401 protein-coding genes, 8 tRNA genes, 2 other RNA genes and 1 riboswitch (2 of these 412 cut by a window edge) are annotated in these 461373 nt (G+C 36.5%); of the genes, 222 read left to right on the top strand and 189 right to left on the bottom strand.

Annotated features, from left to right (window positions below):
* On the bottom strand, window positions 1-290 hold the 5' portion of the coding sequence (locus tag MMF97_RS13585) for a GNAT family N-acetyltransferase (protein ID WP_243363039.1). It extends 190 nt beyond the left edge of the window; only the first 290 of its 480 coding nucleotides appear in the window; it begins with the start codon at window positions 288-290; its stop codon lies beyond the left edge, outside the window.
* Window positions 291-451: 161 nt separating this feature from the next.
* On the opposite strand from MMF97_RS13585, the gene MMF97_RS13580 reads away from it, so the two are divergent.
* The 11 genes from MMF97_RS13580 to MMF97_RS13530 all read left to right on the top strand — a co-directional run bounded on the left by MMF97_RS13580 (window position 452) and on the right by MMF97_RS13530 (window position 11092).
* The gene (locus MMF97_RS13580; protein WP_243363038.1) at window positions 452-889 is read left to right on the top strand and encodes a Rossmann-fold NAD(P)-binding domain-containing protein; all 438 of its coding nucleotides are present in this window, start codon (window positions 452-454) and stop codon (window positions 887-889) included.
* On the top strand, window positions 889-2232 hold the full coding sequence (gene hemN, locus MMF97_RS13575) for an oxygen-independent coproporphyrinogen III oxidase (RefSeq protein WP_243363037.1): 1344 nt from the start codon (window positions 889-891) through the stop codon (window positions 2230-2232). Before MMF97_RS13580 ends, hemN begins: the two co-directional genes overlap by 1 nt.
* A 9-nt stretch (window positions 2233-2241) precedes the next feature.
* A complete protein-coding gene (locus tag MMF97_RS13570) occupies window positions 2242-4623 on the top strand; it encodes a heavy metal translocating P-type ATPase (protein ID WP_243363036.1) in 2382 nt (793 codons plus the stop codon).
* Window positions 4620-4799, top strand: a complete 180-nt coding sequence (gene ccoS, locus MMF97_RS13565) for a cbb3-type cytochrome oxidase assembly protein CcoS (protein WP_243363035.1) — start codon at window positions 4620-4622, stop codon at window positions 4797-4799. Before MMF97_RS13570 ends, ccoS begins: the two co-directional genes overlap by 4 nt.
* Before the next feature lie 73 nt (window positions 4800-4872).
* Window positions 4873-7014 carry a cytochrome-c oxidase, cbb3-type subunit I gene (ccoN, locus tag MMF97_RS13560; RefSeq protein ID WP_243363034.1) on the top strand — a complete coding sequence of 714 codons (2142 nt, stop codon included), beginning with the start codon at window positions 4873-4875 and terminating at the stop codon, window positions 7012-7014.
* A 4-nt stretch (window positions 7015-7018) separates the two neighbouring features.
* Window positions 7019-7201: a hypothetical protein gene (locus MMF97_RS13555; protein WP_243363033.1), complete on the top strand. Its 183-nt coding sequence runs from the start codon at window positions 7019-7021 to the stop codon at window positions 7199-7201.
* The gene (locus tag MMF97_RS13550; RefSeq protein WP_243363031.1) at window positions 7188-8114 is read left to right on the top strand and encodes a cbb3-type cytochrome c oxidase N-terminal domain-containing protein; all 927 of its coding nucleotides are present in this window, start codon (window positions 7188-7190) and stop codon (window positions 8112-8114) included. The genes MMF97_RS13555 and MMF97_RS13550 overlap by 14 nt, the downstream gene beginning before the upstream one ends.
* 5 nt (window positions 8115-8119) lie before the next feature.
* Entirely contained in the window at window positions 8120-9481 is a 1362-nt protein-coding gene (ccoG, locus tag MMF97_RS13545; RefSeq protein WP_243363029.1) for a cytochrome c oxidase accessory protein CcoG, read from the top strand.
* A gap of 24 nt (window positions 9482-9505) precedes the next feature.
* Window positions 9506-9937, top strand: a complete 432-nt coding sequence (locus tag MMF97_RS13540; RefSeq protein WP_243363027.1) for a FixH family protein — start codon at window positions 9506-9508, stop codon at window positions 9935-9937.
* A complete protein-coding gene (locus MMF97_RS13535) occupies window positions 9934-10632 on the top strand; it encodes a sulfite exporter TauE/SafE family protein (protein WP_243363025.1) in 699 nt (232 codons plus the stop codon). Before MMF97_RS13540 ends, MMF97_RS13535 begins: the two co-directional genes overlap by 4 nt.
* Window positions 10633-10708: 76 nt before the next feature.
* Complete coding sequence (locus MMF97_RS13530) at window positions 10709-11092, top strand: hypothetical protein (protein ID WP_243363024.1); 384 nt, start codon at window positions 10709-10711, stop codon at window positions 11090-11092.
* A 79-nt stretch (window positions 11093-11171) separates the two neighbouring features.
* Here MMF97_RS13530 and MMF97_RS13525 read toward each other — a convergent pair whose 3' ends face one another.
* The 4 genes from MMF97_RS13525 to MMF97_RS13510 form a co-directional block, all read right to left on the bottom strand.
* Entirely contained in the window at window positions 11172-13079 is a 1908-nt protein-coding gene (locus tag MMF97_RS13525; RefSeq protein ID WP_243363023.1) for an AMP-dependent synthetase/ligase, read from the bottom strand.
* 151 nt (window positions 13080-13230) lie between these two features.
* Entirely contained in the window at window positions 13231-13557 is a 327-nt protein-coding gene (locus tag MMF97_RS13520) for a HesB/IscA family protein (protein ID WP_243363022.1), read from the bottom strand.
* 87 nt (window positions 13558-13644) lie between these two features.
* Window positions 13645-14058 (bottom strand): Fe-S cluster assembly scaffold IscU, encoded by a 414-nt coding sequence (gene iscU / locus MMF97_RS13515; RefSeq protein ID WP_243363021.1) that lies wholly within the window; start codon window positions 14056-14058, stop codon window positions 13645-13647.
* A gap of 124 nt (window positions 14059-14182) precedes the next feature.
* Window positions 14183-15394 carry an IscS subfamily cysteine desulfurase gene (locus MMF97_RS13510; protein WP_243363020.1) on the bottom strand — a complete coding sequence of 404 codons (1212 nt, stop codon included), beginning with the start codon at window positions 15392-15394 and terminating at the stop codon, window positions 14183-14185.
* A gap of 120 nt (window positions 15395-15514) precedes the next feature.
* Here MMF97_RS13510 and mce point away from each other — a divergent pair, with 120 nt between their 5' ends.
* The 8 genes from mce to MMF97_RS13470 all read left to right on the top strand — a co-directional run bounded on the left by mce (window position 15515) and on the right by MMF97_RS13470 (window position 21194).
* Window positions 15515-15916: a methylmalonyl-CoA epimerase gene (gene mce / locus MMF97_RS13505; protein WP_243363019.1), complete on the top strand. Its 402-nt coding sequence runs from the start codon at window positions 15515-15517 to the stop codon at window positions 15914-15916.
* A complete protein-coding gene (locus tag MMF97_RS13500) occupies window positions 15913-16200 on the top strand; it encodes a hypothetical protein (protein ID WP_243363018.1) in 288 nt (95 codons plus the stop codon). The genes mce and MMF97_RS13500 overlap by 4 nt, the downstream gene beginning before the upstream one ends.
* A gap of 103 nt (window positions 16201-16303) precedes the next feature.
* A complete protein-coding gene (locus tag MMF97_RS13495) occupies window positions 16304-18382 on the top strand; it encodes an HD family phosphohydrolase (RefSeq protein WP_394801174.1) in 2079 nt (692 codons plus the stop codon).
* A gap of 67 nt (window positions 18383-18449) precedes the next feature.
* A tRNA-Ser gene (locus MMF97_RS13490) sits at window positions 18450-18536 on the top strand.
* A gap of 17 nt (window positions 18537-18553) precedes the next feature.
* Window positions 18554-18627, top strand: a tRNA-Pro gene (locus MMF97_RS13485).
* Between the two features lie 265 nt (window positions 18628-18892).
* Window positions 18893-19360, top strand: a complete 468-nt coding sequence (locus MMF97_RS13480; protein ID WP_243363017.1) for a DUF1203 domain-containing protein — start codon at window positions 18893-18895, stop codon at window positions 19358-19360.
* A 276-nt stretch (window positions 19361-19636) separates the two neighbouring features.
* The gene (locus tag MMF97_RS13475; RefSeq protein ID WP_243363015.1) at window positions 19637-19993 is read left to right on the top strand and encodes a YciI family protein; all 357 of its coding nucleotides are present in this window, start codon (window positions 19637-19639) and stop codon (window positions 19991-19993) included.
* Complete coding sequence (locus tag MMF97_RS13470) at window positions 19983-21194, top strand: DUF6596 domain-containing protein (protein WP_243363014.1); 1212 nt, start codon at window positions 19983-19985, stop codon at window positions 21192-21194. The genes MMF97_RS13475 and MMF97_RS13470 overlap by 11 nt, the downstream gene beginning before the upstream one ends.
* Window positions 21195-21226: 32 nt before the next feature.
* Here MMF97_RS13470 and MMF97_RS13465 read toward each other — a convergent pair whose 3' ends face one another.
* Window positions 21227-23095 carry a sensor histidine kinase gene (locus tag MMF97_RS13465; RefSeq protein ID WP_243363013.1) on the bottom strand — a complete coding sequence of 623 codons (1869 nt, stop codon included), beginning with the start codon at window positions 23093-23095 and terminating at the stop codon, window positions 21227-21229.
* 122 nt (window positions 23096-23217) lie between these two features.
* Here MMF97_RS13465 and MMF97_RS13460 point away from each other — a divergent pair, with 122 nt between their 5' ends.
* Window positions 23218-23955, top strand: coding sequence for a DUF72 domain-containing protein (locus MMF97_RS13460; RefSeq protein ID WP_243363012.1), 738 nt, complete (start codon window positions 23218-23220; stop codon window positions 23953-23955).
* Between the two features lie 20 nt (window positions 23956-23975).
* Here MMF97_RS13460 and MMF97_RS13455 read toward each other — a convergent pair whose 3' ends face one another.
* Both MMF97_RS13455 and MMF97_RS13450 read right to left on the bottom strand, forming a co-directional pair.
* Complete coding sequence (locus tag MMF97_RS13455) at window positions 23976-24176, bottom strand: hypothetical protein (protein WP_243363011.1); 201 nt, start codon at window positions 24174-24176, stop codon at window positions 23976-23978.
* Between the two features lie 46 nt (window positions 24177-24222).
* Window positions 24223-24402 (bottom strand): hypothetical protein, encoded by a 180-nt coding sequence (locus MMF97_RS13450; protein ID WP_243363010.1) that lies wholly within the window; start codon window positions 24400-24402, stop codon window positions 24223-24225.
* 256 nt (window positions 24403-24658) lie between these two features.
* On the opposite strand from MMF97_RS13450, the gene ligD reads away from it, so the two are divergent.
* Together ligD and MMF97_RS13440 are read left to right on the top strand one after the other, a co-directional pair.
* Window positions 24659-27322: a DNA ligase D gene (gene ligD, locus MMF97_RS13445; protein WP_243363009.1), complete on the top strand. Its 2664-nt coding sequence runs from the start codon at window positions 24659-24661 to the stop codon at window positions 27320-27322.
* Between the two features lie 3 nt (window positions 27323-27325).
* Window positions 27326-27814: a CinA family protein gene (locus tag MMF97_RS13440; protein WP_243363008.1), complete on the top strand. Its 489-nt coding sequence runs from the start codon at window positions 27326-27328 to the stop codon at window positions 27812-27814.
* Window positions 27815-27851: 37 nt separating this feature from the next.
* Here MMF97_RS13440 and MMF97_RS13435 read toward each other — a convergent pair whose 3' ends face one another.
* Together MMF97_RS13435 and MMF97_RS13430 are read right to left on the bottom strand one after the other, a co-directional pair.
* On the bottom strand, window positions 27852-28430 hold the full coding sequence (locus MMF97_RS13435) for a DUF4142 domain-containing protein (protein WP_243363007.1): 579 nt from the start codon (window positions 28428-28430) through the stop codon (window positions 27852-27854).
* Between the two features lie 69 nt (window positions 28431-28499).
* Window positions 28500-29009, bottom strand: coding sequence for a ferritin-like domain-containing protein (locus MMF97_RS13430; protein WP_243363006.1), 510 nt, complete (start codon window positions 29007-29009; stop codon window positions 28500-28502).
* A 185-nt stretch (window positions 29010-29194) separates the two neighbouring features.
* On the opposite strand from MMF97_RS13430, the gene MMF97_RS13425 reads away from it, so the two are divergent.
* Entirely contained in the window at window positions 29195-29371 is a 177-nt protein-coding gene (locus tag MMF97_RS13425) for a DUF6496 domain-containing protein (protein WP_243363005.1), read from the top strand.
* Between the two features lie 52 nt (window positions 29372-29423).
* Here MMF97_RS13425 and MMF97_RS13420 read toward each other — a convergent pair whose 3' ends face one another.
* Window positions 29424-29591 (bottom strand): hypothetical protein, encoded by a 168-nt coding sequence (locus MMF97_RS13420; protein ID WP_243363003.1) that lies wholly within the window; start codon window positions 29589-29591, stop codon window positions 29424-29426.
* 127 nt (window positions 29592-29718) lie between these two features.
* On the opposite strand from MMF97_RS13420, the gene MMF97_RS13415 reads away from it, so the two are divergent.
* From MMF97_RS13415 to MMF97_RS13395, 5 genes are all read left to right on the top strand, one after another.
* Window positions 29719-29922 carry a KTSC domain-containing protein gene (locus MMF97_RS13415; RefSeq protein WP_243363001.1) on the top strand — a complete coding sequence of 68 codons (204 nt, stop codon included), beginning with the start codon at window positions 29719-29721 and terminating at the stop codon, window positions 29920-29922.
* Between the two features lie 119 nt (window positions 29923-30041).
* On the top strand, window positions 30042-30269 hold the full coding sequence (locus MMF97_RS13410; protein WP_243362999.1) for a hypothetical protein: 228 nt from the start codon (window positions 30042-30044) through the stop codon (window positions 30267-30269).
* Window positions 30270-30280: 11 nt separating this feature from the next.
* Entirely contained in the window at window positions 30281-30631 is a 351-nt protein-coding gene (locus MMF97_RS13405) for a hypothetical protein (RefSeq protein WP_243362997.1), read from the top strand.
* Between the two features lie 2 nt (window positions 30632-30633).
* Window positions 30634-31089, top strand: coding sequence for a ferritin-like domain-containing protein (locus MMF97_RS13400; RefSeq protein ID WP_243362996.1), 456 nt, complete (start codon window positions 30634-30636; stop codon window positions 31087-31089).
* A gap of 24 nt (window positions 31090-31113) precedes the next feature.
* On the top strand, window positions 31114-31440 hold the full coding sequence (locus MMF97_RS13395) for a hypothetical protein (RefSeq protein WP_243362994.1): 327 nt from the start codon (window positions 31114-31116) through the stop codon (window positions 31438-31440).
* 11 nt (window positions 31441-31451) lie between these two features.
* On the opposite strand, the gene MMF97_RS13390 is transcribed toward MMF97_RS13395, so the two are convergent.
* The gene (locus MMF97_RS13390) at window positions 31452-34955 is read right to left on the bottom strand and encodes a PAS domain S-box protein (protein WP_243362992.1); all 3504 of its coding nucleotides are present in this window, start codon (window positions 34953-34955) and stop codon (window positions 31452-31454) included.
* Between the two features lie 127 nt (window positions 34956-35082).
* Between MMF97_RS13390 and MMF97_RS13385 the strand changes: the two genes are divergently transcribed.
* From MMF97_RS13385 to MMF97_RS13375, 3 genes are all read left to right on the top strand, one after another.
* On the top strand, window positions 35083-35787 hold the full coding sequence (locus tag MMF97_RS13385) for an MgtC/SapB family protein (RefSeq protein ID WP_243362991.1): 705 nt from the start codon (window positions 35083-35085) through the stop codon (window positions 35785-35787).
* 153 nt (window positions 35788-35940) lie between these two features.
* Window positions 35941-36588 (top strand): response regulator transcription factor, encoded by a 648-nt coding sequence (locus MMF97_RS13380; protein WP_243362989.1) that lies wholly within the window; start codon window positions 35941-35943, stop codon window positions 36586-36588.
* Between the two features lie 113 nt (window positions 36589-36701).
* Entirely contained in the window at window positions 36702-36899 is a 198-nt protein-coding gene (locus MMF97_RS13375; RefSeq protein WP_243362987.1) for a hypothetical protein, read from the top strand.
* 156 nt (window positions 36900-37055) lie between these two features.
* Here the strand turns inward: MMF97_RS13375 and MMF97_RS13370 are convergent, their stop codons facing one another.
* Both MMF97_RS13370 and MMF97_RS13365 read right to left on the bottom strand, forming a co-directional pair.
* On the bottom strand, window positions 37056-37418 hold the full coding sequence (locus MMF97_RS13370) for a hypothetical protein (protein ID WP_243362986.1): 363 nt from the start codon (window positions 37416-37418) through the stop codon (window positions 37056-37058).
* On the bottom strand, window positions 37415-37702 hold the full coding sequence (locus tag MMF97_RS13365) for a hypothetical protein (protein ID WP_243362985.1): 288 nt from the start codon (window positions 37700-37702) through the stop codon (window positions 37415-37417). The genes MMF97_RS13370 and MMF97_RS13365 overlap by 4 nt, the downstream gene beginning before the upstream one ends.
* 197 nt (window positions 37703-37899) lie before the next feature.
* On the opposite strand from MMF97_RS13365, the gene MMF97_RS13360 reads away from it, so the two are divergent.
* From MMF97_RS13360 to MMF97_RS13330, 7 genes are all read left to right on the top strand, one after another.
* Window positions 37900-39114: a hypothetical protein gene (locus tag MMF97_RS13360; RefSeq protein WP_243362984.1), complete on the top strand. Its 1215-nt coding sequence runs from the start codon at window positions 37900-37902 to the stop codon at window positions 39112-39114.
* A gap of 17 nt (window positions 39115-39131) precedes the next feature.
* Window positions 39132-40133 (top strand): DUF1016 N-terminal domain-containing protein, encoded by a 1002-nt coding sequence (locus MMF97_RS13355; protein WP_243362983.1) that lies wholly within the window; start codon window positions 39132-39134, stop codon window positions 40131-40133.
* 96 nt (window positions 40134-40229) lie between these two features.
* Window positions 40230-40928, top strand: coding sequence for a hypothetical protein (locus tag MMF97_RS13350; RefSeq protein WP_243362982.1), 699 nt, complete (start codon window positions 40230-40232; stop codon window positions 40926-40928).
* A 163-nt stretch (window positions 40929-41091) separates the two neighbouring features.
* On the top strand, window positions 41092-41634 hold the full coding sequence (locus tag MMF97_RS13345; protein WP_243362981.1) for a dihydrofolate reductase family protein: 543 nt from the start codon (window positions 41092-41094) through the stop codon (window positions 41632-41634).
* A 129-nt stretch (window positions 41635-41763) separates the two neighbouring features.
* Window positions 41764-42528 (top strand): non-homologous end joining protein Ku, encoded by a 765-nt coding sequence (ku, locus tag MMF97_RS13340; RefSeq protein ID WP_243362980.1) that lies wholly within the window; start codon window positions 41764-41766, stop codon window positions 42526-42528.
* 175 nt (window positions 42529-42703) lie between these two features.
* A complete protein-coding gene (locus tag MMF97_RS13335) occupies window positions 42704-43069 on the top strand; it encodes a hypothetical protein (protein WP_243362978.1) in 366 nt (121 codons plus the stop codon).
* A gap of 72 nt (window positions 43070-43141) precedes the next feature.
* Window positions 43142-44140: an SDR family oxidoreductase gene (locus MMF97_RS13330; RefSeq protein ID WP_243362976.1), complete on the top strand. Its 999-nt coding sequence runs from the start codon at window positions 43142-43144 to the stop codon at window positions 44138-44140.
* On the opposite strand, the gene MMF97_RS13325 is transcribed toward MMF97_RS13330, so the two are convergent.
* Genes MMF97_RS13325 through MMF97_RS13310 form a run of 4 tightly spaced genes read right to left on the bottom strand, consistent with a single transcriptional unit; the run spans window position 44141 to window position 48392 of the window.
* Window positions 44141-44797, bottom strand: a complete 657-nt coding sequence (locus MMF97_RS13325; RefSeq protein ID WP_243362975.1) for a DUF6766 family protein — start codon at window positions 44795-44797, stop codon at window positions 44141-44143. It lies immediately after the preceding gene.
* 17 nt (window positions 44798-44814) lie between these two features.
* Window positions 44815-47013: a hypothetical protein gene (locus tag MMF97_RS13320; RefSeq protein WP_243362972.1), complete on the bottom strand. Its 2199-nt coding sequence runs from the start codon at window positions 47011-47013 to the stop codon at window positions 44815-44817.
* The gene (locus tag MMF97_RS13315) at window positions 47014-47766 is read right to left on the bottom strand and encodes an SDR family oxidoreductase (protein WP_243362971.1); all 753 of its coding nucleotides are present in this window, start codon (window positions 47764-47766) and stop codon (window positions 47014-47016) included.
* Between the two features lie 2 nt (window positions 47767-47768).
* Entirely contained in the window at window positions 47769-48392 is a 624-nt protein-coding gene (locus MMF97_RS13310; RefSeq protein WP_243362969.1) for a DUF4142 domain-containing protein, read from the bottom strand.
* A 190-nt stretch (window positions 48393-48582) separates the two neighbouring features.
* On the opposite strand from MMF97_RS13310, the gene MMF97_RS13305 reads away from it, so the two are divergent.
* The 24 genes from MMF97_RS13305 (at window position 48583) to MMF97_RS13190 (ending at window position 72927) form a co-directional block, all read left to right on the top strand.
* A complete protein-coding gene (locus MMF97_RS13305; RefSeq protein WP_243362967.1) occupies window positions 48583-49218 on the top strand; it encodes a hypothetical protein in 636 nt (211 codons plus the stop codon).
* 109 nt (window positions 49219-49327) lie between these two features.
* Complete coding sequence (locus MMF97_RS13300) at window positions 49328-49651, top strand: ArsR/SmtB family transcription factor (RefSeq protein ID WP_243362965.1); 324 nt, start codon at window positions 49328-49330, stop codon at window positions 49649-49651.
* Window position 49652: 1 nt separating this feature from the next.
* Window positions 49653-50120 (top strand): SRPBCC family protein, encoded by a 468-nt coding sequence (locus MMF97_RS13295; protein WP_243362964.1) that lies wholly within the window; start codon window positions 49653-49655, stop codon window positions 50118-50120.
* Window positions 50121-50180: 60 nt separating this feature from the next.
* Window positions 50181-50618 (top strand): SRPBCC domain-containing protein, encoded by a 438-nt coding sequence (locus tag MMF97_RS13290; RefSeq protein WP_243362963.1) that lies wholly within the window; start codon window positions 50181-50183, stop codon window positions 50616-50618.
* A 28-nt stretch (window positions 50619-50646) separates the two neighbouring features.
* Window positions 50647-51207: a DUF4256 domain-containing protein gene (locus MMF97_RS13285; RefSeq protein ID WP_243362962.1), complete on the top strand. Its 561-nt coding sequence runs from the start codon at window positions 50647-50649 to the stop codon at window positions 51205-51207.
* A 225-nt stretch (window positions 51208-51432) separates the two neighbouring features.
* Window positions 51433-52383, top strand: a complete 951-nt coding sequence (locus MMF97_RS13280) for a fibronectin type III domain-containing protein (protein ID WP_243362961.1) — start codon at window positions 51433-51435, stop codon at window positions 52381-52383.
* A gap of 3 nt (window positions 52384-52386) precedes the next feature.
* On the top strand, window positions 52387-52887 hold the full coding sequence (locus MMF97_RS13275; protein ID WP_243362959.1) for a hypothetical protein: 501 nt from the start codon (window positions 52387-52389) through the stop codon (window positions 52885-52887).
* A 1-nt stretch (window position 52888) separates the two neighbouring features.
* Window positions 52889-53488, top strand: coding sequence for a toxin-antitoxin system YwqK family antitoxin (locus MMF97_RS13270; RefSeq protein WP_243362957.1), 600 nt, complete (start codon window positions 52889-52891; stop codon window positions 53486-53488).
* Between the two features lies 1 nt (window position 53489).
* Complete coding sequence (locus MMF97_RS13265) at window positions 53490-54722, top strand: hypothetical protein (RefSeq protein WP_243362955.1); 1233 nt, start codon at window positions 53490-53492, stop codon at window positions 54720-54722.
* On the top strand, window positions 54710-55075 hold the full coding sequence (locus MMF97_RS13260) for a type II secretion system protein (protein WP_243362953.1): 366 nt from the start codon (window positions 54710-54712) through the stop codon (window positions 55073-55075). The genes MMF97_RS13265 and MMF97_RS13260 overlap by 13 nt, the downstream gene beginning before the upstream one ends.
* Window positions 55062-55535 (top strand): hypothetical protein, encoded by a 474-nt coding sequence (locus MMF97_RS13255; RefSeq protein WP_243362952.1) that lies wholly within the window; start codon window positions 55062-55064, stop codon window positions 55533-55535. Before MMF97_RS13260 ends, MMF97_RS13255 begins: the two co-directional genes overlap by 14 nt.
* Window position 55536: 1 nt before the next feature.
* A complete protein-coding gene (locus tag MMF97_RS13250) occupies window positions 55537-56685 on the top strand; it encodes a type II secretion system F family protein (protein WP_243362951.1) in 1149 nt (382 codons plus the stop codon).
* 183 nt (window positions 56686-56868) lie between these two features.
* Window positions 56869-57294 carry a type IV pilin protein gene (locus MMF97_RS13245; RefSeq protein ID WP_243362948.1) on the top strand — a complete coding sequence of 142 codons (426 nt, stop codon included), beginning with the start codon at window positions 56869-56871 and terminating at the stop codon, window positions 57292-57294.
* A gap of 41 nt (window positions 57295-57335) precedes the next feature.
* Window positions 57336-57803: a hypothetical protein gene (locus MMF97_RS13240; RefSeq protein WP_243362947.1), complete on the top strand. Its 468-nt coding sequence runs from the start codon at window positions 57336-57338 to the stop codon at window positions 57801-57803.
* An 11-nt stretch (window positions 57804-57814) separates the two neighbouring features.
* Window positions 57815-59233: a GspE/PulE family protein gene (locus MMF97_RS13235; protein ID WP_243362945.1), complete on the top strand. Its 1419-nt coding sequence runs from the start codon at window positions 57815-57817 to the stop codon at window positions 59231-59233.
* A gap of 6 nt (window positions 59234-59239) precedes the next feature.
* Complete coding sequence (locus tag MMF97_RS13230; protein ID WP_243362944.1) at window positions 59240-61189, top strand: secretin and TonB N-terminal domain-containing protein; 1950 nt, start codon at window positions 59240-59242, stop codon at window positions 61187-61189.
* An 11-nt stretch (window positions 61190-61200) separates the two neighbouring features.
* Window positions 61201-62391, top strand: a complete 1191-nt coding sequence (locus MMF97_RS13225) for a PilN domain-containing protein (RefSeq protein ID WP_243362942.1) — start codon at window positions 61201-61203, stop codon at window positions 62389-62391.
* Window positions 62392-62937, top strand: coding sequence for a hypothetical protein (locus MMF97_RS13220; protein WP_243362940.1), 546 nt, complete (start codon window positions 62392-62394; stop codon window positions 62935-62937). It abuts the gene before it with no gap.
* Between the two features lie 36 nt (window positions 62938-62973).
* Window positions 62974-66717, top strand: a complete 3744-nt coding sequence (locus MMF97_RS13215) for a hypothetical protein (protein WP_243362939.1) — start codon at window positions 62974-62976, stop codon at window positions 66715-66717.
* 44 nt (window positions 66718-66761) lie between these two features.
* Window positions 66762-69971 carry a DUF6443 domain-containing protein gene (locus MMF97_RS13210; RefSeq protein ID WP_243362938.1) on the top strand — a complete coding sequence of 1070 codons (3210 nt, stop codon included), beginning with the start codon at window positions 66762-66764 and terminating at the stop codon, window positions 69969-69971.
* A complete protein-coding gene (locus tag MMF97_RS13205; RefSeq protein WP_243362937.1) occupies window positions 69968-70912 on the top strand; it encodes a TolB family protein in 945 nt (314 codons plus the stop codon). The genes MMF97_RS13210 and MMF97_RS13205 overlap by 4 nt, the downstream gene beginning before the upstream one ends.
* 219 nt (window positions 70913-71131) lie before the next feature.
* A complete protein-coding gene (locus MMF97_RS13200; RefSeq protein WP_243362936.1) occupies window positions 71132-71410 on the top strand; it encodes a hypothetical protein in 279 nt (92 codons plus the stop codon).
* Window positions 71411-72028: 618 nt separating this feature from the next.
* Entirely contained in the window at window positions 72029-72439 is a 411-nt protein-coding gene (locus MMF97_RS13195; RefSeq protein ID WP_243362935.1) for a hypothetical protein, read from the top strand.
* Window positions 72440-72732: 293 nt separating this feature from the next.
* Entirely contained in the window at window positions 72733-72927 is a 195-nt protein-coding gene (locus MMF97_RS13190) for a hypothetical protein (RefSeq protein WP_243362934.1), read from the top strand.
* Between the two features lie 686 nt (window positions 72928-73613).
* Here the strand turns inward: MMF97_RS13190 and MMF97_RS13185 are convergent.
* The 5 genes from MMF97_RS13185 to MMF97_RS13165 are packed head-to-tail and all read right to left on the bottom strand — an operon-like array spanning window position 73614 to window position 80243.
* The gene (locus MMF97_RS13185) at window positions 73614-74030 is read right to left on the bottom strand and encodes a response regulator (protein WP_243362933.1); all 417 of its coding nucleotides are present in this window, start codon (window positions 74028-74030) and stop codon (window positions 73614-73616) included.
* Entirely contained in the window at window positions 74020-75099 is a 1080-nt protein-coding gene (locus tag MMF97_RS13180; protein WP_243362930.1) for a hybrid sensor histidine kinase/response regulator, read from the bottom strand. Before MMF97_RS13180 ends, MMF97_RS13185 begins: the two co-directional genes overlap by 11 nt.
* A gap of 12 nt (window positions 75100-75111) precedes the next feature.
* A complete protein-coding gene (locus tag MMF97_RS13175; RefSeq protein WP_243362929.1) occupies window positions 75112-77214 on the bottom strand; it encodes a sensor histidine kinase in 2103 nt (700 codons plus the stop codon).
* Window position 77215: 1 nt separating this feature from the next.
* Window positions 77216-77926 carry a hypothetical protein gene (locus MMF97_RS13170; protein ID WP_243362928.1) on the bottom strand — a complete coding sequence of 237 codons (711 nt, stop codon included), beginning with the start codon at window positions 77924-77926 and terminating at the stop codon, window positions 77216-77218.
* Window positions 77913-80243: an Rv1355c family protein gene (locus MMF97_RS13165; protein ID WP_243362927.1), complete on the bottom strand. Its 2331-nt coding sequence runs from the start codon at window positions 80241-80243 to the stop codon at window positions 77913-77915. The genes MMF97_RS13170 and MMF97_RS13165 overlap by 14 nt, the downstream gene beginning before the upstream one ends.
* Before the next feature lie 111 nt (window positions 80244-80354).
* On the opposite strand from MMF97_RS13165, the gene MMF97_RS13160 reads away from it, so the two are divergent.
* The 3 genes from MMF97_RS13160 to MMF97_RS13150 all read left to right on the top strand — a co-directional run bounded on the left by MMF97_RS13160 (window position 80355) and on the right by MMF97_RS13150 (window position 85448).
* Window positions 80355-80810, top strand: a complete 456-nt coding sequence (locus MMF97_RS13160) for a response regulator (protein ID WP_243362926.1) — start codon at window positions 80355-80357, stop codon at window positions 80808-80810.
* Between the two features lie 112 nt (window positions 80811-80922).
* Window positions 80923-84471 (top strand): PKD domain-containing protein, encoded by a 3549-nt coding sequence (locus tag MMF97_RS13155; RefSeq protein WP_243362925.1) that lies wholly within the window; start codon window positions 80923-80925, stop codon window positions 84469-84471.
* On the top strand, window positions 84468-85448 hold the full coding sequence (locus MMF97_RS13150) for a PorP/SprF family type IX secretion system membrane protein (RefSeq protein ID WP_243362924.1): 981 nt from the start codon (window positions 84468-84470) through the stop codon (window positions 85446-85448). Before MMF97_RS13155 ends, MMF97_RS13150 begins: the two co-directional genes overlap by 4 nt.
* Here MMF97_RS13150 and rpoN read toward each other — a convergent pair.
* On the bottom strand, window positions 85443-86918 hold the full coding sequence (gene rpoN, locus MMF97_RS13145) for an RNA polymerase factor sigma-54 (protein WP_243362923.1): 1476 nt from the start codon (window positions 86916-86918) through the stop codon (window positions 85443-85445). The genes MMF97_RS13150 and rpoN overlap by 6 nt on opposite strands.
* A gap of 130 nt (window positions 86919-87048) precedes the next feature.
* On the opposite strand from rpoN, the gene mscL reads away from it, so the two are divergent.
* Window positions 87049-87489, top strand: a complete 441-nt coding sequence (mscL, locus tag MMF97_RS13140) for a large conductance mechanosensitive channel protein MscL (RefSeq protein ID WP_243362922.1) — start codon at window positions 87049-87051, stop codon at window positions 87487-87489.
* Between the two features lie 111 nt (window positions 87490-87600).
* On the opposite strand, the gene MMF97_RS13135 is transcribed toward mscL, so the two are convergent.
* Entirely contained in the window at window positions 87601-88863 is a 1263-nt protein-coding gene (locus MMF97_RS13135; protein ID WP_243362920.1) for a type IX secretion system plug protein, read from the bottom strand.
* A gap of 75 nt (window positions 88864-88938) precedes the next feature.
* Window positions 88939-90846, bottom strand: coding sequence for an ABC-F family ATP-binding cassette domain-containing protein (locus MMF97_RS13130; protein ID WP_243362918.1), 1908 nt, complete (start codon window positions 90844-90846; stop codon window positions 88939-88941).
* 166 nt (window positions 90847-91012) lie between these two features.
* Here MMF97_RS13130 and MMF97_RS13125 point away from each other — a divergent pair, with 166 nt between their 5' ends.
* Window positions 91013-92053, top strand: a complete 1041-nt coding sequence (locus tag MMF97_RS13125) for an MBL fold metallo-hydrolase (RefSeq protein ID WP_243362917.1) — start codon at window positions 91013-91015, stop codon at window positions 92051-92053.
* Between the two features lie 3 nt (window positions 92054-92056).
* Here the strand turns inward: MMF97_RS13125 and MMF97_RS13120 are convergent, their stop codons facing one another.
* From MMF97_RS13120 to MMF97_RS13095, 6 genes are all read right to left on the bottom strand, one after another.
* Window positions 92057-93298, bottom strand: a complete 1242-nt coding sequence (locus MMF97_RS13120; RefSeq protein ID WP_243362915.1) for a Na+/H+ antiporter — start codon at window positions 93296-93298, stop codon at window positions 92057-92059.
* Between the two features lie 142 nt (window positions 93299-93440).
* Window positions 93441-93662: a VOC family protein gene (locus MMF97_RS13115; protein ID WP_394801176.1), complete on the bottom strand. Its 222-nt coding sequence runs from the start codon at window positions 93660-93662 to the stop codon at window positions 93441-93443.
* A 47-nt stretch (window positions 93663-93709) separates the two neighbouring features.
* Entirely contained in the window at window positions 93710-93931 is a 222-nt protein-coding gene (locus MMF97_RS13110) for a VOC family protein (protein ID WP_243362913.1), read from the bottom strand.
* 65 nt (window positions 93932-93996) lie between these two features.
* Window positions 93997-94980, bottom strand: a complete 984-nt coding sequence (locus tag MMF97_RS13105) for an aldo/keto reductase (protein ID WP_243362912.1) — start codon at window positions 94978-94980, stop codon at window positions 93997-93999.
* Between the two features lie 2 nt (window positions 94981-94982).
* On the bottom strand, window positions 94983-95267 hold the full coding sequence (locus MMF97_RS13100; RefSeq protein WP_243362911.1) for a putative quinol monooxygenase: 285 nt from the start codon (window positions 95265-95267) through the stop codon (window positions 94983-94985).
* A complete protein-coding gene (locus MMF97_RS13095; protein ID WP_243362910.1) occupies window positions 95264-95875 on the bottom strand; it encodes an NAD(P)H-dependent oxidoreductase in 612 nt (203 codons plus the stop codon). Before MMF97_RS13095 ends, MMF97_RS13100 begins: the two co-directional genes overlap by 4 nt.
* Before the next feature lie 98 nt (window positions 95876-95973).
* On the opposite strand from MMF97_RS13095, the gene MMF97_RS13090 reads away from it, so the two are divergent.
* The 5 genes from MMF97_RS13090 (at window position 95974) to MMF97_RS13070 (ending at window position 104058) form a co-directional block, all read left to right on the top strand.
* Window positions 95974-96891, top strand: a complete 918-nt coding sequence (locus tag MMF97_RS13090; protein ID WP_243362909.1) for a LysR family transcriptional regulator — start codon at window positions 95974-95976, stop codon at window positions 96889-96891.
* A 110-nt stretch (window positions 96892-97001) separates the two neighbouring features.
* A complete protein-coding gene (locus MMF97_RS13085) occupies window positions 97002-98126 on the top strand; it encodes an FISUMP domain-containing protein (protein WP_243362908.1) in 1125 nt (374 codons plus the stop codon).
* 127 nt (window positions 98127-98253) lie between these two features.
* Window positions 98254-98892 carry a response regulator transcription factor gene (locus MMF97_RS13080; protein WP_243362907.1) on the top strand — a complete coding sequence of 213 codons (639 nt, stop codon included), beginning with the start codon at window positions 98254-98256 and terminating at the stop codon, window positions 98890-98892.
* Window positions 98870-100648 carry a sensor histidine kinase gene (locus MMF97_RS13075; RefSeq protein ID WP_243362905.1) on the top strand — a complete coding sequence of 593 codons (1779 nt, stop codon included), beginning with the start codon at window positions 98870-98872 and terminating at the stop codon, window positions 100646-100648. Before MMF97_RS13080 ends, MMF97_RS13075 begins: the two co-directional genes overlap by 23 nt.
* Window positions 100649-100878: 230 nt before the next feature.
* Entirely contained in the window at window positions 100879-104058 is a 3180-nt protein-coding gene (locus MMF97_RS13070; protein ID WP_243362904.1) for a beta strand repeat-containing protein, read from the top strand.
* 85 nt (window positions 104059-104143) lie between these two features.
* Here MMF97_RS13070 and ssrA read toward each other — a convergent pair.
* The 9 genes from ssrA to MMF97_RS13025 form a co-directional block, all read right to left on the bottom strand.
* Window positions 104144-104513, bottom strand: a transfer-messenger RNA (tmRNA) gene (ssrA, locus tag MMF97_RS13065).
* 266 nt (window positions 104514-104779) lie between these two features.
* The gene (locus MMF97_RS13060) at window positions 104780-106420 is read right to left on the bottom strand and encodes a TldD/PmbA family protein (RefSeq protein WP_243362902.1); all 1641 of its coding nucleotides are present in this window, start codon (window positions 106418-106420) and stop codon (window positions 104780-104782) included.
* Window positions 106421-106560: 140 nt separating this feature from the next.
* Window positions 106561-107877: a TldD/PmbA family protein gene (locus MMF97_RS13055; RefSeq protein WP_243362900.1), complete on the bottom strand. Its 1317-nt coding sequence runs from the start codon at window positions 107875-107877 to the stop codon at window positions 106561-106563.
* Between the two features lie 2 nt (window positions 107878-107879).
* Entirely contained in the window at window positions 107880-109514 is a 1635-nt protein-coding gene (locus MMF97_RS13050) for a TldD/PmbA family protein (RefSeq protein WP_243362897.1), read from the bottom strand.
* A gap of 405 nt (window positions 109515-109919) precedes the next feature.
* The gene (locus MMF97_RS13045) at window positions 109920-111707 is read right to left on the bottom strand and encodes a hypothetical protein (RefSeq protein ID WP_243362896.1); all 1788 of its coding nucleotides are present in this window, start codon (window positions 111705-111707) and stop codon (window positions 109920-109922) included.
* 2 nt (window positions 111708-111709) lie between these two features.
* Window positions 111710-113797, bottom strand: coding sequence for a DUF4175 domain-containing protein (locus MMF97_RS13040; RefSeq protein WP_243362895.1), 2088 nt, complete (start codon window positions 113795-113797; stop codon window positions 111710-111712).
* Window positions 113798-113846: 49 nt separating this feature from the next.
* A complete protein-coding gene (locus MMF97_RS13035; protein WP_243362894.1) occupies window positions 113847-115229 on the bottom strand; it encodes a BatA domain-containing protein in 1383 nt (460 codons plus the stop codon).
* Between the two features lie 2 nt (window positions 115230-115231).
* A complete protein-coding gene (locus MMF97_RS13030; protein WP_243362893.1) occupies window positions 115232-116119 on the bottom strand; it encodes a DUF58 domain-containing protein in 888 nt (295 codons plus the stop codon).
* Window positions 116119-117117, bottom strand: coding sequence for an AAA family ATPase (locus tag MMF97_RS13025; RefSeq protein WP_243362892.1), 999 nt, complete (start codon window positions 117115-117117; stop codon window positions 116119-116121). The genes MMF97_RS13030 and MMF97_RS13025 overlap by 1 nt, the downstream gene beginning before the upstream one ends.
* 152 nt (window positions 117118-117269) lie before the next feature.
* Here MMF97_RS13025 and MMF97_RS13020 point away from each other — a divergent pair, with 152 nt between their 5' ends.
* Window positions 117270-117899, top strand: a complete 630-nt coding sequence (locus MMF97_RS13020) for a DUF4159 domain-containing protein (RefSeq protein WP_243362891.1) — start codon at window positions 117270-117272, stop codon at window positions 117897-117899.
* Window positions 117900-118082: 183 nt separating this feature from the next.
* Here the strand turns inward: MMF97_RS13020 and MMF97_RS13015 are convergent, their stop codons facing one another.
* Window positions 118083-118379: a helix-turn-helix domain-containing protein gene (locus tag MMF97_RS13015; RefSeq protein ID WP_243362890.1), complete on the bottom strand. Its 297-nt coding sequence runs from the start codon at window positions 118377-118379 to the stop codon at window positions 118083-118085.
* 861 nt (window positions 118380-119240) lie between these two features.
* Here MMF97_RS13015 and MMF97_RS13010 point away from each other — a divergent pair.
* From MMF97_RS13010 to MMF97_RS12985, 6 genes are all read left to right on the top strand, one after another.
* Window positions 119241-119807, top strand: coding sequence for a hypothetical protein (locus MMF97_RS13010; protein ID WP_243362889.1), 567 nt, complete (start codon window positions 119241-119243; stop codon window positions 119805-119807).
* 299 nt (window positions 119808-120106) lie between these two features.
* Window positions 120107-120304, top strand: coding sequence for a helix-turn-helix transcriptional regulator (locus tag MMF97_RS13005; protein WP_243362887.1), 198 nt, complete (start codon window positions 120107-120109; stop codon window positions 120302-120304).
* 27 nt (window positions 120305-120331) lie between these two features.
* Window positions 120332-121885, top strand: coding sequence for a class I SAM-dependent DNA methyltransferase (locus tag MMF97_RS13000; protein WP_243362885.1), 1554 nt, complete (start codon window positions 120332-120334; stop codon window positions 121883-121885).
* Window positions 121869-123272: a restriction endonuclease subunit S gene (locus MMF97_RS12995; RefSeq protein ID WP_243362884.1), complete on the top strand. Its 1404-nt coding sequence runs from the start codon at window positions 121869-121871 to the stop codon at window positions 123270-123272. The genes MMF97_RS13000 and MMF97_RS12995 overlap by 17 nt, the downstream gene beginning before the upstream one ends.
* Window positions 123272-125035 carry a restriction system-associated AAA family ATPase gene (locus MMF97_RS12990; RefSeq protein WP_262916133.1) on the top strand — a complete coding sequence of 588 codons (1764 nt, stop codon included), beginning with the start codon at window positions 123272-123274 and terminating at the stop codon, window positions 125033-125035. Before MMF97_RS12995 ends, MMF97_RS12990 begins: the two co-directional genes overlap by 1 nt.
* Complete coding sequence (locus MMF97_RS12985; protein WP_243362879.1) at window positions 125004-126089, top strand: hypothetical protein; 1086 nt, start codon at window positions 125004-125006, stop codon at window positions 126087-126089. The genes MMF97_RS12990 and MMF97_RS12985 overlap by 32 nt, the downstream gene beginning before the upstream one ends.
* A 945-nt stretch (window positions 126090-127034) precedes the next feature.
* Here MMF97_RS12985 and MMF97_RS12980 read toward each other — a convergent pair.
* Both MMF97_RS12980 and MMF97_RS12975 read right to left on the bottom strand, forming a co-directional pair.
* Window positions 127035-127280 (bottom strand): helix-turn-helix domain-containing protein, encoded by a 246-nt coding sequence (locus MMF97_RS12980; protein WP_243362876.1) that lies wholly within the window; start codon window positions 127278-127280, stop codon window positions 127035-127037.
* 82 nt (window positions 127281-127362) lie between these two features.
* Window positions 127363-127584, bottom strand: a complete 222-nt coding sequence (locus tag MMF97_RS12975) for a helix-turn-helix domain-containing protein (RefSeq protein WP_243362874.1) — start codon at window positions 127582-127584, stop codon at window positions 127363-127365.
* Window positions 127585-128020: 436 nt separating this feature from the next.
* Between MMF97_RS12975 and MMF97_RS12970 the strand changes: the two genes are divergently transcribed.
* Window positions 128021-128863: a HEPN domain-containing protein gene (locus MMF97_RS12970; protein ID WP_243362873.1), complete on the top strand. Its 843-nt coding sequence runs from the start codon at window positions 128021-128023 to the stop codon at window positions 128861-128863.
* 510 nt (window positions 128864-129373) lie between these two features.
* Here the strand turns inward: MMF97_RS12970 and MMF97_RS12965 are convergent.
* Window positions 129374-130570: a pyridoxal phosphate-dependent aminotransferase gene (locus MMF97_RS12965; protein WP_243362872.1), complete on the bottom strand. Its 1197-nt coding sequence runs from the start codon at window positions 130568-130570 to the stop codon at window positions 129374-129376.
* A gap of 64 nt (window positions 130571-130634) precedes the next feature.
* Window positions 130635-131027, bottom strand: coding sequence for a DUF1573 domain-containing protein (locus MMF97_RS12960; protein WP_243362870.1), 393 nt, complete (start codon window positions 131025-131027; stop codon window positions 130635-130637).
* Window positions 131028-131164: 137 nt separating this feature from the next.
* Between MMF97_RS12960 and MMF97_RS12955 the strand changes: the two genes are divergently transcribed.
* Window positions 131165-133588, top strand: coding sequence for an alpha-ketoacid dehydrogenase subunit alpha/beta (locus tag MMF97_RS12955; RefSeq protein ID WP_243362869.1), 2424 nt, complete (start codon window positions 131165-131167; stop codon window positions 133586-133588).
* Between the two features lie 726 nt (window positions 133589-134314).
* Here the strand turns inward: MMF97_RS12955 and MMF97_RS12950 are convergent.
* From MMF97_RS12950 to MMF97_RS12925, 6 genes are all read right to left on the bottom strand, one after another.
* Window positions 134315-134896 carry a DUF1684 domain-containing protein gene (locus MMF97_RS12950; RefSeq protein ID WP_243362868.1) on the bottom strand — a complete coding sequence of 194 codons (582 nt, stop codon included), beginning with the start codon at window positions 134894-134896 and terminating at the stop codon, window positions 134315-134317.
* A gap of 46 nt (window positions 134897-134942) precedes the next feature.
* Window positions 134943-136040, bottom strand: a complete 1098-nt coding sequence (gene aroC / locus MMF97_RS12945; protein WP_243362867.1) for a chorismate synthase — start codon at window positions 136038-136040, stop codon at window positions 134943-134945.
* Window positions 136041-136142: 102 nt separating this feature from the next.
* Window positions 136143-137399 carry a 3-phosphoshikimate 1-carboxyvinyltransferase gene (gene aroA, locus MMF97_RS12940; protein WP_243362866.1) on the bottom strand — a complete coding sequence of 419 codons (1257 nt, stop codon included), beginning with the start codon at window positions 137397-137399 and terminating at the stop codon, window positions 136143-136145.
* Between the two features lie 74 nt (window positions 137400-137473).
* Complete coding sequence (locus MMF97_RS12935) at window positions 137474-138616, bottom strand: chorismate mutase (protein WP_243362865.1); 1143 nt, start codon at window positions 138614-138616, stop codon at window positions 137474-137476.
* 159 nt (window positions 138617-138775) lie between these two features.
* Window positions 138776-139609 (bottom strand): prephenate dehydratase, encoded by an 834-nt coding sequence (locus MMF97_RS12930; RefSeq protein ID WP_243362863.1) that lies wholly within the window; start codon window positions 139607-139609, stop codon window positions 138776-138778.
* A gap of 367 nt (window positions 139610-139976) precedes the next feature.
* Window positions 139977-140174 (bottom strand): hypothetical protein, encoded by a 198-nt coding sequence (locus MMF97_RS12925; RefSeq protein ID WP_243362862.1) that lies wholly within the window; start codon window positions 140172-140174, stop codon window positions 139977-139979.
* A 376-nt stretch (window positions 140175-140550) separates the two neighbouring features.
* On the opposite strand from MMF97_RS12925, the gene MMF97_RS12920 reads away from it, so the two are divergent.
* The 3 genes from MMF97_RS12920 to MMF97_RS12910 all read left to right on the top strand — a co-directional run bounded on the left by MMF97_RS12920 (window position 140551) and on the right by MMF97_RS12910 (window position 143198).
* Window positions 140551-141117: an RNA polymerase sigma factor gene (locus MMF97_RS12920; protein WP_243362860.1), complete on the top strand. Its 567-nt coding sequence runs from the start codon at window positions 140551-140553 to the stop codon at window positions 141115-141117.
* Window position 141118: 1 nt separating this feature from the next.
* Entirely contained in the window at window positions 141119-142204 is a 1086-nt protein-coding gene (locus tag MMF97_RS12915; protein ID WP_243362859.1) for a S1C family serine protease, read from the top strand.
* Window positions 142205-142277: 73 nt separating this feature from the next.
* A complete protein-coding gene (locus tag MMF97_RS12910) occupies window positions 142278-143198 on the top strand; it encodes a DUF72 domain-containing protein (protein WP_243362857.1) in 921 nt (306 codons plus the stop codon).
* On the opposite strand, the gene MMF97_RS12905 is transcribed toward MMF97_RS12910, so the two are convergent.
* From MMF97_RS12905 to MMF97_RS12885, 5 genes are read right to left on the bottom strand one after another with little or no spacing between them, the layout of a single operon-like run.
* Complete coding sequence (locus MMF97_RS12905; protein ID WP_243362855.1) at window positions 143176-144360, bottom strand: class I SAM-dependent methyltransferase; 1185 nt, start codon at window positions 144358-144360, stop codon at window positions 143176-143178. The two genes, MMF97_RS12910 and MMF97_RS12905, sit on opposite strands and share 23 nt — an antisense overlap.
* 11 nt (window positions 144361-144371) lie before the next feature.
* Window positions 144372-145637 carry an aspartate kinase gene (locus MMF97_RS12900; RefSeq protein ID WP_243362854.1) on the bottom strand — a complete coding sequence of 422 codons (1266 nt, stop codon included), beginning with the start codon at window positions 145635-145637 and terminating at the stop codon, window positions 144372-144374.
* Window positions 145637-146443 carry a DUF3298 and DUF4163 domain-containing protein gene (locus MMF97_RS12895; protein WP_243362851.1) on the bottom strand — a complete coding sequence of 269 codons (807 nt, stop codon included), beginning with the start codon at window positions 146441-146443 and terminating at the stop codon, window positions 145637-145639. Before MMF97_RS12895 ends, MMF97_RS12900 begins: the two co-directional genes overlap by 1 nt.
* The gene (locus MMF97_RS12890) at window positions 146440-146907 is read right to left on the bottom strand and encodes a GNAT family N-acetyltransferase (RefSeq protein WP_243362849.1); all 468 of its coding nucleotides are present in this window, start codon (window positions 146905-146907) and stop codon (window positions 146440-146442) included. Before MMF97_RS12890 ends, MMF97_RS12895 begins: the two co-directional genes overlap by 4 nt.
* Window positions 146897-147598, bottom strand: coding sequence for a YggS family pyridoxal phosphate-dependent enzyme (locus tag MMF97_RS12885; protein WP_243362847.1), 702 nt, complete (start codon window positions 147596-147598; stop codon window positions 146897-146899). The genes MMF97_RS12890 and MMF97_RS12885 overlap by 11 nt, the downstream gene beginning before the upstream one ends.
* Before the next feature lie 55 nt (window positions 147599-147653).
* Here MMF97_RS12885 and MMF97_RS12880 point away from each other — a divergent pair, with 55 nt between their 5' ends.
* The 6 genes from MMF97_RS12880 to tsaB all read left to right on the top strand — a co-directional run bounded on the left by MMF97_RS12880 (window position 147654) and on the right by tsaB (window position 152085).
* Window positions 147654-148037: a DUF4296 domain-containing protein gene (locus tag MMF97_RS12880; RefSeq protein WP_262916131.1), complete on the top strand. Its 384-nt coding sequence runs from the start codon at window positions 147654-147656 to the stop codon at window positions 148035-148037.
* A 1-nt stretch (window position 148038) separates the two neighbouring features.
* A complete protein-coding gene (locus MMF97_RS12875) occupies window positions 148039-150408 on the top strand; it encodes an endonuclease MutS2 (RefSeq protein ID WP_243362843.1) in 2370 nt (789 codons plus the stop codon).
* Window positions 150409-150509: 101 nt separating this feature from the next.
* Window positions 150510-150668: a 50S ribosomal protein L34 gene (gene rpmH / locus MMF97_RS12870; RefSeq protein WP_013632808.1), complete on the top strand. Its 159-nt coding sequence runs from the start codon at window positions 150510-150512 to the stop codon at window positions 150666-150668.
* 63 nt (window positions 150669-150731) lie between these two features.
* The gene (gene rnpA, locus MMF97_RS12865; protein WP_243362841.1) at window positions 150732-151127 is read left to right on the top strand and encodes a ribonuclease P protein component; all 396 of its coding nucleotides are present in this window, start codon (window positions 150732-150734) and stop codon (window positions 151125-151127) included.
* Complete coding sequence (gene yidD / locus MMF97_RS12860) at window positions 151114-151344, top strand: membrane protein insertion efficiency factor YidD (protein ID WP_243362840.1); 231 nt, start codon at window positions 151114-151116, stop codon at window positions 151342-151344. The genes rnpA and yidD overlap by 14 nt, the downstream gene beginning before the upstream one ends.
* A gap of 54 nt (window positions 151345-151398) precedes the next feature.
* Window positions 151399-152085 (top strand): tRNA (adenosine(37)-N6)-threonylcarbamoyltransferase complex dimerization subunit type 1 TsaB, encoded by a 687-nt coding sequence (gene tsaB / locus MMF97_RS12855; protein WP_243362839.1) that lies wholly within the window; start codon window positions 151399-151401, stop codon window positions 152083-152085.
* Here the strand turns inward: tsaB and MMF97_RS12850 are convergent.
* Window positions 152082-153506 (bottom strand): DUF5723 family protein, encoded by a 1425-nt coding sequence (locus MMF97_RS12850; RefSeq protein ID WP_243362838.1) that lies wholly within the window; start codon window positions 153504-153506, stop codon window positions 152082-152084. The genes tsaB and MMF97_RS12850 overlap by 4 nt on opposite strands.
* A 44-nt stretch (window positions 153507-153550) precedes the next feature.
* Window positions 153551-155107: a DUF3352 domain-containing protein gene (locus MMF97_RS12845; protein ID WP_243362837.1), complete on the bottom strand. Its 1557-nt coding sequence runs from the start codon at window positions 155105-155107 to the stop codon at window positions 153551-153553.
* An 87-nt stretch (window positions 155108-155194) separates the two neighbouring features.
* Between MMF97_RS12845 and MMF97_RS12840 the strand changes: the two genes are divergently transcribed.
* Together MMF97_RS12840 and priA are read left to right on the top strand one after the other, a co-directional pair.
* Window positions 155195-155581, top strand: a complete 387-nt coding sequence (locus tag MMF97_RS12840; protein ID WP_243362836.1) for a DUF423 domain-containing protein — start codon at window positions 155195-155197, stop codon at window positions 155579-155581.
* Window positions 155581-158055: a replication restart helicase PriA gene (gene priA, locus MMF97_RS12835; protein WP_243362835.1), complete on the top strand. Its 2475-nt coding sequence runs from the start codon at window positions 155581-155583 to the stop codon at window positions 158053-158055. Before MMF97_RS12840 ends, priA begins: the two co-directional genes overlap by 1 nt.
* Here the strand turns inward: priA and MMF97_RS12830 are convergent.
* A complete protein-coding gene (locus MMF97_RS12830; RefSeq protein ID WP_243362833.1) occupies window positions 158052-158729 on the bottom strand; it encodes a hypothetical protein in 678 nt (225 codons plus the stop codon). The two genes, priA and MMF97_RS12830, sit on opposite strands and share 4 nt — an antisense overlap.
* 220 nt (window positions 158730-158949) lie before the next feature.
* Between MMF97_RS12830 and MMF97_RS12825 the strand changes: the two genes are divergently transcribed.
* Window positions 158950-159606 (top strand): protein-L-isoaspartate(D-aspartate) O-methyltransferase, encoded by a 657-nt coding sequence (locus tag MMF97_RS12825; RefSeq protein ID WP_243362831.1) that lies wholly within the window; start codon window positions 158950-158952, stop codon window positions 159604-159606.
* A 7-nt stretch (window positions 159607-159613) separates the two neighbouring features.
* Here MMF97_RS12825 and smpB read toward each other — a convergent pair whose 3' ends face one another.
* A complete protein-coding gene (gene smpB / locus MMF97_RS12820; RefSeq protein WP_243362829.1) occupies window positions 159614-160063 on the bottom strand; it encodes an SsrA-binding protein in 450 nt (149 codons plus the stop codon).
* 137 nt (window positions 160064-160200) lie between these two features.
* On the opposite strand from smpB, the gene MMF97_RS12815 reads away from it, so the two are divergent.
* The 15 genes from MMF97_RS12815 to MMF97_RS12745 all read left to right on the top strand — a co-directional run bounded on the left by MMF97_RS12815 (window position 160201) and on the right by MMF97_RS12745 (window position 175617).
* Window positions 160201-162486, top strand: a complete 2286-nt coding sequence (locus tag MMF97_RS12815; RefSeq protein ID WP_243362827.1) for a TonB-dependent receptor — start codon at window positions 160201-160203, stop codon at window positions 162484-162486.
* Window positions 162487-162609: 123 nt separating this feature from the next.
* A tRNA-Arg gene (locus tag MMF97_RS12810) sits at window positions 162610-162683 on the top strand.
* Between the two features lie 17 nt (window positions 162684-162700).
* Window positions 162701-162774 (top strand) — tRNA-Pro (locus MMF97_RS12805).
* A gap of 256 nt (window positions 162775-163030) precedes the next feature.
* Entirely contained in the window at window positions 163031-163540 is a 510-nt protein-coding gene (locus tag MMF97_RS12800; RefSeq protein WP_243362825.1) for a ClbS/DfsB family four-helix bundle protein, read from the top strand.
* A gap of 501 nt (window positions 163541-164041) precedes the next feature.
* Window positions 164042-165067, top strand: a complete 1026-nt coding sequence (locus MMF97_RS12795) for a ligase-associated DNA damage response exonuclease (RefSeq protein WP_243362823.1) — start codon at window positions 164042-164044, stop codon at window positions 165065-165067.
* A gap of 3 nt (window positions 165068-165070) precedes the next feature.
* A complete protein-coding gene (locus tag MMF97_RS12790; protein ID WP_243362822.1) occupies window positions 165071-166663 on the top strand; it encodes an ATP-dependent DNA ligase in 1593 nt (530 codons plus the stop codon).
* 71 nt (window positions 166664-166734) lie between these two features.
* Window positions 166735-169188: a ligase-associated DNA damage response DEXH box helicase gene (locus MMF97_RS12785; RefSeq protein ID WP_243362821.1), complete on the top strand. Its 2454-nt coding sequence runs from the start codon at window positions 166735-166737 to the stop codon at window positions 169186-169188.
* An 85-nt stretch (window positions 169189-169273) separates the two neighbouring features.
* Window positions 169274-169909 carry a ligase-associated DNA damage response endonuclease PdeM gene (pdeM, locus tag MMF97_RS12780; protein ID WP_243362820.1) on the top strand — a complete coding sequence of 212 codons (636 nt, stop codon included), beginning with the start codon at window positions 169274-169276 and terminating at the stop codon, window positions 169907-169909.
* Between the two features lie 171 nt (window positions 169910-170080).
* Complete coding sequence (locus MMF97_RS12775; protein WP_243362819.1) at window positions 170081-170566, top strand: MepB family protein; 486 nt, start codon at window positions 170081-170083, stop codon at window positions 170564-170566.
* A gap of 223 nt (window positions 170567-170789) precedes the next feature.
* Window positions 170790-171263, top strand: a complete 474-nt coding sequence (locus tag MMF97_RS12770) for a GNAT family N-acetyltransferase (RefSeq protein WP_243362818.1) — start codon at window positions 170790-170792, stop codon at window positions 171261-171263.
* Window positions 171264-171285: 22 nt separating this feature from the next.
* Window positions 171286-172758 carry an alpha/beta hydrolase gene (locus MMF97_RS12765; protein WP_243362817.1) on the top strand — a complete coding sequence of 491 codons (1473 nt, stop codon included), beginning with the start codon at window positions 171286-171288 and terminating at the stop codon, window positions 172756-172758.
* A complete protein-coding gene (locus MMF97_RS12760; RefSeq protein ID WP_243362816.1) occupies window positions 172751-173170 on the top strand; it encodes an ester cyclase in 420 nt (139 codons plus the stop codon). Before MMF97_RS12765 ends, MMF97_RS12760 begins: the two co-directional genes overlap by 8 nt.
* Window positions 173171-173362: 192 nt before the next feature.
* Window positions 173363-174181: a TapB family protein gene (locus MMF97_RS12755; protein ID WP_243362814.1), complete on the top strand. Its 819-nt coding sequence runs from the start codon at window positions 173363-173365 to the stop codon at window positions 174179-174181.
* A 25-nt stretch (window positions 174182-174206) separates the two neighbouring features.
* On the top strand, window positions 174207-174824 hold the full coding sequence (locus MMF97_RS12750; RefSeq protein WP_243362812.1) for a YceI family protein: 618 nt from the start codon (window positions 174207-174209) through the stop codon (window positions 174822-174824).
* Between the two features lie 94 nt (window positions 174825-174918).
* Complete coding sequence (locus tag MMF97_RS12745) at window positions 174919-175617, top strand: hypothetical protein (protein WP_243362810.1); 699 nt, start codon at window positions 174919-174921, stop codon at window positions 175615-175617.
* A gap of 335 nt (window positions 175618-175952) precedes the next feature.
* Here MMF97_RS12745 and MMF97_RS12740 read toward each other — a convergent pair whose 3' ends face one another.
* From MMF97_RS12740 to MMF97_RS12715, 6 genes are all read right to left on the bottom strand, one after another.
* Window positions 175953-177140 carry a S41 family peptidase gene (locus MMF97_RS12740; protein ID WP_243362808.1) on the bottom strand — a complete coding sequence of 396 codons (1188 nt, stop codon included), beginning with the start codon at window positions 177138-177140 and terminating at the stop codon, window positions 175953-175955.
* Between the two features lie 224 nt (window positions 177141-177364).
* The gene (locus MMF97_RS12735; RefSeq protein WP_243362806.1) at window positions 177365-178339 is read right to left on the bottom strand and encodes a c-type cytochrome; all 975 of its coding nucleotides are present in this window, start codon (window positions 178337-178339) and stop codon (window positions 177365-177367) included.
* A gap of 136 nt (window positions 178340-178475) precedes the next feature.
* Complete coding sequence (locus MMF97_RS12730) at window positions 178476-179198, bottom strand: LytR/AlgR family response regulator transcription factor (protein ID WP_243362804.1); 723 nt, start codon at window positions 179196-179198, stop codon at window positions 178476-178478.
* A 3-nt stretch (window positions 179199-179201) separates the two neighbouring features.
* The gene (locus MMF97_RS12725; RefSeq protein WP_243362803.1) at window positions 179202-180371 is read right to left on the bottom strand and encodes a sensor histidine kinase; all 1170 of its coding nucleotides are present in this window, start codon (window positions 180369-180371) and stop codon (window positions 179202-179204) included.
* A gap of 119 nt (window positions 180372-180490) precedes the next feature.
* Entirely contained in the window at window positions 180491-181330 is an 840-nt protein-coding gene (locus MMF97_RS12720) for a hypothetical protein (protein ID WP_243362802.1), read from the bottom strand.
* A 167-nt stretch (window positions 181331-181497) separates the two neighbouring features.
* Window positions 181498-182031: an NADPH-dependent FMN reductase gene (locus MMF97_RS12715; protein ID WP_243362801.1), complete on the bottom strand. Its 534-nt coding sequence runs from the start codon at window positions 182029-182031 to the stop codon at window positions 181498-181500.
* Window positions 182032-182308: 277 nt separating this feature from the next.
* On the opposite strand from MMF97_RS12715, the gene MMF97_RS12710 reads away from it, so the two are divergent.
* The 5 genes from MMF97_RS12710 (at window position 182309) to MMF97_RS12690 (ending at window position 186145) form a co-directional block, all read left to right on the top strand.
* Window positions 182309-182959: an ABC transporter ATP-binding protein gene (locus MMF97_RS12710; RefSeq protein ID WP_243362800.1), complete on the top strand. Its 651-nt coding sequence runs from the start codon at window positions 182309-182311 to the stop codon at window positions 182957-182959.
* Entirely contained in the window at window positions 182959-183444 is a 486-nt protein-coding gene (locus MMF97_RS12705) for a hypothetical protein (protein ID WP_243362799.1), read from the top strand. Before MMF97_RS12710 ends, MMF97_RS12705 begins: the two co-directional genes overlap by 1 nt.
* Before the next feature lie 13 nt (window positions 183445-183457).
* A complete protein-coding gene (locus MMF97_RS12700) occupies window positions 183458-184072 on the top strand; it encodes a haloacid dehalogenase (protein ID WP_243362798.1) in 615 nt (204 codons plus the stop codon).
* Window positions 184073-184093: 21 nt separating this feature from the next.
* Entirely contained in the window at window positions 184094-185749 is a 1656-nt protein-coding gene (locus MMF97_RS12695; RefSeq protein ID WP_243362795.1) for a S41 family peptidase, read from the top strand.
* Between the two features lie 129 nt (window positions 185750-185878).
* On the top strand, window positions 185879-186145 hold the full coding sequence (locus tag MMF97_RS12690; protein ID WP_243362793.1) for a hypothetical protein: 267 nt from the start codon (window positions 185879-185881) through the stop codon (window positions 186143-186145).
* A 34-nt stretch (window positions 186146-186179) separates the two neighbouring features.
* Here the strand turns inward: MMF97_RS12690 and MMF97_RS12685 are convergent, their stop codons facing one another.
* On the bottom strand, window positions 186180-187121 hold the full coding sequence (locus MMF97_RS12685) for a M28 family peptidase (protein WP_243362792.1): 942 nt from the start codon (window positions 187119-187121) through the stop codon (window positions 186180-186182).
* Between the two features lie 117 nt (window positions 187122-187238).
* Here MMF97_RS12685 and MMF97_RS12680 point away from each other — a divergent pair, with 117 nt between their 5' ends.
* Window positions 187239-188222, top strand: a complete 984-nt coding sequence (locus MMF97_RS12680; protein ID WP_243362791.1) for a potassium channel beta subunit family protein — start codon at window positions 187239-187241, stop codon at window positions 188220-188222.
* A 67-nt stretch (window positions 188223-188289) separates the two neighbouring features.
* On the opposite strand, the gene MMF97_RS12675 is transcribed toward MMF97_RS12680, so the two are convergent.
* From MMF97_RS12675 to MMF97_RS12645, 7 genes are all read right to left on the bottom strand, one after another.
* Window positions 188290-189738: a glyceraldehyde-3-phosphate dehydrogenase gene (locus tag MMF97_RS12675; protein ID WP_243362790.1), complete on the bottom strand. Its 1449-nt coding sequence runs from the start codon at window positions 189736-189738 to the stop codon at window positions 188290-188292.
* A 94-nt stretch (window positions 189739-189832) separates the two neighbouring features.
* On the bottom strand, window positions 189833-190693 hold the full coding sequence (locus MMF97_RS12670) for a sigma-70 family RNA polymerase sigma factor (protein ID WP_243362789.1): 861 nt from the start codon (window positions 190691-190693) through the stop codon (window positions 189833-189835).
* A gap of 378 nt (window positions 190694-191071) precedes the next feature.
* Window positions 191072-191401 carry a YegP family protein gene (locus MMF97_RS12665; protein WP_243362788.1) on the bottom strand — a complete coding sequence of 110 codons (330 nt, stop codon included), beginning with the start codon at window positions 191399-191401 and terminating at the stop codon, window positions 191072-191074.
* A 60-nt stretch (window positions 191402-191461) separates the two neighbouring features.
* Window positions 191462-191902 (bottom strand): SRPBCC family protein, encoded by a 441-nt coding sequence (locus MMF97_RS12660; RefSeq protein ID WP_243362787.1) that lies wholly within the window; start codon window positions 191900-191902, stop codon window positions 191462-191464.
* Between the two features lie 80 nt (window positions 191903-191982).
* Window positions 191983-192900, bottom strand: a complete 918-nt coding sequence (locus MMF97_RS12655) for a Ppx/GppA phosphatase family protein (protein WP_243362786.1) — start codon at window positions 192898-192900, stop codon at window positions 191983-191985.
* A gap of 111 nt (window positions 192901-193011) precedes the next feature.
* Entirely contained in the window at window positions 193012-194346 is a 1335-nt protein-coding gene (locus MMF97_RS12650) for an ABC transporter permease (protein ID WP_243362784.1), read from the bottom strand.
* The gene (locus MMF97_RS12645) at window positions 194339-195247 is read right to left on the bottom strand and encodes an ABC transporter ATP-binding protein (protein WP_243362781.1); all 909 of its coding nucleotides are present in this window, start codon (window positions 195245-195247) and stop codon (window positions 194339-194341) included. The genes MMF97_RS12650 and MMF97_RS12645 overlap by 8 nt, the downstream gene beginning before the upstream one ends.
* A gap of 212 nt (window positions 195248-195459) precedes the next feature.
* On the opposite strand from MMF97_RS12645, the gene MMF97_RS12640 reads away from it, so the two are divergent.
* Window positions 195460-197961, top strand: coding sequence for a S9 family peptidase (locus tag MMF97_RS12640; RefSeq protein ID WP_243362780.1), 2502 nt, complete (start codon window positions 195460-195462; stop codon window positions 197959-197961).
* A 212-nt stretch (window positions 197962-198173) separates the two neighbouring features.
* On the opposite strand, the gene mnmA is transcribed toward MMF97_RS12640, so the two are convergent.
* From mnmA to MMF97_RS12620, 4 genes are all read right to left on the bottom strand, one after another.
* Complete coding sequence (mnmA, locus tag MMF97_RS12635) at window positions 198174-199265, bottom strand: tRNA 2-thiouridine(34) synthase MnmA (RefSeq protein WP_243362779.1); 1092 nt, start codon at window positions 199263-199265, stop codon at window positions 198174-198176.
* A gap of 428 nt (window positions 199266-199693) precedes the next feature.
* The gene (locus tag MMF97_RS12630) at window positions 199694-201400 is read right to left on the bottom strand and encodes an ABC transporter ATP-binding protein (protein WP_243363314.1); all 1707 of its coding nucleotides are present in this window, start codon (window positions 201398-201400) and stop codon (window positions 199694-199696) included.
* Window positions 201400-202113: a 3'-5' exonuclease gene (locus tag MMF97_RS12625; protein ID WP_243362778.1), complete on the bottom strand. Its 714-nt coding sequence runs from the start codon at window positions 202111-202113 to the stop codon at window positions 201400-201402. Before MMF97_RS12625 ends, MMF97_RS12630 begins: the two co-directional genes overlap by 1 nt.
* Before the next feature lie 162 nt (window positions 202114-202275).
* Window positions 202276-202818: a lipocalin family protein gene (locus MMF97_RS12620; protein ID WP_243362777.1), complete on the bottom strand. Its 543-nt coding sequence runs from the start codon at window positions 202816-202818 to the stop codon at window positions 202276-202278.
* Between the two features lie 333 nt (window positions 202819-203151).
* On the opposite strand from MMF97_RS12620, the gene MMF97_RS12615 reads away from it, so the two are divergent.
* From MMF97_RS12615 to MMF97_RS14610, 9 genes are all read left to right on the top strand, one after another.
* Window positions 203152-203718, top strand: coding sequence for a UbiX family flavin prenyltransferase (locus tag MMF97_RS12615; RefSeq protein ID WP_394801171.1), 567 nt, complete (start codon window positions 203152-203154; stop codon window positions 203716-203718).
* A gap of 95 nt (window positions 203719-203813) precedes the next feature.
* On the top strand, window positions 203814-205133 hold the full coding sequence (gene mtaB / locus MMF97_RS12610; protein ID WP_243362776.1) for a tRNA (N(6)-L-threonylcarbamoyladenosine(37)-C(2))-methylthiotransferase MtaB: 1320 nt from the start codon (window positions 203814-203816) through the stop codon (window positions 205131-205133).
* Window positions 205134-205499: 366 nt separating this feature from the next.
* Entirely contained in the window at window positions 205500-208109 is a 2610-nt protein-coding gene (gene mutS, locus MMF97_RS12605; RefSeq protein ID WP_243362775.1) for a DNA mismatch repair protein MutS, read from the top strand.
* A 7-nt stretch (window positions 208110-208116) separates the two neighbouring features.
* Complete coding sequence (locus tag MMF97_RS12600) at window positions 208117-208404, top strand: helix-hairpin-helix domain-containing protein (RefSeq protein WP_243362774.1); 288 nt, start codon at window positions 208117-208119, stop codon at window positions 208402-208404.
* A gap of 4 nt (window positions 208405-208408) precedes the next feature.
* A complete protein-coding gene (locus tag MMF97_RS12595; RefSeq protein WP_243362773.1) occupies window positions 208409-208909 on the top strand; it encodes a C40 family peptidase in 501 nt (166 codons plus the stop codon).
* A gap of 6 nt (window positions 208910-208915) precedes the next feature.
* A complete protein-coding gene (locus tag MMF97_RS12590) occupies window positions 208916-209473 on the top strand; it encodes a redoxin domain-containing protein (protein ID WP_243362772.1) in 558 nt (185 codons plus the stop codon).
* On the top strand, window positions 209470-209952 hold the full coding sequence (locus MMF97_RS12585) for a TlpA disulfide reductase family protein (RefSeq protein ID WP_243362771.1): 483 nt from the start codon (window positions 209470-209472) through the stop codon (window positions 209950-209952). Before MMF97_RS12590 ends, MMF97_RS12585 begins: the two co-directional genes overlap by 4 nt.
* Before the next feature lie 22 nt (window positions 209953-209974).
* Complete coding sequence (locus tag MMF97_RS12580; RefSeq protein WP_243362770.1) at window positions 209975-210592, top strand: thioredoxin family protein; 618 nt, start codon at window positions 209975-209977, stop codon at window positions 210590-210592.
* Window positions 210593-210665: 73 nt separating this feature from the next.
* Window positions 210666-210788 carry a hypothetical protein gene (locus MMF97_RS14610; protein WP_262916129.1) on the top strand — a complete coding sequence of 41 codons (123 nt, stop codon included), beginning with the start codon at window positions 210666-210668 and terminating at the stop codon, window positions 210786-210788.
* Here the strand turns inward: MMF97_RS14610 and MMF97_RS12575 are convergent.
* Together MMF97_RS12575 and MMF97_RS12570 are read right to left on the bottom strand one after the other, a co-directional pair.
* Window positions 210772-212670 (bottom strand): DUF3857 domain-containing protein, encoded by a 1899-nt coding sequence (locus MMF97_RS12575; RefSeq protein ID WP_243362769.1) that lies wholly within the window; start codon window positions 212668-212670, stop codon window positions 210772-210774. The genes MMF97_RS14610 and MMF97_RS12575 overlap by 17 nt on opposite strands.
* Window positions 212670-214649, bottom strand: a complete 1980-nt coding sequence (locus MMF97_RS12570) for a DUF3857 domain-containing protein (protein ID WP_243362768.1) — start codon at window positions 214647-214649, stop codon at window positions 212670-212672. Before MMF97_RS12570 ends, MMF97_RS12575 begins: the two co-directional genes overlap by 1 nt.
* Before the next feature lie 127 nt (window positions 214650-214776).
* On the opposite strand from MMF97_RS12570, the gene MMF97_RS12565 reads away from it, so the two are divergent.
* The 4 genes from MMF97_RS12565 to MMF97_RS12550 all read left to right on the top strand — a co-directional run bounded on the left by MMF97_RS12565 (window position 214777) and on the right by MMF97_RS12550 (window position 220204).
* On the top strand, window positions 214777-215682 hold the full coding sequence (locus tag MMF97_RS12565; protein ID WP_243362767.1) for a 3'-5' exonuclease: 906 nt from the start codon (window positions 214777-214779) through the stop codon (window positions 215680-215682).
* A gap of 10 nt (window positions 215683-215692) precedes the next feature.
* On the top strand, window positions 215693-217558 hold the full coding sequence (locus MMF97_RS12560) for a M1 family metallopeptidase (protein WP_243362765.1): 1866 nt from the start codon (window positions 215693-215695) through the stop codon (window positions 217556-217558).
* A gap of 54 nt (window positions 217559-217612) precedes the next feature.
* Window positions 217613-218443: a helix-turn-helix domain-containing protein gene (locus MMF97_RS12555; protein WP_243362763.1), complete on the top strand. Its 831-nt coding sequence runs from the start codon at window positions 217613-217615 to the stop codon at window positions 218441-218443.
* A 75-nt stretch (window positions 218444-218518) separates the two neighbouring features.
* Window positions 218519-220204, top strand: coding sequence for an alpha/beta hydrolase (locus MMF97_RS12550; protein ID WP_243362761.1), 1686 nt, complete (start codon window positions 218519-218521; stop codon window positions 220202-220204).
* A gap of 84 nt (window positions 220205-220288) precedes the next feature.
* Here MMF97_RS12550 and MMF97_RS12545 read toward each other — a convergent pair whose 3' ends face one another.
* Genes MMF97_RS12545 through queG form a run of 3 tightly spaced genes read right to left on the bottom strand, consistent with a single transcriptional unit; the run spans window position 220289 to window position 222660 of the window.
* Window positions 220289-220825, bottom strand: coding sequence for a hypothetical protein (locus MMF97_RS12545; RefSeq protein ID WP_243362760.1), 537 nt, complete (start codon window positions 220823-220825; stop codon window positions 220289-220291).
* A gap of 45 nt (window positions 220826-220870) precedes the next feature.
* Window positions 220871-221716: a hypothetical protein gene (locus MMF97_RS12540; RefSeq protein ID WP_243362759.1), complete on the bottom strand. Its 846-nt coding sequence runs from the start codon at window positions 221714-221716 to the stop codon at window positions 220871-220873.
* The gene (gene queG, locus MMF97_RS12535; RefSeq protein ID WP_243362758.1) at window positions 221713-222660 is read right to left on the bottom strand and encodes a tRNA epoxyqueuosine(34) reductase QueG; all 948 of its coding nucleotides are present in this window, start codon (window positions 222658-222660) and stop codon (window positions 221713-221715) included. Before queG ends, MMF97_RS12540 begins: the two co-directional genes overlap by 4 nt.
* Window positions 222661-222745: 85 nt before the next feature.
* Here queG and MMF97_RS12530 point away from each other — a divergent pair, with 85 nt between their 5' ends.
* Window positions 222746-222955: a hypothetical protein gene (locus MMF97_RS12530; RefSeq protein WP_243362757.1), complete on the top strand. Its 210-nt coding sequence runs from the start codon at window positions 222746-222748 to the stop codon at window positions 222953-222955.
* A gap of 16 nt (window positions 222956-222971) precedes the next feature.
* Here MMF97_RS12530 and MMF97_RS12525 read toward each other — a convergent pair whose 3' ends face one another.
* From MMF97_RS12525 to pdxH, 4 genes are all read right to left on the bottom strand, one after another.
* Window positions 222972-224477, bottom strand: coding sequence for a bifunctional GNAT family N-acetyltransferase/carbon-nitrogen hydrolase family protein (locus tag MMF97_RS12525; protein ID WP_243362756.1), 1506 nt, complete (start codon window positions 224475-224477; stop codon window positions 222972-222974).
* 528 nt (window positions 224478-225005) lie between these two features.
* Complete coding sequence (gene ruvB, locus MMF97_RS12520) at window positions 225006-226028, bottom strand: Holliday junction branch migration DNA helicase RuvB (protein ID WP_243362754.1); 1023 nt, start codon at window positions 226026-226028, stop codon at window positions 225006-225008.
* Window positions 226029-226171: 143 nt separating this feature from the next.
* A complete protein-coding gene (locus tag MMF97_RS12515) occupies window positions 226172-227059 on the bottom strand; it encodes a 3-hydroxyacyl-CoA dehydrogenase family protein (RefSeq protein ID WP_243362752.1) in 888 nt (295 codons plus the stop codon).
* A 23-nt stretch (window positions 227060-227082) separates the two neighbouring features.
* Entirely contained in the window at window positions 227083-227733 is a 651-nt protein-coding gene (gene pdxH, locus MMF97_RS12510) for a pyridoxamine 5'-phosphate oxidase (RefSeq protein ID WP_243362751.1), read from the bottom strand.
* A gap of 45 nt (window positions 227734-227778) precedes the next feature.
* Here pdxH and MMF97_RS12505 point away from each other — a divergent pair, with 45 nt between their 5' ends.
* Window positions 227779-228339 (top strand): YqgE/AlgH family protein, encoded by a 561-nt coding sequence (locus MMF97_RS12505; RefSeq protein ID WP_243362749.1) that lies wholly within the window; start codon window positions 227779-227781, stop codon window positions 228337-228339.
* A 123-nt stretch (window positions 228340-228462) separates the two neighbouring features.
* Here the strand turns inward: MMF97_RS12505 and purE are convergent, their stop codons facing one another.
* Both purE and MMF97_RS12495 read right to left on the bottom strand, forming a co-directional pair.
* A complete protein-coding gene (gene purE / locus MMF97_RS12500) occupies window positions 228463-228948 on the bottom strand; it encodes a 5-(carboxyamino)imidazole ribonucleotide mutase (protein ID WP_317228611.1) in 486 nt (161 codons plus the stop codon).
* Window positions 228949-228974: 26 nt separating this feature from the next.
* Window positions 228975-230114, bottom strand: a complete 1140-nt coding sequence (locus tag MMF97_RS12495; RefSeq protein WP_243362747.1) for a 5-(carboxyamino)imidazole ribonucleotide synthase — start codon at window positions 230112-230114, stop codon at window positions 228975-228977.
* A gap of 160 nt (window positions 230115-230274) precedes the next feature.
* On the opposite strand from MMF97_RS12495, the gene MMF97_RS12490 reads away from it, so the two are divergent.
* Window positions 230275-231465 (top strand): BaiN/RdsA family NAD(P)/FAD-dependent oxidoreductase, encoded by a 1191-nt coding sequence (locus tag MMF97_RS12490; protein WP_243363311.1) that lies wholly within the window; start codon window positions 230275-230277, stop codon window positions 231463-231465.
* Window positions 231466-231835: 370 nt separating this feature from the next.
* Here MMF97_RS12490 and MMF97_RS12485 read toward each other — a convergent pair whose 3' ends face one another.
* The 3 genes from MMF97_RS12485 to MMF97_RS12475 all read right to left on the bottom strand — a co-directional run bounded on the left by MMF97_RS12485 (window position 231836) and on the right by MMF97_RS12475 (window position 236873).
* A complete protein-coding gene (locus MMF97_RS12485) occupies window positions 231836-232285 on the bottom strand; it encodes a WapI family immunity protein (protein ID WP_243362745.1) in 450 nt (149 codons plus the stop codon).
* 160 nt (window positions 232286-232445) lie between these two features.
* Window positions 232446-233360: a hypothetical protein gene (locus tag MMF97_RS12480; RefSeq protein WP_243362744.1), complete on the bottom strand. Its 915-nt coding sequence runs from the start codon at window positions 233358-233360 to the stop codon at window positions 232446-232448.
* A gap of 261 nt (window positions 233361-233621) precedes the next feature.
* Window positions 233622-236873, bottom strand: coding sequence for an amidohydrolase family protein (locus MMF97_RS12475; RefSeq protein WP_243362743.1), 3252 nt, complete (start codon window positions 236871-236873; stop codon window positions 233622-233624).
* A gap of 75 nt (window positions 236874-236948) precedes the next feature.
* Here MMF97_RS12475 and MMF97_RS12470 point away from each other — a divergent pair, with 75 nt between their 5' ends.
* The 4 genes from MMF97_RS12470 (at window position 236949) to MMF97_RS12455 (ending at window position 242038) form a co-directional block, all read left to right on the top strand.
* Window positions 236949-238841, top strand: a complete 1893-nt coding sequence (locus MMF97_RS12470) for a RecQ family ATP-dependent DNA helicase (RefSeq protein ID WP_243362741.1) — start codon at window positions 236949-236951, stop codon at window positions 238839-238841.
* 104 nt (window positions 238842-238945) lie between these two features.
* A complete protein-coding gene (locus MMF97_RS12465) occupies window positions 238946-240271 on the top strand; it encodes an MFS transporter (RefSeq protein WP_243362740.1) in 1326 nt (441 codons plus the stop codon).
* A gap of 20 nt (window positions 240272-240291) precedes the next feature.
* The gene (locus tag MMF97_RS12460) at window positions 240292-241029 is read left to right on the top strand and encodes a (Fe-S)-binding protein (protein ID WP_243362738.1); all 738 of its coding nucleotides are present in this window, start codon (window positions 240292-240294) and stop codon (window positions 241027-241029) included.
* 106 nt (window positions 241030-241135) lie between these two features.
* Complete coding sequence (locus tag MMF97_RS12455; RefSeq protein WP_243362737.1) at window positions 241136-242038, top strand: hypothetical protein; 903 nt, start codon at window positions 241136-241138, stop codon at window positions 242036-242038.
* A gap of 85 nt (window positions 242039-242123) precedes the next feature.
* On the opposite strand, the gene MMF97_RS12450 is transcribed toward MMF97_RS12455, so the two are convergent.
* Genes MMF97_RS12450 through MMF97_RS12440 form a run of 3 tightly spaced genes read right to left on the bottom strand, consistent with a single transcriptional unit; the run spans window position 242124 to window position 244316 of the window.
* On the bottom strand, window positions 242124-243050 hold the full coding sequence (locus MMF97_RS12450) for a sterol desaturase family protein (RefSeq protein WP_243362736.1): 927 nt from the start codon (window positions 243048-243050) through the stop codon (window positions 242124-242126).
* A gap of 1 nt (window position 243051) precedes the next feature.
* The gene (gene aroB, locus MMF97_RS12445) at window positions 243052-244110 is read right to left on the bottom strand and encodes a 3-dehydroquinate synthase (protein WP_243362735.1); all 1059 of its coding nucleotides are present in this window, start codon (window positions 244108-244110) and stop codon (window positions 243052-243054) included.
* Window positions 244110-244316, bottom strand: a complete 207-nt coding sequence (locus MMF97_RS12440; RefSeq protein ID WP_243362734.1) for an RNA-binding S4 domain-containing protein — start codon at window positions 244314-244316, stop codon at window positions 244110-244112. Before MMF97_RS12440 ends, aroB begins: the two co-directional genes overlap by 1 nt.
* 599 nt (window positions 244317-244915) lie before the next feature.
* Between MMF97_RS12440 and MMF97_RS12435 the strand changes: the two genes are divergently transcribed.
* The 8 genes from MMF97_RS12435 (at window position 244916) to MMF97_RS12400 (ending at window position 259924) form a co-directional block, all read left to right on the top strand.
* On the top strand, window positions 244916-245824 hold the full coding sequence (locus MMF97_RS12435) for an AraC family transcriptional regulator (protein WP_243362733.1): 909 nt from the start codon (window positions 244916-244918) through the stop codon (window positions 245822-245824).
* 233 nt (window positions 245825-246057) lie between these two features.
* Window positions 246058-249192, top strand: coding sequence for a SusC/RagA family TonB-linked outer membrane protein (locus MMF97_RS12430; protein WP_243362732.1), 3135 nt, complete (start codon window positions 246058-246060; stop codon window positions 249190-249192).
* Between the two features lie 31 nt (window positions 249193-249223).
* On the top strand, window positions 249224-250747 hold the full coding sequence (locus MMF97_RS12425) for a SusD/RagB family nutrient-binding outer membrane lipoprotein (protein ID WP_243362731.1): 1524 nt from the start codon (window positions 249224-249226) through the stop codon (window positions 250745-250747).
* Between the two features lie 20 nt (window positions 250748-250767).
* Window positions 250768-252309 (top strand): S10 family peptidase, encoded by a 1542-nt coding sequence (locus MMF97_RS12420; RefSeq protein ID WP_243362730.1) that lies wholly within the window; start codon window positions 250768-250770, stop codon window positions 252307-252309.
* 8 nt (window positions 252310-252317) lie between these two features.
* Window positions 252318-253952: a S10 family peptidase gene (locus MMF97_RS12415; protein WP_243362729.1), complete on the top strand. Its 1635-nt coding sequence runs from the start codon at window positions 252318-252320 to the stop codon at window positions 253950-253952.
* Window positions 253953-253958: 6 nt separating this feature from the next.
* A complete protein-coding gene (locus MMF97_RS12410) occupies window positions 253959-256862 on the top strand; it encodes a tetratricopeptide repeat protein (protein ID WP_243362727.1) in 2904 nt (967 codons plus the stop codon).
* 136 nt (window positions 256863-256998) lie between these two features.
* On the top strand, window positions 256999-258603 hold the full coding sequence (locus MMF97_RS12405; protein ID WP_243362726.1) for an amidohydrolase family protein: 1605 nt from the start codon (window positions 256999-257001) through the stop codon (window positions 258601-258603).
* Between the two features lie 136 nt (window positions 258604-258739).
* Window positions 258740-259924: a proline dehydrogenase family protein gene (locus MMF97_RS12400; RefSeq protein WP_243362724.1), complete on the top strand. Its 1185-nt coding sequence runs from the start codon at window positions 258740-258742 to the stop codon at window positions 259922-259924.
* Between the two features lie 120 nt (window positions 259925-260044).
* Here the strand turns inward: MMF97_RS12400 and MMF97_RS12395 are convergent, their stop codons facing one another.
* The 3 genes from MMF97_RS12395 to MMF97_RS12385 all read right to left on the bottom strand — a co-directional run bounded on the left by MMF97_RS12395 (window position 260045) and on the right by MMF97_RS12385 (window position 265107).
* The gene (locus MMF97_RS12395; RefSeq protein ID WP_243362721.1) at window positions 260045-260437 is read right to left on the bottom strand and encodes a GreA/GreB family elongation factor; all 393 of its coding nucleotides are present in this window, start codon (window positions 260435-260437) and stop codon (window positions 260045-260047) included.
* A 561-nt stretch (window positions 260438-260998) separates the two neighbouring features.
* On the bottom strand, window positions 260999-262504 hold the full coding sequence (locus MMF97_RS12390) for a catalase (RefSeq protein ID WP_243362719.1): 1506 nt from the start codon (window positions 262502-262504) through the stop codon (window positions 260999-261001).
* Between the two features lie 101 nt (window positions 262505-262605).
* The gene (locus tag MMF97_RS12385; RefSeq protein WP_243362717.1) at window positions 262606-265107 is read right to left on the bottom strand and encodes an NACHT domain-containing protein; all 2502 of its coding nucleotides are present in this window, start codon (window positions 265105-265107) and stop codon (window positions 262606-262608) included.
* A 476-nt stretch (window positions 265108-265583) separates the two neighbouring features.
* Here MMF97_RS12385 and MMF97_RS12380 point away from each other — a divergent pair, with 476 nt between their 5' ends.
* Genes MMF97_RS12380 through MMF97_RS12370 form a run of 3 tightly spaced genes read left to right on the top strand, consistent with a single transcriptional unit; the run spans window position 265584 to window position 277423 of the window.
* Window positions 265584-274364 (top strand): Ig-like domain-containing protein, encoded by an 8781-nt coding sequence (locus tag MMF97_RS12380; RefSeq protein ID WP_243362716.1) that lies wholly within the window; start codon window positions 265584-265586, stop codon window positions 274362-274364.
* A 47-nt stretch (window positions 274365-274411) separates the two neighbouring features.
* Window positions 274412-275404 carry a PorP/SprF family type IX secretion system membrane protein gene (locus MMF97_RS12375; protein WP_243362714.1) on the top strand — a complete coding sequence of 331 codons (993 nt, stop codon included), beginning with the start codon at window positions 274412-274414 and terminating at the stop codon, window positions 275402-275404.
* A 12-nt stretch (window positions 275405-275416) separates the two neighbouring features.
* Window positions 275417-277423 (top strand): OmpA family protein, encoded by a 2007-nt coding sequence (locus MMF97_RS12370; RefSeq protein WP_243362712.1) that lies wholly within the window; start codon window positions 275417-275419, stop codon window positions 277421-277423.
* A 58-nt stretch (window positions 277424-277481) separates the two neighbouring features.
* Here MMF97_RS12370 and MMF97_RS12365 read toward each other — a convergent pair whose 3' ends face one another.
* Both MMF97_RS12365 and MMF97_RS12360 read right to left on the bottom strand, forming a co-directional pair.
* Window positions 277482-277796, bottom strand: a complete 315-nt coding sequence (locus MMF97_RS12365) for a DUF962 domain-containing protein (protein WP_243362710.1) — start codon at window positions 277794-277796, stop codon at window positions 277482-277484.
* A gap of 56 nt (window positions 277797-277852) precedes the next feature.
* Window positions 277853-278491, bottom strand: a complete 639-nt coding sequence (locus MMF97_RS12360; protein ID WP_243362708.1) for an HAD family hydrolase — start codon at window positions 278489-278491, stop codon at window positions 277853-277855.
* Between the two features lie 66 nt (window positions 278492-278557).
* Here MMF97_RS12360 and MMF97_RS12355 point away from each other — a divergent pair.
* Window positions 278558-278631, top strand: a tRNA-Ile gene (locus tag MMF97_RS12355).
* A gap of 134 nt (window positions 278632-278765) precedes the next feature.
* On the opposite strand, the gene MMF97_RS12350 is transcribed toward MMF97_RS12355, so the two are convergent.
* The 3 genes from MMF97_RS12350 to MMF97_RS12340 all read right to left on the bottom strand — a co-directional run bounded on the left by MMF97_RS12350 (window position 278766) and on the right by MMF97_RS12340 (window position 280275).
* Complete coding sequence (locus MMF97_RS12350; protein ID WP_243362706.1) at window positions 278766-279128, bottom strand: VOC family protein; 363 nt, start codon at window positions 279126-279128, stop codon at window positions 278766-278768.
* A gap of 33 nt (window positions 279129-279161) precedes the next feature.
* Window positions 279162-279701: a DUF4199 domain-containing protein gene (locus tag MMF97_RS12345; protein WP_243362705.1), complete on the bottom strand. Its 540-nt coding sequence runs from the start codon at window positions 279699-279701 to the stop codon at window positions 279162-279164.
* A gap of 97 nt (window positions 279702-279798) precedes the next feature.
* Window positions 279799-280275: a response regulator transcription factor gene (locus tag MMF97_RS12340; RefSeq protein ID WP_243362703.1), complete on the bottom strand. Its 477-nt coding sequence runs from the start codon at window positions 280273-280275 to the stop codon at window positions 279799-279801.
* 125 nt (window positions 280276-280400) lie between these two features.
* Here MMF97_RS12340 and MMF97_RS12335 point away from each other — a divergent pair, with 125 nt between their 5' ends.
* Window positions 280401-281786, top strand: a complete 1386-nt coding sequence (locus tag MMF97_RS12335; RefSeq protein ID WP_243362701.1) for an Ig-like domain-containing protein — start codon at window positions 280401-280403, stop codon at window positions 281784-281786.
* A 133-nt stretch (window positions 281787-281919) separates the two neighbouring features.
* Here MMF97_RS12335 and MMF97_RS12330 read toward each other — a convergent pair whose 3' ends face one another.
* From MMF97_RS12330 to MMF97_RS12285, 10 genes are all read right to left on the bottom strand, one after another.
* A complete protein-coding gene (locus MMF97_RS12330; protein WP_243362700.1) occupies window positions 281920-282639 on the bottom strand; it encodes a carboxypeptidase-like regulatory domain-containing protein in 720 nt (239 codons plus the stop codon).
* 526 nt (window positions 282640-283165) lie between these two features.
* A complete protein-coding gene (locus MMF97_RS12325) occupies window positions 283166-285331 on the bottom strand; it encodes a S9 family peptidase (protein ID WP_243362699.1) in 2166 nt (721 codons plus the stop codon).
* Window positions 285332-285334: 3 nt separating this feature from the next.
* Complete coding sequence (locus tag MMF97_RS12320; protein WP_243362698.1) at window positions 285335-287035, bottom strand: LTA synthase family protein; 1701 nt, start codon at window positions 287033-287035, stop codon at window positions 285335-285337.
* A gap of 232 nt (window positions 287036-287267) precedes the next feature.
* Window positions 287268-287921 carry a DUF4412 domain-containing protein gene (locus MMF97_RS12315; protein ID WP_243362697.1) on the bottom strand — a complete coding sequence of 218 codons (654 nt, stop codon included), beginning with the start codon at window positions 287919-287921 and terminating at the stop codon, window positions 287268-287270.
* A 16-nt stretch (window positions 287922-287937) separates the two neighbouring features.
* Window positions 287938-288717, bottom strand: coding sequence for an enoyl-CoA hydratase/isomerase family protein (locus MMF97_RS12310; protein ID WP_243362696.1), 780 nt, complete (start codon window positions 288715-288717; stop codon window positions 287938-287940).
* A gap of 6 nt (window positions 288718-288723) precedes the next feature.
* Window positions 288724-290814 (bottom strand): ComEC/Rec2 family competence protein, encoded by a 2091-nt coding sequence (locus MMF97_RS12305; RefSeq protein ID WP_243362695.1) that lies wholly within the window; start codon window positions 290812-290814, stop codon window positions 288724-288726.
* A 6-nt stretch (window positions 290815-290820) separates the two neighbouring features.
* Window positions 290821-292863 (bottom strand): helix-hairpin-helix domain-containing protein, encoded by a 2043-nt coding sequence (locus MMF97_RS12300; protein ID WP_243362694.1) that lies wholly within the window; start codon window positions 292861-292863, stop codon window positions 290821-290823.
* Complete coding sequence (locus tag MMF97_RS12295) at window positions 292853-293659, bottom strand: hypothetical protein (protein ID WP_243362693.1); 807 nt, start codon at window positions 293657-293659, stop codon at window positions 292853-292855. The genes MMF97_RS12300 and MMF97_RS12295 overlap by 11 nt, the downstream gene beginning before the upstream one ends.
* A 50-nt stretch (window positions 293660-293709) precedes the next feature.
* The gene (locus MMF97_RS12290; protein ID WP_243362690.1) at window positions 293710-294420 is read right to left on the bottom strand and encodes a L,D-transpeptidase family protein; all 711 of its coding nucleotides are present in this window, start codon (window positions 294418-294420) and stop codon (window positions 293710-293712) included.
* Window positions 294407-294742 carry a MerR family transcriptional regulator gene (locus MMF97_RS12285; RefSeq protein ID WP_243362689.1) on the bottom strand — a complete coding sequence of 112 codons (336 nt, stop codon included), beginning with the start codon at window positions 294740-294742 and terminating at the stop codon, window positions 294407-294409. Before MMF97_RS12285 ends, MMF97_RS12290 begins: the two co-directional genes overlap by 14 nt.
* Window positions 294743-294858: 116 nt before the next feature.
* On the opposite strand from MMF97_RS12285, the gene alaS reads away from it, so the two are divergent.
* Entirely contained in the window at window positions 294859-297468 is a 2610-nt protein-coding gene (alaS, locus tag MMF97_RS12280; protein WP_243362687.1) for an alanine--tRNA ligase, read from the top strand.
* Window positions 297469-297573: 105 nt separating this feature from the next.
* Here alaS and MMF97_RS12275 read toward each other — a convergent pair whose 3' ends face one another.
* Complete coding sequence (locus MMF97_RS12275; RefSeq protein WP_243362686.1) at window positions 297574-298350, bottom strand: XRE family transcriptional regulator; 777 nt, start codon at window positions 298348-298350, stop codon at window positions 297574-297576.
* A 132-nt stretch (window positions 298351-298482) separates the two neighbouring features.
* On the opposite strand from MMF97_RS12275, the gene MMF97_RS12270 reads away from it, so the two are divergent.
* Window positions 298483-298836, top strand: a complete 354-nt coding sequence (locus MMF97_RS12270; protein WP_243362685.1) for a GIY-YIG nuclease family protein — start codon at window positions 298483-298485, stop codon at window positions 298834-298836.
* 56 nt (window positions 298837-298892) lie between these two features.
* On the opposite strand, the gene MMF97_RS12265 is transcribed toward MMF97_RS12270, so the two are convergent.
* Window positions 298893-302069, bottom strand: coding sequence for a basic secretory protein-like protein (locus MMF97_RS12265; protein ID WP_243362684.1), 3177 nt, complete (start codon window positions 302067-302069; stop codon window positions 298893-298895).
* Between the two features lie 32 nt (window positions 302070-302101).
* Window positions 302102-304555, bottom strand: a complete 2454-nt coding sequence (locus tag MMF97_RS12260; RefSeq protein ID WP_243362683.1) for a transglycosylase domain-containing protein — start codon at window positions 304553-304555, stop codon at window positions 302102-302104.
* Between the two features lie 290 nt (window positions 304556-304845).
* Between MMF97_RS12260 and MMF97_RS12255 the strand changes: the two genes are divergently transcribed.
* Both MMF97_RS12255 and MMF97_RS12250 read left to right on the top strand, forming a co-directional pair.
* Window positions 304846-304918 (top strand) — tRNA-Lys (locus tag MMF97_RS12255).
* Window positions 304919-305095: 177 nt separating this feature from the next.
* A complete protein-coding gene (locus MMF97_RS12250) occupies window positions 305096-305389 on the top strand; it encodes a hypothetical protein (protein WP_243362682.1) in 294 nt (97 codons plus the stop codon).
* A gap of 220 nt (window positions 305390-305609) precedes the next feature.
* Here the strand turns inward: MMF97_RS12250 and mgtA are convergent, their stop codons facing one another.
* From mgtA to MMF97_RS12235, 3 genes are all read right to left on the bottom strand, one after another.
* Window positions 305610-308159, bottom strand: coding sequence for a magnesium-translocating P-type ATPase (mgtA, locus tag MMF97_RS12245; RefSeq protein ID WP_243362681.1), 2550 nt, complete (start codon window positions 308157-308159; stop codon window positions 305610-305612).
* Window positions 308160-308271: 112 nt separating this feature from the next.
* Window positions 308272-309477 (bottom strand): NAD(P)/FAD-dependent oxidoreductase, encoded by a 1206-nt coding sequence (locus tag MMF97_RS12240; protein WP_243362680.1) that lies wholly within the window; start codon window positions 309475-309477, stop codon window positions 308272-308274.
* 27 nt (window positions 309478-309504) lie between these two features.
* Window positions 309505-310530, bottom strand: coding sequence for an NAD(P)-dependent alcohol dehydrogenase (locus MMF97_RS12235; protein ID WP_243362679.1), 1026 nt, complete (start codon window positions 310528-310530; stop codon window positions 309505-309507).
* A gap of 595 nt (window positions 310531-311125) precedes the next feature.
* On the opposite strand from MMF97_RS12235, the gene MMF97_RS12230 reads away from it, so the two are divergent.
* Window positions 311126-311536, top strand: coding sequence for a DUF1801 domain-containing protein (locus MMF97_RS12230; RefSeq protein ID WP_243362678.1), 411 nt, complete (start codon window positions 311126-311128; stop codon window positions 311534-311536).
* A gap of 28 nt (window positions 311537-311564) precedes the next feature.
* Here the strand turns inward: MMF97_RS12230 and MMF97_RS12225 are convergent, their stop codons facing one another.
* Window positions 311565-311960: a DoxX family protein gene (locus MMF97_RS12225; RefSeq protein WP_243362676.1), complete on the bottom strand. Its 396-nt coding sequence runs from the start codon at window positions 311958-311960 to the stop codon at window positions 311565-311567.
* 90 nt (window positions 311961-312050) lie between these two features.
* On the opposite strand from MMF97_RS12225, the gene MMF97_RS12220 reads away from it, so the two are divergent.
* Window positions 312051-312617: a GNAT family N-acetyltransferase gene (locus tag MMF97_RS12220; protein ID WP_243362674.1), complete on the top strand. Its 567-nt coding sequence runs from the start codon at window positions 312051-312053 to the stop codon at window positions 312615-312617.
* A gap of 44 nt (window positions 312618-312661) precedes the next feature.
* Window positions 312662-313246, top strand: a complete 585-nt coding sequence (locus MMF97_RS12215) for an LOG family protein (protein ID WP_243362672.1) — start codon at window positions 312662-312664, stop codon at window positions 313244-313246.
* On the opposite strand, the gene MMF97_RS12210 is transcribed toward MMF97_RS12215, so the two are convergent.
* Entirely contained in the window at window positions 313247-313960 is a 714-nt protein-coding gene (locus tag MMF97_RS12210; RefSeq protein WP_243362671.1) for a hypothetical protein, read from the bottom strand. It lies immediately after the preceding gene.
* A gap of 86 nt (window positions 313961-314046) precedes the next feature.
* Between MMF97_RS12210 and MMF97_RS12205 the strand changes: the two genes are divergently transcribed.
* The 7 genes from MMF97_RS12205 to MMF97_RS12175 all read left to right on the top strand — a co-directional run bounded on the left by MMF97_RS12205 (window position 314047) and on the right by MMF97_RS12175 (window position 322171).
* A complete protein-coding gene (locus MMF97_RS12205; protein ID WP_243362670.1) occupies window positions 314047-315675 on the top strand; it encodes an acyl-CoA carboxylase subunit beta in 1629 nt (542 codons plus the stop codon).
* Window positions 315676-315799: 124 nt separating this feature from the next.
* Window positions 315800-316648: a hypothetical protein gene (locus MMF97_RS12200; protein ID WP_243362669.1), complete on the top strand. Its 849-nt coding sequence runs from the start codon at window positions 315800-315802 to the stop codon at window positions 316646-316648.
* A 31-nt stretch (window positions 316649-316679) separates the two neighbouring features.
* A complete protein-coding gene (locus tag MMF97_RS12195) occupies window positions 316680-317303 on the top strand; it encodes a toxin-antitoxin system YwqK family antitoxin (protein WP_243362668.1) in 624 nt (207 codons plus the stop codon).
* A 4-nt stretch (window positions 317304-317307) separates the two neighbouring features.
* Window positions 317308-318474, top strand: a complete 1167-nt coding sequence (locus MMF97_RS12190) for a dipeptidase (protein ID WP_243362667.1) — start codon at window positions 317308-317310, stop codon at window positions 318472-318474.
* Window positions 318475-318572: 98 nt separating this feature from the next.
* Window positions 318573-319535 carry a thioredoxin-disulfide reductase gene (gene trxB, locus MMF97_RS12185; RefSeq protein ID WP_243362666.1) on the top strand — a complete coding sequence of 321 codons (963 nt, stop codon included), beginning with the start codon at window positions 318573-318575 and terminating at the stop codon, window positions 319533-319535.
* A gap of 97 nt (window positions 319536-319632) precedes the next feature.
* Window positions 319633-321531, top strand: coding sequence for a beta-N-acetylhexosaminidase (locus MMF97_RS12180; RefSeq protein WP_243362665.1), 1899 nt, complete (start codon window positions 319633-319635; stop codon window positions 321529-321531).
* Window positions 321532-321559: 28 nt separating this feature from the next.
* Complete coding sequence (locus tag MMF97_RS12175) at window positions 321560-322171, top strand: hypothetical protein (RefSeq protein ID WP_243362663.1); 612 nt, start codon at window positions 321560-321562, stop codon at window positions 322169-322171.
* On the opposite strand, the gene MMF97_RS12170 is transcribed toward MMF97_RS12175, so the two are convergent.
* Window positions 322168-322479 carry a hypothetical protein gene (locus MMF97_RS12170; RefSeq protein WP_243362661.1) on the bottom strand — a complete coding sequence of 104 codons (312 nt, stop codon included), beginning with the start codon at window positions 322477-322479 and terminating at the stop codon, window positions 322168-322170. The two genes, MMF97_RS12175 and MMF97_RS12170, sit on opposite strands and share 4 nt — an antisense overlap.
* 436 nt (window positions 322480-322915) lie before the next feature.
* On the opposite strand from MMF97_RS12170, the gene MMF97_RS12165 reads away from it, so the two are divergent.
* The 3 genes from MMF97_RS12165 to MMF97_RS12155 are packed head-to-tail and all read left to right on the top strand — an operon-like array spanning window position 322916 to window position 325584.
* Window positions 322916-323941 carry a S41 family peptidase gene (locus MMF97_RS12165; protein ID WP_243362659.1) on the top strand — a complete coding sequence of 342 codons (1026 nt, stop codon included), beginning with the start codon at window positions 322916-322918 and terminating at the stop codon, window positions 323939-323941.
* Window positions 323941-324546, top strand: coding sequence for a hypothetical protein (locus MMF97_RS12160; RefSeq protein WP_243362657.1), 606 nt, complete (start codon window positions 323941-323943; stop codon window positions 324544-324546). The genes MMF97_RS12165 and MMF97_RS12160 overlap by 1 nt, the downstream gene beginning before the upstream one ends.
* 24 nt (window positions 324547-324570) lie before the next feature.
* Window positions 324571-325584, top strand: coding sequence for a hypothetical protein (locus tag MMF97_RS12155; RefSeq protein WP_243362656.1), 1014 nt, complete (start codon window positions 324571-324573; stop codon window positions 325582-325584).
* Between the two features lie 649 nt (window positions 325585-326233).
* Here the strand turns inward: MMF97_RS12155 and MMF97_RS12150 are convergent.
* Window positions 326234-326845 (bottom strand): master DNA invertase Mpi family serine-type recombinase, encoded by a 612-nt coding sequence (locus MMF97_RS12150; protein ID WP_243362655.1) that lies wholly within the window; start codon window positions 326843-326845, stop codon window positions 326234-326236.
* Between the two features lie 105 nt (window positions 326846-326950).
* Between MMF97_RS12150 and MMF97_RS12145 the strand changes: the two genes are divergently transcribed.
* Window positions 326951-327403, top strand: coding sequence for a TaqI-like C-terminal specificity domain-containing protein (locus MMF97_RS12145; protein WP_317228617.1), 453 nt, complete (start codon window positions 326951-326953; stop codon window positions 327401-327403).
* Between the two features lie 30 nt (window positions 327404-327433).
* Here MMF97_RS12145 and MMF97_RS12140 read toward each other — a convergent pair whose 3' ends face one another.
* From MMF97_RS12140 to MMF97_RS12125, 4 genes are all read right to left on the bottom strand, one after another.
* Window positions 327434-330466 (bottom strand): Eco57I restriction-modification methylase domain-containing protein, encoded by a 3033-nt coding sequence (locus MMF97_RS12140; protein ID WP_243362653.1) that lies wholly within the window; start codon window positions 330464-330466, stop codon window positions 327434-327436.
* Between the two features lie 257 nt (window positions 330467-330723).
* On the bottom strand, window positions 330724-331737 hold the full coding sequence (locus MMF97_RS12135) for a PDDEXK nuclease domain-containing protein (protein WP_243362652.1): 1014 nt from the start codon (window positions 331735-331737) through the stop codon (window positions 330724-330726).
* Window positions 331737-334994: a helicase-related protein gene (locus MMF97_RS12130; RefSeq protein ID WP_243362651.1), complete on the bottom strand. Its 3258-nt coding sequence runs from the start codon at window positions 334992-334994 to the stop codon at window positions 331737-331739. The genes MMF97_RS12135 and MMF97_RS12130 overlap by 1 nt, the downstream gene beginning before the upstream one ends.
* Window positions 334995-335285, bottom strand: a complete 291-nt coding sequence (locus tag MMF97_RS12125) for a helix-turn-helix domain-containing protein (RefSeq protein ID WP_243362650.1) — start codon at window positions 335283-335285, stop codon at window positions 334995-334997.
* 288 nt (window positions 335286-335573) lie between these two features.
* Here MMF97_RS12125 and MMF97_RS12120 point away from each other — a divergent pair, with 288 nt between their 5' ends.
* Entirely contained in the window at window positions 335574-336335 is a 762-nt protein-coding gene (locus tag MMF97_RS12120) for a hypothetical protein (RefSeq protein ID WP_243362649.1), read from the top strand.
* A gap of 229 nt (window positions 336336-336564) precedes the next feature.
* Here the strand turns inward: MMF97_RS12120 and MMF97_RS12115 are convergent.
* Window positions 336565-336649 (bottom strand) — tRNA-Ser (locus MMF97_RS12115).
* Between the two features lie 138 nt (window positions 336650-336787).
* Here MMF97_RS12115 and cls point away from each other — a divergent pair.
* Entirely contained in the window at window positions 336788-338254 is a 1467-nt protein-coding gene (gene cls / locus MMF97_RS12110; RefSeq protein ID WP_243362648.1) for a cardiolipin synthase, read from the top strand.
* 109 nt (window positions 338255-338363) lie between these two features.
* Here the strand turns inward: cls and MMF97_RS12105 are convergent, their stop codons facing one another.
* The 6 genes from MMF97_RS12105 to MMF97_RS12080 form a co-directional block, all read right to left on the bottom strand.
* The gene (locus MMF97_RS12105) at window positions 338364-339878 is read right to left on the bottom strand and encodes a hypothetical protein (RefSeq protein ID WP_243362647.1); all 1515 of its coding nucleotides are present in this window, start codon (window positions 339876-339878) and stop codon (window positions 338364-338366) included.
* A gap of 173 nt (window positions 339879-340051) precedes the next feature.
* Window positions 340052-340136: transfer RNA gene (locus tag MMF97_RS12100), tRNA-Ser, on the bottom strand.
* A gap of 97 nt (window positions 340137-340233) precedes the next feature.
* A complete protein-coding gene (locus tag MMF97_RS12095) occupies window positions 340234-341199 on the bottom strand; it encodes a YihY/virulence factor BrkB family protein (RefSeq protein WP_243362645.1) in 966 nt (321 codons plus the stop codon).
* Between the two features lie 3 nt (window positions 341200-341202).
* Window positions 341203-341613, bottom strand: a complete 411-nt coding sequence (locus tag MMF97_RS12090) for an acyl-CoA thioesterase (RefSeq protein WP_243362644.1) — start codon at window positions 341611-341613, stop codon at window positions 341203-341205.
* The gene (gene mltG / locus MMF97_RS12085; protein WP_243362642.1) at window positions 341613-342659 is read right to left on the bottom strand and encodes an endolytic transglycosylase MltG; all 1047 of its coding nucleotides are present in this window, start codon (window positions 342657-342659) and stop codon (window positions 341613-341615) included. The genes MMF97_RS12090 and mltG overlap by 1 nt, the downstream gene beginning before the upstream one ends.
* Before the next feature lie 11 nt (window positions 342660-342670).
* The gene (locus tag MMF97_RS12080; protein ID WP_243362641.1) at window positions 342671-343441 is read right to left on the bottom strand and encodes a PASTA domain-containing protein; all 771 of its coding nucleotides are present in this window, start codon (window positions 343439-343441) and stop codon (window positions 342671-342673) included.
* A 174-nt stretch (window positions 343442-343615) separates the two neighbouring features.
* Here MMF97_RS12080 and MMF97_RS12075 point away from each other — a divergent pair, with 174 nt between their 5' ends.
* Window positions 343616-344596 (top strand): D-alanine--D-alanine ligase, encoded by a 981-nt coding sequence (locus MMF97_RS12075; protein WP_243362640.1) that lies wholly within the window; start codon window positions 343616-343618, stop codon window positions 344594-344596.
* A gap of 80 nt (window positions 344597-344676) precedes the next feature.
* Here the strand turns inward: MMF97_RS12075 and fsa are convergent, their stop codons facing one another.
* Both fsa and ffs read right to left on the bottom strand, forming a co-directional pair.
* Window positions 344677-345333 carry a fructose-6-phosphate aldolase gene (gene fsa, locus MMF97_RS12070; protein WP_243362639.1) on the bottom strand — a complete coding sequence of 219 codons (657 nt, stop codon included), beginning with the start codon at window positions 345331-345333 and terminating at the stop codon, window positions 344677-344679.
* A gap of 85 nt (window positions 345334-345418) precedes the next feature.
* Window positions 345419-345518: signal recognition particle sRNA small type (ffs, locus tag MMF97_RS12065), an RNA gene on the bottom strand.
* A 131-nt stretch (window positions 345519-345649) separates the two neighbouring features.
* Here ffs and MMF97_RS12060 point away from each other — a divergent pair.
* On the top strand, window positions 345650-346066 hold the full coding sequence (locus tag MMF97_RS12060; RefSeq protein WP_243362638.1) for an EamA family transporter: 417 nt from the start codon (window positions 345650-345652) through the stop codon (window positions 346064-346066).
* A gap of 93 nt (window positions 346067-346159) precedes the next feature.
* Here the strand turns inward: MMF97_RS12060 and MMF97_RS12055 are convergent, their stop codons facing one another.
* The 11 genes from MMF97_RS12055 to trpS form a co-directional block, all read right to left on the bottom strand.
* A complete protein-coding gene (locus MMF97_RS12055) occupies window positions 346160-346408 on the bottom strand; it encodes a YHS domain-containing protein (RefSeq protein WP_243362637.1) in 249 nt (82 codons plus the stop codon).
* A gap of 26 nt (window positions 346409-346434) precedes the next feature.
* A complete protein-coding gene (locus MMF97_RS12050; RefSeq protein WP_243362636.1) occupies window positions 346435-347064 on the bottom strand; it encodes an SCO family protein in 630 nt (209 codons plus the stop codon).
* On the bottom strand, window positions 347061-347498 hold the full coding sequence (locus MMF97_RS12045) for a hypothetical protein (protein WP_243362635.1): 438 nt from the start codon (window positions 347496-347498) through the stop codon (window positions 347061-347063). The genes MMF97_RS12050 and MMF97_RS12045 overlap by 4 nt, the downstream gene beginning before the upstream one ends.
* A gap of 10 nt (window positions 347499-347508) precedes the next feature.
* The gene (locus MMF97_RS12040; protein WP_243362633.1) at window positions 347509-348438 is read right to left on the bottom strand and encodes a transporter; all 930 of its coding nucleotides are present in this window, start codon (window positions 348436-348438) and stop codon (window positions 347509-347511) included.
* A 5-nt stretch (window positions 348439-348443) separates the two neighbouring features.
* Window positions 348444-349487: a cytochrome c peroxidase gene (locus MMF97_RS12035; protein ID WP_243362631.1), complete on the bottom strand. Its 1044-nt coding sequence runs from the start codon at window positions 349485-349487 to the stop codon at window positions 348444-348446.
* 5 nt (window positions 349488-349492) lie between these two features.
* The gene (locus MMF97_RS12030; protein ID WP_243362630.1) at window positions 349493-350317 is read right to left on the bottom strand and encodes an MbnP family protein; all 825 of its coding nucleotides are present in this window, start codon (window positions 350315-350317) and stop codon (window positions 349493-349495) included.
* Between the two features lie 189 nt (window positions 350318-350506).
* Window positions 350507-350884, bottom strand: a complete 378-nt coding sequence (locus MMF97_RS12025; protein ID WP_243362627.1) for a hypothetical protein — start codon at window positions 350882-350884, stop codon at window positions 350507-350509.
* 51 nt (window positions 350885-350935) lie between these two features.
* Window positions 350936-351469, bottom strand: a complete 534-nt coding sequence (locus MMF97_RS12020) for a hypothetical protein (RefSeq protein WP_243362625.1) — start codon at window positions 351467-351469, stop codon at window positions 350936-350938.
* A gap of 31 nt (window positions 351470-351500) precedes the next feature.
* Window positions 351501-352256 carry a 3-deoxy-manno-octulosonate cytidylyltransferase gene (kdsB, locus tag MMF97_RS12015; protein ID WP_243362624.1) on the bottom strand — a complete coding sequence of 252 codons (756 nt, stop codon included), beginning with the start codon at window positions 352254-352256 and terminating at the stop codon, window positions 351501-351503.
* 3 nt (window positions 352257-352259) lie between these two features.
* Window positions 352260-352874 carry a deoxynucleoside kinase gene (locus MMF97_RS12010; protein WP_243362622.1) on the bottom strand — a complete coding sequence of 205 codons (615 nt, stop codon included), beginning with the start codon at window positions 352872-352874 and terminating at the stop codon, window positions 352260-352262.
* Window positions 352875-352954: 80 nt separating this feature from the next.
* Complete coding sequence (gene trpS, locus MMF97_RS12005; RefSeq protein ID WP_243363309.1) at window positions 352955-353953, bottom strand: tryptophan--tRNA ligase; 999 nt, start codon at window positions 353951-353953, stop codon at window positions 352955-352957.
* 269 nt (window positions 353954-354222) lie between these two features.
* Here trpS and MMF97_RS12000 point away from each other — a divergent pair, with 269 nt between their 5' ends.
* The 6 genes from MMF97_RS12000 to MMF97_RS11975 all read left to right on the top strand — a co-directional run bounded on the left by MMF97_RS12000 (window position 354223) and on the right by MMF97_RS11975 (window position 357170).
* Window positions 354223-354795: a lysophospholipid acyltransferase family protein gene (locus MMF97_RS12000; protein ID WP_317228610.1), complete on the top strand. Its 573-nt coding sequence runs from the start codon at window positions 354223-354225 to the stop codon at window positions 354793-354795.
* Complete coding sequence (gene gatC, locus MMF97_RS11995; protein ID WP_243362620.1) at window positions 354795-355085, top strand: Asp-tRNA(Asn)/Glu-tRNA(Gln) amidotransferase subunit GatC; 291 nt, start codon at window positions 354795-354797, stop codon at window positions 355083-355085. Before MMF97_RS12000 ends, gatC begins: the two co-directional genes overlap by 1 nt.
* 51 nt (window positions 355086-355136) lie before the next feature.
* Window positions 355137-355895 carry an ABC transporter ATP-binding protein gene (locus tag MMF97_RS11990; RefSeq protein ID WP_243362619.1) on the top strand — a complete coding sequence of 253 codons (759 nt, stop codon included), beginning with the start codon at window positions 355137-355139 and terminating at the stop codon, window positions 355893-355895.
* A gap of 101 nt (window positions 355896-355996) precedes the next feature.
* Window positions 355997-356545: a cob(I)yrinic acid a,c-diamide adenosyltransferase gene (locus MMF97_RS11985; RefSeq protein WP_243362618.1), complete on the top strand. Its 549-nt coding sequence runs from the start codon at window positions 355997-355999 to the stop codon at window positions 356543-356545.
* Between the two features lie 97 nt (window positions 356546-356642).
* The gene (locus MMF97_RS11980) at window positions 356643-356864 is read left to right on the top strand and encodes a DUF2795 domain-containing protein (protein WP_243362617.1); all 222 of its coding nucleotides are present in this window, start codon (window positions 356643-356645) and stop codon (window positions 356862-356864) included.
* 153 nt (window positions 356865-357017) lie between these two features.
* Entirely contained in the window at window positions 357018-357170 is a 153-nt protein-coding gene (locus tag MMF97_RS11975) for a lmo0937 family membrane protein (protein ID WP_243362616.1), read from the top strand.
* 51 nt (window positions 357171-357221) lie between these two features.
* Here MMF97_RS11975 and MMF97_RS11970 read toward each other — a convergent pair whose 3' ends face one another.
* Complete coding sequence (locus MMF97_RS11970) at window positions 357222-357887, bottom strand: 2-C-methyl-D-erythritol 4-phosphate cytidylyltransferase (RefSeq protein ID WP_243362614.1); 666 nt, start codon at window positions 357885-357887, stop codon at window positions 357222-357224.
* 121 nt (window positions 357888-358008) lie between these two features.
* A complete protein-coding gene (gene queA, locus MMF97_RS11965) occupies window positions 358009-359058 on the bottom strand; it encodes a tRNA preQ1(34) S-adenosylmethionine ribosyltransferase-isomerase QueA (protein WP_243362612.1) in 1050 nt (349 codons plus the stop codon).
* Window positions 359059-359221: 163 nt separating this feature from the next.
* Between queA and MMF97_RS11960 the strand changes: the two genes are divergently transcribed.
* Window positions 359222-360466, top strand: a complete 1245-nt coding sequence (locus tag MMF97_RS11960) for an ABC transporter permease (protein ID WP_243363308.1) — start codon at window positions 359222-359224, stop codon at window positions 360464-360466.
* An 11-nt stretch (window positions 360467-360477) separates the two neighbouring features.
* On the opposite strand, the gene MMF97_RS11955 is transcribed toward MMF97_RS11960, so the two are convergent.
* From MMF97_RS11955 to MMF97_RS11930, 6 genes are all read right to left on the bottom strand, one after another.
* Window positions 360478-361113, bottom strand: a complete 636-nt coding sequence (locus MMF97_RS11955; protein ID WP_243362611.1) for a sterol desaturase family protein — start codon at window positions 361111-361113, stop codon at window positions 360478-360480.
* A gap of 456 nt (window positions 361114-361569) precedes the next feature.
* Window positions 361570-362961 (bottom strand): arginine decarboxylase, encoded by a 1392-nt coding sequence (locus MMF97_RS11950; RefSeq protein ID WP_243362610.1) that lies wholly within the window; start codon window positions 362959-362961, stop codon window positions 361570-361572.
* Between the two features lie 192 nt (window positions 362962-363153).
* On the bottom strand, window positions 363154-364041 hold the full coding sequence (locus MMF97_RS11945; RefSeq protein WP_243362609.1) for a DMT family transporter: 888 nt from the start codon (window positions 364039-364041) through the stop codon (window positions 363154-363156).
* A gap of 60 nt (window positions 364042-364101) precedes the next feature.
* Window positions 364102-364587: a MarR family winged helix-turn-helix transcriptional regulator gene (locus MMF97_RS11940; RefSeq protein WP_243362608.1), complete on the bottom strand. Its 486-nt coding sequence runs from the start codon at window positions 364585-364587 to the stop codon at window positions 364102-364104.
* Window positions 364588-365084: 497 nt separating this feature from the next.
* Entirely contained in the window at window positions 365085-365996 is a 912-nt protein-coding gene (ctlX, locus tag MMF97_RS11935; RefSeq protein WP_243362607.1) for a citrulline utilization hydrolase CtlX, read from the bottom strand.
* Between the two features lie 25 nt (window positions 365997-366021).
* Window positions 366022-367461, bottom strand: a complete 1440-nt coding sequence (locus tag MMF97_RS11930) for an arginine deiminase family protein (RefSeq protein ID WP_243362606.1) — start codon at window positions 367459-367461, stop codon at window positions 366022-366024.
* Between the two features lie 399 nt (window positions 367462-367860).
* Here MMF97_RS11930 and argS point away from each other — a divergent pair, with 399 nt between their 5' ends.
* Both argS and MMF97_RS11920 read left to right on the top strand, forming a co-directional pair.
* On the top strand, window positions 367861-369633 hold the full coding sequence (gene argS / locus MMF97_RS11925) for an arginine--tRNA ligase (protein WP_243362604.1): 1773 nt from the start codon (window positions 367861-367863) through the stop codon (window positions 369631-369633).
* 472 nt (window positions 369634-370105) lie between these two features.
* A complete protein-coding gene (locus MMF97_RS11920; RefSeq protein WP_243362602.1) occupies window positions 370106-370873 on the top strand; it encodes a sulfite exporter TauE/SafE family protein in 768 nt (255 codons plus the stop codon).
* A gap of 537 nt (window positions 370874-371410) precedes the next feature.
* Here the strand turns inward: MMF97_RS11920 and MMF97_RS11915 are convergent.
* Window positions 371411-372550: an AI-2E family transporter gene (locus tag MMF97_RS11915; RefSeq protein ID WP_317228609.1), complete on the bottom strand. Its 1140-nt coding sequence runs from the start codon at window positions 372548-372550 to the stop codon at window positions 371411-371413.
* Window positions 372551-372640: 90 nt separating this feature from the next.
* Between MMF97_RS11915 and mnmE the strand changes: the two genes are divergently transcribed.
* The 3 genes from mnmE (at window position 372641) to MMF97_RS11900 (ending at window position 376786) form a co-directional block, all read left to right on the top strand.
* A complete protein-coding gene (gene mnmE, locus MMF97_RS11910; protein ID WP_243362601.1) occupies window positions 372641-373999 on the top strand; it encodes a tRNA uridine-5-carboxymethylaminomethyl(34) synthesis GTPase MnmE in 1359 nt (452 codons plus the stop codon).
* Window positions 374000-374033: 34 nt separating this feature from the next.
* Window positions 374034-375173, top strand: coding sequence for a helix-turn-helix domain-containing protein (locus MMF97_RS11905; protein ID WP_243362600.1), 1140 nt, complete (start codon window positions 374034-374036; stop codon window positions 375171-375173).
* Window positions 375174-375382: 209 nt separating this feature from the next.
* Window positions 375383-376786, top strand: a complete 1404-nt coding sequence (locus MMF97_RS11900; RefSeq protein ID WP_243362599.1) for a beta-lactamase family protein — start codon at window positions 375383-375385, stop codon at window positions 376784-376786.
* Window positions 376787-376968: 182 nt separating this feature from the next.
* Here MMF97_RS11900 and MMF97_RS11895 read toward each other — a convergent pair whose 3' ends face one another.
* The 4 genes from MMF97_RS11895 to MMF97_RS11880 form a co-directional block, all read right to left on the bottom strand.
* Window positions 376969-377391, bottom strand: a complete 423-nt coding sequence (locus MMF97_RS11895) for an SRPBCC family protein (protein WP_243362598.1) — start codon at window positions 377389-377391, stop codon at window positions 376969-376971.
* 250 nt (window positions 377392-377641) lie between these two features.
* Window positions 377642-378031, bottom strand: a complete 390-nt coding sequence (locus MMF97_RS11890) for a VOC family protein (protein WP_243362597.1) — start codon at window positions 378029-378031, stop codon at window positions 377642-377644.
* Between the two features lie 264 nt (window positions 378032-378295).
* A complete protein-coding gene (gene arr / locus MMF97_RS14680) occupies window positions 378296-378709 on the bottom strand; it encodes an NAD(+)--rifampin ADP-ribosyltransferase (protein WP_394801175.1) in 414 nt (137 codons plus the stop codon).
* A 401-nt stretch (window positions 378710-379110) separates the two neighbouring features.
* Window positions 379111-381498, bottom strand: a complete 2388-nt coding sequence (locus MMF97_RS11880) for a patatin-like phospholipase family protein (protein ID WP_243362593.1) — start codon at window positions 381496-381498, stop codon at window positions 379111-379113.
* Window positions 381499-381866: 368 nt separating this feature from the next.
* Here MMF97_RS11880 and MMF97_RS11875 point away from each other — a divergent pair, with 368 nt between their 5' ends.
* Together MMF97_RS11875 and MMF97_RS11870 are read left to right on the top strand one after the other, a co-directional pair.
* On the top strand, window positions 381867-382079 hold the full coding sequence (locus tag MMF97_RS11875; protein WP_243362591.1) for a hypothetical protein: 213 nt from the start codon (window positions 381867-381869) through the stop codon (window positions 382077-382079).
* Window positions 382080-382277: 198 nt separating this feature from the next.
* The gene (locus MMF97_RS11870) at window positions 382278-382943 is read left to right on the top strand and encodes a response regulator (RefSeq protein ID WP_243362590.1); all 666 of its coding nucleotides are present in this window, start codon (window positions 382278-382280) and stop codon (window positions 382941-382943) included.
* Here the strand turns inward: MMF97_RS11870 and MMF97_RS11865 are convergent.
* Entirely contained in the window at window positions 382921-385092 is a 2172-nt protein-coding gene (locus tag MMF97_RS11865) for an ATP-binding protein (RefSeq protein ID WP_243362589.1), read from the bottom strand. The two genes, MMF97_RS11870 and MMF97_RS11865, sit on opposite strands and share 23 nt — an antisense overlap.
* 335 nt (window positions 385093-385427) lie before the next feature.
* Here MMF97_RS11865 and MMF97_RS11860 point away from each other — a divergent pair, with 335 nt between their 5' ends.
* The 3 genes from MMF97_RS11860 to MMF97_RS11850 are packed head-to-tail and all read left to right on the top strand — an operon-like array spanning window position 385428 to window position 389167.
* Window positions 385428-387239 (top strand): carbamoyltransferase family protein, encoded by a 1812-nt coding sequence (locus tag MMF97_RS11860; RefSeq protein ID WP_243362588.1) that lies wholly within the window; start codon window positions 385428-385430, stop codon window positions 387237-387239.
* Window positions 387214-388119, top strand: a complete 906-nt coding sequence (locus MMF97_RS11855; protein WP_243362587.1) for a glycosyltransferase — start codon at window positions 387214-387216, stop codon at window positions 388117-388119. Before MMF97_RS11860 ends, MMF97_RS11855 begins: the two co-directional genes overlap by 26 nt.
* Window positions 388120-388126: 7 nt before the next feature.
* Window positions 388127-389167, top strand: coding sequence for a glycosyltransferase family 9 protein (locus MMF97_RS11850; RefSeq protein WP_243362586.1), 1041 nt, complete (start codon window positions 388127-388129; stop codon window positions 389165-389167).
* Window positions 389168-389191: 24 nt separating this feature from the next.
* Here MMF97_RS11850 and MMF97_RS11845 read toward each other — a convergent pair whose 3' ends face one another.
* Window positions 389192-390646: an MFS transporter gene (locus MMF97_RS11845; RefSeq protein ID WP_243362585.1), complete on the bottom strand. Its 1455-nt coding sequence runs from the start codon at window positions 390644-390646 to the stop codon at window positions 389192-389194.
* A 77-nt stretch (window positions 390647-390723) separates the two neighbouring features.
* On the bottom strand, window positions 390724-391251 hold the full coding sequence (locus MMF97_RS11840; RefSeq protein WP_243362584.1) for a ferritin-like domain-containing protein: 528 nt from the start codon (window positions 391249-391251) through the stop codon (window positions 390724-390726).
* A gap of 470 nt (window positions 391252-391721) precedes the next feature.
* Between MMF97_RS11840 and MMF97_RS11835 the strand changes: the two genes are divergently transcribed.
* From MMF97_RS11835 to MMF97_RS11800, 8 genes are all read left to right on the top strand, one after another.
* Entirely contained in the window at window positions 391722-392024 is a 303-nt protein-coding gene (locus tag MMF97_RS11835; RefSeq protein ID WP_243362582.1) for a hypothetical protein, read from the top strand.
* Between the two features lie 28 nt (window positions 392025-392052).
* Complete coding sequence (locus MMF97_RS11830; protein WP_243362580.1) at window positions 392053-393054, top strand: glycosyltransferase family 4 protein; 1002 nt, start codon at window positions 392053-392055, stop codon at window positions 393052-393054.
* Window positions 393055-393065: 11 nt separating this feature from the next.
* On the top strand, window positions 393066-394988 hold the full coding sequence (locus MMF97_RS11825) for a glycosyltransferase (protein ID WP_243362577.1): 1923 nt from the start codon (window positions 393066-393068) through the stop codon (window positions 394986-394988).
* A complete protein-coding gene (locus MMF97_RS11820) occupies window positions 394978-395595 on the top strand; it encodes a D-glycero-alpha-D-manno-heptose-1,7-bisphosphate 7-phosphatase (protein WP_243362576.1) in 618 nt (205 codons plus the stop codon). The genes MMF97_RS11825 and MMF97_RS11820 overlap by 11 nt, the downstream gene beginning before the upstream one ends.
* Window positions 395558-397045: a D-glycero-beta-D-manno-heptose 1-phosphate adenylyltransferase gene (gene rfaE2, locus MMF97_RS11815; RefSeq protein WP_243362575.1), complete on the top strand. Its 1488-nt coding sequence runs from the start codon at window positions 395558-395560 to the stop codon at window positions 397043-397045. Before MMF97_RS11820 ends, rfaE2 begins: the two co-directional genes overlap by 38 nt.
* Entirely contained in the window at window positions 397045-398127 is a 1083-nt protein-coding gene (locus MMF97_RS11810; RefSeq protein ID WP_243362574.1) for a glycosyltransferase family 9 protein, read from the top strand. Before rfaE2 ends, MMF97_RS11810 begins: the two co-directional genes overlap by 1 nt.
* Window positions 398128-398362: 235 nt before the next feature.
* The gene (locus tag MMF97_RS11805; RefSeq protein ID WP_243362573.1) at window positions 398363-398641 is read left to right on the top strand and encodes a hypothetical protein; all 279 of its coding nucleotides are present in this window, start codon (window positions 398363-398365) and stop codon (window positions 398639-398641) included.
* A gap of 143 nt (window positions 398642-398784) precedes the next feature.
* Window positions 398785-401061 (top strand): glycosyltransferase family 4 protein, encoded by a 2277-nt coding sequence (locus tag MMF97_RS11800; protein WP_243362572.1) that lies wholly within the window; start codon window positions 398785-398787, stop codon window positions 401059-401061.
* Window positions 401062-401110: 49 nt separating this feature from the next.
* Here MMF97_RS11800 and MMF97_RS11795 read toward each other — a convergent pair whose 3' ends face one another.
* Entirely contained in the window at window positions 401111-402574 is a 1464-nt protein-coding gene (locus MMF97_RS11795) for a glycoside hydrolase family 130 protein (protein WP_243362571.1), read from the bottom strand.
* 498 nt (window positions 402575-403072) lie between these two features.
* Here MMF97_RS11795 and MMF97_RS11790 point away from each other — a divergent pair, with 498 nt between their 5' ends.
* Entirely contained in the window at window positions 403073-403975 is a 903-nt protein-coding gene (locus MMF97_RS11790; protein WP_243362570.1) for an SDR family oxidoreductase, read from the top strand.
* A gap of 89 nt (window positions 403976-404064) precedes the next feature.
* Here MMF97_RS11790 and MMF97_RS11785 read toward each other — a convergent pair whose 3' ends face one another.
* The 4 genes from MMF97_RS11785 to MMF97_RS11770 form a co-directional block, all read right to left on the bottom strand.
* Entirely contained in the window at window positions 404065-405801 is a 1737-nt protein-coding gene (locus MMF97_RS11785; protein WP_243362569.1) for a thiamine pyrophosphate-dependent enzyme, read from the bottom strand.
* Window positions 405802-405866: 65 nt separating this feature from the next.
* Entirely contained in the window at window positions 405867-406562 is a 696-nt protein-coding gene (gene pepE, locus MMF97_RS11780; RefSeq protein ID WP_243362567.1) for a dipeptidase PepE, read from the bottom strand.
* Window positions 406563-406671: 109 nt separating this feature from the next.
* On the bottom strand, window positions 406672-408096 hold the full coding sequence (locus tag MMF97_RS11775; RefSeq protein ID WP_243362565.1) for an MATE family efflux transporter: 1425 nt from the start codon (window positions 408094-408096) through the stop codon (window positions 406672-406674).
* A 203-nt stretch (window positions 408097-408299) separates the two neighbouring features.
* Window positions 408300-408719, bottom strand: a complete 420-nt coding sequence (locus MMF97_RS11770) for an acyl-CoA thioesterase (protein WP_243362563.1) — start codon at window positions 408717-408719, stop codon at window positions 408300-408302.
* Window positions 408720-408950: 231 nt separating this feature from the next.
* Between MMF97_RS11770 and rpsO the strand changes: the two genes are divergently transcribed.
* The 9 genes from rpsO (at window position 408951) to MMF97_RS11725 (ending at window position 418815) form a co-directional block, all read left to right on the top strand.
* Window positions 408951-409229, top strand: coding sequence for a 30S ribosomal protein S15 (gene rpsO, locus MMF97_RS11765; protein WP_243362560.1), 279 nt, complete (start codon window positions 408951-408953; stop codon window positions 409227-409229).
* A gap of 117 nt (window positions 409230-409346) precedes the next feature.
* Window positions 409347-411506: a polyribonucleotide nucleotidyltransferase gene (locus MMF97_RS11760; protein WP_243362558.1), complete on the top strand. Its 2160-nt coding sequence runs from the start codon at window positions 409347-409349 to the stop codon at window positions 411504-411506.
* Window positions 411507-411617: 111 nt separating this feature from the next.
* The gene (locus MMF97_RS11755) at window positions 411618-411797 is read left to right on the top strand and encodes a hypothetical protein (protein ID WP_243362556.1); all 180 of its coding nucleotides are present in this window, start codon (window positions 411618-411620) and stop codon (window positions 411795-411797) included.
* Window positions 411797-412282, top strand: a complete 486-nt coding sequence (locus MMF97_RS11750) for a DUF6036 family nucleotidyltransferase (RefSeq protein WP_243362554.1) — start codon at window positions 411797-411799, stop codon at window positions 412280-412282. The genes MMF97_RS11755 and MMF97_RS11750 overlap by 1 nt, the downstream gene beginning before the upstream one ends.
* Window position 412283: 1 nt before the next feature.
* The gene (rpe, locus tag MMF97_RS11745) at window positions 412284-412955 is read left to right on the top strand and encodes a ribulose-phosphate 3-epimerase (protein ID WP_243362553.1); all 672 of its coding nucleotides are present in this window, start codon (window positions 412284-412286) and stop codon (window positions 412953-412955) included.
* A gap of 5 nt (window positions 412956-412960) precedes the next feature.
* Window positions 412961-415393 (top strand): TonB-dependent receptor, encoded by a 2433-nt coding sequence (locus tag MMF97_RS11740; protein ID WP_243362551.1) that lies wholly within the window; start codon window positions 412961-412963, stop codon window positions 415391-415393.
* Between the two features lie 48 nt (window positions 415394-415441).
* A complete protein-coding gene (serC, locus tag MMF97_RS11735; RefSeq protein ID WP_243362549.1) occupies window positions 415442-416506 on the top strand; it encodes a 3-phosphoserine/phosphohydroxythreonine transaminase in 1065 nt (354 codons plus the stop codon).
* 3 nt (window positions 416507-416509) lie between these two features.
* Window positions 416510-417460, top strand: a complete 951-nt coding sequence (locus tag MMF97_RS11730; RefSeq protein ID WP_243362548.1) for a D-2-hydroxyacid dehydrogenase — start codon at window positions 416510-416512, stop codon at window positions 417458-417460.
* A gap of 116 nt (window positions 417461-417576) precedes the next feature.
* Entirely contained in the window at window positions 417577-418815 is a 1239-nt protein-coding gene (locus MMF97_RS11725; protein ID WP_243362545.1) for a DUF1015 domain-containing protein, read from the top strand.
* Here MMF97_RS11725 and MMF97_RS11720 read toward each other — a convergent pair.
* From MMF97_RS11720 to MMF97_RS11705, 4 genes are read right to left on the bottom strand one after another with little or no spacing between them, the layout of a single operon-like run.
* Entirely contained in the window at window positions 418805-418969 is a 165-nt protein-coding gene (locus MMF97_RS11720) for a hypothetical protein (RefSeq protein WP_243362544.1), read from the bottom strand. The genes MMF97_RS11725 and MMF97_RS11720 overlap by 11 nt on opposite strands.
* Window positions 418966-419505, bottom strand: a complete 540-nt coding sequence (locus MMF97_RS11715) for a hypothetical protein (RefSeq protein ID WP_243362543.1) — start codon at window positions 419503-419505, stop codon at window positions 418966-418968. Before MMF97_RS11715 ends, MMF97_RS11720 begins: the two co-directional genes overlap by 4 nt.
* 17 nt (window positions 419506-419522) lie before the next feature.
* Window positions 419523-419807, bottom strand: coding sequence for a putative quinol monooxygenase (locus MMF97_RS11710; protein ID WP_394801168.1), 285 nt, complete (start codon window positions 419805-419807; stop codon window positions 419523-419525).
* Window positions 419808-419824: 17 nt separating this feature from the next.
* Complete coding sequence (locus MMF97_RS11705) at window positions 419825-420604, bottom strand: SAM hydrolase/SAM-dependent halogenase family protein (protein ID WP_243362541.1); 780 nt, start codon at window positions 420602-420604, stop codon at window positions 419825-419827.
* A gap of 104 nt (window positions 420605-420708) precedes the next feature.
* Between MMF97_RS11705 and MMF97_RS11700 the strand changes: the two genes are divergently transcribed.
* From MMF97_RS11700 to MMF97_RS11685, 4 genes are all read left to right on the top strand, one after another.
* Window positions 420709-421671: a PhoH family protein gene (locus MMF97_RS11700; RefSeq protein ID WP_243362540.1), complete on the top strand. Its 963-nt coding sequence runs from the start codon at window positions 420709-420711 to the stop codon at window positions 421669-421671.
* A 134-nt stretch (window positions 421672-421805) separates the two neighbouring features.
* Window positions 421806-422759, top strand: a complete 954-nt coding sequence (locus MMF97_RS11695) for a phosphoribosylaminoimidazolesuccinocarboxamide synthase (protein ID WP_243362539.1) — start codon at window positions 421806-421808, stop codon at window positions 422757-422759.
* 15 nt (window positions 422760-422774) lie between these two features.
* Entirely contained in the window at window positions 422775-423161 is a 387-nt protein-coding gene (locus tag MMF97_RS11690) for an STAS domain-containing protein (RefSeq protein WP_243362538.1), read from the top strand.
* A 3-nt stretch (window positions 423162-423164) separates the two neighbouring features.
* Window positions 423165-424076, top strand: a complete 912-nt coding sequence (locus tag MMF97_RS11685; protein ID WP_243362537.1) for a ribonuclease Z — start codon at window positions 423165-423167, stop codon at window positions 424074-424076.
* Between the two features lie 245 nt (window positions 424077-424321).
* Here MMF97_RS11685 and MMF97_RS11680 read toward each other — a convergent pair whose 3' ends face one another.
* From MMF97_RS11680 to MMF97_RS11670, 3 genes are read right to left on the bottom strand one after another with little or no spacing between them, the layout of a single operon-like run.
* A complete protein-coding gene (locus MMF97_RS11680; RefSeq protein ID WP_243362536.1) occupies window positions 424322-425275 on the bottom strand; it encodes an MlaD family protein in 954 nt (317 codons plus the stop codon).
* Between the two features lie 16 nt (window positions 425276-425291).
* Window positions 425292-426065, bottom strand: coding sequence for an N-acetylmuramoyl-L-alanine amidase family protein (locus tag MMF97_RS11675; RefSeq protein ID WP_243362533.1), 774 nt, complete (start codon window positions 426063-426065; stop codon window positions 425292-425294).
* A 38-nt stretch (window positions 426066-426103) separates the two neighbouring features.
* On the bottom strand, window positions 426104-426982 hold the full coding sequence (locus MMF97_RS11670; protein WP_243362531.1) for an N-acetylmuramoyl-L-alanine amidase family protein: 879 nt from the start codon (window positions 426980-426982) through the stop codon (window positions 426104-426106).
* 125 nt (window positions 426983-427107) lie between these two features.
* On the opposite strand from MMF97_RS11670, the gene MMF97_RS11665 reads away from it, so the two are divergent.
* From MMF97_RS11665 to MMF97_RS11655, 3 genes are read left to right on the top strand one after another with little or no spacing between them, the layout of a single operon-like run.
* On the top strand, window positions 427108-429753 hold the full coding sequence (locus MMF97_RS11665) for a putative LPS assembly protein LptD (RefSeq protein ID WP_243362529.1): 2646 nt from the start codon (window positions 427108-427110) through the stop codon (window positions 429751-429753).
* 2 nt (window positions 429754-429755) lie between these two features.
* On the top strand, window positions 429756-431003 hold the full coding sequence (locus MMF97_RS11660; RefSeq protein ID WP_243362527.1) for a competence/damage-inducible protein A: 1248 nt from the start codon (window positions 429756-429758) through the stop codon (window positions 431001-431003).
* A gap of 50 nt (window positions 431004-431053) precedes the next feature.
* The gene (locus tag MMF97_RS11655) at window positions 431054-432382 is read left to right on the top strand and encodes a dihydrolipoamide acetyltransferase family protein (protein ID WP_243362525.1); all 1329 of its coding nucleotides are present in this window, start codon (window positions 431054-431056) and stop codon (window positions 432380-432382) included.
* A 122-nt stretch (window positions 432383-432504) separates the two neighbouring features.
* Here MMF97_RS11655 and MMF97_RS11650 read toward each other — a convergent pair whose 3' ends face one another.
* The 4 genes from MMF97_RS11650 to MMF97_RS11635 all read right to left on the bottom strand — a co-directional run bounded on the left by MMF97_RS11650 (window position 432505) and on the right by MMF97_RS11635 (window position 437805).
* Window positions 432505-433746: a homoserine dehydrogenase gene (locus tag MMF97_RS11650; protein WP_243362523.1), complete on the bottom strand. Its 1242-nt coding sequence runs from the start codon at window positions 433744-433746 to the stop codon at window positions 432505-432507.
* Between the two features lie 12 nt (window positions 433747-433758).
* A complete protein-coding gene (locus MMF97_RS11645; protein WP_243362521.1) occupies window positions 433759-434817 on the bottom strand; it encodes a homoserine O-acetyltransferase family protein in 1059 nt (352 codons plus the stop codon).
* 24 nt (window positions 434818-434841) lie between these two features.
* A complete protein-coding gene (locus MMF97_RS11640) occupies window positions 434842-436143 on the bottom strand; it encodes an O-acetylhomoserine aminocarboxypropyltransferase/cysteine synthase family protein (protein WP_243362520.1) in 1302 nt (433 codons plus the stop codon).
* A gap of 260 nt (window positions 436144-436403) precedes the next feature.
* A riboswitch (SAM riboswitch) is annotated at window positions 436404-436514 on the bottom strand.
* 169 nt (window positions 436515-436683) lie between these two features.
* The gene (locus MMF97_RS11635) at window positions 436684-437805 is read right to left on the bottom strand and encodes a trans-sulfuration enzyme family protein (RefSeq protein ID WP_243362518.1); all 1122 of its coding nucleotides are present in this window, start codon (window positions 437803-437805) and stop codon (window positions 436684-436686) included.
* 175 nt (window positions 437806-437980) lie between these two features.
* Between MMF97_RS11635 and MMF97_RS11630 the strand changes: the two genes are divergently transcribed.
* From MMF97_RS11630 to MMF97_RS11615, 4 genes are all read left to right on the top strand, one after another.
* Window positions 437981-438475, top strand: a complete 495-nt coding sequence (locus MMF97_RS11630; protein WP_243362516.1) for a lipocalin family protein — start codon at window positions 437981-437983, stop codon at window positions 438473-438475.
* Between the two features lie 143 nt (window positions 438476-438618).
* Window positions 438619-439803, top strand: coding sequence for an aminofutalosine synthase MqnE (mqnE, locus tag MMF97_RS11625; protein WP_243362514.1), 1185 nt, complete (start codon window positions 438619-438621; stop codon window positions 439801-439803).
* A gap of 55 nt (window positions 439804-439858) precedes the next feature.
* Window positions 439859-440485 carry a histidine phosphatase family protein gene (locus MMF97_RS11620; protein WP_243362512.1) on the top strand — a complete coding sequence of 209 codons (627 nt, stop codon included), beginning with the start codon at window positions 439859-439861 and terminating at the stop codon, window positions 440483-440485.
* Entirely contained in the window at window positions 440478-441203 is a 726-nt protein-coding gene (locus MMF97_RS11615) for a menaquinone biosynthetic enzyme MqnA/MqnD family protein (protein WP_243362511.1), read from the top strand. Before MMF97_RS11620 ends, MMF97_RS11615 begins: the two co-directional genes overlap by 8 nt.
* A gap of 480 nt (window positions 441204-441683) precedes the next feature.
* On the opposite strand, the gene MMF97_RS11610 is transcribed toward MMF97_RS11615, so the two are convergent.
* Window positions 441684-443417 carry a phospho-sugar mutase gene (locus tag MMF97_RS11610; protein WP_243362510.1) on the bottom strand — a complete coding sequence of 578 codons (1734 nt, stop codon included), beginning with the start codon at window positions 443415-443417 and terminating at the stop codon, window positions 441684-441686.
* A 174-nt stretch (window positions 443418-443591) separates the two neighbouring features.
* On the opposite strand from MMF97_RS11610, the gene MMF97_RS11605 reads away from it, so the two are divergent.
* The 5 genes from MMF97_RS11605 (at window position 443592) to bioB (ending at window position 449907) form a co-directional block, all read left to right on the top strand.
* Complete coding sequence (locus MMF97_RS11605) at window positions 443592-444902, top strand: aspartate kinase (protein ID WP_243362509.1); 1311 nt, start codon at window positions 443592-443594, stop codon at window positions 444900-444902.
* A gap of 180 nt (window positions 444903-445082) precedes the next feature.
* Window positions 445083-446240 (top strand): diaminopimelate decarboxylase, encoded by a 1158-nt coding sequence (gene lysA / locus MMF97_RS11600; protein WP_243362508.1) that lies wholly within the window; start codon window positions 445083-445085, stop codon window positions 446238-446240.
* Between the two features lie 108 nt (window positions 446241-446348).
* Complete coding sequence (locus MMF97_RS11595; protein ID WP_243362507.1) at window positions 446349-447572, top strand: MFS transporter; 1224 nt, start codon at window positions 446349-446351, stop codon at window positions 447570-447572.
* A gap of 87 nt (window positions 447573-447659) precedes the next feature.
* On the top strand, window positions 447660-448553 hold the full coding sequence (gene hemF, locus MMF97_RS11590; protein ID WP_243362506.1) for an oxygen-dependent coproporphyrinogen oxidase: 894 nt from the start codon (window positions 447660-447662) through the stop codon (window positions 448551-448553).
* Between the two features lie 349 nt (window positions 448554-448902).
* A complete protein-coding gene (bioB, locus tag MMF97_RS11585) occupies window positions 448903-449907 on the top strand; it encodes a biotin synthase BioB (RefSeq protein ID WP_243362505.1) in 1005 nt (334 codons plus the stop codon).
* Window positions 449908-450024: 117 nt separating this feature from the next.
* On the opposite strand, the gene MMF97_RS11580 is transcribed toward bioB, so the two are convergent.
* Window positions 450025-452205 carry an FUSC family protein gene (locus tag MMF97_RS11580; RefSeq protein WP_243362504.1) on the bottom strand — a complete coding sequence of 727 codons (2181 nt, stop codon included), beginning with the start codon at window positions 452203-452205 and terminating at the stop codon, window positions 450025-450027.
* Window positions 452206-452980: 775 nt separating this feature from the next.
* On the opposite strand from MMF97_RS11580, the gene MMF97_RS11575 reads away from it, so the two are divergent.
* A complete protein-coding gene (locus MMF97_RS11575; protein ID WP_243362503.1) occupies window positions 452981-454333 on the top strand; it encodes a PhoH family protein in 1353 nt (450 codons plus the stop codon).
* On the opposite strand, the gene MMF97_RS11570 is transcribed toward MMF97_RS11575, so the two are convergent.
* The 7 genes from MMF97_RS11570 to gyrA form a co-directional block, all read right to left on the bottom strand.
* A complete protein-coding gene (locus MMF97_RS11570; protein WP_243362501.1) occupies window positions 454330-455541 on the bottom strand; it encodes a TCR/Tet family MFS transporter in 1212 nt (403 codons plus the stop codon). The genes MMF97_RS11575 and MMF97_RS11570 overlap by 4 nt on opposite strands.
* 38 nt (window positions 455542-455579) lie before the next feature.
* Window positions 455580-456290, bottom strand: a complete 711-nt coding sequence (locus MMF97_RS11565; RefSeq protein WP_243362500.1) for an endonuclease V — start codon at window positions 456288-456290, stop codon at window positions 455580-455582.
* Window positions 456287-457501, bottom strand: a complete 1215-nt coding sequence (locus MMF97_RS11560) for a DUF763 domain-containing protein (protein WP_243362498.1) — start codon at window positions 457499-457501, stop codon at window positions 456287-456289. The genes MMF97_RS11565 and MMF97_RS11560 overlap by 4 nt, the downstream gene beginning before the upstream one ends.
* A 277-nt stretch (window positions 457502-457778) precedes the next feature.
* Window positions 457779-458000 (bottom strand): hypothetical protein, encoded by a 222-nt coding sequence (locus MMF97_RS11555; protein ID WP_243362497.1) that lies wholly within the window; start codon window positions 457998-458000, stop codon window positions 457779-457781.
* Window positions 458001-458307: 307 nt separating this feature from the next.
* Window positions 458308-459444 (bottom strand): tetratricopeptide repeat protein, encoded by a 1137-nt coding sequence (locus tag MMF97_RS11550; RefSeq protein WP_243362496.1) that lies wholly within the window; start codon window positions 459442-459444, stop codon window positions 458308-458310.
* A gap of 71 nt (window positions 459445-459515) precedes the next feature.
* Window positions 459516-460598: a tetratricopeptide repeat protein gene (locus tag MMF97_RS11545; protein WP_243362495.1), complete on the bottom strand. Its 1083-nt coding sequence runs from the start codon at window positions 460596-460598 to the stop codon at window positions 459516-459518.
* Window positions 460599-460618: 20 nt separating this feature from the next.
* On the bottom strand, window positions 460619-461373 hold the final stretch of the coding sequence (gene gyrA, locus MMF97_RS11540; protein WP_243362494.1) for a DNA gyrase subunit A. It continues 1777 nt past the right edge of the window; only the last 755 of its 2532 coding nucleotides appear in the window; its start codon lies off the right edge, out of view — the gene reads right to left on this strand; its stop codon occupies window positions 460619-460621.

Raw genomic sequence — 461373 nt, 5'->3', positions numbered from 1 at the left:
CCTACACCTTTCCCTCTTGCATCTTTATGCAGGTAAAACTTTACCAGCTCTGCACAATCTTCATCTAATCCGGGAGTAGGAAAAATTCCGCAACAACCTAAAATTTTAGCTCCTTCATCTTCAGCAACCCATAAAATTGATTTTTCAGCCCTGAACAATTCATAGAGTGCATCTGTAGTAGGATCTGTATAGACTGTTCCTTGAGTTGGAGCTTGGTGCTCTGTAAAAACGCCTCGTATAATTTCAGCCAAAGCACTATTGTCTTTGGTCTGTACTTCTCTGTATAGCATGGCTAAAATTACCTTTTTTTACAATAGGCTATTGTAAAGATTGTTTCATAATTCAAATATCCAGTTTAATGGATTTGTGACGAATATCATTTTTTGCCCTAAGCGTACTCACTCAACAACCCGGCAAGGCCACTTAGTTTTGTGTCTTATAAAACATGAATATGAAAGCTATTGCCTACAACATTAAGCCCGAAGAAAAAGAAAACCTGATTTTAGCTAATCATAAAAAGCATGATATCACCATCATTGCTAATGATCTGAATCTCGAAACCCTGGCATTTGCTTCGGGAAAAGAAGTTCTGATTGTTTTTAACGAGGACCCTCTATCAAAAGAAATTATTATAGGACTTAAGCAACTGGGCCTTAAATATATCGCCACTTCTTCTTTTACAACTTCGCATATTGATCTTGAAGCAGCGGGTTATGCAGGATTTAAAATTGCCAATGTGCCCTTAGCCAAAGAGGAGAGTGAACCTTTAAAGCGCATGCAGCAGGTAGTGAGAAATTTAGACAACTGGGCAGCAGGAAAATGTGTAGGTAAAGCCTGTTGTTGCCCTAATGATTGCGGAGCTGCGGCCAGAAACTTAAAACAACATTAATGGAAACTGTAGAGCTTTTAAAAAAATACAATGTAGCTGCTCCCAGATATACCAGTTATCCTACTGTACCTTATTGGGAAAACCATCTGTTTGAAATACAACATTGGCATGGATGTTTAAAAAGCAGTTATAAGGTAAATAAAGACGAAGGAATAAGCCTGTATATTCATTTGCCGTTTTGTGAAAGTTTATGTACTTATTGCGGTTGTAATACCCGTATCACCAAAAATCATAAGGTAGAAGAACCTTATATAGAAACGGTGCTAAAAGAGTGGCAAATGTATGTTGACGTATTAGGAGAGCAACCAAAGATCAAAGAAATACATTTGGGCGGCGGTACACCTACCTTTTTTAGTGCAGAAAACCTGAACAGACTTTTAAAAGGCATAATAGGAGAAGAACCTGACAATGATGTTGAATGCTCTTTTGAAGGTCATCCCGATAATACAACCATTGCGCATTTACAGACCTTAAGCCGTTTGGGCTTTAAAAGATTGAGCTTAGGTATCCAAGACTTTGATCCACGTGTACAATTTATGATCAATCGTTTTCAAACTCCAGAGCAGGTTAAACAAATTACAGAGCAGGCCAGAGCCATAGGTTATGAATCTATTAATTATGATCTTATATATGGATTACCGGGCCAGCATGTAGGAGGTTTGGTAGAGACTATTAAGCAGGTAATTACATTGAAACCCGACCGCATTGCATTTTACAGTTATGCACATGTACCTTGGCTAAAACCTGGGCAAAGACATTTTACGGAACAGGATATTCCGCAAGGCGATGAAAAATTTTCCCTATATAAAAAAGGAAGGGCGATGCTGTTAGAAGCTGGCTATGAAGAAATAGGGATGGATCACTTTGCTTTAACCAGCGATAGCTTGTACACATCGAGCATATCAGGCCAAATGCATCGTAATTTTATGGGCTATACTTCACAACGTACACAGATTTTAATAGGATTGGGTGTGTCTTCAATAAGTGATTGCGGTACTGCCTTTGCACAAAATGCCAAAACGGTTGAAGGATATCAATCGCAGATCAATAACAGCAGATTGGCGGTAGAAAAGGGACATTTACTGACGGATCAAGACTTAGAAATCAGGCAACATATTTTAAATCTGATGTGCAGAAATCGTACATCATTTAGCGAAAAAATACCTTCAAATATAGAAAAAAGACTAAAGCCATTAATTGAAGATAAATTAGTATATTTAGGCGAACACGAAATTGAGATTACGCCTACTGGCAAAACGTTTTTACGAAACGTTTGCATGGCTTTAGATGAACGTTTGTGGCAAAAACAGCCTCAAACGCAGTTATTTAGTGCAGCTATTTAAACTTTTGTCATGGAAGCTCAAAGTGTATTGAAACAAGCGCTCTGCTATCATTGCGGTGACGAACTCAGCCTCTCAAAAATCAGTTATGATGAGAAGAAGTTTTGCTGTATAGGCTGTCGTAATGTTTACCAGTTCCTATCAGAGAACAATATGTGTAACTATTACGCATATAACGATAATCCGGGCACCAGAATTGCGGAGTTGGGGCATTTTGAATACCTGGATGAACCTGCCATTACCCGCCAGTTGATCGATTATAGCGATCAGGAAAATACCATCGTTACTTTCTACATTCCTGCCATACATTGTAGCTCCTGCATATGGCTTTTAGAACATCTTTATAAGGTTAATCAGGCTATTTTTAATTCCCGTATAGATTTTTTGAAGAAGCAGGTTACCATCAGTTTTAAGCACCAGCAGATTTCTTTGCGCAGGGTGGTAGAAATTCTTGCTGGCATAGGCTATGAGCCGCTCATCAGTTTACAGGATGTTGTAAAAGAAAAAAGTAATTCGGTTAACAAGAGCTTAATCCTTAAAATTGCCGTGGCAGGTTTTTGTATGGGCAATGTTATGCTCTTTGCATTTCCGGAATATTTTGGCTTGAGCGAATTAGAAAAGAACTTTCAACATTTATTTGGTTGGTTAAATCTCGCTTTCTGTATTCCGGTTACTTTTTATTGTGCCAGAGATTATTTTAAATCGGCCATTACCAGTTTAAAACATGGCATGATCAATCTCGATACGCCCTTGGCCTTAATCATTGCGGTACTTTTTATCCGTACAACTATAGCAGCAATATTTAACACGCCAAGTTTTGCAGATACTTTAACGGGTTTAGTTTTTTTGTTATTGATGGGTAAATGGGTAAAACAACGCACTTACCATCATATCTCTTTTGATAGAGATTATCGCTCTTATTTTCCTATTGCCATAAATGTTTTAAAAGAAGGTAAAGAAAAACCCACACCTATTCATGAAATAGTGATGGGCGATCGTCTGTTGATCCGCAATGGTGAATTGATTCCGGCAGATTCTATTTTGTTAAAAGGAGAAGCCTGGTTGGATATGGGCTTTGTTACAGGCGAATCTGATCCACAGCAAAAAGTATTGGGAGAAATTGTATATGCCGGAGGCCGACAAATAGGAGAGGCCATTGAATTAGAAGTGGTAAAACCAGCTTCTCAAAGTTACCTTACTGGTTTATGGAATAAAGAAAATTATAAGGTCAGCACTAAAACCACCAATTTTAATGACAGTGTGGCTAAGGTTTTTACCATTGCGGTTTTTGTGATTGCTTTTTCAGCTGCCAGCTACTGGTATTATCTTAACGATAGTATAAAAGCCTGGTCGGCATTTACATCGGTAATTATTGTTGCCTGCCCTTGTGTAATAGCGTTAAGTACGCCTTTTACCTTATCAGCTATTTTATCTGTGTTCGATAAAAAAGATTTCTATGTAAAGAATACAGATGCAGTAGAGCAATTGGCCACTTTTGATACGATTGTTTTTGATAAGACCGGTACATTGACCAGTACAGAACAGGCCAATATCCATTTTACAGCTAAATTAACCGCATACGAAGAAACATTGGTGGCTTCTTTACTGTATCAGTCATCACATCCTTTAAGCAGACAGGTATTAAAAACACTTAAAATTAAAACAATACTGGAAACCGAGCATTTCGAAGAAGTTCCCGGAAAAGGTTTAAAAGCAATGATTGATGGCATAGAAGTATATGCCGGTAGCAAAAGAATGATGCCCTTTAATATTGATTCCGCAGAAAACGGAGGCGTACATATTGTAATTAACAATGAATACAAAGGATGTTATGCTGTAGAGCAACAATGGCGTAAAAACCTTAACCAGTTGATCCATAAATTACAACATGAATTTAAGCTTGCCTTACTTTCAGGAGATACCAATAAAGACGAGCAATACCTGAAACTTATTTTTGACGAGAAGGTGCAGATGCTGTTTAACCAAACTCCGCATGAAAAATTAAATGCCATTAAGCAAAAACAATTTCAAGGTGAAAAAGTAATGATGCTGGGAGATGGTTTAAATGATGCCGGAGCCCTTAAACAAAGCGATTTTGGCATTGCCGTAACAGATAACATCAACAACTTTACACCGGGTTGTGATGCCATTTTAAAAGGAGATTCGCTCCATTACCTGCCCAACTTTATACAGTTGAGCAAAGATGGTCTTAAAACCATAAAAGTATGTTTCGCTATTGCTTTAATATATAACTGTGTGGGATTATTCTTTGCTGTACAGGGTACTTTATATCCTTTAGTAGCGGCTGTATTAATGCCCATTAGTACCATAACCATTATTAGTTTTACCAGTGTGGCAACAAGGTATTTTGCCCGCAAAAATAATCTGATATGAGTATATTATACTTTTTAATTGGGTGCAGCATCTTAATGGCTCTTATCTTTTTACTGGCTTTCTTCTGGTCCTTAAAAAATGGTCAGCATGATGATGTACATACGCCGGGTATCCGCATTTTATTTGATGATGATGTAACTGAAGAAAAATCTGATAAAGATCACATTTCTCAGTAACCATGGTCATCAGCCATGCTACAAACTAAAAATAACTTTGCTATATAAAATCCAATTAATTTTCTATTAAACTATGCAGCTAGAAAAATTTACTTACGACAACAAGATTGTACGCAATTTTGGACTTGCTACCTTGGTTTGGGGTATTATTGGAATGACCGTAGGGCTCCTCGTAGCCATTCAGTTGTTCAAGCCCAGTATGAACTTAGGTAATCAATACACCACGTTTGGACGTATTAGACCCTTACATACCAATGCCGTAATATTTGCCTTTGTGGGTAATGCCATTTTTATGGGTGTTTATTACTCTTTGCAGCGTTTGCTCAAAACAAGAATGTTTAGCGATGTATTGAGTAAAATTCATTTCTGGGGCTGGCAGTTGATTATTGTTTCGGCTGTAATCACTTTGCCTTTGGGACTTACCTCATCACATGAGTATGCAGAGCTCGAATGGCCTATTGACATTGCCATCACTGTTATCTGGGTGGTTTTTGGGATCAATATGTTTGGTACTATCCTCAAACGAAGAGAGCGCCATTTATATGTAGCCATATGGTTTTATATCGCAACCTTTGTTACGGTAGCTGTATTGCATATCGTAAATTCTTTTCAGCTGCCGGTTTCGTTATTTAAAAGTTATTACATTTTTGCAGGGGTTCAGGATGCGCTGGTACAGTGGTGGTATGGACACAATGCAGTGGCTTTTTTCTTAACTACACCATATTTAGGTTTAATGTACTATTTCTTACCTAAAATGGCTAACAGACCTGTGTACTCATACAAACTGAGTATTTTACACTTCTGGTCATTAATCTTTATTTATATCTGGGCTGGGCCGCACCACTTATTATATACTTCTTTGCCGGGATGGGCGCAATCATTAGGTGTTGCTTTTTCGGTAATGCTGATTGCACCAAGCTGGGGAGGTATGATTAATGGTTTATTAACCCTGAGAGGTGCGTGGGATAAAGTACGTGAAGATGTAACCCTTAAATTTATGGTGGTTGCCCTTACCGCTTATGGTATGGCAACTTTTGAAGGCCCTCTGTTATCCTTAAAACAAGTTAATGCTATTGGTCACTTTACCGACTGGATAGTTGCCCACGTACATGTTGGGGCTTTGGGTTGGAACGGATTTTTAACCTTCGGTATTTTATATTGGTTGATCCCTCGCATGTACAAAACAGAGTTGTACTCTAAAAAACTAGCTTCATTCCATTTCTGGATAGGTACCTTGGGTATTTTGTTTTATGCAATACCAATGTATTGGGCTGGTTTTACACAAGGTTTAATGTGGAAAGAGTTTTCACCTGAAGGCTTATTAAAATATCCAAACTTCTTGTCAACCACCTTGCAAATCATTCCAATGCATGTTTTACGTTCAATTGGAGGTGGTTTATATCTGATAGGCGCATTGGTAATGACCTATAACTTGGCTAAAACCATGTTGAAAGGTAAACTGGTAGCAAATGAAGAGGCAGAAGCTATGCCGCTACCTAAAGTTGTAACAGAAACAGATCCGGGCGACAAAAAATGGCACCGTGTATTAGAGCGTAAACCAATGAAGTTTATGGTCATCTCGCTAATTGTGATTTTAATAGGAGGAATGGTAGAAATGATGCCAACCTTTACCATAAAGTCAAATATACCTACCATAAGCAGCGTTAAACCTTATACACCACTTGAACTGCAAGGACGTGATCTTTATATCAAAGAAGGCTGTGTAAACTGCCATTCGCAAACAGTAAGACCTTTCCGTTCTGAAACAGAACGTTATGGCGAGTATAGTAAGGCAGGTGAATTTGTTTACGATCATCCATTCTTATGGGGAAGTAAACGTACCGGGCCAGATTTACACCGCATAGGTGGAAAATATTCAAACGCATGGCATTATAATCACATGCTGGATCCTACTTCTATGTCGCCGGGTAGTATTATGCCTTCTTATCCATGGTTAATTGAACAAAAACTAGATACCACAAGCACGGCTGCTAAAATAAGAGCTATGAAAACCCTGGGTGTACCTTACAAAGAAGGATTTGATAAGATAGCCAATCTGAAGCTTACAGAGCAGGCAGAAGAAATTGCGGCAGATTTGAAGCAGAATAACATTAATGTTAAAAGCGACCGTGAGATTGTTGCCCTTATCGCTTACTTACAGCGTTTGGGTACAGATATTAAAATGAATAAAGGAATTATACCATCAAACCAGTAAAATTATGTTTAAGCAAATTAAAGATCTGGCAGGAGGTGAGCTGTATTTAATTACCTCATTATTAATATTCATGGTGTTTTTTGTACTGGTGGGCATCTATCTTTTTAAGATGAGCAAAAAACACATAGAAGTTATGCGCAATTTACCTATAGATGAACCTCAAACCAACTCTTATGAACAGGATTAAGTTTAGTATATTGTTTTTATTCATTGGATTTTCGGCATTTGCACAGACAAGTGCCGAAGTCCCTGAAGCAGCGGCTTCAGCAGGCTGGAGCCTGAGTATTACTGAAATACTTGTAATTGTTGCTTTGATTTTTGCTGCACTGTCTTTATGGGTTACAATAATATTGTACAGAACGTTTAAGCTCATTTATGAGGAACAGAAAAACCCTAAACCTTATCATATAGCTGAAAAGGTTCAGAAATTAGAATATGACGAATGGAAGAAACAGCAGAAAAAAACACTATCTGTTTGGGATAAGCTTTTAAGTCTGAAACCTATAGAGCAGGAAAAAGATTTAGAAATACCTCATAGTTACGATGGTATCAAAGAACTAAATAATCCTATACCTGCTTGGTTCAATATATTGTTTTATGGAACCCTGATTTTTGCAGCCGGATATTTATATTATTATCACGTAGGCGGATATGGTCAAAGACAGGATGATGAATATGCTACTGAAATGGCTAAGGCAGATGAAGAAAAACGTAAATTCTTGGCAAAATCGGCCACCAGTGTTGACGAAAATACCGTTAAGGTAGATGAAAGTCAGATTGCGGTAGGTAAGGGCTTATTTGATGCTAATTGTGTAGCCTGTCATGGTGAACATGGCGAAGGCCTGGTTGGTCCAAACCTAACAGATGAGTATTGGTTGCATGGTGGAAGCATCAAAGATATTTTTAAATCGATTAAGTACGGTATTCCTGAAAAGGGAATGGTAAGCTGGGAGAAAAATATGAGTTCGGCTAATATCAGTGCTGTAGCCAATTATATTTTATCATTACAAGGTACCAAGCCTGCTAATGCCAAAGCACCACAAGGTGTAAAATATGAACCTGAACAGGAAGCAACAGCAGAGCCTGACCCTAAAAATTAGTTGTTTTGAAAGCCAAAGAGAAACATACCAGAAATAAAGGGAGAAACTTTATTTACCCTAAGAAACCATCGGGTAAATTATATACACAGCGTAAATGGGTTAGTTACATTCTGCTTTTATTTTTATTTGCCTCGCCTTTTGTAAAATTTAAAGGCGAGCAACTGGTATTGCTCAATTTTCTGGAACGTAAGTTTGTTTTTTTCGGGCTCATATTTACACCTCAGGATTTCTACCTTTTTGCATTGGCCATGCTCATCTTCATTCTTTTTATCGTTTGTTTTACGGTAATATTGGGGCGTTTATGGTGTGGTTGGGCCTGTCCGCAAACCATTTTTATGGAAATGGTGTTCAGGCGTATAGAATATTGGATAGAAGGTGATGCGAACCAACAGAGAAAACTAGATGCCCAACCCTGGAATACAGAAAAAATCTTTAAAAAGGGAACAAAGCACCTGATTTTTCTGCTCATATCGTTTTTCATCGCCAATACTTTTTTGGCATATCTCATCAGTTCAGATGCTTTATATAAGATCATTTCTGAACCTGTTAGCGAGCATTGGGTAGGTTTTGCATCGATATGGATTTTTACATTCGTATTTTATATGGTTTTCTCTTATGTAAGAGAGGTTGTTTGCACGGTAATTTGCCCTTATGGACGTTTACAGGGCGTTTTATTAGACAACAAAAGCCTGATTGTAGCATACGATGTTACCAGAGGTGAACCAAGAGGAAAAGTACACAAAGGCGTACAAGAACAAAAAGGAGACTGTGTAGATTGCGGCTTGTGTGTACAAGTATGTCCTACAGGTATAGATATCAGAAATGGAACGCAATTAGAATGTGTAAACTGTACAGCTTGTATAGATGTCTGTAATGATGTAATGTTAAAAATTAACCGCTCTGAAAATTTAATCGGTTTTTATAACCAGGATTATATCAATACCAGAAAACCATTTAAACTTGGACTTAGAGCATATGGTTATGCAGTGGTACTTGTTGTAGTAATCTTGGTGTTTTCATCATTAATCTATAAAAGACAGGATGTGCAGACTACGGTTTTAAGAGCAAGCGGTACTTTGTATCAGATAAGACCTGATGGTTCTATAAGTAACTTGTATAATGCAGAGTTAATTAACAAGACCAATAAAGACATTGTGTTTGAGTTTAAATCTACTAATGCCGATGACCAGATACAGATCATCAGAGGTACAGATGTATTGCCTAAAGAAAGTACGGTTAACCTTACCTTCTTTTTGATCAAGGATCCTAAAAAGATAAGTAAATATAAAACAGAAGTTGATTTTGAGGTGAAAGCAGATCATAAAGTGCTAAGTACAGCTACGACTACTTTCTTCTCGCAGCCTTAATAATACATTAAATTATAATTCAGGATGAACTGGGGAACAAAAATAATTTTAAGCATGATCGCATTTATGCTCTTTATTGTGAGCATGGTAGTATATATGTTTAAAGTTAACGATGATGATGCTTTGGTAGAAAAAGATTACTACGAAAAGGGAATCAATTATGATCAAGAATATGATGCACAGAAGAACACTTTGGATGATAATTTTGTTCCTAAGATAGAGATTACGAGTACGCAGATCATTATACAGTTAAAAGAAGCTGCCAGCAATTATAAATTAAAAATATTAAGACCTTCGGCAGCTAGAGAAGATATTAACCAAGAGGGTACTCCCGTTGGAGACCACAATATTATCTTAATTGATAAAACAAAGATGTCTCCGGGTTTGTGGTTGCTTTCATTGGAATGGAAATCTAATGATAAGCCTTATTTGTACAAAAAAGATATAACACTGTGAGTTATTTATCGCTTGCTTTTTTAATGGGATTTTTAGGGAGTTTACATTGTGCCGTTATGTGCGGACCAATTGTACTTGGCCTTCCTGTGCAAAACAAAACCCATTGGAAAGCGGCATTACAGATGTTATCTTATCAGTTGGGCAGAGTTTTGACGTATATGTTTTTAGGCTTATTTGCAGGTATTCTGGGCAATACGCTTAAACTTATCATTAGTCAGGATACATTGAGTTTAGTAATTGGTATTACGCTTATTGCTTTTGTATTGTTGCAATTAAGTGGAAAGTATAACCATAAGTTAAGCAGCTGGCAGTTAAAGATCGTTTCGCCAATCAGTCGATTTATGTCGTTGGTTTACCGCTTGCCTTTATGGGGATTTTTTGCCGGAATGTTAAATGGATTAATTCCTTGCGGTATGGTGTATCTGGCCTTGGCTACCGCAATCAATACCCCAGATGTGCAACATTCGGTAACATTTATGTTGTTATTTGGTTTAGGTACCATACCTTTAATGTTAACAATTTCATTGGGAGGAGTGTATCTTAAAAGATATATAAAAGTTAATACCAATAAGCTTATCCCTTGGTTTACAGTGTTTATAGGTATTCTTTTCATTTTGCGCTCAGCAAATTTAGGTATACCTTTTCTCTCTCCAACCATTTATCAGTCGCCCGGTACAGTTGTGAATTGTGAGTAATCTAAGTAATTACCGACTATTAGGTATTTTTTTAGCCATTTTAAATCATCATTTTTGTAGCCCGACCAAAATAAGCATGATCAAGAAAAATAACTGCTCTATAATTCTGGCCTTGGCCATTTTTTTATTTTTTAGCTGCGAGAAAAACGAGACTGTCGAAGGAGTGGGCTCTTATGCGCTAGCTATTAATAATGCAAAACAATCTGCTCTGCAATTAAATATCTTTATTGATGATGAATTTAAAGAAGTTTTTACGGTAAAACCCGGAAGAGCTAATCATATTTCAGATTGTGATGATCTGAATAAACCCGATAAAACCATGAATAATTATATCATTTCAAGTATAGCATCGGGCAATCATAAGATAGAGATTAAAGATAATGACGGAGCTGTTTTAAAATCGCTCAATTTTACGATTGGTAACAAAACATGCGTTCTTCAGAAAGTAGATTTTAACTGATAAAAAAATCAGGAAAATACCTGAAAGCATATTTCCTGATTTTTTAAGTAAACTCTTTTTATGAAAGCAGAAGCATGACTTAATCAGCTTCTACTTCTTCCTGGTACATTTCATTTATGGCCTGAGCGTATTTTTTCTCTACCACACGGCGTTTAACTTTTAAGGTTGGTGTAATTTCACCTTCTTCTATACTGAATGGATTACGTTTGATCTTAAAGTTCTTGATTCGTTCAAATTTGGCCAATTCATTTGATATTTTCTTGATATCGATAGCCATCCAATCATTAATTTCCTTATCCTCTATAAAATCATCAGGCTTCTGAAAGAAGTCTTCTTTTAAATTGAAGGTTTCCTGTAAAGTTTCTTTATTAGGGATGATAATAGCAGTAATGTATTCCTTTTTATCGCCGATTAAGAACAACTGATCTATTTTCGGGCTTTTTAGATAAGTGTTCTCAACAGGAGTAGGGTAAACGTTCTTTCCATAAGCATTTACAATCATGTTCTTAAGTCTATCTGTAATTTGCAGATTACCTTTATAGAAACGTCCTATATCGCCGGTGTGAAACCATTTATCTTTATCAATGGCTTCGGCTGTTTCAGCAGGTTTGTTAAAATAACCTTTCATTACACAATGTCCACGCACAATGATTTCCCCTTCTTCACATTCAAAATTCTCATTGAAAGTTTCATGTGTTTGTATGGTAACCATTTTCTTATCCTCAACGTTCTGAATGCCGATTTCTATGCCCGGAATTACACGGCCCACCGTTCCATATACCTGTCTGTGGTATTCAGTTACCGACATTACCGGAGAAGTTTCTGTTAAACCAAAACCTTCTAATATTTTAATACCCAAGTCGCCAAAGAACTCACCCACATTTTTAGGTAATGCTGCACCGCCTGATATCATAAATTTTAAGCGTCCGCCTGTTTTTTCTTTGATCTTGCTGAAAACAAGTTTTTCTGCAATGGCCTTTTCTGCGCTCAGGATAATGCCCGGTGTTTTTCCAGTTTCTTTAGCGATACGGTAACTATTACCGATTTTTAATGCCCAGTTAAATATTTTGGCTTTTACGCCGCCTGCAGCCGTACCCGATTTTATGGCCTTATCGTGTATGCGTTCCAGTAAACGGGGTACACAGCTCATTACTGTAGGTCTTACTTCGCCCATATTCTTGGCCAGTAGTTCTAAACTTTGCGCAAAAGCAATTTTACAGCCTTGGGCACAGCAAACATGATAGGTTGCTGTACGTTCAAACACGTGCGATAAAGGCAAAAATGAAAGGAATGTTTCAGTTTCGTCTATCACAGGAATCTGTTGCAGGCAAACCTTAACATTCTCTACAAAGTTATAATGGGTTAACATTACACCCTTAGGCGTTCCTGTTGTGCCCGAAGTGTAAATTAAAGACGAAACATCATGAGGTAATACTTCAGCTCTGCGCTGGTCTATTTTGGCAATATGCTCAGGTGTAACTGTAGTGTCTAATATATATTGGTAGGGAATGATTTCAGCTTTTACATCATCAGGAACAACTATTTTTCCATAATCGGAAAAGGTGGGTATAATGTATTTAAGCTCAGCACAATTATCGGCAATCTTTAATATTTTTCTATACAAGAAAGGATTACCCACAAGTATAGCTTTAATACCCGAATCGTTAACGATATAAGCCACTTCCTGTTCAGAAAGGGTAGGGTAAATGGAAACATTGATTACCCCGATCTGCTGGATACCCTGATCGTAATAAACATATTCAGGAGAGTTTTCTATCATTAGCCCAAGCCTGTCGCCTTTTGCAATGCCTTTTTCTAAAAAGAAAGTAGAAACAGCATCGGCTCTGGCTAATGTTGTAGCAAAAGATATTTCTTCCCATTCTGCACCTTTCTTATGGATTAAAAAGGTTTCTTCGGGTTGGTGGATATTTTTTACAACATTACGCAATAAAGACGGAACAGTAGAAAACTCGTTAAATGCTACCATATTAAATTACTGGGTTTGGTTTAATCAACAATGATAAACTATTGTGATTAATAATACAAAATGTAGAGCTTTTTGTTGGTAAAAATGTAGATGCTTTAAAAAGCAAAAGGCATCGTTGTGTACGATGCCTATACTATAATTTATTAATATATTAAACAGAGAAACTCTCACCACAACCACAAGTACGACTTGCGTTGGGGTTTATAAAGTTAAATCCTTTTCCGTTAAGACCATCGCTGAAATCAAGCTCAGTACCGGCTAGGTACAGGAAAGATTTCATATCTAATGCAACCTTAACGCCATTATCTTCAAAAAACTGATCGCCTGTTTTCTCCTCGTTGTCAAAATCCAGGTTATAAGATAAACCCGAACATCCTCCACCTTTAACAGATACACGTAAAAAGTAGCCTGCCCCTAAATCGGCATCCTGCATTAAGTGTGCAATCTTATCTTTTGCTTTATCGGTTATAGTTATCATAGTATCGAGATTTGAGATGCGAGATATGGGATTTGAGACAGGAGGGTTTTAAAAAACTCACATCTCAATCAATTCCTCACATCTAAATTAATGGTGCGATTTAGGTAATTCTAATGCTTCCAAACCATTTTTTACACGGTAATCGTTAATAGCCGATTTAATGGCATCTTCTGCCAATACCGAGCAGTGGATTTTTACCGGAGGTAAAGCCAGTTCTTCAACAATATCCATGTTATCAATAGTTAAAGCCTCATCAATTGATTTACCTTTTAACCATTCTGTTGCCAGTGAAGAAGAAGCAATTGCAGAACCGCATCCAAAGGTTTTAAATTTTGCATCGGTAATTACATTATTGTCATCTACTTCTATCTGTAAACGCATTACGTCGCCACACTCTGGAGCACCAACTAAACCAGTACCCACATTTTTTGAATCTTTATTTAAAGTACCAACGTTGCGGGGGTTGGTATAATGATCAATTACTTTTTCTGAATATGCCATGGTATTTTAGATTTTTATAATTTACGATTTTAGATTTCCTGCTGCCGTAAATATGATATTCTTAATTTATTCAATGATTGTTTATTTCAAATCGAAATTCGTAAATCTACAATCGTTATTCGTCTTAGTGTTCTGCCCACTCAATTTTACTCAGGTCAATTCCCTCTTTGAACATTTCCCAAAGTGGAGAAAGGTCTCTAAGATGGTTTACTGCATTTCTGGTATTTTCTATAGCATAATCTACTTCTTCTTCAGTAGTAAATCTGCCTAAACCAAAACGTATCGAAGAGTGTGCCAAATCATCAGATAAGCCTAATGATTTTAATACATATGAAGGCTCTAAAGAGGCAGAAGTACAGGCCGAACCTGAAGATACTGCTAAATCTTTCATCGCCATCATTAAACCTTCACCTTCCACATATTTAAAAGAGATGTTGGCTACGTGTGGTAAACGGTGTTCTTTGTTACCATTTACATAGCTTTCTTCAAGGCCTAATAAAGCATTTTCAAGTTTATCACGTAAAGCAGATAAGCGTTTAGCTTCTTCGTCCATTTCTAAACGGCACAATTCGCAGGCTTTACCAAAACCAACAATACCCGGTACGTTTAAAGTTCCTGAACGCATACCACGCTCATGACCACCGCCGTCCATTTGTGCAGTTACTTTAACTCTTGGTCCTTTTCTGCGTACATATAAAGCACCAATTCCTTTAGGGCCGTACATTTTATGTGCACTGAAAGCCATTAAGTCAATACCATCTGCATTTACATCAACAGGGATTTTACCTACAGCTTGTGTAGCATCTGTCATGAATAAGGCACCGTGTTTATGTGCAATTGCCGAAATTTCTTTAACGGGCTGAACTACGCCAATCTCATTATTACCATACATGATCGAAACAAGGATGGTTTCAGGAGTCATAGCAGCTTCTAATTCCTGCAGATCAATTAACCCATCTTCTTTAACGTTTAAGTAGGTTATCTTAGCACCTAATTTTTCAAGGTGTTTGCAGGTATCAAGTACAGCTTTATGCTCGGTAGTTGCAGTAATAATATGATTACCTTTATCGGCGTACATTTCAAAAACGCCTTTAATGGCTAAATTATCAGCTTCGGTTGCGCCCGATGTAAAAATAATCTCTTTATCTGTACAACCAATCAATTTAGCTACCTGTTCGCGGGCATAATCTACAGCTTCTTCTGCTACCCATCCAAAAGCATGGTTTCTGCTGGCTGCATTACCAAATTTGTTGGTAAAATATGGAAGCATAGCTTCTAATACCCTCGGATCTAATGGGGTAGTGGCATTGTTATCTAAGTAAATTGGAAGTTCCATTATCTCTAATTCTTTAAATCGTACACAAAGATACGAAAAAACTTTTCCAACTATTATAAATAATACCTATGAACATATAGATAAATGATGCATTTTTACATTGTAATAACCTTTAGTTTAATGAACAAGATAGAACACATAGGCATTGCCGTACGTAACTTAGGTGAAAGTATAAAACTTTATGAAAAGCTTTTAAATACGCCTTGTTACAAAACCGAGACTGTAGCCAGTGAACATGTAGATACTGCCTTTTTTCTAAACGGACCTAATAAGATAGAGTTGCTGGCCAGCACAGAACCAGATGGGGTAATTGCTAAGTTTATAGATAAGAAAGGAGAGGGCATACATCATATTGCTTTTGATGTAGATGATATACATGCCGAAATGGAGCGTTTAAGAAATGAAGGTTTTATATTACTTAACGAGCAGCCCAAAAAAGGAGCAGACAATAAGCTGATCTGCTTTGTTCATCCTAAAAATACAAACGGCGTATTGATTGAACTTTGTCAGGAAATGAGATGAGCGACATTAAGGCGTTGATAAGTATCGTTTCAAACGATTTTGAGGTAGATAATAGTTACTCTGAAGCTCAATTGAGGGCTGCACTGATCAAGGTTTTTGAATACCTTGTAGAAGACAATTTCAATAAATTACTGCAAATATTGTACAGAGCAGATGTAGATCAGTATAAGCTTAAAGCTTTACTGGAAAATACCGAAGATAAAAGTTCGGCAGAAATCATTGCAGATGCTTATTTGGAACGGCAAAAAGCCAAGATAGAAATTCGTAAAAAGTACAGTAGATAAATTTACAATAAGGGCTTTAGAACTAAAGTTAAAAGGCTTGTGGTAAAAGTTATAAGCTAAAATTATTAATTTTGAATTATATTAAAAGCTAAATCTCTTAACCTTGGCAAAGATCAATAAGAATTCGCATAAAATTTTATACCGTAAATATTCTTCTAATGTGAAGTATGTTTTGATGGTATTGAGTGTGCTGATCATCACACTTGTACTGCCTAAACAGCCTAAATTCAGGTATGAATTTGAGAAGGGAAAGGTATGGCTCAATAAAGACCTGGTTTCTCCTTTTAGTTTTGCCATTTTAAAAACACCTAAGCAGGTAGATGCCGATAAGAAAACAGCTTTGAACAATGTGTTGCCTATATACAAGTACGAAGATGATGTATTTAAGGCACAGGATGAGGCTTTTTTAAACGAGTTTGATATCAAATGGAAATCCGCTGGATTGAATGAGCATGAAAAAGAAAGAGCAAAAAACAATGCCCAAAATCTTTTAAAGATCGTTTATACCAAAGGTATCATTAGCATTAATGTGAAGCACCAGAAGAATGAAAAAAACTATGATTTCTCGCTGATCCATGATAATGTTGCCAGGACAATAAATGTAGAGGATGTGTTTACGGCAGAAAAGGCCCTCGACTTTTTTAAAGATAATTACAAAACACAGGATGTTAATGCCAAAAATCTGGTGTTAGACCTCTTAGAAAGCCATTTAAAACCCAATATATTTTTTGATGAGCGTTTAACCGCAGAGGTTCAGAAATCTACGTTAAACAGTATTTCTACCACCAGAGGCATGGTAGAAAAAGGTGAAATGATCATTGCAAAAGATAGTTTGGTTAACGATGATGCTTTTCAGAAACTGGTTTCTTTTAGGGAAAATTATGAAGCGCAGACCAAAACCGTTGGCAATGGCAGCCTGGTATATTTAGGCCAGATTTTTTTAGTAGGCTTTATCATTGCCTTACTGATGATTTTCCTTTTCCTTTTCAGGAAAGATATTTTTGCCGATAACCGTCAGTTATCGCTGCTGTTACTGGTGGTAACTACCATGTTGGTGGTATTAACCTGGGCATTAAAATTTAATATTTCCAACCTGTATCTTCTGCCATTCTCTATTGTTCCGATCATTATCAGAATACTTTTTGATACGCGTTTGGCACTTAACCTGCATTTGCTGGTTATTTTAATTGCCGGCTTTTTTGTGCCCAATAGTTTTGAATTTGTTTTTTACCAGACTACCGCAGGTATGGTAGCCATTTATAGTATAAGGTATTTGGTGCGTCGTGAGCAATTGCTGATTTCGGCATCTTATATTCTGGTATCTTATTTTGTGGCCTTTGTAGGTATTCACTTACTAAGAGAGGGTTCTTTTAGCCAGATAGAATGGTCTAACTTCCTGCCTTTTGTATTTAGTGTATTGTTGTCGTTATTGGCTTATCCTTTAATTTATGCTTTTGAGCGAGTGTTTGGTATCACTTCAGACGTGGCGCTAGTAGAGCTTACCAATACCAACAATAAACTGTTGCGTGAGTTGGCTTTTAAAGCTCCGGGTACTTTTCAGCATTCGTTGCAGGTAGCCAATTTGGCCGAGGCGGCTATTTTTAAAATCGGGGGAAATGCTTTGCTGGTTAGGGCAGGGGCTTTATACCATGATATTGGTAAAATGGAAAATCCGCAGTATTTTATTGAAAACCAAAGTACAGGGGTAAGTCCGCATGATAAATTACCTTATGAACAGAGTGCCCAGATTATTATCAGGCATGTGCATAAGGGCATAGAAATTACACGCAAGCATAAATTACCTGAATCTGTGATCGATTTTATCAGAACGCATCACGGTAATACCCGGGTAGATTATTTTTACCAGTCTTTTTTAAAGAACTCTCCCGAAAAATTTATCGACGAGAATATTTTCAGGTATCCGGGACCTATACCTTTTTCTAAAGAAACAGGTGTGCTGATGCTGGCAGATTCGGTAGAAGCAGCATCAAGAAGTCTTAAAAATCCGGATGCGGAGAGTATAAATTTACTGGTTGAACGTATTATTGATTATAAATTGGAGCAAAATCAATTAGATAATTGCGATTTAACCTTAAAAGATTTAGAAACTATTAAGTTGATTTTCAAGACGATGTTAATGAGTATCTATCATGTGCGGGTAGATTATTTACAAAAGGTGTAATTTTTTTTTGCAAACATTAATGAATTGCTATATTTGCAACCTCGAAACGCAGCAACGCCGATCGAAAGGAGAGGTGCCTGAGAGGCCGAAAGGAACAGTTTGCTAAACTGTCGTACTGGTAACGGTACCGCGGGTTCGAATCCCGCCCTCTCCGCAGAGGTAAAACCTTTTCGGGATGTAGCGTAGCCCGGTATCGCGCCACATTTGGGATGTGGAGGCCGCAGGTTCGAATCCTGCCATCCCGACAAAAGCCACTGATAAAATCAGTGGCTTTGTCTTTTTTAAAGCATTATTCTCTGATCAATAAAAAACTATTATTATTATTATTATTTATCTAAGGATTAAATTTTAATACTCGAGGTGCCTAACATATAGATAAAACCACGTGTTGTTACATTTGAAAGTTCAAACTCCAAACGATGAGTAGTAATGCCAAACATCACTAAACATAGCAAGATTCAGATTGGACAATAACCTTAATTCATTGATTTTTACTAAAAAAACATAACAATGAATTTTAGATTAAAATCATTAGATGACATGGAATTTGCCCACATTTTTGAGTTGGACAATTTAGAGTTAGCAAAAATCAACGCGAAAAGAATAATTGTAGACAAGTTTCCCGGATTTCCTTGTAGAGTAAGTTTACAAGACGCAGAACTTGGAGAAGAAGTTATTCTGTTGCCTTACCAATATTATAAAATAAATTCGCCCTATAGAGCAAGTGGGCCAATATTTATAAGGAAAGTAGGTAAAACTGCAAATTTGGATATCAACGAGGTACCAAAAATGTTTGATCACCGGCTACTTTCGTTACGTGGATATGATAAGAATGGAATTATGAAGAATGCTTCTGTAATTGAAGGCCAAAATCTTAGGGAAAAAATAATTCAAACTTTTGAAAACGAAGACATAGATTATATCCATATTCACAATGCTAAACCAGGGTGTTATAACTGTATGGTAGAAAGAGCTTAATTTTAATGAGTTTTAGTTAGGTATCTTTTTGTATTTACTATTTAACGATAATAAGTTATTATTGCCTAGTTATGGTACCCATTTATGCTTTTTTATATTTTATTTAATGAAATTAGTTTGGGAAATTTAAGGGACCTGTTAAAGCTAATTCTTTTCAATTGAGTAAGTTGACGAACATACCGCTAACACAAAGTTTTATAATACTCCAAAAAAAAGAAAAAATGTCCAAAATTGAGACTTCTAAATGTCTTTGCTAAAATTAAAAAACAATTTACAATGAAACAGTTCTTATTATTACTTCACGAAGACATTAAAAAACTAAACGAATTATCTCCAAAAGAAATGGAGGAATTGGCTCATGTCCATATGAATTGGGCAAATAAATTAGCTGAGGCGGGCCATCTGATCTCAGGAGACGGATTAAACGAAAAAAGTATTCTCATTACAGGAAAAGATGCTGTTGTTAAAGACGGCCCTTATTTGGAATCCAAAGAAATTATTGGTGGATATTATTTGCTACAAGCGGATAATTTGGAAACGATTGTAGAATTGGCTAAAGAATGCCCTACGCATCATTACGGAGGAACTACTGAAATCCGTCCGATAATGGAAATGGATGATTATGAGCAATAATTCACTTCCAAAAGAAGAAATAAATTACAGAGCATTATATGGAAAGCTGTTTTCGGGGTTATTAAATCAATTTGGGACGAATTACGTTTCCGAAATTGAGGATGCTATTCAAAATTCGTTTTTGAAATCTCTGAGAATATGGAAACAAGATAACATTCCGAACAATAAAGAAAACTGGCTTTTCATTGTGGCTCGTAATGATGTATTGAACCAAATTAAGCAAAGAGAAAACAATAGTTTCTCGGTAGAATATATTGAGGATAATTCAACAGGCAATATCGAAATCGATTTACGGCTTCAAACGATCATATTCATTTCTACTTTAGAAAATATTTCAAATCAAGCCAAAATACTGTTTGTCCTTAAAAATATTTTTGGGTTAAACATAACTGAAATTTCTGATTGTACTTTAATTAATCAGGAAGCGATTTATAAAAGCATTAATCGTACAAAGAAAAGTATACAACTTGAGTTTAATGGCAATGTAATTGACTTAAATTCAATTACAGCTCATCAAAAAGCCATTGCCATTGTAGAAGAAATACTTTATGCGGTTTTCAATACTGGTTTTGATTTTTTTAGCGAAAAGGCAGAAAGTATTGTGAATGAGGATTTGTGTTTAGAAGCATTTGCTTTGACAAAATTTTTGCTCAGCCAAAATAAATTGAGTTCAACAAGCAATTTATTGGCACTTTTTTGTTTTCATATTGCAAGAATTCCCGCAAAAATTGACAATGGGAAACTCATTTCTTTTTTCAATCAAAACCGTGAAAAATGGAATAAAGAATTGCTCAATTTAGGCTTTTATTATCTCAAAAAACCGGAAACAGTAAGTAAGTTTTATCTTGAAGCGGTCATCATCAGCAAGTATATGTCCATAAATGAATTAACTCAAAATGACTGGGCTGACATTGTGAAATTATACGAAATGATGCAAAAAGTTTCACAATCACCCATTGTAAAACTGAACTATTGCTTTTGTTTAAGTAAAATTGGAGAAATAGAAAAAGCCTTAATTATTCTATCTGAAATTGAAAAAGAATTACCTAACGAACACATTTATTTTTCTTTGGTAAAAGCTAAAATTCTAAAGGAAATTCATCCTAAAGAAGCCGATGATTTATTCATTTCGGTTATGAACAAAATGAACCAAAAAATAAGAAGAGAATATTTATTAGAAAACGAATTAATCAGGTTATGAAATCGATTATAGATTGTAAGTTTTGTTGAAGATTAATTTATCGGTAATTCTACATAAAAAATGGTTCCAGATTCCGGTTCACTTTCAAACCAGAGCTTTCCACCTTGAGCCTCAACAAGCTGTTTAGAAATCGCCAATCCTAAACCAAATGATTGCTCGCCTGCTGTTCCAATTCGTTTGGCATCGGTAAACATATCAAATATTTTGGAAGCTATTTCTTTCGGTATGCCTATGCCATTATCTTTTACGGAGATAAGTGCATGCTCTGCTTCTTTTTGTAAAGCTACCTGAATGGATGAGCCATTAGGACTAAATTTAATGGCATTGGCAATTAAATTGCTCACTACCCGCCATAGTTTTTCCTGGTTGGCAAGAACACTTATGGTTACATTAACCTGTAGGTCAATTTGTTGTTCTTTTAATGCTGCTTTATGACGTAAAAGGTCAACACAATACTGTAACAGATCACCCAGATCAACGGGTTCTTTTTCCAGTTCATTCGTTTTGGTATGAGCCAAAAGCAAGTCGTTCACCAAATCGAGAGAGAGTTTTCCGGATGTTTTGATCATTTCTAATCCTTCTCTGTCTTCTTTTGTACGTCCATCTTCATCTAGCATCATTGAAGCAATAGAATATATACCGCCTATGGGATTGCGTAAATCGTGTGCTACAATTTGCATCATTCGGGTATTATTGGCCTGGCTTTGTTCTAATGCGTTCAGCGTTTTTTGCATATTGGAATTTTGAGACCAAATTTTCTTGTTCAGGTTCAATAATTTTTTCCGGTTGTTCCATAGTTTAAACAAAGCAAAAACGGTAACCATCAGAGAAATTCCTAACGCTATAAGAAGACCTGTTTTCTGCTCATTTTTTTTGCTTAACAGTTTATTGTCATCTTGAATAGCATTATACTTTACATAGTCACTGATAAACTTTTTCGATTTTTCCCATTCTGCCGACGTGGCTTTTTCCAATTCAACATAAACCTTAATAATTTCATCCTTATCGCCTAACTGTTTAGCAAATTCTAAGGCATTATTTAAAATATAGATTTCCAAATAACTGTCACCACTTTTCTGCGCTACATGGTAAGTCTGGTAAAGATAATCAAGCGCTGTTTTGGGCTTGTTATCGTAATACCCGGTCATTAAGAAGAGTGAGTTAATTTCTATATTTGGGTTGCCATTACGTTGCGAATTTGATATCAATTGTTTGATAAGAGGTAATGCTTGCTGTTTTTCCCCATTCAAAATTAATAAGCGTGCTTGCCACAACAGGTTAAAGCTTAGCATGTACTCGTCATTGTAACGGCTTGCAATAGCTTTAGATTTACTGAGGTAATATTTAATACTGTCTGTAGAAAGATCAGGGTTACGGTTACAATAAGTTATATATACTTCAGACATTATGCTGTCTTTTTGAAGTTTTGTTCCGGTTTCGATCGCCTTTTGTAAAAGAGATACAATCTTTTTTCTATCCGAAATGCCTTTGTTCAGCACTTCTACCATATCTAAATGTACCCGAATGATTTTTTCTATATCATCTGTCTTTTGGTAAAAAGGTAATACTTTGCCAAGTATGTCTAAAGATTCTGCATATAGTCCTCTCTTAAAAAAAGAGTGTGCAAGTAGCAAGTCTGCATCTGTTGCGCCTTTCTGGTAATGTAAATTGGTTGCTATTCGTTTGGCCTGCATTCCATAATAAAAACAGCTATCAGTATTTATGTTTCGGTAAAGTGTTCCCAGCTTATTTAAGCTGTTGATCATCACAATGCTGTCTTTGGCTAAAGATAAGCTATGCAATTCTTGTCTGATCTTTTGGATCTGTCCTTTAGAGGTGTTGCCAAACAGGCAAAATAAAAGAATGAGAATTAAGCAAGTTATAGGTTTTGTGCGCAACATAGGTATTAAGCGTAAAAACTATTTAAAACTACAAATTTAAATTACATAAATATGTTTAATAAAGTTCTAAAAATTGCCAATTCAATTGTTATACATCATACAGAAAGTATATCAATAGTCATATGAAGAAAGGAAGAATTTATATCGGGACATCGGGATGGAAATACAAGCATTGGAATGGAATATTTTATCCTGAAGATCTTAAACAGAAAGATCAATTGGATTATTATTGCCAATCGTTTGATACCGTAGAGCTGAATAATTCTTTTTACAGGCAGCCCTCTGCCGAGAATTTTAGCAAATGGAAAACTTCTGTACCACCAAAATTCTGTTTTTCTGTAAAGGCAAACCGTTATTTTACCCATACCAAAAAATTAAAAGTAAGCGCAGATGATATTAAGGATTTTTTTGATCGTTTGGTTCATTTAGAAGAAAAGTTGGGGGTTGTATTATTCCAATTACCACCGGGTTGGAAAATAGATGTAGAACGATTGGAAAGTTTTCTTAAACTCTTATCACCGCTGTACCGTTACACTTTTGAGTTTAGAAATCATAGTTGGTATGAAAAAGAGGTTATTGAATTGTTAAAACGTTACAACGTGGCTTTCTGCATTTATGAGCTAGCGGGTCATCTATCGCCCTTAAATATAACTGCTGATTTTGTATATATAAGACTGCATGGTCCCGGAGCAAAATATCAGGGTAGCTATCAGGAAAAAGAATTGAGCACCTGGACTGAATTTGCGAAAAAAGCCGCCGCAGAATCAAAGGATGTTTACATCTATTTTGATAATGATCAGGCGGCTTACGCAGCTTTTAATGCAAAACGATTAATAGAACTTATAAAAGCTGATCGTTGATAGTTCTTGCAGATAGAAGCTCATTTTTTCTCCTTGCCTTTTGGAGTTTTATGATCTAATTGGTTAGACAACTGGCTTCCTTTGCCATCAGCAAATTCCTTTTCATCTTTTGTGTACTTAGGCGCTTCATGTTTGTCTTTAGAAGTTGTAGCTTTCTTCTTGTTTTCTGAAACAAGAGGTGTATCTGCTTTTAATTTGTTTTTATTTTCAGGCTTTTTCATAATTATGATGATTTTAAATGAACAATTAAGTTGATGACAGATTAATTCAGATCCGGTATTTCTTACCTAATTTGGGCAAACGGACAACCTGCTTTTTATCTGCTGCGGCCAAAGGTATACTCTGATCGGTTGATTGCTGATCTTCATTATAAGTAAACCCCGATCCCCGAACCGTTTTCTGCTTTTGCTGGCTGATCTTTTTCTCTTTTTCCTTATCGGTATTCACAACAATTTCCTCCTTTAAGTCTCTTCATGATTTTGAACATTTATGTATGTATTTTGGTTTAATTGGTCTTAAAAACAGGTATATACTGTTAGAGTTGTTATGAAATACCTATTATGTTTTGCCATTAATACCTGTTTAGAATGAGAAGGTTCTTTTATTTGCTTTTTAGGATATAAACACGGCTGTATATCGAAACTTTTAATTCGTTCATACTGTTTAAACATGAGATATGGATAACGTTTTAATATGAAGGATTATGAGTTTATCAAAATACAAGCAGAAGCGATCTACAGACAAAACACCTGAGCCCTTTGGCGGAAAATCGTCGGGAAAAGAATTGAGATTTGTGATACAGAAACATGATGCATCTCATCTGCATTATGATTTCAGGCTGGAGATGGACGGCGTTTTAAAAAGCTGGGCAGTACCCAAAGGACCTTCAACAGATCCTGCTGTAAAACGTTTGGCCATGATGGTAGAAGATCACCCTTATGACTACCGAAATTTTGAAGGCATTATTCCTAAAGGTCAATATGGGGGAGGAACAGTAATTGTTTGGGACGAAGGTACTTATGAGCCAGCAGATTTTACAGATCAAGATGTTGTTAAACAGGAAAAGCAACTACTCCATGAGCTGCATGCAGGAAAGCTGAAGTTTTCGTTAAAAGGCAAGAAACTAAAAGGAGAGTTTGCATTGATCAAAGCCTATGGAAGAGGAGAGAACGGTTGGTTACTCATGAAACTGGAAGATAAATATGCCTCTGCCGAAGATATTACCCGAAAAGATAAATCGGTTATCTCTAAAAAGACGATAGAGCAGATGGAACAAGCTCCTGTTCAGGTGTATGGACGTAAAACAATTAAAAAAGATACTACAGTAAAAGATCAGCCTGTAAAACCCCAAGCTCAATCAAAGCCAGATGAGTTATTGAAAGATGCGCCAAAACAGCTTTTTTATAATAATCTTAAACCTATGTTGGCCACTTTGGTAGACAAACCTTTTGATAATGACGATTGGTTGTATGAAATAAAATGGGATGGTTACCGGGCGCTTGCCTTTCTCGATGGAAATAAGGTTGAACTGAAATCGAGGAATGACAAAAATTTCAATGATAAATTCTATCCTATTTACGATGCGCTCAAGTCGCTAGATCTTAAAGCTATATTAGACGGCGAAATTGTGGTGGTAAATGAAAACGGTCAGGCCAATTTTGGTAAACTACAAAACTGGCGCAGTGAAGCAGACGGAGAACTGATCTATTATGTTTTTGACATTTTATGGTACAATGGCCATGACTTGAAAGCACTTCCCCTTATAGAAAGAAGAAAGCTATTGGAAACAATTTTACCGGAGCAATCGCAAATTCAGCTGAGCCATACTTTTGATACTTCGGGTGTTGAGTTTTTAGCTGCAGCAAAAAGAATGGGCTTGGAAGGTATTATGGCCAAAAGAAAAAACAGCCTTTATCATGTTAATGACCGTTCTGCTGATTGGTTAAAGATCAAAGCCAATAAAAAACAGGAAGTGGTAATAGGTGGTTTTACCAAAAATGAAGGTACCAATAAGCTGTTCAGCAGTTTGCTGGTAGGCGTTTTTGATCAGAAGAAAAATTTTATTTATACAGGTAAAGTAGGTACCGGATTTAACCAGAAAATGCAACAGGAAATGATGGCGCAATTTATGCCACTTATTGTTAAAAAACCTGCATTTAAAGAAGAACCCGATGTAAATAAGCCTTCCCGTTTTAGGCATGATCCACCGCATGCTACGGTAACCTGGCTTAAGCCTGAATTGATTTGCGAAGTAAGTTATACGGAAATTACCAGCGATGGCGTAATGCGTCATCCCTCTTTTGATGGTATGAGAGAAGATAAAAAAGCTAAAGAAGTGGTATTAGAAACAGAAAAACCTACAGAAGAAATTGTAGAAAAGCAGGATCGGAAAATCATTAAAGCAAGGGAAAAACCTGGTCGCAAAACTTTGCTCAATCCTAGCGAGGCTACGCAGGTTAGGAAAATAGGGGGGCATGAATTGCAGTTTACCAATCTGAAAAAGATTTTCTGGCCTATGGAGAAAATTACCAAAGGCGAGCTGATTAATTATTACTACCAGATTGCTCCGGTTTTGATGCCTTACCTGAAAGAAAGACCAGAATCAATGAACCGTTATCCAAATGGTATTACCGGAAAAAGTTTTTTCTTTAAAAATGTAAAAGGAAAAGTTCCCGATTGGATGGATACCTACGATTATTACAGTGAAGCAGATCAAGAAAAAAAAGAATACCTCGTTGCCAATGATGAAGCCACTTTATTGTACATGATTAACATGGGTTGCATAGAGCTTAATCCCTGGAGCAGTACCGTTAAAAAGCCAGATCATCCTACTTTTTGTATCATAGATCTTGATCCTGATAAAAACACTTTTGATCAGGTGATAGAAACGGCGCAGGTTACAAAATCGGTATTAGATGACATGGGCGTGCAGAGTTACTGCAAAACAAGTGGCTCTACAGGCCTTCATATTTATATTCCTTTAGGTAATAAATATACCTATGAACAAAGCAAAGAGTTTGGTCGTATCATTGCTACCTTAGTTAACCGTGAGTTACCTAAATTCACCACGTTAGAAAGGCATATTTCGGATCGTAAAGGAAAACTCTATATCGATTTTCTGCAAAACAGGCCACATGCAACCATTGCCTGTGCTTATGCCGTAAGACCTAAACCCGGAGCACCCGTATCTATGCCCTTGCAATGGGATGAAGTTAAAAAAGGTATGAAAATGACAGATTTTAACATTCATAATGCGATAGAAAGAGTGCAAAGCTTAGGCGATATTTTTAAACCCATACTGGGTAAAGGAATAGACCTGTTAAAAGTAATTAAGAAAGCTTCAAATCACACTATTGAACAAGCCTAAATTATGAATCAGATTGTAGAAAACTGTTGCAAGATGTTAGCTCAAAGAAAGCTTTCTATAGCATTTGCAGAAAGCGCTACTGCCGGTAGGGCATGTATGGAATTTAGTCTGTGCAAAGATGCAGGTACTTTTTTAAAAGGGGGGATAAACTGTTATGATGCCGTAATCAAAGAAACTTTGCTAGAAGTTCCAAAAGAACTGATTGATGCCTATACGCCTGAGTCGGCAGAAGCTTCTTTTGCCATAGCCAAAGGCTTAGTAAAATTAATTGATGCAGACCTGTATGTGGGGGTAACAGGTCTTACCAGCTCAGGTGGTAGCGAAACTCCCGAAAAGCCTGTAGGTACTATGTTTTTTTGTGGGCTGTATCATAACGAGAAGCTGTTTGAAGATCGAAAGGTTTTTAAAGGAAATGCAGAAGAAATCATACTAAAGTCTGTAGAACATATAGCCGCATTAGTAACCAGAAGTTTTGAACAAGGCCTGTTGTAAGCGGCTTATAAAATTAGTATGATCTCTGAAGAAAATATTATTTTAAGTTGTTTTTTATCTTTCTGATGGCATTGATATGAGAATTGATCACAGGCATCATCTTATTGGCAAAAGCTTTTAAATCAGGATCTGTGCCTTTCATGGCTTCGTGTTCCATAAAAGCTAAGACTTTTACATGATCTTTTTCCATCATATCAGCGTATTTTTTATCGAAATCACTTCCGGTTTTTTCGGCCAGATCATTTCTGCGGTTCTGATTCTCGTTGCTCATGGTTACGGGCAAGGTAATATTTTTGCTTCTGGCCAAGGCAGTGAGTTCATCATTAGCAGCGCCATGGTCTTTTAACATCATATTGGCAAAATCTGTAATTTCCTTATTGCCGGTTTTGCTGATGGCAAGATTGGCCATGCTAACTTCTGTCATACCTGCATCTGCCACATTGGTAGCAAATTCTGCTTCTTTTTCATTTACTGTAATGATGTTGTTTGCAGTGGTTGCAGTATCTTTTGTATCATTAACACTGTCTGCTAATTCTTTGGCATCTTTTGGCCGGGAGTTACAGGCAATCATTACTGTAAAAGCTGCACTGTAAAATAAAAAAAGTAATTTTTTCATATGCTTATTTTTAGGTTATTAAAAGCCGATGCATACAGTCTGTAAACACCGGCACAAACAGAAAAAGAACTATGCCATTACATTTGCTTCAGACATGGCAATGTCTGTAAGCTTGCGATCGGTTTCTTTTTCTTGTGCAAGCGTAATTTCGAGTAAGCCTTTGGCTTCTTCATGCTCCATCAGGCTTGCATAAGTTACCAAGCAACCATAACTGGCAATTTCATAATGCTCTATCTTTTGGGCTGCGGCAATTAATGCAGCATCCAGCGCTTCGTTATATTCAAAATCGTCTATAATTTCTTCAGCTTCATTAAGCAAACCTTCCATGGCTTCGCACTTTTTTGCGGTAATGCTGAGGTTCATCAGCATAAAGATTTGTTTTAATCTTTCTATTTGTTCAGCTGTTTCTGTTTGGTGTTCGGTAAAAGCGGTTTTGAGTTTTTCACTAACGGCTTTTTCAGCCATCTTTTTCAAACCTTTTAAAAGCTGCTTTTCTGCACCTAAAATATCTCTCAGTTCATCTACAAAAAGCTCGTGCAAATGGCTGTTGGGCATAGCGTTATCTTTATCCTTTTTCATGGTAATCGGTTTTAGGTAGGTATTTGATTGTACCCATAAAAGAAAACTTTAAGGTCTTTTGTTTCTTGGAGTTCTAAAATGGGTATTTTACGATTTTTTTAACGGGTACAAATACCTGATTTTAATCGTACATAAACAATCGGCTTAGATTTACCTTATTAGTTAGTAAATAAATTAATAAGACAATGGCAAAGTATTCGAAAAAAGCAGGCGAAAAAGTAGAAAAAGCCATGCATGAAATGAAAGAAGGAAAATTGAAAAGTGGTTCTGGTAAAAAAGTAACCTCTAAAAAACAGGCAGTTGCTATTGGCCTGTCTGAAGCCAGAGAAGCAGGTGCGAAAGTTCCGAAGAAAAAGTCGTAGCAACCGCTTTAAAGCAACGTAAAGAATTTAATAAATAAACATTGTTTCAGCTTTATGTTGCTTGCTTATCTTGTTTATCCTTATCTAAGTGCATAAACTCATCATACTGGGTTTTCAGTTCATGGAGCTTAGCTTCCGTAATTTTAGATCTTTCTCTTAGCGCTTTAGATTTATTTAACAGATTAGTTATAATCTGTTTGTACTTGTTAGACTTGCTCATATACATCGGGTTTACTCAAATATAGCTTTTAAGAGAGTATGATTTTTATCTTATTGAAAAACAGGTATTTTATGAGTTATATACTTACGCTTATAGTATAAATAACGTTAGATGAAATATCGTGGTCATGCCTTCGTCCGTAATTGCACATATCAGCTATCAGGCAGAAAAAGAAGCTTTAACTGTAGTTTTCAACTCCGGTGATGTATATCTCTATGAAAAGGTGCCTGAAAAAATCTATAAAGAATTTAAGGCAGCGGTTTCAAAAGGTAAATACCTAAACCGTAAGCTTAAAAAACTCTTTACCGGTAAAAAGATAGCTCCTCTTTAGCATGCGTTAAATACGGTTTGCTATTCTTTAAAATACCTGATTTTGAGATATTAAGAACTTTTTAAAGCGTTCATCCATTTAAATAAAGAAGTTTTTTAACCCATATTAAAAAATAAAATATGAAATCAATTAAAGTTATATGTGCAGCTGCAATAAGCCTTATGGCAATTAGCTGCAGTTCAGAACATAGAGAAACAATGATGAGAGACAGTAGTGTATTGGGCGATACAAGCGTGATAGACAGTAGTGGTGTAGCAGATACGGCAGGCGTAGATAGTATGTATCGTAACAGTCCTGCCCGCTCAGATACAGCTAAAACTGCTCCTAGAAAAAGAAATCAACCTTAAAAAACAGCGTTATGGAAATTCAATTTGAACAAAACAGAGACTTTAACCAGCTGCACAGAGAAGAAAATCCAGTTTCTGATAAAAAAGAAGAAGAAAAAGGAGAACTAGGCGGTAGTGAGGGAAATCCTGACCAAAAACTGGTAAACAGGGAAGAATTGAATAAGGAGGAAAGAGAATTAGATCGTAGGCCTGCAGATATTGCTCATGGTGAAGGTGATCAGCTTGGTGATGAAAGCTCTTCGGCCATAGCAGGTGTACAAAGCGACCAGCAGAATTCTACACGTGGTAACAGGAAACCTTTGGGAGAAGATCCCAATTATAATGCAGAAACAGAAAATAAAGAAAATAAAGCACAAGAATAATTATGGAAACGAACAGTAAAATTATAGAAGACCTTAAAGGCTTAGTTAACATTTTAAATGATGGCAAAGAAGGCTATACGTCTGCAAGCGAAGCTACCCGTACGCCCGAGTTAAAAGAGTTATTTTTACATTATGCGTCGCAACGTATGACTTATGCCGATGAACTTAAAAAGCACATCACTTTACATGGTGGGCATAGTGAAAATGAGGAGGGGGGAATATTGGGTGCTTTACATCGTACCTGGATAGACATTAAGGAAGATTTAAGCCCTAACGAAGATGAGGCAATCTTAAGTTCAGTAGAAACCGGTGAAAAAGCAGCGATAGAAAAATACGATAAAGTATTGGAAGACTATGCCGATCATATGGATCACGTAGGTATTTTAAGACGACAAAGAGAGGGGATTTTAGAAGCTTTAAAAGAAGTAGAATCCTGTCATATTCGCCTGGAAAAATAAATCTAACCTAAACCGGAAATAAAGATGGATGAACAAAAGAAAGACCCGCACTATGAACCAGGTTCAGTGCAGCGTCAAACCCAAAGAAATGAGCAATACGATTCAGAGCAAACAAATGCAGACGAGCAGAAAGAATTCGGGATTATCCCTGAATCGCAGGTAAAGGGTAGCGATGCCGATAAAGACAGGGAGGAAGAAGATATTGAGGATGACGACAATAATAATATAGGTCCTGATTTGGAAGAGATTGACGATGAAAAGGTCATACCAAGTTTACCTCGAGAACGCAAATCATGGAACTTTATCAATTTTGGTCTTGACGATCTTTTTGGCGGTTTATTACCTGCATAATTAACAGGTGGTTAAATAGGGAATTGGATTTGAATAACGGTTTGATGAGGTGCAGAATTAATCATAATTTTTCCATTTAGTAGCTTAACTTTTGACTCTATGGTTTTCAATCCAATTCCCTTGTTTTTTTCTTCACTATGTTCAAAACCTTTGCCATTGTCTTTTGCCATAATATGAACATGATTATTAACTACTGAGATATTGATATGTGCAATAGTGGCTTCTGCATGTTTCATGATATTTAGAGCCAGTTCCTGTACAATACGGTAAATGGCCAGTTGGAGGTATTTATCTAATTTGATGCCCATTCCTGAAAAAGTGCAATTGAAATGGGTTTCGCCTTTCAATTGTACACATATATCACGTATGGCGGCTTTTAAACCAAAATCTTCCAGAATAGAAGGCATGAGCTCATGCGAGATTTTTCTGCTTTCCTGAATGCACATGCTTAACAATTCTTTTGACCGGTTTAGAGCTTGGCTATTTTCATTCGTGTTGTCGTTTAGTTTAATGCGGTCTAAAGTGGTTTTAATCCCATATAACACCTGCCCCAAGCCGTTATGCAGGCTCTCGGCAATTCTTTGTCGCTCTTCCTCCTGTGCATTTAAAGTGGCTTTTAAAATTTGTTTTTGCTGTTGTTTCTCTAACAAGCGTCGTTCATAAGTTAATTGTCTGTTTTTTTCCTCTAAAGCTCTTTGCTGAGTAATATCCTGCGAAATTCCTACAATATGTGTAGAACTGCCGCTCTCATCTCGCATGTAAACCGTACTCTTAGTGGTTATCCAATGTATTTTACCTTTAGCATCTATTAGACGGTAGGTAAGTGATTTGATTTCTTTATGATGTTTACCCTTAAATTCATTTAAGCAAGCGTAAAAATTTACCTTATCATCAGGATGAATAAACCTTTCAAAGAAATCTTTTCCCATTTTTTTGATCTCAATCTGCGATTTTTCTACCAAGTGCTCAATGCGGTAATTAGAATAAAACTGTTGCATGGTATCTAGATTGATGGCATAGAGCATATCGGGAGCTGAATTAGCTATGCCTTCTATCATTGCAGAATTTTCATTGAAGAGCTGTTCAGCTATTTTGCGCTCACTGATATCTAGGTTGGTAGCTAATAGATTATCACCCATTTTTACGAACATGCAGGAATACCACTTGTTAAAGTCTTCAAAAGGATAAAAATATTCTGTACTGATGGGGGTACCGGTTTCCATTACTTTAACCATTTTGCTAAACAAGCCCATTTTTTTTATACCCGGATATTCTTGCGCATAAAGTTTACCTATAAGGTCATCTCTGCCTGTTTCCTGTTCTAAAGCTTTATTGGTAAGTGCTATCCTGAAATCGATTATATTACCTTTCTTGTCTTTTACTGCCTTTAAAACAGACATACCCATTAAGGTATTGTTATAAATAGCTGCCAGTTCATCCCTGCTTTCTTTGAGCTCTTTTGTTCTGAGATGAACATCTTTTTCCAGTTTGGCCAGGTATTTTTCTTCTGTTTCACGAATAAGATTTTCCTGATTTTTTTGAGCAGTAATATCCCAATGTATGCCTCTTACTTCAGAAATTCCGCTGTGTGGATGGTAAATGCCTTTTCCACGCTCTTCTATCCAGGCAATCTTACCATCAATGGGTCTGATAATGCGGTAAACATGATGGAATTCTTTTTGTTCTTCGCAGGCTTTTTCCAGCGTTTGCCTATGTTTTCTCTGATCATCAGGATGGATCATTGAAAAACCTTCACTCTCACTATAAGATAAACTCTTGTTTTTTAAACCAAATACCACCGGCGATAAGGGTGACATAACCACATGATCTTTCTTAGAAAGCCAGTGAAAAGTACTCATATTAGAGGCGGTGAGTGCTACAGCTAATTGTTCCTGTGAATGGTTAAGCTCTTTGGCCATATTGGCCTGTTCTACATAAGACCAGGTTCTTTCGGCTGTTTCCTCAATAAGTGTAACCTGATCGTTGGTCCAGATATGTGTAGGCGAATGATAGACCATTAACAAGGCTGCAAGCTGCCCTCTTTTGATTAAAGGAACAGCAACCCATGCATGTGACCTCAATGTTTGATGTAGTGAAAACTCTTTGCCTGATTTGCTTGCTTTAGTTTTTAATGGTAAAATAGCTCGGGTTTCTCCTGCTTTTAGGTGTTCACACTCTTCTCCAAGATCAGAAAAAGGGTAAAGTCCAGGCAGAAAGGTTACCTGTTTCCTTTTTTGATAAAGACGTTCGATTTGAATATAATCGATATGATTGATGTCAGTAACATGGCCATAAAAAGCATAATCTGCATTTAACTGTTCTGCAATAATACGGGCAGCAAGTTCTTGTATAACAAGCGGATCTGAAATAAAACGAATGGCATCAGTTAATTTCAGCAGATAACTTTGCTTTTCGTCACTTTGACGTAAGATGTTTTCTGCTTTTTTTCTTTCTGTAACATCATTAAACAATACGCCTACCAAATTATCACCTAATTCGGTAACAGGAAAGGCTTCTATTTCAAACCAGCCGTTAATCAATGCTGCAGGCAATTCAAAATGAGCAGATTTCTTACTGCGTACAATCTCTCCAAAAATCCTGAACCAGTGTTCCTCATGCTGAGGCCAGATCTCACGTATGGTTTTCCCTTCATAATTCTGTATGCCTGTTTGTTTCTGAAAGGCCGGATTTATTTCTATAAAACGATAGTCTATTGACCGTCCATTTTTATCCCAGATTACCTCTATAATACAGAAACCCTGATTAATAGAGTTAAAAAGTGAAGTGTACTTTTGGCGGAGTTTCGCGTTAAAGATTTCCTGTCTTTTCTTTAAGCTTGTAATATCCCTGCCTATGGCAATTACACTTTTGGTCTGGTTGTGTATGGTAAATTCTGGTGCTAACTTAATATCATAAAATACTTCGCCATCATGTGTTTTAAATGGCATAGAAACACGCTGTATATGACCGTTTTCTAAAACCTTATTAATTTTTTCGGTTAGTGGAGTAGTATCTGTATTTGACCATATTTGCTGAGGAGTTTTACCCCATGTTTCGTGAAGCGGTAATTTAGTCTTGTGATTAAAAGCAGTATTGCCATAGCTCAACCGTAGATCACTGTTCCATTTGGTAACTACATCGGGTGTATTTTCAACTAAGGTCTGGTATAAATTTTCGTTACGTTTATCTTTTTCAATACATTCAAAACTCACTACTACGCCACTAGATACAGGGTCAACATTTAATTTGATCCAGCCTTTGCTAAAAATTGAAATGTATTCAAAAGTACTGCTTTTCTTTTGGATAATGGCCTGGTTAAGCTCATGGAAGTAATTGGTTTCTTTTACTTCGGGAAACAACGACCAGATGTTTTTTCCCAGCATTGTTGTTTTCTCCTTGCCAAAAAATTCACCTGCTTTCTCATTAACATAGATAAAGTTAGATTCATTATCTAACATATAACAGGCCATAGGTATGATATCTAATATCAGCGAGGCATCTTGAAAATGGGGCATAAACAGAAGTGTGATTGATGTAAGTTAAACACAATTCTATTTAATTGGTTTGACTTAAGCCTGTTTTTTAAAAAAAATAAAACAAAACACTACAGTCTGCATTATAAAAGTTAGATAAGAAAATCCGATGTTAAATTTTGAGAGTACTTATATAGACGAGAAAGAAGTCCTCATCCGGCTTTGTGTAGCTACTGTTCTGGGAGGAATAATAGGCATGGAGCGCGAGCAGAAAGAATGGGTAGCCGGATTAAGGACTCATATTCTGGTTGCTGTAGGGTCAACATTGGCTATGATGGTATCTATTCATGGCTATGGAGATGTGGCAGGCAAAAAAGGATTTGAAATTGATCCATCAAGAGTAGCTGCGCAGGTAGTGAGTGGCGTAGGGTTTTTAGGTGCTGGTACCATTATTTTCTTAAAAAGAGAAGTGATTAAAGGCCTTACCACAGCCGCATCGATCTGGAGTCTGGCAGTAGTGGGCTTGGCAGTAGGCGGTGGCATGTACTGGGCTGCCGTGCTTACCACTTTTTTGGTATTGTTTGTACTAGGTGGGATCAAATGGATCGAGAAACGGTTTTTTAACCGCGGAAACTGCACTGCAGTTCATTTTAAGATGCCAAAAGGCGCACTGTCTAAAATTACAGCAATAGAAGCCATTTTTGCAAAACATAAAATACCTTTTGATGAGCTTACTTATACCACAGATGAAACCGACAGAAGTAACGATTTTGCCTTGGCATTTTATAGAAAGCAATCTCAAGGCAGAATATTAAAAGCCCTAGAAGAAATGCAGGAAAACGGAGAAATATTAAAAATCAGGTTTAAGTTATAGCAAGTATTTTTACGCTTCTTATGCAATTTATACCTGCAAAAATTTAAATAATACCTGATTTTTTAAGACTAAAAAACATATAATCGATCTTATTTTGTTTTAACGTTACAAAAGATTTATTTAGACAAGCAGTTACATACAATTAAGCATATAATGATAAATATTTTATTAGCAGAAGATCATAATATTGTTAGAAATGGGATAAAAATGCTTTTAGAAGCAGATGAGCAGATACGGGTTGTAGGCGAAGCCATAAACGGCATAGAAATTATGCAGCAGGTTGAGCTGAAACCAGTAGATATGATTTTGGCTGATATTAATATGCCTGAAATGGATGGTATGCAACTGCTCAAAGAAGTCAAAGCAAAATACCCACATATAAAAGTGATCATGTTGTCTATGCATGAGCATGAAAAATATGTGATGGAAGTCTTTAAATATGGCGGAGACGGTTATCTGCTAAAAAACATCGGTTCTGATGAACTCATATTTGCCATTAAATTTGTGCACCAGCAACGCAAATACCTTTGTGCAGAATTAACCATGATGCTCATGGACAAATTGCTGAAAAACAAAACTTTTTTTGCCGCCATGCCCGATAACGAAATTGATTTTTCGTTACGCGAGCTTGAGATCATACAACTTATAGCTGAAGGTATGACCAATCTCGAAATGTCTGAAAAACTGTTCCTAAGCAAACGCACTATAGAAGGGCATAGACAAAGCCTCTTAGATAAAACCGGCTCCAAAAATTCTGCTGCATTAATACGCTATGGTGTATTACATGGGCTTATTCAATAAAACATTTGCCAAACCTATGTTTTGCGGCCATTACTTAACCCTTGCTGCGGGTTAAAATAAAATCCGTGCAAAAATGGTAAACCTTATTTGGTAAAATTTTTAAATCAACTAAGATGAAAGCACTTAAAGCATTCTTGTTTGCGGGTGTATTTGCACTTGCTGCAATTTTTACCCTTAACGCCAATGCAGGAAAAACAGCAACTGCTGGCGATTGTTGGACAGACCCCTCAAAGGTTGGTCAGATTGGTTTGGAAGATGAATTTCAGAGCAATTGTGTTTCTCCATTTCAATGGGAATGTTGTTATTGTTGAAAATCCCGTTGATCCTTCACATCCAACAGCATTACAAAAAACCAACACGCCATAATGCAAAAAATAGTCCTGTAATTTTACAGGGCTATTTTTCTATTGCGCATCTTTAAATACAATCATATCAATTCGTTCCTTTTTAAACCTAAACACAAAACCTTATGCTTCTAATTCCTTTTTAACTGCATCAAAATCTTCAGGATCAGCCTTAATATCAAAATTGACTACACCTTTATGGCCGCTTTTATTGATAATTGGATATTTAAACAAGTCTACATAAAACGGCAGCCAGTTTCGTGCAAGAAAAAAATCTAAATCAACATTTTTTGCGGTTAGGGTTTTAGTATTGCGGTTAATATTAAGATCATTTTTTTTTACCTGGCTTTGTAACGTGTCTGCATTCTTTACAGACGTTAACACCCAGCAATCTACCAATCGCTGTTCTTTTTTTGCCACTATACCATAGTATCTGCCAAAATAATTGTTTAAATCCTGCTCTATAATTTGGGGGCATTTGTTCAAAATCTGTAATTGGCCGAATGAATGAAATAGAAAATTGTAAGTGCTATTAAAGCACCTGCAATCAAGGCTGCGATTCGCAGCCATTTCTGGTAATCTGAATTAGCAGGTCCCGGCAAATGACTTTCCATATCATTAGTGATCCGTTCAATTTCCTCGTGGCTTAATTTGCCGGTGGCTTTTAAGTGGTAGCTGTTGTACCAATCCTCAACCCAGGCTTTTTCCTGCTCGGTTGCGGTGCCGTTTACATAGCGGTCCAGTAAATCCGATAATTCTTTTTTTTCCATTGCCCCGTTTTTTGGTGGTTTTAATACTAAGCCGATTGAAACGGGGTAAGGGAGTAGAGAGGAGGTTAAAAATCGTATTCTAAAAAGGGATAAATAGATATAATAATTTAAAATTTAATCTTTTATATATTTTATGGATTGCTATATTTGGTTCAACTAATTAATTCTCCATATCTTAAATATGTTCTCAAAACCCAATGAAAATTTCAATCAGAACCTTATTGCTGGCATTTTTTGCCATTTTAATTTTTAGCTACGGATGTAAAAAATATGACGTTGCCGATAAGGATCTATTAACCGCAAAAACGGTTAGCCCGCTTGTTGCAAAAGCAGAAATGACCAGTTGGATAGATAGGCACGTTGCTACCTCGCAGGCCGAAACCCAATCTTACCATCTTTTAAAACAAAACCTCAACTATGAAGCTGCGCACGTGCAAAAGCGTAAAAATGGTGAGGATGTACTTGTGATCCCTGTAAATGATGCGATAAGGGAAAAACTTAAGCTCAATGCCAATTACGCGTTAAAGGTAATAACCGTTAAAAAGAATGGAAAGCCCCGTTGGTCTATGATTATTGCTTTTCTTGCAGGTGATGGAAAAACCAAAAGCACGCTGAACAATAATTCTATACAAGGTATTGTAAACAATGAACGTTTAGAAGAAGATGGTTTATATAAGTTCTTTGATCTTAAAGGAAGGTTACTTTATCAGGTATCTTACAAGGATAAGAAAATAACCTCTTACGGCGCTGTACAGGCAAAGGATAAGCGCAACGGAAAGGACAAAGTAATGTCCACAAACGGAAGCGGCACTGGAAATAGCACTAAGATGCTCCTGCCTGAGCAAGAAGATTGTACGGAATATTACCTCGTAACCACGTATTATGATCAATATGGTAATCCCGAGTACCAAACCTGGGAATACCTGTTTACCCTCTGCAAAGATGGTAACGGTGGTGGTGGCGGTGGTGGTGGCGGCGGTACACCTCCGGAAGATCCGATAGATGTTGAAATGACACAGGAATTTAGCTTTCCGGTAGCCTATACCAGTTTTAGGCCGGAGGATTACCGTTTACCAGAGGGAGCACTCTCTGCAACGCCAGAAGGTACACCGCTAACTTATGATTGTAAGGTAAGCGTAACTTTTGCTTCAAGCACCCGCAAAATTCATGGTGTACAAGCCTATCCACTTGTCATTCACCCTGCAAATGAAACTTATCTCCATCCTGAATATGGAAGGATCGTCAGAAATGTTACTCCATTTTCTCAAAGCCACAATGCTTCATACGCTGGTCAAAAAGTTTCTGCTTATTGGACGTCTATAGTCAATTTCAGGTGGGCGTATCTCGATCGTAACAGTCTTCCCAATACAGATGACTTGGATTTCAATCATTCTACGTCGTTTATCTTTTAATGTTTTTTTACATCACTATGGAAAATAAAATTAAAGACGATTATAGCAGCTTCAGAATAGACATAATTGGAGAAGCAATTAGATCGCAGCAGTTTGATATGCTGAATGTAGCGAAAGAGGGAATGTTGCAATTGTTCTGGAACACTGGAAAATTAATCAATGAAGCTACTGCTTTGCAGGATCAGAATTTTGTAAAAGAACTTGCTTCAGTACTTGAAGTAAAATATGGCAGATATTTTTCCTTACCTGCGCTTGCACAAATGCAGGAATTTGCGAGGATTTGCCCTCCCGAGGAAATACTCCTCAGTATTTGCCATAACGTTGGGTGGAAACATATTCCTGTTCTGAATAAACTGGCTAAGCCTTCTGAATGGGTTTATTATGCTGAACTTGTATTTAAGTACCAAATTAATCCATCAGAATTGGAGGAGGAAATAAAGCAAAAAGACCTTACCAAGAATTCAAGCATGTCTGCGCGCCGATTTGACAAAGCCCTGATGGAAAGGTATAGGCAAGTTTTCGACCTTGATCAATTCTTCAAAAATGATAAGCACAGCATTTTCAGGAACCTGTTTGAGCTAAAGGCCATAGAAGATACGCTTACGGGGACTGAGCTTGTTGATCAGACTATGCACATGATAGACCTTGAGGTTGATAAGTTCCGTAAGGTTGGCAATACGGTTATAAATGCTATTGGCAATTATACGTGGGGGCATATAGGCGAGAATATAGCATCTGCCCGTGTGGCATTGGCCGGAGAAACAAGTCTTGAAACCATTCTGAAATCTATATCAGAGCGACTTAACGGTAATATAAGTACACAATGGCTTGAGCAGCAATTGAAAATTTACGAGAGGGTTAAAGCTGGCCCGTCAACTAATTCTGAAAACAACACACAGGTAATAAAGGAAGGGAACGTTACAACTACTGTAATCTCTACTGCAATTGGCGAGGATTTCAACACCGCACCAAATATTTACAAGAACCCCGATATTATGTACTTTTTAGAGCAGGCGTAACCAATATTGGTGTGTGGTTGTTTTGCTGATCTGGCCTAAATGAACTTGTAGGCGTTACAGCACTTTTTGCGTAGAATTAGATTAAAACCTATTGATATGAAAAAATTATTGTTCTCGCCGATATTTGTGCTTCTGCTTATTTCGGCCAGCTTTGCACCATCACATGCACAGGGTGTACCTGCAGATAGTTTGTTTGTTGCCTACAAACAGGATAGTGCCAATAACTGCGCTTCTATTGCGCTCATAAAAGCCAACCTTAATGCCTTTGGCCTAAACGGAATTTACAAAGAGCGCATTATTGATAACAACACAAGAGAATACCTGCTAAGAGATAGCTCAAAAATTTTATTAACCAATGCAGAGCTGCAATTGGCACGTGAAAAGTTTAACGCAGATATTTCTCCGGCAACAACGCCTTATCTAAAAAGCATTGTTGATGTTTCGCTGATCTGTTATGCCATTATGGCTAAAAAGTTTCCGCATGAATTTCCGGTACTGGCAGCGCCAACTTTTGAGGAAAACCTGGCCTACATCTCTGATGTAAGTTTTAATGTAAAATACGGCACCAACCTTTTAGGCACGGGCGAGTATTTCTTTATTCCACGGGGCCGTTATAGCGGCATTAGAGGCAAAATAGGGGCTATAGTGTGGAGCCCTGGGCATACGGTTTTCGCCAATAACCGCAAGTGCGATATGCCGGGCAGCTCGGCCAATTTCTATAAGTTCACCAAAAGCTACCTGCGCTTTTGGGGCCGTATGTGGATTGACCCAAGAGAGCCGAAAAGCAAACCATAGCGATAATTAAATGTTTTATTAAATTCAATATAGTTTAATTTAGCGCTACATTAAACAAGTTTCTATATAAAGTAGCTTGTTGATTTTGCAGCAAAAACCTGAAAGATATAAGCAAAAACTATAATTTAGTTGATGTAAACCTTTAAATTATAATACTGCGAATATGAGAGCGTTAAAGATTTTTATAGCAACAAGTTTAGACGGATATATTGCCAAACCTAATGATGATCTGGGCTTTTTGAAACTGGTAGAAAAAGAAGGCGAAGATTATGGTTATAAAAATTTTACTGATACCATAGATACGTTGATCATAGGCAGAAAAACTTATGACTGGGTATTGAATGAAATTGGCGCCGCACATTATGATAATGGTAACAGAACAGTATATGTAATTACAAGAACTGAAAGACCCAGCTCAGGCAAAGTAATTTTTTATAATGGTAATATTAATGATCTGGTACAAAAGCTAAAAGCGCAACCTGGAAAAGATATTTACTGTGATGGAGGTGCAGAAATAATTACAGAATTGCTAAGATATAACCTCATTGATGAATTCATTATTTCGGTTGTTCCGATATTACTTGGTGGTGGTGTAAGATTATTTAAAGATGGAAGACCCGAACAAGAACTTGAATTAATAGGTGAACAATCATTCGATACCGGATTGGTTCAGTTGCATTATAAGCTGAAACAACAAAACCTGTAAGGCTTATCAAATTAGAAAGACCCAGCACAATAAAATTTCCTTAAACCATTTCTAAAGCCGTGTTGTTTTTTATGAAACGGCATTGCTTAGCCTATAACGCTTCTCAAGCTTGTAATAGGAGAAAAAATAATGAAATCAATTTGGAAAGGAGCCATTGGGTTTGGTTTGGTAAACATCCCGGTAAAATTGTATTCGGCAGTACAAAACAGCAATCTTGATTTGGATATGCTCGATAGCAGAGACTTGTCTAAAATCAAATACCAGCGCATTAATGAGCATAGCGGAAAAGAAGTACCTTATGATCGTATTGTAAAAGGCTTTCTGCTAAAAGACAATTATGTAGTATTAGAAGAAGAGGATTTTGCGAGTGCCATGCCCGAGAAAAGTAAGTTGATAGAACTGGAGAACTTTGTAGATATCAATGAGATCAATCCTGTTTATTATGAAACATCTTACTATGCCCAACCAGAAACACAAGGTAAAAAAGCCTATTCCTTATTGTTAAAAGCACTCCAGAAATCCAAGAAAGCAGGTGTAGCCCGTTTTGTATTGCGCAGTAATGAACACCTTTGTGTTATACATCCCTTAAATAATATCTTGGTAATCACCAGAATTCGTTTTCAGGAAGAGATCAGGAGCGCTAAAGACCTTGAAATTGAAACCGAGAATGTTAAGCCTAAAGAACTCGAAGTGGGTATGGCATTGATTAAACAATACAGTAGCGATTTTGATATTTCGGCCTTTAAGGATGAGTACAGCCTCGAACTGATGAAAATTATCAAAGCCAAAGCCAAAGGTAAAAAAGTAGTAGTTAAGAAAATGCAACCAGTAAAACATGTGAGTGACGATCTGTACGAACAACTGATGCAGAGCCTTAACAAGAAAAGAGCTTAATACAGTTGCAGTCAAAATACTGATACGTAGTATGAATTAAGCCTAAGGTATATTTACGGAAGAATGATGTATGAAATACTGTTTTTGAACTCTGTGAGAAACATTTGCCTATAGCATTGTTTTATAAATGCTTAGAGACAAGCAGGAAATTCATTCACATTTAAAACTAATACCTATGGACTATCAAGATCAAAATCAGCAGAACAGAGAGGAACAAGGTTCAACTCAGCAAAACCCTGAACAAAACAGACCAGTATCTGGCGGCAATATGCCAACCTCAGCAGGAGGTAATCAGGGTTACGGAAATTTCAACAATGAGCAGAGAGAAAGAGAAGAAAGAGAAAACACCGAAAATCCTGAAGAAACCAACTGGGAAAATGCAGATCAGGACGAAACAGAAATGGGAATGGATGACGAAGAAGAGTTTAACAACCAACCCGACCGGGAACGCGAAGGAGGTCGTCTTAGTGAAGACCAACGTGAAGAAGGAAGAGAAGAAGACCTTGAAGGACGTCGCCCGGAAGATGGATCAGTTCTTTGATCCTTATACACAAATCCCACGCAATAAGTGGGATTTGATGTTTATGTTCAGTTCAAAAAAGATTTATAACGTATGGAAAACAAAGACACCATTACCAGAAGAGAAATGGTAGGCGGATTGGGTGCAGGTATGCTGGCTATGGCTGTATCTCCAAATTTGGCTATGGCAAACCAATCAGATAATCCTGTAAATGCGCTTGACGATCCCAGAGAAAAATACCCTAAACCACCTTTTAAATCGCAAAGCCAACCCTGGCCCGGATTAGCCGGACAGATGGATCCCAAGCCCGATCATGGAGAAAACAGTTATAAAGGCTCAGGCAGATTACGAGGACGTAAAGCACTTATTACAGGTGGTGATTCAGGCATGGGTCGAGCAGCAGCCATTGCCTACGCAAGAGAAGGAGCCGATGTAGCCATTAACTATTTGCCGCATGAAGAACCAGATGCAAAAGAAGTGATTGCCCTGATTCGTAAAGAAGGCCGTAAAGCTGTAGCCATACCGGGAGATTTACGTAGCGAAGATTTTTGTAAGAAATTGGTAACAGATGCAGTAAATATCTTAGGTGGACTCGATATCTTAGTAAATAATGCTGGTCGTCAGCAAACCCGGGCTTCTATTCTTGAGCTCAGTACCGAAGATTTTGATGCAACGCTTAAAACCAATATGTATGCACCCTTTTGGATTATTAAAGCAGCAGTTCCACATTTAAAACCAGGTTCGGTTATTATTGCAACTACTTCAGTACAGGCAACAGATCCTTCTCCCGATCTTTATGATTATGCACAGACCAAAGCTGCCACTACCAATTATGTACGTAGTTTAGCTAAGCAACTGGCAAGCAAAGGTATAAGGGTAAATGGCGTAGCACCGGGCCCTATTTGGACAGCCTTACAGGTAAGTGGAGGGGCAACACAAGAAAAACTGGTTAAGTTTGGTGGTGATACACCTTTAGGTCGTCCCGGTCAACCTGCCGAGCTGGCCTCTATTTATGTACAACTGGCTGCAAATGATGCTAGTTATGCCTCAGGACAGATTTATGGTGCAGCGGGTGGTGGCGGACAACCCTAACTATTTTCCTGTTTCTGAATGCGGAGCATCTACAGGTTTAGATTCAGGCGATCCTTTCTGGCGCAAATAAATCGTTAAGAATACAATGGCAAATACAGATAAGAATTCACTTTGCCAGTTTTGAAAAGTTTCAAACCAAAAGCGGGGATTGCTTAGAAATGAAAACAGATCTTGAGTGGGCTGGTGATTTAATAATTGTTCGGTATTGTAATCTTTTTTGCTGCCATAGAGATGCAAAGCCCAGCTTATTAAAAAGAGCAAGCCAAAAGTAATAGATAAAGAGTTGCTATAAAGCTTTAACCACCAACCGCCTTTCTTTACAGGCCATGGCGCATTTTTATGCGGTACCGGATCACGGTCTACTTCTTCTTTTTCATCCAGACTTTTTGATTCGGCTGAGCCTTTCTGTCTTAAGCCTACGGTAAGAACCACATACAATACCATTTGTAAAAATTCACTCTCAAAATTTTCAAAAGTAGCCGAAATGAAATGACCACTTTGTAGATAACTCAAAAAGTTGATCATTTGCTGGTGTTCTTCTATCAATTCCTGATTGTAAGTTTTCCAGCCAGTAAGGGCCTGGGCAAAAAGACTGAGCAAAAAAAGACCTAGAAAAAAGATGCTTAATCCATTTTTGTATAAAAAGCTGTGTTTCATAGTGTTTTATATAATAGTTACCATTGAAGTTTTAACTTTTGTTTAGCATGTACCGTAAATGAAAGGTGTTCTTTTGTTATGCTATTGGGGGTTAAAGGCTCTGTTGTTTTTCCTTTGATAGAACTCAATTTAAATTGATAATTTTTTTTGCCCACTAAAAGGATTTGTAGTTTGCAGGCCATTTCATCTTCTCCGCCAATGCTTAGATAAAGTGTTTGTTTCTTTGGAGTAAACTGATCTAAGGGATAATCTATGAAGATAAGGAACTCCTCATTAGGGATTTTAAAATACTGTCTTGGAATAACACTGAAAGAAATTCCAGCCCCATAAACTTCTTGCCCCACTTGTCCTGCCTGTTCCCAGCCATCACGCGAGTCTTCAATAGCTACCCATAACGAAGGGTCTATCTCACCTGTTTTTGCGGTTGTGGTCAACATATCCTGTGGTAATAGGGTAGGGAAATAATAAGGGATTCTTGAAATGGCATACCTAATAAATTCGGCAATGAGCAATTTTAAGCCGGGAATCATATTTATTCCCTTTGCTTCCTCATAATAACAATAAAGCCCGGCATAAACTTCCTGTTCTTCGTACGCAGCGGTGTACGGCGCATTTTTTAAAGGATAAACCGCAAAGAAAGAAGGAAAATGCTTGCCATTTCCATAATCACATTTCCAGAGCTGTACATTTTTAAAGACTCCTGCCAAGCACACATAACTAAGTTCAAGATAGCGTTTTTGCTTAGTTAATTTGTAAAGCTTGAGCAGAGCCACTGCCGAAAAAGTTGTATTGTTGGCTTGGTAAAAAAGGTCAAAACCCAGACCTTCTAATTTTTTTACACTTCTTTTTGCTTCTGCTAAAAAATGGCTTTTATGGGTAAGTTCCCATGTTTTAAACATTAGGTCTGCATAAGTACCCGGTACGTCTTTTTCACCACCCTCACCTTCGGCGGTTTCAGCTTTAATGATTTTAAGGGTACCCATTTCATAAAAAACGGGCCATTTGTATTTGAATTTTTTGGCTACATTCATGCAATAATTAATAGAACGTAGTAGCAATTCTCTGGCTTCTTTATCTCCTTTAGCAGCTAACCGGGCTAAATTCATTAAGGGATGATGCAAGTACCATGAATCCATTACTCTAGGTTTTTTTTGTTCTTCAGAGTAATCAAGGTTAGATTCTAATGCAGGTAACCAGCGTACAATTGTTTTAAGGTCTTCATCGTAAAACGCCCAAAGTCCTTCCTTTAGTTTTTCGATAATAGGGTGATTTTTTTCTCCTTTCCATTTTGTATACTCAACCAGGGGTAAGAGTACGGCAAGCTGTACCATAATTTCTGGTGGCGTTTTGTAATCGCTTACATAGGCATTAAGGTAATGATGACCGCCTCCATAAGTCCAGTAGCCACTGTGAAACTGCATGTCTTTTAATCCTTTTTCTGCAATTTCAGGCCAAGCATGTGTGCTGGTATCAGGTTTGGGCAGATATTTATATATTTTGGCTAGATATTCTATATACCTGCTACTGGTTTCTATAGCATTTTTAGGAACCACCTCAGACAGAAGTACAAAACTGTCGCATAAGGTATAATTTACTCCGGCAGATAAAGATTTGTGATCTGAAAGAGGGAGAGAAAAACCGATTTCAGGCCAGTTGCCACCTACCAGCTCAGATCCCGAAGTTTCGGTTTGCTCAAAATAAGGATTAAGCGCAGTGAGATTTGAAAAATAAAAAATACTGCCTGTCTTTGGTCTGTTTAAAGAAAAATATAATGCACCAGAGCGGTTGCCTATCTGGCTGGCATGAATTTTTGCGGAAGCTGTAATTTTCCAGTTTTTGGTAAAACAAAGAATATCTTTAGGCCAGTAGGTCAGTAACAGATCAGTATCAGGTATAAAGTCTGTTTTATATCTGAACATAGGATACCTTTGATCGGGAAATGTAATATGAGTACAATATTTTCCGGTACTGCTTTTCAATAGAATGGATAAGCCATTTTCTATTTGGTTGATACGTTTAATGGATAACTTACCTGTTTGTCCAAAAACAACTCTAAAAGCTGTTTTAGAACGGTTAGGCCAGTAATAAACTATCCAAAGCGAATCGGATGTAAGGTAAAATTCTAAAGAAAGTACTGTGCTTTCTAATCGTTCTATTGATGTAAGCTGCGGTAACTCTGTAGCAGTTTGTAAGGTCCATGCCGAAAGGGGCTTCATTTAGATCAGTTGTTTTAGGGGTTTAATCTTTAGGTCAACAATAGCACAACGTTCTGATTGAGAGAGTACATAAAGTATGCTACGGGCAATATCATTGCTATGTAGCATGGTCAATTCTTCCAACTGGTGTTGTTTTTCAGCTTCAGCTATTTTATGCATAGGTGTAGCAACAGAACCAGGTTCAATTAAAGTAACATGGATGTTTTGGCCATTTACTTCTTTTCTGAAAGATTCTGAAAAACCTTGTAAAGCAGATTTAGTAGCTACATATAATGAACTTTCTTCTTCTCTTGTATCGGCACTCATAGAACCGATGCAGATAATATGGCCTGAGCCCTGTTTTGTCATGTGTAAAACCGCTTCATGGCAACAGGCGATATAACCTAAGAGATTGGTTTTTACGATATATTCCCAATCCTGGTAATGTCCGTTTAAAATACTTCCATATCCTAATCCGGCATTATTTATTAAAATATCCAAACCGCCCCAGTTCTTGTCTATACTTTCAAATAACCGGGATAAATCTTCGGGATCGGCAACATCTGCGCACATGCCATAAACTTCAGCTTCTTCATGCTCACCTTTTAGTTTTTCTAAGGCTTTCTCTAATTTTTCTTCATCGCGGCCAATAATGTATAAACGAATACCATATTTAACCAATAACAGCGCAGTAGCAAGACCTATACCGCTGGTGCCACCTGTTATTAATGCGCGTTTCTGAGCTAGTTTTACTGTAGAAAAAAGATTTTCCATAATTAAGATTTGGCTTTAGATTGAGATTGTTCAATTTTTATAGAATAGTCGCCTTTATCACCTATTATTTTTTGCATGATTTTGTACACTTTATCTGCCTCTGCCAGATGATGTTTAAGAACAGGCAATTTACCCGCTGCAAATTGGGCTAGTTTTTCATTATTGGCTGTATTGCCTGCCTGGCTAAAAAGTTTTACTGCTTTTTCATGTTCGCTTACCATTAGCCGGGCATAATAAAAATTTCGTTCATCTTCCTTGAGCGAATCCAATTTTGCAAGTATGTTTTTTTGTGCTTGGGGCAGATCTTGTGGTAAAGAGATTTTTTCTGCTTTGGCAATCTCTTTTAATTCACGTTGTGCTACACTGTGATCTCTTACCATAATTGTTGCCAGATTTTGTATATCGGGGTTTTCTGTAAGTTTAATCATGTGTGCACTGCTTTCTATTTCCATCATACTGCCTATAGCAGCTTGGGTTGCAAAATCATTAGAAGTACCTTTATTTAAGGCTTTGTCTTTAGATATAGGAGCAATTTGTTTCAGGTTATTCTGGCTGCTCGGATCTGGTGTTTCGCGGCATGCCAATAGGAATAAAACTGCCAGTACCATATAAAAATATTGTTTCATAACATCTCTTTTCATTTAATTGAAACATCGGTAAACAGTAATGAGTTTAGTTAGTAGCGTAAATCAGGTATTCATATCAGTTACCTGCATTAACTACTTATAGTTTTGCACCAACTACGTATTTTGTGGATTAGCTGAACTTTTTGGGTAATTGATTTATTAGTAATAAATAACCTAAATCCATTGACTGATGAAAACGAAAAATGATTATCCCGATAAAAGAATTCCGGAACAGGAAGTAGGCTCAAAAGTAGATGCGGTTGAGAAACTGTCGCTGGCAGATGAAGCTACAGCCATCGATTTTTTCCGGGTTGTAAAAGAAAGATTGTTATCTGTAAATAAATGGGCAGAATTTGCCGGAACAAATATGTCCACCTTTCAACTCACAGATGCATCGGGTAACTTGGTAAACAGAGCAGCTAAGGAAGGCGATTACCTTAAAATAGATATTCCGGGACCAGGAACCGCATTAGGTAAAGGCTATGATTGGGTAAAGATTGAGGAAATTAAAGAGGAGGGTGACAAAGATACAGACATCCTTACGATGCGGGTGCGTCCGGCAGAAAACCCTTTATCCAGAAACCCAGAAACGGCACACTTTCTTACAGAACAAGCCAGTTCTACTTTTCAGGTAAAACGTATGGGTAAACATATTTATGCCGAAGAGCATGGGCGTAACGAACAGGCCAATACTTATACCAGCGATACTTTAGATAATCTGCGCAATATGGTGGTGGGATGGGCAGCCATGTTAGGTTTCTCTTATCCACAATGGAAGGCCTTGGTTAAAGGTTTGGTCAAATTTCCCGGAAAAGACAAAAAGTAAAATCTGGAAAATTGATTTTACTGCTCTTCAAGCATACATTTTATTAAAAATATAATAAAATTTGCGTAGTTAAATGACTACATTTGTATTTGTAGTCAAATAGCTACATATGAATTTGCGAAGAGATGTATTTCAGGCTATAGCCGACCCCACAAGAAGGGCTATATTATTATTGGTTGCCTCACAATCAATGACTGCAGGTGCAATTGCCTCAAATTTTAACACTGCAAGACCTACTATATCCAAACATTTGCAAATATTAACACAATGCCAATTGCTCGAACAGGAGCAAAATGGCAGAGAAGTTCACTATTATATCAATGCAGAAAAAATGAAAGAAGTGGCAGATTTTATTGAGCCATTCCGCAAAATGTGGGATGAACGCTTTAATAAGTTAGAGGCTATTATGAAAGAATTTAAACCAAAGCAATAATATGGAAAGAAAAACAAAAGTGCATGCAGAAGAAGGCAAACAGGAAATCGTAATCACAAGAGCGTTTGACCTACCTTTAGAATTGCTTTTTAAAGCTTATACAGAGCCCAGAATTGTTGAACAGTGGATGGGAACCAAAGTACTGAACTTAGAAAATAAAAAACATGGCAGTTGGCAATTTGAAACAACAGATGCCAAAGGAAATGTACTTTTCAGGGCTAATGGAACCATACATGAATTTATCCCAAACCAAAGGATTGTACGCACATTTGAGATGGAAAACGCAGCTTTTGATATACAACTTGAATATCTGGAATTTGAACAATTAACAGCGCAGACCAGTAAGCTTAACATGCATGTTATATACAAATCTGTTGCGATAAGGGATCAGGTACTTAAATTACCTTTTGCGCAGGGTATAGATATGGCGCATAATCGTTTGCAGGCCGCATTAAGCAATTTAAACTAAACCAGTTGCGATGCGCATAAATGATCGGTAAATTAGATCAGAAATAATGTCAACCCTAAAATGGAAAGAAAAGAATTATCTGTTACAAAATTATTGGATGTTCCAGTCGATCTGGTTTGGAAAGTATGGACAGAAGCTGAACATATTGCAAACTGGTGGGGGCCAATTGGATTTACCAATACCATTCAACAAATGGATGTAAGAGTAGAAGGTGAGTGGCGGTTAATTATGCACGGACCTGATGGTAAAAATTATCCGAACAGAAGTATATTTAAAGAGATTATTCCATTGGGTAAGATTGTGTTTCAACACTTTAATCCTAATTATGAAGCCACAATTGTTTTCAGATCAAAAGAAGATAAGACTTTAATTAAATGGACCATGTTATTTGAAACTGTTGAATTGTTTGAAACAGTGGTTAAAGTTTTTAAAGCAGATCAAGGATTGCTACAAAATATCGAAAAATTAGAAAATTATTTACAAAGGCTATCATCTTAATTTTTAATTATACTACAATAAACAATATATGAGCAACAAGAAATTATCAGCAGAACAACAGCATGAGATACTGGACATCCTGAAGAGCCGTTTTGCAAAAAACAGGGATCGCCATCCCAATTTGGAATGGGAAAAAATACAAGCCAGATTAGAAAAAGACACGACTAAATTATGGTCGCTAAACGAAATGGAAGCAACAGGCGGGGAACCAGATGTGATTGCTTACCATAAAGAAACAGATACCTATATTTTTTGCGATTGTTCTGTAGAAAGTCCTAAAGGCAGACGAAGTCTTTGCTACGATCGTGCAGCGTTAGATGCCCGTAAAGAACATAAACCCGCTAACAGCGCAGTTGATCTGGCAAATGCTATGGGTATTGAGCTCTTAACAGAAGAACAATATAGGGGACTGCAAAAACTTGGAAAATTTGATATGAAAACATCGAGCTGGCTAACAACACCTGCTGATATCAGAAAACTTGGCGGAGCCATCTTTGCAGACTATCGTTACGGAAACATCTTTATTTACCATAACGGTGCCGAATCCTATTATGCGGCAAGAGGTTTTCGTGGCTTGTTAAAGGTGTAATTTTTAAGATGTGAGAAGCTATCCTAGCTGCTATCACAATTAACAGAAAATCCTGAATGATCTTGAGAAGATAATCGAAGCCCGCAGTCATGTGGGCTTTTGAGCTTTAAATATGTCTGTATCCGGCATAAATTATTAGATTGAATATTTAAATGTTACTAACTTTTTTAACTTTGCTAAAGTTCGCTTTTAAACCATCTATAAAATTATTTCTGCTTTAACGTTATGAAACTATTGAATAAGTCTTTTTATTATTTTCTTTTAGCTACATCTTTTATAGTTTCATGTAAAGAATTTATAGAAAGACCGCTAGATAATAAACAAATAAGAATCATAGCCCCTGCAAATCATATAGAAACCAATAGTTACCAGCTAACGTTTTGGTGGGAAACACACCCGGATGCTTTTCAGTACAGGTTACAGGTGGTATCACCTAATTTTTCTGAAGCAGCAAAATTCATTTTAGATACGGTAGTACGCAGTGATAAATTTACCTATACTTTAGAACCGGGTAGTTACCAATGGCGTGTAAGAGGGGAGAACGGAAGCAGTGCTACGCTCTATACCACAGGTAATTTTATTATACATCCTTCTTCTTTGAAAGAACAAGTGGTACAACTTATTGCACCTGCTCAAAACCAATATACTTCCAACCCTTTAACCCAATATGAATGGTTAAAACTTTACGGGGCAAAACAATACCGTTTACAAATAGACGATCATAATTTTTCAGATGAACAGAACCTGGTGCTTAATGCACTTACAGATAACCCGACTTATATGAATACCTTTGTTGCAGAAGGTACATATCAATTCAGGGTACGGGCAGAGAATGATACAGAAACCTCTAAATGGTCGGCCGTAAGAAATCTTACCTACGATGCCACACCTCCTGCAAAAGTTGTTTTAACTTCGCCTGCAAATAAGCAGACGGTAAGTAAACCGGTTACGCTTATCTGGAATGCGCTATCGGATGCAGAAAAATATGAAGTATATGTTTATAAAAGTGATTCGGTTACTTTATATAGTTCTGGCTATCCTCAAATTGCAAACAGTAATACTTTAGTTTTTAATCAGGGTAACGCTAATGAAACATTGGTGTGGAGAGTCAGAGCTATAGATAAAGCAGGAAATAAAGGCGAAATGAGCGATTTCTTTACCTTTACGCTTCGTTAATTCATGAAAAACAAAGCATTAACTTATTTACTGATTATTTGTGTTGCTGCGGTTTGGGGTGTTATTTTTTATCGTGTTTATGCAGGACTAAGTGATGAAGAATTACCATCGCTAAAGACTTCGACTGTAAAATCAGCTTATTTTAATGAGATCAATCATCTTCATGATACGGTAACCTTAAATTTAAATTATCCGGATCCTTTTTTTACAAGTTCATCTGATACTTATCAGGAAAAAAAGGTATCTGAAGATGTGCTCAGATCACCTGCTGTTGTAAAAACGCCTCCTGTTCAGAAACCTGTTATAAACTGGGCGGCTATTCAATACACTGGTTATATTAATAACCCAGCTAACAAACAAAAACTGGCTATGCTTAACATTCAGGGCAAAGAAGCCTTGTTGGCTGAAGGGCAAAGTGCCAACGGACTAAAATTGATCAAACATCTGGGAGATTCGGTAAGAGTACAGTTTCAGGGAGAAACCAAATACATTAGAATTAAATAAAATGAGAGTATATTCTATTATTTTCCTTTTTTCAATTATATCAACTTTAGCTGTAAAAGGGCAGTCATATAAGCAACCATTAGATATTACGGCATATAAGCACCATATTGCCTATGAGGATCATAAAATTGCTTTTTATACCCAGCCATCTGATAAGAACTTGAGAAAACCTGATCCTTTATCCAATTATTATTGGTTTAGCAATGGTCAGATCCGTTTTACACAAGGAGGGTATAGCGGAAAACTTATCCATGGTTTATACAGTGACTACTATTTGAACAACCAGCTTAAAGAACAAGGTTATTTTAATATGGGCCTGAAAGAAGGCGAATGGAAATTATGGAATGAGGCTGGGGCTTTAAAAGCACGTATCAACTATAGAAGAGGTGAAGCTAACGGGACTTTCTATAAATACAATAATTCTGGCCAGCTTACTGAAGAAGGTTCTTATACCAATGGAAAAATAAATGGCAGGCTAAAAAAATACATTACGCCCGACAGTATAAAATTAGAAAAATACAAAAACGGTATCATTCAGCCACCACAAGACAATGCCCAACAAGGCTGGTTAAAACGCTTGTTCAGGAAGAAAAAAGCATAGTATGCTAAAGGCAGGAGCACTTTATTTTTCTATTGTAATCGCGTTTTTCATCGCGATTATTTCAGCATCGCTAATTATGCTTGCTGCCCATTACCGGAATAGTTATCTAAAAGATATCCGTTACCAGCGGTTAACAAACAATATCGAATCAGGAGTAGCTTATATATTGGCTACAGAAGGCATTAGTGCCGAACCCGAAACCATCGATCTTTATGGCGAAGGAACAGATAGTTTATTTCTGGAAATGAAACCATGGGGTATCTATCCTCTGGCAGTAATCAAAACTTTTATTTTACAGGATACGTTAAAACGAGCAATGCTGCTTGGCCAACAACCCGATCAAACAGTATTGTATCTAAGTGATGAAAACAGGCCTTTGTCTGTTAGCGGACAGACTAAAATTACAGGTGATGCTTTGTTGCCTAAATCAGGTATCAGACAATCGTATGCAGAGGGTAAACCTTATGCAGGTAGCGAATTGGTTTATGGTGGAAAAATTACCAATAGTTCTGCTACTTTATCGCCACTTGCAGAAAATGTACTGAAATCAATCCATACTTATTTAGATACTGCTACCTGGAAAAAGAAGGGCTTTTCTCAACCAGCTTCATTAACTGTTTCTTTTCTAGATCCGACCAGATATATCAGATTGCCGTTTATAACTAACCTATCAGACATTCAGTTAAAAGGTAATGTGATCTTATATGCTGATTCTATTGTTCAGATCAGTTCTACTGCACAATTAGACGGAGTACAGATTTATGCTCCCATTATTAAAGTAGCTAGTGGTTTTAAAGGCAGATGTCAATTATTTGCTCGGGATTCTGTAATTGTGGGTGAACAGACTGTATTTAATTACCCTTCGGTAATTGGTGTGCTAAGAACAAAAGGTTCAATAGATCAGCCTAAAATTCAGTTCGGGCAGCAAAGCGCATTTAACGGAGTGGTTTTTAGTTATGAAAAAACACGCACACCCATGCAGACCATGATCAGTTTAAACAAAGGGTGTACGCTTAAAGGCGAAATATATAGCACCGGCTTTATAAAAGTGGGTAAAGAGGTTAAAATTACAGGTAAAACCTCATGCAATACTTTTGTAATGCAAACATCAGCCACTTTGTATGAAAATTTTCTCATAGATATTACACTGAACAGGAAAGAACTGAGCAATTATTACCTGAGTTCCCCATTATTTAATCAAAGTAAAAAACAGGTATTGCAATGGCTGGAATAATGCATAAGAAACTGAAAGCCTCTACCTTAATTGAGGTACTGATAGCCATGGTTATTATTGTGGTTATTTTTACCGTGGCCATGCGGGTTTTTTCAAATGTGTTGAATACGGGTATATCTTTTAAAAAAATACAAGTGCAAAATCAATTGGAGCAATTGGCTCAGGAAGTTAAACAGCAAGGTTACCTAAAAGAAAATGAACTTCTTTTAGATAGCATCAGTTATCGGTTTAGGCTTACAGATACAGAAACACCAGGAATTGCTTATCTGGAAATAAAGGCAGCCATAAGAAACAAAAATGTAGGTATTTACAAGTGCTTGTTACAAAGAAAGGAGCCTGATGAGAAAAATTAAGGCTTATACTATTCTCGAAGTAACGGTGACCATGTTTTTGTCGGCTATTTGTATTACCATATGTTATACGGTTTATAGCATTATGGGTAATTATTATGAGAAATTCCAGCAAAAGAATCAAAAGGCCGATGCACTTACCTCATTAAAGCATGTAATGACCAGAGATGCTTTTAAAAGCAGGTTAATGTTGCGTACACAAGATGGCATAACACTTGAAAAAGAAGATCATACTAGCATAGCATACCAGTTCGTGGCCAATGCAGTGCTAAGAAAGCTTAACGAGCAACATACAGATACATTTAAATTGATTTGCGAAAATTGGTCGGCATATTTTGAGGGAAAAGATGTTAGAGATGAAAAGCCAATAGACCGTTTGTATTTTGAAGTGAGGTTAGATCCTTATATTTTAGTTCCCGTACAGATCAACAAAGATTACAGTTCAGAAGATTTATTTAAATAATATGCCCGGTATAGATATTTCCAATTACCAATCGCCCCAGCAGAAGAAAAAGCCCGAGCAGCAATTAGAGCCCAATAAGCTATTTGAGTTTTTAAATAAAGATATCTCTTTGGGGAATGGTCAATTGTCAGATAAAAAGAAAGAAGCTTTTTATCATGAAATGGGTACGCTGATACAATCGGGTATAGCTATTAAAACAGCTTTGGAACTTACGGTGAGTTCTTATACACAAGCTAAAGACAAGGAACTTTTTGAAAGTATAAAACAAGAAGTGATTGCGGGCAGTTCTTTATCAGATGCATTAAAAAACAATAAAAAATTTAGTAGTTACGAATATTACAGTGTACGTATAGGCGAGGAAACCGGTCGTTTGGCCGAAGTGCTGAATGAACTGGGCAGGTACTATAAAAGCAAGATTAGCCAGAGACGTAAAATAATAGGTGCTATTACTTATCCTTTACTGGTATTGAGTACTTCTTTCGCTGCTATTTTTTTTATGATAAAATTTGTAGTGCCCATGTTTGCCGATGTGTTTAAACGTTTTGGAGGTAAATTGCCGGCAATTACAGCCATGATCGTAAGTTTTGCAGACTGGTTTGATCGCAACATATACCTGATGTTGATTTTTATGGTAGCTATAGTAGCTTTTTATGTATTAAACAAACGTAAAGTCTGGTTTAAAAAATGGCTCACCCTTACTTTACTTAAAATACCTGTTGTAGGCGGAATTCTTAAAAAAATATACCTGGCCCGTTTTGCCAATACCATGCGTTTGCTTACAGGTACCAATACACCTCTTTTGCAAGCCATGGAAATGGTGCGACAAATGATTTCATTTTATCCTATAGAACAATCTCTATTGGTAGCAGAAAAAGATATTTTGATGGGCAGCAGTTTATCTGCCACTCTGGCCAAAAATGATTTTTATCCCGTAAAATTTATACAGATGATCAAAATTGCAGAAGAGGTAAATAAGCTGGAGTATTTTTTTGAGCAACTGGCCAATCAATATACCGAAGAAGTAGAATACCAGACCAATGCCATCAGTGGCCTGCTGGAACCCTTAATTATCATTTTTTTAGGTTTGGCAGTAGGTATTATCCTCATAGCCATGTACCTGCCTATGTTCCAGATGAGTAATAGTTTTTGATTGATGTGAAATGTAAGTTGAAGATTTTGATTTAATATTTCTTAATACGTATAGAAAGCTCATATAGCATCCTTAAGTTTTTTAATCCTTTAAATTTTCCTAATTTAGGTTCCGAAAAAGAATAGTTGCGCTCAGACTAAAATATCTGTTAAGCTGCTATAACCAAACAAACATCCACAAGAAATGCTGAACAGAAATAAGTTCTTACGAAAAAAGGTAAAGGCATATACCCTTACAGAGATATTGGTAGTATTGGTTATTATCGGTATTCTGGTGCTCCTTGCACTTCCTAACCTCATGCCCTTAATTACTAAAGCTAAAAGCACAGAGGCTAAACTTCAGTTAGAGCATGTAGCTAAGCTTCAGCAAAGCTATTTTTATGAGCATTCCCGTTATGCTACAGATCTTACTGAAATAGGTTTTATACAAGAAAAACTCACTACTGATGGAAAAGACGGAAAAGCCAATTATAAAATAGAAATCATTTCGGCTAATAATAACGCTTTTGTAGCTAAAGCTACCGCCGTAACCGATTTTAATGGAAATGGCACCTATAACGTATGGCAGATTGATCAGGAGCATAACCTAAAAGAAGTTATTCCTGATTAATGTTATTCCTGAAATTGTTAACGGGATTAGTATTGTGTTATATGGCTTGGCAGGATTTCAAATACAGGGCTATATACGTTTGGTTGTTTATAGTAAGTGCTGTTTTATTGGGTGTATTAAAATATAATGCGGCTGGATTAGCTAACCTTCTGAGTGATCTGAAAAGCAATATGCTCTTTCTTTTGGCACAGGCCTTATTGATATCGCTTTATTTTGCCTGGAAAGAAAAAAGATGGGTTAATTTATTAAAGGGCTATTTTGGAGAAGGAGATTTGCTTTTTCTGGTATGTATGGCTTTTTATTTTTCATTTATGAATTATGTGCTGTTTTATTTGATCAGTATTTTGCTTGTGCTGACAGGAAGCATTCTTTATAAAAAACATGAGATGAAGATACCTTTAGCTGGTGGACAAGCTTTATGTATGGTATTGGTGATGTTAACAGATTACTATTTTGCTGGCATTGATCTTACCCATGATCTTTGGCTTTATACTTATCTCAATTTTTAGAATTTTAACGCATGGAAATTTCGGCAGATATATTACACTTAGTTCACCAGAATATGGCCATGCAATACCGTATTGTGCCTTATCAGAAAGATAAAAATCAGTTGTATTTATATGCAGAAGAAGGTGTAATAGAAAAAGAACTGAGAGAAGAACTGGAGATTATTTTAAACCAGGAAATAGTTTTACAGCTTTTGCCAAAAGCAGAGATCAGTCGTTTGCTAGCCATTTGTTATTTAAAAGATCAGACAGATTCCGCGGCGCAGCCTTTGAGTGCACTTACGGCCGGAGATGATTTCTTAGATACATTGATTAAAGAAGCCCGTAAGCTTAAAAGCAGTGATATCCATATCGAATCATTTGAACAGAAATCGCGAGTGAGGATCCGTATAGATGGGATGATGATTGAACGTTACCAGATTGCTAAAGAAGATTATCCGGCTTTGATCAATAAGATCAAGATCATGGCCAATCTAGATATTGCTGAAAAACGTTTGCCACAAGATGGTCGGATACATTATAAATTAGGAGCAGAAACAGCCTTTGATATCAGGGTTTCTGTATTGCCCACTTTACATGGAGAAAAAGTGGTTTTGCGTTTATTGAGCAATACCAGTACCAATATAGACCTGAATATACTGGGGCTTTCAGAAGAAGATCTTTACCACTACATGCAGGGCATACAGCGTCCTAACGGAATTATTCTGATCAGCGGTCCTACAGGATCCGGAAAAACGACTACTTTATACGCAACATTAAAGCTGTTAAACAAAACCACCCGAAATATCCTTACCATCGAAGACCCTATTGAATATACCTTAGAAGGCATTAATCAGGTGCAGTTGCGAGAGAATATAGGCTTGGGCTTTGCATCTGCTTTGCGTACTTTTTTACGTCAGGATCCTGATGTGATCATGGTAGGAGAAATCCGCGACCCCGAAACGGCTAATATGGCTATTCGTGCAGCACTTACAGGGCATTTGGTGCTTTCTACTATACATACCAACTCCGCATGGGGAACTGTATCGCGTTTAATTGATATGGGAATACCCGGATTTTTGGTAGCCAATACCTTAAATACTACGGTAGCCCAACGCCTGGTGCGTTTGTTATGTCCTGTTTGTAAGCAGGAAGAAATATTCAATGCAGAAGCCTACCCAAAACAGTTCAATCCACCTTTTGCATTAAACAAACATTATGTGGCTAAAGGCTGTGGAGAATGCTATTATACGGGCTATAAAGGCAGAAAAGCGGTGTATGAAGTAATTCCTATAGATGCCGAACTGGCGTTTGAAATCAAACAGGAGAATATGTATATTGACGAGCTTTTAAAAAACCGGAAAATTAAAACGCTATCGGGAAATGCTTTTGATTTATTTGCTTCAGGACAAACCACTTTAGAAGAAATTTTTCCTTTATTACTCAACATCTAAAAAAAGATGACCAACAAACTTTATTTAAAATTTATACTGTTCTTATTTTTTAGCATTGCAGGCATTTCATTATCACATGCCCAGGGTCAGGCTAAAACAGAACGCTTGCAACAGATTGAAAATCGTTTAAAAACATTATCGGTAACTGTACCGGGACTTACCCAGAAAGTACAGTTATCCATGTCGGGCGCATCAGCTCCAGAGTTTTTAAAAGCACTGGCACAAGCTAACAATCTCAATATCAATATTGATCCCCAGCTTAATTTTAAGGTATTTTACAATTTTACGAACGAAACGCCTTTAAATATTCTTTTATTTCTAGCCAAAGAATATGATCTTGATATCCAGCTGATAGGCTCTATCATGTCAATTACAAGGTTAAGCCCTGCTAAGGTAGTATTGCCCCCTAAAAATATTAAGGTAAACTATAATGCAGCTACAGATATGCTGGGTTTCGAACTCAATAATGATACGCTGTCTGTGGTAGCTAAAAAAATCAGCCAGGCTTCACAAAAAAATGTGGTTGTGCCTACAACTTTGTTAAACAAAACCGTATCAGCGTATATTGCAGCAGCACCATTTGAAACAGCTTTAGATAAAATGGCTTATGCCAATGGCTTAAAGCTCAATAAAACCAGTGATAATGTGTTTATTTTTCAGGCTTTAGGAGATGGTGAGGAGCTTTACATTAATAATGATAACGCAACAGCGGTTAAACGTAATAACAAACCTCAATCGGGGGGAGGAGCAGGCCAGGGAGGTAATTTTAATCTGAGTAGTAGGAAAGATGCCAATGGAAACCGACTGTTAAGTATTGATGCATTGAACACACCTATTTTAGATTTGATCAAAAACGCCTCTACTGAGGCCGCTGTAAATTATTTCATCTATTCAGACATTAAAGGAAGTGTAACTACCCGTTTAAATAACATCAGTTACGATAACTTTTTAACCTCATTGCTACAGGGAACAGAATATACCTATAAACGGGAAGGAGGGGTTTATCTGATTGGAGAGCGACGTTTAGAAGGTTTACGTTCACATCGTATTGTACAGCTTCAGCACCGTTCATTAGATACGATCCAAATGATGATTCCTACTGAATGGAAAAAAGGTGTGGAGATCAAAGAATTTAGAGAGCAGAACACCATTTTACTGGCAGGATCAGCTCCACAGATCAATGAGATAGAAAATTACATCAGACAAATAGATAGGGTGGTACCTATGGTACTAATAGAAGTAACGCTGGTAGATGTGAGAAAAGGAAAGAGTGTAAAAACAGGTATCAGTGCAGGTGTTTCTGATAGTGTAAAAACAGGAGGAACCATTTTACCAGGCATAGATTATACTTTTGGAGCCAATTCCATCAATGATTTTCTTTCCCGATTGGGGAGCAATAACTCGGTAAATTTGGGCAGGGTTACCCCTAATTTTTATGTAAAGCTGAGCGCATTGGAAAACAATTCTAATGTAGAAATCAGGTCGGTACCTAAACTTTCTACGCTTAACGGACATACAGCCAATCTTAGCATAGGCAGTTCACGATATTTCAGTCAGCGTACGCAAAACGTAATCCCTTCTTTAAATGCGCAAACTGTAGTAACAGAGCAGTTTACAGAAGTAAATGCCAATCTTGAAATAGATATTAAGCCCATTGTATCGGGTGATGATCAGGTAACCTTAAATATTAAAGTGAATATTTCTGATTTTATTGGTAACCCACCAGAAAATGCACCACCACCAAAATCAACCAGCAAGTTTACTTCTTTGATCAGGGCTAAAAATGAAGATATGATTGTGTTGGGTGGGCTTGAACGTACCGAGACAGCTGAAAGAGGTTCGGGCGTACCTTTATTATCACGTATTCCCATCATTAAATGGTTATTTAGCAGCAGAGAAAAAAGTAACAATAAAGTGGTTACGCTGGTATTTATCAAACCAACAATTCTTTATTAAAATAAAAAATAATGGTTGAAGGACTTCAGACTGTATTAGGAGTAGAACTATATATTCAGAGCGATCATACCTATAGTTGCCGTTATTGCCTGCTAAACAGAAAAGGTAATGAAATACATATTCAGGCATGTAAAACCTTAGAAGGCTCGCTGGTAAATGTTATTGCTGCTTTACCCAAAGCATATCCTATAGCTTTGGTTTTAACAGGCAAGGGGCTTTTGCATAAGAATATGCAACTTACCGATGATGCGCCTTTAGTCCAGTTATTTCAACAAGCTTTTCCGGCTATAGCACCCCAGCAATTTTATATACAGTTTTTTAAACAGGAAGCATTTGGTTTGCTGAGCATAATTAGAAAAGAAGGGGTTGATGAATTATTAGATAAGTTGAAATTGGCTGGCCTCAAGATTTATACAGTTAGTTTAGGAGCTATTCATTCAGTACATATATGGCCTCAACTCAATTTATATGGAAATAGTTTGCATTATGATGGGCATGCTTTTGAATTAGATGAAAAACGTAATTTTATCGGTTATAAAATAGATCAGGAAGCTAGAAACAGTTTTCCGTTAAAATTAGGACAAGAGCCTATTACAGAAAAAAGTGTGGTTGCTTATGCGGCAGCTTTCCAACTTTTGTTGCACCAAAAATTACAGATGGTAATTGCTGATGTAGCTTCTGTTAATACCGCTTTTATAAAAGAGCAGTTCAATACTAAATTAAAGCAGCGTGCTTTATGGTTTTTAATGGCACTTTTTGGTTTACTGCTGATCAGTTTTGCCAGCCTTACGCATTTTAATCAGCAAAATGAAAAACTGTTACAGCAGGTAGGCGCCCAAACTGCCAGTGCAGATCAGCTTGTTTTATTGAAAAACAATGTGGGTAAAAACGAACAATTGCTTAAAGAACTGAACTGGAACGGAGGCTATAACTATGGCTGGTTGCTTAATGAAATAGGACAAAGTAAACCAAGACAACTTACTTTAAATGAAATACGCATTAACGATTTTAAAACCGAAACAGAAAAGCAAGATAAAACCCCGCAAATTAAAATTACAGGTGTAACGAACAATCTTACAGCGGTAAATAACTGGATTTTCTTACTTAAAGAAAAAAAATGGGTAAAAACGGCCAGACTAACCAGTTACCAGGAAGACCCGGAAAAAGAACAATACCAGTTTAACTTTCTTATTACCTATTAAATGATGTGGAACAGGCTTAACGAACAACAAAAAAACTGGGGTTTTGGGGCAGCAATAGTTGTCACATTTATCATTGCTTATCATTTCTCTTTTAAGCATACCATTGCGGCGTATCGTTTAAACCATAAGCTTAAAAAAGAGCAGGTTGATATGCAGGGCGAAGATAGCGCATTTTTGCAGGTAAATAAGAAATACCATTTTTATACAGAAGTTGTAAAATCTTATCAGGTAAAGAAAGAAGACCGCGACAACCGTTTGTGGCAAGCCGTTTCAGGAATGGCTGTAAATAAAAATGTTAAGATCAGTTATACCCCGCAAACAGCAGAACTTACAGATACTGCCGGATTAGCCAAAGAAATAAGTACACAGCAATTTACTTTTAAAGGCAATTATTTTAATCTGGTAAAATTACTGGATACCTTAAGCAAAAGCACCCAGACAGGTCATATAGGCAAACTATACATCTACCAACCAAAAACAGGAATTACAGAAACTAAAAACAAGGATCTAACCTTACAACTGGACCTGAAAATGTTAGATAAATAGAAATAAACCAAAAAATAGCAAGAATAATCTTACACAATGAATCTTAAATTAATCAAAAAACTATTTGTTTTGATGATCTGTATTGTTACAGTAAATCAACTCAAAGCTCAAGACCCTACCAATTATGTACAAACCAATTTAATTCCGCCCTCGCCTACTGTAAATAGTCTGGGTAAGTTTGGACAAACCCCTATTAACCTTTCAACGGGAGTGGTCAGTACATCTATTCCATTATTTGTACTAGAGGGAAAAGAACTTAAACTGCCTATAACTCTCAGCTACAGTTATGATGGCTTTAAACCTTCCCAATCTGTAGGCTGGGCTGGCTTGGGCTGGAATATACAGGCTGGTGGTGTAATTACCCGTATGGTTAATGGCGCTGTAGACAATACATTTAATTATGGTTATAACTATGAGGATCCAGCTGTACAAGCTTTGATTAACAGTCCTTCTTATAGTTATGAGTTTTTAAAAGCAGGAACCAATATGCTTTATGATCTGGAACCAGATATTTTTCAGTTTAATTTTGGTAAATATTCAGGAAAATTCATGTTGGTAAATGGTAATTTCTATTGTTTCCCTTATCAGAAACTCTCTATTTCAGGATCTGAGAATGGATTTTTAATCATTACAGAAGATGGTACCCGCTATAGTTTTAACGAAAAAGAATATACCAGCGCAAAAGGAGACCCTAATGCGCCCTATACACTGCCTAGCCATATATCTTCATGGCATTTAAGTTCTATCAGTACACCTTCAGAAAATGAAAGCATCACATTTCAATATGAAGATGAAGGATCTGTGATAACTAATGGTACACTTACCCAAACTTTTAAAAAGAAAGAAACCTTAACCCCTCTGGGACAAGATGTGCTTACGCCTATTAAAGGCACTTATCCTGTTTATATTTCTTCTAAAAGACTTGTTTCAATTAAATCTGATAAACATGCAGTGTACTTCAATGCACAAGATCAGCGAAGAGATGACCTTATGCATCATATAGGTGGTAATCTCAGGGCAATAAAAAATATTGTGGCGGCAGATAACAGCGGCCAGATCAAAAAATGGAATTTCAATATGGGATATTTTGGTGCTTCCAGCCCTAACGGAAAATACCTCAAGTTGGTTTCCTTAACTGAAGAACCCGGAGTTACGGCACCGGGAATTTTAGAAACTCCTGGAATTTCTTCAAAGACACATCTTTTTGAGTATGAGGAAGATGCTGTAGTGCCAAATAAATACGATGCCATGCTTGACCATTATGGTTATTACAAAACAGGGGTTTTTAGTGGTGTGCTTCTACCTGATTTTATTTATCCCACCACCGGTCCAAATAGAGATCCTAATTTAGAAGGTACAAAATTAGGGGCATTGAAAAAAATTACTTATCCTACCGGTGGAACTACTACGTTTGAGTATGAACTTAACAAGACCTTTAAAGGAAATAATTACGTGCCAGAAGGCGCATCTGCCAATACTTTTATAGAATGGCAGCCTGCTTATCTTAATGGGGAGCATTATGGATCAAATTATGTGTTTTTCTCATTAGATCAAGAACAAGACATCAATATTTTTTTAAAGAGAACAGTAAAAGTAGTTTCCCTAGACTCTCTTGCAAAAAATAAATATGCAGATTTCAAGATCTACAAAGTGTCAGGAGGTCTGCCTCTTGCAAATCCGGTATATGAAGACATGATTGGTCATGAAGGAGATAATCCCGGAAAACTATTCCTTAAAACACTTCCTGCGGGAGATTATGCCCTTTGCGTATTCGTAGATGATAAAGAAGACCGGATGGAGGCCGATGTATCATGGACTAGATCTAGTGGCGTAAAAATAGAAGGAGGAGTTGTTGGAGGACTCAGGGTAAAAAGCATAACAGATCATCCCCTAAATGGAGAAACACTGGTTAAGAATTTTCAATATGTGAACAGCGATGGATTTTCATCGGGTAGTGGGCATTCTGGTGCAGACTACGTTACATTAGCGTATAAAGAAATAATTTTTGATGGCATTGGTCATGAGGTTAATTACCTGTTAACCAATTCATATATTTCAGGTCGCTTTGATGAAAGTGTTCCCTTTTTTTACAGAACGGTATTTGAAGAAGACCTTTCAACAGGTGCAAAATTGAGAACCCGTCATGATTTTTCCTCATTTTCTGGATACAATACGGGTATAGAAGAGATTAGCACAACCAAATACAAAGATTTAGGTACAGGTTATACACCGGTGCAGAAAACAGATTATGTGTATGAAGAATCGTTGGATGGCGTTAGATTTGTGGGGCTTAAACCTTACCAAACCATGTCTGCCACCATACTCGGAGGTTTTTGGACAGGACCTACAGACGCATTTGATTCAGGATCTAATATTTATGATCAGACCTGGAAATACCTGAAAACCGTAAGAGATGTGGTATATACAGCCACAGATTCAGTAGTAAGCGTAACCAACCACATTTATAATCCCATAACCAGAAACCTGTTGCTTACCCGTAAACAGCAGTCTGATGGTCTTCATACGGTAAATAAATTTAAATATGCAGAAGATTATGTTGATGCCGTTAGTGCTCCGTTAAAGCTTAAAAAAATATTGTCTGTTCCTTTGGAAGAGCAATTATGGAAGTATAAAGGAACAGATTCTGTTTTAGTGGCTGCTCATCTTACTTCATTTGATCCTGTATTGTTTAAACCTGCAAAAAAATACTTATTAAGAGGAGAGGAGATATCAGGACTGAACAATGAGACAAAAACAGGAACATTGTATAACAACCTGATCAGTGATACCCGATATGAGGAAATGGTAAATTATAATTATGGTGCAGGAGGAGAATTGAATACACAGCAATTAACAAATGGCGTCCCGATTTCTTACCAATGGGGATATGCCTCTGTAATCCCTACACGCACGGTAAAAAATTATCCTGTGGCCGAAGCCAAAAATGCTTCAGTTTCTGAGTTCTTTACCCAGAATTTTGAAGAAGACAACACTGCCACCAATGGCGATGCCCATACAGGTGCTAAATACCATTTAGGAACCTATACGGTTAACTGGGCTATTCCCAATACCCGTTCTTATGTGATTTCTTATTTTTACCGTAGCGGCGGAAAATGGATATTTAAAAAGCAACCTTATTTGGGTACGCTAACGCTTTCTGATGGCGATGCCATAGATGATATTGTCATATACCCGGCAGATGCCTCCATCAGAACATTTACCTATCTTGCCGGAGGAAATCTGGGCTCAGTAACTGAAACTAATGGTTATACCTCCAGATTTGAATATGACCTCTACCTGCGTTTGCTTAATGTTTTAGATGACAATAAGCATATTATAAAAAGTTACGCTTACAATTATGGCGGTTCAGGCGGCGGCACAACCCCGCCAGAGAGCAGCATGATCAACATCAGTTACTACAATTACTGTGTTTTGGATGCCGGTAACCAGCCCTCGGCCGGTGTGGGGGAGTTAAAGATCAAAGACGGCACCGGCAATGTAGTTTATACCTTTACAGAAGCCCAGTTACAAGCAGGGGTGAGCATCGCCACAGGCACCTATACCTTTGAATACACTACATACGGTGTAAAATGGAAAAGAAACTCGCCCAGCGGGAATATAGGCTGGCTGGCCACCTATCTGGAAGACAACGATACCCTGAGCTACTTGCACACCGTGCAGAACGATGAAAGAACCAGCAATGTGTACGTGGTAAACGGGGTAACAGTAAGCCATAACCTCAATCTTTACATAGACAGGTTCATGCCCTTTATTCCATAAACAGAGATAAAAATAACAAGATATTAACCAGATAAACGATAACGATGCGACGCAATCTCTTAATTTTTTTGCTGATCCTGAGCGGTTTAAGTTACGGACAGACACCCAGCACAAACCAGAACCATGTAATGGAGACGGTGGTGAAGGTACCGGGCAAGACCACCATCAGCTCACTGAACGGGCTGCCGGTAAGCCAGGCCAACCGCACCATCCAGTATCTTGACGGGCTGGGCCGTCCCCTGCAGACGGTACAGTGGCAGGGAAGTGCCACGGGCAAGGACCTGGTACAGGTATTCGAATATGATGCCCTGGGCAGGGAGGTGAAAAAATACCTGCCCTATGCCGAGCAGACCGCTACCGACGGCAGTTATAAGCCGTCAGGCATCAGCAGCCAGCTGAACTATTATACAGGACAGGCCACGGGCAGCAGCATCAAGGCCACCGGCAGCCCCTTCAGTATTACGGTATTCGAGGCCAGCCCTCTGAACAGGGTAGAAAGACAGGGCTATCCCGGGGCAAGCTGGCAGCCTACCGGCAATACCGGCACCGAGCATACCGGCAGGCTGAGCTACGGCATCAATAACAGCGATACCAATTATGGCACCACGGGCCATGCGGTGAGGCTTTACAGGGCCACAGCAGGTACGGCCAGCTATACCCGCACCCTGATCAGCCCGGGCTACTACAGTGCCGGCCAGCTGTACCTTACCATCAGCAAAGATGAGAACTGGCAGGGCAGCGACGGCAAGGCCGGGACCACCGAAGAATACAAGGACAAGGAAGGTAGGGTAGTGCTCAAGCGGGCCTTCAACTACAAGGCCGGCCAGATCGAAATTCTGAGCACCTATTATGTATATGACGACTATGGCAACCTGAGCTATGTGCTGCCACCGGGAGCCAATGCCGATGCAAATGTCCCTACCCAGGCCCTGCTGGACAACTACTGCTACCAGTACCGTTACGATGCCAGGAGAAGGCTGGTAGAGAAGAAACTGCCCGGCAAGGGCTGGGAGTACATGGTGTACAATAAGATAGACCAGCTGGTACTGAGCCAGGACAGCAACCAGCGGGCAAAGAGCAGTCCCGAGTGGCTGTTTACCAAATATGATGCCTTGGGCAGGACTATTATGACAGGGATACTGAACAGCAGCGGAAGCAGGATAAACCTGCAGGCAGCGGTAGATGCAGAAGCCGATGGCACCAGCCCGGACTATCCTCTGTGGGAGAGCCGCACGCCCGGCAACGACTACAGCAATATGGCCTATCCCCGCAGCTATGCCTACCAGCTAACGGTGAACTACTATGACGATTACAGCTTTCCCGGGAACGGCAGCGGCTACAGCTATGTAGCCTTTGGCCCCTATGGCAGTGCAAGTGAAAAGACCAAAAGCCTGCAGACAGGCAGCAAGGTAAGGGACCTTGGCAACGGGGCCATGTACCAGAGCGTGAGCTATTACAGCGACAAGGGCGAAGTGATCCAGCTGCACATGGACAACCATCTGGGCGGCAGGGACCGGACCGATAACACCTACAACTTTGACGGCAGCCTGAGCAGCAGTACCCGTACCCATACGGCCTACAGCGCCACTACCACCATAGCCACCACTTATGACTATGACCACATGGGCAGGAAGCTCAGGACCAGGCAGCAGATCAACGGCCAGCCCGAGGTTACCCTTTCAGAATATGTGTACAACGAGCTGGGGCAGCTGAAAGAGAAGAAACTGGCCGATGGCAGGCAGAGCACCACTTACAGCTACAACGAGCGTGGCTGGTTGACCAAGAGCAATAGCAGCGAGTTCAGCATGGAGCTGAAATACGACAACGGCAGCTATCCGCAGTACAACGGCAACATCGCAGACCAGGCCTACACCAACGGCAGCGGCAACAGCTTCACCTATAGCTATGACAAGCTGAACAGATTGACGGTAGCAGCGGCCACAGGAATGAGCGAGGTACTGGAATACGACCTAATGGGCAACATCACAAGCCTTAACAGGGACAATGCCGGGGCAAAGACCTATAACTATACCAATGGCAGCCAGCTGCAGAACATACCGGGGCTGACCGGTACAGACTACCAGTATGATGGCAACGGCAACGCGACCACCGATGGCAGGAACGGCGTAACCCTGGGCTATAATTACCTTAACCTGCCGAGTACGGTAACGGGACCGGTCAATATCACATACACCTATGATGCAACAGGTAGGAAGCTGAGGAAAACAGCTACGGGTACCAGTACCACTACAACCGATTATGTGGACGGGATCCAGTACACTAACGGAACAATAGACTTTATCCAGACCGAGGAGGGCAGGGCGCTGAACAGCGGTGGTACCTACACTTACCAGTATAACCTTACGGACCACCTTGGAAATGTAAGGGGAAGTTTCGATATTTATAACAATGCTGTGCGGATGCTGCAGCGTGATGATTACTATGCCTTTGGCAAACGAAAAGAAGTACAGTCTGGCGGCACGAACCGGTACCTTTACAACGGTAAGGAACTGCAGGATGAACTGGAGCAGTACGATTACGGCGCTAGGTTCTATGATCCGGTTATTGGTAGGTGGAATGTGGTGGATCCGCTTGCGGAATTAGGCAGACGGTGGTCACCATACACCTATGCAATGGATAACCCCCTTCGTTATATAGACCCTGACGGGATGTGGGTAAAAGATGAAAATGATAATGAGAGTTCCAATGACCCAGATGAGATTGCTGCTTTTCTAGGAAAGGAGAGAGAGCCAGATCAAGATAAAGAAAAAAATACAAACAAAAGAGGGGGTACAAAGGATTGGCTAGGAGATGGAGGAAAAGTGAAATATAACGGAAAGGCGTATTTTGGTTCAAACTTTATAGGTCCAGGTCCTGATGTTGACCCAGGAGAATTAGGTTTGACACCATTAGATATGGTCGATTTAGCAGCATTTAAGCACGATAGGGCATATTTTGAAAATAAAGCTTCTGGTGTTACGGGAGCTTTATTTGATATGAAAGTTAGAGAAGCAGATATACAACTTGCTAAAGATGCTTTAGAAGTAATTAGCCAATATAAAAAAGGAGGAATAGATCCAATTACTAAAGAAAAGATATCAGAAAGAACATATAATATGGCTAATTTAGTTTTCAAACTTTTTTCTGAAATTTCTGTGGCAAAGCAAACTAGATATGCTGCAGCTTCACCTATAAATAATTTTTTAAATAATGTGAGAATAGGGTTTAACAAATTTATAAATTCAGTAAAATGATGTATCTAAGATTAAGAAGTATAGTAATACTGCTATCTATAATAATATTACATATAAGTTGTAATCATTCTCAGAATAATGAGACTGTTAGTGAGGGAATATTAGATTTCGATATTGCTTCAGATGGTCAGTCTATTATTTTTACATGGACAAACAATGGCAGTTCTTCTATTTATAAAGCCAATGTAGATGGAAGCAATTTGCATGAACTTTTCAGAGCAAAGGATAATTTGTTAACATATCTCCCAAGATATTCTTTTGATGATAGTAAAGTTGTGTTTATAAGGAGAATACCAAGTGCCAAACAAAGTTCAGTATGGATTTTGGACATTAAAAAGAATAATCTTAAAAAGGTTTTAGATAATAATTCTTTAATTATTGAAGCTACATTTTCATATGATAATAAATCACTTTATTTTACCAAAGCAAATGACTATGCAGGATATTCTCCATTATCTAGAAAAGCTGCTCATGATTTTGATATCTATTCTTTGAATTTAAATAATGATAATATAAGTAAGATATCTAACCTTAATGCTTACAGTTTATATCATATTACAGATTTAAATAGTGATCAAATATTATTCGCTATGAGAAGTAAAGATGATGGTGTTTTTCTTTATAATAAAAAAGAGAATAAATTAAAAAGGATTGTCACATTAAATGATACGATTAATAACTCTAAAACTTATTCAAATCCTGTTCTAATAGATAATGATGTTATGGTATGTTCTTCATATTATGAGTTGGTTAAAATAAATATGAAAACACAAACAGAATCACAAATATTATCTTCCACCGGTACACAGTTTAAAGATGTAAAATATAATAGAAAAACGAATAAACTTTTTTTTCGGAAGAATGATAATTCAACCAATATCTACTCTGTAAATATTGATGGTTCAGATTTGAAGGAAATATCTTTTAATGGCCTTCATTAATGTTATTTATACCGAACATTTTACACATACTTTAATATTAAATTAATAGGAACAGAAAGTTTTGCAATTATCGAAAGTAGCTAAACCGCTGTTTGCTGTTGCAGGAGGGAGATATAAGAACAACTCAATTTTTAGAAAAATACTTGGGTTTACTTGATTATACGCCTATAGGGAGATTTGCTTCTTTTTTAAGAAATAACTTCCGAAAATCCAGAAGATGTGATAGCGACATCATTAAATGCGCAAAGTTATATTGCGGGAAAAGGCTTGTCTTTACCTGCCGCTAAGGAGGGAACGAAGTTTTTTAAATTCGGAGGTGATGAAGCTGTTACGCATTTTGGTAAACACGCTGACCAAATAATGAAGGTTACAGGTAAATCTGCTTATAATCTTAAAAACTATGTTGATGATGCTAATTGGATAATTCAAAATGGAACTTATAGCTCTAAGCTAAACGGCTATTATCATTATATGGGTAATGCGGGAAAAGGCGGATAAAACTAAGCTTAATATAGGCTTATCCACAATTTCATATATAATTGCAGCCAAGGCTGGGGGAATTATGGGACTTGCTTTTTATACATTATTAGATAGTGCAGTTCCTGATAAAAATATTGATGGTTATCAGCGATCACCTATTCATAAGTACCCAGATAAAACTAGAATAATCAAATAAATTTTAAAATGGAAAAAATCTTTTATTTTCTACATGTCATATTAAAGAATGAAAAAAATATGGATAATTCATATTATAATGCATGTATAGCCTTTTGTGTATTACAGTTTTTTAATATTATGGTTCCTTTTATTTATATAAACAAATACATAGAATTCAAAGCCACTAAAGAAGGAGCAGTATATATATTCTTGCCAATTCTTCTTTTAATCTTTTATTTGAATTATAATCGGTTCTATAAAAGAAGGAAAATAATTTCAGAGAAATTTGAAAAAATATCCTCCAAAGAAAATCTAAACGGACTTTTATTAACCTGGACTTATTTAATCTTGTCTTTTGTCTCTGTTTATTTAATGATAAATTGATTAATCGTTTTTTTATTACTTGATTTATTTGGAGTAAACATTAATTGAAATTGGCTATATAGCCAAAAGAAAAAAATGAGAGTATTTCGTTTTAAAAGAATAAAAACTGGAGCTTATACAGCCTACACCGTTATCGCTGTTATACTTAGTATTTTTATTTTTACAGGGTTAAATATGTATATAAATAAACCGATCGCCTATTTGCTAGTATCTATTATGTCTCTTATTTCCATATTATTGGCTGTAAAAAAAGCTGGAAAAGAGTTTGAAGAAATTGTAATATTTGAAGATGATAAACTAAAGTTCTATTTTCAAAATAGAATGAGGGAGCCCCTTATCATATCAAAGTCTGAAATCTCGTTAACTATATTAGAGGATGAAGTCGAGTTTAAAACATCAAATACAGATAAGTTTATAGGAAAAGCCTACAAAGTTAATCTTGAAGCAGATTATAGTTGGGAGGATTTTATACAAGGTATCTCCTAAGAAGAAAAAAGAACAGATATAAATAATAAATAACTCTTTAGTGGAAAATCAGTTTTATTGTTAGCTCTATTATTAATAACATTCAACTTATCAATAATACCTTTCTTTCATGATATCCCTCTACTAAATATGATTGCAACTTTATTTATAGGGAAATTTAATGGTCAATTTTTGATTGACACTTTACTAAATACCTCATTAATATTGGCAAGTATAATTATGATAATTATTACTCGATTTATCTGGAATAAACGTTAAAATATAAATTGTTCATATAGCCAAAAGAAAAAATAATGAACGCTGATGAAATAATGATGCTTTTAGTAGGAGCTGCCTTTCTTTTTTTTAGTATTTGGTTATTATTCCATATGCTTAAAGAAACAAAAAATGGGTATAGAGGTGGTTTTGGAAATGATATTAAGCTATACGTAGGAGCAGTTCTGGGAATTGTTTTAGGAATTGTTTTGATATTTAAATCATTGTTTTAGAAATAATATTTGTATTTCAATATGTGATAAACCAAAAAAATGAGATTAATTAATTATATAGAACTTTTATTGGTATTTGTATATATCGTATCCAGATTAATAACAAGTATTAGCCATTCAAATTATGATTATATTTCTGTAATCAGTGCTTTTATTTTAGGAATACTATATTTCCCTTTGGGTTTTTATACTCTACAAAGTAGGAAGGGGGTGTATATAAGACCATCAATATTAGGGCTTTTATTGAGTATGTCAGTTGTGTCAATCATATTTAGTTTGTTAAAAATAGATTTATCCTTGATATTATTACAATTTTTAATGGTAGTAAGTATTCTTGTATCCTTAGGTTTTGCGATAGAAAAGATAATTAAGAAAGATAAAGGTTATCCATTGGAGATAGTCAGACTCTTAGGGATGTTCATATTAATGTATTGGTCTTATAGTACCTATATTTCTTGAGCTGTCTAAAAGATCAAAAGTAGGGATTAATACTTGTAACAGTAAGGAACTGGAACAGTATGATTATGGGGCTAGGCTCTATCTCAGAAAATGAAAGTCTATCTTTTTATGAACTAAAACACTAAAGTCTGGCAATTTGCCAGACTTTACCATTTATATTAATTTATTACTCTTGAATATACTTTTCAAGAAATGATATACCTGTAAAAAGATCTAATTAGTTTAAATTAATGCGCAGAGTTAAAGGTAGCTTTCAATACCTCTTCCAGCTCATTAGGATACAAAGGTTTTTTGAGCAAACGCACTACATAAGGATTTGCCTCGGCCTTTTTAATATCACCAAAATCTAAAGTTGAAGATAAAATAGCGAGCTTGCAGCTGTTAAGAAAAGAAAGCGGCAGATTTTTATAGAGTTCTAAAAACTCAAACCCATCCATTTCAGGCATTTGTATATCCAGTAAGATAAACTGAGGAAGCAGGTTAGGGTGGTTGATATGCTTTTTGATATAAGAAAGCCCCTCAGCGCCAGATCTGCATATAATAATATCATCAAAAAGTTTAGATAATGCAATAACCTTTGAATTGATCTTAAGATCAATATCATTGTCGTCAATCAGCATCACTTTTTCGGTTCTAGTTTGCATTAGGAATGTTAATTTTAAAAGTTGTTCCTTCTTCTATTGTTGAATTAACGGTTATTTTACCATTTATCTTATTTAAAGCTTCTTTTACGATAAATAATCCTAAACCGCTGCCGTTTAAAGCATTGCCTTTAAAGAACTGACTGAATATTTTTTCGAGATGTTCTTTTAAAATACCGATACCATTATCATGTATGGTAATTATAGCTTCAAAGGCGTTTACATCTATATTTATATTAACTTTTTTATGAGTTTCTGTTTGTTTCTGATATTTCACAGCGTTTGAGATCAGGTTGCCCAATATAACTTCAACTCTGAAAATATCGCCTTTAAATTTTACAGGCTGGTTTACATTTAAGGTAAATACAGTTTCTATGTCAATATAAGTGTACAGATCTATCAGTTCTTTCAATAAACTTTCAAAATCTATATCGCTCTTTTCTTCTACATTTTTTGCATTCTTATAATATTGTAGCGTTTTTTGGATATAGTAGTCCAGTTTATTAGAGCAGGCTTCTATTAAGCCCCAGTACTCACCGCTTGAATTATATAAACCTTCCATCTTTACTAAATTCAAGATACCCAGAACTGATACCAAAGGAGCTCTTAACTCATGCGAGATACTATAAATAAAGCGGTTCAGCTCGTCATTGGTTTTTTCAAGTTCCTGCATTTTGTTGCGTAAATCTATTTTAGATTTATAGGCGTCATAAGCATTTTTGATAGAATTATGCAGTTCTAAATCGTTCCAGGGTTTCTGAATATAGCGGTAAATATCTCCATGATTAATCGCATCAGCTAAAGCTTCTATATCAGTATATCCGGTTAGTAAAATACGGATAGGATCTGGGTGTGTATGTACAATACTTTTAAAGAATTCTACACCTGTGGTGTTGGGCATTTTCTGATCTGCAATGATAACATGCATTTCAATGTTCTGCAAGATTTCTAATCCCTCTTGTGCCGAGATAGCAGTATAAATTTCGTACTGCCTTCTAAAGCTGGCTCTAAATGCCTGAAGATTGTTTTCTTCATCATCAATGTACAAAACCCTTACGGTAGTAGAACTCATATAAGTATTAATTTAGTTTGGTAGATTAGTATGCAAGGTAATAATAAATTCTGTTCCTTCACCCAGCTGTGAAATAACTTCTATGTTTCCTTTATGTTTTTCAATAATCCCAAACACAATAGACAATCCTAAACCGGTACCTTCTCCAATATCTTTTGTGGTAAAAAAGGGTTCAAAAATCTTATTTCTCACTTCTTCTGTCATTCCTGTTCCACTATCCTTTATGCTGATAAATACCTGGTCATCAATGCTCCAGGTCTTTACAGTTAAAAACTCTTCTACATCAGGTTCATTTTTAGATTTAATAGCCTGTATGGCATTAGAAACCAAATTCATGAAAACCTGATTGATTTTTCCCGGTAAGCATTCTACCTTAGGTATTACGCCGAATTCCTTAATAACGGTAAGGTTATCGGGAATATTGTTCCGTACCAATACCAGAGTAGAAGCCAAACCTTCATTCAGATCTACAGGCTTCATATCCGTTTCATCTACGCGACTGAAATTCCTTAAACTTCTGATAATTTCGGCTGTTCGTTTCGCACCTTCACTAATCCCCGAAAGGAGAGAAGTAATTTCTTTATTGACAAAATCAAGATCTATTTGTTTCTTAAAGTCGTTGATTTGTTTTAATTGCTGTGTTATATCTCCTTCAGGATCCAGATGTTCATACTTACTGATGATTTCTCTCAGATCGTCAATATCTAATTGTAAAGGTTTGATATTAGAAGTAACAAAGTTTATAGGGTTGTTAATCTCATGTGCAATACCTGCAGTTAACTGACCTAAAGCAGCCATTTTTTCGGCATCTACCAGTTGCGACTGAGTAGATTTAAGGTTAGTTAAAGTATGGTTTAAAGTGTGATTGATCTCTTCTAATTCTTCTGTTCGCTCCTTAACTTTTTGCTCCAAAATAATATTTTGTTCCTGGATAAGCTTTTGATTTTCAAGAGAAGTAGCAAGCGCCTGTTTCTGTATGCTTTCGTTCTCTTTCTTTACAAAGTTAATACTGTCTGCAAGTGCAAAAGAAAGCAGTGATATTTCTACCACAGTGGCAATCTGGAGCATATAGATAGTAAAGTTGTTATAGGGTATAATCTCATAGTCTTTAATCAGGAACAGAATTACACCTATTATCAGAATAGACCAGGCAATAAGATAATAACGTGCAGGTGAGTATTTCTTTTTAAAATAAATGATAATAGCAGAGATATAGGCCAAAATGCAGCTTAAAAGCGTTAATAACTGCATAATAGGAAAAAATACACTTGAACCTGTAGATACAGACAGAACAAGTACAACAATGGAAACAATCAATAATATTTTAAAATATACCGCCAGTTTAGGTATGTATTGCTGTACTTTCAGGAAATTTAAAGTAAAGTAAATACCAAAAATTAAACCTAGTATAGAAAAAATAACGACTGAATGCTGGTGCATCCAATTGCTGTTATGCCAAAAAAACTTGGTAGCGTAGCCCATAATAGATATCTGGGTTAGCCAGGTAAACAGCATATAAGAAATATACAGGAAATAGTTTTTGTCTCTTACACTTAAAAAAAGAAATAAGTTGTAAACAAACATGATGAGTACGGCACCTGTATAAAGACCAAAATAAACATCTCTGTTCATGAGCAGGGCAGTATTCTCAGCTTTTGTGTTGAGCATAACAGGAGCCAGAAAGATTTCTTTAGAAATCAGGTTTAAATAGAGATCTGTATTTCCTTGAAACTCATTGATCTTAAAAATCTTAACATTTCCTATTTCTTTAGAACAGGGAACCAGTTGGGTACCACTTAAAGCTATGGTTTTAACTACCTTTTGGTCTTTTACGAAATAAAGATTTAGATAACTAAGTCTCGACTGGTCAATCAGCAAAGATTCCATGTCGGCGGCTTTAGGATTGATAATTTTAAGCCATACATTCTTATGGCCTAATCCTAAATTCAACAGGTTTGAACTCACACCATGAAATTTATCACTGTGTGCAATAACATCATTTATGGTATAAGTTGTACTATCTGAAAGGGGATAGAGTTGCAGTTTGCTTTGCCCAAAGCTCTTTCCAAAGAAAAATAGCGAAAATATGAGAATGATAAATTTAACTACTTTCATTTTAGAGAAGGTCGAAGTGCAAAGTTATTTCATTGCCTTTTGAGGTGGTTATGGTTGTTTTTGTTAATTCTTTTGTTCTTAATTTCTGTATGGCCAAACGTTCTTCTTCTACGGCAAGGGGCAGGTTTTCCAGATCTTCAATAATTAACCCGGTAGCTGTCAGATCTTCGGCTGGATAATAAAACTTACCATCAACACCTAGCTCTTTAAGCACTCTGAAACCCACTCTTAAAGAATTGCGGTAAGTAGCCGGAGCACATAAACCCAATAAAGTTTTTAGCTTTAAAGTATGCGCCAGAGCAATAAAAGTACGACCTAAATGAATACTTCCTACACCAAGCCCTGCAATTTCCCATGAATTCCATAAGCCACAAAATTCTCCGATACCGATCTCAACCTGCTGATCTACCAAGCCATAAATTCTGCTATCCATCTCACCTACAGCGTCTTCAATGGGTAAAGGTTGCTTTCTGTTAGCCATGTGAATACGGCCACCACCTAATGCTTTTCCGCCTTCTTCTGCAGAAACCTGTACAACATATACATCTGGATTTAATACCCAATCTATTTTTGCAGAGGTAATTTGTGTAATTCCAAATATTTCCAATACATGCGTATGCCCCTCAATAAATTTCATGCAGGACGCCCTGTCTTCAACCGCTCTAAACGCTTTAAAGTATAAATCTGTGATCTCTGGTTTATTCTCTTCCACTTGAAAATATTTTATAAGTTGATTTTCTTATGGTTCTTTCAGGTGAAGAACTGGCTATAAATAATCTAAACATAAACATAGGTTGCTGCTGCTCATCAAGCTCAAAAATACCTCTTAAATCGCTTTCCAAATTAAATAATTTCTCTTTTTCAAAAGAATCGATACTTAAATTATTTTCAATGGAATTTTTGTAAAAGAAGATCAGTGGTACATTTAAAGGGTGTACCTGTATTTCTATATCTGTAGCACCTAACCATAACCTTTCGGCAGCAAGACCTGCCTTGAGGTAAGAAACAGTACTCATATCACTTGCAGAAATTAAACCTAAACACGAAGAGGCCATCAACTGATCTCTGGTAAGGCGTTTAAATCCGCTTCCTCCGTTTATCGTTTTTAAAAATTGTATCGCTTTTGCATCCTTAGCCAATTTGATGCCCACCTGGTCTGTATTGCCAAGATCTAAGGTATGTATGCCTATACCATCTTCTGTAGAGTTTACCTCATCTAAATTCCATCGCATTTCCCTGTTTACGAAATCATGGTATGCTTCAGGTATAAACATACGTAACAAATCACAATGAGCAGCAATATTAGAAATGAGTGCAATTTTTTCGGTATCACTAATAAACTTACAGCTGATGCCATCAATATCTTCTGCTAATCCGCCCAAATATTCCAGTTTATCTGTAGATATTAACTGTTTAGGCGTGATTTTTCTGTTGGTATGTCTGTTTGTTATTTGTGCAGCAAGGCTGAGTTGCAGATCATTGGCTTCAAAACCTCTTTCAAAACTAAATAATGCAATGTGTTTAGGCGCCAAAAGAGGTGTAAACTGCCAGTTTACTTTAAGCTTAAGTGTGGCTGCGGTTAACAAAAGATTTTCTATTGCAGCACCTAAAGAGATATATGAAGAAATAAATGCAGGATCTAAATAAGCCTGAGCAGAACTTTCTTCAAGAAATAAGTGTAATGTTCTGTTTTGATAATGCCACCTCCATGGTTGGTTATTCCCACCTGATGGTGCCTTACGGGCTGCTTCTATAAGCAAGGCAAGCTCTTTTTCTTCTAAATTGATGCCACTGTGAACATACTGATCAAAACTGTTATCCTGAATATAAGTTTCAATATCTGTTACAGACCATGGTTTAATCTCCTGATGATCTTGTTTCTGTTCCGTTTTATCAGGATCACTGATCAGTTCATCCAGATCAAGGAAAAATCTTCCTGAAATATCTAATTGATGAAGTAATATTTTTCTTGAAAGATCAGCAGAAACACCACCGCCAAAAGTTACAGCACTGGCCAGTTGCGGCCAGGTAGAGATGGTAGCCATAAGTTCTACAGCAGAAGCTTTCATACGTGGAGAAAGCGTTTCAATTCCGGTAACAGCACTAATATAAGGTAACCTTTCTTCCATGGTTTTCAGGTTTGCATAATTGTCCATATCTAAATGGTCAACCATACCATGTAACACAGGTCTTTGCGGTTCCAGATCAAAACGTTCTATGTCTATTGTACCTCTGTCACTACCTTCCATTAATACAGGTATGCCTAATGCTTTAGCTTTTTTTCTGGCATTTATTTTAATGTCAAAACTGTCGCATTCATCTATAAGCAAATCCAGTTTGCCATTTCCGTTTAAGAAAACATCTAGATTGTTAGCAGTGATACCTTCATGAAAGCAGGTAACTTTTAGGTAAGGGTCCAGTTCGGCAATTTCGCGGGCTACAATTACAGTTTTAGGTAAACCAATATTGTGTGCTGCTGTTCTGATACGGTTTAAATTACTTAAATCCAGTAAATCGAAATCGGCTATGCGTAACTCGCCAAAACCGCGCTCCATAGCCAGAGTTAAGGCAACAGACTGTCCAACCGAAAGACCCATTATACCAATCTTTTTTTGAGACAGGGTGTGTTGTTCTTCTGAAGTTATTTTATACTTATTTCGGTTAGTTCTAACCTCACAAAATTCTTCTTCGTTTAAAAGGTGAACAAGGCGATTATTCCAGGGATAGAACACCCACAGTCCATAATAATCGGTTGATCTTTCGGCAAATCTTTGCTCAACCAGTTTTTCAAGCTCTGCTTTTGGTAAGAGCGCTAAACCAGGTTTAACACATTTTAAATATTCTGAAACCTGTGCAATTATAGAGTCAAATACTTCAATACGATTGTTGTTTTCTAAGAGATCAAGCAAATTTTCTTTTTGCTCTTCTATATTTAAATCGAAAAAAACGGGTGTGTAAGTAAAATCGGTATTATGGAGATGAGCTAATAGCGAGCCGGGTATTATTTCCGATTTAGTTTTAGAAAACATTTAGTAAAAAAATAAACTTTTAAATAATTTAGTCGTTACAATATTAAAACAACTAAATTAGTTTTTTAGAGTAACATTAAAAAGGTAATTTTAACTTTTTATTACCAATATATGAGCGCAAATATACTATACGTTGACGATGAACCACATAATTTAAGTGCGTTTATGGCTACCTTCAGAAGAATGTATAAAGTTTTTACGGCCGAATCTGCAGAGGAAGGCAAAAAAATACTTGAAACTGAAGATATTCAGGTCATCATTTCTGATCAAAGGATGCCAAAAACCACCGGAGTTGAATTTTTAGCTTCGATATTAGCGGTACATCCGGACCCTATAAGAATGATTTTAACAGGTTATACAGATATTGATGCTGTAATAGATGCTATTAACAAAGGCGAAGTTTATAGATATATTCAGAAACCGTGGATATTAGAAGATTTGAAGATTAATATTGACAAAGCCATAGAAATATATAACTTGCGTAAAGAAAACAAGGAGTTAACTGAAAAACTGCTGATAGCCAACAAACAATTAGAATTTATAGCAAGGCAAAGTTTGCTTTCTTAGCTTAAGAAAAAGAACGGTAACAAGTCTTTGCAGGTATTCCTTCTGTTTTTAGCATAAGGCAAAAATAGCGCTCATTGTTTTGCCCAACAAACTATTAACTGATTTTTATTGTATGCTTAATAGCATTTTTAGCAAGTGCAAAGGCTTTTGGGTTCTTAGCTTTTTTATTGTTTTAAATATACACGGTGCGTTTGCACAATATACATCCAATAAAGGCACCGATTTCTGGTTAGCCTATACCGGGCATATAGATGGTCTGGCTTCAAGGATGACGCTTTTCCTCTCATCAGATGTAAATACCGATTATACCGTAACGATTGGAACAAAAGTAATTGCCAGCGGCACAGTAACTGCTAATGTGGTTACACCTGTTTTTATTAACCCTAATACAGTTGATGTTTATATAGGAACTTCTGACCAGGTTGAAAAAAATAAAGCTGTTCATGTTACTACAACTCAACCTGTTTCTCTGTATGAGGTTATATCTAATAATGCCCGTACGGGATCTACACTGGTTTTGCCCACATCAGCTTTAGAAAACCAATATTATACATTTTCTTATGAGAATGGCGGTACAGCTAATATACCTCCTTATTCGCAGTTTACCATTGTAAGTATTGAAGACAATACTAAATTGGAAATATTACCTACACAAACCAGTTCAAATGCAAACCGCAAAGCGGGGCAGGCATTTCAGTTGACCTTAAATAAAGGTGAAATTTATCAGTTTCAAGCTTCAGGAGACGTTTCGGGAACTTATATTAAATCTACCAACTGTAAAGCTTTTGCCGTATTCTCTGGTAGTACTTGGACGGCATTTTGTGAAAGTGGAAGTAGCCGCAACCCAAGTGGAGGAGATAACCTTTTACAGCAGATGTTTCCGGTTTCTTCATGGGGTAAAAACTTTGTTTCGGCACCCTTTTACAATACTGAACATGGGAACAGCGATGTGATAAGGATAATAGTAGCAGAAGATAATACCACAGTTAATATTAACGGAAGTACAAGCACTGTAAATGGAATTACACTAAAAAACCCTTATTCAAAGGGAAGTATGATTACATTTTCTTCAAAAACAGCCAATGTTATTAAGTCTGATCATCCTATAGCTGTAGCACAATATCAGACCTCACAAACCTGTAATATTAATAATCATCCAATTCAAACCCCCAATCAGCCTTTTCCCGGCGATCCGGAAATGACCATATTGAATCCTATAGAGCAAACATTGAAGGATATAACGGTATATTCAAAGTTAAATAGTGTAACAGGAGTAAATACCAACATTATAAATTATTACTTAAACATCATTATCAAAACAGCAGATATTAATGGTTTTACTTTAGATGGAAATAATTTTAACGGGAGTTTTAAAACCATACCTAACAGTGATTACAGTTATGCGGTTATTGATGTTACCGGTATGGCTGCGCAACATAGATTAAAAGCAGATGGCGGTTTCGTAGCCATTGCTTATGGCTATGGTACAGTAGAATCTTATGCTTATTTAGCAGGTACAGATTTAAAAAACCTTAGCTCAAATATTAAAATGTTTGAGCAGGGTAGTAGCGTTGCTTCAACTAATTTTTGTGCGGGAACAGATTTTGAAAGCGTATTGCAATTACCTTTCCTAACAGATAAGATCATTTGGAATTTAAATAATGGTAAGAAAGTAGAAACCATTAATACACCTGCCTATACCACATATGTTGTTGATGGTACAACTTACTATTTATACAAGTATAATGTTCCTGCCAGTTATTTTGCGCAAGGAGGTACCTTTGAACTTACGGCTACTGTAGTTCCGCCTGCAGGTAAAGATTGTTCCAGTGAACAGGTAATTTCTACTAAATTTGATGTGTTTAAACCTGATTTTTCTCTTCCTGCCGCTGCCTGTATCAACGCTTCAATCGATTTTAAAAACCTGTCATTAGGTATTACCAATACAACCCAGAACTGGAAATGGGATTTTGGAGATGGTGAAATCTCAACAGATAAAGATACTAAGCATGCTTATACAACTCCCGGCGAAAAGGAAATCAAATTATACGGTACCACAGAAACGGGCTGTGCGCTTTTTATCACCAAAAAAATTATGATTATAGATCTGCCGGTTGCAGATTTTGAAATACCAGCTATAGGCTGTTCGGGTAATAAACTAACTTTTATCAATAAAACTCTGGTTCCGCAAAATACGGCTATAGCTTATCAATGGGATTTTGGCGATGGTACGGCTATTGTTACCAGTGAAACCCCCGAACATGTTTATACTAAAGAAGGTACTTATAAAGTAAAACTGACTGCAACGACCGGTGGAATGTGTTCTCAAACAATAGAAAAAGACATCGTAGTTAATTTATCTCCAACAGTAGATTTTGATTTGCCTGAATCATGTGTGGCAGATATGGTAAGTTTTGAAGGTCGTGTGCTTTCTGGAAATATCACTGCATGGTCATGGGATTTTGGCGATGGTTCAAATGACCTTTCACAACGTACTTTACAAAATCCTAAGCATAAGTATAACAGTGTAGGTAAATATACGGTAAAGGTAACAGCTACAGATCTAAATGGTTGTTCGGTAACATTGACCAAACAAGTAGTAATTAATGGAGCAACTCCACTTATTACAGAAATCAAAGCTAAATCAGACCAAACGTTTTGTACCAATAGCGAAATCTTATTTGAACAAAACAGTTCAGTTAGCTTCGGGTCTATTACAAGGGTAGAATGGATTTTTGATTATAAAGCAGGTAAAAACAATACAGCCTCAACAGTTGCATATAGCAAACCGCAACCGGGACAGATTTTCTCCCATAAGTATCCTAATACAGGTAAAATTGAAACTTATAATGTGGTAATGGTGGCTTACTCAGGTCAGAACTGTTATACCACTTCTAATCCTATACAGGTAACAGTTTATCCTGCACCTGTGGTAAAGATTGAAAATGTACCACCTCTTTGTGAATATGACAGTCCGGTACAACTGATATTTAATAATGAGAATAATGTACCTGTAAATGCTGTGTTTACAGGTAAAGGCGTGTCAGCATCAGGATTGTTTAGTCCCGCAATAGCAGGGCCTGGTAAATTTGATATTAAAGTGGTATTTACCACAGACCATGCCTGTACGGATGAAAAGACCTTTAGCATTGAAGTAAATGAAAATCCACAAATTATAAAAGGTGATGATATGCATATCATACTGGGCGGAGAGAAAAAGTTCAATGTGGGGGTAACAGGTAACAAACTTATTTATAAATGGTCGCCATCAGATGGATTAAGTAGCGATACAGAGCTAAATCCTGTGGCAAGTCCGGATAAAACTACTACTTATACTTTAGAAGTAAAATCTGATAAATGCACCACCTATAAAACTTTTAATGTATTTGTACATGAAAATCCAGATATACCTAATGTATTTAGTCCAAATGGCGATGGGAAAAACGATACCTGGAATATTAAATATTTAGAAACAATTAAAGAAGGCACAGTAACCATATTTAATCGTTACGGGCAAAAGGTATTCTTTGCCAAACCTTATACCACGCCATGGGACGGACGTTTTAACGGGATAGATGTTCCTGTTGGAGTTTATTATTACATTATTGAGCCTAATAACGGGCGAAAAAGATACACAGGTTCTGTAACGGTTTTAAGATGATGGGAATTAAATACAGATTAACAGGATTGGTCGTTTTACTATCTGCTGCATTAAGTGCATATGCACAGCAAAAGCCCCATTATTCGCAATACCAGCAAAATATGTCGGTAATTAACCCTGCTGTTACAGGAATGTACAATGGTATAGACATCAGGATGGGGCTGCGTAACCAGTGGCAGAAAGTGGAGAGTGCACCCAAAACAGCTTATTTAACCATGAGCATGCCTGTTTCTTTTGGCGGAGATATGGCTACTTATACGGCGAGTGATCTGGGAATTAATGATCCTGAAACCAAAGATGAAATGTTTGATTATCAGTCTTCTTTATCGCACCATGCAATAGGTGTGGTTTTTTTGAGCGATAAAACGGGACCTTTGACCAGATTAACAGCAAATTTTACTTATGCTTATCATTTGTCTATTGCAAATGTGGCTAATCTTGCGGTTGGTTTTGGGGCAGGAGTTAACAGACTTGGTTTAGATAATGCTGCATTAAAATTTGAGGAACCTGATGACCCGGTGGTAGGAACTTCAGAACAAATTAATAAATACACACCAGATTTAAATGCGGGTATTTATTTATATGGATCGGGCTATTATGTTGGTGCCTCAATGCAGCAGATGATTAAAAATAAACTTGCATTTGATGGTGAGTACACAGAAGGTAAAGATGCCGCACATTATTTTGTTACCGCTGGATACAGGTTTTGGGTAAATACCAACTTTTCAGTGCTACCCTCTGTAATGCTGAAATATGTAAACCCTATGCCCAAAGCATTTGACGTAAATTTAAAGGTAGGCTATAAGAACCTGGTTTGGTTAGCAGCCGGTTACCGTAAAAACGATGCTTTTACAGGTTCATTTGGTTTTGATGTGATGAATAAGGTAAGTGTGGGTTATACTTATGATTATACCACATCAGAGATCAAGAGTATTACCTCTGGTTCTCATGAAATTACAGCAAGAATAAGATTATAGCTCTTTGCGTAGCCTTGCTACCGGAATATTCATCTGCTCACGGTATTTAGCAACAGTTCTTCTGGCTATATTATAACCATGTTCTTTCAGGATTTCTGTTAACTTCTCATCAGCAAGAGGCTTACGTTTATCCTCTTTGTTAATGCAGTCTTCAAGAATTTTTTTAACCTCTTTGTTTGAAACTTCTTCTCCGCTTTCTGTTTGTATAGCTTCAGAAAAGAAAGATTTTAGCAGAAAAGTACCAAATTCTGTTTGCACATATTTAGAATTGGCTACACGCGAAACCGTTGAAATATCCATATCAATTTTATCAGCAATATCTTTTAAGATCATAGGCTTAAGCTTACGCTCATCGCCGGTTAAAAAATACTCATACTGATAATGCATAATGGCATTCATCGTTTTCAATAAAGTTTGTTGTCTTTGCTTAATAGCATCAATAAACCATTTGGCAGAGTCCAATTTCTGTTTAACAAACTGTACTGCTTCTTTAAGTTTTTTATCTTTTTGAGAGGCTTTCTCATAATGATCAAACATTTCCATATAAGAGCGGCTAACTCGCAACTCAGGAGCATTACGGGCATTTAACGTTAAAATTAAAGTGCCATCGTTATTGCTGATATGAAAATCGGGTATAATTTGTAGCTGTTTTGTAGTAACCTGGTTTGAGTCTCCCGGCTTAGGATTAAGCTTTAAGATCTCATTAACCACTTCTTTTAACTCTTCACTGCTAATACCTACAGATTTTTCAAGTTTATCGTAATGTTTTTTGGTAAATTCTTCTAAATGATGTTCAACAACCTCAATCGCTTTTTTAATGATGGGATTTGAAGTGTCTTTTCGTTTTAATTGTAAGCTTAAACATTCCTGCAGATCTCTGGCTGCAATGCCCGCCGGATCAAAATTCTGGATCACCTTAAGCATTTCTACTACATCATCTTCCTCAACAATTACATTTTGCGAAAAGGCCAGGTCATCTATCATGGATGTGATGGGTCTGCGTAAATAACCATCATCATCAAGACTGCCAATAATTTGCTTGCCAATTACAAAATCCTGATTAGACAGAGGTACCAGATCCAATTGTTGCTGAAGGCTTTCAAAAAAAGTGCTTTCAACCGCTATAGGTGTTTCCTTTTTATCGTCATCATCATCGCCGTTATTAAAAGAGGTGCTGTAATCGCTTGAATCATCATCCTGTAGATAATCATCTACATTAAACTCATCTAAAGAACTTTCTTCACCACTGTTCTCGTCATAATCCTGTTTGTCATCATTAAGATCGTCATATTCGCCTTTAGGTTCATCTAAAGAAATTAAGCTCGAATCTTCTAATGCAGGATTTTCTTCTAATTCTTCTTTGATACGCGTATCTAAAGCAACAGTTGGTACCTGCAACAATTTGATGAATTGAATTTGCTGAGGTGAAAGTTTTTGTAACAGTTTTTGCTGAAGATTTTGTTTTAGCATACCTGACGAGTGGTTAAAGTTTTCAAAAATACATAAATGCTTTAGATTTTTTTTATTAATTTAATTTTATAAACTACTTTTAGGAGTTTATTTTAAAATAGAGTTTTAAAAATTTAAACAGAAATTACTTATGGGATTTGTAAAAGAATTTAAAGAATTTGCCGTTAAAGGCAATGTAATGGATCTTGCAGTTGGGGTAATTATTGGAGGTGCATTTGGAAAAATTGTTGATAGTGTTGTAAAAGACCTTGTAATGCCAATTGTTTCTGCTATTATTGGTTCGCCAGATTTTAGTAATATGTACTTAGTTTTAAAAGATCCAACAAGCGGCATTAAAGACGGAATGGCTTTAGCCGATGCTCAAGCTGTAGAAAATGCCGTTGTTTTTGCTTATGGTAACTTTATTACAGTCGCAATCAATTTTATTTTATTAGCTTTTGCAGTATTCTTAATGGTAAAAGGGATTAATCAATTAAGAAGAAAAGAAGAACCAGCACCGGCAGCTCCACCAGCACCTACTCAAGAGCAGGTATTGCTTACTGAGATTCGCGATTTGCTAAAGAATAAATAAGAATAGCAGAGATCTTTTTAAGGCAGGTTGTTTAAAAATCACACTAATTGAGCTTAAACTAAGCAGGAGTGGTTTTTAAACAACCTTTTTTATTGTTGAGATGTGCACCAACTATTTAGCATTTTTTACATTGTTGATATTGGCAAAACCTATCAGGTCATCAAATCTGCTACCTGGCCTACGGTGATAAACCAGTACCTGATAGTTGTTCTCTGTTTCGAAAAACGAACCTTCAAAGGCTGTTTCATTGATTTTGTTATTTTCATCTAACCAGATGTATTTAAAATCATATAAACCCTGTTTAAGTTTGATCTTGCCATGAAATCTGCCTTTTGCTTCATCGTAGGTAAGCTTGTTCTCATTGGTTAAAGCATAATTGTTAAATGCACCCACAATGTATGCCGTGCCGCCAGCTGTTGGAGGCGTTGCACTCAAGGTAAAGTAAACAGCCGCATAATCACTATCTGTTATGTTATCCCTTCCATCAGTATTTCTAATAAAGAAATTGCCATTTTCGTCAAACTGGTTGCTGTACCTTGAAGATTTATTGGCCAGATCTGTAGATAAAATCACATTCTGGATACTGTCCCGGTAAATATCTGCAACATGTTCTGCATTGTACCTGAAGCTGCGGGTATCAAATTTTCTGAATTCATTACTACCCCAAAATTCATTGGCGTTTAATTCATCATAAACCAATGAGCCTTGTCTGATGTATAAGGGTTTGGTATTTACAATTTTACTGTAAGGAATATTGTTCTGCATAACCACCGCTTTAATATCTGAGTTGGGGTTTGCAATAGGTATCTGATGAAAAATAGTGAAATTGACCTTTTGTTTAGTGTTGCGATTGGCAACATCGGTACTTGGAACAACTTCTGCACCCACATTAACCGTATTATTGCTAATATAAAAACGTTGCGTAATTACCACGTTTTCGGGTTTGTTATTTTCATACACCTTTAAAATATAATTACCTGCAATTTTAGGTTTAATCTGATCATTAGGCAGTGTTAAACGGTAATTGGTAAATTTTACCAATGTATTAAAGGAGTATTTATAATTGAAAATAATATCTTCTTTAAAAGTCTCGAGATAATCCATTGTATTTAACCTGGACGATTTCCAGTCATAGGTACAATGTTCTATGGTATAGCTGTAATTTTTCTGCCCGCCATCTAAATCATCAAAAGCAAAAGTGATGGTTTCGTTACTCTTTAAATTGATGATAGGAAAAGACTGCTCTTTCTGGCTGTTATAGCATTGAACGGTTTTCAGATTAGATTTAAAAACTTTATTCTCGTAAACCTGATTCTGAGCTTTAAGCCCCTGTACTGTAAAAAGTAGTAAAGCAAAAAATAAAAATCTGACCATTAATTATAAAAGCTTAAAGATCTTAAATATACAATCTTTATTCATAATTAAGGGTCAGATGTAGAAATGAAGGAATTAACCTTCTAAAGTCATGATTTCAGAAGCAAGCTCTTCCCAGCCGTTTTGAGCAGCGTTTAAAAGTTCTTTTTCGGTAAGGTATTGCAGATTTACTTCTTCTAATTTCTTCGGGTCACTAAAAACCTCCTCACGTGCAAGTTCTGCTTCCAGTTTCTTTACGTTTATCTCGAATACTGAAATTTCTTCTTCAACTTTTTTAAGCTGATCATTTAACTTTTTAAGTTGCTGCTGTACATTAGGAGCAGGGGTAGTTATAGCCTTAGGTTTGCTTTCTTCCTGTTTTACGGGAATAGGTTTTGGCGCAGGTTTTACCCTTTTGGCATCCCATTCTTCAAACTCGGCATAAGTACCTGGATATTCCTTAATTTTTTCGCCCTCAATAAACCAGATCTTATTGGCTATGTTATCTAAGAAATACCTGTCGTGCGATACAGTAATAAAAGTACCTTCGTACTGTTGTAAAGCCTGTATCAGAATATTAACAGATTGTATATCCAGATGGTTGGTAGGCTCATCCAGAATCAGAAAATTAGAATCTGTAGTAAGCGATTTGGCCAAAGCTACCCGCGATTTCTCACCTCCTGAAAGCACTTTTATCTTTTTAAATACATCATCGCCGGTAAACAGAAAACAACCTAAAATACCACGTAACTCTGTATCGGTATGTTTAGGCGCAAAGGCCTGCAATTCTTCTAAAATAGAATTATCTAAATGAAGCGATTCTAACTGGTGCTGTGCAAAAAATGTTTCAGTAACGTTATGCCCATGTTCACTTTTTCCGCTAAAAGGTTCGGTGCCGGCAATAATACGCAATAAGGTAGATTTACCTTTACCATTGGCGCCAATCAAAGCAATTTTATCCCCTTTTTCTATGATTGCTTCTGCATTTTCTAGAATATTTATGTTAGGATAGCTTTTGCTCACGTTTTCTAAGCGCACAACATGACGGCCAGAAGGTTTGGAGAATTTAAAGCTGAAGTTTACCGTAGGGTTATCATCATCTACATCCTCAACCCGATCTAATTTCTCCAACGCTTTCATACGTGACTGGGCCATTTTAGCCTTGCTCGCTTTAGCTTTAAAGCGTTCAATTAAACGCTCTTCCTGCTTAATTTTAGCCTGTTGGTTTTTGTACTCGCCACGTTGTATTTCTGAACGCAAAGCTTTTTCTTCTAGATAATAAGTGTAATTACCTGCATAAACAGTAAGCTTGCCTTTTCTTGATTCTACAGTTTTATTAATGATCCGGTCTAAGAAATATCTGTCGTGAGATACGATCACAATAGCGCCTTCAAAAGAGCCCAAATAAGTTTCCAACCACTTAATGGAAGGTAAGTCCATGTGGTTGGTAGGCTCATCTAATAGTAAGATGTCAGGATCCTGTAATAAGATCTTGGCTAACATTACCCGCATGCGCCATCCACCAGAAAATGTGTTTAATGGACGCAACTGGTCTTCATCGCTAAAACCCAGACCCGCCAAAACCTCATGTGCTCTGTATTCTATATTATAACCGTCTAAAGCATCAAACTCATGTTGTTTTTCTGCCAACTTGTTCAGTACATCTTCACTGTAATCGGTTTCTATAACTTTTAAAAGTTCTTCAATCTCATCGTGCAGCTTATTCTGACGTTCAAATGCCTCCATGGCCACATGTAAAATGCTGTGGTGCGAGTCTATAGAAAGCAAATCCTGGTTCAGGTAGCCGATCCTAAGATCTTTTGCCATAGAAATACTGCCCGAAGTAGGCGTGTAATCGCCCACGATCAGCTTTAAAAGCGTAGATTTTCCTGTGCCGTTTGCCCCAATTAAACCAACTTTATCTCCGGGTTTAATATGCCAGTCTGCTTCGTCATATAAGGCTCTTGAGCCAATTAAAAAACTTAAATTGTTTATTGAAATCATTATGCTGCAAAAATAAGGAATTAGATTGAGGATTTTTAACCGCAGAAGTTTCATTTAACTGTTAAATGTTTAGGCATAGACTTTTGCAAGCTGATATTTTTGTACATTCAATTCGCTAATGCAGGATGAATAAAAACTGGTCTGCATTTTAAAAAGAACAAAGTAAATGAGTTTAAAGAAAAAGATGGGTCAATTTCCTGATACAGAACGGAAACACTATTTTAAAACACTTTCTAATTATAAAGACGGGCAATTTCAAAACCAGGAACCTACACCGGCCTTGGCAGAAGGCCAGAGTATGTTAAAGGTGCTTTGGAATTTTTTGGGTAAACATCCTGAAACCAGTCCTGTGCATCCAATCCCTTTTATAAAAACAGATCTTAAAAATTTGTTACCTGATGAGAATGTACTGATCTGGTTTGGACACAGCTCTTATTTTACACAGGTAGATGGATTGAAGTTTTTAATTGATCCTGTTTTTAGTGGCAGTGCATCACCTTTACCGGGTTCTGTAAAAGCCTTTGCAGGAAGCAATTATTACCAGGTTGCTGATATGCCCCATATTGATGTACTGTTGATTTCGCATGATCACTGGGATCATCTGGATTATAAAACCATACAGCTGTTAAAAGACAAAGTAAATCAAGTGATTTGTGGTTTAGGCGTGGCGCAGCATTTTGAATACTGGGGCTGGGATAAAACTAAACTGATCGAAAAGAACTGGTATGAACGTGTTGATCTAGCAACAGGTTTTAGCATTACTTTAACACCAGCCAGGCATTTTTCGGGCAGGCTTTTTGCCCGAAACATTTCGCTTTGGACTTCTTTTGTTTTACAAACACCTACTAAAAAAATCTTTCTGGGCGGTGATAGTGGTTACGGACCACATTTTAAAAGTATAGGAGAGCAATTTGGGCCTTTTGATTTAGCCTTGCTTGAATGCGGACAGTACAATGAAAACTGGCCTTATATCCACTCATTACCTAATGAAATTATTAAAGAGGTACAGGAATTAAAGGCGGCGAATTTTATGCCTGTACACCACTCTAAATTTAAGCTTGCACAACATCCCTGGTATGAACCTTTACAACAGGTATCTTTACTGGCCGAAACAAATAGACTAGCTATAACCCTGCCTAAAATAGGAGAGAAAGTAAATTTGAATCAGTTGGGAAAAACCTGGGCCAAATGGTGGGAGCAAAGCTAAAGATTAATCATTTCCCATTTTCTTTACTATCCAGGGCAGCGTAAGACCCTGTCCCAATAAAGAAAACAGTACCACTGCAATAGAAAGAAAAATAATTTCATTGCGCATAGGAAATGCCTCTCCGGTTTTTAACGTGGTAGGCAAACCTAATGCAATAGCCAATGAAACAATACCACGCATGCCAGACCAGGAAAGAATAAAACTTGTGCGCGAATTAAGCAGAGCTTCTTCCTTTACTTTACGTTTACCCTGAAAAGCTTTTAATAAAGTAAATTGCTGCCAATAAACTCTAAATAACCTGATAGCTAATGCAATAATGCCTATAATGACAGCATATCCTATATTGCAAAGTAACTGTCCGTCAGGTATTTGTTTCATCACAATGGGAAATTGCAACCCTATCAGGACAAAGATCAATCCATTCAAAAGAAAAATGATTACATCCCAAAAATTTCTGGATTGCTGTTTTAATTTTTCGGGAAATTTGCTGCGACTTAGTTTTGCCATGCCTAAACCTAGAACAACGGTGGCAATTACTCCTGAAACTTCAAAATGCTCTGCCATTAAATAAGCCACAAAAGGCATCAATAACATTAAACTGATGATGACCATTTCGTTGGTTCTGAAAAGGCGTAATAAATGTGATAAGATCCATGCTAAAACAACACCAACAGCAGCACCACCTGCCAATACTAGTACAAAATCCAAAGAAGCTTTCCACCAGATAAAAGCTACGCCTGTAACTGCTGCTACAGCAAAACGGTAGGCAATCAAAGCTGACGCATCATTAATCAGACTTTCTCCTTCCAGTATGGTAATGGTTTTGTGTGATAAACCTAAATTCTTGGTAATGCCAATGGCAGCAACAGCATCGGTAGCAGAAAGGATAGAACCGAGTACAAATGCCAATGGCCATGTCATACCTGGTATGATATAATGAGCCACAACTGCAATGCCTGCTGTGGTTAAAAAAACCAAACCTATGGCCAGCTTACTAATGGTGTTGATATTGGTTCTGAAGTCGGTAAAAGAAATGTTAAAAGCTGCATCATAAAGCAGGGGAGGTAAGAAAATAAGCATCACAATTTCGGGAGCTAGAGCAATTTCAGGCATAGTAGGAATAAGACCAATAGCAATGCCTGTAAGGATAAGAAGAACAGGAGCAGGTATTTTTATGCGGTCTGCTAAAGCAGAAGTGACGATCATCAGCGCCATGATCATAATTACGATGCTGTAATTTTCCATGCAGTAAAACAGTTTTTAATTAACCGTAACGTTAAATTATAAATTTTTCTTCATGCGCTTCTAATTTCTCTCTTTAAAATACATTAAAAAGCCCTATTTAATCATTAATTAAATGGGGTTTGCTGTTATTAAAGTAGCTTAATTAACTGTTTTTACGTTTAAAAGGTCCTTGTGGTGCAATAATCTCTAAATTGGTTCCATCGGGATCCTGAAAATAAGCTACCGCTGTACCAAATCCTGATTTTAATCCATCTTCTTCTTGAAAAACAATAGGTTCACCCTCAGGTTCTATCCCAATTGCTTTTAGACGAGCCATAGCCGCATCTATATTATCTACCTCGAAACATAAATGCATTGCACTGATCTGATTGTTTTGGTAAGACGTTTTTTCAGGAGCAGGAATTACATATTCTAAATATCAATATTCAGGTTATCTAAATGAAGATTGGCATATTTGATGCGTGTATCTTCCAATCCTTGGGTTTTAGCCATTCTCTGGCCACCTATTTCATCAATATTAGAAACTTTGGTTCCTGTTAATGCTTCATAAAAAGCGATTGATTTTTCTAAATTGCTCACCGTAATACCAACATGGTTGGCACGTGTGAAACCTGCTGTTTTTTCGTTCAACATGGCATTCGGGTTTTAAATATTTAATGATCTGTTATTTAATGATCTGTAATTTATATTTCGGGCGATTAAACTTTTAAAAGCGCTGTGTCAATAAATGCTAACTCTTCTGCCGTAAGGTCAATGTTCATGGCTCCTGCATTGGCAATAGCCTGCTCTGCATTTCTTGCACCTGCCAGTACAACGGTAATTGCAGGTTGTAAACTTGTCCAGCGCAACACCAATTGCGAAAGTGTGGCATTTTTTCGCTCTGCTAACGGACTAATGGTGTCTAAAAAGGTTTTTACTTTAACCATATCAAATTGCTGAAAATAGCCATTACGGTGATCGTTATCTTTCAGTTTACCATCTTTAAAATATTTACCTGTTAACAGGCCTCTCTCCATCGGACTATAAACAATAATGCCTAAGTTATGTTCTAAGGCATAAGGCACCAGTTCTTTTTCAATGCCGCGGTTCAGCATGCTGTAACCCACCTGATTGCTGGCAATATTTAGAGTTTTACGTGCTTCGGTAACCTGTTCTACGCTGTAATTGCTTACACCTGCGGCACGGATTTTACCTTGTTGCAACAGTAATTCCAATGCTTCCATGGTTTCTGAGATAGGCGTACTTTGATCAGGCCAGTGAATTTGCAATAAATCGATATAATCTGTTTGTAAACGCTTTAAGCTCTCTTCAACTTCTTTAATTACATTGGCCTTAGAAGCATATTTATAAACAGGAATTTTCTTTCCGGCATCTTCTGCATCAAAGAAAAACTCGCCTTTTCCCTGGTTACTGCCATCCCAAACCATTCCAAACTTGGTTAGCAATTGAATTTTACTTCTATCGTAACCTTTTATGGCTTCGCCTATCATTTGTTCACTTAGTCCAAAACCATAGAAAGGTGCAGTATCTAATGTGGTAACACCATGATCAATAGATGCTTTTACTGATTCTATAGAATCTTTCTTTTCTGTACCACCCCACATGTTGCCACCTATGGCAAATGCGCCGTAAGTAATGGCTGATAATTTTAAGTCGGTATTTCCTAATTTTCTGTATTCCATTGTTATATTTTTTTAGTTAGATAAATTGTTGGAGCTTGTTGTAGTTTTTCTTGCGCCATGTGGCCAAAATCAAGAATGTAAGCTTGTTGATTGTGTGCATCTAGTCCTTCTTTACTTTCCCATATTTCATAAAAAACAAATATGTTTTCATCTGTTGTTTCCTGGTGCAGATCGTACCGTATGCATGCTTTTTCTTTTCGGGTTTCTGTTACCATGCGTTGTAAAACTGCTCTTACCTCATCTAAATATTGCGGCTTTGCTTTGATAATAGCTGTTAAATAAATCATGATAACTGTTCTTCAAGGATGAATACTTCTTCTAAATGTTGGGTATAATCCTGATGATAGTTTTCTATACGTTCAGTTGTAGCGTTTTTTTCCAGATCGTGAAAATGGAAGCCCGGTATCCTGTCCATACCTACAAATTGGTTCATTTTATGAAAACCAAATAATACGCCCTCATCTATTGATTTCTGGTCGAAAAATTCGCCGGGTAATGTAAATGCCGTATCCGGAGCGTTCCAGGTTGTAGTTACCATATATTTTTTGCCATGCATTAATCCACCTGTTCCATAATTAATGGCTGGGTTTTTCCGGCTTCTTCCGTCGCTGGCATACATTCCGTTCTGATGACCTGCTGTAAATACTTCATCTATGTATTTCTTTAAACGGTTAGGAACCTGAAACCACCATATGGGAGTATGGTAAATAACAATATCTGCCCATTTAAAGTTTTCAGCTTCATCTAAGGCGTTAAAATTGTCGTTAATATGAGTAACACGGTATTCGAAACCTTTTTTATTCAAAAATTTGGTTGTCCAATCTGTTAACATATGGTTGAACTGACCTCCTGAATGTGCAAAGACCTGTCCGCCGTTAATAATGAATACTTTCATTTTGTATTATTTAAATTATTGATACTGCAAATTTCTATCATTTTATTTTATTATTAAAATAATTTAAATTGTATATTTGTATTATTAAAATGATAGATATGAGATGGAATTTAGAATGGCTTCGCACTTTTAAAGCTATATATGAAACAGGAACCTTGTCTGCTGCGGCACAAGAACTGTTTGTCTCACAACCCGGAGTAAGCCTGCACCTCAACTCGTTAGAAGCTTTTACAGGCTATAAATTGTTTGATCGTTCGGCCAGAAAAATGGTACCTACAGAAAAAGGAAAGATTTTATACAACTACCTGCTCGAACCCTTAAAGAAATTGGAAACGGCCGAACTGCATTTCCATAAACGCTCGCAAGATGAAAGAGCAACAATTAGCGTAGGTATGTGCTTTGAAACTTTTCAATATACTTTAGAAGAACACATTGCTGACTTGCCTTTTAATCTCATCATTAAGTTTGGCGAATACCCACAAATGCAGCACGACTTAGACAATGGTTTGCTCGATCTGATTATTACCCCGCAAAAAGGTAATCAACAGAATTTGCAGTATAGACCCTTTTCTAAAGAAAGAATTGTATTGATTGCTGGTAGTAAGACAGATACCACGTTGTTAGAAGAACTGATCCAAAAAGGAGAGATAAAAGATGTGGCCAGTTTGTTGAAACAACAGCTTTGGTACAGTACAGCAGCCGATATGGAGCATTTAAAGAATTTCTGGTTAAGACATTTTGGCGAACACCCCGATTTTAGCCCAAATTACATTGTTCCAAATATCAGTTCCATTATCCGTTGTTTAAGCGATGGAACAGGATTTTCGGTTGTGCCCGATTTTCTTTGTGCAGAAGCAATAGCTTCCAGAAAAATAAAGATGGTATGGGAGGGAAGCACACCGCTTGAAAATACACTCTATTTCGGAACACGAAAGAAAACCATGTACAGCGAAGAAATTGGACAATTAGAACAATTGCTGAAAGAAAAATGGGAAACGATAGAAGAGAGCTTATAGTCATAGAAACGATGGATTACAAGTTCATTGGTCATAGTAAAATCCTTATAAATAAGTATTGAAGTTTATGCTGCAATTCCCCAATTTTGGGATATAGCAAACCAATAGTTATGAGTAAGCAAAAAATAATTTTAGCATTAGCACTGATTTTAATCACTTCAGCTGGCTTTGCACAAAAGAAACCAACCCCTAAGGCAAATACAACAAAAGCCCCTGTTAAAGCTAAGTATGGAGCGCTGGCTATTGACAGGAACAATGGCTTTTATTACGGCTGGTCTTTTGATCAGGCAACCCTGAGTGAGGCCGAAAACAGAGCAGTTGAAGAATGTAAGCGTAAGGGCGGTAACTGTACCGTGGTTTTATCTTATGAAGGAACAGGCTGTGCAGCCTACAGAACAATTGATGGAAAAGTAGGAACAGCTTTTGGTTGGGGACTTGCCACCACCAGAGAAGAGGCTGATGCCATTGCGATGAGAGAATGTTTGAAAAGGAGCAACGGTGCTCCTGCACAAAATTTTGTTTGGAGCTGTAATTCGGCTAATAGCACGCTCTTAAAAGAGATTTATAATGCAAGCGATGAAATAGAAGCCCCCGTTAAAGTTGGTAACCAGATCTGGAGCAACAGAAACCTGGATGTAGCTACTTTTAACAACGGAGATCCAATCCCAGAGGCTAAAACCCCTATCGAATGGCAGCAATTCTGCAAAAACAATACACCTGCTTTTACCTATTTGAATTTTGATGCAAAAAACGGAAAGAAATATGGCAAGCTGTACAACTTCCATGCCGTTGTGGATCCAAGAGGTTTGGCCCCAAAGGGATGGCATGTGCCAAGTAAACAAGAATATGAAACATTGATTGCAGTACTTGGGGGCAAATATGAAGCGGGTGAAAAAATCAGAGGAAAAACAGGATGGGACCTTCCCGATAAAAAATATGGAGAATATGCAGGCAATGGTACCAATGAATCGGGCTTGAATTTCCTGCCAGGAGGAAGAGCTTGGGACAACGAATACGACAAAGAACCCAATGCCGCTTCTGTATTCAATTATTATGGAGATGGGCAATGGTGGACTTCTACCATCGACGGAGCAGGTCGCTACAACCCAAACAATGGTTACGGATATTATAATAACGGTTTTGCTTTTGGCTTCAGTTCTTATAAGAAAAACATAACAGGGTTGGGATCAGAATCGCCCCAACGAGGCTTTTCTGTTCGGGTAGTTAAAGATTGAACCTATACTTTTAAAGCTGCGCTCAGGCGCAGCTACAAATATTTAACGGCCCTAAGCATTGAAGAGGGCTAAAATTTTCTGCTCTTAAAACTTATTGTTAGTTTTAGGATAAAGTACCTAATACTACATGAAACCAAAGCAAATCGTCATCTGTGACGATCACTTACTTTTTTTGAATGGGATCGCTGAGCTGCTGAAGAATGCTGATCAAAGCTATCGGATTACTAGGTTCAGCCGTGCAGATGCCTGCAGGGATCACCTCATACAACATCAGGTAGATGTGTTTATCTGCGATCTGAATATTGGAGAAACCGATGGATTTGTATTATTGGAAGAACTCAAAGAACAACTTAAAAACACCAAAAAGATTATCCTTACGGCTTATTATGAGGATTTTCTGATCCAAAAAGCCAAAAGAATGGGCATGGACGCTTTCCTTAAAAAGGAAACGACAGCAGAAGAACTGGTCAGGGTTATTGAAATGAAATCAGCCAGCGGTTTTCAAACCAATGGTAAGGATAGTAGGAGCGTAGATGTTTACCGGGCAATAGATGAACCAATCGTTAACAAGTTTAGGATATCCAGACAGGAAAAAGAAGTGATTAGATTGATTATCAAAGGATTAACCAGTAAGGAGATTGGTGAGATACTTTTTGTCAGCAAAACCACGGTCGATACCCATCGACGGAACATATACAGGAAGCTGGAAATCAGTAACAGTAGCACACTGATCAAATTTGCCCATGAGAATAACCTGCTTAGTTAGTATCCTCTTACTGCTGGGTTTATCGAAGACTTTGGCCTTTACCCATCCAAAGATTTCTGTGCTGGCAGCCTACACCATCGATCGGGATTCGAAATGGCAATTGGTAGAAGCTAAACAGAAAAACTTCAAAATTTTTGTCGAAAATCAGAAGATTAACCTGGGCTATAACCGCGATGATGCGGTTTGGTGTTATTTTAGGTTCAAAAACGAAGACACCCATAAAGAAGTAGCTAAATGGTTATGCTTTGATAATTATCATATCGACAGCCTGAGCATTTTTGATGGGAACCAAATGGTGCTAATGGGAGACCGAACCAAAGGACGGGGAGCTTTCATGAGTGCACTTACCTATGAGCTTAAATTAGGCCCCGGAGAAGAACGGATCCTTTGGGTGAAGATTAAAAAACAGACCTCATTTCTCGAATTTTCTTTTCGTTTGACCAGTTTTACCGAACTGGAAAATCAGTCTTCTAGCAAAATAGCACTGGTTGCCTTTTTCATCGGTATTGCCTTTCTCTTGCTAATGATCAATGGTATTCTGCTACTGATGACCCGAAAACGCCTGTATGCCTATTACATCTGCTATTCACTATTAACAGTCTGCTATGTAGTAATTACGATGAATTTTGCCAAACACCTACTCTTTCCAAACCTCTTGTTGTTAAGTGAAGCCCGGATTTTTAGCGGCGCTTTATGGTATGTGGCATTAAGCTATTTCCTTTGCTGTTTTTTAGACTTAAAAGGACATCAGTTTTTCAAATACAGATTGATTAATTTTTTGTGTATAGTAAATCTTTTTATCGTACTGCTATCGGCAACTTTGCTATGGATTTATCCCAATGCTGATTTCAGATACCTCTTTATCTCGGGTTATGTTCTATTTATGCTGTTGATTATTGTACTTTTTTGGGCATCTGTAACGCATTTGAGGATAGAAAGAGATCAGGCAATTTATGCCCTCTTGGCTTTTGCTCCACAGTTGGTATGGGGCGGTACCCTGATCTTAGAAACTTTTGAGTTCATTCCCTATGCGTTAGGAGGCAATTGGATGGTATTTGCCAGTCTGTACGAAGTATTTCTGTTTGGAGTGGTATTGTCAAGAAATTATGTAGAAGTATTTTTTAGAAATACAGAGCTGATGAAAGAAGTGATTTTGGAAAAGGAGAATTCACTTCGAACAATCAATCATGTGCAGTTACGGGAGCGCCGGAACATTGCTAATATCATACATGACAATGTAGGAAGTAAAATTGCCCATATCATTCACCTGTTTGATATGAAGAATACTAAATTGGCCAAACAGAATATCAGCGAACTGGCAAGCGATATTCGTGACATCTCCCACAAGATACTTCCCAAAGCGCTCGATGAAGGAGCCTTAGTTTCCAGCTTACGTAGTCAGATTGCTATCCTGAACGCTGGCTTGGATGATGCCGAGATTGAGCTTTTCTGTTATGATTTTCCCGAACGGATTGAGCAGAAGTGGGTCTATGACATGTACCTTATTGCTTTAGAGGCCATCAGCAATGCTCTTAAGCATGGTAAGGCACATTTGGTTACCATAGAATTCTATAAATATACCGATAGTTACCATTTCCAGTTTACCGATGATGGTTGTGGTTTTGATGTGCTGCAAACCAGCTTAGGTTTTGGCCTCGATAACATGGAAAAAAGAGTGGGCTATTATCACGGTCATTTCGAGATCAGCAGTGTAGAAAATGAAGGTACGGTTATTCAGATTGTTATTCCGGTATAGACCACATAAAATTTAAGAGTTTATCATACAATTTATTAGAATAATTTTTAACTTCAATTACGTAAATTTTTAACGTTAACTCTCTTTTCGTTTTAAGACCGTTTTTGATTAAAAATTTATATACGTATGATAGTATTAGCGCAATCGCTCTTCATTCTCTACGGTTTGGTTCCGTTATTTTTTGATGAAAATAAAGTATAGATACACTTGATAGTATATCATTAACCTATATGAAAAAAAACTTACTTAAAGCATTAAAATGGAGTTGGATACTTTTGTTATTACAATTTCAAATTATTAAAGCCCAAACTACATTAGTTGCGGGAGACATAGCATTTACCGGTTATAATTCTAATGACGCTGGAAACTTACCAAATTCATTCTCTTTTATAATCTTACGTGCTGGTGGAATTTCGGCTACTACCGTTATCAATTTTACAGATAATGGTTGGAATCCGCTCACCAGTGCACTTGGTACAACGGAGGGAACTATTACTTGGACAGCGACAAGCGCATTAGCTCAGTTTACTGAGGTAACAATTTCTGCACCTGGGTCAACACCTGTATTACAAACAATTTCACATGGCAGTGCTATCTTAAATGGCTCATTTATCTTATCTCAGGCGGGAGATCAGGTATTAGCCTATCAGGGTGCAAGTACAACACCTACTTTTATTACCGGTATTCATATGAACAGTGAAGTACCATCAGGTAATAGTGCAGGTAGTTCTTATTCAGGTTGGGATAATATTGTTAGCGGCGGGTTTAGTTTTAGTGTTAACAGATCTTCTATGCCTCCCGGTCTTACAGGAACGGTAAATGCAATAATGCCGGTCATTAATCCAGGAACAAATGGCGCAGAAAAAGACAATGGAAAATTTAATTGTACTTATGCAACTGCAACATCGCTGGCCAGTTTAAAAGCTAATTTATTTGATGCAACCAAATGGGATTTGCAAGATATAACATTATATACACTTCCAACTAACTGTGCATTTGCGGTAACAGCTCCGCCTTCCATTACAGTACAACCCTCAAACAGTATCGTTTGCAACGGATTAAACACTACGTTTTCTATTTCGGCAAACAATGCCACAGGTTACCAATGGCAGATAAGCACTAATGGAGGTGGTAACTTTACCAATTTAACTGACGGTGGGGTCTATTCAAATGTGACTACTGCAACAATGAAGATTACGGGTGCAACAACGGCCATGAACGGCTACCAGTACAAATGTGTAGTTACCGGAACGGTTACACCCGATGCCACCTCTAATGCAGCTACGCTAACGGTAAATTCGGGGCCAGCCATAACAACACAACCAACAGTAAGTACCCTTTGTGCGGGTGGTAACACTGTTTTCTCTGTAACAGCAACAAACGCTACGGGTTACCAGTGGCAGGTGGATCAGGGAACTGGATTTACAAATATTTCTAACGGAGCACCGTATTCTGGAGCTACTACGGCTACCTTATCCATTACTGGCGCTGCAGCAGGAATGAATGGCTATATTTACAGGGTTATGGCCTCAGGGAGCTGTACGCCAGCTGCTACTTCAAATAGTGTTGCTTTAACGGTAAATAGAGCGCCATCTATAGCTACACAACCATCCTCAAGGTCTGTTGTAACAGGAACAAATACTTCATTTTCTGTAATAGCTAGTAATGCAACGGGTTTTCAATGGCAGGTAAATCAAGGATTGGGGTTTACAAATATTACTAATATTGCACCATATAGTGGTGCCACCTCTTCAACACTTAATATTGCTGGTGCAACGATGGCCATGGATGGTTACTTATATAGAGTTATCGTTAGCGGAACTTGTCCACCAGATGTAACATCTAACACAGCTGCTTTAAACGTAACTACCCCTGTTACGGTAACAAGTGTAAGTTCATCTACAGCCAATGGTAGCTATTCAGTTGGTGCTATGATAAACATAGAAGTAAAATTTTCGGATGTTGTTAATGTAAATACCACCAATGGTACACCACAACTGACCTTAGAAACTGGTGCAACTGATCGTGTAGGCTATTATTATGCAGGCTCGGGCACATCTACCCTTATTTTTAGTTATACTGTACAGGCAGGAGATATTTCTTCGGATTTAGATTATGTTTCAACATCGGCACTTGCTTTAAATGGAGGTACTATTAAAGATGCTCTTGGTAATGATGCTGTTCTAACCTTGGCCAGCCCCGGCGCAGCAAACTCATTAGGTGCTAATAAAGCTATTATAATAGATACTACCGCTCCAACAAATACTATAGCAAGTATGGTTTTTTCTAATGATACAGGTATATCCAATTTAGATTTTATTACCAATAATGTATCCCAAACCATTTCTGGAACGCTCAATGCTAATCTGGCTGCAGATGAAGTGGTCATGGTATCGCTAAATAATGGCGCTACTTATACATATGCAAACTGTGTTGTTGGCACTAAAAGCTGGAGCCTTGTAGGTGTTACTTTAACCGCAAGTGGTACAATAAAGGTATTAGTACAAGATCTGGCAGGAAATCAGGGTACAGCACTTGCACAAAGCTATACCTTAGACACCACTGCACCAACAGCAGTCATTACCTCTTCAGTTGGGGCAAATGGTACGAATACTTCTACCTCGCCTATACCATTTACTGTTACTTTTTCTGAAAATGTGTACAATTTTGTTCTTATCGATATTAATGTAAACAATGGCACCGCAAGTAACTTTAGTAACATTGGCTCTAAAATTTACAATTTTGATGTTACACCTACGGCCAATGGCAACGTAATGGTTAACATTATGGCTAATGTAGGTACTGATATTGCCGGGAACAACAATACGGCGGCTACTCCCTTTGTGGTTAATTATCAGGGAACCTTATCGGTTAGGTTGTTAACCTTTAATGCCAAGGCAGAAAACAATGTAGTAAAATTGCAATGGCAAACCGCTGCTGAAAAAAACAACAAAGGCTTTGAGATTTACCGTAGTGGTGATAATATAAAAAAGGTAAAAATTGGCGAAGTGCAGGCTTCAAATTTAACATCGAACATTACAAGCCAAATGCTTTACAACTTTGTTGACAAAAACCCATTAAAGGGTAACAATTACTATCAACTAATACAAGTTGATATGGATGGAACAACAACCGACTTAGGCATTAGAAATGTAAACTTTGGCCTTTCTGCATCAGATGTTATACTTTATCCAAATCCAACCACAGATAAAATAACGATTGCTTTTACAAGTAATTATAGTAAAATAAGCGTGCTAGATGTAGGGGGTAAGGTATTGCAAACACAACAACTAAATGCCACACAAAAAGAAATAATTCTAAACTTTGTAGCTTATCCTTCAGGTACTTACTTTATCAAGCTGATAGGAAACAACCATATAGAAACCAAGAAAGTAATTAAAAAACTATAGCGTGACTTAAGTACCTTAACATAGCGATGTCGTAAGATTGTAAAATAAAACCGCTTAACTTTTTTGATTGTTAAGCGGTTGTTTTTTGTGGAGCTGAAGGGGTTCGAACCCTTGTCCAGTTGTGTGATAAAGTATGCTTTCTACGTGCTTATTTTCCAATTGATTTTAGAGATGAGCCGGGCTGGAAACCGACCTTGACAACATCCTTAGGTACTTTGTTTCGCTTTTGTATCGTACCTCTACAAAAGCTAGCATGGTTATATCGATGCCTCTGATGCTAACCTAACTATGCGGCAGTTAGCGAGACAAAAGCTTGCGTAATTCTAAATTAGGCAGCTAAGGCGTAGTTATTTTCGCCAATTATTGTTTTGAACGTTCTCTTTAAAGTGCTCACCGTACAACGCACTGCATGCTTACATATTTAGCGCCACCCTGTCAAATCCAAGAACAGCCCCTTTTTAAGTTTAAAGCCAAAAGTTGATAAGTTAAAAGATTAGATCCTTAATCTTAGCTCCTTTTCCCTTGTTCTTGGCAACAAAGGTACAAATAAAATGCCAAATCTCGATGTCTAACTTAACGTGGATTTAGGATAATTACTTTATATTTTCAATGGCGATAGCCCTAAACCTCTCCGTTCCCCTCAAAACCTACCGGCTAATGAGGCGAAAATATACAATACCTAATTTTAGATTGAATATCTAATAATTTTATACCTTAAATCTTATCCTAATTTCCTGCCTGTATTAATTACATTTACCCCATTAAAACGAGTAGTAGGACTACCATGAGATACCGCACTAGCCTGACTAGGTTGTCCCTTGCCATCAGAGAAAGTACCCCCTAAACGGTAATCGTTCTTATCGCAACGTTGCACGCACGAATTCCAGAACTCCTGCGTATTGGCTTGATAAGCAGCATCTTTGAACATCCCTACAATCTTGCCATCTTTAATTTCGTAAGCCAGTTGTGCACTGAATTGGAAATTATAGCGTTGCTGATCAATAGAATAAGAATTCCTGCCGAACATATAAATACCTTTTTCTACATTTTTTACCATATCTGCGGCCGAAAGAGGCACATTGCCAGGAAGTAAAGAAACATTAGGCATACGTTGAAACTGTATGCTGTCCCAACTATCGGCATAGCAACAACCCTGCGATTCTTTTAAGCCCAAGATATGCGCTTGATCCCTGATGGTTTGGTAATTGACTAAGATACCATCTTTAATGATGTCCCATTTACCACATTTCACACCCTCATCGTCATAACCCACAGCACCCAAAGAACCAGTTTCCAGCTTATCTGCAACAATATTAACCTCTTTACTGCCAAAGTTAAACTTCTTGCTTTCCCATTTATCCAGGGTCAGGAAACTAGTTCCTGCATAATTGGCTTCATAACCCAAAACACGGTCTAACTCAGTAGGGTGGCCTACAGATTCATGTATGGTTAAGAAAAGATGAGAAGGATCTAGAACCAGATCATATTTGCCCGGAGCAATAGGTTTGGCTTTAAGTTTTTCATCTACATGTACAGCCGCTTCACGAACATCCTCTATCATATCGTAACGCTTTTTGTACAACGTTACCGGACCACCTTTTATTTTCTCGCTATCCAAAGGTTTCATGTATTCAAAACCCATACCCATTGGGGCACTTAAAGCATTTCGGGTTTCAAATTTACCGGCAGCAGCATCAATTTTGGTCAGGGTAAAAGTTGGCCAGATACGGTGTATATCCTGATCAATATAAGAACCATCTGTAGAAGCAAAATATTTTTGCTCATTTATCATGAACAGATTAGAGTTGATGTATTTCGCACCACCTTTTAACGCTTCATTATTTACATTGAGCAAAAGATCTACTTTCTCTGCAACAGGTACCTCAAAAGCATTGATGGCGATCGGCGTTTTCCAGCTTACCTCTCCAAAACCTTTTTGCGGAGCCAATTGAACAGGCTCGTCCATCAATTTGGCATTACCTTTTGCAATGGCAACTGCCATTTTTGTGGCTTTAACAATATTGTCGTTATCCAGCTTGTTGGTTGCGGCAAAACCCCAGCTTCCATTGGCCAGCACACGGATACCCATTCCGTAAGATTCAGAATTGGAAATATTGTCCACTCTTTTTTCACGTGTAGCTACAACCTGGCTTAAGTAACGCCCAATCCTTACATCGGCATAATTTGCACCTAAGGATCTGGCGGTATTTAAAACCACATCGGCCATTTTCTTTTTCAGCGCAACATCAATAGGAGTGAGGGCTTCTTCAACAGAAATCATTCTGCCAAATACAGGTACGCTGTGTAGCATGGTAGCACCAGTACCTATCCCCGCCATATATAAAAAGTCTCTTCTTTTCAAGGTCTTGAATTTAAAGTGTAAAAGAAGAGGGTGTTTTAGTAGGTATTCGTCATCCTGAACTTGTTTCAGGATCTAATCTGAAAGATTCCGTATCGAGTACGGAATGACTACATTAAATTAACACCCTCCTTTATATTATTTTAGATCGCGTCTGAAAGTGATGAGAAAGTAAAATCACGGATTTTCATTGGCGGTATCAGGCCACTACCCGTACGAACAGGTTTACCCAAAGCCTCAACATTGTTCAGCATAATCACCGGACTTTCATTGAACCTGAAATTCTTGATCGGGAATTTAATTTCTCCGTTTTCAATATAAAAAGTACCGTCACGGGTAAGCCCTGTTAACAATAAGGTTTGCGGATCAACCATACGGATATACCAGAAACGGGTAACCAATATACCTTTTTCAGTGCTCTTGATCAGGTCTTGCAAAGATTGGTTTCCACCTTCCATTACAATACTTCTGCTAAATGGCAAAGGCTGTACGTTTTTCTGCGCTGCCCAATATCTCGAGTAAGATAGGTTTTTAACCACTCCGTTCTGTACCCATTGCGTTCTCGTAACAGGTAAACCATCACCACTCCAAGTAGAGCCCGGTACTTCAGGATTTAGCGGATCAGAATAGATATTTACATTTTCAGAGAACAATTGCTCACCTAAACGTGTGCCACCACCTTTCTTGCTCATAAAGCTACGACCCTCATCTGCATTTCGCGCATCAAAACCTCTGAACATATTGCCCAGCATATCACTTGCAGCCAAAGGTTCTAAAATTACGGTGTATTTACCCGGTTCTATGGCTTTTGCACCAGCAGAAGTATTGGCTTTGGTAGCCGCTATTTTGCTCAGTGCCAATGTATCCATTTTATCGAGGTTATTGAAATCTTGCTCTACATAACCAGAACCAGTTCCCTGTTTATTACGTATGGTTACCGAGAAAGAAACATTGGTACTTTTGTTATAAGCAAACAAACCCTTAGAATTCATAATAGAATTAAAACGGGTAGAATTCTCTAAAAAGCCTGCGGCATCTAAACCACCTGCTTTTGATACACTTAAACTTTTGGCTACCATATCTGCCCTGGTATCGGGGTTCATGGCTGCGGTATTGGCATTATAAGTTAATGCTTCTGCAAAATTCTGAGGACCCAAAGGTGGCATATACTCCGGATTTTCGGGAGCGAGCAAAGCCAACTCTTCCGCTCTTTTAACTACTTTTTGCAAAGACGCATCATCAAACTCATTGATGGTGGCCGTACCCGTTTTCTTGCCAAATGTTGCACTAACGCCCAAACTCATTACATCTATTTGTCCGGCAGTAGAAACAGCATTTCGGGCATAACGAATGTTACCACCATCAGAGCCATTTAAACTTACTTCGCAGGCATCGGCCTTAGAATAGCTAAGTACCTTTTTTAAAATTGCCTGTGCTTCTTCTTTACTTAATATGGCCATAATTATATTTTTCTTGCTGTATTAATAACATTAACTCCATTAAAACGGGCAGTAGAACTACCGTGCGAAACTGCACTGCTTTGCGATGGCTGCCCTTTTCCATCACTAAATGAACCACCTAAACGGTAATCGCTCTGATCACAGATATCGCTGCATGAATTCCAGAATTCGCGGGTATTGGCCTGGTAGGCCACATCATTGAGCATGCCTACGATTTTACCATTTTTAATCTCATAGAAAATCTGACCGCCGAACTGGAAATTGTAACGTTGCTGATCAATAGAGAACGAGCCATCGCCAATGATATAGATTCCTTTTTCTACATTTTTGATCATATCATCAACGCTCAGTTTTTGTTTGCCCGCTTGTAACGATACATTAGGCATGCGCTGAAACTGAACATCATTCCAGCCCTGAGCATAACAGCAACCTTGCGATTCGTTTAAGCCTATAATATGTGCTTGATCTCTAATGGCTTGGTAATTTACCAATACACCGTCTTTGATCAGATCCCATTTTTTACATTTCACACCTTCATCATCATAACCAACAGCACCTAAAGAACCTACCTGAGTTTTGTCGGCCACGATGTTAACCTTATCACTACCAAATTTAAAGTTCTTAGATTCCCATTTATCTAAAGTAAGGAAACTGGTACCTGCATAATTGGCTTCATAACCCAGTACACGATCTAACTCTGTAGGGTGACCCACAGATTCGTGTATGGTTAACCATAAGTGAGAAGGATCCAAAACCAGGTCATATTTACCCGGCTCTACCGATTTGGCGGTTACTTTTTCAGCAGCCACTTTAGCAGCAGCCTTTACATCTTCCAGCATATCGTAACGACCTTTATAACGGGTAACGATACCAGCTACTTTATCTTCAGGACGTGCATGCATATACTCATAACCCATGCCCATAGGAGAGCTTAACGAATTACGGGTTTTGAATTGCCCCGAAGCACGGTCAATTCTGGTTACGTTAAAAGTTGGATAGATACGATGAACATCCTGATCAATATATGAGCCATCTGTAGAAGCAAAATACTTTTGTTCATTAACGGCAAATAGAGCAGAGTTTACGAAGTTGGCACCATTTTGCATGGCAACGTCATTCACATTTAGCAACAGATCTACCTTTTCTTTAACCGGCACTTCAAAAGCATTGATTTCGATTGGTGTTTTCCAGCTAACCTCGCCATAGCCTTTTTGCGGAGCAAGCTGTACAGGATCGCCCTGTATCTTTGCATTGGCCTTGGCAACAGCAACAGCTTGTTCGGCGGCTTTGGCGATGCCATCTTTGGTTACTTTATTGGTAGCTGCAAAGCCCCAGCATCCGTTTGCGATCACGCGGATACCCACACCATAAGATTCGGTATTGGCTACACCCTGAACACGCTTTTCACGGGTAGATACGAACTGGTTTAAATAACGGCCTATACGTACATCTGCATAAGTTGCACCCTTTGATTTGGCCGCATTTAATGCCACATCAGCAAGTTCTTTTTTAATTTTGGTATCTACGCGGACCAGCGCCTGCTCGGGATCTATTGGTGTGGCATAGGCCGATAGATCAGGTAAAAGCAAAGCACCCATTCCTACTCCGGATAGATAGAGGAAATCTTTTCTTTTCAATGGTTTTTTAGTTTAGGTTAGCAATACCACAAAATAGTTAAAGCTTTAAATAAAAATGCTATAAGAAGTATAACATTTTAGTTTCAATCGCCAATTTTTATTGAAAAGTTGATTTCTGCATCATAAAAAATCAAAAACTATACTGTCACATAGCTTGTCGATTTAATTCTGGACAAGTTGTCGAAATGTAATTTACACTCGATAAAATAATACAACTGTGTTCTTTGTGCCTTTTGTGGTTAATTCACTATTTAGGGAAAGATGCTGAAACGAGTTCAGCATGACGCTCTGCTTAAGGCACTAAGATTGTCACAAGGAGCTTGTCGAAATGCAATTCTACGATTAACCAATTAACCAATTAACCAATTACACAACTAACCAATTAACCAACAAACCAACAACCAACTAACCCCTATTAAAAACCCTATCCTCCAACCATAAAAACCCAATCGCGAAGACAAAACAAATAAAGAACCACCATTTAGAAACCTCATGCCTATAAACGGTCGTTGTTTCCTGAGTATTAGCTACCTCAACTTGGTGCTGACGAACAAAATTCAGATTTTGTTCCAGCAGTTCATACTGACGAAGCGCTTTCCAATTCGCTTTACCATAAACAAAGAAATTAAAATCACGCTGGTTAACACTTAACGTTTGCCACCCAGAGTTTAAGGGCCAGGTTTGTGCTTCCCAACTATTGGGAAATAAGAGATTCTGTTTAACAGCCAGGTGTTTTTCGCCATATTGTATTAGAGGAACATTTGTATCAGCAGTTTCTATCTGGAACAGGAGCCTATGCTGTACTACCGGCCTATAATCATGGGTTTGCAATGTAATGCCTGGTTCCTGTTTACGTGCTGCAGCATTGATCAATTCAGACCAATAGCGAGCATAATCCCGCTGCTGACCCGAAAGCATCCATTGATAGCTATTTTGCAAGGTCGTTGCCACAATTTTACCATTGCCGTACAATTCTTCGGCAGCAACAAGATGCTGTTCTTTACTGGCAATTACCGCTTGCTGACGAGACGAAGGACTGATATAAAGTTGCTGGTTAGATGGGAGAGAAGCTAGGGCCATCTCACGATCAAGAACGAACAAATTGGTCAGTTTATCCTGTACCTGTAGGGTCGTTAATTTAAAACTGTTTATTAAGGCCGTATTTGCGCCTGGTTGATCTGCCCAAATGATCAAGCCCATACCTTTTGTAACCGCCTGTTCAATAGCTCTTTTTTCGGCAGGAGAAATATTCTCCAATTCTTGTTGGTCAATAATGAGCACATCTTCCTTTTCCAGTAAGCCAGCCTGTATGCTGTTTATGGTTGAGCTGTTGCGGTTCAGGAAATCAACACTGTATTTGTCTTTGCTGATCCGGCTCCTAACCATAAGTGGGTACTGATTTTCATACAGCCATTTTTTAAGGAAATTATATTCAAAGCTCGGAAAGGAGGTAAGCATAAATACCCTTAAAGGTACTCTGGTTATGGTTTGTACGGGTATAATCTCTTTGGTTAAAGTATCTTTGCCGTTTAGGGCGATAAGTTCCAATAGCGCTTTCCCTTTTTGCCTGATTTGATGGTTCAGGTTAAAATTACTCAGCTTTTGAGCAGGGAGCATAACCGAATCTAAAGCGGTTCCAAAACCCGTTAATTTAAGTTGAATGGCTTTGTTCAAAGTATTGTGAAAAGAACCCTGTACCGTAAAAGTTTCTTCTTCATGCAGTTTTTCGGTCCAGTTGCAACTAATAATGCCATAAGGCATTGCTGACGGATGGAATGTAATTTTATAATTTTTTAATTTTTTAAGTTCATCTGCTGCAAGTCCATATCCATATACCTCAATATTTTGTACATCCTTATGCTCGATCAGATAATAAGCCAGATCAGGAATAAAATCAGCTTTTTGCTTCAATTGATCAGCCAATAAAGGATCTGTATAGTACTTTATGCCTTTAATTTTAGCCAGACTATCTGCCGAAACCCCATCGGTAATAAGATTAAGCTGACCCTTTTTGTTTTGCAGGCTGGTTTCAAATGAAAGAGGAAGAATAAGAAAGGCAAAACAGGCAATCATAACAATACTAACCACGATCCGTCCTGTTAACCAATGGCGATGAGTTCTCTTGATTTCCTTGTAGATAAGAAATGCAAGTAAAACCATACAGATACCAATAACAAATGTACCAAATCCCATAATCAATAGCCTTTAAGATGGTTAAAGTAATGTTCAGCTAATTTTTTGCTCAATCCCTTTGTTTGTGCTTGCGGCAATGATGTACCTGTGCCAATAAGATTGTATATGGCATTAGATACCGTATTTAGATCATTCAATGCAGGCAATTTTTGTGCGCTCAATCTCCTTAAACTCTTTAGAGCAGGTAAATAACTGGCAGGATGACTGGCAGTAGCGATGATGATCTGCTTTTCACCACTTTGCAAGAGCGCTTGATCATTAGCAGAAAAAGGCTTGCCGTTTTTATGCAGATCTAATAAAGCCAACAACAGTTTCAGTTCCTCTTTGGTATGGTCTTTTAGTTCGTAATGAAGATTTTGCTGTGGTGCGGTAATCTCCTTTAATTCGCCCGTTAAACGTTTTTCGGGTTTTATAGCTGCAGTTTTAACGGTAGTTTTGGCTACATAAACCCTCGATTTTTGTTGCAAATCTTTGAGCAGCCTTAACGCTTTGTATTCAAAAGGAAGCGCATCTTCAGGTGCGTAAGTGCGCAATTTGAGTTCGGCGCTCCACATTTCGTTAAGTACGGCTTTTAATTGCGCTTTTATTTCAGGCTCAAAAAACGTGGCATCCTCGGCAATATCATGCTTATGCGCATATTTATCCATCAATGCTTGCACATCGCCAAATTTTTCTGGTTGCGTATCCTGTTTACCATGATCATGGCCATCATTGTCATTGTGGTCGTCATGATCGCCGCCAATTTCGGTTTCATTTTCTTCGCCTAAAAACTGACCATATTTTAAGCGCAACAACTTTTGGTCTATCCCTAAAGTATTGCTACGTTTTTTAAATTCCTCTACAGCTATCGAAGCCTTTTCAGCCAGTAATTTTTCGGTATCTAAAATAATCTGTCGCTGGCTCCTAAAATATTCGGGAACCAAATTCACGCCAGAAGTCATACCAGCCATGCTCATCAATTCGGCCGTATCTACGATAGAAACCGTATATACATCAGATCTACTTTGCTGACCTTTATTGTCTTTAGCCTGAATAAAGAAATAAAGCTCATCCCCAGGTTTCATCCCCAAATTTTTCAGGTCAATATGCTTGTTGAGCGTTAAAGACTTGGCACCTTTAAAAGAGACGTTAAAATTGATTTTCTTTTCGGTAAAACTTACGCTTTCGCCTTTACCACTGGCCCTGGTAGCCGAAATAAAAGCTTCTGTAATGCCATAATCATCACTTAGCAAAGCTTTAAGGTCAATTTGCGTAGGCATACCCACATCTATAACGGTTTGTGGTTTAGGTTGCAAGATCTTTATGTTTACCGGAAAATCAGGGATAATATCAATCTGGTAAAGATCAGATTTAACACCATCTAACTCTAACTGGTAAAACCCCTGCTTATCCAATTGTTTAGAGAAAGACCATTCAGTAGCATTAGCCCCTGTAGGATTTAATTTAAATTTTTCCTCGCCGTTAAAGATCATGTAAAACGATTGTACAGGCTTATTGGTACGAATGTTCCAACTTACTTTAGCACCGGTTTCTACCTTTAAGGTAAATTGGGTCTGCTCACGTGGGGCATTGCCTGTATAAGTAGGCGGCACAATAGAGAGATGGTAACTGGCTACTTGTGGTAAAACTTTTTCTACAGAAACTTTGTGCTTGGGTGCCTGCTCAGCCTTTAAAGAAGAAGATCGTAGCGAAGGCACATGCTCTAGCAACATAAATACACCTGCACCTGCAATTAGCCAGGCCAGCGCAATAAATATTTTAGAAGATATAGGCTTAAAAACTTGTTGCAAGGGTAAATGCTGTACTATTTTAGCCACTTGCAAACCTTCTAGCAGGCCCAGTTCATTGGGTTCTTTTAACAGCAGGGCACTGCTGTCTTCAAGCTGTGGAAACTGGTTGTCTAAATAACGGCTAATGTATTTCTCATCTATTTTCCAGATAGGATGAAAGCTTAGAAAAACAATTGCAGCTAAGATAAATACCAGATAATAAACCCAGTATATAGGTTCGCCATGCCAATAATTAAACAAACTGCCTATAAGCAAAGCAATACCTAGGCTCAATGCAAGTGCACGGAAAAGTTCAATCATCCTTTTCCGGTTTTTCAAATGCCCTATATATGCTTTACCATCTATCATTTTATGCCTGTTTCAAATGAGCTTTGCGTTTAAAAGATAAAAACCGTTCAACAATTAAAATAATTAGGGCCAGTATCCATAAAAATCGGTCCATAGACTGTGGTGCAGAAAGAATAGGTTTTGTGGCTTTGGTATCGTTAAAAGAAAGCACAGGTTCCTGGCCTTCAAAACCTGCATTAACCTTCGGTTCAAAACCAAACTGCGGTGGCTTTTCAGCGTAAATTATGGGAAAGATAGACCTTACAAAAATAGCTTTCCATACCAGGTCTGTCCATTTTGGATTAAGCCTGCTGTACAAGGTATAAGCAGAAAGATCATCCTGTTTTAAGGTTAATAGAGGCTTGCCAAAGCCATCTTTCCATAAGACTTCGCTATGATCTGTATCCTTTGGCGCAATAGATTTAAAAATTTTAACAGGTTGGGTCTCGCCGTAGGTCTGTTGGTTAAATACCATAAAACTACGCTCATTGCTGATCTTGCCATTTGCATATTGAAACAAGACCCCGTTTTTCTTGAGCTGCTTGGTCAAACTGGCATTGATTGGTTCATCAGTTAACCAAAACAGCGCATCCAGCGCGTTAAAGTTTTGCGAAGCGCTGTGAAAAATAATTGCCTGTCCGGTATAATCGCCAATGGCTGCTAAGGCTGCTTTTACATATTTTGCATCCTCACTTTCTGCAGGATGGATCATTACATTTAAAGCTGCGGGTTTTTGACCATTTACCTGCGTATAGGCAATGGCATAAGGAACTACGGTAGCTTGATAATTACGACCTAAAAACTCGCTATAATAATGAGAAAGAGAATCTTTTAAAGAAACTGTTTTCCAATGTAACTGAAGATGCAGTACCGGCAGCTCATCATCCAAAGGCCATTTGTTTTTTGAAGTAAATAGCCATACAGGATAACGGTTAGGTAACAGATGATTAACCTGTTTAAGTAAAGAAACCGGACTTAAAGCAACACTATCCTTAAATTTATTTGCGGTATCTTTTAGATGAAGTTCTTTAAAACCATAGCCAAAATTACGGATCTGGTAGCCTTTGCCCAGTAGCGAATCAATGGTTTTTTGATGTGCTGCATAAGTGCTGCCAAATTCTTGTTGCTGTAGCAAGATCCAGCCACCTTGTTTAGATAATGGTTTAGCAGTGAGATACGGCTTGGCCAATAAAAATACAGTTAAGATCAAAAGAAAGCATCGCAATACAAAAAGCAACCAATCATTAATGCGTAAACTTCTCGAATTAGAAGCAGCACTTTCGCCCAATAGAGAAATACTTCCAATCTTTAAAGTTTTTCCCCGCTTTACCTGCCAAAGATGAATAAGGAGGGGAATAACTAAGCTTGCAAGTGCAAATAAACCTATGGGATATAAAAACTGCACAATTAATTATTTAATTTATTTCGTTGATTTAAAAAATCTCTCAAAGCCTGGTCTATCGGTTCATCGGTAGATAAAGTTCTGTAATAGATTTTTCGGTCTAACATGGCTGTTCTGATGTTTTTTAAAAGCGCAGCCATGCGCTCTTGGTATGCTGCTCTGGCTTTGGCCTGATCGATCTGTATGGTTTCGCCAGTTTCCAGATCTTCAAAAGTAGAATAACCTTTAAAATCTAACTCAAGTTCATTTTTAGCAAGCACATGAAAAACAATGATCTCGTGCTTAAGCGATGAAAGCGTATCTAACAGTTTGATGATTTCATGATCCTGCTGGTAAAAATCAGTAATGAAGATCAGCAGCTCCCTTTTATGTCCGCCGGCAAAAATCTCGTTGTAATGTATGGGTTTGGTAAACTTACCTTGAGGTTCAATATGTTCAAGCTGGTAAAACAAGCGAGATAAATGCTGAAAATCCTGTCTCGAAGCCATTGAAAAAATACGGTCCTGCTTAAAAACATATAAACCAATGGCATCGCCCTGCAAATTGGCCAGATAAGCCAAAGAAGCCGCCACGTACCTGGCATACTCCATTTTAGTAAAATCGCCATCATGGTGGTTCATAGAAGCGCTCGCATCAATCAGCAACCTTACCGAAATACTGGTTTCTATTTCCGATTCCCTAATGTAATAACGATCAGAACGGGCAAACATCTTCCAGTCCAAAGACCTCAGGTCATCGCCCGGTTGGTAGCTTCTGTATTGGCTAAACTCCATGCCGGCACCCTTTAGCGTACTTTTATTGATACCATTCATAAAGCCATCAATCGTGGTTTTGGCCGATAGCGATAGCTGTTTAATGGCCATCAGTATTTTAGGGTCAAGAAGCCTGCTCATTAAATACTGTTTTGAGGTCTTGTGATGACTTTTAACAATTCTCTGGTGGTATCATCTGCCGAAACATTTTCGGCATCAGCCTTAAAATTCATGAGCACCCTATGGCGCAATACCGGGTAAGCCATGGTTTGCAGGTCTTCTAAGGTCACTGCATAGCGCCCTTTAAAAAGAGCCCTGGCTTTGGCGGTTAAGATCAAGGCCTGTCCGGCACGAGGACCTGCGCCCCAACGTACCCACTCTTTTACAAAAGCAACACCAGAAGTATCAGGTCTTGTAGCACGTATCAGCTCACTGGTATAAGTAACCAGATCCTCGCTTATGCTCACCTCACGGGTAAGTTTTTGCAACTGCTTAATTTCTTCAGCACCAATTACCGCATTAACCTTTTCCTGCTTTGCACCCGTGGTACTGCTCAGGATCTTGCTTTCTTCGGCAGCACTAGGGTAACCTATTTTAATATACAACAGAAAACGGTCTAACTGTGCTTCGGGCAAAGGATAGGTGCCAGCCTGCTCAATAGGGTTCTGCGTAGCCAGAATAAAAAATGGTCTGTCTAAAGGATACGTTTGTCCGGCATAAGTAACTTCAAACTCCTGCATGGCCTCTAACAGGGCCGATTGTGTTTTAGGAGGCGTACGGTTCACCTCATCGGCCAAAATAATATTGGCAAACAAAGGCCCTTTGTTAAATTTAAAAAAACGTTTGCCAGAGCTATGATCTTCCTCCAAAATTTCTGTCCCTATAATATCAGTAGGCATCAGATCCGGGGTAAATTGTATGCGCCTAAAAGACAGGTCAAGCGCCTGCGACATCGTTCTCACCATTAAGGTTTTGGCAAGACCCGGTACACCTTCCAAAAGGCAATGGCCGCCGGCCATTAATGCAATGAGCATCTCTTCAATGATCGTGTCTTGTCCTACAATAACTTTTTGTATCTCGCTCTTTAAAGAAGAGACCTTTTCTATCAGGTGGTTTACCTTGCTTGCTGAAGTTTCCAAGTGCTAAAATCTTTTTAGGTTAACAGAAATTGGTATTTCAATATAGCGCATCTAGATATGAAAAATCAAGAACTTTTAAAGAATATCAAAAAAATTACAACATAAACCCATTAAAAAATGGTTTTTATATAAAATGAAATTAATTTAGGTCGATGCAAAGCGCCAAGTTCACATTTGCCCGGATAAAATATATTTCAGGAGACTGGGATACCGATCAGCGTATGCCGGCAAATGTCTTGAATTCGCTTTTAGAATACACCACCATTCCGTTTGAGCCCGAAGAAAAGATCATAGAACTGAGCAGTGCCGATATTTTTAAGTACCCATTCTGCTACCTAAGCGGACATAAACTGGTACAGTTCAGTAAGCAGGAAGCAACCAATTTTAAAACCTATGTAAACAATGGCGGTTTTGTCTTTGTTGACGATTGCAACCACGATATAGACGGATTATTTGCCCGATCGTTCGAAACCCAGATGAACAACCTTTTTGGGGCCAGCGCACTCAAAAAAATACCGAACAACCATCCCATCTATAACTCCTTTTTTAAATTCGAAAAAGGACCACCATCCACCTCTTTTGAACTCAACGGTTGGGGCGATGACCTGGTGCACGATTACCTCAAAGCAATTACCATTAACAATAGAATAGGCGTTCTGTACAGCAATAAAGACTATGGCTGCGAGTGGGATTATGATTTCCGCAACAAACGCTTCCTGGCAGAAGACAATACCAAATTTGCGGTAAACATTATCATGTATGCCATGGGCGTTAATGGGTAGTTGAGAGTCTAAAGCACAAAGCCCAGAGCAGAAAGCCTAAAGCCCAAGCAGGAAGTTCAAAAACGAAAAACGAGCAACGAGGTCTGAAAGATCAAAGTTGAAAATCTAACAAAATCTAACTTCTAACCTCTAACTTTTCTAATATCTAAAATCTCAAATCACACATCCAATATCTCTCATCAGTCACATTGAGCTTGTCGAAATGCCCCTATACCTTAAAAAGAACTCCCTGGTCTCATCCGCATCAAAATAATAACTGCCATGCTTTACAATAGCCAACAATATGCCAGCCTTTCGGAAACGGTACAGGGTCTGCCGGCTAACACAATACTTTTCTGCAACCTGTTTTGTAGTTAAAAGCTCCTTTTGCAATAATTTCTTTCTGATGTACGCAGAAGTTTCCATGTATTGAGTTACAGCGGTTTGCAAGAGCGTAAATTCTTCATGAGAGAGAAGATAGTACCCTTTTCTTTTTTTCATAATCTTATTTGGTAATAATGAATAAATAATAGGAATAGGGGTATCCCGTTAATTATCTTGAAGGTAGCCTTTATATTCTGAAATACCAAAGTTACAGGACTTTGCACCAAGAGCGTACCTATCTTTCATACTGATTAACGCTAAATATATTTATTTAGAAAAATTGACTGTCACATTGAGCCTATTTGTCACATTGAGCTTGTCGAAATGTAAACTGAATATTCCACATTACCCTGAACTCGTTTTACGAGGGTTTGTTTATTTCCTTGAGTGTTAGATGCAGAAACAAGTTCAGCATGACGGATTTATTTAAAGCTACTAGCTACATTCTTTGCGATAGCCGTAAAACATCTTCGTTTAGCGTAATACCGACCCTGGCTGATGCGGTTTGCAACAACTGGCCTAAGCAGATACCTTGTAGCATCAGGCGCAGTCGGTGGTTTTTGGTCCTTTTTGCCATCAAAAAGGACTAGGCCTCGCCGGCTAATGAGGCGAAAAAATAAAAATCTATATACTAAGTGTCACATTGAGCTTGTCGAAATGCAATTCTACGATTAACCAATTACACAATTCAACGAATAACCAATCAGCCAATCAACCAATTACCCAATCCCAACACAACCTCAACACAAGAATCACACAACAACCACACAAGCTTTGCACAACAACCACACAACAAATGCATCCAAGTGCTCATTTTTAAACAATTAAAATATTGATATATAAGTGATTATACAATTTTCGTCTTCCAAGCTGTTACACCAAGTGACCAATAAACCCCAACAGCTTGTTTTCCATTTTTAACTTGCAGAGCTTAGCATCTGTAAATTAACCGATTGTTAAATTAATGTTTTCAAGATCATGGCAGTAAACAAGAACAACCCCGTAATTGAGGGAGCCAGTGGCAAATTTGGCCGTACAATGGTATTTCGTCAGAGAGGCAACGTAACGGTAATGGCAGTTAGGCCCAAGCCCACAACCAAACTACCCACCCAAAACCAGATGAAACAAAGATTTCTCTTTGCCAAAGCAAGTTCCTATGCAATGAGCGTTATCAGCGACCCGATAACCAAAGCAGCCTACCAGGCAAAGGCCAAGGCAAACCAAACGGCCTACAACGTAGCCTTTAGAGATTTCCTTACTCCACCCGTGCTGCACCTTGCCGATTGGAGCAAGTACACCGGGGCTATCGGCGATACCATTACCTGCCGCATTACCGATATCATGGCCGTAACAAGCGTAAAAGTTAGCCTGTACGACACAGACGACCTCCTGATAGAAGAGGGGATGGCGGTACAGAGTACGCTCAAATTAGATTGGCTGTACACCGCTACTATTGCCCATACACCTGTAGCGGGTACCCGTATGGTGGTAGAGATGACGGACACTCCGCAGAACGTGTATACAGAAGAAGTAGTGATGGAGTAATGGTTTTTTTGAGGGTAGATGCATTTTTTGTAAAGGCAGTAACCGAAGGGTTGCTGCTTTTTATGTGCTTAGCTTTTTCTATAATCGATATTGCTTACAAAGGGATATGATTTTATGTTAATATCTATATCCCGATAAATCCATTTTTGTATTCGAAAGAATTAAGTTTTTGATTGCAATAAGAGAAGAAATTAGGGGTTTATTGCAAATTAGTACTTAATGAAAAATCCCTTTCCAATGCTTTGTTTGTATAATTAATAACATTAAATTCGCACAATATGCGTATTAAATAGCATCGTATGAAAATCAATCGGCTAAAAATTGTATTGACGGAACAATCAAAAACCAGTAAATGGTTAGCTAAAGAACTGGGTAAAAGTGCAAGTACGGTTTCTCGTTGGTGCACCAATGAAGTGCAACCTTCTGTAGAAACTCTAGCAGAAATAGCGAAACTACTAAAAATTGATGTGAGGGAGCTATTAAATCCAAGTAAATAGTGATAAACTCATAAAAAGAAAACAAACATGTTGAATTCAATAATAAAAACTAAAATCAGTAATCTTTGGGATATGTTTTGGGCAGCAGGCACTTCCAATCCTTTAACAGCATTAGAACAAATATCTTATTTGCTTTTTATGCGTAGAGCTGAAGATGTTGGTTTAGTTGAAGAAGATTCATATAAATGGTCTTTTTATACACAATGTGCTGATATTGATTTGCCAAAGACAATGTCTGATATTTTTGAACACCTCAAAACAATTAACAATGAACACGAGCCTTTTACTAAGGCAATGGAAGGTGCTAAGTTTGAAATTACAAAACCGTCTTTATTAAGAGCGGCGATAGACGTTATTAATGATATATATGAAGCAGCGGAACAAGAAAGAAATGAAGGGCAGATTTTTCAAGATACATTGGGAGATTTTTATGAATTAATCTTGTCACAAACAGGTGAGGCTGGAAAAAATGGACAGTTTAGAACACCTAGACATATTATTCATTTTATGTGTGAGTTGCTTAAACCTACTTTGGAAGATAAAATATGTGATGTTACATGTGGCACATCTGGTTTTTTGGTAGGAGCCTATCAATATATTATTTCTCAAAATTCAGGTAAAGAAGAGTGGCAGACAGATACAGATGGGTTTAAGATAAGAACATCAGCGAATGCCATAAAACCTAACTCTAAAAAAGCAAAGAAGTTAACAACAGGCACTTTTTATGGTTATGACATTGATACCACAATGATTCGTTTGGGTATGATGAACCTAATGATGCATAATATCAAAGAACCTCATATTAAACATATTGACTCCTTATCACAAAAATTTGATGAAGAGGAAGGTAATACCCAATACACTAAAATTCTGGCTAATCCACCCTTTACGGGAAGAATAGATAGTCTTGATATAAGTATGATATTGGATAGGGTTTACCCTCCTAAATTTGATAAAGATGGAAAACGGCAAAAACAGAATATACAATCTGAACTCTTGTTTTTAGAACGTATAATTCAACTTTTGGAGATAGAAGGAAAAGCAGCTGTAGTAGTTCCTGAAGGTGTTTTGTTTGGAGGTAGTAATGCTTATAAAAATCTAAGAGAAATTTTATTAAAAGACTGTTTAGTTGATGCTATTATTTCTTTGCCAAGTGGTGCTTTTAAACCTTATACAGGTGTAAAAACGTCTATTTTGGTATTTACTAAAAAGGGATTTAAAAACAAAGATTTTTCTACTCAAAAAGTTTGGTTTTATGAGTTAGAAACAGATGGATATAGTTTAGATGACAATCGCAAAAAATTAAGTGACAATCCTTTACCTAGAGCAGTCGAATTTTATGATAATAAAATAGATGACGAAGCAAAAAAGGAACGTAGGCAGCATTTTTATGTTCCTTTTGGTGAGATAGAAAAGAATGATTTTGATCTTAGTTTTAATAGATACAAAGATTTTGATTATGAAGAACAGCAATATGATCCACCACAAGAAATATTAAAAGCGATTCTAGCTTTAGAGGTTGAAATAAACAATGATTTGCAAGAGCTTAAAGATTTGATTGGATATGATGAAAAAGATTAAATTAAAATCTATATTGGATTGGTTGCAAAAATCTACTTTTAAGGCTAGTGAAGGATTGCAACAAGGAAAATATGCTTTCTTTACATCTAGTCAAATTCAAAATAAATGGATTAATGAGGCAATTTATGATGATAATTGTTTGATTTTCGGAACAGGAGGAAATCCAAGTATACATCATTATGAAGGAGTCTTTAGTACTTCAACAGACTGTTTTGTAACAAAAATAAAAAAAACACAAACTGAAATAAACATAAAATACATATTCTATTTTTTGAAAGCTAATACAAGTATTTTAGAAAGAGGATTTAGAGGTGTAGCAATAAGACATCTTTCTAAAAGCTATTTAGAAAATGTAGAAGTTGATGTTCCTAACATAGAAGAACAAAATCGAATTGTAACTATTTTAGATAAAGTTGAAAAACTCACTGAAAAAAGAAGTGATACTATTCTAAAATTAGATAATATGCTTCTTTCATATTACAACAGTTTATTTGGTAATAAAAATAAAGATTTTAAAAATTGGGAAACAGTAGAATTACAAGATTATAGAAGTGAAAAAAAGGGAAGTATGAGAACTGGTCCCTTTGGAAGCTCTCTTACTCATGACAAATTTAAAGAAGAAGGAGATGTCGCTGTACTTGGTATTGATAATGTTGTAGATAATGTCTTTAGGTGGAATAAAAAGAGATTTATCTCAAAAGAGGAATATCAAAAATTAAAAAATTTTAAAGTTTACGGTAAAGATGTATTAATATCAATTATGGGAACTGTGGGTAGATCTGCTGTTGTTCCAGAAAATATTGGATTAGCCATTAATACAAAACATTTGGTTGCTATCACTCTCGATGAAAAAAAATGTAATTCTTATTATCTATCGTATTCATTTCATTCAAATCCTTACATAAAACAGCAAATAGTAGCCAGAAGTAGAGGAGCTATAATGGATGCACTTAATTTAAGTATAATCAAACAACTTAAAATAAAAGATGTCCCAATAGATTTACAGAACGAGTTTGAATACAAGTACAAGAAGATACAGTCAATTAAAAACAAATTATTAGATTTTACTTCTTTAACTGAAAGTCTATTGAGAAGCCTTTTTAATCAATATCTAAGTCCCAGAACTTTAATTGATATTGAGAGTGAATTAGAAACACTAATTAATGCTATAAATCTAGATTTACCTGATGAGAAAAACGATATAAAGGAGATAATGCAAGATGTTGCTTATCGTCAGAAATTAATAGATAAGTTAGCATTACAAGGTTTTTCGAATATAGAGCAATATGATAAAGCAAAATATATAGTTTTTAGATTATTGAAAGAAAGTAATGGTAAAATCCATCAGGAATTTGATGTTAATAAGAACAAAATTTTGTTAAGTTAATGAAACTTTTATCCCTAAAAATTGGACAAATGGAAAAAAGCTTTCGAAGTCTGCATTCAGACTTTGAAATTTATTTCCATTCTCTAGATGAAACAAAAGCAATGGAAGAATTTCGACCATTTTGTTTTGCAGGATTAAATGGTAGTGGAAAATCAAATGTATTGGAAGCTCTAGCCAATATTTTTTATCATTTAGAAATTTGTGTTGCTCGCTATCTTCCTGATACTATAAGGGACAAGAAAAACTTTAAAAGAGAAGTCTGTACTCCTGATGCTTTTATTTTAGAATACCTTATAGGTCAGAAAAAGGGAAGTATTTATACTATAAAAAACTTTGATAAGGTAACAATTTCAAAGAAGACAGGGGAAGAACCAAAAATGGAGATTAGAAAGTATCCTTTCGACCAAGAGGCAGGACAAAATATCTCATTAATTCCTAATTTGAAACTTGATATCGAGACACCCGGAAAATCATATCTTCCAGATCATGTTATTGGTTATTCTTCTGGTGAAAACGAAATTTTAAGTTTACCTTTTATTAAGGCTCGTCTAGTTCATTTAGACGAGTTTAAGCAATATACACAAAAAGGTGTTGCCCGCTATGATGAACCTGAAAATGGTTTGATTTACATTGATAATGCAATGAGTCAGGCTGTTTTGTTATCCTGTCTATTACTTGAAAATAAAGATTCCCTAAAACCGCTAAAGCAAGAAATAGGAATTCAGTGTTTAGAAAGCTTTAGAATGCATATCAATCTTAAAAACTTTAAATATGAAATCAGAAACGATAGTAATTTAAATATAGAAGAGAAGTCTGTTTTAACGATTTTAGAAAATGAACAACTTGATAGATTTAAGAGATGTGCTACTTCTTGGTTCATTAATAAAGAACGTCTTGTTTTAGATTTTTATGTAGGAAAAGATTATGAAAATGAAAGTAATCCAACAAAAAAAGCCTTTGAAGAACATTTTGGCGATTCATTTAATTTATTCCAAGCTTTTAGATTATTGTATGAATTGAATAATCATATTTTAGATGATAGTACTAAAGAAGAAGTTTATCGTTCTCAAGGTTATTACACTGATGGTAAAATTCCAACAGGCGGGCCAAATGATGATGTTTTTCATTTTCTTGATTTTATGATTATAAAAAAAATGAAAGATTCTGAAATAGAAAAATCCTTATTACTAAGGAATTTTTCCGACGGAGAACACCAATTATTACATACAATGGGTATTTGCTTATTGTTGAAATCTAAACGTGCTTTATTATTATTAGATGAACCAGAAACACACTTTAATCCTTCTTGGAGAGCTAAGTTCATTAAAATGTTAAATGATAGTATTACTGCTAGTAATAATAAAACAAATGAAAATAGCAGCTATAATATTCACTATTTAAAAGATATATTACTAACATCACATTCGCCATTTGTAATTTCGGATTGTTTGCCTAATAATGTTTTATTTTTTGATAAAGACCAAGATACTAACAAGTTGAAAGTTAAAAAGGCCTCACAGTTAGGAATTAACACTTATGGTGCAGGAGTAGATTATATTTTAAAGAATATTTTTAAGACTCAAATGATATCAGCTCAATCTTTTGAAGAAATGAAGGAGCTTATTAAAACGGGCTCATTGGATCAGTTGAGGAATGCTGTAGATTTTTATGGAGAATCTAGTCAGAAGCAGTTTATTTTTAAAAAAATTTTTGAATTGACAGAAGATAATAATGATTCTAAACATACAAAAGGTAAAGACTAGAATTGTAGTTTTGCATAGCATTCCTAAATCTTTTTTTAAGAAAATAGAAGATAGTGTAAACTTTGGGAATCATCTGTTCCCTAATTGGTCAATACAAGTTTTTCAGAATACTGATTTGCAAAGTAAGTTCAAGGCTGTATATGATGCTTATAAACTTATTACGATAAAAAATGAAAGAGATAAAATAATTACAGCTTTCCAAAATAGTAATGAAATAGAAAGACTCTGTAGTAATGATCCTGCTTTAGAAATGCTAACAATTAATGATATAGAAGCTTCAATTAGACAGCCAATAAAACAACTATTTTCTTATTTGTATAATACAGCAAGTAAGTATCATGAATTTACAAACTTTGTAAATATTACTGTTGGAAAATCAATTGATGAGTTTATCAAACATCATAAGATTGAGGTTTGTCCTATTTGTGGTTTAGAAGGATTTCTGAACTTAGAAGGTCAAGCCCGCTTAGCTTTAGATCATTGGCTTTGTCAAGATATTTTTCCTTTTTCTTCAGTTAATTTTAATAATTTGATACCAATTGGTGGTTGGTGCAATTCGAGACCTGCAAAAGGAGATGATAATGTGTTAATTGATAATGTCGGAAATAGAAAATTAGCATTTTATCCATATAAAAACTATAATGGTATAAATGCAAGATTTTCTTTTATTGAAGAGCCTTCTTTCGAAGAAGAGTATGGTAGTTGGGAGTTTATTATTGAACCTAAAGATAATAACGAGATTGATTATTTTGAGAGCTGGGAAAATACATTCAATATAAAAACTCGATACAATAGTTTTGTTAAGAAAAATATTTTGACCATGTGGCGAAATACATATATTGAATACATTGATGATCACGACATATTAAACCACGCTTCAGATTTGGTGTCATTTAAGACCAATCTTCAACATTGGAAATCATCCTTTATGAAAAAAAAATACGTAGGATATAAAGCCTATAGAAGTTTTATAAATCATTTAGTTCAAAATGCAAGTGATGCGTATCTGACTGGTATATATCAGAATATTTTAAGTGAAAAAGGTTTGATTTAATTGTTTTTTAGATTTCCCGCTCTCTTCCCACACACACAGAAAAAATACGGCTTTAGCCAGACCCAACCGCACAAGCCCAACGCTTCGCCTGTCTTCTATGCATTGCCGCCGTTTGCAACTGTCATACTTTTTGCGTTGTTTTTGCCAATGTTCCACAGCACATTGCTATCCTCGTTCCTGCAGTGGCAAAGAGCTGTCCAACATAAAAAACAAAGCAAAAAACCACTTCACTCCAACCACCACCACCGTTCCGTTTATGCCAGTATGCAAATCGGTGGAAGCTAAGTTACATAATGTGGCATTATGTAAAATAGCCAATGTAATAGTGTGCTACCCGAAAAATATCCCAACGCTCAAAATACAACGCTAATATTAACAATTATAACTCCCCATTCAATATTTCATCTGCTGGTCTTGACATAAGTTCAGACAGACTAATCGAAAAATTGAATGAATATTTTGATAGATACAAAAGCGAGGCATAACAAGATATTGCCAAATGCGGGTTTAGTGCTAAATTCAAGCACAGTTCTTCATTTGCATATTTTGAATTTATAGACTGGCAACAAGGAAACACAAAAATTATCCAATTCAACCATCAACCCAATTATTCATTACTTTACGTTGCTAAGTACAGCTAACTGGCCTTATTGGATTCCGAAGCAGTACAGGGTAAAACTGATGCACATATTTTAAAAATTGAGTGTCACATTGAGCCTGTCGAAATGTAAATTTCATTTATGCACCTAGAGAAGGGAGCATGCTAATTTCGTCTATAAAGTTTTGCCCTTGTAATGCAAGGAAGGCAATACAGCTTTATCCCGATAGCTATCGGGATTTGGTACTTTCTTATCAAAGAAAGGACTAAGCCTCGACGACCAATAAAGTGAAATGATACAACTACACAGTTTGTACTTTCAAAAGTGATGATTTTATATCAACCTGCTATTTACCTGTTAACTTTGAAAAATCCACCAATTCATTAATTGTAACATCAAGTGCTTTGGCTAATAGTACTAAATTATAGGCAGTCGGATTGGCTCCGTTTATCTCATAGTTATTAATGACTTGCTTATCCTTATATCCAATTTTAATGGCTAATTCTGCTTGAGTAAGATTTGATTTCGTTCTTAATTGCTTAATGCGCTGAGCTAAAAGTATTTTAAACTCTTTAACAGTCACTTTTTTCATTAGACTTATCTGGAAATATTATATAGAAAATAAGTCAATATAAATATTGACTTTTATTGAGTCATCATTTAGATTTGGTTAATTAATTCTTAAAATCTAATAAAGTTTCAACACTAACATTTAAAGCTTTTGCTATTTCATATAAGAAATGTGCTGATATATTTACTTTTCCATTCTCTATTCTGCTGATACTTTGAAAATCTTTACCTAACAAAGCACCTAACTCAGGCTGAGTTAAACCATTCTTTTTTCTGGTATGTGCAATTTTTTTACCTAATTCTATTTTAAATTTTTCTAAATCCATCAAGCCAAGCTCGAAATATTTACTAAAGAATAACTAAACAAATTTGTTTAGTTATTTTCTTTTTAATATATTTGAAGTATATAAAAGGTTATAAATAAGAGTTTTGCAGCTTCATTTCTCACGCCGTCGATGCAAAACAGTAGATTTATAGCCCATTCTTGTGTAGTTTATGCTATTTTAGCATTTCCGAATAAGAGTGGGTTTCTACTGTAATTCCATATCGACATAAGGCGTGAGAACCAAACTGAAGCTATGGTAGGTAGAAGCCCACTTTTATATTTCTACTCCAAGCAAAACTCGTAACATCTATACGAGCATGGAAAGAAGAAACAATTTAAGATTCATTTTATTTCGTTTCATAATATGGGGAGTTTTTAGGCTACTGTATGCTTTTCCAGGCTTATACAACATTGTATTCACCTAAAACCAAATAGCCATGGAAACAGCCATTTTAAACCCCACCACCAAGCAGGCACATTTAGCCGCGTTTACCACTTTAATTGTAGATAAGTTTAAGCCCTTACAGATTTACCTGTACGCACATTTTGTGCAACAACAAGCCTGCAATAGCATATTTGCTGCAAAGGGGCAACTACAGCAAGAAATATTTTACCTTTTGGTAATAACCGAGGGCACCGCCAGTAAAGAAAACGAGATACAGGATTTTGCCAACCGCCATTACCCACAAGCAAAACTGATCATAAATGCCCATGGTAAAGAGATACTGAACCGTAACCTACAGCAATGTAATGCCTACTTTACCAGTATACTTAATCAAGGCACCTTGCTATATAGTGCCAATGGCCTAATGGACAAACCAAAGGTACAGGGGCCAAATTCCAAGAAACAGGCCAATCGGGCTAATGCGCATTGGCAGCGGCGTAGCGAAATGGCTAGGACATTTATAAATGCAGCAGTGCAGGCAATGGAAAACGGACAGGAAAAGGCAAGCGTGTTTTTGTTGTACCATGCCTGCGAACAGCTCTGCGTAGCAATGATTTGGGTATACATGGGCTATAAAACGGATATACGTAACCTTAAGCGCTTATTTTATGTGTGTGCGTGTTTCTCAGAAAAGCCCCTGCAACATTTTATGGGCAGTCCCGTAACAGAAGCTTTGCTCCATACCATGATGAAAAGCTACCGTGAGGCCCGCTATAACGACGATTTTAGTTTGGCAGGGCAATCTCCCTATAGGTTTTTGGAACTTACAGAGAGTTTTTATGATTTGGCCGAAGAACTTAGCATACAGCGTTTGGCAGAAATGAGCAAGACTTAATTCATTTTACAAGACTTTGTTTATTTTCTTTATGGTCTCGTAGCTACTTCAATTAACCAATTAAATAATACAACCATGTGTTCTTTGTGCCTTTTGTGGTTAATTAAACTATTGAGGGAAAGATGCTGAAACAAGTTCAGCATGACGGAGTTATTTAAAGCTACTAGCTATATTCTTTGCGATAGCCGTAAAACATCTTCGTTTAGCGTAATACCGACCTTGGCTGATGCGGTTTGCAACAACTGCCCTAAGCAGATACCTTGTAGCATCAGGCGCAGTCGGTGGTTTTTGGTCCTTTTTGCCATCAAAAAGGACTAGGCCCCGCCGGCCAATGAGGCGAAATGATACAATTACACAGTTCAACAATTAACCAATTCAACAAGTGTCCTATATAATTATCCCCTTCAACAGTTTAACAATACACTCTAAGCAATTAACCCATTTACCCCCCTAAAACAAAAAAGCCCCAGAACTAAATCTGAGGATTTCTTTTTATAAAAATAAGCAAAACTACGCACGACCCGGATATTGCTGTAAAGCAATCTCAAGGCAATCCATAGCCGCATTTAAATCATCAACGTTAAGTACATAAGCCATGCGTACCTCATTCTTACCAGAACCCGGTGTAGAATAAAAACCAGTGGCAGGCGCCATCATAACCGTTTGGTTGTTATGCGAGAAATGCTCCAACATCCACTGACAAAAAGCATCAGCATCATCAATAGGCAATTTAGCTACCACATAAAAAGCACCACCCGGATTAGGGCAATACACACCATCAATCTTGTTTAAACGACCAACAAGCGTATCCCTGCGTAAAGTATATTCTTGGCTCACAGCCTCAAAATAACTATCAGGTGTATCAACAGCAGCAGCACCGGCAATCTGCTCAACCATACCCGGACTTAAACGAGCCTGTGCAAACTTCAATCCCGACTTAATTACCTCCTTGTTTTTGGTAATCAAACAGCCTAAACGCGCACCACAAGCACTATAACGTTTAGAAACCGTATCCATTACCACCACGTTCTCATCCAAACCATCTAAGTGCATAGGCGAAATAAACTCCCTGCCATCATAACAGAATTCGCGGTAAGCCTCATCAGAGAACAAGAAAAGGTCGTACTTTAAGCAAAGGGCTTTCAAAGCCTCCAGCTCTTCTTTAGAATACAGATAACCAGTTGGGTTATTCGGATTACAAATGATGATAGCTTTGGTTTTTTCGGTGATCAGTTTCTCAAACTCGGCAATAGGAGGTAGGGCAAAACCATTGTCAATATAAGATAAGATAGGTTTAACCACCACATTGCTCATACAAGCAAAACCATTGTAATTGGCATAAAAAGGCTCAGGAATAATGATCTCGTCGCCTTCATTTACACAAGTTTGCATAGCAATGGTGATCGCTTCAGAACCCCCTACGGTTACCAGGATCTGATCAGGCGTAATGTTATAACCTAACTTATTGTAATATTCAGTTAATTTGGTGCGGTAAGCTAAAGTACCTTCAGAAGGGGTATAAGCCCACACATCAAAATCAATATTCTTTACGGCATTGAGCATCACCTCAGGCGTAGCAATATCTGGTTGACCAATATTTAAATGAAAAACCTTTTTACCGTCGGCTTTTGCCTTATCAGCAAAAGGAGTTAATTTTCTAATAGGAGAAGCGGGCATCTGGTGCCCTTTTTCTGAGATTTTTGGCATAAGAGCAAAAATAAAAAACCCCGTTAAATAACGGGGTTTAAAAGTTTAAATATTTTGTAAAAATTTACTTGCTCGATTCGGCTACCGTTTCACCTTTAAGATACAATACCTTGGTAGTGGTACGTGCATTTGAAGTTAAAGTTACCGTGCCGTTAAAAGGAAGCGGAGCACCACCTTTGGTAATGGTTACTTTAACATAACCCTTTTCGCCCTTTTTCACCGGAGTTTTGGTGTACTCGCCAACGGTACAGCCACAAGTGGTTTCTACATTAGAAATGATCAAAGGTTGATCACCCTCATTGGTAAAATTAAAAGTAAAAGAGGCAGGTTTGTTAAGTGCAATTTTGCCGAAGTCGTGAGTTTCAGTTTCAAACTTAAACTCGGCAGGTTTATTTTGAGCCTTTGCTATTACACCAATCCCGAGTATCAAAGCAAAAATTAAAACTATCTTTTTCATAATGTTTAGGTTTTAAACAAAGCTAATATTTTATTTTAAAAAGACAGAACAAATTGCGAGCCAAATATTATTTGCCCTCTAAATACATCCATAAACTTTAAGAATCGTATCTTTGAGCCGAAATAAAATTTTTGTGTATGATAGTAACCGGAAATCTTATAACCAACCAGATAGATACCTCAGAACTAAGTTTCGACGATTTTAAAAAGATTGTTTTAAATGATTATCGCATAGCTTTTGAAAGCAGGCAGGCCAGTTTGTTGGGCAGAAAAGAAGTACTTACAGGAAAGGCCAAGTTCGGTATTTTTGGAGATGGAAAAGAAGTTCCCCAGATCGCAATGGCTAAAGCATTTAAAGCAGGCGACTGGAGGTCAGGTTATTACAGAGATCAAACATTTGCATTTGCCGCAGGCATATCTACCATAAAAGAGTTTTTTGCGCAATTATATGCAAACCCCGATGTAGAAGCAGATCCGGCATCGGCAGGCCGCCAGATGAATTGCCATTTCGCTACCCGTTCATTAAATGAAGACGGTTCATGGAAAGATCTAACCGCCATGAAAAACTGTTCATCAGATATTTCGCCAACCGGCGGACAAATGGCGAGATTAGTAGGATTAGCCTATGCCTCAAAATTATTCAGAGAAAATAAAGAACTCAATTACCTAAAGAATTTTTCTGTTAACGGAAACGAAGTAGCCTTTGGTACCATTGGCAATGCCTCTACATCCGAAGGAATATTCTTTGAATCTATCAATGCAGCAGGTGTATTGCAGGTTCCTATGGCCGTTTCTGTATGGGATGATGGTTATGGCATCTCAGTTCCAGCTAAATACCAGACTACCAAAGAAAATATCTCAGAGATCTTAAAAGGATTTCAACGCGAAGAAGGTACCAATGGCTATGAGATATTCAGGGTAAAAGGTTGGGATTATCCGGCTTTATGCGAAACCTACCAGAAAGCCATTGATATTTGCAGAACAGAACACGTACCCGTACTGATCCACGTAACAGAACTTACGCAGCCACAAGGACATTCTACATCAGGCTCGCACGAACGTTATAAAGATAAAGACAGATTAGAGTGGGAGCGTGAGCACGATTGTATCCTGAAAATGCGCAATTGGATGATAGAATCTGCTGTTGCAACCGATGAAGAAATAACCGAATTAGAAGAAACAGCTAAAAAATTCGTTAAAGATACACAGAAAGAAGCATGGAACGAGTTCTTGGATATTATTAGACAAGAACAGGCCGAGGTGATCAAATTGATCAATAACCTGGCTAATGGCAACCATGTTTTAACTAAAATAGCTTCGCAATTGGCGGCTACGCCCGATGCATTGCGCAGAGATGTAGTAGCAGCGGCCAGAAAAGCCATAAGGCTAAGCCTGAATATGGATAATGCCGACAGAAAAGCATTGGTAAAATGGTACACAGACCATGTAGATGTATTTGAAGAAGCTTACAGTTCTAAGTTGCATACCGAAAGTTTAGAAAAACCTGAAGATGTAGCGGTAGTACCAGCTGTTTATGGCGAAAATGCTAAAATGATCGACGGTAGAGAAGTACTCAACGCTTGTTTCGATACGAACTTTGCCCGCGATCCACGTTTATTGGCATTTGGAGAAGATTTAGGTCATATAGGAGATGTTAACCAGGGATTTGCCGGTTTACAGGCCAAATATGGTGAGCTTCGCGTTTCAGATACAGGTATCAGAGAAATGACTATTGCAGGGCAGGGTATAGGTTTGGCTTTAAGAGGATTGAGACCCATTGCCGAAATCCAGTATTTAGATTATTTATTGTATGCGCTAAATGTACTGAGCGATGATCTGGCAACAGTATCATACCGTACAAAAGCAGGACAGAAAGCACCAGTTATTATACGTACCAGAGGACATCGCTTAGAAGGGATATGGCATTCAGGCTCGCCAATGGGCATGATCTTAAGCTCATTAAGAGGAATGCACGTTTGTGTACCAAGAAACATGACACAAGCTGCGGGTATGTACAATACTTTATTCAGATCAGATGAACCAGCTCTGGTAGTAGAGTGTTTAAACGGTTACCGTTTAAAAGAAAAACTACCCGATAATGTCGGCGAATTTACGATACCTTTAGGCAAGGCCGAAATTGTAAAAAGCGGTACAGATATTACCGTAATTTCATACGGATCTACCTTAAGATTGGTACAAGAGGCAGCAGAAGAATTAGAGCAATTGGGCATTTCGGTCGAAATTATCGATCCACAAACCCTATTACCATTTGATACAGAACACTTATCTGTCAAATCTTTACAGAAAACCAATAAGTTATTGATCGTAGATGAAGATGTTCCTGGAGGAGCTTCAGCATTTATTCTACAACAAGTATTAGAAGTACAGAAAGGTTATTATTACCTGGATGCGCAACCTAAAACTTTGGCTGCTAAAGCGCACAGACCACCATATGGCTCAGATGGAGATTATTTTACCAAACCTTCGGTTGATGATATCATTGAAGCAGTTTATGCAATGATTTCAGATTCGAACCCATCAAAATATCCGAATTTGTTTTAACATAAGCAGCAAAAAGTGGTTGTCAAGCTGAACCTGTCGAAGCCTATTGAATAGTTAGTTCGTCATGCTGAACTCGTTTCAGCATCTTAATAAAAAACTAAAAAGCGTTACATCAAATACTGATGTAACGCTTTTTTGTGATACTAACCACAAAAGGCGCAAAGAATGCATGTTTTAAAAGAAAGATTACATTTCGACAAACTTGTCCCGAATTAAATCGGGAAGCTCAATGTAGACAAGCTTAGTGCCTTTAACGAATACGTCATGCTGAACTGGTCTCAGCATCTCACACTCGAGGAAATATTAGACGCTGGAATGAATTACTTCGTAGCCTTTCACTTCACTCCGAGTTAGCATCTTAGTGTCCCTACGTTAAACACCTTTCCGGCCTCTTATTTTTCGGCAAGCACCAATTGGCCTGTTCACTTACATCAAAAGAAAAATAAGCAGCCGGGAGTTTTTGTTACTTTTTGCGGACAAAAAGTAAGTGCCTAGCGGCGGCAAGCGAAAAGGAACATTAGTCAGATAGGCCCTGAAACGAGTTCAGGGTAACGGTAAAAGAAGGGCACGTACTATGAGGCAAATTAATATTGACCACATTTAGACAACTTGTCCCGAATTAAATCGGGAAGCTCAATGTTGACACTTCAGCACCTTTAATTAATGCGTCATGTTGAACGCCCTCTACGTCATGCTGAACTCGTTTCAGCATCTTAAATTAAAAAACTACTTCAAATCCCTTTTCTTCTTTTCTCCAGTATATTTTTTCTCTCCCGCTTTTATAGCTAGAGACAGATCGTTTTCTTCTGGCGGAATAGGGCAACGGTAACCATCACTATAAGCACAATAAGGATTGTAGGCTTTATTAAAATCTATTTCTATTTTACCCTTTACAATATCCGAAGTTTTCAGATCCATGTAACGGCCACCACCATAAGTTTCCTTATTGTTGGTCTGGTCAGTAAAAGGCAAGAATAAATAATCTTTATAAACCGGATTTTGCGACAAAGCAACGTTTTTGTAAAGTGTAAGCTGTACAGGTTGGTTATGCACCTGCATGCTTAGCACAGCATATTTGATGTATTCAGCAGTAGTTCCGGCATAAGTAGGCATTTTAAAAGGCTTTTCATTACTCAGCAATTTAACCTTCGCAATCACTTTATAAGTAGGGTCTGCCTCAAAAAAATCAAGGTATTTTAAATCAGCTTCTTTTAGAGGAGAATGCTCATTCGTAATAAAATCTTCTTTGTATTTGATCCTGTGTTGTTCAGTTTCGGTTTTGAAATTCTGGGCTTGTACTGTTGACACAAGAAATAGAAAGAATACAACCAAGAAATTACGCATAGATACGAATTTACAATTTTACAGTTTTGTCCCTTAACAAATGATCAGCAATAACCAAAGCAGCCATCGCTTCTACAATAACCACAGCCCTTGGTACAACGCAAGGATCATGACGCCCTTTACCTTTTATTTCAGCCAATTCTCCGGCAGCATTAATGGTAGGCTGGTTGTGCATAATGGTAGCCACCGGCTTAAAACCAACTTTAAATGTAATATCCATTCCGTTTGAAATGCCACCTAAAATACCCCCTGCATGATTGGTAACGGTTTTAAATTGGTTAACATCAGCCGATTTAGGAAGAGGAATATCATTATGCTCAGAACCTCGTAATTCGGTACCTTCAAAACCAGAACCATATTCAAAACCATGTACGGCATTGATACTTAGCATTGCTTTACCTAAGTCTGCATGCAATTTGTCAAAAACAGGTTCACCTAAACCAGCCGGACAACCTTTTACAATACAGCTAACCTTACCGCCAACAGTATCTCCATCTTTACGAACGCTGTCAATAAATTCAATCATTTCGTTGGCTGTAGCAGGATCGGCACAGCGAACAATATTTTCTTCTCTTATCTTAAGAAGTTCATCAATATTATTCAGTTCGATATTTGGCGCATTAATTTTTCCTACAGCGGTAACATGGGCAAAAATATCAATGTTATACACTTTTAGTAATAATTTGGCAATAGCACCAGCCGCTACTCTTACCGCAGTTTCTCTTGCCGATGAACGCCCTCCGCCACGATGATCTCTGATACCATATTTAGCATCATACACATAATCGGCATGGCTTGGCCTATAAACATCCACATTATGACCATAGTCCTTACTACGTTGATCTTCATTAGGAATAAGCATGGCTATGGGAGTGCCAGTACTTTTTCCTTCAAAAATGCCCGAAAGAATTTGTACAGTGTCGCTTTCCTTACGTTGAGTAGTAATTTTTGATTGTCCAGGTTTTCTCTTATCAAGTTCGGCTTGTATAAAATCTAAATCAATGTTTAGCCCGGCCGGACAACCGTCTAAGATTACGCCGATTGCAGTTCCATGCGATTCACCAAAAGTAGTAATGCGAAAAAGCTGTCCAAATGAGTTGCCTGCCATTTTTTATAATATTGATTGTTTTGGTAGTTAGTATTTAGTAGTTAGATGTATTAATGTTGTTTTTATAATTTAGAAGATTTGTAATAGTCTAAATACTTTTTACTAAGTACTAACTACTTCAAATCCCGCTTTCTTCAAGTCTTCCCAAAAATAAGGATAAGATTTTTCAACTACCCTATAATCTTCGATTTCTACTTCATCAATTAATAAAGCCAAAGGAGCAAAAGCCATGGCCATACGATGATCTTCATAAGTAGCCACAGTTATTTTCTTAGGAAAAGAAAGAGCAGAGCAGTCTAAAGTATAGATAAGATTATTTTCATGGAGCTTTACACCAATTTTAGCCAGCTCATTTTGCAGAGCAGCTACCCGGTTGGTTTCTTTTATTTTTAGCGTTTCCAAACCTGTAAACGATAGGTTAAGCCTTAAGGTAGCAGCTACAACAATAATGGTTTGCGCTAAATCAGGGCAGGTTTTTAGATCTAATATTGCTGATGTATTTTTAATTTCCTGATCTTTTGTAAAAGCAATGCCATTAGCTGTAGAATAAGTATTGATACCAAAGATTTCCATGATAATACTGATCTGGCTATCTCCCTGTAAACTTTGTTTGCGCAAGTGTGGTAAACTGATCCGGGCATTTTCAGCTAAAGCTGCAATGCTATACCAATAAGAAGCAGCACTCCAATCTGGCTCTACAATAAGCGTAGCAGGCTTAAAATCCTGATGTTGAATAACAATAAGATTTTCATTCCATTCATGAGAAATGCCACATTCAGCTAACATAGCTAAGGTCATTTCTACATAAGGTCTAGAAGTTAGCTCGCCTTCAATCTCTAAAGTTAAACCTAAAGGTAAAGTAGGGGCAAGCATCAGTAAAGCAGAAATATACTGACTACTGATGTCGCCTTTAATTTGGATATGATTCTTTTTTTGAGCCAATGGCCCTTTAATTTTCAAAGGCGGAAAGCCTTCTTTTTCTTCATATGCTATATCGGCACCAATTTCATTTAAAGCTTCGGTCAATATACCAATAGGCCGCTGTTTCATCCTTTCAGTTCCTGTTAACAGGAAATTACCATTTTTGGCAGAAAGGTAGGCGGCTAGAAAACGCATTGCAGTACCCGCCGGACCAACATCAATAGTCTGTTCTTGTGCGGTTGAATGTTCTAATTTGCTCAAGACCTGATGTAAGGTTACAGTATCTGCCGCGTTAGACAGATTTTCTACTTTAACAAGCTGTTTGCTCAATGCTTCGATAATCAAAGCCCTGTTGCACTCGCTTTTTGAACCTGTTAAATAGATCTCCGCATCAATATGTTTGGGCCCTTTAAATGATATAACTGCGTTTTTGTGCATTATACGAAATAAATTAGGTAAGATTAGGAGAGGCCTAAACCTCTCCATAAATTAAATATCCTGATAGTTAATGTTTAAGCTTTTACTTCAGCATGATTTTCAGCAGCGATACCTTTTGCCGCTTCGTTCATGTTGTTCATGATCTCTGTTTGCTTTCTGATAGATTCACTGTGTACAAGTTCTAAAAATTTCTCTGTAAATGCAGTATCTAATTTCAAGGCTTTAGCAAAAGCAGCGCCTTTTTTACTGATTTCATCCCAACGGTTTACCTGCAAAATGGTTACTTGATTATCTCTCTTATATTCGCCAATTTTTTCAACTATGGCCATACGCTCACCTAATTTCTGTAACAACAAGTCATCTATCTTATCAATTTGCTTACGCAATTCGGTCAATTTATCTGCAAATGCTTCATTTTTAGAATCAGGTTCACGCACAGTTAAACGCTCCATTAATTCGTTAACGGCAGCAGGAGTAAGCTGTTGTTTGGCATCGGTCCATGCTACCGAAGGATCTAAATGTGATTCGATCATTAAACCTTGCATATTCAGATCCAGTGCTTTTTGCGAAATGTAGGGAATTAATTCACGGTTACCACAAATGTGGCTTGGATCGTTAATGATAGGTAATTCAGGACAAAGCGTTTTTAACTGAATGGCAAGTTCCCACATTGGTTCATTACGGAAAGAGCTTTTTTCAAAAGAAGAGAAGCCTCTATGTATAGCACCTAATTTTGTAATACCAGCTTTATTGATACGCTCTAAGGCACCAATCCATAATTGTAGATCTGGATTAACCGGGTTTTTTACCAAAACAGGAACATCATGACCTTTTAAGGCATCGGCAATTTCCTGAACTGTAAAAGGATTAACGGTAGAACGGGCACCTATCCAAAGAATATCTACGCCAGCAGCTAAAGCTTCTTCTACGTGTTTGGCATTGGCTACTTCAACAGCGGTAGGTAAACCTGTTTCGGCTTTTGCCCGTTTTAACCATTCAAGACCAATACTGCCAATACCTTCAAACTCTCCCGGACGGGTACGAGGTTTCCAGATACCTGCTCTTAACACACTTACTTTACCTGTTGCAGCAAGTAAATGAGCGGTGGTTAACAATTGATCTTCAGTTTCTGCACTACAAGGGCCTGATATCAGCAAAGGTTCATTTGTTACGCTGATCCAATTGCTTAAGGGTTCAATGTTTAAATTTAGTTTCATCTATTAGGATATTTATTTTTTAATTATTCGTTTATCGTTATTTGTTATTCGTCTTTTGCTTATCGTTTTGAACTTTCACTTCGATTTTCCGACTCTCAACTTTAGCCTTTCAACTTCCAACATCGGTCTTCAGACTTCCGACATCAGACTTCCGACTCCTTAAACCTTATCATTCTTCAGGTACTCGCCCATAATATTAAAGTTAACAGTGTATTTAAGCGCTCTGCGTATGGCGGTATCATAATTTTCCATTTCTTTCCATTCCATATCTACGTAGAAATAATACTCATTTCTTTTACCCAAAACAGGCATAGATTGTATTTTGGTAAGGTTTACGTTCAGTTCCGCAAAAATCTGCAACACTTTGCTCAATGCACCTACGTGATTTCCAACTTGAAAACAGATAGAAGCTTTATTGATTGGTTTTTCCTGTTCGTTCTTGTTTTGTTCTAGAATAAGAAAGCGTGTAAAGTTCTTTTTGTTTGATTCGATACGTCTTTCCAGAATATTTAACCCGTACAATTCAGCAGCAAGACTGTTTGCTATGGCTACGGTATCTTTCAGTTGTTCGTCTTTTATCTTTTTTGCACAGGCAGCTGTATCATTACCTTCAATTACGGTTATTTGTGGAAAATCGTCAAAGAAATCAACGCACTGTCTAATGGCAATAGGATGGGAGGTAGCAACTTTTACGTCTTCAAATTTAACGCCCGGTAAAGCCAAAAGGTGCAATTGGATAGGTAAATAAACTTCACCTGTTACCGCAAAATTGTACTCTCTTATAAGTGTATAATTAGGTAAAAGACTGCCTGCAATAGAATTTTCGATGGCCATGATCACAAAATCAGCCTCGTTGTTTTCAAGCTTATCGCAAGTTTGTTTAAACGAATTGCACTCTATGGTCTCTATTTCTTTACCAAAGAATTTGTAGGCCGCTTCCTCATGAAACGATGCTTTTATACCTTGTATGGCTACTCTGGGTTTCTTTTTCATAAATGCTTTAAACAAAAAAAGTCCCGGCGCTTTGCCGGGACTTTCTTATACAAAATATTTTATTTGCTTATATTTTTTGCATATCAGTCCCGGCTCTTACTAAAGTAGTAAAAGTAACCAAACCAATATGTAGTGTTAATATTCATTTTTGCTTTTCGGTGTCAAATGTACATAACAAATTTAATTTGTCAATAGTTATTTTAAAATAATTTTTGCGGAATATTATTTTGTAAGAAAGTGGGGAGGAAATACCTGCGAATTAAAAATAAGAGAAAAAGCACCTAGAGGAAGAAATAGAAATATAAGGACATAAAAAAAGCACCGATTTAATCGGTGCTTTTTTTATAATTGTTTTTGACTATTACTATTAGTGTTTTACAGTAGTAGTATCAGCTTTAACAGTAGTATCAGTTTTAACAACTGTATCAGTTACTGTAGTATCAGCTTTGATAGTAGTATCAGTACCGATAGTGTCAGTACCTTCTGCTTTTTTCTCTGATGAACAAGCAGCTACAGTTAAAGTTAAAGCGAAAGCTACGAAGCCAAGTTTGAATAAATTTTTCATTTTGAATTTTCTGTTTAAAATAATTAATTAATTAAATTTTACTCTTAATGCCGCAAAGGTAAAAAGGTAACCCACTACTTTGAAAAAAAAATCACTTTTTTTTAATTTTTATCTTAAGCTATTGATTTTGAGTTTTTTAAAATCTTTGTTTTATTGCGGTATTTATAGGTTACCTCCTTAATAATATGAAGATATACCTATGTTTTTATCTTTTCAATTGCAGGAAATCATAACTTACCCCAATATTTAATCTGAAATTTAAGTACATGATTTATGTGCAATATTAATAGTTTTGCGTTTTAAAATAATAAAAGCAGCGCATTTAATATTAATTTTAAATTTTTGGGTTACCATTTGAGTTTTAACGTATTAATAGGTGAATATAAAGTTTAATAATCAGGTTCCGACAGACAGAGAGGTAGTTTTAGGCATACTCAATAATTCTGAGGAGGCGTTAAATAAATTGTATGCGGCTTATTTTCCGATGGTGCTGCAATTTATTTTAAACAACAGCGGCGATGAAGATGAAGCTAAGGATGTTTATCAGGAAACGATTATCGTACTTTATAATAAAGTAAAGGAAGGGAGCTTTGAACTAAGCAGTAAGCTAAAAACCTATATCTATTCTGTAAGCAGAAGAATATGGTTAAAGAAGCTAACCCAACGCAATAAAAAAACGAGCAACATTGCAGATTTTGAAGAGGTTTTGGTAGTAGATGATGATGTAGAACAGCATGAACAAAAAGACCTTCAGTTTGATAAGATGCAGGAAGCCCTCGAAAACTTAGGCGAGCCTTGTAAAACCATTATACAGGACTTTTATATTCACAATTTATCCATGCAGGATATCTGCGAAAAATTTGGCTATACAAATGCCGATAATGCAAAAACGCAGAAATATAAATGTTTACAAAGGTTAAAGAAACTGTTTTTTAATAACTAAAATGAGAGAAGCGGATTTAGAAGCAATTATTGAAGATTATCTTAACGATAAACTGAATACTGCCGAGCGTGAGGCTTTTGAGCAACTGAGAAAGAATGATCCTATAATAGATCATAAAGTAGTTGCACATAAAGTGTTTTTAGATGCTATGGCACAATATTCTACTGTTGTTAAGCTTAAAGAGCAGTTAAACTATGCACATAGCCAAATAGATGTAGATACTTTAGTAGAGGCATACAAACCACACCCTTCTAAAATTGTACAGCTATGGAGAAACAATAAAGCAGCTATTGCTGTGGCAGCTTCTTTCTTGATCTTAGCTATGATTTCTATCTATTCTATACAGAATAATAGCAAACAGGCAGGTAGTTTTGAGGCTATGAGCCGCGATTTGGCACAATTGAAACGTTCTCAGAACAATCTTATCCGTAACATTAACTCAAAAAACAGCTCTACTAACAGAACACCTGTAGCAAGATATGGAGGTACAGGTTTTGCCGTTTCTGCCAATGGTTATATTGCTACCAATTACCATGTGATCAGCGGTGCAGATTCTGTATATGTCCAAAATAATAAAGGCGTATCTTATAAGGTTAAAGCTATTTATACAGATTCGCAGAACGATATTGCTATTTTAAAAATTACGGATAAATCTTTTAACCTTCCGGGACTTCCTTATGCAATCCGCAGAGGCTTATCAGGTGTAGGTGAAGCTGTATTTACCTTAGGCTTTCCTAAAGATGATATTGTACTGGGCGATGGTTATGTGAGCTCAAAAACAGGTATAGATGGCGATACTTTGGCCTATCAGGTAGCTATTCCGGTAAATCCGGGCAATAGCGGTGGCCCTTTGTTAGATAACAACGGTAATATAGTAGGTATCATTAACGGTAAAGAAAATAAAACAGATGGCGCTACTTTTGCTGTGAAATCTAAATATATCATGGAAGCTTTGAATGCCATTCCACAAGATTCATTAAGCAGAAAAGTTACCTATGGCAAAAAAAGTCAGTTGCAGGGATTAAAACGTAACAAGCAGGTAGAAAGAATGCAAGATTATGTTTTTATGATTAAAGTTTATAATTAAGCAGATACTTAATAAATTTAAATCCCCGAAATTGAGAAGTTTCGGGGATTTATTGTTTAAAGGGAGACACAATATGGAGTTTGGAAAAGTTTTGGAAAATGAGATCAATACCATTGATTTTACACTACCGGCAGATGGTGAACAGACTTTATTAACCTTAAAAGGTAAAAAGAGAACTGATACTAATTTTTATATAGGCTGTGCCAAATGGGGTAGAAAAGAATGGATAAATCTAATATATCCTCCAAAAACCAAAGAAAAGGATTTCTTGATGCATTATGTAAAGCATTTTAATACCATAGAACTCAATGCTATTTTTTATGGAATTCCTAAAGCAGAGCAGATTGTAAAATGGAAAGAAATAGCAGAACATTATGCAAAGCAGGATTTTTTGTTCTGTCCTAAATTTACCCAAAACATTACCCATATTAAACGTCTGGTAAATGCGCAACCAGAAACTGATTTATACCTTCAGGCTATTCATAACTTTGGCAAATATCTGGGTCCATGTTTTTTACAGCTCAGCGATAATTTTGGCCCTAAGAACTTTGATGCCCTTAAAAATTACTTAACGCTTTTGCCTGTTGATCTGAACATGTTTGTTGAAGTACGGCATACAGACTGGTTTAAGGATGGTAAAGCCAGAAAAGACCTGTTTGCCCTATTAGCAAGCTTAAATAAAGGAGCAGTTATAACAGATGCCAGCGGCAGGCGTGATTGCGTACATATGGAATTGAGCACACCTAAAGCCTTTATAAGATTTGTAGGTAATGGCGGGAAATATTTAGATTCCGATAAAAAGCGAGTGGATGAATGGGCAATGCGTTTGAAAAGCTGGTTAGATAGAGGATTGGAAGATGTTTATTTTTTCCTGCATCAGCATGATGAGAAAGATACACCTATCATAGCCGATTATACCATAGAAGTTTTTAATAAAGAGCTAGGAGCAGGTTTAAAACGGATAAATTTCATCAATAATGCTGAATTATTTTAGCATCGATAACCTTATAACCTTCTGTATCTTGTGTAAAGATTAAGAACTGGGTTTGGTGCGGTTTTATTTTGTATTTTTTGGCTAAGCTTTCGGCTTTGTCAGGAAAATTCCTTACAATAACATTGCCTTGCAAATCTTTTTCTTTTTTGAGCTCATTAACTTTTAGGATTTTTTCAATCTTAAAGATGCGTCCGGCAAAATCAGGTTTGGCCTCTTCAGAAAAATACAGATGGCTTTGCGCATGAAGCTTATTCAAACCATATTTTAGTCCGATTAAATTAAATGCTCCACTTTTTAGCAATGCAACATCTGGCTCGTACAAATAACCATTAACGTGTATATCTGCATATTCAACAGTTGTTTGTTGTTCATGTAGATTAAAAGAAAAGTATTTGGTGCCTTGATCGTTTAGGGTTGCACAGGTAATCTTAATTGCGCTACTATCGGCATTTTTATCTAATACCCATAGTAACTCCTTGCATTCGTTCTTAACACTTAAAATATGGATTTCGCTTACATTTTTTAATTCATTTAAGCCTGCAATGATATCTAAGAGAGGTGCTGTTTTGATGATAATCCTGTTCCCTTTTGCTAAAAGTAGAGCATGGTGCTGTACCACATCAGGGCTACAGTCTTTTAGCATGAAAACCTTATTATTCTGATTACGTCTGGCGGGATCTATATAAATGGTATCGAATACTTGTTCGCAATCCTCTAAGTAGGCTATACCATCTGTATTTAATACTTTGATGTTATCTGCCCGAAGTAATTTGGCATTGTAGGCATTAATTTCAGCCAGCTCCTCATTAATTTCACAACTGATGACTTTGTCCGCTTTTTTTGAGAAGAAAAAACTATCTACACCAAAACCAGCAGTAAGATCTATTAAACCGCTGCCTTTTACCAATCCCGATTTATAAATGGCTGTAGGCTCTGATGAACATTGTTCTATAGATAATAAAGCAGGATAATAGATATAATTGGTGTGAAACCAGGTAGGTAATTTATGTGCAGACTTCTTTTTAGCTGTAATCTGATTGGCCAGTTCGCTGTTATTTATATGATCAAAAACAGGTTTAGACAAGGCAATCTTATTCACATCTTTATTTAAATGCTCATTAATAAAGTGCTGAACTACTTCGTCTAAAATATATTTATTCAAAATATACAGTTTTAGTTTTTATTCTTCATAACCATCTGACAAGTATGCCTGCTTTTTACCTCTAATAATACTTCTTTATCTACGGTAACCCTGTCAATAGTTTGCTGGTTGTAATATCTGATGGTCACCAACTCCATATTTTCATTGTATTTTACCTTAAAGGTTTCAGACAAGTCTTTTAACAAAGCATCTATCTTATGCGCCTGGTTATCTACACAGATAGAAAAACTGATGGCTGAGTTCAACATGGTATTTACCTTTACCTTGTTACGATGAAGAATGGCAAATATGTGGCTTAAATTCTCTTCTATAATAAAAGAAAAGTCTTTTGGGAAAATAGAAATCAGTACCTGATCTACTTTAAAAATGAAAGAAGGAACTGGTAAGGGAGCTTCGGTATTGTTAATCATTGTACCTTCACCTTCAGGGTGAATAAATGACCTTACATACAAAGGAATGCCTTTATTCTGAATTGGTTTGATTGTTTTAGGATGGATAACCGTAGCACCATAATAGGTTAATTCTATGGCATCATGATAAGAAAGATGTGGAATAAGCTCTGTTTCATCAAACCATTTAGGGTCGGCATTGAGTACACCCGGTACATCTTTCCAAATGGTTACCGATTTTGCATTTAAAGCCGAAGCAAAAATAGCTGCAGAATAATCAGAACCTTCCCGACCTAAAGTACTGGTAAAGTTTTCGCTTGTACTCCCTATGAAACCCTGGGTAATTACAATACCATTTTCAGTATAAGAAGGCAGATGCTTTTGGATTTCGTGAATGGTCTTATCCCAAAATACATTTGCTTCAGTATAATTATTATCTGTTTTTATATAATTACGTGCATCCTGCCATATACCTACACATCCTGTTAAACTTAAGTAAGCTGCAAGGATCCTAGAAGATACCAATTCTCCTACGGCTACGATCTGGTCATATAGATAATCGGCACCGTCTTGCGCTTCTTCTTCAAGTAACCATTCTATTTCAACAAAAGTATTAGCCACGTCATTATAAATTGGATTTTTATGGTCGGTAAATAATTCCTCCATGATCCGGTAATGGAATGCCTTTATTTCTTCAAAAAGAAAATGTTTGTGGTCATCGTTGTTAACGTGAGCATTGGTCAGGGCCACTAATTGGTTGGTGATCTTACCCATGGCAGATACCACTACCAATAGTTGCTTTTCGCCATAGTTTTTAATGATATGAGCTACGTTTTTGATACCGGCGGCATCTTTTACTGATGCACCGCCAAATTTATAGATGTACATTAATTTTTTGCAGTTAGATATTGAGGTTTTAATATCCCTTTTAATTGATCAAAGGGGATCACGAGTTCGGTAGTTCCATCAACATAAGGCTTAATTTCATAAGCATTGTATAGAAATACCAGACCATTTTTGCCAATATAGAAGTTTAAAGGCAATATAAATTTTCCGTTTTCAAAGAAATATTTTTCTGTAAGAGGCTCCGTTGCGCTTAATTTTTCATCTTTCCTAAAAATTTGTTCGCCTAGAGCAGTCAACTTAATTGAAGAGCCATTTTCTATAAGGTTGTCTAAAGTTAAAGGCTTATTCTGAACGGGATCAAAATTAATATAGATGATGTTGTGTGAGCCATGAGCACCACCAGTATAATCGCTATGTGTATAAGCTAGTGCAATATAGTCTTTAAATTGACTTATCGGTTTGATGTTGATGTCTAAGTACCAGCTATGTGTATAATCTTTGTTTTCAGTCGCAAATTCATCATAACCTTTAACAAAGCTGTTAGCAACATCTTGGTAAGAGGTAGGAGGTTCTTCCTGAGAGAAAAAACTAAATACCTGCTTTAAAAGGTAATCATTTAAAGCTTTGTTCTGAAATACCGGGTATGAAATGGTAGCTTTTGTAATGTCTGTTATCCCATCTTGTGGTTTGGGAATATAACTACTTAATACCTGTATGTGCTCGGTTTTATAAGTTAAAGTATCTGTTCCTGTTAAATCTTTACCCTTTTTTTCTTCATTGCGACATGCAAAAAAAGACAGGGCAATGAATAGAAAAAATAGCGTTGTTTTTAAGGATATGTTTTTCATAATGTAAGGAGTTTTTCTTTTGAGAATGAACCGTTCAGCCATTCAGCGTCATAATTTGCGCCATATTTATCATAAAAATTAATTGCTGGAGTATTCCATTCTAATACCTGCCAGTTCATGCCATTGTAATTTTTGGCTTTGGCTTCTTCTACCACACGGTCAAATAATATTTTACCTATTCCTTTGCCTCTATAATTATCAGTAACGAGAAAATCCTCAAGATACAATCTGCAACCTTTCCAGGTAGAATAGCGGATGTAATATAAGGCCATTCCTACAATGATACCATTATCTAAAGCAACAAAAGCGTCCCAAACTTTATTTGAGCCAAAACCGGCATCTATAAATTCATCAAGTGTAACGGTAACTTCTTCAGGTGCCTTTTCATATACAGCCAGTTCATTGATCAACTCTAAAAGTCGGGTACAATCTTCTTTAACGGCTTTTCTGATTTCAATTTTCATTTTGCTGTAATTTCCAATGTTTAATGATACGTTTACCAAAAATACTGCTCCCTATTCTTACCATTGTGCTACCTTCTTCTATGGCTATTTTATAGTCAGAAGACATACCCATTGAAATCTCTTTGAAATAATCCTGATCTCTAAAGAAACTCAGTTTTAATCCATCAAATAATACTTTTAATTCATTAAACTCGGCTTTGGTCTGTTTTTCTGAAGCATTGTTGGTGGCAATACCCATTAAACCAATGATTCTGATATTTTTAAAAGCAGAGAATTCTTCTGATCGCAATAATTCTATGGCTTCGTCAAAATCCAAACCAAATTTGGTTTCTTCATCAGCAATGTTAATTTGTAATAAGCAATCAATTATACGTTGGTGTTTCTCGGCCTGTTTGTTTATCTCTTTAAGTAGCTTTAAACTATCTACAGATTCAATAAGTTTAACAAAAGGAGCAATGTATTTTACTTTATTGCTTTGTAAATGACCTATCAGATGCCATTTTATATCAGCAGGTAAATTAACCTGTTTATCTACCATTTCCTGAACCAGATTTTCGCCAAATACCCTTTGACCCGCATTATAAGCTTCCATAACCGCATCGGCAGAATGGTTTTTTGAAACCGCCACGAGTTTAACGTTTAGCGCTTCAATTTCATTTTTATATTTTAATAAGTTATTGGCAATGCTCATTTATCAGTATTTTTACCCAAAATTAGTAACCTTAGCGTAATTTAACCTAAGAAAGATGAATATTTTGACCTTTAGACCAGTATTTGCGTTTCTTTTTGTAGCGACTCTGCTTTTTAGCTGTAAACCGGACATACCAAAAGATATTATCCAACCAGATAAAATGGAAAAGATCTTATATGATATTCATGTAGTGGATGGTTACGCTACTACACTGGCTAACCAGGATAGCGCAAAAAAAGTTTCAGCTCCTTTATATAAAGGTATTTATAAAAAATACACTATAGATTCGGCTTTGTATAACAAAAGCCTCTCTTATTATTATAAGAACCCCGATTTGTTTAATAAAATGTACGAGAAAATAACAGAAAGATTAAAAAAAGAGCGGGAAAAAGAAAGCGAAAGGGCGACTAAGAAACTTACTTTAAAACCTGTTGAATAAAATGTTATACCCGGATAATTGCGAAGAGAGATTAGGCTTTAACGAAATAAGACAGCTGGTTCATAAACATTGCTTAAGCACAATGGGACAAAACCTGGTTTCAAAAATGCAGGTAATGACCCGTTTTGATCAGATAGAGAAATTTCTGCAACAGACCAAAGAATTTAAAAGTATATTAGAAAATCAGGAGCCTTTACAGATCAACGCTTTTTTTGATATCAAAACTCTGGCCGATAAAATTAAAGTTGAAGGTGCATATTTGATAGAAGAAGAGCTATTTAAGATTTATACCTCTTTACAAACAGTATTTGCTGTAATTAGGTTCTTTGATGAACGTGAGAACATATATCCTAATTTGGAAGCTCTTTTTGAACATCTTCCGGTTGAACGTAGCATTTTAGCTTACATAGAAACTGTTCTGGACGCCAAAGGAAAGATAAAGCCCAATGCATCTAAAGAGCTTTTTGATATTACAACTGCTATCTTAAAGGGAGAACAGGAGGTAAGAAAAAAAATGGATGCCATTTACAAGATGGCAATTGGCAATAACTGGGTTGCAGATGGTAGCCTTACGGTTAGAGATGGGCGAATTTGTATTCCGATACTGGCTGAAAATAAACGTAAGTTAAAAGGATATGTGCATGATGAATCTGCCAGCGGGCAAACAGTTTATATAGAACCCGAAGAGGTCTTTTCATTGAACAATAAATTAAGAGACCTTGAATTTGAACGCAAACGCGAGATTATAAGAATTCTAATTGCACTAACTGATAATCTGCGGCCGTATATTCCTATTTTATTGTCCTACCATTCTTTTTTAACCAAGCTGGATTTTGTAAGAGCAAAGGCCTTGTTTGCTATAGATATTGAAGCCAATATGCCTGTTCTGCTAAAGGAACCTAAAACAAATTTGATTAATGCCAGACATCCTTTATTGATGCTTTCTTTTGCAGCAGAAAAAAAAGCAGTGGTGCCCTTAAACATAGGCTTGAATGAGCAAACACGGATTGTTGTGGTATCAGGGCCCAATGCAGGAGGTAAATCTGTTTGTATGAAAACGGTAGGTCTGTTGCAGTTAATGTTGCAATGTGGCTTGCTTATACCTGCCGATGAGCATAGTGAGGTAGGTGTTTTTCAGCAAATATTTGCCGATATAGGTGATGACCAGTCTATAGAATCTGATTTAAGTACGTACAGTGCGCATCTTAAAAAAATGCGGTATTTTGTAGAACATGCTTCAGCTAAAACTTTGGTGCTGATAGATGAATTTGGAACAGGAACCGATCCGCAATTTGGCGGACCCATGGCAGAGGCAGTTTTAGAAGTGCTCAATAGCAAGAAAATAAGAGGGGTAATTACTACTCACTATTCTAATCTTAAACTTTTTGCCGGAGATACCGAAGGACTTGAAAATGCTTCGATGCTATTTGACAACCATAAAATGAAACCTCTGTATATTTTAGACATTGGTAAGCCGGGAAGCTCTTACGCATTAGAAATAGCCCAGAATATAGGATTACAAAAAGAGGTTTTAAACCTGGCCAAAGAAAAGATAGGCTCAAGCCAGAATAATCTCGATAGCTTACTGGTAAGTCTGGAAAGAGAAAAAAGAAACTTACATGAGGCTAAGGTTAAATTATCTAATCAGCAAAATAAATACAATAACCTCATAGCTGAAAACGAAAAGCAAAAACTGTTTTTTGAAGAGAACAAAAAGCAATTGGTTAAGGATGCCAAGATTGAAGCGCAACATATTATTAAAGAAGCCAATAAGCTTGTAGAACATACCATAGCCCAGATCAGGCAAAAACAGGCCGATAAAGAAGCGACCAAGCAATTAAGGCAGAACCTGCAGAAAGGTTTACAAAAAAATGAAGTTAAACCCGAGCCTAAACCTGTGGTAGAAATAGATCATTCTGAATTGGCAGTTGGCGATTGGGTACAATTAATCGGAACAGAAAGCATAGGACAGGTTTTAGAATTAAATAAAGATAATTGTGTAATTGCTTTTGGCGAACTGAGATCTGTTGTAAAACGTAAAAAATTACAAAAGATCAGTAAAAAGCAAGGTAAGAAGATTGCACAGGGTAGTTCATATTCGGGTAGTTTAAACGAAGCTTTGTCTAATTTTAAGGCCGAGATGGATGTAAGAGGAATGAGGGGTGAAAATGCCATCCAGGAAATTGAAAATTATCTGGATAAAGCCATCATGCTGGGATTTTCATCTATTAAAATTATACATGGAAAAGGTGATGGTATTTTGCGTAAGCTGATCAGAAATCATTTAAAAGGTTATAAAGAAATCTCTCATTTTGAGGATGAACATTTAGACAGGGGAGGAGACGGTATAACCTATGTTTACTTAAAGTGATTTTTCTTAAAATAAAAAACTAATCTTTGTTGTTTTTTTGAAAAAATGCCTTTATATTTGCACCTCTTATTAAAAAACTTTAGTTAAGATATTATACAGTTATGAAAAGAACTTTCCAACCTTCGCAAAGAAAGAGAAGAAACAAACATGGCTTCCGCGAAAGAATGGCTACAGCTAACGGTAGAAGAGTATTAGCATCTCGCCGTGCAAAAGGAAGAAAAAGATTGACAGTTTCAGACGAACGTCGTCATAAAGCATAATTTTTTGATTGCCATTTTTAAGTGAGCACTGGCAATCAGTTTGCAGCTTAAGCGATCAAAAAAATGAACACATTTAAAAAAGAAGAGCGTTTATGTAGTAAAAAGTCATTAGACTTGCTATTTAAAAAAGGCTCTTCTTTTTTATTTTATCCTTTCAGGATTACCTATCTTCCCGTTTCTCAATCTCACAGTTTTCCGGTTCAGATCGTAATTAACGTTGCAAAAAAACGTTATAAGCATGCTGTTGACAGAAACCTGATCAAGCGACGCACAAAAGAAGCTTACCGTAAGCAAAAGCAGGAATTCTTATACAATTACTTAAATACACCGCAAACTGTATTGTTGTTATCTGTACAGTATGTAGGTAAAGAAATTTACAGTTATCCTGTTTTTGAGAAAAAAATGAACGGCATGCTCAAAAAGCTTATCCAGAACATGGCTGAAAATGGGAATCATTAAACAAATATTTTCCTTATTATTCTTAGGGCTTATTAAGCTATACCAATGGCTTATTTCACCTTTATTGGGTGCCAATTGCCGTTATACACCTACATGTTCGCAGTATGGAGTTGAAGCCATTAAAAAATATGGGCCTTTTAAAGGCGGCTGGTTAACTTTAAAGCGCATTGGTAGATGCCACCCTTGGGGCGGACATGGGCATGATCCGGTACCCTGAGTATTTAGATTAATCTCTTTCCTTATCCATAATTAGCCTATATTTGCATCTGATATGCCTACTATACTTCAAATAGAAACAGCTACACAGGTTTGTTCTGTTGCCATTGCCGTAAACGGTGAAACCATCGCATTGAAAGAACAAAAAGCTTCTAATATTCATGCTTCCAGTTTAACGTGTTTTATTGAAGATGTAATGCTACAGGCCGGTTTAAAATATCAGGATCTGGATGCAATTGCAGTAAGTAAGGGCCCGGGTTCTTATACCGGTTTACGCATAGGCGTAGCAACTGCTAAAGGATTATGTTTTGCATTAGATAAACCTCTCATCGCAATTAATACACTTACTTTAATGGCTAATGGTTACATCAATGCACATCCTAATTTTGGTGGATTGATCTGTCCGATGATTGATGCGAGGAGGATGGAAGTTTATACAGCTGTTTATACCAACAAGCTTAATTTTTACGAAGAGGTTTCTGCTAAAATTATTGATGAGAAAAGCTTCTCTTTATACTTGCAAAACCATTTTATTGCTTTTATTGGCGATGGCGCAGCCAAATGCCAATCTGTAATAGACAACGTTAATGCACATTTTTACGATACTGATTTTAACAGTGCGGCTCATATGAGTAAGCTGGCTGAGCAGGCTTTTGAAGAAAAGAAATTTGAAGATATTGCTTATTTTGAACCCTTTTACCTAAAAGATTTTGTAGCCACAACACCCAAGAAGAAAGTTTAATTTTTAGCTTTCTTTTTAAAAATACCAAACATCTTACTGAAAAAGCTTTTCTGATCTTTATTCTCGCCAACTCCGGGCATCCAGCTCATATTCATCGGATGTTCAACTACATATCCCATTTTAAAGGCGATACCTAAATATACAGAGCCTCTGTGGTAACCAGTTAATTGTGTTTCCTGATTTTTTAAGATTTCTTTACTGGCATAATAGCTTTCTATGAGATCATTAGAGCCCAGAAAGAATTCAAAATTTGGCGTTTGATACATGGCTTGCGCACCTACTTTAAATTGTTTCTGAAGGGTATATGAAGGTACTGCGCTAATAGAAAAATTACCGGATGTTAACGTGTTTACCAGAGCAGCTTCTCCAAAATCATCAAATACATTTTTAGATAGGATTAAGGTAGGCTTGTAAGCGCCAAAGGTTTTAGAAACCGAAAAATCGGCTTTGGCAGTGGTTTTTGAAACAAATTTCTTGTTTTCTCCAAAACTCGTTTCTATCTTCTGCATATTCTTACGCATAATTGCAGCGGCATTATCGCCCGTTACATCATTAAGCGTTTCATCTATATTAAAATTACCCTCGTAACTTTTCTTACCCCACCATATAAAACCCAGATCTTTTAAATTGGCCATTAAATGAAAACCGTTTTTGGTTGTATAAGTAGTTCCAAGACTAATAGACAGACCTGGATTTTTGAAAGGCATGAGGTCGGCTATTTTTACTTTATTTTCATTGGAATAATTGGCTCTGTAAGTACCGTTCATGACGAGGTGCATGGTATTTGTATTAGGGTTAATGTTAACAGATGAATTATTGGCATAAAACTCTGTATAGCCTATACCGCTTAATAGACTAATTTTTGCACCTAAAGCCCAGTTTTTATTGTAATTTTCTCTATAAGAGAAACTAAACTGATGGTAGCTTTGCAGTTTGCCATTATTATTGAACACGTTTACTCTTGGTATGGTAAGCCATTTCCCAAAGTTTTCGAAGATGCCTAAACTCTTATTTTCAGCATAATTAATCTGAGTTTCTGATCTTACCTGCCATGAAAATCCCATTTCTTTGTGAAATTTATGATTCTTAAAAATTCGAAAACTAAGCAAGTAAATGTTATTGTTTTCGTACATGGTTTTCTCAAAATCTTTATCAAAAGGCCCAAGTCTGTGATTGCTGTAACCTTTATTAATCAGATTCCTTAATGCTTCATCTGAACTGCCTTTATTTAATCCGCTCAGGTCAAAATAAGGCAAAAGTAAATTTGAAGCGAATTTGCGTGAAGAATCTAAAGTGAATGCTTTTTGTGCAGGATTTTCAAAAGCATCAAAAAGAGTTTTGGTATTAAATAATGCGTATTGCTGTGCGTTTAAATTAAGCGTACCAATGGTTAATACAGCTATAAGCAGGCATTTTTTCATGAATAGCAGTTTTTATAAAGCTAATCAATAATAATTATTTTTAATCAGGGTAAATGCGTTAAACTATCAACACTGAGTTCTTTTTGCTTGGTCATTAATACAACATTACTTAAAAATTTGCCATTATCAGCCATGAGCTGAAGACCGTAGGCATTGTAATTTTTGAAACCACTTTCTGATCTGAAATGCTTGTAATAAGGAGTTTTTAGATTTCTGCTGAAGATATCTGTTGAATTGTCGTTATTGATATAATACAATATGGTTGATGCATTAGGCAACTGACTGATAAACTGCTGGTAACCCGAAGTTGCTGCCAATAGTTTACCATTATTGTAACTGTTAAGAAAAACCTGCAAACTGCTTGCGTTATTGGCTACAACCAGAAAATTGTCTTTTATGATATAAAAAGGGCGGTCGAATTTTTTAAAAGGTTCGCCAAAAAAGCTATATAAAATGCCTGGTTCTTTAAATATTCTTATTTCAGGAGAATACTCTGTGCTAAGATCTAACAAAGCCTGAGAAAGCTTATCGCCGTTATTTAAAGCAATCAGACCAAATTTTTCGCCTGTATTTAATTCAAAACATCCAAACTGGTTCTTGATATATTTAGGTAGAATTTGGTTCAGATCTATTCGATACTTTTCTTTAATCAGATTTATTTGTTGTTCTGTTTTCTGAGCGCTTTTATTATTGTTATGCCATTTAATTAAAGCTTTTTGCCAGTTAGTATAATCACTTATAGAATAAATGGCGTAATTGGCTGTTTTATCAGGTAGAATTTCATCAATATATATTTTTTGTTCAGGTATATTTTCAAACAGTTTAAAATAATTATGATCGTTTTGTATATCCAAGTAACCGTTTAATAATAGTTTTTCGGTACTGAAATTATAACTGAAATTGGCATAAATATCTTTTTGCTTTAAAACATTCAGTTCGCCACTTAATTCAGAATTTAAAATAGGAGCTAAGAGCTTGGACAACTGGTTAAAATCTACATAAATATTGGCCAGTACATTTTTTGAGAATTTATTTTGGGTACGGATATAACTGGCAAAATTATTATTGGTGTTCTTGTTATCGAAAATATGTAGCAGGCAATCTTCATTATCGGCAATAGCTAATTTGTTATCCTTAAAAGAAAGGTAATACTGAGTAGAATCTCCCGATTTTATTTTTAATATGTTATTGTTATTTTCTGCATTTAAATGCTTAAAAATGCCCGGATTAATCTTGTTTTTAAGCTGTAAAGTGATCATGAAACCAATCTCCTTGTTTTTTAAAGGAACAAAACCCAGAAAAACCTTGTTACTTTCGGAAATTGCTTTAAACGATGAATTGGCATTAAAATCTTCATAAATGGATTTCAGTAGATCGGTTTTTTGCTCGCCAATTACCTGTCTGATAATTCCTTGTCCGTTAATGATCTCGTAAAAAGTTTTATCATTATCAAAACTTACCAGCAAAGCAGCATTTGAAGCAGTTTGATTAAGTGCCCATTCGTTATCAGAAGTACCTTTGTTTAAAATCTTAAAATATTGGTAGGCCATTATAAAAATGGCAGCAATAAGTATGGTGATGACAAAATAAAATCGTTTCATGATTAGCCATACAAATTTAATTTTATTTTATGATTACTGTGATTATATCCTCAATTTCTTATTTTAGCGATATCTAAAATCATTCTAATGAATAAGAAAATAATACTGACTGCTTCCTTTTTTGGTGCCTTAGCGGTGATTTTGGGTGCGTTTGGAGCCCATGGGCTAAAGAACATACTTGCGCCTGATCAGCTTTCTATCTGGCAAAAAGGTGTTGAATACCAGTTCTATCATACTTTCGCTATCCTCTATTTATCCACTTTCGCAAGGTATAAAAACAAACTGATCAGCTTATCGTTCCTGTTTTTTTCTCTTGGCATTATATTATTTTCAGGTTCACTTTATCTTTTAGCTGTAAGAGATGTTTATCAGATATCTTTTGCCAAATATGCAGGTCCGGTTACACCAATAGGAGGCGTTTTTTTTGTTATGGGATGGATAGGCTTGTTTTTGGCTGCATTGAGAGATAAATAATGGATTTAGTGGCGTCAGATTTCACAGAAAGAGAAACACTTTTCGTAGAAGTAATATTACCCCTTTCTTTAGTAATAAATTATACTTACAGGGTACCTTATGAGCTAAATGATCATATAGCCATAGGTAAACGTGTGGTAGTACAATTTGGTAAACACAAATTATATACGGCTTTAATTAAAACAATAACAAGCATTCCGCCGGTTCATTACGAAGCTAAATATATTATTGATGTAGTAGATGAATTACCGGTTGTTAATGCAGAACAATTTAAATTCTGGGATTGGATAGCACAATATTATTTGTGTAATGAAGGCGATGTAATGAATGCTGCTTTGCCTAACGGCATGAAGCTGGCTAGCGAAACAACTCTTATTTTAAGAGAGGATTTTTCAGGAGAAGCAAATCTTACAGATAAGGAACTGTTGATTGTAGATGTACTGAGCCGTCAGCAAAAAATAACTGTTGATCAGGTAGCTAAGCTCCTGGGACAAAAAACTGTGTATCCGCTGATTAATGCACTGATCAATAAAGAAGTTGTGATTGCTGCCGAAGAAGTTGTGGAGCGTTATAAGCCTTTGTTAAAATCTTTTATTGCATTAAATCCTTTTTATAAAGACCAGCAACATTTAGAAGAGCTCTTTTCTCTATTGGAAAAAGCCCCCAAGCAATTAGATGCGCTCATGGCCTATATCAGTCTTTCGAGAAATCATGAGTATGTAGCTAAAAGTGATATTATAGAACATAGTGGATGTGGACAGGGAGCTATAAAAGCATTAACTGATAAAAATATATTTGAACTTAAACAAAAACCTGTAAGTCGTTTAAATGGTTTTGACGATGAGTTTGAAATCAATTTTAAATTAAGTTCTGCTCAAAATATAGCACTTACAACTATAGAAGAGCAGTTCCAAACAAAAGATGTAGTGCTTTTGCATGGCGTTACTGCTTCGGGTAAAACCCAAGTTTATATTAAGTTGATAGAACAAGCCATAGCCCAAGGCGGACAGGCGCTTTTTTTACTGCCAGAAATAGCTTTAACTACGCAGATTGTAGAACGAATCAGGATATATTTTGGAAATAATATAGGCGTTTATCATTCTAAATTTAACAATAACGAAAGGGTAGAAATCTGGAATAAGGTGCTGAATGGCTCTTATCAGGTTATTTTAGGTGCCCGTTCGGCTGTCTTTTTACCTTTTAACGATTTGAAACTGATCGTTGTAGATGAGGAGCACGAAACTTCATACAAACAATATGATCCTGCTCCACGTTACCAGGCCAGAGATGCAGCTGTTTATTTAGGCTATTTACATCAGGCTAAGGTTATTTTAGGCTCTGCAACCCCTTCTGTAGAGAGCTATTATAATGCAAAAAGCGGTAAATACGGTTTGGTAGAGCTTACAGAAAGATTTGGAGGTGTTTTGCTGCCTGAGCAGAAAGTAGTGAGCATAGCAGAAGAAACCAAGCGCAAAAAAATGCATTCGTATTTTACTTCTGTTCTGATTGAAGATATTGCTGAGGCATTGCAAAATAAAGAACAGGTTATTTTGTTTCAGAACAGACGTGGTTATGCTACCATTTTAATGTGTAATACCTGTGGTTATGCGCCTAAATGTGTAAATTGTGATGTAAGTCTTACTTATCATAAATCGAGCGGACAGTTGCATTGTCATTATTGTGGTTATCATCAGCATTCTGTCAATATCTGTCCTGCCTGTGGCAGTGTACATATTGAGCAAAAAGGTTTTGGTACTGAGCGGGTAGAAGAGGAACTGAGCCTCCTTTTTCCGGATATTAAAATTCAAAGACTGGATTTGGATAGTACAAGAACTAAAAATGGCATGCAGAAAATCATTGCTGATTTTCAGGATAAAAAAAGTCAGGTTTTAATTGGTACCCAGATGATTGCAAAGGGACTGGATTTTGACAATGTAAGCCTGATAGGTGTTATAAATGCCGATACTTTATTAAATTACCCTGATTTCAGGGCTTTTGAACGTAGCTATCAATTGCTGGCACAGGTTGCCGGACGTGCAGGTAGAAGGGATAAGCAGGGCAAAGTTTGCATACAAGCTTACAATGATAACCATAGAATCATTAGGCAGGTAATGGCCAACGATTACCATGAAATGTACGAAGAAGAGCTGGCAGAACGTAAAAATTATCATTATCCGCCTTTTTCGAGACTGATTTTTTTGAATGTGAAACACAAAGATGCCAATGTATTAAACGTTGCAGCGCAAAGTTTGGCAAATCAGTTAAGGGTACAACTGGGTAAAAGAATTTTAGGACCAGAGCAGCCTTTAGTTTCACGCATCAGAAATTATTACATCAAACAGATTATTGTAAAGGCAGAACGGGGTGCATCTATACAACAGATTAAACAATTAATTAAAGATACGGTTACGCAGTTTAATACCCACAAAGAGTTTAAAAGTGTATTGGTACAAATAGATGTAGATCCTTATTAGTATTTATCTACCAAATGAATTTGAATGCCAATAGAAAGCGGATTGATTAAAGTTTCGGTTTTATTGAATTTGGCAAAAGTTCTGGTATTTGCAGCGTCATTCTGGGTTCTTTCCTGGCGCTCATATGAAAAATAAAAATCCATATTACATTCTGCAAACAGACTGATTTGCTTAACAGGATTGATTTTAAGACCTAATGTAGGAGTAGCTATAAAGCCTCTTTTACTGGTAATGGTGTTAGAAGAAGTTGAGGTATTATTAACTTCATTTATTTTTCCTTTAAAATTCATTCCCCTAAAACCTAAATCAACAGCAAAATAAGGTTGGATTGCAGAGTAATTAAAGTTCTTTTCAAACCCGATCTTAGCCCAGAAATCATCCACATCCCCGGTTGCTATTTCGCAGTTGTCGCATCCGTTTTTAAAAGAAAGGTCTTTTTTAAAGTAGTAATTACCTGAAATACGTATACCGATCTGATTATCATTAAACTTAACCATTAATCCGTTTAAATACGAAGTGGTGTAATCTGAAGAATTGGTCTGATCTAAAATTTTTGGAAGCTGAAAAAGATTATAAGCTCTTACACCTATACTGTAGTTGTAGTTGCCGTCTCTTTGTGCAAAAACGGTACCCGATAAAGAAATCAACAAAGCAAAAATTAAAATCTTACGCATATAATAGGATATGTATTTAGGCAAAAATAGCTTTAAATTTCTAATTAGCGAATAGAAATGTAGCGTTATTTACGCAAAAGATCTAAGGCTCAATAAAACTACCCGGAGCAGATTTATCTAAATTTTTTAATGATTGATATAGTGAAGGTTAAAAAGATGTTAATTTTTTAGTAGTTCAAATGTTGTGTTCTTACGCAAATTAAGGCTAATTTTGTACTAAATGGCGTATAAGTTTGTAGATAATTATAGAGAAAAAGGAGCAAGGAAGAAACTGGTTGAACTGCTCAGAGAACGCGGAATATCTGATGAAAAGGTATTAAAAGCGATAGGAAAAGTTCCGCGTCATTTTTTCTTTGATGAAACCTTTTGGAGTCAGGCTTATAAAGATATTGCTTTTCCTATAGGAGAAGGCCAGACCATTTCACAACCTTATACGGTTGCTTATCAAACCGAATTACTGCATATTCAAAAAGGGGATAAAGTTCTGGAGATAGGAACAGGTTCGGGTTACCAGACCTGTATCTTAATGGAATTAGGAGCTGATGTATATACTATAGAGCGTCAGGAAAATTTATACAATCATACCATTAAAGTATTACCAGGCATGGGCTATCATGCTAATTTCTTTTTAGGCGATGGTTCTAAAGGCATTGCCGCTCATGCACCTTATAGCAAAATTATAGTTACAGCCGGAGCACCTTTCGTACCTGAGCTGCTTTTAAAACAACTCAAAATAGGCGGTATACTGGTAATTCCGGTAGGTGATGAAAAAACGCAGAAAATGCTTACCGTAATACGCGTATCTGAAAATGATTTTGAGAAAATAGAATTAGATACCTTCAGGTTTGTGCCATTGGTTGGCGATCAGGCGTGGTAAGTACAGGTTAAAATTTCATTACCCTGTTTAATTCACGTTTGGTATCTCTTTCCTTTATCGTTTCGCGTTTGTCAAACTCTTTTTTACCCTGTGCCAGTGCAATTTCGAGCTTGGCATAACCCCGCTCGTTAATAAAAATACGTAAAGGAACTATGGTAAAACCTTTTTCCTCTCCTTTAGACTTTAGTTTTTTTAGTTCTTTTTTAGTCAAAAGTAAAGCCCGGTCTCTTTTAATGTCATGCTTATAAAAAGAACTAAAACCATATTCAGAAATATGGAGATTACGTACATACAGACTATTTCCAATAAACATACAGAATGAATCGGTCATGTTGGCTTTACCCTCTCTTATCGATTTGATTTCTGTGCCCAATAAGGCAATACCTGCAACATACTTATCTAAAATGTGGTAATCAAAAAAGGCCCTCTTGTTCTTGATCTGTATTTCTCTTGACATGCTACAAATATCATTATTTTTTAGGTTTCTTCCTTATCCTTTAAAAAACTAAATTAAATATTTATCTAAATATTATTTTAGATTAATCTAAAATTTTAATTTTGTTGAATTGATTTTAAAATTTAATCGTAGTTAAAATGATTTTCAATTTCAAATTTTATAGTTTAGTAGCCTTTTTTATTATCTTGAATATGATATGCGTCAGAGCCCAAACTTATAAGCTGCAGGGCTCAGTAAGTTTTGACCATTCTAAAACCTCGTCAGTAACAATTGCTTTATCTCCTGTTAGCATGAAAGTACACACGGATACAGCAGGTAATTTTATGTTTTTAGGACTAAAAGAAGCTGTTTATCAAATTAAAGCAACTGCTATAGGTTATAAACCAGCTTTGTTTACGCTGGCGTTAAAAAGTGATACAGTCTTAAAAGAAATTGTATTAGAAGAAGATCAGGAGCAATTACAGGAAGTGGTGATAACGGGAACGCAAAAAGAAGTATCAAGATTGGAAAGTCCTGTGCCGGTAGAAATATATTCCGCCAATTTTTTTAAGCGTAATCCTGCGGCAAGTGTTTTTGAAGCACTTCAGAATATAAATGGTGTAAGACCTCAGCTAAACTGTAATATCTGCAACACCGGAGATATTCATATTAATGGTCTTGAAGGCCCTTATACTATGGTTTTAATAGATGGAATGCCTATTGTAAGTGGTTTATCAACCGTGTATGGTCTTTCAGGAATACCAACCTCAATAATTGAAAGAGTAGAAGTCGTAAAAGGCCCCGCATCCTCATTATATGGAAGTGAAGCGGTAGGAGGATTGATCAATATCATCACAAAAAAAGTAAGTAGTGCACCAAAATTTTCGGTTGATCTGATGTCTAATACGCATTTAGAACACAATGCAGATCTGGGTTTTAAACTGCAGTTAAATTCTAAGGTATCTGTTTTAACTGGTATTAATTATTTTAATTTCAATAAAATATTGGACAGGAACCAGGATCATTTTACAGATATGACCCTGCAAAACCGGATAGCTCTTTTTCAGAAATGGAACATAGAACGTAGACAGAACAGAGTTTTTTCTTTAGCAGCAAGGTATCTTTATGAAGACAGGTGGGGAGGAGAAACCCGATGGAATAAAAGTTACAGAGGTGGAGATGAAGTTTATGGAGAAAGTATCTATACCAGCAGATGGGAAATGGTAGGCAATTATCAATTACCTCTAAAAGAAAAGACATTTCTGGCATTTTCATTGACCCAACATAATCAGAACAGCAGATATGGAGAAACCTCTTATATCGCCAAACAACAAATTGCCTTCTCTCATTTAACCTGGGATAAAAAAATCAATCAACATGATCTTCTTTTTGGGGCAGCAGTAAGATATACTTTTTATAAAGATAATACTATGGCTACTAATAAGGAATATGGAAATGATCATGAAAAAGTGTGGCTGCCCGGGTTATTTGTACAAGATGAAATCAGGTTTAACCAGAAAAATACCTTATTGTTGGGTTTAAGGTACGATTACCATAGCTTGCATGGAAGTATCTTTACACCACGTTTGGCTTATAAATATAGCCTGAACCAATTTAATTCACTAAGATTTAATGCAGGTACCGGGTTTAGAGTGGTTAACATTTTTACAGAAGATCATGCAGCATTAACAGGCGCCCGAAAAGTGGAGGTAAACACTAAGATTAGACCAGAGCGCAATTATAATGTAAATGTGAATTATGCAGCTAAGATTTTTACCCCAGATGCCACTATTATAGGACTCGACGTTAGTCTGTTTTATGCTTACTTTACCAATAGAATTGTACCCGATTATGAAAGCGATGTAACTAAGATACGCTATGATAACCTCAATGGTTATGCCATCAACAAAGGAGTTACAGCTAACCTGGATCTGACCTTTACATGGGGATTAAAATTAAATACAGGTATTACCTATCAAGATGTCTCATTGGTAAATGACGGAATTAAGCAACAACAAATGCTGACCGAAAAATTTTCGGGAACCTGGTCTGTATCTTACCATATTAAACCCTTGCACTTAAAAGCTGATTATACAGGGAATATATACGGCGCCATGCGATTACCTTTATTAAGTGAGCTGGATCCTCGAAACCCTATATCGCCCGTATGGAGCATACAAAATATTCAGTTGACCTTTACAAAATTTAAGCGAGCAGAAATCTATGGTGGAGTTAAGAATCTCCTAAATTTTAATCCGGCCAAACATGCTCCATTTTTAATTTCAAGAAGCCAGGACCCTTTTAATAAGAATGTGGTATTTGACTCAAAAGGGCAGGCATTACCCACAGCAGATAATCCTTATGGTCTGGTATTTGATCCCAGTTATGTTTATGCACCCAATCAAGACATACGGTTATTTGTGGGATTTAGGTATAATTTTTAGTGTTTTGTTAATCAGTTTGTTAGACTAAATCGCTAATAAATTTAAAAAATATTAAAAATTGTGGTGAAGAAATTTTATCTTTGCACCGTTCAAACGTAAATCAGCAATGATTTCTTTTGAGAGGCCTCCATAGCTCAGCTGGATAGAGCACCGGTTTTCTAAACCGTAGGTCATAGGTTCGAATCCTATTGGGGGTACAAAGGTAAAACCTTTTCGGGATGTAGCGTAGCCCGGTATCGCGCCACATTTGGGATGTGGAGGCCGCAGGTTCGAATCCTGCCATCCCGACAAAAGCCACTGATTATCAGTGGCTTTTTCTGTTTAAATGCATTACGGACAAACAATAATTTCCTTTTCAATAAATATGAAAGTCTATTGTATCGATGCAAATCTTCTTTGTAAGTTTTAATTCTAAAAGTATATCTTTTTACTACTCAGTAATTTATTATTTTTATAAAACTGCTTGGCGAAATTCCCTGTAAATGAATAGTTCGTGAAAATTCATAGCAGATGACCTAACGAACAAACAAACAATTTTAACAGAATGGTACCGAAAGACAAAAACGAATTACTAAAAGCAATAACTGAAAACTATAAAAAGTTGACAACCGAACTTGCCAATATTCCAATTGAATTAACCGAAAAAAAAGAACTTGACGGACATTCAAAAAACACACTCATAAGTATCAATAATCTTGTTGCTTATCTTATTGGTTGGGGGCAATTGGTTTTGAACTGGAACTATAAGAAAAGCAAAGGACTTGAAATTGATTTTCCAGAAACAGGTTTTAAATGGAATGAACTCGGATTACTTGCACAGAAATTTTATAAAGACTACGAAAATGACGATTTCAAAATGCTTAATGAAAAACTTGATAAAACAACAAATGAAATTCTGAAATTAATTGAAAACAAGACGAATAGAGAGCTTTATGAAATGACTTTGTACGACAAATGGACTTTTGGAAAAATGATACAATTAAATACTTCTTCGCCATTTAAAAACGCAAAGAACAGAATACGAAAATGGAAGAAAATAAAACAGCTGAAATGACAAGAACGTTAGCCACTAACAGCGGTTTGATAAAAAAACAGTTCATCGCTTAAATAGCTTTGTGTTTCGAAATTCTATCCGAAACCACAATATACAATTTCCAACATTTATCAAAGGTTTATAGTGGACTTTAAATAAAGAAAATAAATAATCCCTTTTCACTAAAAAATATAGCAGGCTGATTGATGAATAAATGCTAGATTTTAGTAACTCTATTTAACTTTCGTACAAAAATCCGCACATGCTCCATAACTGCAAAGCCGATGAAACTAGCACGAGTACTAGAGGACACTTGTCTTTCATTAACAAGGCTTAAAATACTCTCTTTGTCGTTGTAATTTCCAATAGCTCAAATAAAACCTACCCTTGTTCTCGATTTTGGCCTTTATACATTTTGGCTAGATGATCTTCATTTGTGAAACTACTATCCAATAAGAAGGCCGATTAACTCGTGCAAATGGATTTTTAAAACTATAACTAGCTATAATCGTTATAGAAAGCATGGCTTTGATACAATTTACAAACAAAGGAATTTATTGCAGACAGGGTAATTTTTATATCGATCCATGGCAACCGGTTGATAGGGCTGTAATTACTCATGGACATGCCGATCATGCTAAATGGGGCAATAAAAGCTATCTATGCCATACCTTAACCAAGCCAATTTTAGAAGAGAGATATGGATTGTATGATAATGTAGAAACATTAGCTTATAACGAGCCAATTAACATCAATGGCGTTAAATTGAGTATGTTTCCCGCCGGACACGTGATAGGTTCAGCTCAAATCAGGTTAGAGTATAAAGGAGAAATTGTAGTAGTATCTGGCGATTACAAAACAGAATACGATGGTATCAGTACCGCTTTTGAACCTGTAAAATGTCACACTTTAGTATCTGAAAGTACATTTGGACTACCTATTTACAAATGGCAGCCGCAGCAATTCATCTTCGATAATATTGATAATTGGATAGTGGATAATCACACTAAAAACAAAACCAGCATTCTGGTTGCTTATAGTTTAGGTAAAGCACAAAGGTTAATCAAAAATTTAAAGGGGGCTGATGAAATCTTTGTGCATCGTAGCATTGCAAACCTAAATGAAGCTTTCAGAAAAGCCGGCGTTCAGTTACCAAATACCATACAAATTACTACAGAAATCAAAAAAGATGAACTACAAAAAGGTATTGTAATTGTTCCACCAGTCTTAGCAGATAGCAAATGGATTAAAAGTTTAATTAATCCAGCAGTTGGCATTTGTAGTGGATGGATGGCAGTAAGAGCAGGCAGAAGATGGCGCAGTGCCGATGCTGGCTTTGCCCTGAGCGATCATGCAGATTGGCCAGGTCTGTTAGATGTCATTAAAGCAACAGAGGCCGAAAAAGTGATGATAACCCATGGTAATACAGCAGTTTTCAGCAGGTATTTAAACGAAATAGGTATGAAGGCCGAAGAGGTTAAAACACAATACGGCGATGAAGAAGCTGAGGAAAAAGCAGAAGTAGATGTTGAAGAAAAACAGGTATAAAGAATGAAACGCTTTGCACAGTTGATACAAGAATTAGAATTAAGCAATAAAACCAATGATAAAATTGAGGCCTTAGTTACTTATTTTAATGAAGCCAATCCACTTGATAAGCCCTATGTAATTGCCATGTTTACAGGCAAGCGCCCTAAACGACCAATCACTACCACGTTAATCAGACAATGGGCAATAGAGCTTAGTGATATTCCGGAGTGGCTGTTTACAGAAAGCTATCATAGTGTAGGCGATTTAAGCGAAACGATTGCACTGGTACTACCTGTTGCAGAAAATAATATCGATAAGCCACTGCACCAATGGATTACCGAACTTACAACTCTTCAAAGTAAAACCGATGAAGAGAAAAAGCGTTACGTCCTTGACTCATGGAACAGCTTAACAACACAAGAACGTTTCATTTTCAATAAATTAATTTCCGGAAATTTTAGAATTGGTGTTTCAAATAAGATGCTGGTTAATGCCATTGCCAAGCAAAGTAAACAAGATGCCAATAAAATTATGCACAGTATAATGGGGAAATGGCAACCCAACCAAATCACTTATGAAGAATTAACTACCGGAGCACATGTAAATACCGATAATTCTTGGCCATATCCATTTTGTTTGGCCTATGCTATAGATACCGAGCCCGAAAATTTAGGTAAAACCTCAGCTTGGCAGGCCGAATGGAAGTGGGATGGTATTAGAGGACAAATTGTAAAACGTAATGGAGAATTGTTCATTTGGAGTCGGGGCGAAGAGCTGGTTACCGACCAATTTCCGGAATTACATTTTCTTAAGGATGAATTAGCAGATGGAACTGTATTAGATGGAGAAATACTTGCGGTAAAAAATGAGAATGTGCTCCCATTTAGTACATTGCAACAGCGCCTGAATAGGAAAACCATTAGTAAAAATCAATTAGAAAACGCTCCAATAGGATTTTATACTTATGATATCCTTGAGTACGAAAACAATGACATTAGAACCGAACCTTTAGTCAAACGAAGACAGCTATTGGAAAAGCTCATCAATAGGCTAATTACCAAAGGAATAGTCGTGTTATCTCCGGTTGTCAAATTTAAAAGCTGGGCAGAACTGGCTCAAATAAGAGAAAAAGCTAGAGAAATCAATAGTGAAGGAATTATGCTAAAACACCTCAATTCCATTTTTCACACCGGTAGAAAGCGAGGCGATTGGTGGAAATGGAAAATTAATCCCTACACCGTTGACACGGTGATGATTTATGCGCAGAAAGGCAGCGGACGAAGAGCCAATTTCTATACAGATTATACTTTTGCTGTTCGCGATGGCGAAAAATTGATTACAATAGCGAAAGCTTATTCAGGTTTAACGGATAAGGAAATTAAGGAAGTGAACAGTTTCGTTAATAAAAATGCTATCGAAAAATTTGGTCCGGTGCGTACTGTAAAACCTGAGCTCGTTTTTGAAATTGCCTTTGAAGGGATTGCAGAAAGCAAACGGCATAAAGCTGGTTTGGCATTACGCTTTCCACGTATTGCCCGTTGGCGTAAGGATAAAAGAGTAGAGGAAATCAATACTTTGGATGACTTAAGGGCACTCATTCCAGTTACACCTTAATCATTAAAAATTTACGTAATGAGAAAGATAAGATTAGATTGAGGCGATTCTGAATGTTTAAATGTAATAACATGCAAAAAACCAAAGGTTATAAGCAAATCATCTCTTGGCTTAAAGCAGATAAACGAAAGCCTTTCGATTTCCAGAAAGAAACCTGGCAATATTACTTAGAGGGTTATAGTGGCTTGGTAAATGCACCTACAGGTTTTGGAAAAACATTTTCTGTTTTTTTAGCTGTAGTCATTGAAGGCTTAAACCAGCCAAAACCAGTTAAGGGCTTACAACTAATCTGGATTACTCCGCTCCGTTCTCTGGCTAAAGATATAGCCCGGGCGATGCATGAAGTCGTAAGCGTTTTAGGTTTAGATTGGCATGTTGGCGTACGTAATGGCGATACTTCTCAAGCAGAAAGGCTACAACAAAAAAAGACAATGCCCGAAATATTGCTCATTACGCCAGAGAGTTTACATCTCTTACTAGCTCAAAAAGGTTCTTCTAATCTCTTCAAAAACCTACAATGTATCGTGGCTGATGAATGGCATGAACTTTTAGGAAGCAAACGAGGTGTGATGGTTGAATTAGCGATCTCAAGAATAAAAGGTTTACAGAAAGCTAATGGCAAACAACAACTGAGAGTTTGGGGCATTTCGGCAACTATTGGCAATATACAGGAAGCCTTAGATGTAATTATTCCAGAAGATAATGCTAAGAAAATCATAGTTAGAGCACAATTAGAAAAGAAAATAGAAATAAAAACCATCTTACCTGATACGATTGAAACCCTGCCTTGGGCTGGCCATTTGGGGTTGAAATTAGCCCATAAGCTTATCCCGATTATTAACCAAAGTAGAACTACCTTAATTTTCATCAATACCCGTGGTCAATCAGAAATTTGGTATCAGCACTTGTTAAATATTGAACCTGATTTGGCAGGAAGATTAGCTATCCATCATGGATCCATAGATTTTGAACTGCGCAACTGGATTGAAGACAGCCTGCACAATGGTTTGTTAAAAGCGGTTATTGCCACTTCATCTTTAGATTTAGGTGTAGATTTTAAGCCGGTAGATACGGTGGTGCAGATAGGCTCTCCAAAGGGTGTAGCTCGTTTTTTACAACGTGCCGGCCGTTCGGGACACTCGCCCTATGAAGTTTCAAAGATATATTTCTTGCCTACCCATGCCTTAGAAATAGTTGAGGGTGCCGCAATTAAGGAAGCTGCCAGAGAAAACAATATTGAAAGCAGAGAACCCTTTGTGATGGTTTTCGATACACTAGTTCAATACTTGGTTACATTGGCCGTAGGCGATGGTTTTGACGACAAGGTTATTTACCAGGAGGTGGTACAAACTCATGCTTTCAAAGAGCTTCTACCTGAAGAATGGACGTGGACAATGCAATTTATTACCTCTGGTGGCGATAGCTTAACTGCATACAACGAGTTTAAAAAAGTGGTAAAAGATGAAGATGGTTTGTGGAAAGTAAAAAGCAGACAAATTGCTCTGCGCCACCGACTTCATATTGGCACCATTGTAAGCGATGCCATGTTAAGAGTAAAGTTTCTAAGCGGAGGCTATATCGGTATGATAGAAGAATATTTCGTTTCTAAACTTAAAGCTGGCGATAGTTTCGTATTGGCAGGAAGAATTTTAGAATTCGTGCAAATAAAGGATATGACGGTATTTGTTCGTCGGAGTAAGCAGAAAAAAGCAATGTCGCCTAGTTGGTTGGGTGGTAGATTACCATTGTCATCTAACCTGGGCTCGGTATTGCGCAAAAAATACAATGAAGTACTTTACAAAAAACATCAGGATGAAGAACTTGATGTTGTTTATCCGCTTTTTCTTACTCAGCAAGAACGGTCACATGTTCCTAAAAGTGATGAACTACTTATTGAGATGATTAACAATAGGGAAGGATTTCACCTGTTTGCTTATCCATTTGAAGGTAGATTGGTACACGAAATTCTGGGTGCTTTGGTAGCTTACCGATTAAGTAAATTAGTACCCATCACATTTTCAATAGCGATGAATGATTATGGTTTTGAGTTACTGAGTGATACAGAAATACCAATGGATGATGGAATTGCTTATGAAATTTTCTCTCCTAAAAATCTAGCGGAAGATATTACTTTAAGTATCAACTCTACTGAAATGGCAAGAAGAAAATTTAGGGATATTGCCTGTATTTCCGGATTAGTTTTTCAGGGATACCCCGGAAAGTATGTAAAAAACAAACACCTACAATCTAGCGCAGGCTTGTTTTTTAATGTATTTAGTGATTTCGATAAACATAATCTACTGCTCAGACAAGCGTATGAAGAAGTATTTTATCAGCAACTGGAAGAACCTCGCTTAGCAGCAGCATTGCATAGAATACAGCAGAGTAATATCATTATCACTTATCCAAAACGTTTTACACCCTTATCATTCCCTATTAAAGTAGATAGCTTGAGAGCCAATATGAGTTCTGAAGAATTAGAAAAACGGATAGAGCGAATGAAAAAAGAGGTTTTTAAAGAATGATTCTACAGCATCATAATACATGAAAATTAGAAGTCTTATTGCGCCCTTCTCAAAGAATGGTGAAAGAATAAATTAACTTTATAGCGTGGAAATTAAAATTAGGGGAGAAGAACTTATTTTAGATAAAGAAAGAGCAATCTATTTACCAAAAGAAAGATTATTAGCAATTAGTGATTTACATCTAGGTAAAGCGGCTCACTTTCGTAAAGCCGGATTGGCAATTCCAAACACAGTTTCAAGAAATGACCTTCTAAGATTAGAAAATCTACTTCAAAAATATCAGCCAAAGCAGTTACTGATCAATGGAGATATGTTTCATAGTGATTATAATACAGAAATTGATGAATTTGCTAAGTGGAGAAAGAAATTTAATGAGGTTAGCTTTATTCTGGTAAAAGGAAATCACGATAAACAAAAAGAAGAAATTTATACAGATTTAGCTATAGAAGTTCATGAACCAAGTTATAACTGTGCTGGCTTCTGTTTTATACACGATACTATCCAATGCAGATCAGATTTATATCCGATTGGCGGACATCTCCACCCGGGAATACGCGTTTATAACAAAGCCAAGCAGGGTTTGAAATTTCCATGTTTTTATTTTGGAGAAGATTATGCCATTTTGCCGGCTTTCAGTGCATTTACGGGGCTACGGCTGCTCAAACCCAAAGAAAATGATCAGATCTTCGCTATTGTAGCCTCAAAAGTGATAAAGGTTTAATACCTCACGTTTAAACTTAAATCGCATTCTCTTTACAAACGTTAGGTCATTTAAAACTATTTTTGGTAGGTTAGTTTGTAATAGCAAGCTGTTTATCTACTAAAAACCAGAACAAGTTATTTTTTTGTCAAATTTGTAAAATACTTTTTGAGAAATATAAACGAAAATATCTTGTACAACGAACTTAAAAAAATAAAAGAAGAGTTTTACGATCGATGTGGTCTGAAACTATCTGATTTAAAACTAAATGAGGAGAGGAGCACATACAATGCTTGTTCTTTTAAGCTGAACAAATGGAATATAGAATATCGGTTGGCTAAGATTACCCCTAAAAAAACAGGTCAGTTTGTAGCCATTTGGAAACGCGGTAAAAATGGAACAACAATGCCATTTGATGTTTCAGATGATTTTGATTTCATGGTCATCACTACTATAAAAGGCAATAAAATTGGACAGTTTATTGTTCCAAAACAGGTTTTGAAAGAAAAAGGCATTATTTCGCAAAATGGAGCAGGCGGAAAACGGGGAATAAGAGTTTACCCACCTTGGGATACTACAACAAATGTGCAGGCACAAAAAAGTCAGGATTGGCAAATAAAGTATTTTTCAATCATTGAGAAAAGTCATACAAACACATGTTTAGAACTCTTGGTATGAATTGATTAATTTTATTATTCGACCAATGGAATAACAGAAGACGCTAAAATTATATATGGTAAGTATAAATCCAGAAGATTTGTGTTATGTCGTTCATCTATAAGGATAGGTATTCTGTCGATAGAGTTACTTCTCTTTTAGGATCCATGATATATTTGAAAAAGAAAAACTGTTTCTCAGCTCTGTTGAAACAAACTATTTTTTTAAAAAAAAAACTTGATAAATGCCTGAACATTTTATAATTAGAAAAGGACAACAGCATGATTTAGCCGAATTGCAAAAACTGTATGTAGAAACAATAACCACTATTTGCTATGCAGATTATGATAAACAACAAATTGAGGCATGGATCTCAGGAGTTGAAAACCTACAGCGATGGAACACAATACTGACAAAACAAATCATTTTAGTTGCTCAATATGCAGACAAGATTGTTGGTTTTGCTACACTTGACAGGGGGCATTACATTGATCTGTTCTATGTTCATAAAGATTACCAACGGCAAGGTATTGCAAATAAGCTTTATATGAACATAGAAAATATAGCAAAACAACAAAAGCAAACAGAACTCATATCAGATGTTAGTAAAACCGCAAGACCGTTTTTTGAAAACAAGGGTTTCAGTGTACAAAAAGAACAACATGTATATGTAAAAGGTGTAGAACTAACAAACTATAAAATGATAAAAGCAATATGAACAAGACAAATAGCTATTCAATATGAAATCTATATTAAAGTTAAGTTTTTTATTTTCTTTCCTTGCGCTTCAGGCACAGGCACAGAACAAAATTCAGGTTAAACTGGCCGATGATTTAAAAGGCCCTTACAACGGGCGGTTGATGGTTTATATTCAGGCAGATACCAGTAAACCCTTTGGACAGGCACAGGAAGATGCGCCAGCTTTTGCCATTACTGTTAAAGATTGGAAAGCAGGCAAAATCCAGACTTTAGACCAGAAATCTTTTTCTTATTTAAAACCTTTGGATTCGCTGAAGCAAACCTACTATAAAATGGTAGCGATACTGGATACCAATACCAAAGAACGGGGAAACAACGCTCCGGGTAATTTATATACCCGTAAAGAGGTAGTAGCCCTGTTAGATGGCGGAGCAACTGCTGCTCCAATATTAACCTTATCTAATGTTTTTCCTGAGCGAAAATTTAATCAGAGTGATTTAGTCAAAGAAGTTGTTTTTAAATCAACGCTTTTAACAAAATTTAGAGGAGAGCCTGTTTTTATAAAAGCCGGAGTCGTTTTACCACCATCTTATCAAAATAATCCTAGTAAAAAATATCCTGTGGTTTATATTATACCGGGTTGGGGAGGTACACACCACAATGCCTATAATAAAGGTCAGCAACAGACATACGGTATAGGTAAGGGAGAAGAGAAGATCTATGTATTCTTAAATCCTGAAACACAAACACCTTATGGTTTACATGCTTTTGTTGATTCGCGGGTAAATGGACCTTGGGGAACGGCTTTGGTTACCGAGCTTATTCCTCATCTCGAAAGCCAATTCAATATGAGTAAACTACCTGAACATCGGTTAATTACCGGGCAGAGCTCTGGCGGTTATGGCGTAATCTGGCTGGCACTTCATTTCCCGGATAAATTTGGTGGATGTTGGGCAACCTCACCAGATCCTATAGACTTCAGCAATTTTACAGGCGTTGATATTTATAAGGATGACAATTATTTTTATGATGCCCAGAAAAAAGAAAGAGAGATTTTTATCATTAATGGTAAAGCTACTTCTACTTTAAAGAAGATGGCCGAAAAAGAACAATTAGAAGGAGATGGCGGACAGGGACAATCTTTTGAAGCAGAATTTGGCGTACCGGACAAAAATGGGCGACCACAAGAGCTTTTTAATCCCTTAACAGGTAAAATCAATAAAGCAATTGCTAATTCCTGGAAACCTTATGATCTTGCACTTTATGTGCAACACAACTGGCCAAAGATTAAAAAAGAAGCCAGTAATAAAATCAGGATCTACGCTGGCGAAAATGATAATTTCCTATTACAAAAATCTGTAATTGCATTTCAAGAGAAGATAAAAACTGTTGGAGCACAAATCTATGTTGAGATTGTTAAGGGAGCTGATCATTTTAATACAAGATTGATGGTTGGCGAACAAATTCAAAAAGAAATGGATGATACTGTGAATAATAAAAAAAGACATGAATAAGAAAGAAACGATTTTAGCATATATTGAGAATGTATGGAACCAGGGAAAAACAGAAGAATTAGTCGGTTTCATAGATCATAATTTTATAGATCATTCTCTGCCTTTAGGTTTACCCGCAACAATTGAAGGAACTAAAAGGTGGATAGAAGCTACAGGTAATTCATTTCAGCACAAAACCATTATAGAAGATATGGTGGCAGAAGGAAATAAGGTGTTTATAAGGATAAGCATGAACTTAAAACACATTGGCAAATGGCGAGGTTATGATGCTACAGGAATAGACTTGGTTACAACAGGCTATCGGTTATTTGAGTTTGCAAATGAAAAAATCTGTGCTCAATGGGCTGCTATAGATGGAAACGCAATAGAACAGGCTATTGCCGGTAGTGTACACACTTGTAAAGTTGATTAATTTAAAATTACCCTAATTTTTCTCCATAAGAGACTCCTTACAACAAAATAATCAAGAACTATTTAAAAGGCATTTTTTTCGGCGAAAAATGCCTTTTTTCATTCATTAGTCGACGATTATTAACCCTTTATCTACGCTGATTGAAAGTGTGCAATGCTCTGCAATACTTTTGCCGGAAATTAAATGATAAAGATGAAAAGAGAAATTTTAAGCAGTAAATGGATGTTGATACTGCTGATTTTAGGTTTAACTGCAAATGCCTGTAAAAAGGATAAACCAGAAACAGCAAAACTAAAAGAGGCTAGCAAAAATAGTTTTGTACCTCGTTTGAATACCAAATATACTTATAGCATTATAGAAGATGATGTGAATATTGGTACTGCAACCAAATGGATTGATGGTGGAAAAGATTCAACAGGTTTACAGGTTTATAACCTGCATACCAATATTGCCGCACATGGCATGGATATGGCATTGGATAATAGCTTATACGTAACCAATGGTAAAACCTATACCAGCTTTAATATGCCCGATGCCTGGTACGCTTTAGTGGCCGAATTAAAGAAAACACCGAATGTGGTAGTAGAAGAGGCTAAAACCACAGGATTTCCGGGATATATGGTTATGGAAAACGCCATTCGCGAAAACGCTACCTTAACGTGGGAAATTCCTGGCATAACCGGCCAATACCTTAGATATATCCAAAAGCAATCAGGAAGCAATACTACTTTTGAACTTACACAAGAAATTGTTCAAAAGCCTGGTACTGCGGTGGCTGTAGAAACCATTACAGTTCCTGGAGGCACATTTGTTTGTAGCAAATTTGTTTATACCAGCTCTCAGCAGCAAATCATTAAAGTGGATGGAAAACAAATGATGTCTCGTGATGGCACAGAAACCATTACACTTTGGATGGCGCATGGCGTGGGTGTGGTAAAACAGGAAAATACGACTGTTTTCGGTGGTACTACTTCCAATTCAACCATCGTGTTGAATAACATTAAATCATAAATATTTTACCGTGAATTTATTTGAAATGAACAAATTAAAAATGAATGGCTTTAAATTAATAGCCATAGTTATGTGTATAGCACTTTTGGTAGCTTGTAAAAAAGATAAAGGAAATCTACTTGTAATGGATTCAAGCGCCAAAGCCTCATGGAAAGGTTACCTTGAAACCGGATATTTCAATTCAGGAACCATCAAATTAGAAGGAGAGGATATTTTTTTAGAGGGCGATAAAATTACAAGAGGAAAAATCAACATTCCTATAACATCGATATTGATTACCAATGAACTTCCCTTAGAAAAGAAAATAGAACTGACGGAGCATTTGCAAGCGGTTGATTTTTTTAATCTGGCCGTACATCCTTACGTTACTTATACCATTAGATCGGCAGAAAAGAAAGCTGTTGATGCACAGGGTAACAATTACTTGATTAAAGGCAGCATGAAACTTTTGGGCAAAGAACTTTCGCTTGATATTCCAGCTAAGATCAATATTTCCAATACAGCTGTTTCTGTAGTCTCAAATTTCAAATTCGATAGAACCAAATGGGGGATGAACTTTGCTACATCGGATGATTTGCCTGCAGATAAAAAGATAAAAAATGAAATAGAAATTGAGCTAGACTTTACTGCTACCAGATTTTAATCAATTTTTAATTATCCTTTCCTAGTTATCAGGTTTTTAATAATGATAAACTGATAAATTGCTAAATAACAAATATTTAACATAATAAAATTACATGAAACATTTAACAACTATTTTATTTTTTACAGCGGCTTTCGCAATAGTAAACGCAAATGCACAGGTTAAAAAAACGGCTGTAAAAAAACAACCTGTTAAAGAGCAGGAAACAAAACCTGTTGCCAAAGCTCCGGCATCAACAGCACCTGCAACTATTGCAGCAGTACCCCAGACACAACAAACAAAACAAGTTGAAAAAGAAAATCAACAAGCAAGTCAGCCTAAAACAAATACAACTAAAACAGAAATTGTAACGGATCAATCAGGTCGTCCATATAAAGCCGCTTTAGGAATTAAGTTTATGTGGGGTATTTCGGCTACAGGAAAATATTTCTTTAAGAAAGACCAGGCTATAGAAGCGATTGTACGTTACAGATCTTATAGTGGGTTGGGTAATGATATTGCCATTACTGCACTGTATCAATATGAGAAAGCCATTCCTGATGTAGCCGGTTTGCACTGGCTGGTAGGAGCAGGGCCTTATTATGGAAATTTCTCTTACAAAAAATCTATTTACTCAGACTGGTATGCAAGTGGGGGATATTCATATTACGGTTTAGCAGCTATGGCTGGTTTAGAATATAAATTTAACAATACACCTATTGCCATTAGTGCAGACTGGATGCCAGCCTTTGATTTCAATGGTGGTGGATTTGGTGCTGAAAGTGGCGGATTTGGTATAAAATATACTTTTTAAAGAGAATCAACATCATAATTAGTTTAGTTTGAGGCCGGGTTTACAAATGTAAATTCGGCTTTTTGCATTTATAAGTATTGATACAATGCATTTCTAGGGTTTGTCAAAGCGCATACTTGCGCCAGAATAGACGCTTGAGCTTGTAGAAGGGTTTCTTATTCTGTTTCAACTTCGTATTTTAAACTCCTAGTTAAACGTTTTGTCTAGCGCAAGCATTTACTTCGTAGAACTCACTCCGTTTGGTTACTTAGCGGTGCTTGTGCTCTTCTAAGATTAGTAACAAGCGGACGCTTGCGTCAGATGGGAATGCCTTATTATAGGCAGTTTCTTAATTTTTATTTTATTTTTGATATTTTTTTATAGGTTTCTTCAATATTTCTTGTCAAAATTTTTGGTAAAAAATCTTCTCTCGGCTTACCATTTGTTTGATATAGTCTTTCTGTTGGAAATTGATACCCAATTTTTGTTTCGGTCATTTGGAAGTTAGAAATCGCTCCAAGTAATCCTGCCATTTTTGTTCCGATAATTTCTGCTCTTTTCATTCCGTCAAAACCAATTGCAATTCCTTCTCCCATACTTCCTGTCCAATGTCCAACTAATACATAAACTTTTCCTTTAAACTGCTTTTTCCTTGGCATTACAAATTCTGTCCAAACTCGTTTTGTTTCGTATTGTTCGTCAAATTCGTGTCTTTGATACGGCAAAATTTTATCAATGAATCTTCCCATAATTGCCCTTGCAACTGTTGTATTTCCTCCGTTTGGAGTTTCTGTAAGGTCAATTATTAGATTTCTATAATTTAGAAAACTGTCAAGCGTTTTGTCAAAATTTAAAATTAATTGGTTATTTCCTAGTGAGTTATTGATTTTTATATAAGCGGTATTTTTGTTAATAATTTTGCTTTCAAGTAAAGAATTTGATTGAGTATACTTATATTCATCAGGAAAATATTCTTTTTCTATTCCATTTTCCAAAATGGAAATTTCTCTTTTTGTGTTATGTGTTCCCGCAAAAAGCATATCCAATGCAAATTGATACATTTTTGAATTATGATTTTGCGTAAATTTTGGGAGAAACTTATTAAGTTGTTCATCAATTGGTTTTCCATTGAATTTTGTAACCTCCATTGTTACTTTAAGTCCGCTTTTTTCAGCACCGAAATCTTTCCGTAAATCTGTAATAATAAATTTGTTGTTAATTTTTTCAACATAAATATCTTGTCCCGACGGAATTAATCGGTTTGAGGTGTTCAGATTTGTATTTAGGGAGGAGTGTCCATTATAAAGTTCATTTAAAACGCTTTCTAAAAGTTGTATAAATTCGGAACTTGTAGAAATTTTTTCGGTTTTGGGCTGGTAAATTTCTTTTACTTTTTTCCAATCTATATTTTGTTCTTTTAAATATGCATAATTATCGTTTATGTCGTTCCAAAATTCGCCAAAGTCCTTTTGATATTTAGTTTGTCCAAAAGTCAAATTTGAGATAATTAAAAAAAGTATGATAAGATAAATTTTTATTTTCATTTATGTAGTGTCGTTTTGAAATTGGATATAACTCCAAATATACGAATGTTTTTCTGTCTGATGAATCGGACGTTTGCTAGATGGTATGAATAGAAAGATTGATTTAAAAGAATATATAAAAGTAAAGCCCTGTCAGGAAGTATACCTGCAGGGCTTTTGTTTATGATGATTGTTTGAGCGCCTCTTACTACCCTAAAAAGCGCTCAGTTAATCTGATTATTATCCTATTTTGTATAAGTTCTTACCTCTATTTTATTTGCAATTGGTTTTATGCTTTTTAAATAACTATAAATAGCTTTTAAATCCTGTTCGGTCATGCCACTATACATCTTCCAAGGCATGGGCGAGTTTAATTCATGAGGATTTAACTTCTGAGGTTTATAGCTGCTATCTGCATAAACTTTAAACTTAGCTACAAACAGATCGCTGTTCCAGTTACCAATTCCAGAAGTTTTGTCCATGGTAATGTTTGGTGCCCGTATAATACCTGCAGGTTGTTTAAATTCCATGCCGCCGCCAAATTCTGTACCTGCTACGATTTTACCTTTATCTTGCTGACTATGACAGTCTACACATCCGGCTGCATTAGCTAGATAACCACCGTAAAGAACGGTATCAGCAGGCGAGGGGCGTACCTGATGATTTGGAGCCTGTGGAGAAAGTTTGTTAAGTAAACTAACTGGAAAATCCAGCTCAGATTTAGGGATTTCGCTCTTAACCGGTTGCAATGTCCTGATGTAGGCAATGATACTCTCAATATCATCTTTGCTCATTTTACCGAAACGTGGGTAGCCCATTACCGGGAATAAAGCATGACCATCTTTTCCTACGCCAGAAGTAATAGCTCTGTAAATCTCTCCGTCTGTCCATGAAGAGAGCGTAGCCGGAGTTAGATTAGTAGCGTAGATATTACCTGGAAAACCCATCTTTTTATCAAAGGCTTCTCCACCACCACCTTCTGTTCCCGGAATTACTGGACCACTGAAAGTGCTCCAATCACGTTGACTATGACAATCTATACATACGGTAACATGGTTGGCCAGATACCTTCCTCTTTCAATACTAACGCTGTCTTTACTTACATTTAGTGTTGGTGCATCGCCCACGTTTGGTTTGGCAAAATTGATGTACAATCCTGAGCCAAGGGCTACCAGTACAACAATGGCGATGATAATGCCTAAAAGTTTTAATAATTTCATGTTTTATTCTTCATTAATTGTAACGAAAATCCATAAAAAATAATGGATATACTTATCAAATCGACAAACACAAGATTATTGTAGACAGATAGTGTAGTTTTGACGATAAGTGTTGAAACAAAAGCTTAATAAGTATTTAAATACCTTGCGTTAACCTCTTTTTACACTCGGCTTTATAATTACGACCTATGGGTAGTTCTTTACCCAAAATGCCAATGGCATAGGCATGATAGCTTTCTATTTTATCTACGGCCACCATAAAAGAACGGTGTATCCTGATGAATTTGTCATCCGGTAAAAGCTCTTCCAGTACGCCTATTTTCTGTTTACTGACCAGTACTCTATCTTTAAGCGTTATTCTGATATAATCTTTAAGGCTTTCCATCCAATAGATATCGCTAACGCTAATTTTTACCGTTTTTCTTTCTACTCTTAGGTAAAGAAAATCATCACCCTTAGTTTCGGGAAGATGAGTAGCTATCCCAATTTTTTGGTGCTCAAGTTTATACAGATCAAAAACTTTATCCATTGCCTTTAAAAAGCGATCGAAAGGAATAGGTTTAAGTAAATAATCTACCGCATTAAGATCAAAACCCTCTAATGCGTAGTCCTGATAAGCTGTGGTAAATATGATTTTAGGTGGATTATTTAAGGTTCTGATTAAGTCTGTGCCCAGCAACCCGGGCATTTTGATATCCAAGAAGATAAGATCTATTTTGTTTTGTTGTAGAATTTGAAAGGCTTGTACAGCATTATTACACTCTGCAACCAGTTCAACCTGCGGAAAATCTTTTATGTACTTCTGAATGATTTCAATAGCATGAGGCTCATCATCTACTATCAGCGTTTTGATCTTCATTATTTATTTGCTTGTAGTTAACGGAGTATAAGGTGAACTTTTGAAGATATCATTTGTCGCTATAGGAGTAAACGAAGCTGAGTTAAGCGTTATTTCTAAAATAGCAACATACATATCTTCTTCATTATAGGTAGTAAATTGATGCGTTTCAGGATAAATGAGTTCCAGTCGTTTTTTTACATTTTCAAGTCCAATTTTCCCGAAATGTACACGCTGGTTTTCATGTTGTTCTATGGGTTTTCCATTAGATACCTTAAATTTAATTGAATTTGGATTTACCTCTAAAACCATATTGATCCATGCACCTTCCATCATTTCGCTTGCACCATGTTTAAAAGCATTTTCAATGAGTGGGATCATCAAAAGAGGTGCAATTTGCTGTTGGTTAATTTCACCGTCTATCTTAAAATTGAGATCCAATCTGTCACCATGCCGTAATTTCTCCAAAGTAATGTAATTCTTTATAATCTCCACATCTCTTTTTAAGGGTACATAATCTGATTTACATTCGTAAAGCATGTACCGAAGTATTTGAGACAGGCCTAAAACCACTTCAGGTGAAGAAGGAGAGTTATCAAGCGTAAGTGCATAGAGGTTATTTAGGGTATTGAACAGAAAATGCGGATGAATCTGGGCCTTTAAAAAATTAAGCTCAGAATGCAGCGCCATTTGTTTGCGTTCGTACCACATTCTAATGAATTTAATCAATAAGGCACCCCAGATAATAGAGTTAGATTGTTCCAGCGCATGAATCATGTACTGGCCATTGAAAAACTGCTGCTGAAAACTGCCTTCTATTTTTTTCCATTTAAAGGCAGGATTTAGCGGTTTCATTTGTGCATAGAGGTAGGGATCCGCAAAAAAGATTTCAATCAAACGGTATAAACAAGTATAAAAAGCACAAACAACAATAAATGACAGGGCAAGGGCTAAAAACTTTCTTTTGAACAGGTATTTGGGGATAAGAAGTGTATCAACCGTATAATAGTACAAAATATGTACAGGTAATAACATTAATACCAGTTTAAGTGCTAAGAAATATCCTGGTAAACCTACAGCAAATAAAAAGGTTAAAATAGTAGTGCATACTCCCCAGAAAAGAAGATGCCGTAGGATTTTCTTTCTTAAAGACCAAACTTTTGTAAACCTGATATTGCTTAAAGATATGCTCATTTAAGCATAAAAATAGCAATCTGTATTTAAAACCTTTGGATTAGAAACAAATTAAGAACTGTTTGTAGATATACGGTGCTAATTTGTAGATAAACAGCACTTCGGCTTTGGCCAAATAGTTATTTAATTAACTGTATCACATCGGCCACAATTTCCCAGTTCTTTTCAAAACGCCATACCTGTACATAATAACCCTGAAATTTATTTTGCAAAGCTTCCTGTGCATTGTTAGAAAGATTGCCTATGCAATAAAATATTGTTCCACTTTTATCGTATCCGCTGATTTTTTGCACATAGGTCATTTGAGCAGATGGCTGCTGATATTGCTTTTTGCCAAATAATACAGGCTGATCTGCTCTTAGTGTTACCACCTTACTGCTCAGATAAGGAACAGCATCATCAGTTGTTTGTAGCCTTGGAGGAGTAGAAATGCTTGTTTTTGCCTCTGTTTTTAGAGCAGTAAATTTAGTGGAAGCTTCATTAATGGCAATATTATAGTCGTTTCTTATTTTGGTATGATTGATACCACCGTCAAAAATAAGTTTAAAAATGTTGTTCTTATCTTTCTTCCAGATGGAAAAGTAATTGCCCGTAGCATCTGGTTTTTCTCCTTTGTTGGCATAAAAGAGATAAGGTCCGGTTGTAAAACCAAAATCGCGGTCAACATTCATGCTGGCATAAGTAGGATACCAGACTAATCGAGCTGTGTTATCTGATGTAATGGCCGCATAGGCTTTAAGACCATTAACAATCTTAATACCATTTACAATAACTCCTGTCGAATCCAGATTTTGTTCAAATGCCTGTTTGATACTGCTTTTACTGGCAAGTTCTGCAAAATTTAATTCACTTAAAATAATCTCATTTTTTGTGTTATCAACTTTTTGTGCTAAAGAAATACCATGAATAGAAATTAAACACATAGAGATCAGGAATCTAATCGCAGTTTTATTTGTCATTTTGTTAATTAATTTGGTTTAAGAACAGTACAAATATCTTTTTTTAGTTTTTCTTTTTAGAAGGTGTAAACTGCTATAAAGACAGATAACAATAAACTGTTGACAAACGTAGGTTTATGGCAGACAAATAACGGATTTAGATAGAAATATTATAGATGTTATAAAGCTTATAGGTGTTTTTCTATAAGTAAATTTAAGGCCAGAGCAAATTCAGTAAGAGCTATTTTTGTAGGGTTATCTTCTACCAGATTCTCTTCACTCACTTTACCTTTAATACCCTGAATGAGAAGCGTTGTACCTGAATTAAATGTAGCACCTAAGGTTTCCATAATCAATTGTAGTTCTTCATGAGCTTTTTCTCCACTTGCCGAAGCGGTGACAATGCCTAAAGGTTTACGGGTAAAAATGATGGTAGCAACAGACCATTCAATTGCATTTTTAAGTCCCGATGGAAGACTAAAAACATATTCAGGCGTACTGATAATTACACCATCGGCATTTTCTATCATCTGCCTGAAAGCTATAATACTATCGGGTGGATTGGAAATTGAAAGCTGCGGATCAAAATGAGGCAAAGATCTTAAACCTTCATAAATCACAAGATTAAAATAACGTTCTGTTATTTTTTTGAGATATAATAACAATTTATGATTTGCAGAATTTAAATCGGCACTACCAACTATTGCAACAATGTTTTTCATTTCGTTTAATTAGGTCTGGAAAATTACAGAAAAAACATCTTTTAGGGATATGTTAAAATCTTGCAGAATAGATTTTACATAAAATAGATTGTTGGTTTGCGGTGTTTTAATGATAGTTGTTTTACTCAAAGTTTTTTTAATCGAAAACCGATACATATATGATAATCAGACAGGCAGTTCTTAAAAAATGCCATCAAAAGCAATTGTAAGAGAAATCTTTTGATTAAGGATCAATTTATACTGAAAAGGCAGTCAACAAATTTGTAACTTCGCGATTATGCTGAAAGCACATGCCATCAAAAAATCATACGGAAATCTTTCTATTTTAAAAGGTGTTGACCTCGAAGTGAATAAAGGAGAGATTGTAAGCATTATAGGTGCCTCTGGCGCCGGTAAAAGTACTTTATTACATATTTTAGGAACATTGGATCAACCTGATGAAGGTAACGTGGAACTTGATGGGGTAAAATTGAAACAATTAAAAGGAGAGGCTTTGAGTCGTTTCAGAAACCAGCATATCGGATTTGTGTTTCAGTTTCATCACTTATTACCTGAGTTTACAGCTTTGGAAAACATCTGTATTCCGGCTTATATCTCAGGAACAGGGAAAAAAGAAGCCGAAAAGAAAGCTTTTGAGTTGCTTAATTTTTTTGGCCTTACAGAACGGGCTGATCATAAACCTGCCCAGCTGTCGGGAGGTGAACAACAGCGCATATCAGTAGCCAGAGCTTTAATTAACAATCCTAAAATTATTTTGGCAGATGAGCCCTCGGGTAATCTGGATTCTGAGAATGCCAATGCATTACACCAGTTATTTACAGATCTGAGAGATAATTTTAAACAAACCTTTGTAATTGTAACACATAACAGTGATTTAGCAAATATCAGTAACAGGGTAGTTACGATGAAAGACGGGTATATAATTTAATGACTAAAATTTTAATTACTGCGGCTACTACAGCAACCGCAATAAAAATAAAGAAGGCTTTTGCCGGTTTTGAACTTATTCTGGCAGATTATGGTGAGGTACCTCAATTACAAACAGAAAACTATAGCTTTTTGAGCTTAGGTAATCAAAATAAAGAAAGTGCTGCACATATACTACTAACCAGTTGTTTAGATCATAATGTAGATATGATTTTACCTCTGTATCGTTTTGAGATAGAGGCTGTATCAAAAGCAGTTACTTTATTTACAGAGTATGGAATAAAAGTACTTTTGCCTCGTACAGATCTACTCCCGCAATATGATGTGCAAACAGATCTAAAAAACTGGATAATACTGGAAAATGGAAATATTCTTTACCAATCATTCCCAGAACATATTAGAAATGAAGAAGCAGCTAACCTGAAACTTAACGGTGCTTTTTATATCGAACCTCAAACAGAAAAACTAGGTTTAATTTCAATTTAAAAGATTTCAATAAATGACCTTGCCAATCTCCAACCTGATTGAACAAAAAGAGAGTTTCTTTTTTTGCCTTGATGACGTATTGTACCCCGAAAAAGATTATTTATTACAGGTTTACTATCTCTTTGCCGAATTTATGGCCTATACTGAACAATTAGACAGTAAGCAGATCATAGCTTGTTTTAAAGAAGAATATGAAAAAAACGGAAGTGCTGATATTTTTGATAAGATAGCCAATGCTTTTAATATAGACTCCAAATACCGCTTAAATTTTGATCGCTTACATGAAAATGCTCGTTTACCCTTAAAATTATTGTTGTATAACGATGTATTAGCTGTTTTACAGGAAATAGCAGCAAAGCATAAAAATATCTTTATTGTAGCAAAAGGTAATATGGATATAGCTATTAATAAAATAAAGCAAATAGAATGGAATGGGTTAGAGCGTTCTATCAATTTGTATTTTCTGGATGAATACGCTAATAACTGGAACAAACTGATTGAAGAAACTTTAATAAATACAAACGAAAAGTTAACTGATACGCTGGTAATTTACGATGCAGCCCATCCGGTTAACTTTTTTGGAGACAAAATTTGTGTAACAGAAATTTTGTCAATAAAAAATCGTTAATTAGTACTGAAATAAAACTATATGAAAAAAAACTTTACATTAAAGCTATTTGTTCTAGTAGCTATAGCCGCATTTACGGCCTGTAAAAAATCAAGTGTACAACCAACACCTGAACCACCAAAACCAGATCCTGTAACCCCTGTAACTGCAACCAGAAAAGAACTTTCTTTAGATTCTATTTTCCTGTACGCAAAAGATGTTTATTACTGGAATACCAATTTACCTACTTATGGTGATTTTAATCCAAGAAGATTTACCAGTCTAAGTAAAGATTTGGATAATTACAATGCAGAATTATTAGAGATAGCCAAATATTCTAATTCAATGGAGTATAAAACAACTTCTACTGCACCAAAATATTCTTACATTTTTGACAGAACCAATAAAAACCCTACGGCATTTAACAGTAAAGATCAGCTTGCAGTAGATTTATTAGGTAATGGAAATGATATCGGCGTAAGAATAGTATCTTATTTAACAAGTAATTCAAACAGTAGTCCTTACTACCCGTTTATAACAGCTGTATATCAAGGTTCGCCTGCAGATTTAGCCGGACTTAAAAGAGGATGGTATATTTCCAAGATTAACGGCCAATCTTATGGCGCAAATTACAGTGCAGAAAGCTCTTCATTAAATACAGCTTTAAGTGGAACAAACGTACAATTAGATCTGATTAATTACCTTACAAAAGCAACCAAGTCTGTAACATTAACTAAAGCAGTTTATAAAAGCAGTCCTATTTATACAAAGAAAATTTATGATGCCGGAGGTAAAAAAATCGGTTATTTGAATTTTGCACGTTTTTCTATGCTGTCTACACCGGGAAGAAACCCTTCGGATACAAACTTAGATCCTGTTTTTGCAGAATTTGCAGCAGCAAACGTTACCGATCTCATTGTTGATTTGCGTTACAACGGAGGGGGATACGTAAGTACAGCAGAATACATGATTAACCTGATTGCTCCATCAGCTCTAAACGGTAAAGTGATGTACACAGAGTACTATAACAGTAAAATGCAAAATAAACAGGCTACTATTATGCGTAATCAGCCTTTATTAGATATTAATGATAAAATACAATATGTAAACGGTAGAATTGCGAACTATTTTGATGATGCAGATTATTCAACCACAGCTAATACCGCTAAGTTTGATAAAAAAGGGGGCTTGAATACTATTCAAAATGTGGTTTTTATTGTAAGTGGTAATACAGCGTCGGCAAGCGAGCTTGTGATTAATTCATTAAAACCTTATGTTAATGTAAAAACAGTAGGCGCAACTACTTACGGAAAACCAATAGGATTTTTCCCTGTTACAATCGAGAATAGATATGATGTTTATTTCTCAATGTTTGAAACTAAGAACTCTCTTGGTCAGGGTGGATATTTTAATGGTATTACTCCTGATTATGATGAAGCAAATGCTTCAGCATATCCAAATTTATGGGATGATCCGACTCATGACTTCGGTGATGTAAAAGAAGCTTATTTAGATCAGGCGCTGAAAGTGCTGGCACCTTCAACAACTGTTCAACCTATAGGTGCTAAACTGGCCGGAACAGAAATGATGACTAATACCATGAATAAATTAAGCCGTACAAAAATAACAGGAAAACGTAACATAGGTAAAGGAGAATTTGTGGGGATGGTATCGAGCCCTAGGCGAAAAGGACAATAATTTATTTTAAACCGCAGAAATGCGGTTTTTTTGTTATTGAAATTTTACATTTCTATCTGTTTTTTGACTATTCAATAGTTGTTTAATAGTTAAAAATTAGCTAAGCTTGTTTAAATAAAAATTAAAGTTATGTTGAGCGAATTGATAGAAAAAGAAGAAATACATGTAGACAGAATTATTCCTGCAGATATTACTCTTTCTGATGACATTATACAAAAGCTTAAAGTGGTTGAGCGTTTAGGGAATGAGTTTAAAGGTAAAGCAAAAATTACGTTTAACACAATAGACGGACCTAAAAAAGTAATTACTACCGTATGGTCTGTTACAGAAAAATACCTGCAGTTAAAAAACAATGTTCATATACCAATTAAATCTATAATTGATATTGATTTTTAATAAAAAAAGCCAGCTTTAAGCTGGCTTTTTTTATTTATTGTTTATGCATCTGAACCTTCGCTTTAAAGATCGACTGTAAGTCTTTTTCCTTATCAATATTATTGATAACATCTAATATTACATTTGATGCGTTGATATAAAAGGATTTATTGATGTTTTGGAATTCGTCAGTAGCTTTATGGTAATCTTTATGATCCTCAACACCAAAGTATAAGAAAGGAATATTTTTAGCATTAAAAGCTCCCTGATCACTTTGGTTGGTCCAATCATCATGACCCAATTTTGGATCATCATGACCGGTTAACAATTTAACATCTTTAACGGTAGTGAAAAGATATTTCTTCAGCTCAGGATATTTATAAGTACCAGCAACATATAACTCTCCTTTATCGTTATGGCTGATCATATCCATGTTGATATTTAATTTAATTTTATCCAAACTTAGCGGTGGATTAGCAACAAATGCTTTTGCGCCCTGCAATCCCATTTCTTCTGCATCAAACAAAGCAAAAATTAAAGTATTATTGGGTTTGTTTTTTGCAAAATGAGCAGCAAATTTTAATAAAGCACCTACACCAGAAGCATTGTCATCAGCTCCGTTATAAACTTCATTGTTAATTACACCAATATGATCATAGTGGGCAGAAATTACAATCACGTTCTCACTTTTGCCGGGTATATAAGCAATCAGGTTTTTACCCGAAGTAAGATTGTTCTTGCTTCTTATCTCAAAGTTTTGTTCGTAACCTTTTAAAGAAGGGTAGGGTTGAATACCTATTTCTTTAAGTCGCCCTATTAAATAATTTCTAGCCATTTCTCCGCCTTTTGTACCCGATTTTCTGCCTTCATACGTATCAGAAGATAAAGTTTCCACGTCTTTTAAAAGTTGTGTGTCGGCATTAACATTATTGGTTTGTTTAACAGATCCGCAGCTAAGTTGTAATGCAATTGGAATAATTAAAAATAACTTCTTCATTTAAAATAAATTGATTCTTAAAGGTAGGAGTTATTATCAGTAAAAAGCAAAAAATAAAAAGATAAAACCTTCGCTTTTTCAAAATGCTTAACTTTAAAAGATAAATATTAATAATTTATGGAATACAGAAGATTAGGAAAATCAGGATTACAGGTAAGTGCTTTGTCATTTGGCAGCTGGCTTACTTTTGGTAATCAAATTACCGATATAATGGCAGACGAGCTGATGGGAATAGCTTATGATGCTGGCGTTAATTTCTTTGATAATGCTGAAGGTTATGCTGAAGGTAAATCTGAAGAAGTAATGGGAAAAATACTTAAGGCTAAGAAATGGGACAGGGATACCTTCATCGTATCGAGCAAAGTATTTTTCGGTGCGCATAACAAAGGCCCTAACCAAACCGGATTATCTCGTAAGCATGTAATTGAAGCCTGTAATGCGGCTTTAAAACGCCTGCAAGTAGATTATTTAGATCTATACTTTTGCCACAGACCCGATAAGAATACACCTGTTGAAGAAACGGTTTGGGCGATGAACACACTTTTACAACAGGGAAAAATATTGTATTGGGGAACTTCAGAGTGGAGTGCTGCTGAGATTATGGAAGCGATTACCGTAGCAAAGCAATATAACCTGATAGGCCCAACAATGGAGCAGCCTCAATATAATCTTTTTGAGCGTAATAAATTGGAAAATGAGTTTTTACATATTTTTAAAAACCATGGCTTAGGTACTACCATCTGGTCGCCATTGGCTTCGGGTTTATTATCTGGTAAATACACCAGCGAAGATGTAAAAGACACACGTTTGGATCTGAAAGGTATGAACTGGCTAAAAGAAAAGACCCTTACAGTTGAAAAACTCAAAAAAGCTGCAGCATTACAAAAACTGGCTGATAAATTAGGTGTAAGTTTAGCTAAGCTTGCTATTGCCTGGTGTTTAAAAAACAACCATGTAAGTACGGTTATTTTAGGAGCATCAAAACCCTATCAGTTAGAAGAAAACTTAGATGCTTTATCTGTATTGCCATTGCTGAATGACAAGGTGATGAACGAAATAGAACGTATTGTAAAAACAAAGCCGGATTTACCAACTTTCTAATACGGAAGATTAATCATAAAAAAAGCCATCTTTTTAGATGGCTTTTTTTATGAAATATTTATTGCTGTTAATAGTAAGTTAAACGAACTACGCCTGCAATGCGTTTAGCTAAACGAATTACCTGACGGGTATAACCATATTCATTGTCATACCATGTGTATAATACAACAGACTTACCATCTTTAGACATAATGGTTGCAGGACCATCTACAATTGATGCGTGGCTGTTGCCAATCAGATCACTACTTACCAATTCGTTAGATAATGAGTATTCTAACTGTTCTGTTAAGTTACCGAATAGCGAAGCCTGTTTTAAAACATCCTGAATTTCTTCCTTGGCAGTAGTTTTATTCAACGAAAGATTTAAAATAGCCAATGAAACATTTGGTGTAGGTACACGAACCGCATTACCGGTTAATTTTCCACTTAAATGAGGTAAAACTTTAGCTACAGCTTTATCTGCACCTGTTTCGGTAATTACAAGGTTTAATGCAGCAGAACGTCCTCTGCGGTACTTCTTATGATAGTTATCTAATAGATTCTGATCGTTGGTATAAGAGTGAACAGTTTCAATGTGTCCTTTATCAATGCCAAAATTATCTTCCATTACTTTAAGTACAGGAATAATAGCATTGGTAGTACATGAAGCATTAGAGAAAATGTTTTCTTCTTCAAAATTAAATTCCCCATCGTTTATACCTGTAACGATATTTGGAACATCACCTTTAGCAGGAGCAGTTAAAAGAACTTTGCTTACACCTTTTGATTTAAGATGTCTTCCTAAACCTTCACGGTCTCTGTAAACCCCTGTATTGTCGATTAATAAGGCATCATTTATACCATATTGAGTATAATCAGCTTGTTCAGGCTCTTTTACTGAGATAAGATATACCGTTTGTCCGTTTACAATAATTGCTTTGTTTTCAAAATCTTCAACAATAGTGCCGTTAAAAGGACCATGAATAGAGTCTGTTCTCAATAATTCGGCTCTTTTAATCAGTTCTTCGTCGCTATAGCTACGGGTAACAATTGCGCGTAAACGTAATTGCTCACCTTTACCAGCTTGCATGATCAGTTCACGGGCAGCAATACGGCCAATACGTCCGAAACCATATAAGATTACATCTTTTGGTTTAAGCGTAATTTTATCTTTACCAATGTGTGCACTTAGCTTACTGATGATAAAATCATGCATGTTGCCATGATTGTTACTTTCATCAAGCCACTCAGAAGCCAGGCGTCCGATATCAATGCGAGAAGGGGCAAGACTTGACTTGGCAATGGTATTGGCAAGTTCCAGTGTTTCATAAATAGAAATGTCTTTGCCACTAACTTCTTTAGCATATTGATGGTACGCTAAGATTTCGCTACTACCTACATCAAATAAAGGTTTGCGGAAAAGGACCAGTTCGATAGACCTGTCGAACCATAATTGACCCACTACGTGAATAAGCTCAAGAGCTTTTTTTTCTTTTTCAATCCAGTTTTGAAACTCTGATTGGTATTTGTTTAACATTACAAAGAATTATTTGGTTAGAATTTGGCACAAAAGTAAAAAAGATTGACCGAGTAGCCAATCTTTTCTGCTTATTTACTTGTAATAAAATATTTTATCCTAAGTATGATTTTAAAATCTTGCTGCGCGATGTATGACGTAAGCGCTGTAATGCTTTGTCTTTGATCTGACGTACACGTTCTCTGGTAAGGTTAAACTTCTCACCAATCTCTTCTAAAGATAGGGGATGATTGGTGCTTAACCCGAAGAACAATACGATAATCTCACGCTCACGCTCTGTTAAAGTAGATAATGAACGTTTAATTTCTTCAGATAACGACTCATTGATCAGATTGCTGTCTGTATTAGGTTCCTGGTTTTCCAGTACATCTAATAAAGTATTTTCTTCACCCTGAACAAAAGGAGCATCCATAGATACATGACGGCCTGAATTACTTAAGGTATCGGATATTTTATCAACCGTAGTTTCTAAAATATCAGCCAGTTCTTCAGGAGATGGTTCACGCTCGTATTCCTGCTCTAATTTAGAGAAAGCTTTGCTGATTTTACTTAATGAACCTACCTGGTTTAATGGCAAACGTACAATACGGCTTTGTTCTGCAATAGCCTGTAAAATCGACTGACGAATCCACCATACAGCGTACGAAATAAATTTAAAACCTTTGGTTTCATCAAAACGTTTAGCTGCTTTTATTAAGCCTAAGTTACCTTCGTTAATTAAATCGCCAAGTGTTAAACCCTGGTTCTGATATTGCTTTGCAACAGATACTACGAAACGTAAATTGGTTTTGGTTAAGCGTTCAAGAGCGGCCTGATCACCTTCACGGATTTTGCGTGCTAAAATTACTTCTTCTTCTGCTGTAATTAAATCTACTTTTCCAATCTCATGTAGGTACTTATCTAACGACTGACTTTCCCTGTTGGTGATGGATTGGGTTATTTTGAGTTGTCTCATTTAATAAATTAATCCCTGTGTATTTTTTGAACTGCAAAAATATATAAATTAATACAGATTTGTGTGATAAATTGTTGAAAATTATGTGGTTTTAACCACTTTTTTTAATTATAACTTCACAGCAAAAATCATTCCAAATGAGCAATATTTTGGCTGTGCATCCTAAATAACACCAGATTGTGAGTTTTGTTGATATGATAGCTTAAAATAATAAGGTTTTTGGCTTTAATTTTATTTCTAAATGACATATCAAACTGACAACAGATTTAAGAAAAGGAAAAGAAGGGTTCTGGAAAAAATGTCACATTGGATGAAAGGTGTATGTCAGGTTATCTAGAAAAATAAAAATGTTACCCGTTTTTACGGGTAACATTTTTGTCAGGATTTTTCTTCTATGCTTGCATTAGAAGCATTTTTCTTAACCGATTCAATGCCATTCTCGCGACTTGCAACACTTTCATACATTTCGCTGTTGCCAATAATCTGTCCATTACCTGCCTTTAGATTAAAATAAGGTTTACCATTACTTGATTGTAAACGTTCAAACCTTTCATCGAGGTGTGCATTTTTTTTAACCGATTCGATTCCATTAATGCAGCCGTCTTTTGATGCATAGCCCTGACTGGTTAAAATAACCTGCCCGTTTCCTGCCTTTAGATTAAACTGGAAATCCCCGTTTTTTCTTGTTGTAATTTCAAATTTTCCCATAATTCAAATTTTTGGTTTAACATTCTTATAGGGAATATGGTTTGAAATTTTTGTAAATAATTACCTGAATTTATCACCAACCAGATTTAGGTTAATGCCAAACTCCAGATACGCTTTAGCAGCATCTACAACGGTTGTAAAACCACCAGTCTGATCCATAACGTGCTGGATTAATTCGTTACCAGTTTGCGTAAAACCATAATTTTTAATCACCAGATAAGTTTCGTTTGCACTAAGGGTGTTAAAATTAAACTCTACGGTAGTTTGCGGATCGCCCCATTTAATAATAATCTGCTGGTTCTCGGTAAGCTGTTCTACATAGACATCAGCTGAGGCTTCGTACATTTCCCACTGCCAGTTTATGGTTTTGCCTTTTTCCAATTTTCCTGAAGATTTGGTAAACCAGAAATTTGTGGTAACCTCAGGATTGATAAAAGCCTGATAAACCACATCAGCAGGTTTCTTAATTAGCATTTGTACGGTTATAATGGTCTTGTTCATAGTTTTAAATTATTAGAATATAAATTAACCAAAAAGAACTCAAGAGACAAATTAAGTTTTATAAAGAGTTGTATTAGAGGTTAAATCTCTTTGCTTATTTGAGCTAGTATACCCATTTTTAGATCATAACTGCATAATTTTAGCTGCTCTACTTTTGCTAGTTCTAATACATAGCTGGTTTGTATAACTGCCATTACAATCATATCAGTACGTAAAGGGATCAGACCAGGAATTTGCAGTCGTTCTGCATGGGTAGAGTGCAAAAGCTTTTCGGCGAGTTGGGCATAAGCACTTATGGCAATATCGGTACTAATTATTTGACTTAAATGGGTATGGGGATTAAGCATTTGATAAAAACTTTCAAAAGCACCTGCAGAACCGATCATTACCTGAGGTTGATACTGTGATATAACCTGAATCAAGCTTTGGAGTTGGTTTTCTAAATGTATTTTAATTTTATGGTTGTCTTCTTTACTTAAGGGATCGCTGTGAAAGAATTGCTGTAAAAGTCTTGCTGCGCCAATATTATAGCTCTGCTTCCAGAAAATTTCTTTTTGATCGCATAGAATAAATTCGGTGCTCCCACCACCAATGTCCATAATTAAGGATGGAGAATGAATAGAACCACTTGCTTTAACACCTTCATAAATCAAGCTGGCTTCTTCAATACCATCAATGATTTCTATGGTAATGCCTGTTATCTTTTTTACAGTCTGTACAAAGTCATTGCCATTTTTTGCACTACGTACGGCAGAAGTAGCTACAGCTCTAATCCGGTCAACTCTATGCTGTTTAATCACATTATGAAATTCTTCTAAACAGCTTAAGCCTCTTTCAAAAGCGGTTGGTATAATCTCATTGTTCAGGGTAATGTTTTCACCAAGTTTTACCGGCTGGTTGGTTTTATAAACCACCTCAAAGCTACCTGGTAGTCTAACTTCTGCTATAACAAGGTGAAAGGTGTTGGTGCCAAGATCAATGACGGCAATTTTTTTCATAAATACAGGCTTTAGAAAAGATTCCACCTGTTTTAAAATTACAAAGGAGAAACCTTTTTGTTTTTAAACTTAAAGATTTCTCCCTGATTTTATTGAAATAAGATGATTTTTTTAGTTTCTATAAGTAAACCATTTAAACATCTCCTTGAAGGTGGTTTTTTTTCCATACATCAAAATACCTACACGATATATGCGGCTTGCAATCCATACAGTAGCGATAAAACCTAAAACAAGTGTTACCATAGAAAGGATCAATTGCCAGTTTTCTACACCATAAGGTATCCGAACTACCATGGCAATAGGAGAGGTAAACGGAATAATAGATAACCAGAATGCGGTGCTGCCATAAGGGTCGTTATTTACTACGCTTAATGATAAAGCATAGCCCAGTAAGAGAGGCAACATTACAGGCATCATAAACTGCTGTGTTTCCGTTTCACTATCAACAGCCGAACCTATGGCTGCGTACAGAGCACTGTAAAATAAATATCCACCTAAAAAGAAAAAGATAAACACACCTATAATTTTAGGGATATTTAAGCCCGAAAGACTTTTTTGTAGATCAGTTATAGGGTTGCCGGGTGTATTGGCACTAATTTCTGCCCCTTTTTTCATTTGTGCAGAAACATGGGAGCTTTGCTCCATCTTTTTTAAATCGCTTTTATTGATGAAAATACTAACGGCTGCCGTGCTTATGGCAAAGGTTAGAACAATCCAGAGCATAAATTGGGTTAAACCCACCAAAGCTATACCAATGATTTTACCCATCATTAGTTGAAAAGGTTTAACCGATGAGATCATGACTTCGACAATACGGCTTGTTTTTTCTTCAATAATGCCACGCATTACCTGAACGCCATATAGCATAATGAACATGAACATAAGGATACCTGCAGCAAATGCGATAAACATACTGGCGCCAGCGCTAGATTCTTCTTCTTTTCCTTCTTTAGCAATCTTTTTTACCGAAATACTTACATCAGTTTTCAGTTTATCCAGATCGGTTTGTGATATGCCCGAGTTCTTTAGCTTTTGCGTACGGATTAAATTCTCGATATCACCAGAAATTCTTTCACTTAAAGATAAACCCGCTTGTTTAGAACCAAAAACTTCTATACCCTGAGGAGCATCTAAGTTAAATTCAGGCAAATATAGGATATAATCAAATTTACCGCTTTTAATTTCCTGCTTGGCCTGTTCAAGATTCTCGTCTAAATAGGTATATGCAATGTTTTTATTACTGCTCAGTTTACTATCGAGCGTAGTATTCTTGTTTACAACGGCAATACGATCAAATGAATCAGCTATGCCTTTATAGCTAAAATAACCTATTAAGCCATATATACCGGCAATTAGAAGAGGCGTTAAGAAAGTCATTACAATAAATGATTTCTTTTTTACCCTCGAAAGGTATTCGCGTTGTATAATGAGTAGAATCTTATTCATGAGATTGTCCTTTCACTTTTTCGATAAAAATTTCATTCATACTTGGTATCACTTCCTGTAAACGGTGGATATTAACAACAGGAAGCAAACCTGAAAGTACTTCGTTGATATTTCTTTGCGGGTTTAATTTTAGTTTGATGATTTTTCTGTCTCTAGCCTCTTCGCTACTTAAAATTTCGAAAGTATCATTGCTTTGCATGTGATGATTACCTTCGTATTCTAGCCAGTATGTATTGTTCTTGTAAGCAGATTTAATCTCATCAACAGAGCCATCTAATATCTTTTTAGATTGATTAATCAAAGCAATATCATCACATAATTCTTCCACACTTTCCATGCGGTGTGTAGAAAAAATAAAGGTAGATCCCTGTCTGTTGAGTTCTAAGATTTCATTTTTGATGATATCGGCATTTACAGGGTCAAATCCTGAAAAAGGTTCATCTAAGATAATTAGCTCGGGTTGATGAAGAACTGTAGCCACAAATTGCACCTTTTGTTGCATCCCTTTGCTCAGGTCTTCCACTTTTTTGTGCCACCATCCCTGCATATCCAGTTTTTCGAACCAGTATTTGATGCGCTTGGTGGCTTCAGATGTATGCAGGCCTTTTAGTTTGGCTAAGTACAATACCTGTTCACCAATTTCCATTTTTTTATAAAGTCCGCGTTCTTCCGGTAAATACCCGATCTGTGAAATATGGTTGCTGTTTAAGCGCTCACCATTAAAAATAACCTCGCCGCTGTCTGGTGCGGTAATTTGAGTTATAATTCTAATGAGGGATGTTTTACCTGCGCCATTGGGACCTAACAGACCAAAAATTTTGCCTTGTTTTACCTCAAGGCTCACATGATCCAATGCCCGGTGCGAAGCGTATTGTTTTACAATATCTTTAACAATTAGCATGAATTAGAAATTTAGTTTAGTGCTATTAAGATAGTACAATACAGGAGTTGTTACATAGGATGTTGAAAAGTACCGGATTATTTATAAATAACGGTTTTAAAAATTACCGTTCAATAAGCTAGGTGTTTAACTTAAATATTACTATAAATATTTGAGTACCTTTTGTCTTTCACTTATTTTAGCCAAATCAAAACTTAAATTATCACCCTTTAATGAAGAAATTTTACTTTTCGTTTTTGCTTTGTGCTTTAGCAACACAGCTTTTTGCACAAACAAAAACCATTACCACCACAGAAGTTATTGCTGCACCAGAAAAAGCAAATTACCAGATGGCGGCACGTTTTTCGCCTAGCAAACTGCGAAAAATGATTTATTCTACAGCTGTAGATGCACATTGGTTAAGAAACTCTAACCGTTTTTGGTATCAGTATGAAACACCCAATGGTAAAAATTGGTACATTGTAGATCCGGCGAATAGAAATAAAAAACAATTATTTGATCCGGCAACTTTGGCAGCAGAAATTACACTGATTGTTCGTGATCCGTTTGATAAACAAAACCTGCCCATAGAAAACCTTAAATTTTCTGATGATGAAAAAAGCATAACTTTCGAGATCAAGAGTACCATAGATGAAGTTAAACCAGACAGAAAAGATAAAAAAGCTGCAGATTCACTTCAGAAGAAAATCTTTAAATTTCAATATGACCTGTCTAATAGCAAACTGACAGAGCTTAAAGATTATAAACGTCCTAAAGCCAAACCATCATGGGGAGCAGTAGCGCCAGATTCGTCTGCAATTATCTTTACCCGTAATTACAACCTGTACTGGATGGATAAGGCTAACTATATGAAAGCCATAAAAAACGAAGAAGACAGTACAATTGTTGAGCATCAGCTTACCAAAGAAGGTGTAAAATATTATGCATTTGGTAGTGATGGTAGTGGCGAAAATAATGAAGAGGTGATAAAGAACGATAAAAAACGCCGTAGAGCTTTTGTATTATGGTCGCCAGATTCAAAGTATTTTACAATACAACGTACCGATAGCAGAAAAGTTAAAGATTTATGGGTAATCAATAGCGTTAGCTCTGGAAGACCTACTTTAGAAACTTACAAATACCAAATGCCAGGTGAGGCCGAAGCACCGATAGATGAGATCTGGTTGTTTGATTTCGGAGCCAAAACAGGTAAGAAATTAAGCGTATCAGCTTTTAAAGACCAAAGTTTAAATGTTTACAGTCGCCCATCATTAAATAAAGAAAGAGATGTAGAATTTAGACCGGCAATTTGGTTGGGCGATAACAATAAATTTTACATGGGCCGCACAAGCCGTGATTTGAAACGCATTGATATTTGTGTGGTTGATGTTAAAAGCGGAGCAATTAAACCGGTTATAGAAGAACGTTTCAATACTTATGTAGAAGTACAACGTCCTGGATTGGTAAATGGAGGTAAAGAACTTATCCATTGGAGTGAAAGAGACGGATGGGGGCATTACTACCTGTTTGATGAGAACGGTAAACTAAAAAATCAGATTACCAAAGGTGCCTTTCACTGTGAGGAAATCATTAATATTGACGAGAAAAACCGTGTGTTGTATTTTACAGCTAACGGCAAAGAACCTAAAGAAGATCCTTATTATTTACATTTATATCGTGTAAACTTTGATGGTTCGGGCTTGAAATTGTTGAATGCCGGAGATTTTGACCATCAGGTATCCATGAGCGATGACGGTAAATTTTTTGTAGATAATTACTCTCGCGTAAATACTGTTCCTAAAACTACATTGTATGATAACAGCGGTAATAAAGTATTAGAATTAGAGACCTCTGATTTATCATTACTAATGGCAGCAGGCTATAAATTCCCTGAGCCTTTTAAAGTAAAGGCAGATGATGGCGTAACCGATTTATACGGTGTAATGTATAAGCCATTTAATTTTGATCCGAACAAGAAGTATCCTGTAATTGAATATGTATATCCAGGACCACAAACCGAAGCGGTAAATAAAGCATTTGGCCGTAGTATGGATAGAGTAGATCGTTTAGCGCAGTTAGGTTATATCGTAATTACAGTAGGTAACAGAGGAGGACATCCTGCCCGTTCTAAATGGTACCACACTTATGGTTATGGAAACCTGCGTGATTATGGTTTGGCAGATAAAAAAGCGGCGATAGAACAATTGGCAGATCGTTATCCATATGTTGATGCCACTAAAGTAGGTATTACCGGGCACTCGGGCGGTGGTTTCATGTCAACAGCGGCAATGCTGGTTTATCCTGATTTCTTTAAAGTAGCGGTTTCTGCTGCGGGTAATCACGATAACAGCATCTATAACCGTTGGTGGAGCGAAAAACACCATGGTGTTAAAGAAATTATTTCTTTGAAAGGCGATACCACATTCAAATACTCGATAGATAAAAACCCTGATCTGGCAAAAAATTTAAAAGGACATTTATTGTTAATGCATGGCGATGTTGATAATAACGTACATCCTGCAAACAGTATAAGAGTAGCTAATGCTTTGATCAAGGCTAATAAGCGCTTCGATTTTATGATTGTTCCTGGTCAACGCCATTCTTTTGGAGATATGACCGAATACATGTTCTGGAGACTGGCCGATTACTTTAATAATTATTTATTAGGTGATTTTTCAAGATCAGAAGAAGTGAACATGACCGAAATGGATAAAGAAGTAGAACGAAAAAATTAGAGGTCTTATAATTTATTGTCACTTTGACTTGGAGCGAAGCGGAAAGCTACAGCATAAACTTATTTCAGAGTCTTACCATAGATGCTGAAACAAGTTCAGCATGACGAACATTAACACAAAAAGAAAACCCCGATGTTTTTAACATCGGGGTTTTTTATATCCTGAATAATCACTTTAAGTAAAGTGAAGAACAGGGAAAAAAGGATTTTAAATTACATGAGGAAACCACCGCCTAAAAGATCATTACCTTCATAAAATACAGCCGATTGCCCCGGAGCAATGGCAGAAACATTATGTTCAAAAGCAACTTTCATGTTATTGCCTTCCTGTACAATGGTACTTAAAGTACCTGCATCTTTATAACGTATCTTGGTTACCACATCGCCTAAAGGCTCATTGATGTTTCCGTATTTGATCAGGTTAACGTTTTTAACCAAGGCTTCTTTACGTTCCAATTCATCTGCACGGCCTAAAACCACAGTATTGCTTTCGGGTAAAATCTGCGTAACAAACATAGGTTCGCCAAAAGCAACTCCTAAACCTTTACGCTGACCAATGGTGTAAAAAGGGTAACCTTTATGTTGCCCAATTACCATTCCTTTGGTATCTACAAAATTACCGCCGGCTACACGTTCTTCTAAATCAGGAACTTTGTGTTTTAAGAAAGCGCGGTAATCATTATCAGGTACAAAGCATATTTCATAGCTTTCGCTTTTTTTAGCCAGTTCTTCCTGCCCCATATCCAGCGCCATTTGTCTGATTTCAGCTTTGGTAAAGCTACCTAGAGGAAATTTGGTTCTTGCCAGATTTTCTTGAGATACACCCCACAAAACATAAGATTGGTCTTTATTTTCGTCTTTTCCTTTAGAAATTACATAACGGCCGTTATCCTGTAAACGGATGTTGGCGTAATGACCGGTAGCAATAAACTCACAGTCTAATTTGTTGGCACGTTTCAATAAAGCTTCCCATTTAATATGGGTATTACATAAAACGCAAGGATTTGGGGTTCTGCCTGCCAAATACTCATCCACAAAATTATCGATCACAAAGTCGCCAAATTCATCTCTGATATCAAGAATATAATGTGGGAAACCGTAGTTTACAGCCAGTGTACGAGCATCGTTTATGCTGTCTAAACTGCAACAGCCTGTTTCTTTGCTGTTACTTCCCGATGTAGCATAATCCCAGGTCTTCATGGTAAGGCCAATAACCTCATAACCCTGCTCGTGCAGCATTACTGATGCTACCGAACTATCTACTCCGCCACTCATGGCTACCAAAATTCTACCGTGTTTGCTCATTATTTCAATAAAAATGTTTGCAAAGTTACAATTAATAGTGTTATGCCTTATAGCTTACCAGTCTTGTTAATGTAAAAAACCTCAGCTATATAAGATGCTCAAACAGCCCGTCCCGACAATTCGGGAAGTTCAGTATGACGAATTTTGTTTTAACGTCATCTTTAAATTAGTACGTCACCCTGTTCCGATAGCTATCGGAATTATTTCAGGGACTGTTTATTCCATAGTTTGTTATTGAGATGCTGAAACAAGTTCAGCATGACGCATCTTTATTGCTGCAAAGCAAACCGAGCTAAGCGAGTTCACTGAAGGTAATTTATTTCAGAGTCTATATTTCTAATAGTATACAATAAAAGATGCTGAACTAAATTCAGGATGACGAATCCTTTACCCGGTACTGAAACAAGCTCAGCATGACAAATTTTGAATCAAAAATTACCCGGTATGGCATTGATTAGCTTTTGCGTATAAGCCGCTTTAGGCTGATGGTAAATTTCATCTGGAAAACCTTGTTCTTCTATTTTGCCCTTGTTCATAATGATCATCCGGTCTGAAATATGTTTAACTACAGCCAGATCATGCGAAATAAAGATATAAGTTAAGCCAAATTCCTGTTGCAGATCCCGCAATAAGTTCAATACTTGTGCCTGTACCGAAACATCGAGGGCAGAAACAGACTCATCACAAATGATAAATTTTGGTTTTAAGGCCAAAGCTCTCGCAATAACGATACGCTGACGCTGTCCGCCCGAAAACTCATGCGGATAACGGTTAAAATGTTCAGCGCCAAGATTTACTTTTTCTAAAAGATGGATCACATGGGCTTTCCGTTCTTCGTCATTGCTAAAAATATGGTGTACCTGCAAAGGTTCCATAATAGACTGTCCAACGGTTAAACGTGGGTTCAAAGAAGAGTAAGGGTCTTGGAAAATGATCTGTATATCACGCCTTAGTTTACGTAACGATTTTTTGTCTAAATGGGTAATGTCATTGCCATCATAAACAATCTGACCAGAAGTAGGTTCAATTAAGCGTAGAATTGTTCTGCCTAAAGTAGTTTTACCACAGCCAGATTCGCCAACCAATCCTAATGTTTCTCCTGGAAAAACATCAAAACTAATGTCATCAACAGCTTTTACATAGTTTTTTGCTTTGCTGAATAAACCTTGTTTTATCGGATACCAGGTGCATAAATTTTTAACTTCAATTAAAGGTTTTTGTGCATAAAGCAGGCTTCTCCGCTCATTAATTTCTGCAGGTGTAATCTGATTTTCGGCCAGTAAATGCTGCAATTCTACGTTTTCGGTTTGGTTTAAAAAATCGGCAACTGTAGGTAATTTTTTTAGCTGTCTTTTAGGGGAAGGTTTACAAGCCAATAATCCTTTGGTATAAGCGTGCTGCGGATTTTCAAATAATTGCTTTGCAGGTCCTTGTTCTACCACGTTACCTTTGTACATCACCAGCAGATTATCAGCTATTTCACTGATCACACCTAAATCATGTGTAATAAAAATCATAGCCATATTACGCTCATTCTTAAGACGTAATAAAAGCTCTAATATGGTTTTTTGCACCGTAACATCTAATGCGGTGGTAGGTTCGTCGGCAATTAGCAATTCAGGGTTGCAGCTCAATGCCATCGCGATCATTACCCTTTGCTTTTGTCCACCTGAAAGCTGGTGAGGGTAACTGTCAAAAATTTGTTCAGGGCGTGGTAACTGAACTTCTTTGAACAAATCTATAGTTTGTTTTTTAGCCTCTTCTTTACTTACCTTACGATGTAACATTATGGCTTCCTGTACCTGATAGCCACAGGTAAAAACAGGATTGAGCGATGTCATGGGTTCCTGAAAAATCATGGCGATTTTGTTGCCACGGTATTTTCTGATTTCATCATCGCTAAGATGCAACAAATCTATCTGCTCAAAATTAATTTCGCCCTTAATCTGCGTGTTTTTGGCATCGTGTAAGCGCATAATAGAAAAACTGGTTACAGATTTACCTGAACCAGATTCACCCACAATGCCCAGTACTTTACCTTTATCTAATTTAAAATCAATATGATGAACAGCTTCAAACCATGTTTTTTCTTCCTGGTTATAAAACTGAACGGCTAATTTCTTTATGTTCAACATCACTTTACTAAGGTAATATTTTCTTCCTTAATTGTATCTGATCCTTTAAAACGTAACAAAATTTGTGCAGTGGTAATTACATCTTTCTGGCAATAGGTTACAATTCGCTCTAGGTTCTTTTCTTTGTAATAAACCTCTTTAACCATACTGCCGTCAATATCGTCTTTAGATGTAGGAATGTTAAAAATAGTAGCCAATAGGTTTAAAGAAGTATAGTGCTTATAATCGCCAAATTTCCATAATTCCATGGTATCTATATGGTTAATTTCCCAAGGTTTTTTACCTGATATTTGCAATTGATGAGGGATAGGAAGGCCATTGATCAGCATCCGGCGGCACAAAAAAGGAAAATCAAATTCTTTACCATTATGTGCGCACAACAACAATTTCTTGCTTTGTTTACCAAGCAGCGTAACAAACTGTGTTAAGACCTCTTTTTCATCATTGCCATAAAATGAACTGATACGCAAATGCATCTCATGTTTTTTTAAATGATAGAACCCTACACTAATGCAAATAATCTTGCCAAATTCTGCCCAGATACCAGCCCTTTCATAAAAATCTTCTGCGCTATGCAGTTCCTTACGTATATATTGTGTTTTGTCTGTCCATAATTGTTGCAACAAAGGAGAGAGGTTTTGAAAATGCTCTTCCTGCGGAACTGTTTCTATATCAATTACAAATACATTCTCGAGGTTAATTTCTTCCAGCATACTTTATTTAGTAAGATTTGGAATACAAGTTACAGCTTATGTAATGATTTAAAAAATTATAAAATATGGAGTAAATAAGAAATAGGATCCTATCTCAATTATTCTATATAAATGGGTAAAGAAAAATAGTAGAATTAAAGAAGTAACCGGTAAGAGATCTTATTATTTTACCTGCGGCGGTGTCCACAGCAGTTTAGAAATGTTATATCCGGCATTTTCGGCAATTTTCAAGTAATTGTTAATTACGTTTTTAGGCATCGTGCCTTCTCTTGAAAGCAGCCATAAATAATCGCGGTTTTTACCGGCAACTAAAGCATATTTATAATCTTTATCAATAGCAATAACATTATAACCCGAATAAAACGGGCCAAAGAAAGAAACCTCTAACATACCGGTATGTTCATCTTTTACAAACCTGGCTTTTCCCACAACAGATCTTTCTCTATTTTTTTTGGTATCAAACCCGCTGTTGGTTACTTTAATACTGCCATCGGCATTCAGATCATACTGAGCAGTTACATAAGTCTGGTTTTTTTCAAATCTGTGATCTAAACGGGCAATTTCAAACCATTTGCCTAAATATTTTGCCTGATCAAAGTTTTCTACGGCTTTTACACCTTTTGGAATAGTACGTTTAGATTTTAAAAGAATAACAGCAGCAGCAAGGGCAAAAATGCCTCCGGTTATGAGAAGTCTTTTTTTCATCAGTAATATCTTATATTTAAGGCAATAAACAAGTCCTTAAATGCAACAAAATTCTCTGCAATAAGTTTGAAAGGACAGCAATTAAACGCAAAAAAGATTTTGATACCTGTTTTAAGTAGCTTTTAAAGACAAATTAAAATAAATATTGTTTGTCAAATTTTTGTTACACAAACTCTTTTTTTGAAAAAATACTACTCTAAGTTTTATTATCTAAGAAAAAATTAGTTACTTTTGAGCTTACCCTTTCGGGGGTATGTTTTTCATAGGTAGATGTAGGGTCAGAAACAAGTTTTCTGGCCCTTTTTTGTGGCTTAATTTTATCTTTGCATTATCATGCTGAAAAAGAAAAAAATCATAGTAGCCATAACCGGCGCAAGCGGTTCAATTTATGCCAAGTTATTGTTAGATGCTTTTCTAAAATTAGAAGCCCAGATCGACCGTGTAGCAGTGGTTATGTCTGATAACGCCAAACAGGTTTGGGAAACAGAGCTTAATGATATAAGCTATCAGCAATATCCATTTACTTTTTACCATAAAATGGATTTTAATGCGCCTTTTGCATCAGGCTCTGCAAAGTATGATACCATGATCATTATACCATGCTCAATGGGTACAATAGGCCGAATAGCACATGGTATCTCCAATGATTTGATTACCCGTGCTGCCGATGTAATTTTAAAAGAACGGAGAAAATTGATTACGGTTGTTAGGGATACGCCTTTTAATCTTATCCATTTACAAAATATGAAAACGGTAACCGAAGCAGGTGGAATTGTCTGTCCGGCTGTACCATCTTTTTACAGTTTGCCCAAAACCATTGAAGAACTGGCGCAAACTGTGGTTGACAGGGTAATAGATCTGGCAGGCTTGGAAAAGGAAAGTTATCGTTGGAATGAGTAAGTAAAGAGAGTTTCTTGCAATCAAATTGTAAGGATTTACATTGCTATTGCTTAAAGACCCTTAGTAAAACCAAATTTTGTATCTTTGCTGCCTTAATGAAAAAAGTTGCATTTTATACCTTAGGCTGTAAGTTGAATTTCTCTGAAACTTCAACCATCGGGCGTTTATTTACCGATGCCGGTTACCGTGTAGTTGAGTTTACTGAAAGAGCAGATGTATATGTGATCAATACCTGTTCAGTAACAGACCATGCTGATAAGAAATGCAGAAAAGTAGTTAAAGAAGCACTTAAATATTCGCCGCAGGCCTATGTAACCATTGTAGGTTGTTATGCGCAGCTAAAACCACAGGAAATTGCCGAGATAGAAGGCGTAGATATGGTTTTAGGTGCTGCCGAAAAATTCAGGATTGTAGAGTTCATTTCTGATTTAACCAAACAGCCTAAAGCCGTTGTACATCAGCAGGAAATAGAAAAAGTAAACCATAATTTTATTGCAGCTTATTCTATTGGCGATAGAACTCGTACTTTTTTAAAAGTGCAGGATGGATGTGATTATCCTTGTACTTATTGTACCATTCCGTTAGCTAGAGGTGCAAGCCGTAGCGATACCATTGAAAACGTATTGGCCAAAGCAAAACAGATTGCCGAAAGTGGCGTAAAAGAAATTGTACTTACCGGAGTTAATTTAGGCGATTTTGGGATCAGGAATGGCGAAAGAGAAGATCGTTTTTTTGATCTGGTTAAAGCACTTGACGAAGTGGAGGGCATAGAAAGAATTCGGATCTCTTCTATTGAACCTAATCTGTTAAGTAATGATATTATTGAGTTTGTAGCACAATCGAAACGTTTTGTGCCACATTTCCATATTCCTTTGCAATCGGGTTCAAACAAGATATTAGGTTTAATGAAACGCCGTTACCGTCGTGAGCTTTATACAGAACGGGTGGCTAAGATCAAAGAGGTAATGCCGCATTGCTGTATAGGTGTGGATGTTATTGTAGGTTTTCCGGGCGAAACGCAGGAAGATTTCTTAGATACTTATGAGTTTCTGAATGGCCTGGATATTTCATATCTACATGTATTTACTTATTCAGAAAGAGAAAATACAGAAGCGGCTGAAATGAAAGGCAAAGTTGCCGGAGGTACCCGTTTTGAACGCAATAAAATGCTGCACATTCTTTCTGATAAGAAAAGAAGAGCATTTTATCAAGATCAGATCGGTAAAAATGCTTTTGTTTTATTTGAAGATGATCAGAAAGACGGTTTTATGCATGGTTTTACGCAAAACTATGTAAAAGTAAAGGCCAAGTACGATCCTGTAATGGTAAATGAAGTGAAAGAGGTTAAACTGCTTGCATTGAGCGCCGAAGGAGAGGTGGAAGTTGCAGAACCCGAAACGGTATATCACCACTAAAAAATCATAGCGTCACCTCCTAATAAGTCGGAGCAAGCTCTGAACTTCCAGAAATATGGAGACAGACTGTTTCAGTGCCTGTATTTAACAGGAAGATGCTGAAACAAGTTCAGCATGACAACTAAGAACTCATCGCAAGAGCCTTTTGTCACATTGAGCCTGTCGAAATGTAGGTAGGCAGTGGTGTTTTCAAGTTCGTGTCACCCTGAACTTCCCGAAATATCTGGACAGGCTGTTTCAGAGTCTAATATCATACTTAAAATGACTTTCAAAACCTTGTACTTTCCACAATCTTAATTTTTCAACAAAGAACGGTGTCTTCACGTTAAGATAGTATATTTACACCTTAAGTAAATTAGGATAATTTTGGCCAAAGCAAACACGAAAGAAACCCCTTTAATGCAACAATATAATGCTATCAAGGCAAAATATCCCGGTGCATTATTGTTATTCAGGGTTGGAGATTTTTACGAAACATTTGGAGAGGACGCCGTTAAAACGGCACAAATTTTAGGCATTGTATTGACGAAAAGAGGCACTGGTCCTAACGGGGCTTTAGAACTGGCAGGTTTTCCGCACCATTCTTTAGAAAATTACCTTTCTAAGCTGGTAAGAGCCGGACAACGGGTGGCCATCTGCGATCAGTTGGAAGATCCTAAAATGACCAAAACCATTGTAAAGAGGGGAGTTACTGAACTGGTAACACCTGGCGTAGCTTACAGTGATAACATCCTTAGTCAGAAATCTAACAACTATCTTGCAGCGGTTTATCTTGATAAAAGTAGTACAGGGGTTGCTTTTTGCGATATTTCTACTGGCGAATTTCTGATAGCACAAGGTAGTGCTGAATATGTAGATAAGCTGTTGCAAAGCTTTAAACCCACAGAGGTCATTTACCAAAAAAGTAAAAGACAGGATTTTTTACAGCTTTTTGGTGATAAATTCTATACCTACCATTTAGATGAATGGGCTTTTACCTCAGATTATGCCAATGAAATTTTAACCAAACATTTTGAAGTAAACTCTTTAAAAGGTTTTGGAGTAGATAAACTTACACAGGGCATAGTTGCCGCAGGTGTAATTTTATATTATTTAGGCGAAACCGAACACCGTAATCTACAGCATATCACTTCTATATCGCGTATAGAAGAAGAACGTTACATGTGGTTAGACAGGTTTACCATCCGCAATTTAGAGCTGGTGCATACTGCTAACGATAATGGGGTTACGCTGTTTGATATTCTGGATGATACCTGTACGCCAATGGGGGCGAGATTATTACATAAATGGATCATCATGCCGCTTAAAGAACTTAAACCTATACAAGATCGTTTAGGTATGGTTGAGTTTTTGGTAAAGCATAATGATCTGGCTGATGAAATGCAATCTCATATTAAACCCATAGGCGATTTAGAACGCCTCATTTCTAAAGTTGGATTACAAAAGGCTGGCCCACGTGAATTATTGCAACTTAAAAGAGCACTTACCCATACCGAAGAAATCAAAACACTGGCAGAGCAAACAGAAAGTCCTTACCTCAAAGCTTTGGCCGATCAGCTTAATCCATGTACACAGATCAAAGAACAACTGGAAAGAGAATTGCAGGCCGATCCTCCGGCTCTACTGGCAAAAGGTAATGTAATTGCCGATGGTGTAGATGAAGAACTGGACAGACTGCGTAAAGTTGCTTTTGGTGGTAAAGAATATTTACTGGAAATACAAAAAAGAGAAATCATTAATACGGGCATTCCTTCCTTAAAAATATCTTTTAATAACGTTTTTGGCTATTATTTAGAAGTAACCCATACGCACAAAGATAAAGTACCCGATACCTGGATACGCAAGCAAACTCTCGTAAACGCAGAGCGCTATGTTACGCCTGAACTAAAAGAATACGAGGAGCAGATATTAGGAGCAGAAGAAAAAATACAGGCTATAGAAGTAAAATTATACAACGAGCTGATGTATCAGGTAGCGCATTATATCAAACCTATACAGCTCAATGCTTATATTGTTGCCCAGTTAGATGTCTTGTTGTGTTTTGCGAGATTGGCTACTAAAAATTACTATGTAAAGCCTCAGCTTAATAACAAGAAAGTAATTGATATCAAAGGTGGCCGTCACCCTGTAATTGAAAAACAATTGCCTGTTGGTGAAGAATATATCACCAATGATGTATTTCTTGATAACGATAACCAGCAGATCATGATGATCACAGGTCCAAACATGTCGGGTAAATCTGCTATTTTGCGTCAAAGTGCGCTGATTGTACTGATGGCTCAAATGGGTTGTTTTGTTCCGGCAAAAGCCGCCGAACTGGGCATCGTAGATAAGATTTTTACCAGGGTAGGAGCTTCAGATAATATTTCATCGGGCGAAAGTACTTTCATGGTAGAGATGAATGAAACAGCAAGTATTCTGAATAATATTTCAGACCGAAGCTTAATCTTGTTAGATGAAATTGGTCGCGGTACCAGTACTTATGATGGTATTTCCATAGCCTGGGCAATAGCAGAGTATTTGCATGAACACCCAACAGCAAGGCCAAAAACACTTTTCGCTACGCACTATCACGAACTTAACGATTTGGAAAATACCATGAGCCGGATCAAAAATTATAACGTAACTATTAAAGAAATGCAAAATAAGGTTATCTTTTTGCGTAAACTGGTTCCGGGTGGTAGCGAGCATAGTTTTGGTATTCATGTGGCGAAAATGGCCGGTATGCCTTCCAAACTGATTAGCAGGGCACATGAAATATTAAAGCGTTTAGAAATAGACAGAACAGAGGGGCAGAGCATCAAAGACAGTATCAAGAAAGTACAGAATCAGGCTTACCAGTTACAGATGTTTGCCATAGATGATCCCGTGTTGGTTAAAATAAGAGATTCGTTAAATAACCTGGATGTAAATACCTTAACACCGGTAGAGGCTTTACTTAAATTAGATGAAATTCAGCGTTTAATTAAAAATTAGCAGAATTATGGCAGGCAGTAATCTTAAAATATGCGATAAAGGGCATCGGTACGATAAGAGTAGTAACTGCAATGTTTGTCCTGTATGTGATCGTGAGCAAAAAATAACTGAAGGCTTTTTGGCTGTTTTAAGCACTCCGGCTCAAAGGGCTTTACGTAACCATGGTATTTTATCCCTCGAAATGCTTTCTCAATATACCGAGAAAGAAATTTTATCGTTTCATGGTGTAGGCATTTCGAGCATACCTAAGCTAAAGGAAGCATTAAACAGTGCAGGTTTATCTTTTAAAACTTAGAATTATGTTGAAGAAGTTTACCCAATTTCCGGCAATCTGCTTACTAATGGGGCTATTATTCTTAGCATCCTGCGGTTCAAAAAAATATGTAGCCCAAAAAAGTACGGCTGCACGTGCAGCAGATGCAATGTCTAATTTAAAGAGCAAACAACTTTATCGGTTCATTACAGACTGGAGTGGTGTGCGTTATAAATTAGGCGGCTTGGATAAAAGCGGTATCGACTGCTCTGGCTTTGCCCTCTTGCTACAAAAACAGATCTATAATGTAGAATTGCCCAGAAGATCCAAGGATCAGGCAGATGCCATAAAAAAGAAAAACTTAAGCCATCTTAAAGAAGGAGATCTGGTATTCTTTTCGTTTGGTGGTAAAGAGGTTGATCACGTGGGTATTTATTTAAATAATGATTTTTTTGTTCATGCCTCTACAACCAGAGGCGTTATTGTTGATGACCTTACTTTGCCAGCTTATCAGAATGCCTTTGTAAAAGCGGGTTCACCTAAATAAAAACATATGAAATTTAAAAAGCTATTTTTAATATTATTGCTCTCGGTTTGCAGCCAGCTAAAAGCACAGGAACCACTTAAAGAAGGTTCTGTACTGGATAATATTGTACTCAAAAATATTGATGGTAAAACTTACGATCTAAATGCACAAAAACAGGTTAAAGGGTTTGTGCTTGTATTTATGACACCTAGCTGCGACCATTGTATTTTATATGAAGACAGGGTTATTGCTTTACATAAAAAGTACAAATCTCTGGGTTATCCTGTTGTAGCCATTGGGCCTTATGGCGATAATGCAGTGAAATACCCACTTGATGCTTTACCAGCCATGAAAGAAATGGCCGTTAAAAAAGGATTTACCTTTCCTTACCTGTCTGATGAGAATTTTAAATATACCTGGCTTTTAGGTATTAAGAAAACACCTACAGCTGTGATCTTAAAAAAACAGACCAAAGGTTATTTAATTAAATATATAGGCCAGATAGACGATGAGGTAGATCCTTCAAGAAAACCACAAAACAAATTTGTGGAGCAAAGGTTAAACACATTAATAAATAAGGTATGAAAAAGATTGTGGTAATACTTTTATTATTAATAAGTTATGTTGGTTTAAAAGCCCAGGTTAAATTATTAACTTTAAATGAGCTGGAGCAAAGAGTAGCCAAAGGAAAGGATACAACTTACGTTATTAATTTCTGGGCAACCTGGTGTGGGCCTTGTGTAGAAGAGTTACCTTATTTTGAAAAACTGAATGCAGAAAACAGCAAATTGCCTATAAAAGTTTTATTGATCAGTATGGATTTTAAGTCAAAAATCAAAGAAGCTGTTGTTCCTTTTGTTGCGAAGAACCAGATAAGATCAGAGGTTTTTGTAGCCAGTGCTTCTAACCAGCAGGCATTTATAGATGGAGTAGATAAAAAATGGTCGGGGGCTTTACCGGCTACCTTATTTATCAATACCCAAAAGAAGATCAAGGAATTTTACGAGAAAGAATTTAGCTATACAGAATTAGCAACACATATTAAGAGAATAAGTAACCAATAATATAAATCTAAAAAATGAAGCTATGAAAAGATTAGTAATACTCTGTATAACGATCATGGGCTTTATAACCGTAAAGGCACAAGATAAAGGTTATCAACTGGGCGATCTGGCCGCAGATTTTAAATTAAAGAATGTCAATGAAAAAATGGTATCGCTGACTGATTATAAAGATGCCAAAGGCTATATCGTGGTTTTTACCTGCAATACCTGCCCGGTTTCAAGAGCATATGAAGACAGGGTAGAAGGTCTTCATAAAATGTTTGCAGCAAAAGGTTATCCTGTGGTTGCTATCAATACAAATGATCCTATTGTTTCGCCAGGCGATAGTTTTGATCAAATGCAGGAAAGAGCTAAAAGCAAGAAATTTACTTTTGCTTATTTAGAGGATCCTAACCACGTTTATACCAAAAAATATGGTGCCAATAAAACGCCGCATGTTTTTGTATTGCAGAAAACAGCCAAAGGAAATGAAGTGGCTTACATAGGCGCCATTGACAACGATCAGGAGATGGAAAATCCTGTACGTGATAATTATGTTCAGAATGCCGTAAATCAATTGCTCAAAGGTGAAAAACCAACTGTAGGTTTTACCAAGGCTATTGGATGCAGTATAAAATGGAAAAAAGCAGCAGGTAAGTAATCTTTAATATAAAGAGGATATCAAAAAATACCATTTGATATCCTCTTTTACTTATCGCTATATTTGCCAAATTATGAAAGAAGATAAAGAAGACTATTCATTTTGGACAAAATATAAGCGCTTTGCCACTACAGAGGTTCTCATGTACCTGATTATGGCAGTAGGTATTGGTGTGGGTATTATCCTTTTAAGCTAAGAATAAGCTTTAAGTTATCATTTTGAACAACCTCACTTATAAATTCCTGAAATTTAGCATAATCTGCAGCTTTATACATACCTTCTTTAATAGATAATATCCTGTAATAGATCAACTTATTATCCTCTTTCTTTACTTCTAAAGTATAAGAACCAAACTCATTTTTAATATGCACAGATTTGGGTTGAAATTCAGGTACAATATCCTGATCTAAGGTGTAAGAGATATGATCAACATCTGTATAACCTGAACTGATATATAAGGGTAGAACCCGGTTTCTGATAAATGGAATACTCTTTTTAACATTTAGCAGATTTGGGTTTAAAAATAACTTACCATTGTTTACAGGTGCGTAATGTCCGACGTTTATCTTTAGATCTTCTGTGAAAATGATCTGGTCTTCATCTTTTTTGAACGCTATCTCATCAAAATTGATATTGTTCACATCGTATATCTTCCTTAATGCATTTTCCCTGTCGTTTTGAGATTTATTGAGCAGGTATGTATGATTTTCATACTGTTCTCCTTTAAACGTGGTCGTTACATTTCCCTTAAGATTACCTTCTTTAGAAAGTACAAAAGAAGCTTTTCGTTCCTGAAGGCTGTTTTCGGCATTATATTTTGGCGTTTTCAGTAATTTTCCGCCATCTTTTGTACAAGCTAATACCAAACGGTTGCTGGTAAAACTCCCTAAATACCCAAAAGGAATTTCCTGATCGGTGCATTCTAGCCAAGTGGTATCACCTTTTAAAGGCAAACAAAGTATAATGTGATTTCCCTGTTCCATACTGGCAAATGATGAGATCAGATCTTTTTTGTTATTGCCGGCTTCAACAACACAATAGTAAGATTCTATATTTACCGCATCCAGTAGGCTCTGCATGTAATTTACAAGTCCTTTACAATCACCATAGCCTAATTTATCTACGTCTGAAGCAAAAGAAGGCTGCAAACCGCCTATACCCAGCTGAACGCTGATGTATCTGGTTTTTTGCTGCATATATTTATATATTTTTTGTGCTTTATCACGGTCGGTTTTTTCTTTACTTACCAGTTCTCTAATAAAGTCTTTAGTTGGAGCGGGTAAATCCTGTCTGTTTTTTAATAAATTATCGTAAGTAATTTTTCCAAGTTCATCCCAGTTACTGTAACTGCCCTTTAAATTATAATATACGAAGTCTTTAGGTGCCACTTTTATGCTGGTCAGAAAAACAGCTGCATTTGGGCTGTAATCTTCCTGTTTTATGGCAGCCACGTTTTCTACAGACCATTTTAAAACTTTCTGTTTATCGGTAAGAACTTCTTCAGGTGTTCTGTTATAATTAGCAGAATGAATGCGTAATTCATCTTTTGGATTGCAAATGAACTGATAAGTACTTTTTTCGGCAGCAATGTCATAACTTGAGATAGGTCGCCACTCGGGTATAACCAGATTCTGTTTATTGCGAATTTCATAGGTATAAACAATGGTATAAGGATATATGTTAACCGCCGGGCTGTAATATTTAACCCTGCTGTCTTCATATAAAGAAAAATTACTTACGGCGCTTTCATCTTTGAAATTACTTAAAGAGAACTTGCTGGTCAATTTGCCAAACTCATCATAAATCTCTCCTTTAACGCCTTTAATAGAAGTATTTTTATCATAAAACAGCGCTAGTGAAGCATGATCATCTCCATTTTTGTTAAGGATCGTAATTGCTTTTTTAACCGTTAACATTACATTGTCTGTTGAACGCATATCAACCGTTGTTTCACTCTGTCTTATAATTGCGGTAGCTCTGTTTTTTAAAGCCTGAGGTATGGTTTCTGCACTAAAATTCTGTGCATTTGCATAAAAAACACTAATTACTGATAATATGGATAATAATATTTTTCTCATTACTTGGCTTTAGTTAATAAAATCTCAGTTTTCTGTGCCTGTATGATTCTGTTATAAAATTCTTTAAGCGCAAAATATTCCTCTGCGCTGTAAATAGGTTTATTTAAAGTAAATACCTGGCTAATCATCATGCTGCCATCATTAACAGTAGTTTGCAACAGATACCTGCCACCGTTATTAGGCAATGAAACCGCAATTTCTTTAGGTGTTTCTTTTACTTTGTAATTTTCAGGAAGTTCCAAATTAATGGTAGTTCTCTCTTCATACTGCGCTCCAAGATCTACCGGATAATTTCTCTCTTTTAATTTGAAAGGATTTTTCTTTATCGGATTAATAAAAAATGGACTGAAATAAGATTGATCTGCATTTTGCATATTCTGAACAGTAAATTCTAACTGATATTCTTCTTCCATGAGAAGATCTATACTGTCTATATTTTTAATCGAAAAATCTTTGATTTTAATACCAGATAATTTTTCTTCCAGTTTTTCTACATACTCATCTAGTGAAGAATATTTTTTAATGTTTTTCCGGGTACTTAAGGCGTCGTAACCATTACTGCTGGAAGTTAATTTGCCGGTAATTTTTCCATCCTTGCCTAATTTTCCGTTAAAGAAATGAACACTGGTGCTTTTTTTATTGGCTTTAAGATCAATCCAGTATGAGGGTTTTTTCAGATTAATTACCCTTCCCTGATCATTTACACATCTTAAAGGCAGTAAACCGAATTGAATTAGTGGCTCTGTGGCGTCTAACAGATAGCTTTCGCCATCAATATTGGCTTTGGCAATTACATAGTTGAATTCGCTGATTACCGGATTTATTTTACTCACCATACCATTATCTCTGGTAGATAAGATCACAGCTTCCACATCAATATTAGCAGCAGACAAAGCTGCTATTAATGATAAATTAATTTCTGCTGAATTTCCTGAACGGCTTTCCAATACAGATTTAATACTTTCGTCGCCATATTTTGAGTAAATGTTGTTCCATTTAATTTGTTTTTTGATGTAGTCAAAAATGGCTTTTGCTTTCTCCAGTTCTGTACTGGCATCTTTAGTGATGTTAGGTACAATATCTTTAAAAACATCTTTTCGTTTAAGATGGCCACCAAAATTCTTATCATCTACCAGTTGCATTTCTACATCTTTCCATGTGCTGGTGTATTTCTTTCTTGAACCGTTTAAGTAAAATACCTCTGCCAGTTCAAAATAAATAGCCGATTTGTAGTTTGCAGCCGAAGTCATGTACTCTTCTTCTATAAAAGCAGGTATATAGTTCATCGTATAAGTTAACTTAGAACAGTCCATATCCACACCAGAAACCCTTAAACATTCACGAGATATTTCGGCTTTTGAATCACTAAGTTTATAAAAACCTCTTAGTGTAACGTTATAATTGTAGTTTGAAGGAATATAGGCAATATATGTGCTTTTTAATTTTGGAATATCTGTTTGGAATTCCCAGGTTCTGTAATTAAAGAGGTAAGGGCTTTCTATGGTATATTTATACTCAATAATAGAATTGTCTTTAATATTGGGTAGGGTAAACTTTACCAGCGTAACATATTTATTCTTGTTCTCGCGAAAGATGTTGTTCTTATTCAGGACACTTTCATTGTAAGAACCATTTGCATAATTAAAGGTTGAGGCTGTAAGATTGGAAATGTATTCCTGCTGATCGTTCCCTGTGCCATATCTGTATAGGGGCACTACAATATCGGCAGACTTAGCACCGTCTTTATTGAAAATCTTGATTCTGGCATGATAATCATGAACTAATTTCATATTTCCCGTTTGCGAATCAAATATGAATCTGGAAGTACCGTACTCATTAAGATATATGGCATTGGCATTACTGTCTAAAGTACTTTTGCTAAAGCTTTGCTCAGAATCTTCAATATCTCCATAGGAGAAATCCTGTGCGTATGCACCAAAAGAGAAGAATACGCAAGCGATAATTAAGATCTTATACATAAAATAGTTTGTTAGTTTGTGATGGTTAAATGTGCAATTTACATTTTATTTGATAATTGAGGCTTTTTAAAGAAAAAATAGCAAGTAACAAAGGTTTTTAGCACCTTTGAATATTAAGTTTTTTATCATGAAATTAAACCTGAGACGCCCTTTGGCATTTTTTGACCTGGAAGCTACCGGTATTAACGTAGGTATAGACAGGATCGTAGAAATAGCCGTTTTAAAAATTATGCCCGATGGAACAGAGCAGATATTGACCAAAAGAATAAACCCTGAAATGCCGATTCCCTTGGCTACATCATTGATCCATGGCATTTATGACGAAGACATTAAAGATGCACCTGTTTTTGGTGCTATAGCGCAAGAAATAGCCGATTTTATAGCAGATGCAGATTTAGCGGGTTATAATTCAAACAAGTTTGATATTCCGATGCTTTTAGAAGAATTTTTACGTGTAGGGATAGATTTTGATATGAACGACAGGAAGTTTGTAGATGTACAGAATATTTTTCACCAAATGGAACAACGTACACTAAAAGCGGCCTACAAATTCTATTGCGAGAAAGAGCTGATCAATGCACATTCTGCCGAGGCTGATATAAGAGCAACTTACGAAGTGCTTTTGGCTCAACTTGAAAAGTATAAAGAGGCTGAATTTGAAGATAAGAGCGGAAAAAAATCGGTTCCTGTGCAGAACAATGTAGATGCGCTTCATGAATTTACCAATATGAACAAATCGGTAGATTATGCCGGACGTATTGTATATAACGAAAAAGGAGAGGAGACCATTAACTTTGGTAAGCATAAAGGACGTACATTGGAAAGTATTTTTGATACAGAGCCCAGTTATTATGCCTGGATGATGCAGGGAGATTTTCCTTTGTTTACCAAGAAAAAACTGGAAGATGTGTGGAAAAGATGGTCTAAAAAGAAAGAAGAGCAGAAACAAGCTACCAGAACCCAAAAACCACAACCTGCAAAACCAGTTACCAATGATATGCTGGAACAGTTAAAAATGAAATTTGGTAAATAAAACATCAGCTATGAAATGGAATAAATTATTTTATGCCGCAGTTTTTACGGTATTAACTCTAACAGCTCAGGCACAATTAAGTGTTGGACCTGAGTTTGAACAAGCTTATCAGAAAGGTACCCGAGATAGAAGTGGTGCTCCTGGTAAAAATTACTGGCAAAATACGGCCAATTACGATCTTAAAATAGATTTTAATCCCGAAACGCGTTTGCTTAAAGGTGAAGTAGAGATTGTTTATACCAATAACAGTCCTGATGTTCTGAACGAAATCTGGTTTAAGCTTTATCCTAATCTTTATAAGAAAGGAACGCCAAGAAAAAGTAAGATCAGTGAAAGCGATCTGGGTGATGGGGTTCAGATTACTAAAGTTTTGCTGAATGGACAAGCTCAGGAAATTGAGCGTTTGGTTATTGACGGCACCAATATGCACATGACAATACCTGCATTACAACCCGGCAAATCTTTGAAATTTAAAATAAGCTACAATTATACTTTAAACAAAGGTTCTCATGTGCGTACCGGACAAGTAGATGAAGGCGCCCATTTTATAGCATATTCATTTCCACGCATAGCTGTTTATGATGATATAGATGGCTGGAACAAATTTCCTTATACGGGTTCTGAAGAGTTTTACAATGATTTTTGCAATTTTAAAGCTGCCATTACCGTACCACAGAACTATGCGGTATGGGCTACAGGCGATTTGTTGAATGCCAAAGAAGTTTTTACCAAAAATGTACTTGAAAAATACCTGCTGGCACATCAAACAGATGATGTAGTAGATGTGATAGATAGTGTTACGCTTGCGCAGCACAAGGTTACAGCTCCAAAACCGTACAATACCTTTAAGTTTGAAGCAAAAAATGTGGTCGATTTTGCTTTTGCAACCAGTAACCATTATTTATGGAAATCTACCAGTTTGGTAGTAGATCCGAATACGCAAAGGCGTACTCGTGTAGATGCTGTTTTTAATGCTCAACATAAAGATTATTATGAGGTAATTGATTTCGCCAAGAAAACGGTGCACGCCATGAGCTATTCATTTCCTAAATGGCCTTTTCCATATAGTCATGAAACCGTTTTTGATGGTTTAGATCAGATGGAATACCCAATGATGGTAAATGACAATCCGGTTGATAACAGAACAGATGCCATTACCTTAACCGACCATGAAATTTTTCATACCATGTTTCCTTTCTATATGGGAATAAACGAAACCAAATACGGCTGGATGGACGAAGGTTGGGCAACCATTGGCGAATGGCTAATATCTCCAATGATAGATAACAGTATTGTTGACGATTATGGAATTGCTGCTACAGGATCTAGTTCTGGAAGTAAAGATGACACCCCGATCATGACCCTTACCCCTGATCTTAAAGGTTCAGGAAGCTTTACCAATTCTTATCCTAAACCTGGTTTAGGCTACCTTTATATCAAAGATTATTTGGGTGATGAACTGTTTACCAAAGCTTTGCATCACTATATTAAACTGTGGAATGGTAAACACCCCATGCCATATGATTTCTTTTACAGTATGAATGCAGGTTCAGGTAAAAATCTGGACTGGTTCTGGAAACGCTGGTTCTTTGAGGGTGGCGTGTTAGATATGGCTGTAAAATCAGTAAATAAAACAGCAGAAGGCTATGCTATTGAAATAGAAAATAAAGGAACGAAACCACTGCCTATAGATTTAACCTTAAGCTACGAAGATGGTTCTACCGAAAAAATACACCATACTATTGGCGTATGGGAAAGCGGTAATAGCATTTATAGCTCAAATGTAAAATCAGTTAAAAAGCTTAAAAAAGTGGTGATGGGTAGCAGCCACGTGCCCGATAAAAATAAAAAAGATAATGTTTATGAATTAAATTGATTTTATTTACTTCATAATGCAACAAAAGGCACTTTTTAGTGTCTTTTGTTGTAAATGGAGCTATTCAAAACATTTAAACCTCAAAATAGTCTGTTGCAAAAATATGTAAGTTATTACTACATAGATATTGCCAGTAAGCCAGAGTATTATAATGAATATACCTGTTATCCGCATTATAACAGCACAGTTTCTATTTATAAAAATCATAGCTGTACCTTACTTAAAAATCATAGTATTATAGAATATGACCATCATGCGCAGCCCCTACAAATATTTACCCCTTTACGCGATGATATTTTAAGTGTCACGCAAAAAGGTCCAGTTTATAAGATTGCTATTGTTTTTGAGCCTTTTGGTATTAACCAGTTCATAACCAATCCCTGTCTTACAGATCGTAAGGTTTCGCCAGACTTTAGACTTTTTTCTGCCCAAGAAATTGATGTATTGTTAAGAGAAACCAATGAAGAAAAATTAGTTGCGTTGTTGGATCATTACTTGCTTGCTAAATTCAACGAAATAACTCATCCTTATATAACCTACGCTTTAAAAGCCTTTCACGATTCAGAAGGAGAATGTTTGATAGATGATCTGGCAGAGAAAAAGATAGGTATCAGCAGAAAGCAATTTAATCGATTATTTAAGCAATATATAGGTGTTTCACCGCAAACTTACCGTTCAATTGTGCGTTTTAGAAAATTGATGCACTATAAGTTATATCAAGATAAATTGCAGAATTATACGATGTTGTCGGCAGAGGCACATTATGCCGATCAGTCGCATTTCATTAAATCTTGTAAGAAACTAACCGGACTTACACCTTCTCAATTCTTTAATAAGGGCAAGCTCATAGGTTCTGAAGATACCTTTTGGAGTTTTAAGAGCTAATGTCCCAATTGTACAATTACCAGCCTATGTGTTGTGCTAACTTTGGATCATCATTAGAAATTAATTCAAAGAATTATGAGAAAGATTTTTATCGTATTGTTATTCTCTCTGTGCACACTTTCTTTGAAGCAAACTTATGCACAGAGTTACCGAAAGCTTACAGATAGTGCATTACATGTGATGTGGGCCGCAAAAGATACGACAGGGTATCGCAAGTCATTAAACTTATATGAAGAAGCTTTTAAAGCATATCCGCAAAATGTAGATGAATCAGCATTGTATAAATCAGCCGTACTTTCAGGAGAACTTAAAGAAATAGATAAATCTTTTGGTTACCTGGAGCGTTTGTTAGCCCTTAACAATGAAAAGAATAATACCTGGAGAAGCATTACCGGGAAATTTGCTAAGGAGGAATATAAGAACTTGCTTACAGACCAGCGATGGCCTTTACTGGTAAAAAGGGCAGAAACCTTAAAAACTATTTTTTTTAATGATTTGGCTCAAGCTCAGGCAGAATTTCAGGAGAATAACTGGAAAAACTTAAAACTTGCTGAAATCAAGGATGGAAAAACATTATACAAGCGTATAAGATCTTTTAATCAATTTAAGCCTAAATCTAAGCAGAATTACTCTATTAAATTTAAGGTAAAAGACAGCTTATATACTTCTTATTATGTAAGCCTTCCGCCAAAATACAATCCTGAAAAGAGCTATGCGGTATTATTTTTTCTGCATGGAGCAGTTCAGGGTAATTCATTATCTGAATTTCAAAATGCGGATATTTTACAAGGGTGGAACAGGTTTTATACCAAATATGCTACCTTAAATGATGTGATTATGGTTTATCCTAAGGCTTCTCGTCAGTACAACTGGATGATGCCAAACGATGGGTTTTTTATGATCCCTGCCATGCTCAAAGAACTAAAGCAGTCTGTTAATGTAGATGATGATAAAGTGTTTATTACGGGGCATTCTAACGGTGCAACGGGATCATTCTCTTATTTAATGAAACAACGAAGCCCATTTGCCGGCTTTTATGGTTTTAACACCCGTCCGGTAGTGAGAACAGGTGGGACTTTTATCTTAAATATTAAGAATAGATCTTTTTTTAATGTATCCACAGATCAGGATTATTATTTTCCGCCAGAAGGCAATGACAGTCTGAATGTAATCATGAAATCGCTTAAGGCAGATTATCAGGATCATCGTTACAACGGCTTTCCGCACTGGTTTCCACAGTTTGATGAATCTGAAGCAGTATATCCTTTAATTTTTAAAGATATAAAGGCCCGAAGCAGAATGCCTTTTCGTAAGCAGATTTACTGGGAATGTGATGATATTAATTATGGTAAAGCAGACTGGTTACATGTTACAGCTTTAGATACGAATCAGAAAGCAGCTAACTGGCATAAAACCATTAACTTTAATATCCACAGGTTATTAGCTTACAATAAGGCCAATGAGCTTGTAGCTAAAGATACCTTGCTAAGTGCTTTTAACTTTCCGAGAAAATCAGGTGTTGTGAAAGGTTATTATAGCAGCAATACGTTTCGTATAGAAACTTCAAGGGTAGGGGCTTTAAAAATATTCATATCTCCCGAAATGGTTGATATGGACAAACCTGTATGGGTTTATGTGAACGGTAAATTAAAAGCCAAATACAAACCTTTGTATAACAGAGATTTTATTATTAGAAATTTCAATGAAAATTACGACAGGAAAGCTTCATGGGCAGATGAGCTGTTGATCAATGTAAATTAAACCCATTGAAGATAGAGGTTGTCTGAAATTTTCTGCCATCTGATTTGTTTCAGAAGCTTGATTTCAGACAACCTATGTTCATATTTATTCCAGTTCCTTTTTTATGATCAGATTTTTGTTTTTACGCTCCGATTTTCTCTTTTCTGACTTTACTTTTCGCTGGTACTTGTCATTGTTCCCGATACACATTTTGCATTCTGCAAGATGTGAACCTTGTTTAATCATGATCCCGTTCATGGGACAAGTTTCATAACCACAGTTATGCTTTGAATACTTACCAAAATTTTGATGTTTTATCTTCTTATTACGAAGTATATTTTCTTGGTTAACTCTTATTTTTCTCCATAACTCTTCTTTATCCGCATTGGTTAACTCTAATCCCAAAGTGATTACTTTGATATAAGTCCAAGGGTCTTTTATTTGAAGGAATTCAAATGTTTTTTCGAAATACTTATTTGCGTAATCTCTAACTTGAATTTTCTGTTCAATGGTTAAATTTTCATTTTCAGAAAGTGAACGATATAAGCCTAAGGTGTTAAAATCTGAATAGTTTTTGTAATTGTCTATAAAGAAGAGGTATTCTTCAAGGTTTAATGCATTAAATTTTTTGCCGATTTCCATGGTTGATTTGTTTGGGGCAATGGTTTAGCATATTGCTGAATTTAATTAATATTTTTCAAAAATTGGATAGAAAGGTTTTTCAATAGAACCTTCGTCACTGATGAGCTTGCTCAATACAGGATCTGCCAGTATTTTTTGTAATGTAGTGCTTTTACCGTTCAGGTAAACTTTGTTTTGTACAAGACGTAAACCATGACTGTAATCTGCCCAAGTGTTGCTGTGCTTATTGTAAACGGGTTGTATAGGTTTGCTATCGGTTTTATGCCAGCCATAGATTACTACTCTGGGGCTATTCTCGCCATATATCTTATTAGAAATGATGATATCTTTTTTATTGCCGGCAGTAAGCAGACCGTTTAAATGTGCCTTATTGAAACCAAATAACTGATCTTGTACCAATAGGTTGTGTTTTTCAAAAACAGCAACCGTAGTCATGGCTTTTGTAGGTGGAATAGGCTGTGGTTCAAGTTTGATTTTTGCATGCTGATAAATGAGATCAACAAGTTTTTTTGTAGGGAGACTGCAATGGCTCAAGTTTGCAATCTTTTGTGCCAGAATAGGGGTTACGGGCATGTACAGATAATCCTCATTTGTTCCTATAGACAGATAATCTGGCAGCACAAAAATGTCTAAAGTATAAGGTTTGTTTGCCAGTGTATCCGTAATGCTGATCTTAACTAGCTTTCTCAAATAATCAGGAATATTGCCTTGAGCTATCGCTCTATAAATGGTCTCTTCACGATTTAATAGAGAACGGGTAGTATCTGCAATCTGTTCTGAAAAAGTAGTGGCAGAAAGCTGACTTTTACTCTTCTTTAACTTTAATTGTTGACTATAGCTTATTGAATATAAATTTGTTAATACTAATAATATAAATAAAAACTTTCTCATACTTCGATGATAGATGATTGTAAGAAATCAATGTTTCGTTTAAGTCCGCTAAACTTGGTACGCTTTACAGGAGAATTCTTGAAAACACGTTTAAAGACCTCATCGGTCATTTCAACCAATTCGGCTTTGTTAAATTCTAACAGCTCTTCTTTAGGTTTAAATTGTTCTTCTTGGTGCGGAGTTGAGAACCTGTTCCAAGGGCACACATCTTGGCATACATCACAACCAAACATCCAATTGTCCATTTTACCTTTAAATTCCTGAGGTATTTCGTTTTTAAGTTCTATGGTGAGATAAGATATACAACGGCTTCCATCAATGGTATATGGGGCTACAATGGCATTGGTAGGGCAAGCGTCTATGCAACGTGTACACGAACCACAGTGATCGGTAGGAAAAGGATCATCGTAGGCCAGTTCAAGGTCTATAATCAGCTCTGATAGGAAAAAGAAAGAACCCACCTGTTTGCTGATGAGATTGGCATTTTTACCAATCCAGCCCAAACCCGATTTTTTGGCCCATGCTTTATCTAAAACCGGTGCTGAATCTACAAAGCAACGACCATCTACTTCACCAATATTTTCACGAATAAAAGCCATCAAGGCCTGAAGCTTATCTTTAATTACACTGTGGTAATCTGTGCCATAGGCATATTTAGAAATCTTTGGGGCGCTTGCATCCTGTTGCTTTAAATCAGTAAAATAATTTAAGGTGAGCGATACCACAGATTTTGCGCCTTCAACCAGTAAGCGTGGATCAAGGCGTTTATCAAAATGGTTTTCCATATAAGCCATCTCGCCATGGTGGTTGTTTTTTAACCACTTTTCTAGACGTGGGGCTTCTTCTTCCAAAAATGTTGCTTTAGATATGCCACAAGCCATAAAACCCAAGCGTAATGCTTCGTTTTTAATCATCTGACTATATGTGGCTGCCTTATTGAACATGAAAGACAAAGATAACCATTCATGAAAAACTATTTAATGTATTTACCTGTTTAAAATAGGGTAATATTAAAAAACGGAGGCGATCATGGAAAATAGAGAACAGAATGACAAAAGGCAAAAAGATCATGTTGAAACCAATTATGAAGCCCATAAGGATAATCCGGCACCCGGACCTACCGTAAACGAACCGGATACGGAAGGCGCAGGGCAGGCCATGAAATGGATTATACCTATTGTGGTGATCATATTATTAGCTATTTGGTTTCTTTTCTTTAGAAACACCGGCACAAAATAGGTTTAACTTATAGATATTATTTCAGGTATTTTACTTGATAAAGATCTTGTCGTCTGTCTTTAAGTGTTTTTACGGTACCGAAATGGTGCAATTCATCCAATAAATGTAAATCTACATCTACCACTAACATCATTTCTGTATTTGGAGTGGTTTCTGCTTTAACCGCATTTGTAGGGAAAGCAAAATCAGAAGGGGTAAATACAGCCGATTGCGCAAACTGAATATCCATATTATTTACCTTTGGCAGATTACCCACACAACCCGCTATAGCTACATAACATTCGTTTTCAATTGCTCTGGCCTGAGCACAATGCCTTACACGCGTATAGCCATTTTGCGTATCGGTTAAAAAAGGAACAAATAAGATCTGCATCCCTTGATCTGCATATATTCTACTCAGCTCCGGAAATTCTACATCATAACAAATTAAAATACCTACTTTACCACAATCGGTATCAAATACACCTATTTGGTCACCGCCGCTCATACCGTAGTATTTCTGCTCGTTAGGTGTAATGTGTATTTTACGGTAATCTTCTGTTAATCCGTTTCTGTGGCAAAGATAAGTGGCATTGTACAATTTGCCGTTCTCTTTTACGGGCATACTGCCACTAATAACGTTCACATTATAAGAAACAGCAAGCTCTTGTATCTTTTCTACAATTTCTGCGGTAAAATCGGCCAGTTTTTCCATGGCTTCTTTCTCTGGCAAGTGATTGTAAGGTTGAAGGAGAGGGGTATTGAAAAACTCGGGAAAGACAATAAAATCAGATTGATAACCACTTACGGCATCTACAAAAAATTCTACTTGTTCATAAAAAGCATCAATGTTATTGAATACCCGCATTTGCCATTGCACTAAACCTAACCTGATAATTTTCGCAGATCTTGCACTCACATCATCCTGATAGTAGATGTTATTCCATTCTAGCAGGGTAGCATATTCTTTGGATTCAAGATCGCCTGGCAAATAGTTTTTCAGGATTTTGCGGACGTGGAAATCATTAGATAACTGGAAAGTTAATGTAGGATCGTATATCTCTTTGATCTTAACCTTATCAATATATTGTCTAGGTGTAAGCTCTTTGGCGTATTGATGGTAACCGGGAATGCGACCACCAGCAATGATGCTTTCGAGGTTGAGCGATTCGCATAATTCTTTACGGGCCTCATATAAGCGACGCGCTAATCGTAAACCACGATACTCTGGATGTACAAAAACTTCTATCCCATAGAGCACATTACCTTTTGAGGTATGTGTTGAAAAAGAATATTTTCCGGTAATCTGCTCATAAGTATGGTTGTCGCCAAATACATCATAGTCAACTATAATACTAAGTGCGCAGGCTACTACTTTGTCATCAACGGTAATACAGATTTGTCCTTCGGGAAATAGGCGGAGTAATTTCTGGATATTGGATTTGGGCCAATAGCCGTTTCCACTGTCGTGGTAGGCTTCCTGCATCGATTCGCGGAGCCCGTCATAATCATCAATAGTTAGTTTTCTGAGTTCAATGTTCATATATCATACGAACAATAAGAAACAAAAAATGTTTAAGAAGCTTTTTAAAAAATTGTCTATTCTGTTATGCTAAACCTTATAAGTAGTACGTCACCCTGAACTCGTTTCAGGGTCTATATTCTTCAGGAAAGATGCTGAAATAAATTCAGCATGACGTATTAATTTAAGGGCACTAAGGTTGTCACATTGAGCCTGTCGAAATGTGGTTTTTTGCTAAAATAAATAGGCTTCGACAATCCCGATAGCTATCAGGACAGCCTGACACATTACTTGCTATTAAGATACTGAAACAGCTTGTCCCGAATTATCGGGAAGTTCAGCATGAAGTGGGGGAAAGAGCATGACACTTTTTATTTGAACACCTTATAAATTAGCGCGTCACCCTGAATTTATTTCAGGGTCTATATTCTTCAAGAAAGATGCTGAAAGAAATAGGCTTCGACAGGCTCATCCTGACACACTATTTGCTATTAAAGATGCTGAAATAAATTCAGCATGACGGAGAGGAGGGAAACGGTTAAAATTGAACTAAAAAAGTTTACCGGTTTGGCCTAAACGGGTTCTGTTTAAATGCTTATAAGCCGCATCGGTAACCTCACGACCACGGGCAGTACGCATTAAATAACCTTCCTGTATCAAGAAAGGTTCATAAACCTCTTCAATAGTACCATCATCTTCGCCTACGGCAGTAGCAATGGTTTTTAAACCCACCGGGCCACCCTTAAATTTATCGATAATGGCCAAAAGAATTTTGTTATCCATTTCATCGAGACCATGCTCATCTACATTTAATGCCGATAGGGCATATCGGGCAATTTCTGTATCTATTTTACCATTGCCTTTTATCTGAGCAAAATCTCTGGTACGGCGTAACAACGCATTGGCAATACGTGGTGTGCCACGGCTGCGGCGTGCAATTTCATAAGCACCTTCTTCTGTAGTAGGTGTATTGAGAATAGCTGAAGAACGCAATACAATGGTAGTAAGTAATTTTGCATCGTAATAGGCCAAACGAGAATTGATGCCAAAACGAGCACGTAATGGGGCTGTAAGTAAGCCTGAACGTGTAGTGGCACCTATTAAAGTAAAAGGGTTAAGACCAATCTGTACCGAGCGGGCATTGGGACCACTCTCAAGCATGATATCGATCTTAAAATCTTCCATGGCCGAGTACAGGTATTCTTCTACCAAGGGCGAAAGACGGTGTATTTCATCTATAAATAAAATATCGCCACTATCTAAATTGGTTAGTAAACCTGCCAGATCTCCCGGTTTGTCTAAAACGGGGCCTGAGGTAACCTTAATATTTACGCCCATTTCATTGGCGATGATATGGGAGAGGGTAGTTTTTCCTAAACCTGGAGGGCCGTGTAACAGCACATGGTCTAAAGCTTCGCCACGTAGTTTTGCGGCTTTAACAAAAATCCTGAGGTTCTCTAAAATTTTATCTTGTCCGGTAAAATCTTCAAACTCTTGCGGACGCAATGCTTTTTCAATATCGCGTTCTACCGGGCTTAAGTTCTCAGATGATGGATCAAGATTTTCGTTCATACAACAAATATAAGTTTTTTGTACTGTTTTAATGTAAATAGTCCCGACTGTAATGGCATCTTCCAAAAATTTTGTTTTTGGAAATACAATGTAAGGCGGGACTATCTGTAAATATGTGCAGCGGTTTTGCGCTACACCAAATATTAACTGAATTTGGCAGAAACCTTGGCTTCTTTAATTCCGTTGCTGTAATCGTAAAACCCTTCGCCAGATTTTACGCCTTTTTTACCGGCGGTTACCATGTTTACCAATAGTGGGCATGGTGCATATTTAGGGTTACCAAAGCCTTGATGTAATACATTAAGAATAGCTAAACATACATCTAGGCCAATAAAATCTGCCAGTTGCAATGGGCCCATAGGGTGCGCCATACCTAATTTCATTACGGTATCTATTTCGTAAACGCCTGCTACACCTTCATATAACGAATAAATAGCTTCGTTGATCATTGGCATTAAAATACGATTAGCTATAAAACCAGGATAATCGTTTACTTCTACAGGTACTTTATCCAATTTCTCAGACAACTGCATAACAGTTTGAGTGGTTTCGTTACTGGTTGCATAACCTCTGATCACTTCAACCAATTTCATGATAGGCACAGGGTTCATGAAGTGCATGCCAATTACTTTATCGCCACGATTGGTTACCGATGCAATTTGTGTAATGGAAATAGAAGAAGTATTACTTGCCAAAATGGTTGATGGCTGCGTAAAGGCATCTAAATCTCTGAAGATTTTAAGCTTAAGATCTATATTTTCTGTTGCAGCTTCTACTACCAGATCTACCTTTGAAACGCCTTCTTTTAGATCGGTATAAGTAGTGATATTGTTTAAGGTTTGGGTTTTATCTTGTTCTGTAAGTGTACCTTTTGTTACCTGACGGTCTAAGTTTTTTTCTATGGTTGAAAGCGCTTTTTTTAAGGCATCTGCATTAATATCGATAAGGTTAACTTGGTATCCGAACTGGGCAAATGTATGTGCGATACCATTACCCATGGTTCCAGAGCCTATTACTGCTATATTTTTCATGTATTAAGATTTATAGGGGTTTGTTAAGGTGCTAATCTGTTAATTTTCCATTTACCATCAATCAGTTTGTAACTGATACGATCGTGCAAACGGCTTGGGCGGCCTTGCCAAAATTCTATGGATACAGGTTTTACAATATACCCGCCCCAATGCGATGGCTTAGGAATAGTCTTGCCCTCATATTGCTGGCTAAGCTCTTGTACACGTTGTTCTAAAAGATCCCTGTTTTCAATGATCTGACTCTGTGGTGATGCAATTGCACCAATCTGGCTGCCTGTAGGGCGTGAGATGAAGTAAGCTTCGGAAGTTTCTTTATCTAATTTTTCAACCGTACCCTCAATACGTACCTGACGTTCTAATTCTGCCCAAAAAAACACCAAGCAGGCCTGCGGATTTTTTTTGAGTTCTTTGCCTTTCTGGCTCAGGTAATTGGTGTAAAAACTGAATCCTTTTTCGTCAAATCCTTTTAACAGCACAATGCGGGCATTTGGACGGCCACTTTTGTCTGCTGTTGCCAGGGTCATTACGTTGGGTTCGTAAATCTGTGCATCAACTGCATCTTTAAACCACTTTTCAAATTGTTGAATGGGATTTTTTACGATATCTTTTTCACTTAACTGCGCCGATTTATAATCTTGTCGTAAGTTTTGTAGCATTTCTTTTGTGAGCTCCATGACACAAAAATAGGGTTTGTATATTTATTTTACTAAATTTCGCAAATGTTAAGTCCATTAAAGCCATCAATAGGTAAATTATTGATCTCTGAGCCCTTTCTTAACGACCCTAATTTTAGGCGATCGGTAGTTTTGCTCACAGAATGTAGTGAATTTGGCGCAATGGGTTTTGTATTGAACCAACCCAGTAGCTTGTTGCTTAAAGATTTAATAGCTGATTTAGGAGAGACTGATTTTAAGATCTTTATTGGCGGCCCTGTTGAAATAGATACCATACATTTTTTACATAATTGCTTTGACAAACTGGGAGGTGAGCAGATTGCTGAAAACGTGTATTGGGGCGGCGACTTTGAGTCTTTGAAACTGCTGATCAATAACAATTCTATTCAGGCTGATGAAGTAAAATTCTTTCTGGGTTATTCGGGCTGGGAGGCTGAACAGTTAAAAGATGAAATAGAAATCAATACCTGGATTGTTTCTGACCAGTTTGGTAAAGAAATTGTTTTTTCTAATAATGAAGAAGAGCTGTGGCGAGAGGTAATTATTAACCTGGGTCCTAAGTATGCGCATATCAGCAATTTTCCTCGAGACCCAAGTTTGAATTGAAATTTGTAGCTATAAAAAAGATGCTGAAATAAATTCAGCATGACGCACATTAAAATTATTGCTTACTCGCCAACGTCTCCCTGAACTTGTTTCAGGGTCTATCTATCTTTGAAAAGATGATTTCTACTTTTCCATTTCTGCGGCTGTTTCTTCAACCTTGTTGCGCAAATCGTCTTTGTAATCCTGCATTTTCTGAGCCAGTTCAGGGTTGCTGGTCGCTAAAATCTGTGCAGCTAACAAACCTGCGTTTTTTGCGGCATTAAGCGCTACCGTAGCCACAGGTATACCGTTAGGCATTTGTAAGATAGACAGGATAGAATCCCATCCATCTATTGAGTTAGATGATTTTACCGGAACACCAATTACAGGTAGTGTGGTAATAGAAGCCACCATACCCGGTAAATGAGCTGCGCCACCTGCACCGGCAATAATTACTTTTAAACCACGTTTTGCAGCATCTTTGGCATAATTGTACATCCGTTCTGGGGTACGATGCGCCGATACTACGGTCATTTCAAAATCAATACCGAATGCTTTCATGATCTCGGCAGCATCGTTCATGATGTTTAGATCAGATTTGCTGCCCATTATAATACCTACCTGTGCCACTTTATATTGTGATTATATGTTTTTAATTAGCTGATTACTTTTAAAGTATCCTGAACAAAACGAGCTTTTTCTATCGCCTTTTCACGGTTTTGGTCAACAATGGTTACATGCCCCATTTTACGGAAAGGTTTGGTATATTTTTTTCCGTATAAGTGGATATATACGCCATCAACAGACATTACTTTTTCTAAACCTGCATATTTAGCCACGCCATCATGTCCTTTTTCGCCTAATAAATTTACCATTACCGAGTTGGCTAAAGTGCGTGTATCTCCTAAAGGTAAATTAAAAATAGCTCTTAAATGTTGATCAAACTGCGATACGTAATTTCCTTCTATGGTTTGGTGACCGCTGTTGTGTGGGCGAGGAGCCAATTCGTTTACCAAAATATCGCCATTTCGGGTGATGAACATTTCTACAGCTAGAATTCCTGTTATATTTAAGGCTGTAGCAATTTGTATAGCTATTTTTTCAGCTTTTTGCTGTATGTTTTCTGGATAGGTTGACGGGCTGATCAGAAACTCTACCAGATTGGCTTCTGCATTGAACTCCATTTCTACCATTGGGAAAGTACGCATATCTCCATTAGGGTTTCTGGCAACAATTACCGCAATCTCTTTTTCAAAATCAACCAGTTCTTCAATTAATGAGGGTGCTTCAAAAGCTCTGTCTATATCTGTTATACCGTTAATTCTCATTACACCTTTGCCATCGTAACCGTCTTTACGCTGTTTTAAGATATAAGGAAAGGAAATAATCGAATTTAAGATGTCTTCTTTACCATGAACCAGTTGAAAAGGAGCGGTAGGGATATCATTTTCTTTGAAAAATTGCTTTTGTATGCCCTTATCTTGTATAAGCCTGATTACACGTGGTTGAGGAAAAACGAGCTTTCCTTCTTTTTCCAATTGCTCTAATGCTTCGATGTTTACTTTCTCGATCTCAATGGTAATGATATCGGCTTTTTTGCCAAAATTGTACACTGTATCATAATCGGTGATAGAGCCACATTCAAACTTATTAGCAATGTTTTTGCAGGGTGCTTCGGCATCTGGATCTAATACTAAAGTGGTTAAATTGTAATTGATGGCTTCCTGAATTAACATTCGGCCTAATTGCCCACCACCTAATATACCTAATTTTAAATCGCTGATCTGTCTTGCCATTACTTGAATTATGGATAAGCAACAAAAATAGTAAAAATAAACGGATAGGTTTTAATAAATAACGGTGGTCATGTAAAATCCTTATTGAAGATAGAGATGGTAAAATAGCGTATAGGTTATGCCGAGCCTTAAAAAGAATACGTATTTTTGGCGCATTAATATGAATGCTGACGCTATAGTTATAGGTGGAGGAGCTTGTGGCCTGATGTGCGCTGTACAAGCCGGATTTTTAGGGAAAAAGGTTGTTGTTCTTGAAAAGAACGATAAACCCGGTGCTAAGATATTGATATCGGGTGGTGGCCGGTGTAATTATACCAATATGGGCGCTACTGAAGAACAGTTTATTACCCAAAATACTCATTTTTTAAAATCGGCCTTTAACCAGTGGACTGTTGACGATACCTTGTCTTTTTTTGAAACTTATGGAATTAGCGGGAAAGAGAAAACTTTAGGACAGCTTTTTCCCGATGGAAAAAATGCGAAAGATGTGGTTAACGTTTTTACAGAACTGTGTGCCGATATGGAACAACAGATCATTTGTAATATAGAGATCAAAGAAATTACCCAAACCGATGAAGGTTTTAGGGTCGATTTTGAACACAAGGGTAAAAATAAAAGCATTCAAGCACCCAAACTGGTTATTGCAACAGGTGGTTTACCTATACCAAAAATGGGCGCAACTGATTTTGCTTTAAAATTTGCCCGTAAGCATGGCCTGAATATTATCGAAACCTCACCGGCATTGGTGCCTTTAACCATTACGGGCAAGGATGAAGAATGGTTTGCCAAACTTTCGGGTAATTCTGTTTATTGCAGAGTAAGTAATGATCAGATTTCTTTTGAAGAGAATATCTTGTTTACGCATTGGGGCTTAAGTGGTCCGGCTATTTTGCAAATTTCTTCATACTGGCACAGGGGCGAAACCATCAATATAGATCTGTTGCCTTATCAAAATATATTGGAACTGCTCAATAGCGATAGAACTACAAACGGAAAAATTCAACTTTCTACTTTTTTGCATCAGTTTTATACCCGAAAATTTGTAGAGGCTTTAGAAAAGTTTCTGCCTTTGCACAAGACCATTGCCGATTTGAGTAAAGCTGAGATGCAACAGTTAGAACAAACCATTCATTATTTTAAAGTTAAACCTGCTGGCGATAAAGGTTATGATAAAGCCGAGGTAATGAGAGGCGGTATTGATACTAAAGAACTTTCTTCTAAAACTTTAGAAAGCAAAAAGCTGCCCGGATGTTATTTTGGTGGCGAATGTGTTGATGTTACGGGTTGGTTAGGCGGTTATAATTTTCAATGGGCATGGGCCAGCGCTTATGTTATTGCGCAAAATATTTGATTTATGTCTGTCTCCCTGAGCTTGTCGAAGGGTTTCTTATTCGGTTTGCAATTTTTCTCCTCTATGCCGGAGGGGCATCTTCTTTATCCTTGATGATAAAGAAGCAAACAATCAAGGCTGCTTTGCCTAACTTGCTACAACTCAATAAAACTTTAAGGGTGCTGACAGAGCCGTGTGGTGGTAACGGTGTAATGTTTGTTTGTGCAACACTTCTTCTGCCCGCTTACTTATGCTGTTTTAACGTTGCTGCTTACGTTTTATGGGTTTTCGCGGCGCTACGCAAAGAGGCCGTCCTAGGTGCTGCTTAGCGATGGAAACTGAATTTACCACAGACTCGCAATAGCGCAAAACGGCTGTTGGTAGAGTGTTTTTATTTTAGCTCATCAATTTTCGGAAACTTGTTTACAATCTTTTCCAGTTGGTTTAATATTTTTGGAATATGAGTTTGGTCAAAACTAACTTCAAATTCTAGTGTATTTCCAATTCCGGCGTTCTCTCTTACAACGCATTCAGCATTTAGATGTCCAATTCCATCTCCAACAATTTTTATTTCAACTTGTCTTTCTAAAGTATGAAATGTTGCAATCCCGTTTAGCTTGTCATAAAGTTTAGCTAATTCGTTTTTGAAACTCATGAAATCAACTGTCATAAACTCTGCTTTAAATTCTCCAGAAAACGCTCCAGCTTTTACCTTAACAATTCCTCTTATCCAATTCCTATCCCAATCTAATTCCGCATTTGGATAATTTAAGCCAATTAAGTCGATTCGGATAAAATCTCCGTTATCTGTTATTTCGAAATAAGTAGTTTCTTCGTTCATGAGTTTTTTCTAATATTACTGCCAACGTTTTGTAGCTTGGCGATGGTGCGGCAATAGTGAACCATCGGCCAAGTTTTGTACTAAAATTACATAGATTATCAAAGTTAAGCTTGTAACTTCAAGCTGCACTATTGCAAAACGATGTTGGTGGTAGTATTTTTTATTTCAGTTGTTTTAAAATCCAAGCCATACAATTTTTTGAGTCCATAATTGACCAGGAATGCGGGTGTTTCATTCCGTTTGGTCTTACTCCTTTGTTGTGGGTTACAACGATGTCTGCATTTTTACTACCTTTGAGTTGAAGGAAATTAATCAAAGCTGAAATGTCTGTACAATTCAAGTCATACAAATCTCTATGCCTATTCTTAAGTTGCCATTCTATTCCTGGTTCCGTATAAATTCTAATCGGAACATTTAGTAAATATTTTGCGTTACCACCGTCTTTTTGCCGATATGAAAACATTGAATATTTGATGTATTCATCTTTTGCTGTTTCTGGTGTACCTCCTAAATTTTTCTCCATTTCTTCCAAGAACCACTTCGCTTCGTTTACGCCGACTTCTGAAAAGTTTCTTTCCACTTCTCGTTGATAACGATAATACATATTTTCATAATCAAGTGGCGGATCAAGCGCAAAAATTGCTTTTGGTATGAAGTAGGTGTTTTTATCTCTAATCGCTCTTTCTGTGTATGTTATTGTTTGCATTGCACCGCCTGAAAGTCCGCCAAGAAATATTTTCTCTTTTGATACTTTATGTTTGTCAACTACTTGTTTAGCGATAATGTCTAAAATCTTTTGTGAAACCGTCATTTTAAAGTCATCATCCTCAATATTGGGAAAAATAACAACAAAATTATTTTTGATGGCGATTTCATCTAATGTAATCTGCTTCATTACACCTTTTGCATTTTCTGAACCTCCGTGAAGAATAATAATAGTTCCAACAGGTTTTGAATTTGGTACAAGTTTGTAATAAAAATGAGTACTGTCAATGGTTACCTTCTCAGGATTTTGAGAAAACAGGTTTGTATGTCCAATAAAAATTAAAAGTAATGTTATTATGTATTTTGTCATTTTCTAAGTTGTTCGTTAATATTGCCACCAACACCCAAATATATAAAGGTTTTGGAATATGTTAAATTATAAGCTTTTTGTTCTTTTTTTCTTTAGGGTATTCAAATGGATTTAGAATTTAATTGCTTAAAAACCGATATAAAGAGCCGCTAAATTATATAAATAATAATAAACGGCCGGGTAAGTTAACTTACCCGGCCGTTTATTTAAAGAATACAAACAACTGTGATTTTGTGGTATACAATTTAAGCAACTCTTTTTTTAATCGCAGTGTGGAACTGTAAAAGTCCATGTTTCTGCATTTTTATTCGGAATAGAGAAGGCTACGCCTTTATCCATTTCAAACCACAATTTAGGTCTCAGTTTTTCACGACTGATGGTTTCGTTCATGGTCATGCTATCATATAAACGGCCATTGACCATCACATATTTGATTTTTTCAGAGTTTCTGATGTCTTCCAAAGGGTTTTCATCCATTACAATCAGATCTGCTAGTTTACCGGTTTCGAGAGATCCTAATTCTTTGCTCATGCCTAAATAACTGGCTCCATTTAATGTAGCAGCCCTTATGGCTTGCAAAGGTTCCATTCCACCTTGCACCATCATCCACAATTCCCAGTGTGCCCCCAAACCTTGGATTTGTCCGTGTGCGCCCAGATTAATTTTTGTGCCACCATCGGCAATCTGCTTAACGGTTTTGGCTACCTCTATATGACCATAGTCGCCATATTCAGAAGTTGTTCTTCTGCGGGATCTCGAATCTATGATAGAACGTGGTGTAAAGTTCAATAAACGTTCGTTTTCCCATACATTAGTTCTGTCGTACCAATAATTTTCACCCCATTGACCGCCATAAGCTACAATTAAAGTAGGGGTATAGGCTACATTGGTATGATTCCAGAAGGCGGTTACATCTTTATATACAGGTGCAATAGGAATGCTGTGTTCTATGCCTGTATGTCCATCGGCAATCATGCTCATGTTATGGAAAAATGTAGAGCCACCTTCGGGTACCACTTCCATTTTTAACTGCCTTGCAGCTTCTATAATCTGTTGGCGTTGCTCGCGACGAGGCTGATTGTACGATTTTACAGAAAAAGCACCTACTGCTTTTAATCTTCTTAAATGCGATAGGGCATCATCCAAACTGTTGATTACCACTTTAAAATCGCCATCTGCCCCATATAAAATAGATCCGGTAGAATACAATCTTGGACCTACCATACGTCCGGCTTTTAGCATCTCGCTTTGGCTAAATACCATTTCGGTATTGCTTGATGGATCATGAGATGTGGTAACCCCGAAACTCAAATTAGCCATATAAGACCAATCTTGTTGCGGACTAATGCCATCTGGACTGGTACGTAAATGAGCATGTACATCTACCATACCCGGCATAATGGTTTTACTGGTAACATCTACCACTTTGGCTTCGGCAGGTATCGTAATTTCTTCGGCTTTACCTACAGCTTTAATTTTATTGTTTTCTATTAAAATGGTTCCTTCTTCAATTACCTGATCACCTTTCATAGTAATGATACGGGCACCTTTTAAGGCAACAAGGCCAGATGGCAGATCACTTTTTAATTTTAAACCAATTGAAATTCCTGTGCTATCAGGTTCGGGCAGTGATTTAGGTGCGCCTTCCACAAAACTGAAAGTGTTTTTAATTTCACGACTGAAATATTGTTCGCCTAATGTCCACAATAGCTTTTTGCTATCGGCAGACCAATGCAAGTAGGTTCCGGCATCTTTGGTAACCCTGGTTAAAGGAATGGATCTGTTTCCGGCCGAAAGATCCTGTGCAGTTCCGGCTGTAATGAGAGGTGTAACATAAGCATTGAACAATTCTGTAAATGCCATCCATTTTCCATCAGGACTTGGCAAAAACTGCGTGGCGTATTGAGAAGTATAATGTGTTCTTTCATTGCCTCCGTTCAGATCCATACTTTTAAAAGCTTTTTTACCACTTTCATATCCCTGGAAATAAATACGGCTATCATCGTGGTTAAACATCGGTTTGATACCGTTTTCGCTGATCAGCGTCTTACTGCCGCCATTAGCAGGCATCATAAATATACCTGTATTCTTACCATAAGTAAGGCCTAAAACTTCATTACCTACGCCTTTTCTAAATACGATCTTATCGCCTTTGTTAGAATAAACAGGAGAGTAGTAATAACCTTTTTCATCTGTAAGCGTAATGGTTTTGCCTGTTTTCAGATCGGTACGTTTAATGGCACCCTTAAACTCATCGCTCCAGGTGGTATAAATCACATATTTTCCATCGGGACTAAACTCAGGTTCAAACTCAAAATCCAATCCGTTGGTTAATCTTTCAGGCGTTCCGTTAGGCAATTCTTTTTTATATAGATAACCTGCGGCATTAAAAACAACCATTTTTCCATCAGGAGAAGTGGTTAGCTGTCTGATCATTTTTACGGTAAAATCAGGCGTAAAAACGTTCTGCTCAAAATGTAAGGCATCTTGTACGGTTTGATTGCTGGTTACTTCGAAAGGAATTTCGGTTACTGTTAAATTGCTCAACTCAATCTGTTTGATCTTACCTTTAGCATAAAAAATAATTTTTTTAGAATCGGGAGTCCAGGCAAAATTAGGATATACGCCAAAAATAGCCCAGGTTTCCTGTTGATCTTTGGATAGGTCATCATATAAAGGCCATTCTTCGCCAGTTTTTAAATTTTGGATATAAAGTACGCTTTTTAAACGTACGCGTTTAACATAAGCAATGTACTTGCCATCTGGAGAGGCCTGAGGTCTTGCAGAACCGCCTTGTTCGGCTATAAAATTGGTTAATTTACCTGTATTTAGGTCTAATTGCCTGATGGCATAAATTAAGCCATTAGGGTCTTTACTGTATTGGAAAATTGGTCCGGGAGATACATCTTCACTGAAATATAAAAATCTGCCGTCTGGAGAAACATTGGGCTCTCCGGCATCTTGCTGTTCATTTTTACGCTTGGTCAACTGCACACCGTCGCCACCGTTGATGTTGTACATCCACATTTCCCCAGATCCTAATGAACGTGATGCGGTAAAATGTTTGCGGGCAATGATATATTCACTGTTAGGCATCCAGGTGGCATTATTCAACAAACGGAAACTTTCTTTGGTTACCTGTCTTTTGTTATCGCCCTGTCTGTCCATGATCCAGATGTTATCGCCACCACCTTTATCGCTAGTGTACGAAATATATTTTCCGTTAGGGCTAAAACGGGGCTGAACTTCATAAGCAATACCGCCACTCAGTAATTTGGCTTTGCCGCCGGTAATCGGCATTACATAAATATCGCCCAGTAGATCAAAAACAATTTCTTTACCATCTGGACTTACATCTAAGTTCATCCATGTACCTTCATTTGTGGTAATGGAGAAAGTTTTGGTTGGGCCTTTATATTTTTCGACGTCCCACTTTAAGCTCTCTTTTTTTTCTTGAGCAAAAGCAGTAGAAAAGCCTATAAGGCAGGCAGAGATCAAAATCTTTTTATTCATGATACAAGCAAAATAGAAAATATCCCGCAATTTAATAATATCGGTTCGTTTTTATAGTTTTGACTTTGCCATTTTATGACCGCTATAGAAATTTTAAAGAAATACTGGGGGCACGATAGTTTCAGGCCTTTGCAACAGGAAATCATATCGTCTGTTTTAAATGGTAACGATACACTTGCACTTTTGCCCACAGGCGGAGGAAAATCTGTTTGTTTTCAGGTGCCTGCTTTATTAAAAGAAGGTATTTGCATCGTCATCTCACCTCTGGTTGCTTTAATGAAAGATCAGGTAGAGAATTTAAAGCAAAAAGGCATAAATGCAGTAGCTATTTATGGCGGAATGGGCAAACGTGAGATAGACATTCTGCTAGACAATTGCATATATGGTAATATCAAATTTCTTTATTTATCGCCTGAGCGGCTGTTGTCTGAGCTTGTAAGAAAACGGATTTCTTACATGAACGTAAACCTCATTGCTATTGACGAGGCGCACTGTATTTCGCAATGGGGATATGATTTCAGGCCACCTTATTTACGTATTGCAGAGCTGCGAGCTATTCATCCTGAGGTTACAGTACTGGCTTTAACCGCCACAGCAACACCACGGGTAAGAGAAGATATTATTGAAAGGCTGGAGTTTAAAGAAGCTAAAGTTTTTGTAAAAAGTTTTGCCCGTAAAAATTTGGGCTATGTGGTTTTTAATCTGGAAGATAAGTACAAGAAACTGCTTGATGTAATTAAAAATGTACCAGGTACCGGGCTGGTTTATGTAAGGAATAGAAGGGAAACTGCTGAAGTAGCAAGTTTTTTAAGTCGTAACCGTATCACTGCTGATTATTACCATGCCGGTTTAGATAAAGACACCCGATTTAAAAAACAGGAAGATTGGAAAAGCAATAAAATGCGGGTAATGGTAGCTACCAATGCTTTTGGCATGGGCATAGATAAGGCTGATGTGCGTTTTGTGATCCACCTTGATCTACCCGAAAGTTTAGAGGCTTATTACCAGGAAGCGGGACGTGCCGGAAGAGATGAAAAGAAGGCTTATGCGGTATTATTAACCAATGAGGCAGACCGAACAATGCTCAAAGCCCGATATGCAGATAGTTTTCCTACAATAGATGAAATCAAAAGAGTATATCATTTTTTGGGCAGCTTTTTTCAGATTGCTTATGGAGCAGGAGAGGGATTAACCTTGAATTTTGATCTGGCTTCTTTTTGTAAAAGATCAGGAATTGCCGTTGCGAAAACTATGATTGCCTTAAAATTTTTAGAGCGAGATGGTTATATCAGCGTATCTGATGCTGCATATGTACCCTCACGTTTAATGTTTGCTGTAAGCCACGAAGATGTTTACCGCTTTCAGATAGAAAATCCTGGTTATGACTTGTTCATTAAAACTATCCAACGTTCTTATGGCGGAGCTTTTGATCAATATGTTAAGATTAATGAGAACGATCTGGCCAACCGCCTTAAATTTTCATACAACCAAGTTGTAGCCTATTTACATAAATTGCAAGAACATGAAATTGTATCTTACCTGCCGCAAACAGATCAACCCCAATTGCAATTTTTGGTGCCTAGAGTTGATCATATGCACCTCGATATTGATATAAAACACATTAAATTGAGACATCATGTGTTAGAAGAACAGATCAGCGCAGTTATAGCCTATACCCAAAAAGAGTATTGTAGAAGTCTTCAGTTACAACATTACTTTGGCGAACAGGTTACCACAAAGTGCGGTGTTTGTGATGTTTGTATTGCCGAGCGAAAAAACAAGGATATAAATGAAATCAATGATGAGATTGATTTTGAAATTATACAATTGCTACAGAAAGGCAGTTATACTTTACCAGATCTGATGCAGGAACTTATAGCAGGTAATGAACACAGCAGGCTTGAACGCATTAGAGAACTGATGGATGCCGGTAAAATCAAGAGCGATGGCAAAAAATATTATTTGTGATTAAATAGAGGAAGTTCTGAATTAAAAATCATAGCTTCCATAAATTGAAAATTTTACGATTTTTGAGAAAAATAAACCTACAAACAATTTACGCATATTAGATAATGCAGCAAAGAAATGATAAGAAAGTTGTCCGTTCATGGGCATTCTTTGATTGGGCCAACTCAGCCTATAATTTAGTGATTACCTCAACTATTTTCCCGGCTTATTATACCGCAATAACCTCAGATAAGGATCCGGCTACCATAGATTATGTTACTTTCTTTGGTAAGAAATTTGTTAATTCTGCGCTTTACAGTTACGCCATGGCTTTTGCTTTTTTGGTGATAGCCATTATTTCGCCTATTCTCTCATCAGTTGCAGATACACGAGGAAACAAGAAGATATTCATGAAAATGTTTACCTATCTGGGTGCTTTGGCATGTTGTGGGTTGTTCTTTTTTGAAATAGATGAGGCCAAAGGCATTAATACATTAAATTTTAGTGTAATTATGTTTGTACTTGCAGCAATAGGTTTTTGGGGCAGCTTGGTTTTTTACAATTCATACTTGCCCGAAATCGCCACTGTTGATAAACAAGATAGCGTAAGTGCCAAAGGTTTTACTTACGGTTATGTTGGTAGTATTATTTTGCAAATTGTTTGCTTTGTATTTGTATTTAAACCCGATTGGTTTGGTATAGAAAATCCATCTATTCCTGCTAGGCTATCTTTTTTAATGGTGGGTATATGGTGGATATTGTTTGCGCAAATTCCTTTTAAAAACTTACCTAAAGGAAGCCCTAACTACCAGGAAGAAAAGAAAAACATCATGACGAGCGGTTTTAAAGAACTGAACAAAGTATGGCGTCAGCTTAAGCAAATGAAATACCTGAAACGCTTCTTATTTGCTTTCTTTTTCTATTCTATGGGAGTACAGACCGTAATGCTCGTGGCGACTATTTTTGGTGAAAAAGAATTGCAGTTACCTACAGAAAAACTGATTGCGACTATTTTAATATTGCAGATTGTTGCTATACCGGGAGCGATGTTAATGTCATACTTATCTACAAAGAAGTTTGGCAATATTAATGTTTTAATAGGCGTAGTGGCTATATGGATAGGTTGTTGCATTGCCGCATATTATTTGCATACCGAATTGCAATTTTATGCACTTGCAGGTGTAATAGGGATGATCATGGGCGGCATCCAGTCTTTATCCCGTTCTACTTATTCTAAGTTTTTACCGCAAGACAGCCCTGATCATACTTCATTCTTTAGCTTTTATGATGTAACAGAGAAGGTTGCACTGGTTTTTGGCCTGTTCAGTTTTGGTTATATAGAAGAGCTTACGCAAAGTATGCGTAACTCTGTAATTGCATTAGCCTTATTTTTTGTTTTAGGATTAGTATTTTTGGTGTTTGTAAAGAAAGTAGAACCTAAAAACGCTTAATTGTATTAGTTAGAGAGCGCATGAAAGTAGAATTATTTATACCTTGTTTTGTAGATCAGATTTACCCACAAACCGCATTCAATACCATAAAGATTTTGGAGAAAGCAGGTTGCGAGGTTAGTTATAATTCTAAACAGACCTGTTGCGGACAACCTTCATACAATGCCGGGTACTGGGAACAAGCAAAAGAGATCGGAAGTAAGTTTTTAACAGATTTTTCTGAGCAGAAATATATTGTTTCGCCATCTGCTTCATGTGTGGGTATGGTTAAAAACGGATTTAACGATTTGTTTACCAATTCTATGGTGCACAACAAATGCCGTAATATTCAGTCGCATATTTATGAGCTTTCAGATTTCTTGATCAACGTTGTAAAGAAAGATTATTTTGGTGCAGAATTAGAAGGTAAAGCGGTTTACCATGATTCGTGCAGTGCTTTAAGAGAATGCAAGATAAAAGAAGAACCTCGCAGGCTTTTAGAAAAAGTACATGGCCTGGAAATGTCTGAAATGAAAGATACCGATATGTGCTGTGGTTTTGGAGGTACTTTTGCGGTTAAGTTTGATTCTATTTCATCGGCTATGGCCGAACAAAAAGTGAATAATGCACTAGAAATGGGGGCAGATTATATGATTTCTACAGACTTATCATGCCTTATGCATATTGATGGTTACATCAAAAAGAAAAACCTTCCTTTAAAAACCATGCACCTGGCCGATGTGCTGGCAAATGGCTGGCTAGAAAGTACACCTTATTGATAGCGTAAAATAAAAGATACATAAAGAAATGCATTTAACCTTTTTTAACAAATCGGGTCTATAATGTAACTTAAATTTGAATCTTAGAAATATATCTTATTTTAAAATGAAAAAATTATTTATTGCCTTATTAGGTGTTGTTGCAATTACATTTAATGTGCATGCACAGAAAAAATCGGGAGCTATCCAGTACGAAACCCAGATAGATCCTGCAGCAATGGCAGCAGCCAGTGGTTTTCCTCTTAGTGATGAGATGAAAGCTCGTATGCCTAAATCTGTTAAAGCAAATTATGAACTGTTGTTTAATGCTACAAATGCAAGCTATATGCCTGTAGAGGAAAATGAAGACAGCAACGGTGGTGGCAGAATGAACATGGGCAGGATGATGATGCGTTTTGGTGGCGGGGGTGGTAACAGAGATTATTATTACTCTTTTGTAGATCAGAAAGTATTTGGAACAGTTGATTTAAACGATACAACTTTTGCTATACCTGCTAAATTAACTGTTGATGTAAGCCCTGTAGGAGGTTTTGGCGGAGGTGGTAACCGTCAGGGAAATGAAAATGCGAATAGTGGAGTTGTTCAGTTTTTACCGGGACCCCCAACTGTAGAGATTATTAAATCTGATGAAACTAAAAAAATCTTAAACTTTAACTGTAATAAAGTTACCATTAAGAGCACCAGAAAAGCAAAAATCTTGGATATGGAAAAAGATGTAATTGATGAAACTGTACTTTGGTACACTAATGATCTGGGCTTTAATTTTTCTCCAAACCCAAATATGTGGACAGAAGGTGTAGTATTAGCCATTGAAAATAAAGGCGGTGGTACTGCTGCTAAAAGTATTGAATTTAGAGGTGTGAGTAATAAAGATGTGAACTTACCTAAAAAAGCTGTTGTAATTACCCCTGAACAATATCAGCAGAAAATGGAAGCCATGATGAAACGCATGAGAAACAATAACAGCAGAGGAGGACAAGGTGCACCAAATAGAATGATTATCAATTAATTTTCTTTTTTTAATATATATATAACAAAAAAACCTGACGAATATCCGTCAGGTTTTTTTATGGAATATCTATGTTGAGTAAAACTTAACCTACTTTAAGGCTGCTACCAATAGTATTGGTTTTCGCTTCATGCTCTTTTAACTCACGCTGCATGATCTTTGCAATTTTTGTGCTGCCATCGTGGCTCCATCCCGGAGGATTGATCATATACTTAACTTTATCAGTAAACTTAGGTGCTTTTTTAATGTCATCTTTTAAAGCAATGAACTCATGAAAAATAATGTTAACAGGGCCTACATCGGTAGGTTGGGTAGTTAGTCCGTACTTTATTTCATCTTCAGGCATTTCTTCCTGAAAAGTACCAAATATTCTGTCCCATAAAATAAGTACCATTCCCATATTTTTATCCAAATAGCGTACATTACATGCATGGTGCACACGATGGTGAGATGGGGTTACGAAGATATATTCAAACCAGGGATGTAGCTTACCCACCGTTCTGGTATGAACTAAATTTCCATAAATCTGAGTAACCAGATAAGCAAATAAAATATCCAGAGCTGTAAAACCCATAAAGGCTAAAGGCAGGTAAAAGAACACGCGGTATAAAGGTTCAAACACCGTTGAGCGGAAACCTGTGGTTAAATTGAAATGCTCTGATGAGTGATGGGTAACGTGCATAGCCCAGAAAAAGCGCACATAATGGCCAACCGTATGTAAAAACCAATATAAGAAATCTTGCGCCAGAACCAGAACTATCCAGTACAACCATATATTGTTGATTTCAAAAAGTCTGAACTGGTAACAATAGTCTAATAAAAAGAACGTGGCGAACTTCATGCCCAGGTTAATCACTACTGCACAAATCATTAAATAGATATTGGTCCAGGTATCTCTTTTGGTATAAAGCTTTCTGTCGTGCGTGTAACTAAAGTACATTTCTACTAATGTTAGCACAATTACAAAACCAAACAAAGCACCAACAGAAACGTCGCTTCCGGTAAATTTCATTTTATAAATTATTGTAAAAAATTAAGCTGTTAATTATATCGTCTTTGTGAACTTTACAATTGAAAGTACACTGGCCAATTTTTTCGAGCAATGAGAACATGATTTGTCCATCTTCATTCTTCTTATCACTTTGCGTTAGGTTAATTAATGTGTTAAAACTCTTTTCTGTAATGTGGTATTTAGGATAAACAGATAAGATATATTGACAAATATCATCAAGATCTACATCGGTTAATGAACAATATTTAGCAGATAAATAAGCTTCACATACCATTCCTATGGCAATAGCTTCACCATGCGTTAAAGAAACTTTATCGTGCTCTAATGAATAACTTTCAACTGCATGACCAATGGTATGACCAAAATTTAAAATCTTACGTAACCCTTTTTCAAGGGGATCTTGCGTTACTACCTCATTCTTTATTTGTATAGAGTGGTAAATAAGCTGAGCAGATATTTTCTGATAATCACAGTTTTTTAAAGTATGGTAATATTTAGAATCGGCAATTAATCCGTGTTTGATCATTTCTGCAAAACCAGAAAGCAATTCGCGTTGTGGTAGGGTTGCCAGAAACCTGTTCTCAATAAATACAGCCTGTGGGAGCGTAAAGGTACCCACCATATTCTTTACGCTGTCTATATCTATCCCGGTTTTACCACCAACAGATGCATCAACCTGCGATAAAAGTGTTGTAGGAATATTGATAAAGTCTATGCCTCTTTTGTAGGTAGAAGCTACAAAACCGCCCATATCGGTAATTACACCGCCACCCAGATTAATCATTAAACTTTTGCGGTCGGCTTCAAAATCCAGTAAAGTTTTCCAGATGCCAATACAGAAATCTATATTTTTATTCTCTTCACCCGAATCAGTTTCAATAATGTCGAAATGATCCAGATCATCTGTCATTTCCCTAAAAACAGGTATACAGAATTCGGCAGTATGCGTATCTGCAAAAACAAAGACCTTGCTATAGTTCTTTTGTTCCAGCAAATGCTTAAGAGAACTAAGTCCACTTTCAAAGTAAATAAAATGGTCGGCGCTTTTTATAGGTTCCATTATTCAATAATTACTGTTTTTCCCATAAACTCAATCTTATCGCCAAGACGTACTTTAAGCCTTTTCCGATAATCTATTGTACCATTGTATTTAACCAGACCTTCTTCTACAACGGCCTGAGCTTCTCCGCCACTTTGAACCAATGCGGCAGCTTTAAGCAAAGCGATTAAATGAATAAATTCACCTTCTAATTTAAATTTTATCATTGCGGGGCAAATTTACAATTTTCTAATGGGGTTTAGTATTCAGAAGCTTGTTAAACAGGATGATTTACCAATTTATTACAATCTTCTCGAAAAACTTCTGGTAGTGGTTTGAAATTTTATTTTGTTAATTCTTGTTTGTTAAAATAATATTTGTTAATATTTGTTAAATTTGTTACAGTAACGAGGTTGAAAAACTAAAAACCGTTAGCTATATTCGTTTTATTGAGTTGGAAGAGGTAAATTTCTATAAGTTAGAAACGCTTATCATTTAATGCTTGGAAGTGCATGCCAAGGAAAAGTCATTTGAAATAACGCTTCTCAAAAATGAAAGCTCGTTAGCAGGTCAGTCTATGATTTGCTATGGCTTAGAAGTGCAACTAAACTTAAAAATATGATAAGAGTAACCAACCACCAGATTAAAAGACAGCTTTACATTTTACAGAAAAGGATAGAACGCCTGATAACTTGATCTGAGCTATACTCAGTGTAACGAGCTTACAGGTACTTATTGTCCTTTCGATCATATCACTTAACCGGATAGATATGATTGATCTTTTTGATAACTAATCTTATTTGTTGAAAGATAGAGATGTAAAATTATGTCTAAAGCATTAGAATTTACTGTTCCTGATACAAATGATTTTTCAATTGTAATACAGGAAGATGTGCTTCCGTTCTTTTATAAGCACTTTCATAAGCACAAAGAATACCAGATTACCCTTATTTTAAAGGGAGAGGGTACGGCTGTAATTGGAAATTATATGCAACCGTTAAAAGTTGGTGATATTTATTTTATATCGCCCAACGTACCCCATGTTTTTCTTTCAAGAGAAGAAGATTACCAAAACCTTTTGCCCAATCGTATTCATGCGATCCATATTTTCTTTGATCTTGAACGGCTTTCTAATTTGCTGAGTCTGCCCGAGATGATTGAAATAAGAAGCTTTTTAAATCAGGATTCAGCCGGATTGCAACTATTAAAGGGAAACAAAAGTTATGTTTCTGGTTGTATAATTGAAGCCAAGAACAATGCAGGTTTATTAAGATTAATGTCTTTGATCAATATTCTTCAATATGCCAGCGTAAATACTAACGATTTTAAATCTCTGGCAACAGGTTTGGTTGAACATGCTACAGATAATAAAGATCATTTCAGAATGAATGAAGTTTACCAGTACACTTTAAAACATTATGCCGAACCTATTACCTTAGAAAAGATAGCAGAAGTAGCCTGTATTACCCCACATGCATTTTGTAAATATTTTAAAAAGCATACGCGTAAAACCTATCTTGCTTTTTTAAATGAGATAAGGGTTAACGAGGCCTGTAAAAGGATATTAAGCGCAAGATATAACAGTATCTCAGAAATAGCTTACGATACAGGTTTTAACAGTATCATTACCTTTAACAGAGTATTCAAAAAAATAACTGGAATGGTACCTAAAGAATACATCACCTTGTATAAGGTAAGGCCTTCTTCTTTTCCATTGAGAAAAGTTATGGATTAGAGCCCTCCATTTAAAAACTTTGGATAATTTTTGAATAAATGGGCCGTAAAAGCTGATTAAACGCTTTTACGGCCTTTTTTTTGCCTTTTATAACAGGATAATTTTTGATTATCAAGTGATAATTATACCACATCGGTTTTTGGTTTCCCTCTTATACATTTGTTTCAAGCAGACACTTTAGATGCACATTAAGTGATAAGCTAACCTAACCAACTAAAACAAAATCAATAATTATGAAAAAAATCTTACTTGTTTTTTTTGTGCTGTTTTCTGCTTGCTATCAAGCACTGGCGCAGGATAAGAAAATTAGTGGAACCGTAATCGGTAAGTCCGATAAGCTTCCAATTCCAGGGGTTTCGGTTGTGGTAGAAGGAACCAAAATCGGAACGGTAACCGATCCAAAAGGTGTGTTTTCATTAGCTGTACCACCGGGATCTACTTTAGTGGTTTCTTTTATCGGCTATATTACCGAAAAAGTACCGGTTACCAGTAGCTCAACCTATAAGATAGAGATAGGAGAGAATGTACAACAACTTGCAGATGTGGTAATCACTTCATTCGGTATCCAGAGAGATAAAAAGACTTTGGGTTATGGAGTGGGAACGGTATCGGCAGAAAAGCTAACAGATGCGCCAACGCCTGATGTTTCTAATGCCTTAGCCGGAAAAGTGGCTGGTGTACAGGTTTCGGGTTCGGGAGGTGCATTTAACAGTTCTAACATTACCATACGTGGTTTTTCATCTTTTACGAGAAGTAACCAGCCATTGTATGTGATTGATGGTGTGCCTATTGATAACAGTGGAGGTGGTAACAGCGTAAACCAAGGTGCGTCAACCTCTAACAGGGTGTCTGATATCAATCCTGAAGATGTTGAGAATATCAGCGTGCTTAAAGGTGCTGCAGCTACTGTACTTTATGGCTCCAGAGCTGCTTCTGGTGTAATTTTGATTACGACCAAAAAAGGTAAAGGCGGATCAAAATCTCAGGTGTCATTAACCTCTAGTATCAATATCGGATCTATCAATATTTTTCCAGAGTATCAGAATGAATATGGACAAGGTATAAATGGTATTTATTCTGGAGACCCATTGGATCCTAACAAATGGGTAGCCCGTTCTACTTCATGGGGACCAAAAATTGCTGGTCAGCCTGTAAAAAATATTTTAGGTCAAACCGTGCCTTTACAGGCTTATCCGGATAACGTAAGAGACATTCTTCAAAATTCAACCGGATTAGACAATACCATCAGTTTCTCTGGAGCTAACGAAAAATTCAATTACCGTGTTTCGTATGCCAACAGTACTACTGATGCTTTGGTACCGGGTAATAAAATGAACAGAAACAATTTCTCAGTAAATGCAGGTGCTAATATTACCAGCAAATTCAAATTGAGTACTTCGTTTTCTTATATCAACAGCATGTCTGACAGAACACAGGCCGGTAACCAGGGAGCTAATCCATTATGGAGAGGTATTTATGCGCCTCGCAGTTATGATGTAACGGGTTTGCCAGTAACAGATGCTGCAGGAAATCAAATCTGGTATTCGTCATCAGAAGAAAACCCTTATTGGTCTATTGAACATATTACCCGTAATGAAGAGCTGAACCGTTTCTTTGGAAACATTAATCTTAAATATGACATTACCAGCTGGCTGCAAGCAGATTTGAAGGTAGGTGCCGATGTGTTTTCTATGATGAATGCAGGTTTTGATGACAAAGGTGTGCGTAGCAATGCAAACACAGGATCTGCCGGAAAAGGTGGTTTGGTACAATCGAGAAGCATGCGTCGTAACTTGAACAGTTATTTTACTTTAACAGGTAATAAAACCTATGGCGATTTTAACCTTTCTTTTACCTTAGGTAATGAGATTATTTCTAATTACTCCAATAACTTATCTGTAACAGGCCTGGAGATTGTTGTAGCAGGATTTAAAAACCTAGACAATTTTACTACACTAGCGCCACCATCAAATAACTATACACAACTTCGCATGATGGGTGTATTTGGCGATTTATCGGTGCAGTATAAATCCTGGTTAAACGTAAACTTAAAAGCAAGAAACGATTTCTCTTCAACCCTTATCCCTAAAAACAGGTCTATATTTTATCCAGCGGTTGCAGTAAGTTTTGTAGCTACAGAAGCATTCCCATCGTTGCGTAGTAATGTGTTAAATTCATTAAAAATTAGAGCAAATGGAGGTGAGGTAGGTAAAGGAGCAAATCCTTATGAAACAGCTACTTATTATTCAAGAGCAGGTTCTGCAGATGGCTTCAGCTCAACCAGTGTAAGTTTCCCTTATAATGGTTTAGCTGGTTATACTTATTCAAACGGAGCAGGTGAGCCTGAATTATTACCTGAGTTTACCAGAGAAATAGAATTAGGAACAGACATTTCTATGCTTAACAACAGGTTGAATTTAGACTTTTCTGTTTACCAGAGAGATTCTAGAAAGCTGATTTTTAATGTACCCGTAGCTTATTCTTCAGGTTTTACTTCTAAAATACAAAATGCAGGTAAGCTTTCTACAAAAGGAGTGGAGTTTTTATTGAGTGGTACGCCTATTAAAAACAGCAATTTCTCATGGGAGGCTTCTTTAAACTTTACCAAATTTAAATCAGTGGTAAAAGAACTGGCTCCAGGTGTTGAACTGATTTCGTTAGGTGGTTTTACCTCGCCAAATATTCAGGCCGTAACCGGACAAGAGTACGGATTGATCTACTCTAATAAATATCTTAGAGATGCCCAAGGTAGAATGATTATTAAAAGCAATGGTTTGCCACAAGCTACCAATGATGTATTCGCCGTAGGAAATCCAAATCCAAAATTTACAGCAGGACTAACCAACTCGTTTAAATATAAAGCCTTCGGACTGTCGTTCTTACTAGACTTCAGGTATAAAGGCGATTTAATGTCGCGTACTATTGGCGATTTGAGAATAAACGGGGTTGCTAAAGAAACAGCTGAGTACAACCGCTTTAATGCAGATGGATCAGTTTCAAAACCGTACCTGTTTGAAGGCGTATATGCAAATGGACAACCCAATACTACCTATGTTTCTGCACAGGATTACTGGGGCTTAAGCGGTAAGTATGCGGCTTGGGAAGGCTATGTGCTTGATGCTACTTTCTTAAAACTAAGAGAGGTTACCTTTACTTATGATCTTCCGAAAAAATTATTGGAAAAAACAAAATTCATCAGCAGGCTACAACTCTCTGCTTATGGAAGAAACTTGTGGACTTATGCACCAAATTTCCCTCACTTAGATCCTGAACAGAATTTAACAGGTATTTCTAATGCCAGAGGTCTGGAGTTTGGTATTACACCGGTTTCTAAAGTATTTGGAGCAACCTTGAGAGCCTCTTTTTAATTAATTGATTTAAAATTTCAAAACATAAGTTATGAAAATAAATAAAATAATTGCTTGTGCCGGAATAGCATTGCTAAGCGTTTCTTCTCAATCATGCAAAAAGTTTTTTGATGTGAATGATAGCCCAAATAATATTCAGGAAGCACCTATAGAACAATTATTGCCTTCTATTACCGTAGGTGTAGGTTATGTAGGTGTGAGTGACCTTTACCGTTATAGTGGATTAATGGCACAACAGTTTACAGGTAATACCACTAACATTTCTCAAACCTTTAAAGAATACGAGAGATATAACATTAATAGTTCTGATGTAAACAACCAGTGGTCAAATATTTATGCTGGTATCTTAGCCGATATTGATAAACTGATAGAAAAGTCGAATCAACAAAATAGTCCGCATTATGCCGGAGTGGGTAAACTGTTAAAAGCTTATATCTTTCAATTAACAGTTGATGCATGGGGTGATGTGCCTTATACCGAAGCCACAAAGTTTTTGGATAATCTGAAACCAAAATTTGATAAAGGAGAAGATATTTACAAAGATTTGGTTCGTTTGATTGATGAAGGTATTGCTGATGTAAATAAAACAACTTCTGTTTTATCGCCAACTAAATATACCACCATTTATGCCAGTACAGACTGGAACGTATCAAAGAAACAATGGACACGTTTTGGCAATACGTTGAAATTGCGCTTGTTTATCCATTATACTGCAAAAGATGCAGCCTATGCCTCTACTAAGATCAATGATTTGATCAATAGCGGTGCAGAATTTATGCAATCTAATGCCGATAGTTTTGTGATGCCGTTCTTATCAACAGCAGGTCGTCAAAATCCAAATACAAGTGTAGAGGGTGGTCAGTTTAAAAATGCTTTCTTCCCTAACAAAACTATTGTAAACATGATGAATGCAAAATCAGACCCACGTAGAGTAGCTTACTTTGTTCCTTTTCCATACAATTCTTCACCGGCAACTTATAAAGGTGGAAATGCCACAGAAGCAGCATCTGTTGCTTATTCGAGATTAAATACTTTTCTTAAAGGTACTGCTACAATCAATACCATTACTATGGAATCTGATGGTTCATTAAGAGATGGAAGTATTACCTGGGGAGGCGATGCACCTGCAAGATTATTAACCTTCGCGGAGTATAATTTTATCCGTGCAGAAGCTGCTTTAATGTTAGGTGCTCCGGGTAGCGCCCAAACCTTTTTTGAGAATGGTATCAGGGCATCTATGCAAGATGCGGGGGTAAGTGGAGGGGATATTATCGCATATATTACCGCAAATGGTACATTAACTGGTAGCGATCAGCAAAAATTAGAACAGATCATAAACGAAAAATACACTGCAAATTTTGGGGTGGTAATGGAGCCATGGACAGACTGGAGAAGAACAGGCTATCCGGCTTTAACTGCCCTGCCAATATCGGTAGCCGTTTATGATAAAATTCCACGATCATTGGTTTACCCTCAGTATGAGAAAAATAGTAATCCTAATGTGCCTGCCCGTACCGATATGATGGCAAGAGTATTCTGGGATGTTCGTCCTTAAAATTTAAAAGAGATACATTAATGAAAAAGATTTTCATATTTCTGATTGCGTTCTCAGCTTCACAATTTGCATGGTCGCAAAAGAACGATGCTTCCAAAACCGCTAATAATACAGCGGTTTTGGAAAATCCGGCACCCAAAGAGAGTGCATTAACCAAAACAACCAGATCATCTGTAACCATAAACGGTAAAGTAATCAACTATACGGCTACAACCGGTTTCATGGAAATTAAATCAGAAGATGGTAAAGTAAGAGCAAAAATGGGCTTTACCGCTTATACCAAAGATGGGGTAGATGACCTAACCAAAAGACCTATAACCTATACTTTTAACGGTGGGCCCGGTTCAGCTTCGTTATGGTTGCATATGGGGGTGATTGGTCCAAGGAGAATAGTGATGTCTGAAAAAGGAGAAGCTTTAACACCTCCATATTCATATACCAATAATGAATTTTCATGGCTAGATCAGTCTGATTTAGTTTTTATAGATCCAATAGGAACGGGTTTTAGCAGAGCGGTAAATGGTGTAGATAAACAAGAATTCCAAGGTTATGATGAAGATATACAATCGGTAGGCGAATTTATTAAATTGTACACCACGCAAAATAAAAGATGGGGTTCTCCTAAATTTTTGGCGGGCGAAAGTTATGGTACCACGAGAGCCGCTGGATTATCCATGTATCTACAAAATGCATTTAAAATGTATGTGAACGGTATCATGCTGATCTCTGCGGTATTGAATTTCCAGACCATACAATTTGTAATAGGGAATGACTTGCCTTACCCCTTGTATTTGCCAAGTTATGCAGCAACCTCATGGTATTATAAAAAACTGAGCCCTGAGCTACAGGCAAAAGATGTGAAAACATTGACTGCCGAAGTAGAGAAATATGCTATTAATGAATATACTACAGCTCTAATGAAAGGCGACCGTATGTCGGCAGCAGAATACAGTAATGTGGTAAAGAATTTAAGTAAATATACAGGCTTATCAGAAGATTTTATCAGACAAACTAACCTGCGCATTAATCTGGCTCAATACAATAAAGAGCTTTTAAGACAGGAGGGCAGAACCGTAGGCCGTTTGGATAGTCGTTTTACAGGTAGAGATTACAACGATACAGGTAGCCAAAATGAATATGACCCAAGTAATACAGGTACCATATCAGGACCTTACACACATGGAATTCTAAGTTATTTTGGTAAAGAATTAAACTTTACCAATGATTGGACTTATTATACTTTAGGTGGCGGTGTAGGCAGATGGAACTACAGTAACGTACAAAATTCTTATTTAAATGTTGCCGAGTATATGCGTAAAGCTATGGCACAAAATCCTTCTATGAAAGTGTGGGTTTTGGGTGGTTATTATGATTTTGCTACCCCTTATTTTGCTTCTGAGTATGTAATTAAGCATATGGGCTTGCGTCCTGAGCAACAAAAGAATGTAGATTTTACACATTATGAAGCCGGACATATGCTTTACATCCATATGCCTTCGCTAAAACAAATGAAAGCAGATGCAGATGCTTTTTATGGTAAAACTTTAAAGGAAATTAACTAATGAAGACCATGTCTTATAAAAAAAATACTGCTCATGTTGTAATGGCATTTGTATTATCAGTTTTTGCCATACAAGTTGCAGCACAGCCGGGAAGAGGAAATGCACAACCGGCGCCCTCTGCTTTTCAATCAGCCTCAACAAGCAAAGCAGATGCGCTGGTTCCTTTGCCGGTAAATGCTAACGGAGAAATTATTTCTAATTCACCCAACATTCCTGCTCCGGTTGTGACCAAACATAGCATTACGGTAAAAGGTCAGGTGATTAACTATACCGCTACAACTGGTTACTTACAGCTTAGAAACGAAGACGGAAAACCCAAAGCAAATATATTTTTTACGGCTTATACCAAAGATGGTGTTGCCAATAAAAACAAAAGACCTATAACTTATACTTTTAACGGCGGGCCAGGTTCATCATCGGTATGGTTACATATGGGTATTATGGGACCAAAAAGAGTTCTTTTTGCCGATAATGGCGATTTATTGCCACCTCCATACAGTTATGTAGATAATGAATACACCTGGTTAGATAAAACAGATTTAGTTTTTATTGATCCGGTAGGTACAGGATACAGCAGAGCGGTTACAGGAGAAAATGAAAAGCAGTTTTACGGTTACGTAGAAGATATTCAGAGTATGGGAGAAGCGATCAGATTATATAGCACCAAATATGAAAGATGGAATTCTCCTAAATTTTTAGCCGGCGAAAGCTATGGCACAACACGGGCATCGGGTTTGTCTGATTATCTGCAGAGCAAATACAAATTTTATTTAAATGGCATCGTATTGATCAGCTCAATTTTAAACATGCAAACCGCCCGTTTTGATATTGGTAACGATTTACCTTATCCGCTGTTTTTGCCAACTTATACAGCTACATCCTGGTATCACAAAAAATTGCCGGCAGATTTGCAGTCAAAACCATTAAAAACTGTACTTAAAGAGGTTGAAGATTTTGCTTTACAAGAGTACAACATCGCATTGATGAAAGGCAGTGACCTCACTTCGGCAGAGTATGAAACCATTGTGAACAAATTGAGCAGGTACACCGGTTTGTCCAAAGATTATATCCGTCAAACCAACTTGAGGATAAATATCCAGAAATATGACAAGGAGCTGCGCAGAAATGAAGGATTAACCGTAGGGCGTTTAGACAGCAGATATACCGGAAGAGATTATAATGATGTTGGTGATCAACCTGAGTTTGATCCAAGTAACGATGGAACCATTTCAGGGCCATACAGCGCCGCCTTAAACCACTACGTAAGAGCTGAATTGAAGTTCAAAAACGACCTTTCATATGAGATTTTAGGAGGTAGAGTATCGCCATGGAATTACAACAACGTTCAAAATCGTTACCTCAATGTGGCCGAAGACTTGAGAAAAGCAATGTCACGAAATCCTTACTTAAAAGTTTGGGTATTATGTGGATATTACGACTTAGCAACGCCATATTTTGCTGCAGAATACACTTTTAGTACCATGGGTTTAAGGCCAGAACAAAGGAAAAATGTAAATTTTACCTATTACGAGGCCGGACATATGCTGTATGTTCATAAACCATCGTTGGTACAGACCAAAAAAGATGCAGATAAAATGTATGACGATGTTTTAAGAGAAATTAATGCTGCTCCAGCTAAATAAACCGCTATGAAAAAAACAATTTTATCCATCTGTCTTTTATCACTTACAGTTTTAGGAAATGCCTATGCTCAGCAAGTTATATCGCCCGATAGTACCAAACAAGCTTTAGAAAAATTGAAGCAGGTTAAAATGGGGTTGGTTAATACATTACCTGCAAGCAAAGATAAAGCGCTTGTTCTTGAACGCATGCTAGAGTTGGGTTTATGGGACAATGTACTGACTGAGATCAAAAAGCAGAAGTCTTTAACCGACGATTATAAATTGTTATATGCTGATTACTATATTTTAAACAATGATTTTAAATCGGCTGAGAAATATGTAAACCAAGTATATAACACCAATAAGAAAAAGGAAAAGGCTGTTTTACTGAAAGCATTTTTAGAAATGCAGGCATGGAAACTTCCACAGGCTGCACAGATTTGTGAAAATGCACTTAAAACCAATCCTTCAAATAAGTTGAAGTTGATGTTAGGCAGGATAAAATTGTTGCAGAAAGATTATAAAAAAGCATTGAGCTTAGCAAAAGAAGTGGAAGCAGCCGACCGTAAAAATGCGGCTGCTTTAATGCTCGAAGCTGATGTTTATTTCTGGGACCAGAAACCACAATTGGCTGAAGCGCCCTTGTTAAAATCTATAGCCATAGATCCTTTTAATGCCGATGCCAGATTTAGTTATGGCTATGCTATTTGGCGCAGATTTGATGCCACTTTGCTCAATGCCATGGCTGCCCAATGGGAAGTTGCTTTAGCGGTTAATCCACTGCATTTTCAAACCCATTGGCATTGGGGTAATGGCCATACCAATCTGACTTATGCAGATTACGCGCAACCAGAAGATGAACAAGTCAAAAAAGAACTGAAACCTGCTGATGAACTTTTTCAGCAAAATAAACTCAAAGAAGCTTTAGATTATACCCGAAAAATACAGGCAAAATATCCTAATTCAGTTCTACCACTAATGCACCGTGGTTCTTTATATCATGTTGCTTATGATATGGACCGTAAGGCAGGACTTGATTCTGCCGAACATATTTTTAGGGAAATCTTAAAAAGAAAAAGACATTATGGACCAGCACATAACGGTCTTTCGGCTGTAATCAAAGCCAAACGTATCCCTTATTTAGCCGTTTATGATTCAATAACCAATCATTTACACCAAACCAAAATAAAGGATATGGAAAACTTTAAACGGGTTTTTCCTGATGTAAGCTATTATTCGGGCGATATGGTAAAAGCCATGGCCTGGAATCAGCTTTTTACTTCAGTAGTGTATTTTCCTTTCTTAACCAAAGGCGATAATGTTTTCAGGATACCGCCGCTGCATAAAGATCTGGCAGAAACCATGAACTCACCTTACTTTCGTACCAGTACCACATTTGATAACCGTCAATGGATGGACATACGTGGCGTAGGAAGTGGGGCAGCAGCCATTGAATATGTAGAACGTGGAGCTTATCTTGAACGTAACGTAATTTTGCATGAATATGTGCACTTATTTCATGGACGTGTGCTGACGGATGCAGAGAACAGAGCAATCAGGGCGCATTACTATAAAGCCATGAAAGAGGGCCGTACTTTAGATTACTATTCTCAAAATAATGAATCTGAATACTTTGCCCAAACCTATCCGGCATATTTTGAACCTGTAAAAGTGCATCCCTTAGATTTCAAATCAATGAACACCACCAACGATTTGATTACCAAAGACCCAGAGATGTACCAGTTTATAGATGCGCTGGTTAAAAAAGAGCAAGCTTATTTAAATGGTAAAAAAGAGGCTATGGCCAGTAACTGGGCGCAGGTTTATCTTAATTTGAGCCAACGTAGCCGTATGCAGGATCGAGAAATGGCCAAGAAATATTTAGATACTGCATTGACTTATGACGCAAAATATTTGCCTGTTATGTTGGCTTATTCAGCAATCAGCATTACAGAGAAAAAATTAGATGATGCCGAAACATGGTTGAAAAAAGCTGAGCAGATAGATCCTAAATATGCACCTATTTATGCTGCTTATGCCAATTTAACTAAAGCTAAGTACGATAATAATCTTATTGCCAAATCAGAAGCCATTCAAAAACAAGCAGATTATCTACAGAAATCCTATCAAATGGAAACAGATTATTCTGAACTGGCCAGAGTAAATGGGCAATTAAGAGAAATGTACAGAAGCAATGGACTTTATCCCGAAGCTATCGATGCCGGACTGGAATATGCTAAGAATGGAGCGGCAGTATCAACTTATTTGAGAGATCGTATAGATGATGCAAACGCATTTTCGGCATCCTTAAAAGCAGAGTTAGGTTATGCAGAACCTGTACAGATATTGCAAGATTTAGTGACTAAAAAACCTCAGAATTACGAATACCGTAACCTATTGGCAGATGCTTTGGCCGTGCAAGGAAAATACAATGAAGCGATCAAGACCATCAATGAAGCACAGCGAATTTTAGCCGCTTCAAATAATTCGAGAACAGACTATAACATGCGTTTAGCAGAGTTTTATTTGGCACAGGGCAATAAAGCAAAAGCAAGCGAATATATCAATATGGTACTTTCTACAAAATCGCCTTTGCGTGGAGCAGACCAGTTAAGAATGGCTAGATTATTGGTGAAAGCAGGTGATTTACAAACCGCAAAACAAGTTTTTACTAAAGAAAAAGAAGGTGCAGACATGCCTTCAAAAGCCGATTATGCTTTCACGAAAGCTATTTTGAGCAAGGCAGATAACAATCAAGGAGAATATATCCAGAACTTAAATCAAGCTTTACAGTATAATCCTTATTTGTTTGTAGCCTATAAAGCTTTACGCAATGCTTATGCAGATACACAGGCTACAGATCAAATCAAAACATTAGATCAGCGCATTAATAATTTGAAAATAAAACCAGGTGCTGCATACCAGATGTAATAAAAATCTTGTACAACATAAATGCAATCACCAATAATCATCTAAAGCAATGAAATGAGCATAAGTCTTTACATATCCATTTGTATGATGATATAGCGGATTCCATGTGGCAACTAAAATCAATAAAAATATACACATGAATTTAATTAAGAAGTCAATTTATTTAGCATTAGGTAGTATATGCATGTTTACTGTAGCGTTTGCACAAGGAGGCAGGCCAACGGTAAAAAAAGCAGATCCCAGAAAAGAAGGAGATGGGCCTTATCCACAATTGATCATAAGAGGTGTAACCATTATAAACAGCACGGGCGCACCACCTATGGGGCCAGCAGATATTGTAGTAGAAAATAATCGAATTACCGCTATCAGAACAGTAGGCTCGCCGGGTTTGCCCGTAGAAGCCAATCGCAGACCTCAGCTAAAAGCTGGGGGTAAAGAACTTTGGGCAGAAGGTATGTACATTTTGCCGGGTTTTATAGATATGCACGGACATATTGGCGGCGCTGATAAAGGTGCCGATGCCGACTATGTATTTAAACTTTGGATGGCACATGGTGTTACTACAGTAAGAGAGCCAGGAAGTATGAATGGCTTAGACTGGGTGCTGGAAGAGAAGCAAAAAAGTTTAAAAAATGAAATAACAGCACCTCGCATATTTGCTTATACCGTATTTGGACAAGGTTCAACAGCGCCTATCTATACCGGTGAGCAGGCAAGGCAATGGGTAAGAGAAAATGCCAAAAAAGGTGCAGACGGTATCAAATTCTTTGGAGCATCGCCAGAAGTGATGTCCAATGCGCTTGATGAAAATAAAAAACTTGGCTTAAGGTCAATGGCACATCATGCACAAACAGATGTGGGTAGGTGGAATGCCATGAACAGTGCCAAATCTGGATTAACATCCTTAGAACATTGGTATGGTTTGCCCGAATCTATGTTTGATGATAAGACGGTACAACATTACTCTCCAGATTACAATTATCAGAATGAGCAAGACCGTTTTAGTGAGGCAGGTACCTTATGGAAGCAGGCCGCAACCCCTGGTAGCGAAACCTGGAACAAGATCATGAATGAGCTGATCAGGCTTGACTTTACTTTAGACCCCACATTAAATATTTATGAGGCCAATCGCGATTTGATGCGTGCCCGTACGGCCGAATGGCATAATACTTATACCATGCCTAAACTGTGGGAGTTTTATGCGCCAAATTGGAACTCGCACGGATCGTACTGGCATAGCTGGGGAACAGAACAAGAATTGAATTGGAAAGAGAATTACAAACTTTGGATGCAGTTCTTAAATGAATTTAAAAACAAAGGCGGACGCGTTACTGTTGGTACAGATGCAGGATTTATCTATGAATTATATGGCTTTGCGTACATAAGAGAACTAGAGTTATTGAGAGAAGCCGGTTTCCATCCGTTAGAAGTAATAAAGTCGGCAACTTTAAATGGTGCCCAAGCTTTGGGCATGGAAAAAGATTTAGGCAGTATTGAAATAGGTAAACTGGCCGATTTTGTAATCGTAGATCAAAACCCACTTAAAAACTTTCAAGTACTTTATGGTACAGGAGCAATTAGTTTGGGTGCAGATAATAAACCTAAAAGGGTAGGAGGTGTTAAATACACCATTAAAGATGGTATTGTATATGATGCTAAAAAGTTGCTACAGGAAGTTAAAGAAATGGTAGATCAGGAGAAAGCGAAAACAGGTTATGTAATTAAACAACCAGGTTTTTAAAAGCTAAAATAATGATTTAAATGCACTTATGTCATTATCGGGCAAGTTTGCAATTAATTACTAAGGTATTTTAGCCGTAGAACGATTTATTTATATTTTTGTACCATCAAAATACAAATGAAATTTTAAACTTAAAATGAAAGTATCCCCCGAAAACAAAATTGATTTCAACAATACTGAGATAGCATTTAGCAGCAAATCCAATGCAGAATTAAAGCAAGCTTATTGGCTCTTTAAAATGATAGGAAGCAATTTCCTGACTAAAGTAGGCCCACCGATTACAAATTTTATGCTTAATGCGGGACTGCCTATCCAGGGTATTATCAAGAAAACCATTTTTAAGCAATTTTGTGGAGGAGAAACTATTGCCGAGTGCGATCATACCATAGCGCAACTTGCTAAAGGAAAAGTAGGCACAATCTTAGATTATTCAGTAGAAGGAGAAGAAGAAGAACATGTTTTTGATGCTACCTGCGAAGAAATCATCAGAACGGTTGAAAGAGCAGATGGCGATCCACGCATCCCTATTACTGTTTTTAAAATTACTGGTATCGGTCGTTTTGCCTTATTAGAAAAATTAGACGCTAAAAAGGAACTCACAGAAACAGAAAAAGCAGAGTTTGATCGTGTAAAAGCACGCTGCGAAAAAATCTGTAAAACAGCTTTTGAACGTAAGGTTCCAATCATGATCGATGCAGAAGAAACCTGGATACAGGATACCATTGATATGCTGGCTTTAGAAATGATGATGAAATTCAATAAAGAGCAGTTGATCGTATATAATACCTACCAAATGTATCGCCATGATAAACTGGCCGATCTTAAAGCAGATTATTTGATCGCCAAAGAACATGGATTTATTTTAGGTGTTAAAATGGTGCGTGGTGCATACATGGAGAAAGAGCGTAAACGCGCACAAGATATGGGCTATCCTTCACCAATACAACCTGATAAAGCTTCTTCAGATAGAGATTATGATGAATCTATTCGTTTCTCTGTTGATCATTTAGATCAGATAGGCATTGTTTGCGGTACGCATAATGAAGCCAGCTGCCGTTTATTGACCGAATTGATTGATGAAAAAGATATTGCTCACAATCACCCCCATATTTATTTTGCACAATTATTGGGCATGAGCGATAACTTGAGCTTTAACCTGTCTAATGCAGGTTATAATGTTGCTAAATACGTGCCTTATGGACCGGTAAAAGCAGTTATGCCTTATTTGTTTAGAAGAGCACAAGAAAATACTTCTGTAGCAGGGCAAACCGGCAGAGAGCTAAGCTTAATTGCTAAAGAAAAAACCCGTCGGGGAATTTAATATAAAGTAGAAAGGTATCTAAAAAGCAACTTTCCTATCTGTCATTCTGAACTTGTTTCAGAATATCTAAATTATAGAGATAGGATGAAGAAAAAGCAAACTTCTTAGATACCTTTTTTATTACAACTCGTCTTCGTTTAATTTCCTTACGTTTAAAATTTTAAACTCTTTAATGCCATCGGGCATTTCCCAATTGATTAAATCACCGGTTTGGTAGCCTAATAAAGCAATACTGATAGGAGCAAAGATGGATACTTTTTGTTTTTTAATATCAGCATCTTTAGGTAAAACCAGTTTAAATACAAATTCCTGTTGGTTAGAAGTACTTTGTATCTTGGCCTCACTATGTAAAGAAACGACATCTTCAGGTAATTTATCATCATCAAAAAGGGTAGCGTTTTTTACTTCTTCTTTTAAACGTGATTTATTGTAATCACTCATGATCGCTTTATCCAAATGCTCGCTTAAGAATTTGTAATCACTTTTAGATAATAATATCGACTTTGTTTTCATAATATTTTAGTTAAATAAAACATTTCACCTTTAAGGTGTATGGTTAATGTAAGATGATTAAGCGGTGGTTATCCCCCGAAATTCTCTAAGACAGAAAAAAGATTGAATTCGGGGTTTTTTTGATAAAGTCTTTACTCTCAGTTTGTAAAGTAAAGCTTAATATGTTTTTAAAAACATAATGAAAAGCAAAACGCTGTAATATAACAGCACACAAAACATCTTTATAATGTTTTGCCATGAGCTGTTCATATTTTGCTAAAATGTTTTGCATCTTAACAAAGATGCCTTTGTTTTTCTTAATAAGCAAGAGAAAACCTGAAATTTTATTGTAAAAAAACTCGGGATTGTTTTTATCCCGAGTTCGTGATGACATTTAATATAAGTCTTAATGTTATATTTTCTTCAGTATTTTTTATCGAAACAAATTTTGAATGCCGTATTTTTTTGTGAGAAAATGTTAGATAAAATCCGTCATGCTGAACTTGTTTCAGTATCTTTCTATCATAATTACTTTAACATATAGATTCCAAAATGGATTTTGAATGACATCATAATTCTTTCTTAATGCGACATTTTTTTCATGATCTCAGTCATATCAATATTTAAACCCTGAGCCACAGTCATACCCAGATTTTGATCTGCTCTGAAGAAATGGCATAACTGGCGTGCAATGATGTTGTCTTTTTGAGGACCTTCAATACCACTCATGGAATCTACAATATTACTGATCAGATTGTGCCTGTCATAATCGTTCATGGCTTTGGTAAATAATAAACCTGGTTGGGTATAATGATCTTCATCACCGGGTAAGCCAGCATTTCTATCGTACCAATCGGCTGCTTGGCCATCTAATTCTAATCCGGGTTCTTTATAACTCATATCAGGCTCTATTATACCAGAACTATTTGGGTAATAGTTTGGATGATCATTTCCATTATCATCAACCCGCATAAAACCATCTCTGTGAAAATTATTTGTGGCATAGGGACAGGCGTTTACAGGTATTTGCTGGTAATTTACACCCAGTCTGTGTCTATGCGCATCAGGATAGGATAAAATTCTTCCCTGTAACATCCGGTCTGGAGAGAAACCAATACCATCAATAATATGAGCAGGAGCAAAAGCAGATTGTTCTACTGTAGCAAAATAATTTTTAGGTACTTGGTTTAATTCCAGTTCACCAACTTCTATCAATGGAAAATCGGCATGGGGCCATGTTTTGGTAACATCAAAAGGATTAAAAGGGAAATTTTTTGCCTGCTCGTTTGTCATGATTTGGATTTTCATCGTCCATTTCGGGAAATTTCCACTATCTATAGCCTTAACCAGATCGCGTTGTGCAAAGTCAGGATCTTTACCCTTCATTACCGTAGCTTCGTCATTGGTAAAGTTTTTAATGCCCTGTTGTGTTTTAAAGTGAAACTTAACCCAGACACGTTCGTTGTTTGCGTTGATCATACTAAAAGTATGTGAGCCAAAACCATGCATATGACGGTAACCATAGGGCGTTCCCCTGTCGCTCATTAAAATAAGCACCTGATGCAAACTTTCTGGATTAAGGCTCCAGAAATCCCATACCATGGTAGCACTTTTGCAATGTGTTCGCGGATCTCTTTTCTGCGTATGAATAAAATCACTGAATTTCTTGGCATCCTTGATGAAGAACACAGGTGTATTATTGCCTACTAGATCCCAGTTGCCATCTTCGGTGTAAAATTTTAGTGCGAAACCACGCGGGTCACGTTCCGTATCTGCAGAGCCCATTTCGCCACCCACTGTGCTAAAACGTAAAAAAACTTTGGTTTCCTTACCAATCTGGTTAAAGATCTTGGCCTTTGTGTATTTGCTGATATCATGGGTTACTTTAAAAGTGCCAAATGCGCCGCTTCCTTTTGCATGTACTACGCGTTCAGGTATGCGTTCACGATTAAAGTGGGCCATTTTTTCGTGCAGGATATAATCTTCTAATAGCACTGGGCCTCTTGGTCCGGCAGTCATTGAATTTTCATGCTCTACATATGGCCTGCCGGCAGCAGTAGTGAGGGCTTTTTTATTATTTTGTTCCATAGCTTATCAATTTGTTATTTTTTTAAAATTGAGATTAATACCGGGATCTATCAAACTGATTTTACCTATACACACATAGAGAATAATTATAGGTATTTGCTTTATGCTATAAAATGAAATAGGGAAGGAGCTATCTTTCTTTGTTCTAAAATACTTAATTTTTCGTTAATATATTCTGTTTTTATTTCCTGCTCATTAAGTTCCTGATAAATATTGATCAATAAATTAAGAATGCAGATTTGGTTTACAATAAGGTTGTTGCGCTTAAAAATTTCCAGACATCGTTGCGCATAGATTAAAGCACAGTTGTAATCTTTATCATTTTTGCATTGGTAAGCCTGTGCGGCCAGAAAAATAGATTGAATAAATGGAATAGTATTTTTTGTTGCCTGATAAGCAAATAATCTTGACTTTATTTTTTCCATAGCCTCAGTCTTGGCACCATGAGGAGCTTTTGATTTAAAATAAACTAAAGTGGTGAAAATATAATTTGCATAAGGTTTATTGATCTGAACAGATTTTGGAAAATGCGTTATCATGGCGTTCACAATCTGGATGGCTTCTTTATTGTTTCCATAAAATACATTTACAATAGAGAACATTACAAAAATTACCATCTGTTCATTTGTAGGCAGTTCATCAGTACTTTTATAAAATACCCTTTCGCCCTGCTTAAAATTTTCTATTTTGATCAGTGTTTCGTTAGAATAGACAAATTCTCCTGTAATTTTAAAATAAACCAACCTCAACAATTCTATGAGATTAACTCCCCACAATTTTGCCTCTTTGGAGAATTTATGCATTTGCTGCAAACGTTTTGTAATGAGTTCTTTGTCTAAACTTAAGCAATCACTTATAGCCAGTATAGAATGATACAATAAAGTATCTTCGTTGTTATCAGATAGTTTAATTAGAGCTGCAACAGCTTCTTTATAATAAGAATCGGCAAAATCGAAATGAGTTAAACGGGTTTTTATGGTTTCGTGAAAACCTTCTTTATTTAAATTGTTAAAAAATTGAGGTTCTTTTACTTTCTTATAGATGAGGTTTTTAGAGATAAAGTAAATAAGGTAATTCTTATCATGGATACTTAGTTTTAAATTAAATATATAATTAAGACTGCCAAGTAAATTGCGGTTTATGGCATATTTTATACTCCATCTTAACAGGTCTAATTTCACCTGATCATCAAAATATTCTTTAGCTATTTTTGTGAAAAAATCTTCATTTATCTTATTATCTGCATCATCTAGCAGATCAACGAAAAGAAAATGATCAAAAAATTGCGGATGAACAAATTTTACAAAATCCATTGTAAAACCATCATGATGTTCTTTTTCTTCGGTTAAAATTCCATCAGATAAAAGTTCTATATAAGCATTTTTAAAAACTGAGATATCTTTGATTAGTTCAGATTTTAAAACATAACGGTTATACTCTTTATAACGCGTAAGCTGAACAATCTTTTTGCAGATGAATATTTTCTCGGCAGCGTATTTAGATAAATATATTTTCTCCTGAATAAATCGGTCTATGATCTCCAAAAAGATAATTTTGGTAAAAGAACCAAACTCAGGCAGTTCTTCGTTGAGCTGATAATACCAATGCAGGTAAAAAGGAAATTTTAACTTAGATTTTAATTCTTCATCAATCTTATGGTAAGTGGCAGGATACATGCGCTTTAAAACTTCATTAATCTCATCGGTTGTGAGCGGCGGCATATTAGAATGGTCTTTCAGGTTAAAATAACTACCAGAAAACCAACTGTTCTTTAAAAAGGGAATATTCTTAATCCTGTCGTAAAACCTGTTCCACATGGTAGAACGCATGCTATAAATCAGCTTAATATGATTGCCGTCGCCTACGCTTGAAATAAGATTGATCAGTTTATCAAATACAATAACTTTAGAGATTTTGCTGATGGCCAGCTCAGGAAAATCATCAATAATGATAATAAGCTTGGTGCCACAAATTTTATTCTTCTGCAAGAAATAATCTCTGAGGTTGATTTGAGCGTTAATGCCCAATTTCTGTTTTATTCTATCCTCAATATTAATATATTCAAACTGACTGTTGAAAATATCAATGGCGTTCAAAAATAAAACAATATCATTTTTATACTTTGCCTCTTCATTCAAAAAGAACTGTTCTACCAAATGGGTAAGCATAATGCTTTTTCCATATCCTGCCTGCGAAGTAAAGCAGGTATAGGCATAATTGCTTGAATAGAAGTATTCAAAATCGAAAGGTATGAAAGAACGTGAAACTGTAAATTCGAAAGGTATCGTACTCCGGTTCTTGATATGGTTAACCGTATTTCTCGTAGCTTGTAAAGCGTTGCCATACATTATTTGTAAGCATTCTTCGTCTTTTAAGGTATTTAATACCTCATTATGGGTGGTTTTTAAACTATCAACAGGCTTCTGGCTGTATTCGAGTAGCGTGTTAACCGTATAAGCAGAAAACTTACTTTTGGTTTCGGCAAAGCCAAACAAACGCTTTAAAGTAGTTTCACTTATTGTTTTTTGTGTTTCTCTGTGAATAAAATGAGAAATCACTTTACAGTCTGATGGACTGATATTCTCTATTCTGGTTTTTTCCAAAATAAGAGTTTTAATTTTTTCTAAGGTAGCTTTTTGAGACATTAAATAGATTTTGTGATTTCTAAATAAACATATATACGAGGTTTTAATTTACAAAAACACTTTGAGTAGATAAGAACTATGCATATAGGAGCATACAATAAGCTTGCTTTAGAGCTTATAGTGCTAGCTGCTAAAGTAAACTTTCATGTAATTTGTTTTGATAGTTGCTTATGTTTTCTTGTGCGGAAAAGGTCTGGTTTTCATAAGAGTAGGTAGTTTTTGAATGTGGTTTTAAATTTTAGTATTAATTAGTAAGTGAAAAAATACGAAAATAATTTTAACAAAAAGAAATATTGAATGAAATATTAAGCCTTTGGATAAATTGAACAATCTGAATGTTCACTATTTTTTTATTGAATGAATTGAACGGGGATAAAAGGTTTTTGGGTGGTTATTATTGCGTTGTACAATGCGATAATCTAAATCATTGGCTTATGGAATTAACCTCTATTCATTCAAAATCAACAAAGTGTTTGGTTTTTTATTTCCTTACCTTTCTATTAACGCTTATTTCTATTGTTTCGTATGCGCAAACAAAAGTTTTAGCAACTTCAGTCTCATCCAGCAGTCATGTTACTAACGATACCAAAGCAACGTTAGATAATAATGAATTTGCCCAGTTGAATTCATATGGAGGAGTTGCTGTTAACATAGGCGCATATAACGGATACTTGGAACTCAAATACAATTCGGTCATTCAGGCTAACAAAACTTCTTTTATTAAGATAGATTTTGATAAAAGTGCTTTGGATGCCTTGTTGGGAGGAAGTCTCGGCAATCTCTTATCTAAACTGGTTGGAGGATTGGTATTGGGCAATCACTATTTTGAGGTTGGTGCAAAAGAGAGTAATGGCAATGAAATCTTTACGCGTAATAGCATCAATGGTTTCTCATTAACAGATGTTAAATTGGTAACCGATAAATCGGGCAATTATTATATTGCTATAACGCCAGATAAGGCTTATCAATCTGTTTTTATAAGAGATGTAACCTCAGCGTTATTATTGGGAACAAGCAATAATATGAAAGTTTACAATGCTTTCTATTATTCGGGAACAGGCATCTGCGATCCACCGTTTGCAACAGATTATGATGGCACCGGACTTACTTTAGATGTACTGGGGGTAGGAAAAGCAGGCGTTACCAATCTGCAGAATGCTATTGATGGTAATATGAATACCTATTCAGAAATTAGTTTAGGTATGCTTGGTGTTGCTGGATCTATAAACCAAAATGTTTATTTTAATACCCTTTCAAACACACAGGATGAATTAAACATTACACTAGGTATAAACCCAGCACTGGTTAATCTTGGGTTATTCAATAATATAAGGGTAGAAGCTTTTAACGGGGCCAATTTAGTTTATAACCAGACCTTAAGCTCTGTTTTAAATCTTGATTTATTGGGTTTGCTGAATAGTAATGTTCCTGTAACGATTCCTTTTATCATAAATAATAATTTCGATAGAGTTAGCATCACGCTTTCATCATTATTAGATGGTACCGTAACCCAGACCCTTAGGGTATATGAAGTAACAAGGTCTGCACCGCGACCTAAATTTATAGCACCTCAATCCAATAATCTGAATACTTGTTATTCAAGCACCGTGCAATTATCGGCCACTACCGACAGTGCCAATGAGCTAATCTGGTATGAAAACGTTAGCGGAGGTACGCCTTTAAAAGTAACAGCGTACAATGAAGGTTATACCACAGATGTACTAACGGCAAATAAAACTTACTATGTAGCAGCGAGAAAAATTAACTGTACATCAGAATCGGTACGGGTACCTATAAAAGTGAACGTTAATCCAAAAATGGAATGGGTACTTACCACTTTGTTAAACGGTTCGGTAGGTTCTGCTTATTCGATTCAGTTAAACGCAGCTACAGGTGGAACAACAGGCTATACCTATGCTGTAAATACAGGTTCAAGTTTACCGCCGGGATTGTCTTTAAGTACTTCAGGGTTGCTAGGAGGAGTTCCCACAGCTTCAGGAGTTTATAACTTTAATTTAATCGCTACTGACAATAAAGGGTGTTCAGTAGTCTTATCCCACACACTAAAAATTACTGATAAACTGACAATTTCTGGTTCGCCGCTCCCGGATGGTACTGTTGGTGTAAATTATAGTACACTAAACATACCATCTGCTGTGGGCGGAAGTGCACCATATACTTATACAGTTACTAATCTGCCTCCGGGTTTAAGCTTTAATGCTACCACGAGAGATATATCCGGAAATCCTACTACCGCAGGAACCTATACCATTACAGTAAATGTTGCTGATGCCGATGGTAACAAAACCTCAATGGATTATACCGTAGTAATCAAAGATCCGCTGATTTTACCGGGTACAAATTTAGCTGACGGAACGGTAGGCCTGTCTTATCCTAAACAAATTATCCCAGCGGCTGAAGGCGGGTATGTTCCATATACCTATAGCGCCAGCAATTTACCTCCGGGCTTATCATTTAATGCCACAACCAGAGAAATAACAGGAACACCAACTACAGCCGGTAACTATACCGTTGCGGTTAAAGTTACTGATGCCAAAGGTAATAATGTAACCACAAATTATACGATCCGTGTTTTAGACCCACTGGCTTTACCTAATATGAATTTGGCTGATGGAACCGTAGGAGCCGTTTATATCAAACAAACGCTTCCATCTGCAAGCGGAGGGGTAGGACCATACACCTATGCTGCAAGCAATTTACCTCCAGGTCTGGCATTTAATGCTACAACCAGAGAGATAACCGGAACGCCAACTCAATCAGGAAACTATAATATTAAACTGACTGCAACCGATGCCGAAGGAAGAACAATAACAAATACCTATACTGTAAAAGTTATTGGTGTATTGTCTTTGGCAACGGCCAGCCTGCCCGACGGTTTATTAGGTAGCAGCTATCCTGCACAAATTCTTCCATCTGTAACCGGTGGTACGGGGCCCTACATCTACCAAGCCATTAATTTACCTCCTGGTTTTAATTTCAATACTACAACCAGAGCAATCACCGGTACACCTACATTAGGCGGAAACTTTACCTTTTCAATTAAAGTAACTGATGCAAATAATAATATTGCCGTTACTGATTACAATGTAAAGGTAAATGTTGGAAGTCCTGTAGTAGCAGATGTCATAATTTGTAAAGGTTCGGCTGCTACTTTAACTGTAAGCAATACACAAAACAATGTAACCTATAATTGGTACGGGCCATCGGGAAACACACCTTTGGCTACTAACAATAATGGTACGTTTGTAACCAGCCCGATCAATGCCAATACAACTTTCTATGTTGAAGCCGTATCTGGCACAGGAGTAAGCACCCGTACAGCAGTTCAGGTAAGTGTTAATGAACTGCCTGCTCAGGCTGTGCTGATTACCAATAACCCAACGGTTAACAACAACCAAAGTATTACACTTAAAGTAAACGCAAGCGCCGGCGATACCATTAACTGGTATAATACCGAAACCGGAGGTAATGTTTTAGGAACGGGAGAAGAATTTGTTACGCCTCCGTTAACTGCTACAACCACATTTTACGTAGAAACGGTTAATGCCAGTGGTTGTAAAAGTGCGGTAAGAACCCCGGTTAAAGTAGAGGTGGTTAATATTACCAATAATCCAAACTGTAATGCAGCAAATAACCAGATAAGTGGTGTAGAAAGCGTACTTTGTTTGTTATGTAACATTCAGGGACCAGGAAACGCTGTAGATGCAGATAAAAATAATTTTACCCGTATCAGTTTGCCTGTAGGTGTAGTAGCTACGGGTTACCAGAGATTAATGTTTCAATCAACAGGACTGGCAACCGACAGTATTAAACTAGATTTAGCTACTCCGGTTGGCTTGTTGGATCTAGATGCATTGAACTCTGTTACGATTAACATAATGAAAGGCAATATAGTAGTTAAAAGCTATGCATTGAATTCTTCTCTTATTACTCTAAAACTACTATCTGGAAATCGTTTTACAGCAACATTTGCAGCAGGAGCCGATTTTGACAGAGTAGAAATAAGATTCAGAGCTCTAGTTAGCGCATTAACCAGCCTTGATATTTATGGTGCAGAGATCAAATATCCCAAACCTGCTATTACCGGAAATGAGCAGGCCATCTGCTACAATTCTAAAACTACCTTAAATGCAGTACCGGTTGGAGGTACACAGGTAACCTGGTACAGCGCTGCAACAGGTGGAACCATATTGGCAACAGGAAATACTTATGAAACACCTCAGTTAACAAGTTCAACTACTTATTATATTCAGTTAACGAGAGATAATTGCTCAGATACCGAACGCATTCCGGTACAGGTGAAAGTAGTGCCTTTATTACAGGTTCCAGATATCAGTGCAAACGTTTCATCATGTTCGGGCTCTAACGTTTCATTAGCGGTTAACAATGCAGATCCGGCAATTACATACAACTGGTACACTGTAGTTACAGGCGGAACACCTGTTTATACGGGTTCAATTTATACTGTAAATAACTTAACAGCTAACAAAACGTATTATGTTGAAGCCGCTCAGCTGAGTTGTATCAGTGCAAGCAGAGCTGTTGTTAATGTTACGGTAAATCCGCTACCGGCTATACCTCAGGTTCAGGCATCTGTTTCTTCGGTAAATGCAGGACAAACAGTCGTATTAACAGCTTCTTCTACAGATACAGATGTTGAATTCAGATGGTTTAGTTCAAGTAATTCGGCCACACCAATTTATACCGGTGAAACTTTTGTAACGCCTCCTTTAAACAGTACTACCTCATATTTTGTGGAAACCAGATCATTAACATCGGGTTGTGTATCTGCAAACAGAGTAGAGATTAAGATCACTGTTAATGGCGGAAGTGCTAACCCGGTTCCTTGCGAAGGCGCAACCGCACAAAGCAACGGAGTTGGAGGTACTGTGGCCTTGTTGGCAGGTGTTGCTAATGCCCAATTGGCTATAGATGATGATGTATCGACAGCATCTACTCTTTATCTTCCTGTAGGTTTATTGGGCGGATATGTTTATCAGCAACTTTCTTTCCCAAGCACAGGAAATGTGGGCGATACAGTTAAAGTCATGATCAGCTCACCAGGAAAACTGTTGTCGCTTAATTTATTAGGCAATATTCAGATTTCATCTTTACTGCAAGGTGTATCTAACAATGATATGTTAAGCCTGAATAATAGTTTGATCAAACTGGAACTATTAAGTGGAAATTCGGCAGCGTTAATTACTTATGTGCCAACTAAATCTTTTGATGGGATAGAAATCAGACTGAACGGTGGTGCTGTAGGGGCATTAAATGTAATTAACTTAAACTATGGAAGACATATTACACAGGTACCAGAGGTATTAGCGGCCGATGAAACCGTATGTTTAAACCAAACTGCCACCTTAAAAGTAAAAGACCCTAAAGCAAATCTGGTTTATAAATGGTATGATGCATCTGGAACTTACCAGACCGGTAAAGACGGCGATACTTTTGTAACCGGAACGATAGGATCTGATACTAAATTTTATGTAACTGCCTCATCTGGATCGGGTTGCGAGAGCGGAAAAACACTGATCAATATTAAAGTAACTACAGCTCCTGTAGCTCCGGATGTATTTTCGCCTTCAATTAGCGTATGTACAGGAAGTAATGTAGAATTAAAAGTAAAAGATCCAAAACCAGACTTAACCTATAAATGGTACGATAATAATGATGTTTATCTGGCAGATGGTACCAGTTATGTTATTCAGAACTTTAGCAGTCTTACCAGTCAGTTTTACAAAGTAGAAGCTGTTGATAATTGTGCTGTTTCGCCAAGAACTCAGATTGAAGTTAAAGTAGGTCTGCTTGATCCACCTGTAATTACTCCTTCTGCAGCTATTGTTGTAGAAAATTCAGGAGCGGTGTTAAGAGCTACTTCGGGCGATGCCAATGCAGTTATAAAATGGTACGATGTACCAGTAGGAGGCGTAGCTTTATATGAAGGTCCTACCTTCTCAACACCTCCGTTAACAGGTACAAAAACCTATTATGCAGAAGTAACAGGTGGTGGCGGTTGTGTTTCTTTGAGAACATCAGTAACCATTACGGTAATTCCTGGCGGAAACCCTGAAACAACACCTTGTGGAACTGCCACAGAAGATCTGGGCAATTCAAACGCTTCATTACTAAATTTAGGTTATGTATATAACGCACAAAATATAATAGATAACAATATTAAAACTGCCGGAACCTTATCTATAGCAGTAGGTGCTTTAAATACTTATGTTTATCAGAGAGTAGGCTTTAAAACACTATCTAATGTTGGTGATACGGTTAAAATCAGTATCAGCTCTCCGGGAAAACTGTTATCGGCTTCTGTAATGCCTGCAATAAGTGTTTTAACTTATAGCGGGGCAACTAGCAATCAAGATGAAATATTTGCCAACAATCCGTTAATCCATGTTGAACTGTTGAGCGATAATAGCGGAGGTGTCATCACTTTTGTACCTAAAAAACAATTTGATGGAGTAGAAATCAGGCTTAACTCAGGTTTGGTAAGCTTACTTACCTCATTAGATGTGAATTATGTTCAGCGCTCAGGTTCTGCACCTCAGGTAGAGGCCACTTCTCTAAGCGCATGTGAAGGCACAACAGCAATTTTAAATGTTAAAAATCCGGTAGCGGGTACGGTTTACAAATGGTATCTTGAAAATGCTTATCAGACCGGAAAAGATGGTGTAACCTTTTCAACGCCTTCAAACCTTGCACCGGGCACCTATAATTTTTATGTAACTGCCTTTGCAAACGGATGTGAAAGTGCACCAACAAAAGTGGTGGTAACGATTTTACCTGCACCGGTTGCACCAATTGCCTTAGCTGGCAATCCTGCGCAAACCTGCTATGGAGTATCGGTTCAGTTAGGTGTACAACAAGATCCTAACATCAGTTATAACTGGTATGATTCTAACGGAAAACCACTGATCTTAAACAGCAGTACTTACACTACACCTGTAAATTTAGCAGATGGTATTCATGAATTTTATGTAGAAGCTGTAAATGCCAATAACTGTTCTTCTAATACAGCCCGTACCAAAATTGTATTAATGGTAAATCCTTTAGGTTTAGCCAGCGATATTCAGGTTGCAGGCAATACAAACGCATGTTTAAACTCGCCGGTTACCTTAACCGCAAGCAGTACTACAGTAACTAATCCGGTATTTACCTGGTACAGTGATGCTGCCTTAACCCATGCAGAATATGTAGGTGCTTCATTTACCACTTTACCGGTAACTGCAGATAAAACTTATTATGTAACTGTAAAAGGCGACGACAGATGCGAAAGCAGTGCACAGGAAGCTAAGGTTGTTCAAATAAAAGTTAAACCTTATGCCGGTACTTCTGATCTTTCGGTATCTGCCGCACCAAGCATTTGCGGACAAGGAAGCGTTTCTTTAACCGCAAGCAGTACAACCATACAAAATCCGGTATTTAAATGGTACGATAAACCTGATCTGAGCAACCTGGTATATACCGGAGCAAACTTTAGTACGCCAAGCTTAAATGCTACAAAGACCTATTACGTAACTGTACAAGGTGATAATAAATGCGAATCTCTTGCTGTTGATGCAAAAGTAGTTACCGTAAAAGTTAATCAGGTAGCTGTTGCGGCTGATGTGACCATAACCGGAACTACAATAACCTGTACAAACAACTCAACCACGCTTACTGCATCGGCTAATAATGGTGTTGTAAACCCTGTGTTTACATGGTATGATAATGCTGCTTTAACTTCAATAGCGGGTACAGGAGCAGTATTTAAAACACCAGCATTAACTGCAGATAAAACTTATTATGTAACTGTAAAAGGCGACAACAGGTGTGAGAATGCTGCATCAGATGTACAAAGTGTAACGATTTCTGTTAAAGCATTGCCAAAACTACCTCAGTTAGCTAAAACCGGAACAACACTTTGTGGTTCGGGTGCTACAACCTTAAGTATTGAAAATCCTGAAACAGGTGTTGACTATGAATGGTACAGCGATCCTCAGGGCAATAACCTGGTTAATAAAGGCACAACTTACACCACGCAGGTATTAACTGCATCAACAGATTATTATGTAAGAGCAGTGGGCACATTAGGCTGTAGTAGTCCAACTGCCTTTGTAAAAGTTTCTGTAACGGTTAATACTATTCCGTTAAACCCTATGGTTGCAGCAAGCAGTGTTTCTACCTGCGAAGGCACTTCGGCATCTTTATCCGTAATTAACCCTGATAATACAGTGGTTTATAATTGGTACACTGTGGCTACGGGTGGCACACCAATATATACAGGTACAACCTTTACCACCCCTGTAGTAAGTACCGATCAGGTATATTATATTGAAGCGCAAAGCGGCAATTGTATCTCAGCTGTACGAACTAGAGTAGATGTGAAAATGGTACAGGCACCTGCTGCACCGGCAAGTATTAAAGTAACAGATCCATCGGTATGTTCAGGTTCATCAGCCATTTTAACAGTTGAAAATCCGGTAGCGAATATTACTTACAGATGGTACACCGTTGCTACGGGCGGAACTCCTGTTTACCAGGGAGTAGCCTTTACTACACCTGCAATTACCCAAAAAACTACTTTCTATGTAGAAAGCGTTTCTTCAACCGGTGGGTGTGTGAGCTTAATGAGAACACCTGTAAGTGTTGATGTAAGAACAGCTTTAACAGCACCTGTGGTTACGGTATCAACCATAACGCAAAACAGTATCCTGTTTAAATGGAATGCTGTTACGGGAGCACTATCCTATGATGTTTCAATAAACGGAGGTGTAAACTGGGTTAATGTTACCGCAACAGAGTATTTGGCCAGTGGATTAAAACCAGGACAAAAAATAAGTATTGTAGTTAGGGCTTTAGGTAGTAAAGATTGCGAAACCAGTGCCAATTCAATTACGCCTGATGCAAAAACACCAGATCCTTTCTTAAACGATCTGTACATACCTAACACCTTTACACCTAACAACGACGGTAAGAATGACATCTTTTATGCTTATGGTAATTCTATCTCCAAATTCACAATGAAAGTTTACAATCAATGGGGACAATTACTGTTTGAATCGCAGTCTATCCTTACCGGCTGGGATGGTACACATAAAGGAAAAGCACAGCCAAACGGAGCCTATGTTTACTACATAGAGGTTACGTTTGAGAATGGAAGCAGTAAAAAACTGAAAGGAACCATAACGCTGCTGCGCTAACCTGTAAAATGTACAATTGTAAGATGGTTTAAATTAAAACGATATCCATGAAAAAATTAACGATAATAACCGTATTAACCCTGTTCTTTAGTAATCTTACTCAGCAGGTAAAATCTCAGGTAGATCCTCACTTCTCGCAATATTATGCTAACCCAATCTGGTTAAACCCTGCTTTAACCGGAGTAATTGAAGGCACTTTCAGAGCTAATATTAACTTTAAGCAACAATGGAGTAACCTGGATAATGGCTTTTTTACGGTAGGAGCTTCTTTTGATACAGCACCTAAAAAAAATCTCTCTTTTGGTGCAATTATCATCAATCAACGGGCCGGAAGCATCAGCTATAACCAGCTAAACGCTTTGGGGTCGGCAGCATATAGAATCAGGTTAGGGCAGGATGGCGATAAAATTATCAATTTTGGTTTGCAGGCTGGTATCATCAATAAAAGTTTTGATATCTCTAAAATTACCTTAGGCAGTCAGTATAATGTAATGATGGGCTATGACGGTGCGATGCAAATGGATGAAGGTTTTGCTGCCGAAAATTACACCGCATTAGATATCAATAGTGGTGTAATGTTTTTTGATGCTGCAGATAAAGATGTAAACGTTTTTGCCGGAGCTGCCGTAGCGCATATCAATCGTCCTAAAGATAAATTTTTGGATGGAAATGCAAAAACACCCATGCGTTTTACCGGTCACGGAGGTGTAAGAATCAAATTGTCTGATATCTTTGATTTAACCCCTAACGCTTTATACCTAAAGCAAGGTTCGGCCAGAGAAATATCCGTGGGTGCTTATGCACAGATGATGCTCAATGCAGAATCAGACCTCCTTTTCGGTTCTAATTACAGGGTAGATGATGCAGCCATCGCATTTTTAGGCTTTCATCTCAAAAACATGGTGTTTGGTGTAAGTTATGATTTTAATACTTCAAGCCTAAACAAAGCAACGGGCAGTAAAGGAGGCTTAGAATTGTCTATATCATTCAACAGTCGAAGAGGAATAATAGGTCCTAATTTCTTTTGTCCGAGACTCTAAATATAAGTTGATATGAAAGTGTTAAAAACTACGCTCATTTTAATCTGTCTGTGTTTTTCGTTAAAAGCGCAGGTTAGTGTAAGTAATAAAAGAATTGCTGATGTTTATTTCCAGAACAAGGAATATTACGCAGCAGCAGAGTATTATAAAAAAATGCTTCAGATCTCGCCTGATAGTCTGGGCTTTAAAGTTCCCTATAGTTTTGAAACGAGAATTAAGGAAGCCAAACTTAAAAAAGATGACTATGAATATGCTGTATTTCAACTGGCAACTTCTTTAAGGCTGTATAAAAACTTTACCGATGCCGAGAAATGGTACGCTATAGCTACACAGTTTTCTAATCCCAAATATGAAACCAGCGGCTTCTGGTATGGGGAGTGTTTAAGGGCTAATTTTAAATATGCAGAAGCCATCACGGCACTTGAACAATTCCTGAAAAACTATAAAAATAAAGACGAACTTGCCCAAAAGGCCAGAATGGAGATCGAATCATGCAAATTTGCCATGAATGAGATGAAATATCCTAAAATGTTCAGGATATCTAAATTAACCAATACCATGAATGGCGAAGGCTCAAATTATGCTCCGGTATATGATAAATCAAATTTTTACTTTACCTCATCAAGACGTTTAGAAGAACCCGGTAAAAATCAGGTATTAGATAAGGGCAAAGGAGTGGTTAAGATTATGAAGAAAGAAAGCCCTTATGTAAACACGCTTTATACTTTAACAGATAACAATCCTAAAAATGATAATGTAAGTTTTAAAAAACTGGAGCTTGATAAAAAGATGGAGTTTGCGGCAAACACCATACACCCTAATGGCGATTTTATGTTGCTAACCGGCTGGATTAACAAAGATGATAAAAAGAAAAGCATTTTAATTAGTAAGAAAGTTAACGGCGAGTGGACCGAACCAAGATCTATAGGTGGCGAAATTAATGTGAACGGATTTAACTCTATTCAGCCCAGCATAACCAGAGATGGCAAATATCTGCTTTTTGCCTCAGACAGACCAGGTGGATACGGAGGTTATGATTTGTGGTATGCGCTTTTAAGACCAGATGGTAGCGTAGGAAATGCCATAAATTTCGGCGCCAAAATCAACTCTAAAGATGATGAAGAGGCCCCGTATTACCAGATAGGCAGAAAAGCACTTATTTTTAGCAGCAACGGCAGAATTGGTTTAGGCGGTTTTGATTTTTACGAATCTGAAGGCGACTTTGTAAATTGGGAGGAACCTGCAAATATGGGTTATCCGTTTAATTCTGCTAAAGACGATCTGTATTTTACTGCTATGGATGATGAAGGTAAAGAAGGTTATATCAGCTCAGACAGAGAATCTCTATGTTGTCTGGAACTGTTCTATTTTGCCAGAGGTTATATCAATATTAACGGCAGGCTGGTAGATTGTAGCAAAAATGAAAAACCTATTGAAGGCGCCAGCGTAACTTTAAAAATAGGGGATATGCAGAAAACTGTTTTATCTGATGCCAATGGAAATTACCACTTTAAAATCAACGATAACAGAGGCTTGCAGATCAACATCAGCAAAGATAAATTTTTTGCCAAAAACGTAGCTTATAACTACAATCAGCTGCTTCAGGTTGATACCCTGTTAAACATCAATTTATGTCTGGAACCTTTTGAAATTAATAAGCCTATTGTATTGAATAATGTTTTTTATGAATTCAATAGCGCAGAACTCACATCGCAGTCTAAACATACTTTAGATAGCCTGTACCAGATCATGATAGATAACCCTAAAATAGATATAGAACTGAGTGCCCATACAGATAATATTGGTACCGCAGCATACAACCTTAATCTTTCAGACAGACGTGCAAAATCTTGCGTTGATTACCTGATTGAAAAAGGAATAGATGATAAAAGAATGACCTGGAAAGGATATGGCTTTACCAAACCTGTTGCACCAAATCAATTGCCAAACGGTAAAGATAATCCTCAGGGAAGAGCCTTAAACAGAAGAACAGAGTTTAAGGTTACCCGACAAAATTAGTTAATAGTTTAGGTTTACGGCCACAGGGTTGTACTTAGGTACAGCCCTTTTTAATGCCTTAAACTTTAAAAGGCTGTTTGCCGTTTAGCAGATCCCAGAATAAGATAAAATCGCTGGCTAAACTATATAAAGGATACTGAAAAGTAGCCGGTTTGTTTTTCTCAAAGAAAAAATGTCCCACCCAGGCAAAACCATAACCTAAAAAGGGGATGGCTACTAAAAAAATTGCATCATGAAATAACAGCCCAGCCAGTAAAGCTAAAATAACCAAACCAGTACCTATAAAATGTAAAATACGACTGGTAAAATTCTGATGTTCGCTTAAATAAAACGGATAAAATTCTTTCAGTGATTTATATTTCTTATCTGCCATAATCTCTAATTTAAAAGAGTAATATAAATTAACAATAATTTCCTGAGTTCCAAAATTTACAGAAGCCCGTTGTCTTTAAGAAAAGCACTAAGATCTTTAGGATGAACATTCATTAATAGTGTGTTTAAACCTGCTTTTTGCGCTCCGGCCAAATGCTGCGGACTGTCGTCTATAAAAAGCGTTTCATTCACATCCAGGTTATTATCTGCAATTACTTTTTCAAAGATCTTTGCATGGGGTTTTCGCATACCCATTAAATGTGAAAAATAAGCTTTCTCGAAAAAATCGTTATAGTTTTCCAGATTAAACTCTTTTTGTAGGTAATCCAATATCCAGTTGTAATGAATTTCGTTGTTATTGCTCAACAGAAATGTTCTGTAATTATTTTTAAGATCAAGAAGAACATCATGGTTGGCAGCAGTAGGCACACCAATTAATAAACTGTTCCATGCTGCATCAATTTGAGCATCTGTAAGTGCTGAATTTTGAGCAATTTTTCTGATTTCTTCCCTGAATTGGGTTGTACTGATCTCTCCCGTTTCAAAATTATCAAAAACAGGGTGGTGTCCTTTGTGCGCAAAGAACTCATTTACGTTCTGTATACCTATTTGAGTAAGAGCTTCTTGGGTACGGTTAAAATCAATGGCAAAGATTACATTGCCATAATCCATGATAATATTTTTAAATTTTTTCATGTAAGTGCTTTCAAAATTCGTTGCAAATATGTAACATTGCACTCGCAAAACCTAATCGGGTTTTCGGGGCCAATAGCTCAGTTGGTTAGAGTAGAAGACTCATAATCTTTTGGTCGCAGGTTCGAGCCCTGCTTGGCCCACAAAAAAACCGTTCTACAAAGAAATTTGAGGACGGTTTTTTATTTTTCTGATGCTGATTACCCCACGTAAAACCGTTACAAATACGTTACAGCTTTTTGCGTGCTAATTTCAAGGATTATGGCAACAGTTAGCGTCAAGGTGTTTGAACACAGGAAAATGTAACCTGGAAACCGTAACAGTCATGGAATGTTATTTCTTTTCTTCCATATTCCGTTTCCTCAACCACTTCAATTATCCGGGCTTTGCCGTCCAGTTTTTCTTTCAATCCCTCTATGGTGTCCATGTTAAAATATAAGCCGCAATTGTTCGCATTTGTAATTGTATTCTCCAATTGAGGGTAGAGCATAAATATGGCATCATCCCATTGCATCATTGCCCAATCCAAGCCGCAACTAAGTTCTTCATGAATACCAATGCAAGTAAATCCAATGCTTTCGTACCAAGACTTTGCAATGGCAACATCAGGTACTCGAATAAAAGGATATAATGTGGCCATCTTTATATATTTTTAATTTTGTACATCACTAATTCACATCCCACTGTTTTTTGCCTTTCTTTTTAAAATCAAAGAACTGATAAGTGTTACGATCAACCCTACAGGTAAAATTTCTGCATAGGTCATCATTGCATTGAAGAACGGATTTTTGTACATCGTTGCAAATTTTGCCATTTCTTTTATTTTAACCTCAATTTCCGCTGCTGTTGCTCCGTTTATTTTCATGTTTTCAATTTCGCGGGTACTGTATTTGTCCAAAAAATCGGGCATAAAGAAAAAATAACATACCAACCACGAAACAACATAGATAGTTGAAGCAATGAGCGCAATTAAAATCCCTATTTTAAAGGCTTTTCCAAAGCTGATGATACCATCATTATATTTATCGCGGTAATTGCGAATGCCCACAAAAATCATTGAAAATGCGATGAGCATGGAAGCATAGCCAATGAGCATACTTGTACTCTGGTTTACACTGCCTTCGCAATAGCTGTAATAATTCATTGAAAACAGCATTATAACCGAAACGATTATGCCTGAAATCAATCCGTGTGTGAGAATATTCTTTTTCATTTTTGAAATTATTTGTTGATGCTAAAGTGAGAAAAACACTATTATTACTGATTATACTTTCGGCTATTTTTGTGATTTTATACTAAAGTATGAGTATTTAAGCAATAAGTTTTAGTCTTTTGGCTTTTTCAACCGCTTGTATTCTTCTTTTAACCTCTAATTTTTCAAAAAGATTTTGATTGTGGGCTTTTACGGTGCTTAACGATACAAAAAGCTGTGCTGCAATTTCCTGATTGCTGTATCCTTTTGCTAAAAGCTCTAAAACTTCTAGTTCTCTTTTACTCAATTCAAGTTCAGAAATGAGAAAAGTATTTTGGATAAAGTTTTCAGGTTTTCCAATGTAAACCTCTTTTTCCACTATAACGGTTTCAACTTTTGGTTTTGAAAGTTTCAGCGCAAGCCAAATTCCAAAAGCGGTAAAAAAAATAGCGATAAGTCCGATATAAATTTCATATGAATGATTGAAAATGATAAACCGGAGCTCTAACCATTTAAGAAAAATCAGCAGGAATGCCAAACTAATTCCATAGATGATATTTGTTTTATTTTTGAGAAATATATTTTTGCTAATCATCATAAACTTATCCGCCTTGGATTATTGAAAGAGTGTAATTTATATGGCAAATGATTAAAAATCAATATAATAGTACTAAATTTTGACTAAAGATACAAAAATGACCATAGGCGTTTAGGTTCTCTATGATCTTAAAGTTAAAACGCAGCACAAGTTCATTTAATTTTCCTTGGCCAATTTTAGCCTATTCGAAATATCTTTCAATTACAAATAAAGAAACGTACACCTGTCACATCTTAAAAATTTATGTGTCTTTTATCGGTATGAAATATTTTGTTTTTTCTCTAATCAGCATGTTGTTTGTTGTTCAGTTATCGTTTGCGCAAAAACAATTCTCCAATTTTATTACAACAGACATCAATCACTTTTGGGAGGCTTATGATCAGATCATTGCCACAAAAGATAGCGCCCAACAATATCAGCAGCTCAATAAGCTTTTTTTAGAAAAAGGTACACCCGGTTTAAAGGCTATGATGCAAGCCCGGAATTATACGGCTAAATCGTATATAGATGCGATTAAACAACGTCAGAAATATTTTGAATCCATTCGTGAAAATATGTTGAAAGCGGATAAATATGCTGGAGCTATTGATCAAAAAGTTGAACAATTGAGAAAGCTTTATCCAGCATTGAAACCGGCAACAATTTATTTTACGGTTGGTGCTTTTAGAAGTGGAGGAACCACATCAGACAGCTTGATTTTAATTGGAAGTGAAATTGCAATGTCAAACGAGCATTTGGGCAATCTGGTATTTACCAATATTCATGAGTATGTGCATACACAACAGAAAACTACACAGGCTAATAATTTATTGGGCCAGTGCGTAATGGAGGGGGTAGCAGAGTTTATGGCAGAAAAAGTTATGGAAACCAATTCTACAGTACCAGCATTTGTATATGGTAAAGAAAACGTAGAGAAAGTGAAACAGGTTTTTGCCAAACAACTATTTAACGAAAGTTACAGTTTTTGGTTGTATAGCGATGTAACAAACGAATTTGGACAGCGGGATATGGGCTATTATATAGGATATGCCATTGCAGAACAGTATTACAAAAACGCCGCTGATAAGCAACGTGCAATTAAAGAGATGATAGAGTTGGATTACAATGATGAAAAGGCTCTTTTTGCTTATGTTGATAAATCGGGTTTTTTCAAAACACCGATGGCCGTATTAAAGAAAACGTATGAGAAAAATCGACCTGTCGTTTTAAGCGTTTCTCCTTTTGAAAGTGGGCAGTTGGTTGATCCCAATACCTCTAAAATAACCATAAACTTTTCTACAGCTATGGATAAGCGTTATAGAAACTTTGAACTTGGACCATTAGGAAAGGATTATTTACTTGTACTTAAATCGTTTATCAGTTTTGCGCTAGATGGTAAATCTGTGACGTTTGAATTGGACACGCTAAAGCCTAATCAACGTTATCAGATCTTAGTTGGTAAAGGTTTTAGAGACTTAAACGGAGTAGGTATTAAAACTTATTTGATTGACTTTAAAACCAGAGAATAATTATTTCTTTAAGTCCTTGTTTTTGGCTATGCTGGTTTTAATACACCAATTATCGATTTCTGATTAAAAGTCTATTATGTAAACCGCATAGCATATTTATTAATTCTACGCAGTTCAACACATTTGATGAAAATTAATTTCTAGAATAGGATAAGCCTACCACAGCACCGCTATAAATATCCGCAGGAAAATCAACCGTTACATTATTTTGATAGGCATTATTGGTGTCTCTAATTTTTAATTTAAGCACGCTGCCTTTGTATTTTGCAGAAACTGAGTATCTCGCAATAGGAATATCAACAAGTCCATAATAAAGAGAAATTCTTGTTAAGTTTAGTTTGACCACTGCGGCCTCAGTTCCATCAACTAATTTACTAAGAGGAGTTAGTGTAAGTTCAATATTTTCTTGGTCTTCAATAGGATTTAAATCATTGATATCTGCACTAACCTGAATTTCGCCGCCATAATGCCCGCCCTCAGGCTTTTGCCCGGTAAGCTTCAGTTCAAAATTTACTACTCCGCCCTCTTGACTAAAATAATTTTTATCATTGGTGTGTAGCGGAAGATGGTATACAATATTATTTAACGTTTTGTCTATATAGGCCGATGCGCTATAAGCCCCATTTTTGCTCAATTTTATCTTGTAATTACCGCTTTTGTCCGTTGTTGAGGTGTATCCCTCGTGAAAAGTAGTGTTTTCTAACGTTACTTCTACTCCTGCCAATGGTTTTCCCTTACTATCAACTGCTTTTCCGGTTGCATATCCTCTTTCTTCTCCTGAATTTGATGGTTTTTTACAGGCATTAGCTGAAAATATTATACTGGCTAATGTAAATAATACATATTTTTTCATCTATATTAAATTATTGTTCATTATTTTAAAGTATTACTGAACTCGCAAGCTTGATTTGTTCATGAGCTCAATATTTTTTTAAAGCTTCCTTCAACCATTCAATGGCGATCGGAGCAAATTGTGAGCGTATTCATGTCGGTTTCGTAACAATTGCTTTGAAGTTTTTAAAGGTATAGCGCTCTATTTTAGAGATAAAATAGAATCGATTAACGACCTTAAATAGATGTCATAAGTATGAAAAAATATAATTAATGACTTGATTTGAGAATTGTTTTGTAATACTCAATAAAGGCCAAGTAGTTTAGCTTGTTATTAAAGACGTATAATTATGGCAGACACAAATTTTGCAACTAGGTATAAAAAGGAGCAGAAGAAAGAGCAATTGTTGAAAATTTAAAAGGTGCCTAAAATCTTTCGTCACTCCGTATTTGATTCGGAATCTTTAAATCAAGGTATTTACCTCATTTAAGATCCTGAAACGAGTTCAGGATGACGGAATATTAATTTTAGACACCTTTCTTATAGATTAACGGCCACCCGGAGGGCAGTTCTCTTTTAAGAATTTGGTATAAATCAGTCTTAAATGTTCGCTTGTACCAGCACCTTCGCTAATGCTATGCGTACGGTTAGGGTAGCTCATCAGTTGAAATACTTTTTTGTTTTTAACCAGTTCATTGATCAGCATTTCTGCGTTTTGGTAATGCACGTTATCATCGCCTGTACCATGAACAACCAAAAGATTGCCTTTTAAATTTTTAGCATGTGTAATTGGTGATCCCGCAACATAAGCATCAGTACTTGGAAAAGGAGTACCCATGTAACGTTCCTGATAAATGTTGTCGTAAGTTAATTGGTTGGCTACTGCAGCAATGGCAATACCTGTTTTGTAAATTTCAGGATATTGGAACAGTAAATTCAGGGTAGAAGACCCGCCACCGCTCCATCCCCAAACAGCTACACGGTCTTTGTCCATAAAGGCATTTTGTGCTAATAATTTTTTAGCTGCCATAGCCTGATCTCTGATGTTGATTACACCTATGTTTTTGTAGATCGCTTTGCGCCATGCAGAACCTTTAGGTAGTGGAGCACCTCTGTTATCCATAGAAATATAGATATAGCCATCTTGTGCCATATTTCCATTGTACAAGAAATTGTTACCCGCGCCATAAGTATCTAAAGCGGTTGCAGAAGCCGGCTCGCCATATACATAGAAAACAACTGGGTATTTTTTGGTTACATCAAAGTTATCGGGCTTTTTCATCCAGCCATCTAAAACCACACCATCTTCTGTAGTTACTTTAAAGAATTCTACTTTGTTTTTTGGTGCTTGTTGTTTAGCCAGTTGGTTGGTAATGCTGCCTTCCATGGTTAAAGGATTGCCGGTTTTAAAGTTCATCCATTCTGTAACAGGAGTTACGATAGAACTGTTATAGCTATGGCGGGCAAATAAACCATTTGGCGAAATGCTGTATGTATGTGTTCCTAAAAGAACAGACGGCGTAACCATTTCTAATTTACCTTTGCCATCTAACTTGGTTTTATACAAATATTTTTGTGTTGCATTAACCGGTGAAGCTGAAAAATAGACTGTGTTGCTTTTTTCATCAATCAGGTTTAAAGCAATTACATCATAATCGCCTTTAGTTACCAGAGTTTGTTTTTTACCATCACGAGATATGCGGTATAAATGTCTCCATCCATCTTTTTCAGTTAACCAAGCAAACTCTTTATTGTCATTTAACCAGGTAAAACCATCGGTAGCATCGATCCAGGCTGCATTGGTTTCACTGTAAACCAAGTCTGTTTTATTGGTGCTTGCGTTGGCTATATAAACTTTGCTCTCGTTTTGCTGACGGTTAAGCTGTTGTAAAATAATATCATTTGAAGCGGGTATCCAATCCATACGTGGAATGTAGTTCTGTACCGAACTGCCCGGAACCCCAATCCATTTGGTTTGTGCAGTATTGATATCTACCACACCAATCTTACATGATGAAGGATCTTGTCCAACTTTAGGATATTCTACCGGAACATTAAAAGAATAGATTGAATCGGTATTATTGATCATTAAAAAGTTTTTGATCTTGGTGGCATCAATTTGCCAGTAAGCAATTGATTTTCCATCAGGGCTCCATCTAAAACCATCTCTGCAATCAAATTCTTCTTCATAAACCCAGTCAAAAGTTCCGTTAATCATTCTGGCTGAACCATCCGTAGTTAAAGCTTTAATGGTACCTGTAGCCAAATCCTCAACATAGATGTTATGTCCGCTTACATAAGCCACTTTAGAGGCATCAGGCGAGAATTTTGCAAACATAAGCGAAGAAGCAGGTTTACCTTTACCCAATTGGGTTAAAGTATTGTTTTTAATATCTGCCACCCAATAGTCGCCACGTGTATCGTAACGCCAAACTTTTTTGGTATTGGTATAGATCAGCGCTTTACTGCCATCTTCACTTAATTGAAAACTGCGTACCTGCAGCGGAGAAGAACTATTTGTAGGCGTAAGTAGATCCCTGCCAATTAAAGTAGAACGTTCGTTTTTGGGTAATGTTACCACTGTAATCTCTCCAACCGTATTCTGGTAATAACCGGTTCCATCTTTGGTCCAGTTGATGTTCTGGGCATGTGCCCAACCGGTAAATAAAAGGCTAACAAGCAATACCTTGCTTATAAATTTAGCTAAATTCATAGTTTATAGTTTAATAAAATTTTGATAGGCACTTTGTAAATAGGCTTTTCCGTTGGTTAATATTTGGTTAGTACTGTTTTTATCATTAGGCTGGTTGTTATACAAAATCGATTTGCCCACATTATCAAAGGTAACGCAGTGATCGTTTTCAATAAAACCAAATCCGTTATCCCAGCTAAAATAAGCAAAATGCTTAACGTTAGGATTTAATAAGTTTTTACTCCAGGTAAATTGGTCGTGTTTCAAATTTAACTGGGCAAGTAATGTGGCAGCTAAATCCTGCTGACTGCCCGTATAGTTTATTTGCTTTCCTTTAAATTCATCTTTAATCACTTCTCCATAAAACAACATAGGGATATGGTAACGCTGAGGTTCAAAAATATCGTATTTGTTTTTAGGTAGAACATGCCCGTGATCTGCTATGAAAATGAATAAAGTGTTCTGATACCAGGGTTGCTTCTTTGCTTCATTTAAATAGGCTGTTATACATGAATCGGTATAATAAGCTGTGCTTTTAAATTTTGCTACATTATCTTGTGTGCCAAATTTGTGCACACCAGGAACTTCAAAAGGCTCGTGATTGGTTAATGATAATATAGTTGAAAAAAAAGGTTGCTTAAAATTTTGGGCTTCCTGAATTTGTCTGTTAAATACAATTGCATCGTAAGCACCCCATTTAGAGTTCATGTCTTTCTTATCAAAACTGTTTTTATCGATCAGTAACTGGTAATCATGACTAAGGATAAATGCCTTGTAATTGTCGAATTCAGATTCTCCTCCATAAAAGAAAGAGTTTACATAACCGTTCTGATGCAGAGACTGGCTGATCGCTGGAATTTTCTGCATTTTTTCAGGCCATTTTACAATGCTACCTGTTCCTAAGGTAGGGTAGCCTGCTAAAGTGCCAATAACCCCTTTATCGGTACGGTTACCAGTTGCATAGATCTGGCTAAATAGCAATCCTTTATGTGCCAGACTGTCAAAATGAGGTGTGATACCTTTTTCCTGTCCTAAGATATAAGTTAGATCGGCGGTAAAGCTTTCTAAAATAAATAATACAATATTGGGTTTGTCGGTTTTTAAAATTTTTATGGTACTATCAGATGAGGTTTGGTACAATTCTTTTACCTGGGCAGATGCCGTTTCTTCACTCATATACACATAAGGATTGGAATCGGCTTTTTTTGAAGCTAAGATGCTGGACATCAAATTCCATTCTGTGTTTAAGGAAGCATGATTTAATACCTGGTTCTCAGAAAAATAAGCCATACTCTGACTGTTTGGAGCTGTTCCCCAGCCACCTCTTATCCATAAAAAATTAATTCCTAATAGGAGGATAGACGCAAGGATTTTAGCAGGTAAAGCCATTTTTGGAAAAAGAATTTTTCTTTTTACCCAGTAATTTTCAAGATACCAACCCGTTAACAGCAACACAATAAAGATGAAAACTGTAAGTAGGATAGGTGAGGAAGCACTTGAAGCCAGTGCTTCATTAGGTGTGTTAATGGCAAAGCCCAGTGCTCTTGCATTAATTTTACTACCCCATTCGCGATAGATATTGAAATTGATTACGGCAATAAGACTGAATAATACAATTAGAATTCGGTTATATATTTTTAACCATTTAAAATTGATTTCTTTTTTTGCAATAAAGAACTGGAAAATGAAAAATAAAAGCGGAATGGCATTGATGTAAGCAGCCATTGATGTGTCTAAACGTAGGGCATGATAAAAGGTAAATAGTTTCTCGCTGAAGCTAACAGTATTTAACTTTTGCTTAAAAATAAGCAGGAAAATAAAACGATCTACGGCAAAATAGAGAAGCCAGAACAGAAAGTAGCGTATAAAAAAAAACAGGCTTTTAAACATTGGCACTAAATTAGTAAAAATGCCAAAATAAAAGCCTGATGAATAGGTTTGTGGACAAAGATTTTAATTATTCTCCACCGCCTCCCTGCATAGATTTAAGTTCATCGTAAGTAATTTCATCATATCCGCTTGGAATATCTGTTGTAGATAAAGCTCCGATTTTACCTTCTGTAGCAGATTTTAAGATGATACTACCACCTTTACCCGTAACTTTTACCATTGTTCCTTTAAGCGATTTAAAGTTATCGGTAAACATGTTAACAGGCAGGTCAATATCTTTAGTGATCCATACTTCATAAGTTTCGCCATTAGCGCCATTCTTATAAGTATATTTTTCTGCATTGAAGCCATTTATGGTTTGTTTTTCGCCTGTAGCAGTAATATCAACCGGAGGGAAAATACCTTGTTGCTCGTTTTGTTCAGTTAAGTCTTTTTTAGCTAGTTTGGCAGCTTTCTGAATTTGTGCAATTGGTACGCTTACCAGAATAAGCCCATTTTCTTTTTCTACGTCATTTAAGATAGAAATAGTTGCAGGCCCAGATTCAATCACTAATTTAGATACATTATTATTGAAAGATAATTTCTGCTCCTGTTTACCCATTGCACCTTCCATAGAGTACACTGCTGTACCTTCTGTTATTTTTTTCTGAGCAAAAGCATATACGGTTGAACTTACCATTATAGCAGCAATTACTCCTGTTTTGATTGATTTGAACATCATATTTAAAGTTTATAGTTTACCATTCAATTTTCTGCTTATTGAGAAAAGCGCTTATTCCTTTATTAAAATCGTTGCTTTGCCTAACTTCTGCGTTTAGTTTAACTGCATAATCAAGATTTGCGTTTAAATTGTTATAAGCGATTTCATTAATGAGCATCTTAGTTTTCTGTAACGAATTAGCCGAAGAATTGTTACATAAATCTAAAGCAAAATTTCTTACAATTTGATTGATTTCCTCTGATTTTGTTACATAGGTAATCAAATTATATTGCAAAGCTTCCTCTGCGCTAAACAACTCACCTGTCAGTAATAATTTTTTAGCTATAGTAAGGCTTGTCTTTTGCATTAAAAAGCAGGCTACAATAGCAGGTACAAAACCTAATTTTACTTCTGTATAACCAAATTTCGCTTCAGGTACGGCAAAAACAAAATCACAAACTGTTGCCAGGCCGCATCCTCCGGCTATAGCATGTCCTTCAACTTGAGCAATAACTGTTTTACCTGAATAATTAATTGCAGTAAAAAGTGCTTTCAGGTTTTCAGAATCAGCTAAATTTTCTTCGTAAGTGTTTTGTTGTAGCTGTTGTAAGTAGGCCAGATCGGCACCTGCGCTAAAACAATCGCCATTGGCTTTTAAAACAATTACTTTAACTCCTTTATCATCATTAGCTTGCTGTATAGCCTTTTTTAACAGGTTAACCAGTTCAGGATTTAAAGCATTTTTTTTATCGATTCTGTTGAGCGTAATTTCACAAATACGTTCTTCTACATGATAGAGTACCAAGCTTTCAGGCATAAATAATTAGTTAAGGGATACTAACAGGGCATTGTTCCTTTTTAGTAAATGCGTTTTAAAATTAGTTTTTTTTGCTTCATTTTCAAATTCTGCAATTTTGAAGTCTTTGTTTGTGGCATCAATAAGAAGGGTAGCAGTCTTTAACTGTTCATGTAACATACCTATATCAATTTTAGGATTTTGATGTAACCATATGTAATTAAAATGAACTTCGTTTGCTATCTTTTTCGCGTTGAGATCAGGATCAATTAAAAGAAAGCTTTTATCATAAAAAGTTATCTGATGATTGGTTTTGATAAGATGTTTCGTGGTAGTATCTGTTTTCCAGTCGATGAACTTAACCTGATTTACACCATAACGTTCTAGGGCAGGTTTTATGAAAAATAAATAATTCTTTTCCAGAGGATTTAGGTCTGTAACTAAAATAGCTTCTTTAGAGCTGATAAAGGCTGCTGCATAATTTTTGCGTAAGGTAAAGAAGATCATTTTCCGTTGTTTTTCAGCAAGTATTTTATGATGTGCAGTTCCTATCTGGAAACACAGCAGTAGGCATAATGCACAAATAACCGGCCTTGATCGTTTTTGGATCAATCCTATAGAAATGAATACAATGAACAAGCTTAAAACCCATATCTGCCATCGCTCTATAAATATAGCTGTAAGTCCCGAAAAAGGTAGATCGGCAATCCATTTTAATCCTTCATTGGTGAAATTGATAATATATTCGAAGAGTGGGGCTATCCAGCTTATTTTAAAAATCAACATGGTTAAACCTATGTACATAATCAGTATTACAGGAATAACAATAAACAGATTACTGACGATAAAATATACAGGGAACTGATGGAAATAGTATATACTGAGTGGGAGTGTAGTTATCTGTGCAGCCATGCTCACCGCAATAGTTGCCCATATTTTATCGAGAAAGTAATTTTTAAAAAATAACAACTTATATAAAGGAGGTTGTAAAGCAACTAATCCCAATACAGCTAAAAAAGAAAGCTGAAAACCCACGTCCCATATCAGAAAAGGATCATATACCAATAAAATGAAAGCAGTAAAGGCAAATACATTGTAGCTATTGGTATGTCGTTTTAGTTGCCGGGCAAAAATAACCGCACTTAGCATAATAGCCGATCTGAGTACAGAAGCAGATAATCCGGTAATAAGTGCATAATACCATATTAATGTGATGGTAAGTAGAAATTTAATAACAACCAGCCATCTGGTATTTTTGCTGAATCTGGAAAGCAGGAGATTGATCATAATGTAAATGATTCCTACATGCATACCTGATACGGATAGCGCATGTATGGTTCCTGTCTTGCTGTACGCATTTAAAGTCTCCTGGCTCAAATCAGCACGGTAACCTAAAATAAGCGTTGAAGCTACTGCAAAAGCTTCATCATTTTTGATGACTTTCCTGTAAAATTCTACTTGCTTCTGACGTAAGTTAATGGCGTACTTTAACAAAGGGTTTGCGGCATTTGAAGGCAGTTTTACAATTTGGTTATGATTAATAAACACCTGCTGATAGATATTTTGGGTTGCTAGCCATGCCTTGAAATCGAACTCAGCAGGATTATATGCAGGTTCAACAGGTGCGTATTTAGGTTCAATCAGCAATTCATCTCCGTAATTTAATTGAACAGACCGGATGCTATCTGTTTTTAGAGCCACAAGTAATTTACCTGTAACAGGATATGAAGTTTGTTCTTTTATACCGCTGGTCACCTCTGCTTCAAACCTTAGAATATCATTTTTTAATTGAGGCTCAGAGCTTATACATATTCTAAGTGCCTTAAATCGGTGCTTGGCAAAATAATTATCTTTTAAGAAATCAGTTTTAAGCATACAAAGCGTACTTCCTGTAAAGAACAAACAGATAGATAAAAGGCTGCCTGTAAGTATTTTGTGTTTCCATAGGCTAAGTTTTACATACAGAATGTTTAAGATAAGCAGTGCTAAAAAAGAAGAAAGTAATGCATAACAGCTAACAATCAAGGCTGTATTATTTTGAGCATAGTAGGCTGTTATGATACCTAAGGCAAAAGGTATAAATACTTTAATGAATACTATTTCTGCTTTAAAAACCAAATTGCATTAAAATTGATAGCGTAATTGTAACCTGATGTCTGATTTTTTATTTCCGGGTACTTCATCTAGATATGAACCCACTGTTTCTACATTATTATAATTGAATAAAGCATACCTTGCCCACATATCCAGTTGCTTTGCCAGCCTGTATTTTAAATTAGCGTAGGTTCTGATACCTTTTCCATTATAAGGCGTAAAAGTAAAATGATAAAGTACATCATCTTCATAAGCATAAATTCTGCTGTTGTAAGAAGCGGTATTGAAATAAGCTACTCTTAAATTGGCAGATAGGTTTGAAGACAGGGGCGAATATTCAATATCCTGATAAAATAAATAGCCATATTCTGTATTTGCTGTACCTTTTTTGTAGCGAACCATTTCCAATCTATTTTGAAAACCCCATGATTTGTTAAATTTCCACTTGATTTCAGTACGGTAATTTTCTGTTCTTACATCTTCTAGATAATTAAAGGGCACACTCTTGTCTGTGTTTAGTTGTTTGTTTTTCATTTTGAAACGGAAAACAGTTTTTATACTTTTTCTTGGAGTATAGTTAGCCTGAGCCAATAATTCGTAACCATCAGAAGGTGCATCTACCCTAAATTTTAACCAAGGAAATCTGAAATAATCGGTATAAACAGAAAAACTCCATGATTTAGAAGGATTAATTTTTAACCCTGTGTATAAGCCTTTTTCGTTAACTGCTTCGCTGGTTTCTGATAAAGCCTGGTTAAAGAAATTATGGTAATTTTCGGGGTAGTTACGGTATAAAGCTACTGCCGATACAGTGGAAGATAAGCTGACTAACAAACCGTTTATAAAAGCCGTACCATTATGAATACTTCTGCCGATCTCACCAAACAGATAAATGTTTTTATAAGTGAAATCATAATATGTGCCCAGATTTGTTAAATCCTTTCCGGTAAAATTAAAATTGCGATACAACCCGGTGCCAGGTATAAAAGTGTTGTTAAAATGTGTCTGATAAGCAATAGCACCCACATTTAAATTTTTGAGTTGGTATTGTACAACGCCACCATAAATCAGTTGACTGGTACTGTTTTTATTTTTTATTTCTGATGAGGTACGATGTAAACCCGTTTGGTTAATAGTGCTGATCGTTTTTAAGCCATCGCTGTTTTCTGTAACGGTTGCATCTAAATATCTGTAGGATATAAAAGGAGTAAGGTCTATGTTTTTGAATAAGTTAATGGTAGCCGACGCTCCCCTTAAAAAAGCATATTCATTAGATGAGGTATAGGGCTTTAAGCCCATACCATTTTTAACCATACTTGATATTTCAGGAGATTTACCAAAAGCAAATCCAGACCATAAGGTTAAAGCCTGCCCAAATTGCAAACTGTAATCGCCCAGAACAATTTTTTTAAATTTACCTATTTTAAACAGGGCGACATGAGTAGAAAGATAATCGAATGGATATTGCTTAGGCCCGTTAAAGAGATACTCACCTGCATCTTTTTTAAAGATCAGCGATGCAGATATGCGGTTTGAATAATTATACTTATACCTGAACAGATATTTATCTGGGGTGCCTAGATAACGATTTCCAGGTAAAACTTCATAACCTCTTGATTTCTCAAGTACGCGTTCATATCTTATAATTAAATCATTATGAGTATATTTTAAAACATTATATAAAGTAATTCTATCATTAATGGTATTTTGATCTAAAGAGACAAAAAGCATCAATCTTTGAACAGTTTCTGTATCAAATCCCTCAATAGCTTGTAGTTCATAAATATCAATTAACTTTCCGTTTCGTTTCATGTATTCAAATAGATTGTGGATTTGCAAGGGCGATAAAAATAGGAGCGTTTTAAGCTCTTCTACAGAAGTATGATTTAGGTTTACTGGATGGCTACGGTAATAAAGGAGGCGTTCTTCTAATTCTGAAAAATCGTAATCCTCAGGCAAATTTTCGGCCATATTTTCAATGAGTTCTTTGATGATATCTTGCTCTGTTGTTTGTGCTTTAGCGGTAATTTCGCTAAAGATGACCAATAAAGGAATGAGTAGTCTAAAACGCATAACTTAAACCAATTTGAGGAGTACAACCCATTTGGGGATGATTTTCTATTGCAGTATCCAACATGATTTTTTGGTAAGAGAGACCTATTCCAAAAAACTGTTTAAATGGTCGACTGCTTATTCCGCCACGTAAACTTAACAAGCTGATGGGGCTATAGTCTATTCCTAATCTTACATCGGGTTCTGCCTGCAATTCTTTAGATAAGCTTGCAGCAATTAATACTTTATCTGAAGCGAGGTAAGAAGCGCCAATATTTAGAGTTGTAGCTATATTGTTCGCAATGGCAGAGGAGTTAAAGTTTTGCCTTGAAGGATTGGTAATATAAGCACCTATATCAATCTGATTGTTTAAGGTATAAATAGCCCCTAAATCAATTGAAAAAGTAGTTGAGTTACCATAATGAGATATGCTGAGTTGATGTAGGTTGGCTCTTAAACCAATAGAAAGATGCTCTGAAAATTTTTTGCCAATTGTTATACCAGTTTTGATTTCATTATATTCAGTAAAACCGTGGCGTAAAAAGCTTAAACCTCCAAATGTTTTGGTAAAAGGAATAATTAAGGATGCAGCCTGTGTGTTTAGTTCGCTGTCAAATAGAAATTTACTGTAGTTAATAGCTACTGTGGCTGATTTTATGGCTGTAATGCCCGCAGGATTGGCAACGGTGCTCCATACATCTTTAACAGAAGCTCCATTTAACCCCATAGAGGTTATTTTAGGCCCCATATTAAACTGGGCATAGCTTACTGCCCCTGAAATCCAGAGCGTAAGAACTGAAAGCGAGAATTTAGACATAAATGGTTTGTTATCACCAATTTATGTTATTTTATTGTTGTTGCAAAATATTATTTTCTGATTTCGATGGGAGTGTCTTGAAAAACAATAGACCTGAATTCCTGCATATCTACATTGCTAAGCGCAATACAACCATTTGTCCAGTCTTTTTTCTTTTTTTTACCTTTTGATGTTCCGTGTACCATAATGTTGCTACCCGCAGTTAAGTTTTTTGATTTTGCTCTGGCAAGATCAGCATCATTTGGATAGGATATATGAAAAGAATGAAATGTTGAAGTTTCCCATCTTTGCCAGTCTAGAGTATATAATCCTTCAGGAGTTCTTCCATCACCTTCATATTCTTTTTGCCCAACAGGATTAGGGCCTAGGGCAATGTTAAAAGTTTTAATCGTTTTATCGTCTTTGAGAAGGTACATTTTTCGCTTGCTTTTGAGCACAAGCACTTTGTTGACCATATGGCGCCGTTTTACCACATCTTCAGCACGGTTAACAGCTTCTTCATAAGTAAGTTGGTTATTTATTTTAAATTTCGAATCGAGCTGAAAGTGTAAAACATTTAGAATTTCCAACAATTCCTTATTTTTTCCAACCGTATCTTTGATATTCCGATAGGAAATATACTTGTCCAGGTCTCCTTGGGTAATTGTATATTTTAATAAGGTATCCTGATAAATTATAGCATTGTGTTGAGAATTAGCCTGGCAGCTTATAATTAAAATGCTGATAGACAGTAACAGGCCGATAAGTTTAGATCTCACCATTTAATTTTAGCAAAAAGTCTTTTATGCGTTCAAGAGATTCGATGATCTTCTGGTTTTCTTTTACTTCGTCTTTATTGCTTTTAAGATGTTCTTTAGCACCTTTTAAAGTGAAACCTTTTTCATCTACCAAATGGAAAATAATTTTCAGGTTTTCGATGTCTTCAGGTGTAAAGAGCCTGTTCCCTTTTTTGTTTTTCTTAGGTTTAAGTACATCAAATTCCTTTTCGTAAAACCTGATTTGAGAAGCATTTACGCCAAACATTTCGGTTACTTCGCCCATGGTATAATACATTTTATTGATTTCTCTTTCTTTGTATGGCATGATTGTAATTGATTATTAATGTTTTGCAGGTTTTACTTAAAGTATTCAAATGTAAGGCGATTTTAGCATAAAACCGTAATAAAATTTTAATTTTGCGCTGTAAATATTTTTAAGTAATGACAGCAAAAGAAATAAGACAAACCTTTTTAGATTTTTTCAAAGCAAAACAGCACCATATTGTGCCTTCGGCTCCAATTGTGGTTAAAAATGACCCGACATTAATGTTCACCAATGCGGGCATGAATCAATTTAAAGATCTTTTTCTGGGCGAAGCTGCCATTAAATACCCTAGAGTTGCCGATACCCAGCGTTGTTTAAGGGTTTCTGGTAAACATAATGATCTGGAAGAAGTAGGTATAGATACTTATCACCATACCATGTTTGAAATGCTGGGTAACTGGAGTTTTGGCGATTATTTTAAAAAAGAAGCTATTGCATGGAGCTGGGAGTTATTAACTGAGGTTTATAAAATACCTAAAGATCAGTTGTATGTTTCTGTATTTCAGGGCGATGAAAGTGAAGGCTTACCTAAAGATACCGAAGCATATGAGATATGGAAACAATATGTCCCTGAAGAGCGTATCATCTTAGGCAATAAGAAAGATAATTTTTGGGAAATGGGCGATACAGGTCCATGCGGTCCCTGCTCTGAAATTCACGTAGATTGTAGAAGTGCAGAAGAACGTAAGGACGCAAAAGGTAAAGATCTGGTAAATGCTGATCACCCGCAGGTTATAGAGATTTGGAATAACGTTTTTATGCAGTTTAACCGCTTAAAAGACGGTTCGTTAAAACCTCTTCCTGCAAAACATGTAGATACAGGAATGGGTTTTGAACGTTTGGTGCGTGTTTTACAAGGAAAAGCATCAAATTATGATACCGATGTATTTCAGCCACTGATACAATTCATTGCCCGTAAAGCAGGTATAGCTTATGGCGATGATGAAAAAACAGACATCGCTATGCGTGTTATGGCCGATCATATACGTGCCATTTCTTTTGTGGTTGCAGACGGACAATTGCCTTCTAACAATAAAGCAGGTTATGTAATTCGTCGTATTTTGCGTAGGGCAGTGCGTTATGCCTATACTTTCTTAAACTTTAAAGAACCTTTTTTAAATGAATTGGTGCCACTACTGGCAGATCAGTTTGAGGGTGTGTTCAACGAATTGTTTGAACAAAAAGATTTTGTACAGAAAGTAGTTTTAGAAGAAGAAGTATCTTTTCTGAGAACGCTGGCAACCGGGATACAACGTTTTGAGAAATATGAAGGAAAAGATGTAATTGACGGGGATTTTGCTTTTGAGCTTTACGATACTTTTGGTTTCCCTATAGATTTAACCGATTTGATGGCTCGTGAAAAAGGAATGTCGGTTGATATGGAAGGCTTTAACAAAGCCTTAGATGTTCAAAAAAATAGATCAAGAGCAGCTACAGCAATCGATACCGGAGACTGGGTAGTTATCAACGATGGAGATGAATCTCAATTTATAGGTTATGATTACCTTAATGCAGACACCGAAATATTAAAATACCGCAAAATATCTGCAAAAGGTAAAGAGCAATATCAGCTTGTATTGAGCATTACACCTTTTTATGCAGAAGGTGGAGGACAAGTTGGTGATCAGGGATATTTAACTTCTAATAAAACAGGACAGAAAATCAGGATTACAGATACTAAAAAGGAAAACGGACTTACAGTACATTTTGTAAATGAACTGCCTGCAGATTTTAGCGGTTCTTTTTACGCAGAAGTAGAGGAAGATTTACGCCGCGATACAGAGAACAACCATAGTGCAACCCATTTAATGCATGCTGCACTTAAACAAGTATTGGGTAACCATGTAAACCAAAAAGGATCTTTGGTAAATAACGACTTGTTGCGTTTTGATATTTCTCATTTTGCAAAACTTACAGATGAAGAAATTAAAGAGGTAGAAGACATTGTAAATGAAAAGATAAGAGCAAATATTGCACTGAAAGAAGAGCGTAATGTGCCTTATCAAAAAGCCATTGATAGTGGTGTTACTGCTTTGTTCGGTGAGAAATATGGCGAATTTGTTCGTGTGATTACTTTTGACGATGATTTTTCAAAAGAGCTTTGTGGCGGAACCCATGTAAAAGCTACCGGACAGATTGGTTTCTTTAAAATTATAAGTGAAGGAGCGGTAGCGGCAGGTGTACGCAGAATTGAAGCCATTACGGGAACCAAATCAGCTGCCGTAATCAGAGAGCAGTTTGAACTGGTTCAGCATATCAAGAATCTGTTGAACAGTCCGAAGGATTTTGTAGGGGTTTTAGGTAAGATCATTGAAGAAAATACCGGACTGAAAAAAGAAATAGAAAAAAATATTACAGAACGGGCATTGGCTTTACGTACCGATTTGGAAAGTAAGATAGAAAATATTGATGGTGTTAATTTCATCGTTTCCAAGGTAGATCTACCTAATGCCGATGCGGTTAAAACCTTAGCTTATGCTGTTAAGGGAGCAGTTCAAAACCTGTTCTTGGTTTTAGGAGTGGTAATTGACGGAAAACCTCAATTGACTGTAGCTATAGATGATGAATTGGTAAAAGCCAAAAACTACAATGCGGGACAGATTGTAAGAGAATTAGCAAAAGATATACAAGGTGGAGGCGGAGGGCAAGCATTCTATGCTACTGCCGGTGGTAAAGATGCCAATGGTTTAGATAAAGCACTGGCAAGAGCTAAAAGCTTTGTATAAATAAGATAGTAAGAGCTTGTCCAAAAAACTAACACTTTCGTCATCCTGAACTTGTTTCAGGATCTATATTAGAATGACGAAGATATTTTTTTGGACAAGCTTTTTTTAATTTTTATTTAATTGCGCAATTGATTTCTGCATCTGCGCCATCATGCTAGATAAGGTTTCTATGGTAGGCTCAGGAGTAGGTTCTGGTAAGGTAGTTGAGATATAAGCTTTAGCTTTCCAGATTTCAAGAATATCTTCAGCAGGTATCGTATATGGATCATATACTTTATTATCTGAAACTAATTTCAGCTCACGATTTTCCTTAAATTTATTACCTGCTCTTTTATATACTACACCTTCATTCTTACTGATGATAATATAAGTTTCCCCAATTTTAATATCATTCCAGTTTTCAAGGTATTCACCAATAATCACACTCTCGGGCTGTACAGGCAGCATCGAATCGCCCATAATTTCAAATGCTCTGTAGGTGCCTTGTCTTAAAGCAGGTATAGGTAGCTGAAATTTAGGTAGTTCTTGAATGTATTGCGGATCAGAGAAACCGTTAAGGTAACCAGCGCTGGCTTTAACAGGAACAAGTTCTATATTTTCCCTGTCGTTGTGATCAACAGATATGCTCAGTACACGAAGATTTGAGCCCTGACTCTTAGGTTTCGGCTTCCAGTTGTCATCTATTTTATCGTTGATAAACTCATCAATGGTCAAATCAAAATATTCTGCTATTTTTTTTAGTAATTCGTATTTTGGTTCAGCCCTGTCTTCTTCATATGCGCCTATCAAAGAACGTTTAATTTCCATTGCATCAGCAAATTGCTGTTGCGTATGGCCTTTTTTCTTTCTCAGGTATTTTAGATTGGATGAAATGTTAGACATAGAAAATAATTTAAAATAAATTTGTTTTTACTAAAATTGTTAGTATTATTGTGCCAATAAAATTAGTAATTATAGTTGGTAGTTCAAAATTTTATCTAATTAATTTAGTTTTAACCTGATTATTTAAATCATATGAAAAAGATTGTTTACATCGTTACAGACAGAAATCGCACAAGTTTACATGTGGGTATGAGTGCTGATCTGATCAAAACTTTAGATTTTTATAAGCAGATGCCAAATTTATTTTTTGATAGTGCTCAGCAATTGACCAGGTTAGTTTATTTTGAAGAATTTAAAACTGAAGCACAGGCGCTGAACCGTTTTAAGCTGGTAAGCAGATTTACAAGAGCTCAAAAAGAGCGACTGGTTCGTTCATGTAATCCCGATTGGATTGATTTAACTATAGGTCTGGATTTTGAAAATATCTTAAGCCACCAAAAGATAAATATGCAGGTGAGTTTACCTATGATGCATTCATTATCATAAAAAAAGAGCTTTTGAATAAACAAAAGCTCTTTATCAAAATTATGGAATTTAAACTATTACCATCCAGGTGCAAATGTTAAACCGAATACACCGGTTTTAACGTCTTTACGTTGGAAAGGTATAGCATAATAAGGCTCCAATACAAAATACCCAAATACATTTACTCTTACAGATATACCTGCACTTAAGGCTGGTACACGTTCATTGGTGTAACTGGTAGTGATAGGATTACCATTGCCATCCAAAATAGGATTTCCATTTTGATCAGTAACATTTATGGTTTGATAAGTTGGCTGTCCTTTAAATGCCACTTTGGTATTTTCTGTCCATGCTAAACCCGCATCAAAAAACAAATTCAGATCGGTAAATAAGAATTTAGAAGGTATTTGTGCTAATTTTTTAGGCCCTGTAAAAGGTAGCCTTAACTCAAAGTTAAAGATGGCCATTTTACTTCCTGATAATTGGTCTATATTAAAGCTGTTAGGTGTCTGGTTAGAATTATTGTAAAAAGAAGTAGGTTCGTATCCTCTGATGAGGTAATTATAGCCTGCATAAAGTGGGTATAGATTTTCTCCATCTTTACCTAATCGTAAATAGTTGTATGATCTTAAGGCAAGTGTTACTGGTTTAAATCTGAAATATTTTCTTAGGTCTAGAGTTACCGCAGAGAAATTGTAATCGCCAAAGTATTGTTCAGCACCTACACGATATCTGAAACCATCGAGGGGACCAGTTAAGCCAAAAATAGAATTATCGCCAACAAAAGAAGCATTTAGCTGATAAATTGTAAATGCATTTAATGGCATTCCTAATGCATTCATTGCATCGGTCTTATTTACTTTCTGCCTGTCTGAACCCAGATAATATTGATAACCATTGGCATATTGGTAATAGTTATTGAACTTATCTAAACGGTAACTGTAATGAGAAAATCCTCCACCAACTTCAAAACGGTGAGCTTTATTAAAAGGGTAGGCAGTAAATAACTGCGCAGATTCTTCAAAGGTTCTTAAAATATTGGTGCTGATCGTATCAATAGGTTGTCCGCCAGGATTGGTTACAGGGTTGTAGTAATTTGCCGACAGGAAGCCTGTAATATAAGGTGTATGCGATATAGCTGCACCCCAATTTAAGCGGCGATTTTGGTTGATATAACCTACCATACCCCCAAAATCATAGATTTCCCCGTTAACGGCTAGGTTGGCAATAATCTGGTTGCGACCCAGAATATCACTAAACATGCCCACTATACCGCCTTGCATACCTGTGCCAAACCTGCTGGTACTCATGCCTATACCTCCACTATTAGCCAGGTAATCCAGTTGAAATTTAGGACGGTAAGGAACATTAGCCATAGCTGTTTCAGGTGTACGTTCAAAACGCTCAAAATTAGCCAGATTGGCATTAACCACATTTACACCTGTGTTTTCTTTCGGAGGTAAGATCGCTGCATCAAAGTTTACATCATTAGCATCTACATCTTTTGCCTTAAAATTATTGAGAGTTGCGTTATAGAGCGTATAGCGCTGATAACGGTAGTAACTATAAACGATTTCATCGTTACGGGAAACGCTGATAGCAGGTGAAAATTCTGTTATACCGCTAATTCCTGTAAAGTAATCTGTTAACTGTCTGAGTTTTTTAGTTTCCAGGTGATATTCATATAAGTTTCTAAAACCATCGCGGTTAGAAAGGAAAAAAATACGTTTGCTATCGCCAGAGAACTGTGCATTTAAATTGTTAGCTCCTGGAAACACTGGAATATCTGTTAACGTTTTGTTCTCAATATTGTATATGCTTAAATTAATAGGGTACACAGCATTTTTTACTCCGTTTTGCATGGCTACTCTGTCTGAAGAAAAAACGATCATTTTACCATCAGGAGAGTAATTTGGAGCATAATCAGCATATTCGTCATTGGTAATTTGTGTTACTGCTTTAGCATCTAAATTATAAGAAAAAATATCGCTTTGTCCTTCTACCATACCTGAAAAAGCAATGTCTTTGCCATTTGGCGACCATGTTAAATTGCCAAACTGTTCAACTTTACCCATATCGGTAGTTAAAACAGTTTGCCCGTTAGACACATCAATAACCATTAACTGGTTTTTGCCTTTGCCAAAAATACTGAATGCAAATAACTTACTATCGGGAGACCATGCTCCGGCTGATTCTATAAAATTGAAATCATCAATATGGGAATTTGCAATCTGGCTGCTAAGTTTTCTGATGATCTTACCTGTTTTTGCTTCAGCTAAAAACAGATCGATACCAAACAGATCTTTCTCTGATAAGAAAGCTAAATATTTACCATCAGGACTGATTGCAGGGGCTACGTTCATATTTCCTGCATTTTTGTTGTCGATGATCTTATTGCCTGAAATCTTAATTTGTGAACTATCTGCTTTTAACATTGGCCTGTAATGCTGTTCTATGGCATTTTTCCACAAACCTGAAAGTGTTTTATCGTCATATCCAAAGGTATATCTTATACCATTTTCATATCCAAATTTAGCAGTGGCTTTAAATAAAGGTACAATAGTGGTATCTCCATATAAGGAGCCTACAAAAGTCCAGAAAGCCTGTCCATAACGATAAGGGAAATATTTATTTGAATTGGTCAGATCTTTTAAAGAGGGGATATCGCGATTTAACAAAGCATCGCGCATCCACATTGAAGTAAAAGCATCTTTTTTACCTACAGATAAATATTCGGCCATCCCTTCTACCATCCATAATGGAGTTTGACCGATGTTCTCTAGTGGAATGGAATCTTTTTCAAGTAAAAGATGGTATTGAAAAGCATGCACCAACTCGTGACCCAAAACGTGTCTTGTCTGACTATTCAATTCCATAAAAGGCATGATTACCCTGTTTTTTAAGGCTTCGGTTACACCTCCGGTTCCAACACCTATCTCGCCTTGAAGTGCTGTGGTTTGTTGAAAATCAGGATGGTTGTTATATAAAATAATCGGATTTTTTTTCAGAAAAGTATCTCTGAACAATTCCTGGTGCATTTTGTACCAGGTTTCTGCATCCTGAGCAAATTTTTTAAGTAATTTATCATTTTTGATATAATAGTAAATATCAAAATGGGGAGTTTGTAATACTTTAAATTTTTCGTTTTTATATCTTACTCTGTTTTGTCCAAAGTATTGCGCTTTTACATGAATGCTTAAAAACAATGAACATATTAAAAGTATGGTTAATCTTTTGTAGAGTTTACTGTTCATGATGTTGTATGTTTAGTATGTACAATAACGAGTTAATTGCCACCGTTTTTCTTCTTTTCTTTTTCTTCTCGGCGTTGCTGCCTTCTTAATTCGCGTTCTTCTTTTTTAGTTAAAGGCGTATTAGCTGCTTCTGTAGCTTTAATTGATGGTGCTGGTTCATTAATCTTTTTTTCTTCTGTTTTAACAGGTTCCTGTTTAATTGGTTCAGGGTTTTCTACCGGAATTGAAGGTTCGCCAATCATTAATGAATCTACTGAAAGACTATCATTTTGAAGCGTATCAACATGTTGGCGTGGGGTAGGGCAATCATAGTTGATGCTGATTTTTACCGTAGGTTTAGGAAACGGACCATAAGTATAGCCGCTGTTAGGATCGTGGTACACTTTCTCCATAAATTTGGCAAAAATTGGTAAGGCTGTTCTTGAGCCTTCGCCCTGTTCGCCATTTTGGAAATGTGCAGTTCTTTCATCGCAGCCTACCCAAACCCCTGTAACCAGGTCTTTTGTTATGCCCATATACCAGGCATCTACGTAATCTGATGAAGTACCGGTTTTACCACCAATCTGATTGTTTTTCTTGAAAAGATCCCAGCTCCATAATGCTTGCGAAGTTCCTCCCGGTTCTTCCATACCTCCTCTAAACATATAAAGCATTAACCAGGCAATTTCTTCTGTTAAAGCTCTTTTCATTTTAGGTTTGAAATCAGCAATTACATTATCATTCTGATCTTTTATGGTTTCTACTAATATGGGATCAACTTTTACACCTTCGTTTAAAAAAGTGCCATAAGCTTTAACCATTTCATACACAGATACATCATTAGAGCCTAATGAAACCGAGGGAACTGATTCTAATTTACTGTCTATACCACATTCATGTGCCCATTTAACCACATTATCCCAACCTACTTTTTCAGTTACCTGTGCCGTAATGGTATTTACTGATTTTGCCATTGCCCAGCGTAAAGACATTTCCTGGTAACTGTTTTTCCAGTCTGCGTTTTTAGGTTCCCAGTATTCTGTTTTTCCTTTATGCTGATAGGCAATTTTTACCGGTTTGTCTGTAAATTTATCGCAAGGAGTCATCCCACTTTCTAAAGCAGCTAAGTAAGCAAATGGCTTAAATGTAGAGCCCGCTTGTCTTTTTGCCTGGTTTACATGGTCGTATTTAAAGAATTTATGGTTTATTCCACCTACCCACACCTTAATTTTTCCGGTTTTGGGCTCTAAAGTCATCATGCCTGTATTGAGAATCTTGCCATAATAACGAATAGAATCCATTGTAGAAAATAAAGTATCTCTATCTCCATTATAAGAGAAGATTTTCATTTTTTTCTTTTTGTTAAAATAGGCTTCAATCGAATCAGGTTGATTGGCAAATTTCTTCTGTAAAATAGCATATATAGGTAAGTTTCTTTTTGCCCGATCGGGATAATCTACTTTTTTGCCTTCGCTATCCTGCCACGGATCTTCTTTACCCCATACGCTGTAAAAACGTCTTTGTAACATACGCATCTGTTCCAATACAGCTTCTTCAGCATAGGTTTGCAATTTAGAATCGATAGTGGTATATATTTTTAAGCCATCTTCATAGAGGTCATAACCATTATCCTCGCACCATTTCTCCAAATACTTATCAACTGCAGATCTTAAATAAGAGTCTCCATCGCTGCCCTCATCTTCAGTACCTATTTTAAGTTCCAATGAAGTTGTTTTGTAATTTGAAAGGTCTTCTTTGCTAAGGAAATTGTATTTATTCATTTGAGAAAGCACTACATTTCTACGTTCCAGTGCTTTTTCTGGGTTCTTTACCGGATTATAAGAAGTAGTGGCTTTTAGCATACCTACCAGCAAAGCCGACTGAGGCACGTCTAGATCAATGGGAGCCTTGCTGAAATAAATACGCGAAGCTGTTTTTATACCATACGTATTATTACCGAATGAAACCGTGTTAAGATACATGGTTATGATATCATTCTTGCTGTAATTCGCCTCTAATTTCAAGGCAGTCATCCATTCTTTGAGCTTGGCTACAAAGGTTCTTACCAATGGAATGTGCTTAATAAAACCGGATGATTTATTGTAGCGTGTGCGATAAAGATTCTTGGCAAGTTGTTGCGTTATGGTGCTGGCGCCGCCTTTATCTCCAAAACCTACAATGGCTCTTCCCAATGCCTGAAAATCAATGCCCATATGTTTATAGAAGCGTACATCTTCTGTAGCTACCAAGGCATTCACCACATTTTTAGAGATTTCATTGTAATTAACGGGTGTTCTGTTTTCTTTAAAATAACGGCCTATAAGTTTGCCATCTGAGGTATAAAGTTCTGAGCCAATACGTTGTGAAGGTCTTTTGATGTCTACATAAGTAGGAGAGTATCCGAAGAGCCACAAAAAGTTAATTTGCAGCGCACAAAAGAATATAATTATAAAATAAAGAAAGAGGGTAAAGTATCGTAAATATCGATTTTTAATTTCTTTAAACATGTGATAAAGATGTAAAAAAACGTGGACTAAATGCTGTTAAATTGTGTTAAAACTACAAATACAAATTAACTAATTAAATTTACTTAATTTTAGAAAGTATGGTAAAAAGTTTTTTCACCATAAGTTTGATCTACTTGTGCATTTAGTGGTTTGATAAATTGAAAATTTATATGCCAAATAATCAAACATTTAAAACTTTTTTTAAGTTTTTGAGATAAATTCTATGTTAAAAGTAATTGAAAATTTAATTTAATCTCTATATTTGCAGCGTCTTAAAACAAACAAGACAAGATTCCGTAGCTCAGCTGGTAGAGCATTACACTTTTAATGTAGTGGTCCTGGGTTCGAATCCCAGCGGGATCACAAGCCTCAACGAAAGTTGAGGCTTTTTTATTAAAACGCTCCTCTATCAAATTTCCAATCAATTCTTGATAGTTTATTATAATTTTCATTAAAAGAGCCTGTGTAAATTGTGAATGATCCTGATTTTCTTTATATTAGATATAGGTCATCAGGTAATTAAACTTAAATTTTTATGCTATGGTTTTATTAATGGTCACTACTGTACAATGGTACGGAATCATTCTAATTATATTAGGGCTAATTTTTCGCTATATTGTAGCACGTAATAGGTTTAACCGTCGCGGCTCTGGAGGATTGCAGCAATATGATAGTTATAACAAAGCTCTGGTAACAACAGCCTTTGAGCGTTTTTTAAAAATTATTGGAACTGGAATGCTACTTTTTGGTGTTTTTCTAATTGCCATAGAATGGTTTAATAAGAGTACTACCGAAAAATACAAACTGGAAAAATTAAAAGAGCAGCAGAGATAGAATTAAATATAGATAATAAGTAGTATTAATTATTGCTGGTGCGATATTTAAGTGTAGATACTTAACGATTTTATTGTTCCTGCTGTTATTTAGTTCTGTTTACGCCAAAAATGAACAGTTTGCATCAGATCGTCCGGGTTTGTCTGATGCACCAGATCTTATTGATGTTAAAAGCTGGCAGATTGCTACAGGTTTATCAAATAAAAGCTTATTGCTCGGATCAATAATTTGAAGCCAGTTTTTTGTAGAACCATCTTTTAATATAATCAGCAGTAATAATATATGCTGTTACAATTAATGTCATGTAACCATAAAACCGGGCTGGTAGTTCTACAAATCCAAAGAGTTTACCTACGGGCGTAAAAGGTAAAATAAGAACCACTATAATTACCACTAAATTGGCTATCCATAAAGGTGTACTTGGTAAACTTTTGAAAAAAGGTTTCTGGGTTCTTACAACCAGCACAATCAAAGCTGCAGAAATAACAGATTCAAGGAACCATCCTGTTTGAAATTGCTGTTCGTTTGTTTTAAGCATTAACAAAAGCACCCCAAATGTACAATAATCAAAAATGGAACTTAACAGGCCAAATACCAGCATAAACCTTTTAATGAAATTAATATCCATCCGATGGGGTTTGGTAATATAAGATTCATCTACATTATCTGTTGCAATTGTAGTTTCAGGAATATCTGTTAAAAGATTGGTTAAAAGAATTTGTTTAGGAAGCAAGGGTAGGAAAGGTAGGATCAATGAGGCCCCGGCCATGCTGAACATATTACCAAAATTGGCACTGGTAGCCATAAATACATATTTCATGGTATTGGCAAATGTTTTGCGTCCTTCTTTAATACCGTTGATGAGCACTTCTAAATCCTGGTTCATTAATACAAGATCTGCGGCTTCTTTAGCCACATCTACGGCTGTGTCAACAGAAATGCCCACATCTGCAGAATGCAAAGCAGCAGCATCATTGATGCCATCGCCCATAAAACCAACTACATGGCCTGCTTTTTTTAATGCCAGAATAATTTGTTCTTTTTGATTGGGCTCTACTTCTGCAAAAATATCGGCCCGTGCCGCTTTGGCCATAAGCGCTTCATTACTCATCGATTGTAGTTCACTGCCTTTAATTACCACTGCATCCTGTATGCCCACCTGTTTGGCCAGTGTTGCAGCTATCAGTGCATTATCGCCGGTAATGATCTTTAATTTCACCCCTAATCCGTTCAGGTTATTTATAGCTTTGATTGCGCTTTCTTTTGGCGGATCAAAAAAGGTAACAAAACCCAGAAATACCATATCTTTCTCATCATTCTTTGAAAAGGTATGAGTTTCTGAATTTTTCCAGCAAATGCCTAATGTGCGGTAGCCTTCTCGGCTAAAACTCTCATATTGATTTTCAAGTTCGGTGCGGTATACATCTGAAAGGGGAAGAATGGTTTTTTCATCTTTTTGTATAAAGGTACAAACCTCCATAATTTGTTTAAATGCACCTTTGGTAATGGCTGTGGCTTTACCATCAATTGAAAGCATAATGCTGAGCCGTTTTCTTATAAAATCATACGGTACTTCGTCTAAAACCTGCGGCATGGTCTTTTCAGTATTCTGATAAGTTTGTATCACTGCCTGATCAATAGGGTTTTTAAAGCCCTGTTGTAAGGATGCATTGAGCCAGGCATAACGGATAACCTGCTCATTGTCTTTGCCGTCGATATCTGTAGCCTTATATAGTTTTACTTGGCCCTGAGTAATTGTTCCTGTCTTATCAGAACATAGAATATTCATACTTCCGAAGTTTTCTATGGCTGCCAGTCGTTTTACAATAACCTGTTGCGCTGCCATCTTCTTAGCCCCAGCCGATAAATTAACAGTAATGATCACTGGTAACAACTGTGGGGTAAGACCTACAGCAAGTGCCAGAGAAAAAAGAAAAGCATCTAATATGGGTTTATGCAGGAGCACGTTCATCGCAAAAATAAGGATGATCAGTATCAGCGTAATTTGCATCAGCATAAAACCAAATTTTTTAATGCCTCTTTCAAATTCTGTTTCAGGGGCCCTTAATCGCAAACGATCGGAGATCTTTCCAAATTCTGTACGCATTCCTATAGACACAACCAATGCTTTTCCTTTACCGCTAATTACGTGCGATCCCATAAACAACATATTGGTACGTTTTGCAACAGCTGTATTTTCAGGCAAACTGCCTGCCTGTTTTTCTACCGGGTAACTCTCACCGGTAAAAGCCGCTTCATCTACAAAAAGATCCTGAGAGGAAAGAATGATACTATCGGCTGGAATGATATCTCCGGCAGAAAGTACAATCACATCGCCAGGCACAATGTTTTCTGTGGAAATGTTTTTAGGAGAATCCTCACGTAAAACTTGTACCGTTATCTGTACCAATTGTAAGAGTTTGGCTACTGCATTAGAGGCACCATATTCCTGCCAAAATCCCAAACCGCTACTAATCAGTACGATAATTAAGATAATGATAGCATCTGTTTTATCCTGCAATATCAGAGATAAGATTGCAGCTGCAATAAGAATAAGTGTTATGGGATTTTTAAACTGTCCCAAAAATAAAAGATAAGGACTGGAAGTACTTTTGCCTTTTAAACTATTGGGTCCGTATTGTTTCTGTCGTTGTTCAGCTTCATTTTCAGATAAACCCCTCATATCAGATTTGAGCAAACTGATCATTTCTTGCGGGTCTTTGGTCCAGTATTGCGGAGCACTATTATCGCTCTCTCTGTATTGCGCCATATTTGGGTTTTAGTTTTCTATAAAAACGGCATTGTAGTTGAATTTACGATTTTTAAAGGAGCTTGTCTTAAAGTGATTTATCAATATATGGAGATGTTAAAGTAATGAGATGTTAACGGCCAAAGGCAAAATAAGGTGTAAGTAAATGCGTTTTGTCCTTTAGCCAGTTTGAAACCATTTGCATACCGGTAACTGAAAATGTAATGCCATTGCCTCCAAATCCTAAAACAAAATAAGCATTTTTAAAATCTTTATGCTCGCCTATATAAGGCAGGCCATCTTTGGTTTGACCAAAAGTACCCGTCCAGGCAAAATCTGGAATAAATTGGATGTGAGGTAAATATTTTTCAAAGGACCGGGTAAGCTGTTTTTCTTTTTGATCAAGTAATGCATCTCGTTTTTGAGGAGTAGCAAAATGTTCGTCTTCACCGCCTATAAGCAGGCGAGCATCATCCGTAGTACGCATATAAATGTATGGTCTGTCTGTATTCCAGATTAAAAGATCATTGTATTTTTTGCTGGCTTTGGGCTCTACTTCAGAAACAGTTGCATAAGTGCTGATCAAATCCACAAATTTTCCTTTGATCATTGTAGCACTTTCATAACCTACACAGTAGATAATCTTTTTACACCTAATGATTGCACCTGTATTTAAAACAGCCTCATTGCTACGTTTACCAGCTTTTGTACCTGTGAGTTCCGTTTTATCAAACACTCTTAAACCTTTTTTCTGGTTGTGTATTAAGATTTCATGTACAAATTTAAAAGCATCTATACTAGCTCCCTGCTCGGATAGAATACCACCATAGGTATTGTCAATTGCATAAGTTTTTAGAATTTCATGGGCTTCAAGCCATTTTACATCAAACCCTGCATTTTTACGAGCTTTTAATTCTTGTTCAAGTCCTTCTGTATCTTTCTGCTTGGCCGAAAAATACAATGATTTCTTTTTGTTGAACCCTGCATCTGATTTAATGCTGTCAGTAAGTTCTTTTAATTGATCAATAGCTTCAGAACAAGATTTGTAACTCGCTATAGCACCTTTTTCGCCGATCATTTTGGTTAGCAGATACAAAGGCATATCAATTTCATACTGTAACATTGAGGTTGTAGCTGATGAACTGCCATTGGCAATCTCGCGTTTATCAATAAGGATCGTATCATATCCATCGGCAACACACTGATGAGCAATCAAACTACCTGTAATACCACCGCCCACAATCAATACATCACAACGGGCATTTTCTTTTAAAGACGGATATGTATTCAGCAAACCGTTTTTAACCAGCCAGAAAGGTTCATTTGATTTCAGATCCATTGCAATTTTGCTACTGATAAGTAAATATTAAGGAATCAGTACGGCTCTTCCTTTTATTTTTCCCTGTCTAAGCCTGTCATAAACCTCATTAGCTTGATCAAGATGATAGCGTTCTACTTCAATATGGATTTTTTTCTGCCTTGCAAGTCCTACCACTTCTATAAGTTCTGTTCTGGAACCCCAATACGGATTGATCATACTTACACCAAAAGGCAGGCCCATCATGGTATATTCATACACACCACCGCCTAAGCCTACAAGCGTAAGATCTCCATCAAGACTAACTACTTGAGTACCCAGTGTAATGGTTGGTTTTGCCCCAACAAAATCAAGTACGACTTTGGCTTTTTTAATCCCGGTTATTTTTTGGATTTGCTCGGCTGCATCTTTATCGGTAGAATTTACGGTATGTGTAGCCCCTAATTCTTTAGCGAAAGCCAGTTTTTCGGATGTAATATCGCAAGCAATAATGGTTGAGCTGCTCATGGCTTTTAAGATTTGTATAGCTACATGTCCCAAGCCACCAACACCTATCACCACCACATATTCGTCGGGCATCAGTTTATGCAAGGAACGTTTAATAGCCGAATAAGGTGTTAAGGCTGCATCTGTTAAAGGAGCCGCTATAACCGGATCGAGATCATGAATGGGAACCAGTAAGCGTGAAGAGGGTACCAGCATATAATCGGCCATGCCTCCATTTAATCCTAAACCACCACCAAAAGGCATTTCAGATTGATGGTCACAATAATTTTCTTTTGAATGCTGGCAAGGTTTGCAATGTCCACATCCCCAAGGACCATATACCAGAACGGCATCTCCCTTTTTATATCCTTTTATATCAGGGCCTAAGGCTTCGATCCAGCCTGCATTTTCATGCCCTAGCGTAAAACCTGTAATAGGCATAATACCTTCATCTATAACATGCAGATCAGAGTGGCAAACTCCTGCACCACCAATTTTTAACAATACTTCATCACCTTTGGGTTCAGGTTTTTCCACATCATCTACTACGCGAACATCTTTGTGTCCGAAAAAACGTACTGCTTTCATAGTTTATTATTTTAGTATATACTTATGTATTACAGAACAAACAAAGTAAGAATGAATGAAGTTTTGTTTTTGATAAATAAATTACCTGTTTCGCAGGATAAATATGGTTATTATGATAAAAGGGAGGGTGGAGATAAGAATTTTAAAATTAGGACCTGTTAAACCTATAAAAAACATAAACAATAAAAGTAAGCCTATGCATACCATTCCGATATAGGCGAGTATTTTACTTGGTTTTTTCTGAAATAGCGTAATTAACAAAAGAACTTGTCCCGCTAGTGGAATAAGAGTAAAGGGGTGTGCAGCCGAATTGAAATGAGTAAAGAATTTATTTAATAACTCATATTCTGCTTCGAAAAGAAAGATTTTATGATGATCTCCCCATTCTAAATAACCAAATAATGAACTGATAATTAATAAGAGGTTTAAGATCTTACTCTTCATTAATGAGAATTTTATCATAATTAATTAAAGATACTTTTTTTATGCTAAATCATCAGGTTTTAAAGGATTTACTTATTCTTATGGTATTTTAATCCTGTTTATGTAATTTAAAGGGCGAGTCTATAAAAAATAAGTAAGTATAAGCGTAATAATGACTAAAGTAAAATTAACAGATACAGAACAGGTAACAGCACATATAGCTCAATTACCAACAGATTTGCAGCTTGCAGTAATGTATTTGCGTAACGCGATACTTTCCGTTGATCAAACCATAGCAGAACATATTAAATGGAATTCGCCTGCATTTTATTACAGCGGAGAAATGAGAGGTTTTGACCCAAAAGAGTATAAGCGCGATATTTTGGTTATGAATCTGCGCAAAGACAAGATAATGTGTGTATTGCCCACAGGGGCAGTTATCCAACATCATACAGAGATTTTAGAAGGCAATTATACAGATGGCAGGCGAATGATCTACTTTAAAGATCTTGCAGACATCAAAGAAAAAGAGTTACAATTGCGTAAGGCTATTCAGGAATGGTTGAGCCTGGTTGAAAAATAACGAACTGAAAAACAGTTTTATGTGTGGTTTATTGCAATGATTTTGCTTTAGATGCATTCCATAAAATTTGTACCAGTACAGCAATCAGCAGCACATTAAATTCTATTCCATTACTGCCACCACCTACTACATACCAACCATTTTGTAAATGCACCATGCCTATACCTGCAATAAGAATAACAATATTTAAGGGAATAGAGATCCATAACCATCTGTTTAACAGTAAAGAGATGATGCCAAAAACATGAATCAGTTTTATGATCCATGCCATGATCAATCCCATGGGTGCAAACCCTATAGTATCAAGATAGTTTTTGCCAAATTCAGTTATGCCTCCGTTAAACATACCTGGCACACTGTGCATAAAAAATACAATAGATACCACTATACGTAACCAAATAGTAGTGTTAGCTCTTGAAAACATAATTAAGTAATTTTTGTTGGCTTTACTGTTGTCTTTTCTTTAATAAAGATAATATGAATGTTTGTAAATTTAAATAGCGTTTAGAATTATATGCATATAAGACCCGCAAAAATAACTGATGCAGAAGCCGTTGTAAATTGTGTCCTATTGGCAATGGAAGAAGTGATCTATCAATTTATAGGAGAAAATAATCAGGACAAAGCAAAACAGTTTCTAACTGAGATGTTCAAACAAAAAGAGAATCAGTATTCATACGAAAACTGTTGGGTAGTAGAAGAAAACAACCAGATTATTGGAGCGGCTATAGTATATGAAGGTGCTAAACTTGCAGCATTAAGGGAGCCAGTAATCCATTGGCTACAGCTCATGTTTAACCGCAATTTCATGCCCGAAGATGAAACTCAGGAAGGAGAATTTTATATTGATTGTATAGGTGTAAATTCAGATCAACAGGGAAGAGGAATAGGAACTAAACTCTTGCAGTTCTTAATTGATCTTTATGTCAAAGATCAGCAACAAACCCTGGGTTTGCTGGTAGATCAAAATAACCCTCAAGCTAAGAAACTATACTTAAGATCAGGTTTTAAGGTTACTGGAGAAAAAAAACTTGCAGGAAAACACATGGAGCATTTGCAACTTACAATAGCTGAGATTTAAGCTTAAAGTTTATAGTTTTGTACCCTAAAAATTAATAAAGGTATATGAAATCTGTTTGCGTGTATTGCGGTGCTAATTTTAATGGTGATGAAAACATAATGAAAGCCATTGAGCAGCTTGCATACACTTTAGTTGATCAGGGTATAGAATTGGTTTACGGAGGAGGAAGTGTTGGTGTGATGGGCTTGATTGCCGATGAAATATTGCGCTTAGGAGGCACAGTAAAAGGTGTTATTCCTAAATTCTTAATGGATAAAGAAGTAGGACACAAAGGCATTACCCACATGTTCATTACAGAGAACATGCACGAACGGAAACAGAAAATGGCCGATCTGTCTGATGCTTTTATTATTCTGCCGGGTGGTTTTGGCACAATGGAAGAATTTTTTGAAGTACTTACCTGGTTACAGCTGGGGCTACATGCTAAACCTATTGGTGTTTTAAACGTGAATGGATTTTACGATCCTTTGTTTATGCAAATGGATATTATGGTTCAGCAGCGTTTCTTAAAACAAGCCAATAAGGATTTGGTGTTTAATGAGGCAGATGCGGCTATATTGATTTCTAAAATGCAGAATTTTTCGGCCACGCCAGATGAAGTATGGTTCAGAGACCGTAACCTAACCTGATTACAGGAAATTATTGTTTAGGATTTCCCATGTCCAGGGTTTCTTAAATTCGCTTAGTTTACGTGGATGTCCAAAAATTAGCGTTTCTTCATCTACTTTATTTTTGATATTTCTTGAGAAAATATTGCCACTTACCAGCGTTAATTTTCGGTCGAGAAAATCATAAATATGGTCTGTCATTTCACCTGAAATGACGTTATAATAAATACTGTTGGCATTAGTTAGAATAAGGTCTTTGTTCTGGTATTTAAATGTATAATTTAATTTCCATCGCCATTCATTACCACCTTCAAAGGCCAGGATCAGGGTATTATCATCAATTTCTATTCGCCTAAAAGGATCGCCCATTATACCGCCTTCTTTAGCCCTTAAAACAAAACTGTTATTCTGCACTACGAGATGAAGTTTTTGACTAAGCTTATCACGCAGGTAAACAGCCAATATCCGTGGTTTTTGGTATTCTGTGATCAATTCTATATCGTTGTGACCATATGCCCGGTTTTCGCTTATAAAAGAATCATATTCTAAAACAACAGCCATATCAGCGTTATTATCCTTATTCAGATCGCCATAAACCGTATCAATGACATTCCAATTCTTAGGAGCGATCTTTTCATAACCCGATGCATATTCAGGAAGCTTTGGAAACCTAAAATCCTGCGAAAAAACAAATGATGGAAATAAAAGTAATGTTAAAAATACAAGTAGCCTCATGCTAAATACTATATTAAAATGCTATTTTAGCCTAACAAATACAGAACCAAATAAAAACGATCTGTTTAACAGATAAGTATGTGTATATGAATTTAGAGTTTAACAAGAACGAAGATATCAACAAACAATTAGTTTATGAATTAAAAACCAGGTTAGATAAAGTTTATCAGGGAGGAGGAGCAAAAAGTGCGGCGAAACAAAAAGAAAAAGGTAAAATGTTGGCCCGAGAACGCATCTCATATCTTCTCGATAAAGACTCTGAAGTGCTGGAAATAGGCACTTTTGCTGCTTATGAAATGTATGAAAGCGAGGGAGGCTGTCCAAGTGCAGGTGTAGTTTGTGTAATAGGGTATGTATCGGGAAAGCAATGTATCATTGTAGCCAATGATGCTACGGTAAAAGCAGGGGCATGGTTTCCTATGACCGCTAAAAAAAACCTTAGAGCTCAGGAAATAGCCATGGAAAACAGGCTGCCTATTATTTATTTGGTAGATAGTGCCGGAGTTTATTTACCTATGCAGGACGAGATTTTTCCAGATAAAGAACACTTTGGCCGTATTTTCAGGAATAATGCGGTAATGTCATCTATGGGCATTGTACAAATCTCTGCAATTATGGGGGCCTGTGTTGCAGGTGGTGCATATTTACCTATTATGAGTGATGAAGCGATGATTGTTGAGGGTACGGGATCTGTATTTTTAGCGGGATCTTATCTGGTTAAATCGGCTATTGGCGAAGATGTAGACAATGAAACATTAGGTGGGGCAACTACGCACTGCGAAATATCGGGTGTTACAGATTATAAACAACCTAATGATCAGGCTTGCCTAGACAGTATCAAAAAAATCATGAGCATGATAGGCGGCTCACAACAAGCAGGATTTGACCGTATAAAACCTGTAATGCCTAAACTAGATGAAAAAGAGATTTATGGTATTTTACCAGAAAACAGGGAGAAACCTTATGATATGAAAGAAATTATTTACCGTTTGGTAGATCATTCTGAATTTGAAGAATATAAAGCCCTATACGGACAAAGTATCATTTGCGGATTGGCACGTATCGATGGATGGGCAGTAGGTATCGTGGCAAATCAACGTAAAGTAGTGAAATCAAAGAAAGGTGAAATGCAGTTTGGAGGTGTAATCTATTCAGACAGTGCAGATAAAGCCAGTAGGTTTATCATGAATTGTAACCAGAAAAAAATACCATTGGTTTTTCTACAGGATGTAACCGGCTTTATGGTAGGTAGTCGTTCAGAGCAGGGTGGCATTATAAAAGATGGAGCTAAAATGGTAAATGCCATGGCTAATTCTGTAGTACCTAAATTCACCATTGTAATAGGTAACTCTTATGGAGCAGGTAATTATGCCATGTGTGGTAAAGCTTACGACCCCAGGTTGATCTATGCCTGGCCAAGCGCAAAAATAGCCGTTATGGGAGGTGCACAGGCAGCAAAAGTGTTGTTGCAGATACAAGAAGCTTCATCAAAAGCCAAAGGTGAAGCCTTAACAGAAGAGCAGGAAGATAAATTACTGAATGAGATAACAGAGAAATACAATAAACAAACTACACCTTATTATGCAGCATCACGCTTATGGGTTGATGGTATCATAGATCCTTTGGAAACCAGAAAAGTAATCTCAATGGGCATAGAGGCTGCCAATAAAGCTCCGATTGAAAAGCCATACAATGTAGGTGTTATACAGACTTAATGAAACTATAAGACTTTATGAAATTTAAAATTATTCTTTTACTGAGTAACTTAATTTGTTGCCATTTCTTGGGCCAGGCACAAAAAAAAAAGAAGCTAAGTTTTTTTTAGACAAACAAGACCAGATGACAGATTCAGTAAATGCTAAATCATATTTGATTGTACAAGAAAAAAAAGAAGGAGATTCTGTTTACCGAGCTGAGCAATATTCTATGGATGGCTTTTTAATTCTTAAGGGAGGTTTTGCTGATGCTAATCTTTCGGTAGCTCATGGAGAATATTTCTACTATACAATTCATAGGGAAAATAAGAAAGGTGATTGGAGTTTAGAAAAAATTAAAAACACCCATTATGTAGATACATCTTATCGCCTTCCTGTTAGCCATTTTCTTGAAAAAAGAGGCTTGTTTTTAAATGGAAAGCAAAGTGGTAGATGGGTTACTTACTATATAGATGGTACAGTGAAACAGATTGAAAACTTTAAAGATGATTCACTTGAAGGAAAATATCAGTCATTCCATTCAAATGGAGGAGTCTTAGCTGAAGGAAATTATCGAAATAATGAAAAGAATGGAATTTGGAAAGAATTTGACGGATTGAATACGCTTATATATGCTGATGGAAAATTAGTCAAAAAAACAATAAACAAAGAAAAGGCAGATAGTATTCAAAATGCTCAAAAAACAGCGTTTAAATATTATAGACCCGCACATCCACAAGGTGATTTTGTGGCTGACCTAAGAAAAATTATGGTAAGTTCTAATGTAAATGAGATTAGAAATGAAATTATTAAAGTTTCATTTATTGTAAATGAAAAAGGAGTAGTTTCTAATGTTCATGTTTATGATTCTAGTGATTTTTCATTGAGTGATAAGATTAAAGATTTTATAACCAATAGTATATGGTATCCTGCTACAAATGGCAGAGATAGAAAACCTATGGTTAGCCCCGTCAGATATAATTTAGTGTATTAGTAAACCTTTACAATCTGTTGCTATGCATAATATGAAAATACGAACTGTTGGTTTATTATTTGCATTGATTATTAATGCTTTTTGTGTCTTTGCTCAGGTAAAACCTGTTTATTTTAGAGGAGCCACTATTGTTACAAACCCCGATCTTGCAAATTCATACGCAGTGTTTGGTCCTTTAAAAAATTCAGAAATATGGATCATGAAAAAGTATGACATGTATGATAATTTAATTGCAACAGGTTCGTATTTGGGAGGTAGTTTTGAGATTCCACACGGAGAATTTAATTATTATATCGATTTAGAAACTTTTAATGAGGCCAATCAAACAGATTTTAAATTAAAAGACAGAGAGCGTTTTTTGTTTCAAAGAGGAAGTTTCGTAAATGGCGTGGAAGAAGGGCAATGGCTAAACTTTTATCCTGATGGTAAAATAATGGGTAAATCATTTTATAAAAACGGCGAATTAGACGGGCCTTTTATACAGCTTGATAAAAACAGCAGGGTATTGGTAAAAGGCACTTATAAAAATGGGAAGAGAGAAGGCTCCTGGATTTTTATAAGAGAAAAACTCAGAATTACCTATGCTGCGGATTCAATTACAAGTAAAATCAAATTAAATAAAGCTCAAATAGAACAATTAAGAGAAGAATATTAATATTATGCGTCCACTTCATTTAACTTTAGGTCTGCTTTTAACCATGGGAGCAGTTAAAGCGCAAAAAAACTCAGAACAGATTCACAGATCTGCTATTCTTGTTGATACACATGGCGACATTCTGCATAAACAGATTAAAACAGGTGAAGATCTGGGAAAACTCCAAACAACAGGTCAGTTTGATCTTGTGAGAGCTAAACAGGGAGGTTTAGATGTGCAGGTATTTTCTATCTGGTGTGATGAAACAGGTGGTTTTGCCATTGCCAATCAAGAAATAGATACGCTATATAGCCTTATAAAAAGATACCCCAATAAAATAGCTCTGGTAAAAAATGCAGAAGAACTGAAAAAAGCAGTTAAACAAAATAAACTTGCCGCTATGATAGGGGTAGAAGGTGGGCATATGATTGAAAACAGCCTGCAAAAATTAGAAGAATTGGCTAAAAGAGGAATGATCTATTTAACCCTTACCTGGAATAACAGTACAAGTTGGGCAAGTTCTGCTGCCGAAGAAAGCTCAGGTAAAGTAAAACCCGAAAACGCAGGTTTAAATGATTTTGGTAAACAGGTGGTTAAAAAACTAAATGATTTAGGTGTATTGGTTGATTTGTCTCACGTAGGTGAAAAAACATTTTATGATGCCATTGCAGTAAGTACTAAACCTATTTTAGTATCGCACAGCAGCGTTTATGCCATTAATCCGGTTCCAAGAAATATAAAAGATGATCAGATCAGAGCCGTTGGAAAGAATGGTGGAGTAATTTCAGTTAATTTTTACAGTGGATTTTTAGATCCTGATTATGACCGTAATTATAAAGCCTTTTTTAATAAACATGATGAAGAGCTGAAAGCACTTTCTACTAAGTATGGAAAAGCTGCGGCTAAAGATAGTTTAAGTGTTAAATATCCTGCAGAAACAGAATTATTAAAACCTAGTGTAGCATTGCTGGTAGATCATATAGATCATATTGTAAAACTGATAGGCATAGATCATGTGGGACTGGGTGCAGATTTTGACGGAGCAGAATCTTTTCCAAGAGGATTAAATAGTGTTGCTGATTACCCTAAAGTAACTGAAGAACTCTATAAAAGAGGTTATAAGAAAGAAGATATTGAAAAGATGCTAGGTGGAAATTTCATCAGGATTTTAAAAATAAATAAAGGCAAATAACAGATAAAAGGCAGGCGAAAGTAAAAATTCAATGTTTACATACACGTGCTTGTCCTTTAAAACATAAAGCTTAAATTTGCAGTTATAACATACATAAAATGAACACAGAACAAGAGATAGAACACGTAAATTGTTTAATTATAGGCTCAGGCCCGGCAGGATACACAGCTGCTATTTATGCTGCAAGAGCTGATTTAAAACCTGTTTTATATACAGGTATGGAAATGGGCGGTCAGCTTACACAAACTACAGATGTAGATAATTTCCCGGGTTATCCTAATGGTATATTAGGCCCTGAGATGATGGAAGACTTTAGAAAACAAGCAGAACGTTTTGGTACTCAGATACGTTTTGGTTATGTAAGCTCAGTTGATTTTTCTGCTCTGCCGCATAAAGTTGTAATTGATGATATTAAAACCATTACAGCCGATACAGTAATTATTGCTACAGGAGCAAAAGCCAAATGGTTAGGCTTACCAAGTGAGCAGCAATATAATGGCTTTGGCGTTTCTGCCTGTGCAGTTTGCGATGGATTTTTCTTTAAAGAAAAAGATGTGGCTATTGTAGGCGCAGGTGATACTGCTGCCGAAGAAGCAACCTATCTGGCCAAATTGTGTAAAAAAGTTTACATGCTGGTACGTAGAGATGAGTTCCGTGCTTCAAAAGCGATGGTACACCGCGTATTAAATACACCTAATATTGAAGTTTTATACAATACAGAAACATTAGAGATTTTAGGCGACGGTAAAACTGTAAACGGCGTTAAAGTACTTAACAATACAACTCAGCAAGAGCGTACTTTAAATGTAGATGGTTTCTTTGTAGCCATAGGCCATAAACCTAATACAGATATTTTTAAAGGTTGGCTAGATATGGACGAAACAGGCTATTTGAAAACGATCTTAGGAACATCAAAAACCAATGTGGAAGGTGTTTTTGCATGTGGAGATGTACAGGATAACCAATATCGTCAGGCTATTACTGCTGCTGGATCTGGATGTATGGCTGCTCTAGATGCCGAAAGATACTTAGCGGCAAAACACGATACCGTGAACGCATAATTTTTTTAAAGGCTGTATGAATTTTTAGGATTACAGCCTTTTTTATATAATTATATGTTATTTTAACCTCCCAAACCAATCAACCAAACTAAAATTTATGAAAAAAGCATTTATTGCACTTGCGTGCTGTTTTGCCTCATTAACGTCTTTTTCACAAAACGATGCCAATATGGGTATCATACCAGCTCCGGTATCTGTAGTAAAGAACAATGGTTTCTTTAAATTAGATCACTCGGTTGTATTGGTGGCAGAACCTCAACATGCAAAAATCACTGCTGCACTCAAAGAATTTTTAAAATCAAAAGGCATTCATATAAAAGAAGCTAAAACAGCTCTTTCTCATCAAAAAACTATTCATATTACAACTGCAGGAGCAGACAAATTACCTGAAGAAGGTTACCAGATTGCTGTTACGCCAAATCACATCAAATTAATAGGAAAAGGAGCAGGGCTGTTTTATGCTTTGCAGTCGTTTATACAAATGATACCTGATGTTACTGAAGGAGCGGTACAAATACAATCTGCGCAGATCAATGATTATCCACGTTTTAAATACAGAGGACTGCATTTAGATGTAGGTCGCCATTTCTTTCCTTTATCATTCATTAAGAAATACATAGATCTGATGGCTGCTTATAAACTGAATAGCTTTCACTGGCATTTAACTGAAGATCAGGGTTGGCGAATTGAGATTAAAAAATATCCTAAGCTTACAGAAATTGGTTCAAGTAGAAACGGTACCATTGTAGGCGATTATCCCGGTACAGGCGGAACAGATAATCAAATATATAAAGGTTACTATACTCAAGAAGAAGCTAAAGAAATAGTGGCTTATGCGGCATCTAAATACATTACAGTAGTTCCTGAAATAGAATTACCCGGACATGGTTCTGCTGCTATAGCTGCTTATCCCGAATTAAGCTGTTTTCCAGATAGAGATACTTATATAGCACCTAATGCACCGTGGTCTGGTCCAACGCAAGGTAAATTAGTACAACAAACCTGGGGTGTGTTTGATGATATTTTTGTGCCTTCAGAAAATACCTTTACTTTTTTACAAAACGTGTTGGATGAGGTATTGGCTATTTTTCCTTCAAAATATATCCACATAGGTGGTGATGAAGCACCTAAAAAATACTGGAAAGAATCAGCATTCTGTCAGCAAATGATCAAAGATCTTGGACTGAAAGATGAACACGATCTGCAGAGCTATTTTATTACCCGTATAGAAAAATATCTGAATGCAAAAGGAAGATCCATTATCGGTTGGGATGAGATCTTAGAAGGGGGCTTAGCTCCTAATGCTACAGTAATGTCATGGAGAGGAGAAAAAGGGGGAATAGAGGCTGCCAAGCAAAACCATGATGTGATCATGACTCCTTCAAGTCATGGTTTGTATTTTGATCATAAGCAATCCCTATCTGCAGATGAACCATTAACCATCGGGAGAAAAGGAAAAGGTACCTCAACTTATACTAAAGTATATGCCTATGATCCGGTACCTGCTGAGCTTTCAGCAGATCAGAAAAAATACATTAAAGGTGTACAAGCCAATTTATGGACTGAATATATAGAAACACCCGCTAAGGCAGAATACATGCTTTTACCAAGACTTTTTTCGTTATCAGAAATCGCATGGTCTCCTTTAGAAAAAAAAGACTTCAAAAACTTTGAAGAAGAACGCCTGCCCTTACATTTAAGTAAGGTAGATCAAACTACAACTAATTATTGGGTGCCTGTTCCAATAGGTTTACCAGATACAATTAATGCAGATAGTGTAAGTATTTCGCTAAAAAGTCCAGTAAAAGGTGCTAAAATATATTATACATTAGATGGTTACCGTCCGGCAGAGAATGCTACTGAATATACACAACCTATTCAGGTAATTATACCAAAGGGACAGAAAAAAACGCTTAAAACTATTGTTATTACACCTTCAGGCAAAAGAAGTGTGGTAACAGAAACGTTATTAACAAATACAGATACAGCTAAATAATCAATAGTAAGATTTAAAAGATTTTAAAATGAAAAATTTAATAAAAGGAATTTTTTCGATCTGTTTGATCCTGAGCATATTGGCTGCATGCAAAAATAAAATACAGATCGATGATCAACAAAAACAAGTAGTATCACAAAAATCACAAAAAGATCTCTTTGGATTTTATAAAGATCTAGAACTTAAGCCAGGCTATCACTTCGAGGTGCTAAGCTGGGGAAAAGGCGTAGATAGTATAGGGGCCTATTCAATACTGATGTCTGATTCTGTAAAAAAGAATTTTAAATCAGTTTCTGCCGAACGTGAAGGTATTTTAACCGATGCCTGGAATATGGATATGGACAACGATGGAAATCCCGAAATCTATCTTCAGGTTTCTGTTAAAAAGAACGAGGCCGATTTATATGTGTATGAATTTGCAGGTAACTCTTTTAACAAGATCAGTTTTCGGGGCACAAGTTCTATAAAGGGCTATAATGGCAATGACAAGTTCTTTATTAAAGAAGGCGATCTGTACAGAACTGTAAATGTGCTACAAAAAGAAGATGGAAAAGAGCAGAACATAACCAAGACCTATAGATATACACTTAGTTCCAATACCTTTTCAATGAAAGAAAATAAGGCCGAACAGAAGAATTAAGGATTAATTTCTATTAAAAGTTTGGGAGACAAAGCCATTTTACCTATTGGTTCTTTGTTCTCTATATTTTCAAATAGTAAGGTTTCTTTATCCCTAATGTGTTTTTTCAAAACGCAATAAGTATAAACACATTTCATCCAATTTAATGCGCTCTCTTTTGTTTTTAATATTTGGGGATAAAGATAAACTACGTTTCCTTCAATTTTAATGATCTTCTTTTCTAAAAGCTGCTTAACCTGGGCCACAATCTGAGCCGTTTGTTGAGCCTTATCAACCGCTTTGGTTACTTTTCTGTTTCCGTATATCATTTGAAGATAAATTTCAAAGAAGGTGTCTAAAAAGGTCGGTCGTCACCCTGTTCCGATAGCTATCGGAATTATTTCAGGATCTCTTTGTAGAGCTAAACAAAATGTTTCAGATTCTGAAACAACTTGTGCCGAATTCAATCGGGAAGTTCAGAATGACGAATCTCAAAACTTTTAGACATCTTCCTGTTATGATGATGCCATAAATATACCGTTTTTGAGCTATATAAGAGCATATTTATGCTTCTGTATAGAAACTAATTCTTCTTTCTAATGTACTAAAGTTAAAAATTGTTAAACAAATAATTGATATATCAAATATTGATATATCAATTATTATATTTGCAGAAAATATAAATATTCCTTTCTAATCTATTGATTTAAGAAAGGGGAGATTGACCGTAAACCATAAGACTTTTTATAAACTCAATAACTACACATGAAGCCTACCATTTTAGCAATCATTATTCTGCTGATTACATCTTGTTCTTTTGCTCAAAATGTAAAACTTACAAAGAAAGAAAAGGAGCAAGCCATCAACAGTTTAATCCAAAAACTCAATGATAATTATGTTTTTCCTGATGTAGCCAAACAGGCCGGACAAAGCATTAAAAAATTTGAAAAGCAAGGTGTTTATACCAAGATTGACAATAAAGTAGAATTGGCAAAACTACTCACCAATCAGTTAAGAGAACTGATGCACGATAAGCACCTCAACTTATGGTATAATGCAAAAGAGAACCTGAATTTAACTGGAAAAGAAGAAGAGGAAGCTATTTTTAGGCAATTGCTGAAAAGAACTAATCTGGGTTTTCCAAAGATAGATGTATTAGATGGTAATATAGGCTACCTTAAAATTAACGTATTCGGCCCGGTAGATAAGGTTAAAGAAACCTGTGCAGGCGCCATGGCATTTTTGGCCAATACAGATGCTTTAATTATCGATTTAAGGAACAATCAGGGAGGAGAACCTGAAACTGTACAATATCTGGTAAGTTATTTTTTTGGTAACAATCCGGTTCATATTAATAGCCTGTATTCTCGCAAAGGCAATAAAACAGATGAATTTTGGACAGTTTCTGTAAAAGGAGCCAAATACCTGGATAAACCTGTATTCATTTTAACTTCTGAAAGTACATTCTCTGCCGGAGAAGAAATGTCATACGATCTTAAAACCCAAAATCGGGCTACTTTAGTTGGCGAAGTAACGGGAGGTGCTGCAAATGATGGAGAGGTTGAAAATCTGGGCAATGGTTTCTTTGTTTTTATTCCTAATGGAAGAGCCATTAATCCAATTACTCATACCAATTGGGAGGGCGTTGGCGTACAGCCCGATGTGGTTGTTCCTGCGGCAAAAGCTCTGATAACGGCACATCAAATGGCATTAAAAACTGTTGCAGAAAAAATGCCCGAACAAGAAAAAGAATTTTATTTAAAAGTACTCGAAAATATTAAAAGTCAATAATGATGAACAGATACTTTTTAGTGGCAGTCCTGTTTGCATTGCTATCAGTTGCGTGTCGTAAGTCGTTTGATTTTGAAAGAAAAGATCTCTTACCGCCAACATATACCAGTAAAATAAAATATAAAACCCTAGGTGATGTACAGGTACCCTTCAATAAAAGTTATGCCTGCGATGTGGATGGTGATGGCATAAGAGATTTTGTGATCAATACCGATCTGATCGGAAATCCTTTTGAAAAAATAGATTGTAGAAGCTATTTTTTTATAGGAGAATTTTTTACCTATTCGCCAGTAGATGGTAATGAAGAAACACCATTGTTAAATACAGGAGATGTGATTGGAGAAAAATCCTATATCAATCACAATTGGTATAATGCAAGCCATCTTTTATTAATAGAAAAGGTTATAACCATGTCGGGTAATGATTTCTGGAGAGGCAAATGGAAAGAAGCTTCACATCAATATTTGGCATTTGCCATTAAAAAAAATGAGAAAAAACATTATGCCTGGTTAGAATTGTCATTTGACCAAAACTCAGGAGCGATAATTCTGCATAGGGCAGCAGTTGCTGAAGAAGCAGAAAAAAATATCCTTGCAGGAAAATGAATTGAAACACAAATAAATATATAAATGAAGACAAAAATTAGAAAAGCGAAATACTCGATTACTTTGATGATGTTGGGTATAACTATGTTGAATGTACTTTCTTGTTCTAAACGAGGTAATGATAGCCCAGAGCCTGTTAAAACAAGTGTATATGTGGTAGGTAGTGAATATGATGGATTAAAAGAACCGCTCAAAATTTGGAATGATGAAAAGGTAACTAACCTTACCGACGGACGTAATGAAGCTGTTGCAAATGCTGTGTATGTAGCAGGTAACGATGTGTACGTGGCAGGTGCCGAGTATGTAGGCAATAAACTTGTAGCCAAATTATGGAAAAACGGAAATGCTACAAACCTTAGTGATGTAAATAACTTTGCTGAAGCATCTTCTGTATTTGTTGCAGATGGCAATGTGTATGTTACAGGTTATGAATTTAACGGCAAAAAATATATAGCTAAACTGTGGAAAAATGGAACTGCGATTAACCTTAGCGATGGAAGTAGCCAGGCTCAGGCTTATTCTGTTTTTGTAGCGGGCGCAGATGTATATGTGACAGGATCTGAATACGTTGGTAATAAATATGTAGCCAGATTATGGAAAAATGGAAATGCAACTGTGCTTCCATTTGGAACAGAGGCTATTTCTGTATATGTGGCAGCTGGCAATGTATATGTAGCGGGTTATGAACGTACAGGAGCAAATGCTATAGCCAAACTTTGGAAAAATGGGAATGTAACCAATCTTACAGATGGCAGTACCGATGTTTATGCCAATTCAGTATGTGTATCGGGTAATGATGTATATGTAACGGGTAATGAATATGGCAACGATGATCAGTATAATGCTAAATTATGGAAAAATGGAAGTTTGATGACGCTTAATAATAAGAATGAAGGTTCTATTGCTAGCTCCGTATATGCTGTAGGTAATGATGTTTATGTGGCAGGAAGAAACGGAGAAAAAGCCGTTTTATGGAAAAATGGTGCTGCACGTATCTTGGCAAATTATGGAATGGCAAATGCTGTTTTTGTAAAATAAAACTCATCTCTCTGTGTCAGTTGATACAGAGAGATTTAAAAAAGATATTCACTCGTACGGGAACACGAAAGAGGAATATCTTCGGTTAGTGCAAAAATTTCTTGAATATAATCTCTCCATACAAGAATTAGATTTAAATCATCACTCTGCGTATTAGGGAATAATAAAAGATCCAAATCGTCCTTTTGCAGATACTGATCTAGCCATAAAAATATTCTTTTGCCATGAAATTCTTCTCATGAGGAAATCTCCAAGCTCGTAAGGAAATGCAAAATTTATGACCGTTACAGGGTTAAGTTTATCCGCTTCAAACAGCCATGACAATTCATGCTTTTCTGCATATTGTTCGGTATTTCAATCAAGTCTATACAATAATCATTACAGGTTCTTTTCACCCGTTAAGTATCAATTCTAAAAGTCTTTTTGCATTCATCTTGATCATTTTTACAGGAACTTGATACCGCTTTTGACGTTTTTAGACATATTAAATAACTGAAAATCTTACAATAGAAAGCATAGGATTCTTTTGGACGTTCATTTTCCCCAAGATACTTCATGATTTCTCCAACACGTCTTGCACAGCCAATGGTATTAGGTATTTATATTGAACTGGGTATTGTTCCGGTTCATTTTTGTCAAGTGGATTTCTTCACAAACTCGCTATTGGTGGTTTTTCTGCTTTTACAAAAGCAGAAACAGTAAGCCTATGTACTCCCAAAATTCTTCCAATGGCTGAGTAAGATACATTTTTATCTAACAGTTCTTGTATCTTTTTTTCTTGCCCCGTTAGTTTTGTTTTAGAAGACTTACTCCCAATAGGACGACCTAAAACAATTCCTTCTGCTCGTTTACGAGCTAAGGCTTCCTTAGTACGCTGTGATATTAGATTTCTTTCAATTTCAGCGGATAATCCAAAAGCAAATGCAAGCACTTTAGAATTGATGTCACTTCCCAAACGGTAGTTATCCTTAATTGTCCAGACTTGAATATCACGATTCATACATTCGTTTAGAATTCCCATAATCATAAGGAGATTTCTACCGAGTCGTGAAAGTTCAGAGCAAATCAGAATATCACCCTTTTTCATTTTCTTGAGTAATTTTCCGAGTTTTCTGTCTTCCACATTTTTGGCTCCTGAAATTGTTTCCTCTATCCATTTATTGACCAATATCTCTTGTTTTTCACAAAAATGGTTGATTTCGTAACGTTGATTTTCTACTGTTTGTTTGTCTGTGCTCACGCGGATATAACCGTAAATCATAAATTTTACTTATTTAAATTAATACTAAATGATACTGTACAATTTAAACTAAAAATTGTCGAATAAAAACGCAGGTTAAAAAATGACACATTTTGGTATAGATACATTTATCCCAAAAATCTTACGCTATTTGCAAACGAAAAATTAGTTGCTCCCGAAATTTCGATGGGTGGCAATTTCTCTTATGACAAAAACGGTCGTTTTTATTCATCTACTACAATTTACGGATACATAAAAAGAGAAGGTGTTACCGATAGTTACAAATCGCTCTTAGCAATTTTAAATTCGCAGTTGTTTTGGTGGTATTTAGTGAATACAGGAACTGTTTTAGCAAATGGATATTTCAGATTTATGCCACATTATACAAAGCCATTTCCAATGCCTGAAATCCCACAAAAAACAGCTCTTATGTTAGAAAAATTAGTAGATGAAATTTTAGCTGAAAAGACAAAAGATAAAAATGCAAACACAAAGAAATTTGAGGAAAAAATAAATGATATCGTTTACGATTTGTATAATCTCACGACAGCAGAAGTAGAATTTATACAAAAAGTTTAAAATGCTTTGTTACAGATAGATGTATGAGGTTTATCTTTCGATTTCGCTTATTTCATCTGTTTTCAAATCATATAACTTGTATATAAAGTTGTCTATTTCTTTTTCTTCGTTGAGTATATTTTTACGGTATGAATTTTCCTTTTTTTTAAGTATCTTTTTCACTAATTCCTCAACAGCAGATATTGTTTCTGTCGGAATTATTTTTGGAACAGGAAAAGGCAAAATGTAATTTGTTTTGAAAGTAAAATATCCACCTCTTAATACATAACCTGTTTGTTGTATGAAGTACCAAAACAATTTTGAATTGAATAAGCCCAACCAAAAAAGATAGCTTTCTTTTACACCATCTTTCTTAATATATCCATACACTTTTGTTGTAGAATAAAAACGACCGTTTTTGTCATAGGCAAAGTTTCCGCCTAGAGATATTTCAGGGGCAACGAGCTTTTCTTTTTCGGCGAAATTAATCCCTTGTTTTCTTCCAAACTGAAACCATTCGTCGTCAATATTAAACCTGCCTTTTTCTCTATCACGCAGAATGGATTCACACTCTTTGAGATAAGCATAAGCCAATGGAAATTGATTTTTGATTTCATCTTCTTTGTACAGTTCTGCATTGCCATTTTCCAATTTATAAGGAAAAACTACTACACGATTGGAAGTTATATTGTCGTATCTGTGAACATCTTCGCCCTTCAATAATGGTTTTACAAATCCCCTTTCAATTTTAATGGATTTATTTAACTGTTTTGAAAAACCAATTATATCATCACCCTCGTCAACACAATCATATAAAAAATAAACATCATCTTTGCTTGTGGCCAAGCCCTGAAAAATCTTTTCAAAAATATCACTTATTCTTCTTGGCTGTAAATTCAATTTATCAATGATTTTGGAAGTTCCGCCTGCTGTGAGTGTCCAAATATCGCTCGTTAGTTTGCTATTAGCTATAAATGTTCCGCTTATTGGTGTTAGTGATTGAAGATAATCCGATAGTTCATCGTTAGATTTCAAATCTCTATCCAACTCGTAATATGATAATTCATCTGAATTTGCTTTAAAAAATTGTATTCCTGTGTAAGTGGAAGCATCGAACACCTGATATGCTCCGAAGTAGATTATTTTATTTGCCGCATTTTTATCAGAAAGAATTTGTCGTAATCCTTTCCCAAATGCTGCATTTGTCCATTTCGTTGGCATTATGAAATTTACAACTCCATTGGCTTTTACGATTTGTAATGCTCTTTCTACAAACACAACATATAAATCGAATGAACCACTTGCAGATTTGTAAATCTTTGTAAGTGCATCAGCTAATTTTGGATTTGAATCTCTAATGCCTTGTATTCTCAAATAAGGTGGATTTCCTATCACAATATCAAAGCCGTCTTTTACGCCAAACATCCACCAAGGATCAAACCAACTACAACTTTTGTCTTCAAAAGGGTTAAATTCCAACAGGCGTTGATACAAATCAGCATCTTTACTTATCACCCAATCTTTCGCAGTATTCCACAGTTTGTTTTGCAGGTTTTTAAATTGGCGTTCCAAATCTTTTTTCTCTTCCTTACTACTATCGAAATAGTTGTGGCGTACTTTTTCTATTTCTTTGATAATGTCAGTTGCTCCTGCAATTTGATATTGATTACTTTTGTCTGTACTTAGTGGAATTAGCGTATTAGCGCACACGATTTTGAATGCCAAATTTGGCAAAGGCTGTGGCACTTCTTCATCAACCACCAAGCTCAACCAAAAACGCAAACGTGCAATGTCCACCGCACCTGCATCAACGTCCACACCGTAAATGCTTTCTTCAATAATGTGTTTTTTTATGTCGGCATCGGATTTGGCTTTCTTAAAACCTTTAAGTTCCTGCAAATAAATCTGTGCATTAAAAATTTCCTGTAACAATCCCATAGGAAAGGCACCCGAACCAATGGCAGGGTCGCAAATTTTTACTTTTTCTAACGCGTCAATTATTCTATAGGCGTTTTTCTCGGCAAATGCTTTTTCATCTTCATTTAACTCCTGCTGCTGGATAATTTTTTCTAAACTTGTTTTTGCCAATTCATCGGCAAACAGTTTTTCGTCTTGTGCTAACAAATATGTCTTCAAACTTTCCTTGCACATATAATGCACAATCTCTTTGGGTGTGTAGAAAGCACCTTTGTCTTTGTTATCTTCCAAGAGATTTTCAAAAATATGCCCTAACATTTCGGGATCAACCGCTATGGTGTGTTCATCGGGGGCATCTTCGTAAATGGTAAAGTTGTAATTATTGAAAGTGCTAAACAGTTTTTCAAAAATTTCAGAGGGCAAAGCAAGTTTGTCGTATTTGTAATCTTGTGTTTTATCAAACAAACCACCATTCAAATACGGAAACCGTAATTCGTTGTTTTCTTTCTGAACATTCGGATTATTCAACGTTTCAAAAAACAAAGGCACTAAATAATCGCTGTAAAAACTTTCTTTGTATTTGGCATTTTTAAACAATTCAAACAAATATTCGGGATTTCCTTCGTCCCATTTTTTTCCTTTTGGAACGGCTAACCAACCTTTCTTTTGTATGAAATACAAGAACACAATGCGCCCCAACATTCGTTTTACAAAATCTCGGGCTTGTTTACTGTCGTTATCAAAATAGTTGCGTAGTTGAAAATGCGCTTCATGTATTTGTATCTCCGTCCATTTGCTGCCCTTTTTTACATAGCGTTTGCCTGTAATAAACTCAACAAAATGTTCATAAATTTCTTTGTAACTTTTAAAGAATTCTTTGCTCAACTTTTCAACTGAAAACGCATCTTCAAAATCGTCTAATGAGAGTAAGTCAAACAAATTGTCTTTTTGCTTTTGTATAAGTTTGTCAAAACGCTGTGCTGCAGTTAATGCTTTTTCGCCTTTACCAAACAAATAGGTGTAACGCTTTGGGGCAGTTTCTTTATCCTCAATAGTATTGGTTTCTTTATTCTTGACTTTACGCTTGCTGATATAACTGAAACGCCATTTGTCTCCTTGCACAAATACCACCATTGCACCCGCTACCTGCTTGGTAATATCTTTCAATAGGTTTCGTAATGCTACACGATTACGGGAAAGGTTTACTTTTTCATTGAGTTCAATCTCGAAAATACCGATTTTGGTATATTCGTTAATTTCGTAGTTACCTAAACTGAGGCATTGCTTGCTGGTGGTCCTATCAGATAAAGCAATCGTTCTATCTTCTGCATTCAGCTTGTTGTTGGTAAACTGAGTTTGTAGGAAGTTTTTCCAAACTTTTCTGTCGTATGGGCTTTCAAGGATATGTCTTATTTCTGATGTTGTCATTGTTCAATGTCTTTATTGTCCAGTTTTTCAATTTCTTTTTTTACCTCGTCAATCAATTGTTGCTCTGAGGGTAGGTAGAGTTGGTATTTGCTGGCTATGATGGTGTTGTTATTTTCCGGTAAGGTAATTTTCACCATTGCATCATTTTTGTCGGTACAGAGCAAAATGCCTATGGTCGGGTTTTCATATGATTGTTTCTCGTATCGGTCATAATAGTTTACATACATCTGTAGCTGTCCTATGTCTTGATGAGTAAGCTTTTGGGTCTTTATTTCAATGACAACAAAGCTTTGCAACAAACGGTTGTAAAATACCAAATCCACAAAATATTCGTCGCCCTCAATATGTATTCTTTTTTGACGTGACACAAATGCAAAGCCGTTACCCAATTCCAGAATAAAATCCTGTAGATGTGTAATGATTGCATTTTCCAAGTCCTTTTCATAATAGGAAGATTCTCGCTTCAACCCCAAAAACTCCAACACCATGGGGTCTTTGATGATTTCCTTGGCGTCCGTTGGCAGTTTTTCCGCTCTGGCTACTGCCAAAACAGAGGCTACGTCATTGCTCATCAGCAAACGTTCGTACAACTGGCTGTTTATCTGCCGTTCCAGTTGTCTTGCTGTCCAATTGTTTTTTTCCGCTTCTGCGATGTAAAACTCCCTTTTTTCCTGATTATCGATGCGGACAAGTGTTCTGTAATGTGTCCAGTTGAATTGCGAACGCAGTGCGTTCGTATTTGGGAAAGTACGATAAAATTGTCTGTTCAATTCTAATTGACGTACCGTAAAACCAGTTCCAAATTGTGGCTGAAACTCATCGGAGATTGATTTAATCAGAAATTTACCATAATCTGCACGTTCTTTACCATCCTGTTCTTCTTCAAATATGACTTTCCCGATTTGCCAATACATCAGCACCCGCTCCGTATCAACAGACCGGATAGCCCTATCGCTTGCGGTAGCAATGATGGAATGGATTTGTTGTATAAGCTCTTTTTTGATGTTCATCACACAAATGTTTCTGATATAATTATCTTGGGCTGTATCGGCTCTAAATCTGCTTTTTCCGGTCGCTTTACTTTCGATGTGTATTTTCGCTCCAAACGGATAATTTCATTTTCCAGTTTTATTGGGTCGGTTTCGTTCCTTAATTTATATACTTCATTGGTTAAATTAGTGTACGTTCCGTTTTTAAGCAAAGGCATCAAATTCTTGCCTGCTTCTATGGCTCGTGGAGTTGAAATAATCTGATTAGCCAGCCAGTTATTCAAATCATTCAATGCCTTATTTGACCTTACATCCATTTTGTCTTCGACACCACCAATCATTTCGGGAGTTGTGATATCGCTTTCAAACTGTCTTACTATATGATTGATTTGCTGGTAATGTGATTCAGGTATTGCTTTTATGCCTTCTTCAGAGACAGATGCTTCAAATACCTTTACTGCCTGTTCAAATGGAAGAGATTTCGAACTACCGTCCGAATAGAGATAAATATTCTTATGCTCACCATTCTTCACAAAAGCAATGCTTTGTTGTTTATCCGTGACACTCCGGATACAACGAATTTTCAAAGGCATTTTGCGGATTGCATTAAAATTTTCAGGGTTCTGTTCCCTGTATTTTCTCAGCCATTCCAAATACTGTGTTCTCAAATCCTTATCTTCCTCCTTCTCCTCAAACATCCTGAACTGGTCGATAATTTCTTCCAACGTATATATCTTGTTATCCTCTCCAAATGTGCTGTGGCTACTTTGTAGTTTAGCCAACGATTTTTGACGAAGATTGATTCTGTTGTCGCCCTGCTCTGACGGATAGAAATTGTAATTGTAAATAAACTGTGCCTTAGTTCCAATACGATTGATACGGCCCAAGCGTTGGATTAATTTAGTAGGATTCCAAGGCGTGTCGTAATTGACAATCACATTAGCCCTATGCAGGTTGATGCCTTCTGCCAATACATCAGTAGTTAGGATAACGTCATAACCATTCTTGAATGTACCCTCATAATTGGCATCGAAGTTTTCCCGAATGGCTTCGAACATTTTACTTCTATTCTCCGACGTGATGCTGAGAACTTTATAGGATGTTTCGTTAGACAATCGTTGGGTCAAATACGTTAACGTATCTGCCGACTCTGTAAAGATAACCAGCTTGCCCAATTCATTTTTCGTTGGGTTAAAGTATTCGTCTTTCAGTAACCTAATAAACACATTCCATTTCGGGTCGTTGCTTTCGTCAACTCGCCGCCAACGCTCATTCAGTTCAAGTAAATGTTCATAATCACGTTTCAGTCCTTCAATAAACCCTGGTTTGAAATCGGATTGCTTAAACTTTTTGTTCTTAGGCTTGTCATCGTCAATTTTCAGAATCTCCAATTCAATTTCTTCATCTGTATAGCCCTTATTAAGCAAGTCTGTAATATCCAAGTCTGGTGCAATAAAAACGCTATCCCGCTCGTACATTTCAATCATCTGCTTTGTCGATGTGGTGATTTTGTTCAGTGATTTCTTGAACGCATAGAAACTGCTTTCCAAACGTTTAATCAGCTGTGTCTGCATAATCGATGCCAACGAACGTGAAATAGTTTTGGCACTTTGATACAATCCATCGTTTGCTTCATCTGTTAAATAGGCTATAGCCTGATAACGGAAAAAGTCGATTTTGCTTCTATCAATAATGCTGTTTGCCGTATCTAAAAACAGATCAGCTAAATGGTGTGTCAGCTCATATTCATTCGCAAAAGGTTCTACTACCGTAGGGAAGATAATTCCCTGTTCTTTCAAATCCTTTGCATATCGTTCATTTTTATTCAAATCCGTACGGGTTCTACGAATAGTAATATCTTTAACAACTTTATCCCTTATATCATTGAAAATATCCTGAATACCCTGTAAGTCAAGCGGTGTTTGTTGTATCAGGGCTTTGTATCGAACAATATGCGGATAAAAGAATTTTTGCAGGTTTGGTTCGTTCAAGGTACTATTTCGTCTGTCTTGAAACAATGAAATTAGGTTATAAATGTCTTCCGGCCTGTTATTTAACGGAGTAGCCGAAATCAATACGACTTTCTTTTCAAACCCTTCAATATTACCAATGTTCTCACGGCCTGATTTGCAAATAATTTCTAAATTCTGAAACTGTTGGCTTTGGTGATTTCTGAATTTGTGGGCTTCATCCACCAATACCAAATCGTATTTTTCCTTGTATTTTAACGGGTCAACTTCATTAATGATTTTGTCCAGACTCCCATTGGATATAAAATCACATTTCTCATCAATTCTGAATTCCTTAAAGGTAGTTTTCCAGTTTTTTTCCAACGCAGGTGGATATACAATGAGAATTTTTGTTTTTGCACCGTTGTTGATAATAAATTTCTTGGCTAATAAAGCTGCCATTACGGTTTTGCCTGTACCCACCACATCTGCTAAAAAGAAGCCATTATGTTTCAACAGCAATTCATACCCTTGGTTAACTGCATCAATCTGATAACTAAGTTTCTTGAACTTTTTTAACGGAATATCACTGATGCTATCCGGGTCATACTCTATATTTTTTCCGAAAAATTCGATTAAAAATTTAACATATAGTTCGAAAGGAGTTGGGTTTACATCCAAATAGGTTTTCTTGAGCAATGTTGGGGCGTCAACAGGTAATATCGGAGTGCTTTGAGACCAAAGCATTTCAAATTCCGTATCTGCAAACTTGACGTTTTCATAATCCCTCAGTTCGACATTCATTTCGTAGTTGTGCTCAACATTCTCCAAACCTAATCCCTGTGCCGAAAGATTGGAAGACCCCATGATAACCAATCCATTTGGATTATGTTCATTAAAATTTGGAGATAGAAAGATGTAAAACTTCGAATGTAATTTTTTAGAATTATGTGCTCTAATTTCTATTCTTTTATCTGCAATATCATTAATCAGCTGTAAAACTCCTTCTTCTATTTCTTGGCTATATTTTGCATTGATAATATCCTCTTGTATAGCTTCAATAAATGATTGTTTAGTGTCTTTTGTATTCGCATTAAAGAGCAAACCCTGTTTTTGTGCAAGAGCAATAAAGGGGTCTACATTAATACCAGCAATAATCTTCACCTTTAATGTTTCAGGAAAATGTTTGCGAATGGCAAAATATCCTGATGCCCTAAAATAGCCAATAACAGATTTAAAGTATTCTATATTTTTCATATGCTCAAATACCCCTACAAATTTTTTATAGAGCGTATTAGAGCTTTGATTTGTAAAAAAATTAGATGCCATTTAATTATTCTTCCTGTTTTTTGATACTATCTTCAACACCTCATCAGCCATTGGCTCTCCTTCTATAAGATTTGAAACTTGATCTGCCAACCACAACGTAAGTAGTTCTTCTTTATCAGTTTTGAGCACGTCAGCCAATATGGCTATTTGCTCTTTTTTAATCTGCCGAATGCCTTTTTCTATCTTGCTAAGCTGGGCAGTATCCATTTCTAATGCAGGAGCTATCTGTCGTAAAAACAAACCTTGCTTCTCCCGCAATTGTCTTATTAGTTCACCAAATTGATTTGTCATCCGAGTTTAATTGGCTTATCCATCGTTTATTTGTTTGTTTTTCGCTATTAAATAATAGACTTGTCGAATATTGACAAATATAATGAATAATTCGTTAAGGTGTTTGTTAACTTTAAAGATGAGTATATTCCGATCAATTCAACCATCAAAAAATAGCAATTACTTATTTATTAGGGATGAAACCGATGAAAATATTTTAAAACAAATGTTCAGGATGATAAATAACAGGGCATAATATATTTATTTTTTATATTTGTATTAGGCGAGACAATTCTAAAAATGGATTTTATGGATATACCTAAAACGATAAAAGTATTAGAAGCCCTTGCTTCTGGTTATTCCCCAACAACAGGAGAAAAGATTATAAACGATAGTGTATTAAACGAACGTGATGTCATCCGTGCGTTCCAGATAGCGATTGATCAGCTTCAAACAAAGACACTTTCAGAATTCACTAAAGTCGCAATTAACGAAAACGATATTAAGGACGCTATTCGACTTTTTGAAGAACATCAGATGTCTCCTACATATAGCAGGTTAGTTGGGCTCTTTTTAGCTACCCGTAAATTTAAAAATGAGGCCATTACATCAAATGAACTCTACGGAAAATATGAAGGTTTGTACCAAAGAGGTCAACTGATGGATTTTCTAAATGCTTATTTATCTGACAACGGGTACTCAAAACATGGAAGAAGAATAGATGAACTACATAAAGACAATCCTTCGGAGGAAATTGATTTCTTTCAGAAAGAAACATTTAATAATTTACCGGAAGGTGCTATAAATGAGCTAAAAGAAAAGATTGACAAATTAGGGATCATCAAAAATGATGACCTCCCTGACTATGTACAGAAAGCCCGAATAAACTACCCAAGAGCTTATGAACCTTGGACAGATATAGAAGAAGGGCTTTTGCATGATATGTTACAATATACAAATGACCTTGAATTGCTATCGGAATGTTTCCAAAGAGGTAAAGGTGCAATTGCTTCTAAAGGACAAGAACTGATATACCAATATCAAAATGGAAACTGGAATAAAGCAACCTGACTAAATTAGAGAGTCAATAGGTATATTAAGATTAAGAGCTAATCTTTAGAATCCTCTACTTAAACTGTTCGTTGCACGCAGTAAGCAATGGATGTTACATTGTAAAAACCGAATTTATCGAACACCTACAATGCTTGATTTACTGTCACACAACCATTTGAAAATGAAAGAAAAGGGATTACTTATTTACGAAAAAAAAAGAGGGTCTTCTTGATGAAGACCCTCTCAGCGGAGAGCGAGGGATTCGAACCCCCGGTCCTGTTACAGACAACGGTTTTCAAGACCGCCGCATTCGACCACTCTGCCAGCTCTCCGGGGGCAAAAGTACAAACTCTCTTTAATTTCGCAAACTCCGATCTTAAAAAACTTCAATAAAAATATCAAATAGCGGGTAAGCCGTTCATTTTAAGGTTTTTTAATTTTATCTTGTAAAGCATTTTGCTCCTTAAAATATGAATAACATCAACATCTGGCTACTGGTATTGGAAATATGTTATTTGGCATTGCTAACATTTACCTGTCTTAAAATCATATACGATACACGTTCTATACCAAAAACGCTGGCTTATTTTCTGTTTGTTTTGCTTGTACCACTTATTGGAATCGTATTTTATTTTTCTTTTGGCATCAATTACCGGAAGAAAAAGATGTACAATAAAAAACTTGAGGTTGATGAAAGCCTTAAAGCAGAATTTAAAGAGCAATTTAATGAGATCAACAAGCGCTTATTTACTACAACAGATGCTACACTCTTACAAAATTTAGAGTTGATAAAGTTACTGTCAAATTCAAAAGGTGGAAATGAGATGATTTTGCCTAATGAAAAGGCAGAGCTTCTGATTAACGGAGAGATGTTCTTTCCAAAATTGATAGCAGAACTGAAAAAAGCCAAAAAACACATTCACATAGAATTCTATATTTATGAAGATGATGAGATAGGCAATCAGATTAAAGATATCTTGATCCAAAAAGTTAAAGAAGGTATAGAAGTAAGATTTATCTATGATGATTTTGGAAGCTCTGCAATCAGGCGTTCATTTGTCCGAAACTTGGTCAAAGAAGGTGTGCAGGTTTTTCCTTTTAACAAACTAAGATTACCTGCACTGGCTAATCGGCTAAATTACCGTAACCATAGAAAAATTGTGGTAATTGATGGTGAAACATCTTTTGTAGGAGGGATTAATATTTCTGATAAATATATAAATGCCGAAGGGAAAGAGCTGTTTTGGAGAGATACGCATCTCATGATAAAAGGTTATGCCAGTTTTTCTTTGCAGCGTATCTTTATTGCCGATTGGAACTTTTCGAGCAACGAGAACCTCATTATCAATAAAAAGTATTTTCCAGATATAGAGATTACGAATCCTAAGCCTGTTCATGTACAGATTGCTTCAAGCGGACCCGATTCTGAAGTGCCGAATATTTTATATTCTCTTATACAAGCTATTAATCTGGCACAGGAAGAAATCCTGCTCACTACACCTTATTATATTCCTGAACAGATTTTGCAGGAAAGTCTCATTATAGCAGCTTTAAGTGGTATAAAGGTTATATTATTGGTGCCGCAAAAAGGTGATTCGAAATTGGTAGATATTGCAGCCCGTTCGTATTATGAAGAATTGTTGGATGCAGGTGTTAAAATTTACTTTTACCAGAAAGGTTTTGTGCACTCTAAAACATTTGTATCAGATAGAAAACTGGCATCTGTAGGTACAGCCAATTTAGATGCCCGCAGTTTTGGACTTAATTTTGAAGTTTCGGCCTTTGTTTACAATAAAGAGCTGGCCAACCAGCTGGCAGATGAGTTTTATAAAGACCTCGAAAATTCTGTTGAGATTGTATATGTAGATTGGTTGGGTAGGGGCTGGTTTAAACAGTTTAGTGAACGGATCATTAGATTATTTTCATCGTTACTATAAGGTCATTAATAACTAAAGGGGATAACTTTTGAAATCCCCTTTAAGCAGACTGAAACAGATTGCGATGGTACATTTTGTGTTTTAATCTATCAAAATAAAAATCATCTGATTACACTTGCGTTTTAACCACATCCTTAAGCCATATTCTTGTTCTTCCAGTTTCTTTTACTTTCTCTTTAGCAGCCTTATTGCTCGGTTCTTCACCTGTTTCAATCAGAAATTTATAATTTCCTTTTTTAAGAACTTCAAACTGTATAGTACCATCTTCATGAATTGTTAGATTAGTTGTACTACCGCCCGGATTTTTTCCACCTTTTACAATAATACCTTTTATAGATTGTCCGGCCACCATAGCCGCATAAGATGGAGAAACCGCTCCAGGTTGATGTTTTACTCCAACGCTACCAATACCCTTTTCCTGTGGCTCATTTTTACGGCCACCGGTATAAGTTCTAACTTCTTCTCTTTTTACACCTTTTTGGTCAATACTTTTTCCTTGCAGATTATCAGGTACCTCAAGCGTAAATTTGTAAAAACCTTTTTCTAATCCATCCAACTCAAATTCACCATTACCATCGCTGCTTATCGTCATCATATTTCCACCCGGATTTTTCCCACCTTTTACAATAACGCCTTTTATAGTCTGACCCGGACGTGCCATATTTGAATTGGATATTGGATTTGTAGTTTCTGTTTTTTGGTCATTATATAAGGGATGATCTGTTTTTGAAGAGGTAGTCTGTAAGCCTTGGCTTACTTTCTCACCAAAAGTAGTATTTGGCGTTTGCCTTGAAGTGGTTGGAGTCATTGATAACCTAGAAGGCATTGTAGATGATTTTTTCAATTTGCGGCCTAAATTCCAACTTAGGCCTATATTGTACATCATCGATTGATAATTGGTACTTACAGTTGACATTTCTACCATTTTTCCTGCGCTTAATTGCGTAGGCTCATAAGTATTGCTACTGTTGAACCCACCTGCAGGCTCTAATCTTCTTCCTTTGATATCCATGTTAGGCCCAATGTTGAAACCCGCTGAAGTATAAATGCCAAATGCTTCTGTAAAAGAATAACTGATTTTTAGTTGAGGAATAGTTATAAAGCCTTTACTGTTTGTTTTGGGTAAGTCAGCTAGCATAATCGTTTGACTGTTGCCATTACTTTGTACCATTGCATTTTGAGCAAAGCCTTTTTGCTTCAAATTCAAGTAACCGCCATTAACAGAAGGAGATAAAGTGAGCGATCCTAATGAAAAATTAGCCTGCACACCTAAATAACCGGTAATGCCCGAGTTTGTTCCCTGATTTTGAGCATTGTTGATCGCCAGATTACCATTGTATAATTTGTATGCAGTTTTTAATTCGTCTGTAGATGGTTCCAGATTTTTTGCGGTAGTATAAACTCCTCCGGCTAAAACGCCTAGCGTAAATTTATCGTTATTTGCACTCAAAAAAGGCACAAATAGATTCGCTTGTATGTTATAACCATTCCCTAGGTAAGTTTTGTTCTGCATAGATGATGAAGCATTTGTAAATCCTCCACTTACAGAAATTGTAACAGGTTGTTGTGCCAATACTGCTATAACATTTGCTGATAGCAGAATAGAAAGTAAAAACTTTTTCATAACCTTGTTGATTTTAGATGAATAATCTTGTTTTGTGATATATCAACAGAGGTGTTTTTTTGTTACCCTACATATTCAATTTCATTATTAAAACTAAAGAAAGAACTATTATTGGATTTTTTGTAAAAAGAAAAAAGGCATCCTTACTAAATAAGAATACCTTTTGTTTAATGCGGAGAGCGAGGGATTCGAACCCCCGGTCCTGTTACAGACAACGGTTTTCAAGACCGCCGCATTCGACCACTCTGCCAGCTCTCCGCCGCAAAAGTAGAAAAACTTCTCTATTCTTCAAATTATGAATCAATAATTTCGGATATTTTGGGTTAAAGCCCTGTTTATTAGCGTGAAAAATATTTTATTTATTGCTCTTGAACAAATTGAACTGAGGCCTGATAATGCGTACGCTCCGTTTAGAGATATCTACGCTGGCATTAAGCTCAAAACCTACCAATAAGATTAGTGAATTTAAATAAAGCCAGATCATTACTACTATAAGGGTTCCGATAGAGCCATAAACTTTGTTGTAAGATCCGAAATGGTTAATATAGAATGAAAATGCCCACATGGTTAAAAATGCCAGAATGGTTGCCAAACAAGAACCAGCACTGAAAAATTTCCATTTTTTGGCATGAGCAGGACCATAACGATACAACATAGATACATTGGTGAAATACAGCACACCTAATAAAGTCCAGCGGGTAAGCTGTATAGCATAATAAGTTAGGTTCTCTTTAATGTCTAATTCTTTGTTAAGGTATTGGATAGAAATTTCGCCAATGGTCATGGCAGCGATACAAACAATAACAGATATAGCTATGATAAAAGTTAATACGATCGCAATTAAACGCTGTTTAAGCCACGATCTGGTTTCTACAACCAATGATGACTTGTTAAAGGCCCGCATTAAACTGTGGATGCCATTGGTGGCAAAAAAGATAGAAAGGATAAAACCTAAAGAAAGTAAACTACCATTTTGGATATTGACAATTTCCTTTAAGGTGGTTTCAAATGCCATATAAGCATTATCAGGTAAAATCAAGGCCATCAGATCCATGAGCTTGCCTTGAAAACCAATACGCTTGGGTATATAAGGAATTAAGGTAAAGAGGAAGATAATAGCAGGAAATATGGCCAGCATAAAATTATAGGCCAAAGAAGAAGCTTTATTTACCAAAGCTTCTTTTCCAATCTCTCTAAAAAAAAATACAGCTACGGTATATAAGGGGAGTGGACTAAAACCGGGCAATACACAATGCTTGCTCCATTCAATGAACAGAGCATAAGGTTTAAATTTGAGTAAATGCCGGTGTATCCAACTCATTAATTATTTAAAATATTTACTTACAGGTTCAATAAAACTTTGTGGAGGATGGCAAGGCTTACGCGTTTCCTTATCTACAAAAACCAAGGTGGTATGGCCTATGTTGATCAGTTCATTCTCCTCATTATAGATTTCATAATCTACTTTTAAACGTACGGTAGGTAAGTTCTTTACAATTGACTTTATAGTTAATACCTGATTGTAAAATGCAGGCTTCAGGTATTTAGATTGCAATTCTAAAATAGGCAGCATCACGCCATCTTCTTCCATAGAAGCATAGCTCATGCCTGATGCAGCTTCAAAACACTCTGTTCTTGCTATTTCGTAATATTGGGCATAGTTGCCGTGATAAACCACACCCATCTGATCCGTTTCTGCGTATCTTACTTTAACTTTGGTTTCGTAAACAAACATTATCTAAATATATTTCGCTTATTAAGTGCCTCTCTGTATTTCTTTGCATTGATTTCGTGCTCAGCAACAGTTGCCGCAAAATTATGATAACCCGAAAAATCTTCTTTGGCGCACATATATAGGTAATCGTTCTTATCGTGATTTAAAACCGCATCAATGGCATTGATACTTGGCATCATGATGGGCCCCGGAGGCAAACCAGCATATTTATAAGTATTGTATTTTGAATCTACACGCAATAGGGCATTGGTTACACGTTTTACGGTAAAATCGTTATTAGCAAAGATTACGGTAGGATCTGCCTGTAACAAGATGCCTTTTTTTAATCTGTTCAGGTACAGGCCAGCAATGATAGGCATTTCTTTGTCATAAAGCGCCTCTGCATCTACTACCGAGGCCAATATGGTAACCTGGATAGGTGAGAGGTTCAATTCTTTGGCTTTAGCTTTACGGTCGTTATTCCAGAACTTATCATACTCTTTGGTCATTCTTGTAAAAAACTCTTCTGGCGAAGTGTTCCAGTACATCTCGTAACTGTTAGGAATAAACATCGTATAGATATTGTCATTGTTAAAGCCATATTTCTCAATAAATTGAGTAGAATCTAATAATGAGATAAAGGCTAACGAATCAGGTTCTAAATTTTTAGCCAGTAAAGCTGCTAGATTCTCTTTTTTACGGATGTTCTGGATTTTTAAAGTTACCGGCTCTTGATTACCAGCTTTGATCATATTGATTAAAGAGCGGTTGTTCATTCCGCTTTTTAAACGATACCTTCCCGGTTTTACTTTATCTTTAAGATCCATTTTTTCGGCAGCAGCTAAAAATGTATTGTAGTTTTTTACAATGCCTTTGTTTTTGATATTGTTGGTTAAGCTTTCAAAGTCAGATCCGGTTTTGATATACAAGTATTGCTGGTTTCCGGTAACATTTCCCGCAAAGTAAGTACGGTAAAAATTAAAAGTGAAATAACCACCTACAATGGCAATAATCAGGATAACTATAAGAATGAATTTACTTTTATTTTGTTGTTTTGCTGAGTTCATAAACAAATACTTTATTGTTTTTTGTTAGATAATGTGATGTTGATCGCTGTACCGATCTTAACTTTGGTTACTGTATCACTTGGTAAAGGAAATTGGTTTACCACAACTGCATTTGCGCTATCTGTTATTACACCTTCATAAGTTACGGTACCCAGTTTAAGCATTGATCCTTTTAGCGAGAAACGAGCTTCATCAATGGTGAAACCAGCTAAGTTAGGCATGTCAACATCCTCATTGCCACGACCGTCACCTAAAATAAAATTCACTCTTGAACCTTTAGGTATCTGTTCGCCTGCTTTAAGTGCTTGTCCGCCAAAAGTTACGCCTAAAACTACATCGCGGGCAATATCAGGTTTATAAGTCGTGTCGCCTAATTTTAAGCCGTAACTTTCAATAATAGATCTGGCTTCGCGTAAAGATTTTTCTTCAACTTCCGGAAATTTAACATTTGGAGCTGTTGAGGTATTGATGGTTAAATAAATGGTCCTGTTATCTTTAACAAAAGTTTCAGCCTCAGGATCCTGATCGGTAACAATACCCGGAGGTTTATCCATCATATACACCGAATCAATCTCATACCTCAAACCCATTTCTTCTAATTTTTGTATAGCTTGGTCAATTCTAAGTCCTTTTAACTGAGGTACATTTAAGCCCTGTCCGTGTTTGGTATAGAAACGAAGACTGAAAAAAGCGATAAGCAGTAAGGCTATTACAGTACAAATTGCTGCTATAATGTTATTTCTGAATGATTTGGTCTTGAGGTATCTTGTAAAATTGCCCATTATCTATGTTGAATTTAGCTTCAAATTTAGCTTAAAAATATATTTTATGTGAAATAAAATAACACAGGTATGAATATTTTATATTTTTGACTATATAATTTACACATCAGCGTTAAAACTGATAATTGAGCTTAAATACGCAAATACTATAATACCCTAAAACTTAAAAATATAATGAAGAAGACCATTGCTTTGCTTACTGGAGGTACTACAGGCGAATGGGTGGTATCTGTAAAAAGTGCAGCTACTATTGCCCAGAATTTGGATCCCGAAAGATTTGATGTTTATAAGATTATGCTTACAGAGAAAGGATGGTTTTATGAACCAGCTGATTCTGTTAAAATAGATGTAGATAAAAATGATTTCTCCATCACGGTAAATGGCAAGAAAATCAAATTTGATGGCGTATTCATCGCTATACATGGTTCTCCTGGAGAAGATGGCAAGTTACAGGGATATTTCGATATGATTGGTTTACCTTATACCACTTGTGATGCGCTAACAAGTTCTATTACCATGAACAAAGGTTATACAAAAGCCATAGTTGATGGCATAAAAGACCTGAACATAGCCAAATCTGTACAATTGTTCAAAGCTGATTACAAACCTGAAGAAGTAACTGAAAATCTTAAACTACCTTATTTTGTAAAACCTAACAATGGTGGAAGCAGTATAGGCATGAGCAAGGTGAAACATACTGACGATCTGCAGGCAGCATTAGATAAAGCTTTTAATGAAGATACCCAGATATTGGTGGAAGAATTTGTTGAGGGAAGAGAATTTTCGGTTGGCGTATTTAAGACCAAAGGTAAAATTGTGGTATTGCCGGCTACAGAAGTTATTCCTAAGAATGAGTTTTTTGATTTTGAAGCGAAATATACACCCGGAGCTACACAGGAAATCACACCAGCTGATATGACACAAGAAGAGAGAAGCAGGGTAGAACGTGTGGTATCGGCTGTATATCAGAAACTAAATTGCAGAGGTATAGTTCGTATAGATTATTTTCTTGAGCACAAAACCGGAAACTTTTACTTTATAGAAATCAATACTATTCCAGGACAAACGGCAACCAGTTTTATTCCTCAGCAGGTAGCTGCTATGGGAATAGACCTGAAAGATTTTTATACCCAAGTATTGGAAGAGACGATTTAAGGTTTTAAAATCCTGTTTAAATAAAAATCCCGGAGGCTATTAGCGCACCGGGATTTTTTATATCTGTAAATCCTTTCTTATTACTGGTTTGCCTTGGCATGATCTGCCAAGAAGGTAGCTAAACCACTATCAGTTAAAGGATGTTTTAAAAGCGCAGTGATCGCGGCTAAAGGTGCAGTGATTACATCGGCACCTATTTTAGCGCAGTTTACAATATGTAAAGGACCGCGTATAGAAGCAGCTAAAATTTCGGTCTCAAAACCGTAGTTGTCAAAAATTAAGCGGATATCTTCAATTAATTGCAAACCTTCTGTAGAAATATCATCTAAACGACCTAAAAACGGAGATACGTAGTTGGCACCCGCTTTTGCAGCCAATAAAGCTTGTCCTGACGAAAAAACTAAAGTACAGTTTGTTCTGATACCTTTTTTTCTGAAATATTTAATAGCTTTTAAGCCATCTTTGATCATAGGTACTTTAACCACAATTTTTGGATTTAAAGCAGCTAAAGCTTCACCTTCTTTAACAATATTCTCGTAATCGGTAGCAATTACTTCAGCACTCACATTATCATCTACAATATCGCAAATTGCTTTGTAGTGATTTAAAATGTTTTCGTTGCCGGTAATACCCTCTTTGGCCATTAAACTAGGATTGGTGGTTACGCCATCTAAAATGCCCAAATCCTGAGCTTCTTTAATTTGAGCCAAGTTAGCAGTGTCAATAAAAAATTTCATAATTCTACGTTCCTGAATAGGAAATATAAGGTTTTTTGATATCCCTGATTAAATTGACTTTGCCCCCTCAGGGGTATAGGGGAAAAAAGGGCAAGCAACTCCTATCGCACCGCTACAACCTTCTACCCTTGCTTTGTTCCCAACCTGGGGGAGTTCAAAAGGAGCTGGTCGTAGAAGACTTGCCCGGCACAAAATTAGCAAAAACGGTGGGTTTTTAAAAAATAAATGCATTATTTTTAAAGAAAAAACGTATTCATTTGAAAACGAATGTATTGAAATGGATAACGAAGATTAGTAAATATAAATTTAGGTTTCTATGTGGTGGATTTACGCAGTACTCTCGGCTTTTTTTGCATCGTTAACGGCTATTTTTGCTAAAATAGGAGTTGCAAATATCAATTCTAACCTGGCTACTGGTATCAGAACCATTGTCATTGTGATTATGATATGGCTTATTATTTTTAGCAGGGGAGAACAGAAAACGATAACAGCTTTAACCAAGCATCATATTATCTTTCTAGTAATATCAGGTATCGCAACGGGGCTTTCATGGATTTTCTATTTTAAAGCTTTACAAATGGGCAAAGCCTCGCAGGTTGCACCCATAGATAAATTAAGTGTAGCTTTAACTATTATTCTGGCCGCGGTGTTTTTAAAAGAGACACTTACTTTAAAAACAGCAATAGGTGCCTGTTTAATTATTGCAGGTACTGTTGTACTGATTTTTGAATAAAAGGTAAAAGAGGGTATTTAAAAAGTTAGATTTTGCTTAAAAGATCCTGAAACGAGTTCAGGATGACGTGATTTTTTAAACACCCTCTTGTTATTATTTCTTAATGTACTTTTCTGGTGCTGAACTGAAGGCTTTCTTACAGCTTTCACTACAGAAATAATAGCTCTTTTTATGGTAAATGAAACTGATCGCTTTTTCGGTTTTTACTTTCATTTTGCATACCGGATCAATTTCAATTGCTTGTTCTGTCGTATCTGTAGGTAAAGTTTGTTGTTTTACAGATTGCGCTTTGGCAAATTGTGAAAAGATAGCAAATGCAGCAATAAATAATACTTTTTTCATGATTTGAATTGTTAGGAGTTAATAAGTTATTTCTCTTTTAAAAGGATATCCATATCGTTCATAAGCTTAGCTACATCTTTATCTACAGTGCCATCATAAGCTCCGCGAATACGCTTGTTTTTATCTACCAGGATCAAATATCCCTGGTGTATAAAACCTCCGGGTGCTTCATCATTCTGTTGTACAGCAACCAGATAATTGCGTTCGGCAAGACCATATATTACTTCTTTAGATCCCCATAAATATTCCCATTGCGTACCTTCTACACCTAATTTTTTAGTATAAGCTTTTAGTCGAGAAGGTATATCATATTTGGTGTCAATAGTATGCGATGCAATTTTAACTTCTGGATTGCTTTTATACTTATTGTAAACTTTAAGCAGATTGCGGTGCATTACCGGGCAAATGGTAGGACATGAGGTAAAAAAGAAATCGGCTACGTAAATGGTATTGTCAAAATCTTTAGCAGTAACCAATGTGCTATCTTGATTATAAAGTTTAAAGTCGGGGATGGTTTTGAACACCGTATCTTGTACCATCTTACCATCTACCATCTTATCAGATATTTCTATTTGCAGGTAAGGTAGTTTTTCAGGCTTATTACAAGCAGATAGGATTGTGATGAGCAATGCGGCTATAAATGTTATCTTTTTCATGATTTTTTAAATTTTGATAAATACTGATTAGATTCCTGAATTTCTCTTTTGTACAAACTATCAATGACATTGATCTTCTGTTTTTCAGTTTTGTAATAATAGATTACTGAATCCATGTTTGTGTTGTTGTAATCAGGATTGAAATGATGCATCCAGTCATTCATGCTTTCTTCGGCTTTAAGTAAGCGGTTAAGCATTGTCTTAAGGTTTGTTTTTTCCTGAATTGTATCAATAGATGAAAACTGCTGTTTTAAAGCTTTCATATCCTTTAACAAAGTGTCTATTTTCATCTGGTTAGCAATGATTTTACCATGATTGGCCATTACCTGGTCATGGATTTTCATAGTTTCGTTTTTAACCGTTGTTGCATCCTGTTTGGGTTTACAGGCGGTAATTGCAGTTGCCGTTAAGACAATTAATAATATTCTTTTCATAATTTATGCTTTAAAATGGAACGGATAAATGGATCATTAAGCGGTTTCCGGCCTTAGCCCGATTGTTTGCCAGTTCCTGAGAAATGATATTTTGGTAATTGGCACCTAATGAAAATTTACTACTGGCTATTTCTACACCTGTAATTAAAGCGGCAGAGTGTCCTCCTGATACATCTACAGTATATTTATTGTTCTCTATATCTTTTGTAGCCGTATCATACAAAATACCCACGTTAGGTGCTAAAGTGATTTTATGAAATAACCTGAATTTATAATAGAGCAATGCATTACCTGTAAGCTTGTTGCCATATCTGTAAGCATAGCTATTGGCTGTATTGATCTTATAATTTACGTTTAAGTTAAAACCTAAATCATTTAACCGTATATCGTAAGCAGCATTTAGTGTAAAATCGGTACTTGCTGTACCTAGCTGGAAATTGTTGGGGCTTTCTTGCACAGCCAGTTTTTCAGTAGGTTCATATTTGCCCGTAGGTAATTTTATTCCTGCGCCTAACCAAAGTGAATGTACCAGAAGCTTGCTTTTAAGTGGAAGTGTTTGCGTAAACAAATTATAATATCCCATTAATGCAATATCGCCCAAGCCATTTTTTTTGCCATTTCCTTCTTGTGAACTACGTTTATTGATATTATAAGGTACGAAAGCAAGAATTCTGAACTTGCTGCCGAAATTAACACCTCCCCAGAGTTCTGCTGTCTGGTAAGTTTCATCTGTAGTAAGCGGAGTAATCTGGCCCTGTGGTCCTAAATGTGTTTGTAGAGTTTTGTACTGGTATCTTAAGCCTACAAATCGCTTATTGTATTCGGGTAGAATACCAATGTAATAACTGCCCACCCCGCAACCGCAGATATCACAGGCCAGCGCAGAAAAACCAAGTAGCATTAAAAAGAAGGCTAATCCTATACTTTTTTTCATCATCATTTTAATTATTGTTCAGCCAAGGCTTTGTTATGGATAAAATCTTCGTCATTAAGTGTATTTAGAAAAGCCAGCAATTTATCTTTCTGATCGGTACTCAAGTTTATACCTCTTGGTGTTTGTTGTTTCAGAAGCGGATCAAGGTTAGGCGTATCCTGTACCTGACCGGTATAATGGTCTAAAACAGCATCTAAAGTCAGAAACCGGCCATCGTGCATATAAGGTGCTGTGTATTTCAAATTTCTGAGCGAAGGAACCTTAAATTTATATTGGTCTTTATCCAACAATGTAGCTATGTATAGACCTTTATCATTGATCGCATTGGGTGCTAAACCATTATTTCTGAAAGTTCCATCTGTAAAAAGAGGTTCGGTATGACATGAGGCGCATTTTTCTTTAAATATTTGGTAACCTTCTTGTTCTGCAGCAGAAAATGAGATATTACCTTCATTACGTATCACTTTATCGTATTTAGCATTACTACTTATGCACATCAGCATAAATTGTGATAAAGCTTTCATTAAATGAGCCGTACTGATTTCATCGCTACCAAATGCTTCTTTAAACTTGTTTCTGTAGGTAGGTATTGATTTGAGCTTATTCAATACATTTTCAAGGCTCTCATCCATTTCTTCATGCGTGGTTATAGGAGCAATGGGTTGCAGATCAAGATCATAAATGCCACCACCCCACATAAAAGCTTTGTTCCAAGCTAAATTCATAATAGGAGGTGCATTTCTTGTGCCTAAACGATCTTCGATACCATGACTAACGTCATGTCCGTGATGGGTAAATGCCGAAGATTGGATATGACATGAACCACAGCTAATAGTATTGTCTCTTGATAGCCTTGGGTCGTAAAACAGAGTTCTGCCCAGCTCGAAACCTGCTTTGGTTACAGGATTATTGCTGAAGTTATATACTGGATCAGGAAAATTTTTGGGTTTTTGAAAACCCAAAAATGTAACCATATCTTGCGTATCATCGCTCTTTTTACAGGCATACACAAACAGGCAAACCAAAAAGATGTACCTGAAATATTTTGTTCTCATGCTGTTTAGTTTTCAGTATGATCGTGTTTAAACATTTCGCTGAGGTTTTTAGCTATGCTAACCGAATATTCGCTGAACATTACGTTAGGATGCTCTTTTATGCTGAAACTGTTGCTGCCATTAAATACCTTTAGAACATCTACAAATAAATGGATATTGCTCTGTCTGTCTTTTCTTACTTTAGCAATGCCTGCATTGGTAAGATCAAGGGTAATGGTTTTGATGTTGTTGATAGTAGAGGAACTATAGCCGCCAAAACCGCCAATGTGGTATTTGAACTGTTTTTTACCGGTAGGATCTCCTGACTGGTCGTCTGTAATAGAAGAAGAGTTTCCTTCCATTTTAAAGAAAATATAGCCTGAATTCCAGCCCCAGTACATGCCACTGCCAGAAGCAGGATCTAATACACCTGTTCTTTTATCTAGAGGCATGGTACTCCTTAAACTGTCAATGCCTAATACAAAGGTAAGTTTGCTGTAATCGCCTTCAGGTACTTTTATTTTAGCGAATCGGGTACTTTTATCGGCTCCGTTAATTAAGAAATACGAATCGTCTTGCTTAACGGTATATTCTTTGCCACTTGTTGTGGTTACTTTAATATTACTGATAAAATACTGGAGAAGACTTATGCTAACAGATTCGCCTTTAGCATTGGTATAAGGTACATCTGTATTGTTAAACGTAAGCGTTCTGCCTCCTGCAATATTGTCAAATTCAACAGAAAGTGGGGCGAGGTTATTCTCATCAAAATCAGGAACAGGGTTAGAATCTTTTTTACATGCTGTAAATAAAATGGCATTTATGGCAATAAGCGTAATGATCTTTTTCATTTTTAAATAAATTATAATGGGGTTCATTGCATAGGCAACAAACGATTTAAATGGTTAAAATTGATCAGTATAAGGTTACTGATAATACGAAAGACTAATTGGAGAGTATGGTAGGCTCCTATACCTGAAAGCAGGCATACGAATTCATACAATAGCATAAACTATTGTAAGCAAACAATCCATTTAAGTTTAAGCTAATTTTGGTGGATGAAAAACCGCATTGACTTTAGCGATTGGTTTTTGCTGAAGGTAAAAAGGAATAGAAGAGCTAACAGGTTGTTCATAAAGGGGTAAAATCACTTCAGCATATTCAGGAATAACGGTTTCTACCAGTTTTTTAAGATTTTCCTGTTCCTGTTTGTTTTTTTGTTCAAGCTCTTTTAGTTTAATATCGAGGAAACACTTACCATCGCAATGCAGTTCTGGCTTGTCTTTATTGGTACAGAGTACCGAAGCGATATATTCTTTATTGAGTTGGTATGAAGTAGAAACAATGGCATAATTAAAGCAATTGGCTAAAATGCCCGTAAGCAATAATAAAGCAACTATTTTTCTAACCACTATCACATGGCAAAGATAGGTTAAAAATAGATATGATTAAGTAAAACAAAGCTTATTTTAACAGCATTTGTAATAGATTTTAACCTTTTGCTCTTTTTGCGACCAGGCTATGTACAGGTTTTTATCTTTACTGATCCTGTACTCAAATCCGTTCAAACCATTTTTTTTCAGCTCATTATAAAAATCCTTATCGGGTACGTTATTATCCGGACTTTCGTTCTCGGTAACAGCGGGTTCTATAAAATGACGCTCATCAAAAAAGAAATCGACTTCTTCTGTAAGGAACTTGATTTTGTCTTTTTCCTTTTTCATAGCGGCAGAGGCAAGATAGTTTTTCAGAATTTCTTCTGCTTTTAATTCTTCGCGGTAAATCTCTTTGCCATTGTATGCAACAATGGTAAAGAGCAGATGCATATTTTTGGTATCACTGCCTTTTACAGCTATTTTAAAAGTATCCTGTTTAGCTAAATCGCTAAAAGCATAAAGCGTTGTTTTTGAAAGGTCATTGATATTACTTTTGCCAGAATCAGAGCGATTACAGGCTACAAAGAACAATGAGCAGAGCAGAGCTAAAGCGTAAATTTTTTGCATAAGATTTTTTAGTATAACAAGAAAATACACACTATAGTTTTATTTTCTTTAAATCCTCGGGTGTATCAATAGCAAGTGTTTCAAGGTCTGTTATGGCTGTTCTAATGGTATAACCATTTTCCAACCAACGTAACTGCTCTAAGCTCTCGGCTTTTTCAAGAGACGAGGGAGATATTTCCGTAATCTCCAATAAGGTTTCACGCAAATAGCCATAAATACCGATATGCTTATAATATTGATGCTGCTTTATCCAGTCTTTTTCTTCGGCATTGCGTATAAACGGGATAGGATGTCTGCTAAAGTATAGTGCATCAGCATTTGTATTTATTATTACTTTAGGCACATTTACGTTAAAGAGTTCCTGTTCTGTATGAATTTCTTTGATCAGCGTAGCTATTTTAACAGTAGGTTCCTGGAAACAATCCGTTAATAATCTGATCTGTTCAGGGTTAATGAAAGGCTCATCGCCCTGTATGTTAATGATTACATCAAAATCGGGCATTGAGGCGGCCACTTCGGCGCAGCGGTCTGTTCCACTTTGATGTTGATCAGAGGTCATTACAAATGATCCACCAAACTTTTCTACTTCTTCAGCAATACGTACATCGTCTGTGGCTACTACTACTTTAGTTAAACTTTTACATGATAAAGCTTGTTCATAAGTTCTGTTTATCATGGTTTTACCATTGATATCAACCAAAGGTTTTCCGGGAAAACGGGTAGAAGCATAACGGGCAGGTATGATGCCCAGTATACGTAAAGACTTTGATGTATCTACTATATTCATCGTTTAAAACAAACCGTGTATTTCAGCCTCTATAGATTGGATAACAGCACCCAAATCCTCAGGATTATTGGTAAAGTCCAGTCTGTCTTTATCTAAAATTAACAGCTTTCCTAATTTATAATCTTTGATCCAGGCTTCATATTTTTCATTGAGCTTAGATAGGTAATCAATTCTGATTCCGGCTTCGTATTCGCGTCCGCGACGCTGAATATTGTTTACCAGAGTAGGTACAGAAGCTCTGAGATAAATCAATAAATCAGGGGCTTTGATAAATGAAGTAATGTTATCAAAAATAGCCCGGTAATTGTCGTGATCACGAGTAGTCATCAGGCCCATTTCATGTAGGTTTTCGGCAAAAATATGGGCATCCTCATAAATGGTTCTGTCCTGAATAACGTTTCTTTGAAGTTTTTCTATCTCTACAATCTGTTGAAAACGGCTGTTTAAAAAATAGATCTGAAGGTTAAAGCTCCAGCGTTTCATATCGCTGTAAAAATCCTCTAGATAAGGATTGTTATCAACGGCTTCATAAAGCGCTTCCCAACCATAATTTTTGGCTAATAAACCTGTTAATGTGGTTTTACCAGCACCAATGTTTCCAACTACTGCTATGTGCATTTTTCTTTAGATTTTGAGACTTGAGATTTGAGACGGATTTCTTCTATCTCATATCTAACATCTCCTATGTATTATATAAATTAAAAACTTCTAAATCCTATGAGTTCTCTTATTTCTTTTATGGTTTTTTGGGCGCTTTCCCTTGCCTTATCTGCGCCTAATCTGGCTACTTTTCTAAGGTAGTCAGAATCATTGGCAATATCATTTATACGTTCTCTTATAGGATTGGTAGCAATGATCATGTCTTCTGCCAGTTGCTTCTTAAAATCGCCATAACGGATAGCCATTTTATTGTATTGTTCATCAAAATGAGCAAGCGTGTCTTCTGCAGATACAATTTTCATCAGATCAAACAAGTTCCGGATCGCTTCAGGCTTTTGCTGATTTTCTGCAGTAGGACCGCCATCGGTAACTGCTCTTGAAACTTTCTTACGAATAGATTCAGGCGTATCAGAAAGGTAAATACAATTGGCATCACCTTCAGATTTACCCATTTTTCCTTTGCCATCTAATCCAGGTACTTTTACCAGGTTTTTTGCATAACTAAATGCATAAGGCTCAGGAAAATATTCACTGTTATATAAACGGTTAAAGCGATTACCAAAAGTACGTGCCATTTCCAAATGTTGTTCCTGATCTTTTCCAACAGGTACTTTTACGGCTTTATGGATCAGGATATCGGCAGCCATTAAAACCGGGTAGGTTAGAAGCCCCGCATTTACGTTATCAGGATTAGATCTTACTTTATCTTTAAAAGATGTAGCTCTTTCTAGTTCGCCCAAATAGGCGTTCATATTCAGGTATAAATATAATTCGATAATCTCAGGCACATCAGACTGTACATAGATCGTACATTCTTCGGGATCTATACCGCATGCCAGATAATCTACTAAAACGGTTTTTACACTATCGTTTAAGTTTGCGGGCGTTGGATGCGTAGTTAAAGAGTGCAAATCGGCTATAAAGAAATAGCAGTTGTACTCTTTTTGCATTTTTAAAAAGTTAGTTATAGCTCCGTAATAGTTTCCTAAATGCAGTTTTCCGGTAGATCTTATACCACTTACAACTATTTCTTTCATCATGCTCCGAAATTAAGAAAAAACATAGAATGGCGTATAAAAAATGTTTTTTGATTTAAAATAATGCGCTTGATTTTTAAAAGTTGTAGGTTTACATAATTGTTATATTTTTGATGCCGATGAAAAGATTATTGAAAAAGATACACCTTTTTTATTTTCTGTTTTGTATCCTCCTTCTGTTTATTCTTTTTTTACCATTTTATTATCTTTTCAGTAGAAATCAACGTTTTTATCGTACACTAAATATTTTCAGGACCATACACTCGTTTATGACAAGTGCTTTATCGGGTATATTTTTCAGGTTTCAAATAGAGCAGAAGCTCAATAAAAAGCAGACTTATATATTTTGTGCCAATCATACTTCAAATCTTGATATACTGGCTTTTTGCCTGTTAGCAAGAGGAGCTTACCATTTTATGGGCAAAGAAGAGCTGATGAAAAACCCGGTATTGGGTATTTTTTTCAGAACTATTGATATTCCGGTGAATAGGGAAAGTAAGATTGGAGCATTCAAGGCATTTAAACGGGCTGCTGATAATTTAGACCAAGGCATGAGCCTAATTATTTTTCCTGAGGGAAGGATAGATAATTCATATCCTCCCGTTTTGCAGGATTTTAAAAATGGCCCTTTCAGGTTGGCGATAGAGAAAGGAATCCCGGTTGTACCCGTAAGTATTCAAAACTTATGGCAAATTATGTGGGATGACGGTGTGAAATATGGCTCAAGACCCGGTATTGTAGATATTTATGTGCATAAACCAATTTTAACCAATATATTAGCAGATCAAACAGATGAAAATTTGCGCGATCAGGTTTATGCGATCATAAACAGTAAATTATAATGAAAATAGATAGAGATACCGTTTTAAAAGTTGCTGATCTGGCCCGTATTGCTATTAAAGAGGAAGAGATAGAGCAGAACGTAACCGAGATGACCAAAATTTTAACTTTTATGGAAAAGTTAAATGAACTGGATACTACAGAGGTAGAGCCGCTGGTATACATGAATGTAGAAGAAAACCGTTGGCGTGAAGATGTGGTAAAACATGAAATTACCACAAAAGCCGGTTTAGAAAATGCGGCTTTACATAACGAAAGCTATTTCATGGTTCCAAAAATTTTAGAAAAATAAGTTTACTTGTAACATAACAGAGGGTTTAATTGTCTTAGATAAAAAAACATTATGCAAGAATCACTAATTGACATCAAAGATATAGGCCGTAAATACGTTATTGGTACAGAGGTTATCCATGCATTAAAATCGGTAAGTCTTAGTATTAAAAAAGGTGAATTCGTAGCATTGATGGGACCTTCTGGTTCAGGTAAATCTACTTTAATGAATATATTAGGCTGTTTAGATACACCAACCAAAGGTGAATATATTTTAAATGGCACCAATGTAAGCCACATGAGCGAGAATCAGCTTGCAGATGTGCGTAATAAAGAAATAGGTTTCGTTTTCCAAACCTTTAACCTTTTGCCAAGATCTACTTCATTAGACAATGTGGCACTACCTTTAATTTATGCCGGTTTAAAAAAGAAAGATCGCGAAAACAGAGCACAGGCCGCTTTAGAGAGTGTTGGCTTAGGTACAAGGGTAATGCACAAACCTAATGAGTTATCGGGTGGCCAACGCCAGAGAGTTGCAGTAGCCAGAGCTTTAATCAATAATCCTTCAATTATTTTGGCAGATGAGCCTACAGGGAACTTAGATACCAAAACTTCTGTTGAAATTATGGGCTTACTTGAAGAAATTCACAGTAAAGGTAACACCATCATATTGGTTACCCACGAAGAAGATATTGCACAACATGCACACCGTATTGTACGTATGCGAGATGGTTTAATAGAGAACGATTATGTAAATACAGATATTAAATCGGTTTCTCCACGTTTACAGGCTATTCAAGAGAGCGGTAACGATTTTGAAAATATACAATAGTGTAATTTTAAAATCAAAAAAAGCCTTCTGCTATTGTAAAACATCGATTTTTTTAAGAAAAAAGCATTTTTGTTTATATCTTTCAGCAAGATAGAACTGTAATGAAGATATATACAAAAACAGGAGATAAGGGACAAACCTCGTTAATAGGAGGTACCCGGGTACCTAAATATCATTTACGTATCGAAGCTTATGGAACTGTAGATGAATTGAATTCATACATCGGTTTAATAGCAAGTGAACAAATAAATGAAGAAGATGCAAAGGTATTAAAGGAAATACAGGACCGTTTGTTTACCATAGGCTCTTCACTGGCCTCAGATCCTGAACGTTCTAGAAAAAAAATACCTGACCTGTTATCTTCTGACATCAGCTTTCTGGAAGAAAGAATAGATAAAATGAATGAGAATTTGCCTGCTTTAAAACATTTTATCTTACCTGGCGGTACTACTGTATCATCTTTTGCGCATCTGGCACGCTGTGTTTGTCGCCGGACCGAGAGATTAGTAGTAGAATTGTCAGAAAATAGCTATGTAGATCAGAATGTTACGATTTATTTAAACAGGTTAAGCGATTTTTTATTTGTTTTGGCACGAAAATTAAGTTACGACACTGGGGCAAAAGAAAACATTTGGGAACCCAGAATGTAGATAAAGTAAAATGGTGGAAAAAAATATTTGCTTTGCTCATTTTTTTTAACATACTTTTGCGAGAAATAGATTTTTGAGGAATTAATAATTTACAAATATGTATTGGACATTAGAACTAGCATCGCACTTGGAAGACGCTCCTTGGCCTGCAACAAAAGATGAGTTAATTGATTATGCAATTCGTTCAGGTTCGCCGGTAGAGGTTATTGAAAATTTACAGGCATTAGAAGACGATGGAGAGCCATACGAAACCATTGAAGAGATCTGGCCTGATTATCCTACCAAAGATGATTTCTTCTTTAACGAGGACGAATATTAATAATTGATATAATTTATTCAAAAAAGCCCTTCTGCTATGGCAAGAAGGGCTTTTTGTTTTTATGATAAGAACATTTTTTGTGTTTTGGTGTTATAAACTTAATCGCATAACAAATTGCATTTATAATATTTATTAAACCTAAATCACAAAACAATGGGAAATTTATTGTATTTAATAGCCGTAATCCTGGTAATTATCTGGGCGGTTAGTTTTTTTGGAGGCTACTACACGGGTGGCATTATTCATATTTTATTGGTAATAGCTATTGTTGCCGTTTTACTTAGAATTATAAGAGGGTCGGCATAATGTGAGGGGTTAATATAAAACAGGCTGCTTATTAAGTAACAGCCTGTTTTTTTAATTTTCTAAAAGAAAAGAAGCTATTCTAAGATCTTCGGGATAAGTGATCTTAAGGTTATTTCTTTCGCCTTCAACCAGATTGATCCTAAAGCCAGCGTTTTCAACCACAGAAGCGTCGTCTGTAAACATTTGCTTGTAGTTTTGTTGGTAGGCCTTTCTTAACTGGTCTGTTATAAAAGTCTGGGGAGTTTGTATCATTACATACTGTTCCCGGTTTACAATCTTGCTGGTATTGTTATAAATCTGTCTTAGCGAATCGCTGGTTTTTACATAAGGAACTGCATTGCCGTTTTCTGCAGCCTGTTCATACATTCTTTCAATCAGCTGTTTACTCACCAAAGGACGTACAGCATCGTGTATGGCTACTATACCTTCATCTTTTATCGCTAACAAACCATTTCTAACAGAGTGAAAACGTTGCTCGCCACCGCTGATTATCTGATGAGGAACTTCAAAGTTGTATTCTTTACAAAGATCTGCCCAGTAACCTTGCGAATCAACTCCTAAAACTAATATAATCTCAGGTTTGTAAATAGTATGATAAAAAGCGTTAATGGTATGCATTAGTATAGGCAAATGATTTAAGATCAGAAATTGCTTACACACATTACTCTGCATCCTTTTACCCGAGCCACCTGCTACAATTATTGCGTAATGCTTCATATCAAAAAAATCCCATAAAAAAAGAGGATGTTTAAATAACAATTAAGGCTTTATTAAGTTCTATATCAGAACAGCTTTCCTTATTTGCTTTAAACAACCTCTTAAATTTACGTTTTTTATGTTATATAATTAACATGGCGTCGCCATAACTGTAAAAACGGTATTTCTCTTTAACAGCTACCTCATAAGCATTCATCACATGATCATAACCCCCAAATGCAGCTACCATCATTAAAAGGGTAGATTCTGGTGTGTGAAAATTAGTGATCATTGAATTCGCTATATTAAAATCGTATGGAGGGAAAATAAATTTAGAAGTCCAGTCGTTAGCGGCTTTTAATGTTTTATTGGCCGATACCGCAGATTCTATTGCTCTCATAGAAGTTGTACCCACTGCACAAATTCTTCTTTTTTCTTCTAAGCCTTTATTTACAATGTCTGCAGCTTTCTGATCGATAATAAATTGCTCTGAATCCATTTTATGTTTGGTCAGATCTTCAACTTCAACTGGTCTGAAAGTACCTAAACCTACGTGTAAAGTAACCTCTGCAAACTCAATACCTTTTAACTCCAGGCGTTTCATTAACTCGCGACTAAAGTGTAAACCCGCAGTTGGAGCAGCAACAGCACCTTCGTGTTTAGCAAAAATGGTCTGGTAACGTTCTTTGTCTTTTTCGGTTGCTTTTCTTTTAATGTATTTAGGGAGAGGGGTTTCGCCTAAAATTTCAACATTTCTTCTAAACTCTTCTTCAGTACCATCAAATAAGAATCTGATTGTACGTCCGCGAGATGTAGTATTATCTACTACTTCGGCAACCAATAAATCGTTATCTCCAAAGTAAAGTTTATTTCCTACGCGAATTTTACGGGCAGGATCTACCAATACATCCCAAAGACGTAACTCTTTATTTAATTCCCGTAATAAAAATACTTCGATGGTAGCACCTGTTTTTTCTTTATTACCGTATAAACGGGCAGGAAAAACTTTGGTGTTATTTAAGATCATTACATCCTTATCGTCAAAATAGTCTAAAACATCTTTGAAAATCTTATGTTCAATCTTGCCGGTATCTTTGTGTAAAACCATTAAACGTGCTTCATCTCTTTCTTCGGCAGGATCGTTGGCCAAAAGTGAATCTGGTAAATTAAACTTAAATTGAGATAATTTCATTTTATTTTGATAAAGTAAATTAGGGTGCGAAGTTACGAAATATAAATTGGTTTTTTAAAGTTTAAGGTTCAAAGTTTGTATATTACCCTGCAAAAACAGAGCAGCAAAAAGTTTTTGATTTAATCTGTAACCTTTTTATCAATTTTTGGTCATAGAGTATATGATATTAATATTTAGACTAATAGGCGAAAGTTTCAGATTTGCATGGGATGCACTGAGACAAAACAAATTACGTACAGCATTATCACTATTAGGTATTACAATTGGTATTTTTATCATTATTGCGGTATTTACCGGAGTAGATACTATGCGCAATAAAATTCAAAGCAGTGTAGATAAATTAGGTTCAAATACACTTTTTGTGCAAAAATGGCCGTGGATATTCAGCGACAATTTTCCATGGTGGAAGTATATTAATCGCCCCGATCCTTCATATCGTGATTATTTAAGTCTTAAAGAACGTATGGAAAATGCCGAGGGTGTTTGTTTTGAAGCTTCTACCGGCAATCGTACAGTGGTTTATAGAAGTAATTCTGTAGAGGGTATTTCTATTAATGCGGCTACACAAGAATATGATAAAACCTGGAATTTGGAATTTGAGGAAGGGCGTTATTTTACAGAGGGCGAGGGTAGTTCTGCAACTCCGGTTTGTATTTTAGGTGCTGACGTATCAGATGGTTTATTTGGTTCAGAAAATCCTATAGGTAAACAGATCAAGGTTTTGGGCAGAAGGGTTACCGTAGTAGGCGTTTTCAAAAAAGAAGGTGAAGATATGCTGGGCATGTCGCAAGATAAAAACATACTGATCCCGATCAGTTTTGCAAGAGGGATATTTGATATCAATAGCGAAAGATACAATCCCCAAATTACAGTAAGAGGTAAAGAAAATATCGCTTTTGAAGAGGTAGAAAGCGAATTAAAAGGGCAGATGCGAGCTATCAGACGTTTAAAACCGGGGCAGGAAGATGATTTTTCTTTGAACAAAACTACCATGCTGTCTAATCAGCTGGATGTAATGTTTAGCGCCGTAAATATAGGTGGCTGGATTATTGGTGGTTTCTCTATTTTAGTGGGTGGTTTTGGTATTGCAAATATTATGTTCGTATCAGTAAGAGAACGTACCAATATCATTGGTATCCAGAAATCTTTAGGTGCCCGTAATTACTTTATTCTGTTACAGTTTGTCTTTGAATCGGTTGTACTGTGCCTATTAGGCGGCTTATGCGGTCTGTTTCTTGTTTATTTAGGTACGCTTGTGGTCAATAGTGCGGGTAGTTTTCAAGTCGTCTTATACTTCAATAATATTATGCTGGGTATAGGTGTTTCTGTAGCTATTGGTATTATTTCGGGTATATGGCCTGCTTATTCGGCCTCGAGATTAAATCCTGTTGAAGCGATAAGAAGTTAATATTTAAAAATTTATTCGTTTACTTTTTGGGGTGGAAGTGTTCCAAATACTCTGTCCCAGAAGTTAGAGCTTACCCCAAAAGCTTTATCTGGATATTTGTAGTGATGTAACTGATGGTTTCGCCATAGTCTTTTTAAAAATCTAGGTGGGGCATAGGCATGTATGGCATAATGCATGGAAACATAAATCAGGTAGCCAATTATAAAACCAGAAAAATAGATCAATCCATAAGCTATGGTATGGGTAAGCAGCCACGATAAAGCGGCAAATACCAAAAATACCACGCTTGAAATGATCAGGCTTGGAACCGGTGGCATGAAAAGTCGCATAGTATCACGTGGATATTCATGATGATTTTCATGAAAAAGATAAACCAAGCGTTTGCCTAAAGCACTTTTCGCTTCAAAATGGAATAAATAGCGATGTGCCAAGTATTCTACCAAAGTCCAGCTTAATCCCGCTACCATAAACAATATAAATATATTGAGACTACTGATGTGATAACGTGTATAGGAATAATAGATAAAAAATGCACAAATAGGAATATATATGCAGTAAATAACCCATGGGCGGGTTTTGGTTAGCATTTCCAGTACAGGGTGTTCAAATAAACGGGCCTGTCCTTTGTTATGTATTGTTTTTTCCATAAAGCGCCCTTTTGTTTTTAATAACAATTTGACAGCTTTCTTGTTTATGAAAAAATTGAACCCTATCACAGTGGGTTGTTACACTGATTAATTGTTAAATAAAACTGCCTTGTCACATTGAGCTTCCCGAAGTATCGGGACAAATTGTCGAAATGTAAATGTTCAACAACTTAGACTTCGACAGGCTCAGCCTGACACAGGGGAGAGTTCAGCATGACGAAGTCCCGTTTAGCGTCACCCTGAATTTATTTCATGGTCTAATTACAGTAAAGATGCTGAACTAAATTCAGCATGACGGATCCTTTATCCGATGCAGAAACTGTTATCGAAATGTAGATGATTAGGCTTCGGCAAGCTCAGCCCGACATAACTTTTACTGTTACTTCCTATTATAAACAAAAATCCCTTACTGTTCTTTATGCAATAAGGGATTTTATATCTGGATTACTGATCTGCTCAGCTGTAGCCTAAGATCTTTAATACTTGTTTACTGTTTTGTTCTTCGCCAAATACCTCAAAGTTAAAGGTCTCATCACGATTGCGTCTTATGATCACATGTTTAGGACTTGGTAACAGGCAATGGTGTATACCCCCATAACCGCTTAAAACTTCTTGGTAAGCACCAGTGTTAAAGAAACCTAAATACTGCACTTTACGGGTTTTAGGCATAAATACACTGTTCATATGTGCTTCCTGGTTGTAATAATCCTGTCCATCGCAGGTAATACCGCCTAAGTTTACACGCTCATATTCTGCATCCCAATTATTGATGGGCAATAGAACATATTTCTGGTTCAAGGCCCATACATCCGGAAGATTGGTAATAAAAGAACCATCTAACATTAACCATCTTTCACGGTCGTTCTGTTGCTTACGGCCCAATACCTTATATAAAATACCCGATGCCTCAGCTACGGTGTATTTACCAAACTCGGTAATGATATCCGGTTCGATCACTTCGTGTATTGCACAGATTTCTTTGATCCGTTTTACAATTTCGTTTACCATGTACTCGTAATCAAAATCGAAAACCAAGCTGTCTTTAAATGGCATACCACCACCAATATCTAACGTATCTAAATCGGGATTGATTTTTTTGAATTTGCAGTAAAGCGTTACATATTTCTCAAGCTCGTTCCAGTAATATGGGGTATCTGAAATACCTGAGTTGATAAAGAAATGTAGTAACTTTACTTTAAAGTTAGGGTTTGATGCAATCTTGTTATTGTAAAAATCAATTACATCCTCCATGCGCACGCCTAAACGTGAAGTATAAAACTGCGAATCTGGTTGCTCTTCGGCAGCTATACGTATGCCCAAATTACATGGTTCATCCAGTTCAATTTCATCATCGTACAGGTTAAACTCCTCTTTGTTATCTAAAACAGGGATGATGTTCTTAAAACCATCATGTAGCATATCAACAATATATTGTTTATACTGATAGGTTTTAAAACCGTTGCAGATAATGGTAGTATCTTTATTTACAGCGCCTTTTTTCTCCAAAGAATCGATAATAGGCATATCAAAAGCTGATGACGTTTCCAAGTGGATGTCATTTTTCAAGGCTTCTTCTATAATATGCTTAAAATGTGAACTTTTGGTACAGTAGCAATACTTATAATTACCACGGTAATTATTTTTAATGATAGCGGTCTGAAACAACAATTTTGCTTGTTGAATTTTCTTGCTCACCATGGGCAGGTAAGTAAAACGTAATGGCGTACCATAAGTTTCAATCATCTCCATAAGGTTAAGGTCATGGAAATACAATTCATCGTCTATGATATTGAAACCCTCCTGCGGAAAGCCAACACTAAGATCAAGAAATTCTGCGTAACTCTGCATCGTTTAAAAATTTTTGCAAAAATGTAATTTTAAATTGAATAAAAAGGATGTGTTTTTAATTTTTTATGATAAACAATTATAATTTGATAATGTTGATCTAAAAACAAATGTTGTCTATATTGTTTTTTTTGCTTTTTAATCTAATAATGAGCCGGTTATTGTTGTTTTTTTGCTTTATAATTTAGATGTAATTTATTCCACATTCGTTTTATTTTTTCTGCTGTCTGCAACAATATTAATGATTACGCCGACAAGTATAAGTAAAACACCTGCTATCAGGTTTAAGGTAAGATCTTCGCCAAATAAGATTACGCTAATACAAACTGCCACTACAGGCTCTAATGCTCCTAAAATGGAAGTAGGGGTAGAACCTATAAGCTTTATGGCATGAACCAGTGCCAGTACCGAAAAAACAGTGGTTACCAATGCAAACAAAATGAAGTTGAACAGAAGATCTGTATGGGGTATCAACAGGCTTTCTCCCGCTATTGAGGTTTTAACTAAATAATATAATGAAGAAAACAGGAGCGAATAAAAAGTGATCTTGGTACCTGAACCTGAGATTTTAGCTTTATTTACAATAATAATATATAAAGCATATAAAGCCGCACATAAGAGTGTAATGAACAGACCTAAAAACCTGATATCAAGTAATGAATCTTTAGCACTTAAGATAAGAATACCAATCAATGTGATAAATAATGATAAAATGGTAAGTTTACCGATCTTTTCTTTAAACCAGAATACCATGATCAGAGCTACAATAACTGGATAAACAAATAAGATAGTTGAAGCTACACCGGGCGAAAGATAATCATAGCCCAAGAAAAGTAAATCTGCTGATAGGGCATAAAAAAGACCTAAGGTAAGGAGAATGAAAAACTCCCTAAAATTTACTTTAAGACTTTCTTTCTTATACAAGAGGTAGGCTAAAATAAATAAGGCCGAAATGAAAAAACGGTAAAACAATGTGGTGTCTAAAGAGAAACCTGCTGTCTTTATCGGCAAGACAAAAAGTGGAATTAATCCATAAGAAACGGCTGAAATAATGGCTAAAGCATAGCCTTTGATTTTGTGCATTGTGGTATCGGGTTAAAATCTTTAATTATCTGAATTTAGTAAGGCTGTTTAAATGGTGATTTATAGCTGTAAATTCCTTAATGTTCTTTCCTTATAACTGCTCCCTTGTACTTTTTGCTCTATCTTTCCCAGATCTTCTAAAAAGTTAGGACAGTCATTAGTAATTTCTTTCATGGTTGCTACACAGGCGTTCCAGTATTGTTCAAATTCAGGAAATGCTTTAAGGGCTTTATCTGAAAGGGAGAGGATCTGCTTGCGTGAGTCTTTCTCATCAGTTACTGAATTGATGTAACCCGCGGTTTTCATTTTATTGATAACTTTGATTACGGCCGGGTGCGATTGCCTTAAATATTCTGATATATCGGTAATGGTTAAAGTACCGTATTTTTTGAACAAAAGGAAGATGATGCTCCAGTTAGGTTCTATATCAACCTGTAAGCTTTTGTAGAAATCTTTAGTGCTGTACTGCAGATCGTCGCACAGGCGTTTTATGCGACTGATCAAAGCCATTAATTCCAATTCTTTTAAAAAGTCTTTCTTTTTCATAAAATGTAACTGGTTACAAATCTAAATAAAATAATCGTAACTGGTTACGTATATGGAGATGGATTTTATAAAAATGACTTTTAAGATAGAAAAGAGAAGCACAAAGGTTAGAATAATCTAGTTATGGAAGTTAGATTGTTCTAATTACTCTTTGTTATCTAAACTTGTTTTACAAGGGTTTAATTTTTCTTAATGATCTTATCATGGGCGCTTTATTATTGCTTCAAAAAAGAGGCTTCGACAGGCTCAGCCTGACAATTGTTATTTACGTCACCCCCGAAAATCGAGGCTGGCTCTGAACTTGTTTCAGGGTCTATATTTACCCAAGTAAGATACTGAAACAAGTTCAGGATGACGCTTCTCTTCCTAGCATTGCACTAACCCTATATTAAACGTCACTCTGAACTGGTTTCAGAGTCTATATTTCAAATAAGATGCAAAATGAGTTGGGTATTTAAAGAAAAGAGGTGCTTTACGCACCTCTTTAAAGTTCAATCTTATCTTTTGGGCAAATGTATTTCTGCCAGCATGCAGCGTGCACTGCCGCCCCCATTTTGCTCAATGGTGTACAGAGGCGAACTGATGATGCGGTTGTATGCTTCTAATTTAGCAACCTGCTCTTTAGTAAGTGCCTTAAGTGCTTGTTCTGACATGACTAAAAGTGGTTCATCTTTAGCATTTCTGATCTGTAACATATTACCTGCAAAATGGTTCATTTGCTCGTAATTTATTTCTATGATCTCTTTACCGGTATTTTTTATCTGGTTTAATACGTATTCACGTTCATGATCGTCTGCAATGCTTTCTGAGCAGATTACCACATATTTATCGGCTACGCACATCATTACATTAGTATGGTAAATAGGGTAACCACTCTGATCTACGGCGTGGAAAGACACAGGCCTGTAGCCAGTGATCATACAGAAATTGTCCAGTACTTCAGCATCTGTTCTTACACTTAAACAAGCATAGGCTATCTTGTTCTCACGATCTAACACCATACTGCCTGTGCCTTCCAGAAAGATGTTCTGTTTTTCGTAAAAACTGATATCTGCAATATGGTTCAATTCAAAATTATTGGCTAAATTGTCTAAAATATCATTTCTGCGCTCGCCACGCCTGTTGGGCGAAAACATTGGATAGAGGTAAACAGAGCCGTCTTCATGAAATGAAATCCAGTTATTAGGGAAAATAGAATCGGGTGTAGAAGGTTCTAAGGTATCGTCAATTACAGTCACGTCTACACCATTCTTTCTCAGTGTTTCTACAAACTGATCAAATTCTTCAAGTGCTTTTTTCTGCACTTCGTTTTGTTCTGTAGCGATCTGAAATTTATTGTTTCCGGCAGTTTGTTCATTGTATTTAAAATCTACCGGTCTTATCATTAAGATATGATTGGTGGTTTGCATGTACGTTTAGAGTTATGGTAAATTACTAAATGTCATCTCTCAAAATAGGTAAGCTCATACAGTGAAAACCACCCCTGGCTCTTGAAAGTTCTGCCGATGGCATCAATATCAATGTATCTGTAAGCGTTTCTGGTGATACTTTACCACTTTCTAGATCTGCTACCAAGTCTTTAACGTTCACTATATCAAAGCCATTGGCTTTAAATGCTTCAACGGTCTTATCGTTACGGTCATAGCCTACCACAACGCCCTCTTTCAAGGCCAACAGGTTACAAGAATCCGTCCACTGCTCTCTCGAATCGTACGGGAATACATTATTGCCACTGTAGATGATTTTGGCAGGTGTAGGACTACCTAAATCGTTCTGACTAATATCGTTCAATAAAGCCTCTACATGTTCAAAATATTTAGGTTGTCCCGGTTTGTCTTTATGAAATTGTATGGCTGTAGTGGTTTCTAATTTTTCTGGCTCTTTCAGAAAATTGATTGGTTCCAGTTCATTGTATTTTGGGGAATGTGCAATAGAATGCAAAATAACCCATGTATCGCGTTTTACCTGTGTAAATACCGTATCTAAGTGCATATAATCGCGTTTTGCAGGTATTTTAACAACGGTTACTTTTTCTACCACATTGTTTTCAAACAGTAATCTAATGGCTTCATTGGCACCTTCTTCAGAAGTACGCTCACTTACACCAATCAGCACATGGTTTTTGCTTACCATCATTACATCGCCGCCTTCTAAAGTGGTTCTGAAAGCAGGTTCATCTCCTGGTCTTAAAAAGTGTTGGGTAGGATCAGGGATTTCTAAAATGTTGTTACGGTATGCAGCAAAGAAAGGGTGGTTAAAGAAAATGTAACGCATCAGCATGGTTTCGCGAACGCGGGCTTTCTTGGCTGGTTTGTTCAATAAAATATGGTTGTTGATGGTGGTACCCACATCGCGGGTAAAGATCAAGTTGGGTATAGGGGCAAAAATCATGGTATCATCGGCCATAGAGCCCGATATAAAGATTTCTGCAAGTTCTTTAGGATTGGTATTGGTTAATTTTAACTGTAAGTTATAGGTACAACCTTCAATGGCACATACCGCGGCAGTTAGTTTTTTACGGATAGAATCATCGGCCAAAACATCGGCCAATAAGTTCTGTATTTCAATTACATGCTCAGAATTATGAAAAGCGGGATGATTGGGCTTAAAAAAGCCTCGCTTGTTTTCTTCTGCATCAATCTCATTAAGCTTACCTTTAATTTTTGCAGGGTCTAAAAAGTACATTAACAGTTTAATATAGTAATCGTATTCGTGCTTGCGAATGGTGTCAAGGTGTACAATATCTTCAAAGAGCCAGTCTTGTGCTTTAGAAGGCACTACTTTACCCAAACCGCTGTCTGGACTGTGTACCAATAGTTTTCTCAGTGTACCAATTTCTGTATTTACGCCAATTTTAAAGTTATTGTTATGCATACTTAGATGATTAATTTGAGTTATCTACAAAGCTATCCTTTTTTTTTGAAGTGCCAATTTTTAAGGTTTTTGTTGTATTGTGTTAGAGCTACCTGTCACATTGAGCCTCCTGAAGTCGGTTCGGGAAAATGTAGTAACCAGCAGCATAGGCTTCGACAGGCTCGGCCTGACAAAGGGAAATGGTTTCTACATTTAGATGCTGAAATAGCCTGTCCCGAGATTTCGGGAAGTTCAGCATGACGATTTTAATCCTATTCCTTAATTTACCGTCGCTCTTAATTTATTTCAGTGTCTATACCCTAAACATTGAGCCTCCCGAAGTTAGTTCGGAACAAGTTGTTGAAATGCAAGTTTTAAAACTTTTTCAGGGTTTCAGCATTATTCTCTATTTTTGAAGCTATGAATTTTATCATTACAGCTACGCAAGATGCCGTAAAGCATCTTTACAATCAGGATATAGACGAAACAGTGATCAATTTACAGGAAACCCGCAAAGAATTTGAAGGGCAGGTTACCATCGTAGTGTTTCCATTGGTACGGTTTTCAAAGAAATCTCCTGAGCAAACAGCTGATGATCTTGGAAAGTTTTTACAGGAAAACGTTAAAGAAGTTGAAGGCTTTAACGTGGTAAAAGGCTTTTTAAATTTAAGTATTGCACAAAGCTACTGGATAAATCTGTTCAATAACCAATTACTGGCCGATGATTTCCTGAGCGTAAAGCTCAACGGACAGAAAGTAATGGTAGAATACTCATCACCAAATACCAATAAGCCCTTGCACTTAGGCCATATCCGTAACAATCTGTTAGGTTATGCCGTATCAGAACTGCTTAAGGCTGATGGTTATGATGTGGTAAAAGTTAATCTGGTTAACGATAGGGGCATTCACATTTGCAAGTCGATGTTGGCCTGGCAGAAATGGGGCAATGGCGAAACCCCGCAAAGCACTGGTTTAAAAGGCGATCATTTGGTGGGTAAATACTATGTGGTTTTTGATAAAGAATACAAAAAGGAAATAGAAGCGCTGGTAGCAGCCGGAAATACCGAGGAAGAAGCCAAAAAGAATGCTCCTTTGATCAAAGAAGCACAACAGATGCTATTGAAATGGGAGCAGGGCGATGAAGAAGTAGTTCAGCTTTGGAAAAAAATGAACGGCTGGGTTTATGAGGGCTTTGATGTAACCTATAAAAAACTAGGTGTAGATTTTGATAAATACTATTACGAAAGTAATACCTACCTGTTAGGAAAAGATATTGTTGAAGAAGGTTTAAGCAAAGATGTTTTCTTTAAAAAAGAAGACGGTTCTGTGTGGATAGACCTTACTGCCGATGGTTTAGACCAAAAACTGGTATTACGTGCCGATGGTACTTCGGTTTACATTACACAGGATCTGGGTACCGCACAAATGAAATATGACGATTTCCATATGGATAAATCTATCTATGTGGTAGGAAATGAGCAAGATTATCACTTTAAGGTATTGTTCCTCATTCTGGATAAACTAGGCAAAAGCTGGGCAAAAGGGCTGCACCATTTATCTTACGGTATGGTGGATCTGCCAAGTGGCAAGATGAAAAGCAGGGAGGGAACCGTAGTAGATGCAGATGACCTCATTGCCGAAATGGTTGAAACCGCTAAACAAAAAACCGAAGAACTGGGCAAAACCAATGATTTTAGCGATACTGAAAAAGAAACCTTGTACAGCACCATTGGTTTAGGTGCGCTTAAATATTTCTTACTTAAGGTAGAGCCTAAAAAACGTTTGTTGTTTAACCCAGCAGAATCTATCGATTTTCAGGGAAACACCGGACCTTTTATACAATATACACACGCAAGGATCAAATCACTTTTAAGTCGTGCAGATTACCAGTTTTCAATAGATAAAACCGCTATTACTCAGCTGAGTGATACCGAATTGGAGCTGATTATGCTTTTGGCCAAATATCCGCACGAACTTGCAGAAGCGGCCAAGGCTTACAGTCCGGCTTATATGGCTAATTACTTATATGAGGTGGCTAAGCTTTTCAATAAGTTTTATCATGAAGTGCCACCTATCATCAAAGAAGAGAATGCACAGGTTAAGCAATACAGATTAAATATCTGCAAACTTACTGCCGATGTGATTAAAAGGGGTACACAGATTTTAGGTATTGAAGTACCTGAACGTATGTAATCTTTTTATTGATATTAATGCTTCTTTTCGCTCGCCGCCGCTAGGCTCTTACTTTTTGACCGCAAAAAGTAACAAAAAACTCTCGGCTGCGCCTGATGCTTTAAAGCTTTGTGCATAGGCTAATTACTGCCTACCGCATCAGCCAATGCCGATTTTAGTAGAACGAAGGGCTTTTGCTTAGGCGTTAGAAGTACCATGCTGTCACATTGAGCATCCTGAAATGTAGACAATTAGTAGGAAGTAGGCTTCGACAAGCTCAGCCTGACAATACTCTTTCAATAAATTGAAAAGTTGAGCCAGACATGAGTCTTTTTATGTCATTCCGAATTTACCGTTACACTGACTTGGAGCGAAGCGGAAAGCTACGCAGTAAATTCATTTCAGGGTCTGTATTCTAGTCATCATAACAATAATAAAATTCTTTACTTATCAAGACTAAATAATTTGCGTTAAAATCTTTTACTTTGCCAGCGTGAACCAAGAAATTATTTTGTTATGCTTAGCCGCTTTTGGTGCAGGCTTTATAGATGCTATAGTAGGAGGTGGCGGCTTATTGCAAACTCCAGCAACCTTCCTAATTTTACCACAATATCCAGTAGCTACTTTATTGGGAACGGTTAAGATTCCTTCATTGGCCGGAACTACCATTGCGGCTGTTAAATATGCCAAACAGGTTAAGTTCAATTACAAGGTACTTATAGCCTGCACACTATCTGCGTTTATCGCTTCTTTTTCAGGGGCTTTTTTGGTTAGTAAAATCAACAATACACAGATCAAACCTATTATTCTGGTTGTATTGGTTGCTGTAGCGCTTTATACTTATTTCAACAAGCAATTTGGCGTGCAACAGCATAAACAGCAAACTATCACCAAACAGGTAGCTCTAGCAGCCGTTTTCGGACTGATCATTGGTTTTTACGATGGCTTGATCGGCCCGGGTACAGGTTCTTTTCTTATTCTGGTATTTATTGCTGCATTAGGTTTCGATTTTCTGGGCGCTAGTGCTCATGCCAAAATCGTGAACATGGGTACCAATCTGGCTGCTTTATTGTATTTTGCTTATAGCGGCCACATTCTTCTGCAATTTGCCATACCCATGGCTGTTTTTAACATAGCAGGTTCTTTTTTGGGTGCTAAATTGGCTTTATTGAAAGGAAATAAGTTTGTACGTATTTTTTTCCTGATTGTTGTTTTTGGGACTATTTTACGTTTTGCTTATGATGTGTTTTTGAAAGCATAGGGCTGAACCGATTTGATTAACTACATAGGTACAGAGTAGTTACTTTATAAGATGCTGAACCAAGTTCAGCATGACGACTGTTATTTACGTCACTCTGACTTGGAGCGAAGTGGAAAGCTACACAGTAAATTCATTTTAGGGTCTATATCTCTTGAGGTAAGATGCTGAATCAAGTCGGTATGATAAAAGGATCTGTCACATTGAACTTCCCGAAGTCAGTTTAAAACAAGTTATCAAAATGTAGAAGATAGTAGGGCAGACTCAAATAGGTATTAATGCTTCTTTTCGCTCGCCGCCGCTAGGCTCTTACTTTTTAACCGCAAAAAGTAACAAAAAACTCTCGGCTGCGCCTGATGCTTTAAAGTTTTGTGCATAGGCTAATTATTACTTACCGCATCAGCCAAGGCCGATTTAGGTAGAACCAGAGTTGTTGCTTAGGCCTGAGATGCTGACGAAAGCTACAAAGTAAATCGCCTAAGCGAGTTCACTGAAGATAATCCATTTCAGGATCTAACAATTCAACTATAAAACCAACACCTAAGGCTGTATCTCTATATCCTTCGGTTTTTTCCTTACTCCAAAACTCATGGGGCTTTTGGTTGGTCTTTCATCACCTAACAGTACACCCCAATGTTTAAAACCCTCACTGCGATCAAAAATTACCTTTAGCACGGCAATAACAGGCATCGATAAAAACATTCCCGCTACACCTGCAATTACACCGCCAATTACCACGCCTAAAATAGATACCAAAGCGTTGATCCGAACTTTGGAGCCTACAATATGCGGCATAAGAATATTGTTATCAAAAAACTGTACTACGGCAATTACCAATAATACGGTAATTACCGGCCATAGCTCGGTAGAAGAGCTCAACGTAATTAAACAGCCTAAAATATTGCCGATTAAAGCGCCCACGTAAGGTATCAGATTTAGTATAGCAAAGATTACCCCGATTAGCAAGGCATGCTTAATGCCGAATAAAGCCAAACCGCCACCCAATAAAATAGTCATATAGGTAATCTGGATTAACAGACCTACCAAGTAGTTTTTTATGATGGCTTCAGACTCGTAAACCGCTTCTTTAACTCGTGGATGGTGCTCTACCTTAAACCACATAAACACAAATTTAAGCAGTATGCTCTTGTAGAAGAGGATCAGGTAAATGTAAATAGGGATCAGGGCCACAAAAATAAACACATTACTTAGGGTTACTGCGGCGCCGCTGGCTACTTTTCCTGCTATATTGAACAGATCATCGCTCTTTTCATTGATGAATTTTTCCTGCTTGGCTATAGAGAAATCGGTAAAACTGCTGATCCAGTCTTGCAAAGATCTCAGGTGCACCGCTACATTGGCTTTAATCTGGGGAAAATCGTTAACCAACACCCCAATCTGTGCCGAAAAGAACCAGACTATCCCTGCTATAAACACAAAAACCAGTAAAATAGGCAAAAAGATGGCTATACCTTCGGGCACTTTATACTTGCGTAAAAAACGATAAACAGGCAATAATAATATACTGATGAAAAATGCCATAATTACGGGCATAATTACATCTTTTCCAACTACTAAGAGGAAAGCAATTAAAGTTATGCCTAATAATTCTATGGATCTTCTTACGGTAAGCGGGTACTGGTTATTGGTCATAAATACGGAAAATAGTTTTCTGTTCAACACTAAATATAGATAAAATGTTTGGTAAGACCTTTGCTTAAAGCAGCAATTACATTATTCTAACAATAAAAAGCCTTACTTTTGTAGCTTATGATTACATCAGATACCATCATTGCATTATCTACGCCTCCCGGTAGCGGTGCCATAGGCGTAATCCGTTTATCAGGACCCGATGCCGTTCGTTTAACCAATCAGGTGTTTTCGGGCAAAGACCTCGAAAAGCAGGAAAGCCATACTTTACATTTTGGTTTAATTAAGAACGATCATGTAATTATAGATGAGGTAGTTGTAAGTTTATTTATTGCCCCTAAATCTTATACCAAAGAAAATGTGGTAGAAATCTCTTGCCATGGTTCCAATTACATTATTCAGCAAATCATTAACCTGCTGATCAGCAAAGGTGCCAGAGCAGCCAAACCCGGCGAATTTACTTTAAGGGCTTTCTTAAACGGTGCCTTTGACCTGAGCCAGGCCGAAGCCGTAGCCGATCTGATTGCTTCTAACAGCAAGGCCTCGCATGATGTGGCCATGCAGCAGATGCGTGGCGGTTTTGCCAATGAATTGAAAGACCTACGCTCACAATTGATCCATTTTGCCAGTATGATAGAGCTGGAGCTTGATTTTGCAGAAGAAGATGTAGAATTTGCCAACCGGGCAGAGTTAGAAAGTCTTATCCAAAAAATCAATAAGGTATTGCAACGCCTGATCCACTCTTTCGAAATAGGTAACGTAATTAAGAACGGTGTTCCGGTAGTTATTGCCGGAAAACCCAATGTAGGTAAATCTACCTTGCTCAATGCACTTTTAAATGAAGAAAGAGCTATTGTAAGCGATATTGCGGGAACCACCCGCGATACCATTGAAGATGAGATCAACATTAACGGGGTTGTTTTCAGGTTTATTGATACGGCAGGTATCCGCGAAACGGCCGATATTATCGAAGCCAAAGGTGTTGAGCGCACCTTAGATAAAATGAAGCAGGCTAAATTGATTATTTATTTAGTTGATGCACAAGAAGATGAGGCTGATGTATTAAAGCAATTAGAAGGCTTGGCACAACAGCAGATTCCTTATCTTTTTGTGGTAAATAAAGCCGAATTGTTAGATGCTCAGAAAAAGAACAAATACCAGGAATTAGAAGCACTGCTGATCTCAGCTAAAGACAAAATAGGCATCGATACCTTAGAGCAGGCTTTATTAAATAAGGTAAACCTGAGCCATATCAATACCAGCGAAACTCTGGTTACCAATATCCGCCATGTAGAAGCGCTAAAGCATACGCAAAATTCGTTAAATAACGTGTTGATGCACATCCACAATCCGGTTACTTCAGATTTTCTCGCGATGGATATTAAACAGGCGCTACACTACCTGGGTGAGATTACTGGTACCGTTACCACTGATGATCTGTTAGATAATATCTTTACCAAGTTTTGTATCGGAAAATAGGTTGCTAAGCAACTTTGCCCTGCATTAAAACAATATGGACAAGTTCAACTTTCTTCATCTGGTTTCCTCTATTGGGATCTTCATGGTACTTTTGCTTGCCCTATTTTTGATTACCGTAAAAACTAAGCACAGACTTTCAAATTGCCTGCTTGCTTTTTTTCTTTTTGCAAATGCAGTAGATGCAATCAAATTTTTGACACAAGAATTTCCTGTTAATCATATCAATCTCGAGGCTTTTCGTTGGACTATTAATTATCTGGTTCCAGCATCATTTTACCTCTATGTTTTGTCTGTTTGTTACGCCAATTTTAGATTAAAACCGAAACATTTATTGCATACCATTCCATTTGTTGCCTTCAATTTGTATTTAATGTGGGGAATTTATTTTGTTGATAGAACTTCGAAAATAAATTTTATAAATGGAATGCTTGACAAACCGTTAATGCAATTCTTTTACTTTCTTTTCGAATTGCTGTTTCAAGTGTATTTTATTGCATCATTTTTGACGATTAGAAAGTCCAAAACGGTCTATCTTGAGAATTATACAAATCCCAATATTTCTCAACTTAATGCACTTTATAAAATAACAATTCTATATTACGCTTTACATTTCATCGTTCTTATAAGATGGCTGGTTACTTTTATTTTTGGTTGGGGCGAGGTCGAAATCAGAGCTTGGATTGTTTGCATTGATGGATTTGCATTTTTATTTTGTACGTGCTGGTATTTATTTGTTGCGTTAAATAAACCAGAATTTTTTAGGGGAGTGGATGCCGATCTGAAACCTATTACAGATGTTGTTGCGAAACAAAAAAACAGCCCTTTACCCGTTGAAGATAAAAATAAGGAAATAGAATTCTTAAAAAACTTTATGGTGGAAAAGGAACCTTATCTGGACTCTTCATTAACTATTCAGGATTTATCAGCGCAAGTAAAAATGCCTGTTAAAGATTTATCTACTTTGATTAACCTGTATATGGATAAACACTTTTTCGATTTCGTAAATGAATATAGAATTGAAAAAGCAATACAAATCTTAAAAGATCCATCTCAAAAGGAGCTGACTGTTTTAGAAATCTTGTACCAGGTTGGTTTTAATTCAAAATCTTCTTTTAATACTTCCTTCAAAAAATATACAGGAAAAACACCTACCGATTTTAGAAAGCAAGCTTAGCAAAATCAAATTATTTTCAAAAAATGAGTTCGATTTTTTTTAGTCGGTCGCGTATTAATGTATTCTGATGCACTTTTGCAGCAAAACAATTAAAAATAAAATGAATTGCTGTCAAAAAAGCTTTGTGCAACCCGGAGCGCATAATTAGAAAATTATGCTCCTCAATTCTATCAAAAAGAACGTCGTAAAAATCAAATTCAAAAAAACTAATGAAAAATACAATTGTCATCTTTCTTTTCCTTTTTTCAATAAATGTATTGGCTCAAAAAAGTGAGAAAACGAAAAAAGAGCCAGACTATAGCAGTCAAATTGATTCTGTAATGGCAACAACCTACAAAAGAGGTTTATTCAATGGAAATGTCCTTGTTGCGAAAAAAGGCAAAATTATCTATCAAAAATCATTTGGCTTTACAGATGAAACAAAGAAAACACCCTTAACGAAAAATTCAATTTTAAATTTTGGCTCTATCGCAAAGGAATTTAATGCAGTTGCTATTATGATGTTAGTAGAACGTGGCAAACTAAATCTTGATGACCCTATTTCGAAATATAATTTAGGTTTGCCGAAATGGTCTGAAAGAGTAACGACAAGACATTTGATTAATTACGCCAGCGGAATTCCCAGACTAGAAAGTGGACTAATCGTTCCAAAAAGCGATGAAGAAGCATGGAAGATTTTGAGAAAAACGGATACTTTGCTATTTGAGCCTGGAAAGGGTTACCGATACGACAATGGCAACGTCTTTTTGCAAAGACGAATTATTGAAAAGATAACAGGAATGACTTTCCAAGATTTTGTTACTAAAAATATTATTAAACCTTTGAAAATGACCAATTCCGTGTTTGACGCAAAACCAGGGTATAAAAACCGAACGTCTTGTTATGACATGGATAATGTGAGATGTCCAGAAATAGAATTTATCAGCGGTTGGCTTTGGTTGGATATCAATGATATGTACAAATGGATTGATGCGATGAATCATAATCGTTTAATTTCCAGAAAATCCTTTGAAGCGTTGTTGAATAATCCTTATGCAAAAGAAGAAGGTGGTTCTCTTGGTAGATATTATGAAGAAGATGAATTGCAACGCCACAATGGTGTTTCGTATAAATTTGAATCTATTCTATTAAATGACATGAAAAATGATGTCGTTGTAATTCTGGCATCCAACAACCTTAATAAAGTTTATAGCTTAGGACATATCATTCGTGACATTATGTTGGGAAAAGCTTTTGAAATTCCTAAAAAATCGGTTTACCAGGCATTAAGAAAAGAAACTCTAAACGATGTAAATAAAGCGATTGAAACCTATTATTTTTTGAAAAAATCTTCTGAAAAGGAATATAGTTTTGAAAACCCGAGCGAACTCAATTCCCTTGGATATGAATTGCTAAGGCTAGGCAAAATTAATGAGTCTATAAAAATATTTGAATTGGCAACAAAAGAGTTTCCTAAAAATGCGAATGTAGCCGATAGTTTAGGAGAAGCTTATCTAACCAACAAACAATATGATTTGGCATTAGAGTGGTATAACAAAGCAATTAGCTTTGGCGGAACCAATGGTAATGCAGAAAAAATGATTGATGAAATCAAAAAAATAAAAGATAAATAAAGGCAATGCCAGTACCAGCGATATTGGAGCAGTGGTTTATTAGTTCGGAGAGTTCAAAGTGAAGTGAAGGTAATAGGGTAACGGTAAACGAGAGGTTCTGCCTTACAATAAAGGAGGCTTTTTACAGCTTCCTTTATTGTAAAAAAAATAGCTTGTAGCAGTTGTATCCAAACTTGTTTGCATTAATTGGCTTCAGCAATCTGTTTCAGGGTTTGCAAAATGGGATTTTCTTCTCCTTGTTCTTTTTCCTGTACGGCATTTGATCTGTTGTCTTCCTGTATAATTTCCAATTTGGTTTGACCATTATCTGCTGTTAGGGTATAGATCATTTCAAAATAATTTTCAGGTTTATCTTCAAGATCGGGTCTTGGTGCAAATAGATTGTACCTGAGCTTTGCAGTAGGGCTAAATTCTAAAACGGTTCCCCATTGTTCAAATACTTTATCCTGCCATTTTGTAGTGAATCTTATTTTGCTGCCTGGTTGCCAACTGGTTTGTAAATCGCTGCCGTATTGCCATAATTTTACGAGTTCTGGCTGGGTTAGGGCATCCCAAACTTTTTGTGGTGTTGCGTTAATGGTTAATCTTGAAATATTTGTGGCCATTTTGTTTTGCGGTTAAGAAATGTTTGTCTTCTGATTTAAAGACTTTGGTTTTAGGTCTTGCTAAATATAATTAATCTTGTGTTTTTATTTGTAAAATAAGTACAGAGTAATGTTAAATGTACATTTCGACAAGCTCAATGTGACAATTTATTTCCACAACTTGTCCCGAATTAATTTCGGGAATATGACAATTATAGACGATGTTTCTAGGTGGTTCAATTAATTAAAACCCGTCAATTCATTAAGTGAATTACATATAAAACACATTGTAACGATGACCATCGGGGTCGGCAAACATAAAACCATAATAACCCTCACCAAATGATTCGGGTTGGGAGAGGAGCTTTCCGCCTGCCTTGCTCACTGTGATAGCCCATTGATCTACTTTTTCCTTGCTTTCTGCAGAAATTGTAAACAATATTTCGGCGGCCTGGTGCGCATCTGCTATTTCCATATTCATATTGGCTTGTAGTGCTTCTTTTAAAAAAAAGTGGATCACAAACTCATTGTCGCCAACCCTAAAACTGGTTAACTGGTGGTTAGGTTCTCCGTTGGGTTTAAAACCTAGATCCGTATAGAATTTTGTGGTTCGCGCTAAATTGCTCACAGCCAGATTGGCCCATATCATTTGTGTATTCATGACATTCCTTTTTTATAAAGTTAAGAAAAAGAAATACCAAAGGAGATTAATATTAGTGTCGCTATAACTTCTTTAAATAAATATTAGACCCTGAAACAACCTGTCCCGACACTTCGGGAAGTTCAGAGCCGGCCTCGATTTTCGGGGGTGATGTAAATAGCAATTGTCAGGCTGAGCCCGTAGAAGCCTATTCTATTGACTGCTTACATTCGACAATTTGTACTGAAGTATGGTATTTCTCAAGCCTGGGGGTAGCTCTTAAAACTAATTAATGATTTCGCCTTTGTTATCTGCTAATTTCTCGCGGAACTTTTGCAGTTCTTCTGGTGCTGGTCTCTGCCAATCGGTTATTTCTCCCACAATTTTTAAGGGTGCCTCAGAACGATAGGAACGGGTAGGATTGCCCGGAAACTTTTTATCGGTTAAATTAGGGTCGTTCTCATAATTACCTGTGGGTTCAACAACATAAACACGTTCAGGCGCATCGCCTTTTGCCAAAGCGGCAGCAAGTCCTGCGCCGTTAACCAAAGCTGTGAAATAAATATGGTTCATTTTAAATTCAGACTTGTAATTGGAATTACCACCCGCTGTCAATAAATCGCCAATTTGTAAATCTGCTTTTGTACCATGATAAAAGGGGCCTTTATCAGCAGGGTTGTTCTTGTATAAATTGGCCAATTCTGCATATTCTTTTGCTTTTTCAGCATTGAGCTCTTTGTAACATTGTGCAATATGGAGGTAAAGTGCAGGTAAGGCACTTTTAACGCTATCATCATTGATCTTTAAAGCATGTTCCAAAGCTGTTTCGAGCCATTTTAATTTATCTGAAACCGTTTTTTGATGCCGGGCTATATAATGGGCTGCAAGAAACTTTTCAAAGTTGTTTGTGGCTTCGTTCCAGACTTGCAGAAACAGCTCGACTGCTTTTTGTGGCTGGCTGTTTTCTTCCATGCCCATACCCTGGAGACAAAGCTTAACAATAGGGTTAAAGGGTGAAAATTCCATTTTATTTATTGACGTTTTAAAACCTGTCTGATAATAAGATTTAGAATTTTCTTATTCAGATTAAGGTATTTTCTTTATTTCGGCATTGGTTTGTAAATCAGCTTACGACTAAACAGAGAATCCATAATTTTGCCTTTAGGTGCTAATTTTTCATGGATATCTTTTTGTATCCGGTTCATACTCTGACTGGAAAGTACCCAGTTCATCGGGATTTTCTTTTCTTCGGGGTTTAAAGGTGCATCGATCCAAATGCCTTTGTCAGCCTCAATAACCTTTTTTAACATGGCTACAGCAGTTTTGCTTCTGCCACTACGTGTGTTTAATAAACCAGAGGCAATTTCACTCAATTCATTTAAAAATTTAATGCCATTATTATCAGTTGAATCTGTACCAAATCTTAAACTGATTACTATTGGAGTAATACATTTATAGTCAGCTGATTGTTTTAGTAATTGGATAATTTCTAACATGCTTCCCGTTCCGGTATTTTCAACATAACCACCATCTAAATAATGTAAACGTTTTTTACCACCTGAATCGATCATTGCACCAGGTGAAAACAAAGGAAAGCGGCTACTGAAATTGATAGCCGTGCTGTACCTGATATTTTTTAATTTAGAAGCAAACAAATCGCGTTGTTTATCAAAAAGCAATCCGTTTGTGGCGTTATTGGAAACTACGGCATTCAATCCGCTTTCGGCTTCAAAAGTATTGATCAGAAAAACAGGCTTAACCGTACCCGTATCATTTAAAATAAAAGGTTCTGAATAGCTGTTAGTCTTCTTATTGTTTTTAAATTTAGAATAGGCTTTTTCCCAGGTATCTTCCAAAGCAATAGAACGATCGAAAAGTTCAATATTACGCCATGAAAAGAGATTGATAAATTCGCCGTAAAACATTTTTCCAATTATTGGCGATAAGGAATCATGCAGAAAAAACTCTCGGGTTTTGGCAACAAGTGCGGTATCTGCTACAGCCGATTTATCTCTGAATGCCATAGCATTATAAAAACCCAAACCCACCGCACCTCCTGATACACCAGACATGGCAAAAATACTTTGACGAAAATCAATTGATCTCTTTGTCAGGTCAGATTCCATCTGACTTAAAAACATAGCAGTATAGGCACCTGTACGAAAAGCTCCCCCTTCAGCACATATAAATACAACCGGATAAGTATCAGGCTTTTTAACAGATAGACTATCAAAACTTTGTTTATATGCAGTAAACCATTTTTTGAACTGGGTTTGAACATCATTGCGTTTCTGTACATCTCCGAGTAAGCGTACAGGATGATCATTATCTAACCATGACATGCAGGCAACCCAAACGATGAGAACAAAGCGAATACCCAGAGGCCATTTTGGTAAAAATACTTTGTCTATATACAACAGCCCTATATACATGCCTGTATAACAGGCAAAAGCCAGACAAACTAGGGCGGGAGCGCCAAATTCTGCGTAAAAATTCCATTTTGCAGGAATGAGAGCAATCATAATAAAGAGGAAAATACTGATAAAGATCATTCTTCTTACACGTTTATGAAAGATTGCATAAAAAGAAGGTGGGATCTTATAGACCCATTTATAAAGGGCTGCACTGTTTTTAATTTTTTGGGCATTTAGTAAGATAAACGTATCGGGAACCAAACGCCTTGGCTGGAGCACTTTGGGATCTTGCGGAAAACCTGGTTTTGGATAATTGTGATCCAGAAAGAGGTTTGTAAAATCTTTCAGTTCTTCATTGTAAATTCCTTTAAAATTGGTGTGCTTAGGTAAGGTAAAAACATAATCGTTATAAATACCATATAGTTTTTCGAGCCACTTGCGCTCCAGAGGAGGCAGTGAGCGATGACCTAATTTAGTAAGTTTGGGATTTCCGGGAGTACCTTTACCAAATTTACGGAAATAGAGCTCGGCTAATACCAACAGCACTAATAAGAGCGAAAAAATGGCTATTCCGCCAAAAGTTATACGCTGTGAATAACTGATGTATTCGGCTTTAACCAGTACCCATATAAGACCAATAAGCACCATGCATATAGGCCAGAGAAGAAAAAAAGCGGCCAATAACTTCTGAACAGTCTTTCTCCACTCAACCCGCTCATCACTTAAGTGCAGACCCGAATTATCGGAAACAGCAATAGCATATCTAACGCTCAATTCTGCAAAAATACTCCAGAGGATCATGGAGAAAAGTAAGCCTGCAAATGACCACCAGTTTCCAGAAATGGCACGTTCAATAACCAGCAATAAAATGTCTTGTCCCTGGCCCAGATATAAAAATGCAGCACCCGAAAGTATAACAAGAATAGCTACAAATCCAATACTGCGTATTACCGATAAAAAATCTGAAATAAATATCCGTTTAGAAAGTGATTTCCAGCTTATTTCTATTAATCTGAATGCTTTAACAATTGCAAACCACAAGTTTAGAGGTGTGAGCGTTTTAATCCAATTCATAAAAACCGGTTATAGTTTTATCAGATAGAATCTGATAAGTTAGTTGTTTGTTTTTTAAATTTAGTTCATTCAGGCGGGGCTTCCAAATATTTAAATAAATTTAGATGAAGAAATCTGATGTGCATTTTTTGCTTGTTTAGTGTGCAATTATATAGGCACAGACCCATCTTGAAAGTTATTGGATGCATATGAATTAACAAGTATTTGTCGGTATTTTACGATGCTAAATACTTGATTATTAGTTTGAAACACAATTGCTGCCTTTATGGTATATGCTTTGCGGGCATAAACCCAGATAATGTAATTTTAATTAAGTTTTGTAAAGGAGGATATGTATGGACAGCGAAAATTCACATCAAGAAGGAGAGATGGCAAAAGAAATTGAAAACCAGACTGCAAAAATTCCGTCTGATTTCTTTTTATGGACAGCTATAGCAGCAATGGGACTTTCATTAGGCTTAAAATGTATGAAACATAAGCACATGGCACTTTTTGTAGGTCAATGGGTTGCACCTTTTCTATTATTTGGCGTGTACAATAAAATTGTAAAAACTCACGGACACGATGAAAAAGAGATGTAATATCCTGCTTTATGGCTGATCAGAAGATATTTTCAAGGCCAAAATGGAATTGGAAATATTTTCTGTCGGCTAATGCTCATTCTAAATAACGCTATATGCTTTCGGGCTTTGTTTAAATAATTGCAATCTGAAAATTATTCGTTGATACTTATGACTATTTAACAAGGATTATTTAACCGTTTGTTAATGAATTTAAACATGATAAAAATTATTTTAGCAGAAGATCATCCCATTGTATGCAATGGAATAAAGTTGCTCTTAGAATCACAGGAACACTTTTGCGTAATCGGCGAAGCGAATAATGGTAAAGAAACCATAGAATTGCTAGAAAACAAACTTATACCCGATGTATTGATCACAGACATAGGTATGAAAGAAATGGATGGGAAAGAACTGACCGAATACATCAATATCCATTATCCAAATATTAAGATTATTGTACTTTCAATGGTAGGCAGTACTCAGTTAGTATCAACCTGTTTTGAAAAAGGTGCTAATGGTTATCTATTGAAAAAAGTTGATTATGAAGAATTGCTTTTTGCCGTTAAGCACGTAGCTAAAGGTGGTAAATACCTGTGCGATGAGCTATCTATGGAATTTATAGAAAGTGTACAACAAAATAGTAGCGCTTTTAGCAATTACGACAATAATACCCACCTTACAGAAGACATATGCTTATCAGATAGAGAGTTAGAAGTACTGGAACTGATTAGTGATGGTTTAACCAATACAGAAATTGCAGACAAGCTTTTTCTGAGCAAGAGAACGGTTGAAGGGCATAGGCAAAACCTGATCAATAAAACCAATGTAAGAAACTCGGCAGCTTTGATCAAATATGCTTTTAAGAACGGCTTGATCTGTTAATGCTCAATAAATTTTGTGGGGCATATGGGAAACTCAAGATTACTGTAGTTCCGTTGCCTATTGCGCTTTTTATGGCAATTTTTCCGTCTAATTTTTCTAACATTCTTTTGGTTAGAGAAAGACCAATACCTGTTCCCGGAAAATCATGACTATTGCTTGCCCGGTTAAATACATTGAACATGTTTTTTAAAAAAGCCTTAGGAATACCTATACCATTGTCTGTTATGCTGTAATGCAGGTATTTATTGTTTTGGTGGCTATCTATTTTTATAAAAGGCTGTTCTTGCATAGAGGTATATTTTACTGCATTGCTTATTACATTTAAAAAAATCTGATAGATCATGCTCTTTTCTCCCCAAATGGGCAGTAGTTTACCAAACTCTACAGTACAGCGTTCATTGTTATAGAGTATCTTGGTTTCATCTACTATTTTTTTCAGCATATGCGATAAGGGTATGGGCGCCTTTGAAAATTTGTACGCTTTCTTATCCAATAAATGCAATAAACCCTCTATAATAGCTTCAATGTTCTGTATGCCATCTAATATGGTCTTGCTCCAGTTTTGTTTGTTGTTTTGGGGTTGTACCAAGTGCTGATCATGAATGATCTGGGCACCTATTTTTACCACAGACAATGGATTTTTTAGATCGTGAGAAAGGGTAAAAGCAATGGTTTCGAACTCATTGTTCAATAAGATTAGCTCTTCGTTAAGTTTCTCGTGCTCTTTTGATCTTAAAACAATAACTTCATGCAGCAACTCGTTTAGGCTTTGTACAAAATAAAGTATCTTATCATCCCAGGGTTCTGCAGCATTTACAATGGTTTCTTCCCAGGTTTCGCAGCCCGCTTCTTCTTCTTGCGCATTAGAAGAACTAATGCGATACATACGGTCTGTTTTTTCTTTTCTGAACCATAAAATATAATGATCGTTTCTTTGAGCGATCTGCAAGCTCAATAAACCCGCAAAAGATAGACTGCCTATTTCTTTTCGGTATTTTGAAGCAAAATCATGGTCTTTAAAGATCGGCTTTTTATGAAACGGGTTAATGATTTTAACGATTTCTTCAATTTGCGCATGTGTAGGGCAAATGCCACTTGTAAATATATCTCCGGCATGGTAAATAGCTATGCCATCGGCTTTGGCATTGCGGCAGAGCATTTTAAGATTTTGAACCAGCACCACATTGATACTGTTATTGTTCATTAATTTTTCTTTGAGGTTAAATTCAATGCTCTTGATCTGATTATAATATTTTAATTGGGATCGTTTAAAATCTGAATCGAACCTATGGGCGGCATGTTGCAAAACCAAAGTGCATAACTGCCGGGTTTGCAGATCTACTGCTTTTTCCTGATAATGGTGTCCGGCCAATAAACCCCAGAATTTGTGGTCTATAAAAATAGGAATTACAATTACAGACACCACCCCAATGCCTTTAAGGTAATTGATGTGCACATCGGGAAAAGGATGGAGCAAAGAGGGTGATAGATCGGTAGGTTCGCCAATTTCTAAAAATGCAATATTTTCATTGTCCGTATCAGGACAATAGCGGTAAGGAGAGCTGCGATAAAAATTAATGGCTTCTGCCGGCATAAAACTTTCGGCAAACTGCTTACCTAAGTATTTTTTATCTGCAGAACATTCGCTCAGCATTCTTCCTCTGCCAGATGCTTCCATTTTAAAAATAAGCACCCGGTCAAAACCAATGATCTTTCTTACCGAGGTACATACAGATGTCCATACATTTTTTGTTTTTTCTTCTAAAAGACAGGTTAACGTATCTATCTGAACAGTTTTGGCAGCTCTTTTTTGATGAGGTTCCCATTCGCAATATATTTTATCCTTGTTCCTAAACAGATTTAGATAATACCTTTTTCCAGCAATGTGGTGGTAAAGCGTTTGCCTGCCTTCGGGTTCATCCAACAGTTTTTGTATAGCTTTTAATATTTTAGGTGCCTGAGCAGCAAAAGAGCGATTAAAAAAAGCAGCGATAGGCTGCTTTAAATAAGAATTTACCGGCTCGGTAGAGATTTCAGAAATATTGCTACTTAAACCAATGATCTGCCCTTCTAAGTCAATAACAATAATATATCCAAAAGATTGAACATAAGAAGCAGATTCTATGCGCCTAATTTTAAAGTTTTTCATAGGGGTTGAGGTGGTTGTCCAAGTTATTTATAAATAAAATAATTTATAAATAAGAGCAGAAAATAGAGAAGCTTGCTGTTTTTACACTTATTTATCTCTTGTTGAACATCACGCATTTTACGTACTGGATGGATAAATAAGCGAATTTTACTGTAAGATTGGTTAAGAAACAGTACTTTATTCTTTAAGCCGCTAACGTAAATATACGGATATGATGTTATAAATACTCTAACAAGGCATATTATTTTTTATAAAAGTACCTGATTTCAAAAATACTAAATCTTTTACCCCTTTTAAGCAGTTACAACAGTACTTGATCACTTAAAAAACAGCTTATGTACACCCTTGGCATTAACGCAGTATTTCATGATTCTTCTGCCTGTATCGTAAAAGACGGAAAACTCATAGCTGCCGTTGAAGACGAAAGATTTACCCATTTTAAACATGGAAAAAGACCCATTCCCTTTAGTACTTATGAATTGCCTTTTCATGCCATTGATTTTTGTTTAAAAACTTCAGGTATACATCTTAATGAAGTAGATCACATTGCTTATTCTTTTGATCCCTATCAAATTTTGTCACCAGAATTAAAAGCTTCGGCTTTTTGTCCGGTTCCCTTGTTCGCAGATCAGCAGAATTTTAGTGCAGAACTTGAAAATCCCTGGAATAATCTTTTCTTAACCTCTATCATCAATGCAGAAAACCATCTGGTTGATGGTTATCCGCATCACCTGCAAAAAAGGTTTTACAAAGCCGATAAAAGCAATTGGAAATGGCATTTTGTAGATCATCACCTTGCCCATGCTGCAAGTGCTTTTTTACCCTCGCCCTTTACAAGAGCAGCCATACTTACTTTAGATGGACGGGGAGAAGACTGTTCTACAACTTACAGCATAGGGCATAACAATAACATCAGCAAAATAGATGAAGTAAAGCTACCGCATTCTTTAGGACTGTTATATGAGAACGTAACCACTTATCTGGGCTTTCTGCATTCTTCTGATGAATATAAAGTGATGGCTTTGGCCTCATATGGCAAGCCAGAGTATGTGAAAGACTTTAGAGAAATTGTACAGTATCTGGGCAATGGGCAATACCAGATTGTTAATGAGAAACTTGAAGAACGCTTTGGTCCGGCCCGATTAAAAGGAGAAGAATTTACCGCTTACCATTTTGATATAGCCCGTTCTTTGCAATATGTATTGGAAGAAACAGTTTTAGAACTTTGCAATTGGCTGTACGGTATGAGCCATGAAGATAATTTATGTATAGCAGGCGGAGTAGGTTTAAACTGTGTTTTAAATGCACGCATAAGAGATAAAAGCCCCTTTAAAAATATTTGGGTACAACCTGCCGCAGGCGACTCTGGAACGGCATTGGGCGCAGCGCTTTGGACAGATGCACAAATAAGAGAAAGCGAGGATAAAGATTTTGTAATGGAGCATGTGTATTGGGGCCCTGAATATAGCGATGACGAGATAGAGGCTTTTTTGCAAAAATGTAAGATACCTTACCATAAAATGGATGATGTGGCTGAAGAAACAGCTGATCTTCTAGCTCAAAATAAGATCATTGGCTGGTTTCAGGGCAAGATGGAATATGGCCCCCGTTCATTGGGCAGTAGATCTATTTTAGCATCGCCCATTGATCCAAAGATGCAGTCGTTACTGAACATTGTTAAAGACCGCGAAGATTTTAGACCCGTGGCCCCCGTAGTTTTGGAAGAAGAAGCGCATCACTGGTTTGAGCAAGCACAAAAATCGCCCTTTATGCTTTTTGTGTACAATGTAATTAAAGAACAAGCGCATTTAATACCAGCTGTAAAGCACATAGATGGTACGGCCAGGGTACAAACCATTAACGCAAAACAACATCCTTTGTATTACAAGCTCATTAAAGCCTTTAAAGAAAAAACCGGGGTACCTGTATTGGTCAACACCTCCTTTAACACTTTGGGCAAACCTATTGTATGTAGCCCTCGTGATGCCGTAGAGTGTTTCTGGACATCGCCTTTTGACGCTTTAATTATGGGTTCATTTTTAATTAGAAAAGATCATGGAAATAAAAATATCGGTAGTTATACCCACTTACAAGAGGCCGAACCTATTGAAGCGTTGCCTCATGCGCTTAGCCAGGCAAAATATTGATTCGGCTTTGTTTGAAGTTATTGTAGTGAGCGATGGACCAGATGAGCAAACTCGTAGCATGGTTAACAAGATTGCTAAAAGAGGAACCATTCATCTCAAATACATAGAACCAGATCGCAAAAACGGGCCCGCTTATGCCCGCAATATAGGTTGGTTAAGTGCCAAAGGGCAGCTTGTTGCCTTTACCGATGACGATTGCCTACCCCAAACCGATTGGTTAAAAACTGTTTTAAAACATTACAAGGGCGAAGAACTGATTGCTTACAGCGGCAGTACCCTTGTACCTATTTCTAATAAACCGCATGATTTTGAACTGAATACGGCTAAATTGCAGCATGCAGATTTTATTACGGCAAATTGTGTATGTACCAAAAAAGCACTCATTCAAATTGGCGGCTTTGATAGACGTTTTAAATTGGCCTGGCGTGAAGACAGCGATCTTGAATTTAAACTCATTGAACAGTGCATTCCTATCATTAAACTGGAAGATGCGTATGTGGTTCATCCGGTAAGGAGATTCCCGTGGGCAGTAAGTATCAAAGAACAAAGAAAGGTAATTTACGATGCCTTGCTGTTTAAAAAATATCCTGAATTGTACCGCAGAAAGATCAGCAGACAAACTGCCTGGAATTACTATCTGGTTTTATTGTTTACCCTTTTGTTCGTTTACTTCATTTTAAACGGATCACCTTATTTAGCCTTTGCCAACCTATGTGCACTTTTTGCCTTAATTATAAATTTTGCCTGGAAACGTACCAAAAATGCAGACCGATCTTTAAAACATGTAAGCGAGATGCTATTTACTTCTTTTATCATTCCATATGTAGCCATTTACTGGAAAACATATGGCGCCTTAAAATACAGGGTTTTATTATTATAGCACAACCATGGAAAGCAACATCAAAAAAATAGCCATCTTCAGGGCATTGCAGCTTGGAGACATTTTATGTGCCATGCCTGCCATAAAGGCCATAAGAGAATATTACTCTCAAGCCGAAATCATATTTATAGGTTTGGCACATACCAGATCTCTTATAGAAAGATTTAAATGTATAGATCAGTTTGTGGCTTTTCCGGGTTATCCCGGATTACCCGAGCAAGAGTTTGATCCCTTAGGTTTTGAAACATTTGTAAATCAAATGCATGAAAAAGAGATCGACCTGCTTTTTCAGTTGCAGGGCAATGGTTCTGTAGTTTATGAATTTCTAAATATGCTTGGGGCAAAGCGGGTAGTAGGCTTTTGCCAAACCATAGAGCAGCAAAATGAAGATTTGATGTGCTATCCAGAAAAGCTGCATGAAATAGACCGGCACCTGGCTTTGTTGAGCCACCTTAAGATCAATTACAACAATGATGAGATGTTTTTCTCTACGTTAGAGCAAGATGAAGCAGATTTTAAAGCCTTAGACTTTAAACTAAAGCCCAAAGAATACATCTGTATTCATCCTGGCTCAAGGGGCAAGTGGCGGCAATGGCCGATAGCTTACTTTGCGGCCATAGCAGATTTTTGTAAAGAAAGAGGCTTTGAGGTGGTAATTACGGGTAATGAAAATGAAATAGCCATTGCCCATGAACTGGCCAGCAAAATGAAATATAAACCGCTCATCTTAACCGGAAAAACCTCTTTAGGTGCTATTAGCCACATTATTGAAAACGCTTTTGCCTTAATAGCCAATTGCACAGGTGTATCGCATATTGCTGCAGCTGTAAAAACACCTAGCATCATTATCAGCATGGATGGAGAACCTTATCGCTGGGGGCCTAAAAACCTGGCTTTACATTTTACCATAGACTGGAACCTCAATCCCGATTATAAATTTGTTCTACGATCGGTGATAGAAATGATCAATACCAACCAGACCAAGTTGGAACTGGAAAGGCCAGAAGACAATAAAGAACCTCTAAAAAAGCAGGAGCTATTACACTGAAAATATATCAGAAACCTAATAAGATCAGGCAGCTTTCTTTCTTTTTATAATAGCTTTGAGCATGCTGTGCCAAGTTACTATATTACCAATAATAAAACTTTCTTTTAGATCACTTTTAAATCGGGTTTTCATGATCCTTTTAACAATAGAATGGCCTACTTCGCCCTGTTCTTGCACCTTGCCCAGTAACCTTAAAGAAAGCAGTGCTAGTAAAGCTCCGATCAAGAAAAGGAAATTCCATTCATGTAAATAAATCAGCTTTAACAATTTGTTAAATTGGGGACTTATCCATTCAAAAGTAATTTTGAGTTGCTTGTTAGAAAAATAATCGGCCAAGATACCACCCAGCAAAGGCGAAACAGAAGAGAAGATAGAAGTAGTGATGTTTTTAACTGAGAGGTAAACCACTGCATCGGTTTTAGGCGCCAGCTTAAGACCAATATTGGTTAATGCCAGATTAATGCCCGCTGTTGAAACACCGGTAAAGATATGGATGCCTACCAAAAGAGCCATGTTTACATACCAGCGAGAGTAAATACCCACAAAAATCCAGGCAATGATACAAACAATGTAAATAGGGCTGCTCAGGTAAATGATGCTCTTATTGCTGTATCGATCTGAGAGTGTACCCCATAATTGTACGGTTAATACACTAAATACCTGGCTGATTACCGTAAGGGCAATGATATAAGTCATCGGTATTTTAAGCGTTTGCAGCATAAAAACCATAAAGAACGGAACGGCAAGATTAATGGCAAAAACCCAGGCACCGTTAAACCAAAGCATGTTCCTAAAGTTTTTGTTCTTTAAAGGCATCATAAACAACTCAAAGAAATCTCCTTTAGATAAATAAGACTGAGGCTCAACTGCTCGCGAAAGAAAGAAGGTTCCGATAAGACCTACAACACCTGCTAGGATAAAATAAACCGAATACAGGCTGAGTAGCTCAGATGAGTGTTTACTCGTAAAATAATCGACCATTACCGCTACCAAAAGGCTCAGACAAATATTAACGATCTGCATGTAACGGCTCCGTTTAGAAAAGTATTGCCCCAATTGGTTTTCAGGTACCAGATCTTTGATCCAGGAATTCCAACCTGCACCACCAATAGAACTGAACAGGTAATGGATAAACATCATGGCCATTAAGAAATAGACCGAGATGCCAAACTGGAACAACAACCAACCAATAATAATTAAAGGTGTACGGGCAATAACAAGCGATATGGTGGTAATGCCCTTGCGGTTGGGAAACCTGCGCATGAGCAAAATAGAAAATAACTGTGCTAAATTGGTTAGCGAAGGGAAGGCCGCCAGTAAACCGATCTGAAAGTTGGAGGCACCCAAAAGCAATGCTGTTGCTACCAGAAAAGCACCGCTGGTAAGGCAAACCACAATCTCAGAGCTTATGCCATCTACTATAACTAGACGTAAACTCTTTTCAATGTCCCTGTTTTCTATATGTAACTGCGGCTTCATTCTTTACCTTAAAAAAAGAGATGCCCGGCAAGAAACCGATGCATCTCGGGTATAAGAATTAAGGGAAGTTGTTTGCGTTAAGCAGGTTGAGTTTGCTCTACATTAGCAGAACTCATGGCAATCTCTGTTAGTTTACTATCCGTTTCCTTTTCTTCAGATAAAGTTTCCTTTAAAAGTTCTGCAACATCATCATGCTGCATAAGTTCTGCATAAGTAGCAAGGCTACCGTAAGAAGCTATTTCATAGTGCTCTATTTTTTGTGCCGCACAGATCAGGGCCGCATCTTTGGCCGGGCTGTCTTCAAAGTCGCTTATAATTTCTTCGGCTTCTTTTAACAGACCTTCCATAGCTTTACAGGTTTTAGACCTAGGTTTCATGTTAAGATGCTCAAAAACTTGTTTCAATCTTTCAATGTGTCCTTCTGTTTGTTGCAAATGTTCTTTAAAAGCTTGTTGCAGCATTTCGTTCTCTGCTTCAGCACTCATTTTCTTTAATCCTTTTAACAATTGTTTTTCAGCACCTAAAATGTCTCTAAGCTCATCTACCATTAAATCGTGAAGATGCTCATTAGGCATGTTACCATTCTCTTTCATTGACTTTTTCATAGTGATTATGATTTTAAATTTATTACCTAATTACCAAACATGAAAAGCTAAAAATCGTTGTTTCAAAGTTTTTTTCAGGTATTTTTTACAGCATTTTACCTTCTGCAACAAGTATAAAATACAGGTAAAATTTAGCAGATGTTTTCACTTCAAAACAAAGCTTTTGGCTAAAGCGCATAAGTCATTGTAGAAAGATGCTGTATGGATTACAAGCGCTTGTTTTAAAGCGCTTTTCTGTAATAGAAACGGAGCTTGTTTCGGGCTCTTGCCTTAACCCTAAAAATTGCTCTTTCGGTTGTACGAATAGCTTCACTACTTGTACCAGAGAGATATGCTATTAAGTATTTATACCCCTGCTTTAGTGCTTATTACCTTAAAAAAACAGGTATTCTGCCGAACGAACATTTTCAAAAAGCCCCTGTTTATTGAGATGTAAGTCATTAATTATTTCAAATTAAATCTATAATACCATGAAAAACACAGGAAATTTCGAAGGACAGGACCGACAAAATTCAAGCAATGAATTTAACGGGCTAAATTATTGGGTAAATCCTAATGTAGGAAACGTAAGCGGAGCGCAGAGAGATTCTTTAGAAATTGATCCCAATGAAAATGAAGCAACAAACGAAGAAAACAATCAATACGCAAACCTTTCAAAAGCTACAGGCCATTATCCGGTAGAAACCATACCACAGGAAGAACCCTTTAAAAATAAGGATATGCCAACCTATTTTTTAGAATACGATTTGGATAAACTGGATTTTATGGACTAGGTATAGAATTGCTATAACCTTAAAAAATATGATACTTCAAACCGATCTTGATACGACATCAATTTTATCCTCACTTGAAAAAAGGATAAGGATTTTTACCTGGCATATACACGGTAGCTATTTGTTCTATTTATCGCAGGGAAACTACGATATTTTTATTCCTGTTGATGAGCAAAAGAGTGACAGATATTGCGGCAGAGGACATACATTTCCTTTTGGAGCTAATGTAATAGAGGTTAATGCCAATGAAGTGAAGGATCTGGAGTTTGATGTGCTACTGTTTCAGGCCGATGAGAACTATTTCACAGATCAGTATGATATTTTAACCGAAGAACAGCGGGCATTGCCTAAAATTTATTTAGAGCATGATCCACCTTGGGGACATCCAACCAATGAGTTGCACCCGATAAAAGATCAAGATGTAACACTGGTTCATGTTACACACTTTAACAAGCTGATGTGGCATGCACAAGTACCCAATGTAAGGGTTATAGAACATGGTGTAATGCCTGCTACGGTAAATTATACCGGTGAGATTGAAAGAGGTATTGTAGTAATCAATAACCTACCGCAAAGAGGTAGGCTGCTGGGTTTTGATATTTTTGAACAAGTACAGAAAGAAGTGCCTATAGATTTAGTAGGCATGGGTACAGCAGGTTTTGGCCTTGGAGAAGTGCTGCATCCGCAGTTGCCTCAGTTTATTTCGCAATACAGGTTCTTTTTTAATCCGATAAGGTACACCAGCTTAGGGCTGGCTGTATGTGAGGCCATGACTATGGGCATGCCTGTGGTGGGTTTGGCTACTACAGAAATGCCCAATGTGATCAAGAACGGCTACAACGGTTATGTACATACAGATGTTTCTTTTCTGATCGATTGTATGCATATGCTCATAGAAGATAAAGCAAGAGCTTTTGAACTGGGAGCCAATGCAGCAAAATCTGCCCAGCAGCGCTTTAATATTAGGAGGTTTACCCACGATTGGGAGAAATTATTTTCAGAAGTTTTAACATATACGCAAGCCATTTAAAATCTACCTACATGAAAAACAAAATCGCATTTATAAGTGAACATGCTTCGCCTTTAGCCTCCTTAGGCGGAACGGATAGCGGAGGACAAAACGTTTACGTTGCAGAATTAGCTAAGCAATTGGCGCAGAAAGGATATGATATAGATATTTTTACGAGAAGAGAAGATGCTGAAACCGAACAGATTATCCGGCTCTGCAAAGATGTTAGGGTAATATTAGTAGATGCCGGACCTGCAGAAATCATTCCAAAAGAAGACATCTTTCCTTACATGCCCCAATTTAGAGCACAAATGGAAAGCTTTATTGAACAAGAAGGTATTCAATACCAACTTATTCATGCCAATTTCTGGATGTCGGGTTTGGTAGCCATGGAGTTAAAACAAAGAATGGAAATTCCTTTCGTGATCACTTTTCATGCTTTGGGTTATATCCGCAAAATTTTCCAGAAAGAAAATGACAGGTTTCCTGATGAAAGAGTAGATATAGAAAAAGAGATCATCAAACATGCAGATGCTATTATAGCCGAGTGTCCACAAGATAAAGAAGATCTGATCAAATTATATGGAGCTGAAGAAAGTAAAGTCCCTATTATAGCCTGTGGCTTTAATCCTGCAGATTTTTATCCAATTCATAAACAAACTGCAAGAGCTCTGCTGAATATTGGAGACGATGAAAAGGTAATCCTGCAATTGGGCCGCATAGTACCCAGAAAAGGCATAGATAATGTAATCAAAGCTTTATCTAAATTGAACCTAGCCCAAAAAGCTTATAAACTGATTGTAGTAGGGGGAGAAAAAGAAGAAAAGCAGGGTTATCAGGAAATAGACCGTTTAAAAGATCTGGTAAGCAATTTACAACTTGAAAAATACGTAAACTTTGTTGGCAGAAAACAAAGAGACCTGTTAAAATACTATTACAGCGCTGCCGATGTATTTGTAACTACGCCATGGTATGAACCTTTTGGTATTACACCTTTAGAAGCCATGTCTTGTGGTACGCCAGTTATAGGCGCTAATGTGGGCGGGATCAAATATTCTGTTTTAGATGGGAAAACGGGTTTTTTGGTGCCGCCTTCAGATCCATATGCTTTGGCCAATAAAATCAGGGTATTATTTGATCAGCCGGAGCTCGCTAAGAAAATGGGCGACTTTGCCCAGAAATATGTTAGAAAGTTTAAATGGTGCCATATAGCCGATCAGGTAAACCATCTTTATAAAAACGTACTGCATGAAAAACTGGTAGAAAACCCTTTAGGACCTTTAAAGGCAGCATTTATAGAAGCTGCAGCTACTTTTGAAAATTCAGCAAAAGCCATAGCTAAAGATATTTTTAATGCAGGAGCTATAATGAGCAATGCTATTCTATCAGGCAGGAAAATATTGGTTTGTGGCAATGGAGGCAGTGCAGCAGAAAGTCAGCATTTTACAGCTGAGCTGGTAGGTCGTTTTGAAGTGAGTTACAGAAGAGGTTTACCAGCCCTTTCATTAAATGCGGATACTTCTATCTTAACCGCATGGGCCAATGATTTTGGTTATGATGATGTTTTTGCAAGGCAGGTTGATGCTTACGGACAAAGGGGAGATGTTTTATTCTGTTTAAGTACCAGCGGCCAGTCTGATAATATTCTCAAAGCTATTAACATGGCAGAACAAAAAGGCTTGATAACCATTTGTCTGTTGGGTAAAGATGGCGGCATGGCAGCCAAACACTCACAGCATAATATCATTGTGCCTTCTCAAAGTACGCAACGCATACAGGAACTTCATCTGCATATTGTACACCAGCTTTGCACCATCATAGAGCAGGGCGTAGTAGCCGAAGAGGATCTGGAAAAACCAGTAAAACCATTAAATCTCCCTTTTGCAAGAATGCGTGTAAACGATCAGCTCACTTATCTGAATTCATCTCAAAAATATAAAGGCTATGGAAGCTAATAAGGCTATTTTTCTGGATAAAGACGGAACCCTGATCCCGAATATCCCTTACAATGTAAATCCCGATCTGATTAGCCTGAATAAAGGTGTATTAGAAGGATTGGAAATCCTGAGCAAACTGGGCTATTTGTTTATCATTATCAGCAACCAGGCGGGTATTGCCAAAGGTTATTTTGAGGAAGAAGATCTTATTGAAGTAGAACAGAAAATAAAGCAGTTATTTGATCAGAAAGGCATTCACTTATCGGGTTTCTATTATTGTCCCCATTTAGAAACAGGTTCGGTTCCTCGTTATGCTGTTACCTGCAATTGCAGAAAACCCAACCCTGATCTTATACTTGCAGCAGCCAAAGAGCATCATATAGATCTAACTAAATCGTGGATGATAGGAGATATTTTAGATGATGTTGAAGCCGGAAAAGCGGCCGGTTGCAGATCTATATTGATAGACAATGGTAATGAAAACGAATGGTGCGTAAACGGAAATCTTAATCGCGTACCCAATTGGATAGCACCTAATTTTTTAGAAGCTTCATTATATATTTCTCACCATTATAAGTTAAAAGAAGATGAACAAGGAACTTTTGAATATAGCCAGGAAATTTAGCAGAAAACGCATTTTACTTATAGGTGATTTCATGATCGATACATACATTCATGGAAATTGCCAGAGAATAGCTCCCGAAGCCAGCGTGCCTGTTATAGATGTAAACCAGAAACACAGTTGCTTAGGCGGAGCTGCTAATGTAGCCGCCAATCTGAGCGCTTTAGGCGCCAAAGTAATGTTTTGTACGGTTATAGGCAAAGATGATGCATCAATTGAAGCTAAACAATTGCTTAATGCTTCGGGCATTGATGGAAATTATATAGTTTCAGATATTGAAAGAAAAACTATAATTAAGACTAGAATATCTTCTGAAAGTCAATTGATTGTTAGGTTTGATGAGGGCACAGAGAGCCACATCTATACAGAAACAGAACAAGGACTTATAGAACAGATTGAAAAGATTTATCCATCCTGCGATGCCGTTTTAATATCAGATTATAACAAAGGCGTGCTTACAGAGAAAGTAATCAACAGCTTACAGGAACTACAAAAAATACATGCAAAAGTACTGGCTGTAGATGCTAAATCTTATGAAAAATACCGTGCTTTAAAACCCCATTTCATTAAGCCTAATTATCAGGAAGCCTTAAAAATTACAGGCGAGCAATATGCTTTAAACCGTATAGAGCAAGTTAAAAGTTGGGGAGAAATCATTGCTACACAAACTGGTGCCGAACATATTGTATTAACCATGGATAAAGATGGTATTGCACATTTTAATCATTCAACATTTGTTTCACATTACGAAGTAGAGAAAGTTATTGCTCCACAGGTAAGCGGCGCGGGAGATAGTTTTATTTCGGCTTTTTTATTAGCGGTATTGAGCAAAGCAAAAATGAAAGAAGCAGTTGAGCTGGCCGTACATGCAGCACATGCAGCTATACAGAAACGTGAGAAAACGGCTATTTGCGCTTTAGAAGATATTGAAGAAAAGTTAATGAGCACTTCTAAATATCTATCGCTTGCACAATTAAAAAAACAGATAGAAAAACAGAAGCAAGAAGGCAAACAGATCGTATTTACAAACGGATGTTTTGATATTCTTCATTGTGGTCATGTAAAATATCTGGCCAAAGCAAAAGCCAAAGGAGATATCCTGATCGTGGGCATTAATACAGATGAAAGTATTAAACGACTAAAGGGTGCTTCGAGACCAATCAATAACCTACGTGAGCGAATAGAGGTACTCAATGGCTTAGCCAGTGTAGATTATATCGTAACCTTTGGTAAAAAGAACGATGATACGCCCATACAGCTTATCAAAGCGCTTAAACCACATGTATTTGTAAAAGGCGGAGATTACACTTACAAGTATATGCCTGAAAAAGTAATCATCGATCAGATAGGATGCAGGTTAGAGCTCATTCCGTTTATAGACAATAAATCTACAAGCGGTACCATTAAAAGAATACAGGATAATATCATTAAAACCCAAGTTTATGCGTCATAATGATGAGATCTGTAAAAAATATCTTGTGTTTTAGAGCCGATAATTTTGGCGATCTGCTGATGTCCTCACCAGCAATCAGAGCTATTAAACAAACTTTTGATTGCAAGATCACTGTGCTAACCTCTTCTTTGGGCAGTAAGGTTGTTCCGCTGATCAGTGAAATAGACGATTGCATTCTTTTTAATTTACCATGGGTAAAGATCAACGAAACCGGCAACCAGCAGGCTGTATTTAACCTTATACAGACCATTAGTAGCCGCAACTTTGACAGTTGTATCATTTTTAACACCTTTAGCCAAAATCCTTTACCTGCGGCTTTAATTGCATGGTTATCAAAAATACCTATTCGCATAGGCTATTGCAGAGAAAACCCTTATGATCTGATCAATAAATGGCTCCCAGATAAAGAACCGTATGACGAAATATTGCATCAAGTAGAAAGAGATTTGAAACTAGCCGAAAGCATGGGCACTGTAGTTACAGACAGAGCAATACAGATCACTATTCCTGAAAAAAGCATGATGCAGGTTTCAAAACTGCTCAGCAGTATGCCCTTATACAATAATGATTATTTGATTGTACATATAGGTGTATCAGAAGAGAAAAGAAAATATCCCTTAAATAAATGGGTAAAGACATGCCAGCAGCTAATAGACCACTATGATTATCCTTTGGTGTTTACGGGCGACCGTAAAGACAGTGCAGAAATTAAACTGGTTACAGATGAATTAAAAGGCAAAGTATATGACTTTTCAGGCCAGCTGTCTTTACCAGAAACCGCTGCTTTGATCCAACGGTCAAAATTATTGATTGCTGTAAATACCGGAGTGATACATTTAGCTGCAGCTGTGCAAACACCTGTTATTGTGCTGTATGCGCAAACCAATCCGCAACATAAACCCTGGATGACAAAATTTAAAGCATTGGAATATACAGTAAAGGAAGACTTTGTCAGTAAAAACGAAATTATACGCTGGATTAGAAAAAAGCTTTACAAAGAACAAAAAAAGTACCCTTCAGCAGATGAGATATGTGAGGCATTTGTTGAATTGAGCGAAGAACCCGTAAAAACTCTGGATTAAAACCGAATTTATACGGTATAAAAAGGGTATAAATGTGCTCAAATTTCGCATCATTATTGTTGCTATAAGTACCATAAGTAACTGATTTTTAATTAAAAAAAAACATAATATGATAGTTCCGATTATTATAGGAATCTTATTTCTGGTTATTGTTCTAGTTTCTTATTTCATGATCAGAAAAAGACATAACAAAGACCTATAATCAGAATCATGTATAACCTAATTGTAAACTAATATGAGCACTTCAGAACAAACACATGACCACGAAGTCATTAAAAAATGGGCAGAAAAAAGACAAGGTGTACCTGCCAAAATAAAGGATACGGGCAAAAAAGAAAATGAAGGTGTGCTAAGGATCCATTTTCCTGATTTTAGTAAATCAGATGATTTTGAAGAACTGGATTGGGATACCTTTTTTAAAGAGTTTGATGACAACAAGCTGGATTTTCTTTATCAGGAAAAGAAAGAGGATGGCGAAACCAGCACTTTCCATAAGTTTATAGAAAGAGAATAAGCTTCAGATACTCCAAAAAGGAGACGATTTGAGCAGCGCTCAAAAAACAATGCTGTTTAACCACTTGTTATTTTAATGACATCTGGTTAAATGCTTTATCACTTAATTAATATGTAGTTCACTTTATTTTTTAGTTCATCAATATGAAAATCGCGTACATTTCAACCTATCCGCCAAGAGAATGCGGTCTTGCCACTTTTAATCAGAACTTAATCAAGGCTATCAATGCCAATCTTAGTGAAGAAAGTGTCCAATCAACGATAGTTATTGCATTAAATTCAACAGATAATGCAAATGAGTACGCTTACCCCGATGAAGTTAAACAAGTAATCAGACAAAATATTAAAGAAGATTATACTGCGGCTGCAGAGTTTATCAATAATAGCGAGGCAGATGTTTGTGTGTTGCAACATGAATTTGGTATTTATGGTGGCGAAGAAGGCTTATATGTACTGCCTTTTATCAACCAGATTGAAAAACCTTTAATTTCTATTTTACATACCGTTTTAAAAGAACCTTCATTTCTCCAGAGATCTATTATTAGAGAAATAGCCAACCGTTCTTCTAAAATAGTAGTGATGAGTAGGAAAGCCATACAGTTTTTAGTGAATATCTATCAAATTCCAAGAGAGAAAATACAATTTATAGAACATGGCGTTCCTGATTTTGAAGCCAAAGAGCCCAAAGAAACTCGTAAGAAAATGGGATTAGAGGGAAAACGCATTCTGCTTACTTTTGGTCTCATAAATCGTAATAAAGGATTAGAAACCGTAGTAAAAGCCTTACCTTTAATTGTAGCGCAGCATCCCGAAACGGTTTATGTCATATTGGGCAATACCCATCCGGGCGTTTTAAAGCAATCGGGTGAAGAATACAGAGATTACCTTAAACAGCTTGCTCAAGAATTAGGAGTAGCAGATCATCTTGTATTCATGAACAGATTTGTGGAAGAAGATGAGCTGGTTAATTATCTTGCAGCAGCAGATTTGTATATCACCCCTTATTTAAACGAAGCACAAATTACCAGTGGAACCTTGTCTTATGCTGTAGGAGCCGGTGCAGCCGTTCTTTCTACACCATATTGGCATGCACAGGAATTGTTGAGCAATGATCGTGGATATTTATTTAATTTTAAAGATCATAAAAGTCTTGCGCTTATTGTAAACGAGCTGTTGTCTGATCAGGAAGAACTGCAATCATTTAAAACCAGAGCTTATGAGTATGGTTTGCATTTGCGCTGGCCAAAAATAGGGCAATCTTATATTGATGTTATCAATAAAGCTGTAAAGCATCCAGATTATAGCGATAAGATCTTACGCCAGATTATAGACCCGGGCTTAATGCCTAAATTTAGTTTGGAGTATGTAATGCATCTTACCGATGATACAGGTATTTTTCAGCACGCCAAATTCGGTATTCCCAATCGTAAAGAAGGCTATTGCTTAGATGATAATTCAAGGGCTTTATTAATGGCTTTAATGGCTTATCAAGAAACCGGAAGTCAGGAAGCTTTAAATCTGATGCCTGTTTACCTAAGCTATATTCATGATATGCAATTGGAAAACGGTGATTTCAGAAATTTCTTAAGTTTTAGTAGGGAATACTTGGATGAGCATGGATCTGAAGACTCATTTGGTCGTACCATATGGGCTTTGGGTTATCTTATCCACGCTGCACCGAACAGATCTTTTGTAGAGTTTGGTCGCGAAGTTCTTTTCAATGCCATACCTCATTTTAAAAAACTTGAACATTTGAGAGGCATAGTCAATGTACTGATTGGTTTAAGTTATTATTTAAAAGTGCATCCTTATGATGAAACTGTAAGAGCAGAGTTAGATCTCTTAACCAAAAAACTCATTACTGCTTACAAAATTAACAAAACAGAAGGCTGGAACTGGTTTGAAGAGCAAATGACTTATGATAATGCACTGTTCCCTCTGGCGTTGTTTCATGTAGCCGAAATTACAGAAGATAGTGAAGCAAAGCGCATTGCTTTAGAAAGCATGGAACATATTGAGAAAGTGACGTGTCATGGCAATATTATAAATCCGGTAGGTAACAACGGCTGGTATAGTAAAAACGATCAAAAAATGCCTTTGTACGATCAGCAGGCCATAGAACTTATGGCTATGGTTTTGATGTACAGCCAGGCTTATGTGGTAACGAAAGAAAGTAGCTATATCAAAAAGATGTTTTCATGTTATATGTGGTTTATGGGCGAAAATTCATTGCGCATTCCGCTATATGATAATGAGACCAAAGGTTGTGCAGATGGATTACATGATGCAGGCATAAATCGTAACCAGGGTGCAGAAAGTACATTGGCTTATCTTATTGCACATTTAGTAGTGTTACATGCACTTAAATTCGATTACGAACCTCATCCAGATCAAAGAAAAAAAGTATTGCTTTTAAGGTAAAGCAATACTTTTCTATTTTAGAATAAATCTCTCTATATCAATAATATTATCAAGGACATTTTTTAAGTTGTTCTAAAAGACTTTCAAGGTTTACTGTTGCAAAAGATGAGGCATAGTCAGATAAACCATAAGGAATAACCAGTTCGCCATTATTGATAATACTGCCACATGAATAGACTACGTTGGGTACATAGCCTTCTCTTTCATCAGGATTGGGGATGAGCAAAGGTTCCGTTAACCTTCCAATTTCAATGGTTGGGTCGTTTAGATCAAGTAATGTAGCGCTCAGGCAATACCTGCGCATAGGACCAACCGCATGGGTAACAATCAGCCAGCCTTCACTGGTTTCTATTGGTGCACCACAATTACCTATTTGTACAAATTCCCAGCTATATTTAGGCTCCTGTAATTTAATAGGATGTTCCCATACATTGATCTTATCTGAGTACATAATGTAATTATTTATTCCATCAATACGAGATAACATGGCATATTTGCCATTTATTTTACGAGGAAAAAGAGCAAGATTTTTATTTTGTGCCCCAACACCAAACAAAGGGCCAATGGTAAAATCATAAAAATCCTTGGTTTTTAAAAGCTTAGGAATAATAATATGCCCATCATAAGCCGTATAAGTTGCATAATAAGTTACAGAACCATCATCTGAAATAAATTTAGTAAAGCGGGCATCCTCAATACCTTTACGCTCAAATTCTGAAATAGGGAAAATAACCCGGTCAGAAATATCCGTATCTAAAGAAAACACAATTTCATAATACGAATCAGAAAGCCAGAGTACTTTTTCAAATTCTTTATCTTTAGCAGGATCGGGTTCAAGATCCTGTGTCTGTGCTATCACCTGTTTAAGCGTTAAATAATCAAACTGATCTTCAAGTTTAAGATCAAGCTCTTTGAGCACATCTTCATTGATCAGCGAAATCAATCCCTTTTCTAAAAAAAGCTTCTTGTTATAAGTGGCATTTCTGATAATTTCGGCTTCGTCAATATAATTACCTGAAGGAATTACACTGATATTGTTGTGCCGGTCTATCATTGCCCTCCTAAACACAATAGAAGATATATGACCTTCACCAACGGCTCTAAAGCTAATGATCAATCTTTTTTCACCTTCTTCCAGTTCACTTTGATCTGGATCTTCAATAATAGAAGGGTTAAAAAATGCAGCTGATTCTATCGAATATTCATGTGTAAAATAAGAACCGATCAGCAATTTACGGTGCTCTTCCAGCTTCTTATAATTGATCTTCATACTGTCAAACAAAGGCTTAAGCTTTTTGCAATGTTTAAGCAGTACTTTGGTAATGTTACGATGCCGCTTTGAATACTCCTGCAGCAGAGGAGAAATAATACTGAATACCTGTTGAGGACTTAAAGTCATGATTTTATTGATCACATCTTTTCCTCTTTCTTCACCGTTAAAAAAAAATCTTGCAATAACCCTCTTCGGATCCGGATACACTTTAACATGTTTACGTTCAATAGGGAGTCTCATGTTTTTTGTTTAATAAATAAGCTTAAAAGAACAATAATTGGTGTTTGGTGTGCTTTAAAAAATTGAAGCACTTTTCTGTTATTTAACAAATGTTAGAGGAATTATGTTTGCCTGATTCGTAGAAAGAATAATAACATTTAGACTCTGAAACAGCCTGTCCCGATATTTCGGGAAGTTCAGAATAATGCTTATGGTAGTTCGTCTTGCTGAACTATTGACTTATCGAAACCAATTAATTGTTTACATTTCGATAGTTGTCACGAATTGTCTTCGGGAGGCTCAATGTAACAGGAATGTATAGATTATAAAGCAAGCTTGGAATGACCTTAAACAGCAGGGCGTCATGCTGAATTCATTTCAGCATCTAACTTAAAGAAATACACACTCTTAAATGAATAAAAAGCGACGTAAATATTTTATTCAACTCATTGGAATAACGCACAATTAAGCAAACTTTTTTGTTGCAAAGTATGTTCATAAATATAAAAGGAGAAGAAGATGGAAAGGCAAAAGAAACAAAAACCACCTGTAAAACCAGACACCAAATATCCTGTACCACCATTTCCAAAACAGGAGCAAGAACCTCCGGGTAATGAAGAGCCCATGAAACCTCAAGCAGATCATGGTGAAAAAAGCTATCAGGGTAATGCTAAGCTTAAAGGTAAGAAAGCAATCATTACAGGCGGTGATTCGGGTATAGGAAAAGCCATAGCCATTGCTTTTGCAAGAGAAGGTGCAGATGTACTGATCAGTTATTTAAGTGATACCGAAACCGTTGACGCACAAGATTCTGCGCATTATGTAGAGCTTGCCGGGCAAAAAGCCGTATTGGTAAAAGGTGATATTAGAAATGAAGAGCACTGCAAAAAGATTGTTGATAAAGCTGTAAAAGAATTTGGCAGAATTGATATTTTGGTAAACAATGCGGCTTTCCAAATGGGCCGTGAAACTTTAGCTGATATTACAGCTGAAGAGTGGATTAAAACCTTTGAAACCAATATGCACGCTATGTTTTACCTATGTAAAGCGGCAGAGCCCCATATGAAAGAGGGCAGTTGTATCATCAATACCACTTCGGTTAATGCGTATAATCCTTCAGAAATTTTATTGCCTTATGCGGCTACTAAAGGCGCTATCCAGAACTTTACGGCCAATTTAAGTCAGATATTGCTTACTGCCGGAAAAGGGATAAGAGTAAATGCAGTTGCACCAGGCCCTATATGGACACCGCTTATTCCTTCAACCATGCCTGATATAGAAAAATTTGGAAAAGATACGCCAATGGGGCGTCCGGGTCAGCCTGTAGAAGTAGCTCCGGCTTATGTATTTCTGGCTTCAGATGACGCGAGCTATATATCTGGAGCGACTATTCCGGTAACAGGCGGACGGATTACGATATAGAAATAAGGTATCTTGCGTAATAGCTTAATGCGTTGAAACGATATAGCAGACATGGTAAAGTACCAGAAAATGAAAAAATAATACTGGGTTTACAACAGATCTTTCAAATGCTTGTAATTTGATTTTATGGTTTCAAAGACTTCATCCATATGTCCGCCCAATAACAATTTACTCATACTTTTGGTCATGCCCCAAACCTGTTCTCCGGTAATATGCGGAGGCATGGCTAATGCATTAGGGTTGGTGTATATATTTAACAGATAAGGGCCATCATGATTAAAAGCCTGTTGTAATGCACTTTCCAGTTGTTCAGGTAAAGTTACTTCGGCAGCAGCTATGCCCATTGCCTCGGCTATTTTAACAAAATCGGGATTAAGCAAATCTGTTTCATTATCTGGCAAACCAGCTACTTCCATCTCTAATTTTACCATCCCCAAAGCCCTATTGTTAAATACCATAAGCTTCACCGGAATGTTATATTGTTTAATGGTAGCCAAATCGCCTAATAACATAGATAAACCGCCATCGCCACAAAAAGCAATTACCTGTCTTTCAGGGTGAGATAACTTAGCACCAATAGCCATAGGCATTGCATTGGCCATGCTACCATGATTAAATGAACCCAAGAGATAACGGGTTCCGGTCTGTTCAATGTAACGGGCACCCCATACGGCACTCATACCGGTATCTAAGGTAAATATAGCATTATCGCTTGCTAGTTGATTGATTACAGATGCTACATACTCGGGCTGTAATTTCTTTTCTTCGCCTTTATCTTCCACATAGGTATGCAGCCTTTCAGTTACTTTTTCATGAAACTTTACCATCGCATCTAAAAATGAAGTATCGGTTTTGTGCTGTAATAGTGGCAAAAGTGCCTTGATGGTATCTTTGATATCTCCTTTTAAGCCTAAGGTTAGTTTTGCCCTACGACCTAAACGTTCTTCGGCTGCATCTATCTGAATAATCTTGTTATCTTCAGGCATAAAGGTATCATAAGGCATATCTGTTCCGAGCATTAGAAGCACATCAGCTTCGTGCATGGTTTTATAGCAACTTGGTGTGCCTAATAAACCCGTCATCCCTACATCATAAGGGTTATTATATTGTACATGCATTTTTCCCCTGAAACTGTAGCCCACTGGCGATTTAAGTATTTGTGCCAATTCAAGTACTTCATGATAAGCATTTTTACAACCTATGCCACAATAAAGCATTACTCTTTTGCCTTCATTTAAAAGACCGGCCAAGTGATTAAGCTCACTTTCTGAAGGTTGTATAACCGGATTGCACCTGAAAATCTGTGTAGATGTAGGTGATTCAACGGCTTCCATATCTGCCACATCGCCCGGAAAACCGATTACGCTAACTCCTCGTTTAGATAAGGCGTGTTGTATAGCTGTCTGGAATATACGAGGAGCTTGTTCTGCAGTAGTAATCAACTGATTATAGTCACTGCAATCATCAAAAAGTTTAAAGGTATTGGTGCCCTGAAAATAATCTACACCCATTTGGTTGGTGGGGATAGTAGAAGCTATGGCTATAAGTGGAACGTGTGAACGGTGCGCATCATAAAGTCCGTTAATTAAATGTACGTGTCCCGGGCCACAACTACCCGCACAACAAGCTATACCATCCAGTTCGGCCTCGGCTGCTGCGGCATAAGCACCCACTTCTTCATGTCTTACATGTATCCATTTTATACGACCATCCTGTCTGATTGCTTCGTTAAATGAATTCAAACTATCGCCTGCAACCGCATAAACTCTTTTTACGCCTGCATTAACCAGCATTTCTACCAGTTGTTCTGCTACTATTTTTGCCATATTATTGTATTTGAGGATTCAATACAAATACAACAAATCTTTAAGCAGTTTAGTTTAGAAAAGACCTATACCAATTGTGTGCCTGGAGTTATCTCATATGGAAGTTGTCCGTTTTCAAAAACTCGCGTAAGTTCTGTTCCTTCAACAGATATTGTATTTCCTTTTACACGAATCCAGTTTCCTTCTCTCAAACCGATTACTTTGGTCTGATTTTGGGTTAAGAATTCCAGTATCCTGGTTTCTCTCGTTTCTCCGTTGTGTTTAATTTCAGGCTGTGGATCCAGATAATGAGGGTTAATGTTAAAAGGTACCAAACCCATACAATTGAAGGAAGGTGGGTAAACAATCGGCATATCATTGGTTGTTTTCATGTTCAAACCACCGATGTTAGAACCGGCACTACATCCCAAATAGGGTTTTCCACCCAGTACATTATCACGCAATACGTTCATTAAGCCCAGTTCATGCAGGGTTTTGACCAGTAGAAAAGTATTGCCCCCACCTGTAAAATAAGCCTTAGCTTCATTTAAGGCTATTTCTGGTTGTGTAAATTCATGTAAACCCTTTACTTGAATGTTTAAAGTAGCAAAAAATGTGGCTGCTTTTGCCGTATATTCTTCATGGCTAATACCTCCTGGTCTTGCATAAGGAATAAAAATGATTTCATCAATTCCCTTAAAAAGCGAAGAGATTTCATCTTTTAGATATTCGAGATAGTTACCGCCGTATAGGGTAGAGGTAGAAGCGAGGATAATGTTCATGCTGTGTATCTTAAGGTTCCGAATTTACATTTTTTACCCAAACCTTAGGATAAATCATAGTAGCAAATTTAAGAGGTTGCCAAAATTCTTGAACAACCTCTTTAAAATATTATACTTTAACCTGTTTCCATTTTCCGCTTCTAAAAATATAGTAAGCTACAATAGAAATACCTACTTCGGTAACAGGGATAGCAATAAAAACACCTGTAGGTCCCATGTTAAAATGCTTAGCTAAGATATAAGCAAATGGTATTTGGAATAACCAGAAAGCCACAATATTGATTTTAGTAGGCGTAAGCGTATCGCCGGCACCATTAAAAGCGCTGGTTAAAACCATGCCTATACCATAAATTACAAAACCATAACTTAAAATACGCAGCGCTTGTGTAGCAATGTTGATCACTTCCTTATCATTGGTAAAAATCGATGCAAATAAAGAACCGCAGGTTAAGAAAAGTAAAGTAACCACAGCCATAAAAATAATGGTGTATTTAGCCGTTATTTTAACCGAACTTTCGGCTCTTTCAAAATGATGAGCACCCATATTTTGCCCCACTAAAGTTGCTGCAGCGTTACTTAGGCCCCATGCAGGGAGCATGAAAAACATCATCAACCTTAATGCGGTCTGGTATCCGGCTGAGCCATTATCTCCACCTGTGGTAGCCACCAATTCTGCCAGGAATATCCAGCTGCATGATGCAATAACGAACTGGAAAATACCTGGTGCCGCTACTCTGATGATTGCTTTAATCTGGTCCCAATGCGGTTTTAGATAAGCCCATTTTACTTGCAAGTTGCTACTGCCTTTGCTTAAATGATAGATTTGATACATTACACCTATGCCACGACCTATGGCGGTTGCCAATGCAGCTCCCGTTAAACCTAAAGCTGGTATGGGTCCTAATCCTCTTATCAATAAAGGACAAAGCACGATGTTAATGGTATTGGCTATCCACAAGCTTTGCATAGCAATAGCAGCATTACCTGCTCCTCTAAAAATACCATTGATCAGAAAAAGTAGCATAATAACCATACTGCTGCCCATCATGATCTGTACAAATAGCTTACCTTCGGCAGCGGTACTTTCTGTAGCACCCATTAGTAGTAAGATATCTTTGGCAAATAGCAAACCGCTTACACTGATCACCAAGTTAATGGTTAGAGCAATAAAAATAGTTTGCATACCGGCTTTAGCTGCCGCAACAGGATCTTTTTCACCTATACGGCGTGCAACTACTGCTGTTGCTGCCATACCTATACCCATTGCCAGTGAGTAGATGATCGTTAAAACAGATTCTGTTAAGCCCACAATCTGAATGGCTACACTGCTATTGGGTAAGTGTCCCACAAAATACAGATCCACCAGTACAAATACAGATTCCATCATCATTTCTAACATCATGGGAATGGCTAAAAGTATAATAGCCCGTTTGATATTAATGGAAGTATAATCTATTTCTTCTCCCTTTAAGGATTGTTTTAAAATCGCGAAAAACTTCGATAAGCCATTTTTGGCCTCGTTTGTAGTTGTCATAAAAAAAGTGTATAAATAATAACCTAGACGCTAAAATCTTAGCGAATGAAATTTGTAAGTAGAGAATGGAGTCCTTGCTGCTAAGCTAATGTATGCGGACTGCGAAAAACTTCATGGTTCGTAGTATTACGAATCAAAAGTAATAAAATATTTTTAAGGTCAATATTGTTTTAATAAAAAAACCGATGAAGAAGAAAAATAGCTTATATGCTATAGGCCGCTATCATTTCGGGAGTTACCTTGCATGAACGTTGTGTTTTCAGGTCTATCATCACATATTCAAAAACACCATCCGAAGCTACTTTTCCGGTAGTTTTATTGATGATTTCGAATTGTACGTTACTGCCTTTTTCGTTCATTTCAAGAATACCTGTGCGGATAAGCATTTTATCGCCCATTTTTAAAGCTCTTTTAAATGAAATGCTAACTTTTGCCACTACCCATCCATAACCCATTTCAGCAAATTTTTCCCAACTCATTCCATAAAATTTCTCCATCTGCTCATAACGTGCAGCGAGTACATAATCTAAATACTTGCTGTTGTGCACATGGTTAAACATGTCAATATCATCTGGGCGTACGTTTAATTCGCTTTCAAAAATGCTGAACTCGTTTTTTATCATATCGCAAATGTAAGGATTTGTTGTCGATTAGATAGAAGCTCTTCTACGAGACTATCATAAGGTTAGGAACCTCTGTGTTTTCAATCTTGCTAAAGCCAGAAGATTTGAAATCTGATTATCAAACTTTTAGATTTGGTAAATATGTGATTTTGTTATTGTATAAAAACAGGAAATAGTTTAACTTTGCGCTCAATTAATTAATTTTATAAACACTTTAATATTATTCAAGTAATGTATTTAAGTTCAGAAAAGAAAGCCGAAATCTTTCAACAACACGGCGGTGCAGCAGCTAACACTGGTTCTGCAGAAGGTCAAATTGCTTTGTTTACTTACCGTATTGCTCACTTAACTGAGCACTTAAAGAAAAATCGTAAAGATTTCTCTACTCAGTTAGCACTACAAAAATTAGTAGGTAAACGTCGTGGTATTTTAGCTTACCTTTACAAAAAAGATATTGGGCGTTATCGTGCTATCATCAAAGCTTTACAGCTAAGAGATATCATAAAATAAAAGCTTTTATCAGTAAAAGCCATCCTTATTAACGGATGGCTTTTTTGCTTTGCAAAACAAATAAATGTTACATAAACCGGTGTGCAAAAAGAGGAAACACACCATAATTTTTTTTAGATGAATGTTATAAAAAAATCGTTTGACTTAGGCGATGGAAGAATTGTAGAAATTGAAACAGGTAAATTAGCAAAACAAGCTGATGGTTCTGTAGTAGTTAAAATGGGCGATACAATGTTGTTAGCAACAGTAGTATCAACTGTAGGTGCTAAACCAGGTACCGATTTTTTACCTTTATCGGTAGATTATCAAGAAAAATACGCGGCTACCGGCCGTATTCCAGGAGGTTTCTTACGTCGTGAGGCAAGATTATCTGATTACGAGGTTTTAATCTCTCGTTTGGTAGATAGAGCTTTACGTCCGTTGTTCCCTTCAGATTATCACTCTGATACACAAGTGATGATTTCATTAATTTCTGCTGATAAAAATATCATGCCCGACTGTTTAGCTGGTTTAGCGGCATCGGCAGCATTAGCGGTTTCAGATATTCCTTTTAATGGTCCAATATCTGAAGTGCGTGTAGCAAAAATTGATGGTAAGTTAGTAATTAACCCTTACGCTAGCGATTTAGAGCGTGCAACTTTAGAGTTTATGGTTGCTGGTTCTGCCAATGATATCGTGATGGTAGAGGGTGAGGCTAACGAAATTCAAGAAGAAGAAATGGTTGAGGCATTGAAATTTGCTCACGAGGCAATTAAAGTGCAATGTGCTGTTCAGGTTGAATTGACCGAAGCAACAGGTAAAACCGTTAAGCGTACTTATAGCCACGAAGATCATGATGATGAGTTGAAAGCTAAAGTTTATGCTGATACTTATGATAAAGTTTATGCAATTGCAAAATCAGGTTCTACTAAAGAAGAGCGTTCTGAAGCTTTTACCGCTTTAATTACCGAGTTTTTAGAGGCTATGCCAGAAGAAACTGAAGATTTGACAAAAGCATTGGCTAAACACTATTACCATGATGTACAGTATGATGCTGTTCGTGCTTTATTGTTAGATGAGGGTATCCGTTTAGACGGTCGTGCAACTACGCAAATTCGTCCAATTTGGAGTGAAGTAGGTTATTTGCCTGCTGCTCACGGTTCGGCGATATTTACACGTGGCGAAACTCAATCATTAACATCGGTTACTTTAGGTAGCAAAGATGATGAGCAAATGATTGATGGTGCTTTCATCAATGGTTATAACAAATTCTTATTGCACTATAACTTCCCTGGTTTCTCAACTGGTGAGGTTAGACCAAACAGAGGTGCTGGACGTAGAGAGATTGGTCACGGTGCTTTAGCGCAACGTTCGTTGAAAAAAGTATTGCCGGAAGGAGCTGAAAATCCTTACACTATCCGTATCGTATCTGATATTTTAGAATCTAACGGTTCTTCATCAATGGCTACGGTTTGTGCTGGTACTTTAGCATTAATGGATGCTGGTATTAAAATTAAAGCTCCAGTGTCAGGTATTGCAATGGGTTTAATTACTGATGAGAAAACTGGTAAATATCAAATCCTTTCTGATATTTTAGGTGATGAGGATCACTTGGGAGACATGGACTTTAAAGTAACAGGTACTGAAAATGGTATCGTTGCTTGTCAAATGGACTTAAAAATCAATGGTTTGTCTTACGAAGTTTTAACTAAAGCTTTGTTGCAAGCTAAAGATGGTCGTTTACACATCTTAAACGAGATGAAGAAAACAATCGCTGAGCCTGCTGCTGATTACAAACCACATGCACCTCGTATTGTTTCATTAACTATCGATAAAGAATTTATTGGTGCAGTAATTGGCCCTGGAGGTAAAATTATCCAAGAAATGCAACGCGAAACCGGTGCCACTATTTCTATTGAAGAAGTAGATAACAAAGGTATTGTTGAAGTATTTGCTGATAATAAAGCTGCTATTGATGCTGCTGTAGCACGTATCAAAGCTATTGCTTCTAAACCTGAAGTAGGTGAAATCTATACGGGTAAAGTAAAATCTATTATGCCATTTGGTGCTTTTGTAGAAATTATGCCGGGTAAAGATGGTTTATTACATATTTCTGAAATTGACTGGAAACGTCTTGAAACAATGGACGGTGTGTTTAAAGAAGGAGATATTGTAGAAGTGAAGTTATTGGATATAGACAAGCAAGGTAAATTGAAACTTTCACGTAAAGTTTTGTTGCCTCGTCCACCAAAGCCAGAAGCGAAACAAGATAATGCGCCTGCGGCTCCGCAAGGTTAATTAGATATTTCTAATCTTAATAAAATCCCGGGTTTAACTATAAATCCGGGATTTTTTGTATCTGCTACTTACAAATTTTCTATGTTGCTAAATGATTTCGTAACTTGCATTATGAAAACCAAGAAGAGCAAGGTAGAAGAACCCATGCCTGATTATGGCAAGGCAGAAGAAGATTTAAGGCTCAATGCCTTAAACAGTACCTATACTGAACGTTTTCATATGATGACCAAACTAATGAAAATGGGCTTAATGTTAAAGTCTGCAAAGATTGTTCATAAAAACAAATCATAATGGATGTTTTTGATGATGAGATCTTAACTATCTGGCGGTCGTTTAATAAAAATAACGTAAGATTTATTATGGTAGGTGGAGTAGCAACTAATCTACATGGTTTCTTACGTACAACGGCAGATATAGATATGTGGATAGAAGATAGTCCAGATAATCGTAAAAATTTAAGAAAAGCTCTTAAAGAATGTGCAGTAGGGGATTTTCCTTCTATAGAAAGTATGACTTTTGTGCCGGGATGGACAGATTTTAATCTAACAAGTGGTATGAGGTTAGATATGATGACATCTGTAAAGGGGCTTGAAGAATATGGATTTGAAAATTCTCTACAAATGGCCTCAATAGCTTCCATTTATGATGTAGAAGTACCTTTTCTTCATATTAATCAGCTTATCGAAGCAAAAAAAGCATCAAACAGGCCAAAAGATCAAATTGATGTGATTGAATTAGAAAACATTAAAAAATTAAGAGATACGAATACAAGATAAAATGAAACACCTAATTGCCCCATCTATACTTTCGGCAGATTTTGCCAATTTACAACGTGATGTAGAAATGATCAATGCTTCTGAAGCAGACTGGTTCCATGTAGACGTAATGGACGGTGTATTCGTACCCAATATATCTTTTGGTTTCCCGGTAATCAGTGCAGCTAAGAAACATGCTAAAAAGCCTTTTGATGTACATTTAATGATTGTAGATCCGGATAGATACATACCTGAATTTGCCAAATCGGGTGCTGATATTATTACTGTACATTATGAGGCCTGTACACATTTACACCGCTCGATACAATTAATTAAATCGGTAGGATGTAAGGCCGGAGTAGCTTTAAATCCACATACACCAGTTTTTTTACTGAAAGATATTTTGTCAGAATTAGATTTGGTATTAATTATGTCGGTTAACCCGGGTTTTGGCGGACAAAAGTTTATACCTCAAACTTTAAATAAAGTGGCCGAACTTAAGGAAATGGCTTTATTGGATAATCCAAACTTAATCATAGAAGTAGATGGAGGTGTAGGTATGCAAAATATCGAAGCTTTGATCAAGGCAGGAGCAAATGCTTTTGTAGCCGGAAACGCAGTCTTTGCAGCAGAAAATCCTTCGCAAATGATAGCGGATTTGAAAAACGTTGATACAAATACTCAATCTGCTTAATACGAATGCTTAGCAGGCTACTGATACTTACCCTATTTACAGCGTTTACGTTACATGTAAATGCGCAAAACTTAATAAAGGTCAGCGGCGTGGTTTATGATGAGCAACATAAGCCTTTAGAAAAGGTATCGGTAAGCTTGGTAGGTCTTGCAGGCAAAACTTTTACAGATGCAAATGGCAAATATGAAATTTCTTCCCGTTTGTCGTCATTTACCTTAAAGTATAGCATTACAGGGTATAAAACAGAGCAGATCAAGTTTGTTGAGCATAAAGGAGCTTTAATTAAACGAGATGTAGTATTAAAACCTGATGTAAAGGAATTAGATGAAGTAAAAATACAGAATAAGCAAAATAGGCTATCTAACAGTACTGCTGTTTCGGTTAATGAAATTCCATCTTTACCTTCTGTTAGTGGCAATTTCGAGGCTATTCTTAAAACTTTACCAGGCGTATCTACCAATAATGAACTGAGCTCGCAATATAGTGTACGAGGAGGAAATTTTGACGAGAACCTCATCTACATTAATGATATAGAAATTAATCGTCCCGTATTGGTAAGGAACGGACAGCAAGAAGGTTTATCTCTCATTAATCCAGATTTTGTAAGCCGGGCACATTTTTCTGCAGGTGGTTTCAGTGCTAAATACGGAGATAAGCTTTCATCGGTTTTAGATATTCATTATGATAAACCCGATAGCAATCAGGTGATCATTACAGCAGGTTTATTGGGCGCATCGGCTACGCTTAAACGTTCTTATCAGAAGGGTTTCTTATTATTCGGTTATCGTTTTAAAGATAACAGCAACATATTAAATACACAGGATGAAAAGGGAAGTTATAGACCTGAATTCCATGATGCTCAGTTATTATGGCAGCAAAATATTTCTTCAAAACTAAGCATCAACACACTGCTCAATTTCAATTCAGGCAGATTTAAACTGGTGCCACAGAGCAGAGAAACCGTATTTGGTACATTAGAAACTCCATTAAGGCTTAAAATTGATTATGAAGGCCAGGAAATAGACAATTATAACCTATTTGGTGGTGCTGTTACAGCTGTTTATGCAATAAATAAAAACGCCAGCTTAAAATGGATCAACAGTTATTTCGAAACCATAGAAAGAGAACGATTTGACATAGACGGTGCTTATATTTTTGATGAAATTGATAACAATTTGAGCAGCGATTTTGGTACCGTTAAGGTAAACAGGGGAATAGGGGGATATTACAATTACGCCCGTAACAGTCTTAATTCACGTTTAGCAAGTACTGAATTAAAATTTGAGAAACAATTTAAGAAACATGACTTATCTGTTGGTGCACGATTTGAACAAGGTACGTATAAAGATGATCTGAACGAGTATCATTATATAGATTCAGCAGGTTACATTTTACCAAACAACGGCAACAAACTGTATGTTCCCAACACGGTTTTTACCGAAAATAAACTTACAACACACACTTTTAATGGCTATATACAAGATATTTACGAATTAAATGATAAAACAGATGTGCAATTGGGTACACGCTTAAATTACAATTCTTTAAGCGGCGAACTCTTATTCAGTCCGAGGTTATTAATAGGTCATAAACCTGCAGAAAATAAATTCTGGCGTTTTACGGCAGGTATTTATCAGCAGGTACCGAGTTACAGAAGTATCAGAACTCTGGATGGCGAACTCAATTTAAAACAAAAAGCACAACGGTCTTATAATTTCTCCGTAGCATATGACTATGGCTTTTATGGTCTGGGTACAAAACTAACTTTAACATCAGAGGCTTATTATAAATATGCAGACCGCATGATACCTTATGCCATAGATAATATCCGTATTAAATATTTGCCTTATGATGTAGCTAAAGGCCGTACATATGGTGTAGATTTTAGTGTGGGAGGTGAATTTGTAAAAGATTTGGTGTCTTATTTCCGCCTGTCGCTCATGAAAGCTGATCAGGATATTATTGGAGATTCATATGAAAGGAAAGATGCAAATGGACAAATGATTACGGTATATCCGGGTTATTTAAAACGTCCTACAGATCAAAGGGTAAATTTCTCGGTGTTTTTTCAGGATCGCCTGTTACGAAGCCCTACTTATAAGGTCCATATTAATGCTCTGTACGGTTCGCGTTTACCTATAGGTTCACCTCAGGACAAAGCCTACTCAGACAATTATTATATCCCTGCATATAGAAGGGTAGATATCGGTTTTTCTAAAGACTTTTTAGATAAAAATGCTACTCACAAACCTAAAGCATTAGATAGATATTTTAGTTCATTTACCCTGTACGCAGAAGTATTTAACCTGCTCAATATCAATAATACTGTGTCTTATTTGTGGCTTAAGGATGTAGACAACAATCAATTTGCTATTCCTAATTATTTAACCGGTCGTCAACTTAACTTAAAATTGATTTTAAAGTTTAAAAATCAATAGGATTTAGATACAAAAAACTTACATTTACAGCATAAAAATTCAATAAAAATGAGACATAATTTTGGTGCTGGTCCATGTATTTTACCACAAGAAGTATTTAAACAAGCTTCGCAGGCAGTTTTAGATTTTAAAGATGGTTTATCTATTCTGGAAATTTCCCATCGTACGCCTGAGTTTGAGGCCGTAGTAAGTGAAACGGTATCCTTGGTTAAAGAATTATTGAATGTTCCTTCAGGATATTCGGTTTTATTACTACAAGGTGGTGCAAGTATGCAATTTGCTATGGTTCCGATGAATTTATTGCCGGAAGGTAAAAGTGCTGCTTATCTAGATACAGGGGTTTGGGCAAATAAAGCAATTAAGGAAGTGAAAAATTTTGGTACGGCCAATGTAGTGGCCTCATCAAAAGATTCTAACTATTCTTTTATTCCAAAAAACTTTGAAGTTCCTGCCGATAGTGCTTATTTCCATTATACATCAAATAATACCATTTATGGAACAGAATTATTTGATTTACCAGCTGTGAATGTTCCTGTGGTTTGCGATATGTCGTCAGATATCATGAGCCGTACAATAGATGTTTCAAAATACGATTTAATTTATGCAGGAGCCCAGAAAAACATTGGTCCTGCAGGATTGACCATCGTTATTGTAAAAGACGAAATTTTAGGTAAAACAGGCAGGTCTATTCCTTCTATGTTAGATTACAGATTACATATTGAAGGAGGTTCTATGTACAATACTCCGCCGGTATTTTCTATTTATACTGCCATGCTAAACCTTAGATGGTTAAAATCTAAAGGTGGGGTAGCAGAGATGGAAAAAGACAACATAGCCAAAGCCAGAGCGCTTTATACAGAAATAGACAGAAATTCTCTTTTTAAAGGAACCTGCGCTGTAGAAGACCGCTCTAGAATGAATGTTTGTTTTGTAATGGAAAATCCTGATTTGGAAAAACCGTTTTTAAAATATGCAGATGAAAATGGATTTGAAGGATTAAAAGGACACAGAAGCGTAGGCGGTTTCAGAGCTTCTATGTACAATGCCCTGCCAATTACAAGCGTACATGCTTTAGTTGAATTAATGCAAAGTTTCGAAGAAAAATATAAATAATTTATGATCAGGATACTCGCCAATGATGGCATTGACCCAATTGGGAAACAACTTTTAGAACAAGCCGGATTTACGGTAGATACCGAAACTATTGCTCAGGATCAGCTTGCTGAAGCTTTAAAAAATTATGATGGTATAACTGTACGCAGTGCTACAAAGATCAGAAAAGAACTGATTGATGCCTGTCCTAATATCAAACTAATAGGCAGGGGCGGTGTAGGTATGGATAATATCGATGTAGAATATGCACGTAGTAAAGGTATTGCGGTGGTAAACACACCTGCAGCCTCCTCTCTTTCTGTAGCAGAACTGGTATTTTCTCATTTGTTTACCGGAGTTCGCTTTTTACAGGATTCTAACCGCAAAATGCCGGTTGAAGGTGATACAAATTTTAATGCGCTGAAAAAAGCTTATGCCAAAGGCACTGAGCTGAGAGGTAAAACTTTAGGTATTATCGGTTTTGGTCGTATAGGGCGTGAAACAGCTACCATAGCTTTAGGCTTGGGAATGAATGTTTTGGCTTATGATCTATACCCGTTTAATGGAAAAATTACGTTGAATTTAACTCAGGGCATCAAGGTTGATATTCCGGTACAAACCGTATCGCTTGAAGAAGTGATCAAAAACAGCGATTTTATTTCGTTGCATACTCCATTTGCAGATAAGCCAATATTAGATAGAGATGCTTTTAACCAAATGAAAAAAGGGGTAGGCATTGTAAACTGTTCTCGTGGCGGTACTGTTGACGAAAAAGCTTTAATCGAAGCATTGGATAGCGGAAAAGTAGCCTTTGCTGGTTTGGATGTATTTGAAAATGAACCTACACCTGATAAAGCTATTTTAAGCCATCCTAAAATCTCTTTAACACCGCATATAGGTGCTTCTACCAACGAGGCACAAGAGCGCATTGGTGAAGAGCTGGCAAATCTGATCATTAATCATTTTAAAGGATAAGATTTAAATAGATGATTTTTAAAAACCTTCGGAACATACCGGAGGTTTTTTTATAAGAATATATTGCAAGCAAGCATAAAGGATATTATCTTAGAAAAATCTAACCAATATAAAAAATGCCGGTAATCAAAGCTTTTAAGGCTTTAAAACCATCACAAACTCTTTTAACAAGAGTAGTTACCCGTCCGCTGGATGATTACAGCACAGGACAGGCAAAGCTTATTTTGTCTGAAAACGAGCATAACTTTTTGCACCTTATTAGTCCCGAATTAGACCATCTTTATTTACGGGGATCGAGAACAGAACTGGTTTATAAAAAGATTACTGAAAACTTAGAACAGTTTATTGATAATGGCACATTAATATTTGAAGAAAAACCGGCCATTTATATTTATCAGGTAGAACATAACGGGATTAAACAAACAGGTATATGGACATTAACCGATATTGAAGAATATTTTAAGGGAAATATCAAAAAGCATGAAAATACCGTTGAGCGTAGGGAAAAAGCTTTAGCAGAATACATACAACAAAGTAATTTAGATGCAAACCCGGTTCTGATCACCTATCCTAAAAATCAGGTTATCAATAATCTGATCAACAATTACTTATTGAAATCTCCTGATATCGATTTTACTTTTAATGATCTTTCTATTCATAAAATATGGGTAGTAACAGACAATGCAGATGTAGCATTGTTTATTAAAACTTTTGCAGACATAGACCAGGTTTATATTGCAGATGGACACCATAGAGCAGCATCAATGGCTAAAATGTGCAGACAGAAGCGCATAATCAATGGTGAAAGTAAAACGGCTGATTACAACTATTTCTCTACCGTTTATATGGATACGGAAGAAGTAAAAATACTACCTTTTTATCGCTTGGTAAGAGATTTGGCAGATTTAACAGAAAAAGAGTTCATCCATCAAATAACTAAACATTTTTCAATTGAAAAGCTGAGAAATTATAGCCAACCTCAACAATTGCATGAAATGAATATGTATTTGCCTTCTGGCTGGTACAAATTAAAAGTGAAGCCCGAATTTATCATTAATGATCCGGTTAATTCATTAGACGTTAGCATTCTGCAGGAATTGATACTTGCACCTATACTAAAGATTAATGATCCAAGAACTGATGCCCGCTTAACTTTTGAAGGTGGTAGAGCAGATATTGAACACCTGATCAAACAAGTAGATAATGGCATACAAGCCGTTTTGTTTAGTTTACCCCCTATAACGGCGCAACAGGTTATTGATGTTGCCGATGCAGGACTGGTTATGCCGCCTAAATCTACTTTTATAGAGCCTAAATTCTTAGTGGGATTGTTGACCAATTATTTTAGGCATTGATCTCTTTTGCCTTAAGGTAATTGATAAGTACCCAGTACCTGAAACCTAAAATAGCTTTTTCATAGCCTTTTAACCGATTAGGATCTTTTTTGAATAAACTGGGCAATAACAGCTTGTTCAATTGATTTAGCATACCGAAGGCTATTTTTTTCATTTTACTTGTATACTGCTGATATTAGATTTTTTGGCATTCAGTTTAGCTTTTCGCAATAATAAGAGCAAGATAATAATGATAATTACAGCTAGCACAATTGTTAAGGTTTTATAGTCGGAGTTTTTACTAATCTTATTGTTATAGTTTAAAAGCTCGTCATTTTTTAATTGAAGATCGCGGATAGTGGTCTTAAAATTAATAATACGCTGTGTATTGAAATCGGCATCTGTTTGTGCCTGCTTAAACTGTATATCTTTATATTCGAGCAATACTTTCAGCTCCTGAAAAATATTGTTATCGTTCATCACAACAGTTCTCAGTATTTCGTTTGAATTTCTGATATCCTGTTTGGTCTGCAAACCAAATATACCTGTTCTGGCTTTTAAACTTTCGTCATATTGACTAAACTTTGCACTTCGTTCTGCTAACATACTGTTGATTTTAGCTCTTTGTATGTTATAGGCAGAAGTGTCTTGCGCTAAAGCAATTTTAGCTGAGAAAACAAAAAAAAGCAAGAATAGTATAGGTCTTTTCATTTCATTAAGTTCTAAAACTAAAGTAAAGATAAACTCCAGGCTTCGGCTCTTTGTACAAAATTTGGTTTTACTACCGCCCATGTTTCTTTAAACAATGCTGAATGTCTATAGTTTTCTAAGTGTTCTTCATTTTCCCATTTACTGATGGTAAAGAATATCGCTGGATTGGCCTTGTCTTGAAAAAGATTTACTTCTGTACAACCCTTAAAGGCTTCAATTTGAGGTTTTAATAAAACAAAAGACTGTTTAAAATCGGCAATGTACATTTGATTAAAATGCATTTTTACAACTCTCGTAAGCATATGGGTAAGTATGAAAATTAAGAATGAAACTCTACTCTTACAATATCATTAAGGTGCAGGCCTAATAAACCGCTGGCTTTACCTTTATTAATGGCAATTTCCAGGTGATTACTGATTCCGAACAAACAAAGCTTTTCACCTTCAGGTACTTCGTTATAATGCCAGCTTAATTGGGTAATGGTTTCGTTTTTTCTGAAATAAAGCGTAAAATCACGGTTTTTCTGAACCTTGGTAAACAGATCTTTGGTAATATTGGTAATTACGTTGCTGAACGTATCCACAAAAATAACGCTACCTCTTATAATATCCTTTTCAATTACAGGGTGTAAGAGCATTTTCTGTTCTACATCAGAAGCAGGAATACCTATCTCTGTTAGACTACCGCCTTTAGCCAGATGCACGGCACCTTTAACCAAAATATCTACAAGCGGAAAATGGAGAAACTTAAGATCCTGCATGATATTAAGCTCTACGATCTCGTCAGGCGCTTCATTAAATAATAAAGAAAAAATGCCATTATCAGCTCCTACAAAATAATGCCCTTTATACTTTAAAGCAATGTATTTGGTGTTTTCATTAAAAACAGAATCAATGCCAATCAGATGCACTGTGTTCTTGGGAAAGTAGGTATAAGAGTTTTTTAAAACGAAAGCCGCGTAGGAGATATTGAACGAAGGTACTTCGTGTGTAATGTCTATAATATTAACAGTAGGTAGATTGCTTAAAATGCTGCCTTTTAGCGCAGCCTGATAAAAATCTTTCGTACCCAAATCTGTTGTTAATGTGATTATAGCCATTAAAAATTAAATATTATTTCTTATTCTTGTGTACAGGCAATTTGCCTACAAATATTCAACTTTTAAATTGAATTTAATACCCATTTAAATAAAAATACAATATTTTGAACGAAATTAAGCTTACCATCGATACAGCCGACCAAATTCAGTTTTGGGGAGCCAATAATGAGCACTATGAGATGATGAAAGCCGCTTTCCCTAAATTAAAAATCGTGGCTCGTGGTAATGAAGTTAAAGCTCTTGGCGATTCAGAAGAACTCAAGAATTTTGAACAGAAAATTCAACTTTTAGTAGAACATTTAGAAAAATACAGAACGCTTACACCTCATGATATTCATGGTATTTTAGGCGCTAAGGCAAGTGAAGTTCCTGCTGCAGACGGAGCTGTAAAAAGCAATGGAGGCGGAGGTGAAGTAATCGTTTACGGTAACCATGGTCTAATGGTTAAAGCCAGAACTGCCAACCAACGTAAAATGGTAGAGAGCATTGGCAAGAATGATATTTTATTTGCCATTGGTCCTGCAGGTACAGGAAAAACCTATACTGCGGTAGCCCTTGCCGTAAGAGCACTTAAAAATAAAGAAATCAAACGTATCATTTTAACACGTCCGGCGGTAGAAGCAGGAGAGAACCTGGGTTTTTTACCCGGCGACCTTAAAGAAAAAGTTGATCCTTATCTGCGTCCCTTATATGATGCGCTGGATGATATGATCCCTCCTGAAAAACTGAAGATTTATCTGGAGAATCGCACTATAGAAGTAGCTCCACTTGCTTTTATGAGAGGCCGTACTTTAGATAATTGCTTTGTGATTTTAGACGAAGCGCAAAACTCAACTGATATGCAGTTGAAAATGTTTTTAACCCGTATGGGACCGACTGCAAAATTTATTGTAACCGGAGATGTTACGCAGGTAGATTTACCTAAGAAAACACAATCGGGTTTACATAATGCACTTCGCATTCTGGCCGATATCAAAGGAATAGATATCATTTACTTAAATGGAGAAGACGTAGTAAGGCATAAACTGGTTAAACAAATCTTAAAAGCTTACGGCGATATTCAATAACCTAAAATCTTAAAGTTTATACATCCGAAATTAAGAGGTTAAGCCAATTAATTTCGGATTTTTTGTTTTCTGAAACTAAACTTAAAACCTCCGGCTTCGGACTTTACGTACTTTTTTACTATTTTTATAGCCTCATGAAAGCAGTTAAAGAAACCCATTTTAATTTTCCTAAACAGAGCAATTTTTATAAAGGCAAGGTAAGAGATGTTTATACCATTGATAATCAGTTTTTAGCAATGGTGGTAACAGACAGAATCTCTGCGTTTGATGTAGTATTACCAGAAGCCATTCCCTATAAAGGACAAGTTTTGAATCAGATAGCTGCAAAATTTTTAGCAGCTACCAAAGATATTGTACCTAACTGGGTTTTAGCAACGCCCGATGAAATGGTTACCATAGGTCGTATATGTGACCCTTTTAAGGTAGAAATGGTGATCAGAGGATATTTGGCAGGTCATGCTTGGCGTGAGTATAGCTTAGGTAAAAGAACAATATGCGGTGTATCCTTACCAGAAGGGCTTAAAGAGAATGATAAACTCCCTGAACCCATCATTACGCCTACAACAAAAGCAGCAGTAGGGCATGATGAAGATATTTCGAGAGCAGATATATTGGCTAAAGGTATTGTAAGCGAAGAAGACTATATTCAATTAGAAAATTATACGAAAGCCCTTTACCAACGTGGTACCGAAATGGCTGCCCAACGTGGGTTAATTTTAGTAGACACCAAATACGAGTTTGGTAAAGCAGAAGATGTGATTTATTTGATTGATGAAATCCATACGCCAGATTCGTCAAGATATTTTTATGCAGAAGGTTACCAAGCAAGACAACAAAACGGAGAGGCCCAAAAGCAATTATCCAAAGAATTTGTGCGTAAATGGTTAATTGAAAACAATTTTCAGGGTAAAGATGGGCAGATAGTTCCGCAAATGACAGAAGAGATCATAGGTTCAATATCCGACAGATATATTGAATTGTATGAACAGATAACAGGAGAGCAGTTTGTAAAAGATAATTCTGAAAATTTGCTGGCAAGAATTGAAGAACGTACAACTGCTGAAATTAATAAACTTATACAGGCTTAATTAAGAGATTTAAAGATGAAATTTTCAACAGATAAACACGAAAAATATGTAGTTATAAAGTTAGATGAGAACAAATTCACTAACGATAACACACCAGCATTAAAATCTGAATTTATCCTATTAAATACAGAAGGTTTTAGAAACATTGTGCTTGATCTTTCAGAAGTTACAGAATGCAATGATTCACAAGATTTGAGCTGCTTATTGGTAGGAGATAGGTTATGTAAAAGTGCTGACGGTGTTTTTGTAGTTTGTGGCGTAAGCAAGAATTTAGCGCAAATTATAAAAATGTCTAACATTCATCAGTCAGTAACTTTTGTAAATAAACTTGACGAAGCTACAGACCTGATATTTATGGAAGAAATTGAGAAAGAATTAAGAGGAAGTGTAGATAAAGGTTAAGGGATGAAGTTTGAGTTGACTATTTTGGGTAGCAGCTCAGCTACACCTGTTTATAACCGTAATCAAAGTGCACAACTGCTTAATTGTAATGATAGTTTTTATTTAATTGATTGTGGAGAAGGTACGCAGCAGCAACTGATTAAATATAATCTTAAGGCAGCTAAAATAGACCATATCTTTATCAGTCATTTACATGGCGATCATTTCTTTGGCTTAATAGGATTACTTTCAAGTATGCACTTAGGCGGCAGAAAGAGAACAATCCATATCTATTGCCCTGAGCCACTCAAAGAAATCCTGGATATACAATTCAAATATTCGGAAACGTTATTGAATTTCCCCATACAGTACCATTTTACCCATACCGATAAACCAGAAGTTATTCTTAAAAACCAGGATATAGAAGTAGAAACTATCATTCTGAACCATCGCATACCTTGTACAGGCTTTAAATTTTCGCAGGTAAAACGTTTACGAAAACTGATCATAGAGAAGCTTGAAGCAGATCATATAGGAAAGGAATATTACCATCTTATTAAGCGAAATAAAGAAGTAATCCTACCTGATGGAAGAATAATAAAAAATGAAGATTATACGATAGATTCACCTCGCCCACGTAGTTACGCTTATTGCTCAGATACTATGTTTGATACAAAGTATTTCAATAGCATAAAACATTGTGATACATTGTATCATGAATGTACTTTTTTACATGAACTTTTAGAAAGAGCGCTTTCAACGCATCATACCACAGCATTACAGGCAGGTGAAGTAGCCAAAATCAATGAAGTTGGAAAATTGATTATAGGCCATTTTTCTTCGAGGTACAAAGTATTACAACCTTTATTAGATGAAGCAGCAAGTATATTTGAAAATACTGAGTTGGCTAAAGAAGGTGCTATTTATCAGCTTTAATCTAAATTAACTAAAACCTAACATTAGGCTAGGCCATTCAATTTTTTAACCATCTAACATATCTAAGAAAACCTAAGGATCACAAACTCCCACTCTTTTCTATCTCAGCATCTCTTAGGTGGTAAAGAATATATTATATTTCAGTTTTTTATATTGTATAACACCATTTTTAAAATATGAACATAAAAAATAATGCCTCCTATATGGAGGCATTATTTTATAAATTATTTCAACGTTAGTGTTGATTAGTTGTCTTTTTTATTTCCTCCTCCAAAAACAGAGAAGTGAACATAACGCTTAGGATTGGCTTTTAGATCAATCATTAAGGCATCCAGATTTTTAGAAGCGTTATTTAGATTATCGTACATCTGTTTATCATTTAACAATGCGCCCAATGTACCTTTTCCACCTTTTATGTCATTGATCATTGTTTGCAGATCAGCAACTGCTTTATTGGCATTGGTTACGGTCTGCTGGAAATTCAAGGCAGCAAACTTATCGGTAACGTTGTTAATGTTTGCTAAAATAGCATCAATTTTCTGACCATTGTTTTTAAAGTTAGCAGTAATCGCTTCTACATTCGATAAAATAGCCGATAACTTAGAACTTTCAGAACCTACCAGATTATCTACTTTTTTAGAAGTGGCCTCTAAAGAACCTAAAGTAGAAGCAATGCTGGTAAAACTTTTATCAATATTTTTCTGGAAGTTAGGATTAAGAATTGTATTTACGCTGCTTAGGATTGAGTCCATTTTAGCAATGATCAGTTCTGCTTTTTTCTGTACAGGTTGCATGCTTTCCATCAAGCCTTTTTGCACATTGGTTTGTAGCGCATCGCCATCCTGAGCTATATTCTTATCGTTACCTAAGGTAAGCATAATCGCTTTACCTCCTAAAAGATCCGTACTTTCTAAACGTGCAACAGAGTTCTTAGGTATTTCGTACTGGCTCTGAATGCTCAAAGTAGCTTTAATCGAACCATCGCCCTGCAGTTCTAAAGCGGCAACTCTTCCTATTTGAAAGCCATTAATCAGAACAGGTTTAGAAACGGTTAAACCATCAACCTGCGGATAGGTAGCATAAAGTTTAGTTTCTTTGGTAAAGATGCTATTACCCTTTAAGAAATTATAACCAATAATAAGCAGAGTAATTGCTAACGCAGCCAATATACCTACTTTAGTTTCGTTTTTAATTTTCACTTAGTTTGCTGTTTACTTAAATTTCAACTAATTTTTTATACTGTAAAATGGCATTTGTAATGGCCGTTACGATTTCTTCCTGACCTTCTGGAGAGTTGATATAATCTTCTTCTTCAGGGTTGGATATAAAACCGATTTCGGTCAAAACAGACGGCATAGCAGCACGTTGTAATATCAATAAGCCTTGTTCTTTAACACCTCTGTTTACTCTTTTGTTTACGTCGGTATAATTTTTTTGAATTAAACCAGCTAAAGTAATACTCTTGGCACGGTATAAAGACTTGTACAAAGATAGTAAAATTTGCTCTTCCGGTTCTGTAGGTTCGCTGGTTTCCTTCTTTTTGTAATTCTTGTCTTTAATAATTTCTTCATTTTCCCTTAAACCTGCATCCATTTCGTTGATACGTCTGTACGCACCCACAAATGTTTCGGTACCCTTGGTAGTATGATTACCTTTAGGCATAGAGTTACAGTGTATAGAGATAAATATATCCGCTTTGGCATCATTAGCAATTTCAGCTCTTTTATACCAGTCAACATCTACATCTGTTTTACGCGTTTGAATAACTTTTACATGAGGCAATTCTTTTTCTAACCTGGCACCTAATTTTAAGGCTACTTTTAAAGCTACATCTTTTTCCCATGAATATTTTCCTCTTGCACCTGGTTTAACACCACCGTGCCCAGCATCAATTACAATAGTTTTGATTTTATAAGTTTGCGCGCAAGAGCTAAACGGCTTAATTAAGAATAAAAGTGATAGCGTAAAGAATATCTTAAGAAATTTCATTTGTTCGTGTTAAAACAGCAAAAATAAAAATAAAACCTTTAAATTTCCACACTTTGCTGATATGCTTTTATTGCTTTTAACAGGCAGTTTGTAATTTCAATTTGCCCGGCTTCAGAATTCATGTAATTTTCTTCATCTGGGTTACTGATAAAACCTATTTCAGTTAAAATAGCAGGCATCCCGGCTCTTGCTAAAACAGCTAAACTTTTTTCCTGTACTCCTCTGTTAATGCGGCCTACGTTTACATATTCATCCTGCACAAACTTAGCCAGTTTTAAACTTTGAGTTCTGAAGGTATTTTTCATTAGTGAAAGAATAATAGCACTTTCAGGATCGTCGCTGTTAAAGCCTTCATAATTTTCCTTGTAGTTATCTTCCAAGAACATGGCAGCATTCTCTCTCTTGATTACATCGTCCTGCTCACTTAAACGGCCAGTACCCGAAACAAAGGTCTCAGTTCCTCTTGTAGAAGTACTTTTAGCATAGCGTGTTTTGTAAATAGGTACTCTTTTGCCTTTCTTGGTTTTGGTATAACCATCAATATACCTTGTAGATACCACCGGCATATCATTACAGTGGATAGAAATGAATAAATCTGCCTTCATCGTATTTGCTAAAGCGATTCTCTCATATAGAGGAATAAAAACATCTTCGGTTCTGGTATAAATAACTTTTACACCCGTAAGATTTTCTTCAATAAGCTTACCTAAACGTAAAGCTGTTTTCAGAGCTACATCTTTTTCTGTTGAGTATAAACCTCTTGTACTGCCATCTTTACCACCATGTCCGGCATCAATTACAATAGTTTTAATTTTATACCCTTGCGCAAACGATTGATTTTCAATTAAAAAAAAACTTGTGGATAAAATAATTGTGTACAATAATGTTTTTAGATTCATCAATGGTATATTTTTCATTAATTTTGAACGTTTTAGCATAAAGATTATTGCAAAATAAACATTCATAAACTAATTTGAAACTTTCTGCGGGTACCATTTTTACATTCATACTACTTATATCAGTTTTAATAACTGATAATGAAGTGTTTGCTTTATCTAATTTTAAATTTCAACAAATTCCGGGACAGGCAAAACCTAATAAAACAGATACCACTAAAAACACTAAAGTTCTAAAGAAAAGTTCTCTCGATTCAAAATTAGAATATTACGCAAAAGATTCAATCAATACAGATATGGAGAAAGAGATTTCATACCTGTATGGTGGCGCACGTGTGGTTTATGAGGGTTTTGAATTAGATGCCGATTTTATCAGATTCGATTCTAAAAATAAGATCATTTTTGCCAGCGGCGTTAAAAGTGAGAAAGGTAAATATGTTGGCCGACCGATTTTTAAAATGGGAGAGGAAGGAGCTGCAATTGCTGATTCATTAATTTATAATACCCAAACTAAAGAGGGTATTGTATATAGTGTATATAAAGAACAGGAAGGTGGATATTTCTCTGGGGGTAAAACCAAAATGCAACCCGATCATGAGTTTCACGTAGCAGGTACCACATACAGCACCTGTAACTTACCAGAGCCTCATTACGGCATTCATATTACCAAAGGTATTGCCACAGAAAATCATATTCTTACCGGACCAGTTTATATGGAATTTGAAGGTATTCCCATGCCCTTAGGCTTACCTTTTGCTTTTTTTCCAAAGCCCAATAAAAAAGCATCGGGTTTTATATTGCCTACGCCTGGAGAAGATGCAACCCGTGGTTTTTCTTTAACAAATGGAGGTTATTATTTTGCATTTAACGATTATATGGATGCACGAATAATGGGTAACATTTTTACTAACGGTTCATATGATCTTAATCTTACCAGTAATTATACCAAACGTTATAAGTATAACGGCAACCTGAATTTTGCTTATTCAAGTACACGGAATGGTTTGGAAGGTACACCCCAGTACAAGCCACAAAAGAATTTTAATGTAACCTGGTCTCACAGTCAAAACCCCAATGCAAGACCCGGAACTACTTTTAGTGCTTCTGTAAATGCAGGTACAAGTAGTTATTATTCTGTTACAGCAGCAAATGGCACTTATGATGCCAATGCCATGTTACGTAATACCATGAGTTCAAGTATATCTTATGGTAAAGTTTTTGGCGATGGTTTATTCAATTTCACTTCTGCATTAAGACATTCGCAGGAAACGCAAAGTAAAACTATTAGTTTAACATTACCTGATGTGAATTTAAACATGGCTACCATTAGCCCTTTTGATTCTAAAAAAAGCGTAGGGGAAAAGAAATGGTACCAAAAATTAACGGTAGGTTACGGTTTTCAAGCCAGTAATACTGTAAGTACCAAAGAAGATTTGCTATTTACACAAGATGGTTTAAAGCGATTTAAAAACGGCTTTCAGCATACAATTCCAATCAGTTTACCCTTTAATTTGTTTCAGTACCTGAATTTTAACAGCAGTGTGAACTATACAGAACGCTGGTATATGCAAACTATTGAAAAGAAATATATCAGAAATGTACCTTCTGATATTGTGGTAACAGATACTTTAGATGGTTTTAAACGTGCAGGAGAATATAATTTAAGTATGGGGATGACCACTAAATTATATGGCCGTAAAGATTTTAAAAACTTAGGAGGCATCAAAGCTATAAGACACGTTATGACTCCTTCTATAAGCTTTACCTATAAACCTGATTTTGCCAGTATTAAAAATACAGTTTACAGAGATCAACAATATTATATAAATGACTTACGTCCCGGTAAACTGGTGCCTACCAATGAATATGTAAGAGATGCTAATGGAAATATCCTTAAGTATTCTACTTTTGAACAGGGAATTTATGGGGGGCCATCGCAGGGAAAACAAGCCAGTATAGGTTTCTCTTTAGATAACAACGTTGAATTGAAAGTAAGGTCAAGCAAAGACACTACTGGAAACGGAGAACGTAAAATACAGATCTTACAAGGCTTGTCTTTATCAAGTTCTTATAATTTTGTACAACCGCAAAAGAAATTAGCCCCAATTAATTTTGGTGGAAGATCCCAGTTTACAGATAAACTGGGAATCAATTTTGGTGGTACTTTCAGTCCTTATCTGGTTGAGCAGGTAGCATACACTACCGGAACAGGAGCCAATCAGGTAACCACTTATTCTTATCAGGAAGTAGATAAATACACCTGGACAGAGGGTAAATTTCCGCGTTTGGTAAGTTTAAACCTTTCATTCGATTACAGCTTAAATCCTGAAGCCATTAAAAGCCATCAGAAAAATGTAGATAATCTCCGCAATGATGTATCTAATAACAGAACTGCAGAACAGGCAGAACAATTAGCAGCCATTAGCCGTGACCCGAATGCCTTTGTTGATTTTAATATTCCATGGAACATTAATTTTTCTTATAATTTCAACTACAATAACCCTTTAAGTATGGCGGCATCAAGAAGTATAACCAATACGGTTAACTTTAGTGGTGATTTCAATTTAACGTCTAAATGGAAAGTACAATTCAGATCAGGTTACGATTTTAAAGCCAATAACCTTTCACAAACTTCATTTGCTATTTATAGGGATTTACATTGCTGGGATTTGAGTGCCAATTGGGTTCCTTTTGGTATATATCAGAGTTATTCTATTGATATACGTGTTAAAGCATCTATTTTGCAGGATCTGAAATTGAGTAAGCGTAAAGGTTATTATACTACTTATTAAAAATGACCGCAGAAATTATAACTATTGGTGACGAGATACTGATTGGGCAAATCGTTGATACCAATTCAGCATGGATGGCTGCTCAACTAAATAAAGTTGGCATTGCTGTTAAACAAATCACTTCTATCTCAGATGAAGCAAAACATATTGCACAGGCGCTGGATGAAGCACAAAGCAGAGCCGATATTATACTGATAACGGGGGGATTAGGACCTACAAAGGATGATGTGACTAAATTTACATTGGCACAATACTTTAACATGAAGCTGATCAGGCATGAAGCCACGCTAAAACATGTAGAAGACTTCTTTGCTAAACTTAACCGTCCAATGTTAGAGGTTAACTGTAAGCAAGCCGATGTTCCTGACGGCTGTACGGTAGTATTTAATAAATACGGTACCGCACCAGCCATGTGGTTTGAAAATAATGATAAAATCATCATTTCTATGCCGGGTGTCCCTTTTGAAATGATGCATATCATGGAAGAAGAGGTTATTCCCAAACTACTGGATCGCTTTAATATGCAAAGCATTGTGCACAAGGTTATTTTAACCGCAGGCTTAGGCGAATCTTTTCTTGCCGAACAGATTTCTGATATTGAAGAAAGTCTCCCTGATTACATCAAACTGGCTTATTTACCTAAACTGGCACAAGTTAGATTAAGATTAAGTGCCTATGGCTATCAGAAAGAAGCCTTAGAAAAGGAAGTTGAGCATTTTGCCAATCTGATTGTTGAAAGAGTAAAGCCTTATGTGGTCGCTACCGAAGATATTACCTTAGAAAAAGCTATTCTGAATTTAATGGAGCAGCACGGCTTAACATTAAGCACTGCCGAAAGTTGTACAGGTGGATATATTGCACATCTCATTACCCAACATCCGGGTTCTTCAGCCGTATATGCCGGAGGAGGAGTAACCTATTCTAATGCCTTAAAACAATCGGTACTGGGAGTAAACGAACAAACCTTAGCTAATTATGGCGCTGTAAGTGAGCAAACTGTTAGTGAAATGGCCGGCGGAGCAGTTAAACATTTTAATACGGATTATGCCATTGCTGTAAGTGGTATAGCCGGACCCGACGGAGGAACCCCAGATAAACCTGTAGGTACTGTGTGGATTGCAGTAGCCAATAAAAACCAGGTAAAAGCCAAACATTATCTGTTCAGTAATAAACGACAACAAAATATAGAAAGAGCAGCTACAGCCGCTTTAACCTTATTATTTATGTTCTTAAAGCAAGAATTACCATAAAATATCATTAAAAAATGTAATTTTGCCAAAACAAATTTTCTTTAATCAATATGGCTCAATACGAATTATTGTTACCAAAAATGGGAGAGAGTGTTGCAGAAGCAACCATTATCAAATGGACCAAACAACCTGGTGACCTTATTAAATTAGATGATACTGTATTAGAAATTGCTACAGACAAAGTTGATTCAGAAGTTCCATCTCCGGTTGAAGGAAAGTTGGTTAAACAGCTTTTTAATGCTGATGATGTAGTACAGGTAGGCGCTGTTATAGCGATTATAGAAATTGAGGGTAACGGTAGTAACCAGGAAGAGCAATCTACCCAAATACCTGTTAATGCTGAAAGTGAACCTGTAAAAACAGAAGATATACCAGGAGTGGACCAGATCCAGACAACAGCAGCTCCGGTTGTACAAGACTTTAAAAGTTCAGAACGTTTTTATTCACCTCTGGTTAAAAATATAGCCAGCCAGGAAAATATAAGTGTTGCAGAATTAGATCAGATCAAAGGTAGTGGTGCCGAAGGTAGATTAACCAAAGATGATCTTTTAAATTATATTAAATCTAAAAACGGAGGATCTGCTCCTCAGGCAGCTCCGGCTCAGCAAGCCGTTTCTAAACAAGCTGAAGCTCCTAAAGCTACTCCTGCAACAGTGAGTGTAAGCGGAGGAGATGAGATCATAGAAATGGACAGGATGCGTAAACTGATTGCCGATCATATGGTAATGAGTAAACAAACTTCTCCACATGTAACTTCTTTTGTTGAGGCCGATGTAACCAATATGGTTTTATGGCGCAATAAAGTGAAGAAAACTTTTGAACAACGCGAAAACGAGAAAATAACTTTCACACCTATATTTATTGAGGCTGTAGCAAAAGCCATTAAAGATTTCCCGATGATCAACGTATCTGTAAATGGTACACAGATCATTAAGAAAAAAGATATCAATATAGGTATGGCTGCAGCTTTACCAAGTGGAAACCTTATCGTACCTGTAATCAAAAATGCAGACCAGTTAAATTTATTAGGCTTAACAAAAGCTGTTAACGATTTGGCTAGCAGATCAAGAGCCTCTAAATTAAAACCGGATGAAACACAGGGTGGTACTTTTACCTTGACTAATGTAGGTTCTTTTGGTAACGTAATGGGTACTCCAATCATTAATCAACCACAGGTAGCTATTATGGCTGTTGGTTCCATTAAAAAGAAACCCGCTGTATTAGAAACAGAATATGGTGATGTAATTGCAGTAAGACACATGATGTTCTTGTCTTTATCTTATGATCATAGAGTTGTTGATGGTTCTTTAGGTGGATCTTTCTTACGTAGAGTTGCCGATTATTTAGAGAACTGGGATATTAACAGAGAAATCAACTAAAAAAATATAATACCTGATTAAAAGCTGTCCTTATGGGCAGCTTTTTTATTTTAAAGAATTCTATAAATAAAAAACAGCCCTGTCTTTTAAGATCAGGGCTGTCAAAACAAAACAATATAAATTTAATTTACTAACAGTTCTTCTTGTGCTATAGCCTCTATGCTTTGTGTACTATAAATGATTCTTCCGGTTTGTGCAATAAACACATCTTTTGTTTGAAACAGCTCATTGTTTTCCAGTAAGCTTTTTAGCGTAACTGTACCAATAACATATTTGTAATCATTACGGGCAAAGCGTTCTGAAATATCAGTAATGTTAAGTTTTTCTAAAGTGTACTCGTGCTCGTAACGCAGGTAAACCTCAAGACTAACTTTGTCTGTATAAATTAAACCACTTTTCTGATGGTACTTTTTATACTCGTATTTATAATCATATCTTAAAGCTGCAATATCAGACAATACAGCAGCTCCGGTTGGGTGTCCGCCGGCTCCTTTACCAAAGAAAAACTGTTTGTCTGCAAAAGCTGCTTGTACAGTTACGCCGTTGTATTCATTTTCAACGTTGTACAAGAAATCGTCAGATTTAACAAATTTTGGTAAAACAAAGGCAATGATCTGTTTAGAACTGATTTTACGTGCAGTAGGTACCAGCTTTATTTTTACATTTTTCTCTTTGGCATATTGTATATCCTCATTTTTAAGGTTCTGTATACCAACATTTAGTATCTCTTCAGGTTTAATGAACAGACCATAAGCGTGAGCTGTGGCAATGGTCAGCTTAAATTTAGGGTCATAACCTCCCACATCCAATATAGGATCAGTTTCTGCAAAACCTAATTCTTGTGCATGTTTTAGCGCAATATCATAACCAATACCTTCATTAAATATCTTAGACAAGATATAATTTGAAGAACCATTAAAAATTCCAGTTATGGCATGAAGCAGCTCGTTATCATAATATTCTTCTAAATTTCTGATAATAGGAATACTACCGCATACTGCGCCTTCATATAAAAGTGATGTTCCGTATTGCTGTTGTAAACTCACCAGTTCTTCCAGATGGGCGGCAATCATTTTTTTATTGGCAGAAACCACATTTTTTCCGGTACTTAATGCTTTCTTAGCTATTTTATAAGCTGCATCTGAATCATCAATCAGTTCAACAATGGTGTTAATTTCAGGATTATCCAGCAGTTCATCATGATTTGTAGTGAAAAGTTCTGCCGGTAAACTGCGTTTCTTGTCTTTATTCTTAATAGCGAATTTTACAATTTCGAGGTTTAGGTTTTGGCTCTTTATAATATCATAAAGGCCTTGTCCAACCACCCCAAAACCAAATATTCCGATTTTTAATTTCTTGCTCATGTCTTAATCTTCTCAGGCAATATGTTGTAGTTTTAAAATTTTATTACGTGAATTCTCTTTCAAAAAATTTCCGACGATTTTGGTTAATTTATCTGTTTCTATTAAAAAGCCATCATGTCCGTAGGCACATTTAATCACACTTAATTCTGCATCAGGTATGTGCTTAGCCAAAAACTCCTGTTCGGTTAAAGGGAAAAGGAAATCATTCTCAATTCCTACAACCAATGTTTTGGCTTTTACATGTTGCAAAGCATCGGTAACGCTTTTACGACCACGACCAACATTGTGGCTATCCATAGCTCGTGTTAAATACCAATAGCTATAAGCGTTAAATCTTTTAATCAGTTTTTCACCCTGGTAGCTCTGGTAGGAGGCAGCTCTGAAATCTCTGAGTTTATCGTTATTGCTTTCTACCTGCGTTTCTGCATAAGCATCATAAGTTCTATAAGATAAAAGTGCCATGCTTCTTGCTGCTACCAAACCTTTCTGACCTCCATCAGGTTTATTGGCAAAAAAAGTTCGATCTGCAGCAATGGCTAAGCGCTGACTCTCGTTAAAGGCAATACCCCATGATGAATGAACAGCATTGGTTGCCACCAAAATGAGATGCTCAATCTCTGTTTGAGCCGCTAAAGTCCATTCTAAAGCCTGTTGCCCGCCTAATGAACTGCCCAATAAGGTATTGATCTTTGTAATCCCCAAATGCTGGGCTAAAAGCTGATGCAAAGCACTCAGATCTCTGATGGTAAACTCCGGAAAAGACAAGTAATACGGTAAGCCATTTACAGGATTTATGCTCAAAGGGCTGGTTGTGCCATAATGAGATCCTAAGATGTTTGCACAAACGATGAAATGTTCATCAGGATTAAACAAAGCCTTGTTTCCAAACAAACCTTTCCACCAGTCAAAAACATCGGCATTAGCAGTTAAAGCATGACAAACCCATATTACATTGCTTTTATCACTATTCAATTTACCGTATGTCTGGTAGGCAATTTCAAGGTTACGCAGCTTTTTGCCATTTTCCAGTTTAAAAATCTTAGGATATTTATAGATTAACGTATTACTCATGGTCTTTTTACCGGTATTTTAGTTTTAGTTAAGGGCGCTAAAGGCTTGTTCAAAATCTGCTTTTATATCATCGATATGCTCTATACCAACCGATACACGAAGTAGGTTAGGGGTAACTCCTGCTTCAACCTGTTCTTGATCGCTCAATTGCTGGTGTGTAGTGGCAGACGGTTGGATGATCAGTGTTTTAGCATCACCCACATTAGCTAGGTGGCTTACCAATTTTAAATGATCTACCAGTTTTGTAGCGTTTTCTTTACTGCCTTTCAATTCAAAAGACAGAACCGCACCAAAACCATTTTTCAAATATTTTTTGGCATTTGCATGGTAAGGACTACTTTCAAGACCCGGATAGTTTACTTTTGATACTAAAGGATGTTGTTCTAACCATTTAGCTAAAGCCAACGTATTTTCAACGTGTCTCTGTACTCGTAATGATAAAGTTTCTAATCCCTGCAATAATAAAAATGAATTAAAAGGAGACTGGGCAGGACCAAAATCTCTTAATCCTTCAACACGTGCCCGGATAATGAACTGAATATTACCAAAAGGTCCATTCTGACCAAAAACATCATTAAAGACTAAGCCATGATAACCTTCTGAAGGTTCTGTAAACTGCGGAAACTTACCATTGCCCCAATTATAATTGCCTGCATCTACAATTACACCACCAATACTGGTTCCGTGCCCACCGATCCATTTTGTTGCAGATTGTACCACTACATTTGCCCCATGCGCAATAGGTTGGAATAAGTAACCTGCCGCACCAAAAGTATTATCCACTATTAAAGGTAAATCGTGTTTTTTAGCAATAGCCGATATTTTTTCAAAGTCTGCAATGCTGAAAGAAGGATTACCTATTGTTTCTAAATAAATAGCTTTGGTATTGGCATCTACTTTTTCTTCAAAATCGTTAGGCTGATCTACATCTGCAAATTTTACGGTAATACCTAAACGTTTAAAAGCTACTTTAAACTGGTTATATGTTCCTCCGTATAAATGAGATGATGAGATAAAATTATCTCCGGCCTGAAGAATATTATTTAAAGCGATAAACTGCGCTGCCTGACCTGAAGATACAGCTAAAGCTGCAATACCACCCTCAAGCGCTGCCACACGTTTTTCAAAAACATCACTCGTAGGATTCATAATACGAGTGTATATATTTCCAAACTCTTTAAGCGCAAACAAATTGGCTCCGTGTTCTGAGTTATTAAATACATACGAAGAGGTTTGGTAAATTGGAACAGCTCTTGATCCGGTTGTTGCATCTATATCTTGACCTGCATGTACTTGCAGTGTTTCAAATCTTAAATTTTCTGACATGGTTGTTAAATGATTAAATTTTAGAACTAAATATTATTTACAAAGCATCACGTACCCTAAGCTTATAGGGCCTTCCAAATTGATAAAGCAAAAGGGAAGATTTTTAGAACATATACATGCCGAAGCACATACACATATGCTGATGCATATTACAACAAGTGTTGCGTGTAATAACAGTTGAAAGTGTTGCTTTACCCGTTTGGAGTAAAATTGGCTTTCTGAGTTCTAATTTTAATGAATTTACGGTTTTCATTGTATTCAATTTATATTTCCAAATTACACCATGTAACTTGGTCAGGATTTGGCACCTTCTCTTTTAGAGGGTTGCCAGTGGGTCATAGAGCCTGTCTCTCACCACTTCTTTATAAATCAAAACCTTAACCAGGTTGTTGACTATGGCTTTGGTATAATTACCAAATGATGTTTCAAATATCAGTACTTTTTAATTGAAATACAAAATAAAATTTTGATTTTGTTTTAAATATCTGTAAGTCAATAAATTAATTTAATTAAAAACAAGTTCTAGATAGTTTTTTAAACCTATATTTTAGCTAAAGCCTGATCAAGATCATTGATCAAATCATCAATATGTTCTAATCCTACAGATATCCGAATTAAATTTTGTGGTGTTTTGGTATCAGGTCCTTCAACCGATGCTCGATGCTCTATTAAACTCTCAACCCCCCCTAAACTGGTAGCTTGCGCAAATAGATGAACATTGTTTACCACTTGTCTGGCTTGTTTACTGCCGCCTTTAACCAAGATAGAAAGCATGCCTCCAAAATCTTTCATCTGTTTCTTGGCAATATAATGCTGTGGATGACTGGCTAAACCTGGATAAAATACCTGTTCAATTTTAGGGTGCTGTTGTAAATAAGCTGCCAGTAAACGGGCATTTTCACAATGCCCCTTAATGCGGTAAGCCAGGGTCTTGATACTTCTTAAAAGCAAAAAGCAGTCGAAAGGAGAGGGAACAGCCCCACCTGTTTGTTGTATATTTTTAATATCGCCCCAAAATTCATCAATTTCTGCAGTGGTAAGTGCTCCACCTAAAACGTCACTATGACCACCAATGTATTTTGTAGTGGAGTGCATTACAATATCAGCACCCTGTAAAATTGGATTTTGTAAGATAGGCGATGCAAAGGTATTGTCAACCGCAAGCTTAATCTGGTGTTGTTTAGCAATTTTAGAAATTTCTTCAATATCGCATACTTTTAATAAAGGATTAGAAGGTGTTTCAACCCAGATCAGTTTTGTATTTTCATTGATTTTTGATTTTAGTAGCGCCAAATCAGTCAGGTCTATAAAATCGAAAGATAAGGTTTGTGCAAATACAGTAGTCAGTTGTTTTTTAAAACCCCAGTACATATCATCAGGAGCAATAATATGTGTGCCCGGTTTTAATGCCTGAAAAATAGTCATCCCCGCCACGTTTCCAGAAGCAAAAGCCGCGGTATCCTTACCTTTTTCAAGATTGGACAATACTTTTTCTAAAGCACTACGATTAGGATTACTTACCCTGCTGTACATATGTCCTCCGGGATAAGCTCCATCTTCTCCACGATAAAAAGTTGTGGATAAACTAATGGGCATAATCACATCACCTGTGTTACTTTTTGCTACATCTGAAGCATGTATGGCTAAGGTCTCGGGTTTCATAACAATATAAAATATTTATTTTTAGGCTTTTGAAACAATTCTAATTTTTTGAATGTGTAAATATCACAAAATGGCAAGATTTATGTTAATACATTTGCAAATAAATTAACTATTGAAATAATTACGGTGTATAAACATCATAACGCCGTAGATTAAACAACAAAATTGAAATGATATGAGAAAGTTATTTTTAGTAATCGCATTGTTCTGTACAGCATTGGTAGTAATGCAGAGCTGCTCTCCAAAAACAACAACATCAGGTACAACTGCTGCACGCAGAGGTGATGTAAATGGAAACTGGACATTAAACAATGTTAGTTTTGAAGGTATCCCTGAGGTAGCCGTTAGATCGTTCTTAGGTGAAAATTCTTACAAATGTTTTGTAGGCAGTACCTGGGTATTAACAAACAGTGGTAATGGTAGCTATAGTTTACCTAACAGCGCTAGTTGTAGTGCAAAAACACAAAACATTTTCTGGTCTATGAATTCAGCAGAAGGAACTTTCCAGTTTAAAAAATTATACGAAGGTGATAAAGCTAAAAATGTAACAGAAGGTTACCGTTTACAGTTAAGCAGTTCAACTAATGATATGTTAGTACTAAAATCGCCTATTGATTATAGTGGAAGAACAGCTTATATTGTTTTAACGTTTAACAAAACTATGAAATAATCATCATAATTAAATATGTTAGAAGAGGGTGCTTTTTATAGCGCCCTTTTTTATTTCGGGTACACATTGATGAATTAGCTGTTGTTTTTACAAGAAAATGATGTTCAATATTGTACTTTTGCATTAATCAAAATTCTAAAAAATTGCAGACATTAGATATTTTACTCAGCAATAGCGGCTTAGATCCTAACTTAAAAGCAATAGCGCAAAAAGTAAAAAACAACGAGCGTATTACCTTTGATGAAGGTGTTTATCTCTATGAAAAAGCAGAACTGTCTTATCTTGGCATTCTTGCAAATTACATCAGGGAGCAAAAGCATGGCGACAGAACCTATTTTAACCGTAATTTTCATATAGAGCCTACCAATATTTGCGTGTACGATTGTAAGTTCTGTTCATACAGCCGTATGATCAAGCAACGCGAAGAAGGCTGGGAAATGGATGTTGAGGGTATGATTGACATCTTAAAAAAATATGACAATGAACCGGTTACTGAAGTACATATTACAGGTGGAGTAGTGCCAAAACAAAATCTTGAGTTTTATTCAGAATTTTTCAAAAGAGCAAAAGCACACCGTCCTGAACTGCATATTAAAGCCTTAACTCCGGTAGAATATTATTATATCTTTAAAAAGGCTAAATTATCACATTACGACGGAATGAAGCACCTCAAAGAAGCAGGTTTAGATTCTATGCCTGGTGGTGGTGCAGAAATTTTCCATCCTGAAATAAGACAACAGATTGCTGCCGATAAATGTACGGCAGAGCAATGGCTGGATATACATGAACAAGCGCATAAATTAGGCATGCGTTCTAATGCCACCATGCTTTATGGGCATATAGAACAATTCTGGCACAGAGTAGATCATATGGAGCAGTTACGCCAGTTGCAAGATAAAACCGGAGGCTTCCAGGCATTTATCCCGCTCAAATTCCGCAACCAGAATAACCAGATGAGCCACGTGCCCGAGGTTTCGGTAATAGAAGACCTTAGAAATTATGCTATTGCCCGTATATATCTCGATAATTTTGATCACATTAAAGCTTACTGGGCTATGATCAGTAGAGAAACGGCACAATTGAGCTTAAACTTTGGGGTAGATGATATTGATGGTACTTTAGATGATACCACCAAAATTTATTCAATGGCTGGTGCCGAAGAGCAAACACCTGCCATGAGTACCAAAGAACTGGTAGATCTGATTAAACATGTTAACCGCAAACCTATTGAGCGTGATACGCTTTATAACGTGGTTACCGATTATACAGATGTAGTTTTTGAAGAAGACAATAAACCTTCTTATTATAAATTACCTGTTGTCAACTAATCGCTGTTTTTCGACAAAACTTATTGGTATTCAATTAGCAATTCTATCTTCTTAAATGAAAGAACTTTATATTATCCGTCATGGTGAAACCGATCTGAACAAGCAGGGAATTATACAAGGACGTGGCATAAATTCTGATTTGAATGAAACAGGAAGATTGCAGGCCGCTGCATTCTTTAACCAGTATAAATCTATTCCTTTCGATAAAATTTATACTTCCTCATTAAAAAGAACCCACCAAACTGTAAAGCAATTTATAGATATGGGTATTCCATGGCAACAATTAAGTGGTTTAGATGAATTAGGATGGGGAGAGTGGGAAGGCAAACCGAGCACTCCGGAATCTATTGTAGTATTTAAAAAAATAGCTGAAGAATGGCAATCTGCTAATTACGATGCAAAATTTGCTGGTGGAGAAAGCCCTAATGAGGTGTTGCTTCGTTTAAAGCCTGCAATAGAAGAAATAAAAAGTCATCCTGAAGAAAAATGCATTTTAATGTGTATACATGGGAGGTTAATGCGTATCCTTTTGTGTTACCTGCTCAATAAACCTCTGGCAGAAATGGCCGATTTTCCTCATCAGAATACGACACTTTATAGGCTCGAACTTTCAGAAAATGGCCAATTTACGCTTGTCGATTTTAATAATACCGAACATTTAATTAGTCAAATACGTGAATAAAATAAAAATATCATCAGTTTCTTATACCAATAGTAAACCATTTGTATATGGCCTACAGCATTCAGAACTGATCAACGAAATAGATTTAAGCTTAGATATTCCTTCAGATTGTGCAGCAAAACTTATTGATAATAAAGTAGATATTGGATTAATACCTGTTGCTGCTATTCCATTTGTACCCAATGCAAATATCATTGGTTCTTATTGCATTGGTTCTGTAGGAGCAGTAGATTCTGTATTCATCTTTTCAAATTTACCGATAGAAGAAGTACGTACGGTTAAACTTGATCCGCAATCAAGAACATCTAATAACCTGGCAAAAGTTTTATTGAAATTTCATTTTAAAAAAGAAGTGGAGTTTACCACAGATGCCAATGCAGATACGGATGCTTTGGTATTGATTGGCGACAGAACTTTTGGCAAAAAGACTACATATCCCTTTGCTTATGATATGGGCAAAGAATGGATGAACTTTACTGGTTTACCTTTTATGTATGCGGCTTGGGTGGCCAACAAGCAGATTCCTGAAAGTTTTGTTAAAGAATTTGATAAGGCATTACTCATGGGATTGAATCACAGAGAAAAACTGATTAGTGAATTACCCATTGAGAAGGGTATAGATCTGCATGATTATTTGATGCATAAACTCGATTTTACGCTTAGCGAAGAAAAGCTTAAGGCCAAGGATTTGTTCTTAAAGTTAATTACCGAACTGTAATATTATTTCCTTCGCTCCGATAACTTATAGAGTAGACTCCGGAACGAGTTCGGGGTGATGAAAAATAGTGATCCTTCATGCTGAACTTCCCGATAATTCGCGACAAGCTGTTTCAGCATCTAATTATCGAATCGCTGCTGTTACATTGAGCTTTCAGAAATATGAATGTTCCTGCAAAGTTTGACTTCGACAAGCTCAGCCTGACACAATTTATAATTTCTTTACATCATACTTTCATCTCTTTCGTCACCGTCATGCTGAACTTCCCGATTGAATTCGGGACAAGCTGTTTCAGCATCTAACCTGCAGGGATAGACTCTGAAATAAATTCAGAGTGACGATAATGTTATTGTCATGCTGAACCACGACACTTCAAATTAAACCACTCTTCCGTCATGCTGAACTTTTTTCAGCATCTCATAAAAAAGACCCTGAAACAAGCTCAGGGTCTTTTTTAGTTTATAGACAACTTTAAACCTATTAAGCCTGAAGATCGGTCATAATATGTTTAATGGTATTGTTCAATCCAGCTTCAGTAGCTTCAAAATCTTCTGCTTTATTTAAAGGAGCCTGAACACTGCAATAGAATTTTATTTTTGGTTCTGTACCACTTGGTCTTGCAGATACTACGTAACCATCTTCGGTTATAAATTGTAAAACATCCGATTTAGGAAAACCTAAGCTATTTATCTGTCCGTTTACTAAATCTGTTTCTTTATCCAGTTCGTAGTCTTTAAGCTTGATCACTTTAGAACCTCCAAGACTTAAAGGAGTATGTTCTCTAAATTTATTCATCATTGCTTTGATCTCTTCAGCACCCGATTTTCCTTTTCTGGTAATAGAAACTAGATCTTCTTTATACATACCATATTCTAGGTACATATTGATCATAGCTTGGTATAAACTACTGCCTTTATCTGCATAAAAAGCAGTCATTTCGGCTATAAACGCACAAGAAACAATTGCGTCTTTATCTCTCACCAAATCACCGATAAGATAGCCGTAACTTTCCTCGCCGCCAGCGATAAATTTCTTTTTGCCTTCAAGACTGGTCATTAAGCTACCAATCCATTTAAAACCAGTTAAGGTACTGAAGTATTCTACACCTTTTTTCTTACAAATAGCCTCAATCAATCCTGTGGTTACTACGGTAGAAATCACATATTCGTTACCCGTCAGTTTTCCTTTTTCCTGCCATGCAGTAAGTATATAATTGATCAGCAAGCTTCCAGTCTGATTACCATTCAGTAAAACAAACTCGCCTTTATTATTTTTAACAGCTATACCCACACGGTCAGCATCCGGATCGGTAGCCAATACTAGATCGGCATCTATTGCTTTAGCTTTATTCATAGCTAAAGTCATGGCTTCTTTTTCTTCAGGGTTAGGGTAAATTACTGTAGGGAAATCACCATCAGGTTTACTTTGTTCTTCCACAATGTTCACATTGGTAAAGCCAAAGCTTTGCAAAGCTTTAGGTACTAAAGTAATCCCTGTTCCGTGAATAGGTGAATAAACTATTTTCAGGTCTTTCTGACGTTTAATGGCATCTTGTGAAACAGATAACTTGGTAATCTTATCGATATACAAATTATCCATTTCTTCGTTTATAAATTTGATGTTAGCATCATTTCTGTCAAACTTTACCTCGTCAATAGATTTAATGGCAGCTACTTCGGCCATCACAAGCTTATCATCAGGAGAAGTAAACTGTCCACCATCTTCGCCATAAGCTTTGTAACCGTTATATTCTTTGGGATTGTGAGATGCGGTTAACATCACACCACTTTTACATCCAAGCTGTCTTATAGTAAAAGACAACAGGGGAGTAGGTCTTAAAGCCGTAAAGAAATGTACTTCTATACCATTTGCAGAAAATACATCGGCAGTAATCTGTGCAAAATAATCAGAATTGTTTCTGCTATCATGAGAAATGGCTACGCTGATTTTTTGTTCAGGATATTTTTTCAATAAATAATTAGATAAGCCCTGGGTTGCTGTACCTATGGTATATTTATTAATGCGGTTAGAGCCTACGCCCATAACGCCCCGCAATCCTCCCGTACCAAACTCCAGATCTTTATAAAAAGCATCTGTAAGTTCAGTGTTTTCGTTCTTTTCCAGTAATGATTTTATTTGGTTTTTGGTGTCTAAATCATAGTTACCGTTTAACCATTGATTTATCCTTGTTTCAGTAGATTGATCTAATTGCATTTGATATCTTTTTACACAAAATCAGTTTAACAACAAATTTTAATCGGTTTGAAATAATATATAAGTATGCAGGCCATACTTTATTTTGCTAATTCTGATGATTTTAGCAGGCTTTTACTTAATTTCACGCCCCGATTACAATATTAATAAAAATACCCATTCTTTACTTTAAAAATGAAAATATTAAAATTTGGAGGCACCTCGGTTGGTAGCCCCGAGCGCATGCAAAAACTGCTCGATATTATAAACACAAACGAGCGTCAAATTGTTGTATTATCAGCTGTATCTGGAACAACGAACAGTTTGGTTGAAATTTCTACTGCGTTACTAAAGGAAGATAAGAAGAAGGGTATTGATCTTATTAACCATTTGTACAAGAAGTACAACGAATTTGTAATTGAACTGTTGCCAGAAGGTGATTTTAGAGAGCAAGGACAAGAAGTAGTCGATTACCATTTTAATTTCCTGCTTGATTTAGCAAATAACCTCTTTACTTCTATTGAAGAGAAAGTTGTTTTGGCACAGGGAGAACTTTTATCAACTACTTTATATCATGTATATTTAAAATCTATCAATATACCTTCTGTATTATTACCAGCTTTAGATTTCATGAAAATAGATGAGGATAATGAACCTGTTATTTCTTATACCACAATACATTTAACACCTTTACTTGAAGCACATCCTAACAATAATCTTTTCATTACACAGGGATATATTTGCAGGAACAGCTTTGGCGAGATTGACAACCTACGTCGTGGAGGAAGTGATTATACCGCTTCTTTATTAGGAGCAGCTATATTGGCTGAAGAAGTACAGATCTGGACGGATATAGACGGTATGCACAATAATGATCCACGCATTGTTAAAGGAACCAAACCTATTGCACAGCTTTCATTTGATGAGGCTGCAGAGCTGGCTTATTTCGGTGCTAAAATATTGCACCCTCAGTCTGTATTCCCAGCACAGAAATACAAAATACCTGTACGCTTATTAAATACCATGGAACCAGAAGCTTTTGGTACTTTGATCAGCAACGAAAGCGAAAGCGGTAAAATTAAATCTATTGCGGCTAAAGACGGTATCATTGCCATTAAAATCCATTCAAGCCGAATGTTATTGGCTTATGGTTTTTTAAGAAAAGTATTTGAAATATTTGAACGTTATAAAACACCTATTGACATGATCACAACCTCTGAGGTTGCTGTATCTTTAACTATAGATGTTACAGATCATTTAGATGAAATTACCAGCGAACTTAAAGCCTTTGGGTCTGTAGAAATAGATAAAGATCTTACCATAGTTTGTGTTGTAGGCGATTTTAACGCCGAAACACATGGTTATGCAGCCAAGGTTTTAGATTCGATTAAACATATTCCGGTACGGATGATTTCTTATGGCGGTAGTAATTACAATATATCGTTACTGGTAAGAACCGAAGATAAAATAGAGGTATTGAGAAGTTTACATAACCGAATTTTTTAACTTTATCTCTTCCTCAGGAAAAAATAGATAAACAACACAATTAAAAAAAGTAAAATAGACAAACGAATTCTTCTTTCGAACTCTTTTCTGCTAATGTTACCACGGGTTAAATCTACATAGTTGCCCAAGTAAACCACAGCCATGAAGATGAGAAAAAGGATGAGTAAAATTTTCAAGATTATGTTTTCCGATAAAGATATTGCACATTTTTCGAATTTAGAAACCCCTTTTTATTATTACGATCTGGAATTGTTGCAAAATACCATCAAGACCTGCACAAATGCTGCCAATAAATATGAATTTCATGTACATTATGCCATGAAAGCCAACTTTAATGATAAAGTAATTAATGAAATCAGACAAGCCGGATTAGGTGCTGATTGTGTAAGTGGCGGAGAAGTAAGAAAAGCAATAGAATCAGGATTTGAAAATCATAAGGTAGTTTTTGCCGGCGTAGGTAAATCAGATAAAGAAATCAATTATGCTTTAGATCACAATATATTTTGTTTTAATGTAGAATCACTACAAGAGCTAGAGGTGATTAATGAGCTAGCAGCTCAAAAGCAAAAAACAGCAAAAGTAGCTATTCGTATAAACCCCAATGTTGATGCGCATACCCATGCCAATATCACCACTGGCTTGGATGAAAACAAGTTTGGGATTAACTCGTGGGATATGCTTGCCTGTGCAGAAATCTTAAGAAAATCGGCTAACCTTGAATTTATTGGCATTCATTTCCATATTGGTTCGCAGATCACCAATTTAGACGTATATAAAAACCTTTGTGTACGTGTAAATGAATTTGCAAGCTGGTTTGAAGATAAGGGCTTTAAAGTAGGTGTATTAAATGTAGGGGGGGGATTAGGTATAGATTACCACAAGCCCGATCAGCAGATACCCGATTTTGAAGCTTATTTCAAAATTTTCAATGATTTCTTAGATGTTAAACCATACCAGGAAGTACATTTTGAACTCGGCAGAGCATTGGTTGGCCAATGCGCTTCATTGATCAGTCGTGTTTTGTATGTAAAAAATGGTAAAAAGAAAAACTTTGTGGTTTTAGATGCGGGTATGACTGAGCTTATGCGTCCGGCTTTGTACCAGGCTTATCACCAGATTGAAAATTTGAGCAAAAAGCAGGAGCCAGCTACAGTTAAATATGATATAGTAGGACCTATATGTGAAAGTACCGATTGCTTTGGCAAAGAAGTTTTATTACCAGAAACCCATAGAAATGATGTATTTGCCATCAGAAGTACGGGAGCTTACGGCGAAGTGATGGCTTCTCATTACAACCTTAGAGAAGACATCAGATCTTATACTGCTCAGGATTTTTAAAAAAATGTAAATAATAAAATCAACATTTTTTTAACTTTATACAAGCCATATGCATGCAATATGGCTTTTTTGTTGCGCAAACAAACCTAAAACAACCAAACCAACTAAATGAAAACCCTTCAATCGAATAAAAACACTGCTTTAATTATTATTGTAGCTTCATTAGGCTATTTCGTTGATATTTACGACCTTATATTGTTTTCTGTTGTACGTGTAAAGAGCCTTAAAGATTTAAACGTACCCGATGCAGATATGCTCAGAGTAGGTGCGAGCATTATCAACAGTCAAATGTTCGGTATGCTGTTAGGCGGTATTTTATGGGGCATACTGGGTGATAAAAAAGGTCGATTGAGTGTTTTGTTTGGCTCCATCATCACTTACTCACTTGCCAATATAGCCAACGGCTTCGTTACAGATGTAAACAGTTATATCATTATCAGATTTATAGCCGGAGTAGGGCTTGCGGGCGAATTGGGAGCAGGTATTACTTTGGTAACCGAAACCATGAGTAAAAAATACCGGGGCTATGGTACCATGGTGGTGGCAGCGGTAGGTTTAATGGGCGCAGTAGTGGCTGCATTAATCGCTGATAAATATACCTGGCAAACCAGCTATTTTATTGGTGGAGGAATGGGCTTAGCTTTATTGTTGATGCGAGTTGGCTTGGTAGAATCAGGTTTATTTAAAGAAGCAAAAGAAAATAATATACAAAGAGGCAACATCTGGATGTTATTTAACAATGGTGCCCGTTTCAAGAAATACCTTTACTGCATTTTAATTGGGCTGCCTTTATGGTTTGTAGTAGGTGTGCTGATTACTTTTTCGCCTGAGATTGGAAAAGCCATGAACGCAAACGGAGTTTTAAATGCGGGCAAGGGGATCATGTATTGTTACATCGGTATTTCCATAGGCGATATTGTGGCAGCTTTTATTGCGCAGATTCTAAAATCTCGTAAAAAAGTCATGTATATCTTTTTAACATTAACAGCCATTTCAATTGTCATATACCTTAATTCTGATGGTTTAACGCCAGAAAAATTTATAGGATTAAGCTTGTTACTGGGATTTGCTTCGGGTTATTGGGCTACCTTTGTAACCATAGCTTCAGAGCAGTTTGGCACCAATCTGCGTGCAACGGTTACCACCACCGTACCCAATTTTATAAGAGGTTCGCTCATCGCCATTACACTTTCATTCCAATTCTTTAAAGATCAAGTGGGTATTTTAAACAGTGCATTAATTGTAGGCTTTATCTGCGTTGTAATAGCTTTATTTGCCGTAAGTCAATTACAGGAAACCTTTCTCAAAGACCTTGATTATATCGAAGAATAGGCTTTATGTCAAGTCAATGTACTATCTATATTTATTAGAACCGATCCCTTTTTATTTAGCGTAACTTTGATAGCATAATTTATAGTCATGTTTAAGGATAAAGTAGCTGCCGCGTACAAACAAATTCAGGATAGCATTTGTGAAGGATTAGAGCTTGCTGATGGCAAATCTAAATTTGAAGAAGAACTTTGGGAAAGAGAAGGCGGAGGCGGAGGAAGAACCCGGGTAATACAGCACGGTGCAGTAATAGAAAAAGGAGGTGTAAATTTTTCTGCTGTATTTGGCAAGTTACCGGAGAGTGTAAAGAAAGCATTTAAAGTAGAAAATGATGAGTTCTTCGCCACAGGTGTATCTATTGTAATCCACCCTGAAAATCCATTCGTGCCTATTATCCATATGAACATCCGGTATTTTGAAATGGATGAGCAAACCCGTTGGTTTGGTGGTGGCATAGATTTAACTCCGCATTATGTAATCCCTACAGATGCCCGTTTCTTTCACCACAGATTAAAACAGGCTTGCGATAAGTTTAGCCCCGATTTTTACCAGAAATTTAAAACCCAGGCCGATAACTATTTTTTCATTAAACACCGTGATGAAACAAGGGGAGTAGGTGGCATATTTTATGATCGCTTAAGACCTGATAACACCGGGCTTAATTTTGATCAGATCTTAGATTTTTCAATAGAAGTAGGCAACTCTTTCTTACCTATTTATACCGAATTAATAGACAGAAACAGAGATAAAGAATATACTGCACCTCATAAAGAATGGCAATACCTACGCAGGAGCAGGTATGCAGAATTCAATCTTGTATATGATTCAGGTACTAAATTTGGCTTGGAGACCAACGGACGCATAGAGAGTATTTTAATGAGCCTTCCGCCAACTGCAAAATGGAACTATAATCCAAAAGTACTGGAAGGCAGCGAAGAAGAAGCTACCTTAAGCCTGTTGAAAAAAGACATTAATTGGGTGTAAATTTTGAGATATTAGTAGCTAGATTTGAGATGTTAGATATGAGAAATGAGACTTTAAACTTTCTACTTTTAACTTTAAACTGTTTATTGCATGTTCAATAATTATTACCACATTTGCAGATACAAATATTCCCTTATTAAGATATATGCAAAAGTTAAAACACGATTGGACAAAAGAAGAAATTGCAGCTATTTACCATAAACCTTTATTAGACCTGAGTAGCTAGATTTGAGATGTTAGATATGAGAAATGAGACTTTAAACTTTCTACTTTTAACTTTAAACTGTTTATTGCATGTTCAATAATTATTACCACATTTGCAGATACAAATATTCCCTTATTAAGATATATGCAAAAGTTAAAACACGATTGGACAAAAGAAGAAATTGCAGCTATTTACCATAAACCTTTATTAGACCTGGTTTACGAAGCAGCAAGTATTCATCGTGAAAATAAAGACTATAACGAAGTTCAAATCAGTTCACTCATATCTATTAAAACCGGAGGCTGTTCAGAAGACTGTTCTTATTGCCCACAAGCTGCCCGTTACAATACCGATGTTGATGTACATGCCTTAATGAAACTACCTGATGTGGTTACAGCAGCCGTTAAAGCTAAAGAAGGTGGCGCCTCACGTTTATGTATGGGAGCTGCATGGCGTGAAGTACGCGATAACCGTGACTTTGACAAAGTAATTGAAATGGTTAAAGCTGTTAACGACATGGATATGGAAGTATGCTGTACCTTAGGTATGCTAACCGAAGATCAGGCACAGCGCTTAGCTGATGCCGGTTTATACGCTTATAACCATAATCTGGATACTTCTGAAGACGATTATAAAAGAATTATTTCTACACGTACCTACGATGATCGTTTAAATACCATCAAAAACGTGAGAAAAGCTAAATTAACGGTATGTAGTGGTGGTATCATTGGTTTAGGTGAAACAGTAGAAGACAGAGTTTCGATGTTGCAAACTTTAGCCAATATGCCTAAACACCCTGAATCAGTACCTGTAAATGCACTAGTACCCGTAAAAGGCACGCCTTTGGAAAATCAGCCGAGAGTACCTATATGGGATATGGTAAGAATGATTGCTACAGCACGCATTGTAATGCCTAAATCTGTTGTACGTTTATCTGCCGGAAGAAACGAAATGAGCGTTCTGGAACAGGCTTTCTGCTTTATGGCAGGTGCAAATTCTATCTTCGCAGGCGATAAATTATTAACCACGCCAAATCCTGCATTTAATGAGGATATAGCCATGTTTGAATTATTGGGATTAAAAACCAGAGAAGCCTTTAAAAATGGCAGACCTCAACTTATGCTTAAACAAGAAGAACAAGCTATTTAAAATCAAAAAATAAGGGTGTTTAATTTTTTCCGTCATCCTGAATTTATTTCAGGATCTTTAATTAAAGATTCCGTATCGAGTACGGAATGACATTCAATCTACTAAACACCCTTATTATTAAAAATTCTTAACGTTGATCTTTTCAGTGATCTTATAAATATCGTAAGCCACTTTCTGTATCAGATCAAAATGCTCTTCTATAATAGTCGTGGTATTTTCATGTACATCGGCATGCAATACATTCTCCTCTTTATTTTTACGATGGATCAATTGCACATTATTGATACCTTCTTTATCATAGAATAAATTATCTACCGAACTGCTTAAAAGAAAAGTGGTATGATCGGCAATGAGTTTTAAACTATCCGGATTAACGCTAATAAAGTTATGTTCCTTTATGTACAATGCTAAACTAGCCACATAAGAAGTGAGCAGGTGATTTAATACCGTAAATTGGTGCAATTCTTTAATATAAATCTGTTTGCTCTTCGGTTCTGAGAACATACGTTGAAACAAGGAAGATAAATTGGATGAATTGATAAAAATATCTTTCCTCGCCAGTTTATAGCTTGTGATATCGTTCTCGTCCTCAAAATAAAGCCTGATGACCTGTCTAAAGTACTCTGCATTAGATTTTAGCGTATTTACCATCGCTTCTTTCAGCTTTTCTTTTTCCCAGTTAGGGAACAACAGGTAACTTGCTGTAAAGGCAATTCCCGAACCGATCAACGTATCGTATATCCTTTCTCTTGCCACAGCCATTGTACCCAAACCTAAGAAATCAAACATAATAAGAATATAAGGGGTCATGAACAACACGCTGATTACGTAGTTTTTACGCTGGAAACTATATGCGCCGATCATGAAAACAATCAGGATAAAAAATAGCGTGTTCTTATCACTTACAAAGTGTAAAATCCCCATTCCAATAAAAGCACCGATTACTGTTCCTATAATACGGTGGTAATTTCTTTCTTTAGTTAAAGAAAATCCCGGTTTTGAAATCACCAATATGGTCAGTAAAATCCAGTAACTATGTGAAAAGGCAAGGCTTTTAGCTGCAATATAACCCACCAACATTACAATAGAAACCCTTAATGAATGGCGGAAAACAGCCGATTTAAAGTTTAAATTATCAATCAGGATCTTAAGGTCAATCTGTTGCTTATTTACAAATTTTGCTACATCAACATCGCCGTTTTTGATCTTGCTACGCTCTTTTTTATTGAAATAACTCACAATATTTTTAACTCGCTGAACGATATTTTCAATATTAACCTCTATATTCTTCAAAGCAATAATACCGAGTGCATTGTATTGTGCTGATTCTGCCTGTTCTAATTTGCCTATTTCGTCTTTTAAACTAAGCAGGTCTTTATCCAGTGTATTAGATATGATAGGAGTGCCCCCGGTTTTCAAAGCAAAAGCAATATCATCTAAAGCATAAGAAATCTTATTGATGATCAGCTTGTATCTATAAAGGATACCCGCCTTATCAAACTGATCATGTAACTGTTTGTAATTATAATAGGTTGACATTACCTGCTCAAAAAGATCTACCATATCGGTAAATACAACCAATAAAAACCTGCCCTGAGGAGTAGATTCTTTTACAATTTCGCGGGTACGGAACAATACCTCACGCACTTCATCCTGCTTCTGACTTACATCTACCTGTAATTGCACCAAAGCTTTGAAATTCTTATCGTAATTAACTTTTTCTTCATAAAACTTGGCTTTAGCCCTTAAGAATTCTGCTACCTGCAAAATAGAATCGCTCAATACCTGCTGTGCCAGTCGGTAAGGTCTTATTCTATAAATGGCATAGCTTAAGATGGCATACCACACACCTCCACACAATACCAATCCTGCTGATAATAAAACTTCGTTCCAGGGTCGGATATCGTCTATGCTCAATACCATGACCAGTAAGACCGCAACACCTATTGCAGACGCTCTGTTGCCAAATAGCAGGAACATGGAAAAAATAAAACTGAAAATAACGAGAATTACCCCCGTAAAAATGACGTTTTTATTGGTTAGCCCCACAATTATGGATACGATGAATAACAATGCTATGGTAATTAGCATAGCATTACGCCTGTGGTGCATTGGGCCGGGTGTATCAACAATACTTACACAAATAGCACCTAATGATAAGGTCATGCCATATTGCAGCATACCAAAATGTGCCAAAATTAAAGGCGGACAGATCACCCCAAAGGTTATACGCAAACCTTCTACAAAGTAATTGCTTAATAAAAAATCCTGCGTATTTCTGATAGGCCTGTTGAGCATACACAAATCTAATATTTATATCATTCTACAAGCATAACAAATTAAAGTTTGCAACATCTTTTTATTTTTTTGAGAAATTTAAAAATTGAAAAATGTCTATTATTAGATTTTTTTGTTAAAAACCTGAATGTTAATAACTTAGTATAAAATAGAATAATCTCATTTTTTAAGCCAATTTAAAAGAAATTAGCTGTTTAAATATGTTTATAAAACACAATTCATTGGTTCATAAATTGTTAGTAAAAATTAACTCATTTTCTTGACAAATAATCCTAGCTAACCTAACTTAGTATATATCAAACAGGAAGTACTTTGACAGTCTGAACATTAATCCAAAACGAAGATGAAGCCAGAGGCTGAAATTTTCGGGATTAAAAAACAGGTTTAATTTGCAGAAGTTTTATAACAGATGCATCCTCATTGTGATTAATATCCAATATCCAGGAAACTAAAATTCGAAATCAGTTTGATCTGAGAGTAAAATAAAAGAGTAGCAATACTAAACAAAGTTAGTTGAACAGTTTTAATAACAGACATTGCAGGTACATGAGTTAACATACGCTATGGCGGTGAAACTTTGACAGCAATTAAAAGATGAAATAAAGTTGAAAAACAGCATTTCAAAAATTAGGTCAGGTAATTTTCTTTTGATGGCTCATATCTAACTACGGTTAGAATTGGGTTTAAGCGGAGAATCAAATCGAAAGAGGCGGTTCTCCGTTTTTTTATTCTAAAAATTAAAAACTTTAATAGCCAAATGGTTATTTTAGCTTATATGGCAAGAAAAGAAAATAAGGTCCAAACAACAGATAAAAAAATATTTGTTCTTGATACCTCCGTAATTTTATACGATCATAATGCAGCCTATAGTTTTCAGGAACATGATGTTGCCATACCCGCTTTAGTTCTCGAAGAGCTTGATAATTTTAAAAGCGGCAACGATACCAGAAATTTTGAAGCCCGAAATTTTATAAGAATTATAGATCAGGCCTCCAAAAATCATCTTTTAAATAAATGGGTAAGTTTAAACAAAAGGAGTGGAGCTAAGTTTAAAGTATTGCTCAATGAAAAGCCTCAAAAAAATAATGCAGAACTCCTGTTTAGTCAGGATAAATTTGACAACAGAATATTAAATACCGCCTTAGCCTTAAAAGAAGAACATCCTAAACGTAAAGTAATCCTGGTTTCAAAAGATATTTGCTTGCGCTTAAAAGCCAAAGCACTTGATTTGCATGCCGAAGATTACGAAACAGGGAAAATTAAAAATGTAGAAGAACTCTATTCAGGTAAAACAGAAGTTAAGAACATAGACCCTCATATTCTTGACCATTTAAAGGCTGATACTATTATTTATGCAGCTCAGGCAAAATTACCTTATAGTTCTGGTAATCATTTCTACATTTTAAAAAACAAACGCAGAGAGCTTAATACATTTTACAATGCTACCAATAATACCTTAAGATGGGTTTCTTACAAAGAAATATTTAAAATAGCTCCACGTAATGCAGAACAGAGTTTTGCTATAGATGCATTATTGAATCCTGAAATTAAACTGGTAACCATACAGGGCAATGCAGGTACTGGAAAAACGCTTTTAGCACTTGCCAGTGCCTTAGAATTACGCAGAGAATACCGGCAGATTTACATTACCCGGCCTATTGTGCCATTGAGCAATAAAGACATTGGCTTTTTACCTGGCGATGTAAAGTCTAAAGTTGATCCTTACATGGCGCCCATATGGGATAATCTTAAATTTATACGTGAGCAGTTCAGTAAAGATGAGAAGATGCAGAGCAAGATTGATGAGCTGGTTAATACTGAAAAGATTGAAATTGCACCTTTGGCATTTATAAGAGGCCGTACACTGACCAAAATCTTCTTTATTATAGACGAAGCCCAAAACTTAACTCCACATGAAATCAAAACCATTATCAGCAGAGCAGGTGAGCATACCAAAATTGTGTTTACAGGAGATATCTACCAGATAGATACGCCTTACCTCGATTCTGAAAGCAATGGTTTATCTTATCTGATAGAAAATGCTAAAAATCATCCCCTTTATGCGCATATAACTTTACAAAAAGGGGAAAGGAGCGAACTGGCCAATCTGGCTAATGAACTGCTTTAATGGTGTTTACGGAGCGTAAAAATGGCAATAAATAAAGCTATAAGTGTTAAAAATGCACTGAGTATAAAAGGTGCTCCCGGAAAATAATAAGTTGTATGATCTGCAATAAAATAAGCAAATATATGGGTCATTAACCAAGGGCCAATAATTGCAGCCAAACTTTGCATAGCTGTAATAATTCCCTGTACTTCGCCTTGTGCGTTATCTGCTACCTGATTCGAAATAATGGTTTGCATAGCCGGACCTCCAATACCTGCCAAACAATAAGGTAAAATAAACAACATCATCATTAAACCGTTCGAGGCAAAGGCAAAACAAGTAAAGCCAACGATATACAATATCAGACTATAGATGATTGCCATTTTGTTTCCTATCTTAGGTATCAATATCCTGATCAGTCCACCTTGCACCAACGCAATAACCACACCAACCACGCCCAAAGAATAACCAATCATTTCAGAATCCCACTTAAATTTTTCAATTACATAATAGCTCCAGTTAGATTGTACAGAGTGACTTGAAATATACAATAGCAATAAAGCACCCACTAAACCAATAATAGTAGGATATTTTGAAACATTCAATAAGGAGCCCAAGGGATTGGATCTTCCCCATGAGAATGCACGTCTTTTTTCGGGCGCCAATGATTCTGGTAAAATAAAATAACCATACAACCAGTTTAAAAGAGCTAGAATAGCCGAAACCATAAAAGGCGCTCTTAATCCCATGTTACTGAACCAGCCACCAATAACAGGTCCTATGATAAAACCTACACCAAAAGCAACGCCTACCATTCCAAAGTTTTGTGCTTTCTTTTCTGGTGTAGAAATATCTGCAATATAAGCCATAGCCGTAGTAAAACTGGCACCGGTAATACCGGCTATTACCCTTCCAACAAACAGCCATAAAATATTAGGTGCAAAAGAAAGGAAGATATAATCGATACCTAAGCCAAACAACGAAAGCAATAAAATAGGCCTCCGACCAAAACGGTCGCTTAAACCACCTATAATTGGAGAAAATAAGAATTGTGCCAATGAATAAGCTACCAGTAAATAACCCCCGTATTCTGCAGCAACATCTAATCCCTTACCGGTTAATTCTTCGATCAATTTAGGCATAACTGGTATAATGATACCAAAACCCGTAAAATCGATCAGTAACGTAATAAATATGAAAATGATCGCGGATGATTTTTTAGTTGACATGGCGTAAAAATAGTTTATTTCTTGAAAAGATAAATGGTTTAAAATAGTTCGGGATTTTGGGGAATTTTATGATAACCTTCTTTTAAATAACCTGTTCTGAATTGGTTTACAATTTCATGCGCTATTCTCGTAGGTTCTGGAATACGATATTTACCCATACATTTGCAGATAAGGTTTAACGACTGAGAAACGTTTAAACCATAGCCTGGAGAAACATACACAGGTTGAGTGCGATCTTTGGTACGAAGCGCATAGCCCAAAATTTCGTGATGCCCATATATAGGACTATCTGAATATTTTTGAAGATCAGGCTCTTCATACTTACCAAAAAGTGATTTTTTAGCACAACCCATGGTTAAATGTTTAGTAAGCACACCAAAATGTGAAGCAATGCCCATTTTTCTGGGGTGTAAAATACCTTGCCCATCCAGGATCAGCACATCAGGTTTATTGGGGATCATATCCCAAGCTTTTAGTAAACTTGGAACTTCCCTGAAACCCAAAAAACCAGGAATATAAGGAAAATTGCTAATACCGTGAGCCAGTGCATAACCTTGTAAAGTCATACGCGGAAAGTTCAATATCACAATAGCTGCAAAAAACTGGTTGCTGCCTTTGTTAAAAGAAATATCTGCTCCGCCAACAGTTTTAAAATCCAGATTTTCTGCCAGATCGAAACGTAATTCTGATTTGAGCTCATTCTGTATGGCTGTTGCTTCGGCTAATGTAAGATTATCATAACAGATCATTGAAATAAATCTAATTGTTGGTTCTGCGGTGCTTTAGCTTTACCAAACACTGTTCTTCCTCCATATTTCCATGAGTTAGCTCTTTCATGGGCAATTAACTCGTTAAAATTTCCATTAGGCACAAAATCTTCTGCCAACCGGGCTGTTACCTTAGAAAGCGATCGTATGGCCTGTATTTTGTCACTCTGTCCCAATTTCGATTTTTGTATGGCCTGTTGCAAAGTCTCAATCGTTTCGTCGTAAACCTTAGTTGGAACAGGAAAGGGGTGACCATCTTTTCCACCATGGGCAAAAGAAAAACGGGCAGGATCTTTAAACTGCGAAGGTTGTCCGTAGATTACTTCGCTTACCAAAGCCAAAGACTGCAAGGTTCTTGGCCCTAAGCCTTCAAGTAACAATAATTCTTCAAAATTGTTCACATTCTTTTCCTGTGCCAGCCATAAAACAGCTCCTAAGCGTTTCATATCTACATCTTTTGCTTTTACATCATGATGCATGGGCATAACCAAATGCTTGATCTTAGAAATCTCAGACAACATTTTATCAGGATTTTCTGTTGTTACTTCCATCATGGCAGTTTTTAAAGGCTGAGCCATCTTATCGGTAAGATTGAGGATATTGCCTTGATTTTCTCCATAAATACTTGTGTGTGGCTCTTCTGTGAATGATTTTATAGAGGGGGAGTGCCAGTGGTAACGACGGGCAGTAGAGCTACTGTTACTCATCCCTTGTTGTATAACTGTCCACTGACCTTCATTACTCACAATAAAATGATGTTGATACAATTGAAATCCATCCTGAATAGCGGTATTATCTACTTTTGCAGTCAGTTTACTGCTTCTAACCAGATCCTGAGCTGCTAAGCCATTAAGTTCAGCAAAACGCAATACTTCATTTGGCGTATTTCGGGATTGTTTGCCTTTACCACCGCAAATAAAAATACCAAATTCTTTAGCATTAGGATTTATACTTCTTTTTAAAGCACCCATTACTGAGGTTGTAATTCCTGAAGAATGCCAGTCCATTCCCATTACAGCTCCTAGACTCTGAAACCAAAAAGGATCACTAAATTTAGATAATAAAGCACTTTTACCCTGATTGGATAGTATTTCTTCTACAATGACTTTCCCTAATTTGCCCATACGTTCTGCCAACCATAGGGGTACATGGCCATAGTGTAAAGGTAAATCTGCACTGCCTGATCTTTTCATAAATTACTAACAAATTTAGTAATTTGTTATCAAACATCAAATTAAAAGTTAAACACTTAACGAGTAGAAAACCCAACTAATTTTATACAGACAAGTTTATATTAATAATAATCATCGGTTAACTATTCTCTCGCTTCTGCAACAAACTTGATCTTAAAATTATTTTGCTTTTACAAATAAATCATCAATAGCATTATCCTTTAATAAGTCTCTGACTATTTGATCAAACTCTTTGTCATTAAGGGTGGAAAATCATAATTACTCATAAAAAGAATAATTACTTATTTGGGATAATAGTAACCTCTCGATTATATAAGCCTGCGTATTTTACAGCCATTCCTAATAATGTAAATTCATTTTCCTGATAATCGGCAGCAAAAGCATCCTGAGATAATACTATCATTTCATCTTTTGTTGTTTTTACCATTCTAGCAAAATCTGGCAATTCCTTCTCTATACGTTCAATCAATTGTTGCTTATTAGCTTCTCTTGTATTCATAATTGAAATTTTTTATATAAAACAAAAATTAAAGCTCTTTTAATAATTATTTACTACTGAACACTATAATTTCTCCACCATCACTTCATATTTCGCAATATTTCTTCCAACGTGTTAATCGTTTTTTGTTTTTTCCAACGCTTCAAGCCATTTTGAACAGGGTTGATATTGAAAATCGTAAATTACAAAATTTCCTTTAAAATACCCATCATAAGCGGATCATTTTGTCTTATAATTAACATTATGTTAAGTTATAAATTTATCAACCCTCTTTAAATACTAACTATGCTGTAAAATCTAAAGATTTCTAAAACTCATTAAGTTTACGTTTGAGCTCCTGCACTCGGTCAAGGCGATTTTTACGTGTATAAATATCAATCAGTAATTTGACAACGTTTCTGTTATTTTGATTGATTTCATAAGCTCTGAGCAAAGTAAACTCTGCACGATTGGTAAATGAATTATACTTGGTCGTATTTTTTTCGTTCAGACTATTATTGGCTTCACTTAAAAAAACTAAAGCCAGCTGATATAATGAATCAAAGTAATTCTGGTCTAAATTAAGAGCTTTTTTATAAGCATTTTCTGCATTTGATAGATTATTCTGTTTGTATTGTTGCAGATATCCATATAAAAAAAGTAATAGCTTATTCTGGTTATCCTGTCCTAAAGAGCTTTCAATCCTTTTGAACGCTTTATCATATCTCTCATTGTCTAACAGCAGGTTAATATAATCATTGTTCAATGATACATGATAAGGATTGAGCTGCAAACCTTCTTCAAGTGTTTTAATAGCCTGTTCGTTATCAAATTTTGAAGTATAAATTGCTGCTATATTCTGATAAACATTGGGATTTTTAATTCCGGCTTCTTTAGCTCTTAACAGAAATGCCAGTGCATCATTGTATTGCTGTATGTTTTGTGCGCAAATAGCTGTATTTACAGCCAGTAACGTATCTTTTGGATAACGATCGCTTACATCTTTCAATAAAGTATAAGCATTTAAAAAATCATTATTATTGAAAGCTTCTGTGCCTAAACTCTGCTTTTTGGCAATGATGTTCTTTTCTGCTGCACCTATGAGCTCATGATTAGACTGAAATTTGTCTAATTCTTTGGCTTTAGCTAAGGCTTCTACTGCCAAGGAAAAGTTTTTTTCGGCACTTTGTTCGTTTTCATCTACCAGTGCCACATAAGACGTAAGGTATGCTTTTATGGCCCAGGTTTCTGGCCAGTTCTTAGTTTTCTTATCGTTCTGGGCGCTTTCAATTGCTTTAAGCCCCTCTCCTATAATGACAAATTGTTTTTTCTGATCTTCTTTATTACTGATGCTGGTTTGCAACTTTCCAACACTATTGTTGGCTATTTTCACCTGTGAACCTTGTGCATTTACAGCATTGCAATATAAAACTGATAATATGAAAAAAAGGTATATTCTGTGCATCCTTACAAAGAAAATAAAAAAGGACGATAAACTCAAGTTTATCGTCCTTTTGCTTTGCTATTAAAGAACGGTTAGTTTTTTAACGCTTTTAATAATTTATCTATCTCTTCGTAATTTTTTGTATCATTTTTAAACGCATAAATTTGCTTAAGCGTTTGCAATGTTGGCTCTGACTTAGGATCTAATTCTAAAGCTTTTTTGTAATAAGGAATAGACTGATCTACTAAAGCTACCATTTTAGTTGTTAAGGCATTGTATTCTTTTACCTTTTTGGCATCTATTTTAACGCGTTGCTCTTGTATGTTTAATGCTTGTTTATAATAGGTATCACCCATTAAATATTGATAAATAGCTCTTTTAGGATCTTTCTCAATTAGCTTACCTAATAATTCCTGAGATTTTGCAATATCTCCTCTTGTGATATAAATATCGGTTTCTATACCTATAAAGTCAGATTCTGCCGGAAACTTAGCTTGTGCTTCTCTGGCTAGTTCTAAACCTCCTGTTGTATCTTTAAGATTATCTAAAGACATGTTAATTACTTCGCGGTAAAAATCTTTTGATTCAGGAACATTGAAACTGATTACTTTTTTGAAATGTTTAATGGCCTGTGGGAAATCGCCCATTTGCTTTGCAGTAACGCCGGCATTGATGTAAAGGCCGGTATCTCCCGGCTTTCTTGCGATCAGCTCATTAAACTCAACTAAAGCTCCTTTATAGTCTTTTTTATTGTATAATTTTATTGCTCTGGTATTGATCGCATTTTCAACATTGATCTGAGCATTTTCAAGGGCTTGTTTCTCATCACCTTTTTTATCCAGTTCTTTAGTCTTGGCAATTGCTTCTTCAGCAATTTTTTGCTTTGCTATAGAGTTGTTAAAATCAAGCGTATCCATAACGCTGATTGCTGATGATAAAGAGGCTCTTAAACTCCATGTTTCAGCCAAAGATTTGGTTTTCTCGTTGGCTATTGCATTGTCTGTATGTTTAAGGCCTTTTTCAAGATTCTCTAAATTCTTATTCAAAGGCATTGTTTTAATACCTATGTTATTGAATATCTCCCATAATTTACGTGCCTCTGTTACTTCAGCTTTCTGAGCATGGGCACCTACTACTGCGCCCAGGAAAAGGGCACTTAAAAGGATTTTTTTCATTTTATAATTTTAGTTTTTAGTTATTCATTATCTGATTCTGGCGATGTTGTGCCTTCATCCGCTGGATTTTCGCCATTTACAATTTCCTCTTCTTCTTCCTCATGGTCAATTCTGGCCACAGAAGCAATTTCATCGTTACCTTTTAAGGTAATTAATCTAACGCCCTGTGTTGCTCTGCCCATTATTCTTAATTCTGCTACTGCAATTCTTATAATTATACCAGATTTGTTAATAATCATCAGGTCATCTTCATCCGTAACATTTTTAATAGCTACCAGTTCACCGGTTTTTTCAGTTACGTTAATGGTTTTAACGCCTTTACCTCCTCTGTTGGTAACGCGGTAATCTTCTATATCGGTACGTTTTCCATAACCTTTTTCTGAAACCACCAATACAGTTGCCTCCTGATTATCTACAGCAATCATGCCAACTACTTCATCTTTGTCATGACTTAGGGTTACACCTCTTACTCCTGTTGCAGTTCTGCCCATCGGTCTTACAGTACTTTCGTTAAAACGAATGGCTCTTCCTGAACGTAAGGCCATTAATATTTCACTGCTTCCGGTAGTAAGACTGGCTTCTAAAAGCTGATCGCCTTCATTGATGTTAATGGCGTTGATACCGTTTACTCTTGGTCTTGAGTAAGCTTCTAAAGAAGTTTTCTTGATAGTACCTTTTTTGGTACACATGATAATAAAGTTGTTCTCTAAGTATTCCTGATCTTTCAGGTTTTTAACTTTAATAAACGCTTTAACTTTTTCCTCTTTAGGAATAT

Source organism: Pedobacter montanisoli, assembly GCF_022809115.1.
GTDB lineage: Bacteria > Bacteroidota > Bacteroidia > Sphingobacteriales > Sphingobacteriaceae > Pedobacter > Pedobacter montanisoli.
This window is presented reverse-complemented; position numbering and strand designations above follow the sequence as displayed.

Bases quoted from the DNA above. Each gene is read 5' to 3' on its own strand.
- MMF97_RS12450 (WP_243362736.1), bottom strand. From the start codon at position 243,050: ATGAAATTTACCGGAAGCGACGTTTCTGTTGGTGCTTTGTTTGGTTTT.
- MMF97_RS11660 (WP_243362527.1), top strand. From the start codon at position 429,756: ATGACCGCAGAAATTATAACTATTGGTGACGAGATACTGATTGGGCAA.
- MMF97_RS13315 (WP_243362971.1), bottom strand. From the start codon at position 47,766: ATGGAAAATCTTTTTTCTACAGTAAAACTAGCTCAGAAACGCGCATTA.
- MMF97_RS12815 (WP_243362827.1), top strand. From the start codon at position 160,201: ATGATTTTCAATTTCAAATTTTATAGTTTAGTAGCCTTTTTTATTATC.
- MMF97_RS12495 (WP_243362747.1), bottom strand. From the start codon at position 230,114: ATGGCAAGACAGATCAGCGATTTAAAATTAGGTATATTAGGTGGTGGG.
- MMF97_RS13415 (WP_243363001.1), top strand. From the start codon at position 29,719: ATGCCTTCGTCCGTAATTGCACATATCAGCTATCAGGCAGAAAAAGAA.
- mnmE (WP_243362601.1), top strand. From the start codon at position 372,641: ATGATTACATCAGATACCATCATTGCATTATCTACGCCTCCCGGTAGC.
- MMF97_RS12875 (WP_243362843.1), top strand. From the start codon at position 148,039: ATGTTATACCCGGATAATTGCGAAGAGAGATTAGGCTTTAACGAAATA.
- MMF97_RS12525 (WP_243362756.1), bottom strand. From the start codon at position 224,477: ATGAACATTGAACTCAGAAAACTAACTATTGATGATTATGACGGGCTC.
- MMF97_RS12170 (WP_243362661.1), bottom strand. From the start codon at position 322,479: ATGATATACGGAAACAGAAAAGTAACCAAAGCGGTTGATAAGGCTCAA.
- bioB (WP_243362505.1), top strand. From the start codon at position 448,903: ATGCAAAAGTTAAAACACGATTGGACAAAAGAAGAAATTGCAGCTATT.
- MMF97_RS11695 (WP_243362539.1), top strand. From the start codon at position 421,806: ATGAAAGCAGTTAAAGAAACCCATTTTAATTTTCCTAAACAGAGCAAT.
- MMF97_RS12910 (WP_243362857.1), top strand. From the start codon at position 142,278: ATGGAGTTTGGAAAAGTTTTGGAAAATGAGATCAATACCATTGATTTT.
- MMF97_RS12590 (WP_243362772.1), top strand. From the start codon at position 208,916: ATGAAATTTAAAAAGCTATTTTTAATATTATTGCTCTCGGTTTGCAGC.
- MMF97_RS12845 (WP_243362837.1), bottom strand. From the start codon at position 155,107: ATGAAACGATTTTATTTTGTCATCACCATACTTATTGCTGCCATTTTT.
- MMF97_RS12420 (WP_243362730.1), top strand. From the start codon at position 250,768: ATGAAAAAGATTTTCATATTTCTGATTGCGTTCTCAGCTTCACAATTT.
- MMF97_RS12785 (WP_243362821.1), top strand. From the start codon at position 166,735: ATGCAAAAAACCAAAGGTTATAAGCAAATCATCTCTTGGCTTAAAGCA.
- MMF97_RS12415 (WP_243362729.1), top strand. From the start codon at position 252,318: ATGTCTTATAAAAAAAATACTGCTCATGTTGTAATGGCATTTGTATTA.
- MMF97_RS12215 (WP_243362672.1), top strand. From the start codon at position 312,662: ATGAAATCTGTTTGCGTGTATTGCGGTGCTAATTTTAATGGTGATGAA.
- MMF97_RS13165 (WP_243362927.1), bottom strand. From the start codon at position 80,243: ATGTTTTCTAAAACTAAATCGGAAATAATACCCGGCTCGCTATTAGCT.
- mscL (WP_243362922.1), top strand. From the start codon at position 87,049: ATGGGATTTGTAAAAGAATTTAAAGAATTTGCCGTTAAAGGCAATGTA.
- pepE (WP_243362567.1), bottom strand. From the start codon at position 406,562: ATGAACATTATCCTCGCTTCTACCTCTACCCTATACGGCGGTAACTAT.
- MMF97_RS12360 (WP_243362708.1), bottom strand. From the start codon at position 278,491: ATGAAAAAATTTAAAAATATTATCATGGATTATGGCAATGTAATCTTT.
- MMF97_RS12315 (WP_243362697.1), bottom strand. From the start codon at position 287,921: ATGATGTTCAAATCAATCAAAACAGGAGTAATTGCTGCTATAATGGTA.
- MMF97_RS13510 (WP_243363020.1), bottom strand. From the start codon at position 15,394: ATGGAACTTCCAATTTACTTAGATAACAATGCCACTACCCCATTAGAT.
- MMF97_RS12485 (WP_243362745.1), bottom strand. From the start codon at position 232,285: ATGAACGAAGAAACTACTTATTTCGAAATAACAGATAACGGAGATTTT.
- MMF97_RS13280 (WP_243362961.1), top strand. From the start codon at position 51,433: ATGAAACTATTGAATAAGTCTTTTTATTATTTTCTTTTAGCTACATCT.
- MMF97_RS11645 (WP_243362521.1), bottom strand. From the start codon at position 434,817: ATGAGTAATACGTTAATCTATAAATATCCTAAGATTTTTAAACTGGAA.
- MMF97_RS12480 (WP_243362744.1), bottom strand. From the start codon at position 233,360: ATGACAAAATACATAATAACATTACTTTTAATTTTTATTGGACATACA.
- MMF97_RS12230 (WP_243362678.1), top strand. From the start codon at position 311,126: ATGACTAAAGTAAAATTAACAGATACAGAACAGGTAACAGCACATATA.
- MMF97_RS12175 (WP_243362663.1), top strand. From the start codon at position 321,560: ATGAAAAATTTAATAAAAGGAATTTTTTCGATCTGTTTGATCCTGAGC.
- MMF97_RS12200 (WP_243362669.1), top strand. From the start codon at position 315,800: ATGACAGATTCAGTAAATGCTAAATCATATTTGATTGTACAAGAAAAA.
- MMF97_RS13475 (WP_243363015.1), top strand. From the start codon at position 19,637: ATGAAACAGTTCTTATTATTACTTCACGAAGACATTAAAAAACTAAAC.
- MMF97_RS12995 (WP_243362884.1), top strand. From the start codon at position 121,869: ATGATGAAAAAGATTAAATTAAAATCTATATTGGATTGGTTGCAAAAA.
- MMF97_RS12740 (WP_243362808.1), bottom strand. From the start codon at position 177,140: ATGAAAATAAAAATTTATCTTATCATACTTTTTTTAATTATCTCAAAT.
- MMF97_RS11955 (WP_243362611.1), bottom strand. From the start codon at position 361,113: ATGGAAAAAACAATACATAACAAAGGACAGGCCCGTTTATTTGAACAC.
- MMF97_RS12975 (WP_243362874.1), bottom strand. From the start codon at position 127,584: ATGGATTTAGAAAAATTTAAAATAGAATTAGGTAAAAAAATTGCACAT.
- MMF97_RS12570 (WP_243362768.1), bottom strand. From the start codon at position 214,649: ATGTATAAGATCTTAATTATCGCTTGCGTATTCTTCTCTTTTGGTGCA.
- MMF97_RS11990 (WP_243362619.1), top strand. From the start codon at position 355,137: ATGCAAGAATCACTAATTGACATCAAAGATATAGGCCGTAAATACGTT.
- queA (WP_243362612.1), bottom strand. From the start codon at position 359,058: ATGAAATTATCTCAATTTAAGTTTAATTTACCAGATTCACTTTTGGCC.
- MMF97_RS13350 (WP_243362982.1), top strand. From the start codon at position 40,230: ATGAAAAAATTATTGTTCTCGCCGATATTTGTGCTTCTGCTTATTTCG.
- MMF97_RS12890 (WP_243362849.1), bottom strand. From the start codon at position 146,907: ATGAAAATTGAAATCAGAAAAGCCGTTAAAGAAGATTGTACCCGACTT.
- MMF97_RS13030 (WP_243362893.1), bottom strand. From the start codon at position 116,119: ATGAGCAGGCTTCTTGACCCTAAAATACTGATGGCCATTAAACAGCTA.
- MMF97_RS13120 (WP_243362915.1), bottom strand. From the start codon at position 93,298: ATGGAAAATTACAGCATCGTAATTATGATCATGGCGCTGATGATCGTC.
- MMF97_RS12120 (WP_243362649.1), top strand. From the start codon at position 335,574: ATGGATATACCTAAAACGATAAAAGTATTAGAAGCCCTTGCTTCTGGT.
- iscU (WP_243363021.1), bottom strand. From the start codon at position 14,058: ATGGCATATTCAGAAAAAGTAATTGATCATTATACCAACCCCCGCAAC.
- MMF97_RS13330 (WP_243362976.1), top strand. From the start codon at position 43,142: ATGGAAAACAAAGACACCATTACCAGAAGAGAAATGGTAGGCGGATTG.
- MMF97_RS12695 (WP_243362795.1), top strand. From the start codon at position 184,094: ATGAAAAAAAACTTTACATTAAAGCTATTTGTTCTAGTAGCTATAGCC.
- MMF97_RS12650 (WP_243362784.1), bottom strand. From the start codon at position 194,346: ATGAATAAGATTCTACTCATTATACAACGCGAATACCTTTCGAGGGTA.
- MMF97_RS12505 (WP_243362749.1), top strand. From the start codon at position 227,779: ATGTTAAGTCCATTAAAGCCATCAATAGGTAAATTATTGATCTCTGAG.
- MMF97_RS12750 (WP_243362812.1), top strand. From the start codon at position 174,207: ATGAACAAATTAAAAATGAATGGCTTTAAATTAATAGCCATAGTTATG.
- MMF97_RS13375 (WP_243362987.1), top strand. From the start codon at position 36,702: ATGAAAGCACTTAAAGCATTCTTGTTTGCGGGTGTATTTGCACTTGCT.
- MMF97_RS11565 (WP_243362500.1), bottom strand. From the start codon at position 456,290: ATGATCTGTTATGATAATCTTACATTAGCCGAAGCAACAGCCATACAG.
- gatC (WP_243362620.1), top strand. From the start codon at position 354,795: ATGAAAATAGATAGAGATACCGTTTTAAAAGTTGCTGATCTGGCCCGT.
- MMF97_RS12800 (WP_243362825.1), top strand. From the start codon at position 163,031: ATGGTACCGAAAGACAAAAACGAATTACTAAAAGCAATAACTGAAAAC.
- mltG (WP_243362642.1), bottom strand. From the start codon at position 342,659: ATGAACTCAGCAAAACAACAAAATAAAAGTAAATTCATTCTTATAGTT.
- MMF97_RS13465 (WP_243363013.1), bottom strand. From the start codon at position 23,095: ATGTTGCGCACAAAACCTATAACTTGCTTAATTCTCATTCTTTTATTT.
- ccoN (WP_243363034.1), top strand. From the start codon at position 4,873: ATGCAGCTAGAAAAATTTACTTACGACAACAAGATTGTACGCAATTTT.
- MMF97_RS13190 (WP_243362934.1), top strand. From the start codon at position 72,733: ATGAACGCTGATGAAATAATGATGCTTTTAGTAGGAGCTGCCTTTCTT.
- MMF97_RS13100 (WP_243362911.1), bottom strand. From the start codon at position 95,267: ATGATTTATTTAACAGCTATTATCAAAGCAAAGCCGCAATATTTAGAT.
- MMF97_RS12620 (WP_243362777.1), bottom strand. From the start codon at position 202,818: ATGAAAAAAAGACTTCTCATAACCGGAGGCATTTTTGCCCTTGCTGCT.
- rpe (WP_243362553.1), top strand. From the start codon at position 412,284: ATGAAACACCTAATTGCCCCATCTATACTTTCGGCAGATTTTGCCAAT.
- MMF97_RS12470 (WP_243362741.1), top strand. From the start codon at position 236,949: ATGACCGCTATAGAAATTTTAAAGAAATACTGGGGGCACGATAGTTTC.
- lysA (WP_243362508.1), top strand. From the start codon at position 445,083: ATGTTTTCCGATAAAGATATTGCACATTTTTCGAATTTAGAAACCCCT.
- MMF97_RS12565 (WP_243362767.1), top strand. From the start codon at position 214,777: ATGAAATTAAACCTGAGACGCCCTTTGGCATTTTTTGACCTGGAAGCT.
- MMF97_RS12765 (WP_243362817.1), top strand. From the start codon at position 171,286: ATGAAATCTATATTAAAGTTAAGTTTTTTATTTTCTTTCCTTGCGCTT.
- MMF97_RS13390 (WP_243362992.1), bottom strand. From the start codon at position 34,955: ATGCCCCATTTTCAAGATGCCTCGCTGATATTAGATATCATACCTATG.
- MMF97_RS12330 (WP_243362700.1), bottom strand. From the start codon at position 282,639: ATGAAAAAATATGTATTATTTACATTAGCCAGTATAATATTTTCAGCT.
- MMF97_RS13400 (WP_243362996.1), top strand. From the start codon at position 30,634: ATGGAAACGAACAGTAAAATTATAGAAGACCTTAAAGGCTTAGTTAAC.
- MMF97_RS12430 (WP_243362732.1), top strand. From the start codon at position 246,058: ATGAAAAAAATCTTACTTGTTTTTTTTGTGCTGTTTTCTGCTTGCTAT.
- MMF97_RS13345 (WP_243362981.1), top strand. From the start codon at position 41,092: ATGAGAGCGTTAAAGATTTTTATAGCAACAAGTTTAGACGGATATATT.
- MMF97_RS12075 (WP_243362640.1), top strand. From the start codon at position 343,616: ATGAAGAAGACCATTGCTTTGCTTACTGGAGGTACTACAGGCGAATGG.
- MMF97_RS12990 (WP_262916133.1), top strand. From the start codon at position 123,272: ATGAAACTTTTATCCCTAAAAATTGGACAAATGGAAAAAAGCTTTCGA.
- MMF97_RS12050 (WP_243362636.1), bottom strand. From the start codon at position 347,064: ATGAAAAAGATAACATTTATAGCCGCATTGCTCATCACAATCCTATCT.
- MMF97_RS11545 (WP_243362495.1), bottom strand. From the start codon at position 460,598: ATGAAAAAAATCCTTTTAAGTGCCCTTTTCCTGGGCGCAGTAGTAGGT.
- MMF97_RS13125 (WP_243362917.1), top strand. From the start codon at position 91,013: ATGAGTTTAAAGAAAAAGATGGGTCAATTTCCTGATACAGAACGGAAA.
- MMF97_RS12310 (WP_243362696.1), bottom strand. From the start codon at position 288,717: ATGCCTGAAAGCTTGGTACTCTATCATGTAGAAGAACGTATTTGTGAA.
- MMF97_RS13480 (WP_243363017.1), top strand. From the start codon at position 18,893: ATGAATTTTAGATTAAAATCATTAGATGACATGGAATTTGCCCACATT.
- MMF97_RS12285 (WP_243362689.1), bottom strand. From the start codon at position 294,742: ATGCCATACAAAGAAAGAGAAATCAATAAAATGTATTATACCATGGGC.
- MMF97_RS11835 (WP_243362582.1), top strand. From the start codon at position 391,722: ATGAAAAACACAGGAAATTTCGAAGGACAGGACCGACAAAATTCAAGC.
- mnmA (WP_243362779.1), bottom strand. From the start codon at position 199,265: ATGAGCAAACACGGTAGAATTTTGGTAGCCATGAGTGGCGGAGTAGAT.
- MMF97_RS12555 (WP_243362763.1), top strand. From the start codon at position 217,613: ATGGAGCTATTCAAAACATTTAAACCTCAAAATAGTCTGTTGCAAAAA.
- MMF97_RS11860 (WP_243362588.1), top strand. From the start codon at position 385,428: ATGTACACCCTTGGCATTAACGCAGTATTTCATGATTCTTCTGCCTGT.
- MMF97_RS13130 (WP_243362918.1), bottom strand. From the start codon at position 90,846: ATGATTTCAATAAACAATTTAAGTTTTTTAATTGGCTCAAGAGCCTTA.
- MMF97_RS11560 (WP_243362498.1), bottom strand. From the start codon at position 457,501: ATGAAAAGATCAGGCAGTGCAGATTTACCTTTACACTATGGCCATGTA.
- MMF97_RS13385 (WP_243362991.1), top strand. From the start codon at position 35,083: ATGTTAAATTTTGAGAGTACTTATATAGACGAGAAAGAAGTCCTCATC.
- MMF97_RS13090 (WP_243362909.1), top strand. From the start codon at position 95,974: ATGAGATGGAATTTAGAATGGCTTCGCACTTTTAAAGCTATATATGAA.
- MMF97_RS13260 (WP_243362953.1), top strand. From the start codon at position 54,710: ATGGCTGGAATAATGCATAAGAAACTGAAAGCCTCTACCTTAATTGAG.
- MMF97_RS11880 (WP_243362593.1), bottom strand. From the start codon at position 381,498: ATGAATTGGATTAAAACGCTCACACCTCTAAACTTGTGGTTTGCAATT.
- MMF97_RS13155 (WP_243362925.1), top strand. From the start codon at position 80,923: ATGCTTAATAGCATTTTTAGCAAGTGCAAAGGCTTTTGGGTTCTTAGC.
- MMF97_RS13420 (WP_243363003.1), bottom strand. From the start codon at position 29,591: ATGAGCAAGTCTAACAAGTACAAACAGATTATAACTAATCTGTTAAAT.
- MMF97_RS13455 (WP_243363011.1), bottom strand. From the start codon at position 24,176: ATGAAAAAGCCTGAAAATAAAAACAAATTAAAAGCAGATACACCTCTT.
- MMF97_RS11945 (WP_243362609.1), bottom strand. From the start codon at position 364,041: ATGCACAAAATCAAAGGCTATGCTTTAGCCATTATTTCAGCCGTTTCT.
- MMF97_RS12440 (WP_243362734.1), bottom strand. From the start codon at position 244,316: ATGATAAAATTTAAATTAGAAGGTGAATTTATTCATTTAATCGCTTTG.
- MMF97_RS13075 (WP_243362905.1), top strand. From the start codon at position 98,870: ATGAGAATAACCTGCTTAGTTAGTATCCTCTTACTGCTGGGTTTATCG.
- MMF97_RS12560 (WP_243362765.1), top strand. From the start codon at position 215,693: ATGAAATGGAATAAATTATTTTATGCCGCAGTTTTTACGGTATTAACT.
- MMF97_RS12390 (WP_243362719.1), bottom strand. From the start codon at position 262,504: ATGGAACAAAATAATAAAAAAGCCCTCACTACTGCTGCCGGCAGGCCA.
- MMF97_RS12435 (WP_243362733.1), top strand. From the start codon at position 244,916: ATGTCTAAAGCATTAGAATTTACTGTTCCTGATACAAATGATTTTTCA.
- MMF97_RS12615 (WP_394801171.1), top strand. From the start codon at position 203,152: ATGCTGAAAAAGAAAAAAATCATAGTAGCCATAACCGGCGCAAGCGGT.
- MMF97_RS11720 (WP_243362544.1), bottom strand. From the start codon at position 418,969: ATGAAAAAAATAGCCTTCGGTATGCTAAATCAATTGAACAAGCTGTTA.
- MMF97_RS12700 (WP_243362798.1), top strand. From the start codon at position 183,458: ATGACCTTGCCAATCTCCAACCTGATTGAACAAAAAGAGAGTTTCTTT.
- MMF97_RS12600 (WP_243362774.1), top strand. From the start codon at position 208,117: ATGGCAGGCAGTAATCTTAAAATATGCGATAAAGGGCATCGGTACGAT.
- MMF97_RS12465 (WP_243362740.1), top strand. From the start codon at position 238,946: ATGCAGCAAAGAAATGATAAGAAAGTTGTCCGTTCATGGGCATTCTTT.
- MMF97_RS11630 (WP_243362516.1), top strand. From the start codon at position 437,981: ATGAGAAAGTTATTTTTAGTAATCGCATTGTTCTGTACAGCATTGGTA.
- MMF97_RS12580 (WP_243362770.1), top strand. From the start codon at position 209,975: ATGAAAAGATTAGTAATACTCTGTATAACGATCATGGGCTTTATAACC.
- MMF97_RS12900 (WP_243362854.1), bottom strand. From the start codon at position 145,637: ATGTACATCTATAAATTTGGCGGTGCATCAGTAAAAGATGCCGCCGGT.
- MMF97_RS12150 (WP_243362655.1), bottom strand. From the start codon at position 326,845: ATGATTTACGGTTATATCCGCGTGAGCACAGACAAACAAACAGTAGAA.
- MMF97_RS11740 (WP_243362551.1), top strand. From the start codon at position 412,961: ATGCTTAGCAGGCTACTGATACTTACCCTATTTACAGCGTTTACGTTA.
- MMF97_RS13175 (WP_243362929.1), bottom strand. From the start codon at position 77,214: ATGAAAGTAGTTAAATTTATCATTCTCATATTTTCGCTATTTTTCTTT.
- MMF97_RS13320 (WP_243362972.1), bottom strand. From the start codon at position 47,013: ATGAAGCCCCTTTCGGCATGGACCTTACAAACTGCTACAGAGTTACCG.
- MMF97_RS13570 (WP_243363036.1), top strand. From the start codon at position 2,242: ATGGAAGCTCAAAGTGTATTGAAACAAGCGCTCTGCTATCATTGCGGT.
- MMF97_RS12475 (WP_243362743.1), bottom strand. From the start codon at position 236,873: ATGAATAAAAAGATTTTGATCTCTGCCTGCCTTATAGGCTTTTCTACT.
- mgtA (WP_243362681.1), bottom strand. From the start codon at position 308,159: ATGGCGCAATACAGAGAGAGCGATAATAGTGCTCCGCAATACTGGACC.
- MMF97_RS11830 (WP_243362580.1), top strand. From the start codon at position 392,053: ATGATACTTCAAACCGATCTTGATACGACATCAATTTTATCCTCACTT.
- MMF97_RS12925 (WP_243362862.1), bottom strand. From the start codon at position 140,174: ATGAAAAATTTATTCAAACTTGGCTTCGTAGCTTTCGCTTTAACTTTA.
- MMF97_RS13080 (WP_243362907.1), top strand. From the start codon at position 98,254: ATGAAACCAAAGCAAATCGTCATCTGTGACGATCACTTACTTTTTTTG.
- MMF97_RS13360 (WP_243362984.1), top strand. From the start codon at position 37,900: ATGAAAATTTCAATCAGAACCTTATTGCTGGCATTTTTTGCCATTTTA.
- rnpA (WP_243362841.1), top strand. From the start codon at position 150,732: ATGAACACATTTAAAAAAGAAGAGCGTTTATGTAGTAAAAAGTCATTA.
- MMF97_RS12040 (WP_243362633.1), bottom strand. From the start codon at position 348,438: ATGATGATGAAAAAAAGTATAGGATTAGCCTTCTTTTTAATGCTACTT.
- MMF97_RS12290 (WP_243362690.1), bottom strand. From the start codon at position 294,420: ATGGTGAGATCTAAACTTATCGGCCTGTTACTGTCTATCAGCATTTTA.
- MMF97_RS11705 (WP_243362541.1), bottom strand. From the start codon at position 420,604: ATGGCTATAATCACATTAACAACAGATTTGGGTACGAAAGATTTTTAT.
- aroB (WP_243362735.1), bottom strand. From the start codon at position 244,110: ATGGAACCTATAAAAAGCGCCGACCATTTTATTTACTTTGAAAGTGGA.
- MMF97_RS13295 (WP_243362964.1), top strand. From the start codon at position 49,653: ATGGAAAGAAAAACAAAAGTGCATGCAGAAGAAGGCAAACAGGAAATC.
- MMF97_RS12190 (WP_243362667.1), top strand. From the start codon at position 317,308: ATGCGTCCACTTCATTTAACTTTAGGTCTGCTTTTAACCATGGGAGCA.
- MMF97_RS13325 (WP_243362975.1), bottom strand. From the start codon at position 44,797: ATGAAACACAGCTTTTTATACAAAAATGGATTAAGCATCTTTTTTCTA.
- MMF97_RS12035 (WP_243362631.1), bottom strand. From the start codon at position 349,487: ATGAGAACAAAATATTTCAGGTACATCTTTTTGGTTTGCCTGTTTGTG.
- MMF97_RS11805 (WP_243362573.1), top strand. From the start codon at position 398,363: ATGAGCACTTCAGAACAAACACATGACCACGAAGTCATTAAAAAATGG.
- mce (WP_243363019.1), top strand. From the start codon at position 15,515: ATGAACAAGATAGAACACATAGGCATTGCCGTACGTAACTTAGGTGAA.
- MMF97_RS11690 (WP_243362538.1), top strand. From the start codon at position 422,775: ATGAAATTTTCAACAGATAAACACGAAAAATATGTAGTTATAAAGTTA.
- MMF97_RS12240 (WP_243362680.1), bottom strand. From the start codon at position 309,477: ATGGATCTGAAATCAAATGAACCTTTCTGGCTGGTTAAAAACGGTTTG.
- MMF97_RS13430 (WP_243363006.1), bottom strand. From the start codon at position 29,009: ATGAAAAAGGATAAAGATAACGCTATGCCCAACAGCCATTTGCACGAG.
- rfaE2 (WP_243362575.1), top strand. From the start codon at position 395,558: ATGAACAAGGAACTTTTGAATATAGCCAGGAAATTTAGCAGAAAACGC.
- MMF97_RS11550 (WP_243362496.1), bottom strand. From the start codon at position 459,444: ATGCACAGAATATACCTTTTTTTCATATTATCAGTTTTATATTGCAAT.
- MMF97_RS13055 (WP_243362900.1), bottom strand. From the start codon at position 107,877: ATGGCCATATTAAGTAAAGAAGAAGCACAGGCAATTTTAAAAAAGGTA.
- MMF97_RS13310 (WP_243362969.1), bottom strand. From the start codon at position 48,392: ATGAAACAATATTTTTATATGGTACTGGCAGTTTTATTCCTATTGGCA.
- MMF97_RS12340 (WP_243362703.1), bottom strand. From the start codon at position 280,275: ATGATTAGCAAAAATATATTTCTCAAAAATAAAACAAATATCATCTAT.
- MMF97_RS13135 (WP_243362920.1), bottom strand. From the start codon at position 88,863: ATGGTCAGATTTTTATTTTTTGCTTTACTACTTTTTACAGTACAGGGG.
- MMF97_RS13470 (WP_243363014.1), top strand. From the start codon at position 19,983: ATGAGCAATAATTCACTTCCAAAAGAAGAAATAAATTACAGAGCATTA.
- MMF97_RS12665 (WP_243362788.1), bottom strand. From the start codon at position 191,401: ATGGGAAAATTTGAAATTACAACAAGAAAAAACGGGGATTTCCAGTTT.
- MMF97_RS11840 (WP_243362584.1), bottom strand. From the start codon at position 391,251: ATGAAAAAGTCAATGAAAGAGAATGGTAACATGCCTAATGAGCATCTT.
- MMF97_RS12295 (WP_243362693.1), bottom strand. From the start codon at position 293,659: ATGTCTAAATTCTCGCTTTCAGTTCTTACGCTCTGGATTTCAGGGGCA.
- MMF97_RS13045 (WP_243362896.1), bottom strand. From the start codon at position 111,707: ATGGGATTTGGTACATTTGTTATTGGTATCTGTATGGTTTTACTTGCA.
- MMF97_RS12380 (WP_243362716.1), top strand. From the start codon at position 265,584: ATGGAATTAACCTCTATTCATTCAAAATCAACAAAGTGTTTGGTTTTT.
- smpB (WP_243362829.1), bottom strand. From the start codon at position 160,063: ATGTCAAGAGAAATACAGATCAAGAACAAGAGGGCCTTTTTTGATTAC.
- MMF97_RS11870 (WP_243362590.1), top strand. From the start codon at position 382,278: ATGATAAAAATTATTTTAGCAGAAGATCATCCCATTGTATGCAATGGA.
- MMF97_RS11865 (WP_243362589.1), bottom strand. From the start codon at position 385,092: ATGAAAAACTTTAAAATTAGGCGCATAGAATCTGCTTCTTATGTTCAA.
- MMF97_RS12970 (WP_243362873.1), top strand. From the start codon at position 128,021: ATGGAAACAGCCATTTTAAACCCCACCACCAAGCAGGCACATTTAGCC.
- MMF97_RS11760 (WP_243362558.1), top strand. From the start codon at position 409,347: ATGAATGTTATAAAAAAATCGTTTGACTTAGGCGATGGAAGAATTGTA.
- MMF97_RS13265 (WP_243362955.1), top strand. From the start codon at position 53,490: ATGCTAAAGGCAGGAGCACTTTATTTTTCTATTGTAATCGCGTTTTTC.
- MMF97_RS13210 (WP_243362938.1), top strand. From the start codon at position 66,762: ATGCGACGCAATCTCTTAATTTTTTTGCTGATCCTGAGCGGTTTAAGT.
- MMF97_RS12055 (WP_243362637.1), bottom strand. From the start codon at position 346,408: ATGAAAAAAGTATTATTTATTGCTGCATTTGCTATCTTTTCACAATTT.
- MMF97_RS12675 (WP_243362790.1), bottom strand. From the start codon at position 189,738: ATGTTAAACAAATACCAATCAGAGTTTCAAAACTGGATTGAAAAAGAA.
- aroC (WP_243362867.1), bottom strand. From the start codon at position 136,040: ATGGCAGGCAACTCATTTGGACAGCTTTTTCGCATTACTACTTTTGGT.
- MMF97_RS12130 (WP_243362651.1), bottom strand. From the start codon at position 334,994: ATGGCATCTAATTTTTTTACAAATCAAAGCTCTAATACGCTCTATAAA.
- MMF97_RS12985 (WP_243362879.1), top strand. From the start codon at position 125,004: ATGATTCTAAACATACAAAAGGTAAAGACTAGAATTGTAGTTTTGCAT.
- queG (WP_243362758.1), bottom strand. From the start codon at position 222,660: ATGTTCAATAAGGCAGCCACATATAGTCAGATGATTAAAAACGAAGCA.
- MMF97_RS11855 (WP_243362587.1), top strand. From the start codon at position 387,214: ATGCGCTTAGCCAGGCAAAATATTGATTCGGCTTTGTTTGAAGTTATT.
- MMF97_RS11940 (WP_243362608.1), bottom strand. From the start codon at position 364,587: ATGAAAAAGAAAGACTTTTTAAAAGAATTGGAATTAATGGCTTTGATC.
- MMF97_RS12460 (WP_243362738.1), top strand. From the start codon at position 240,292: ATGAAAGTAGAATTATTTATACCTTGTTTTGTAGATCAGATTTACCCA.
- MMF97_RS13355 (WP_243362983.1), top strand. From the start codon at position 39,132: ATGGAAAATAAAATTAAAGACGATTATAGCAGCTTCAGAATAGACATA.
- ligD (WP_243363009.1), top strand. From the start codon at position 24,659: ATGAGTTTATCAAAATACAAGCAGAAGCGATCTACAGACAAAACACCT.
- MMF97_RS11605 (WP_243362509.1), top strand. From the start codon at position 443,592: ATGAAAATATTAAAATTTGGAGGCACCTCGGTTGGTAGCCCCGAGCGC.
- MMF97_RS12030 (WP_243362630.1), bottom strand. From the start codon at position 350,317: ATGAAAAAGATCATTACGCTTATTGCCATAAATGCCATTTTATTTACA.
- MMF97_RS11610 (WP_243362510.1), bottom strand. From the start codon at position 443,417: ATGCAATTAGATCAATCTACTGAAACAAGGATAAATCAATGGTTAAAC.
- MMF97_RS12745 (WP_243362810.1), top strand. From the start codon at position 174,919: ATGAAACATTTAACAACTATTTTATTTTTTACAGCGGCTTTCGCAATA.
- MMF97_RS14610 (WP_262916129.1), top strand. From the start codon at position 210,666: ATGAAAGAAGATAAAGAAGACTATTCATTTTGGACAAAATATAAGCGC.
- MMF97_RS12530 (WP_243362757.1), top strand. From the start codon at position 222,746: ATGGAAAATAGAGAACAGAATGACAAAAGGCAAAAAGATCATGTTGAA.
- MMF97_RS11555 (WP_243362497.1), bottom strand. From the start codon at position 458,000: ATGAATACAAGAGAAGCTAATAAGCAACAATTGATTGAACGTATAGAG.
- MMF97_RS13275 (WP_243362959.1), top strand. From the start codon at position 52,387: ATGAAAAACAAAGCATTAACTTATTTACTGATTATTTGTGTTGCTGCG.
- MMF97_RS12000 (WP_317228610.1), top strand. From the start codon at position 354,223: ATGACAAGTGCTTTATCGGGTATATTTTTCAGGTTTCAAATAGAGCAG.
- rpsO (WP_243362560.1), top strand. From the start codon at position 408,951: ATGTATTTAAGTTCAGAAAAGAAAGCCGAAATCTTTCAACAACACGGC.
- MMF97_RS12395 (WP_243362721.1), bottom strand. From the start codon at position 260,437: ATGAAAACAAAGTCGATATTATTATCTAAAAGTGATTACAAATTCTTA.
- MMF97_RS13195 (WP_243362935.1), top strand. From the start codon at position 72,029: ATGAGAGTATTTCGTTTTAAAAGAATAAAAACTGGAGCTTATACAGCC.
- MMF97_RS12490 (WP_243363311.1), top strand. From the start codon at position 230,275: ATGAATGCTGACGCTATAGTTATAGGTGGAGGAGCTTGTGGCCTGATG.
- MMF97_RS13305 (WP_243362967.1), top strand. From the start codon at position 48,583: ATGAAAACGAAAAATGATTATCCCGATAAAAGAATTCCGGAACAGGAA.
- MMF97_RS13220 (WP_243362940.1), top strand. From the start codon at position 62,392: ATGATGTGGAACAGGCTTAACGAACAACAAAAAAACTGGGGTTTTGGG.
- MMF97_RS12010 (WP_243362622.1), bottom strand. From the start codon at position 352,874: ATGCACATAGCAGTAGTTGGAAACATTGGTGCTGGTAAAACCACATTA.
- MMF97_RS12935 (WP_243362865.1), bottom strand. From the start codon at position 138,616: ATGAAACTAAATTTAAACATTGAACCCTTAAGCAATTGGATCAGCGTA.
- MMF97_RS12540 (WP_243362759.1), bottom strand. From the start codon at position 221,716: ATGAGAAAGTTTTTATTTATATTATTAGTATTAACAAATTTATATTCA.
- MMF97_RS12225 (WP_243362676.1), bottom strand. From the start codon at position 311,960: ATGTTTTCAAGAGCTAACACTACTATTTGGTTACGTATAGTGGTATCT.
- MMF97_RS13105 (WP_243362912.1), bottom strand. From the start codon at position 94,980: ATGGAATACAGAAAATTAGGAAATACCGACTTAAAATTATCAGCCATT.
- MMF97_RS12095 (WP_243362645.1), bottom strand. From the start codon at position 341,199: ATGAGTTGGATACACCGGCATTTACTCAAATTTAAACCTTATGCTCTG.
- MMF97_RS12735 (WP_243362806.1), bottom strand. From the start codon at position 178,339: ATGAAATTATTAAAACTTTTAGGCATTATCATCGCCATTGTTGTACTG.
- MMF97_RS11685 (WP_243362537.1), top strand. From the start codon at position 423,165: ATGAAGTTTGAGTTGACTATTTTGGGTAGCAGCTCAGCTACACCTGTT.
- MMF97_RS13180 (WP_243362930.1), bottom strand. From the start codon at position 75,099: ATGAGTTCTACTACCGTAAGGGTTTTGTACATTGATGATGAAGAAAAC.
- argS (WP_243362604.1), top strand. From the start codon at position 367,861: ATGAATTTTATCATTACAGCTACGCAAGATGCCGTAAAGCATCTTTAC.
- MMF97_RS11670 (WP_243362531.1), bottom strand. From the start codon at position 426,982: ATGAAAAATATACCATTGATGAATCTAAAAACATTATTGTACACAATT.
- MMF97_RS11775 (WP_243362565.1), bottom strand. From the start codon at position 408,096: ATGACAACTACAAACGAGGCCAAAAATGGCTTATCGAAGTTTTTCGCG.
- MMF97_RS11970 (WP_243362614.1), bottom strand. From the start codon at position 357,887: ATGAAGCATTACGCAATAATTGTAGCAGGTGGCTCGGGTAAAAGGATG.
- MMF97_RS12325 (WP_243362699.1), bottom strand. From the start codon at position 285,331: ATGAATTTAGCTAAATTTATAAGCAAGGTATTGCTTGTTAGCCTTTTA.
- MMF97_RS13365 (WP_243362985.1), bottom strand. From the start codon at position 37,702: ATGGAAAAAAAAGAATTATCGGATTTACTGGACCGCTATGTAAACGGC.
- MMF97_RS12195 (WP_243362668.1), top strand. From the start codon at position 316,680: ATGAAAATACGAACTGTTGGTTTATTATTTGCATTGATTATTAATGCT.
- MMF97_RS13255 (WP_243362952.1), top strand. From the start codon at position 55,062: ATGAGAAAAATTAAGGCTTATACTATTCTCGAAGTAACGGTGACCATG.
- MMF97_RS12320 (WP_243362698.1), bottom strand. From the start codon at position 287,035: ATGGCTGCTTACATCAATGCCATTCCGCTTTTATTTTTCATTTTCCAG.
- kdsB (WP_243362624.1), bottom strand. From the start codon at position 352,256: ATGAATATAGTAGATACATCAAAGTCTTTACGTATACTGGGCATCATA.
- MMF97_RS12795 (WP_243362823.1), top strand. From the start codon at position 164,042: ATGGCTTTGATACAATTTACAAACAAAGGAATTTATTGCAGACAGGGT.
- MMF97_RS11845 (WP_243362585.1), bottom strand. From the start codon at position 390,646: ATGAAGCCGCAGTTACATATAGAAAACAGGGACATTGAAAAGAGTTTA.
- MMF97_RS12830 (WP_243362833.1), bottom strand. From the start codon at position 158,729: ATGCGTAAGATTTTAATTTTTGCTTTGTTGATTTCTTTATCGGGTACC.
- MMF97_RS12060 (WP_243362638.1), top strand. From the start codon at position 345,650: ATGTGGTGGATTTACGCAGTACTCTCGGCTTTTTTTGCATCGTTAACG.
- MMF97_RS13215 (WP_243362939.1), top strand. From the start codon at position 62,974: ATGAATCTTAAATTAATCAAAAAACTATTTGTTTTGATGATCTGTATT.
- MMF97_RS12885 (WP_243362847.1), bottom strand. From the start codon at position 147,598: ATGAGCATTGCCAATAACTTATTAAAATATAAAAATGAAATTGAAGCG.
- MMF97_RS13040 (WP_243362895.1), bottom strand. From the start codon at position 113,797: ATGATTGAACTTTTCCGTGCACTTGCATTGAGCCTAGGTATTGCTTTG.
- MMF97_RS11825 (WP_243362577.1), top strand. From the start codon at position 393,066: ATGAAAAACAAAATCGCATTTATAAGTGAACATGCTTCGCCTTTAGCC.
- MMF97_RS11810 (WP_243362574.1), top strand. From the start codon at position 397,045: ATGATGAGATCTGTAAAAAATATCTTGTGTTTTAGAGCCGATAATTTT.
- MMF97_RS12455 (WP_243362737.1), top strand. From the start codon at position 241,136: ATGAAAAAATTATTTATTGCCTTATTAGGTGTTGTTGCAATTACATTT.
- MMF97_RS11620 (WP_243362512.1), top strand. From the start codon at position 439,859: ATGAAAGAACTTTATATTATCCGTCATGGTGAAACCGATCTGAACAAG.
- MMF97_RS12790 (WP_243362822.1), top strand. From the start codon at position 165,071: ATGAAACGCTTTGCACAGTTGATACAAGAATTAGAATTAAGCAATAAA.
- MMF97_RS11570 (WP_243362501.1), bottom strand. From the start codon at position 455,541: ATGTCAACTAAAAAATCATCCGCGATCATTTTCATATTTATTACGTTA.
- MMF97_RS13380 (WP_243362989.1), top strand. From the start codon at position 35,941: ATGATAAATATTTTATTAGCAGAAGATCATAATATTGTTAGAAATGGG.
- MMF97_RS12550 (WP_243362761.1), top strand. From the start codon at position 218,519: ATGAGAAAGATTTTTATCGTATTGTTATTCTCTCTGTGCACACTTTCT.
- MMF97_RS11930 (WP_243362606.1), bottom strand. From the start codon at position 367,461: ATGCATAACAATAACTTTAAAATTGGCGTAAATACAGAAATTGGTACA.
- MMF97_RS12205 (WP_243362670.1), top strand. From the start codon at position 314,047: ATGAATTTAGAGTTTAACAAGAACGAAGATATCAACAAACAATTAGTT.
- trxB (WP_243362666.1), top strand. From the start codon at position 318,573: ATGAACACAGAACAAGAGATAGAACACGTAAATTGTTTAATTATAGGC.
- MMF97_RS11895 (WP_243362598.1), bottom strand. From the start codon at position 377,391: ATGGCCACAAATATTTCAAGATTAACCATTAACGCAACACCACAAAAA.
- MMF97_RS13085 (WP_243362908.1), top strand. From the start codon at position 97,002: ATGAGTAAGCAAAAAATAATTTTAGCATTAGCACTGATTTTAATCACT.
- MMF97_RS12755 (WP_243362814.1), top strand. From the start codon at position 173,363: ATGAAAAGAGAAATTTTAAGCAGTAAATGGATGTTGATACTGCTGATT.
- cls (WP_243362648.1), top strand. From the start codon at position 336,788: ATGAATAACATCAACATCTGGCTACTGGTATTGGAAATATGTTATTTG.
- MMF97_RS12630 (WP_243363314.1), bottom strand. From the start codon at position 201,400: ATGTTGAACATAAAGAAATTAGCCGTTCAGTTTTATAACCAGGAAGAA.
- alaS (WP_243362687.1), top strand. From the start codon at position 294,859: ATGACAGCAAAAGAAATAAGACAAACCTTTTTAGATTTTTTCAAAGCA.
- MMF97_RS11715 (WP_243362543.1), bottom strand. From the start codon at position 419,505: ATGAAAAGACCTATACTATTCTTGCTTTTTTTTGTTTTCTCAGCTAAA.
- MMF97_RS13580 (WP_243363038.1), top strand. From the start codon at position 452: ATGAAAGCTATTGCCTACAACATTAAGCCCGAAGAAAAAGAAAACCTG.
- MMF97_RS12625 (WP_243362778.1), bottom strand. From the start codon at position 202,113: ATGCTGGAAGAAATTAACCTCGAGAATGTATTTGTAATTGATATAGAA.
- MMF97_RS13230 (WP_243362944.1), top strand. From the start codon at position 59,240: ATGACCAACAAACTTTATTTAAAATTTATACTGTTCTTATTTTTTAGC.
- MMF97_RS12160 (WP_243362657.1), top strand. From the start codon at position 323,941: ATGATGAACAGATACTTTTTAGTGGCAGTCCTGTTTGCATTGCTATCA.
- MMF97_RS13395 (WP_243362994.1), top strand. From the start codon at position 31,114: ATGGATGAACAAAAGAAAGACCCGCACTATGAACCAGGTTCAGTGCAG.
- MMF97_RS13150 (WP_243362924.1), top strand. From the start codon at position 84,468: ATGATGGGAATTAAATACAGATTAACAGGATTGGTCGTTTTACTATCT.
- trpS (WP_243363309.1), bottom strand. From the start codon at position 353,953: ATGAAAGAAATAGTTGTAAGTGGTATAAGATCTACCGGAAAACTGCAT.
- MMF97_RS12655 (WP_243362786.1), bottom strand. From the start codon at position 192,900: ATGAAAAAAATTGCCGTCATTGATCTTGGCACCAACACCTTTCACCTT.
- MMF97_RS11985 (WP_243362618.1), top strand. From the start codon at position 355,997: ATGAAGATATATACAAAAACAGGAGATAAGGGACAAACCTCGTTAATA.
- MMF97_RS11675 (WP_243362533.1), bottom strand. From the start codon at position 426,065: ATGAAATTTCTTAAGATATTCTTTACGCTATCACTTTTATTCTTAATT.
- MMF97_RS12300 (WP_243362694.1), bottom strand. From the start codon at position 292,863: ATGCGTTTTAGACTACTCATTCCTTTATTGGTCATCTTTAGCGAAATT.
- MMF97_RS12275 (WP_243362686.1), bottom strand. From the start codon at position 298,350: ATGTCTAACATTTCATCCAATCTAAAATACCTGAGAAAGAAAAAAGGC.
- MMF97_RS13300 (WP_243362965.1), top strand. From the start codon at position 49,328: ATGAATTTGCGAAGAGATGTATTTCAGGCTATAGCCGACCCCACAAGA.
- ruvB (WP_243362754.1), bottom strand. From the start codon at position 226,028: ATGAACGAAAATCTTGATCCATCATCTGAGAACTTAAGCCCGGTAGAA.
- MMF97_RS12670 (WP_243362789.1), bottom strand. From the start codon at position 190,693: ATGAGACAACTCAAAATAACCCAATCCATCACCAACAGGGAAAGTCAG.
- ku (WP_243362980.1), top strand. From the start codon at position 41,764: ATGAAATCAATTTGGAAAGGAGCCATTGGGTTTGGTTTGGTAAACATC.
- MMF97_RS12180 (WP_243362665.1), top strand. From the start codon at position 319,633: ATGAAAAAAGCATTTATTGCACTTGCGTGCTGTTTTGCCTCATTAACG.
- hemN (WP_243363037.1), top strand. From the start codon at position 889: ATGGAAACTGTAGAGCTTTTAAAAAAATACAATGTAGCTGCTCCCAGA.
- MMF97_RS13335 (WP_243362978.1), top strand. From the start codon at position 42,704: ATGGACTATCAAGATCAAAATCAGCAGAACAGAGAGGAACAAGGTTCA.
- MMF97_RS12400 (WP_243362724.1), top strand. From the start codon at position 258,740: ATGAAAGTATCCCCCGAAAACAAAATTGATTTCAACAATACTGAGATA.
- MMF97_RS11710 (WP_394801168.1), bottom strand. From the start codon at position 419,807: ATGCTTACGAGAGTTGTAAAAATGCATTTTAATCAAATGTACATTGCC.
- MMF97_RS11640 (WP_243362520.1), bottom strand. From the start codon at position 436,143: ATGTCAGAAAATTTAAGATTTGAAACACTGCAAGTACATGCAGGTCAA.
- MMF97_RS13290 (WP_243362963.1), top strand. From the start codon at position 50,181: ATGGAAAGAAAAGAATTATCTGTTACAAAATTATTGGATGTTCCAGTC.
- MMF97_RS11595 (WP_243362507.1), top strand. From the start codon at position 446,349: ATGAAAACCCTTCAATCGAATAAAAACACTGCTTTAATTATTATTGTA.
- MMF97_RS13460 (WP_243363012.1), top strand. From the start codon at position 23,218: ATGAAGAAAGGAAGAATTTATATCGGGACATCGGGATGGAAATACAAG.
- MMF97_RS13270 (WP_243362957.1), top strand. From the start codon at position 52,889: ATGAGAGTATATTCTATTATTTTCCTTTTTTCAATTATATCAACTTTA.
- MMF97_RS11635 (WP_243362518.1), bottom strand. From the start codon at position 437,805: ATGAAACCCGAGACCTTAGCCATACATGCTTCAGATGTAGCAAAAAGT.
- MMF97_RS12220 (WP_243362674.1), top strand. From the start codon at position 312,051: ATGCATATAAGACCCGCAAAAATAACTGATGCAGAAGCCGTTGTAAAT.
- MMF97_RS11790 (WP_243362570.1), top strand. From the start codon at position 403,073: ATGGAAAGGCAAAAGAAACAAAAACCACCTGTAAAACCAGACACCAAA.
- MMF97_RS12365 (WP_243362710.1), bottom strand. From the start codon at position 277,796: ATGGCAGATAAGAAATATAAATCACTGAAAGAATTTTATCCGTTTTAT.
- rpmH (WP_013632808.1), top strand. From the start codon at position 150,510: ATGAAAAGAACTTTCCAACCTTCGCAAAGAAAGAGAAGAAACAAACAT.
- pdxH (WP_243362751.1), bottom strand. From the start codon at position 227,733: ATGGAGCTCACAAAAGAAATGCTACAAAACTTACGACAAGATTATAAA.
- MMF97_RS12715 (WP_243362801.1), bottom strand. From the start codon at position 182,031: ATGAAAAACATTGTTGCAATAGTTGGTAGTGCCGATTTAAATTCTGCA.
- MMF97_RS11975 (WP_243362616.1), top strand. From the start codon at position 357,018: ATGGGAAATTTATTGTATTTAATAGCCGTAATCCTGGTAATTATCTGG.
- MMF97_RS13205 (WP_243362937.1), top strand. From the start codon at position 69,968: ATGATGTATCTAAGATTAAGAAGTATAGTAATACTGCTATCTATAATA.
- MMF97_RS12980 (WP_243362876.1), bottom strand. From the start codon at position 127,280: ATGAAAAAAGTGACTGTTAAAGAGTTTAAAATACTTTTAGCTCAGCGC.
- MMF97_RS12155 (WP_243362656.1), top strand. From the start codon at position 324,571: ATGAAGACAAAAATTAGAAAAGCGAAATACTCGATTACTTTGATGATG.
- MMF97_RS12045 (WP_243362635.1), bottom strand. From the start codon at position 347,498: ATGAAAAGAATATTATTAATTGTCTTAACGGCAACTGCAATTACCGCC.
- MMF97_RS12850 (WP_243362838.1), bottom strand. From the start codon at position 153,506: ATGAAAAAATGCCTGCTTATAGCTGTATTAACCATTGGTACGCTTAAT.
- MMF97_RS13440 (WP_243363008.1), top strand. From the start codon at position 27,326: ATGAATCAGATTGTAGAAAACTGTTGCAAGATGTTAGCTCAAAGAAAG.
- MMF97_RS13550 (WP_243363031.1), top strand. From the start codon at position 7,188: ATGAACAGGATTAAGTTTAGTATATTGTTTTTATTCATTGGATTTTCG.
- MMF97_RS13070 (WP_243362904.1), top strand. From the start codon at position 100,879: ATGAAAAAAAACTTACTTAAAGCATTAAAATGGAGTTGGATACTTTTG.
- MMF97_RS12690 (WP_243362793.1), top strand. From the start codon at position 185,879: ATGTTGAGCGAATTGATAGAAAAAGAAGAAATACATGTAGACAGAATT.
- MMF97_RS12680 (WP_243362791.1), top strand. From the start codon at position 187,239: ATGGAATACAGAAGATTAGGAAAATCAGGATTACAGGTAAGTGCTTTG.
- MMF97_RS13110 (WP_243362913.1), bottom strand. From the start codon at position 93,931: ATGTTGAACGAAAAAACAGCAGGTTTCACACGTGCCAACCATGTTGGT.
- MMF97_RS13020 (WP_243362891.1), top strand. From the start codon at position 117,270: ATGCAAAGCGCCAAGTTCACATTTGCCCGGATAAAATATATTTCAGGA.
- MMF97_RS12370 (WP_243362712.1), top strand. From the start codon at position 275,417: ATGAAAGTGTTAAAAACTACGCTCATTTTAATCTGTCTGTGTTTTTCG.
- MMF97_RS11890 (WP_243362597.1), bottom strand. From the start codon at position 378,031: ATGAATACACAAATGATATGGGCCAATCTGGCTGTGAGCAATTTAGCG.
- MMF97_RS12575 (WP_243362769.1), bottom strand. From the start codon at position 212,670: ATGAGAAAAATATTATTATCCATATTATCAGTAATTAGTGTTTTTTAT.
- MMF97_RS12965 (WP_243362872.1), bottom strand. From the start codon at position 130,570: ATGCCAAAAATCTCAGAAAAAGGGCACCAGATGCCCGCTTCTCCTATT.
- serC (WP_243362549.1), top strand. From the start codon at position 415,442: ATGAGACATAATTTTGGTGCTGGTCCATGTATTTTACCACAAGAAGTA.
- MMF97_RS12515 (WP_243362752.1), bottom strand. From the start codon at position 227,059: ATGAAAAATATAGCAGTAATAGGCTCTGGAACCATGGGTAATGGTATC.
- MMF97_RS12090 (WP_243362644.1), bottom strand. From the start codon at position 341,613: ATGTTTGTTTACGAAACCAAAGTTAAAGTAAGATACGCAGAAACGGAT.
- MMF97_RS12345 (WP_243362705.1), bottom strand. From the start codon at position 279,701: ATGAAAAAGAATATTCTCACACACGGATTGATTTCAGGCATAATCGTT.
- MMF97_RS13520 (WP_243363022.1), bottom strand. From the start codon at position 13,557: ATGATAACTATAACCGATAAAGCAAAAGATAAGATTGCACACTTAATG.
- MMF97_RS13250 (WP_243362951.1), top strand. From the start codon at position 55,537: ATGCCCGGTATAGATATTTCCAATTACCAATCGCCCCAGCAGAAGAAA.
- MMF97_RS12210 (WP_243362671.1), bottom strand. From the start codon at position 313,960: ATGAGGCTACTTGTATTTTTAACATTACTTTTATTTCCATCATTTGTT.
- MMF97_RS13225 (WP_243362942.1), top strand. From the start codon at position 61,201: ATGGTTGAAGGACTTCAGACTGTATTAGGAGTAGAACTATATATTCAG.
- MMF97_RS11850 (WP_243362586.1), top strand. From the start codon at position 388,127: ATGGAAAGCAACATCAAAAAAATAGCCATCTTCAGGGCATTGCAGCTT.
- MMF97_RS11655 (WP_243362525.1), top strand. From the start codon at position 431,054: ATGGCTCAATACGAATTATTGTTACCAAAAATGGGAGAGAGTGTTGCA.
- MMF97_RS12955 (WP_243362869.1), top strand. From the start codon at position 131,165: ATGATAGTAACCGGAAATCTTATAACCAACCAGATAGATACCTCAGAA.
- priA (WP_243362835.1), top strand. From the start codon at position 155,581: ATGGATTTAGTGGCGTCAGATTTCACAGAAAGAGAAACACTTTTCGTA.
- MMF97_RS12585 (WP_243362771.1), top strand. From the start codon at position 209,470: ATGAAAAAGATTGTGGTAATACTTTTATTATTAATAAGTTATGTTGGT.
- MMF97_RS12265 (WP_243362684.1), bottom strand. From the start codon at position 302,069: ATGAACAGTAAACTCTACAAAAGATTAACCATACTTTTAATATGTTCA.
- MMF97_RS11800 (WP_243362572.1), top strand. From the start codon at position 398,785: ATGAAAATCGCGTACATTTCAACCTATCCGCCAAGAGAATGCGGTCTT.
- MMF97_RS12960 (WP_243362870.1), bottom strand. From the start codon at position 131,027: ATGAAAAAGATAGTTTTAATTTTTGCTTTGATACTCGGGATTGGTGTA.
- MMF97_RS11750 (WP_243362554.1), top strand. From the start codon at position 411,797: ATGGATGTTTTTGATGATGAGATCTTAACTATCTGGCGGTCGTTTAAT.
- MMF97_RS11580 (WP_243362504.1), bottom strand. From the start codon at position 452,205: ATGCTCAACAGGCCTATCAGAAATACGCAGGATTTTTTATTAAGCAAT.
- MMF97_RS12020 (WP_243362625.1), bottom strand. From the start codon at position 351,469: ATGCAAAAAATTTACGCTTTAGCTCTGCTCTGCTCATTGTTCTTTGTA.
- MMF97_RS11770 (WP_243362563.1), bottom strand. From the start codon at position 408,719: ATGATAAAAAACGAGTTCAGCATTTTTGAAAGCGAATTAAACGTACGC.
- MMF97_RS12350 (WP_243362706.1), bottom strand. From the start codon at position 279,128: ATGGCCACATTATATCCTTTTATTCGAGTACCTGATGTTGCCATTGCA.
- MMF97_RS11730 (WP_243362548.1), top strand. From the start codon at position 416,510: ATGATCAGGATACTCGCCAATGATGGCATTGACCCAATTGGGAAACAA.
- MMF97_RS13240 (WP_243362947.1), top strand. From the start codon at position 57,336: ATGGCTTGGCAGGATTTCAAATACAGGGCTATATACGTTTGGTTGTTT.
- MMF97_RS13405 (WP_243362997.1), top strand. From the start codon at position 30,281: ATGGAAATTCAATTTGAACAAAACAGAGACTTTAACCAGCTGCACAGA.
- MMF97_RS12895 (WP_243362851.1), bottom strand. From the start codon at position 146,443: ATGAAAAACATATCCTTAAAAACAACGCTATTTTTTCTATTCATTGCC.
- MMF97_RS12770 (WP_243362818.1), top strand. From the start codon at position 170,790: ATGCCTGAACATTTTATAATTAGAAAAGGACAACAGCATGATTTAGCC.
- yidD (WP_243362840.1), top strand. From the start codon at position 151,114: ATGGGAATCATTAAACAAATATTTTCCTTATTATTCTTAGGGCTTATT.
- MMF97_RS11650 (WP_243362523.1), bottom strand. From the start codon at position 433,746: ATGAGCAAGAAATTAAAAATCGGAATATTTGGTTTTGGGGTGGTTGGA.
- MMF97_RS12840 (WP_243362836.1), top strand. From the start codon at position 155,195: ATGAATAAGAAAATAATACTGACTGCTTCCTTTTTTGGTGCCTTAGCG.
- MMF97_RS11725 (WP_243362545.1), top strand. From the start codon at position 417,577: ATGCCGGTAATCAAAGCTTTTAAGGCTTTAAAACCATCACAAACTCTT.
- MMF97_RS12545 (WP_243362760.1), bottom strand. From the start codon at position 220,825: ATGGAAATCGGCAAAAAATTTAATGCATTAAACCTTGAAGAATACCTC.
- MMF97_RS12250 (WP_243362682.1), top strand. From the start codon at position 305,096: ATGGTTTTATTAATGGTCACTACTGTACAATGGTACGGAATCATTCTA.
- MMF97_RS12640 (WP_243362780.1), top strand. From the start codon at position 195,460: ATGAAGAAATTTTACTTTTCGTTTTTGCTTTGTGCTTTAGCAACACAG.
- MMF97_RS13095 (WP_243362910.1), bottom strand. From the start codon at position 95,875: ATGAAAGTATTCATTATTAACGGCGGACAGGTCTTTGCACATTCAGGA.
- MMF97_RS12595 (WP_243362773.1), top strand. From the start codon at position 208,409: ATGTTGAAGAAGTTTACCCAATTTCCGGCAATCTGCTTACTAATGGGG.
- MMF97_RS12260 (WP_243362683.1), bottom strand. From the start codon at position 304,555: ATGTTTAAAGAAATTAAAAATCGATATTTACGATACTTTACCCTCTTT.
- MMF97_RS12375 (WP_243362714.1), top strand. From the start codon at position 274,412: ATGAAAAAATTAACGATAATAACCGTATTAACCCTGTTCTTTAGTAAT.
- MMF97_RS13245 (WP_243362948.1), top strand. From the start codon at position 56,869: ATGCTGAACAGAAATAAGTTCTTACGAAAAAAGGTAAAGGCATATACC.
- MMF97_RS13160 (WP_243362926.1), top strand. From the start codon at position 80,355: ATGAGCGCAAATATACTATACGTTGACGATGAACCACATAATTTAAGT.
- MMF97_RS11905 (WP_243362600.1), top strand. From the start codon at position 374,034: ATGGACAAGTTCAACTTTCTTCATCTGGTTTCCTCTATTGGGATCTTC.
- MMF97_RS12720 (WP_243362802.1), bottom strand. From the start codon at position 181,330: ATGACAAATAAAACTGCGATTAGATTCCTGATCTCTATGTGTTTAATT.
- MMF97_RS13555 (WP_243363033.1), top strand. From the start codon at position 7,019: ATGTTTAAGCAAATTAAAGATCTGGCAGGAGGTGAGCTGTATTTAATT.
- MMF97_RS11820 (WP_243362576.1), top strand. From the start codon at position 394,978: ATGGAAGCTAATAAGGCTATTTTTCTGGATAAAGACGGAACCCTGATC.
- MMF97_RS12685 (WP_243362792.1), bottom strand. From the start codon at position 187,121: ATGAAGAAGTTATTTTTAATTATTCCAATTGCATTACAACTTAGCTGC.
- MMF97_RS12235 (WP_243362679.1), bottom strand. From the start codon at position 310,530: ATGAAAGCAGTACGTTTTTTCGGACACAAAGATGTTCGCGTAGTAGAT.
- MMF97_RS11900 (WP_243362599.1), top strand. From the start codon at position 375,383: ATGAAAAATACAATTGTCATCTTTCTTTTCCTTTTTTCAATAAATGTA.
- MMF97_RS12725 (WP_243362803.1), bottom strand. From the start codon at position 180,371: ATGAGCATATCTTTAAGCAATATCAGGTTTACAAAAGTTTGGTCTTTA.
- ccoS (WP_243363035.1), top strand. From the start codon at position 4,620: ATGAGTATATTATACTTTTTAATTGGGTGCAGCATCTTAATGGCTCTT.
- MMF97_RS12165 (WP_243362659.1), top strand. From the start codon at position 322,916: ATGAAGCCTACCATTTTAGCAATCATTATTCTGCTGATTACATCTTGT.
- MMF97_RS13185 (WP_243362933.1), bottom strand. From the start codon at position 74,030: ATGCAAACTAGAACCGAAAAAGTGATGCTGATTGACGACAATGATATT.
- MMF97_RS12915 (WP_243362859.1), top strand. From the start codon at position 141,119: ATGAGAGAAGCGGATTTAGAAGCAATTATTGAAGATTATCTTAACGAT.
- MMF97_RS11575 (WP_243362503.1), top strand. From the start codon at position 452,981: ATGGCAAGAAAAGAAAATAAGGTCCAAACAACAGATAAAAAAATATTT.
- MMF97_RS12135 (WP_243362652.1), bottom strand. From the start codon at position 331,737: ATGAACATCAAAAAAGAGCTTATACAACAAATCCATTCCATCATTGCT.
- MMF97_RS12825 (WP_243362831.1), top strand. From the start codon at position 158,950: ATGGCGTATAAGTTTGTAGATAATTATAGAGAAAAAGGAGCAAGGAAG.
- MMF97_RS12930 (WP_243362863.1), bottom strand. From the start codon at position 139,609: ATGAAAAAGAAACCCAGAGTAGCCATACAAGGTATAAAAGCATCGTTT.
- MMF97_RS11795 (WP_243362571.1), bottom strand. From the start codon at position 402,574: ATGAGACTCCCTATTGAACGTAAACATGTTAAAGTGTATCCGGATCCG.
- MMF97_RS11875 (WP_243362591.1), top strand. From the start codon at position 381,867: ATGGCAAAAGAAATTGAAAACCAGACTGCAAAAATTCCGTCTGATTTC.
- MMF97_RS12125 (WP_243362650.1), bottom strand. From the start codon at position 335,285: ATGACAAATCAATTTGGTGAACTAATAAGACAATTGCGGGAGAAGCAA.
- aroA (WP_243362866.1), bottom strand. From the start codon at position 137,399: ATGCACAAAAACGCAGTTATATCATTTAAAGGGCCCAAACATATTGAT.
- rpoN (WP_243362923.1), bottom strand. From the start codon at position 86,918: ATGCTAAAACAAAATCTTCAGCAAAAACTGTTACAAAAACTTTCACCT.
- MMF97_RS13425 (WP_243363005.1), top strand. From the start codon at position 29,195: ATGGCAAAGTATTCGAAAAAAGCAGGCGAAAAAGTAGAAAAAGCCATG.
- MMF97_RS13500 (WP_243363018.1), top strand. From the start codon at position 15,913: ATGAGCGACATTAAGGCGTTGATAAGTATCGTTTCAAACGATTTTGAG.
- fsa (WP_243362639.1), bottom strand. From the start codon at position 345,333: ATGAAATTTTTTATTGACACTGCTAACTTGGCTCAAATTAAAGAAGCT.
- MMF97_RS13235 (WP_243362945.1), top strand. From the start codon at position 57,815: ATGGAAATTTCGGCAGATATATTACACTTAGTTCACCAGAATATGGCC.
- MMF97_RS12335 (WP_243362701.1), top strand. From the start codon at position 280,401: ATGATCTTAAAGTTAAAACGCAGCACAAGTTCATTTAATTTTCCTTGG.
- hemF (WP_243362506.1), top strand. From the start codon at position 447,660: ATGTTTAAGGATAAAGTAGCTGCCGCGTACAAACAAATTCAGGATAGC.
- tsaB (WP_243362839.1), top strand. From the start codon at position 151,399: ATGCCTACTATACTTCAAATAGAAACAGCTACACAGGTTTGTTCTGTT.
- MMF97_RS12645 (WP_243362781.1), bottom strand. From the start codon at position 195,247: ATGCTAATTGTTAAAGATATTGTAAAACAATACGCTTCGCACCGGGCA.
- mtaB (WP_243362776.1), top strand. From the start codon at position 203,814: ATGAAAAAAGTTGCATTTTATACCTTAGGCTGTAAGTTGAATTTCTCT.
- MMF97_RS12710 (WP_243362800.1), top strand. From the start codon at position 182,309: ATGCTGAAAGCACATGCCATCAAAAAATCATACGGAAATCTTTCTATT.
- MMF97_RS12705 (WP_243362799.1), top strand. From the start codon at position 182,959: ATGACTAAAATTTTAATTACTGCGGCTACTACAGCAACCGCAATAAAA.
- ctlX (WP_243362607.1), bottom strand. From the start codon at position 365,996: ATGCAAACCACCAATCATATCTTAATGATAAGACCGGTAGATTTTAAA.
- MMF97_RS12880 (WP_262916131.1), top strand. From the start codon at position 147,654: ATGAATATTTTGACCTTTAGACCAGTATTTGCGTTTCTTTTTGTAGCG.
- MMF97_RS11980 (WP_243362617.1), top strand. From the start codon at position 356,643: ATGTATTGGACATTAGAACTAGCATCGCACTTGGAAGACGCTCCTTGG.
- MMF97_RS12405 (WP_243362726.1), top strand. From the start codon at position 256,999: ATGAATTTAATTAAGAAGTCAATTTATTTAGCATTAGGTAGTATATGC.
- MMF97_RS12080 (WP_243362641.1), bottom strand. From the start codon at position 343,441: ATGGGCAATTTTACAAGATACCTCAAGACCAAATCATTCAGAAATAAC.
- MMF97_RS13410 (WP_243362999.1), top strand. From the start codon at position 30,042: ATGAAATCAATTAAAGTTATATGTGCAGCTGCAATAAGCCTTATGGCA.
- MMF97_RS13285 (WP_243362962.1), top strand. From the start codon at position 50,647: ATGAGCAACAAGAAATTATCAGCAGAACAACAGCATGAGATACTGGAC.
- MMF97_RS12730 (WP_243362804.1), bottom strand. From the start codon at position 179,198: ATGAAGATCAAAACGCTGATAGTAGATGATGAGCCTCATGCTATTGAA.
- MMF97_RS13435 (WP_243363007.1), bottom strand. From the start codon at position 28,430: ATGAAAAAATTACTTTTTTTATTTTACAGTGCAGCTTTTACAGTAATG.
- MMF97_RS13525 (WP_243363023.1), bottom strand. From the start codon at position 13,079: ATGGTAGCATTTAACGAGTTTTCTACTGTTCCGTCTTTATTGCGTAAT.
- MMF97_RS12410 (WP_243362727.1), top strand. From the start codon at position 253,959: ATGAAAAAAACAATTTTATCCATCTGTCTTTTATCACTTACAGTTTTA.
- MMF97_RS13010 (WP_243362889.1), top strand. From the start codon at position 119,241: ATGGCAGTAAACAAGAACAACCCCGTAATTGAGGGAGCCAGTGGCAAA.
- MMF97_RS13000 (WP_243362885.1), top strand. From the start codon at position 120,332: ATGTTGAATTCAATAATAAAAACTAAAATCAGTAATCTTTGGGATATG.
- MMF97_RS13015 (WP_243362890.1), bottom strand. From the start codon at position 118,379: ATGAAAAAAAGAAAAGGGTACTATCTTCTCTCTCATGAAGAATTTACG.
- MMF97_RS11785 (WP_243362569.1), bottom strand. From the start codon at position 405,801: ATGGCAAAAATAGTAGCAGAACAACTGGTAGAAATGCTGGTTAATGCA.
- MMF97_RS12425 (WP_243362731.1), top strand. From the start codon at position 249,224: ATGAAAATAAATAAAATAATTGCTTGTGCCGGAATAGCATTGCTAAGC.
- MMF97_RS13005 (WP_243362887.1), top strand. From the start codon at position 120,107: ATGAAAATCAATCGGCTAAAAATTGTATTGACGGAACAATCAAAAACC.
- MMF97_RS11755 (WP_243362556.1), top strand. From the start codon at position 411,618: ATGAAAACCAAGAAGAGCAAGGTAGAAGAACCCATGCCTGATTATGGC.
- MMF97_RS12105 (WP_243362647.1), bottom strand. From the start codon at position 339,878: ATGAAAAAGTTTTTACTTTCTATTCTGCTATCAGCAAATGTTATAGCA.
- MMF97_RS13540 (WP_243363027.1), top strand. From the start codon at position 9,506: ATGAACTGGGGAACAAAAATAATTTTAAGCATGATCGCATTTATGCTC.
- MMF97_RS12270 (WP_243362685.1), top strand. From the start codon at position 298,483: ATGAAAAAGATTGTTTACATCGTTACAGACAGAAATCGCACAAGTTTA.
- MMF97_RS12760 (WP_243362816.1), top strand. From the start codon at position 172,751: ATGAATAAGAAAGAAACGATTTTAGCATATATTGAGAATGTATGGAAC.
- MMF97_RS11950 (WP_243362610.1), bottom strand. From the start codon at position 362,961: ATGCAGAGTTACGCAGAATTTCTTGATCTTAGTGTTGGCTTTCCGCAG.
- MMF97_RS12660 (WP_243362787.1), bottom strand. From the start codon at position 191,902: ATGAACAAGACCATTATAACCGTACAAATGCTAATTAAGAAACCTGCT.
- MMF97_RS13530 (WP_243363024.1), top strand. From the start codon at position 10,709: ATGATCAAGAAAAATAACTGCTCTATAATTCTGGCCTTGGCCATTTTT.